A 461,373-nucleotide genomic window follows, 5' to 3' on the forward strand; every position below is an offset into this window, starting at 1 on the left:
CTACTCGCTGACAGACACGCCTGACTTCGACTCGAGCTTCACCATCCTCACGCAGGGGTGGCAGGGCGATCCCGACGTCACGGATGTCGCGATCGAGGCCGGCGGCACCGACACCTACACGTACGTGGTGACCGCTGAGGCGAACGAGACGCCCGTCGACCCGACCGCGCTCGTGTGCACGCCTACCGGCGGGGGCGGATTCTTCAACACCGCCACAGTCACCTATCCCGGCGGCACGGACAGCGACACCGGATGTGCCGCCCCGGCGTCACCCGTGGTCCAGAAGACCGCGATGCCTGCGGTCCAGAACACGACGACCGGCGCGTGGACCTTGAGCTACGAGGTGGCGGTGTCGAACCCGAGCGACATTCCGCTCTCGTACACCCTCAGCGACACCGCCGCGACACTCCCCGCGGGTGTGACCGGCGGCACGTGGGCCGCATCCGACCCGGTCGCCGTGGGTGGGGGAACCTTCGTCCGCAACGGCGCATGGGCAGGCACAGATGAACTCGCCACGGGGACGCTGCCGGCGGGCGCGACCCACACCTACACGATCACTCGTGTGGTGACCATCGCAGCGACGGTGACGCCCGACGACCTGGTGTGCGGCTCTTCGCCGGCCGATGGAACGGGTATCTGGAACACCGCGACTGTCACGAACGGCATTGCGGAAGACGACTCCTCAGACTGCATCGTCATCGAGCGCCCCACCGTCGCCATCGAGAAGACGGTGACCGACACGCAGCAGCTCGTGGACGGCACGTGGGAGATCACGTATGACGTGGTCGTCACCCACACCGGCGGCCCGGATGCCGCGGTCTACAGCCTCACCGATGTGCTGGTGTTCGGCGGCGACATCACGGTCGACGACGCCTCGTGGACGGGTCCGACCGGAGGCGGCCCGTTCGCCGCCGACGGCACAGCGACGTTCGCCACCAACCAGGTCATCGCGCCCGATGACGTGGACACCTACACCGTCACCGCTCACGCGACGGTCGATGAGGCGGCATGGACGGGCGACACCCTGGCGTGCGAGCCCGGCGAACGTCCGGCGGCCGGCGGGTTCCTCAACGTGGCGAACGTCACGGTCAACGGCGCCGTCATCCCCGCGGATGACTGCTCCGAGCCCGCGCTGCCCACGGTCGTGAAGGCCGGCGTCTCGGCGACCCAGGACCCCGACGACGCGTCGAGGTGGCTCGTCTCGTACGACGTCACAGTGACATCGGGCGGGTACGACACGTTCTATTCGCTGTCGGACACCCCCGGCTTCCCGGTGGGGGTCGACCTCACTCAGGGTCAGGCGCAGCGCACCGACATCGCGGGCGAGCCGGTGCTGACGATCACGACGGGCACGGACTTCGTGACGGATGTGGCGCTCCTCGCGGGCGAGACTCACGTCTACCGTGTGTCGTGGCTCGTCGACATCCAGGACACCGCCGACCCCGATGACGGGGACTGCACCGGCCAGCCGGGCAGCGGCTTCTTCAACACGGCGACGCTGACGGTCGGGGCGATCCCGATCGACGACTCGGACTGCATCCCCGTCGCGGACCGGGTCTACCCGACGGTCACCAAGACCGCGACGTCGACGAACCAGGACCCCGTCACGGGTGACTGGACGATCACGTACGACATCGTCGTGAACCTGGCGCCGGCCGGGCCGGCCAACCCGGACGGTCTGTCGGCCGAGTACGACCTGACCGACACGCTCGACTTCGGCGGCGGCATCGACATCGGCAGCGCGAAGTGGTCGGGCGAGTCATCCGGCACCTTCCCTGCTCCTGACGCCACGGTGACCCTGGCCACCGACCACGAGATCGAAGCGGGCGACACGCACACCTACACCGTCACAGTGGTGGCGGAGGTCACAGCGGAGGCCGTCGACAGCGGCACCAGCGCGTGCGACTCCGAGCCGGATGGCGGCGGCGGGTTCCTCAACACCGCACTGCTGACATCCGGCGGACAGGACACGCCCGTCGAGGCGTGCTCCGAGCCGATCTTCCCCGAGATCGAGAAGTCGGCCGCCGGTGCGGCGGTTCAGGACCCGGCCACGGGTGACTGGACGCTCAGCTACGACATCACGGTGACCTACCCCGACACGGACGCCGACCCGCTCCCGATACTGGGGTACGTGCTGACGGATGCTCCGGAGCTGCCCGACAACGTCGAGCTGCTCGGCGACTGGACGGCGGCGGCCGCGGACGGCGACACGCCGACGCCGGACGACCCGACGTGGGACGGCACGGGCACGTGGACGATCGTCACCGCGGCGTTCGATCCCGAGGACGACGGCGTCACCCAGCACGTGTACACGGTGACCGCGGACGTCACGGTCACCGGTCCCGGGCCGGTGACGCCGGAAACCTGCGACGAGCTTCAGGAGGAGGGCATCGTGGTGTGGAACACCGCGACGGTCACCTCAGGTGGGTCCGTCACGGATGACGACGCGTGCCAGGTCGTGCACTTCGACGACGTCGGCATCGAGAAGACGTCGGACGGTGTGCCGATCGTGAATGGTGTGGCTTCCGTCGAACCGGGGAACACCTTCGACTACGTCCTGACCGTGACCAACCACGGCGACGGACCTGCGACGAACGTGCACGTGACGGACGATTCGCTCAGCGTTGCGCCCTATGCCGGTCGCATCGAATTCACCGCCCTCGACGTCGACGTCGCATTCCAGGATGACTCCGATCTCGCGGCGAACAAGATCGACGTGACGATCGCCAGCCTGGCCGTCGGTCAGGTCGTGACGATCACCGTCACGGCCACGTTCCTGGCCGCCGAGCCGGAGGTGCCGCCGCAGGTGCCGCCGGGCGACGATCCGCCGCCGCCGGTGCCGCCGCTGGACGCGCTGATCAACACCGCGTGCGTCGAGGCGGACTTCGACAGCGTCGCGAGCAACAACTGCGACGACGAGGAGATCCCGACTCGCGACATCACGGCCGTCGTCTACACGTCATGCCTGAGCGATGCCCCGCTGCTCGGCTGGTCGGTCGTGAAATCGGCACTGCTCGCGGGTGAAGAGGCCACGCTCCTGTGGGAGCCGGATCCGCCGAGCCCCACCAGCGACCCGTCGAGCGTGACCATCGATGAGACGGATGACGGCCCTGTCTCGGCGACATGGTCAGGTCTGGCTGCGTGGCCGGGTGCGTACTTCACGCCCTCGGGTGTCGCGATCGACTATCCCGGATGGCGGGCCATCGAGCTGACGGACATCGTCCCCGGCTCGAACCCGGTCAACTACTACATCCCGGGAACGTCCGACGAGATGACCGCGACGGATCGGCTCAACCTGGTCTACAACGGACTCATCCTCGACCCCAGCGAGCTCGACTACGCCTGGCGCTTCGACTCGACGGTGACACTGAGTGTCAACCCGTCCCTCACCTTCGAGGTCTCGTACCCGTCGGCGACGCCGGACTGCGCCCAGGCGCGTCACAGCACCGTCGAGATCGAGAAGACGGCGAGCGTCGAGAAGACCGACCCGGGCAAGTCGTTCTCGTACACACTGGCGGTCGAGAACGTGAGCGATGACTCGGCAGCGGAAGGTGTGGTGGTGACAGACCCGATCCCGGCGGATCTGAAGATCACGGATGTCTCCTGGGTCGGCGACGATGACCCGGCGACATTCCCGAACTGGACCACGTGCGAGGTGACGGGGAAGAACGCGTCCGGCTACGGCGGAACGCTCACGTGCGAGCTGCTCGGACCGCTTCAGCCCGCGGGCTCCGTGCTCGGGCCGACATCGGCGCCGACGATCACCCTGGTGGCGACCGTCAATCCGAGCTCGAAGGCCAGCGTGATCACGAACGTCGGTTACGTGGACTACTACACCTTCGGTGATCCCAGCGACTTCGGCACCGACAAGGATGACGCGACGGTGACGCTTTCGAGCCTGCCCCCGACCGGTGGCGGTCCCGTGCTGCCCCTCGTGATCTTCGGCATCCTCGCGTTGCTCGCGGGAGTGACGGCGTTGGTCGTGAGGCGCAGGCGCCGCAACCAGGCACCCCCGACCCTGTAAGGCGCGGGAGGACGAGTCACGCCTTGACTCGTCCTCCCTGCTCTCAGGAGTCCCTGGGAATGTGCCTCGCACGCCCAGCCGCGACACGCCCGAGTTTGCGACACGCCCGGGCGCCACGTAGACTAGTGAGGTTCCACATTCCGGCGCCCCTTTTGGCGTGCACCGGATCACTGCCAGGGCAGTGCATAGACAGGCGCGTAAGCGCCGGGTTCTAGGCCGCGGGCAGCAGAACGATACATCCGAAACCACTCCCTTCGCGGGGAGCGCACGTGCGCGTGCGGCCGGCGACGGACCGGATGCCGCGGCATCCGGGTTGACAGCAGAACAGTGGTGCAGCATCCCTCGACAAGCTCGGGAACCGAGTACCGCGAGGAAAGAAGTGCCATGGCGCGTGAGCGCCACCGTGCGTCCAATGCCCCCGGGGAGTCCGGGACGGTAAGACGTGAGAAGAGAGAGAGCAGACAATGGCGGGACAGAAGATCCGCATTCGCCTGAAGTCGTACGATCACGCCGGCCTCGATTCGTCGGCCCGCAAGATCGTCGACACCGTGACCCGTGCCGGCGCGACCGTTGTGGGCCCCGTGCCCCTGCCGACCGAGAAGAACGTCGTGTGCGTCATCCGGTCGCCCCACAAGTACAAGGACAGCCGCGAGCACTTCGAGATGCGCACCCACAAGCGTCTGATCGACATCATCGACCCGACGCCCAAGGCCGTCGACTCGCTGATGCGTCTCGACCTGCCGGCCGATGTCAACATCGAGATCAAGCTCTGAGGTTCGACATGGCTGACATCAACAACAAGATTTCGAAGGGACTGCTGGGCACCAAGCTCGGCATGACCCAGGTGTGGAACGAGCAGGGCAAGCTCATTCCCGTCACCGTCATCGAGGTGGCTCCGAACGTGGTGACCCAGGTTCGCACCCCCGAGAAGGACGGCTACAACGCCGTGCAGATCGCCTACGGGCAGATCGACCCGCGCAAGGTCAACCAGCCGCTGACCGCCCACTTCGAGGCTGCCGGCGTCACGCCGCGCCGCCACCTCACCGAGATCCGCACGGCTGACGCCGCGGACTACTCGCTGGGCCAGGAGCTCACCGCTGAGGGCACGTTCCAGGCCGGCCAGCTGGTCGACGTCGTCGGCACCAGCAAGGGCAAGGGCTTCGCCGGTGTCATGAAGCGTCACAACTTCAAGGGCGTCTCGGCATCGCACGGTTCGCACCGCAACCACCGCAAGCCCGGCTCGATCGGCGCATCGTCGACCCCGAGCCGCGTCTTCAAGGGCATGCGCATGGCCGGCCGTATGGGTGGCGAGCGCGTGACCGTCCTCAACCTCACGGTGCACGCCGTCGACGCCGAGAAGGGTCTGCTGCTCGTCAAGGGCGCCGTCCCCGGTGCACGCGGCCGCATCGTCTACGTCCGCAACGCAGTGAAGGGGGCCTAGTCCATGGCCGACTCGACTCTCGCGCTCGACGTGCTGACCGCCGACGGCAAGAAGGCCGGCTCTGTGGAGCTGCCCGCCTCGGTGTTCGACGTCAAGACGAACATCCCGCTCATCCACCAGGTCGTCGTCGCGCAGCGCGCGGCGGCTCGCCAGGGCACGCACTCGACCAAGCGTCGTGGCGAGGTCTCCGGTGCCGGCCGCAAGCCCTTCAAGCAGAAGGGCACGGGTAACGCCCGTCAGGGCTCGATCCGCGCGCCGCACATGACCGGCGGTGGCATCGTCCACGGCCCGAAGCCGCGCGACTACTCGCAGCGCACCCCCAAGAAGATGATCGCCGCCGCTCTGCTCGGATCGCTCAGCGACCGCGCCCGCGGTGACCGCCTGCACGTCGTCGACTCCTTCGCGATCGAGGGTGCTCCCTCGACGAAGGCCGCTGCCGCTGTGCTCGCCGGCTTCTCCGCGATCAAGAACGTCCTGGTCGTCATCGACCGCGACGACGAGATCACCGTCAAGAGCGTGCGCAACCTGAAGTACGTCCACGTGCTGACGTTCGACCAGCTCAACGCCTACGACGTGCTCGTCTCCGACGACATCGTCTTCACCAAGGCCGCCTACGACGCGTTCGTCGCATCGAAGGCCGGCGCCACCGAGGAGGTCTCGGCATGAGCACCCTGAACACGGCACTCAACAAGGACCCGCGCGACGTCATCCTGAAGCCGGTCGTCTCCGAGAAGAGCTACGGGCTCATCGACGAGGGCAAGTACACGTTCCTCGTGGACCCCCGCGCGACCAAGACCGAGATCAAGCTCGCCATCGAGAAGATCTTCGGCGTCAAGGTTGCTGCGGTCAACACGATCAACCGCGTCGGCAAGGCCCGCCGCACCCGCTTCGGCACCGGCAAGCGCAAGGACACCAAGCGCGCCATCGTGACCCTGAAGTCGGGCACCATCGACATCTTCACGGCAGTCGGCTGACGGTCGGGATAGAGGACTAGAGATATGGCTATTCGCAAATACAAGCCCACGACCCCGGGTCGCCGCGGCTCGTCGGTGGCCGACTTCGCCGAGATCACCCGATCGACGCCTGAGAAGTCGCTCCTCCGCCCGCTGTCCAAGACCGGTGGCCGCAACAACCAGGGCCGCATCACCACCCGTCACATCGGTGGTGGCCACAAGCGTCAGTACCGCGTCATCGACTTCCGTCGCAACGACAAGGACGGCATCGACGCCAAGGTCGCCCACATCGAGTACGACCCGAACCGCACCGCACGCATCGCGCTGCTGCACTACGCGGACGGCGAGAAGCGCTACATCATCGCGCCGAACAAGCTGTCGCAGGGTGACATCGTCGAGTCGGGTCCCTCGGCCGACATCAAGCCCGGCAACAACCTGCCGCTGCGCAACATCCCGACCGGTACGGTGATCCACGCGATCGAGCTCCGCCCCGGTGGCGGTGCGAAGATGGCCCGTTCGGCCGGCGTCTCGGTGCGTCTGGTCGCCAAGGACGGTCCGTACGCGCAGCTGCGTCTCCCCTCGGGCGAGATCCGCAATGTCGACGCGCGCTGCCGCGCGACCGTCGGCGAGGTCGGCAACGCCGAGCAGTCGAACATCAACTGGGGCAAGGCCGGCCGCAACCGCTGGAAGGGCATCCGCCCGACCGTCCGCGGTGTCGCGATGAACCCGGTCGACCACCCGCACGGTGGTGGCGAGGGCAAGACGTCCGGTGGACGTCACCCGGTGACGCCGTGGGGCCAGAAGGAAGGCCGCACGCGTCACGCCAACAAGGAAAGCGACCAGTACATCGTCCGCCGTCGCAACGCCGGCAAGAAGCGCAAGTAGGAGTAGAGGAAGATGCCACGCAGTCTTAAGAAGGGCCCCTTCGTCGACGAGCACCTGCTTCGCAAGGTAGTCGTCCAGAACGAGGCAGGTACCAAGAACGTCGTCAAGACGTGGTCACGTCGCTCGATGATCGTCCCGGCAATGCTGGGTCACACGATCGCCGTGCACGACGGCCGCAAGCACATCCCCGTGTTCGTGACCGAGACCATGGTCGGACACAAACTGGGCGAATTCGCGCCCACCCGCACCTTCCGCGGCCACGAGAAGGATGACAAGAAGGGCCGTCGCCGCTAGGCGACTGAGGAGGAGAGAGAAATGGTGGAGTCCATCGCACGAGTGCGACACATCCGCGTGACCCCTCAGAAGGCTCGTCGTGTCGTCGCCCTCATCAAGGGCAAGCAGGCTCAGGAGGCCCTGGCCATCCTGAAGTTCGCGCCGCAGGCTGCAAGCGAGCCGATCTACAAGCTCGTCGCCGCCGGGATCGCGAACGCTCGCGTGAAGGCCGACAAGGACGGCGAGTACCTGGACGAGCAGGACCTGTACGTGGCCAACGCGTACGTCGACGAGGGCACGACGCTCAAGCGTTTCCAGCCCCGTGCTCAGGGTCGCGCGTTCCAGATCAAGAAGCGCACGAGCCACATCACGGTCGTGCTCTCGACGCCGGAGGTCGCTGATGCTTCGACAAGCTCAGCAACCGCGGGAACCAAGAACAAGAAGGCGAGCAAGTAATGGGCCAGAAGGTAAACCCGTACGGCTTCCGCCTCGGCATCACCACCGACCACGTGTCGCGCTGGTTCTCCGACTCGACGAAGCCCGGACAGCGCTACGCCGACTACGTGGCCGAGGACATCAAGATCCGGAAGCTGCTGCAGACGAGTCTCGACCGTGCCGGCGTGAGCAACATCGAGATCGAGCGCACGCGCGACCGCGTCCGTGTCGACATCCACACCGCCCGCCCGGGCATCGTGATCGGCCGCCGCGGCGCCGAGGCCGAGCGCATCCGCACCGACCTCGAGAAGCTCTCCGGCAAGCAGATCCAGCTGAACATCCTCGAGGTCAAGAACCCCGAGGCCGACGCTCAGCTCGTCGCGCAGGGTATCGCCGAGCAGCTCTCCGCTCGCGTGGCATTCCGCCGCGCGATGCGCAAGGGCCTGCAGGGCGCGCAGCGCGCGGGCGCCAAGGGCGTCCGCATCCAGGTCTCCGGCCGCCTCGGCGGCGCTGAGATGAGCCGGTCGGAGTTCTACCGCGAGGGTCGTGTGCCGCTACACACGCTGCGCGCGAACATCGACTACGGCTTCTACGAGGCCAAGACCACCTTCGGCCGCATCGGCGTGAAGGTCTGGATCTACAAGGGCGACCTCACCAACAAGGAACTGGCGCGCGAGCAGGCCAACGCACCGAAGGCACCCCGTGGTCGTGACGACCGCGGTGGCGACCGTCGCCGTGGCCCGCGCAACGATGCCCCCGTGGCAGAAGGAGCGTCTGCCTGATGCTTATTCCCCGCAAGGTCAAGTACCGTAAGCAGCACCACCCCGGCCGTTCCGGCCAGGCCACCGGTGGCACGAAGGTGTCGTTCGGTGAGTTCGGCATCCAGGCCATCACGCCCGCGTACGTGACGAACCGTCAGATCGAGTCCGCTCGTATCGCGATGACGCGTCACATCAAGCGTGGCGGAAAGGTGTGGATCAACATCTACCCCGACCGTCCGCTCACGAAGAAGCCGGCCGAAACCCGCATGGGTTCCGGTAAGGGTTCGCCGGAGTGGTGGGTCGCAAACGTCAAGCCGGGTCGCGTCCTCTTCGAGGTCGCGGGCGTCAACGAGCAGCTCGCTCGTGAGGCCCTCACCCGTGCCATTCACAAGCTGCCTCTCAAGGCACGCATCATCAAGCGCGAGGAGGGCGACGCGTAATGGCGATCGGCACCAAGACGCTCGCACCGAGCGAGCTCGACACTTTCGAGGACCAGCGCCTCGTCGAGGAGCTGCGCAAGGCCAAGGAAGAGCTGTTCAACCTGCGCTTCCAGTCGGCCACCGGCCAGCTCGAGAGCCACGGCCGCATCCGTGCGGTCAAGCGCGACATCGCGCGGCTCTACACCGTGATCCGTGAGCGCGAGCTCGGCATCCGTGCCACGCCCGCGCCCCTGGAGGTCGCCGCCAAGGCGAAGAAGACGAAGGCCAAGAAGGCGGATGCCGCCGACGTGGCCGTAAAGGAAGAGGCCGAGTAATGGCTGAGACCACTGAAAAGGGCGCCGAGAAGAAGGCCGCCCCGAAGAAGGCCGCTGCCAAGGTCGAGGCCCCCGTGGCCGAGGCCGTGGAGGCCAAGGGACACGAGTCCTCCGCGCACGACGTGCGCGACGCCGATGCCCGCGGTTACCGCAAGGCACGTCGCGGCTACGTCGTGAGCGACAAGATGGACAAGACCATCGTCGTCGAGGTCGAGGACCGCGTGAAGCACCCCCTCTACGGCAAGGTCATCCGTCGCACCTCGAAGGTCAAGGCGCACGATGAGGCGAACAGCGCCGGCATCGGCGACCTCGTCCTCATCAACGAGACCCGCCCGCTGAGCGCGACCAAGCGCTGGCGCCTGGTGGAGATTCTGGAGAAGGCCAAGTGATTCAGCAGGAATCCCGCCTCAAGGTCGCCGACAACACCGGCGCCAAGGAACTGCTCACGATCCGCGTGCTCGGTGGCTCGCACCGCCGGTACGCCGGTCTGGGCGACACCATCGTGGCAACGGTCAAGGATGCGATCCCGGGCGGCAACGTCAAGAAGGGCGATGTGGTCAAGGCCGTCATCGTCCGCACCAAGAAGGAGACGCGCCGTCCCGACGGCTCGTACATCAAGTTCGACGAGAACGCCGCCGTCATCCTGAAGAACGACGGGGAGCCCCGCGGCACCCGCATCTTCGGACCGGTCGGCCGTGAGCTTCGCGACAAGAAGTTCATGAAGATCGTCTCGCTGGCGCCGGAGGTCATTTAGTCATGGCGAAGATCAAGAAGGGTGACCTGGTTCAGGTCATCGCGGGCGCGAAGCCCGAGCGTGGCGGCGACCGCGGCAAGCAGGGCAAGGTCCTCGAGGTCCTCGTCGAGCAGAACCGCGTGATCGTCGAGGGCGTCAACTACGTCACCAAGCACACCCGCGTGGGCCAGACCCAGCGCGGCACCAAGACCGGTGGCATCGAGACCTTCGAAGCCCCGATCCACATCTCCAACGTCGCCGTCGTCGACCCCTCGAGCAAGAAGCCGACCCGTGTCGGCCACCGCGTCGAGGAGCAGACGAAGGATGGCGTGAAGCGCACCGTCCGCGTGCGCTACGCGAAGAAGTCAGGCAAGGACCTCTGATTATGAGCAGCACAACTGCCGTGGAGGCTGGCAAGATCCAGCCCCGCCTGAAGCAGAAGTACAACGGCGAGATCAAGAAGGCGCTGCAGGAGGAATTCGGCTACCCGAACGTCATGCAGATCCCCGGGCTCGTCAAGGTGGTCGTCAACACCGGCGTCGGCGAGGCAGCTCGCGACAGCAAGGTGATCGATGGCGCGGTCGACGACCTCACCAAGATCACCGGCCAGAAGCCGGTCGTCACGAAGGCCCGCAAGTCCATCGCGCAGTTCAAGCTGCGTGAGGGCCAGGCAATCGGCGCGCACGTCACCCTCCGTGGCGACCGTGCATGGGAGTTCCTGGACCGTCTCGTCAACCTCGCGCTGCCCCGCATCCGCGACTTCCGTGGCCTCTCGGGCACGCAGTTCGACGGGAACGGCAACTACACGTTCGGTCTCCAGGAGCAGTCCGTGTTCCACGAGATCAACCAGGACAAGATCGACCGCGTCCGCGGGTTCGACATCACCGTGGTGACGTCGGCCAAGACGGATGCCGAGGGCCGCGAGCTTCTGCGCCTCCTCGGCTTCCCGTTCCGCTCGGACGACGCCCAGGCTTGATCCATCGACGCATCCGCGTCATCCCACCACAGGTCGGCCGTCGTGTAACGGCGTACGAAACCTGGTGAACGAAGGAAACACCATGACAATGACAGACCCGGTCGCAGATATGCTGACCCGTCTGCGCAACGCGAACTCGGCGCACCACGACTCCGTGTCGCTGCCGAGCTCGAAGCTCAAGACCCACATCGCCGAGATCCTCAAGCGCGAGGGCTACATCGGGGACTGGAACGTCGAGGACGCCCGCGTCGGCCAGACCCTCACGCTCGAGCTCAAGTACGGCCCGAACCGCGAGCGGTCGATCGCCGGGATCAAGCGCGTCTCGAAGCCCGGCCTCCGTGTCTACGCGAAGTCGACCGAGATCCCCACCGTCCTCGGTGGCCTCGGCGTCGCCATCCTCTCCACCTCCTCTGGTCTTCTCACCGACCGCCAGGCCGAGCAGAAGGGCGTAGGTGGGGAAGTCCTCGCCTACGTGTGGTGATCTGACATGTCGCGTATCGGACGTCTCCCCATCGACATCCCCGCCGGCGTCACCGTCGCGGTGGACGGCCAGGATGTCGCCGTCAAGGGCCCGAAGGGCGAGCTTGCGCTCACCGTCTCGCGTCCCATCGAGGTCAAGGTCGAAGAGGGCCAGGTCGTCGTGACCCGCCCCGACGACGAGCGCGCATCGCGCTCGCTGCACGGCCTGACGCGGACGCTCATCAACAACAACATCATCGGCGTCACCACGGGCTACACCAAGGGCCTCGAGGTTGTCGGCACCGGCTACCGCGTCGTGCAGAAGGGCAGCTCGATCGAGTTCGCGCTCGGCTTCTCGCACCCCGTCCTGGTCGAGCCCCCCGCGGGGATCACCCTGACGGTCGAGGGCAACAACAAGGTGACCGTGAGCGGCATCGACAAGCAGGCCGTCGGCGAGGCGGCTGCAAACATCCGCAAGATCCGCAAGCCCGAGCCTTACAAGGGCAAGGGTGTGCGCTACGCCGGCGAGGTCGTTCGGCGCAAGGCCGGAAAGGCTGGTAAGTAACCATGGCTGTGAAGTCGAAGACAGACGCGCGCGCGCGTCGTCACTCCCGCCTTCGCAAGAAGGTCATCGGCACCGAGCTGCGTCCGCGCCTTGTCGTCACGCGTTCGGCCCGCCACGTCTTCGTGCAGGTCGTCGACGACAGCAAGGGCCGCACCGTGGCCTCGGCGTCGACGCTCGAAGCGGACCTGCGTTCGTTCGAGGGTGACAAGACCGCCAAGGCGCGCAAGGTCGGCGAGCTCGTCGCCGAGCGCGCGAAGGCTGCCGGCGTCGAAGACGTCGTGTTCGACCGCGGCGGCAACCGCTACGCGGGACGCGTTGCGGCGATCGCCGACGGCGCCCGCGAAGGGGGTCTGAACCTGTGAGCGATGCAGTGAACAACAACAACGGGGAGACCGAAGTGACCACCGAGCAGGCGCCTGCCGAGCAGGCCGCTCCCGTCGAGGCGACCACCGAGCGCGAGCGCGAGCCGCGTCGCGGTGGCCGCGAGCGCAACGCGAACCAGCGTGACCGCGGTTCGCGCGACGCCGACAAGAGCCAGTTCCTCGAGCGCGTCGTGACGATCAACCGCGTCTCGAAGGTCGTCAAGGGCGGTCGTCGCTTCAGCTTCACGGCGCTCGTCGTCGTGGGCGATGGCAACGGCGTCGTGGGCGTCGGCTACGGCAAGGCCCGCGAAGTGCCCCTCGCCATCTCGAAGGGCGTCGAAGAGGCCAAGCGCAACTTCTTCCGCGTGCCGCGCTCCGGCTCGACCATCCCGCACCCTGTTCAGGGTGAGGCAGCCGCCGGTGTGGTGCTCCTGCGCCCCGCCGCCGCCGGTACCGGTGTCATCGCGGGTGGACCCGTCCGCGCCGTGCTCGAGTGCGCCGGCATCCACGATGTCCTCTCGAAGTCGCTCGGCTCGTCGAACACGATCAACATCGTGCACGCGACCGTCGCCGCCCTGAAGCAGCTCGAGGAGCCCCGTGCGGTCGCCGCACGTCGCGGACTCGAGTTCGACCAGGTCGCGCCGGCTCGTCTCGTGCGTGCGGAGGCCGAGGCCGCCGCTGCTGCGAAGGTAGGTGCCTGATGGCCTCGCGTCTCAAGGTGACACAGATCAAGTCCAAGGTGAGTGAGAAGCAGAACCAGCGTCACACGCTGCGAAGCCTCGGTCTCAAGCGGATCGGCGACTCGGTCGTCCGTCCGGACGACGCGCAGACGCGCGGTTACGTCAAGACCGTCGCACACCTCGTGAAGGTTGAGGAGATCGACTAATGGCTGACAAGGCCGAGAAGAACACCGCCGAGGCCGAGGTCAAGGCTCCGAAGAAGGCTGCCGCCGACACGGCGTCTGCGAAGAAGGCCGACAAGGCGGATGGCGCGAAGAAGGCTTCGGCTTCGAAGAAGTCCGACGTCCCCGTGGCGCGCCCCGGCGTGCTGAAGGTGCACCACCTGCGTCCCGTCCCCGGGTCGAACACTCCCAAGACCCGCGTGGGTCGTGGAGAGGGCTCGAAGGGCAAGACGGCCGGTCGTGGCACCAAGGGCCAGAAGGCCCGCTATCAGGTCAAGGTCGGCTTCGAGGGTGGGCAGATGCCGTTGCACATGCGCACCCCGAAGCTCCGCGGATTCAAGAACCCGTTCCGGGTCGAGTACCAGGTCGTGAACCTGGAGAAGCTCGCCGAGCTCTACCCCAAGGGTGGCGACGTCACCATCGGCGACCTCGTCGCCAAGGGTGCAGTGCGCAAGAACGAGAAGGTCAAGGTGCTCGGCACCGGCGACATCTCGGTGAAGCTCAACGTGGCGGTCGACAAGGTCTCGGGTTCCGCCGAGCAGAAGATCGTCGCCGCGGGCGGCACCGTCAAGTAGTGCGCAGCGGGGGCCGGAGCTTGCTCCGGCCCCCGCTGGGTTACCCTGGTTGACGGTACGCCCGTTCGTACCGCCATCCCTTCTGGAGGCATCCTCTTGTTCAGCGCCATCGCGCGGGTCTTCCGTACCCCCGACCTTCGTCGGAAGATCGCATTCACTCTGGCGATCATCGCCTTGTACCGGCTCGGTGCCCACATCCCGGCCCCGTTCGTCGACTTCCCCAACGTGCAGGACTGCCTCCGGCAGTCCTCCGGCACCGAGGGTCTGCTGTCGTTGGTCAACCTGTTCTCCGGCGGCGCCCTGCTGCAGCTGTCGATCTTCGCGCTCGGCGTCATGCCGTACATCACCGCGACGATCATCGTGCAGCTGCTGCGCGTCGTCATCCCGCACTTCGAGACCCTCTACAAAGAGGGCCAGTCGGGGCAGGCGCGTCTCACGCAGTACACCCGCTACCTCACGATCGCGCTTGCACTGCTGCAGTCGACGACCCTCGTGACGGTGGCCCGCAGCGGCCAGCTGTTCGGCACCAGCAGTGTGCCCGAGTGTCAGCAGCTGCTGACCAACGACGTGTGGTGGGCGCAGCTGCTCATGATCATCACGTTGACCGCCGGCACCGGCCTCATCATGTGGTTCGCCGAGCTCATCACCGAGCGCGGCATCGGCAACGGCATGTCGATCCTGATCTTCACGTCCATCGCCGCGTCCTTCCCGACCGCGATGGGTGCGATCTGGGCGACCAAGGGCTTCGAGGTCTTCCTCCTGGTCCTCGCCGTCGGCATCGTCGTCGTGGCTCTCGTCGTGTACGTCGAGCAATCGCAGCGACGCATCCCGGTGCAGTACGCCAAGCGCATGGTCGGCCGACGCACCTACGGCGGCACGAACACCTACATCCCGATCAAGGTCAACATGGCAGGTGTCGTGCCGGTCATCTTCGCCTCGTCGCTGCTGTACATCCCGGCGCTGCTCGCGCAGTTCAACCAGCCGCAGGCGGGGGAGACCCCGGCTGGCTGGGTCGTCTGGATCACGAACTACCTGACCAAGGGCGATCACCCGCTCTACATGCTGCTGTACTTCCTGCTCATCGTCGGCTTCACCTACTTCTACGTCGCGATCACGTTCAATCCTGTCGAGGTCGCCGACAACATGAAGAAGTACGGCGGGTTCATCCCCGGCATCCGTGCCGGTCGTCCGACCGCCGAATACCTCGACTACGTGCTGACGCGCATCACCCTGGCCGGTGCGATCTACCTGGGCCTCATCGCCCTCCTTCCGCTCATCGCCCTTGCGACGGTCGGTGCCAACCAGAACTTCCCGTTCGGTGGCGCATCGATCCTGATCATCGTCGGTGTCGGTCTCGAGACCGTGAAGCAGATCGACGCCCAGCTGCAGCAGCGCCACTACGAAGGACTACTGCGATGACCCTTCGACCGACTCAGGATGGCGCGGCATCCCGGCTGCTCATCGTCGGACCCCAGGGTTCCGGCAAAGGCACCCAGGGCATCCGCATCGCCGAGGCGTTCGGAATCCCCGCGATCTCCACCGGAGACGTCTTCCGCGGAGCCGTCGCGGCAGGTACGGAGCTCGGACTTCAGGTGCAGGCGATCATCGCGGCGGGCGACCTGGTCTCGGATGAGCTGACGAGCGCGGTCGTCCGCGACCGGCTGGCCCAGCCCGACGCGGCCCACGGCTTCCTGCTCGACGGATACCCGCGCAACCTTGCTCAGGTGCGTTCGCTCGACGAGTTCCTCGATGGTCGCGGCCAGGAGTTGGATGCCGTCATCGAGCTCGACGTGCCGCGCGACGAGAGCATCGCGCGACTCTCGCTGCGCGCGACGGAGCAGGGCCGCACGGATGACACCGAAGAGGTCATCGCGAACCGTCTCGCGATCTACGAGCGCGAGACCTCGCCGATCCTCGACGTGTACCGCGATCGCGGCATCGTCGACGTGATCGACGGTCTGGGCTCGCTCGATGAGATCACCGACCGGGTCATCGCGGCGCTCGAGGCCCGGGGCATGAGTCGCCCGGCCGCGGCCTGAAACCGTGGCGCTGCGCCGTTCGATCTACAAGTCCCCCGCCCAGCTGCGGGCGATGGTGGAACCGGGGCTCATCACGGCCGCCGCGCTCGACGCCGCCCGCTCGCTGATCGCGCCAGGCGTCACCACCGCCGAACTGGATGCCGCGGCATCCGACCTCATCATCGCGCGCGGTGCGAAGTCCAACTTCAAGATGGTGCGCGACTATCGGCACACCATCTGCGCGTCGGTGAACCAGGAGGTCGTCCACGGGATACCCGGCGACCGGGTGCTCGAGCCGGGCGACATCCTGTCCGTCGACGCGGGGGCCGAGTACAAGGGCTGGAACGGCGACTCCGCGTTCTCGGTCGTGCTGCCGGATCCTTCTCGTCCTGCTGTGGTCGCCGAGCGCGAGCGACTGTCGGACGTGACCGAGGGGTCGCTGTGGGCGGGCATCGCGGCGATGGCCACGGCATCGCACATCGGCGAGATCGGCACGGCGGTGCAGGGCTACATCGAGGCGAATGCTCCGGATGGCGGCTACGGCATCCTGCGCGAGTACGTCGGGCACGGCATCGGACGCACCATGCACGAATCGCCGTCGGTCTTCAACTACCGCGTCGCCGACCCGGGTCCTGAGGTGCGGCCCGGGCTGGTCCTGGCGATCGAGCCGATGGTCGTCATCGGCGACCAGGCGACCTTCGTCGAGGACGACGGCTGGACCGTGTCGACGCTCGACGGCTCAGCCGGCTCACATTGGGAACATAGCGTCGCCGTGCACGATGGGGGCATCTGGGTTCTGACGGCGCCCGACGGCGGAGCCGCCGGGCTCGCGCCGTTCGGCGTCACACCGCGAGAGATCGCGTAACGGAGAAGGACGATGATGGCTGGTGGGGCGCGCAGGGTCAACTGGTTCGCGATCTGGGTGAGTGTCGCAGTGGTGGCGGTGCTCGTCGGCGTCGGCGTGCTCGTCGTGACTCTCAACAACCAAGCGACCGACCCGGGCCCGGGCGAGCCGCCCACGGCGTCGAACATCGACACCGACACGGGCGCGATCCTCGTCGGCAGCGGCGAGTCCACCATGGACACGTACATCGACTTCATGTGCCCCATCTGCAACCAGTTCGAGCAGGCCTACGGCGAGGCCATCCAGGGTCTCGTCGACGACGGGACGATCACCCTCGGCATCCACCCGATCGCCATCCTCGATCACCAGTCGCAGGGAACCGAGTACTCCACGCGTGCGGCGAGCGCCATGTACTGCGTGGCGGTGGCGGATGCGGATGCCGTCGTCCCGTTCATGCAGGCGATGTATGCGAACCAGCCGCAGGAGGGTTCGACCGGCCTCACCGACGAGCAGATCCTGGGCATCGCGGCTGCCGCCGGAGTCAGCGACATCGACGATTGCGTGAACAGCGGCCGCTACTCGAAGTTCGTGACGGCGATGACCAAGGAGACGCCCGTTCAGCCCGGCGCGGCCGGCGTCGGAACGCCGACCATCGCGATCAACGGCGAGGTCATCGCGAACTCGACACTTCCGGAGCCCGCCGACCTCGCGTCGCTGTTCGCGTCGTAGCCCGCGCGCCGCGCGCCGTGCGCGGTCGAACCCACACCCTGAGGCCCGAGCCCACCTCTCCGTGCGGCGGCGATGCGTGGGCTCGAGCGCAGATCTGTGGGTTCGCGCGGACCGGTCCTCCCCAGCGAGCGGATCGGTGGCTTCGTGCACGAGTGTGGACGACGGATGCTGCAGCACGAGGACGCGCGCACACGATGGGCGGATGGACATCGCCGACATCGGCATCAAGGTGCTCTCCGCCGCCGACATGGGGATGCGAGGCATGGGGCGGACGGACCTTCGTGACGCAGTGCGAGGTGGGCGGCTCGTGGTCGTGCACCGCGGGTGGTACGTAGACGCCACAACCTGGCGCGGGTGGTATCCCGAGTCACGCCACGTGGCCAAGGCGCTGGCGGTGGTGCGCACGATGCGCGGCGGAGAAGTCCTGCTGTCCCACGCCTCGGCTGCAGCCCTCTGGGGGCTTCCCTTCTATCGGTTCGACCCACCGCGCGTGCACGTGAGCGGAGCCGGAACCAACGGCGTGACCCGGGGTTCATCGGGGGTCGCTCGGCACGAGGTCGCTGTTGAGGGACATCACGCTGAGGTGGACGGCGTCCCCGTCACCAGCCTGGCCCGGACTGCCGCGGACCTTGCTGGTCGGCTGCCGCTCGAGGCTGCGATCTCGATCGTCGATGCGGCCCTGCGGAAGGTCGCTTGGGTCGATGGGTCGCGCCGCTACGACATCGACGCGGCAGAGGAGTGGAAGGCGAAGGTACTCGGTTGCAGCGCCCTCCGTCGTGGAGCCCGCGGGAGTGTGCAGGGACGGTGGGTCGTCGAGTTCGCGGACGGACGCGCGCAGCTGCCGGGGGAAAGCGTGAGCCGCCTGTATCTGCACCAACTGGGCTTCGCCCCGCCCAGACTGCAGGTGCGGATAGACCACAGCACCGGGTGGTACGACATCGACTTCGGCTTGGATGATGTTCAAGTCTGGGGCGAGTTCGACGGGACTGGCAAGTACACGGATCCCGAGATGCTCGCCGAGAGGTCCACGGCCGAGGCGGTGCTCGAGGAGAAGCGGCGCGAAGACGACATCCGCGGGCGCACGCGCCGCCCGATCATCCGGTGGGGAAGCCCTCACATCCGAGACGTGGATGCGTTCCGGCAGCGGCTCGCCGACTTCCATGTGCGTCCGCCAGCCGGTCCGGGCGGCGTGTCTCGGAGCTTCTCGTGAGATGTGAACTGGTGGCCGCAATCGAACCCACATGCGCCGGCGCCAGTCCACATGACCGCGCGCCGTGGTTCAGTGGGCTGGACCTCGAAGATGTGGGTTCGGCGGGAAGGCCGCACCACTGCGCACACCGGCGCCGGCGCGGCCACACACCCCGAACCCGGCGATCCCCGGTCCGGTTTGCCGCGGCATCCTAGATCACGTATGATTGATCCTTGGTGCTTTGCGCCCTCGTTGGCGTGTCGAGGCACCGAAACCCCCATCAACCGCAGACCGACCGGTCTGCACAAGCGTGAGCGAGTGTATGGCGAAGAAAGACGGTGTCATCGAGATCGAGGGCGTGATCTCCGAGGCGCTGCCCAACGCGATGTTCCGCGTTGAGCTGAGCAACGGACACAAGGTCCTCGCCACGATCTCGGGCAAGATGCGGCAGAACTACATCCGCATCATTCCGGAGGACCGCGTGGTCGTAGAGCTCAGCCCCTACGACCTGACCCGCGGCCGAATCGTCTACCGCTACCGCTAGACCGGTCGAGAAGTAACGCCCCATCCGTTGATCGGATGCCGCCCCAGGCGGTGTATCGAAATTCGGATGCCCGGCGAAGACAGCGAAACAGGAAATCATGAAGGTCAATCCCAGCGTCAAGCCCATCTGCGACCACTGCAAGGTCATCCGCCGCCACGGCGTCGTGATGGTCATCTGCAAGTCGAACCCGCGCCACAAGCAGCGCCAGGGCTGAGCTCGTCGAAGCCTGAGCTCGTCGAAGCCTGAGCTCGTCGAAGCCTAGTCACAGATTCGATTCCGGATGCCGCGAGGCGCGGCATCCGGAACACCACAACTGAACACATAACAGGCAGTTTCAGATCCCGGGCAACCGGGGGACACCTCGGGCGGAGGCCCGGGCACCGATCCTGCTCCATACCTCCACAAACTCCCTAGGAGAGCCGCATGGCACGTCTTGCCGGCGTTGACATCCCGCGCGACAAGCGCGTAGTGATCGCCCTTACCTACATCTACGGTGTTGGCCCGACCCGCTCGAAAGAGATCCTGGCCGCGACCGAGATCAGCCCCGAGGTCCGCGTGAAGGACCTGTCCGACGATCAGCTGATCGCGCTCCGCGACACGATCGAGGGCAACTACAAGGTGGAGGGTGACCTTCGCCGTGAGGTCGCCGCCGACATCCGCCGCAAGGTCGAGATCGGCTCCTACGAGGGCATCCGTCACCGTCGCGGCCTGCCCGTGCGCGGACAGCGCACCAAGACGAACGCCCGCACCCGCAAGGGACCCAAGCGCACCGTCGCCGGCAAGAAGAAGGCGCGCTAGGCCGCCGCCTGCGCTCAGGATTCAGGAGAACAAGCACATGGCACAGGCCAAGACCGCCGCGCGCAAGCCGCGCCGCAAGGAGAAGAAGAACATCGCGCTGGGCCACGCCCACATCAAGTCGACGTTCAACAACACGATCGTGTCGATCACCGACCCGTCCGGCGCTGTCATCAGCTGGGCATCGTCGGGTGGCGTGGGCTTCAAGGGCTCGCGCAAGTCGACGCCGTATGCCGCCGGCATGGCCGCGGAGTCCGCTGCCCGCCAGGCGCAGGAGCACGGCGTCAAGAAGGTCGACGTCTTCGTGAAGGGCCCGGGCTCCGGTCGCGAGACCGCGATCCGCTCGCTGCAGGCTGCCGGCCTCGAGGTCGGCTCGATCAGCGACGTGACGCCCCAGGCTCACAACGGCTGCCGTCCGCCGAAGCGCCGCCGCGTCTGACTTCTTCGACGACGCTCGGGGACCGGGGACGCGTCCACGGTCCCTCGGGCGTCGCACTCTGATCGACGGATGCCGCGGCCCGCGGCATCCCTGAACACAACTCAACACACCTCACCCACTGCACGTGTCATATAGCGGACACGTGATTGAAAGGAACCCATAGTGCTCATCGCACAGCGTCCCACTCTGACCGAGGAGAAGATCGGGGAGTTCCGCAGCCGCTTCATCATCGAGCCGCTGGAGCCTGGCTTCGGCTACACGATCGGCAACGCGCTGCGTCGCAGCCTCCTGTCTTCGATCCCCGGTGCGGCCGTCACGAGCATCCGCATCGACGGCGTCCTCCACGAGTTCAGCACCATTCCCGGTGTCAAGGAGGATGTCACCGAGATCATCCTGAACATCAAGCAGCTCGTCGTCTCGAGCGAGCGCGACGAGCCCATCACGGCGTACCTGCGCAAGACGGGTGCCGGTGAGGTCACGGCCGCCGACATCTCGGCTCCCGCCGGTGTCGAGGTCCACAACCCCGAGCTGGTCATCGCGACGCTCAACGACTCGGCCAAGTTCGAGCTCGAGCTCACGATCGAGCGTGGCCGCGGCTACGTGTCGGCAACCCAGAACCGCAACGAGTACGCCGAGGCCGGTCAGATCCCGATCGACTCGATCTACTCGCCGGTGCTCAAGGTCAGCTACCGCGTCGATGCCACCCGTGCCGGTGAGCGCACCGACTTCGACAAGCTCGTGCTGGACGTGGAGTCCAAGTCGAGCATCGCTCCCCGCGACGCCGTCGCGTCGGCCGGTCGCACCCTGACCGAGCTGTTCGGCCTCGCCCGTGAGCTCAATGTCGAGGCCGAGGGCATCGAGATCGGCCCCGCGCCGGTCGAGACCGTCCTGTCCAACGAGCTGTCGATGCCGATCGAAGACCTCGATCTGTCGGTGCGCTCGTACAACTGCCTCAAGCGTGAGGGCATCAACACCGTGAGCGAGCTCGTCGCGCTCTCGGAGACGCAGCTCATGAACATCCGCAACTTCGGTCAGAAGTCGGTCGACGAGGTGCGCGACAAGCTCATCTCGCTCGGACTGTCGCTGAAGGACTCGGTCCCCGGGTTCGACGGTGCGCACTTCTACGGCGGCTACGACGACGAGACCGTCTGAGCCCGTCGTCCACGACCCGATTTCACACTGGAGTAATTGAGACATGCCCAAGCCCACGAAGGGTCCCCGCCTCGGCGGCGGTCCCGCCCACGAGCGCCTGCTGCTTGCGAACCTCGCCGCTGCGCTGTTCACGCACAAGTCGATCAAGACGACCGAGACCAAGGCGAAGCGCCTGCGTCCGCTCGCCGAGCGTCTGGTCACGTTCGCCAAGCGCGGCGACCTGCACGCCCGTCGCCGCGTCCTGTCGGTGATCGGTGACAAGACCGTCGTGCACGAGCTCTTCACCGAGATCGCGCCGCTGGTCGCCGACCGTGAGGGCGGCTACACCCGCATCACCAAGGTCGGCAACCGCAAGGGCGACAACGCTCCGATGGCCGTCATCGAGCTCGTCCTCGAGCCCGTGACGAAGAAGCCGTCCGCCAAGAAGGCTGCGAAGGCGGATGCCGCACCCGCCGCCGAGGCACCGGCAGAAGACACCGTCGCTGACGAGGTCATCGCCGACGAGACCGTCGCCGACGAGACCGCTGCCGACGAGACGCCGGCAGACGCCGGCGCCGAGTCGCCGGAAGAGGGCGCGGCCGCCGAGGCTGCGGCCGAGGACGCCGTCGTGACCCCCGCCGAGGAGAAGTCCGAGTGATCGGACGACCGGGCGAATGAGTCCGGTCGGCCGCGGCATCCGTGCCACGGCCACCTTGCACCCGTGAGACCCGCGAGCCCCCTGGGGCCTGCGGGTCTCACGCGTTTCCGGGCAACGGGGAGTGTCGCCCGGTCCCCCTAGGCTGAGCGCGTCACCGAGGCGACCCGTGCGGAGCGTATCGGCGCGACACCCGATCCCATCCTGCCGAGTCATCCGGATGTCCCACCCCGCATTCGCGACTCCCCGTGACGAGATCGAGGAGATCCTCGTGGCGTCCTTCTACCAGCCGGACCGGGACACGCTGGTCGGGCTCGCGGCAGACGGTCCATCCGCGCCGATCGCGCTCGTCCCGTACGTCCCCGAGTTCACGGAGCTCACACGCACGGCGCGCAACGACGCGTTCCGAGATCACCGGGGGAGTCTCGAGACGTTGCCCGAGCGGTGGAGCCACTTCGTCGACGGGCCGCGCCTGCGTCCCGATCTGTCGGTGCTCGCCGTCGAGGACGGGCGGGTCGTCGCCTTCGCGCCGGTGACTAACGAACCTGCGGTGCCGGGTGGAGACGCAGGTTCTCGCGCACCCGCATCTCGAGCTCGTACTGACGCTGCGCCCGTTCCTTCTCGATCTGATCGATCGTCGTCGCCACGGTGTCGGCGAAGACGTGGCCGCCCGAGGCGCCGGGGTGGATCTGATCGCCCGCCAGCAAGTCGGTGTGGGCGCTGATCGCGCCCGACCAGTCGGCGACGACGACGCCCGGGTGCGATGACGCGAAAGCGCTGAGGTCCGCGTTCACCTCCGGGATCCAGTCGCGCGGGGCGAAGGCGTTCACCAGCACCACGCTGCGGTCGGGCCCGGCGATCGCCGTCATGCGCTCGAGCGCGTCGAGGCTGACAGGTCCGTTCGTGCCGAGTGCGACGACCACGAATTCGCGCAGCTCTCCGTTCGCGGCAAGGCTCTCGACGATGCCGGGGCCCGCCCATGTCGAGCGCGACACCGCGGCGTCGATCTGGATTCCGGGAAAGCGCTCGAGCAAGGCGGGCGCCGACGCCAGCATGACCGAGTCGCCTACGGCGGAGATCTCGTCGCCGGTGATCGGTGTCGGCGACGGTGTGGGCTCGGGGTCCGCGGATGGCGTGGACGGCGCGGCCTCAGCAGTCGCCGTCGGGGTCGCACTGGGAGCGGGCGTCGCGCTCGGAGTCGCCGACGCTGTCGCGGCCTGCTGGTTCGCCTGGTCGAGCGCGACCTGCCCCGCCGCGACGGCTGCCTCACCACCCGATGTCGCCGGTGCCGCGGCGATGCCGGCGGCCGTACCCCACACCACCACGACGGCCACCGCCGACAGCCCGAGGGCGCGCAGTCGCGACCGTGGACCGCGTTGCAGCTGCGAGACCATCCGCGAGAAAGTGCCGCGGAAGCCGTACCGGCGCACGGGCGTCTCGACGAAGCGGTACGACAGCTCGGCGGCTGCGATGGTCAGACCCAGCACGCCGACACCGATCCAGGTGGGCACACCGGACCGCGTGCCCGCGCCACGGATGCCGGCCATCGCGAGCACGAGCAGCGGCCAGTGCCACAGATAGATCCCGTACGAGCGCTCGCCGATCCAGCGCAGCGGCGGAGCATCCATCCCCCGCGCGTAGGCCGAACCCGGCCACGTGGCCGTGGCGATCACGATGACGCTCAGGATGCTGGCCGCCAGGAGGGTACCCGGAAAGGTGATGCCGCCGTCAGCGGGCACCATCATCGCGCTGGCGACGATGCCCGCCACGGCGACCACGCCCACGACCGATACGGCGACGCGCGTTCCGCTGCGGTCCATCCACGCGGGGCGGAACAGGGACGGTGCGGGCTTGGGGGTCGGCGCCGTCTTCGGCTGCACGATCGTCCAGCCCGGTGGCAGGGTGACGGAGGGAACCATGACCGGAAGTCGAGCCGCATCCTCGGAGGGTGCAGGCGCGGCGGACCGCCGAAGGATAGGCCCGAGCACGAATGCGAGCGCGATGCCCACGAGGATGCCGAACGAGTGTGTGTCGGTGCCGAAGTAGACGCGAGTCAGGTCGCCCCCCGCGCTGACCAGAGAGGCCATCCAGGCCGCGGAGGCCGCCGCGAGAGCGAGGGCAGCGGCCGCGCGACCCCACGCGCGCGGGATCAGGAGGAACAGCGGCAGGATGAGGGGCCACACCACGTAGAACTGCTCTTCGACCGCGAGGGACCAGAAGTTTCGGAAGAGCTCGGGTGCCCCACTGCTGAAATAGCCCGTGTCGCCCGAAATCGAGATCCAGTTGTAGCTGAACGTGAACGCGCCGACCACCTGCGCGCCCAGGTTCAGGAGCACGTCACCGCCGATGATCCACGCCGCGCTCGCACAGACCGTCACGACGAGGGTGAGCGCCGGCAGCAGGCGCCGGGCGCGTCGTCGCCAGAAGTCTGCGAGTGCGATTCGGCCGGTCATGGCCTGCTCGCGAAGCAGGAGGCTGGTGATGAGGAAGCCGCTGATCACGAAGAACACATCGACGCCCAGGAAACCGCTCGGCAGAAGGGGCGGGAACAGGTGGTAGACGACCACCAGGATCACCGCGAGCGCGCGCAGGCCATCGAGCCCCGCGTATCGGACGGGGCTGGTTTTCGGCGCGTTCGACGTCATGAGTTTCTCGGCTGAGGGGGGAGCCCTCATTCTACGGGGGGGCGTGATCCGCATCGATCCTGAACACGCGCGGCGAGGGCCGCGGTCGCATGCGGGGAATGTGACGCCGCGGCGCTCTATCTGCGGAGATGCCGCGGGCGCTAGTCTGTGCATACCTCGCCAGGCGAAGGTCCTGGGGCCCTTCTCATGCCATGGGCGAGTCCTTCGAGGAGCACAGACTTGTCCGACCCGTCCGCAGCGACCGCGGCACCGACGCCCTGGGTCGGCAAGCCGCGCCGGCGGCGGCGCGCCGGACTTTCGATCTACTCGATACTGCTCATCATGCTGCTGTCGGTCAGTGTGCTCTCGAGCATCGTGGTCGGAATCATCGGCTACATCAACGGCACCGAGGCGCTGCGGACGATCGCCTACGATCGGCTGGTCGAGATCCGAGAGAACCGCAGCCGAGAGGTCGCGCAGCTGTTCGCGACGATCGAGAACTCCGTGAGCTTGAGCGCGCTGAACGACACGAGCAAACAGGCGGCACGCGAGTTCGCCGACGGGTTCGCCGAGCTCGAGAAGCAGCAGCTCAGCGCCGGTGAATCCGCCGCGCTCAACGTCTACTACCGCGACACGTTCGCAACCGATCTCTCCGAGGCGACGGGTGAGGAGGTCGACGGGTCGGCCTTCGCTCCTCGCGGCGGCGCCGAGGCCTACCTGCAGTACAACTACGTCATCCCGTATGCGGACTGGGAAGAGGCGATCCAGAACGAGGACGCGGGCGACGGCAGCGCCTGGTCGGCCGCCCACGCGAAATACCACGACTACTTCCGTACGATGACGCAGCTGCAGGACTTCGAGGACGTCCTCATGCTCGACACTCAGGGCAATGTCGTCTATTCCGCCTACAAGGGCGTCGACCTCGGTACCAACCTCTTCGACGGGCCGTACCGGCTCTCGAATCTCTCGACCGCCTACCGTCAGGCGATGGACCAGAACATCGTGGGCGATGTCGTGATCGCAGACTTCGCGCCCTACAGCCCGAGTCTCGGCGCGCCGGCAGGCTGGGCGGTGACTCCGATCGCCGACGACGGCGAGATCATCGGCGCCCTCGCGATCGAACTGCCGATCGACCGGATCAACGACGTCATGACGGTCGGCGGCGAGTGGAACGCGAACGGTCTCGGCGCCACCGGCGAGACCTACCTGGTCGGCCGCGACGATCTGATGCGGTCCATCTCGCGCCTGCTCATCGAGGATCCGGTCGCGTATCAGGAGGACGCCGTCAAGGCCGGGCTCGCGCCTGCCGCGGCCGCGCTGAGCGCGCAGAACGGCGACACACTGCTGCAGCAGACGATCACGGGCGACGCCGTGACGCGCGCACTCTCGGGCGAGGACGGCACGCTCCTCGAGCGCGACTACCTCGGTCGCGACAGTCTCACGGCCTACGCTCCGCTTGCCGTCGACGGGCTGAACTGGGCGATCGTCGCACAGGAGACCTCGGCAGAAGCACTCGTGCCCGTCGAGGACTTCACGCGCAACCTCATCCTCTCCACCGCCGGCATGATCATCTTCGTCTGCCTGCTCTCGCTCGTGCTAGCCCAGATCTTCGTGCGGCCGCTCCGCCGGCTCAAGTCCGCCGCGCAGCGGATCGCCGCGGGCGAGGAGGGTATCCAAGTCGATGCCGGATCCAGCGACGAACTCGCGGATGTCGCGACGGCGTTCAACGACATGAGCCGGAGCCTGGAGATCAAGTCCCACCTCATCGACGAGCAGGAGCGAGCGAACGAGCGCCTCATCCTGTCGTTCATGCCGGAGGGGATCGCGAACCGCTACAAGCACGGCGACGAGGCGATCACCCAGGACAGCGACGACGTCACGGTCGTCTTCGCCGACATCGTCGGGTTCGAAGAGCTCGCCCTCTCGATGTCGTCCGAAGATGCCGTGGCCCGCCTCAACGATCTGGTGCGCAGCTTCGACGAGGCCGCCGAGCGCCACGGCGTCGAGCGCGTGCGCACCACGCGCCAGAGCTACCTCGCCAGCTGCGGGCTCGCGACCCCCCGGGTCGACAACGCGCGGCGCGCCGTGGAGTTCGCGATGGAGCTCGAGACCATCCTCGATCGCTATTCGACGCAGCAGGGCGTGCAGCTGGGGCTTCGCGCGGGCCTCGACTCGGGCAAGGTCACGAGCGGTCTGATCGGTCGCGCGCGGGTCGTGTACGACATGTGGGGGGATGCCGTGAACCTGGCCTTCCGCGTGCAGGGCGACTCGAGCGAACCCGGCATCTACATCACGCAGCGCGTCGCCGACAGGCTCCCCGAATCGGTGTCCGTGCGTCCCGTCGGTGACGTCGAGACGCAGAACGGCACCCAGCGCGTCTGGAAGGTCGAGGCCGCCGTCCCCGTCGTGGAGGGCTGAGCACGCCGATGGCCGACATCTTCTCGCAGCCGTGGTTCTGGCCCGCGGTCATCGTGTCGGTGGGGCTGCCCGTGGCGCTCATCGGGCTCACCGAGCTGCACAATGCCCTCGCGCGCCGGGGCAGCCGGGCGGCCCCGATCATCCTGATGGTGCGCAACTACCTCGTGCCGGTGGCGGCGATCCTGGTGCTGATGGCGCAGCCGGGGGCGTGGCAGGGGCAGGGCACGTGGCCGAGGGTGGTGGCGACGGTCTTCGGACTGCTCGTCATCGTCGTCGTGATCAACGCGATCAACCACCTCGTGTTCCACCGCGGTGAGAAGGGGTCGTGGCGCGACAGGTTCCCGACGATCTTCAGCGACCTCATCCGCTTCGTCTTCATCATCGTGGGCATCGCGCTGCTGTTCTGGTGGGTGTGGGGGACGGATGTCGCGGGCGTCTTCGCCGCGCTCGGGGTGACGTCGATCATCGTCGGCCTGGCGCTGCAGAACGCCGTCGGCTCGATCGTGTCAGGACTCTTCCTCATCTTCGAAGCGCCGTTCGAGCTCGGCGACTGGATAGAGACCAGCGAGGACACCGGCTCCGCCCGCGGCCAGATCGTCGAGGTGAACTGGCGCGCCATCCACATCGACACCGGCAACGGGATCGTCATCATGCCGACCGCTGAGCTCGCCGAGGGGTCGTTCACGAATCTCTCCCGCAGCCCCGATCCGTACGCCGCGACACCGGAGGTCACGTTCGGCACCGACGACCCGCCGGGGCGGGTGCGTGAGATCCTCGTCTCGGTCGCGCGAGACATCCCGTTGGCCTCGCCGGATCGCGAGCCGAACGCGAAGAGCCTCGCCGGTTCGCGGTTCGCCGTCGCGATCCCGCTGCAGAATCCCGGCGACCACGACGCCGTCATCGACACCTTCCTGACGCGGCTCTGGTATGCGGCGCGCCGCGCAGATCTGCACCTCGACGGCGACATGACGGACGACTGGCGGACGCCGGCCCGGCTGCAGGACGCACTCCGACAGCTGGCCGCACCGCTCAGCCTCAAGCCCGGTGACACGGACGCGCTCGCGGCGCACACGCGCCTGGAGCGCTACTGCGCCGGGGAGTCGATCCTGCGGCCCGGTACGGTGCCGGTGGAGACCCGGTTCATCCTCAGCGGCACCGTCGTGCTCGGCATCCCGACCGAGGACCAGGGATTCGTGCAGGTCGCCCAGCTCGGCAAAGACGACGCGATCGGCATCACTGCGCTGTCGCGGACGCAGACCATCTCTCGCGCTGTGGCGACAAGCGACGTGGATGTCGTCGTCTTCCCGATCGAGGTGCTCGACGACATCGTGCGAGCGCACCCGGTGGTCGCGCGAGAGCTCGTCCGCGAGAGCGAGAACCGCCTCCAACGCGCGCGGATCGCACTGAGTGCGGTCGGCGAGCCGCTGCCCTTCGGCCGCCAGACGCTCGGCTGATCCATCCCGCGACCGCCGACCGACGGCCGATGGATGCCGCGGCAATAGGCTGAGGCCGTGCGCATCCGGCTCGACATCGCCTACGACGGCACGAACTTCCGCGGCTGGGCTCGCCAGCCGGGTTTGCGCACGGTGCAGGGCACCCTCGAGGACGCGCTCGCGCGAGTGCTCGGCGGCGCCCCGCGACTCGTGGTGGCAGGACGCACCGACTCGGGAGTGCACGCCACAGGCCAGGTGGCGCACATCGATCTGGACGACGGCCAGCAGGAACGGCTCGCCGCACGTCGCTCGCGCGCCGGCTCCGAGGCCGAAGGCGGCTCGGCGAGCGATCAGGCGATCGCCGTGCTCGCGGCGCGGATCTCGGGTGTCGTCGGCGCGTATCCCGACGTCGCGGTGCGCCGATCGTCGCTCGCACCGTCGGGCTTCGATGCGCGCTTCTCAGCCGTATGGCGCCGGTACGAGTACCGTGTCGCCGATCGGGCGTCGGGCTACGACCCCCTCGAGCGACATCGCACGACGAACGTCCGTGCGTCGCTGGACGAGACCGTGATGGATGCGGCGGCCCGCTCTCTCATCGGGCTGCACGATTTCGCGGCGTACTGCAAGCCGCGCGACGAGGCGACGACGATCCGCACCCTGCTCGAGTTCGACTGGCATCGGGACGCCGATGGGGTGATCGTCGCGAACGTCAAGGCCGACGCGTTCTGCCACAGCATGGTGCGCGCTCTCGTCGGTGCCTGCGTCGCGGTGGGCGACGGCAGGCTGGATGCGGCCGACCTCGTGGACATCCGCGACACGGGGGAGCGCGTCCCCGAAGTGAAGGTGCTCGCCGCGCGCGGCCTGACGCTCACCCAGGTCGGGTATCCGGCGGATGACCTGCTCGCCCAGCGCGCCGAGCAGACCCGCAACCGCCGCGACCGGGAGTGAGCTGCGGTTGATCGCTAGGGAGTCGCTGTGCATCCGTCAACCGGATACCCACGCGAAACGTGCGCGCCCTAGGCTGGGGCGCCATGAAGGTCATCTCGTACAACCTCCGCAAACACCGCGCCGCACGTGAGCTCGTCGATCTCGTGGAGCGCTACAGCGCGGATGTTCTGTGCGTGCAGGAGTGCGACACCACCGCGATCCCGGAGCACGTCGGGGGCCTCCGGCTAGCGGATTCCACCAACCGCAACCGCCTCGGCCTCGCGCTCTACTACCGCGAGAACACCTACCGCCTGGTCGACGTGCGCGCGCTCGCACTGAAGAAGTCGCTGCATGATCGCGTACTCAAGCCGGCGGAGGAGAGGATGCTGGGCGTCCGGCTGCACGACATCGACGACCGCCGCGACATCATCGTCGCGTCGTTCCACGCCGCGCCCCTGACCGCGTTGAACTCGCTCCGTCGGCACCAGATCCGAACAGCGCTGACGGAACTCGGCGAGTTGGGCGAGGGGCTGCCGGCGCTCATGGTCGGCGACTTCAACTACCCCGTCTTCAAGGAGAACCTCGGTCAGAAGGTGCGCGAGCAGGGGTACGAACTCACCCTGAGCGACTCCCGAACCTACACGCGCTACCGGTTCTTCCGCGGCCACTACGACTTCGCGACCTCGGTCGGCTTCACCATCGACCGAGTCCGGACACTGCCGCAGGGACTGAGCGACCACCTGCCGATCCTTGTGACCGCGAGCCACCCCGCGGATGCCGCGCGCAACGTCGCCTGACGTGGCGCCGTCGGATGCGACCCCGTCGCCGGCGATCGCAGCGACTGGACGGCACCGCCGGTGGATCTGGCGCACCCTCGCCGCCGGATACGGGCTCGCCCTCATTCTCATCGCGTTCTGGCCCACGCCCGTCGATCGGCCCGCCCGTGGCCTGCTGTGGTCGATCAGCGAGGCTGTTCCGTGGCTCACCTATGACGTGATCGAGTTCGGCGCGAACGTGCTGCTGTTCGTGCCGCTCGGCATCCTGCTCGCACTGGCGTTACGGAGCCGACGCGGGTGGGTGATGCCGATCGCGTTGGCTGTGACCGTGCTGATCGAATCCGGGCAGGCTCTGTTCCTGGCGGAGCGGACGGCCAGCATCCGCGACGTCATCGCCAACTCGCTGGGTGCGGGGATCGGACTCGCGCTGGTGCTCCTCGTCACCCGCCGGCGCATGCGGCGAGTGGACTCCCGTGAGAACGCTCAGCTCCCGGGCTGAGCCTTTCTCGTCGGCGTCTGGCGTAGGGCCTCGCTACGGGCGGCCCATTCCGTAGTATGTCCAGCCCGCCGCGCGCCAGGCCGCGGCATCCAGGCAATTGCGTCCGTCGATGACGATCCGCCCCTCAGTGAGACTCGCGGCCTGCACCGGATCGAGGTCCTTGCGGTACTCGTCCCATTCGGTGACGACGATGACGGCGTCGGCTCCCGCGAGCGCCTCGTCGCGATCTTCGACGTACGTGAGCTGCGGGTGCGCGCGTGATGCGTTCTCGATCGCGGCGGGATCTGTGACCGTGACCGAGGCCCCGAGTCCGTGCAGCCGAACAGCCACATCGAGCGCCGGGGAGTCGCGGATGTCGTCGCTGTGCGGCTTGAAGGCTGCGCCGAGCACCGTGACCTTCTTGCCGTACACGGCTCCGTCGAGCGATTCGACGACCAGCTGCACCGCGCGCTCGCGGCGCCGGAGATTGATCGCGTCGACTTCGCGCAGGAATCCGACCGATTCGCCGCGTCCGAGCTCCTCGGCCCTGGCCGAGAATGCGCGGATGTCCTTGGGAAGACAGCCGCCGCCGAAGCCGATTCCCGCGCCGAGGAACCGTCGGCCGATGCGCGCATCGTGCCCGATCGCGTCGGCGAGCTGAGTCACGTCGGCCCCTGTGACCTCGGCGATCTCGGCCATCGCGTTGATGAAGGAGATCTTCGTCGCCAGGAAGGCGTTGGCGGCGACCTTGACCAGCTCGGCGGTCGGGCGGTCGGTGACGATGAAGGGCGTGTCCTTCGCGACCGCGGGGTGGTAGACCGCCCGAAGCACATCGGCAGCTCTGTCACCGTCCGCGCCGGGGGTCACTCCGACGACCAGTCGATCGGGATCGATGGTGTCCTGCACGGCCCAGCCTTCGCGGAGGAATTCGGGATTCCAGACGAGGGTGGCGCCCGTCGCCTCCACGCGGGGTGCGAGCTCCGCCGACGTGCCCACGGGGACCGTCGACTTGCCCGCGACGACATCGCCGGGGCTGAGGTAGGGAAGGAGGCCATCGATCGCGGCGTTCACATACGTCAGGTCAGCCGCATAGCCGTCCTTCTGCTGTGGGGTGCCCACGCCGACGAAATGCACGGCCGCACCCTGGGCGGCGGCCATGTCGGTGGTGAATCGGAGCCGCCCGGACTGGATTCCCGCGGTGAGGATCTCCTGCAGGCCGGGCTCGAAGAAGGGGGCGTGGCCCTGGGCCAAAGATTCGATCTTGCGCGCGTCGACGTCGATTCCGACGACGTCGTGGCCGATCGACGCCATGGCGGCCGCGTGCACGGCGCCGAGGTAGCCGCAGCCGATGACGGACAGCTTCATGGTGGTACTCGAACTCTCAGTCGGGTGCGCGATCTCCGAGGTCATCGGAGATCCTGCGCGTGGGCTCGTGACGGTTCAGTGGGGTCAGTGGTCAGCCCCATGGCAGCGAGCCAGATGGATTCCACTTTAGGGAAAACCGCGTCGGCGGAGAACCGCTCCGAGAATCTGTCGAAACCGGCGTTCGCGATCGCGAGGCGCTCGGCGTCGTCCGTGGTCGCCTGCCGCAACGCCGACGAGAGTTCGTCGACCGAGCCGGCGGACACCAGGATGCCGCATCCGTCCGACAGAACCGCGGGAATGCCGCCGACGGTGGTGGAGATCACGCAGGCGCGCCGCGCCATGGCTTCGAGGATGAACATCGGCATGGCTTCGTCCCTCGAGGGGAGAACCGCGACTTCGGCGTCGTCCAGGAGCGACATCAGCTCGCCGTGGCCGAGGCTGCCGACGAACTCGGCGCGCGGAAGCGAAGGGTCGACGAGGTGGCCGTCGCGGATGGGACCGGCGACCACGAGCCGCCACGGCTCCGGCGGTGCGGCGCGCCGCCAGGCCTCCTGCAGCACGTCGATTCCTTTTCGATGCGATACGACGCCGCCGAAGACGACGGTCTTCTCCTTCTCGGATGCCGCGCCGACGGGGATCGCGTTGGGCACGAGCTCGACGCGGTCGGCGCCGATGTGCCGCGCGCAGATCTCGCTCGTCTCTTCGCTCAGACTGATCACACGGCTCGAGGCGGCGAGCACTTTTCCGACCAGGGCGCGGTTCTGGCGTTCGAACGCGGCGAATTCGCTCCCGTGCATGTGGGCGATCACCGGCAGCCCACGATGGGCGGCATATCGGGCCACCCAGCCTTCCCGCACGAACGACCCGCGTTCGCTGAGGTGAACGACCACGACCGCCTGTTCACCGGAGCGCGCGATGGCGCGCACCTTTCGAAGAGCGCGCACGAAGCCTCGCGCCGCCGCCACATGGTCGCCGGGATCGCCGCGCGACTCGATCACTTGGACGTCGACGCGCGGAAACGGCCACGCGAGATAGGCGTTGATGACCTGGGTCATCCCGCCGGGAATGTCGCCAGAACGGCCGACGTGGTACACGCGGGGGTGGTGCTCAGCCAACAACGACCTCCGCGGTGAGCGTGTCGGCCGGCTCATCGGAGAGCACGGCGATCAGCTCGCCGCGCACATCGGAGAGACGGCCGCGCGCGATCAGCAGCCGGCGCAGCATGTCGCCGCGCTTGGAGGTGATCCTCGCGAGGCTGTCGGCGAGTTCGGCCGCCGGCATCCCCGACGTGTTCACAGCCACGTCGTCGATTCCGATCGTGCCGAAATGGCGGACGACCTTCTGTTCCTTGTCCTCGCCGTACAGCTGAAGGCCGACGGGCGCCGCGCCCTCTGTGAACGCTGCGATGATCACATGGAGCCGATCGCTGGCGGCGACGCGCGTGCGACGGTAGAGCGCTCGGAGCCGCGCCTCCTGTGCCGCATGATCCGCGATCTCCGACCACTCGAGCAGGTTGGCGCCCAGATCCTTGACGAGGCGTCGTGACCGATCGTTGTCGACGGCGACCTGGGTCACGACCCAGATCTCCAGCCCCTGGCTGCGGGCGAAGGAGGTGATTCCGGCGAACCATTCTTCATCCGGGTACGGGCGCGGCGCGACGTCGACGTCGTCGCGCAACGAGATCACCATCACGTCGCGGCTCGTGTCGTCGATCGCGGCAGCGAGATCGGCGTCGGAGAGTCCCTCGGCGTAGCCGAGGTCGGGCATCGCGCTCCCGAATCCGAGATACTCCGCTGTGCTGTCGTCGCGCCAGCGGGTGTAGGAGCTCAGCGCATTCGACGGCCACATGACCGCTCTCGGGAGGGGGGCGAAGTTGCGGGCACCGACGCCGATGCGGCTGACCGAGCCGCCACGGGCGCGGATCAATGCGGCTGCCGGCAGCATCACGAGATGCTCCTTCATGCCGACCAGGGTCAGCTGGATCTCACCCGGCTTGTAGATCGAACTCGCGGTGCCCTTCAGCGCGGACTTCAGCAGTGCCGAGTACCACTTCGGCAGGGAGCGATAGATGACGTCGTCATCCCCCACTCCGAGCGCCTCGTCGTAGCCGTCAGGAGAGTTGCCGACATAGACGTGCAGCCGCCCCCCCTCGCGCGCCCAGTCCAGAAGGGGTCGCCGGAGGATGATGTCGCCGATGTTCTCGTACTGACCGCGTCCGACCGCGAAGACGTTCCGCTCCGCCGCCATCAGCTCTGAGCCCGCGCGAATCGGTCGTCGGCGACCTTCTGGCCGTCGATGATGCGCCGCGTGGCCGCATACCGGACGATCGCCTCGTTGAGCTGAGGGCCTTCGACGGCGATCCCGATTCCGTTCGCGTTCACCAGATCGGCGATCTCCAGCTGGTGATCGTCGACGTGCTCTCCGCGCGTCGCGCGTCGAACAGCCTGCACGGGGAAGATGCCGAGGTTGAGCAGCTCGAGCAGAGTCCCGACCCCGGCGTGAGTGATCACGACATCGGCTTCGGCGGCGCACCGCGAGAATTCATCGGGCGACAGGTAGTGGTGAACGGAGCCGGGGAGAACGTCGCCGCGGGGGGTGTCCCCGATCTGCCACGTGGTGTGCTCATTGGCGAGGCCCGTCTCCAGGAAGGCATCGATCACCGAGTCGAAGCGATAGCCGCGGATCGTTCCGAGCGTCACGAACACCCGCAGCGGCTCGAGGGGCGTGGGTCGCTGCTCGCTGCGGAAGTCCGCCAGGATGCTGGGGTGGGTCTGCCAGCGGCCCCCCGCCCAGGAGGCGTGCTGGGTGCGCAGCTCGATGCCCGGCACGCGCTGCAGCAGCTTGCCTGTCGCGGACGGCCCGGCGAGACGGCAGACGCTCTCGATGTAGGTGCTCGGGATGCCGCGCATCCGCGCCATCGGCAAAGCCGCTGTGGCGATCGCCGCACCGGTGCTGAACGCCGCGTCGAAACGCTCGCGTGCAAGGATCCGACGGAACACGGGGACGGACGCCGCCGTGCCCTTGAGGTCACGCGGCCCCACGTATGGCAGATAGGCGACTCGGCGGCCGGCCAGCTGCATCCGGCTCTGGGGAGTGTCGAAGGTCACCCACAGCGATTCCGGGTTGACTCCCATGCGGGACTCGACCCGGAGCAGCTCCGTGAGGTGACCACCCGTCGAGCACACCATGAGGGACTTGGCCCCGGTGTCGGGTGTGTCGTCGGTGGCGATCTTCGTGCTGTCCTGTGCGTTCACGTGAGAACTCCGGCGGATGCAGGAGAGCGGAGCCGCGGAACGGTCGCTCTCGATGGATACGGCTCCGGCACAACGCTGGCGATAGCCCGTCCATTGCACCCTATCCGCGGTCGGGCCGGTTCACCCCACTGAGAGCAGGACATTTACGGGCGCGTAACCACACGTCACCCCGCGTTCACAAAAGGGCCGGCTCGGCGTGAACAAGGGATTACGTCCGGTTACGTCTTGCGCATCTGGTGAACTTGCGCTGCTCGAGGCGGCATAGTGGGATCAATTCGAAGTCTCCGGCTGGGTATGCGGCGAGATCCGCATCCGGTGGCGTCCAACACAGAGAGTCGAGCACATGCCAGACGCCATCCCAGTCACGAAGTCGAGCCGACGACGTTTCCTTCAGGCCCTTTCCATCAGCGGAGTGACCACCGTCGCATCGGTCGCATCCGTCACATCCTTGGCCTCGCCCGCCGCGGCTGCCGACGCACCCGTGCTCGTCGGCGACGGCAAGACCGACGACGCCCCGGCGCTGCAGAGATTCTTCGACCTCAACCTTCAGCCCCCCTTCCAGACGGGCAAGACCTACCTGCTGAACTCGCCGGTCTTCCTCGACGACGCCGATCGCACCTCGATGTACGTCGTCGATCTCAACGGCGCCACGCTCCTCCTCGGCAAGTCCCTGCCCACGACCGATGCGTTCTACCGCGACCCCACGACCAAGTGGGCGATCTTCCCCAACACGAAGCGCTCGGCGCTTGCGGGAGGCAAGGTGAATGTGTCGGTGGCTACGCGGGGGACAGGCGTGTACACCGGTGCGCTGATCAGCATGGTGCTGCGCAACGGCACGGTGGACGGTGCGGGTGCGAACGTCGGGCTCTCCTTCGCGAACCGCACCGGATCGAAGTTCGAGAGCATCATCCTCAAAGCGGGGCGGACGCTGCTCTCGTGGTTCGACTACTCGGACGCGAGCGTCTTCATCCAGTGCCACAACCGCGCGGGGGGTCCGGCAGCCTCCACGCTCATCGAACAGATCAACTCGGGCGACGGGCTGCTCATGCAGAGCTGCAAGGCCGACGCCACGGTCGGATTGGCCCGGCTGAAGTACTGCCGGGGTGCCGAGATCGTCTCGACGGTCACGGGACGCATCGAACTGGACCAGTGCTCCGCGATCATGATCCGCGGTGGGCATCAGGAGACGCCGCTCGCCAATGACACGATCGTCGATGTCCGCAGCTCCGATGTCGTCCTCGACACCACCGCGCTGTATCTGGCTCGCGGCCCGGTGGGCAGCGCACTGCCGCCGGCGATCCGGATCACCGACACCGGGACCGCGCCGTCGTCGGTCGTCCTCCGCGACTGCACCGAGATGCGGGCGCTCCTGGACACCGACGACGAACTGGGTGCCCTGGTCTCGATCGACAAGACGATCGCCGGCACGAAGTTCGAGGCGCGATCGCTGACATCCGCGGTGAGCGTGCGCAAGGTCGGCGGCGTGTGGAACCCGTCCATCGGACCCGACATCACCGGTGTCGGCACCATCGCGGCCGCCGTCGCAGCAAGCTCGGCGGTCATCGCCGGCGGGAGCTTCATCCTGCGCAATCCGGGGTCGGGATGGGCGGCGCGCACGACGATCGAGAGCCAGAACACCGTCGCAACGGCTCCGGTGGTCGCCCTGGCGGTGTCCACCGACGCGTTCGTCGGCTCACTGGCCGGTTCGGGCACACGGTATCGCTGCCGCGGCGTGCTGCCGGACGGCACCGAGACCCCGTGGACGACGTACACGCCCGTTGCGGCGGCCGTGACCGGCACGATCAAGCTCGTCATCTCGACGGTCGGCGGCCCACAGGAACTGCAGATCCGTCGATACTCCGCAACGTCGACGACCGCGGAGGCGCACCTGTCGGTGCCGGCCGGTGCGGTCGCCCACACCCTGTACGACACGGGTGGGGCGCTGAACGGATTCGCCTGGCTCCCCGGCACCTAGGGTTCTGCGGCGGCTATCCCGCACGGACGGGGGGCTCTTCGGCCCCCGTCCGTGACGCGGCCAGGTCCATCGCCCGGCGATAGGCGGCCAGATGCGCAGCGCCGATCGTCGACCAGTCGCGACCGCTGAGCTCCGGCGGGGCCGGCGGCGGTGAGCCGGAGACGGCCGCGAGGTGGGCGGCGAGTATGCCGGCTGTCAGAGGGCCGTCGTAGGTGCGCACCCATTCGCGACCCACTTCCGCCGCGATCGCGTCGTTGATCGGGGATGACGAGACCAGCGCAGGGGTTCCGAGCGACAGCGCGACCAGGAGGGCGCCGGAGTTCTTCATCTCGACATAGGGCAGCACCACGAGACTCGCCTCGCTCACCTCTCGTACGAGTGCCTCGTCGTCGACGTACCGCAGATCGAGCGCGATGCGCGGGTCGGCGAGGGCGGATGCCTCCAGGGCTGCGCGCTGGCCGGGGTGCGGGTCTCCGACCACATGAAGCGAAAGACCTTGATCCGGGAGTTCGCGGAAGGCGGCAGTGAGTGCCTCGACGTTCTTGTAGGGGCGGATGATGCCGAAGTAGAGCACACGGCCCTCCACCCGCGGCGGCCGCGCATAGCGGCGGAACGCCTCGATGTAGTGACCGTGCGCGATCGTGGTCACCTCGACACGGCCGGCGGGCCGGACATGCCCGTCAAGCACGATGAAGAGCGTGGTGGCGCGGTCGAAACGATCGAGCGATCGAGTCTCGGCGGGGGTGCCCTTCTCGTGCGGCCGCGGATTGTGGAACGTCCGCACGACCGGAATCGACCTCATCCGCACTTTCACGAGCAGCAGATCGAGCAGCCGGCGCTTCACGAAGGCGCGCAGGCGGGAGGCGCTGTCGCGGATCATGAGCTCCGGCCAGTGGACGTGCAGCACGTCATAGCGACCCAGCAGGGCCGACTTCCAGGAGAAGAAGCGATAGTCGACGGCCTCGGGTGCTCCCTCGAGGAGAAGGTCGACGAATTGGGTCGTGCCATCCGGCGGTCGCAGCGACAGCTGCACGACGATGGGACGCTCTGGGACGAGATGCTCGGGGATGCCGGGAGCGGCGCGGGGGTCGGTCATGCTGCCGGGTCTCGCGTCACATCGGCAGGCAGCGGAGCGTCCGCGAGCGGATCCGCTGTCGAGTCGGATGCCGCCGTCGACCGGCGGAAGTGGCGGCGCAGTTCGAGCAGTCCGACCATCTGCCGACGCACCGGCGGGAAGATGAGGGCGATCAGCGCGATCGTCGCAAGCGTGACGACGATTCCGACGGCGATGCGCACCAGCGAAAGACCCTCGGGGATGAGCAGCGAAGACCCCCAGGCGGCCGCGGTGGCCGCAGCCGTGATCGCGACGCCCCCCAGACCCGTGAGAAACATCTCTCGTGCGGGTGCGTCGCTGATGCGACTCAGCCAGATCAGACTGACCGGCCAGAACACGGCGAGTGACAGCGAGTACGCCCAGGCGACTCCTTCGACCCCCCACATCGAGCCGAGCAGGATGACCCCGATCATGATCGGGCGTGTCACGAGCGCGTAGTAGAAGTTCTGCTTCGTCAGCCCTTTCGCCAGGAACACCCAGTAGCTGGCGTAGCTGACGGCCTGGAAGATGCCGCCGACCGCGAGGATCTGGAAGAGGGGAGCGGCGTCGAGCCATTCCGGGCCGAGGAAGACCAGGATCACGGGGTATGCCTGCGAGATGCAGATCGCGGTGATGCTGCCGACCAGGAGAAGCGTGGCGAACTGGCCGAGGAGGATGAACTGCGCGAAGCGCTTGCGCTCGTCCTGCAGCCGGGACAGCACAGGCACCGCGACACGCGTGGCAGGGGCGTTGATCTGGCTCAGCGGAAGCATCATCAGCTGGAACGCACGGTTGTACAGACCGAGTGGGGTGGCACCGAATCGAGCGCCGATCACCACGGAGTCGACGTTCCTGCTCGCATAGCTGAGCAGCTGCGAACCCGCCACACCCACCCCGTAGCGGAGAAAGGGACGGATCGTCGCGTGTCGGTCGATCCAGCCGGGGAGCCACTGCGCCAGCATGACCATGATCACGAGGGTGAAAGCGGCCTGCGCGACCTGCTGTGCGACGAGCGCCCAAGCGCCGAAGCCCATCAGCGCCATGACGATGGCGACGCCGAGGGCCACGAGCTGCCCCACCGTCTCGGCGGTCGACAGCCTGCCGAATCGCAGATTTCGGGCCATGTGCGCCATGAATTGGGTCGTCATGCCGCGCAGCAGGAACGTCGACGCGAGCACCACGGTGAGGGGCTGCAGGCCGGGAGTGCCGTAGAAGGCGGCGATCGCCCATGACAGCCCGATCGTCACGATGGTCAGGACGAGTCCCACACCGGTGTTCGTCCAGAACAGGTTGCTCTGCTGGCCGCGAGTGATCGTCCGGGCCTGGATCGAGGCCTGCGCCAGCCCGAAGTCGCGCAGCACTTCGCCGATCCCGATGATCGCGAGGATCATCGTGATCATGCCGTAGTCGTACGGCGTCACGAGCCGGGCGAGGATGACGATCCCGGCGAGCTGAATTCCGATTCGGAATATCTGCGCTCCCGCGGTGACTGCGGCACCCCGAGACGCGGATGCGCCGAGCGAGGGCTCAGTCATCGCCACCGGCCGCATCGGCTGCGAATTCGTGTGTCATGCCGTCCCCCAGGATTATCGATCGCATCGGAGCATCGCCATCGTGGGATCCGACGCTTCCCCTCGCGTCTTTCCCGATCATAGCCAGCCACTTCGGGCAACCATGTCCGTTGTGGCAGAACTTAACCCGCACGTCACAAGCCGGTCTCACGGTCGTTCTTTACTATGAGGACGACGATCGGCCACACCAAACGGAGCATCCCACGTATGAACGACCGAAATCTTCGTCCCGCAGTGTTCGTCCGGGTGACCGGGCAGGCCATGAATGTCGGTGACAGCGTGCTGCGGCGCGCGTACATCGACGCGCTGCGCGGCATGGGCCGAGCACATCTGCTGGTTCGGCAGATGCCGGAAGGGTACATCGACGGACTCGGCGTTATCGAAGACGACGTCATCTACCGCTCCGACGCGGAGTGGCGCGCAGCCTTCAAGGCCAGTGCCCGTGCCGTGCCGACGACGTACGCCTTCAACGCCGGCGAGATGCAGTTCTCGCGCTTCTACACCCAGGATCTGGCCGCCTCGCTGCCGATGCTGCGCGCGGCCGCCCGCTCGGGCGGCACGTCGCTCATGCTGGGCGTGAGCATGCGGTCGAAGGGGAGATGGTCGCCACTGCTCACCCCCCTGCTGCGAGCCGTGGGCCGGGTGAGCTGGCGTGACGCGCGGTCTCGTCAGTGGACCGGACTCGGCGAGGTCGCTGCGGACTGGGCATTCCTCGAGGGGGACGTCTCCGCGTCTCCTGCGACAGACGCGGATCGGGGCTACCTCGCGGTCACTCTGCGCGGCGACCGGCCGATTCCCGGCGATGAGTGGTTCACCGCCGTGACCGCGCTCGCCGACGCGAAGGAACTCGAACTGCTCGCGGTGTCTCAGGTCGAGGTGGACACTCCGCTCATGCGCGAGGTCGGCGAGCGACTCGGCGCGCAGCTGATCGAGATGCCGGCAGGAATCTCCCACACGGTGCAGGAGGAGGTCGTGCGCGACGTGTACCGCCACTCCTCCATCGTCATCAGTGACCGGCTGCACGCCCTCGTGATGGGGGCGACGGAAGGGGCGATCCCGCTCGGTCTCGCGGATGACGGCGCAGACAAGGCAGCGCGCCACTTCGACGTCGTCGGCCTCACCGGCGTCTCCGTGCGAACGGCCGATGCGGACCCTGCCCTGGTCGATACCACGGATGAGGCGCGCGGCCGTGTCCGCGTCGCCGTCGAGATGGGTCGAGAACAGCTCCGAGCACTGCGAGCGGGTCTCGGCGCCACGCCCGTTCCGCAGCCGGCGAAGGCCTGAGGTCGATCCATGATCACCGTCATGCAGTCCACGTCCGCCCCCGATGGCACGACGAAGTACGTCGATCAGCTGCTCCACGAGCAGCCCTCCGACCTCCGTTTTCTCTTCTTCTCCTGGGATGCCGCGCTGAAGGCCGACTACGACGTCTTCCACGTCCACTGGCCCGACGCCCTGCTCACGGGCTCGTCCGCCCCTCGGCGGTGGCTCAACCGCATCCGCTTCGCCCGTCTGCTGCGACGCCTGAAGGCACACGGCATCCCGATCGTGCGCACCCTGCACAATGTCCATCCGCACGAGGGTGCGTCCGCGATCGATCGACGGCTGTTGCAGCGACTCGACGCTCAGACCGCCTTCTTCGTGCGAATCAACCGGGTGACCGAGCTGCCTGCCGGACGCCCCGGAGCGACGATCCTGCACGGGCACTACGTGGACCGGTTCGGCGCACATCCGCGGGCCGAGATGCTCAGCAGCCGTGTGCTCAACTTCGGGCTGATGCGCCGCTACAAGGGCGTCGATCGACTGATCGACGTCTTCGAGGAGTGGAACGACTCCGCGGCGAGCCTTCGGCTCGTCGGACGCGTCGTCGAAGCCGACCTCGGCCGCACGATCCTCGAAGCGGTCGACCGTGACCCGCGGATCACCGCGATCCTCCGGTTCGTGGACGATGACGAGCTCGTGCAGGAGGTCACCGCGGCGGAGATCGTCGTGCTGCCGTACTCCGAGATGCACAACTCGGGCACGCTGCTGGTGACGCTGTCGCTGGGTCGGCCCGCGCTCGTGCCGCGCTCAGAGGTCAACGAGGCCATCGCACAGGAGGTCGGCCCCGGCTGGGTGCTGCAGTACGACGGATCCCTCGAGCTCGAGCACATCCAGGCGGCCCTGCTGGCCGCGCGCGCGCGCTCAGCCGGTGCGCCGGACCTTGCCGAGCGTGATTGGAAGCGGGTGACGGACGCCTACTCCGACGTATTCCGCGATGTCGTGTCAGCGGACCGGCGATTGGCCGATTCCGCTCATCGTGCGGGCTGACGCGGGCGCCCCTACATCCGTCGTAAACACTTCGTTACGAACGTTCGAACTGGCGGATGCGGCTTATGCAGCCGCATAGTCTGGATGGGCAGGCAGCGTCGCCTGGGGAGACGCTCTTAACCTCAACTGTGGAAGGCCCCGAAACATGAGCAGTACCGACGACGTCAACGCGGCAGCATTCGGATCCGTGACGGGTCCGCGGCTCAGCCGCAGGACGTTGCTGCTGGGCTCGGCGCTGGGCGCCGCGGCGGCCGTGATGCCGTTGAGTTCTGCGTTCGCGGCGCCCAGCTACACCGCTGTGCCGCTGCTGCCGTACGAGACCAGCAGGCTCGACACGCAGACCACGACCGTCGGCAAGAAGAAGTACGAAGAGATCGACGTCGTCTACAAGGGCGACACCATCCGACTGTTCGTGCCGCACACCGCGAAGCCCTTCAAGTCCAGTCCGGCCGTGACGATGGTCTGGTACTACCACTCCAACGGGAGCACTCACACGTCGCTGTCGAACGTCTACAAGTACAGCGCGATGCTCGCCGTCGACAAGGGCTGGGTGTGCGTGTGCCCGCTGTACGGCGGCAGCCTGTGGACGAACAATGCGGCGGCGGCTTACCAGAAGAGCGCCGTCACCTACCTGAACAGCTACTTCAACATCGGCACCAGCTTCCTGCGCGCCAACTCCGGTGGGGGATCGCTCTTGACGGGCGCGTACGGCACGGGCATGGTTCCCAAGGCCAAGGGCATCTACCTGGCCAATGGGACCTACGACATGGAGGATCTGTACGCACGCGATCCCGGCCGCATCGGCCCGGTGTACGACAACGACCCCGCCCTCGTGGCCGCGAGCAATCCCGCCCGTCTGCCGCAGTCCGCATGGACCGGCAGCCGCATCCGTGCGGTCGTCTCGCAGGCCGACTTCATCGTCCCACCCGCCCAGCACGGTCAGGCGCTCGTCGAGAAGGCCGACCCCGTCGCGGCCGAGACCAGTCTCATGTGGCACAACCAAGGGCATGTCGTGCCCGACGTCGTCAGCACCGACATGATCAAGACGTTCGCGCGCTGGCTCACGGTCTAGGCGGAATGGCTTCCATCAAGCAGACGCTCCGTCGATCCCTGCTCGCCACGGGGATCGAGGTCAGCCGTGACACCCGTCTCCTCGCTGCACAGATCGGCGTGGTCACCGAGCCGCGCCATCATGTTCTGATCGCACCGCCAGGCGGCGGCAACATCGGCGACCAGGCCATGGTCGAGGCGTTCCTCGAGAACACCGACGGCGATGTCGTCATCGTGACTTCGGGCGAGGGGTCCATCGACATCCCCGACATCCACGCTGCGCGCGCGACCACCCGCGCGATGCCCGGCGTCCTGTACCGCTCACGCCGTGCGCACCGCGCGGCGCTGGTGGAGCTCGCCGGCGTGCTCCGGCACGCGCGCAGCATCTCGGTCGTCGGCGCTGACATCATGGACGGTGCGTACGTCCCGCGCGCATCCGTGTCCCGGGCGATGGTCGCGAGTGCGGCGGCCCTGTGCGGGATCGACTCGCGCGTGCTGGGCTTCAGCTGGCCGGATGCACCATTCGGTGCTGCGCGCAGCGCGCTGGCGCGCGCGGCCCGGAACGGAGCGGCGATCCTTCCCCGCGATCCGGTGAGCTTCGAGCGGCTCGCCCGCGACGGGATTTCTCCCGATCGGCAGGTGACGGATCTCGTTTTCTCAGCGACGACGGTCGACTCCGCTCTGGTCGAGGAACTCGCCCTCTCCGGACCGTTCGCGATCGTGAACATCAGCGGGCACATCGGCCGCCGCGTGGATCTCGTCCCCGACTACGTGCGCGTCGTGCGGTTCCTGCGTGACCGCGGCCTCGCTGTGGTCATCCTCCCGCACGTCGTGACGCCATCAGCCGACGACCGTATCCCCAGTGCACGACTTCGCGCGGAGTTCGGCAGCGATGACGTGCATCTCGTAGACCGGGTTCCGACGCCCGCCGAGGTGCGCGGGCTCACTGCTCGCGCCGTGGTGACGGTGACCGGCCGGATGCATCTGGCCATCATGACGCTGCTGCACGGCACTCCCGCCGTCACCCTGGCCACCCAGGGGAAGGTCGAAGGCCTGATGGCCATGCTCGGCACGCCCGAACTGTGCGTGAGCCCGGTCGCCGGCGTGAGCACGCTGATCGTGGACGTGCTCGACTCCGTGCTGCCGGACGCATCTCCCACCCGGAAGGCGATCGCGGCTGCGCTTCCCGTCGTCGTCGAGCGCTCCGCGGGGAACTTCGTCGGGTTGCGAGACCGGGTCGTCTCTCCGGCAAAGGTCGGCGGGTGAGTCTGGTCACACGTCAGATCGCACGTCTGGCTGCCGCGGGCGTCTGGACACCGCAGCAGCGCAGCAGACTGCTGCGAGCCGCAGGAGCCAGGATCGGCCGGGCGCGCGTCTACGCCGGTATCCGGTTCATCGCGGAGCCGTCGTGGCTCACGGTCGGCGACGGGACGTTCATCAATGCGGAGCTGCTCGTCGGCGCGAATGCCGACGTCACCATCGGCGCGAATGCCTCCCTCGGCCCCCGATGCGCTTTGCTTCCGAGCACGCACGAGGCCGGCACCGCCGACAAGCGCGCCGGGGCGACCAGTGCGTCGCCGATCATGATCGGCGACGGCTGCTGGCTGGGAGCCGGTGTCACCGTGCTGTCGGGGGTGTCCATCGGAGCCGGATGCGTTGTCGCGGCGGGCGCCGTCGTCACCTCGGACTGCGAACCCAACTCGCTGTACGGAGGAGTTCCCGCGCGGAAGATCCGCGACTTCGACGAGACTGCGGGCGGCTGACGCCGACGGGCATGCACGCTCTCGCGTGCCGGAAGCATGAAGGGTGCGTTAAGTGTCTGTAAATAGGTCGTCGTTCGCCTCAGGCCTTGCCTATCCTGAGAGTTGGGCCGCTGCTGTCTCCTATTCATCACAACGAGCACGCATCGAGAAAGGTGCAGCAGCCATGGCACTCGCAGTCAGTCGGTCGGGCATTGCGCCCCGGCGACGCAGGAGCCCTTCGTGGTGACCTCTTCGCTGACCCGGCAGGTGAGCCGCAAAGCATGGGTGGATGTCGCCAAGGGCATCGCCATCCTGCTCGTCGTGACCTACCATGCCAGCCTCTACCTGGCCAAGTCAGGCGGGCTCCTCGGGATGCCGTGGATCATGAAGGCACCCTTGGAGCTCTTCCCCATGCCGGCCTTCTTCGTTCTGGCGGGAATGCTGTCGGCGCGCACCCTCGGGTTCACCTTCTCGGATCTCTGGCGCCGCCGGGTGCTGCCGATGCTGTATCTCTATGCGGTGTGGTCGGTGATTCGGTTCATCTTCTACATCGTGATCCCCGGTGCGAACGCCGAAGTGGGGGATCTACCGGCCAACAGCCCGATCACGCTCGCCCTGATCTTCCTCTGGCCGTCGAGCAGCTACTGGTTCCTCTATGCGCTGGCCCTGTTCACCGTCGCGGCGTGGGCGATTCGACGCGTCCCCGTGGCTGTGCAGGTCGCCGTGACCGCAGTGCTCTGTGCCGTGACGACCTCTGGGCTTCTCGACACGCAGAATGTCGGGTGGAACCGCGTCATCGGCCTCTTCATCTTCTACGTCGTCGGGGTGCATTTCGCCAAGCAGATCTTCGAGGGTGTCGCGCGCGTGCGAGTCTGGTTCCTGCCCATCGCCCTCGTCGTCTTCGGCGGCTATGTCGGAGCGCTGATCTTCCTCGGCCTCCGCGACGTGCCGGGTGCCGCCCTGATCGGACAGCTGCTGGCGGTCGTGGTGGGGTTCAGCTTCGCCCAGCTGATCGCGCCCCTGCGAGTGACCGCGTTCCTTGCTCGCTGGGGCTCCCTGAGTCTCTACATCTACCTCTACCACCTGTTCCTCATCGTCCCTGTGGCGACGATCGTGGGATTGATCGGATGGACCGGGCCTCGCTGGGCCGGATTCCTCGTCCAAGCCGCCCTCACGCTCGCCGCGATCGAATTCGCGGTGTTGATGATGAAGCTGACCGGGCGATTCAAGTGGCTGTACCTTCCTCCGCGTTCCTGGGTCCGCTCACCGGTGCGTCCCGCCGCCGCCGCGGAACCGGCATCCGCCCCGCGTGACGAGTCGGCTCCTTCGGCCGTTCCGGCGCCTGAGACCGCCCCGGCAGTCCCGCAGACGAGGAAGGATCGATCGTGAGGAAGAACCTCTCCATCGAGTCGCTCCGCGGTCTCGCCGCCATCTTGATGGCCGCCGGGCACGTGATCGGCAGCGACGCCACCCGCGGGATGACCGTGGGTGACGACAGCGGATGGCGCCTGTTCTACCTCCTGCTCGAAGACGTCCGTATGCCGCTGTTCGCCGCGCTGTCAGGATTCGTGTATGCGTACCGCCCGATCGACGACGGGGGCGACTACGGGCGCATGGTCTGGGGCAAGGTGCGCCGGCTGCTCGTGCCGCTGATCACGGTGGGCACCCTTTTCGTCGCCGTGCAGTCGATCATCCCTGATACGAATGCGGCATCGACGGGCGACTTCCTCCGCCTCTACGTGTTCGGTGTGGGTCACTTCTGGTTCCTGCAGGCGATCTTCCTGGTCTTTCTGCTCGTCGGCGTGCTCGACCTTCTCGGCGTGCTGGACCGGCCGCGATACTGGATGGTGATCACTGCGGCCGCGGTGCTGCTGGCGATCTTCGTCCGAGTGCCCGAGCCGGTCGACTTCTTCAGCATCAGCGGTGCCATCGCCCTCCTGCCCTTCTTCCTGTTGGGGTACGGCGCCCATCGATTCATCTCGAATCCACCGCGAGTGCGGCTCGTGGCGGTGGTGGCCGTCGCGTTCGTCGTCTTCTACGCCGTGCGTGCCCTGGAGATCGTCGGAGTCGTCGACATCTCCTTGCAGGCCCTGCTCGCCGACCGGGTTCTGGTGGGATTCGCCGCCGTTTCCCTGCTTCTGCTGCTCCGGGATCGCATCCGGCTGAAACCGCTCGCGTGGCTGGGCCAGTTCGCGTTCGCGATCTACCTGCTGCACGTGTTCGGCTCCGCTGCCGCCCGCATCGTCCTCTCGCGTCTGGGAATCGACAACGACTTCGTCGTCTTCGCCGTCTGCATGCTGTTCGCTCTCGCGATTCCCACCGTGTTCGAGATGACGCTCGGGCGCATCGGGTGGATCAGCTGGGCGTTCCTCGGGCAGAAGCCATATCGTCCTCGCCCTCGTCAACCCCTTCCGGCACCCGACCCGGATACCGAAAGTCCGTCATCCGCAATTCGACCAGTCAGGAGCCGCAGATGACCCACGTGGTCCAACGCACCACTGCATCCATGGATTCGCCGGCCCGCACGGCCGTGCCATGGACCACGGCATTCGCGGGTCTGCAGATCGCGGTCGACACGATCGCTGTTCTCGCCTCGGTCACCATCGCCGCTACCGCGGCGGGCATGACCCTCCCGTGGATGCCGCGATGGGACGCGGGGACTCACGTTCCCGCGCTCGCGGTCTGGGGGGTGACGACCGCACTCTGGCTGCTTCTGCTTGCGGCGAACGGGAGCAGATCCCCTCGCGTTGTGGGCACGGGCGCGACCGAGTACCGACGCGTCGTGCACGCGACGTTCATCGTGTTCGCGATGATCGCCCTGGTGGCGTACATCTTCCGGGTACCCGGCCTGCAGCTCTACATCGCCTTCGGGTTCAGCACGGGCGTCGTCCTGCTGCTCGGTGCCCGGTGGGGCGCCCGACGCTGGCTGATCGCCCAGCGCCGCGAAGGCCGGATGTCGCGGAGCGTGCTTCTGGTGGGCTCACTCGGTTCGATCGCGACGGTGGCCGCCGACGTCCAGCGGACGCCGGCCGCCGGCTTCAACGTCGTAGGGGCATGCACTCCGAGCGGGCTCGTCGCCGGAGTCGTCCCTGGGACCGACATCCCGCTCTCAGGAAGCGTCGCCAACCTCACCCAGGCACTGGAGGTGACCGGCGCCGACACCGTGATCATCACGAGCGCGAACGAATTCAGCTCCGCCGAGGTGCGAGAGCTCAGCTGGAAGCTCGAGCCCGGGCGCCAGCATCTTGTCGTCGCACCCAGCCTCACCGACATCGGCGGGCCGCGTCTGCACACTCGGCCGGTCAACGGACTCCCGCTCATCCATGTGGAGACGCCCCGGTACGACGGAGGCAAGCTCTACGCCAAGCGCGCCTTCGACATCGTGATGTCGGGGCTCCTCATCATCGTGCTGTCGCCCGTGCTGCTGGGGATCGCGATCATGGTGCGCCTCAGCACCCCCGGGGACGTCCTCTTCCGGCAGCAGCGCGTCGGCCTGCGCGGCGAGCACTTCCAGATGCTCAAGTTCCGGTCGATGTACGACGACGCCGAAGAGCGACTGAAAGAACTCGAGACCACCGGTCGCGATGAGGGCAATGCCATCATGTTCAAGATGCGCGACGACCCGCGTGTGACGCCGATCGGCAGAATCATGCGGCGCTACAGTCTCGACGAGCTTCCGCAGCTGTTCAACGTGTTCTTCGGATCGATGGCTCTCGTGGGCCCGCGCCCGCCGCTGGAGCGCGAGGTCGTCCAGTACTCCGACCACGTGCACCGTCGATTCCTCGTCAAGCCCGGCATCACGGGGCTGTGGCAGGTCAGCGGCCGCTCGGATCTCGATTGGGACGAGACGGTCCGCCTGGATCTGTTCTACGTCGAGAACTGGACGATCACCGGCGACCTTCTCATCCTCTGGAAGACGGCCCGTGCCGTCCTCCTCGGCGACGGCGCGTACTGACCTGGCTCGACGCTGACGTCGGCGAGCGTTCAGCGTCGAAGGTCGAGCAGCGAGCTGGTGCCATTGCAGTCGACCCCTCGCCAGCCGTTGAAGGGCAGGTCGGAGCGAGGGTGAGCGAGGCGAGCTCGTAGAGAGATGACACGAGCTGAACGGCCGCTCCACTGCTGTGGGGTACCCGCCGAAGGCGAATCGAGCCTGGCGTGCGACTGTCCGGTCGCTGCGACGATCCCGAACGCATTTTACTTGAGGTTGTTGCAGCAGCGCTCGACGACGTTGCATCCCCGGTAGCGAAGCTTCTGCTGGTCGCCGAAGCGATCGGCCGTCCCGCTTCTTGCGACGGTGTGCGATCTGATCAATGGAGCGGGGTCGCGATGAGATCAGACAATCTCGCCCGGAACCACCACACCGGCCTCTGCCTCGTCGCGACAGCCCACCGGCTCACCGGCAGCTTGAGCGACACGGTCTGGCAAGCTCACCGCCATCAACCCTTGCCGCGTCGACGTCTCTCGCGAATCACGCCGAAGATGTGGGTGATCGCCCCGCGGTCCAGTATCCACAGGACACCGAGGTAGACCGCGGCACCGGCAGGCACGCAAACGGCAAGTTGCAGAACATTCGGCCAATCTGCCACAGCTCGCTCGAGGAGCCAGACGACGGCGAACATGACCGCGCCACCTGTCAACGCAACGTACGAAGCGCGAAGAATCAGCAGCGGCTTCACTCCGGCCACGCGGTAAAGCACCACCAGCCAGATCGGCGTGGAGATGAACAGAGCGACGATCACCTGCACCAGGGCGAACACAACGAGGTCCTCGAACTGCAGAGCATAGACGTAGCCGGCAATGGTGATCGGGACGGTGATGAGTCTGATGCTGAGACCCACCTTCGGCCGGCCCATTGCGATCAGCAGCGCGGCGTCGTAGTAGCGAACAGATTGGATCACCCCGAGCACTGCGAGCATCTGCAGTACCGGCACGGCCGCTGTCCATTGGGGGCCGAACAGCACTTCGACGAACGGATAGCCGACCGCGGCGATACCCACAAAGCCAGGAATGGCCACGAGGGAGGTGGCGCGAATCGAGCGGTAGTACGCGCGCCGCAGCCTCTCGTGGTCGCCTTGCAACCTCGCGAACGCGGCAGACAGGACTTGGTTGCTTGCGCCGAGGAGAAGTTCTGTCAGGATCCTGAACGCCTGATAAGCGACCGAATAGAGACCCAGCGAGGCTGCTCCGAGGAATCGCCCGATGAGAAGGTCGTCAGATCGCGTCTGCAGCGTTTCCAGTGCCCGCGCCCCGGCCACGGGCAGCCCGAATCGCAGGAAGATCCACAAGGATGCGAAGGAGAAGAACCACTTGGGTCGGAACGGGGAAGCCGCCCACAGGAGGATGACGCCCAGAACGTTGTCGATGAGCACCCGACCGACCATGGCGAACGCACCCGCACCCAGCAGTGCGAGCGTGACCCCGACTATTCCCCCCGCTATCGCGCCGATCGCGCGCCGAGTTGCCATCGGCTTGAATTTCATCTCGCGTTGGAATACGGCTGTGGGCACGAGTATGAGCGCTTGAAGGAAGAGAATCGGTGACATTGCGGCAACAACGCCCACGAGTGCCTGATTCTGGAACAGCGCTCCGAAAGCGGGGGACGCTGCGAACATGCCGAGGCTGAGGATGAGGCCGATTGACGAAACGCCCCAGAAGAGCGAGGAGAGCTCGCCGCTCGTCACCTCCTTACGCTGGATCGCTGCCTGCATCAGCCCCAGATCCTGGAAGAGCTGAACGATCGCGAGCAGGGAGGTCGCCAACGCCACCAGTCCGAACGCCGTGGGGTCAAGCACGCGGGCAAGGACCAACAGCACGATCGTGTCGACGATTCGGCCGAACAACCGCGCACCGGATGTCCACGCGAAGCCAGCACCCGCCTTACGCCCGACAGACGCGGTCATCGGATGGCCCCTTGCGGCGCTGGCGAGGCGGGACGGAGACGGCGCCTGGCAGTCGTCTTCATTGCGGTATTGAGGGTGCGGGCTCTGATCGACCAACGGACCCGCGGGCGCAACCCCAGTGCGCGTAGTCGATCACCGGAAACATAGGCGAACGCCTGACCGCCAATGCCTTCGTCGATCGCTCTGCCGAGGATCAGCGGCACGTAGTACTCGAGGTACTTGGGCATGTACGCCTCCCAGGTTCCCACCGTTGCGGCGCGAAGTGCCTCGGGGTCGGTCATGATCGGCGGCAGGGGATAGGGCGTCGTGCGCCCGGTGCTGAGCGAACTCGCGTCGATGTGAAACCGCAACAGCGGCTCACCGGATCGAAATACGGGCTTTGTCAGGGCCACTGCGGTCCACAGGTACGAATCTTCGCCGAACATCGCACGCTTCTCATAGAAACCACCCAGCGCTTCGAAGACATCGCGTTGCACGATGGTCGCCGAACTGTGCAGCGAATCGACGCGCATCTTGAATTCGCGGGCGGGCGCCGCGGGATCCAATTCCCATCGCCCCTCGTGGACGCCTCGCGCTGCGAACTTCGCGTTGACGTCATCCGTCTCGCTGCCGCGGAACCACGAGGATGATGCGGCCGCGAGTGAGCTATCTGCCTCAAGCACACCTACGAGGTGTTCGAGATAGTTCGGAAGCCACTCGTCATCGGCATCCAGAAAAGCGATATACCGACCATCGTGCCGTGCCGCGCCGGTATTGCGCGCCGCGCCGGGACCGGCATTCTGCTGATGAACGACGACGATTCGCGGGTCGACGACGTCGACCGCCCAGTCGTCGGTTGAGCCGTCATCGACGATGACCAGTGTCCAGTGAGGGTAGGTCTGTGCAAGGACGGACTGCACGGCGCGATTGATCACACCCGCCTTGTTGAACAGGGGGATCACGACATCGACCTGCACGTCGCGGGTGCCCGAGTCAGCTGTCATGACGCTCAGCACCGGCGACGTGAGCTTTCGCTCTGTCTGATTGTGAGCGAACCAGGCGTTCGTCGAGGACCTGAAACTGCACTGCAGCGGCGCGACTGAGTCGTTCGCGTTCGCTGGAGGGCATCGTCCACGCGAGGTCCTCCACCCGGTCCCACCCGAGGGCAGAGTCGTTCAAGTCGACAATCGTTCCGCCGTACCCGATGTCTGTCAAAGTGTCGACCGTCTTCTTGCTGTACGCGATCGGCAAGACCGCCTTGCCGAACGCGAGCCCCAGAACAACCGCGTGGAATCGTGCCCCTATCACCGTCTGCGAGCAGGCGATGATCGCGAGGGCCTCTTCGAGATCGCCCACATAGTCATGCCGGAAGACATGCGCGGCGACATCGGGCGATAGTCGCGCCCGGATACGTTCCGCAGCCTGGTCATCGCCCTGGTAGCTGCAGAAGGACATCAGGCATACTCGCGATCCTGATCGCACCGTGCGTTCGGCGATCCCAGCCATCGCGGCTTCATAAGCGTCTGCGGCGGCGGCATCGAATCGTTCGCGGGTGTCGATCATCGAGATCACGACGTCTGCGTGCTCGGCCGGACTGCGGGTCGGGACAGGTGTGAGGAATCCGACGTCGATTGCGCTTCGGACCGCCGGCACATCGGCGAACACATCCCGAGAGTACGAATCACGAAAGCAGACATCGTCAGCGCCGCTGAGGATGTCCCGCACGATCTCCGGGTATTCATCCGACAGATAAGGCCCGAAGTTCGCGTCGATGATGAAATACGGAATGCCAAGGGCGCGGTAATGATCACGCTCGCGTTTCCACGTGTCGAGCTTTCCCGGATGCTCGATGAAGATCGAACCCCCGATGTAGACGAGAACGTCGTTGCTGCGACTCGCTCGCTCGAGATCCGCATGAAGCCTCGGTCCTCGTCCGGTCAACCGACGCTTGAGCCTCGAGAGGACCGAGCGCCGCGCCGAATCGGCTCGTCGAACCACCACGTTGTCAAGGTCCTCCAGGGCCTTGCACGGTTCTCGTAGGAGCACCGTGAACGTGTTCGCGAAGCGGGACGCGAGAAGATAGACGAGAAGGTCGTCGCCGAGGTTGGCGCGGTCGTAGAACCTGATGAGTACGCGATCCATGCCGTCCCGTCAGGCAGCCATGCGAGTGCGTGGGGATCTATTGCGATCGGTGAGTCTGGTGGCCATGATGGTGCTCCTTCTGGCTCGCATCGAGCGAGGAAGACGCCAATGGCCCCCGTCTACTACAGACGATGGTATGCCAGGTTCATGCTCAAAGCGGGTCGCGTTACACAGAGGTAACGAGACATTCACGTCCGCAGTTGTGCCGGGACGGTCAACACCCTGCGGATGAAGACGAACGTTGATTTCGCGGAAACATGCTGCGTGTAGCGTGCGAGGATGCGACTCAAGGAAGTCCTCATTGCGGACTACGCCAGGAACGACGATCGCTGGTCGAAGATCAGCGTCGCCGTGTTCCGAGTGAATCAATGGGCATATCGGCGGGGGTTCGTGCTGCGCAGCGCAGCCGCTGTCGCCGACCTGATCTGGCTGCGGCTGCTCGTTGGAGCTGAGCTTCCGCCCGACATCGTGTGCGGTCCGGGTCTCCGCCTCGCACACATGGGTCGTGGCGTGATCGTGAATCGACGAGTCCGGATAGGGAGCAATGTCACTCTCTACCACCGCGTCACGCTCGGGGTGATCGGTTCCGACAAAGGCAACGTGCCTACGCTCGAGGATGGCGTCTACGTCGGAACCGGTGCGACCGTGATCGGAAGGGTTCTCGTTGGCGAGGGTGCGCGGATTGGTGCTGGGGCCGTCGTGACCAAGGACGTCCCGGCTTTCGCAACGGCGGTAGGCGTGCCGGCCACCAACCGATTGCGGGCAGCGCCGACAGCCGGTGAGCCCGCTCTCAGCAGTCGCTCCTAGGTGCTCAGTACTCATCGAGTGGTATGAGCCCGCGCCGCTTGTACTGGTATCGCAGGGCGGCGACGATACCGGCGCCGATGAACGTGAACGGATACGACGGCGGTGATGTGAACACCGGGGCGCCGATCGACTCGATCGTGATGAGCAGCACCCACCCGATCCCGCTCCAGCGGATCCAGGTGTACGACTTCGGCTCGCTCGCGGAGATCGGTCGCACCATCGAGGCGACCATCGCCACGAGGCCGCCCGCGAACAGCACGGTTCCGAGCCAGCCGGTCTCTCCGAGCAGGGCGGGCCACTGGGTGTCGGTCAGGTATTTGCCCCAGTCGAGGCCCTCACCGAGCCCGTAGTAACGGGTCCACCCACGGATCACGTACTCCGGCGAGTAGTTGATCGCGGCCATGTAGCTGCCATACCGGCCGAAGCCGGCGCCGAAGGGGAAGCTGTCGATGCCGATCTGCCATGCGCCGCCGATGAGCAGCCCTCGCGCGGACTCCTCCTCGCCGAAGAAGTAGGACGTGAGGTCGGCGGAGACGAGCAGATAGAGCGTCGGGATGATCGTGAGAGCCGCGACGGGCAACAGGGCCACCACCAGCACGACGAGCCAGGTGGACCGCGAGCGCAGGGCGAAGAGCGCGTACACGATGATCATGCTGGTGATCGTCTTCACGCGCACGGTGAGGAATCCGATGGACGTCACCGCGATCAAGGTGAGGGCGGGCAGCCACCGCGCGCCGTACATGAGCAGGTAGACGACGCACGAGATCCCGATCACCGCGCAGATCCGCCCCAGGGCCGCAGGGTGCGCGTAGGGACCGCTGAGGTACGGGACGCCCAGGGGCGAGAGACCGATGTCGGCGCCGGTGAAGTCGAGCCATGCCCTCGGCGCCAGGAAATTGATCGCCGAGGTGAGGATGAGCACGCCGGCCAGAACGAAACCGCCGACGACCAGACCGCGGAGGCGACGTTTCGACCAGTCGAGCTGAGCGAACGCGAAGGCGAGCAGCACACCCTTGACGGAGAGGAACGCCTGCTGCAGCCAGATCTCGGTCGGCACGTCGGCGATCAAAGATGAGATCGCACCGACGATGAGGAAGCCCGCGAACCAGAGCGTGCCACCAGGCACTACGATCGCTCGGTCGATCCAGACGCGGCGAAGCGTGAACGCGATCACGCAGAGCAGCGTCAGCGCTTCGTCGACCTGACCGGCCGCGGCGCCGCCGGCGGCCTCGATGATCGACGAGCCGACGATCGAGGCGAGGGCTGCGAACGCGATCACGAAGGGCCAGCGGAACGCGGCGTAGAGACCCACGGTTCCGCCGACGGCCACGACGGCGACCTCCGGCGCGAGGATCGCGAGTGGCACGATCGCGGCGACGAGCACCAGCGCGGCCACGATCCACGGCATCCCGCCGCGTCCGCCACGCCGCCGTGTGGGCTCCGGCGCCGCGGGCGCCGACTTCGTGGTCTCGATCGTCATCCGGTCACTTCGCTTCCTGCGGCAGTGGCGGCCGCGGATCCCCGGAGGGCCGGCGAGCCGGAGCCGCCGATCGGGACGTCTGTGGAATCCCGCCCCCGCGAGAGCACCGAGCCGTGCGCCGTGAGCGACACCTTCGCGCTCAGGATCATCGCGGCTCTGCGCAGGTCGCGCCGTCGCACGGTCAGCGCGAAGTCCTCCCAGCCCAGTCGGCGCCGCGCGGTGCGCGCGAGCCGGCGCGACTCGCCGGGGCTGTAGGGCCCGACGAGGGCGTCCTTCACCCGTGAGAGCGAGATGAACCGCGCCACGAAGTAGCGATAGTCCTCCGTCACGAGCAGACGAGGGTCGACCTCGCTCGCCGAAGTGCTGACGGATGCTTCGACCCGGTCGAGCGAGAGAAGCCGGCTGCGCCCGCTCTTCAGGATCGAGCCGGCATTCGCGTGATAGCGATAGACGATGTGGTCGGTGAACGTCACCCGGTCGGCCTTCGCCAGCGTGCGAGCGGTGAGCGCGAGGTCGGAATGGACGTCGCTCGTCGGGAAGGGAAGGCTGGCCTCCAGCAACGGCCGACGGATCAGCTTGTTCCACAGATGGCCGGTGATCACACCGCGCAGGAGCAGGCGGAACGCGAACAGCCGTGACACGGTCCTGAACTCCCGCGGCCCGCGCAGTACGAAGTCGATGTCGCCGGACGGACGCAGCACCTCCGCGCTGCCGATGACGACATCCGCTCCCGTTGACATCGCCTCATCGACGAGCCTCGCGATCGCGTCCGAGGGCATGCTGTCATCGGCGTCGGCGAACAAGACGAAGTCGCCGACGGCGGCCCGGACGCCCGCCTCGCGGGCACGGGCGACGCCGACGTTCTCGGGCAGGATGACCGCGCGCACCCGAGAGTGGGCGGCGTCGAGCCGGACGGCGATCTCCGGGGTCTCGTCGACCGCGCCGTCCGCGACGATGATCACCTCGAGGACCTCCTCGTCCTGCCGGAGCAGGTACAGGACCATCTGCTCGATCTGTTTGGCCGCGCGGTACGCGGGAACGATGACGGAGACCGTCGGCCGAGACGCGTTCATGTCCGCCCCGCCCGTTCGGTCGTGGCGATTCCGGCGCGGGTGGGCTCGCCGGCGACATCATCCGACGCCGCGGCGTCCGCTCCTGCGGTATCGCCCGACCGCTCCTCGCGGCGTGGTGCCGCGAGACGGCGCAGGCGCCACGCGCCATAGGTCAGAGTCGCGTGGATACGCGCCGCCAGTCCGGGACGATGATCCTGGACGAGGCGGAAGATGGCACGCGCTCCCGCAAGGTCGTCCTTGCGGAGCGCCTTCGGGAGCACCATGATGAGCAGGAAATCGCCGAGCAGCCGATCATCGACGATGTTGCCGAGCGCCCATTCCGCGCTCTGATCCCACGAGATCCGGCCCCCGACCGAGCCGGATCCGGTGATCTCCCGGTACGCGAGCGGCTGGGCGACCTGAGTGAACGTCGCTCCTGCCTTCTCTGCCGCGATGAGCCAGCTCCAGTCCTGGTGGTAGGTCAGCGCGGGGTCGAACGGCGCTGCCTCGCCGAGCGCCTTCGGGAACACCAGTGTGGACGTCTGCAGCTGAGGGAGGTTGCCGACGATCCTGTCGCGCCGGAACAGATAGGCGCGCACCTCGCCGACCGCGCCGGGGACGCGGGGACTGACGCGGATGGCGGTGCCGTCAGGATTGCGCTCCTCGAGCGAGCATCCGACCACGAGCATCGTGCCCGCCGGCGCTTTCCTCAGCACGCTCAGCTGGCGTCGGAGCTTGTGAGGATGCCAGTAGTCGTCGTCATCGAGAAGTGCGATGTACGGGGCCCTGGCCGCCGCGATTCCCGCCGTGCGCGCACCGTTGCCCCGGTCGTCGGGATCGGACGAGAGCACTCGCACCCGGTCGTCCGCCGATTCGAAGGGGCGCAGGGCTCCGTTGAGCACGACGATCACCTCCACGTCGACGTCGGACTGATCGAGTGCGGACTGCACCGCCCGTTCCAACGTCTGCCCGCCCCTGGACGGGATGACCACGGATACTTCGGGAACTGCTGTCGCCGACATCGTCACCGCCAGTGGGCGTCGGGTCCGCGTCGGGGCACGTCCGCCAGGAGCACCCCCGTGACGGGAGCGCCGCTCGACTCGAGGAGCGCGTACGCCTCCCGCAGATCCTTCTTGCGCGAGCGACCGCTGTCGACGACGAGAACGGATTCGTCCGCATTCGAGGCGAGCAGCAGCGTCTCGGCGTGATCGAGCAGGGCGGGCGCGACGATCACGACCACGTCGACCGTCTTCTTCAGCTCCTCGACGAGGGTGCCCATCGTGGGTGAGGCGAAGAGAGGATAGGGGCTGTCCGTCGGTGTTCCGGCGGTCGCCGTCCGCAGCTGCGGGACGGCGGTCTCCACGAGGGCCGCCTTCAGCTCGCTGCGACGTCCGAGCACATCGCTGACGCCGACCGGCGACGTCACATCGACGAACTGCGCGACGAGACCGTTGCGGATGTCGGCATCGACCAGAGCCACCCGCACATCCTCTTCCGCGATCACCGCGGCAAGGTTCGCCGCCGCGCCCACCACAGCCGGTTCACGCGTCGGCGAAGTCACCACGATCGTCCGTGCGGCCTGCGTCTCGGGGTTCGTCCGGAGCTGCGCACGGAATTGACGGTATGCCTCGGCCAATCCGCCGGTGGGTGCGGCCGCCACGACGAACGTCCGCGTCGCGGCCTTGTCGAGACCGCCCACGATCGTGGCGGCATCGGTCGCGGCGTGGATGTCCTGCCTGGTCCGGATGCGGGAATCCGTGTATGCCCGGATCGCCGCGATCACGACGCCGATCGCGAAGCCGATCGCGAGCCCGATCGCCAGCATCAGACCGATGTCAGGAGCGGAGGGCGCTGACGGAGCTGCGGCAGGCTCGACGAGTGTCGCGACGAGCGTCGGGCCGGTGGCTTCAGCGTCCGGCGAGGTCTCCGTCGCAGTGACCTGGGTCGCGAGGCTTTCGGCGACGGCGTTCGCGAGAGCTGCCGCCGATGCGGGATCCGAAGACGAGGCGGTCACCGCCACGATGTTGGGCGCACCGGCGGTGGCGGCGGCGACCGAGGAGCTGAGCTGCCCGGCTGTCGCATCGAGCCCGAGGCTCTGGATCACCGGATCAAGGATCAGCGGCGAGTTGACGAGGGTCATGTACGTCGTGATGCGGCTGCCGAGAACTGTGTTCGCAGCGACCAATTCGCCGGTGCTCGATGCGGCGGCCGTTGAGGGGCTGAAGAGCATCTTTCCTGTGGCCGCGTAGACGGGGCGCTGATTCACTGCCAGCAGCAGTGCGATCGCGCCGCCGACCAGGGTGGTGAGGATGATCAGCCAGAGGCTCCGGCGGAAGATCCGCCCGAGATTGGTGAGCTGCATATTGTGGGGCTTCCTGCTCGAGGGTCAGAGGTTCGTCGCCAGGAACGCGACGATCGCATCGCGCACGTCCTGGTTCATCAGCTGCGCTCCGTGGCCGGCGCCTTCGACGACGACAAGGTCGTTGACGACTCCGGCAGCGGTGAGCGCATCGGCCATGCTCTCGGCCTGCTCGATCGGAACGAGGTCCTTCTCCGACCCCACCAGCAAGGTCGGCGGGTCGGTCGCGTCGATGTGAGTGATGGGCGATGCGTCGGTTCCGTCGCACGTCGCTATCGAGGCGCAGTTGAGGTAGTTGAGGATGATCGACGCCGCTTCGGGTGCGGGTGTGCCCAGCTTGGCCGCCGCGGGCGTCATGTCCGCCACGCCCGACATCGACACGGCTGCCTTGATCCGCGAACCGACGTCGGTGGCACCCTCGCCCGCTGTCGCGACCTCGAGGGTGAGGATGGCTCCGGCTGATGAGCCGACCGCCCCGATGCGTGCGGGGTCGATGTTGAAACGGGTCGCCTGAGCCGGATCGCGGAGCCACTGGACGGCGGTCGCGACATCCTGAGTCTGACTCGGAAAGATGTAGTCCGGTGCGAGCCGGTAGCTCACGGGGAAGGCGGCATAGCCCTTCTCGGCGAACCACGTGCACATACTCTGCATGCTCTCGTCCGACCGCGATCCTTGAGTGAACCCGCCGCCGTGGAGCAGGATGACCGCCGCTGTGGGCGTGCCGTCGCTCTTCGGAAGGCAGGCGTCCATCGCGAGCGACTGGCCGTCGATCTCGCTGTAGACGAGGTTCATCTCGGTCGTGATGCCGGACCCTGCAGCTGCGGCCAGGGTCGGGACGACGGTGGGATCACGGCGCTCGGAACAGCCCGCTGTGGCGACGAGGGCGGTCACAGCGAGCAATGCGCACGCGGATCGGACCAGGCCCTCCGCGAAGCGACGACGACGGTGGGTCTTCGGATGGTGCACGCCTCGATCGTAGGAGGCTCGCTTCTCGGGAGAGTGTCCGGCATGTTAACGGCGTGTTCTCCTGCCACACGATTCCCTGTGAATCCGCGACTTTCCGCGGATTCCGGGGCGCCTCGGCACAGGAATCCAATCCGCTCGCCGAACCGATCTTTCCGATTTGTCCCCCGAATGGTGGACAAATCGCGATTCACCGGTACGATCTAGTTCTGTGTCCGGAAGCCACGAGGCTGGGAAACTCGTTGGCGGAACGGTCCAGCAACTGGGGGCGCAGACGTGCGTGAGGGAAAAGCGCGGCCCCCTTCAAGAGGGCCATTGGATCAGCGCCAGCCTTGAAGGGGGCCACTTCCCGTCAGTCCTGACTTCGATGCTGGGGACATCGATACGCAGCCCTGGGAAGCCGGGTCAGGAAAACGAACAGGCATGGCTATCGTAAGCGTCGTTTTCGAAGCTCGCCGAAGCCGATCACCCGACTGATCGACTCAGAGTCCCGGATGTGAAACCGCAGCCGATGCTCTCGAACGTCGTGTCGCGGTGCGTCGGCAGCGGACGAATACCGCTTTCCCGACACCGTCGACGCCTTGTCTCCACTGAGATCGCGCGGGGTCGGGCCGCGGCCGGCGATCCGGCCGCGCTGCGGATCGAAGACCGGCGGACTCTCCATCGGTGTGTGCTCGCCCGTAACAGGAAAGTCGCCAGACTGTCACGCAGCGTGGTCTGCGCCGGCGATACCGTCGTGCATAGTTGGACAACAGGGCGACGGTGCTTGCCGCACCGTCACCTTGGTCGGCGAGACGGCGTCCCCTGCCAGCATCCGGATATCCAATCCCGTGGGGGGGAATCTCATGTCAATCAATCGCGCTCGAAAATCCAGTCTGTTCACCGTGGGCATCGCCGCAGTCGCATTCGCATCGGCAATCGCGGTGGCATCGCCAGCGGCCGCCGCAGACGGCGACATCGTCGGTTCGGCGACCGTGACGCTCGACTTCACGACCGTCGGGCAGGTCGATGTCAGCGTCTTCACCACCAATGTGTCGACCGTGCCGGCCTTCGGCTATGCGGTCATCACCGCTCCCGACGGAACGGTGTACGACTTCGGTGTCGAGGCATACGACGTCGGTGAGAACTGGACGTACACCAAGACGCTCGACGGCTACACGTGCGCCGACCTGAGTGGCGTTTCCGCGGCGGCGTTCGGAAGCCGGGTGTCAGGCGGTGCTCCCGAATGGACGTCGGGAGCGGTGAGCTATCCCGACTCGCGAGTGACGGTCATCGGCTGCGATACCGTGACGCCCGTCACACCGGTCACGCCCGTCACACCCGTCGAGCCCGTCGTGCCGGAGGACCCGGCGCCTGCAGCAGTGATCACGCCGGTGACACCCACCGCGGTGACGCCGACGACGAACGCGCTCCCGGCGAGCAAGACCGATGGCGCACTCCTCGCCTCAACCGGCAGCGACACCAGCTCGCTCGTCGTAATGCTGGGTGCGCTTCTCCTTCTCATCGGAGGCGGCGCCACAGTCGCCCTCAGGCGTCGATGACGCGGGCAGCGCGTGCTCGGCACGCGCGAGTGGTCGCTGTGCTCACAGCGACCACTCTGCTCCTGGCGGGGTGCGCCACGGCCGGAGCAGACGTCACCATCGGGTCGTCCGCAGCTGCGACGGTCCCGACGTCGTCCCCGACCGCCACTACGGTGGCGGCCGGGGACGACGTCCCGGTGGCCCGGCCGACCCATCTCTCGTTCCCCGCAGCCGGGATCGACGGACCGGTCGACGAGTACACCGCTGCTGACGCGCAGGCCGAGGGCGGCATCAACCCGAGCACGCTGGATACGATCTCCTGGTATTCCGGGATCGCCGACGCGCTCCCGGGAACCGCAGCGACCAACACCGTCTACCTGTTCGGCCACTCCTGGGTGCAACCGGCGGTGTTCAACGGACTCGCGGACGTGGTCGTCGGTGACAGGGCGACCGTGACCACGGCGAACGGCATACTCACCTACGCCGTCGACGAGGTCATCACGATGGCCAAGGCCGACTTCACCTCGGACCCGCGCGTCATCGCGGTCGTTCCGGGTCGACTCGCGCTGGTCACCTGCCGCCGACCCGACGGGTGGGATCCCAGCGCAGCCGCTCCCGACAACCGGGTGGTCTTCCTCCACCTCGTCGACGCGCAGGCTCAGCGGTAGCGCAGCGCCTCGCGATCCCGTGGCGCCACGGCGTACCAGATCAGTGCGCCGAGGAGTCCGCCGAACGAATTGGCCACCCAGTCCACGACGCTGGGCACGCGTGCCGGGATGAACAGCTGGGTCACTTCCACACCGAGGAAGGCGAGGCTGCAGATCAGCGCCGCCACCCACCACCGCTCACGGCGGAAGAGCATCGCCAGGAAGAATCCGAGCGGCAGCGCGAGCAGTGCGTTCGCCGTGGATTGGACGACGTCGTAGGTGATCCATCGCGGCCACCCCGCCGCGTACATGTCGATGAGCACCCGGTAGACGCCTCTGGAATCGCCGTCGATCCGCTCCGGCGACAGCACGACGTACACGGTCACCACCAGGTAGAGCGCCAGGAGGCTCGCACCGACGACGATGCTGACGCGTCGCGCTCGGGTGAGGCGCGGCTCGGAGCGGCTCACGGTGCACCCACGCAAGTGACGGTGCTCGGTGCGCTGAGGATGTCGGATCGCCGAGGACCGAGGACCACTACCTGTGGGCGGGCGAACTCCTGCGCTCGTCGGCCAGCACAATGGCTCTGCCGACGACAGGTGCGAGGAGGAGTGCGATAAAGGTCCATGTTGTCAAGATGAGGCTGGCGACGATCATGTGCACTCTCCATCGAGCAATCCGGCGATCTGGCGGTCCGGGAATCCCGAGTGGGCGCTGATCCTCCGTACCGGTCACCTTAGCGCACTCGCCATCGGCGGATGCGAGCGCTCCTCGCGTGAGCATGGTGAGGTGAGGGACCCGGGATCGAGGTCGTCCCTGGTCAGCTGAGCGCGAAGTGCAGCGCGCGGACGACCTCATCGACCGCCGGCTCGAGCTGTGCGGCCGAATGCTGATATGCCGCCCATCCTTGGCCGAAGGGGTCTGCGACGTCGTCGTCGAGATCGGCCGCCGGCGGAACTTCTTCCCTTCGCGATGCGATCGCTGCCACGACGCCGCGGCCGCGAACCGCGGCATCCGCGCCCGCGCTCCGTGCGGCATCCTGCAGCTCGTCGTCGGTCAACGTGGCCGAGAGCCGGGCGAACTCGCGAACCGGGAAGGTCGATCGTGCGATGGACGGCGCGAGGGCGGCGACGTCGCGCTGGTGCCCGCGCGTCATGGTGAGGACGAGGTCGGGCGATACCAGGTCCTGCTCGGTGAGATGGTGGGATCGATGCGCGGCGGAGTCCTCCGCAGGCACGCCGAAGCCGGCGGCCAGTCGGACGGCCTCGGGCGTCATCGGCTCGTTCTCCAGCCAATAGGTGCCTGCACTGCGCACCCGCACCGGCAGCGGTGCGAGGCGCATCCGGATGAGCTGCTCGGCCAGCGGAGAGCGGCAGATGTTGCCTGTGCACACCGTGAGGATCTCGAACAAGATGGAGCCTCCGAACCTCGGCGTGTGCCCGACCACTGTAACCGCGCCGGCAACGGCCCGACGCGGTTTGGCTGCGGCATCCGGATGCCGTAAGATCGATCCTTGGTGCCCACGGCTCTGCTGGCCGGCACCGCGAACGTGAGCCCTCCACTGGCGCCCTTCGACAGGCTCAGGGACCGGATACCGGATCCTTCCTGACGGAAACACCCCGGAGTGGGATTCACGAACATCTCCGTTCGATTCAAGAAAGCAGCACTATTGTGACGCGCACGTACACCCCCAAGGCTGGCGAAGCTCAGCGTGAGTGGCTGGTCATCGACGCCACCGACGTCGTTCTCGGTCGGCTCGCAAGCCACGCCGCGGCCCTGCTCCGCGGTAAGCACAAGGCGACGTTCTCCCCCCACATGGACATGGGCGACTTCGTCATCATCATCAACGCCGGCAAGGTCGCACTCACCGGTCAGAAGCTCCAGAAGAAGAAGGCCTACCGCCACTCGGGCTACCCGGGCGGTCTGTCCTCGGTCACGTACGAGGAGCTCCTCGCGAAGAACCCCGAGCGGGCAGTCGAGAAGGCCGTCCGCGGCATGCTCCCCAAGAACAGCCTGGGTGCGCAGCAGCTCACCAAGCTCAAGGTCTACCGCGGCGCCGAGCACCCCCACGGTGCGCAGCAGCCCAAGGCCTTCACCCTCGACCAGGTCGCCCAGTAAGCGCCGCTTCCAGATTTAAGGACACACTCGTGGCGAACATCGAAGAATCCACCGAAACGAACTTCTCGACCGAAACCCCCGTCGACCAGACGGCCGTCGCCGTTGAGCGCCCCGTGCTCAGCGTGCCCGGCGCAGCGGTCGGCCGTCGCAAGCAGGCCATCGCCCGCGTGCGCCTGGTCCCGGGTTCCGGCACCATCACCATCAACGGCCGCACGTTCGAGGACTACTTCCCGAACAAGCTGCATCAGCAGCTCGTGACCGACCCCTTCACGGTGCTCAACCTCACCGACGCGTATGACGTCATCGCGCGGATCTCCGGCGGTGGCCCCTCGGGCCAGGCCGGTGCGCTTCGACTCGGCATCGCCCGTTCGCTGAACGGAATCGACGAGGAGAACAACCGCGCCACCCTGAAGAAGGCCGGCTTCCTTTCGCGTGACGCACGCGTCAAGGAGCGCAAGAAGGCTGGTCTCAAGAAGGCCCGCAAGGCTCCTCAGTACTCGAAGCGCTAAGGCGAGTCCGCTCCGATGCCGCTCTTCGGCACGGACGGTGTGCGGGGGCTGGCCAACGGCTCCCTCACCGCCGATCTCGCTCTCTCCCTGGCCCAGGCGACCGCCGTCGTCCTGGGCCAGGGCCGTACGGCGGACGCGAGGCGCGCAGCAGGCAAGCGCATCACCGCGGTCGTCGCTCGCGATCCCCGCGTGTCGGGTGAGTTCCTCTCGGCCGCCGTCGAGGCGGGTCTCGCGTCGTCGGGTGTCGACGTGTTGGATGCCGGCGTCCTGCCGACCCCTGCCGCGGCATTCCTGATCGCCGACATGGACGCCGACTTCGGCGTCATGGTGTCTGCATCCCACAACCCGGCTCCCGACAACGGCATCAAGATCTTCGCGCGCGGCGGGGTCAAGCTGCCGGATGTCGTCGAAGAACGCATCGAGCACGCGATGGCGGGCGCCAAGCTGCAGCCCACGGGCGCCGGCGTCGGTCGCATCCGCCGGTTCGCCGACGCCGAGGACCGCTACGTCGTGCATCTGCTGGCGTCGCTGCCGAACCGCCTCGACGGGATCCATGTCGTGCTCGACTGCGCGCACGGTGCGGCCGCTGGCGTCTCGCCCGAAACGTTCCGCGACGCGGGTGCCCGGGTCACGGTGATCGGCGCAGACCCGGACGGGCTCAACATCAACGACGGCGTCGGCTCGACGCATCTCGCATCCCTCGCCGAGCAGGTCGTGCGAGCCGGGGCAGACGTCGGGATCGCGCATGACGGCGACGCCGATCGGTGCCTCGCGGTCGATGCCGAGGGCAACATCGTCGACGGCGACCAGATCATGGCGATCATCGCGGTTGCCATGAAGTCCCGCGGTCGCCTCGTCGGCGACACCCTCGTCGCCACCGTGATGAGCAATCTCGGCCTGCATCGTGCGATGGCCGATCACGGCATCCGGGTCGAGCAGACCGCAGTGGGCGACCGCTACGTCCTCGAGCGGATGAACGAGGGCGGCTTCTCTCTCGGCGGCGAGCAGTCCGGCCACGTCATCATGAGCGACTACGCCACCACGGGCGACGGGCTGCTCACCGGCCTGCACCTCCTGGCAGAGATGGCGGGCCAGGGCAAGACCCTGGCCGAGCTCGCGTCCATCATGACGGTGTACCCGCAGGTGCTCGTCAACGTGAAGGACGTCGATCGGTCACGCGCCGGCACCGACCCCGGCGTCGCTGCGGCGGTCGCCGCCGTGGCGGCCGAACTCGGCGACTCCGGTCGTGTGCTCCTGCGGCCTTCGGGCACCGAGCAGCTCGTGCGCGTCATGGTCGAGGCGGAGTCCGCCGAGGTCGCTCAGGCCCACGCCGAGACGCTCGCCGGCGTCGTGCGGGAGCGCCTCGCGCTGTAGCACCGAACGATCGCGGGGTCGCTCACCCCGCCGGCACCCAGGACGCGAACCGACGCAGCCGCAGCTCGCACATCAGGGTGAACGCCGCGTACGTGACGAGCGCGACTCCGACGAGACCGACGAAGGCGGGCGTCATCGGCCGATCCCACAGCAGATCCTCGCGCGCGACGACGAGCGACAGCGCGATCGCCGCGAGACTCACGAGCTGGGCCTGAAACAGGATGCGGAACGCGCTCCAGCGGTCATCCCACAGGAGTCCTGCGTTGACGACGCCCGTCAGGCTCAGCACCGCACCGGTGACCTGGGCGGTGAGTGGAGTGAGCTCCCACGCCCACACCGATGCGGCAGTCGAGGGCGCGAGATAGACCATCGCGCCCGCGATGAACGCGCACGCCCCGACCGCGGCGAGTCCCACGCGGGCGAAGCGGGGGATGACGACATCCGGACGATCGGGAGTGCCGGGGTCACGCGGCCGCTGCACCACGGCGAGCACCGCGATGATGAACGGAGTGGTGGCGTACAGCACCATCCACGCGGCGAACGGCAGATTGGTCGAGAAGCGGTCGAGATGCAGGAGCGTCGCGATGAGCAGTGCCCCAGCGAAGACGACGACAGCGGGGAAGCCCCGGCGGACGTGATGCCACGCGCGTGCGAAGACGATGCCGATGAAGAACCGGATGCCCCCGACGTACGCCGATGCCAATACGAACGCCGACAGCGGCGGGTCGATCGGCCAGGCGAAGAGCTCGCCGGTGCGGGCCGGGAAGATGTAGAGGAGGAAAGCCGCGATGACGAGGAACGGGATGACGGCGGCCGCGACCCATCGAGTCGCCGGCAGGACTCGGTCATCGGCCGCGGCCCGGGGTTCAGCTGCGGACATACTCGAGCACATCCGAGACTGTCAGGTCGTGTCCTTCCTCGATCGCGCGGTCGAGTTCATCGCCCCGTCCGCCGGTCCGCAGCGACCCGAGCGGGATCATGTAGAACTCGAACGACCCGAGGTTGACGAGTCCCTTGCGTCGTCGCAGGGTCTGCGCCGAGCCCAGCAGTCGTCCCGCGGCGACGGCGTCGCCCTGCAGCGCGCGCAGTCCGACGAACGCCTCGAGTCCGTATGCGATGCCTTCGTCGTGGTGCAATGCGAGCGACAGGTCCAGTGACTGGGCGAAGTCATCCTGCCCGCCGGCGACGTCGCCGGTGAGCAGCCGCGTCCATCCGCGCGAGTTCATCGCGATGACGATGCCGAGACGCTCGCCCTGGGATGTCGCAAGACGAAGACTGGTCTCGAAGCGACCGCGCGCTGCGGCCATGTCACCACCTGCCATGTCGATGCGTCCCAGCACGTTGAGCGCCATCGCCTGGCCCCACGCGTCGCCGGTCTCGGTGAAGCCCGCGAGACTCGTCTCGAGCTCGCTGACCGCGCCCGCGACGTCCGGCGTCGGGCGGGACAGCAGGGCGAGGCCCAGTGAGATGCCCGCGAGCGAGGCGCCGAACCGATCACCCGCCTCGCGGAACAGGTCGCGGCTCAGCGTGATTCCCGGAAGGACATCGAACCCAGGCTCCTGCCAGAAGCGCGGGGCGTTCGCGTAGTACTCGCCGATCGCACGCGCCTGCGGGCCGACCGCACCCTTCTCGCGCGCCAACAGGTCGAGCAGTTCTTCGCCCCAGGTGCGAACGACGCCCAGGTACCCGCCGATCCAGAAGTAGAGGTAGAGCGACCACAGGTAGACAGCGGCCGTCTCGAGGTCGCGGCGCTCGAACAGCAGGCGGACCACGGCCGCGAGGTTCTCTGTCTCGCGCTCGAGCGTCTCGAGCCAGTTCAGCTGGTCGGGGCCCCGAAGCCCGGGCTGCGCCTGCTTCGCCAGGGCGCGGTAGTTGCTCAGCCACGCGTCCGTCGCCGCGGCCGCCTCCTCCGGTGCGAGGAGTTCGGCTGCATACGCACGCACCAGCGAGAGCAGCCGGAACATCGTCACGCCGTGCCGGTCCGTCGTGCCCATCAGGCTCGCATCCACGAGCGATTCGAGGGCTCCCAATGGATCGGAGATGCCGGTGGCCACGAGCACCGATTCGGCCGATCCGAGGGTGAAGCTTCCCGTGAACACCGAGAGGCGCGCGAGCGCGGCCCGGGTGTCGGCATCCAGCAGGTCGACGCTCCAGCGAATGGTGCTGCGCAGCGCGCGCTGGCGTTCGGGCAGGTCCCTCGCCCCGCCGACGAGCAGGGTGAGCGCCGAGTCGAGTCGCTCGAGGATCTGGCTCACCGACAGCGAGCGCACCCGCGCGGCGGCGAGCTCGATCGCGAGCGGCACTCCGTCGACTGCCCGGCAGATCGCAATGACGGTGGCCGAGTTCTCGGGCGTGAGCTCGAATCCTGGTCGCACGGACGCCGCGCGTGCCACGAACAGCGCGACGGCCGACGCACCGGACGCTTCTGTTCCGGCGGCGGACTCGGACGGCAGGTCGAGCGGCCCGACCTCGTAGATGTGCTCGGCGCGGACGCGCAGGGCCGTGCGGCTCGTGACCAGCATGGTCAGCCGTGGACTCTCGGTGATGAGCTCGACGAGCACTCCGCTGGCGTCCAGCAGATGCTCCATGTTGTCGACGACGAGCAGCACATCACGTCCGGCGAGGGCGGCGATCACCTTCTCCATGAGGGTGCCAGTGCCCTCGGCATTGCGCACGCCGAGGGCGCGTGCGATCGCGACGAGTGCGCCGCTGGGCACTGAGACGGCTTCGAGGAGCGCGAAAGCGACGTCACGACCGGATGCCGCGACATCCAGCGCGATCTCGATGGCAAGTCGGGACTTGCCGATTCCACCGGGCCCGACCAGCGTCACGAGCCGCACGCCGTCCTGCTTCAACAGCTCTGCCACTTCGGCGCGCTCGCGCTCGCGGCCGACGATGGGGGTGTACGGCGCCGGGATCTCAGGTGCCGGTGTGGTCGACGCGAGCGAGTCCTCGGTTCGCGCCGCATCGAAGCGCTCGGCGAGGAGCGTCGCGAGGTCGCCGCTGACGAGCCGGGCGAGCTCGTCGGGCGTCGAGAACGTCTTCCACGAGCTCCGGTCGTCGGTGCGGATGCGGTCGAGCAGCCCGGTCAGTCTCTCGTTGCGATCGGGCGCGGGCTCCTTGATGTAGATCAGGCTGGGAAGATCCGCCGACAGGCGGTATTCGTCCTCCAGGCCGGACAGCTCCTCGTCGGGCGCGACCCAGCCGTAGCTCTCGCCGTAGATGCCGACGAAGACATCGCTCTGCGCGAGATATGACCGATAGAGGTCGCGCGGCGGATGCGGCCGCGCACCGAGCTCGAACATGACCGGCGCCAGCCGCAGCTGCTCGATCGCGGCGCGCACGGCCGCCCGCTCCGGCTCGAGCTCCTTGAGCGTGGAGCTGACGAAGACTCGGATGCGCTGGTCGGGAGTGCGGATACTCGGGGGCCGTTCGGCCATGAGGGAATCATCCCACGGAAGTGCCTGCCGTTCAGCATGCCCCGTCTCGTATACGGGTGGGCGTACTCTGGGCCTAGCGATCGGCACATGCCTTTGGCTCCGCACGGCCCCTCCGGGGCTGCCGATCGAGTGGGTGCTCATCTCTTCCACAATCGCCGTCGCAACCACAGGTCCGATCCGCACCACCTACGCCCGCACCGGCGACTTTCCACCGATCACGAAGGCGTACACCGAGGTGTCGCAGGTCGTGAAGGAGACGGGACTCCTCGCGCGCACGCCATGGTTCTACTCCATCCTCGGAACCGTGCTCGCTCTCGCCCTCGGCGGAGCCATCACCGGGTTCATCCTGCTGGGAGACAGCTGGTTCCAGCTCCTCATCGCGGGTGCGCTCGGCATCATCCTGACCCAGGTCGCCTTCATCACGCACGAAGCGTCGCACCGCACGATCCTCACCTCAGGCACAGCGAACGACCGCCTCGGTCGAATCCTCGCGGCCGGCGTCGTCGGCATCAGCCACTCGTGGTGGGTGAGCAAGCACTCGCGTCACCACGCCAACCCGAACCGCATCGGCAAGGACCCCGACATCGAGATCGACACGGTCTCGTTCATCGAGGAGGATGCCGCCAAGGCCAAGGGTCTGCACGCATTCATCACCCGCCGGCAGGGCTGGCTGTTCTTCCCGCTGCTCACGCTCGAGGGCCTGAACCTGCACGCGCTGGGCATCAAGCATCTGGTCGGGCGCGGCGACGTGAAGGCACGCTGGACCGAGCTCGCGCTCGTCGCCGTCCACTTCACGATCTACCTCGGGGCTCTGTTCTGGCTGCTGCCGCTCGGCATGGCCTTCGCGTTCCTCGGTGTGCAGCTCGCCGTGTTCGGCGTGTACATGGGCGCCAGCTTCGCCCCGAACCACAAAGGGATGCCGATCATCGACCGTGATGCGAAGCTCGACTTCTTCACCAAGCAGGTCCGTACCTCGCGCAACATCTCGGGCGGCTGGTGGGCGACGGGGCTCATGGGCGGCCTCAACTACCAGATCGAGCATCACCTGTTCCCGAGCATGCCGCGCCCGCACCTCGCGAAGGCCCGCGAGATCGTGCGTGAGCACTGTGCCGCGCTCGGAGTGCCCTATACCGAGACGACGCTCATCCGCTCGTACGGCATCGTCATCGAGTATCTGAACCGCGTCGGCCTCGCTGCGCGCGACCCGTTCGACTGTCCCATGGTCGGACAGTTCCGGCGCGTCTGACCTCGACGCCCGCCCGGCAAAGACGAAGGCCGCCCCGCGTGATGCGGAGCGGCCTTCTCCGTGTGCCGACGACGAAGGCCGCCCCGCGTGATGCGGAGCGGCCTTCGTGGTGAATCAGACGGGGCGGATGTTCTCGGCCTGCGGACCCTTGGGGCCACGGGCGACATCGAACTCGACGCGCTGGTTCTCTTCGAGGGTGCGGTAGCCACCCGTCTCGACGATGGCGCTGAAGTGCGCGAACACGTCGGGCGACGAGTCATCGGGAGCGATGAAGCCATAGCCCTTTTCAGCGTTGAACCACTTGACGATTCCAGTTGCCATTTCTATCTACTTTCGTTCGAGGGATGCTCGACCCGGAACTCGGGACGAACGGTGTGATGGGCAGCAGCTGGTGCCGCCGGGAGGGACGCGGGGCCGGGAGTTGACGCCGGCGCGAACACGCGGAAACGATCAAAACGAGCGGATCTTACTTCCGAGCATACAGGTCAGGCGCCGGCCGCGCTCCACGAGAGCGATTCGATGTAACGAAGGAGCACCCCTTCGCGCAGCGCCCAGGGCGAAACTTCGAGCTCGTCGGCATCCATCGCCTTCATCGCCTCGTGCAGCACGACGGCCGCGGCCACGATCTGGAACGTGCGATCCGCGGTGATTCCGGGCAGTTCCGCGCGGGCGGATGCGGGGATGCGGGCAAGCCGCGGGATCCACGAACCGAGCGAGGCGCGGGGGAGCAGCATCCGCTCGATGCCCGACCAGCCCGGCACCGGGTAGCCCACGAGCTTCGCCAGGGAGCGGATGGCCTTCGATGAGCCGACGACGTGGTCGGGGCGCTCGAGCGCGCGGAATGACCCGGCGACCGGCGCGAGGGTCGCCCTGGCGTGGGCGCGCAAGAGGTCCACGGCCGCCTCGCCCGGCGGGTCGTCGGGCAGATGCGAGATCGTCATACGGCCGGCACCCAGTGGGACGGATGCCGCGGCCTCCGGCAGTTCGTCGGCTCCGGCGGCGATCTCGAGGGATCCGCCGCCGATGTCGAACAGCAGGATCTGGCCGGCGGACCAGCCGAACCAGCGCCGGACGGCGAGGAAGGTGTAGCGGGCCTCCGTCTCGCCGCCGAGCACCTGCAGTGGCTGGCCGAGCGCCGCCTCGATGCGCGCGATCACGTCCGGCCCGTTCGCAGCCTCGCGCACCGCCGAGGTGGCGGTCGCGAGCAGCTCGTCGACGTTCTCGTCGGCTGCGGTGCGGCGCGCCTCGTCTACCGCGAGCTCGAGCGCGCTGACGCCCTCTTCCGAGATCGCCCCATCCGGCCCGAGGTAGCGCATCAGGCGCAGCACCGTGCGCCGGCTGGTCGTCGCGAGGGGGCGGCCGCCCGGCCGCACATCCGCGATGAGCAGATGGACGGTGTTCGAGCCGATGTCGAGGACTCCGAGGCGCACGGGTCGAGAGTACAGCGGTCGACTCCCGGTACGGAGGCAGGCCGACGATGGAGCGGGGGCGCTAGCATGTTCGGGATGACTGCCGAGCCTGCGCCCGCCGTCTCGCCGGCACTCTCGCTCTATCGCGAGATCGACCGCGCCGAGTGGTCGCGGCTCGCGGCCGGTATGGCCCAGCCGCTCTCCGAGACCGAGGTCGTGCAGATCCGAGGGCTCGGCGATCGGCTCGACATCGCCGAGGTGTCCGAGGTCTATCTGCCTCTTTCGCGGCTGCTCTCGCTGTACGCCGAGACTACGAAGCGACTCGGCGCCGACACCGCGGCGTTCCTCTCGGATGCCGACTCGACGACGACGCCGTTCGTCGTGGCCGTCGCCGGCTCGGTCGCGGTGGGCAAATCCACGATCGCGCGTCTCCTGCGAGAGCTCATGAGCCGCTGGCCGGGCACGCCTCGCGTGGAGCTCGTCACGACAGACGGCTTCCTCTATCCGAACGCCGAGCTCGAGCGCCGGGGGCTCATGAGCCGCAAGGGCTTCCCCGAGTCGTACGACCGTCGCGCACTGCTGTCGTTCCTCACCGAGGTCAAGAGCGGAGCGCCCGAGGTGCGCGCACCGTTCTACTCGCACATGCGGTACGACATCGTGCCCGATGCGCACGTCACGCTGCGACGACCGGATGTCGTGATCGTCGAGGGCCTGAATGTGCTGCAGCCGCCACCGAGCCCGAACGACGTCGCGGTGAGCGAGCTGTTCGACTTCTCGATCTACGTCGATGCCGACAGCGACCACATCACCCAGTGGTTCGTCGACCGGTTCCTGGCGCTCCGGCGCGGAGCGTTCAGCAATCCGAACTCGTTCTTCAACGTCTTCGCCCACCTCACCGACGAGGAGGCGATCACGATGGCGCTCGGATTCTGGAACGACATCAATCTGCCGAACCTGGAAGAGAACGTGCTGCCGACCAAGCATCGCGCGACCCTCGTGCTGGAGAAGTCGGCTGATCACGTCGTCGAGCGGGTTCTGCTGCGCAAGCTCTGAGTCGTCGAGTGTCCGGCGCCTGCGTCAGGGGTGGGATCGGCGTCCCGGCCGGAACGTGGACGCGGGCGATTCTGGTGGCGCAACTGTTCTCTGTGTTCCTCATTGAACTTCGCGCTCACACTGGCCGGAGAAGAATTCGGCCTCACATGACGCCGGGGCGTGAGCGCGAGGTTCGGGGGGAGTGTGAGTGCAAAGCTCCATAGGGGCGTGTGAGCGCGAAGTTCATCAGCGCACAGAGAAGGTCTCGAAGTCGCCTATGCCGGACACGTGCCAAAGCTGACAGCGCGGCCGGCGCTGCCGCATCCGCTCGTCGGCTCTCTGCCGACTCCGTTTGTACAGGCGCCTCGCATATCGCTCCGCCTACCATGGGGGCATGTGTGGAATCGTCGGATACGTGGGCCCGCGGCAGAGCCAGGCCATTCTGCTGGCCGGTCTCTCGCGCCTCGAATACCGCGGTTACGACTCCGCCGGCATCGCCGTGATCGACGCGGATGGTGACCTCGGCATGCGCAAGCGCGCGGGCAAGCTCAGCATCCTGCGCGACAACCTGAAGGACGTTCCCCTGGCCGACGGAACCACCGGCATCGGGCACACCCGGTGGGCCACGCACGGTGGCCCTACGGACGCCAACGCCCACCCGCACCTCGCCGACGACGACAAGCTCGCCGTCATCCACAACGGCATCATCGAGAACTTCTCGGAGATCAAGGCCGAACTCGTCTCGGAGGGTTTCGTCTTCCGCAGCGAGACCGACACCGAGGTCGCGGCGGTGCTGCTCGGGCGTGAATACCGTGCCCACGGCAACGACCTCGCGGCGGCGTTCCGCGCCGTCGTCCAGCGCCTCGAGGGAGCCTTCACGCTTCTCGCGCTGCACCAGGATCACCCCGGCCTCGTGGTCGGCGCCCGCCGCAACTCGCCGCTCGTGATCGGCATCGGGGAGGGCGAGAACTTCCTCGCATCCGACGTCGCCGCGTTCGTCGAGCACACCCGCTTCGCGCTCGCGATCGGGCAGGACGAGATCGTCGCGATCACCCCGGAAGGCGTCACGGTCACCGACTTCGCCGGCAACCCCGTCGAGGTCGAGCCGTTCGAAGTGCTGTGGGATGCTGCAGCCGCCGACAAGGGCGGATGGCCGTCGTTCATGGCCAAAGAGGTGTCTGAAGAGCCCGAGGCGGTGGCCAACACCCTGCGCGGTCGGATGCGCGACGGGCAGGTCGTGATCCCGGAGCTGGACGGGCTCGACGGGCTGTTCGCCGGCATCACGCGCATCATCGTGATCGCCTGCGGCACGGCCGCCTACGCCGGCATGGTCGGAAAGTACGCGCTCGAGCAATGGACCCGCGTCCCCGTGGATGTCGAGCTCGCGCACGAGTTCCGCTATCGCGATCCGGTGATCGGGGCCGACACTCTCGTCGTCTCGATCAGCCAGTCCGGCGAGACCATGGACACGCTCATGGCCGTGAAGTACGCCCGCGAACGCGGTGCGAAGACCCTGTCGATCTGCAACACCCAGGGCGCCACCATCCCGCGCGAGTCGGATGCGATCGTGTACACGCATGCCGGCCCCGAGGTCGCGGTCGCATCCACCAAGGCATTCGTGGCGCAGATCACCGCGCTGTACCTGCTCGCGCTCCACATCGGCCGGGTCCGCGGATCGCTGAGCCCGACCGAGGCTGCCCAGCAGGTGCTCGAGCTCGAAGCCATCCCCGACAAGATCACGCGCATCCTCCACCTCGAGCAGGCGCGCATCGAGCAGTTCGCCGCATGGATGGCCGACACCCGCTCGGTGCTGTTCCTCGGCCGTCACGTGGGCTACCCGATCGCACTCGAGGGCGCGCTCAAGCTCAAGGAGATCTCCTACATCCACGCCGAGGGGTTCGCCGCCGGCGAGCTGAAGCATGGACCCATCGCGCTCATCGAACCCGGCCAGCCGGTGTTCGTCATCGTGCCCTCGCCTCGTGAGTCGGCGCTGCTGCACTCCAAGGTCGTCTCGAACATCCAGGAGATCCGCGCCCGTGGCGCGCGCGTCATCGCCGTGGCAGAAGAGGGGGACGCCGCCGTCCTGCCCTTCGCCGACGAAGTGCTGCGCATCCCGCTCGCCGGTCCGCTGTTCGAGCCGCTGCTGGCCGTCGTGCCGTTGCACATCTTCGCGATGGGCCTCGCTACGGCGAAGGGCCTGGACGTCGACCAGCCTCGCAACCTGGCGAAGTCGGTCACGGTCGAGTAGCGATCTGACGGGCCGCGATAGTCTGGCGGATGCCGGAGGCCCGGCGGTGAGCCGCATGCGAGGAGGTGGCGGGTGATCGTGGGGATCGGCGTCGACATCGTCGACATCGCACGATTCGAACGCACGGTCGAGCGCACTCCTCGTCTGCTCGACCGCATGTTCGGCCCGTCCGAACAGGCACTGCCGCTGCGCTCTCTCGCGGCGCGCTACGCGGCGCGCGAGGCCCTCATCAAGGCGCTCGGCGGGTCTGACGGACTGCAGTTCAAAGACGTGGAGATCACGCCTGACGCGTCGGGACAGCCGTGGTTCACCATCACCGGCTCGACCGCCGTATTCGTCGCCGACCGCGGCATCACGACGATCCATCTCTCCATGTCGCACGACGCGGGCCTCGCGATCGCCTACGTCGTCGCTGAAGCCGAGGATGCGGCTCAGGCCGCCGGTTCCCGGGGCCCTGGGATCGAGGCGGCGACCACCGAGGCGGCGGGATGAGCAGTCTCCCCGCCGGCGTGATGCGCGAGGCCATCATCGACGTCGGCGCGATCACGGCCAATGTGCGCCACCTCCGCCGGCTGACCGCCTCCGAGGTGATCGCCGTCGTGAAGGCCGACGGGTACGGCCACGGTGCCGCGCGGGCCGCAATCGCGGCACTTGCGGGTGGCGCGAGCCGACTCGGCGTCGCCGACATCGGCGAGGCGCTCGAACTGCGGCGCGCCGGCATCGTGGCGCCGATCCTCGCGTGGCTCCACGCGCCTGGCGTTTCGTTCACCGAGGCAGCCGCAGCGGGGATCGAGCTCGGCATCTCGAGCTTCGATCAGCTGCTCCAGGCAGCGGCTGCGGCAGCGGCTGATCGCCCCGTCGGTGTGCACCTCAAGATCGAGACCGGGCTCGCGCGCAACGGCATCGCCCCCGAAGAGACCGGACGCGTGTTCGCCGAAGCCGCACGCCTCGAGCGGATCGGCAAGCTGCGCGTCGTCGCCCTGTTCAGCCACCTGTCCAACACCTCGGCCGACGACGATCGAGCGGCGCTCGCCGCATTCCACGATGCGGTCGGGGTCGCGGCATCCCTCGGCGTCGCCCCGCCCCTTCGCCATATCGCCGCCACTCACGCCGCCATCGAGCTGCCCGAGGCCCGGCTCGGCTGCGTGCGCGTGGGCATCGGGATGTACGGGCTGTCACCGTTCGCCGGCCGCACGTCGGCCGAGCTGGGACTGCAGCCCGCCATGACACTGCGCGCCTCCGTTGCCGCGGTCCGCCGGGTGCCCGCCGGTCACGGCGTCTCGTACGGGTACGACTACCGCACCGATCGCGAGACCACCCTCGCCCTCGTCCCGCTGGGGTACGCCGACGGAGTCCCGCGGCAGGCGTCGGGGGCCGGTCCGGTCATGATCGGCGGGAGTCGGTTCCGGGTCGCTGGGCGCATTGCAATGGACCAGTTCGTCGTCGACGTGGGCGACCATCCGGTCGCGGTCGGCGACGAGGCGGTGCTCTTCGGCGATCCCACACTCGGTGCCCCGCCGGCGGACGAGTGGGCGGATGCCGCGGGCACGATCAACTACGAGATCGTCACGCGCATCGGGCCACGAGTGCGGCGCCGGCAGGTCTCGGCATGAGCGGACTCGACCGCCTCGTCGGGCGGCATGAGATCGCAACGCCGGACGACATGGAGGCGCTCGGCGCGCAGATGGGCGGGATGCTGCGCCCCGGCGACCTCGTCGTGCTGACCGGTCCGCTCGGGGCCGGCAAGACGACACTCACACGGGGCATCGCCGGCGGACTCGGCGTGCGCGGGCCGGTGCAGAGCCCGACGTTCGTGATCGCGCGGACGCATCCGTCTCTCGTCGGCGGCGCACCTCTCGTGCACGTCGATGCGTACCGCCTCGGTTCGGCGGTCGAGCTCGACGACATCGACATCGACCTCGACAACTCGGTGGTGGTCGTGGAGTGGGGACGCGGGATGGTGGATGGGCTCCGCGACGCGTGGTGGGAGGTCGACCTCGAGCGCCCCACCGGGGGCCGAGGAGCCGACACGATGTGCGGCGACCGGTCGCGCGTCTCCATCGAACTCGACGCCGACGCTCCCCGCATCGCGACGATCACGCGCCGCCCGTAGCCTCACCCACGAGAGACCACCCCTCCTCGCCCGGTCCACCCGCTCTGGCGCGGAGTGGATTGGACGACGTGCCCCTGTCGTCCGGTCGCTGCGGGGAATGCCGGTCACGCGGCGACGAGCGGGCGGGCGGCCGGAACAGTCTCCGCCCCACCGCGGACGGTGGCGGGGACTCCGCGACGCGCGGCCTCCTGCCGCTTCACCAGGGCAATCGCCGCCAGCACCGCGTCCGGCCGCTCGATGTGGGCGAAATGGCCGGCATCCGGTACGCGCAACTCCGCGAACCTGCCGATCAGCGAGCCGAAGGCGGCGGCATCCCCCGCGCCGGCGAAGACGTCCTGGACGCCGCGAATCCCCCAGACGGGGCATTCGATCCGCCGCCAACTCTCGGTGTCGTGCGCAGCCGCGATGCGTGCCGCCCGCGTGAAGGCGGCTGGACGGATCTCGACCGCCAGAGCGTCGATCACCGAGCGGTGGATACGGCGGGGCTGCGCGAAGAGCGGGGCAGCGAGCGTGGCGAGCACGCCGATCCGGTGGAGACCCCGCACGAGCGCCCTGCCGGCCGCGCCCAGCAGCCGCACAACGCGCATCGTCGCGAGCATTCCGGCGAATGCGAGGAGCTTCGCGCCGCCTCGGACCGGCCGTCGGATCGCGTCGAGTACGCCGACGCCGGTGCCCGACACGAGCACGATGCCCGTCGTCGTCGACGGCTCGCGCGACGCGAGGTCGAGTGCGATGAATCCTCCCAATGAGTGGCCGATGACGCGCCACGAGCTGTAGCCGAGTGTGCGGGCAACCGTTGCGACGGCCCGCGATACGTCTGCCGCGCTCGCGTCGCCGCTCAGCGTCCCGCTCTCTCCCCACCCGGGCAGATCGAGGACGATGAGGTCGGCGAGTGGTTTGGAGGAGCGATCGGATGCCACGATCAACGGCGTCCACGTGCTCCAGGAACCCGCCGCGCCGTGGAGCAGGATCGTGGCAGTCGCGTTCTTGTCGGGATCCGCGGTTCGTCGGCCGGCTCGAACGACGATCCGGCCGAGCTCTGTGGCGACGCCGCTCCGGCGCAGGCCGAGCGCACGCTCGTTGAGCACGAGGGCGGGGGATCGTCGGGCTTCGGGGGTGAGGGCGTCCACATCGGTTGTTCGACGCCGAGGCCCGGTCGGTTTCGCTGAACCGCACCTTGGTGCCCACGGACCCCTGGCCCCGAAGCCGCAGCAGCCACGACGACTAACCTGGAACGGTGATCCTCGGCATCGACACCTCGCTCGGCACCGCCGTCGCGGTGGTCGAGGCGGACGGCATGGTGCGGTCGCAGGTCGAGAGCACCGACCCGCGCGGCCACGCCGAGCTGATCGGGTCTCTCCTCGAACAGGCCCTCGCCGAGGCATCGGTCCGGCCGGCCGACATCACGCATGTCGCGGCGGGAATGGGTCCGGGGCCCTTCACCGGCCTTCGCGTCGGTATCGCTGCGGCTCGCACTTTCGCGCTCGGCCGCGGGATCCCGGTCATTCCCGTGGTCAGCCACGACGCGGTCGCGCTCGAACTGGTGCTGCACGCCGCGCTGACCGGTGGATTCGACAACGCAGCGGATGAGGCCTTCGCGGTCGTGACCGACGCCCGCCGGCGCGAGTTCGCGTACTCCGTCTACCGCGGAACCGACGACGACGGGCTGCCCGTGCGCGTGGTCGAATCCGCGCTCGCGCCCCGCGAGTCGCTCGACGGCATCCTTGCGGCGATGGGAGTCGTACGCCGCGACGCCGATCGCATCCCCGCCGCCATGCTCGCGCTGGCAGCCGGCCGCGCACTGGCCGCCGGACGCGTGATCGGGCCGGCAGACGCTCTCTACCTGCGCTCGCCCGACGTCACCCTCTCGACCGGACCGAAGCGGGTGACCGCATGACCGCTCGGCGGGCCACGCTCGACGACCTGGAATCGATCATGGTGCTCGAGCGGGCGTCCTTTCCGACCGACGCATGGTCGGACGCCATGATGCGCGAAGAGCTCGCCTCGCCGCACAGCTGGTACGTCGTCGTCGAAGAGGCCGGGAATCTCGTCGGCTATGCGGGGCTGCGCGCACCCCTCGGGGCATCGGATGCCGACATCCAGACGATCGCCATCGCCGAGGGATCCCGTGGCCGGGGTCGCGGGCGTGCACTCCTCGCGACCCTGCTGGCCGAGGCGGCACGGCGCGGTGCGGCCGTCGTGTTCCTCGAGGTCCGCGCCGACAACCCGGCCGCTCAGGCCCTCTACGCGTCGGAGGGATTCGTCGAACTCGGTCGACGACCGCGGTACTACCAGCCCGATGACGTCGACGCCATCGTGATGCGCCTCGACCTGCCGGCTTGGGTGGCGCGCCCGCGCGCCGACGGCGGAGCCTCCGCTGCCGACGCCGGCGCTGTGGATGCGGGGGCTTGCACGTGACCCTTCGACAGGCTCAGGGGCCGACTGAACCACTCGTCCTGGGCATCGAGACCAGCTGCGACGAGACCGGAATCGGCATCGTCCGCGGCCGGACTCTGCTTTCCAACACGATCGCGAGTTCGATGGATGAGCATGCCCGCTACGGCGGGGTCGTGCCCGAAGTCGCCGCGCGCGCCCACCTCGAGGCGCTGCAGCCGTCGATCGAGGCGGCGCTCGCGGAGTCTCACGTGGGGCTGACCGACATCGACGCGATCGCCGTGACATCGGGCCCCGGACTCGCCGGAGCCCTCATGGTCGGCGTCGGCGCTGCCAAGGCGCTCGCGGTGTCACTCGAGCGCCCGCTGTACGCCGTCAATCACCTCGTCGGCCACATCGCGGCCGACATCCTGGACGCCGATGCGCCGCCGCTCGAGTACCCGACCGTCGCTCTGCTCGTGAGCGGCGGCCACACGTCGCTGCTTCTGGTGCGCGATCTGACAACGGATGTCGAGCTCCTCGGCGAGACGATGGACGACGCCGCGGGCGAGGCGTTCGACAAGGTGGCCCGGCTGCTCGGTCTGCCGTATCCGGGAGGCCCCGAGATCGATCGGGCTGCGGCCGCGGGCGATGCCGACGCGATCCGCTTTCCCCGCGGACTGTCACGCGCATCGGACCTCGCGGCCCACCGGTACGACTTCTCGTTCTCGGGGCTCAAGACCGCCGTCGCCCGATGGGTTGAACAGACCCAGGCTGCCGGCGAAGAGGTCCCCGTCGCGGATGTCGCGGCCTCATTCCGCGAAGCGGTGGTCGACGTGCTCGTGACCAAGGCGCTCGCCGCCTGCGCCGATCACGGAGTGCCGCGACTCCTCCTCGGCGGAGGCGTGATCGCCAACAAGCGGCTGCGCGACGTCGCGATCGAGCGAGCGGATGCGGCGGGTGTGACGGTCCGGATACCCCCGCTGTCGCTGTGCACCGACAACGGAGCGATGATCGCGGCGCTCGCGGCGGAGCTCATCATGGCCGGCCGACCGCCGTCGACGCTCGCCTTCGGGGCGGACTCGACATTGCCGGTCACCGAGATCCAGGTAGCTCCATCACGCGAGGCCGCAGCGTGACCGACCGGTCCGAGGCTCCGGATGCGGCGGCCCCGCATCACGGGGCGACAAGTCCCCGGCCGCCGGCCGTGACCCCCGCGGTCGAGCCGCCGTCGCCGGACATCGCGCTCGCCGACGAAGCATCGCCGCTCCCAGGGGCACACCGAGGGGGCTTCCAGCGACTGCCGACTGCCCCGGTCGATGTGACGACCGTCTCCGCTCCGGCGGAGCCCGGCGCGGAGGGCGCGCCGGAACCAGAGCTGCGGTGGCTCATGCCCGAACCGGTCGGCCCCTACCGCGGACTCGCCGGGTGGGCGCTGGCGTTCTCGATCGCCGGACTTGTCGTCTCGCTGTTCGTGGGATGGGGATTCCCCATCGGTCTGGTCGGCGTCATCTCGGCGATTCTGGCCCTCCGGCGCCCCCTCGAGAATCGCGCCGTGGCCATCTGGGCGCTCGTGCTCGGCGCCGTCTCGGTGATCTACAGCGCCGGCTGGCTGCTGTACGCGGCGAGCCGCGCGAACCTCTTCGGCTGACCGGGGAGCGTCGGTCCCTGAGCTTGTCGAAGGGTCCGACGCGGTGGCGACCCGAGAGCGTCGGTCCCTGAGCTTGTCGAAGGGTCCGACGCGGTGGCGACCGCGGACGCTTCGACAGGCTCAGCGACCGCTGGGTCTCGGGGCCACCGCGGCCGCTTCGACACGCTCAGCCTTCCCCGGCCCAGACCCGTTCCGCCAGGATCGCCACCCGCTTCGCGCCGATGCGCGTGACGAACAGCGTTGCCGACTCGTCTCCGCGCAGCTTGAGCTTCGTGCGCAGTGCGGCGGGATCGACGTCCACTCCCCTCTTCTTGATCTCGAGGCGACCGACGCCGCGGTCCCGGAGCGCCTTCGCGAGCGCTCGCGGCTCGGCGGGGAGCACCTCGTGCACCCGGAACGACGAGACGAACGGGCTCGTGACCGCGGCATCCGAGGTCAGGTAGGCGATGTGCTCGTCGAGCATTCCGGCGTCGAGGCTGCGCGCGACCTCTCCGATGAGGCGCGCCCGGATCACGGCGCCATCGGGTTCGTGCAGATAGGCGCCGAGCGGGCGAGCCGGTTCATCTGCGGCATCCGCCGGCGCGGTGAGCTCGTGAGCGGTGTCGCCCCGGATGACGAGCGCCGCCCGCCGAACGCCCTCGCGGGCGAGTGCCCGAGACCAGAGGACGAGCTCGATCGTCGATCCATCGGCGCTCACCCACTGCGCTTCCACATCGTCGGGGATGAGCTCGCGGTCGAGGCCGGGTCCGAGCTTCACACCCACCGGGACCTGCTCCGCGAGCGCGAACACCCAGTCCAGCGATGGCGACCAGTCTTCGGGGCGTGTGCGCGACGTCTCGGTGTGCCCGGCCGTGCGGCGTGCGGGGTCGAGCCACACCGCGTCGACCGGAAAGGCTCCGGATGCCGCATCCGTCGCAGTCCGCACATACTCCTCCGCTGTGCCGCTGCGGATCGTGACCGCGTCGGAGAACGGTGCGAGGTTGTAGGCGGCGATGGCAGCCGTCACCTCGTCGGCGTCGACCGCCTCGACACGCAGCCCCAGTGCGGCCAGACCGAGAGCATCACCGCCGATCCCGCAACCGAGGTCGGCGACAGAGACGATGCCGGCATCCCGGAAGCGCGCGGCGTGGCGAGCGGCGACGGAGAGTCTCGTCGCCTGCTCGAGCCCTGCGCGGGTGAACAGCATGCGATCGGCGAAGTCGCCGAACTTCGTGTGCGCCTTCATCCGCAGCCGCGTCTGGGTGACGACCGCCGAGACCAGGTCGGGGGAGTGCCCCTGCTTGCGCAGCCGCGAGACGGCGGCCGCGACATCCGCCGTGGACTGCAGCGGATCCTGCTCGTCGAGCAGTCGAAGACCGTCCGGGGTCAGCAGGGCGGTGAGTTCGGCCATGTCCATTCGGCAAGCCTAGGGTCGCCGTTCCAGGCTCGCGGTGCGGTGGAGCCGGCACCAACGGCGTCTTCACGTGACACCGACTGGCACTCACGTTGCGAGAGTGCCAGCGGGTTGCCTAGACTGGCGTTAGCACTCTCACTGTGAGGGTGCTAACCCAGTCTTGTTTCAAAGGAAAGCAGAGGTAGACCCGTGTCGGTTTCCATCAAGCCGCTCGAGGACCGCATCGTCATCCGTCAGGTCGAGGCCGAGCAGACCACCGCAAGCGGTCTGGTCATCCCGGACACTGCCAAGGAGAAGCCCCAGGAGGGCGAGGTCGTGGCCGTTGGTCCCGGCCGCATCGACGACAACGGCAACCGCGTCCCGCTCGACGTCGCCGTGGGCGACCGTGTGCTCTACAGCAAGTACGGCGGAACCGAGGTCAAGTTCGGCGCCGACGAGTTCCTCGTCCTGTCGGCCCGCGACGTCCTCGCGGTCGTCGTCCGCTAGTCCCCGCGCTCCGCGCGATCCGAAGGGTCGGATGCTTCGGCATCCGACCCTTTCGTGTTCGTGGCCAGCGCTTGTCACGAACCCACCGATTCGGACTCGAACCCATTCGTTCACGCCGCACAAGCGAATGGGTTCGTGCATGAATGAGTGGGTTCGAGCATCGGCGGCATGTACTCCGGCCGCCATAGGCTGAGTGGGTGACACGCGACGCTTCGGAGACCGCCGACTCCACGACGGGCCCGATGCCCGTCACGGGTGAGGCGGTCCCCACTGCGCCGCGCCACGCATCCGCCGCCCTCACCGGCGACCCGAGGCGTGAGCGGGCGCTCGGCGGTGTCTACGCCTTCAGCGCCTACCTGATCTGGGGCTTCCTGCCGCTGTACTTCCTGCTGCTCGCACCGACCGGACCGTGGGAGCTCGTCGCGTGGCGCATCGTGCTGTCGCTCGCGTTCTGCGTCGTCCTGCTGGCGATCACGCGCGGATGGCGGCGGCTGGGGGGGATCATGCAGCAGCGCAGGCTGCTGGCGCTGACCGCCCTCTCAGGCGTGCTCATCTACATCAACTGGCAGGTCTTCATCCTGGCCACGCTGACCGGGCATGTCATCGAGACGAGCCTGGGGTACTTCATCAACCCGATCGTCACTGTTCTGCTCGGTGTGGTCGTGCTGCGGGAGCGACTGCGGATCACCCAGTGGGTTGCGATCGCACTCGCCGCGCTCGCGGTGGGCGTGATCATCATCGGCTACGGGGAATTCCCGTGGATCGCGCTGACGCTCGCGGCATCGTTCGGCCTCTACGGACTGGTGAAGAACCGGATCGGTCCTGCGGTCGACGCCGTCAGCGGACTGACCCTGGAGTCGCTCTGGCTCATGCCCGTGGCATCCGCTCTGCTCATCGTCGTGGGCGCGACGGCGGGTCTGTCGATGGGTGCCAACGGTGGGGCTCACGCCGTGCTGCTGAGCCTCGCGGGAGTCGTCACCGCGACACCGCTGCTGTTCTTCGCCGCAGGAGCGCGGCGGGTTCCGCTGACGGTGATCGGACTGCTGCAGTTCCTGACGCCGATCATGCAGTTCGTCATCGGTGCGTGGGTGCTGCACGAGCCCATGACCCGGGAGCGCTGGATCGGTTTCGTCCTGGTGTGGATCGCACTGACCGTGCTGACCATCGACTCGCTGTTGTCCGCTCGCCGCACCCGGCGCGCCGAGCTCGCCTAGCGCACGAAGCGGGCGATGGCCTGCGATGCCTCGGTGATCTTCGCCTCGGCGTCGGGGCCGCCGAGCTTCGCGGCATCCACCACGCAATGGCGCAGGTGATCGTCCAGCAGACCCAGCGCGACCGCCTCGAGCGCACTCGTCAGAGCGCTGATCTGGGTCAGGATGTCGATGCAGTACTTCTCGTCCTCCACCATCTTGTGGATGCCGCGCGCCTGGCCCTCGATGCGCTTCAGGCGATTGAGGTACTTGTCCTTGTCGGTGATGTAGCCGTGGTGGCTGTGATCGCTGCCCGCAGCGACACCGGTGTGCTCATGGGTCATGGTGTGATCGGTCATCGGGACTCCTCCAGGACGGCAGTGGACGCGGGATCGGTCGCACGGCTGCGGAATGACCGCAGACGCAGGCTGTTGCCGACGACGAAGACGCTCGACAGCGCCATCGCCGCGCCGGCGATCATCGGATTGAGCAGCCCGAGCGCTGCCAGCGGGATCGCCGCGACGTTGTAGGCGAAGGCCCAGAACAGGTTCACCTTGATCGTTCCGAGCGTCGATCGCGAGAGGCGGATCGCGTCCGCGACGCTGCGCAGGTCGCCCCGCACGAGTGTGATGTCCGACGCTTCGATCGCGGCATCCGTGCCCGTGCCCATCGCGAGGCCGAGATCGGCCCGCGCGAGTGCCGCGGCGTCGTTCACGCCGTCGCCGACCATCGCAACCACGCGGCCTTCGGCCTGCAGGGATTTCACGAGGGCGACTTTGTCGCTCGGCAGCACCTCGGCCGTCACACGGTCGATGCCGACCTCAGCGGCGATCGTTCGGGCGACGGCCGCATTGTCGCCGGTGAGCAGGATGGGGGTCAGGCCGAGATCGCGCAGCTGCGCGATCGCCTGACGGCTCGTCGGCTTGACCTGATCGGCCACGATCAGCACGCCGCGCGCCTCGCCGTCCCATGCCACGAGTACGGGGGAGCGCCCGGAGGCTTCGGCGGCGTCCTTGGCGGCCGCCAGGGCTGCCGGCAGACCGATCGCCCAGTCGGCGAGCAGCGCCTGGCGCCCGACGACGACCGCATGCCCGTCCACGACGCCCGAGACGCCGAGGCCGGCGACGTTGGCGAACGCCTCCACCGGCGAGAGCTCGCCCGTCTCAGTCGCGGCCGCGCGTGCGATCGCGCGGGCGATGGGGTGCTCGGACGCGTGCTCGAGGGCACCGGCGAGTCGCAGCACCTCGGTGCGGTCGACACCCTGAGCCGTGAAGACGTCGACGAGCGACATCCGTCCGGTCGTCACGGTTCCGGTCTTGTCGAGCACGACGGTGTCGACCGTGCGCGTCGATTCGAGCACCTCGGGGCCCTTGATGAGGATGCCGAGCTGTGCGCCGCGACCGGTGCCGACCAGCAGCGCGGTCGGAGTCGCGAGCCCGAGCGCGCAGGGGCACGCGATGATCAGGACGGCGACGGCGGCGGTTGCTGCGGCCGCCGGCGGGAACCCGAGCAGAAGCCACACCGCGAACGTCGCGACGGCGATCGCGAGCACGATCGGGACGAACACGCCCGAGATACGGTCGGCGAGTCGCTGCACGTCGGCCTTGCCCGATTGGGCCTCCTCGACGAGCCGTGCCATCTGGGCGAGCTGCGTGTCGCGTCCCACGCGCGTCGCTCGCACGATCAGGCTGCCGCCGGCGTTGGCTGTCGCTCCGACGACGGCGTCGCCCGGCCCCACTTCCACCGGCATGGACTCACCGGTCACGAGCGAGGCGTCCACTGCCGACGTGCCCGAGACGACCACACCGTCGGTCGCGATCTTCTCGCCCGGCCGGACCGCGAACTCGTCGCCCACGCGCAGCTCGGCAACCGGAACGCGCCGCTCTGTGACCGTACCGCCCGCGCCGAGGCGTCGCACCGCGACATCCTTCGCTCCCAGCTCGAGCAGCGCGCGCAGCGCCGCACCCGCGCGGCGCTTGGACCGCACCTCGAAGTAGCGCCCGGCGAGCACGAACATCGTGACCCCTGCAGCCACCTCGAGATAGATGTCGGTGGTGCCCTCACTCCGCTGGATCGTCCACTCGAAGGCGTGGGTCATGCCGGGCATGCCGGCGCCGCCCAGGAACAGCGCGTAGAGCGACCACAGGAACGCCGCCGAGACCCCGATCGAGATGAGCGTGTCCATGGTCGCGGCGCCATGGCGGAGGTTGATCCAGGCGGCACGGTGGAACGGCCACGCACCCCACACCACAACCGGTGCGGCGAGTGCCAGCGACGCCCACTGCCAGTAGGTGAACTGCAGCGCGGGGATCATGGCGAGCAGGATGACCGGCACAGCCAGCACGGTCGAGCCGATCAGCCGCTGGCGCAGCCCGGTCAGCTCATGGTCGTCGAGATCGTGCTCGTGCCCGTGTTCGTGGGCGGATGCCGGGGGTTCGGGCAGCGAAGCGGTGTAGCCGGTCTTCTCGACCTCGTCGATGAGCACGCGCGGGTCGAGCGACGGCGGCGCGCTCACGACCGCCTTCTCGGTGGCGTAGTTGACGGATGCCGCGACCCCGTCGAGACGGTTGAGCTTCTTCTCGATGCGCGCGGCGCACGACGCGCACGTCATACCGCCGATCAGCAGTTCGATGCGCGTATCGGCGGCATCCGCAGAAAGCGAGTCGGTGGTCATCAGGCTCGGACGGCTTCGTACCCGGCCTCGTCCACGGCGGCGATCACCGCATCGTCCGTGAGGGGCGCCGTCGACTCGATCCGCAGCAGCCCGGTGGCCGCGCTGACGTCGACGTGCTGGATGCCGGTGAGCTTCGCGATTTCGCCGCGCACGGATGCCTCGCAGTGTCCGCAGCTCATTCCGGTGACGCGGTACTCGGTCGTCTGTGCCATGGTGTTGCCTTTCGCGTGAGTCCCTGATGGGGATACCCCGGAGGGGTACTGACGTCCTCAACGATATACCCTTCAGGGGTATTCCGGGCTCGGCGACCATTTGGAGGCCCCCGGAGACGCTTCGATAACGATTGAGTTCCCGTTACAGATCGTTAACGAACGGCAACATTGGGGAGACGCGGGCGCGGTTAGGTTAGTGGAATCTGGGTCGGCGCCCGAGCCGCCCCGCGTTCATTCACAGCAAGGAGCAACATGAGCGTCTTTACCCGAGGCACCGCCTCGCGCTCGCGCGTCCGCACCGTTCTGGGCGGCATCGCGATCGTGGGCGCAAGCGCCCTCATCCTCAGCGGCTGCAGTGGCGGCGGCGGTGCCGAGCCTTCGGAGTCTGCCGGCCCCGTCGAGGACCTCAGCCTCAAGCTGGGCACGATCCTGCCGCAGACAGGCAGCCTCTCCTTCCTCGGCCCGCCCGAGGAGGCAGGTGTCGGCCTTGGCGCGCAGGAGGTCAACGACTACGCAGAGACCACCGGTCTCACGATCGACGACATCGTCTGGGGCGACTCGGGTGACACCGACAACAAGGCGTACGCGACCACGATCCAGACCCTCATCTCCGAGGGCGTCACAGCCGCCATCGGCGCAGCCTCGTCGGGTGTGACCAAGCTCTTCCTCGACGACGCCGTAGCCGCGGGCATCATCACGTTCTCGCCGGCCAACACGTCGCTCGACTTCACGACGTGGGACGACAACGGCCTGTACTGGCGCACCGCGCCGTCCGACACGCTGCAGGGCGAGGTGCTCGGCAACCTTCTCGCCGAAGACGGCCACAGCAACGTCTCGGTCATCTACCAGAACGACTCCTACGGCACCGGTCTGAACGATGTGTTCCAGGAAGTCTTCACGGGCACCGGCGGAACGGTTGTGTCCGAGCAGTCGTACAACACGGGTGACACGACCTTCGACGCGCAGATCAGCGCGACGCTCGCCGCGAACCCCGACGCGATCCTCCTGATCACCTTCGACGAGATCTACACGATCGGTCCGGCACTTCTGGCCGCGGGCTACCCGGCCGACCAGCTGTACCTGGTGGACGGAAACCTGAAGCAGTTCGGTTCCGACGCCAAGTGGCCGGCCGCCGCCAACATGGAAGGCGCGAAGGGCACCACGCCCGCCGGCCCCCTCGAGGCCGACACCGAATTCCAGGCTGCAGTGAGCGACTGGTGGGTCGCCGACGGCAACGAGGCGCTGACCGACTTCTCGTACGCCAACGAGTCGTACGACGCCGTCGTTCTGCTCGCCCTGGCTTCGCTGGCGGCAGGGTCGACCGACCCGGCCGACGTCTCGGCCAAGCTGCAGGAAGTCTCGGGCGGCACCGGTGACGGTGAGAAGTGCACGAGCTACGCCGAGTGCGCCGACATCATCCTCGGCGGTGGCGTCGCGGATTACGACGGCAAGTCCGGTCCGATCACGTTCGACGAGAACGGCGACCCGACCGAGGCCACCGTCGGCATCTTCCAGTACGGCGCTGACAACCTGAACACCCGCATCGGCTGATCCAGCCGCACGCAGCGAGGGCCTCGGAGCGATCCGGGGCCCTTCGCTTTGCCGCAGCGCCCTCGCAGCTCCGTGCGCATCGGTTGCGGTCACGGGCGCAGACACACGAAGGGCGGATGCCGCAGCATCCGCCCTTCGTGTGTTCCGCGTAGGTCTCTCAGACCCCGTCGGAGCCGAGTGTGCCCAGGTACAGTCCGATGACCTTGGGGTCGTTCAGCAAGTCGCGGCCGCTGCCCTCGTAGGCGTCGCGGCCCTGGTCGAGGACATAGCCGCGGTCGCAGATCTGCAGGCAGCGGCGGGCGTTCTGCTCGACCATGATCGTCGTCACACCGGCCTTGTTGATGTCTGAGACGCGGATGAAGGCGTCGTCCTGCCGCACGGGGGACAGGCCGGCAGAGGGCTCGTCGAGCAGGAGCACCGCGGGGTCCATCATGAGTGCGCGCGACATGGCCACCATCTGGCGCTCGCCGCCGGACAGCGAGCCCGCGCGCTGCTTCAGGCGCTTGCCCAGCTCGGCGAAGATGCCGCACACGAAATCGAGACGCTCGTTATAGGTCTTCGGAGCCTGGTAGAGCCCCATCTGCAGGTTCTCTTCGATCGTGAGCGAGGGAAAGACGTTGTTCGTCTGCGGCACGAACCCGACCCCGCGCTGCACGAGCTTGTCGGACTTCAGGCCGAGCACGCTCTCCCCGTTGACGGTGATCGTGCCCTCGCGCACCTTGACCATGCCGAAGATCGCCTTCAGCAGCGTGGACTTGCCCGCGCCGTTGGGGCCGATGATCCCGATGAGCTCGCCCTTGCGGGCGTACAGGTTCGCACCGTTGAGGATGTTGACTCCCGGGAGGTAGCCGGCGACGACGTCCTTGAGCTCGACCACCATCCGGTCGGTCTTGCCCTCGGCCATGGCGGATGCGCCGGTCGCGCCGACGCCCGTGGATGCCATCATTTGCCCTCCTCGGCCTCAGTGATCGAGGCCTCTTCGGCTTCTTTGATCTCTTCGAGCAGCTCAGCGGCGGATGCGTCCAGTTCGCCTTCGATACGTCCCGTCACCACGCCGAGGTCGACGTCCTGGTGGCTGCCCAGGTACGCGTCGATGACGGCCTGATCGTGCATCACGGTCTCGGGCGGCCCCTCGGCGACGATGCGGCCCTCTGCCATGACGATGACCCAGTCGGCGATGTGGCGCACCATGTGCATGTCATGCTCGACGAACAGCACGGTCATGCCGAGGTCTTTCAGGTCGAGGATGTGGTCGAGCAGCGACTCGGTGAGGGCAGGGTTGACGCCGGCCATGGGCTCGTCGAGCATGACGAGTGTCGGGTCGCTCATCAGCGCGCGCGCCATTTCGAGCAGCTTTCGCTGGCCGCCCGAGAGGCTCGCGGCGTAATCGTCGGACTTGGCATCCAGCTTGAAGCGGCTGAGCAGCCCTCTCGCCTTCTCCTCGATCTCGTTGTCCTGCTTGCGCCAGATCGCAGGGATCAGGCTCGCGAAGATGCGCTCCCCTTTCTGTGCGGTCGCGCCGAGCTTCATGTTCTCCAGCACCGTGAGCAGCGAGAGCGCCTTCGTCAGCTGGAACGTGCGGACCTGTCCCATCCGGGCGACCTTGAACGACGGGATGCCGGAGAGGCTCTTGCCGTCGAAGCTCCAGGTGCCGCTGTCGGGCTTGTCGAACCCGCAGAGGAGGTTGAACAGCGTGGTCTTGCCGGCACCGTTGGGTCCGATCAGAGCGGTGATGACTCCGCGGGGGACCTCGACATGTTCCACATCGACGGCCGTGAGGCCGCCGAAGCGCCGGGTGACGTTGTCGGCGATCAGGATCGGGTCGACTTTGGCGACGCCAGGGACGTTCTCGCCTTTCGCGAGTCCCTGAGCCTTGGGGCGACGAACGCTGCCCGTCGTCGTCGGGACTGCATCGGTGACGGGAGCCACCGTGTCGGCTGGCGGATTCTGAGGTGCGCCGGATGAGGTGCCGTTACTTGACAAAGGTCAGCTCCCTCTTGTTCCCGAGGATGCCCTGTGGGCGGAAGATCACGATCAGCATGAGCGCGACGCCGACCAGGATGAATCGGAGCGTTCCGGCCTGCACCGACGACAGCGGCAGGATGCCGGAATTCGCCAGCGCCGGCAGCACGTTGCCGAGGAAGCCCATGATGACCCAGAAGATCACAGAGCCGAGCACGGGGCCGAAGACTGTGGCCGCGCCACCGAGCAGCAGGATCGTCCAGATGAAGAAGGTGAGGGAGGTCGTGTAGGTCGCTGGGACCACGGCCGAGGGGAGCGCGAAGACGACGCCACCCAGGGCGCCGAACACACCACCGAGGATGAGGGCCTGCATCTTGTACGCGAAGACGTTCTTGCCGAGCGAGCGCACGGCGTCCTCATCCTCGCGGATGCCCTTGAGCACTCGACCCCACGGGCTGCGCATGATCGCCCAGACGATGTAGACCGCGATCGCCAGGAGCAGGGCGCCGAACACGCGCACCCAGAGCTGGTCGGCCGTCCACTGCCATGGGCCGAAGCCGTACGTACCCGGAGGGAACGGATTCGCACCGCGGAACCCGGCGTGGTACCCGCCGAGACCGTCCGCCGAGTTGGTGTACTCGTCGAACAGCTGCGTCGTCAGGAACAGGCGGACGATCTCCGCTGCCGCGATCGTGACGATGGCGAGATAGTCCGCTCGCAGTCTCAGCGTCGGGATGCCGAGGATGAACGCGAAGCCGACCGCTGCGAGGCACCCGACGATGATGCCGACCCACCAGGGCCAGCCGAAGCTGAGAATGGAGATCGCGTAGCCGTAGGCGCCGAGGGCCATGAAGCCCGCCATGCCGAAGTTCAGCAGTCCGCCGTAGCCGAACTGCACCGCGAGTCCCACTGCCGCGAGGGCGTAGGCAATGGTCTCCGGGCTGAACACCCAGTAGGCCGTGTTGTTGAAGATCTGTCCCCAGTCCATGTCGCCCCCTAACCGAGTCTCTCTTTGCGACCCAGGATGCCCTGAGGTCTGACGAGCAGGATGATGATCAGCACCGCGAGAGCGCCGACATACTTCATGTCGGGCGGAATCCAGAGCGTCGAGATCTCGACGAGGATGCCCACGATGATCGACCCGATGAGGGCTCCGAACGCGGTTCCCAGACCACCCAGGGTGACTGCCGCGAAGATCAGCAGCAGGACGCCCGAACCCATGTCCCACTTGATCCCGGGGCGGAAGTAGGCCCACAGGACACCGGCGATCGCGGCGAGGGCGGTCGAGAGCACCCAGACGATGCGGATCACTCTGTCCACGTTGATGCCGGATGCCGCGGCCAGGCTCGGGTTGTCGGAGATCGCTCGTGTCGCCTTGCCGATGCGGGTGTACAGCAGCCAGTAGGCCGTGGCCGCGATCAGCACGATGCTGATGCCCATGGACACGACGTCCAGCAGCGACAGCGAGATCGGACCGATCTTGATGTCGCGCGCGCCACCAGCGCCGGGCAGTTGATACGTGCTGCCGCCGATGAAGAACTGGAACGTGTAGCGGGCGGCGAGCGACAGGCCGATACTCACGATCATCAGCTGAACCAGCCCGAGGCCCTTGCGCCTGAGGGGTTTCCAGAGACCGGCGTCGAGAACCCAGCCGAGTATGGCGCCCGTGACGATCACGACCGGGATGACGATCCACATGGGCCAGGCCAGCCAGACACCGAACACCAGCGCGACGATCGCACCGAACGTGAGGATCTCGGCGTGCGCGAAGTTGGTCAGGCCCGTCGTGCCGAAGATCAGTGACACACCGATCGAGGCCAGCGCGAGCAGCAGGCCGAAGTTGAGGCCGTTCATCAGCCGATCGAGCACTTGGTCGATGAAGCTCGTCTGCGTGCGTTCGCCAGGTGCCAGGAAGCTGTTGATGATCACCGACCCGGTGAGACCGAACTCCTCCTCTTTGGGGTTGTCCTCGACGATGACACCCTCGGGAAGGGTCGACTCGTCGACTTCGATCGTGTACGTGTCCTTCTCCGGGACATAGAGCTTCCACCGGCCGTCCGCGCCGGTGAGCGTCTCCGCTTCGAAACCGTTGCCTTGGACCGTCACCCGCACGTCGGGAACGGGCTCGTCCTTATAGGTGATCACTCCGGCGAAGTAGAACGCCGTCTGCTCCTGGTCGGCGCCCGGCTCATCCGGTGCGGCCGCGCTTGCTGTTGCCGGTGTCTGCAGTACGAGCAGCGTGGCCGCGAGGAGAGTGCCGATCACGATGATCAGCCATCTCAGCGAACGCCACTCGTGCGTAGTCGTGGAACCCACGTATCCTCCAGTCAGGCAGCCACGGCAAGACGTTACGGGTCGCATCAGCCGTGACGACGACGGTACGAGCGTAATGTGTCGTTCTTGTTTCGCCTACAACAAACCCTCCGTGCCGTGACCGAATCGCAACCGGGCGCTGTGCGGCATCCGGAGTCAGCTTCACTGCGCGCTCGGAATGAATTCGCAGGGTCGACGCTTAGAATCGAGTACGGAGCGTTCCCGCGCACCGGCCGTCGTCGTCCACACCTCGAGCAACGCGCCGCGCGCGCAGGAGAACCCATGGAGCATCACGACCCCTTCGGCTTCGTCGGACTGACCTACGATGACGTGCTCCTCCTGCCGGGGCACACCGACGTCATCCCGAGCGAAGCCGACACCTCTTCACGCCTGACGCGACGTATCAACGTCGCGACTCCGCTGCTGTCGAGCGCCATGGACACCGTCACCGAGGCGCGCATGGCCATCGCCATCGCGCGCGAGGGCGGGATCGGCATCATCCATCGCAACCTCGCGATCGAGGAGCAGGCGTCGATGGTCGACCGGGTGAAGCGCAGCGAGTCGGGGATGATCTCCAACCCGATCACCACCACGCCCGAGGCCACGGTCGACGAGGTCGAGGCGCTGTGCGCGCAGTTCCGAATCTCCGGCCTTCCCGTCGTCGACGACGCGGGCCGCCTCGTGGGGATCGTCACGAACCGCGACATGCGCTTCGTCTCCGGCTTCGAGCGCTCCACCACCCTCGTGAAGGACGTCATGACCAGTGAGGGCCTCGTCACGGCCCCGGTCGGGATCGGCGCGAACGACGTCATCGCGCTGTTCGCCAAGCACCGCGTGGAGAAGCTGCCGCTGATCGACGACGACGGCACGCTCGCCGGACTGATCACGGTCAAGGACTTCGACAAGAGCGAGAAGTATCCCCTCGCGACCAAGGACGAGCAGGGCCGTCTGCGCGTCGGCGCGGCGATCGGGTTCTTCGGCGACGCGTGGGAGCGCGCCGAGGCACTCCGCGACGTGGGTGTCGACGTCCTCGTGGTCGACACGGCGAACGGCCAGTCGGCCGGTGTGATCGACATCATCACGCGCTTGAAGGCCGACGCCTCGTTCGATCACATCGACATCATCGGCGGCAACGTGGCCACCCGCGAGGGCGCTCAGGCACTCATCGACGCGGGGGTGGATGCCGTCAAGGTCGGCGTCGGACCGGGCTCGATCTGCACCACGCGCATCGTCGCGGGGGTCGGCGTGCCACAGGTGACCGCGGTCTACGAGGCATCCCTCGCGGCCCGCGAAGCCGGCGTGCCGGTGATCGCCGACGGCGGCCTGCAGTACTCCGGCGACATCGCCAAGGCGCTCGTCGCCGGCGCCGACACGGTGATGCTCGGCTCGCTGCTCGCCGGTACTGACGAGTCGCCTGGAGAGATCGTCTTCCAGGGCGGTAAGCAGTTCAAGCAGTACCGGGGCATGGGATCGCTCGGCGCGCTGCAGACCCGCGGCAAGAAGACCTCGTACTCGAAGGACCGCTACTTCCAGGCCGACGTGCCCAGCGACGACAAGCTGATCCCGGAGGGCATCGAGGGCCAGGTCGCTTATCGCGGTCCCGTCGCCGCCGTCGCCTACCAACTGGTCGGAGGACTGCGGCAGTCGATGTTTTACGTCGGCGCCCGCACGATCGACGAGCTCAAGGCCAAGGGCCGGTTCGTACGGATCACGGCCGCGGGACTCAAAGAGTCGCACCCGCACGACGTGCAGATCGTGGTCGAGGCCCCGAACTACAAGCGCTGACGCGCGACAGTTCACAGAGCTCGCGGCTGTGCGCGAAGCCCGCAGACTCGAGCCGCATGACTGCGCACTCGGCGCCTGCCTGCGAAGTCTGTGAGTCGCCGGTCCGGGGCCGGTTGCGGCGGCGCTGTCGCCGCGGCTCGTGTACGTCTTCAACGTCCCGCTGACGACGCTTCTGCGGCGCCGGGAGCGCGCACAGTAGAACGCGGCCACCTGAGGGCGCTCAGCCGCTCTCGTCGATGAGGTCGCGCACGGCATCGCCGATCTCATCGGCGACGACGGGCTCCATGAAATGCGGTGCGTCGACCCACCGAAGCTCGCCGGGGGAGCCCCGCCCTCACGTGCAGGTTGTGACGTTCAGGCGCGTGCGAGCTCGGCCTCGGGTTCGGCGGACGCGTCGCTCGAGGCATCCGTCGCCTCCTCGGTGGCGCGAGCCGAGCGGCCGACCGGCAGCCAGAGCGCGGCGATGGCAGCGGCGAACAGGACCGCTGAGCCGACGAGGACGGCGGGACGCGCCGCATCCACGTAGAGGTCGGGTTGCAGTTCGCCCCCGGCGCTGACGAAGATCGCCGTCATCACCGCGGTGCCGAGCGCGATGCCGATCTCACGCACCGTGGAGTTGACGCCCGATGCCTTGGCGTGGTCGACGGCGCCGAGGGTCGCAAGCAATGCCGTCGCGGAAGGTGCGAACACGAGCCCCATGCCGACACCGGCCATGATGAACGGCACGATCAGCTGCGGATAGTCGAGGTCGGCCGACAGCGTGAGTCCGATCCAGGCGAGCGCCGCACCCTGCAGCAGCAGGCCCGTGAGCATGAGCGCTCGGGTGCCCACGCGCGGCGCGATGATGCCCGCGATCGGTGCCACGAACATCGGTGCGAGGGTCCACGGCGTGGTCTGGACGGCGGCCTCGAGCGGAGTGGAGCCCTGCACGACCTGCATGTACTGGATGAGGATGAACACGGCGCCGAAGGTGCCGAAGCTGAACGCGAAGCCCACGATGTTGGTGATCGAGAACGACCGATCGCCGAAGAGCCGCAGCGGAACGAGCGGGGCCTTGGCGCGCCGCTGCCACAGCACGAATGCGATCAGCAGGGCGGTTCCGGCGACGATCTCGGTGACCACTCCGATGGATGACCAGCCGTCGTCGTTGCCGCGCACGATCGCGTGCACCAGGGCGAGCACCCCGACCGCCGCAAGCACGGCACCCACGACGTCGATGCGCGAGCGGGCGCCGAAGTCGTTGTTGAGCACGAACAGCGCGAGCGGAATCGCGATGATGGCCACCGGAACGTTGATCCAGAAGATCGCCTGCCAGTTCCAGCCCTCCATCACCGCGCCCCCGATGAGCGGGCCGACCGCCACGCCGAGGCCCGAGATGCCGCCCCAGAGTCCGATCGCGAGCGGGCGGCGCTCGGGTGCGACACCACTCGCGATGAGTGCGAGCGAGAGGGGAAGGACCCCCGCCCCGCCGAAGCCCTGCAGCGCCCGCGCGGCGATGAGCTGGGTCGGGTCGGTGCTGAGCGCTGCGAGCACCGAGCCGATGCCGAAGACGGCGATGCCGATCATGAAGACTGTCCGGCGGCCGAATCGATCGCCGAGCGCGGACGCGATGAGGATGGCGCTCGCGAAGGCGAGCGTGTAGGCGTTCACGAACCACTGCAGCTCTTCGACGCTCGCACCCAGCTGCGCGTGCAGCACCGGCAGGGCGTTCGTCATGACGAGGTTGTCGAGGGTGGCCATGAACATCGGGAGGGATGCCGCGGCGACGACGAGTCCGAATGCTCGCCTCCGCACTGGCGTCGCGGTCAGGACTTCGCTCATGGGAGGCTCCTCCAGATAGTTGTAATTGGATGATTACTTAGGTTCTTCGCCACTGTAGTAATCGACTGATAACATGTCAAGCGTGACCACGAATCAGCAGACGGCAGTGACGCCGATGCCCGACAGCTCCCGGCGAATGAGCTCGGAGGAGCGGCGCGACCAAATCGTCGCGGCCGCCATCGCGGTTTTCGGCGCACGCGGCTATGAGGGCACCACGACAGACGACGTCGCCCGCACCGCGGGCGTCAGCCAGCCATACGTCGTGCGTCTGTTCCGCTCGAAGGAGAACCTCTTCCTCGCGGCCATGCAGTCCTCGCTCGACCAGCTGATGCAGGTGTTCCGTGTCGCATTGGCGGATGCGGCATCCGACCTTCCGGTCTCGAAGCGGATCGGCGAGGCGTACGTCGACCTGCTGAGCACGCGCGGGCTGCATCAGACGCTGTCGCACGCCTGGCTCCTGGGCGGACACCCGGTCATCGGACCGGCCGCCCGCAAGGGATTCGCGCAGGTCTGGCGGTTCTTCCGCGATGAGGCGGGGCTGGATGCCGATCAGGCCCGCATGTTCCTTGCGGAGGGCATGCTCATCAACGTCATGATCGGGATGCGGCTGGTGGACGACTACGGGTCGGACCCCAGCATCACCGAGCTCTTCCGCGCCTGCTTCCCCACCGAGCTGCCGCATATCCTCGATATCGCACCGCGCGGCGACGAGCCCTGGTGACGCTCGCGGTCTGACCGCGGTCCGGCGTATCGTCTGGGGCATGTGCCGGAACATCCACACCCTCCACAACTTCGAGCCCGCCGCAACCAACGACGAGGTGCATGCCGCCGCGCTGCAGTACGTGCGCAAGATCTCGGGCACTACGAAGCCCTCGAAGGCGAACCAGGAAGCGTTCGATCACGCGGTGCACGAGATCGCGCACATCACGGGGCACCTGCTGCAGGACCTCGTGGCAACCGTTCCCCCGAAGAACCGCGAGGAAGAGGCGGCAAAGGCTCGCGCTCGGGCAATCGCCTCCGGCCGGTACTCAGCCGCCTGACGCCTCTCGCTGCGATAGTCTGGTCGGCTCCCTCGGCGCATTCTCGCCGGAGCGAAGAGGATCATCGTGGGCTACATCGACGTCAACGGCGTCTCATACGCGCTGCCGGACGGCAGGCCCCTGCTCGACGACATCGCGTTCCGGGTGGGTGAGGGGTCCACCACAGCCCTCATCGGCGCCAACGGCGCAGGAAAGACCACGCTGCTGCGCATCATCCGCGGCGAAGAGGCACCGCATGCCGGATCGGTCTCGATCGGAGGCGGCCTGGGCGTGATGGATCAGTTCGTCGGCCACGGAGCCACCGGCGACACCGTGCACGACCTGCTGATCTCGGTCGCGCCGCCCCGCGTGCGCGCCGCCGCGATCGAGCTCGAGCAGGCTGAGGCCGCCATCATCGACCACGATGACCTCGACACGCAGATGCGCTACGCCGGGGCGCTCGCCGACTACGCCGAGGCGGGCGGGTACGAGCACGAGACGCTCTGGGATACCTGCACGATCGCGGCACTCGGCATCCCGTTCGCTCGTGCCCGCTTCCGCGAGCTCGTGACACTGTCGGGCGGCGAGCAGAAGCGGCTGGCCCTCGAAGCTCTGCTGCGCGGACCGGATGACCTACTGCTGCTCGACGAGCCCGACAACTACCTCGACGTGCCGGGCAAGCGGTGGCTCGAGCAGCGCCTGCGCGAGACGCCGAAGACGGTGCTGCTGGTCTCGCACGACCGCGAGCTGCTCGCGCGGGGCGCCGACCGCATCGTCACCCTCGAAGTCGGCGGCGCAGGATCGTCGGCGTGGGTGCACGGCGGCGGCTTCGCGACTTATCACCGCGCACGCGAAGAGCGGATGGCGCGCCTCGACGAACTGCGCCGGAGGTGGGACGAGCAGCATGTCAAGCTCAAGACGCTGGTCGCCGACCTCAAGGTGAAGGCCGCAGCCAACGACGGATTCGCCTCGCGTTATCGGGCGGCCCAGACGCGGCTGCGGTGGTTCGAAGACGCCGGTCCGCCCGAGGAGCGGCCGCCGGAACAGGACCTCGACGTGCGACTGCGCGGACAGCGCACCGGGCGTCGCGCCGTCGTCGCGGAGCGGCTTGAGCTGACCGGGCTGATGGCGCCCTTCGACCTCGAGGTGTGGTTCGGCGACCGCGTCGCGGTGCTCGGTTCGAACGGGTCGGGGAAGTCGCATTTCCTCCGGCTGCTGGCGGGCGGCGGCACCGACCCGGATGCGCTGCTCGGCCATGTGACCGCGGTCGGCACGAGCCTCGAGCCCGTGCCGCACACCGGTCGCGCCGTGCTCGGCGCCCGAGTCGTGCCCGGGTGGTTCGCGCAGACGCACCGGCATCCGGAGTTCCGCGGACGAACGCTGCTCGACATCCTGCACCGCGGCGATGATCGCCGAGCCGGTCTGCCGCGGGATGCCGCGAGCTCGGCCTTGGATCGCTACGGGCTCGTCCGCCAGGCGGAGCAGACCTTCGACACCCTCTCGGGCGGGCAGCAGGCGCGGTTCCAGATCCTGATGCTGGAGCTGTCGGGAGCGACTCTGCTGCTCCTGGACGAGCCGACCGACAACCTCGATCTCGTCTCAGCCGAGGCGCTCGAAGATGCGCTCGCGCGATTCCAGGGCACCGTGCTCGCGGTGACGCACGACCGGTGGTTCGCGCGCTCGTTCGATCGCTTCCTCGTGTTCGGGACGGACGGCCGCGTTTACGAGTCCGACGTTCCGGTGTGGGATGAGACGCGGGTGATCCGCGCGCGGTAGCCAGCGGTCGCTGAGCCTGTCGAAGCGTCCGCAGTCGGACCGGCCCGTCGACAGGCCAGGGACCGACGCGCCCGGTCAGCGCAGGCGGAATGCCTCCGCTGCGCGTGCCTCGGGGTCGAGGGCCAGATCGGCGAGCACGGCTCCGACTCCGGGCGCGAACTTGAAGCCCTGACCCGAGAAGCCGGCACCGACGACGATCCGGCCGACACGGTCGAGGACGAACGCCTCGTCCGGAGTCGACGTGTAGGTGCAGCTGATCGGCACGGCGGTCGACGCATCGAGCCCCGGCATCCACTCGCGCACGTATTCGGCGAGCTGCTCGGCATGCTTGTCCGTGCGGAACGGGCGCGCATCCGGGTCCACCTCGTCCCCGACGTGATGGAACCCGACTTTCACGCCCTCTCCCGGCGTTGGCATGCCGTACACGTTCGCCGGCCAGCTCCCGGGCGCGACGAAGTGGTTGAACGAGGGCCACGCGTCGGCGGGGTCGCGCGGCGCGAAGTGCGCGGGGCTCTCTTCGGTGATCGAGAGAGCGGGGAGCGGGATGCGGCCACCGAGCACCGGGCTGGTCCACGCGCCGGCGGTCACGACGACGATGTCGGCGCGCACGGCGCCCTCGGCGGTGTGCACAGTCACGCCATCGGCGTCTTCCTCGATTCGCAGCGCCGGGGTCTGCCAGCGAACCTCGCCGCCGTCCCGCAGGATGCGCCGTTCAAGCTCTTCCAACGCCGCCGACGCTCGGGCGACTCCGGCATCCGGCGAGTACAGCACGGTGCCGTCGAATCGCATGCCCGACCAGCGCCGTGTCGCCTCCGCGCCGTCGAGAAGCTCGGCCGGGAGGCCCCGTGCACGCAGCTGTTCGTGGATCGCGACGAGTCCGCCGCCGGTGCCGCCGAGGGCCGCGCCGGCGCCGTGCGAGACCAGGCCGTGCAGGCGAAGGAGCGGCTCACCGCCAGGCGTGCCGAGCGCGTCCCACCCTTCGCGTGCCCGCGCCAGCAGGTCGAGGTAGTGCGCATCGGCATACGCGTTGTTGAAGTTGCGCGTCGCGCCGTGCGAGGCGCCCTGAGTGTGGCCCCGCGCGAACCGTTCGAGCACGAGCGGATTCGCACCGCGACTCCCCAGCGCCCAGGCGGTCGAGAGCCCCATCACCCCGCCGCCGATCACGATCACGGGCACGTAGTCGGTCATCCATCGATCTTCGCAGGGTCGCGAGCCCCGACGTGCGGTCCGCGCGGCCCGCGGGCGTCGCGAGGCCGCGAGATGCGGCATCCCGCCCCGAGAACGCGCGCAGGTAGGCTGAACCCGTGAGCATGGAGATCGAGATCGGGCGCGCCAAGCGCGCGCGGCGTGCATATACGTTCGACGACATCGCGGTCGTTCCGTCGCGGCGCACGCGCAATCCCGAGGATGTCTCGACAGCCTGGTCGATCGACGCCTTCCAGTTCTCCATCCCTGTACTCGGGGCCCCGATGGATTCGGTGGTCAGCCCCCGCACCGCGATCATGCTGGGCCAGCTCGGCGGGCTCGGAGTGCTCGACCTCGAGGGCGTCTGGACCCGCTACGACGATCCCGAGCCGCTGCTCGCCGAGATCGCGTCGCTCGAGAAGACCGCGGCGACCCGCCGCATGCAGGAGCTCTACTCGGAGCCGATCAAGCCCGAGCTGGTGCGCGATCGCCTCGCCGAGATCCGCGCGGCAGGAGTCACCGTGGCGGGGGCCCTCACCCCGCAGCGCACGCAGGAGCTGTACGAGACCGTCGTGGCGGCGGGCGTCGACCTCTTCGTGATCCGCGGCACCACCGTATCGGCCGAGCACGTGTCGTCGGTCGAGCAGCCGCTGAACCTCAAGAAGTTCATCTACGACCTCGACGTGCCCGTGATCGTCGGCGGTGCCGCCACCTACACCGCCGCACTCCACCTGATGCGCACCGGCGCTGCGGGAGTGCTCGTCGGGTTCGGCGGCGGAGCAGCCTCGACGACTCGCGCCACCCTGGGCCTGCACGCGCCCATGGCGACGGCGGTCGCGGATGTCGCGGGCGCGCGCCGCGATTACCTCGACGAGTCGGGCGGACGCTATGTCCACGTGATCGCCGACGGCGGCGTGGGCACCTCGGGCGACATCGTCAAGGCGCTCGCGATGGGTGCGGATGCCGTGATGCTCGGCGTCGCGCTCGCGCGCGCCACAGACGCGCCCGGCCTCGGCTACCACTGGGGACCGGAGTCGCATCACTCGAAGCTCCCGCGCGGGCGCCGTGTGCGGGTCGACCAGGTCGCCAACCTCGAAGAGGTGCTCTACGGCCCGGCGCCGGTCGCGGACGGCACCGCGAACCTCATCGGGGCGCTCCGCAAGTCGATGGCCACGACCGGGTACTCCGACCTCAAGGAGTTCCAGCGGGTCGAGGTCGTCGTGGCGCCCTACAGCGCCAGATGAGACCTCCTGAGGACGAGAACCGGTCGGTGAACGACCGAATCGAGAGGACACGGTCCGAGTCGCCGTCGGCTGATGACCGATCCGTTCCGCCTGGCCCCGTGCCCGAGGTGTTTCCTCCCACGCTGCGCGAGGTCATGCTGCGCCCGTGGTGGATCGGCATGCTCCTGCTCTGCCTCGTCGTCGCGGGCGTGTTCGCGTGGCTCGGGCAGTGGCAGCTGGGGCGTGCGCTCCAGACCAGTCCGACGCCGCCCGGTGCCAGTGAGGAGGTGCAGCCCATCGCCGACGTCACACAGCCGGGCGAGTACCTGCCCGATCCACTCGTGGGCCAGAAGGTCGCAGTGAGCGGCTGGTGGGTCGGCGAGGACTTCGTCGTCGTCGACTCGCGGTTCAACGACGGAGTCGAGGGTTACTGGGTGACCGGCCAGCTGCGTCTCGCCGATGGCGAAGCAGGGCCGGACCAACTGGGACCGGTGTCGCTCGCGGTGGCGCTGGGTTGGGCTCCCACGCGCGATGCGGCCGATGCCGCCGCATCCGCTCTCGAGACACTCGTCGCCGAGAGCGCGGGCGACCCGGTCGAGCTCACGGGGCGGCTGATCGCCGACGAGGGTCCGGCGCTTCCACCGCGGGGAGCAGAGCCAGACACCTTGACCACGATGTCGTCGGCGGCGCTGCTCGGACGCTGGCACGACATCGAGCAGCTCTCGGTCTACCGTCCGTACCTGGTGTGGGACGAGCCTGCGGTCGGTCTGACCGCGATCTCGTCACCGGCCCCCGCCGGGGGGTCCGGCGTCAACTGGCTCAACATCTTCTACGCGATCGAGTGGGCCGTTTTCGCGGGCTTCGCGTTCTACCTCTGGTATCGCCTCGCGCGCGACGCCTGGGAGAAAGAGGTCGAGGACCTCCAGGACGCCGCCGCCATACCGCAGCCCCCCGACCCGGCAGCCCGCTGAGCCCGGGCGTCGGCACCGAGACCGGGCTGGGGTGCCGAAACCCGGTGGCGGGACGGCGGGGTTCGGCGCGGGTGGCGGGTGTCGGTGGCAGGGCCGGGTCTCGGCGGGCGGAAGGGACTCCATATCGCGCCACGAGCGAGCAGTGACGCCGCCGGGATACAGCTGCCCCCCGGGTAGGATGGGAGAATGCCGCGCGCCCCCAAACTCGCCTCGTTCCCGGCGATCCGCGGAGCTCTGCGGTTCTACCAGGTCTGCTCGATCATCACCGGCACGATGCTGCTGCTGCTCGTCGCCGAGATGGTCGTGAAGTACGCACTCGGCTATGAGCTGTTCCTCGGCGGATCGGGCGGATTGCTCTGGTTCGCACCGGTGATCGAGGGGCCGACCGGCCGCGAATCGACCGGCGACGGTTTCAATCTCTCGCTCGGCATCCTGATCGGTCACGGCTGGTTCTACGTGGTGTACCTGTTCTCGTGCTTCCGCATCTGGAGCCTGATGCGCTGGAATTTCTGGCGCCTCATGCTGCTCGCCTCGGGTGGCATCATCCCGCTCCTCTCCTTCTTCATGGAGGCACGAGTCGCCCGCGAAGTGAAGGCGTACCTGCAGGCGCGCGAGGATGCGGAGCTGCACAGCGGTGCTGAGCACTCGACTCTCACGCACGCGATCCCGACGGAGAACCAGCGGTGACGGAGCAAACGGAAACGTCGCAGCGCCCGGTGCTCGTCGTCGACTTCGGCGCGCAGTATGCCCAGCTGATCGCCCGCCGCGTTCGCGAAGCCGGCGTCTACAGCGAGATCGTGCCGCACACCGCGTCGGCGGGCGACATCGCGGCGAAGGATCCTGTGGGCATCATCCTGTCGGGCGGTCCGTCATCCGTGTACGAGCCGGGGGCTCCGGCGCTCGATGCGGGCGTCTTCGACCTCGGGGTCCCGACGTTGGGGATCTGCTACGGCTTCCAGGTCATGGCCCAGGCACTGGGCGGCGAGGTCGCCAACACCGGGCTGCGCGAGTACGGGGCGACGGATGCCGCGCTCACGGGCGACGGCGGTGTGCTGCTCGGCGGCCAGCCTGCCGCGCAGAACGTATGGATGAGCCACGGCGACCAGGTCGCGAAGGCCCCTGCGGGCTTCGACGTGCTCGCGTCCACGTCCGCGACGCCGGTCGCCGCCTTCGGCAGCGACGCGCGCCGCATGTACGGCGTGCAGTGGCATCCGGAGGTCAAGCACACCGACTACGGGCAGCGCGTCATCGAGAACTTCCTCCACAAGGCGGCCGGTCTCGCCGCTGATTGGAACAGTGGCAACGTCATCGCTGAGCAGGTCGAGCGCATCCGTGCCCAGATCGGCACCGGCCGCGTCATCTCGGCCCTGTCGGGCGGCGTCGACTCGGCCGTGTCCACCGCGCTCGTGCACGAGGCCGTGGGCGACCAGCTCACCGCGATCTTCGTCGACCACGGACTGCTGCGAAAGGGCGAGCGCGAGCAGGTCGAGAACGACTATGTCGCCTCGACGGGCGTGCGGCTCGTGACGATCGACGCCCGCGAGCAGTTCCTGGATGCGCTCGAGGGCGTCAGCGACCCCGAGCAGAAGCGCAAGATCATCGGCCGCGAGTTCATCCGCTCGTTCGAGGCCGCCGAGCGCGATCTCGTCACGGAGGCCGCGGCGGATGGCGAGCCCATCCGCTTCCTGGTGCAGGGCACGCTCTACCCCGACGTCGTCGAGTCCGGCGGAGGCACCGGCACTGCCAACATCAAGTCGCATCACAACGTGGGTGGGCTCCCCGAAGACCTGCAGTTCGAACTCGTCGAGCCGCTGCGCACCCTCTTCAAGGACGAAGTGCGCGCCATCGGACGCGAACTCGGGCTGCCCGAAGAGATCGTAGGCCGCCAGCCGTTTCCGGGCCCCGGCCTCGGCATCAGGATCGTTGGTGAGGTCACCGCTGACCGGCTCGAGATTCTGCGTGACGCCGACGCCATTGCGCGCGAGGAACTGACGCGAGCGGGGCTTGACGGCGAAATCTGGCAGTGCCCCGTCGTCCTGCTCGCCGACGTCCGGTCGGTAGGTGTTCAGGGCGACGGGCGCACCTACGGTCATCCGATCGTGCTGCGCCCCGTGTCGAGCGAGGACGCCATGACGGCGGACTGGACGCGGCTGCCCTACGACGTGCTCGCCCGCATCTCGAACCGCATCACGAACGAGGTCCGCGAGGTCAACCGGGTGGTGCTCGACGTCACGTCGAAGCCCCCGGGGACCATCGAATGGGAATGAGCCTGCACTACGTCCGGCCCACGTGGGCGGACGCCGTGTTCAACGGCGCGGTGGGATGGTTCACGCGCCGGGGCATCTCGCTGGCGGGCAGCCGAGTGCTCGGGGTGCGTGGGAGGACCAGTGGCGAATGGCGCGAGACGCCGGTCAATCCGCTGCGGGTCGCCGGGGAACGGTATCTCGTCGCTCCTCGCGGCCACACGCAGTGGGTGCGCAACATGCGGGTCGCAGGCGGCGGCCGGCTGCGCAAGGGCCGCCGGGTCGAGGAGTTCACCGCGACCGAGATACCGGATGCCGAAAAGCCGCCGATCCTTCGTGAGTACCTCCGAGTCTGGGCATGGGAGGTGGGCCGCTTCTTCGAGGGCGTGGATGCCGCATCGCCGGACGATCGGCTGCTCGAGATCGCTCCCGACTTCCCGGTGTTCCGGATCACGGATGCCCGATCGGAGCAGTGACATGTTTCCCGACGCCGAGTACCTCATCGTTTCCAGCCGCCTCATCCCCGACATGGACGGCGGCTACACGCTGGCCACCCTCGCGCGGGCACGGCAGATGGCGGCCGCAGGCGTGCACGAGGGCCGTGGGCCGCTGCTGCTGACGGTCGACCCCGGCACGGCGGAGGCCCACGCGCGGCACCGAGCGGCATTCGCCGGACGAGATCTCGTCGTCGATCCGTCGCGCATGCGGAACCTGTTCGATGAAGCGGCCGATCCGCACGGCGGAGCCGCGCCGTGGTTGCGATCCGCCGCGCGTCCCGGCGAGCCCGACCCCGCGCTCGCGTATCGCGAGATCGAGACGACCGACGGTGACCGCGTGCTGGCGCTGCCGGTCATCGCGGGCGACCCGGACTGGCACATCACGACCGCTCCGATCGTCGTCTACGGGGCATCGGGATCGGTCGTCGGTGTGATCGACGGCTTCGGCGCACTCTACCGAGCCTGGCTGGTGCACCTCGTCGGCCAGTTGCGCGGGGCTGATCTCGACCGCCCGGTCGTCGTGATCTGCGAGTCGCGGCAGCTGGGTGAGCTGCTCGTCGGGTGGGATGACCCCGACGTCCGCCTGGTGCACGCCATCCACACCGTCCACCTCGAGCCGCCGTACGAACCGGACGGGCCCATCAACGCGCTGTGGTCGCGCTGGTTCACCGTCGCGGAGCGTTTCGACGCGGTGCTGTGGCCGACCACCATGCAGCGCTCGGATGTCGAGCAGCGCTTCGGCGGTTCGCCGGTGCACGTGGTGGTTCCGCACGCGGTGCCCGCTGCGGCATCCGTCGCCCCGCTGTCGGCGCGAGACCCGGGTCGCGTCGTGATGCTCAATCGCCTCGCGCCGGGCAAGCGCGTCGACCACGCTGTCCGGGCATTCGAGGCGGTCGTGCGCGAGGTGCCGGATGCCACGCTCGACATCTACGGCGAGGGACCCGAGCACGATGCGCTCCATGACCTCATCGACAGCCGGCGCCTCGGGGCCCATGTCGTGCTGCGCGGACGGACGGACGATCCGGGTCACGTGCTGGACGAGGCATCCGTGTTCCTCACGACGTCGGCCTTCGAAGGCCAGGGTCTCGCGCTCGCGGAGGCCCTCGCGCACGGCTGTCCGGTCATCGCCTACGACGTGCCCTACGGTCCGCGCGAGATCCTCGCGCGCGGCGGCGGATGGCTCATCCCGGACGGCGATGAGGACACGCTCGCGGCGATGCTGGTGCGCCTGCTCACCGAGATCGAGGTCCGCGCCCAGCTCGCGGAGGAGGCGGTGCAGGTCGCGCGAGAGGTGAGCCCCGACCGGGTGATGGATGCCCTCGCCACCGCGGTCACCGACGTGCTGGCGCGCCCGTCGCGCCGCACCGACCCCTGATCGTCAGAGGAACAGCAGCCCGCGGAAGATGAGCCACACGGCCATGGCGACGGATGCCGCCGATGCCACTGAGAGAGCGACGCGATGGAAGGTCGTTCCGTCGGCAACCACCCATGCCCGCACGGTCACGACGACCAGCAGAATCGTGACCGCGATCGCGAGCAGGAGCGCGATGATGAGCGGGCGGGCGGCCACAGGCACCCCGAATCCGAGGATCAGCGGATCGGTGTTCACGATCACGAGCGCCAGGGCTCCGGCGTAGGCCAGATACAGCACCGCCGCGGTCGCCGCGACCGGCACCGCGCCTGCCGGCGCCCCGCCGCGTCGGCGGAAGAGCCACGACAGTCCGTAGACGACGGAGTACACGAGCGTCGCGATCAGCAGGACCAGGATGATCGACGGGATGCCGACCTGCACCGGCTTTCCCGACTGCACCACGTCGGTGTTGAACCGGTAGATCGCAGAGGTCGGATAGATGTCGCTGGTGGTGAGGAAGTCCGTCGGAGGCATCGCGGCGATGCATGACGAGTCCGGTTCGCTGCGGGGATCGTTCAAGAACTGCTGGGCGATGGATGCCGGACAGTCGTCGATCCAGTTCTGCCACACGGCTCCGTGGGCCATGGTCGGGAACGCGTAGAGGTAATGCCAGGCGAGCCCGGCAGCCGCCTTCTCACTGAACGCGAGCGGTGTGACGGGGTCGTACCCGCCGACGGTGAGCAGGGCGGGGATCCGGCTCGCTACCGCCTGGTTCTCGATCGCGGAGAGCGCTGGAACGTCCCAGACCTCGCAGTCACCGGGCAGTCCGCCGGGATCGACGAAATGTTCCAGGATCGGATCGTCCTCACCGGCGGCGGCGATGGCCTCAGGGTCGTTGAACGGCGCTTCCTCAGCGCACTCGACCGAGAGGTACAGCCCCTCCGTCGAGTAATCTGCCGAGTCGACACTGCTCTGCGCCAGCGGTAGCGCGCTGTCGAGATTCCCTCGCGACAGCTGGTCGATGACGAAGGGCAGGATCGGCACGAGCCGCGCGTCATACAGCGCGTCGAACAGGCCGGCAGCGACATCCGTGTCGTGCAGGTCGAGCCGCACGTCCGATCCGTCCGATGGATCCTTGACGGTGACCGACAGCGGCTTGTCGGCGACGGTGTCGAGCAGGCGTGCCAGCGTTGCTTCGAGATCGGGATACTCCTCTTCGCAATTCGCGTCAGCGGCGCACGCCGCGAGCATGTTGTCGAGGGCCGTCCGGAACCCGGCGGGCATCAGCTCGTGGCGATTCACGTTGAGCGGCAGCGTCCCGTCGAGGATGACGGAGCGCAGTCCCTCGGGGTGGTCGCGCATCATCGTCAACGCCAGGCGTGAGCCGTATGACACGCCGTAGAGGTTCCACGCGTCATAGCCGAGCGCCTTGCGCAGGTCGACGAGGTCGGCGGCGCTCTCGGCGCTCGTGTACCCGGCGAGGTTGTTTCCCTCCTCCACGAGGCGGGCGTAGCACTTCGCCGTCAGCTCGCGACGCAGGTCGTCGGCGGCGGAGCCCGTCAGCCAGACGCCGTCGACGATCCGGTGCTCGGTGTCGAGCTCGGGGCAGTCGAGCGAGGGGTCCGCCTGCGCGTCGCCGCGCTGCTCCACCAGGATGATGTCGCGACCGTCGGCTGCCCAGTCGGCGTAGTCGAGCGCGTACCACAGCGCGCCGAAGGTGCTCGAGCCCGGGCCTCCCGCGGTCGGGAAGACGAGCGGGTCGGCGGCGGGCTCGTCGGATCGGCTGGCGATCACGGCCACCGGCAGATCGAGGGTCTTCTCGGGATCGCTTCCGGGGGCGCGGCTTTCAGGTACCACGAGCACGCCGCACGTCACGCGAGACGCGTGCTCAGGCGGCACTTCGACCGGACACCTGGCCTCGGTCAGGGCGGTCCCCACCACGACGGTCGGAGCGCCCGCCGCCGTGGCGCTGGTGGAGCCTGTCGCACCGCCGAGCGGGGCGGCGACCGCGGCCGACGCCAGAAGAACGGCCGCGACGGGAAGCAGGCGGTGACGGGGCAACCGGATGTCGCGCCCGCCGGCACGCCGCCATGCCCGGCGAGTGGCATTCCTGAGCGCATCCCTCAGCGGATTGCGTGGCCGGGCCATAGCGTCACCCTAGTGAGCATCCCGTCCCGCGGACAGGAGGACGAGGCATGTGGAGCCGATCCGCCCACGGCGGCGCCGCCGTGAGCGGATCGCGTCCCGTCCGCCGCCAGTCCGGCGCAGGCTGATGGCATGACAGATGAAGCCAGGCAGACCATGTTCGACGCGGGGGCACGACGCGAGCTGCTGCATCAGCGCGTGCTCGTGCTCGATGGTGCCCTCGATGACGACAACGGCACGATGCTCGTGACGCAGCTGCTCGCGCTGGCGGCCGAGGATGAGGCATCCGACATCGCACTGTGGATCCACTCGCCAGGCGGGTCTGTGCCCTCGATGCTCGCCATCCGCGACGTCATGCGGCTCGTGCCGAACGATGTCGCGACCCTCGCCCTCGGCCTCGCATGCAGTGCCGGGCAGTTCCTGCTGTCGGCGGGCGCTCCGGGCAAACGGTGGGCGCTGCCCCACGCACGGATCCTCATGCATCAGGGATCCGCGGGGATCGGCGGGTCGGCGGTCGACGTCGAGGTGCAGGCCGACGACCTGCGGCACATGCGCGACACGGTGCTCGGCCTCATCGCCGCCGACACCGGACAGCCGGTCGAGCGCATCTTCGACGACTCCCTTCATGACCGGTGGTACACGGCCGCGGAGGCGGTGACCTACGGGTTCATCGACGGGATCGTCTCGCAGTTCTCGCAGGTCGTCCCGAGGCGTCGGCGCCCGGCAGGCCTCGGCGTGCCTGTGCCCGGGGCGACGGCATCGGCGGTGGCGGCGTGAGCGGCTATGCGATCCCGAACGTCGTCGCGCAGCATCCGCGGGGCGACCGCATCATGGACGTCTACTCGCACCTGCTCGCCGAGCGCGTCGTCTATCTCGGCACCGCGATCGACGCGGGCGTCGCCAACGCGCTGATCGCACAGCTTCTGCATCTCGACGCCGACAGCCAGGACCGCGACATCCAGCTGTACATCAACTGCGAGGGCGGCGACCCGAGCGCGATGCTCGCCGTCTACGACACGATCCAGCATGTGCGGCCGGATGTCGCGACGACCTGCATCGGCCAGGCCGTCGGCGTCGGTGCGGTCATGCTCGCCGCGGGGGCGGCGGGCAAACGTGCGGTGCTGCCGCATGCGCGGGTCGTGCTCCATCAGCCCGCGGGGCAGGGGAGGGGCGCCATCCCCGACCTGATCCTGCAGGCCGACGAGCTCGTGCGCGTGCGCGGAGAGGTGGAGGCCATCCTCGCAAGGCACACGGGTCAGGATGCCGCGAGGCTGCGTTCCGACACGGACCGCGATCGCGTCTTCACCGCCGCCGACGCCGTCGCGTACGGGCTCGTGGACCGGGTGCTGGAGGAGCGGTAGGGGCGCCGCGGGCGTTTGAGCTCCCCGCTTGAAGGAGGTTCGGCGCGTTCGTCTCGTCGCTGCGCTCCTCGCTCGACGACCGGGCGGTCGTTGAGCGAGCGAAGCGAGACGAAACGGGCCGCGCGGGCGAAGCACAGTTCAGTCGGCGGGCTTGCCCGGCCAGGTCTTGCCCGCCCATGGGTCGTAGTCGGCGATGAGCTCCTCCTGCGGCGGGCGCTCATCCTCGGGCACGTGCTGCAGGTTCACCCGGACGCGGTACCAGATCGAGCTCGAGCCGCGCATGCCGTCGATCAGCGTGTCCGCGGGGTGCAGCAGCGCCACCGCCGCAGGGTGCTTCGCCTTCCACTGCTCGAGGGCATCGACAGCCTCGGGCTTGGTCTTGGTGCGGGCGATCTCGATGAGCGGCATCGTGGACTGCCGGCGCCCGTCGCCGCCGGACGCACGTGGCGGCTTCTCGGCCGGGCCGAGTTCCTTCGCAAGCGCGAGGAGCCCGTCGAGGGTGCCGGCGGCGTCGTCGATCCCGCGGTGCGGGTCGCCGATCTCGGCGAAGCGCGCAGGCACCGAGAGCGCGGTGAACTCCTCGGGGCGGCGCACGCGCACCTCGTCCCAGTCGAGCGGAGTCGACACGCGCGCGTCGGCGAGCGGCCGGATCGAATACGCGGATGCCACGGTGCGATCCTTCGCGTTCTGGTTGAAGTCGACGAACACGCTCTCGCCGCGCTCCTCCTTCCACCACCGCGCGGTCGCGAGCCCCGGCGCGCGATTCTCGACTTCGCGGGCCAGGGTCTCGGCGGCCAGCCGCACCTGCGTGAAGTCCCACTGCGGCGCGATCCGCACCAGGATGTGCAGGCCGCGGGATCCGCTGGTCTTGGGCCAGCCGACCAGCCCCACGTGGTCGAGCACCTCGCGGGCGACCATCGCGACATCGACGATCTGCGACCAGTCGACTCCCGGCATCGGGTCGAGGTCGACGCGCAGCTCGTCGGGGTGGTCGAGGTCTTCGGCCCGCACCGGGTGAGGGTTCAGGTCGAGGCATCCGAGGTTCACCACCCATGCGAGGCCCGCGGCATCCCGGATCACCGCCTCTTCTGCGGAGGTGCCACGTGCGTAGTGCAGCGTCGCGGTGTCGACGAAGTCGGGGTGGTTCTCAGGCACCCGCTTCTGGAAGAACGCCTCCTGCTCGATGCCCTTGACGAAACGCTTCAGCACCATTGGCCGCCCCGCTGCGCCTCGCAGTGCACCATCGGCCACAGCCAGGTAATAGCGCACGACGTCGAGCTTGGTCAGCCCCGGCTCGGGGAACACGATCTTGTCGGGACTCGAGACCCGCACCTCGTGCCCATCGATCTCGAGGATCTCGCCGGCGCTCTTCGAAGGGCTCACCGGCACAACGCTACCGACGGCCTGCGACCTCGGCCAGGGGCGCGCCACCGCGTCGTTCCCGTGCTGGCTCGCCGACCCCGCACGCTGCCGACGTCACGAACGTGGCCGTTCGGCGAGCCAGCACGGGAACGCCGGTGAAACAGCGGTCAGGCGGCGAGGGCGAACGCCGCGCGGCAGCCGACGGCGGGCCGGTCGGTCGTGGCCGCACGCAGGTCGTCGACGACCGCGGCCGTGAGGTCGACGAGCGTCACCTCGAGCGCCCCGGCGACCGCGGCGATCATCTCGCTCGACGGCTCCTTGAGACCTCGCTCGATCTCGGACAGGTACTGCGGCGAGACGCCGGCGCGCTCCGCAGTGTCGGCGAGGCGCTCGCCTCGATCGTGACGGATGCCGCGCAGCCTGTCGCCGAGCGCTTCGCGCCACAGCGGCTCGGGCTGACGCGGGCGACGTGATGCCTTCGTCGGCAGCGGGATGATCTCGGCCATGGGCTCACGATAGAACGCGGTGGCCGCGGCATCCGAGTCATTCCGCTCAAAGCAGAACGGCCGCCCGGATACCGGACGGCCGTTCTGTGAAGGTGTCGCTAGTTGCGTGCGATCGCGAGGATGCGCAGGATCTCGACGTAGAGCCAGACCACGGTGACCATGATGCCGAAGCCGCCGAGCCAGCCGAACTTGCGAGGAGCGCCGTTGCGGACGCCCTGCTGGATCAGGTCGAAGTCGAGCACCAGCGAGTAGGCCCCCATGATGACGACGAACACGCCGATGATGACGCCCCACGGGATCCCGAACGGTCCTTCAGCGCTGAGCAGGCCGAATGCGCCGCCGGCGATCGGAGCGCCCGTCCACATCAGGACGAGGTTGACGAGCGAGAACACGAGGTACCCGATCATCGCGATCATGAAGATCTTGGTCGCGCGCTTCGAGGCGCGCACCTTGCCACTTGCGAAGAGGGCGAGGGTCACACCGACGACCGAGAGGGTCGCGAGGGATGCCTGCAGGACGATCCCCTCGAAGAGGAACTCGAAGTACGCCGAGATGCCGCCGACGAACAGCCCCTGGAACGCGGCGTACGCGAAGATCAGCGGGGGACGGATCGTCTTGCGCGAGGTGAAGATGACGACGAGTGCGAGCACGAAGCCGCCCAGGCCGCCGATGAGCCACGGCGCGAGGTTTGGCGTGGGGTTGTCGACCGTCACGGTCGACATGGTCCAGACCCAGCCGACAGCTGCGGTGACGACCAGGATGGCGAAGAGCCCCATCGTCTTCCAGACGGTGTCTTCCACCGTCATCCGGTCGGTCTCGACGGCACCTGCTGCGGGGGCTGCGTACATGCCCTCGAGCTGGGCCTGCGCTGCGGCATCCACGGCCGCCTGCTGGGTGGCGGCGGTCTGGGTGCGCGTGCCGATGTTCGCGGCCTGCGAGCCGCCGGGGTAGCTGTTGACGGCGCGAGGGTCCTGGAACGCCGGGTTGTTGAATGCGGGGTTGTTGAGGGCCACTGCTCTCACACTCCAAGGTCGATTGGGTCGACAGCACTGTGCTGTGAAACAACGATATCCGACGCAGCGCGCCCCGCGGGAGGGCGCCGCTGTGAGAGAGGTTTGAATCGACGGGATAGGCGATTCGGGCGGGGTTAGCCTGAAGCGGTGCTCCGGAATCGACGGCTCGTCATCGGGCACCGCGGCGCGCCCGGGTATCGGCCCGAGCATTCGCGGTCGGCCTACGATCTCGCGCTCGCGATGGGCGTCGACGGCGTCGAGCCCGACGTCGTCGTGTCGAGCGACGGCGTGCTCGTCGTGCGGCACGAGAACGAGATCTCGGGTACGACGGATGTCGCCGACCGCATCGAATACGCCGCCCGGCGCCAGACCAAGACCATCGACGGCGCCGAGCTCACCGGGTGGTTCACGGAGGACTTCACGTGGGACGAGCTGTCGACGCTCCGCTGCCGCGAGCGGCTGCCCGCGCTGCGACCCGCGAGCGCCTCATTCGACGACGCGCAGCCCATCCTGCGACTGCGTGACGTGCTCGATCTCGTCCGCGCCGGATCGGTGGAGCACGGCCGTGAGATCGCCGTCGTGCTGGAGATCAAGCACGCGACGTATTTCGCGTCGATCGGGTGGGATGTCGCAGCGCTCATCGACCGCGAGCTGCACGAGGCGGGCTGGGCTTCGGGTGAACTGCCGCTGATCGTGGAATCGTTCGAGTCGACGGTGCTGCGCCGACTGCAGGAGCGCGGCATCCCAGCGACCTACATCTACCTGCTCGAGGCCGCCGGCAGGCCGTTCGATCTGGTGGCGACGCATGGCAAGTCGGCCCCGACCTACCGGCAGACCGCCGCGCCATCCGGGCTCGACGAACTGGTGGGCGCCTTCGACGGCCTCAGTGTCGACAAGCGCATGATCCTCGCTCCCGACAGACTCGGACGCAGCTCGGGGCCGTCGGAGCTCATCGCGCACGCGCACGAGCGGGGACTGCGGGTCTTCACGTGGACCTGCCGCCCCGAGAACAGCTTCCTCATCCCCCAATTCCGCGGGCGCGGCGGGCCGGGGGCGTTCGGCGACTGGGCAGCCGAGTGGGCCATCATCCGCGATGCCGGTGTGGACGGGGTGTTCGTCGATCACCCCGATCTCGGCGTGGGCTTCTTCGGCGCCTGAACGGGCGGCCGCTCGCCCCAGCCCGCGATCGGTCCGCCGCTCGGGCCGTGCGCGCGGAGGAATGCGCGATGGACCTGCTCGCAGGCGTACTGCAGCGTGGTCGCCCACCCGATCACCTCACCGCGGAAGGTGGCGCGATAGCGCGTGTCGGTGTCGTTCATCACGCGGCGGATCTCGATGGTGCCGTACTGCTCGCCGAGGCTGTCGAGCATCCGCCACGTGCCGGTCGGCCCCTCGACGGCGGCGAGGATCGGATGCCACGTCTCCACCGGTTCCCCATTCTCCGGCCGAGAACTCGATCGTACGAGCCCAGCCCGACATGGCGCCAGGGGCTCAGAGCGGCGGTGTGCGAGGAGGAGGCGTGCGGCGGGAAGCCGTTCGCTCGAACGCCGCGGCCAGGCGGAGCAGCTCGGTGTCGTCGTACGCGCGCCCCGCGAATGTCAGGCCCACGGGCATCCCGATGTCGGAAAGGGTCCCCATCGTCGTGGTGACGGTCGGGATTCCGAGGTGCCGGATCGCGAGGTTGCCGTTCGCGACCCAGACGCCGTTGCGCCAGCCGATGTCCGCCGACGTCTCATTGACGTCCATGTCGGCCGGCGCGATGTCGGCGACCGCGGGGAAGACGACGGCGTCGAGCCCCAGCTCATCCATCCAGTCCTCGAGGTCGACGCGGCGCGTGCGCTCGAGTCCTCGGATGCCGGCTTCGAGCTCGGGGATGTCGACGAAGCTGTCGATCGGATGCCGTCGCACGAACTCGGGGTATTCGGCGATGTCGTCGTCGAAACCGGTGTAGCGGTCGGGGAGCGCGCCCGGCGGATGAGGGAAGATCCGGGAGCCGTCGATGACAGACAGATCGGGGAGGGCCGGGTCGCCGTTCGCGCCGAGGAAGTCATCCCACGCCCACGCCGAGAGATCGACGATCTCACGGGCAAGGTACGCCGGGGTGACGAGACCGCGGTTGGAGATGTTCGGCGCTCCGGCTCGGTCGCCCTCGTAGTTCGAGACGACAGGGAAGTCCACCTCCACCACCGTCGCACCGTTGGTCTCGAGGTCTCGGCGCGCCGCCTCCCATAGCGCGATGACCGAGGGCCGTGTGCGGATCCGCTGTCCGGTCGGGCCCCCGATTCCACCCGGGACGCCGGTGCCCGCCTCGTCATCGGCGTTGATGTACATCCGGGGAACGCCGAATCGCCGTCCCTCGAGCACGCGCCGGGCCGCGTCCGGCGACGACGGTGCGAGGTCCCGGTAGGAGATCGGCCGGATGACGGATGCCGCGGGGAGCTCGAGCCACGGCTGGGCCCGCCAGAAGTCGCCGCGTGCGTCCGCGTCGTCGGCGACGACGACATCGAGCACGTCGAGCAGATCCGCCACGGTCCGTGTGTGGGGCACGACGACGTCCATCGTCGGCACGAGCGGCCAGTTGCCGCGCACGGAGATCACGCCCCGAGACGGCGTGTACGCGCAGAGTCCGTTGTGGGATGCCGGACCCCGGCCGCTCGACCACGTCTCTTCGCCGAGCCCGAAGGCCGCGAAGCTCGCCGCGGTCGCCGTGCCCGAGCCGTTCGACGAGCCGGACCCGAACGGGGCCGTCAGGAAGTCGGCGTTGTAGGGACTCTCCGCGCGGCCGTAGACCCCACGCTGCATGCCGCCGTTCGCCATGGGCGGCATGTTGGTGAGGCCCAGGCAGATCGCTCCGGCTGCACGCAGCCGCTCGATCGTGAACGCGTCACGCTGTGCGACCAGGTGCTCGAAGGCGGGACTGCCGGCCGCCGCCGTGAGCCCTCGGACGAGGTAACTGTCCTTGGCCGTGTACGGGATGCCGTCCAACGGACCGAGCGAGGCACCCTGTGCTCGCCGATCGTCGGACGCCTGTGCCTCCTCGAACGCAGCCTCGTTGCGCACGACCACCGCGTTGAGCGCCGTTTCGGTGCCGGGCGGGTCGTATGCATCGATGCGCGCCAGGTACGCCGCCACGAGCTCGACGCTCGTGAACTCTCCCGCGCGGAGAGCGCCGCCCAGCTCGGCGATCGATGCCTCGACGACGTCACGCATCGACGACCTCGGTCTTCTTCGCAATGGACTCCGGCTGCGCCGGTCGCCCGCGCTTGGGGCGTTGAGTCGACAGGTGCAGCGACATCCGCTGCTCAGGATGTCGCGCCAGACGCTCCTCGGTGTGGTCGAGCCATCGCACCTCGGCCTCGACGGCGAACACCATCGAATCGACGACGAGTGCCCACGCAAGCCCCTCGGCTCCATCTGGTTCCGAGCCCGCGTACGTCGCTTCGTTCAGCTTCTGCAGCTGCGCCAGCGAAGCGGTGCGCTCCGTCTGGATCACCGTCCCGACGTCGACTCCGGGGAGGGTTGCCGCGACGGCGAGCTTGATCGCGAGTTCATTGCGTGTGCCCCGAGCCCGGTCCACCGCCGAACCGAGCCACGACGACACCTCGGCGGAACCGGCATCCGTGATCGCGTAGAAGACGTGCCCCTGAGCGTCGGTGTCGCCCTTCACGACGAGGCCATCGCGTTCGAGGCGATCGAGCGTGCTGTAGATCTGACCGACATTGAGCGGCCATGTCGATCCGGTGCGGCGATCGAACTCGGCGCGAAGCTGATAGCCGTAGCAGGGGCCCTGGTCGAGGATCGCGAGCAGACTCTGCCGCACCGACATCGTCGTCTCCCTGCGCTCCGGCGGGAGATCGACGCCGCGAACTCCCGCTTATGTACGTACGCAGTATATGCATCTGCGGCGGGCTCCGGTCGCGGTGTCACTGCGCCGCGACCCTCATCGTGATGTATTTGCGTATAGAGGTAATTGCGCTATTATGCAAGTATGGCGGATCAACTCAGTGAGGTCTTCACGGCGCTGGCCGATCCGACCCGGAGGGCGATCCTCGAGCGACTCGCAAGGGGAGACGCGACGGTGGGCGAACTCGCCGAGCCGTTCTCGCTCACCCTGCCGACGGTCTCGCGCCATATCGCAGTTCTCGAGCGGGCGGGGCTGGTCCGCAAGCGCCGGCGCGGCCAAGAGCGCGCCTGCACGCTGGACACCGCGCGGATGCGCGAGGCGGAGGGCTGGATCGCCGAATACCGCGAGTTCTTCGAGCGCAGGTTCGATGCGCTCGATCGCCACCTGAGCAGTCACGCTCGACACGAGGAGGAGACCCATGACTGATATGCCGACGACCGAGGTCGTCCACGAGTTCGCCGTGTCGCGGTGGTTCGACGCACCGCCATCCGCCGTCTTCAGGGCGTGGACGGATCCCGCGGAGTTGGAGTGGTACCTCAATCCGGAACAGCCTCGGCCGCCGCAGCCGATCGAGGTGGACCTCCGCGTCGGCGGGGCGTGGCGGGTGCCCATGGTGATCGACGCTGAAACCGACTACATCACCGGCGGCATCTATCTGGAGATCGTGACGGATGAGCGGCTCGTGTTCGCGTGGGGAGCGGTGGACGGCTGGCCGAAGCTCGACCTCGCCGACCTCGAGGCCGGACCCATCGCAACGCTCGACCTGCTCGAGCGCGACGGCGGGACCGAAGCCACCCTGACCGTGCGGCTGCCGGAGCATCTTTCGGCGCCCGAGGTGCAGCGCTGGCTGAACCTCGGCATCCGGCAGGGCTGGACGCAGACCTTCGAGCGCCTCCAGCTCTGAGACTCGGCGGTTGGCACACCGGCGGCGCGAGCCGGCGCGGGTCAGCTCCCGGCCCGTGCAGCAGTCGCGCATCGCGGCCACGACCGGGGGCGGTTACGCGTCCCGGCTGTCGAGGAAATTGCGGAATCCGGCCCTCGCGCCCGCGGAGGAGACCTACTCTCTCGTCATGACAACATCTCCGCCCGCGATCGCCACGACCGGAGAGTTGCGCGCGTCGGGGCATACTTATCGGCCGCTGCGCGTCGAGCTGCGCGAGAACCTTCTGTCGGCCCTCGCCGACGGACACGATCCCTGGCCGGGCATCCACGGCTTCGACACCACGGTGATCCCTCAGCTCGAACGGGCCCTCCTCGCCGGGCATGACATCGTCCTGCTCGGCGAGCGGGGGCAGGGCAAGACGCGACTGCTGCGCAGCCTCGGGGGTCTGCTCGACGAGTGGTCTCCCGTCATCGCCGGATCCGAGCTGGGTGAGCATCCATTCCACCCCGTCACCCCGGCATCCGTCCGGCGGGCGTCCGAGCTGGGCGACGAACTCCCGGTGGAGTGGCGTCACCGCGACCAGCGGTATGTGGAGAAGCTCGCGACTCCCGATACCTCGGTGGCCGACCTCATCGGCGATGTCGACCCGATCAAAGTCGCCGAGGGTCGCTCGCTGGGCGACCCCGAGACCATCCACTACGGGCTCATCCCGCGCAGTCACCGCGGCATTGTCGCCATCAACGAGCTGCCTGACCTCGCCGAGCGCATTCAGGTCTCTCTGCTGAATGTCATGGAGGAGCGCGACATCCAGATCCGCGGCTATGTGCTGCGTCTCGGCCTCGACGTGCTCCTCGTCGCCACCGCGAACCCCGAGGACTACACCAACCGCGGGCGCATCATCACGCCGCTGCAGGACCGGTTCGGGGCCGAGATCCGCACCCACTACCCGCCGACGATCGAAGAGGAGGTCGCGGTCATCCGCCAGGAGGCAGACCTCGTCGCCGAAGTGCCGGCACACCTGCTCGAGGTGCTGGCGCGATTCACTCGCAACCTTCGCGAGTCGGATTCCGTCGACCAGCGCGCAGGCGTGTCTGCGCGCTTCGCCATCGCGGGGGCGGAGACGATCGCCGCGGCCGCGCTGCACCGCGCGACGCGTCAGCACGAAGAGGTCGGCGTGGCGCGACCCGTCGACCTCGAGACGGCCGTCGACGTCCTGGGCGGCAAGATCGAGTTCGAGACCGGCGAGGAGGGTCGCGAACGCGCCATCCTCGAGCATCTGCTGCGCACCGCGATCGCTGAGACGGCCCGCACGCATCTGCGGGGCATCGACGCCCGAGCGCTGGTGGACGCGCTGCACGACGGTGCGACCGTCATGACGGGCGAGCAGGTGCCCGCTGCCGAGGTGCTTGCCGCGATGCCGGTGCTCGGCGAGTCCGACCTGTACGACGAGGTGGCCGAGCGGCTCGGGGCGCAGACGCCGGGCGAGCGGGCGGGCGCGCTCGAGCTGCTGCTCGAGTCGCTCTACCTCGAGCGACGGATCAGCAAGGACAGTGCTGCGGGGGAGACGGTGTATGGCTGAGGCCCAAGTCATGATGCGACTCCGGCCCCTGAGCCCGATCCGGTCCCTGAGCCCGAGCCGGTCCCTGAGCCCGATCCGGTCCCTGAGCCCGATCCGGTCCCTGAGCCTGTCGAAGGGTCCGGCCTCGCCTCGGGCGCTTCAGGCTCGGCGACCGATGGCCGCTCACCGACCGGGGTGGAAGGGCCGCTGATGGTCCGAGGGTTCCATCGCGCACCCGCGCACACCAACCGGTACGGACGCTACGACGGCGGCCCGGACCCGCTCGCCCCGCCCGTCCCCGTGCAGGAGGCGCTGGAGGCGATCGGGCGCGAGGTCATGTCCGGCACCTCGGCCGAGCGCGCGATGCGCGAGTACCTGCGCCGTGGCACCCGCGACCAGCAGGGTCTCGACGACCTGGCGCGGCGAGTGCGGGAGCGGCGCGCCGACCTGGTGCGCCGCCACCGGCTCGATGGCACTCTGGAAGAGGTTCGGCAGCTCCTCGAACATGCCGTGCTCGAGGAGCGCAAGCATCTCGTCCGCGACGTCGACATGGATGATGACGACAGATCGTTCGCTGAGATGCGGCTCGAGAACCTGCCCCCCAGCACCGCTGCGGCCGTGAATGAGCTGTCGGACTACGACTGGAAGAGCCCCGCGGCGCGTGCGGACTACGAGCGCATCAAGGAGCTGCTCGGCCGCGAGCTGCTCGACCAGCGGTTCGCCGGCATGAAGAACGCGCTCGAGGGGGCGACGGATGCCGACCGCCAAGCCATCCGCGACATGCTGGCCGACCTCAACGAACTGCTCGAGAAGCGCCGACTCGGAGAGGACACGGCCGAAGACTTCGACGATTTCATGCAGAAGCACGGGGACCAGTTCCCCGAGAACCCGCAGAACCTCGATGAGCTGCTGGATACGCTGGCGGAGCGCTCGGCTGCGGCCCAACGGATGCTGAACTCGATGACTCCCGAGCAGCGCGAGGAGCTCATGAACCTCGCAACCCAGGCATTCGGGTCGCCGGAGCTCATGGAGTCGCTGTCTCGTCTCGACGACAACCTCCGCTCACTTCGACCCGGCGAGGACTGGAGCGGCTCGGCATCGTTCTCCGGCGACGAGCCGACCGGTCTCGGCGAGGCCACCGGAATCATGCAGGACCTCTCCGACCTCGACTCACTCACGGATCAATTGGGCCAGTCCTATCCCGGTGCCCGGATGGACGACATCGACGTGGATGCGCTCGCGCGACTCGTCGGCGATGATGCCGCCGTCAGCGCCCGCGCTCTGCGTGACCTGGAGCAGGAGCTGAAGGACACCGGGATGCTGCAACGTGCGTCCGACGGCGCGCTCCGGCTCACGCCCCGAGCCATGCGACAGCTCGGCCGCGCGCTGCTGCGCGACATCGCCACGCGCCAGTCCGGTCGCACCGGTCGCCGCGAGACACGCCATGCCGGCGCAGCGGGGGACCGCACCGGTTCCACGCGGGAGTGGGCGTTCGGCGACACCGAGGCGTGGGACATCCCGCGCACGGTCTCGAACGCCGTGCTCCGAACGATCGCCGACGGCGGCGACGCGTCAGCGGGTGTGAGGCTGCAGACGCACGACGTCGAAGTGGTCGAAACCGAGGAACGCACGCAGGCGGCGGTCGCGCTGCTCGTCGACACGTCGTTCTCGATGGCGATGGATGGGCGATGGGTCCCGATGAAGCGCACCGCGCTGGCTCTGCACCACCTCATCTCCAGCCGCTTCCGCGGCGACAGTCTGCAGCTGATCGCGTTCGCCCGGTACGCCGAGGTGATGGACATCGAGCAGTTGACGGCAAAGGATGCCGTGTGGGACAAGGGCACGAACCTCCACCACGCCCTGCTGCTCGCACAGCGGCACTTCCGGCGAAACCCCACCGCGCAGCCTGTGCTCCTCATCGTCACCGATGGTGAGCCGACCTCCCACCTCGAACCGGACGGTCGCGTGGAGTTCGCCTACCCGCCGGATCCGCGCACCGTGGCGGTCACGGTGCGCGAGCTCGACACCGTGCAGCGGCTCGGCGCGCAGACGACCTTCTTCCGGTTGGGTGACGACCCGGGCCTGGCACGGTTCATCGACGCGCTCGCCCGTCGCGCCGGCGGCAATGTGGTCGCGCCCGAGCTCGACGACCTCGGTCGAGCGGTCGTGGAGAGTTACCTCAGTGGCCGCCACGCCGGCCGCGGTTCACCCGAGGACTTCGGTGAGATGCTGCGCGGAAGATCGTGGTGGTGACACTCAGTCCTCACCGACGCTGAGCGGGCGCGACTAGAACCAATGGCCCGAGTTCACGCCTTTTCGGTGATGCATGTTGCCCGCGTCGATGGGGTTCGATTCGTGGTCGATCAGTGCCTGCACCCACGCGGGCTGCTGGTCGATCGACACTGATCCGGCGCCGGCGGTGAAGTACGCGGCGACCGGCGCGCTCGCGATGAATCGGTTGGCGACAGCCCCGCCGATCTCCGAGTGCAGCATTGCGTCTCGCGGGAGCACGTCGCGCATCAGCGCAGCGAGCGTCTGCGGGTCTTCGGATGTGGCTGCGCCCCATGCTTCGGGGAGAAGCGGGACGACTTCCTCGAGCAGCCCCTCACGCTGCGTCCTCGAAAGTTCGCCGAACACCTCGACATGAGCGTGATCGGCGACGCCGCGGGGAATGACGCTGAGGAGGTAGCCGTACCGAGTGATCAGGTCATCCTGCGACAGTGCCTGTCGCTTGTGCTGTGCTTTCGTCACGTGGCACCCCCTGATCTTGCAGGCCGCCAGGATACTCCCGCCAGCGCGGACTGAACAGGGAACCGCTTGGCCCGACGCTGCCCTCAATCTCCACCGGGACGCGATCCGCGGCGTCGCGCGACCACGATCGCGACGGCGATCAGCGCCACCCCGATCAGGAGGACGATCGGACCGATCGTCGCCCACAGAGAGGAACCGCTCATCGCCGACCCGCGCAGCACGTCGAGTCCCTGCAGGGTCCACACCAACCCGATGGCGCTCAAGATCACGCCCGGAACGAGGAACGGCCAGATTCGCTTCACAGACCCACGATAGTTCGGCGGCTGTCCATCTGGTCGGAAGATCCATTGACGTGACCGGTACCCTGAGCCCGTGACCGTCGCCGTCCGCCCGGGCCGCCCGCTCCGGTGGGCCCTCGCGCGATGGTGCTCGCGTCGATGAAGCCGGAAGGGAGTCGATCATGAAGCTGCTGCTGACGTCGGGCGGAGTGACGAACGACAGCATCCGCGAAACGCTGGTCCAGCTGCTGGGCAAGCCGTTCTCCGAGTGCCGGGCGCTGTTCATCCCGACGGCGCAGTGGGGCCAGCCCGCGTGCTCGCCCGAGACGGTCTGGATGTCGACCGCGGGCCGCTGGCCAGGGGAGACCGGTCTGCCCGAGCTGGGCTGGAAGTCGGTCGGGGTCCTCGAGCTCACCGCGCTGGCGAGCATCGGCTCGGACCGGTGGGTGCCGTGGATACGCGATGCGGACGTGCTGCTGGTGGACGGCGGCGAGGCGATCTACCTCTGCCATTGGATGCGACAGTCCGGGCTGGTCGACCTTCTGCCGTCGCTGAGCGAGAAGGTCTGGGTCGGGGTGAGCGCGGGCAGCATGGTGATGACGCCTCGCGTCGGCCGTGAGTTCCTCGATTGGCAGCCCGACGGGGGTGACGAGACGCTGGGCGTCGTGGACTTCTCGATCTTCCCCCACCTCGACTACCCGGGCTGGTCGAGCAACACCCTCGAAGCCGCCCGCGAGTGGGCGACGAGGATCCCGGGTCCGGCGTACGCGATCGACGATCAGACGGCGATCTCCGTCGTCGACGGCGTCGTGAACGTCATCTCCGAAGGTCACTGGGAACTCCTCAACGCCGGGCCCGCGCTGGTCGCGGGGTCGCCGGGCCGATGACGCTTCCGGCTTGTCGTCGGCCCCGGGTAGATTGCGGACGGCTGCTCGCAGATCGCAATCAGCTTCGAAAGGTCGCGGATGTCGGACACCACCTGTCACATGTCGATCTCGCTCGACGGATTCGTCGCCGGCCCTGATCAGAGTCGCGAGCATCCGCTCGGGAAGCGCGGACTCGAACTCCACACCTGGCACATCGGCGACCCGCGCGCCAACGAGGCGGACGAGATCGCGGCGGGCTGGTTGATGCGCCCACGCGGCGCGTACGTGATGGGGCGCAACATGTTCGGGCCGATCCGCGGCGAGTGGGAGGAAGACTGGCGTGGCTGGTGGGGGCCTGAACCGCCGTATCACGCGCCGGTGTTCGTGCTCACCCACTACGCGCACGAGCCGATCGCGATGGAGGGCGGGACGACGTTCTACTTCGTCACCGGCGGTTTCGATGCGGCCTACGCGCAGGCGCGGGAGACAGCCGGCGACAGCGGCGTAGACATCGCGGGTGGGGCGTCCACCGTCCGGCAAGCGCTCGCGGCCGGGGTCGTCGACGAGCTCACCTTGGACATCGCCCCCGTCCTGCTCGGGTCCGGCGAGCGGATCTTCGAGGGCGTCGACGTCTTCGGGTTGGAACCCGTCGAGGTGCTGCATTCGCCGCTGGCCACGCACATCCGCTTCCGCCGCGACGTCCGCACATAGGGGAGCCTGTCAGCCGCGCAGCGCGAGCGCAAAGGGGAACACCCGCGTCGCGCCGGCTCGGCGCAGCTCGCCTGCGGCCATGGTCATCGTCCACCTGCTGTCGATGAGGTCGTCGACCAGCAGCACGGGACCGGCCGGAACGTCGAGACGGGCGGCGCTCAACCGCCGCCACACGCCGGCGAGGCGGAAGGCGCTGTTGCCGCCGGGACCGCCCGTCGGACCGCCGTCCACGAGCTCGAGGGCGCCGAGCATCGGCATGCGCCCGATGTCGGCGATCCCGCGCGCCAGTGAGCCGACCAGCTGCGGCTTCGATCGCGACGGCATCGCCACGACGGCGACGGGACGCTCGGTCCACCCCCAGTCGGCGAGGACCCGCACGCAGGCGGCGAGCACATTCGGCGGAACCGGGGCATCTGCGGCACCCGCCGCGAACATCTCGCGCAGCGTTCCTCCCCACCCGAGGTCGGTGAGTCGAGCGAGTGCCCTCCCCTCGTCCGACTGCTCGTCTGCGGGGATACGGCCCCGCACAGGCACGCCGAGGCGGTCGGCACCCGTCGGCCATTGCCGCCGCGGTTCGACCGGCACGCCGACTCGATCGAGGGCGGCGGATGCGGCATCCGTCGCGTCTTTGCCGATCGAGGTCGGAAACCATGCTCCCGCGCAGTTGTCGCAGCGACCGCACGGCGTGGCGGTGTCGTCGTCGAGGGAGCGCTGCAGGAACTCCATCCGGCACGCGCGGGTCTCTTCGTACTCGATCATGTGCTGCTGCTCGGCGACGCGTTCGGCTGCGATCCGGCTGTAGCGATCCTCGTCGTAGGTCCATGGCCGACCGGTCGCGATCCAGCCGCCCTGCACGCGCGCGACCGCGCCGTCGACGTCGAGCACCTTCAGCAGCAGCTCCAGCGGAGTGCGACGGATGTCGACCATGGCCTCGAGCGCCGGGGTCGACAGTGGCGTGCCGGAGGCCGACAGGGCCGAGAGCACGCGCTCGGCTCGATCGCGGTCCGGCATCGATGCCGTCGCGAAGTAGTGCCAGATGTCGCGGTCTTCGACACCGGGGAGGAGGAGCACATCGGCCGACGCGGTGGCGCGGCCGGCGCGCCCGACCTGCTGGTAGTACGACACCGGCGACGAGGGTGCGCCGAGATGGATCACGAAGCCGAGATCGGGCTTGTCGAATCCCATGCCGAGAGCGCTGGTCGCGACGAGCGCCTTGACGCGATTGTCCTTCAGGAGCTGCTCGGACTCCTCGCGCTCGTCGGTATCGGTCTGACCTGTGTACGCGCGCACCTCGTAACCGCGGTCGCGCAGCAGCCGGGCCGTGTCGTTCGCGGCCGCGACAGTGAGCGTGTAGATGATGCCCGAGCCGGGCAGATCGCCGAGGTGGCTGATGAGCCACGCGAGCCGGCTCGGCGCATCGGGCAGCCGCAATACGCCGAGTCGCAGGGAGGTGCGTGCGAGGGGTCCACGGATGACCAAGACGTCCGGCGAGCCTCCGCTCTGATCCAGTCCGCCGAGCTGCTCTGCGACATCCGCCACCACCCGGCTGTTGGCGGTCGCGGTCGTCGCGAGCACGGGAACACCCGCGGGTATGCGCGCGATGAGGTCGCGAAGCCGTCGATAGTCGGGACGGAAGTCGTGCCCCCAATCGCTGATGCAGTGCGCCTCGTCGACGACGAGCAGTCCGATCCGAGGAACCAGCTGTGGAAGCTGCTCGTCGCGGAACGCCGGGTTGTTGAGCCGCTCGGGAGACACCAGAAGTACGTCGACCTCGTCGCGGTCGAGCTGCGCGAGCACGTCACTCCACTCGTGCGCGTTGGTGGAATTGATGGCGACTGCCCGCACTCCCGCACGCTGCGCCGCGGCGATCTGGTCGCGCATGAGAGCCAACAGCGGTGACACGAGCACTGTCGGCCCGGCGCCGCGCCGGCGCAGGAGCAGCGTCGCGACGAAGTACACCGCCGACTTGCCCCACCCGGTGCGCTGCACGACAAGTGCCCGGCGGCGGCCATCGACGAGAGCTTCGATCGCCTCGAACTGGCCGTCGTGGAACGCGACATCGGCGCGGCCGACGAGCGTGCGAAGCACATCGAGCGCCTCGGCCGGCGCGGCCGTCGTAGAAGTCATGCGCTCAACCTTGCCTCATCCCACTGACGCGACAAGCCGTGCACGGTCGAAAGCCGTCCGGTCAGCGCGTCATGGACGTCCGAGACCGGACTCCGACGAGGGCCATGGGACCCGCCGATTCGCATCAAGGGCAGCTTCCGCGGCGCGGCGCCCTTCAGCGATGAGTCGCGGGATGTCGCGCATCGTCCACTGGGCCATCCGCTCCATCTCGGGCTGGATCAGCACGACGGACGGGTCGTTCGCGAGGTCGGCGGTCTGTGTGACCGTGCGCATCATCCTGACGTTCTCCCACTTGGCGTGCAGGTGAACGACGATCACACGTTCCGCACCGAGTTCACGCGCGGCGGCGTGCGGCACGTTGTCGACCATTCCGCCGTCGGCGAGGACGCGGCCGCCCAGGCGCACCGGCGGCAGGAGCCCCGGCACCGCGATCGTCGCGCGCAGGGCAGAGCTGAGTGGTCCTTTGTCGATCGTGACCGCGTGACGGGTTCGAAGGTCAGTCGCAACGGCACCGAAGCGGCGCGGCAGGTCTTCGATGCGTGGGTCCTCGCCGAGCAGTCGGGTGACGGCATCCGTCACGATACGTGTGTCGAGCAAACCCCACCGCGGCTGGAACGTCCATCGCGCAATCCGATTCCAGCGGAACCGTCGCGTGATCCGCTCGATCTCGTCGCCGTCCAGGCCCGCGGCGAACGCCGATCCGACGAGTGCACCGGAACTCGTTCCCGTGACGATGCCGGGACGGATGCCCCGCTCCTCGAGCACCTGAAGGACGCCGACGTGTGCTGCTCCGAATGCACCACCGCCGGCGAGGGTGATCGCAAGGCGAGGGTCGTCGACCTGCGATCGGGTTTCACCGTGCACAAGGGCACGTTATCCCGCGAGTCGTCTGCGTGGTTAGGTGATCCCGTGCGGTCGCGGGAACGGGCACCGCCGCACCGGAGATTGAGACGCGCACTGGTCCCCGCGGCAGTTGACCGGTTAGGTGAATGGGCATCCAGGGGGTTGTCCGGTTAAGGTGCGGTTGACTGGAGAGGTCGACTGACCGCGAGCGTGAGGAGTGCGATGCCTGAGTGGCTGATCGTCGTGCTCGGGGTGGTCGGCGGGCTCGTGCTGTTGTGGTTGTCTTTGATCGGGTTGCTGTGGGTGCAGCAGCGTCGAACGGGTTCCGCCGTGGATTGGCGAGCGATGATGCGGCTGGTTCCGGACGTGATTCGTTTGGTGAGGCGCCTTGCGACAGATCCTGCGGTGCCGCGCGCGACCCGGTGGTGGTTGTCGGGGTTGCTGGGCTACTTGCTCCTGCCTTTCGATCTCGTGCCGGATTTCATCCCGGTGCTGGGGTTCGCCGACGATGCGGTCGTCGTGGCGATCGTGTTGCGATTCGCGATTCGTCATGCCGGGCCGGACGCGGTCGAGCGTCACTGGCCAGGCAGTGCAGAGGGCCTCGCAAGCGTGCTCAGGCTTGCGGGACTGACGTCACGCACGTCTCCGACGGTTGGTCAGCCTCCCTCCGACGGCGAGAGGTGAACCACAAGACCGTCGCTGATCGCGTTGCCCAGCCACGGGGCATCGAGCCTCAACGCATCAACGGGCCCACCAGACCTAGACGCGACGGCGGGAGTCGAACTGAAGCCGGGCGTCAACGACGAACGACAAATGGCCGCGAAAACCGCGCAATTCCGCGGAACGTGAGGCTTGGTTGATGCTTCTCGATCACGCCGATCGGGGGTCGTTCTCGCGAAAGTGTGGGCAAAGTGTGGGCAAGTTTGGCTACTGCCGAGTGCGACCCGCTGGCGCGAGTGGAAGATGTCGACCTCGAGGCAGTTAACCCAGCTCGATCGAGACTGTCGCACATCCGAATCGCTCCGTGCAGTGCCTTCGCGGCGTAAGCGCTGCCTGAGGAACGCCACGCGAGAGCGTGGGACGGCTCCCATGTCGCTGGCCACCCGCATGCTGATCTGTTGCCCGGAAGCTCCGCGCAGTAGAGAGACGCTCATGACTCATTCCGCGCGGTCGCGCCGAACTAGAGTGACACCTGTGATCACCGGCGACCTGAAGAGCAAGATCGACCGCGTCTGGGACGCCTTCTGGTCGGGCGGCATTTCCAACCCGCTGGAGGTGATCGAGCAGATCACTTACCTGCTCTTCATCCGCCGACTCGACGATCTCCAGACACTCGCGGAGCAGAAGTCGCGCACCACCGGCGGTGCCATCGAGAACCCCGTTTTCACGCCGGACCAGTCCCCGCTGCGATGGGGCGCGTTCAAGAACACCGCCCCCGAAATGATGTTCACGACGGTCGCCGAGGAGGTGTTTCCCTACCTGCGCAGTCTCGGCGGCGACGGCTCCACCTACAGCGAGCATATGAAGGATGCCCGCTTCACCATCCCGACCCCGGCTCTGCTGAGCCGCGTGGTCGACATGGTGAGCGATATCCCAATGCAGGATCGCGACACCAACGGCGACCTCTACGAGTACCTGCTCTCCAAGATCGCCAGCGCTGGGGTGAACGGCCAGTTCCGCACCCCGCGGCACATCATCCAGATGATGGTGGACCTCATGGCCCCGAAGCCGGGTGACGAGATCGTCGATCCCGCCTGCGGCACCGCCGGGTTCCTGGTCGCCGCGAGCGAGTTCGTCCGCGACCACCACGCCGACGCCCTGCTGGATTCCGCGCAGCGTGCCCACTTTCACGCGAGCATGTTCCACGGCTACGACTTCGACGCGACCATGCTGCGTATCGGCTCCATGAACATGCTGCTGCACGGCGTGGAAGCGCCGGACATCCGCTACCAGGACTCGCTGTCGGAGTCCGCGAGTGGCGACGCGGCGAAGTACACGCTCATCCTCGCCAACCCGCCGTTCGCCGGATCGGTTGACGCAGAGGGAATCGCGAAGGATCTCACCCGCGTCGTGAAGACGAAGAAGACCGAGCTGCTGTTTCTCGCCCTCTTCCTCAAGCTACTCAAGCCCGGTGGCCGGGCGGCGGTGATCGTGCCCGACGGCGTACTGTTCGGCTCATCGACAGCCCACAAGGCCCTGCGCAGAGCGCTGGTCGAAGACCAGAAGCTGGATGCCGTCATCAAGTTGCCCTCAGGAGTGTTCCGACCATACGCGGGTGTGTCGACCGCCATCCTGTGCTTCACGAAGACCGACTCGGGCGGCACGGATGAAGTGTGGTTCTACGACGTGCAGGCCGATGGCTTCTCGCTCGACGACAAGCGCACGCCTGTCGAGGCGAACGACCTGCCCGACGTGCGCCGCCGCTGGGGAGAGCGCACCGGCTCAGAGCGTGACCGCGCGCGCACCGACCAGTCGTTCACGGTGCCAAAGGCCGACATCGTCGCCCAAGGCCACGACTTGTCGATCAACCGCTACAAGGAGATCGTGCACGAGGAGGTCGAGCACCGAGCGCCCGCCGACATCCTCGCCGACATCAAGGCGCTCAACGCCGAGATCGATGCCGGCGTCGCCGCTCTGGAAGCGATGCTCGGATGACGACTGTCGAACTCGCCGAGATCGCCCGGCCCGCGAGCGGCGGCCGGGCGGGCGACCGCACGGACTTGCCCGTCTACTCGGTGACCAAGCATGCGGGATTCGTGCCGAGCCTGGAGTACTTCAAGAAGCAGGTCTTCAGTCGGAACGTCGCCGACTACAAGGTGGTCCAGGCCGGCGACTTCGCGTACGCCACGATTCACCTCGACGAGGGCTCGATCGGCGTCGCACCGGAAGCCGCGCTCATCAGCCCGATGTACACGGTCTTCGGGGTGGATGACACCCGCGTCGACCGCGACTATCTCGTGCGCTTCCTGAAGAGCCCCCGCGCGCTCGCGCACTACCCGCGACTCGGCAAGGGCGCGATCCACCGGCGCAAGGCGATCTCGCTCGAAGCGCTCGGCACGCTGTCGATCCCGCTGCCGCCGCTGGAGGAGCAGCGCCGCATCGCCGCGATCCTCGACCACGCCGACATCATCCGTTCCCAGCGCCGCGCCATCCTCGCCCACCTCGACTCCCTCATCGAGTCGCTCTTCCACTCGATGTTCGACGGAGTACGGGCGACCAAATCGGTATCCGACATCGCGGCGAAGATGCGCACGGGTCCGTTCGGCAGCGATCTCCTCCATAGCGAGTTCGTCGACGAGGGCATCGCGGTACTCGGTCTCGACAACGTTGTCGGCAACGAGTTCCGGTGGGCCGAGCGTCGATACATTTCGCGCGAGAAGTACGAGAAGCTGAGTCGATACACCGTGTGCCCCGGAGACGTGCTCGTCAGCATTATGGGCACCACGGGTCGTTGCATCGTCGTGCCCGATGACATCCCTACAGCGATCAACACGAAGCACATCTGCGCGATTACCGTCGACCGCGAACAGACCGAGCCTGGCTTCCTTCGCGCATCGTTCTTGTGGCATCCCGCTTCCCGCGCGCACCTTCGTCAGCAGACGAATGGGGCCATCATGGACGGCCTCAACATGGGCGTCATCAAGGCGATGCCCATTCCGCTTCCACCCCTGACTCAGCAGCGCGAGTTCGTCGCCCGAGCCGCACTCATCGACGCGCAGCGCGTTGCGATCCAGCGCGCCCTCGCCGCCGATGGCGAGTTATTCATCTCTCTCCAGTCCCGAGCATTTGCGGGGAGGCTCTGACGATGTCCGACACGAGCATCACTGGGGCGGGCATCCCGCAACACGGCCAGCTTGCGCTTCCACTGCTGCAGGTGATCTCCGACGGTAAAGAGTGGACACGGCGTGACCTGGTCGTCGCGACGCTCGATCGTGCGGGCGTGCCGGAGGAGCTTCGAGAGATCCAGTACAAGGAGTCGGGGCACTTCGCCGCGGAGAATCGTGTCGGCTGGGCGAAGTCGGAGCTGAACCGCGCGCGACTGATCGAGACCGTGCGCCGCGGCGTATTCCGCGTCACCGATGCCGGTCGGGAGTTCCTGGCCGCGCACCCGGACGGGTTCACGAAGGCCGATTTGGAGGCCCTACCTGTGTGGGACGAGTACGTGCCGCGCCGCCGACCCTCGACATCCGACGGCGAGCAACCCGTAAGCAGCATCGGCACAATGGTCTCGGTAGCGGAAGACGTTCCGACGCCGGACGAGTTGATCAATTCGGCGGTGACCGAGCTGGAGGACGACCTCAAGAGCCAGCTCCTTCAGCGGCTCAAGGACGGCGAACCGGAATTCCTCGAGCGGGTCGTGCGTCGTCTGCTCGTGAAGATGGGGTACGGCCGAGAGGGCGAGTTGACCAAGCTGAGGGGGCCAGGCGACAGCGGCATCGACGGCGTTGTCGACCGCGACGAACTGGGGCTGAGCCGCATCTACGTCCAGGCCAAGCGGTACGACGAGGCATCGATCGGTCGCCCGGCCGTGCAGGCGTTCGTCGGCGCGCTCGCCACGCGCGGAGCGGCGACCGGAGTGTTCTTCACGACGAGTCGCTTCGCCGATACCGCAATCGAGGCAGCGGAGCGCGTCGCGCAGGACATCGCGCTCGTCGATGGGTTGCGACTGACCGAGTTGATGATCAAGCACCGTGTGGGTGTGGAGCTGGATCGAATCGTCGAGATCGTGAAACTCGACGAGGACTTCTTCGAGTAGCACAGGTGATGGACTTCACATCGGTAATTGACGAACTCTGGGGAGCGTTCGAAGAGTTCGGCATCGAGGACGGCTATGACATCGTCGGCCAAGCGACGCTCCTGCTCGTCCTGCGCCGTCTCGACATCATCCAGACCGCCGCCGAGCGGAAGGCACTGGTCACAGCTCAGCCTCCCGAGACGTCGATGTTCGGCACGGAGAACGATGCAATTCGTTGGTCCAAGCTCAAGAACGTCGAGCCCGCGGCCATGTTCGTGCTGTTCGAGACGAAGGTCATCCACTTCATCCGCGGTCTCGGCGGCGCGTTCGCGGACGCCGTGTTCATGATCCCGTCGCCAAGCGCATTGCACCGGCTCGTCGATCTCGTCGACAAGATTCCTTACGCGGACCCCGCACTGAACGGCGCCGTCTACGAGTACCTGGTCTCGAGGATCACGACGAAGAACAGCAGTGGGGGCTTCCCGACGCCGCGGCACCTGATCGATCTCATGGTCGAGATCACCGATCCGCGGCCCACCGATGTGTTTGCTGACCCAGCGGTCGGGTCAGGTGGATTCCCCGTCCGTGTGGCTCAGTTGCTGCGCGAGCGCTACCCGGATTTGCTGCTCAGCGATGTGGCACGCCAACACTTTCACCGAGGCATGTTCCATGGGGTTGATAGCGATCCAGCGTTCGCGCGCATGGCCACGACAAACGTGCTGCTCCACGGCGTCGAGGGCGCCGATATCCAGCGCCGTGACTCGCTGGCGCCCTGGTCAGACGGCATTGGCGGGTACTCACTCGTACTCACCAATCCGCCGTTCAGCGGGTCGATCGAGAAGTCGGCGCTCGACAGGGATCTGTACCGTCATGTGAAGTCGACCACGAAGGCGCCCTTATTCGTTGGTAGGGTTCTGAGCCTGCTGCAACTGGGCGGCCGAGCTGCTGTCATTGTCCCCGAAGGAGTGCTCTTCGGCTCGACGAAGGCGCAGGTCGCGCTCCGCAGGTCGCTCGTTGAGGACCACAAGCTCGATGCCGTGATCAGGGTGCCTCCCGCTGCCTACCAGCCGTTTTCGACGACGCAGACGGCCATCCTCCTCTTCACCAAGACGAGCGTAGGCGGCACCGAGCGGGTGTGGTTCTACGACATTCGGGCCGACGGGCGCTCGCTCGACAAGAGGCGCACGCCGGTTACCGAGAACGACTTGCCCGATGTCGTCCGGCGCTGGAAGACACTCGGCGATCCGGCAAGCCCGGAGCTCACGCGTGCGCGCACGGAGCAGAGCTTCCTCGTCCTCCGCGATGAGATCGCGGCGCACAATTACGAACTATCCCTCAACCGGTACCAGGAAATCGTGGAGGACCAGACGCCGACCCGTGCGCCGGCCGAAATCGTCGCCGACATAGACGCCCTCAACGAGGAAATCCTGGCGGGCATGGTCGAGCTGAAGGAGTTGCTGGGATGAGCCTCATACGCCGCCGGCGCCCGCTGATTCGGCAGGATGTGACTCATGGGCAACTTTGACTTCGTTCAGGCGACGCTGCCGTCGCTGTACCCGGACTGCGTGAGAGCGGAGTCGTACATGGTCTCCGACCCTCGGTCGGCGTGTGTGTATGCGCGCCGGGTGGCGGAGTTGCTCGTCGGGCACGTCTACGACATCGCGAATCTCGCCGAACCCTATCAGCCCGACCTTGCGGCGCGCGTGGCCGACGCGGGTTTCCGGAATGCGGTCGGTCCCGGCATCGCGGCAAAGTTGACGGTGATCCGCAAGGTCGGCAACAGGGCAGTGCACGACCAGACCCCCGTGGCGCAGCATGCCGCTGTGCAGTTGCTCCAGGAGGTGCACCACGTCGTCGTGTGGGCCGCCTACCATTACTCGGCGCACCCGCAGGCGGTGCCGACCGCGGCGCAGTTCGACCCCAGCATCGCAGTGAGTGCCGCTCCGCTAACGCGAGAAGACGTGGCGAAGCTGGCGGCGAAGTTCCGGCAGCAGGACGAGGAGCACGCGAAGCAGCTCGCCGAGCGGGATGAGTTGCTCCAGTCGCGCGAGGCAGAGATCGCCAAGCTGCGCGAGCAGATCAAGGCCGCGCAGGCGGCTGCGACCCCGGACGACCGGGATTACAGCGAGGCGGTGACCCGCGACCTGTTCATCGACGTACTGCTGGATGAGTCCGGGTGGCGGCTCGCCCAGGCGCGCGACCGCGAGTTCGAAGTCGACGGAATGCCCAACCAGCAGGGCAAGGGCTTCATCGACTACGTGTTGTGGGGAGATGATGGACTGCCGCTTGCCGTGGTGGAGGCCAAGCGGACGAAGAAGGATGCGAAGGTCGGGCAGCAGCAGGCGAAGCTCTACGCCGACTGCCTCGAGGCGGCATTCGGGCGGCGACCAGTGATCTTCTACACGAACGGCTATGAGCACTGGCTGTGGGACGACGCCGGTGGGTACCCGCCGCGTGAGGTCGCGGGTTTCTACACGAAGGACGAGCTGGAGCTTATGATCCAGCGTCGCGCGGCGCGGCAGTCGCTGACCGGGCAGCCGGTGAACACCAAGGTCGTCGAGAGGCCGTACCAAACCAGGGCGATCAAGGCGGTCGGAGCGGCGTTCGACGTGAAGCAGCGCGAGGCGCTGCTGGTGATGGCGACCGGGTCGGGCAAGACACGAATCGTTATCGCGCTCGTCGAGCAGCTCATGAAGGCCGGATGGGTCAAGCGCGTGCTGTTCCTCGCCGACCGGGTCGCTCTCGCGAACCAGGCGGTGAACGCATTCAAGGCTCACCTGCCGCAGGCCACCACCGTCAACCTGATCACCGAGAAGAAGACCGACGGGCGCGTCTACGTCTCGACCTACCCGACGATGATGGGCCTGATCGACGAGGTCGACGACTCCGGCCGTCGATTCGGCCCTGGCTACTTCGATCTCATCGTCATCGATGAGGCGCACCGGTCGGTGTACGCGAAGTACGGGGCGATCTTCGACTACTTCGACTCACTGCTGATCGGACTCACGGCGACACCGAAAGATGAGGTCGATCACAACACCTATCGGCTGTTCAACCTCGAGGACGGCATCCCGACCGACGCCTACAGTCTCGACGAGGCCGTCTTCGATGGCTACCTCGCGCCGCCTCGTGCGGTGAAATGCGAAACGAAGTTCCTCCGCCAGGGCATCAAATACGACGACCTGACCGCCGCCGAGAAGGATGACTGGGACCTCATCGACTGGGGCGACGGCCCGCCCCCTACCCAGATCGACGCCGAGGCGCTTAACCGATTCCTGTTCAACGAGGACACCGTCGACAAAGTGCTCGCGACGGTCATGGAGCACGGCTATAAAGTCGCGGCCGGCGACCGACTCGGCAAGACGATCATCTTCGCCAAGAACCAGCAGCACGCCGACTTCATCGAGAAGCGGTTCAACAAGGCCTACCCGCATTACGCGGGACACTTCGCCCGCACTATCACCTACCAGCAGACCTACGCCCAGTCGCTAATCGACGACCTCTCGGTCAAGGAAAGGGCGCCGCACATCGCCATCAGCGTCGACATGCTGGACACCGGCATCGACGTGCCGGAGGTACTCAACCTCGTGTTCTTCAAGGCAGTGCACTCCAAGACGAAGTTCTGGCAGATGATCGGCCGCGGCACGCGGCTGTGTCCGGACGTGTTCGGCCCTGGGCTGGACAAGCAGGATTTCTTCGTCTTCGACTTCTGCGGCAACTTCGAGTACTTCAGCCAGAACCTCCCCACTGTCGAGGGATCAACGCAAAAGTCGCTGTCGCAACGCATCTTCGAAGCGCGTCTCGACCTGCTCGAAGCTCTCGATCACCAGGGCCACCCGCAGCATCCCGTGGAGCTGGACTCCGAGGAGAGCCTGCGCACCTCGACCGCCCGCGTGCTCCACCGGGTGATCACTGGAATCAACCTGGAGAGTTTCCAGGTCCGCCCGCACCGCCGCGACATCGAGGCGCTGTCCACGGCCGAGGTGTGGGACAAGCCCCTCATGCCGGAGCAGGCCGAGGCCGCACGCAAGCTCGCTGGCTTGCCCTCAGGGGGACAGCCCGCCGGCGACGCGGACGCGAAGTACTTCGACCTGCTCGTGCTGCGGCGCATGCTCGCCCAGCTCGAAGCCGACCTCGCCACCGCCGACCGAATGCGCGAGCAGATCCAGCAGATCACCGGCGGCCTGCTCTCGAAGATCACAATCCCGGCCGTCGCCGCGCAGAAGGTACTGCTCGACGCCGCTGCCAGCGACGAGTGGTGGATCGACGTCACCGTCGAGATGCTCGAACTGCTGCGCCTGCGCGTGCGCGGACTCGTGCAGTTCCTCGACAAGAACCAGCTCACCCCGGTCTTCACCGACTTCGAGGACACCCTACGCGCCCCCGACGAGATCGCACTCCCGGGGATACCGACCGGGGTCGATCTCGTCCGGTTCCGATCCAAGGCCGAGGCCTACCTGCGCCAGCACCTCGACAACATCGCCCTGGAGCGCCTGCGGCGCAACAAGCAGCTCACAGCGACCGACCTCGGGGCGCTGGAGGACATGCTCGTCGCATCCGGCGTGGGCCAAAAGGTCGACATCCAGTGGGTGTCGGAGAAGGCTGGCGGACTCGGCATCTTTATCCGCGGGCTCGTCGGCCTGGACCGGGAGGCCGCGGTCGAAGCCTTCGCTGACTACCTCGATGAGGGCAAGTTCACCGTCGAGCAGATCAGGTTCGTCACCCTGATCGTCGATGAGCTCACCAAGAACGGCATCGTCGAACCCGGCCGCCTCTTCGAGTCGCCCTACACCGACATCGCTCCCATCGGCCCTGTCGACTTCTTCGCCGACACCGACGTGCAGGTAATCGTCGAAACCCTGCACGGTATCAAGGCGACCGCGGTCGTCGACGAGGCGGCGTAGCGGTCGTCGCTGGGCCTGCTACCTAGTGCCGGCGTCGGCTTCCCGGAAGGCCACCGCTCACCGTTCGCACGCTCTGGGTGTCTCGCGTCGAGTCGATGCTGCGATAGGGCTCGGAAGGTTTGTCGGGTGGGGGAAGGACTTCGATTCGATCGACGAGGATGCCTCCGCCCGGCTTTCCAGACATCCCGCACACCTTCCCGGTCTCCGGATCGTTGTGGGAGTAATACCGCCCGTACCTCGCACCCACTCCCACGAGGCGACCGCAATCCGGGCACGTTGACTTTGGCCGGATTAGTGTGCCGCGATCATGCCCCGGCATCTTGCGGCCGCTTCCTCGACACTTCGACTGGATGATCGGATCCAGGTGCGGATAGCGTTCACCGGTGAGCGTTTTGACCGCGATTTGCGCTCCGCAGATGTCACACTCGGCGCGCATGTGCCGACTGATCCCGACAGTCGGATCGACTACGAAGCTCGGGCCATTCTTCGGGCCGTAGGGGAGGCCGCTGACGCTCAGCCCGGACCCGACGCAATCTCGGCCCTTCTTGGTCTGATGGCGGCCGAGCGCGAGCTCATCGTGCGTCTTCACCTCGCGCCCGCACTCCGGGCACACTCTCGTGCTTCGGAACTCTCTGTAACCCATCAGGCTCCAATCGCCGTGAATCTACCACCGACGACCAACGATGGTGCATGCCCGAACGCGTCACGACCGAACGCCCACGACCGCCGACTCTTCTCCAGCACCCGAGAACGGCAATGCACGTAGGCACCATGCCTGGTGGTGACACGACTACGCATGTATCCTGTCGGCATGAGAGGCGGGCTGCGGAGCTGGAAGCGGGGAGTGGCCGGCCGCGGCATCCGCAATGCCATCTCGTACGCGTTCGACGGGACCTGCGATGCTCACCTCGCGTCACCTTCCGGCGCGACATCGGCCCTGAGCTACAGCGACGGCGAGACCGTTTCGCGACTCACGGTCGTCGACGGTCTGATCGCTCGCGACACACTGGACACCAGGCAGCTTCGGCACTGGATCGAGGGTTCGGATCCGCAGACCGGGACGCAGCGCGGCAGGCCGCACTGCACCGACAACGCCGACCTCCTTCTCGACGGCACGATCAACTTTCCGAAGTCGTACAGCCTGGCGGCTGTCCTGGACCCGGCTCTGGCGGCCGAGTTCGAGGCGCTCCAGGATCGGATGCGCGACCTGATCATCAAGCACTGGCAGCGCGAGCTCAATGCGCGGCGGGGGCATGGCGGCAGCATCCGTGAAGACATCGCCAGGCTCGAAGTCGTCGAGCTGCAGCACCGGCGCTCACGGGCACTCGACCCGCACATCCATCGGCACCTGTGGCTCAACATGAAGGTACAGGGCGTCGATGGCAAGTGGTCGAGCCTCGACTCGCGCGTGGCCATGAAGCTCCACACCGTGATCAACGCCGAGGGTGAGCTCGCTGCGCGCGTCGATCCGCGGTGGGCCGAGGCCCTCGCCGCTCATGGGTACACGCTCGACGACGACGGCGAGATTGCGCAGCTCGCGCATGTTGTGCGCCCACTGTCGCAGCGCTCAAACAAGATCGAGCGCAATCGCACGCGCCTCATCGCGGAGTGGCGAAGCGAGCATCACGGTCGTGAGCCGGGCGCCGACGACCTCAAGCACATCGACTCGCTCGCATGGGCGCAGGGGCGCCCGGGCAAGCCGACTCACATCGACGAGTGTGAGTGGGAGGAGCGTGTGCGCGCCGAACTCGGCGAAATCGACCCTCTGCTGCTCTGGCACCGCAGCCCCGCCCGACTCGAGCCGATCGCGATCGCCGAACTCGACCGCGACCTGTTGGCACAGATGGCGATTGTGGATGCCGACGCCCGGTCGGTCTCGAGCAGCGGTCGGTTCTCGCCCTGGGATGTGCGCGCGGGGGCGATCCGGGCACTATCTCGCAGTGGAGTGACCGCTGACCGCGCGACCCTCGACGAGCTGATCGACTATGTGGTCGCGCGGGCGCTCGTCGACACCCTCGACCTTGTGCCCGACGACACGACCAAGCCGCCGCACATCAAGGCGCTCATGGCGTCGGAGACCGTGCTGCTCAAACTCCGCGTCGGCAACCGGTTTGCCGGGCTGGCCACGCCCGGTGCTCTGCCGCGTGAGGAGCAGATGCGCGAGATCGCCCGTCGGCACGCGGGTGAGCGGGGAGAGCTCGACGAGGCACAGCTGGCCGCGGCATCCGCCATCGCGGGCATGAGCCGTCTCGTCTCGATCACCGGTCCCGCGGGGTCGGGGAAGACGACGCTCCTGCGTGTGGCGCGGGATGCGCTCAGCCTGCAGCGCCGAGCCGTGGTGCTCGTTGCGCCCACGAAGAAGGCGGCGGTCGTCGCCGAACGCGAGGTCGGCGTGAGGGCATCGAGCCTGCATGCGCTGCTCGCGGACTACGGATGGCGATGGGATGCCGACTCGGCAGGTGGTCAGCGTTGGGCGCGCCTCGGTATCGGTGAGTTCGACGAGGCGACCGGCCGGCGCTATCTGGGGCCTCAGCGGTTCGCGTTGCGGCGCGGAGATCGGGTCGTCGTCGACGAGGCCGGGATGGTGGATCTGCAGAGCGCCGATGCTCTCGGCGCAGTGCTCGAAGAGACCGGTGCGGGGATCGCCATGATCGGCGACCCGCGCCAGGCCGCGCCGGTCGGACACGTCGGCGCGATGGCGCTGCTCACGCGCCACGCCGACCAGGTCGTCGAACTCCGTTCCGTGCACCGTTTCGCGGATGCGGCTTATAGCGAGCTCACGCTGCGGCTGCGGCAAGCGTCGATGTCGCACGAGGCGACAGCGGTCGCTGATGAGCTCGAAGCCAGCGGTCACGTCGTTCGGGTCAGTAGCACGGATGCCGCGCACGACGCGATGGTCGGTTCCTGGTTCGAGCGGGTCGGCCGTGGCGAGCGGGTTGCGCTCGTCGTCGCGACCAACGACGACGCAGATGCGATCAGCGAGACGATCCAGCAGCGCCGACTCGAGTCGGGCGAACTGGCGATGGATGCTGTCGCCTGCGGCCGCGGCGGACAGCGGATGCTGGTCGGCGACGTCATCCAGACGAGGCGCAACGATCGCGCCGCCGACGTGCAGAACCGAGCGATCTGGATCATCACCGGCATCGACGACGATCGGATCTCGCTCACCAACATCGCCGACTCGACCGAGCGGCGGTGGATACCCGCCGAGTACGCGGCCGAGCACGCTCACCTCGCGTACGCCTCGACGGTCCACGGAATTCAGGGCGAGACGGTGGACGCGTCGATCGTCGGCCCCGGCGTCGATGCCGCCGGGCTGTATGTCGGGCTGACGCGCGGCCGGCGATGGAACGAAGCGATCATCGTTGCGGGCTCTGCGGCGGCTGCTCGCGAGGAGCTGGCCGACGCGATGCGACGGGGCGTGCCAGAGCCGACGATCGAGGACTCGCGGCGGGCTGCACAGATCGACCTGGGCCGCGCCGCGCGGCGGGTCGCGGCGCCCGATGCGACGGGGCCGGTGGCGCAACCGACGATAGTCGGCGGGGGCTTCGGGATTTAGAGGACCGTGCTTCAGGGAGCGGCTGGTGGGCTCCATGTGGTGCTCCACCCCCTTCACGGCCATTGAGAGATGGTCCGGCACCTAAGGCTTAGGTGTGCTTCGCGGCTATGTGTGACAGAAAGTCGGACTTTCCAGATTCTGTTCGCGTATTTCACTATCTCCGGCGATGCGCGAGAAGTGCAATTTCCCGAACGCGGCCCAACTTAGACGCAGCGGTTGGCCAGACTGCATGCTCGCAGGCCAACGATTGAGCTGTCTATTTGGACTAGCCAAGCGCCGTGCGAAGGGACTGTGTTCAGGAAAACGGTGGTCTCCACCGCGTTGTGAGGTAGTCTGTTTTCCGAACGAAGGAATGATGATGGCCACCACCCCGACCCCCATGCCTGAAGCAGAGGTAGTGCGGGAAGCAACTCGACGTCTGCTTGAGGTGCTGCCGCCAAGCTGGTCTGGCGAGCTTGTCGCGCAGTCCGCCGTGGGGGCACTCCGACGCAATGACGCTGAGTTGACGGTGCGCGCACCAAGCGGCGTGGCCGCAACCATTCCCATCGAGGCGAAACGAATCATTGAAGGCCGCGACGTCGCCACGATCGCCGAAGGCGCGGGCTCGCAGACCGGGTTGCCGGGCTCGGACCTCATCGTTATGGCGCGCTATCTCCCAGCGACCGTCCGCGACAGGCTGACTGATGCCGGACTTTCCTGGGCTGACGCAACCGGCAATGTGCGAGTAAGTCTCACTTGGCCAGGCCTGTTCATATTCAACCGAGGCGCGGACAGCGACCCTTGGCGGGGGCCGGGTCGACCAAAGGGCACCCTCAAGGGAGAACCGGCGGCCAAGGTGGTGCGCGCGCTCATCGACTTCGACCGCGATTGGTCGATGCGTGACCTCGTTGAGGCATCGCGAGCATCAACGGGCGCCACGTACCGCGTCATTGAGTTCTTGGATGAGGAAGGCCTGGTGGAGCGGATCAATAGTCGCGTTGTCGCGCGCGACTGGCAGTCAATTCTGCGGCGATGGAGTGCCGACTACAGCTTCACGCGCACCAATCAGACCAGCAAGTGGATCGCGCCACGGGGAATCGACGACGTGCTGGCGCGCGCACGCGAGACCAGCGACCTTCGCTATGCGATTACGAGCACAGTCGCTGCTTCCCGGTGGGCACCCTATGCCCCGCCTCGCTCGCTGATGGTCTACGCAGAATCCGCCGCCGAAATTGCCGATGCGTGGGGTCTGCGTACAGCCGAGGGCGGCACGAATGTCGTGCTTGCCCAGCCCAACTATGACGTGGTCTTCGAGCGAGCTGAGGCGTGGGATGGGGTGACGATAGCGGCCCCATCTCAGGTCGTGGTCGACCTCTTGACGGGCCCGGGCCGTAACCCCTCAGAGGCCGAGGAACTTATCAACTGGATGTCGCGCAATGAACCCGTCTGGCGCCGATAGCCCGCTGGGCCGCGAAGACCTGCTGGTCGCGGCACGATCCGCGCTCCTCGACGCCCTCGAGGCGCTTGAGGCTCAGCGAGATGCCGTCATTGTCATCGGTGCACAGGCGATCTACCTGCGAACAAAGGCCTCACCCGTTGCACTTGCCGAGGCTACGAAGGACAGCGATCTCGCGATCGACCCGCGAGAGCTCGCCGAAGACCCAAAGGTCGAGGAAGCGATGACGAGTGCGCGCTTCTACCCAAACCCGTTCTCCAATAATCCTGGTGAGTGGGTGAACCCAGCTGGCATCCCGGTGGACCTGATGGTCCCCGAGGCGCTATCCGGCCCAGGAGGGGCGGGTGCCCGCGGAGCCCGCATTCCACCCCACAGCCGTCGTGCGACCAGGCGCGCCGTTGGGCTTGAGGCGGCGCTCGTTGACAATTCTGTGCTCGATGTTGCTGCGCTCGATCCCTCGGATTCCCGCGTCTACCGCGTGCATGTCGCGGGGCTGGCGGCCCTTCTGGTCGCGAAGCTACACAAATTGGGCGAGCGCGCTCTCGGGAATCCGGACCGGCTCGTCGATAAGGATGCTCACGACATTTATCGAATCCTTGTCGACGGCCCGACAGTCGAGCTCGCAACGACCGTGGTGCGGCTCACGGAGGATGAACTCGCTGGGCGCGTGACCATCAAGGCGGTCGAGTACCTTCGCGAACTGTTCGCGGCGGGCCCAGACGCGACAGGGTCGGAGATGGCTGGCCGCGCTGAGGAAGGAATCGGCGACCCCGCATTCGTCTCGCAGTCGGTGTCGTTCCTCGCTGCAGACCTCGTCAAGGCAATCGAGGAACTACCGCCCGTGGCGAAGTAGTCGCCGGTCCTGCTGTAAAGCGGCTCTTTACAGCAACCGGGCGCATACTCGTCGCCGACCGCGCTGGCGGCGTCTCCCAGTCGCGCCTGGGGACTTCATGCGGCGGTTTTAGTGGCCCGCGAGCACGTCATCGGTCCGTGTGCACGCGCAACTCTCCATCCACGCGATCACCTCGGACTGCTTGTAGAGGATCGTCTTCGCGGACAGGCGGTAGAACTTCGGGCCGATTCCGCGGTAGCGCAGCTGCGCGATCGCCGCCTTCGTCATGCGCATGAGGGCCGCAGCCTGGGGGAGTGTGAGCCACTCGTTATCGTCGGCATCCATCTCGACCTCCTTGCGTCATCATGTCACCGATACGCATACCGTAGGATCCTTGCCTAGCCGTGTCAATAGGGCGCAACTTGTGCAAGGATGCAAGCGTGCAGAATCTGGTGAGGCCGTCAGGCAAGAGGGTCCTTGTTCCGCCCGGTATCGAGCTGCGGCCAACCATCGTCGCGGCAATTCCCACGCCACTCGGCGGACTTGGACCTGAGGACGACGAGGGTCTCGCCCGGGCCAACTTTCGGCTTGAGTATTCAGTCGCGAAGAGGCGGTATGAGGTCGCGGCCTTCGGCATCGACCGACGAAGTACGCCGATTGAGATCACCGGAGCCTTTTGGCGCACTGTTCGAGTCCACTCGATCGTGCGCCCCGCGATCGAGTTGGCTCTCCCTTCGTGGACTTGGCCTATCTCCGCGCTGCGGATGCCACGGGTGTCGGATGTGCCCGTCGGCGCGCCACGATTCGAGGCTCAGCCGGAGGATGGACTGCTTCTAGCCGCAACCGCGTATCGGATTGCGGAGATCTCGAACGAGAATCCCGCGCTCGCTGTGGCGGAGACCCTTGGCCTGAAGCAACGGACCGCAACCAACTGGGTACAGCGGGCCCGTGCGGCGGGCTACATGACAACCTCTGGGAACGAGAGTGCGGCGCGGCGCATCGCCGCAGAGATCGAGAGGACGAACCCGATCACCCTCCCCTCCGAGAAGGAGCTCGCGCGGCGCATCGTATGGAGTGCAGAGCAACTCGAGTTCGAGCGCGCAGGAGTGTTCTATGGGAACGATTGAGGCGTACGAGACCGCGCGCGGCAAGCGATACCGCGTCCGCTATCGCACGCCCGACCACAGGCAGACCGACAAGCGCGGCTTCCGCACCAAGCGCGACGCAGACCTCTTCCTGGCCACGGTCGAGGTGTCCAAAGCGACAGGGGAATACATCGAGCCGGCGCGGGCGCGCACGACGATCACCGAACTGGGGCCGGGATGGCTCGAGGCCAAGCGATCGCGCCTGAAGCCGTCGAGCTACCGCGCGATCGACGATGCATGGCGCGTCTACGTGATGCCGCGATGGGGAACTACGCCCGTCTCGGCGATAACCCACAGCGACGTTCGCACGTGGGTATCGCAGCTCGCGGCCGGCACCGCCAAGACCAACCGGCGCGATCACATCCGCACGCGCGGGCAGGACGCCCGGCCGAAGAGCGCGACCGTGGTGATCCGCGCACACGGGGTCCTGGCATCCGTCCTCGACATCGCGGTGAAGGATCGCCGCATCCCGCACAACCCGGCGCGCGGCGTCGATAATCTGCCCCGCAAGCACCGCAAGGCGCATCGGTACCTCAGCCACGAGGAGATCGAGCGGCTCGCGGTGGCGGCGGGCGAGTACTCGACCCTCGTGTATGTCGCCGCCTACACGGGGCTGCGCTGGGGAGAGCTGACCGCGCTGCGGGTGCGCGACGTGGATGCTTTGCGCCGGCGCCTTGCGGTGAACGAGAACGCAGTGCGCGTCGGTGCTGACATCCACGTCGGGTCGCCGAAGACGCACGAAGTGCGATCGGTGCCGTACCCCGAGTTCCTCGAGCTGCCGATCGCGAAGCTCTGCGAGGGCAAGACGCGCGAAATGATCCTGTTCGGTGACGGGTTCGGCTACTTCGGTCGGCCGCGGTCCTCGGGCGCATCGCGGTCCTGGTTCATGACGGCGCTCGAGGATGCCGGCCTCGAACGCATGACAATCCACGACCTCCGCCACACCGCCGCGTCGCTGGCGATCAGCTCCGGCGCGAACGTGAAGGCGGTGCAACGGATGCTCGGACACGCGTCCGCCGCGATGACACTGGATGTTTACGCCGACCTATTCGATGACGACCTCGATACCGTGTCCGTCTCGTTGAACGATGCGCGGAACGCGGCGATTGCCCGCTGATTGGCTCGATTCGCGGGCGCGTGATGCACGGATACCTCCGGCGTTTTGACTTGGCGTGAATGGCACTCCCGCCGAATCACAACCCGAGTCGGGGTGGCCGTTATTGCTCGTACTTCGCCGCAGGTGGTGAGTTGGTCCGATCCCCAACGAGCTCGCCCCCGACGAGAAGACGTGGTCCTTCCCCCGGACAATGTCCTGGGGTCGTATCGAGAAGTCGGGATTCAAGTTCGAGCGTCACTTCGGCTACTGTCTTCGAACACTATTGGTCAGTCCGTGTGGGCGGCGATGGCCGCACTGTAGCCGGCTGCCTCAGACCCACTTAACATCTACCGTGTTCGCACCCTTGATGTTCGCTCCCTTGAGGCCCACACCCCTAAGCCTCGCACCGTTGAGGTTGGCGTCGGTGAGGTCGGCGTCGGTGAAGTCTGCGCCGTCGAGGTTCGCTCCGCTGAAGTTCACGCTGCGGAGGTCTGCACCTGCAAAATTTAACGTGGCACCATCCAATAACTGACGAGGGTGGTGCGCGCGCTTGTTGGGGTTGCGTCTCGCGTGATCGAAAGAGTCGTACCCTCGAAGATCGCGGCGGCGAGGTTCGTGTCCGTGAGGTTCGCGTTTCCCAGTTTCGTGTTCCTAAAGATGGATCGCGAGAGGATCGCACCGTTGAGGTTGGCGTCGGTGAGGTCGGCGTCGGTGAAGTCTGCGCCGCTCCGCTGAAGTCCATCTTCCGAAGGTCTGCACCTGAGAAATCTGGTCCGGCGACCGCCAATTCTTCCCTAAGTTCTTCCGAATCGGACCGGACCTCGGTACGCACGTCGGCCGCGGTCGTGGTTCGGATAGTCAGAGGCGTAACCCGACGGTCGGATTCGGGGACTGTCGTTGCTCGATTTGCTGGACGTGTGTTGATCTGGTCGTAGACCGACAGATCAACGCTGGACCTCAGCCTGATGATCTCCTCCGCGCTCTCCGCGTCGATTGGGTCGCACAGTCGGTACATCGTGTCGAGCGCGCGCCATGTGAAGTCGCTGGCATGATCGGTGCCGACCAGATGCTTGTTCTTGTTCCGGATGCCGATCAGTTCGAAAGCCCATCCGCGATGGTCTGGGCCGAATGCAGGGGCGAAGATCCTGTGCCAGTGCTTCGTCAGCAAAATCAGGCAGACGCTGATGTCGATCGCGTTGGCGCACTCGTCGAGCGTCCCCGCGGCGGGGAGTTTTCGGTACCGCCGGACATCTTCGACGGTCGGATTTTTGTCGTACACGAGGGTCTCCAGAACTCCCTCGGTCCACCATTCCGGACCATACGCTTTTTCGATTCCGTGGCAGACGAAGAGTGCCAGTGGGGCTCTCAGGAGTCGGAGCCCGGACGCCACCAACTCTTCATTGCTGGGCATGTATTCACCCTCTCGACCCCCCTGGCCAGCGATGGACGATGGGGCTTCTGTTGTCACTTGAGGGAGCAAGTCTGGCAGACAGCCAGCATCCTCAACCTCAAGCTCGCGAGGCATCATGACGACTTCCCTCCACTGGTCCTCTTCATCGTGAAGCTGCCGTTCCCCAGGTTGATTTTCGTGTAGCCGCCGAAGGAGTTGTTGGGGCCGGACTGTTGGTGGAGGCGGGCGGAACTGACATCTTTCGAGGAGTGGTCGGTCTTGCCGTATCCGCCTCCACTGCTGTTCTTTGCCATGTTGTTTCCTTCCGGGTCTGCGAAGCAAAGTTTTTCAGTATGCGGTTGGTCGTTTCCGGTGTCAAGCGCGCTGTGCATCGTGCTACCGGCGTCGCAGCCTTACCGCTTACGCCCATCGAGGACATCGACCGAGTGCAGATCGTCGACGACTGCGGCGCCCACCGCGAACCCTGCCCGAGGGGCCCAATACGCCGGCAACAGGCAACTCCGCGGGAGACATCCCACACCCCGCCGACCGGACGTCCCTCGATGTCCTGAGGCCGGCCTGTCACCGAGGTCGCGAGACATCACGGACATCCCACGGCCTCACGCCACGAAAAAGTGTGGGCAAAATGTGGGCAAACGCCCTTCGGCCGAGAAAGCTGAGAGCCGCGATCCCAGTCGAGAGAAGGGATCGTGGCCCTTCAACCGTAGACGCGACGGCGGGAGTCGAACCCGCACTGCTACCTGGTATGAACCGGAGCCCGGGACCGCCCGGATCGCCGCGATGGGATGACGTTACCGCTTTGTGACCTCTGATACTCAGAGTGTTTCTTGTGTATTCGCTGTGCGTCGAACTGTTGCGTTTCGCGTCGTTTTTCCGGTCTGTACGGGCGTTCCGCAGTATCGGCGATTCGCTTGCCGATGTGCGCGGTACGCAGCACACCGACCCTCGGCATTGGGCGCTCTGCTCAACCTGAGAGTTATCTGTTGACCTTTTGAGAGTTCCCACATAACGTGCGCTGGTAGCCATCCCCCTTTGCACCGAGAAAGTAGGCCCCCTTGTACCGACGTTCTCTGGCGGTTGTCAGCGCGGTCGCGCTGGCGATAGCCACTCCTACTGCGGCGTTCGCAGCAGCTCCCGATGACGATCCGTCGTCGAGATTCCAGACCACTGACAACCGTGGCCCGGTCGGCACGAGCTTCCGGCCGTTGAGCATCGCCGCCGACGGCCGCGTGACGGTCGTCGTCGAGATGAAAGGTGACCCCGTCGCTGTCGTCCAGGCCGAGAAGGGGAGCGACCTCACCACCGCCGAGCGCAACGCGGTCAAGAGCACTCTCAAGAAGGCTCAGGATGCGATCACCGGATCGCTTCAGAGCAAGGGCGGCAAGATCGAGGCCAAAATGCAGTCGGCCTACAACGGCATCCAGGTGTCGATCCCGGCTGAGCAGGTCGACGCGGTCGCCGCTCTTCCCAACGTGGTCGCCGTCCACGCTGTGAAGACGTACTCGCTCGACAACGCCGTCTCGGTGCCGTTCCTCGGTGTTCCGCAGGTGTGGCAGAACACCGGCTACACCGGCACGAATGTCAAGGTCGCCGTCATCGATACGGGCATCGACTACACCCACGCCAACTTCGGCGGCCCGGGCACCGTCGCCGCGTACGATGCCGCGAACGCCGCCGAGGCTCAGCCCGCCGACCCGGCTCTCTTCGGCCCGACCGCGCCGCGCATCAAGGGCGGATACGACTTCGTCGGCGACGACTACGACGCGAACGTCGACGGCAGTGTGCCCATGCCCGACCCCAACCCGCTCGACTGCAACGGACACGGCAGCCACGTTGCCGGCACCGCCGCGGGCAGCGGCGTCGCGGACGACGGCACCACCTACACAGGCCCCTACGACGCTTCGACCCCGTCGAAGACGTTCGACATCGGACCGGGTGTGGCCCCCCAGGCGGATCTGTACGCGCTTCGGGTCTTCGGCTGCGAAGGTTCCAGCAATGTCGTGGTGCCTGCCATCGACTGGGCGGTCGACCATGGCATGGACGTCATCAACATGTCGCTCGGCTCTGACTACGGCTATGCGACCGACCCGGACGCAGTGGCGGCATCGAACGCGATCGGCGCAGGCGTCGTCGTGGTGGCTTCGGCGGGCAACGCGGGTCCGAGCCCTTACATCGTCGGATCACCGGGCGGCGCGGACGGCGTCGTCTCGGTCGCTGCCGTCGACAGCACCGCGAGCTTCCCCGGCGCTCAGGTCACGGTCGGCGGGGTCTCGATCCCCGCGATCAACGCCAACGGCGTGGACCTGTCCAGCGTGCCTGCCACAACCGTGGTTCGGCTCGTCGACAACCCAGCCACCACAACCGAGAACGAGGCCCTCGGCTGCTCGGTGGCCGCATATGCCTACGCGGGAGTCCAGGCGGGCGGCAACCAGCTCGCTGTCTCGACTCGTGGCACCTGTGCCCGTGTCGCGAAGGCGATCTATGCGCAGCAGGCGGGCGCGGCCGTCGCCCTCATGATCAACACGACCGACGACTACCCGCCGGTCGAGGGTCAGATCACGTCGAACCCCGACACCGGTGAGGCATACACCGTCACGATCCCGTTCCTCGGCGTCAAGAAGTCCGACGGTCCGAAGCTCACCGCGGGTCAGACTGCCACGATCGCCGCCGCGGTGCTCGACAACCCCGGCTTCCGCGCCTACGCATCGTTCAGCTCGAGCGGCCCCCGCTCCGGCGACAGCGCACTGGGTGTGGATGTCGCCGCACCGGGTGTCTCGATCGTCTCGACGGGTGTCGGCACTGGCAATGGCCCGGCCACCATCTCGGGAACGTCGATGGCTGCGCCACACGTCGCGGGCGTCGCCGCTCTGTCGGTGCAGGCGCATCCGAAGTGGAAGGCGAGTGAGGTCGCGGCGTCGATCGTGTCGACGGCTGACCCCGAGAACGTCACCGGCCAGAACCTCGTCCGCGGCGGTGTCGGCCTCGTCGACACCGCGCAGGCGGTGGCCAGCCAGGTCACGGCGACGGGTGACGCCTTCCGCACCGACAGCGGATGGCTTCGCGAGTCGGCGCTGAGCTTCGGGTTCCAGGAGTCTCACCTCGCGTTCGCGGGCGTGAAGACGATCACGCTCACGAACTACGGCAAGAAGGCCGTCACGTACACCGTCAGCTCGGCGCCGTCCGCCGAGTCGGAGAAGGCGAAGATCGTGCTCAGCCAGAGCAAGGTCACCGTTCCGGCAGGCGGCAAGGCGAAGGTCGTCGTCGCGCTCGGTGCGGCCACGAGCGCCGTGGGAAGCTCGACCGCCGGACCCGACCAGTTCTCGTTCTACGAGTTCTCGGGCGACATCGTCCTGAAGTCGAGCGCCGACACGCTGCGCGTGCCGTACCTGCTCGTGCCTCGTTCCACGAGCCGCGTCGCGGCAACGGTCGAACCTCTCATGAAGGAGAGCAAGGTCGTCGACGGCCAGCGGTCGGTCAAGCTGACCAACAAGCTCGGCGCCATTGCGGCCGCGGCCGACTTCTACACGTGGGGTTTGAACGACGGCAAGGATGTCGCCAAGTCCCTCACCGACACCGGGTTCGACCTGCGCGCAGCCGGCGTGCAGTCGTTCGCGGACGGCGACGATGCTCTCCTCGTCTTCGCTGTCAGCAACCACAAGCGGTGGTCGAACGCGGCGACCAATGAGTTCGACGTCCTCATCGACAAGAACGGCGACGGAACTCCGGACTGGCTCGTCTTCGCCGCCGACTCGGGTCTGGTGCTCGCAGGCGATGCGAACGGCGTCTCGGAGGTCTTCGAGTACGACATCGAGGGCGACGCGCTCTACCGGTCGGGCTACAACGCTTCGGCGCCGACGGACAGCAGCACGATCCTGCTGCCCGTCTGGGCCAGCGACCTCGGCATCAGCTCGGCGGCAGGCGACTTCACCTACACGGTGGAGAGCTACTCGGTGACGAACGATGGCGCGGATGCGTTCGACGGCTGGGCAGCGTACAACCCGTGGTCGCCGGCCCTGAGCAACGGCCAGTACGAGACGGTGCCGCGCAACGGCAGCGTCACGGTCCCGGTCGACGTGGACGCTGCGGCGTTCGCGGCCCAGAAGCCGCTGGGCGCGATGGTCGTTGTCATGGACAACGCCTCGGGCTCCGGAGAGGCGATCCTGATCAAGGCCAAGAAGTAGCTTCACCGACAGAGGTGGCGTCCCGGCAGACGACGGGGCGCCACCTCTTCGTCTGCCGGCAATCGGTTTGAGGACGAAGGAAGCCGTCGTCAGCGCTCAGCGCTCAGCGTTCGCAGAGCTTGGGTGAGTCGGTCCTGCCGAAGCGGTAGTCGTAGCGTGCGCCGTCGACGGTCACGATTACCTGCATCCCATCGACCAGCGCCTGCGTATACGACATCCCCGGCTTCGGGCACCCCAGCGCGCTGCTGTTCCACGTGACCGCGCGTGCCTCGACGAGTTCGGGTGTGCCCATCACGCCTCGCTCGGACAGATCCGCCACGATCGCATCCCAGCGCATGGTGGGCACTTCGGCGGGAACTCCCGGTGTGGTGACCGGCCCTGGCGTTGTCGTCTGAAACGGGGGACGGCTGGACGTCGGCTGGGTCGAATCGGCCATGGGGGCTCCTGAACACGCGGTGAGCGAAAGCAGCAGGAGCGCGCCGGCGGCGATGAGAGTTCGAGCCATGTCACGCTCCTCGGGTCACGGTCACACTAGGCGGCCGGGCTTCGAGTTGACCGAGAGATCGGCGGCGGCGAAGCAAGGGCGCGCAGCATCCGCTCGACGACTTCGCGCAGCTCGGATCGCTCCGGCTCGGCGAGGTCGGTCGCGTACTCGACGCCGGGCGGAATGTAGGTCATCCCGAACATCGTCTCGCGGAAGTCGGCACCGCCGACGGACCACCGCGTTCGATCGGCGCCCTCCGACGTCGCGCCCTGCCCCCACTGCCCGAAGTACTCGCGCATCGGATCGATCGGCATGTCCATGACGACATCCGTCTCGACCTTCTGCCGCACCCACGACCGCGCCACGAGGATGAACTCTTCGACCTGCTCGGGCGTGAGCGGCCGCGGCTCGAAGCTCACGCGGGTGTGGAAAACGTCCGCGAGGCGATCGACGCGAAACGTGCGCCAATCGTCGCGGTCGAGGTCCCAGCACACCAGGTACCAGTGCCGATCGGCGGGTGCGAGGGCGTAGGGCTCGACCCGTCGACGGGACTCCTCGCCGGATGCCGCCACGTACGCGAAGCGCACGCGCTCACGATCGCGGCAGGCGAGCGCCAGCTCGCCGAGGATCTCGGGCGAGACGGGGGAGCCCTGCCCGAATCCGGTCGGCTGCACAGTCTCGGCGAGTGCGTTGACTCGACGCCGCAGCTCGGCGGGAAGGACCTGTTCGAGTTTCGCGAGAGCGGTGAGCGTCGTCTCGGGCCCGCCGATCAGACGCTGCGCGGCCGCTACGCGCAGCCCGATGGCCATGGCGACGGCCTCTTCGTCCGTGAGCAGCAGCGGGGGCACGGCGCTTCCGGCCTCGAGACGGTACCCCCCGGACGCCCCGGGCGAGGACTCGATGCGATAGCCCAGTTCGCGCAGCCGCTCGACATCGCGCCGCACCGTCCGCTCGGTCACCCCGAGCCGGTCGGCGAGCTCGGAGCCCGGCCAGTGCCGGTGCGTCTGCAGCAGGTTGAGGAGCGAGAGCGCTCGCGTCGTGGTATCGGACATGCGTCGATTCTGTCGCACATTGAGGACCGAAACTGTCCGCAAAGGATTCTACCTTCGATGCATGGCGAACGAATCGATCATCCAAGCAGAGGGACTCACCAAGCGATTCACCGTGAAGAAGAAGACCGTGGACGCGGTCACCGATCTCACGTTCCAGGTCGCGCGTGGCGAACTCGTGGCCTTCCTCGGCCCCAATGGGGCGGGAAAGTCGACGAGCCTGCGCATGCTCACGACCCTCATCCCGCCCGCCTCGGGGACGGCCCGCGTCGTGGGCCACGACATCCTGCGCGATCCTGCCGACGTGCGCGCTCGCATCGGCTATGTCGGACAGCTCACGAGCGGCAGCTTCTCGCAGCGCACCCGCGACGAGCTGATCAGCCAGGGCGCGTTCTACGGCATGCCCCGAGGCGCAGCGCGGCAGCGCGCCGACGAGCTGATCGAGTCGCTCGGCCTCGAGAGCTTCGCGACCCGGACGGTGCAGCAGCTGAGCGGCGGCCAGAAGAGACGATTGGATGTCGCCCTCGGCCTGATGCATGCCCCGCCGCTGCTGTTCCTCGATGAGCCGTCGACCGGCCTCGATCCGCAGAGTCGGGCGAACCTGTGGCAGCACATCCTCGACCTGCGTGCGCAGCACGGCACGACGGTGTTCCTCACGACCCACTACCTCGAAGAGGCCGACCGCTACGCCGAGCGTGTCATGGTGATGGACAAGGGTCGGGTCATCGCCGACGACACCGCGGCCAACCTCAAGGCCGAGCTCGCCGGCGATGTGCTGACGCTCGGCTTCGCATCGGAGCCGGATGCCGATCGCGCGGTTGCGGTCGTGCAGGGTCTCACGGATCGTCCGGTGCAGCGGGCGGATGCGGCATCCATCACCGTCACGGCGCCCGATGGCGAAGCGCTGCTGCCCGCGGCGGTGCGGGCGCTGGACGCGCAGGGAGTCACGGTCGCGCGTGCGACGGGTGTTCCGCCCACGCTCGACGACGTGTTCCTGGCGTTGACCGGGCGCACCCTGCGCGAGGCGGGAGAGGATGTGCCCGGCGAAGAGGACGGCACGGGCGAGGCAGTGCAAGAGCGGGATGCCGCGGCATCCGAGACGACGGGAGTGAACCGATGACCACCACGACCCCGGGCGCCGTGCGCCCCGACACCGCGGTCCGCGCCAACCCGGCGCGCGACACCTGGAACGTGCTCACGCGCGAGCTCAAGCCGGTCGTGCGCGATCCGTTCACGCTGATCTTCAGCCTCGTGCAGCCGCTCGTCTTCCTCGGCCTGTTCGCTCCGCTGCTGATCGGGTCGTCTGGCCTGCCGGTCGGTGAGACCCTGCAGTGGTTCGTGCCCGGCGTGCTCGTCATGATCGTCCTGTTCGGCACGGGGGCGACCGGGTCGAACCTGCAGTACGAGATGATGACCGGCTCGCATGAGCGGACGCTGGTGGCACCGCTCGCGCGCTCGTCCCTGCTCGTCGGCCGCGCGCTCAAGGAGATCGCGCCCATCGTCGTGCAGTCGCTCATCATCGTGCTCATCGCCTGGCCGTTCGGCTTCACGATCAACGGTCCGGGGCTTGTCATCGGTCTGGCTTTGCTGGCGGTGTTCGGCGTCGGCCTGGGTTCGCTGTCGTACACGCTGGCGCTGAAGACGAAGGATCGCGAATGGCTCTTCTGGGGCGTGCAGCAGACCCTGATCTTCCCGCTGCTGATCCTGTCGGGCATGCTGCTGCCGCTCGACGACGGGCCCCCGTGGATGCGGGCGATCGCCACCGTCAACCCGGTCAATTGGGTCGTACAGGCGGAGCGAGCGCTGTTCGCGGGCGATCTCGGCTCCGTGAACGTGCTGTGGGGATGGTTCTCGGCGATCATCCTTGCCGCGATCGGTCTCTGGGCCGGTGTGAGAGCCATACGCAAGAGCAGCTGAGAAGGGTCGTTGAAGCGCGGGTCCGACGTCGGCGGACCCGCGCTTCTGCGCAACATGGTGCGTGGTGGGCACGGTGTGGCTAGAGTGACCAGCGAGCCGACCGGGGAAACCCCTTCGAGTGAGGCGGAATCCATGTCGACGGTGACGATATGACGGATGCCGCGCCCGACCCGTCGACAGCCGAGGACGTCATCCGCTCGATCTTCCGCGCGAGCGCGGACCGATTGATCGCCACAGAGTCGGCAGCGATCGCCGATGCCCCCGACGGAGTGCACGAGCACCGGACCAGCGTACGGCGCCTTCGCAGCCTGCTGGCGGCATTTCACGGGTACCTCGATGGGTCGGCCGCGCAGCGGCTGCGGGTGGAGTTCGCCGAGTGGGGGACCCAGCTGGGCGTGGTGCGCGATGTCGAGGTGCGAGTGGATGTCGCGACGACCGCGATGATCGACCTCGAGATCGAGGACGAAGACCTCACCCGTCGGCTCGTCGACGACGAACGCGAGGAGTACTCACGCGCCCACGCGCGGCTCTGCGAACTTCACGACCTCCCGCGATCGGGCGCCCGGATGACCGAGCTCGAAGCGTTCGTCACGGAACCACCGTTCACCTCCGACGTCGATGGCGCTGCCGACACCCTGAGCAGAGTCGCTCGCAAGGAGGCGCGGCGGGTGCGGCGAGCCGCGAAGCGCAGCGACGGGTCGATCGAGTCGCTCCACGCGGTTCGCAAGGCCGGTCGGCGACTGCGCTACGTGGCGGAGGCGCTGCACCACGTCGCGCCCGATACGTTCGGCACCGAGTACGCCGAGTTGGCTGCCGCCGGCGAGAAGGTCCACGGCGTGCTCGGGGATCACCGCGACGAGCTGATCTTCATAGACCGGCTCGAACACGCTCGCGTGCTCGCGGGACACGCCGGCGAACGGGTGGAGCCGTATGACCGATTGATCGCCCGGTCGCGGGAGCGCGCGCACGACGAGCTCGACCACCTCCGCAGTGCGCTGACCGCCGTCCGCAAGGCCAAGGCATCGATCTGACACGGTGATCGCCTGCGACGGCGGGAGCGACATCCGCTTCGTCCACAGGCCCTCCTCCTCGGCCCGAGGCGTTTCGCGCGAGCCGCTAACGTGAGTCCATGACGACGGCGGCGAGGCGTGGCATCCTCGCCATCGTCACCGCCGTGGTGCTGCTGGCGCTCGGCGCCGGCGTCGGAGTCGTCGTGGGAGATGCGCTCGGCATCCGCACCGAACCCGCGACGCAGATGGATCCGGCGCCGCCGACGGTTCCGGCCATCGGCGCCGCAGTCCCGGCACCCGTGTTCACCGCCGTCGACGTTCCGGCCGGCCCGCGATTCGACGCCGCCATCGACAGCCTGCTCGATGCCACGGCAACGGCTTTCGAGAGGGAGGGCGAGACCTCGCTCACCGTCTCGATCAGCGGCAGCCCCTCCCCGCCGACGAGCGGTCGCGAGGACGAGTCGTACCGGCTCACCGGCACGGCGGGCGCCCTGCAGATCGAGGCGCCCGACGTCGCGGGTGCGGTACGCGGGATCTACGATCTGGCCGCGCAGGTGCGAACCGGTCGCTCGGTCGCCGAGCACCTTGGCGAAGAGGTGACATCGAGGCTCCCGTTCCGCATGGTCGACATGGGTGCCGTCGGAGTCGAGCCCGACCCTGCCGCGTGGGAGCCCGGCACGGACTACTCGCACGCGTCGAAGGCGTTCGCGCAGGTGCTGCTGCCGGACGCGCCGTACATCGACGAGCAGGCCCTCTCTGACGCATACGTCGACTTCGACGAGTTCGTCAAGCACTCCCTCGCCAACGGCTACAACGCGCTCGCGTTCCCGGGCTTCGTCGAGTTCGTGGCATTCGACGAGGTCGCCGACGGTGTGGTCTACACCGCGGGCGATGAGCATCGGGCTCAGGCGATCGCGCTCCGCGACGCTTTCGGGCCGTTCTGGGACCACGCCGACGAACTCGGCATGGACGTGTTCCTCCGCACCGACATGCTCACCCTCACGACGCCGCTCGAGGCCTATCTCACCGACCGGTTCGGCTCACTCGACACCGAGGATCCGGCGCTGTGGGATGTGTATGCGGCTGGCCTCGACGAGCTCTACGCCGCCGAGCCGGCGCTCGACGGCATCCTCATCCGCATCGGCGAAGCGGGCCGCGTGTACGACGTCGACGGTTGGGACTACTACTCGCAGCTCGCCGTGACCACTCCCGCGGCGGTGCGGGCGATGCTCGGGACTCTGAGTGCCCAGGCCGAGGCCACCGACCACGAGGTGATCTTCCGCACCTGGAGCGTCGGCGTGGGCGCTGTCGGCGACATGCACACCAGCCCTGCCTCGTACGAGGCGGTGCTCGGCGGCATCGATTCGCCGGCGCTGATCGTGTCGACGAAGTACACGCTCGGTGACTTCTACAGCTGGCTGCCGCTGAATGACACGCTCGAGCAGGGCGCCCAGCGACGGATCGTCGAGTTCCAGAGTCGCCGCGAGTTCGAGAACTTCGGGGCGTTCCCGAATGACCTCGGCCGCGAGTACCAGTTTGCGCTGCAGAAGCTGCTTGCCGCCAATGACAACATCGAAGGCATCTGGACCTGGACGCAGGACGGCGGCCCGTGGCGCGCGGGACCGATGACGCTGTACCTGAAGGCCGGATTCTGGCAGCTGTACGAACTCGACACCGTCGTCGCCGCGGCGCTCGCCCGCGATCCGGAAACGGACGTCGCCGACGTGACCGCCGGATGGGCGCGGCAGTGGTTCACGGACGATCCAGCGACTGCCGCCGCGATCGTCGAGGCGATGGACCTCTCGCGCGATGCGATCGAGCAGGGAATGTACATCCAGCCCTTCGCCGAGCAGCGCGTGTTCGCGATCGGCCTCGAGCCGCCGCCCATGATGTGGATCTTCGAGTGGGACATCCTCACCGGCGACTCGGCTGTGCTCGACGTCCTCTACGCCATCTCGCGCGACGCCACCTACGGCCACATCGAAGAGGCGATCGCCGGCGGCGAGCGGGCCGTCGCCACCGTTGACGAGATGCGCGAGAAGGTGTCGTCTACGGATGCGGCGACATGGCGCGACGCATCACTACGCGAGGCGCTCCTCGGCACCCTCGACTACGAGGCCGATGTGCTGCGGATGCTGGCGGCCTACCGCGAGATGATCCTCTACCAGGGTCAGTGGCACGACACGCTGGCGCCCGCGTCGTACGACGCGTGGTCCAGCGCTCGCGACGAGTTCGAAGTGCTCGCCGCGGCGCACATCGAGCGCTACGAGGGCGACATCGACTACCCGGCCTACAACCTGACCGCCGCGGCGCTCGGCGTGCAACGGGCCGATCGCGACCTCGCGATGGCGTGGATCGCGAGGGCGCTGCTGCTGCTCGCCGCCGCATGGCTCCTGATCGGAATGCTCGCTTCGCGCACCCGGCTCGTCCGCCGGCCGGGCGCGGCCGCCGCGCGGGCATCCTGGCTCGCATCGACCCGACCGTGGCGGGCGAGCGAGTCCACGCTCGGGATGCTGCCGCTCGACCGCTGGCTCATGCTCGGGGTGCCCGCGGCACTTCTCGTCGCAACGCGCGCGGTGCAGACATCCCTCGTCTCGTGGGCCCACCTCGTGATCGTGCTCGGAGCATGGCTCATCTTCGTCGTCGCGGTGCGGCTGCTGGTGAGGCGCCGTTCACCGTGGCCCGTGATCGCTGCCGTCGCCGGAGTGATCGTGCTGCGCTGCATCGTGGCTCTGTTCGCACTCTCATTCACGGGTCCGGGCGGGTACTGGTTCTCGTTCTGGACCGAGCCCGCGGCGCGCACCGTCTACATCTCGATCGCGTTCGCGCTGTTCGTCTGGCTGTTCGTCGCCGCGGGCTGGGCGCTCGCAGGTCAGGTCGGCAGGCGCCGCGCCACGGGCATGGTGCTGGCGGCCGTCGGGCTCGCGCTCGCCATTCCGGCCGCGATCATCTCCGCGATCGGTCTCGAGACCGCCCTCTCGCTGTGGAACGACCAGATGGGATTGCTGCCGTGGGGCCTCGCCCGCATCCTCGGCATCACGGTCTATCTCGACATTCCTGCCGACACCGCGCTCTGGGCTGCGGTCTTCGGCGTGGTGCTCGCGGCGGTCGGCTTCATCCTCGCCGTGCGCTGGCGGCGACCCGCCGCGGCTTGACTCGCTCCCTTCGACAAGCTCAGGGACCGCTGCCGCCCGCCGGTCGCTGGGCCTGTCGAAGCGTCCGGCGGCGCTAGACGCCGCGCTTGGCCATGGCCTGGTCGAACGCGCCCTGCCGGGTCGAGACGATCTCCTTGCCGAGCGGCATCAGCGAGACCGGCACGAGCTTGAAGTCGGCGATGCCGAGGGGGATGCCGATGATCGTGATGCACAGCGCGATGCCGGACACGATGTGCGCGATCGCGAGCCACCAGCCGGCGAGGATCACCCAGACGACGTTGCCGAGGAACGAGCCGACGCCTGCAGTGGGCTTCGCGACGACCTGACGCCCGAAGGGCCACAGCGAGTACAGGCCGATGCGGAACGACGCGATGCCCCACGGGATCGTGAGGATCAGGATGCACAGCACGACGCCGGTGAGCATGTAGCCGACGAACAGCCAGAAGCCCGCGAAGATCAGCCAGATGATGTTGAGAAGCGTGCGCACGAGCCCAGTCTCGCAGGACGCTCCTGAGCGTGAGCCCGGAGGGGCAGGTCTAGAGTGAGCCCAGGCTTGGCCTGGGGACGAGAGGGATGCCGGTATGTCGAAGCGTGTCTTGGTGCTCGGTGCCGGTTTCGGCGGGCTCGAGGCGACGAGCATCCTCGCCGAGGAATTCGACGGCGATCTGGAGATCGTTCTGATCGACAGCACCGAGGGCTTCGTCTTCGGTTTCTCGAAGCTCGACGTGATGTTCGCGCGAACGTCTGCCGATCGGGTCCTGCACCGTTACTCCGACATCGCCAAGCCCGGCGTGACCTTCGTGCGAGCCGAGATCACCGCGATCGACGCCGTGGCCAAGCATGTCGAGACGACGGGCGGCGCGTTCGACGGCGACTTCCTGGTGATCGCCCTCGGGGCCGACTACGACATCTCCGGTACCCCGGGGCTGGCCGAAGCGGGTCATGAGTTCTACAGCGAGGCAGGCGCATTCGCGCTGCGCGACATCCTCGCGTCGTTCGAGGGCGGGGATGTCGTCATCGGGATCACCTCGGGACCGTTCAAGTGCCCGCCGGCGCCGAGCGAGACGGCGCTGATGCTCGACGCGATGCTGCGGGATCGCGGCATCCGCGACTCGTCCACGATCTCGCTCGTGATGCCGTTCCCTCGGCCGATTCCGCCGTCACCCGACGCGTCGTCGGCGCTGCTCGCGACCTTCGAGGAACGCGACATCGCATGGCACCCCGACACGAGCGTCCGATCGCTGGATGCCGACGAACGCGTCGCACACCTCGGCGACGGTTCGACCCTGCCGTTCGATCTGTACCTCGGCGTGCCTGTGCATCGCGTGCCCGCGGTGATCGAGTCCGCCGGGCTGACCGTCGACGGGTGGATACCCGTCGACTCGCGAACGCTCGAGACGTCGTGGCCGGACGTATACGCGGTGGGGGACTGTGCCGCCGTCGGGACGCCGCGCGCCGGGGTGTTCGCCGAGCGTCAGGCGGCGACCGCGGCGCGACGCATCGCGGCGCGGGTGCGGGGCGATTCGGAGGACTCGCTCTACGACGGACGCGGCGTCTGCTACGTCGAATTCGGCGGTGACGAGATCGGCATCGTGGAGGTGGCCTTCTTCGACGGCCGACCCCGCGGCTCGTTCGAGGGGCCCTCACTCGACCTCGCCGCGCAGAAGCACGAGTTCGGCGTCTCGCGGATCCGGCGCTGGTTCGACCGTGACTGGGCCGCTGCCGTCGCGGAGTGAAGCGGCGGGTGGGCGGCGGGGCGGGTGTCTGGCCGCGCGCCTAGACTTGACGGGCCATGACCGACGCCCAAACGCCCATCATCGTCGGCCGAGATCGCGGACCCCAGCCCAGCCTCGGTGCCGGCTCGACCGCACCAGCGGCTGGCCCGCGCCCTGACGAGGATCTGCTCGCCGGCCTCAACCAGCCGCAGCGTGAGGCCGTCACCTACCGAGGGCAGGCGCTGCTCATCGTGGCCGGCGCCGGCTCGGGCAAGACGAGTGTGCTCACTCGGCGCATCGCGAGCCTGCTGCGCAACAAAGAGGCCTGGCCGAGCCAGATCCTCGCGATCACGTTCACCAACAAGGCGGCCGGCGAGATGCGCGAGCGCGTCCAGCAGCTGGTCGGCGACAGCTCCCAGGGCATGTGGATCTCGACCTTCCACTCCGCATGCGTGCGCATCCTGCGTCGCGAGGCCGAGCAGTTCGGTTTCACGCGGTCGTTCACGATCTACGACTCCGGCGACTCCCGGGCGCTCATCAAGCGACTCGTGAAAGAGCACGAAGCGGATGCCTATGGCTTGACTCCCGCGGCGACGCAGGGCCGTATCTCCAAGCTCAAGAACGAGCTTGCCGATGCCGAGTCCTACGCCCGTCAGGCGAACATGAGCGACCCCGCCGAGCGGGTGTTCGTCGACGTGTTCAACGACTATCAGCGCGAGCTGCAGCGGGCGAACGCCTTCGACTTCGACGACCTCATCGGGCAGACGGTGTATCTGTTCCGCGCGTTCCCGCAGGTCGCGGATGTCTACCGCCGACGATTCCGCCACATCCTCGTCGACGAGTACCAGGACACCAATCACGCCCAGTACGCGCTCATCCACGAGCTGACGCGGCCGCCGGGCGCCGACTCTCAGCCGATCGCAGCGTCGGGCGGCATGATGATCTTCGAGCCGGAGCCGTCGGCCGAGGATGCGGCATCCCTCACCGTCGTCGGCGACTCCGACCAGTCGATCTACGCCTTCCGTGGCGCCGACATCCGCAACATCAGCGAGTTCGAGCGCGACTACACGGGCGCGAAGGTCGTCATGCTCGAGCAGAACTATCGCTCGACCCAGAACATCCTGAGCGCCGCCAACGCGGTGATCAGCCACAACTTCGACCGCAAAGACAAGAAGCTGTGGACGGATGTCGGCGCCGGCGAAAAGATCATCGGCTTCACCGGCTATTCGCAGCACGACGAGGCGCAGTTCGTCGCCGACGAGGTCGACACGCTGCGTCGCGGCGGAATCGACTACTCGCAGATGGCGGTGTTCTATCGCACCAACTCGCAGTCCCGTGCACTGGAAGAGATCTTCATCCGCTCGGCCGTGCCCTACAAGATCATGGGCGGCACCAAGTTCTACGAGCGCGCCGAGATCAAGGATGCGCTGGCCTACCTCGTCGCCGTCTCCAATCCCGCTGACGAGATGGCGATGCGGCGCATCATCAACAGGCCTCGTCGCGGCATCGGCGACGTGACGATCGAGACGATCTCGCGATACGCGCAGGATCAGCAGATCACCTTCCGCGATGCCCTCGCGAACTCTTCGGCGCTCAGCGTCGGCCCCAAGATCCAGACGGCGATCGCACACCTCGACTCCGTGCTGGCTCAGGCGACCGACCTGATGCTGCCCGCGTCGGGCGAGCTGGCGCCACCCACCGCGGTCGCGGAGGGACTCCAGCTGCTGCTCGGCAAGACCGGGTACACAGACGCGCTGCGCGCGAGCCGAGACCCGCAGGACGAGGCTCGCGTCGAGAACCTCGACGAGCTCGTCGCGGTCGCGCGAGAGTTCGCGCGCAACAACCCCGAGGGAACCGTGATCGACTTCCTCGCCGAAGTGGCGCTCGTGTCGGATGCCGACGACCTCGAGGACGCGTCCGGCTCGGTGTCGCTCATGACGATGCACACCGCGAAGGGGCTCGAGTACGACGCGGTCTTCGTCACCGGTGTCGAGGAGGACCTCATCCCGCACCGGATCTCGGCGGGCGAGCCGGGCGGCCCGCAGGAGGAGCGGCGACTCTTCTACGTGGGCATAACGCGCGCACGCAAGCGCCTGTACCTCTCTCTCGCGATGACCCGCGCCCAGTTCGGCGAGGTGACCGTCGCGATGCCGAGCCGGTTCCTGCAGGAGATCCCGCCCGAGCTGCTGCACTGGCGGCAGTCGCCCGGCGACGTGAACTCGCGCGGCGGAACGCAGCCCAGGGCCCTCAACGCGCGGCGCCCCGGCGGAGGGTTCGGCCCTTCGACGGGCTCAGGGACCGGGAGCAGGTACGGCGACGACCTCGTGCCGAAGTCCACATCGATCGAGAAGTTCGCCAACCGCATTCCCGCGAAGGTGCGCGACAACGGCGACCTCGAGCTCGCGCCGGGCGACCGCATCCGTCACGACGACTTCGGCGAGGGACGAGTGGATGCCGTCACCGGCGAGGGCGCGAAGCGCATTGCGCACATCCGCTTCGACAAGGTGGGGGCGAAGAAGCTCCTGATCAAGATCGCGCCGATCGAGAAGCTATAGCGCACGTATAGCGCTCCGATAGCGGCATTCTCTCAGCGAACGCTGTCACTATGGAGGCTGGCGTGGACGGCATGGAGCCGGCATTCCACGCGATCTTGGGGAAATCCATGCCACGTGTTCTTCGCGGTGCGTCCGCGCGCCTTGTCGGCGGTCTGCTCGCTGCCATCCTCGTCGCGACGGGAGCCGCGGTCGTGAGCGTTCCGGCTCACGCCGAGGACCAGGTCGACGTGGTGTCTACGAGCTCCGGGGCCATCACCGGGACCGTGAGTGACGAGTCCGGTGAGCGCGTCGCCGACGTCGGCGTGACGGCGGTCGCCGTCGATGCGCCCGACTCGGAGGGCAGCTCGCCCTCGTGGGCCGGCGTCACGGATGAGAACGGCGACTACAGCCTGAGCGGACTGCCCGCGGGTGACTTCAAGGTCGAGTTCACCACCGACGGCACCGCGGGCCTCATCGGAGAGTGGTGGGATGACGCTCCCGACTTCGACAGCGCGTCCGCCATCTTGCTGACCGACGGCGAGCTGCGGACCGACGTCGATGCGGTCCTCGCAGCGGCGATTCCGCCGGTGGTCCAGTCCGCGGTTCCCACGGTGGTCGGGACACTGATCGTCGGCGAGACGCTGACGGCCGTGCCCGGATCATGGACAGACGGAGCGACATTCACCTACCAGTGGCTCGTCGACGGCGCGGCGGTGCTCGATGCGAACCAGGCGACGTTCCTCATCGCACCGGCGTATGCCGGCAAATCGATTGCCGTGTCCGTCACCGGATCGCTGGATGGCTTCAGCCCCTTCACCCAGCCCTCCGCCTCCACGCCCAAGGTCGCGACGGCCGGAACGCCCAGAGTGACGGGCATCGCCCGTGTCGGCGCGACGCTGACTGCGGTACCCGGGACATGGACCGCCTCCACGGTCTTCGCGTACCAGTGGCTCGCTGACGGTGACGCGATCACCGGCGCGACCAAGTCCAGCTTCGTCCCCACATCCGCACAGGACTCCAAGGCGATCACGGTACGAGTGACGGGCATGAAGTCCCGCTACGCGACCGTCGCGAAGACCTCGGCGCCGACACTCAAGGTCATGCGATTCAGCAAGCCGGTCGTCTCGGGCTCACCGGGTGTCGGGTTCGTCCTCGCCGCGAAGCCGGGCGCCTGGTCGGCAGACACGACTTTCACTTACCAATGGTTCGCCAACGGTGTCGCGATCAAGAACGCGACCAAATCGACCTTCACGCCTGCTTCCACCCAGCGCGACAAGCAGATCGCCGTCAAGGTGACCGGCGGCAAGGCGGGAACCACCTCGGTGGCTGTGACCTCGGCACCGACGGCGCGGGTAGCCGCAGCATCGACGCCGTCGATCTCGGGCACCGTCGTGGTCGGTGGCACCCTGGCCGTCAAGCCGGGCACCTGGACTGCGGGAACGACATTCTCCTACCGCTGGTATGCGAATGGTTCGGCGATCTCCGGCGCAACACGCTCGACCGTCGTGCTCACGTCGGCCCAGCGCGACACGCAGATCACGGTGACCGTGACCGGGAAGAAGAGCGGCTACGGCACGCTCGCCAAGACCTCGGCGAAGTCGCTGCGAGTCGCACTGACGGCGGCACCGAGCATCTCGGGCTTTCTGGTCGTCGGCTCGACGCTCTCTGCACGTACCGGAACGTGGACACCCGGAACCGCATTCACGTACCAGTGGTTCGCCAACGGGGCCGCGATCTCGGGAGCGACCCACTCGACGCTGAAGCTCACGAGCTCGCAGGCGGGCAAGTCGGTCACGGTCCGCGTGACGGGCAAGAAGAGCGGCTACCAGACGATCTCGCGGAACTCTGCGGCGACCGGGGCAGTGGCATACCCGTCTCGAACCACGCCGGTCGACAGCTGGACCTGCCCGTCGTGGGCGCCGATCAAGGGCAACGCGAGTTCGATGATCTATCACATGCCCGGTCAGAGCTTCTACACCCGCACCAAGCCCGAGGAATGCTTCTCGACCGAGGGAGCAGCGCAGGCTGCAGGCTATCGCAAGGCCAAGGTCTAGCGCCTCCGAGGATGCTCGGGTGGGCGGTAGTGCTCCGGGATAGGCTCGGATGATGGCCCTCTTCTCTCGGCGCCCGAAGGCCGATCGTCAGCAATCCGTCCCCGCTGGCGTACCGGATGCCGCGGACGTCGCCGAACCGGCGCTCACCGAGCAGACTCCGGACGCGGCCATCCCGGCGGCGGACGAGACGCCGGAACCGGCACCGGAACCGCAGGTCGCAGCCGAGCCCGCGGCATCCGTCGACATCTCGATGTCGTCGTTCCGCGGCCTCGGTTCGCATGCGCCGGTCGAGCCAGCCGTCGAGCCGTCTCGGACCCGCGCGGCCGGTCGATCGGTCGCACCCCCGCCGACCGAGACGATCCCCGGTATGCGCGACAACGTGCTGGTTCACGAGGCCCTCGCGAGTCTGAGCGACCCGCCGTCGCCACAGGAGCTGTTGGATGTCGCGCGGCAGCTGCTGCAGGGGCACCTTTTCCTCCGGGTGAAGGGCGATGCGCGGGAGCTGCTCGCGGCAGGCAAGGACCTGCCGCTCGCGGTCGTGTCACTCGGCGACCGCAACTTCGTTCTCGCTTACAGCAGCGGCGCCGCGCTGCAGGCGAGTGTAAGAGCAGACGGCGACGTCGACACTTCGGCTATGGCTCAGCCGATCCTCACCATCCTCCGCCATGTGCTCGGCGGGCCGTATCACGGCATCGTCCTAGATCAGTCATCCGCTCCGGCTCGCGCGTCGCTGCCGCGCGAGATTCTCGAGCGGATCGTGGACAAGGCGGATGAAGCGCTCACGGTGAAGACGCTCCTTGCCGAGCAGAGAACGGCTGAGACGGCCGCGGCAGTGGCCGAGGCACTCACCCGGGTGCCGCTCTGGGTGGCGGTGGGCGGGCCCGCGGGCGAACGCCCCGGAATCGCCGAAGCCCGAGCCCCTGACGGGTCACGCTACCTCGAGGTGTACTCCCATCCGCTCGAGGTCGTGGTCATGGGCCGCTCCGATCAGGCTGCGCCGCTGAGCGCCGCTCAGCTCGCCGGAGCGCTGCGCAGTGATGAGGGTCTTTCCGGAGTCCTGGTCGACCCGCGGGGGCCATGGATCCGCCTGAGCCGCGACGAGCTCGCACCGCTGCTCGCGTCCTGATGGGGTATTGACGCGCGCGGTCCACTCGACTTACTCTTTATCAACACAACGGTTGATAAATGGATGAGTTGATGAACGAAACGGATGTGGCACTCGACCGGGCCTTTGCCGCGCTGGCAGACCCGATCCGGCGGGCGATCATCGCTCGCTTGAGCCGGGGCTCCGCCACGCTCGGCGAACTCGCGGAGCCGTTCGCCATCACGCTCCAGGCCGTGTCGAAGCACATCTCGGTGCTCGAGGACGCGGGCCTGGTGTGGCGGACGCGCGAGGCGCAGCGCAAGCCCGTTCATCTCGACGCGGCCGCACTCGAGCGACTCACCTCGTGGATCGACCGCTATCGCCTCGAAGCCGAGGCGGCGTATCGCCGGCTCGACGCCGTCATCGCGGCGGCCGCGGCTGGACCCCCTCGCATCACCGACGACCCCGGGACGGGGTCACCACGAAGAGAAGGAGAAACACGATGAACACCACGAACCCCGTCGTCATCGAGGCCACGCCCGGTCAGTCGTATGCCGACATCACGCGAGAGTTCGAAGCACCCGTCGAGGCGGTCTTCCGCGCTCACGCCGATCCCGAGCTGTTCCGCGCGTGGATCGGACCCCGCGGGTACGAAACGCGCCTCACCCACTGGGACTTCCGCACCGGAGGCGGATACCGCTTCGAGCAGGGTGAAGCGGACGGTGAGACGTATGGCTTCCGCGGGGTGTTCCACACCGTGCGCGAGAACGAGGTCATCATCCAGACCTTCGAGTACGAGGGTGCTCCGGATGCCGTCAGCCTCGACGTCATCCGCTTCGAAGCGCTGCCCGACGGCCGGTCTCGGCTCGTCGACCACACCGTCTTCCCCACCATCGAGGTCCTCGACATGATGATGGCCCAGGGCATGGAGCGGGGCATGAACGAAGGCTATGAGAAGCTCGACGAGCTCCTGGCCGCGGAGCGCTGACATGGGGACGGTCGTCTCGTCGGCCTCGACGTCGCTCGACGGCTTCGTCGCCTATCCGAACAACGACCCGGGGCCGCTCTTCGACTGGTACGACGCCGGCGACGTCGAGGTGGTGAACGCCGGCGACCTGCCGCCCTTCCACCTGACCCGCGAGAGCGCCGACTACTGGACCGGCTGGCTCGGCGAGGTCGGCTGCCTCGTCGTCGGGCGAATGCTGTTCGACATCACCGACGGCTGGAAGGGCGAGCATCCGATCGGCGTCCCGTTCGTCGTGCTCACCCACGAGGTGCCCACGGACTGGGCGTACGCGTCCACCGGCAACGCGCACTTCGTCACCGAGGGCATCGAGGCCGCGATCGCCAAGGCTCAGGAGCTCGCCGACGGCAAGTCCGTCGCCGTCGCAGCCGGCACGGTGGCGGGCCAGGCGCTCGCGGCGGGCCTGCTCGATGAGGTGGCGATCGACCTCGTGCCGGTCGTGCTCGGCAGCGGCCATCGGTACTTCGCGGATGTCGCCCCCGGGGCGGTCAAGCTCGGCGACCCGACGGTCATCATCCCCTCGACGCGCGTGACGCACCTCCGCTTTCCGGTACTGCGGTGACGGCGGCATCTGGGGCCGGGGGTGTGGGCGAGCCCCGCTAAACTCCCGGCATGGCGTCGGAGCGCATCACCCTGACCGTCCCCGGTCCGGACGGAGACCGCGAGATCGGGCTGTCCAGCCCGAACCGCGTGCTCTGGCCGGATCTCGGCATCACCAAGCACGAGCTCGCGGAGTATCTCCTCGCGGTCTCGGGCCCGTTCATCTCCGCGAACGGCGATCGTCCGGTGTCGCTCGAGCGATTCCCCGAGGGGGTCGACGGTGAGCGGTTCTACTCGAAGAACCCGCCCAAAGGAGCACCGTCGTTCGTCGAAGCCCAGACCGTCACGTACAACAGCGGGCGGCGGCATCCGCAGCTCATCCTGACCGAGATCGCGACCGCGGTCTGGGCGGTGCAGATGAACACGATCGTCTTCCACCCCTGGGCCTCGCTCGCATCGAACACCGACAACCCGGTCGAGCTGCGCATCGACCTCGACCCCCACGGCAGCACCGGTTTCGCCGAGGCTGCGGCTGTGGCGCCCGCCATGCGCGACGTGCTCGCCGAGGCGGGGCTGACGACGTTCATCAAGACGAGCGGCAATCGCGGACTGCATCTGTTCTGCCCCATCGAGCCGGCGCACGAGTTCCTCGATGTACGTCACGCCGTGATCGCGGCGGGTCGTGAACTAGAACGGCGGATGCCCGAAAAGGTCACGATGAACTGGTGGAAGGAAGAGCGCGGCGACCGCATCTTCATCGACTTCAACCAGGCCAATCGCGATCGCACGATGGCCGGCGCGTACAGTCCTCGCGCCCTGCCCGGTGCGACGGTGTCGACGCCGCTCGCCTGGGATGACGTGGCGGATGCCGATCCCGCCGCATTCACCGTGCGCTCCGTGCCGCAGCGCCTGGCCGACGTGGGCGACCCGTGGGCGGACCTGCTGGCGAAGCCCGGACGCATCGACACGCTGCTGGAGTGGTGGGAGCGCGACCTTTCGGACGGCGTCGGCGAACTGCCGTTCCCGCCCGACTTCCCGAAGATGCCGGGCGAGCCGCCCCGCGTGCAGCCCAGCCGGATCAACCCCGAGAACTGGACTTGACCGCGGGGGTGCGCCCAGGCGTTTCGTCTCGCATCGCTCGCTCAACGACCGAAGGGCGTCAGTCGAGCACGCCGCCCAGGTCGTAGGCCGACGCCGTCTCGATCTGCTCATACGTGCACGACTCCGGCTCGCGGTCCGGGCGCCAGCGCTCGAACTGCACAGTGTGCCGGAAGCGCCAGCCCTCGAGTTGGTCGTAGCGCACTTCGAGCACGCGCTCGGGGCGGAGCTTGACGAACGACGAATCCTGGCGTGACGGCGCGAAACGCGACTTCTCGCCCTCGCCCTTCAGCGCCTCGCCGTCTTCATCCCGCCGCACCAGGGGTGCGAGCTCGTCGATGAGTTCGAGCCGGCGTCGGTTGCTCCATGCCGCGACACCGCCGACCGGGTAGAGCTGTCCGTCCTCGGAGTAAAGGCCCACCAGCAGCGAGCCGACGCCCTCGCCGGACCTGTGGATGCGGTATCCCATCGCGACGACATCGGCGGTGCGAGCGTGCTTGATCTTGAACATGGTGCGCTTGTTCGGCGCGTACGGCTGCGAGAGCGGCTTCGCCACCACACCGTCGAGCCCCGCTCCCTCGAACTCCGCGAGCCAGCGCTCGGCGAGTGCGGGGTCATCCGTCGTCCGCGTGACGTGCACCGGATGCGGAACCCCTCCGAGCAGGTCGACGAGTTCTGCTCGCCGCACCTCGAACGGCTCGGGCTGCAGGTCGCGCTCACCGCGCGCGAGCAGATCGAACGCGATGAACATGGCTGGTGTCGTCTCGGCGAGCATGTTCACGCGGGATGCCGCGGGGTGGATGCGCTGCGTGAGCGACTCCCAGTCGAGCCGCTGCGCCCCCGGCTCGCCCTTGGGCACCACGATCTCGCCGTCGATGAGGCACGGTTCGGGGAGCAGCCGGGCGAAGGCCTCGACGAGCTCGGGAAAGTAGCGGGTCAGCGGCTTCGCCCCGCGGCTGCCGATCTCGACATCCGTGCCGTCCCACGACACGAGCGCACGGAACCCGTCCCATTTCGGCTCGAAGCTGAGGCCGCCCGGCGTCTTCGACGGGTCGGGCACCGCGGGAACGGACTTTGCGAGCATCGGCGCGGGGATCTCGTAGGGCATGCGACCATCCTGCCGTCGGCCGCCGACGCGCGCGAGCGACGGAGACCGTGTATCTCACCGTGCCGGGGGTGCTCCTCCCTGTGTGACGACACTCTTGGAGGCTCCCGAGCGACGGACCCGCCGCGCATCCTCGGCGCGGACCGGGGTGCTCCCTCGCGCTCGGTTCTGGATCCGGCGCTACGGACCGGCCGAAGCCGCGTGCCTTGCCACCATGCTCGTCGCAAGCACGATCGCCGCACGATTCACCGAATGGCCGCCGCTTCTCGCCATCGCCGCCATCGCGGGGGCGACGGTCGGCTTCTACGGTGTGCTGGTCCTCACAGTCCTGCGGGAACAGCTTGCGCTGCTCGGTCGCGGTCGCGGTCGCCTCCCTCGCGCGCTCACGCGTTCGCTGGCGCTCCTGCTCGCCGAGTTCGGTGTCGCGGAGATCACCGACACCTTCTTCCTTCGGCCGACGCTCATGATGGCGGGTGTCGTGCTGATCGTCGACCCCGTGTGGGGCCTGCTCGCCGGCAAACTTGTCGCCGACGTGCTCTTCTATGCCGTCGCGGCCGTCTGCTACCGGATCACCGAGCGAACCGGCATCCGGAGGCCGCGACGGCGGCTGCGGCGCCGCCGCGACGCTGCCTGACGGGTGCCGACTCTCGCCGCCACCCGTCTTCTCACGCGGACGGCCCGGCGAGCGTGTACGCGGTACGGTGAGCGCCGGGACGCCGATTCCACAGACGGTGCCACACCGAGGTGTCATTCGGTTCCGGCTGGGCTGCTCCCAGGGCGGCGTAGCGTTCGGCGTGACTCGACCGCAGCTCGCGTTCGCGCTGCTGCTCGGTCTGGCGAAGGGTGGTCACCATCAGAGCGCTGTAGGTTGCGACATCCATTTCGATCTCCTGTCTGTGCCGTTCACGGCTTCGGACAGGTACGACTCTGCTCGCCAAGGCGGTCCGCCCTCATCGGACGAATGCCTTATCTTCTGGCCGGAGGTGCCTTAGGCGCTCAGGGGGCCTCGAGGCTCAGGCGAAGGCGCCGACTCCCGTGATATCGCGGCCGATGAGCAGCGCCTGCACGCTCTCGGTGCCCTCGTAAGTGTGGATGGATTCGATGTCGGCCATGTGACGCATCACGCGGTGCTCGAGCAGGATGCCGTTGCCGCCGAGCATGTCGCGTGCGACGGAGGCGACCCGGCGCGCGGCGCGCGTGTTGTGGTACTTCGCGAGCGACGCCTGCGTCGGCAGCAGCTGGCCCGCCTGCTCGAGGTCGGCGAGGCGGCGGCAGAACAGCTGCATGCCGGTCAGCTCGTCGAGCATCTGCGTCAGCCGCTCCTGCACCATCTGGAAGCCGATGAGCGGCTTGCCGAACTGCACGCGCTGCTTCGCGTACGACAGTGCGGACTCGTAGCAGGCGGTCGCGTGACCGAGCGCCGACCACGCGACACCTGAGCGGGTCGCGTAGAGCACGGTCGAGGCATCCTTGAAGGTTTTCGCACCCGGCAGGGCCGCCTCCGCCGGAAGCCGTACGTCGGTCAGGGTGATGTGCGCCTGATGGATGGCACGCAGCGATGCCTTGCCGAGGATCGGTCGTCCCTCGTACCCGGGCGTCTCCTGCGGCACCAGGAAGCAGCGCACCGCGCCGCGGCCGTCATCCGTCGGCACGCGCGCCCAGACGAACGTGATCCCGCCGGACGCACCGTTGCCGATCCACTTCTTGGCACCGTTGAGCACCCACTCGTCGCCCACCTGGACAGCCTCGGTCTCGAGTGACACCGAGTCCGAACCGTGGTCGGGCTCGGTGAGGGCGAAGGATGCGAGCACCTCGCCCCGCGCGACGGGCTCGAGGTACCGCCCCTTCTGCTGGTCGCTGCCGAACAGCGCGAGCGTGCGCAGCGCAAGGCCGCCCTGCACCGCGAGGATGGTGCCCATCGACCCGTCACCACGCGAGATCTCCATGTTGACGAGGCCCGCGGCGAGCGGTGACAGGTGCGTGATCCCCTCGTGGTCGATGCCGTCCGTGAACAGATCCAGCTCGCCGATGCGCCGTGCGAAGTCGAGGTTGTATTCGCCGCGGTCCCAGTAGTCGTCGATGACCGGGATCACCTCGTCGGCGAACGTTTTCGCACGATCCCACGCTTCGCGGTCGGCATTCGGGATGTCGCGGAACACCGCGTAGAAGTCCGTGTCGAGGCGGTCGGTGAGGTCGTACCCCTCGACACGCTGGCCGGGGATGGGGGTGAAGCTCATGAGTGCTGCTCTCGGGGTCGGTGCGCGTACGTCTCCAGGGTAGCGCGACGGGACTCAGTACCGTGCATCGTGGAACGCAGTGCCACTCGGGTTGCACGCGGCGGTCCGAATACGCGACGTGGTAGCGTGTGGCAAAACCGACTGGCCGGTATGCCCCTCAGGGCTGACACGAAGGAGTGCGCGTGCAGAGGTTTGCGGACAAGGTCGCCCTCATCACAGGCGGCAGCCGGGGGATCGGCTTCGCCATCGCGCGGCGGCTCGTCGATGAGGGTGCATCCGTCGTCATCACCGGACGCAAGCAGGAGTCGCTCGACGCGGCGCTCGCGGAGCTCGGGCCACGGGCATCCGCCCTCTCGGGCAAGGCGGATGACGCAGATCATCGCGACGCGGTCTTCGCCCATATCGAGGATCGGCATGGCCGGATCGACCACCTCGTCAACAACGCCGGCATCAACCCGGCGTATGGCCCGGTGCTCGACATCGACCCGGCGATCGCGCACAAGATCCTCGCGGTCAACGTGCTCGGGACGCTCGAGTGGACGCGGGATGCCGTCGCCGCGGGCCTCAGCGACTCCGTCGTGAACCTGTCGTCGATCAGTGCGCTGAGCGCCGCTCCCGGCATCGCGTTCTACGGGGTCTCGAAGGCCGCCATTGTGAACCTCACGATCCAGCTCGCGGCCGAGCTCGCGCCGGGCATCCGGGTCAACGCAGTCGCGCCCGCAGTGATCAAGACCGCGTTCGCGCGGGCGCTCTACGAAGGGCGCGAAGGGGAGGTCGCGGCGGGTTACCCGCTCGCGCGCCTGGGCGAACCCGTCGACGTCGCCGGTCCTGTGGCTTTCCTGCTGTCGGAGGACGCCGCCTGGATCACCGGCCAGACGGTCGTGATCGACGGCGGTGCAAGCATGCGTTCGATCGGATGAGGATGGCTCGCACGAAGGAGACCAACGTCGTCGACGACGTCACCGAGGCGGCGGTTCGGCTCTTCGCGGCTCAGGGGTACGCGAACACGAGCGTTCAGCAGATCGTCGACGCCGCCGGCGTCACCAAAGGGGCGATGTACCACTACTTCGAGTCGAAGGACGACCTGCTCTTCGCGATCTACGATCGGATGCTCTCGCTTCAGAAGTCGCACCTCGACGACATCATCGCGCGCACCGGATCGGTCGATGTGATCCTGCGCGCAGCCTGCGTCGACGTCGTCGAGACCTCGATCGAGTTCCTCGCTGAGGGCACGGTGTTCTTCCGCAGTCAGCACATGCTGAGCCAGCCCCGTCAGCAGGAGGTCGTGCGGAGGCGGCGCGAGTATCACGACGAATTCGCCGCGCTCATCCAGCGCGGGCAGGACGAGGGTCTCTACCGCACCGATATCCCGCGGGCGGTGCTGATCGCGAACTTCTTCAGCGACATCCACTATCTGTCTCATTGGTACGACCCCGACGGGCCGGAGGAGCCGACTCTCGTGGCCGAGCAGATCACGGACCTCTTCATCACCGGGCTGAAGGGCGCGAAGGATGCCTGAGCCGCTGCCCTCGGACCCGCCGGAGTCGATGCGCGCCTGGCGTGTGACGGCGCTGGGCGAGCCGGCCGAGGCACTGAGCCTCGATGTGCTTCCGGTGCCGCAACCCGCGCCCGGCGAGGTGCTGGTGCGCGTGAGCGCGGTGGCGGCGAACTTTCCCGATGTGCTGCTCGCCCGGGGTCGATACCAGGTGCGGCCCGAGCTGCCATTCGTGCCCGGAATCGAGTTCGCAGGTCGCGTCGCGTCGCTCGGCGAGGGCGCGACGGACTTCATCGTCGGCGATCGCGTGGTCGGGTCGAAGATCGGCGTGCTCTCGGAGTACACCGTGCTGCCGGCATCCGACGTATGGGCGGCGCCCTCGTCGCTGAGCGATGTCGAGGCCTCCGGGTTGACCGTGGCGTACCAGACCGCCTGGTTCGAACTGCACCGCCGGGCCGCACTGCAGCAGGGCGAGTGGATGCTCATCCACGCCGCCGCGGGAGGGGTGGGCCTCGCCGCGGTGCAGCTCGGCGCGGCGGCCGGAGCACGCGTGATCGGCGTGGTCGGCTCCGACGCCAAGGCGCGGGTCGCGAAGGATGCCGGAGCCGAGGTCGTGCTGGTGCGCGGCGCCGACGACATCGTCGGCGGTGTGAAGGCGGCCACGAGTGGCCACGGCGCCGACGTCGTGTTCGATCCGGTCGGGGGCGAGGCATTCGACGCGTCGACCAAGTGCATCGCGTTCGAGGGCCGGATCATCGTGGTCGGCTTCGCCGGCGGCACGATCCAGACCCTGCCCGCGGGGCATGTGCTCGTGAAGAACTACTCGGTCGTCGGACTGCACTGGGGGCTGTATCCCGGCATGCGGCCCGACCTGATCGCCGTCGCACGGCAGGAGCTGACACGGCTCGCGGACGAGGGAGTCGTTCGGCCGGTCGTCGACCACGTCGTGCGGTTCGAGGCTGCCCCTGATGCACTGACTGCTCTGGCGGCAGGATCCACCGTCGGACGCGTCGTCATCCAGGTCGCGTCGTGATCGACCTCGACGGCCGGGTGGCGATCGTCACCGGCGGAGCCCGTGGGATCGGCGAGGCGTACGTCCGCGCGCTGCACACCGCGGGAGGCAGGGTGGTCGTCGCGGACATCCTCGATGACGAGGGTGCAGCACTCGCCGGGTCGCTCGGCGACAGGGTTCGTTTCGTGCATCTCGATGTGACGTCCGAGGAGCAGTGGGATGCCGTCATCCGATTCACCACTGACGCCTTCGGCTCAGTCGACGTGCTCGTGAACAACGCGGGCATCGCGAATGCGGCGCCCATCGAACACTTCACGCTGGAGAAGTGGAACGCGGTGATCGCGGTGAACCTCACCGGAGTCTTCCTCGGCTGCCGGGCCGTGGTGCCGCAGATGAAGCTCCAGGGGAGCGGCTCGATCATCAACATCTCGTCGGTCGAGGGGATGCGGGGCAGCCCCGGGCTGCACGGCTACACGGCGTCGAAGTTCGGCGTGCGCGGACTCTCGCAATCGCTCGCCGTCGAGCTCGGGCCGAGCGGCATCCGCGTGAACTCGGTGCATCCGGGCTTCATCCGCACGCAGATGAGCTCGAGGATCGACCCGGTCCATCTCGACATCCCGCTCGGCCGTCCGGGTGAGCCGTCCGACGTCGCCGGGACCATCGTGTTCCTCGCCTCGGACGCGTCGGCGTTCACAAGCGGCGCGGAGTTCGTCGTCGACGGCGGGATGATCGCCGGCATTCCGCACCGGTAGTCGCGGCCGCCCGCGTCGACGAGCGCAGGACGATCGACCGATTCAGGTCGATGTCGCGCCGATCGTCCTGAATCCGTCGATCGTCCTGATGCGGCGGAATCGCGAGCCAGGTCAGGAACCGCGGTCAGCCGCGCAGCTCGGCGCGGCCGAGGCTCGAGAGGTGCACCTCGTCGGGCCCATCGGCGATGCGGAGCGAACGGATGCCGGCATACAGTTCGGCGAGCGGTGTGTCGGATGACACGCCCGCCGCCCCGTAGACCTGGATTGCGCGGTCGATGATCGTCTGCACGGCGCGGGGCACCGCGATCTTGATGGCCTGGATCTCGGTCATCGCGCGCCGGTTGCCGACCGTGTCCATGAGCCAGGCGGTCTTGAGGACCAGGAGCCGCAGCGCCTCGAGCTGGATCCGCGACTCGGCCGCCCACTCGCGGATCACGCCCTGCTCGGCGAGCGTGCGACCGAACGCGTGCCTCTCGTTCGCCCGCGAGCGGATGAGCGACAGCGCTCGCTCTCCCATGCCGAGTGCCCGCATGCAGTGGTGGATGCGTCCGGGGCCCAGGCGTGCCTGGGCGATCGCGAAGCCCGATCCCTCCTCGCCGATCAAGTGGGAGGCGGGCACGCGCACCTCTTCGAAGGCGATCTCGGCGTGACCCCCGTGATCGCGGTCGTCGTAGCCGAACACGGTGAGCGGCCGGACGATGCTCACCCCGGCGGTGTCGCGCGGCACGAGGATCATCGACTGCTGCCGGTGACGATCCGCGTCGGGGTCGGTCTTGCCCATCACGATGAAGATCGCGGCATCCGGATTCATCGCCCCGGTCGACCACCACTTGCGACCCGTGATCACGTATTCGTCGCCATCGCGGCGGATGCGGGTGCCGATGTTGGTCGCATCGGACGAGGCCGTGTCGGGCTCGGTCATGCAGAATGACGAGCGGATGTCGGCGCGCAAGAGGGGAGTGAGCCACTGCTCTCTCTGCTCGGCGCTGCCGAACTGGGCGAGCACCTCCATGTTGCCGGTGTCGGGCGCGGCGCAGTTGAAGGCCGCCGGCGCGAGGCGCGGGCTCCACCCGGTGACCTCCGCCACGGGCGCATACTGCAGGTTCGTCAGTCCAGCGCCCTCCTCGCCTGGGAGGAAGAGGTTCCACAGCCCCTGATCTCGAGCCGCAGACTGCAGGTCGCGCACGATCGGGCGCACGCTCCACTCATCCGGCGCCGCAGCCAGCTGCTGGTCGAGCACCTCCTCGGCCGGGAGCACATGCTCCTCGAGGAATACACGGGCGCGGGCGGTGAGCTCGCGCGTCCTGTCATCGGGCGCGAAGTCCATCAGCGCACCTCCAGTCCTTTGCGGGCGAGCGGCTCGACGAGCGCGCCCATCCGATCGAATCCGGCGCCGACGGTGTCGCCGGCCTGGTAGCGGTAGTGGATCCCCTCGAGGATGACTGCGAGCTTGTATGCGGCGAAAGCGCGATACCACCGAAGATCCGGGATGCCGATCCCAGCCTTTTCGGCGTACACCTCGACCAGCTCGTCGAACGAGGGATAGCCGGCCGCCGGGTCCACCGCACTCGGCACCGCACCGGCAGAGCCCGCTGGCAGATTGGCGATGTCCCAGTACAGCGCGAAGATGCCGAGGTCCACGAACGGGTCGCCGAGCGTCGCCATCTCCCAGTCGAGGATCGCCGAGATGTGCGGCGAGTCGGCTTCGCCCACGACGAGCGCGTTGTCGAGGCGAAAGTCGCCGTGCACGATCGCGGAGCGGCCGGATTCCGGCATCCGCGCGGAAAGGGTCTCCTGCAACGCGTCGAGCGACGGGGTCTCGCGGGAGCGCGATGCGTCGAGCTGGCGGCGCCACGTGGTGAGCTGGCGGAAGAGGTACCCGTCGGGCCGACCGAAGTCCTCGAGGCCCACCGCGGCGGGGTCGACGGCGTGCAGTGCAGCCAGATGGCCCATGAGTTCGAGGCTGAGCGAGCGGATGCCGCGGCTCGAGTAGCGGGCGTTCTGGGCCGCGTGCGCGAGCACCTCGCCGGGCGCCCGCTCCATCACGAAGAACACGGTGCCGGTCACTCGCGAAGCTTCGGTGTCGTCCACGATGTCGACCGCGGTCGGAACCGGGACCCCGCTGTCGGCGAGGGCTGAGATGACCCGATGCTCCCGTCGCATGTCGTGAGCACTCGAGAGGACGTGACCGAGCGGCGGCCGGCGGACGATCAGAGATAGATGGGCGCCCTCGACGGCGTAGGTGAGGTTGCTGCGCCCACCGGCGATGACCTGGGCGGTGAGGGGCCGGTCGGCGAGGGCGGGATGGGCGTCGGCGAGCCACGTCGTCAGGCCCGCGACATCCAGCCCGGGAACCTCGGTCATCGTCGACCCTGCCTCTCGCTCGGCCCGCGTTTCCGAGGTTAGTGGACTTTGAGCATACCGGATGGTCGGTATGTCCATTGGCTCCCTGTACGCGCCGACGCCCGACGGCGCCTGTCGGGCCGTCGGTAGGGTTGCCCCGTGAGCGAGCCCGGATACGACAAGGTCCGATTCATCGGATACGCCATCCCGACGACGCCGGCGCAACTCGTGGCGATCGGAGACCCGGACGGCAGCGGCATGGTCGCCGGCACTTATCCGGCGTCCGCGGACTTCGATGCCGACATCCGCGCCCGCGCCGCCGTGCTCAAGACTGACGTCGACACCGCGAAGCACGCGCTCGCCGGTCACGACGACCCGACGGTGCTGAACGTCTTCGTCGCGCCGGAGTTCTTCTGGCACGGCCGGATGGGTCCGTATGTGCACACCCCGACGGATGCCGATCCGGCCGACGCGATCCTCGAGGTGCTGCGCGAGGCGCTGCCGGCCCTGGAGTATCCCGGATTCCTGTTCGTGCTCGGGACCGTGGTCACCGCAGCGGTGGCGGACATCGACGAGGTGCTCGCGGGATCGTCGACGGTCGCGCGCAATGATGTCGTGCGCGCGCTCGGCGAGGCCTGGCTCGCGTCGGCGGGCCCGATCACCGACGTGGTCATGGACTCGCTCGTGAACTTCATCAAGAACGGCCACGCCTACCCTGCGGTAGAAGTGCGCAACCGCGCGCTGGTGATCAGCTCGGCTGCCGTCCAGATCGGCAACGGTGAGCCTGTCACGGTCCTGACGACGGAGAAGTACTTCGATTCGAACGAGGATTTCCTGCTGTGGGATGTCACGGGCCGGCCCATCATCACCGAGCAGATGACCGCCTATCCGGTGATCGACCCGTCCGGCGGCGATGTGAAGTCGACGGCATTCGACCCTTACTCCGTCTTCCGTCTGCCGAACACCGCCGAGCCCGTGCACATCGCGATCGAGATCTGCCTCGATCACGCCGATCACCGGCTGCGCAAGAGCCTGCCGCGCAATCGATGGTCGAGCCCCGATCACGGCATCGACCTGCATGTGATCCCGTCGTGCGGGATGCAGCTGCATCCACCCGCCGTGGCGGCCCGCGCCGGCGGCTGGGCATTCAACTGCGACGGCGAGTACCCGCTCGGAACGGTCGCCGACGCGGGGACGGGCCAGCACGGCGTGGTCGCGGGAGTGGACTGCGCCTTCGCAGACTACGTCGACTCGGCGAATCCCGGCTACGGCGCGCATACGCAGCTCGCGTTCATCACTGCGGGAGCGGCGAAGTCCGACCCCCAGGCGCCGGGCGCCGTGAACGCCCACTTCGCCGTTGCGCCGGATGTCACGGTCGTGGTCATTCCGGTCACCGTGGTCGCGGATCTCGGCTCGCACTTCGCCGGTGGCCCCGGCGCCATCCACATCTACGGCAGGGAGACGCCACTCGCCATTCGCGGATGAGAGCCCGTGGTCAGGGCAGGAGATGCTCCTCGATCGCCGTGCGGACGGATGCCGGCACCGGCGTCGGGCGCCGGGTTGCGGCATCCACGAACACGTGCACGAAGCGGCCTGTCGCGATCGGGTCGTCGTCGCCGGGTGCGCCGCCGTCACCGCGATCTCGAAGGATGCCGAGCGACCACGTGACGCTCGTGGTGCCGAGACGCTCGATGGCGAGGCCCACCTCGAGCGGTTCGGGGAAGCTCGCCGAGGCACGGAACTCGCACGACGATGCCGCGCACAGCGCGATGGCGCCGCCGCCCGCGGGGTCGAGGCCGGCGGCCGCGATCATCCATGAGTTGACCGCGGTGTCCATCGCCTCGTAGTACACGGTGTTGTTGACGTGGCCGTACTGGTCGTTGTCGTTCCATCGCGTGGCGAACGGCACCCGCACGCGGAACTCGGGGCGCGAGCCGGCCGCGGGAGCCGCGGTCATGCGTCGACGCGCAGCAGCAGGCGGAACGCGACGCGGGCACGCACCGAACTCGGCTGATCGCCCGAGATGAGGTCCGCGTAGGTGAAGGACTCCGACATCCGCACCAGCAGGTAGGCCAGCCCGGCGGGGTCGATCGCACCGTCGAGCGGTGCGTCCCCGAGTTCGCGGCGCACGAGCCACTCGGTCGTCGCGACGTAGCGACGCTGAATCGGGCTCTCTTTGGTGGTGAGCATCCGCAGCGCGCGGGTGGGCTCGCGCCGGATGAACTGGCGGAAGTACTCCGCCGTGATCAGGTCGTCCACGAAGTGCGTCAGGATGTCGGCGACCCGCTCGCCGCCGGTGGTGTCGGCATTCGCATGCTCGGCCTGCACCAAAGTCGGGACCGCGAGCGACCACAGCACTTCACTCAGGAGCGCATCACGGTTGCCCACCCAGCGGAAGAGCGACGTGCGATCGACGCCGAGCGAGAGAGCGAGCGACCCCATGTCGATGCGCCGACCTGCGATGAATGTGTCACGAGCGACGTTGAACGCGCGCCGCGCGTCGGGGTGCGAGCCATCGGCCAGTCGCTCGGACAGCCAGGACGGCGCAGCATCCGACCCGACCGTCGCGATCGTGGCGGATGCGGCCGCAGTGCTCGTCATGGCGGGACTCTACTCGCGTCCGAACCCCGCCCCCGCAACGTTCTCGCTTTCGTTGCGCCCGACCCCACCGGTTACGGACGCGACACGCCGTCGCCCGCCGCGCGCACGCGGCGTGTCCCGTCCGTAACCGGACTCGGCAACGCAGTCAGGAGCCGAACCGCTCGATGATCCGCGCGGCGATCGAGCCGGGGGACATCTCCGGCGAGCCGTGGTGGGCGCCCTCGAGGGACTCGTATTCCACCGTCGGGAGGGCATCGGCCAGCGCCCGCGCGGTGTGGTGGAAGAACGTCTCGCTCTTCGAGCCGACCATGACGATCGTCGGCGCGCTCAGTCCGCTCCAGCGGTCGACCGGCAGTGAGCCGCCCTGCTGTGTGCCGTCCAGCACCGCGAAGTCGTAGCGGAGCGTGTGCGCAAGACCCTTCGCGTGCCGCCAGAGCGGCAGCATCCGCATGATCGCAACGGCGAAGCGCGGCATCCCGATCGCCTCGATGAAGAACGTCCGCACGGCACCCGATCGATCGCCTGCGGCAACGGATGCGGCCACGCGTGCCGGAAGGTCCGCTGCGAGCGGCGGGTGGGAGTCGTCGCAGATGAAGGGCGGCTCGTACGCCACGAGTCCGATCACGCGGTCGCCGAGGCGGGAGGCAGCCTCCAACGCGAGCGCCGCGCCGGACGATGTGCCGAAGAGCAGGGCGCGGCCGCCCGCGGCATCGATGAGGGCGGCGATGTCTTCGACCTCGCGCGCAGGATCAGCTGAGTCCGGATGCCGGTCGCCACTGGCATCGCGGCCGCGCCGGTCGTAGCTCACCACCGAGAACGCGCGCGCGAGCGCTGCGGAGAGCTTGGCCGACCCGGTGTGGGAGGACAACGCCGGGTCGATGAGGATGATCGTCGGGCCGGCTCCTGCCCGGTAGGTCGCGATCTCGGTTCCGTCCGCCGAGCGGACTGTCGTGGGGGTTTCGGTGATCGTCATGGTCTGCTCCTGAGGAATCGGTCGAGTCGGTCGAATCCGCCCGCCCAGCCCTCGACCATTCCCATGGCCGCGATCTGCTCGAGGCGGTCGACCGAGGTGAAGCGCGTGCGCAGCACGAGGCGGGTGCGGGCGGGATCGACGCCGGTGAACTCGACCGTCACCGCGTGCGACTCCGGATCGAGGTCTGCGCCGGTCTCATCGGAGAAGCCCTCGACGTACGAGAGCACCGAGCCGTGGATGACCTCGCTGTAGACCGCCCGAATCCAGACGTCGGGCGCTGCGCCGGGCACTCCCATGCCGAAGTGCCACAGTCCGCCCGGCCGCACATCGAGCGCACGAACCGTGGTCACCCAGCCTTCCGGTCCCCACCATGCCTCGAGGGCTTGGACGGTGGTCCAGCTGCGCCACACGGCATCGACCGAGCCGCGCAGCTCTCGTTCGAGCACGATCTCGCGCGCTTCGAGGTTCTTCGACACCAGCAGCTCGCTCACGACGTCGCCTCCGTCCGGTCGAGGTGGGCCTGCAGGCGGTCGAGCCGGTCATCCCACAGCGAAGCGAAGGTGTCGAGCCATCTATCCAGCTCGGCGAAGCGGGACTGTTCGAGCCCATAGATGCGGCGCTTGCCGTCGACGCGGCGATCCACGATCGCGACATCGCTGAGCACCTTCAAGTGCTTCGAGACGAGCGGCTGACTCAGGCCGAGCCGGTCGACGATGTCGCCGACCGAGCGCGGCCCGTCGCGCAGCAGCTCGACGATGGCGAGCCGGTTCGGCTCAGCGAGGGCGGACAGCGTCTGGATCACGCCATTCAAACTACCACCCAGTTATATGAACCACAAGTGATGTTTCAGCGACGTCAGGCCTCGGGGACGAACAGGCCGACCGTCTGTGCGACCAGCGCAGGACGCTCCGAGCCCTCGAGCTCCACGGTCGTGGTCAGGCTCACGCGGTACCCCTGCGGCGCAGATTCGACCGCTGCGATCTCGGTGACCGCCCGCACCCGCGACCCGGAGGGCACCGGCTGCAGGAACCTCACGCGATCGAGCCCGTAGTTCACGACCATGGCGGTCCCGGCCACCGAGAGCAGCCCCGATGTGAGCCGGGGGAGCAGCGACAGGGTGAGATAGCCGTGCGCGATGGTCGTGCCGAAGGGCCCGGATGTCGCCCGCTCCGCATCGAGATGGATCCACTGCCAGTCCTCCGTGGCGTCGGCGAACGCGGCGATGCGATCCTGCGTGATCTCGTACCAGTCGCCGGTCGCGGTCTGCCCGACCGCATCCGTCAGATGGGTGGGAGAGTCGACGACGATCGTCATGCGCGAGGACCTCCGGCGACGTACAGCACCTGGCCCGAGACGAAGCCGGCCTCTTCGGAGCAGAAGAACGAGACCGCCGCGGCGATGTCGTCCGGGTAGCCGGCGCGGCCGACCGGGACCTCGGCGGCGCGGGCGGCGATGAACTCGTCCATCCCGACACCGATCCGCTCGGCGGTCTGCCTGGTCATGTCGGTGACGATGAAGCCAGGCGCCACGGCGTTCGCGGTCACGCCGTAGCGGCCGAGCTCGATCGCCAGGGTCTTGGTGAGCCCCTGCATGCCGGCCTTCGCCGCGGCGTAGTTCGCCTGACCGCGATTGCCGAGCGCCGAGGTGCTCGAGAGGTTCACGATGCGCCCCCACCCGGCCGTGACCTGGTGCGCCTGGACGGCCCTCGACATGAGGAACGCGCCGCGCAGGTGCACCGACAGCACCGAGTCCCAATCGTCCTCCGACATCTTGAACAGCAGGTTGTCGCGGATGATGCCGGCGTTGTTCACCAGGATCGTCGGAGCGCCGAGCTCTGCCTCGACGCGGGCGACGGCATCCGTCACCGCCGTGGCATCCGCGACGTTCGCGCCGACGGCGAGTGCTCGGCCGCCGGCATCCGTGATCGCGGCGACGGTGTCGGCGCAGTGCGCTTCGTCGAGGTCGAGCACGGCGACGGCGTGACCGTCCGCGGCCAGCCGCGTCGCGGTCGCCGCACCGATGCCGCGTGCGGCGCCGGTGACGATGGCGGTTCGAGTCATGAGGGGGTCCTTTCGGGGGAATGGGGAATCAGAACGTGATGAGCTGACGCAGCTCGCCGCCTGCCGCCAGCCGGTCCATGGCTTCGTCGAGATGCTCGAGGTCGATGTGCGACGAGACCAGGCGCTCGAGCGGCAGGCGTCCGGCGCGCCAGAGCTCCACGTAACGCGGGATGTCGCGGCTCGGCACCGCGGAGCCGAGGTAGCTGCCGACGATGGTTCGCGCCTCGGCGGTGAGCCGCAGCGGCGAAATGCTCGCCCGGGCCTCGGGAGCCGGCAGCCCGGCGGTCACGGTCGTCCCACCCGGCGACGTGAGATCGAACGCGGTCTCGAACGCGCGTGCCGACCCTGCCGCCTCGATGACGACGGGCGCACGGATGCCGCGCTCGGCGGCGTCCGCCGGGCTGAATGCCGCCGATGCCCCGAGTTCGCAGGCGAGATCCAGCTTCGCGGAGACGGCGTCGACGCCGACCACCTCGTGGCCGAGCGCGCGGGCGACGAGGAGTGCCGCCATCCCCACGCCGCCGAGACCGACGACGATCAACGGCGCTGCGGGCTCTGGGCGCCCGGCGTTGATCACGGCGCCGCCACCGGTCAGCACCGCACAGCCGAGCAGCGCGGCGATGTCGGGCGGCACATCCGCATCGACCGGCACGACGGAGGTCCGGCTCACCACCGCGTGCGAGGCGAATGCGCTCACGCCGAGATGATGGTGCACCGCCTGGTCGACGCCGCCGACCGAGCGATGCAGGCGGATGCCGCCGCCGACCAGGGTTCCGGCGTTGTTGGCGGCGGTGCCGATCTCGCAGGGCAGGCGTCCGTCGGCAGCGCAGCCGGCGCAGGCGCCGCATCTCGGCAGAAACGTCATGACGACGCGGTCGCCGAGTGCGACATCCGTCACCCCGTCGCCCACCTGCTCGACGATCCCCGCGGCTTCATGGCCGAGGAGCATCGGCGTCTGTCGCACGCGGTTGCCGTCTACGACGCTCAGGTCGGAGTGGCACACGCCGGCGGCCTCGATGCGCACCAGAAGTTCACCGGCGGCGGGCGGATCGAGGTCGATCTCGCCGACCGTGAACGGTCGCGAGGCCGCGAACGGCGCGGGTGCCCCCGACCGCTCGAGGACTGCTCCTGTGATCCGCACGCGACCTCCTCGTCGGCGATGATGGGGCTCTCGCACAACGGCGCCCTCTGACGCCCAAGGCGTAGGTTTCTCAGGCCGCGGCGCGGCGCGCGATCCGCGCGCGGCGGATCCACTTCTCGACCTCGACGAAGATCGGCACGACGAGTGCGAGGCCGATGCAGATCAGCCACTCGTTGCCGGTCAGCGACACCGTTCCGACCAGTCTCTGCAGGAAGCCGATCTCGACCGCCGCCACCGTGAGCGCCAGCGGAATCGAGAGCCACTTCACCGCTGCGAGGATCGGCGCCGTGAGGCCTGGTTCGGGATCGCGCCGCATCGCGAGTCCGCCCAGCACCGCCCCGAACGCGGCGATCACGAAGGTCATCGTCACGGGCACGTTCGGCTCGGTGGAGCTCAGCTGGTCGGGGTACAGCAGGAGCGGGATGAGCGTCATCAGGAACAGCAGTCCGCCGTAGACGAACCACAGGGTGACGGCTCCGCCGTTGGCGATCGTCTTCTTCGGGTTGCGCGGGGGCTTGAGCATGATCCCATCCGGCACCGGATCGAGGAGGATCACGATGACCGGGAAGATCGAGATGAAGAAATTGAGGAACAGGATCATGATCGGCGTGAGCGGCACGCCTTTGTTGATGTCGAAGATGCTCGCCACGAGGAACAGCAGCACCAGTGAGAACAGCTGCGACATCTGGTAGCGGACGTAGCTGACGATCTTGTCGTAGATCGCCCGGCCGAGCTTGACAGCGGTGACCAGCGTGCCGAAGTTGTCGTCGACCAGGATCATCTTGCCGGCCTGCTTGGTCACCTCGCTGCCCGAGCCCATCGCGACGCCGATGTCGGCTTGCTTGAGTGCGGCCGCGTCGTTCACGGCGTCACCCGTCATGGCGACGACATCGCCGGTCTCCTGCATGAGCCGGGCGAGGCGCAGCTTGTCTTCGGGAGTCACGCGGCCGAAGACGTGCAGGTTCGGCAGAGCCGCCTTGAGCTCGTCGTCCGTCATGGCCTGGATGTCGGCACCGCTCGCGGCACCGGGGCCGAGGCCGAGCTTCGCGCCGATCGCGGCAGCGGTGATCGCGTGGTCGCCGGTGATCATGCGCACCTCGATGCCGGCCTGGTGTGCGATGCGGACGGCTTCCTTCGACGAGGGGCGGAGCGGATCGATGATGCCGACGAGCCCGACGAGGGTGAGGTCCTTGACGCCGTCCATGGGATCGGCGGGAAGGGCGGCGCCCGGCTCGAAGCGGCGGACGGCGAACGCGAGCACACGCAGGCCCTGCTCGGACAGCTCGCGGTTCGCGTCGAGGATCGTCTGGCGCGCGTTGTCGATGGCCACCGGGCCGCCTGCCGTCGCCACCGACGAGCACCGGTCGAGGACGACATCCGGACCGCCCTTGACCAGCAGGATGGAGCGCGTCACACCCTCCTCGCTCAGGTCGTGGTACGTGCCCATGAACTTGTAGGCGGAGTCGAAGGGCACCTCGGCAGTGCGCGGATACTGCGCACGGGTGAGCTCGGCGTCGGCGCCCATCTTCGCTGCGAGCACGATGAGCGCAGCCTCGGTCGGGTCTCCGACCACGACCCCGTCGTCGGAGACTGTGGCATCGCTGCAGAGCGTCAAGCCGAGAGCGAGGTTGCGGAAGTCGGGGTTGGGAGCGCCGGCGACGCGGCGGATCTCACCGGTCTTCTCGTAGCCGTTGCCTGCGACGGTGAACCACTCACCCGTGAAGTAGAGCGACTCGACCGTCATCTCGTTCATCGTGAGCGTGCCGGTCTTGTCGGAGTTGATGGCGGATGTCGCGCCGAGCGTCTCGACATCCGTGAGGTTCTTCACGACCGCGTTGTGCTCGGCGAGCTGACGCGAACCGAACGACAGCATGGCCTGGACGAACGACGGCATGCCGGTCGGGATCGCCGAGATCGCCATGGAGATGCCGAGGAGGACCACCGATGCGAGTGGCTGGTCGCGCACCAGTCCGAAGATGATGATGACCGCCACCGCGCCCCAGGCGATCCAGCCGAGGACGCCGGTCAGCGAGTCGAGTTCACGCTGCAGCGGCGACTTCGCCTGCTTGACGGACGAGAGCATCGACGCGATCTGACCCATCTGGGTGGTCATGCCGGTGTCGGTGATCACGACGGTCGCGGTGCCTCTGGTGACCTGGGTGTTCTGGAACACCGAATTCGCCCGGTCGCCGAGAGTCGTGTCGGGGTCGGGGATGGTCGCGGCATCCTTCGGGATCGGCGCACTCTCTCCGGTGAGAGCGGCCTCCTGCGTCTCGAGGGTCGCCGAGCGCAGGATCCGCCCGTCCGCGGGCACGATGTCGCCGGCCTCGATGGCGACGATGTCACCGGGCACGACGTCGGTCGCGGGCACCTGCAGCAGGCTGCCGTCGCGGAAGACCTTGGCCAGCGGGATCTGCATCTTCGAGAGTGCGTCGACGGAGGCCTTGGCCTTCATCTCCTGGCTGGCACCGAGGAACACGTTCAGGATCACGAGTGCGCCGACCACGATGCCGACGCTGATCTGGCCGATCAGGAGGCTGATGACCGCGACGATGACGAGCATGACGTTCATCGGGTCGGCGAGCTGGCTGAGCGAGACCTGCCAGAGCGACGGCGGCTTCTCGGCGGCGATCGCGTTCGGGCCGTGCTCGGCGAGGCGGCGCGCGGCCTCGGCCTGCGTCAGGCCGCGGTCGCGATCCGTTCCGAGCGCGGTCACCACCGCGTCGGCTTCCTGCGTGAACCAGGGTACAGGCGACGATGTCTCCACGGTGCTCATGGCATCACGATAGGCCGTGGGGCACCACACTGGGGAGCACATCCCGGGTGTCCGGGGGATCGTGTCGGTCAGTCGAGCCTGTCGCGGAGGCGCCGTGCGACCTCTGCCTGCGGCATCCGTCGCGGGAACACCGCGACCACCACGTCGTCATCGGCCGCGCCGGCGCCGTCGGGATGCACCCCGTAGCGGCGGAGCACATCGTCGAGCGCGGCGTGGAGGACGCCGCGGCGCACCCGATCGCCGCGCAGCAGCTGGCGCAGCACGTGGTTGTGCACGGCGGCCACGAGCGCGGCGAAGCCGACGGCATCGAGCGGGTCGAGCCCCGGAACGGCGGAGCGGAGGTACTCGTCGAACAGTCGCTCGTACCGGAACACCATGACGATCTCGCGCTCGCGAAGCGCGGGCACCTGGCGGACCACACGGTACCGGCGCCGCGCGACCTCAGGATCGGCCACGAAGTGGCGGAAGACCCGCTCGGATGCCTCGCACACCGCCACCCACGGATCGCGATGGCCCTTGGCCAGCCACGCGCGCAGTTCGCTGAGCAGCACCTCGTGGTCGGCGAAGACGACGTCCTCCTTGCCGCCGAACTGCCGGAAGAAGGTGCTTCGAGACACCCCGGCTGCCTGCGCGATCTGCTCGACCGACGTCGCTTCGAAGCCCTGGCTCTCGAACAGCTCGAGAGCCGCGGCGACGACGTCGGTGCGCGCGGCGGACGGGGAGGAGGTCTCGCTCATCGAGATGAGCCTAGCCCCGAGCCGCATGCTCGCGGCGGCGCACCCGGCGCCAGGACGGGTGCGGCCCGGGCCGTGCGGCGAGACCCCTCCTGAACGCGATGCCGCGCCCTATCATTTGCTCATGTCGGGGCGTGCACCGTGACGCGGCGCAGTCGGCGTCGGGCCGTCGCGTGGGTCGCGGTCGTGGGCGCAGTGGTCGTCGGCAGCGCCGGTCTGGTCGCCGCGAGCGATCCCCGCGGCCCGGAACTCGGCGGTGCAGCGGCGGCGTATGTGCCCGAAGACGGTGCCGCCGACTGGGTTCAGATCGAGGGACAGAGCGGGCCGCAGCAGCGCGAGAACGGGGTGACCGTCGCGGTGCCGGTGCTGTTCGAACTGCCGGAGATCGCCCGCACGGCGGCGATCGCCGGGTACACCGAGGACGAACTTCGAACGGCACGGCACTGGACCGTCCGAACCACGCCGGCCGACGTCGCCGGCGGGCAGAGCTTCGTCACCACCGACCTCTACTCGGTGACAGCCGCAGGCGTGCGCCTCGTCATGTCTCTCGGGGCGGCGAACTCGTTCGTCTTCCAGCCTGGTCCCGTCGTGCTCGCCCCCGACGTCCGTGACGGCGCCTCGTGGACGAGCGAAGGCGAAGGATGGTGGGTCTCTGCGCCGCAGCCCGGTGAGGAGACACCGGCGGTCCAGGTCAGCTATTCGGGCGTGTACTCGGCAGGCGCGGTGCGTGACGACTTCCTCGCCGAACACGACGGGCAGGACTGCCTGCAGGTGGACGGCAGACTCGAACTGGTCGAGGCGACCACGCCTGCGAGCGGAGAGGTCGTGTTCGACGAGGCCGTGCTCTGGTGCCCGGCACGCGGCGCGGTGGCGAGCGTGACATCCGTCGGTGGCGGCGCGCCGGTGCGGAGCGGTCCCGCTGACCCGGCCCCGTTCGATGCGCCCGTGACGACTGTCGCGGCATACGACTGGCCGGACGACTGGGCTGTACATCCGCTCACGGTCGCGCACGTCGATCCGCTGTTCGGTGAGACACCGCTCGCCCTGACCCCCGCCCTGCAGCCGGTCACGCTCGGAGCCACGCTCGCCGTCCCGGACGGCAACACCGGCAGCGTGGGGCTGTTCGCCCGCGATGGCGACGTGCTCCGGCGAACCGCCATCCTGCGTCCAGGCGGGGACGTCAGCGTGCTCGGCGCCGCCGAAGGCGTGCTGCTCGCCGCGACGACGCAGCGGAACATCGTGGCGTATACGACCGACGGCATACGTCGGTGGGTGGCCCCGATCGGCGACGTCCTCGTGGCACCACCGATCGCTTCGGGTACCGGGAACGTGCTCATCGCAGGGGTCGACGGACGCGTGCGAGCCCTCGATGCGGGCACCGGCGAGGAGGTGTGGGCGACCGACGTGTCTCCTGACGCGCTGGACGGTCTGTTCCGGGCCGATGACGCGGCTGTCACGGTCGACCGAGCGGGTCGCGTGACAGCGCTGTCGCTCAGCGACGGGGCCGTGCGATGGTCCGCGGAAGAGGAGAACCTCGATGCGCTGACCACGACGGACGACGCGGTCTTCATCGCGCGCGACAACTCCCTCGTGAGACGGGATGCCGCGACCGGCACGCTTGCGTGGTCATCGCCCACCGACACCGGAGCCGACGGGGTGGCCGCGGTGGGCGACGCGATCGTCGTGCTCACGTGGTCGGATGTGCGCGCGTACGCCGCGGGCACCGGTGCGCCGCTCTGGCGTGCGGCGGGCGCGGATCGCGCCGTGACGGACGGAGACGTCATCGTGCTCGACGGCAGGGGACCGACGCGTGTGCTCGATGCAGGCGGTCGAGGTGAGGCGGACTTCGACATCGAGCCCGAAGGACTGGGCTCGGCGCGGTTCCTCGTGGGGGATGCCGATGGCGCCTGGGTGATCGACAGCATCTCCGGAACGACGTGGATCGGCCGATGAGCGAGACGACCGAACCGTCGGCGCCGGTGGGCCGGACCGGGAGCTTCGGGCGGGCGGTGTGGCTCGTCATCCGCGACTTCCTGGTGTTCGTGCTGGTCGAGCCGGTGCGCCGTGGACGGCTGCGCGGCTATCGCTGGCCACGCGGCCTCGCACCGGTGGTCGTCGTGGCCCTCGTCGGCTATGGGGTCGCGGCGGTCACGATCCTTGCAGCGCCACCGCTGCGAGCATCCTCAGCCCTCACCGTGAGCACGGGGGCGATCGATCTCTCCATGCCGCAGCTCGCGGTCGGCCCGATCCTCGCGCTCGTGGTGCTCGCGCTCGCGTTGGCACAGACGGCGGCACTCCACTCCCCGCTCTGGCTGACGATCGTGGTGACGTTCATGTCGGCACTGGTGCTGCTCTCGATCGGGGCGAACGACACGGGCGATGCCGGCGTGCTCTCGACCGGTCGGATCGCGTCGGGGCTCGCATCCCTGGCGCTCGTCGCGCTGGTCGTCATCCGGCGCCGCCGTGCCTACGCGTGGGGGGAGTTCGTCGCGGCGTTCGCGGTGATGGCGGCGGGAATCGGCGTGCCCGCGTGGATCGTGGGCCGACGCGGCTGGGTGTTCGGGCTGGAACCCGGCCCGGTCGTCCTCACGTCGATGATGCAGAGCATCGGGGCGCTGGCGATCCCGGCCGCGCTCGCCGCAGGGGCGGCGGTCGCCCAGCTGTCGTGCTCGATGGCGACCGAGTCCGTCGCGTCGGTGCGACGGCACCTGCACGTCGCGGTGTCGGCGGTGCTGCTCGCCGGACTCGTGGCGTGGCGCGTGTGGGCTGTTGCGGCGGATGTCGCGGCCGGCGACGGCACCAGCATCCCCGCCATCGCTGCGGCTGTGACCCTGCTCGCCCTCGTCACCGGCGGTTGGCTGCTCGTCGGGCGGGTGAGGGCGACATCGTCGCCGCCGTCGCCCGCCGACCTTGAGGCGCGGTTCAGCGCAGTCGCGCAGCCGATCGCCGCCTGGCTCACGATCGGCGTGCTGCCGTCGACGGCGCTCTTCATGCTGAGCGGGATGACGTTCTCGTACACGTTCGCAGATGGCCCGGCCGGGGTCATGAGCACACTAGGCGGGCTGGTGTCGGAGTCCATCGTGATCTGGGGAAGTCGTCTTGCGGTCGGGGCGGTGCTGATCGCGTTGGCGCTGCGGGACGCTCGACGTGGTCGGGGTGTGGCACCAGAGCTGTACGTTTCGATCGGCATCGTGATCGTGATGGTCTCAGCTCTCGCACTCGCCGGGCTGCAGTCCTGGGCGTGGACCGGCGAGGCGCTCACGATCATCGTCACCGTGGCGGCGTGCGGGCTGCTCGCATGGTGGCTGATCCGGCGGCGTCTCACGATCGGTCGAGGCGCGTCGATCGGCATGGTGCTGCTGATCGCGGCTCTGTTCGACCAGCGCAGCTTCGTGGAGGATCCCCTGCGGGCCGTGCTCGGCTTCACCGGGATCGCGTTCATCCTGTTCGGATTCATCTGGGCGATGCTCACCGGCGGTGGCACGGCGAACGGCACTTCGCGCCGCTACCCTCGGGCCAGCCGCGTGCTGTTCTTCCTCGCGAACGCCCTGTTCGGAGTCACTGTGCTCGCGGTCGCGGCCCTCGCGCGGGATCCGTCCGCCACCATCGACCTCTCGTCGCTCACCGGGCTCGGCGACCAGCTGCTGGGGACGGGGCTGCTGTCGGCCGCCCTGCTCGCCTGCCTGGCGATCGCGCTCACCGCCCGCGCGCGCGAGGTCGACTCCGAGCCCCCGGCCGTCGCGTCGGGGACTCCCGACGGGCGGTAGTAGGCTGGGGGATCGGTCGAGTTGTCTCGACATCAAGACGCTTTTCGGCGTCATCCCCATCGCCCCAGCGAAGGACTGCACTGTGGATCTATTCGAGTACCAGGCACGCGATCTGTTCGAGAAGTACGAGGTGCCGGTGCTCGCCGGCATCGTCGCGGACACGCCGGAAGAGGTGCGGGCAGCGGCCGAGAAGATCGGCGGCGTGGTCGTCGTCAAGGCGCAGGTCAAGACCGGTGGCCGCGGAAAAGCCGGCGGCGTCAAGGTAGCCAAGACCCCCGACGAGGCTTTCGAGGCCGCCAAGGCGATCCTGGGCCTCGACATCAAGGGTCACATCGTCAAGCGCGTGATGGTCGCCCAGGGCGCGAGCATCGACAAGGAGTACTACTTCTCCGTGCTGCTCGATCGCGCCAACCGCGCGTACCTGTCGCTGTGCAGCGTCGAAGGCGGCATGGAGATCGAGGAGCTCGCGGTGGAGCGGCCCGAAGCCCTCGCGCGCGTCGCTGTCGACCCGCTGACGGGCATCGACAAGCAGAAGGCGGTTGAGATCGCCGAGGCTGCCGGCTTCGCGCCCGAGCTCGTCGACAAGGTCAGCGATGTCTTCGTCAAGCTCTACACGGTCTACAAGAAGGAAGACGCGACGCTGGTCGAGGTCAACCCGCTCGTGCTCACCTCTGGGGGCGACATCATCGCCCTCGACGGCAAGGTGACCCTCGACGAGAACGCGGACTTCCGTCACGCCGGTCACGCGCTGCTCGAAGACAAGGATGCCGCAGACCCGCTCGAGGCCAAGGCCAAGGCGAACGACCTCAACTACGTCAAGCTCGACGGGCAGGTGGGCGTGATCGGCAACGGCGCGGGCCTTGTCATGTCGACGCTCGACGTCGTCGCGTACGCCGGCGAGAACCACGGCGGCGTGAAGCCCGCGAACTTCCTCGACATCGGCGGCGGCGCGTCGGCCGAGGTCATGGCCGCCGGACTCGACGTCATCCTCGGCGACCCGCAGGTCAAGAGCGTGTTCGTCAACGTGTTCGGCGGCATCACGGCGTGCGACGCCGTGGCCAAGGGCATCGTCGGCGCGCTCGCCGAGCTCGGATCGAGCGCGTCCAAGCCGCTCGTCGTCCGACTCGACGGCAACAAGGTGGATGAGGGACGCGCGATCCTGCGAGACGCGAATCACCCGCTCGTCACTCTTGCCGAGACCATGGACGAAGGCGCCGACAAGGCCGCCGAGCTCGCGAACGCATAAGGACTCAGAACATGTCGATCTTTCTTGACAAGGACTCCAAGGTCATCGTCCAGGGCATCACCGGCGGCGAGGGCACCAAGCACACCGCGCTCATGCTGAAGGCCGGCACGCAGGTCGTCGGCGGCGTCAACGCCCGGAAAGCCGGAACCACCGTGCTGCACCGCGCCGCAGACGGCTCGCCGGTAGAGCTGCCGGTCTACGCCTCGGTCGCCGAGGCCATCGCCGAGACCGGTGCGGACGTGTCGATCGCGTTCGTGCCGCCGGCGTTCACGAAGAACGCGATGATCGAGGCCATCGACGCCGAGATCCCGCTCCTCGTCGTGATCACCGAGGGCGTGCCTGTCGGTGACACCGCGGAGGCATGGGCCTACGCGCAGTCGAAGGGCAACACCACGCGGATCATCGGGCCGAACTGCCCGGGCATCATCACCCCCGACGAGTCGCTCGTGGGCATCACCCCCGCGAACATCACCGGCAAGGGTCCCATCGGCCTCGTGTCGAAGTCGGGCACCCTGACGTACCAGATGATGTACGAGCTGCGTGAGATCGGCTTCTCGACCGCGATCGGCATCGGCGGCGACCCGGTCATCGGCACCACGCACATCGACGCGCTCGCCGCGTTCGAGGCCGACCCCGAGACCAAGGCGATCGTGATGATCGGCGAGATCGGCGGAGACGCCGAAGAGCGCGCCGCCGACTTCATCAAAGCCAACGTCACCAAGCCCGTCGTCGGGTACGTCGCCGGCTTCACTGCGCCGGAGGGCAAGACGATGGGCCACGCCGGCGCCATCGTCTCAGGCTCCGCCGGAACCGCTCAGGCCAAGAAGGAGGCCCTCGAGGCCGCCGGTGTCAAGGTCGGCAAGACGCCGTCCGAGACCGCTGACCTGATGCGCGAGATCATCCACGGCCTGTAGTCACAAGCATCCGCCCTCGTCATCTCGTGGGTGACCTGGACAGGTCATTCCCGTGCTGGCTCGCCGAATGACCACCGACGATGCGTCGTGCGCGTGCGGGCTCGCCGAGCCAGCACGGGAATGACGGATGGATGCCGCGACCAGGCGTCTCAGCTCGAGACATCAGGGCGCGGACCATGGCGGAACGCCGGCCAGCTGCCGCAGCGCATCGTCGTATGACTTCGCCCGGTAGTACTCGCCGTGCGCTCCGACTTCGACCATGTAGCCGCTCAGGTCCAGCTCGGCTGCGTATCGGTCGACGTCGTTGTGCCAGCTCGCATCGGTCGGCTCGATGACCGTGCTCATCACCGGGAATCCGAGGGGATCGGTGGCGCGCCAGAGGCTCACCCATCGGATCGGGGTTCCATCGCTGTTCCCATCGGTCACGAGCGTGCCGTCCAGCCGGCCGACGGGCATCGCGGCGGTGGACGCGACGTTGCGGGGGAGGGCCAGCGCGTTCTGCTGCGCCTCGAAGTCCTTCATCCACGGGTCGGCCGCCCAGAGCCGCGGTCGTTGGACCGGCTGGATCCCGAGCACATCCGGCCCGAGCAGCTCGGGGAGCATCCGGCCGAAGAACGGGCGCAGCTGGATGCCGAAGGTGAGCAGCGAGATCCGCGACAGCTGCGACCTCGTGCTCTCGACGCTGGCCAGCACACCGAGACTCGAGACCGCGAGAACTCCACCCATGCTGTGGGCGGCGAGCACCGCACGGCGGTCCGGGCGGCGCAGCCACGCGTTCAGACGGCCGGCGATCTCCGGCACGGCCCGCTCGGCGTAGCAGGGGGGCCCGAAGGGGTGCCCGGTCTGCGGCAGGTAGCAGGCGATGTCCCACACGATTCCGAGCGGCCGCGTGGCGCCCGACGAGGCACCGGCGGCGAGGACGCCGACGAGCAGGAGCCCGACCCCGGCGAGTGCGAGCATGCCGATGTCGAGGAAGTTCACGATCAGCTGCTCATTCCCGCCGACCGACCACAGTGTTCGGCTCTCGGCGGTCGCCCACCAGGTCCATGCGATCGCGATGACGATGGACACCGCCAGGGTGATCGAGACCACGCCCGCACCGGCCTCGGCGAGGTGCAGCCGTGCGGCGGCGCGACGCTTCGCCTGGATGCGGGAAAGGAGCGCCCTGGGGGATGGGGGCAGCACACCGCCGCCGGGCACATCGATGGCGATTGCGGGCGGTGCGCCCCACGCCTCCGCACGATCCGTCACATCGCGGGGGCGCAGGAACGCGATCGCGAGGAAGATCAGGACAGAGACGATCAGACCGAGCAGGATCAGCGCACCGAGCGCGACGTAGCTTCGCGAGATCTCGAGCCCCATCGCCTCCGGCGCGGGGCCGCCGATCGACACCTCGCCCGTGGCACCCGACGTGTCGGTCCAGTCGAGGTCGATACGGCCCGGCGGCTCGGGCACATCTCCCTGGGTCCAGCCGAGCAGCGCGGTCGGTCCCTTCGACCCGTTCAGCCAGTCGCCGATCATCACGACGGCGATCGCACTGCTGCCTGCGGCCAGCGCGAGGGCGAGGGTCATGAAGACGGCCGGACCACAGCCCGCCCATGCGGTTTTCCATCTGCCGGCGGCAGGGCGCCATGAGACGCCGGAGAGCGCGCAGACGGCTCCGGCGATCACGAGCACGAGCGGGGTGTTGCCTGCCCCGTACAGGCGATCGGGTGTCGTCGCGGGCACGCCACCCGTGAGGTCGGGCGCCGTCGGCCCGAAAGCGAGAAGGAGCAGGATGACGCCGAGCATCACGAACGAGAGCACCAGCACCAGAATGCTCATCCAGTTGGGCCATTTCGCGCGCCGCTCCTCCTCGGGCTGGATCGTCATGGTGGGAAGGATCGCCACGAGGAGCACTGCGATCACAAGCAGGAGGGCCGCAGCCCACGCCAGCACGGCGTAGGGCCAGAACCATCCATCCTGCGGAACATCCATGCAGGTCGCCGAGAGGTCGACCCCTGCGCACGTCGTCCGCCACCCCAGCGACGCCTGCACCGCAGCGAAGGCAGCGACGAGACACACCGCGGCGGCGAGATGTGCGCGGGCCAGGTGGCGCGTGACCCGGTTCGACCAGAAACCCGGTATCGAGAGCACCGCCCCGGCGGGCGCCACGGCGGGAGCGGGCTCTGCGCCGTCCGGCACCTGCGGCTTGTCGTCGACCTTGTCGGCCTCGACCTTGTCGGCGGCTCCGGGCTCGGCCGCGTTGTCCTCCATGCCCGGCAGGACGTCGTAGCGCAGCCGCGAGACGGCACTGATCGCCCAGAGGATTGCGACGCCCGCGACCGGCACGAGCGCCATCAGGGCGACGCGCTGACCGGGGCTCCATCCCTCCATCGGCTCGAACACGGACTTCAGGGGCTCGCACCGACTCGCGTCGGCGGCGCACTGGAGCGCCCCGATGTCGATCGCGAGGGTCGCGAGAGTCGTCGTGAAGAGCAGGGTCAGGATGAGGCCGAAGACCCGGGCGATCCCCGCCGTGATCGCGATCCAGCGTTTGCGGCCCTTCGAGTCGCCCGGCTGGGTGAGGCGCCGCGCCCACTGGACCGCGTTGCCGATGCTGAAGGGCAGAATCAGCGCATAGAACACGCGCGCGCCGACGGCCGCGATCTTGCCGCCCGCGCCCGAGCTGCCGAACTGGGGAGTGGTGCGGACCATGCCGCCCCACGAGTAGGCCTCACGAGTGATCCCGGCGGGGACATGGCCGTGCTTTCCTTCTGCCGCCGCCGCGGTGGACTGCCAGAACGAGCCGAGCTTGTCGCCCGACTTCAGCTTGACCGAGTCCGCGGGCACGTCCAGAAGCGCCGCCGGCGTGGTGTTGTTCACGCCGTGGACACGGAGCTCCAGCACCCGGGGCTCGGACGAAGTGCCCGTCGCGGCGGGCGCGGGCGCTCCGCGCACATCGGCAGTCGCAGTCGCCGCCGCTCGTGCTGCGGCCCGCGATACAGGCGGTGGATCGCCGATCGTGCCGTCCGTTGAGGTCCCGATCCCTGCCATGACGCCCCCGATGTTCGCGCCGATGCGATGGGCCACATGCTAGCGAGTGCGGGATACGGTGGACAGATGCCGCTGACCGGAGAGTACAAGCCGTCGACATCCGACGGGGCCCGCAAGCAGGCCGAAGCGTACGAGGCATCGGGCGGCGCGAAGGCGAATCTGCTGCGCGGCGTGCCGATCATCGTGCTGACGAGCGTGGGGGCGAAGAGCGGCGGACTCCGCAAGACGGCGCTCATGCGCGTCGAGCACGACGGCCGCTATGTCGTGGTGGCGTCGAAGGGCGGGCACCCCGATCCGCCGTCGTGGTACTGGAACGTCCGAAGAAATCCGCACGTCGAACTGCAGGATGGCGACGTGAAGCGCGATTACCTCGCTCGCGAGCTGTCCGGCGACGAGCGCGCCGACTGGTGGGAGCGAGCCGTCGAAGTCTGGCCGGACTACAACGCCTACCAGGCGAAGACCGACCGGCTCATCGCGATCTTCCTGCTCGAGCCGATCGGGGACTGACCCCGATAACACCGCGGAGAGAGTGCCGCGCCGGGCGGCGTCGATGGTCGCGGGTGCCGCTCGGTTAGGGTCGATGGCGCATGCATCGCCTCATCGTCGCCCTCCTTGCCGCCGTCGACGCCGCCATCGCGGTGGCGGTCGGCATAGCGGCGACCCTCGCGCCCCTCACCCTGCTGTGGGTCTTCGGGCTGGGCGGCGGCGCAGACTGGGGGGCGCTCTGGCCTGCGAGCGCCGCCATCTGGCAATTCGGAAACCTCGTGCCGCTGGCTGTGACGATTCCCGCCGACTACATCGCTGCCGCCGGCATCGATCCGGATGCGGCATCCTTCACCCTCTCGCTCGCCCCTCTCGCGTTCGCGTCTTTCACAGTGATCTTCGCCGCACGATCAGGGGTCCGTGCCTCGCGTGCCGATGCGTGGGCTACGGGAGTCGTAGCGAGCTCGTCCGTGTTCGCCATCCTCGCCACGATCGTCGCGCTGACCTCGGCGAACGGCGTCGCGGCCGTGACCGTATGGCAGGCCGTCCTGCTGCCCACCCTCGTCTTCGCGCTCCCCGCCGTCGTCGCGGCGGTGGTCACCGAATGGCGCGAAGCGGGTTCGGGAGCCGTGTCGCGGCTGCGAGATCGCGTAGAGGCGGCGCCGCACGGCTGGGCCGAGGCGCCCGGCCTCATCGCCCGAGGCGGGGCCGTCGTCGTGGCGGGTCTCGCGGGACTGGGCGCTCTCCTCGTCACCGTCGCGCTCGTTCTGCGCGGGGGAGAGATCGTCGCGCTCTACGAGGCGGCGCATGTGGATGTGCTCGGCGCGATCGTCATCACCCTCGCGCAGCTCGCCTATCTGCCGACGCTGGTGGTGTGGGGCATCGCCTTCGTCGCGGGACCGGGATTCGCGGTCGGCGAGGGCACATCCGTGTCGCCCGCCGGAACACAGGCGGGGGTCGTGCCCGGCATCCCGCTCCTCGGGATCGTCCCCGACTCGACCACGCCGTGGCTCCTGCTGCTCGCACTGGGACCGATCGCGCTCGGCGCACTGGCCGGCTGGATCGCCCGCTCCCGCCTGACCGGCGTCGGCGCTCCCCGTGATCGGAAGCCGGGGCCGGCGGACGTGGTGGCCGCATCGACGGATGGCGCTGCCGATCCCTCGCGCACATCGGCGCTCGCGGGCCTCCTCGCCGCATCGGCGACGGTCGTCGAATCGGAGCCCGAGGCTGCCCCCGATCCGGAGCGCAGGGGGCCGGCCGCCCCGTCGGATGACCCGATCGGCGCCCGAGTCGTCGTCGCGCTCGGGATCGCGGTGGTGTCGGCCGTCGGCGCCGCCCTGCTCGCGGCTGTGGCATCGGGCTCGCTCGGTCCAGGGAGGCTCGCGACCATGGGGCCCACTCCCGGCCCGGTCGCGCTCGCTGTGGGCCTCGAGGTGGTCCTCGGTGCGGCCATCCTGCTGCTGTCCCCGATGCCGCGCGGCCGCGGTCGGAGCCATGCCGAGCCATCGGCGGCAGCCACCGGAATCTCGACCGACGGTGTCACGTCGGAGCGGGATGCCGGGGTCGCGAGCGTCATGGCGGATGCAGCGGCAGAGCCTGCGGCATCCGGGCCGTTCGATGAAGACGGACTGCAAGGTGCACCCGCACGGTCGCTCGAGGACCTCGCTTCGGTCGAGGATCGGCGCGACCTCGAGCCTGCCGACATGGCCCGGCAGGAGGAGCCGCCAGAGCCCGAAGCGCAGGCCAGACCGGCCGAGCCGCGCGCGCCCTTCACCTTCCCGACCCTCCCGCGAATGCCCGATCCCGTCCGTCGCTCGAGCGAGGGCCGGGACGATGAAGACGCGCCGGTAGACTAGCCGCGTGCTCACGGTCGCCGTCCTCATCTCGGGCACCGGGTCCAATCTGCGGGCTCTGCTCGATGCCGCGGCCGATGCGGATTTCCCGGCGCGCGTCGTCGTCGTCGGCGCCGACCGCGAGGCCGATGGCTTCGCCCACGCCGAGGACTACGGCGTCCCGACCTTCATGGTGCCGTGGGGTCAGTTCGACAGCCGTGAGGAGTGGGGGGCGGAGCTCGACGCGCAGCTCGCGGTGTGGCGACCCGATCTGGTCGTGCTGAGTGGCCTCATGAGGCTGCTGCCGGCCGGCGTGGTCGACGAATGGTCGCCGCGCATCATCAACACCCACCCGGCATACCTGCCCGAATTCCCTGGCGCACATGGTGTTCGGGATGCCATCGCCGCGGGTGTCGCGCAGACCGGCGCCAGCGTCATCATCGTCGACAACGGTGTCGACAGCGGGCCGATCGTCGCGCAGGAGCGCGTCCCCGTCCTTCGAGGCGACGACGAGCACTCGCTTCACGACCGCATCAAACCCGTCGAACGCCGGCTGCTGATCGATGTCGTGCGCCGGATCGCCACCGGCGACCTCGACCTCGCCGCCGTGGCCGCCGCGACCGGCGCCCCATCCTGACGTCATCCCCCACCCCATCGAGGAGCCTCCATGGCCGGCCCGAGCCACGACCCCGCCCTGTATCGTCACCGCGACGTCGTCCCGATCCGTCGTGCGCTGGTGTCGGTGAGCGACAAGACCGACCTGCTGCGCCTCGCTGAGGCGCTGGCGGGGGCGGACGTCGAGATCGTGTCGACGGGATCCACCGCCGCAACGATCCGCGATGCAGGCTTCACGGTGACGGATGTCGCAGCCGTCACGGGCTTCCCGGAGTCGCTCGGCGGTCGCGTCAAGACGCTTCACCCCGGCGTGCACGCGGGGCTGCTCGCGGACCTTCGGCTGGAAGACCACGTGCAGCAGCTCGCCGAGCTCGGGATCGAGCCGTTCGAGCTCGTCGTGGTGAACCTCTACCCGTTCGTCGAGACGGTGCGCTCCGGCGCGCAGGGTGACGACGTGGTCGAGCAGATCGACATCGGCGGGCCCGCGATGGTGCGAGCGTCGGCGAAGAACTTCTCGAACGTCGCGATCGTGGTCTCACCCGAGTCGTATCCGGCGATCATCGATGCCCTGCAGCGCGGCGGCACCTCGCTCACGCAGCGTCGCGAGCTCGCCGCACGCGCGTTCGCGCACACCTGCGAGTACGACCGCGCGGTCGCGACCTGGTTCGCCGAAGAGACGCTCGGCGGCGCCGATCTTCCGCAGCACCTCACCATCAAGGCCGAGCGGCTCGAGACGCTGCGGTACGGCGAGAACTCGCACCAGCGGGCCGCGATCTACACGCGCGTCGACGGGCACGGCATCGCGCAGGCGACGCAGGTGCAGGGCAAGGACATGTCGTACAACAACTACGTCGACGCGGATGCGGCCCTCCGCGCCGCATTCGACATGGTCAAGCCCGCCGTCGCGATCATCAAGCACGCGAACCCGTGCGGCATCGCTGTCGCCGCACCCAACGCGCTCGACCCGATAGCGAGCGCGCACCTGCGCGCACATGAGTGCGACCCCGTGTCGGCATTCGGCGGCGTCATCGCCGCGAACCGCACGATCACGCTGAAGATGGCCGAGAACCTCCGCGACATCTTCACGGAGGTGATCGTCGCTCCCGACTTCGAACCCGAAGCGCTCGAGGTGTTCAAGCTCAAGAAGAATCTGCGCGTGCTCAAGCTTCCGGCCGACTGGCGCCAGGAGCCCATGGACGTTCGCCTCGTATCCGGCGGGCTGCTGCTGCAGGATGCCGACCGATTCCCCGACGACATCGAGTCCGTCGCCCGCGATTGGCACCTCGTCTCGGGCGAGCGTCCCGCCGAAGACGAGATGACGAACCTCGTCTTCGCGTGGAAGGCGTGCCGTGCCGTCAAGTCGAATGCGATCGTCCTGGCCAAGGGCTCGGCAACCGTCGGCATCGGCATGGGCCAGGTCAACCGCGTCGATTCGTGCCGGCTGGCCGTCGAGCGCGCAGGCGACCGCGCGGCCGGTTCGGTCGCGGCATCCGACGCGTTCTTCCCGTTCGCAGACGGACCTCAGGTGCTGATCGACGCCGGAATCTCGACGATCGTCCAGCCCGGCGGATCCGTGCGCGATCAAGAGGTCATCGACGCGGCGAGGGATGCCGGCGTGACCATGTTCTTCACGGGCGAGCGGCACTTCTTCCACTGACGACGGATGCCGCGGCCCCCGGCATCCCGGAACGGATATCGGTCGCGGCAGGGCTGTTCGACCGCCGACGAGGACTCGGGATGCGCGTACGGCCCGGGTTAGGGTCGATGCGAAGCGTTCGCGAGGAGGATGAGCGGTGATCTGGGAGATCGACGAGGCGGCGCCCGTGATCGAGGGGATCGACGGCAGCGGCCGGCCGATCCCCTCCTACGCGGCATCGCTCGGACTGCTTCCCGCTCCGTTCGGCCGGCGCGTCGCGGCCACGGCCGTCGAGGTCGCGATCGTGCTCGTCCTGCTGCTTCCGCTGCTGATCGGCGCCGTTCCCGCCCTGATCCGACTCGCGGCGTCGCCCGACCCGCAGCGCGCCCTCCCCGACTCGGCCGGTCTGATCCTCATCATCGTGTGCGTCATCGCCTCGTGCGTGCTGACCACGGCCTTCATCGTGGTGCAGATGGCACTGCACGGCAGGCGGGGCGTCACGGTCGGCAAGGCCCTGTTCGGAATCCGCTCGATCAACGTGCGCACTCTCGACCGACCGGGGTTCTGGCGCGGTGAGGTGGTGCGCTACCTCGTCATGTGGGCGAGCTTCATCGTTCCGCTGATCGGACCGCTCCTCGTCATCGCGCTCTCGCCGCTGCTCGATCAGGAGCGACGGGGCCGGGGCTGGCCGGACCTCGCGGGTGCCACCTGGTTCGTGGACGTGCGCAACGGGCTCAACCCCTACGACGCGAAGCGGATGCGCATCGCCCGCAAGACGGCCGCGACGAATCTGCAGGACGAGCGGCCCGCGCTTCCCTCGCTGGCGACTCCCGCGACCCCGGAGACCCACGCAGCGCATGCGCCCGCCGCATACATCCCCGTTCCGCGAAGCAGCGGGGGAGTCCTCGGCGCTCATCGCCCCGATCCGGCCGCCGCCCCCGCGGCGGCAGCGCCTGCCGCCGCCTCCCCATTCCCTGCCGCGCCCGCCCCGCCCGCCGCAGCACCCGCCGCGCCTGCCACAGCGCCCGCCGCGCCCGCCGCCGCCGTCGCAGCAGTACCCGTCGTGCCCGCACCCTCACCACCACGGCCGAGCACCGGGCCCCCGGGACTGATCTCGGAGGTGCCGGGTGCGTCCGTCGCACGTGCCCTCACCGTGGCGATCCGCCTCGACAACGGCGAGACGATCGACGTCGAGGGCGGCGGCCTGCTCATCGGACGATCGCCGGCGGCTGCGCCGGGCGAGCGTGGGATGGGCCTGCATGCCCTTTCGGATGACGCGAAGTCGGTGTCGAAGACCCACATCGCCCTGGTGCGGTCGGGCAACGCGCTGATCGCCGTGGACCGGGCGTCGACGAACGGCAGCTCGCTCGTCCGAGGCGGCATCGTGCGTGCGCTCGTTCCCGGCGAAGGCGTCGAGACCGCGGACGGTGACACGATCCGATTCGGTGATCGGTCGGCGGAGGTCATGATCGGTCGCTCCGGCTCAGACGATCGGAACCCCAGATGAGGCTCAAGCTCACCCTCCAGCGTCCTGACGTGGCGCGCACCGACATCGTCGTCACGTCCGACACGACGGCGACGGTTCAGGATGTCGCCCGCCGGATCGTGGACGCCGACCCGGCACAGGACTTCGCGGCGTCGCCGCGCGACGTGCTGACGCTCGCAGTCGCCTCGCCGACGTCGACGGAGTTCACGACTCTCGATCCCGACCTGCTGATCAGCGATGCGCCGGTGGGGTCGGGGTTCGTGGCGACCATCGCGAATCTCGGAACCGACTACACGGCGGAGCATCGGCGGGGCGATCCTGCGGCCGCGATCCTCATCGCGGCGAGCGGACCGCTTGCGGGTCGCGAGTTCGCACTCCCGAAGGGGCATTTCACGATCGGCCGCGATCCGTCGAGCGATGTCGTGCTCGCCGACGCGCTCATCTCCAAGCGACACGCGCGCATCGAGGTGGGGTCGTCCGTCGAGATCGTCGATCTGAACTCGGCGAACGGCATCGTGGTGGACGGCGGGCGCATCCAGCGCCTGCGGGTGATCCCCGGCCAGCGATTCACACTCGGCGACACCGATCTCGTCATCCGGATGGTCGAGGACTTCGCGCCGGTGGAGGCCGAACCGGTGCTGGAGCGCGGGGGGTCGCTGCTGTTCAACCGCAGCCCGCGGGTCGAGCCGCGATACGTCGGCGAGGCGCTCCCCGAGCCGCGGATGCCGAAGGACCCGATCACGCGGCTCTTCCCCTGGCCGATGCTCGTCGCGCCGATCATCCTCGGCATCAGCATCTTCGCGATCTCGGGACAGCCGCGGTCGCTCCTGGTGATCGCCCTGTCGCCGCTCATGCTGCTCGGCAATTTCATCTCGCAGAAGACCCAGGTCGGTCAGCGCCTGCGCAAGGAAGCCGAGGTGTTCGAGCGCAAATTCGAGGAGCTCGAGGAGGTGCTCTTCCGCGAGCGTCCCCGAGAGCGAGAGGTTCGCAACGCCGAGGTCGCGCCCGTCGCCGTCGTCTTCGAGGAGGCGATGCGGCTCGGGCCCATGCTCTGGACGAGACGTCCGGAGCACTGGAACTTCCTCGGCGTGCGCCTCGGCACCACCGAAGCCGAGTCGCGGACCACGATCAAGCGAGCCGAGGTGCCTGAAGCCCTGCCGGAGTACGTCGATCGCGTCGACCGGCTGCGCGAGCGCTACCGGATGATCGACGGCGTCCCGGTCGTCGAGTCGCTGCAGAGCGTCGGCGCCATCGGCGTCGCCGGACCGAGGCGCGAGGCAGCCGACGCCCTGCGCGGGCTCAGCGTCCAGCTGTTCGGCCTGCACTCGCCCAACGAGCTCGTCGCCGTCGCACTCACCGAGCCGGCGTGGGCGCAGGAGCTCGAGTGGCTGAAGTGGCTGCCGCACACGACCAGCGAGCGCAGCCCGTTCCGCGAGATGCCGCTGGCGGACTCCGCGTCCACCGGCGCGGCGCTGCTGTCGGGACTCGAAGAGCTCGTGATGCGCAGATCGAAGGCGGCGTCATCCACCCGACTGCCGTTCGACCAGGACTGGGATCCGATGCGCTACGGCACCGATGTGCGACGTGCGGCGGAGGAGGCCACGTTCCCCGGCCAGACCGCCGTGCTGGTCATCGTGACGTCCGAGACCCCCGTCGACCGAGCACGCCTCACGCAAGTCCTCGAACGGGGGGCGGATGTCGGTGTGTACGGCCTGTTCGTGGCTCCGGTCGTCGACGCCCTCCCCGCCGTGTGCCGCACGTTCCTCGACGTGACCGATGGACTCGAGCACGGCCATGCGGGAACGGTGCGCAGCGGCGTGGACTATCCCGAGACCAATGTCGAGGGCGTCTCCAACGAGCTCATGACGATGTTCGCCAAGCGGCTGGCGCCGGTCGTCGACTCGAGCACGGTCATCGAGGACTCATCGGACATCCCGAACTCCGTGATGTTCCTCGCGCTGGTAGGACCCGAGACAGCGGACGACCCCGGCTTCGCGATCGAACGGTGGCGTGAGAACAACACCATCATCGATCGCTCCGGGGCGCAGCTGCCCCGGCTGAAGAAGGCCGGCGGTCTGCGCGCGATCGTCGGGCAGGGTGCCACCGATGCGATGGCGCTGGATCTGCGCGCGCAGGGGCCGCACGCGCTCGTCGGCGGCATAACGGGCGCCGGCAAGTCTGAGTTCCTGCAGGCGTGGGTGCTCGGAATGGCGGCCGCCCACAGCCCCGACCGCGTCACGTTCCTCTTCGTCGACTACAAGGGCGGCTCGGCATTCGCGGACTGCGTCGAGCTGCCGCACTGCGTCGGGCTCGTCACCGACCTGAGCCAGCATCTGGTGCGCCGTGCGCTCACCAGCCTCCGTGCCGAGCTGCACTACCGCGAGCACCTCCTCAACCGCAAGAAGGCCAAGGATCTGCTCGAGCTCGAGAAGCGCCGCGATCCCGACACCCCGCCGGCCCTGGTACTCGTCATCGACGAGTTCGCCGCGCTCGCGGGCGAGGTTCCGGAGTTCGTGGACGGCGTCGTCGACATCGCCCAGCGTGGGCGGTCGCTCGGCATCCACCTCATCATGGCCACCCAGCGACCGGCGGGCGTGATCAAGGACAACCTCCGCGCCAACACGAACCTGCGGGTGGCGCTCCGGATGGCGGACGAATCCGACTCGAAGGATGTCGTGGACGACCCCATCGCGGGCCGCTTCGACCCCAGCATCCCAGGACGGGGCATCGCCAAGACGGGGCCGGGCCGCCTCGTGCCGTTCCAGTCCGCGTACGCGGGCGGATGGAGCAGTGATGAGGCTCCCGCCGCCGACGTGACCGTGGCCGAGCTGCGCTTCGGATCGACCAAGCGGTGGGAGGTCGAGTCCGAGGCCGAGACCGAGGCGCACGATGTCGATCTCGGGCCGAACGATCAGAAGCGCATCGTCGCCACCCTGGTCGCCGCTGCTGCGCGCGCCCGCATCCCGGCGCCACGGCGACCCTGGCTCGACGACCTCGAGACCACGGTCGACCTCCGAGAGCTGTCCCCGGGCCGTGGCGGGGCCATCCTGCTCGGCAAGAGCGATGTGCCGGAGCGCCAGCTGCAGGAGCCGGTGTACTTCGAACCCGATCGCGACGGCTCGCTGCTCGTCTACGGCACCAGCGGGTCGGGCAAGTCCACGGTGCTGCGGACCGTCGCGATCGCCGCATCGATGGGCGGCCGCCGTGCCGAGAATGTCGAGGTGTACGGCCTCGACTTCGGGTCCGGGTCGCTCAAGAGTCTCGAGATCCTGCCCCACGTCGGCTCGATCATCCCCGGCGACGACCCCGAGCGACTGCAGCGCATCCTTCGTTCGCTCGCCAAAGTGCTCGACGACCGAGGCAAGCGGTTCAGCGCGGCGAATGCGTCCAGCATCCGGGAGTATCGAGAGCTGACCGGACGCGACGAGGCGAGGATCATCCTGCTGATCGACGGACTGCCGCAGTTCCGCGCGGAGTGGGAGGCGACGACGGCGCGTATGCCGTTCTACCAGATCTTCATGCGGATCCTGGGGGAAGGCCGTCCGCTCGGCGTACACGTCGTGGCGACGGCGGATCGCTCCGGCTCGGTCCCCACGGCGGTGAGTTCCAACGTGTCACGCCGGATCGTGCTGCGCCTGGCCGACGAGAACGCGTACGCCCTGGTGAACGCACCGAAGGATGTGCTGGACGAGCGCTCCGCGCCCGGCCGCGCCATCGTCGACGGTTTCGAGTCCCAGATCGCCGTCCTGGGCGGCACTCCCAACGTCGCCGAGCAGACCAAGATCCTCGAGAAGTGGGCCGACGACCTCCGAGCGCGTGGCGCGCGGGAGGTCGCGGAGATCGGCGCGCTGCCGACTCGGCTCGCCGCGGCGGACCTTCCCGACCGAATCGGCGGGTTCCCCGTCATCGGCGTCGCAGAAGACACGCTCGCCGCCCGCGAGTTCGACCCGGTGGGCCTCTTCGTGGTCGCCGGCCCGCCGCTGTCGGGCAAGACGAACGCGATGAAGGCGCTCATCCAGTCGATGGTGCGGTTCGATCCGGACGTCAAGCTGTTCCACTTCGGTGGCCGGCGCTCCCAGCTGAAGGGTTTCACACCGTGGGTGCGCAGTGCCGTCACACCGGATGACGCGAAGGATCTCGCCACCGAACTCGCCGAGCTGGTCGCGGACGAGTCGCTCACCGCGCGGATGATGATCGTCGTCGAGGATGTGCCGCAGTTCGCGGACTCCTCGGCGGAGCGCGCCCTGAAGGCCCTTTTCCAGGCAGTGAAGCGAAGCGAGCACCTGCTCATCGGAGACGCCGACACGGCTCAGGTCACGAGCGGGTTCGGGCTGATCGGCGATTTCAAGTCGGATCGCCAGGGCATCGCCCTGCGTGCCGATGCGTTCGACGGCGAGGCGCTGTTCAAGGTGCCGTTCCCGAAGGTCAAGCGGTCCGACTTCCCCGAGGGGCGCGGCATCTTCGTGCAGGCGGGCCGGCTCGTCACTGTGCAGGTGCCCCTCGTAGACAGTCCGGTGCTGGTCGTTCCGGCGGGCGTCTCAGCCGTGTGAAAAGGCCCGCGCCGTGGTCGTGGCAAGCGCGTGGGGAATTGTCCCCATCATGGTTTCGGCACCTGTCGGTTAGCGTGGGGTCACCGGCCCGGACGCGGTCGGATTTCTGAGTGAGGGAGTTGACGATGGCTGATTTCGGTGCATCTTATGCGGAGATGGAGCAGGTGGCGTCGTCGCTGTCGCAGGCTCGTGATGACATCCAGGGCCAGTTGGACACGCTGAAGAGCCAGGTGGACACGCTGCTGGGTGAGGACTTCAAGACCCAGCACGCATCCGGCCGGTTCGGTGAGGGCTACTCGGAGCTGACGACGGGTCTCAAGGGCGCCGTCGACGGCATCAACGACATGTCCGAGTCGCTGCTCGGCATGATGCGCGCCATCCAGGATCTCGACCAGCAGCTCGCCGGCGGCTGAGCCGGAACGACCTGACACGCGGGGTGAGTCCAGGGCGACTCACCCCGCGATCCGCAACCGTCACGAACGCAGGATGTGAGAAACCATGTCGGTGAAGGTCTCGTACGACGAGCTCGGCTCGCTGTACACGAATCTGCTGGCGATCTCGACGGAGTTCGACGAGGCATCCGCGCGACGGAGTGATCTCGAGGATGCCGTCGACCGGCCGTACGACCGCGATGACCTTCGCAGCCTGGCCGGCAAGTTCGAGAAGCAGTGGGACGACCGCCGCAGCAAGCTCAACGAGGGCCTCCAGGCGGTCACCGAACGCGCCAAGACCGTGCTCGAGGGCTTCGGCGACTTCGACGTCCAAGCCGCAGCCGACATGGCGGCCCAGATGCAGGAAACGGAGTAGCGCTCAGATGGCAACCCACAACTCGCCGAAGGGGCGCCCTGTCGAGGTCGTCCTCGGCAACGCGGGCGACATCGAGGACCGCGGGCAGCAGATCATCAACCTCGGCGCCGCAATGACGGACGCCTCCAGCCTCCTGAACCGTCTGGTCGACAACGGCGCCGACATGGAGGGAAGCGCGGTCGACACGCTGCGCGAGAAGGCGGGCGACGTCAACAAGGCACTCGCCGACGCCGCCGGGATGTACGTCGGGATGGGTCCCTACATCCGCGATTACGGATCGGCGCTGGCCTCGGTGAAGTCCCTGATGGCCTCGAGCGTCCCCGAAGCGAACTCACTGTGGGCCACGTACCAGGCGAAGGTGTCGGACTGGGAGGACGCTCGCGCGCTGCCGACCCCCGAACCGGCCGAGGACGGCTCGGTGCCCGACGACCCGGCAGACGAGGCCCAGGGTGACAAGGATGCCGCCTACGCGCTCTGGAAGAACGCGGGCGACACCTACGACGAGCACTACGACCGGTGGGAAGACGCCTTCGACGCCGCGGTCGACGGCATCCGCACCGCAGACGACGACTGGATCAAGGACAGCTGGAAAGACAACCTCGACGGGTTCATCGACTTCGCGCTGGACGTGCTCGCTGTCGCGGGCCTCGTGCTCGCGGTGCTCGCGCTCGTCGTCGGCGGTCCGATCGTCGCATTGCTCGCACTGACCGTCGGGGTGTTGACGCTCGTGGGGACGCTCTGGCAGTACAGCCGCGGCGATGCATCCCTCTTGGATGTCGGGCTCGCGGTCCTCGGAGTGATTCCGTTCGGCGCTTTCGGCGAGTTCGCCAGCGGCGGCTTCAAATCCGGCATGCGCGCCTGGGCGGGCTTCTCGCAGGGCGGTCTCTCACTCGGGGACGACTTCGCACGGTGGGGACTGGCGGCAGGATCTCGCAGCCCCGGCCAGTGGGTGGGCGCGATGCGCGGTCTGGGCCCCGAGGCGGGGTTCGTCGCGAACTCGTTCCCCGAGATCGTCAGCGCCGTCATGTCGGGTCAGGACCCGCTCATGTGGGAGGTCATCGGCCAGCTCGGCACGACGGGCGAGCAGGCCCTGTACGCGATGGGCGCCGTCGGATCCCACTACAACACGATCGTGACCGCGGTCGACGGCGTTACGGGTCTGGTCGACCGAGTGGCGGACCTCGACCCCATCCTCTATCCGACGTGGTGACCCTGCGGCGGTATGGCAGGGTAAGGGAGTGAATTCGCTTCGCGAGGAGCTCGGCGGCGGCCAGCCGGGGGTCCCGGACTTCCGGCTCATGCTGCCCCCGGGCTGGACGACCTACGACACGACGGAGCGAACCGAGAAGGAGCTGCTGGCGAAGGCGCGCGAGCGGCTGCGTCAGGCGCATCGACCGGACGCCTATGCGATTCTGGCCGGGCATGTCGAGCGAGCTCTGGCTGCTGCGCGCAAGCAGGGCGCCTTCATGATGATCATGGCGGGCGACGACGCGCCATCGTGGTCCACCGTGCCGGTGAGCATCCTCGGGACCATCACGCAGGGCACGCCGGAGGTGTCGCTCGACCGGATGGTCGCCGACGCGATCGAGCGCCGAGGGGCGCGCGCGCTCGATGGCAGCCGCCACTTCCTGCGCTGGTCCGACGAGCGCACCGTCGAGCTGACGGGGGAATCGCTGGGCGCCCACACCGTCGTGTATCTCACACCGGTTCCGGGGACGAACCGCCGCAAGGCACTGCAGCTGACCGCGACGCTGGCGCATCCGGTGGATGTCGATCCGACGACCGATCCGCAGATGGCGGCGTGGCTGCAGCTGCTCGACGGCTGCATCGCCACCTTCGCGTGGACGAGCGAATGACCGAGGTCGGCTTCGACTACGACAGGGCGACGACCGTGGTGCTGCCCGGTGCCGCGCTCGTGGGCGATCCTGCCGCCTGGGCGGCAACGGCGGCTGATGAGCTTGCCGACGCCCAGGGCTTGAGCGACGATGATCGCCGGACGCTCGCGCGTGCCCTCATCCGCGCGCAGCAGAGCGCGGTGAGCGATCTCAGCACCAATGTGCTGTTACACGACCCAGGGTCGGGAACGTGGGCGCCGCTGCGGCTCACGCTGCTCGAGCGACAGCTCGACGAGGATGAGCAGCGGGAGTACCTCTGGCCCCCTGCCATCCTCCCGCCCCAGGTGCGCCTGCTCGAAACACGCGGGCTGGGGCTCGGCTGTTCGTCCACTCTCCTGGCTGACGGCGACCGCGGCAGCGTCCGGTGGCTGTTCATGCCGTCCGGCGTCACCTTCTTCGCGGCGATGGCTCCGGTGCCGAGCGCGGCCGTCATCCCATGCGCGGTCGCCGCGGAGGACATCCTGACGACGGTGCGAATCGACGGCGTTGCGCCTCAGGCCGCGGAGGGCTTCGATGCGCGGCGCCTGATCGAGCGCACCGACCTGGACGATCGGGCCTGGCGGGTATGAGCGACGGACCTGCTACCCGATACGCCAGGTCGGTGGACGCGTGGGCGCCGATCGACTGGTGGAAGCTCGAGGCCCGGGCACTCCACGGCATCCCCGAGCTGCGGCGGGCCATGGCGTACTTCGCCCCCGCCGAGGCGTGGCGCGACCTGTCCAAGGGCGTCGCCAGCGGATGGGGCTGCCTGCTCACGGTCGCGAACATCGCGAGCTTCACGCTTCCGCTCGTCGCCGCGATCATCGTTCTCGCGTGGGTGTTCCGCGGGGGCGTCGCTCAGGTCGGACTGGGCGGTGCGCTGGCGGCGATCGCAGCGTTGATCGCCGGGATCGGGTTCGCCACAGACCGCCGCGACACCGTCGGCGTCGATCCGAAGGTGGGCCGACTTCTGGGCGTGCTGCACGTGGCGCCCTCGAGCATCGGAGCGGTCGTCGCCATCATCGCAGTGGTGCAGGATGCGGCCCTCGGCGGGATCGGAGTGCTCGGCTTCATCGCCGACGTTGTTGTCGGCGCCCTCCATTTCGCGTTCTATCGCCGTCCGGCCGATTCGGGATCGGCGCGCTGGGAGCGCAACTTCGCGCGTCTGCAGAAGGCGCTGGATGCCATGGCGCCAGACGAGAGGGCGCGCGTTCACTCCGACGTCCAGCACGCACTGGAGGTGCTCGGAACGCGCGGCCTGGTGTCCGACGAGACGCTCATCCGTGCGATGGAGGTGCCGATCGGGCTGCTCGGGATGACCTTGGCACCGCGCGAGGATCTGAAGCCCGGTGCTGACTCCGGCGATCGACCGGGCCACTGACTCCGATCCGATCCCCCCGTTCAGGGGGTCGGGAAGTAGCCGACGACGTCGGCCCCCATGTGGGTGGCGGCTGTCGAGAACAGGTTGATGGTGCCGTCGGCGCCGACCTTCGCTATGGCCAGGCCGGTCATGTTGGCACCGGGCTGGTAGCTGACGTTGGTGGCGGTGGGTCTGGGTTGGTCGCTGGGGTAGACGGTGATGCGTCCTGCCGTGGTGGATTGGGTGGTGGTGATGCTCACGATCACGGCCGAGACTCCGGATGCGGGCACCCCGCCGACGCCGGTGACGTCGAGGGTCACGGTGCCCCCGGCAGGAACCTGCGCGGTTCCCGGCCGGCCGACACCGGATCGGGTGTCGAGCAGCCGCGCCGGTGTCAGTGAGGTGAACTGGGATCCGGAGGGGAAGTAGCCGACGACGTCGGCTCCCATGTGGGTGGCGGCGGTGGACGCGAGTGTGATGTTGCCGTCGGCGCCGACTTTCGCGATCGCCAGGCCGGTCATGTTGGCACCGGGCTGGTAGCTCACGTTGGTGGCGGTGGGTTTGGCCTGACCGCTGGGGTAGACGGTGATCCGTCCTGCCGTCGCGGACTGGGTGGTGGTGATGCTCACGACCACCGCCGAGACACCGGATGCCGGCACCCCGCCGACGCCGGTGACGTCGAGGGTCACGGTGCCCCCGGCAGGAACCTGCGCGGTTCCCGGCCGACCGACGCCGGACCGGGTGTCGAGCACCCGCGCCGGTTTCAGTGAGGTGAACTCCGACCCGGAGGGGAAGTAGCCGACGACGTCGGCTCCCATGTGAGTGGCAGCGGTGGAGAACAGCCTGACGTTGCCGTCGGCGCCGACCTTTGCGATCGCCAGCCCGGTCATGTTGGCGCCCGCCTGATAGCTGACATCCGTCGTGTTGGGTTTCGGCTGGCCACTCGGGTAGACGGTGATCCGTCCCCCCGTCGCAGACTGGGTGGTGGTGATGCTCAACACCACCGCCGATACGCCGGATGCCGGCACCCCGCCGACCCCGGTGACGTCCAGGGTCACCGTGCCACCCGCGGCGACCTTTGACGTTCCCGGCCGGCCGACCCCCGAACGGGTGTCGAGCACGCGCGACGGCACCAGCGAGGTGAACTCGTCCGAGAACGCCCAGGTGAGGGTGAAAGGCCCGGACGCCGCGCCTGTACCGGTGCCCAGGTTGTAGCCGTCGACCGCGATCCGATATGTCTGGCCGCCGAGCACAGGGACGCTCGAGAGGGTGGACGTGTAAATGCCCTCATCGAAGTTCTCGTCGTCGTTCTGGGCAGTCACGACGAGGCTGCCCACGCTGGAACCCACGTACACACCGAGGAGGGAATCGAGGTCGGATCCGCCCGTTGACACCGAGAGCTGCCCCGTCGCAGGTGCGGTCCACGAGTACCACACCGACCTGCCGCCGACGTTGCCGGCGTGATTCGGCTCGCCGGCCTGTTTGGTGGCGTCGGTGTTGGTTCCCGACAGGGTCCCGCCGGCGCCGGCCAGTGTGATCGGAGAGGCGAAGGAGTCGTTGGCAGGCGGCGGTCCGACGACCGTCGTCTGCCACGCCAGCGCGATCTGCCCGGCACCCACGGTCTCATCGTGGAGATACCCGTCGACGGCGATCCGATACACCTGGCCGGCCGTGACGGCGAAGTCCTCGATCCTCGAGGTGATGACACCGGTTTCGTTGCTGTCGTCATCGTTGCTCGCCTTCGGCGTCAAGGCGCCGACCGCGCTCCCTTGATAGATCGCCAGGAGGGTGTCGAACGTCGATCCCTCGGTCGAGAGATCGAGAGTGCCGGTCACGGGTGCGGTCCACGAGTACCAGACTGACGAGCCGCCGGCATTGCCCGCGTGCACGGGCTCACCGGGTTCCTTGGTGGCTGCGACATTCGTCCCGGTCGCGGCGCCGGACGCACCGGTCAGCGTGGTTGCAGCGGCGAAGAGATCATTCGCGGGCGCAGGAGCGGTGAGGTTCCACGTGAGATTCACGGATCCGGTCGCGCCGCCGAAGCCGTCGACGGCGAACCGATAGACCGTGCCCGCCGTCACTGCGAGATCCGACACCCGCGACGTGATCAGGCCGCCTGGAGGCTCGTCGTCGTTGCTGGCGTCCGCGGTCAGGGTCGTGACGCTCGAACCCCGGTAGATGCCCAGGAGTGTATTGAAGGTCGAGCCGGTCGTGGTCACCGTGAGCGTTCCGCTGGCTGGCGCCGTCCACGAGTACCAGATCGAGTGGCCGCCGCCGTTGCCTGCGTGCGCGGGCTCGCCGGCCTCCTTCGTCGCCCCCACGGTCGTCGCGGTTCGCGTGCCGGAGACCCCGTCGATGACGGTTGCGCCCGCGAACGCGTCGTTGGCGGGAGGAATGCCGTTCGTGGCGACCGTGGCTGACATCGGCGATGCGCACGACGTGCTCGAGACCGACACCGACACGCCAGAGGCCGCACCGCTGTACAGCCTGCTGTTGGGGGTCGACGACACGTTGAACGCGAGCTTGGCGGTCGACCCGGGGAACGGGTCACCGGCGTCGCCGTCGTTCGAGATGCCGTTGAGATCGTTGCGGCCGTCGGCCTCCTCGAGGTCCACGAGCCGGTGATTCTCATCGCCGTTGTCCACTCGGGTCTCGTCGATGTGCCAGATGAGCAGGCCGCAGCCGGGCAGCGCGGCGTCGTAGCCCTCCCTCTGCCGATTCTCGATGAGGAAGTACTCGCCGGTGCCGGCCGCCCATTTCCAGTCGACGCCATTGGGATTGTCGAGGAGGCGAACGACATGGGGATTCGTCGCCGCCGAGCCCAATGAGACCGTGGTCGCAGTCGGTGAATACGCCGTCGGCTGGACCCATCCCTGAAGATACTTCGACCATGCATCCGGGAGCGACGGGGTGTCACCGGGGCGTTGGCCCGGCAGTTGATTCCACGAGCCGCCCGACATGATGCTCCACACGCCGATCCCCGCCGAATCAGGGTTGTTGCCGCCCGGATAGGCGTCGTACAGGTCGGGCCAGCCGATGTCGTGCCCGATCTCGTGCGCCATGATGCCGATCGTCGCCATCGTGCCGGTCTCGGTGTTGGGGCACGACGCATGCCACTCGCCGAACTGCGTGTACCCGTAGGCGCCGACCCATTTGCCGTCCGTGGTCGCTGCGGGCGGCAGGTAGCCGTTCAGCAGGCTCCACTGGTGGCCCCAGATCTCCGCCCCGGTAGCCGGGCACCCGCTCAGCATGGCGGACTCATAGCCGGCCATGATGACAGTGATGTGCAGCTCCGACGGCTCGATGACGCTGTCGCCGTTGGTGTCGTAGTTCGCGTAATTGACGTACGGGTTGGCGGCCAGAATGGCGTCACGCGTGACTGCCTGGCTCGGGATGACGCCGTTCACCTGCTGGTAGTACGCGCCTCCTGCGTTCGGGTGAGCGTAGGGAAGCTGCAGCCAGCCGACGACCCCGTCGTTGACCGTGCCCTGCGTCTCGAGCGCCGGTGCGAAGTCGAGCTGGTTGTATGACGCCTGCTTGTAGTACGAGCGCACGCTGTTGCCCGCTCCGAAGTACTTGGCACTCCATTGAGCAGCGGTACTGCCCACGCTCGGCCGGTTGGTGAAGCTGACGAGGATGACGAGTGTTCGCTGAGTCCCGACGTTGTTCGCCTCGACCGCGAAGCCCTGCGGGGGATCGACGGGATCTGCGGGTGCGGTCGCGACCGCGCGGGGAGCGGCATCCTCGCCGACGACGAGATCGGATGCTCCGCCGCTCCTGGTCGCGTACACCCACTGCTCGGACTCGTCCTGAACGATCACATGACCGTCCTCGGTGCGCACGGCGCTGCTCACCGCGTCGCCCACGGCCCGCGCTGCGAACGTGGTGCCGTCCGGCTGTACGAACTTCCGGAGCGTGCTGTCGGCCGGCGCGCCGCGTGAGACCACGGTTGGCCGGGCGAGTGGATTGCCCAGGTCGGGGGCCTTGGGGTTGGCTCCCCTCATCACGTCGGTCTGCGGCGGCGGGTCGGTCGCTGCACTCAGTGATCCCGAAGGCGCCGCTCCCGCCGATTCGGGCGACGGCGCCGCGGCGGCGGATGACGCGATCGCGAGAGTCACTGTCAGAGTCGCAGTCCCGACGATTGCGATGAATCGGGTGAGGGCAGATGCGCCCATGATCGGCCTTCCCCAGCAGCTCTTCCCCAGTGAGGAGCTTGAATGTGCCAAAAGTAGCGCACCGCGATGCCGCGTGGAATAGTCCTCCACAGCCTCGGACTCTCAAGCGGCGGCAGCGACGCTGTCCCGCCTCATCAGCGGGCTCGATCGTGCGCTGACGGCGGTGTCCGATTTCCGCCAGCCGACGTCATCGGGGCATGTCAGGCTAGAGGCATGAGCAGCCCCGCCATGAGCTTCGCCGAGCGGTATCGCGTGATCGAGTCGCGCGATACGCGCTTCGACGGACAGTTCGTCACGGCGGTGCGCTCCACCGGGATCTACTGCCGGCCGAGTTGCCCAGCGCGCACACCGAAGGCGTCGAACGTCTCGTTCTACGCCACCTCGGCGGCGGCGCACGAGGCGGGCTACCGAGCGTGCAAACGCTGCCTGCCCGAGGCCGCACCGGGGTCGCCTGAGTGGGATCTCCGCGGCGACACGGCCGGGCGCGCGATGCGCCTCATCGCCGACGGCGTGGTCGAGCGCGAGGGCGTCCCGGGCCTCGCTGCGCGGCTGGGCTACTCTCCGCGACACCTCACCCGACTGCTCACCGCAGAGCTCGGCGCAGGGCCGCTGGCGCTCAGCCGGGCGCACCGCGCGCACACCGCGCGAATGCTGCTCGTCGGCACGGAGCTGCCCGCGGCGGATGTCGCATTCTCGGCCGGTTTCGCGAGCGTTCGCCAGTTCAACGACACCGTCCGCGAAGTGTTCGGGATGCCGCCGCTCGAGCTGCGAGCGCGGCGCCGGCGGACCATTCCGCACAGTGCCGCGTCGGACGCCCCCGGCGCGATCGACCTCGTGCTGCCGCACCGCGGACCGCTCGATGCGGCGGGCCTGTTCGGCTGGATGCGGGCGCGGGCCATCCCCGGAGTCGAGGTCGCGACCGACACGACCTTCGCACGAACGCTTCGCCTCCCGGGCGGGCCGGCCTGGTTCGAGATCCGTCTCGACGAAGTCGGCAGGGTGCGGCTGAGGGCACGCCTCACCCACCTCGCCGACCTCTCCACCCTCGTGACGCGCGCGCGCCGCCTCTTCGACCTCGACGCCGACCCGATCGCGGTCGACGAGGCGCTGACGCGGCATCCCGAACTCGCACCGCTCGTCGCGGCGGTGCCGGGCATCCGCGTGCCCGGGGCCGCAGATCCGGATGAGATGCTGATCCGGGCGATGGTCGGCCAGCAGATCACCGTCTCTGCCGCGCGGACAGCGCTCACGGCGCTCGCCGAGGCGCTCGGTGAGCGGGTCGAGGAATTCGGTGAGACCGACCTGCTCTTTCCGTCGATGTCGGCCATCGCAGAGCACGGGCACGAGGTGCTCCGCGGACCCGCCGCTCGCACCCGCGCCCTCATCGGCGCCGCAGGAGAGCTCGCCGACGGCGCGCTGCGACTGGGCGCGGGGGATGACGGCGCCGAGCAGCGCGCGGCGCTTCTCGCGATGCCGGGGATCGGCCCGTGGACAGCCGATTATGTCCGCATGCGCGTCACGGGAGACCCCGACGTGTTCCTGCCCGGCGACGTGGCCGTCCGCGCCGGCGCCGCGGCGGCCGGCATCCCCGCCGAGCCCGCGCCGCTCGCCGAATGGGCGGCACGCACGGCGCCGTGGCGTTCCTACCTGACCGCGCATCTGTGGCGTGCAGCACCGGTGCGCCGCCGGAAGACACCCGAGGAGACACCATGACCGCCACCATTCAGACCATCGACACGCCCGACGGGGCCTTCACGCTCATCGCCGACGAGCGGGGGCGGGTCCTCGCCTCGGGGTGGACCGCCGATCCCGAGGCCGTTCTGAACCGCATCCACACGAGGTTGCGGCCGACCTCGGTCGCCGAAGGCGAGACGGATGCCGCCGCCGCTGCCGTCGCGTTCTACGCCGGCGATCTCGCCGCGATCGACGACGTCCCCGTCGCGCAGGACGGCACCGCGATGCAGACCGCAGGATGGGCCGCGCTGCGGCGGATCACGCCGGGGCATCCGCTCTCGTACGCCGAGTTCGCGGCCGAGCTCGGACAGCCGTCTGCTGTCCGGGCCGCGGCATCCATCTGCGCACGCAATGCGCCCGCACTGTTCGTGCCGTGCCACCGCGTGCTGCGGTCGGATGGCTCGCTCGGGGGATTCGCGTGGGGATTGGACGTCAAGCGCAGCCTCCTCGCACGGGAGTCCGCGGCGTAACGGCACCACTCGGCCGCTCGTGTCCCGCCATCGACGGGGCCGAGCGGCCGTGTTGCATTCAGCGAACTCCCAGCACTAGGCTGGAGGGCTGTCGCGCTCGCGTACGACCCCCGTCCGCTCACACCTCAGGAGGATGCCATGTATCAGGTCGCCATCGCCAAGACCTCGCTCGTCCTCGGTGCTGCCGGACTCACGCGACCGCGAATCGAGTCGTAGGAGAACCGCCTCCACTCCTCGGCTTCCGCCGGTCCGGCATACCGCCGACTCTCCGAGCGTTCCCTTCCTCCGAAGGAGCGTCTCAGCCGCGTCCCGCGCGGCACCGCCTCTCCGAGGCCCTCCGCACCACCGTCCTCACCAGGACTCCCTAGGACCCCCACAAGGATCATGACTGTCACCGCCGAACCAACACGGTCCGCACTCTCCACGCCCCGCGCCCTGGCGAGGCTGCTGCCCTTCGCCAAACCGGTGCTTCCGCGCCTCATCCTCGGCGCCGTCAGCGCCCTGATCGCGAGCCTGCTCGCTCTGTCGATCCCGCTCGTCCTCGAGGCGATCGTCGCGGGCCCGATCTCATCCGGTGACCCCGCACAGCTCGTGTGGGGCTCCGTGCTGATCCTCGTCCTGGGCCTCCTCGAGGCGCTGATGGTGTGGGCGCGCCGCTGGTTCGTGCTGGCCCCCGCCACCAAGGTCGAGTACGACCTGCGCGTGGGCTTCTACGCGCGCCTGCAGCGATTGCCCGTCGCGTTCCATGACCGTTGGCAGTCCGGGCAGCTGCTCAGCCGCATGATGCAGGACATCAGCCTCATCCGCCGCTGGATGGCGTTCGGCATCGTGCTGCTCGTCGTCAACATGATCACGATCCTGGTCGGCTCGGTGATCCTGTTCCGCTGGCACTGGATCCTCGCCACGATCTTCATCCTGTCGTCGGCGCCGCTGTGGTACTCGGCGTACCGCTTCGAGAAGACCTACGGCTCGCTGGCACGGAAGAGCCAGGATCAGGCCGGAGACCTCGCGACTGCTGTGGAGGAAAGCGTTCACGGCATCCGTGTTCTGAAGGCTTTCGGACGCGGCAAGCACGCGCTCGAGAAGTTCACCCGGCAGGCCGAGACGCTGCGCGCGACCGAACTCCACAAGGCCGGCGCGATCGGCTGGATCTGGTTCTGGCTGGTGCTGCTGCCCGACATCGCGTTCGCGCTGTGCCTCGGCGCCGGCATCGTGCTGGTGCAGCTCGGCCAACTGCAGGTGGCCGAGCTCATCGCGTTCTTCGCGATGGCGACGGTGCTGCGCTGGCCCATGGAGTCGATCGGGTTCCTGTACTCGTTCCTCCTCGATGCCCGCACCGCGACCGATCGCATCTTCGAGGTCTTCGACGAGGAGAACACGATCGTCGACCCCGAGAGCCCCGAGACCATCGTTCGTCCGCGCGGCGAGCTCGCGTTCGAGGGAGTGCACTTCCGGTATCAGGATGCCGGTACCCACGAGCCGGATCTGCTCGACGGCATCGACCTCGTCCTCGAACCGGGAGAGACGATGGCTCTCGTCGGCCTCACCGGTTCCGGCAAGACCACCTTGACCACGCTTCCCTCGCGCCTGTACGACGTCACCGGCGGCCGGGTCACGGTCGACGGTGTCGATGTGCGCGATCTCGAGCTGAGCGAGCTGCGCCGCCACGTGGGCATGGCCTTCGAGGATTCGACGCTGTTCTCGCAGAGCGTGCGCGACAACGTCCTGCTCGGTCGCGAGGATCTCGAACCCGGCAGCCCCGAGGCCGAGGAAGTGCTGCGAGAAGCGCTCGCGGTCGCGCAGGCCGGGTTCGTGGACGAGCTTCCCGACGGCGTCGACACCGTCATCGGCGAAGAGGGGCTGAGCCTCTCCGGCGGCCAGCGGCAGCGCCTCGCGCTCGCACGGGCCGTTGCCGCCCGCCCGGCCGTGCTGGTGCTGGACGATCCGCTCTCGGCGCTCGACGTCGACACCGAGGCGCTCGTCGAAGACGCGCTCCGTGAAGTGCTGCACAGCACGACCGCGCTCGTCGTCGCGCACCGGCCGTCCACGGTCACGCTCGCCGACCGGGTGGCTCTGCTCGAAGCGGGGCGCATCACGGCCGTCGGCCGCCACTCCGACCTGCTGCGCGAGAACGAGCACTACCGATATGTGATTTCGAGTCTCGAGATCGAAGAAGCCCGCATTCGGGAGAGGGAGGTGAACCTGTGAGCACTACGACCGTCACCGGCACCAGCGGTGAAGACCGCTCGGACTACTCGCGCGATGAGAGTCGCCTGATCCGCCGCCGATCACTGCGCCTGCTCGGCTCACTGGTCACGCCGCTGAAGTGGCAGCTCGTGCTCGCCGCGGTCGTCCTGATCGTGTCGACCGCACTCCGAGTCGCCGGCCCTGCGCTCATCGCGTATGGAATCGACAAGGCGCTGCCTGCCGTGATCGACGAGATGAACTGGCTGCCGACCATCGGCGTCGTGGCCGTCTACCTCGTCGCCGCCTTCGGCGGAGCCGCGCTCATCGGGTGGTACGTCGTCGTCGCGGCGCGCCTCACCCAGGCCGTCATGCTCGATCTGCGCAAGCGGATCTTCCGGCACACGCAGCGCTTGAGCCTCGAGTTCCATGAGTCGTACACGTCCGGCCGGATCATCTCGCGCCAGACGAGCGACCTTGACTCGATCCGCGAGCTGCTCGACGGCGGACTCAACGAGCTCGTGTCGGGCCTGCTGTACGGCGGATTCACGCTCATCGCGCTGCTGCTCCTGGACTGGGAGTCCGGCGTCATCCTCATCGTCATGGGAATCCCGCTGTTCTTCCTGATGCGATGGTTCTACACGCGTTCGCAGGTCGTCTACCGCGAGTCGCGCGTGGTCAGTGCGAAGGTCATCGTCAAGTTCGTCGAGACGATGACCGGGGTGCGAGCGGTCAAGGCCTTCCGCAAGGAGGTGCGCAACGACGACGAGTTCGGCGAGCTGTCGAGCGACTACCGCGACATCAACATGCGCTCGATCAAGCTCTTCGGAACGTTCGAGCCCGGTCTCATGGCCGTGGCATCGGTAACCGTCGCGCTCGTGCTGCTCTGGGGCGGCATCCGCGTCGTCGACGGCACACTCGCGCTGGGTGTGCTGACGGCCGCCGTCCTCTACGTCCGCAACTTCTTCGCGCCGCTTCAGGAAGTCGCGTTCTTCCTGAACTCGTACCAGTCCGCCACCGCGGCGCTGGAGAAGGTCTCGGGCGTCCTCGAGGAGGAGCCGACCGTGCCCGACCCGACCACGCCGGTGGACCTCTGGCAGGCTCGTGGCCACATCCACTTCGACGACGTCCGCTTCGGCTACTCGGATGACCGCGTCATCCTGCACGACTTCTCGCTCGACATCCCCGCCGGGCAGACGCTCGCCCTGGTGGGGACGACGGGGGCGGGCAAGTCGACCCTGGCGAAGCTCGTCTCCCGGTTCTACGACCCGACCCGCGGGTCCGTGACCCTCGACGGCGTCGACCTCCAGAATCTGCACCCCAAGGACCTTCGCCGGGCGATCGTCATGGTGACGCAGGAGGCGTATCTGTTCAGCGGGACGGTCGCCGACAACATCGCGCTCGGCAAGCCGGACGCGACTCTCGAAGAGATCATGTCGGCGGCACGCGCGGTGGGGGCGGATGCCTTCATCCAGAAGCTGCCCGACGGCTACGGCACCGATGTGAACAAGCGCGGCGGCCGCGTGTCGGCGGGTCAGCGCCAGCTGATCTCGTTCGCGCGCGCCTTCCTCGCGAACCCGACGGTGCTCATCCTCGACGAGGCGACGGCATCGCTCGACATCCCGAGCGAGCGGCAGATCCAGGATGCCCTGCAGACGCTTCTCGCCGACCGGACCGCGATCATCATCGCGCACCGACTGTCGACCGTGGCGATCGCCGACCGCGTCCTCGTCATGGAGCACGGCCGGATCATCGAGGACGACTCGCCGGAGAACCTCATCGGCGGCGACGGCCGATTCGCGAAGCTCCACGCCGCGTGGCGCGAGTCGCTCGTGTAGCGGTTCCGGTCCCTGAGCTTGTCGACCGGTCCCTGAGCTTGTCGACCGGTCCCTGAGCTTGTCGACCGGTCCCTGAGCTTGTCGAAGGGCGGATGCCTGGCCATCGCGATGCGGTCGGCCGAGGCTCGACCGCGCGATCCTCGGTCGTGCGGGTGCGTGGCGGCGTGTGGTCTGAGTTGTCGCTGACCACTTGACGCGCAGTTCGCCTGCACGCCACCATGAGCCCAAGACAGCTGGGTGGGCGGGGGGCTCGTGGAAACCAAGTCTGGCCCGGATCTTCGCGCGCTCATGACGGGTGCCGGCTGGGTTGCGGGTTTGCTCGCGCTGGCGCTGTTCATACTCGTGGCGGTCGCGATGTACGTGGCCGGCGACAATCGGTCGCCGATGACGAAGGCGCAGATCGGTGTCGTGTGCGAGGTCGCGACGGCGAGGTTGTACGCCGACGCCGACAGCTTCGAGGGTCAGCCGCAGCCGAAGGAGGCCGGCGCGAAGAATGCGGTCGCGATCTTCGCCCTCGCTGGTGTGGACGATTCGGATGCCCTGTCGTCGGATTGCGGTGCTGCATGGCAAACCGCTCAGATGGCCGCCGCGGGCATCAGGACCGCCGAGCTTCCGGGCGCGTGCAAGTACGCGATCGCCAACCCTGCGGATGTCGTCGGCGTCACTGGACGGCTGGGAGCCGCGGGGGTCGACGCGACCAACGCGAAGTGGCTCGAGGGCGCCTGCGCGACGGCGTGGCTGCTCGTCGCGCCGACGCCGACGCCGACGCCGACGCCGACCCCGACTCCGTCCGATGCCGGACCGTCTGCGGCGTCAACGCCGACCCCCCCGGCGTCCACCCCCACATCGACGACAATGAGCTCGATCGCCGAGCTGGGATGTGCGAACGCCACCCGCCAATTGAACGGCGGCAAGCCCGCCGATGCGGTCGCAACGCTCAAGGCTGCGGGCGTGGGTGCGGGAGCAGCCGACCTCTCGCCGACCTGCGAAGCGGTACTGACGCTTGCCACGGCTCTGGTGCCTGCGACTGTGCCCGACGATGAGACCGACGCTGAGATGGCCGGGAGTTCGTGGGACGACTTCGTGAAGCATCACCTGCAGCCCCTCGCAACGGTCGGGGCGTTCGTGCTCGGGGCGATCCTGGCCCTTTTCGTGCTTGCGCGTCTCATGGTGGAGGCGTGGTTCCTCCGCGATCTCCCCTCGACTCGCAAGTCGCGCCGCGCCGCCGCCGGGATCGGCTGGGGTCTTATCGTGCTCATGCCCGTGTTGTTCGCTGCCATCGGAATCCAGGCCGCGAATGGCGATCTCGCCGGTGGCATCCTGTTCGGCGCCTACGCAGTCCTCCTGCTGATGGCACTGACGGGATCATTCGCCGTCGCGTGCTGGCTCGCGACCCTTCGCAAACTGACGATCGAGGTCAGCGCAGAGGGCGGCACAGTGTCACGCGCCGATGTCGCTGCCCAGCTGAAGGCGCTCGCCGAAAAGAGCTCCGCAAATCTCGAGGTGCAGAGCGAGGCGACCATCCCAGAGTTCGATACGGCTCTGACGCAGCTCTCCAAATCGAACTGGATCGCGGCGACTCAGAAGATCGTGCTCTTCCTGGTCGGTGTGAACCCGTGGCAGGCCGTGTTCAGTATCGGCACAGACCGGGACGCCACCGTTGTCGTCTCGCGCAACTCCCGGACGATCGTCGCGCGCACCGTCCGGCTGAGCGAGCCAGGGTGGGAGAATCTGACCCCCTACCCCAACGGCATCGGCGACCGGGAAGTTCTCTCAGTCCGCATCGCAGCCGAGATCCTTCTCGGAATGCGCGCCGCGTACGCCGATGAGTTCTCCGCCGGGCTCGCGGGTGCGACCAACCCCGATGGCGTGGCCCTTCAGTACATCGCGCTGACCTGGTACATGCGAGATCTCGACACTGAGCGGGCGATACAACTGCTGAAGATCGCTGTGGCGGCTGACCCTCAGAATCGCCTTGCGATCGTGACTTTGCAGAAGGCGCGATACCGCCAGTCCGATGACATCGACGTGCTGGTCGCATACTCCGGGTGGATGGATGCGCGGCTCGAGCGCTTCGACGAGGTCGAATCGTGACGGCCGCACCGCCGAACATGCTCGAGCAGGGACTGCTCGTGTCACGTTGCGCCGTCGCCCGCAATCTCGCTGCCGCGGTTACGGCAGAGGAACCGCCCGCCGCCGCCACGCCAGCGGAATTGCCTGCGCTGACCGAGCCCGACCGAAGGTCGCCGAGACTGCGGGCGAGTGCGCGCGCTCGCGCCGCCGACAAGAGGGCGCGGACAGCCGACTCTCAGGCGCGGACCGCGGATGCCGCGACCCAGGCGGCACTCGGCGCTGCCCGCGACTCACGCAAGATCGCCAGGGACCGCGTGACGTCGGCGCTGCAGGTCATCGTGGGGTCTGTCGAGGCGGGGTGCGCTGACCTGCAGGATGTGATCGGGCGAGCGGGGGCATTGCAGCAACTGGTTCAGACGCCGACCGGCGATGTCCTGACGCAGATGACGGCCCTTGGCGCGGCCCGTGCTGCTGCGCTGGGTGCCCTCGACCTCGCGGCGAGCTCCATCGAGGTTGTCGATGACATCCGCTTGAGTGCGTTGGAAGTGGCCGATGTTGCTCCGCTTGCAAACCGCGTGGACGGAATCAACACCGCGCGGGCTGCCGTGATCGCCGCCGCGCGCGGCTTGACGAATGCGCTCGTCGCAGCGGCTCGTGATCATGACGCCGGACGAGCCTATGCCCAGGCGAGTGCGATGGAGAGCGGGCGATCGTCCGCCATTGCTCGCTCCCAGAAGATTCGCGACGACACACCTCGACTGTTTGCCGCAATGGCGACCTGGCGAGCCGTCTCGCGGCGGACGAGGCGCGTGATCAGCCGCGCGAAGACGACGAAAGACGTGTCGCGGCGGATATCAGTCCTCGCAACGCGCGCATTAGCCTCCGCCGAGAAGAGCCTCTCGGCCGCAACCCTTGCGGTGGCCGAGAAATGGGCGGGGAAGGCGACCGCCGCCGCGAGCGGCGCGGAGGAGCTGGGGAGTCTGATCGCGGCTGCGGCAGCGGAAGCGCGCGGCCACGCCGGCTCTGCTCGTAAGCTCGTGCGGCGCGCAGACGCGCTGCACAGCATCGACCGCGTCCTTCCGCGTGCAGGCAGGATCCTCGACGGCGGTGGGCTCGAATTGCGGTTGGAGTGCGTCTTCGAGATCAATCGGGCTGCGCTCTTCGCCGCTGCCGCGGAACTCGATCGAGGGGGCTCTGCCGCACGATCCGATGCTTCTGATCAGGCCCACGCGCGTGCCAAAGCCCGAATTGGTCGCCCGGACGCCTGGCTTCTGATTCGCGCCGATCCAGAGCTGTCCTACAGTCTCGCGTGCTACCTCACGCGATGGCGGCGCTACAGCTTCGATGCGCCGGAGGTCGTCGAGCTGTTCGAGGCCGCGATGGCCGATGACGCGATCTGCGACTTCATCGCGAGGGACCCGGAACTTCGCTCCGCCGACGATCAGGAAGGCTTCGCTGCACTGTCGCGACGGGCCACGAAGGAGTGGGCGGAGCGCCGGGCGGCTCGCAACTCACCGCCGAACACAGCGGGCGCGGCGAAGGAAAAGGCGGCTGCGGACGGTGCGACGTCCACGTAGCCGCCCTCGCCGCCGAGTGCGTCGGGGTGTCCGGCGTCCGGACTACAGGCGGATCTCGGCGATGACCTCGCCGTACTCGGTCTCGCCCACGGGTGTGAACCCGACGCGCTGGAAGAAGAGCTCGGGCCCGCCTTCACCGGCTTCGTAGATCACATCGAGGTGGTCCATGCCGCGAGTGCGCGCCTCTTCGAGCAGTTCGGCGACCGCGAACCGTCCGACACCACGACCCTGGTCGTCGGCATCGACGTTGATGCGCCAGAGCACGGACTGGAAGTGCTCCTCCGGTGCCTCGGCGTCGAAGTTCGCGCTGACGAAGCCGACGACCTCTTCGCCGTCCAGGACGACCCGCTGCCATGTGGTCTGCGGATTCACGACGGTCGCGGCGATGCCGTAGCTCACGGGCGCGAGATACTGCTCCTGCCCGGGCTTCAGCGACATGTTGTTGACCGCCACGATCGTGGACGCGGACAGTTCTTCGAGTCGGAGGTCACCCATGAGGCCACGTTAGCCGGATGCGCGCCATCCGGCACTCTCGGAATAGCGGATCGACATGGACGACATCGCCGAAAGTATCTCGATGTCAAGATACTTTGTCGCGTGCGATAGGCTGAAATGACGACGTGAACGGAGACGAACCCGGTGACTGATTCGACCATCATCTACACCCACACCGACGAGGCTCCGGCACTTGCCACCGCCTCGTTCCTGCCGATCGTGCAGGCGGTCGCCGGCCAGGCGGGTGTCGGCATCGACACGCGCGACATCTCGCTCGCGGGCCGCGTTCTGGCGGCGTTCCCGCAGCGGCTGACACCCGAGCAGCAGGTCGGCGATGCCCTCGCCGAACTGGGCGGCCTGGCGACTCTGCCCGAGGCGAACATCATCAAGCTTCCCAACATCTCCGCGTCGATCCCGCAGTTGAAGGCGGCGATCGCGGAGCTGCAGTCGCAGGGCTTCGACATCCCGGATTACCCGGACGAGGCGCTGACAGTCGAAGACAAGGACATCCGCGCCCGCTACGACCGCATCAAGGGCTCCGCAGTGAATCCGGTGCTGCGTGAGGGCAACAGTGACCGGCGTGCGCCGCTCGCCGTGAAGAACTATGCGCGCAAGCACCCCCACCGCAACAAGGCCTTTCCCGCCGGCTCGAAGACTCGCGTCGCCACGATGGGTCACGACGACTTCAAGTCGAACGAGAAGTCCTGGGTCTCACCCGGCGATGACGTCCTCACTATCCAGCACGTCGCAGAAGACGGCACCGCCACCACGCTCAAGGCCGGGTTGAAGGTCCTGCCCGGTGAGATCGTCGACGCCACTTTCCTCTCGGCGGCCGCCCTCGACGCGTTCCTCGCCGACACGCTCGCAGTGGCGAAGGCCGACGACGTGCTGTACTCCGTGCACCTCAAGGCGACGATGATGAAGGTCAGCGATCCGATCATCTTCGGCCACGTGGTGAAGGTCTACTTCGCCGACGTGTTCGACCGCTACGGCGACAAGATCGCCGAAGCCGGCCTGACTCCCAACGACGGACTGGGTGCGATCCTGGCCGGACTTGCGTCGGTGGACGGAGGCGCTGCGATCGCCGATGCGATCACCGCCGATCTGGCGCGCGGCCCGCGGCTGTCGTACACGAACTCCGATAAGGGGCTCACGAATCTTCACGTCCCGTCCGATGTGATCGTGGATGCGTCGATGCCGGCGCTCATCCGCAACGGCGGCAGGCTCTGGGGCATCGACGGGGGAGAGGACGACACGCTCGCTGTCATCCCCGACTCGTCGTATGCGACTGTCTTCCAGACGGTCATCGACGACGTGAACGCGCATGGTCCGCTGGACCCTGCCACGATCGGCTCGGTCCCCAACGTCGGCCTCATGGCACAGGCCGCCGAGGAGTACGGCAGCCACGACAAGACCTTCGAGATCTCCGCCCCGGGCACTGTGCAGGTGCTGGACCAGGCCGGTGAGGTCGTCCTCGTGCACACCGTGCAGCCCGGAGACATCTGGCGCGCCACCCAGACCAAGGACATCCCGGTCCGCGACTGGGTGAAGCTCGCAGTCACCCGCGCCCGCGCCAGTGGCTCGCCCGCCGTCTTCTGGCTCGACGAGTCGCGGTCCCACGATGCCGCGCTGATCGGGAAGGTCAAGACCTACCTCGCGGATCACGACACAGAGGGGCTCACGATCGAGATCCTCGCCCCTGCCGCGGCGACGCAGTACTCGCTCGATCGCCTCCGCAAGGGCGAGGACACCATCTCGGTCTCGGGGAACGTGCTTCGCGACTACCTCACCGACCTGTTCCCGATTCTCGAGGTCGGCACGTCGGCGAAGATGCTGAGCATCGTGCCGCTGCTCGCCGGCGGCGGGCTTTTCGAGACCGGTGCCGGAGGCTCGGCACCCAAGCACGTTCAGCAGCTCGTCGAACAGAATTATCTGCGCTGGGACTCGCTGGGTGAGTTCTTCGCGCTCGCTGCCTCGCTCGAGCACCTCGCGAACTACACCGGCAACGTCAAGGCGCAGGTTCTTGCCGACACTCTGGATGCGGCCACAGGCACGTTCCTCGAGAACGACAAGTCCCCGGGGCGGGCGCTGGGCACGATCGACAACCGCGGCAGCCACTTCTACCTCGCGCTGTACTGGGCGCAGGAGCTGGCCGGGCAGGATGCCGACCCCGAGCTGGCCGCCGTGTTCACGCCGATTGCCGAGAAGCTCGCCTCAAATGAGGAGGCCATCGTGGCCGAACTTCTCGCTGTTCAGGGGTCGCCGGCCGACATCGGCGGGTACTACCACCCCGACGTGGAGCTGGTCGCCCGGGTGATGCGCCCGTCGCAGACATTGAACGCGATCGTGGACGCCCTGGGCTGAGAGCGCCTATCCGCTCGTTCGCTCCTGTATGACGGCCACAGCCCCGGCGGCGAGTTTGATCGAGCCATCGATGCTGTCTCCGCTGATCAGTTCGAGTCCCGACGTCCGAACCTCGACGTCGGTGTCGCCGTGATTGATCAAGAACAGCCACGACGACGAGTCCGATTTCCGGCGGACCGCCTCGATGCCTGCCGCGACGGGAAGGCGCGCGCGCACGCCGGCATCCGTGATGACGGCGTCGACCAGCGCGTCGAAGCCGTCGCGGATGTCGGCCGACACGTACCATGCACGACCCGCCCCGACCGATCTGCGCGTCACGGCGGGCAATCCGACGAGGTCGCCCTCGGCATAGGTGTCCACGATCTCGGCGTCCGTGACTCTCAGCCGTTCGCTCCAGTCGATGGCTATCGAACCGGATGTGAGGACGATCTGCTCGCCCGCGAGCATCGGACAGAACTCCTCACCGACGACGCCGAGCATCTCGCGGAACGCGCCCGGATAGCCGCCGGTTCTGACGCGATTCTCTTCGTCCACAATGCCTGACAGGTGACCCACGACGACGGTCGCCCCGCGCAGCGCGGCTGCCGCGATCGCACCCGCTGTGGCATCGTTGACGGCGTACAGTCCAGGCACGACGAGAAGACCGTATGCCGTGAGATCCGCACGGGGTGGGACGACATCCGGGCCCAGGCCGCGGGCGGACAGAGCTTCGTGCCATCGCCGGCCGGATGCCTCGATCGGGTAGTCATGGATCGGCTTCTGGCCTTCCTCCCAGGCCCACTTCGCCGGGATGTCTGCCACGATCGCGACGCGGGAGGCCTCGACGAGGCTGCCAGCCACATGCTTGATCCTCTCGAGGGTCCGGCCGAGCTCCACCACCTCGCGCCATTGACGCGTATCCGAACCGGCATGCGGAACCATGCCCGAGTGATACTGCTCCACGCCCGACGCGGAAGCGCGCCACTGGAAGAACAGCGCACCGTCCGAGCCGTGCGCGATGTGCTGCAGACTATGGCGGATCATCTCGCCCGGCGCCTTCGGCGGATTGCGGGGCTGCCAGTTAACCGCGCTCGTCGAGTGCTCCATCAGCAGCCACGGCCTGGTGCGATCCAATCCGCGGGCACGGGACGCCACAAAAGCGAGTTCTCGTTCGCGATGGGGATCGGCCATCACTGCGTAGTGGTCGATCGCCACCACGTCGAGATCAGGCACCCAGTGCGAATAGTCCGCGACGCTTCCGCCGACCGCGAGCATGAGGTTCGTGGTGATGGGGGTTGCCACCCCTGCCGATCGCAGCGCCTCGCGCTCACGCCGGTATTGGCCCAGGAGTGCGTCCGAGCTGAAGCGATCGAAGGCGAGCAGCATCGATGGGCTCTGGCCGGACTCGCTCGCCAGCGGCGCGATCACGTCGTCGAAGGAGCGATAACGCAACCCCCACACCGCGGTGCCCCACGCTCGATTGAGCTCGTCGATCGTGCCATAGCGGTCACGCGCCCACTCGCGGAACGCGCGTGAGGACTCCTCGCAGTAGCAGAGGCGATTGCCGCCGCCCAGTTCGTTGCTGACGTGCCACATCCGCACGGCGGGATGCCGGCCGTAGCGCTCGCCGAGCCGTCGGGCGATCCGGCTCGAGTAGCGGTGCCATACCGGATGGCTGGCGCACCACCCGAGTCGCCCGCCTTGGTGGAATCTCGAGCCGTTGCGGTCGACCGGCACGATCTCAGGGTGCGTGCGCTGCAACCATGTCGGTGGAGCGGCGGTGGGAGTCGCCAGGTCGATGCCGATACCGGCGTCGTGGAGGAGTCCGATGACCTCATCGAACCACCCCCAATCCCACTCGTCGTCGTCGGTCTCGACGAACGCCCACGAGAACACGCCGAGCGTCACCGTGTTGACTCTCGCCTCCCGCATGAGCGCGATGTCTTCGCGCCATACGCTCGCCGGCCACTGCTCCGGGTTGTAGTCGCCGCCGAAGAGCAGCCCGTGCCCATCGGGCGTAGACCTCACGTTGCCCTCGCGCTGTGGACAGCAGCAGACAGGGGGTGTTTCGAACCCAGATCGGCGAGGGCGATCGCCCCGTCGATCCCTTCGCCGAGCGGGGAAACGAGCGTGATGTCGAAGTCGTGAGAGTCGCGGGTGAGCACGTCGGAGAAGGCACCCGCGAGCACTGCGGAGCGGAATACTCCGCCGATCGCGCACACCGACAGGCGGTCGTCAGGGTGCGCGACCTGGCCGATCGCGGTCGTCACGCTGAGTGCAAGCTGGTGTGCAGCGCTCGTCGTGATGGTGAGGGCGACCTCGTCGCCGTCCGCGGCGAGCCGAGCGACCGACGCGGCGAAGGATGCGATGACGCTCACGCGGTCATCAGTCGCCTGGAGTGAGATGTATGCCTGATCGAGTTGCGGCCATCGCTCCCGCACGACATCCGTCAGTCGGGTCTGCGGACCTCGGCCGTCGTAGGCACGCATGACCGCGTCGAGCGCTTCGCGGCCGATCCAATAGCCGCTGCCTGCGTCGCCCATGAGATAGCCCCAACCATCGACCCGTGCGACGGCGTCGCGTCCGACGGCGAGCGTCACGACGCCCGTTCCTGCGGCCACGACGGCACCACGGGTGTCGCCGAGTGCGCCGAGGAAGGAGGTGGTGGAGTCGTGTGCGAGCGCCGCTTCGCGGATTCCGGTATCGCGAAGCAGTCCGAGCAGTGCACCTGCATCCGCATCGCGATCCGTCAGACCGGAGATGCCGGCGGTGACGATCTCCGGTGTCGCGCCGGTGTCGCGAATGGCGGCGTGCACGACATCCGCCAACTGAGGCAGCAGGAGTTCATGCGTGCGGATGCCGCCGAACAGGACGTCCCGAGTGTCGCTGCCGTGCTGGAGGCGCACCTTCATCCCGGTCTGACCGGCATCGATCGCCAATACCGAAGCCCCGGTCATGCGGAGGCCCCTTGCTTCTGCATCGCGGTGTAGACCTCTCGCAGATAGGCTCCTGCCGGCTTGCCGTAAGGGCAGTAATCATCGTTCGCGGCGGCGTCCTCGACCGCGTAGAGCGCAGCCGGCCAGTCCCAGAGCACGAATCCTCCCACCCACGGACGCGTCGAGCAGGCTTCGAACATCGCGCGGTAGTACCGCAGCTGCTCGTGTCCAGAGGCAGCGCCCGGCAGAGCCCAGTCGTTGGGCAGTTCCGCCGATCCGGTGCGGCTGGGGCAACCCACCTCCATGAAGAGGAACGGCTTGCCGGATGCCGCGACCACTCGCTCGATGCGATCCAGGTGAGCCTCCCAGGTATCGATGGGGTAGTACCCACTCGAAGAGATCACGTCGACCGCGTCCCACCAGGTGACGTGACCTTCCTGGTATTTGTCGCAGTTGTAGGTCACCAGTCCGGAATACACCCCGCGAACCTCCGACACCAGACGTCGCCAGTGGACCTCCTGCCCGTCGGCGCGCACCATCTCGCATCCGATGCAGAACATCTCGACACCCTCGGCCTCGGCGATGCGGGCCGAGTGGAGGATGAATTCGCGGTAAGAGGCGAACCAGTCCGACCAGCTCGGCTCGTTCGGCACGTCCCGATCGAAGAAGCCGATGTGTGCGCGCCACGTGCCGTCGGCGCAGTTCACCACCGGCTTGAGCACCACCTTCATGCCCAGCCTCTTCGCCTCGCGGATCGCCCAGACGATCTCGTCGTCCGTGACGGTCGGCTCCGCGTCGAAGGGAATCTCGGTCGAGAACGCCGTCGCCTGGTTCGCCGCGTAGGCGATCGCGGTCCAGCTGACAGCATGGTCGGCCATGGCCGCCATGGATGCCGCGGCATCCGGTGTCGCCCAGGTGCCGCGGGTGCCGACCCAGCCCCACGTCATGCCGCAGACCGGCTCTCCGAGCCGCTCGGTGAGAGTGGTCATCGCACCACCAGCTGGTTCGCCGAGCGCAGCACGCTCGGGTGCGAAACGGCCGGGGCCTGGGCTGCGGTCAGCCCACGGACCACGATCGTCGTCGACTCGCCCGGCAGGAGGGTGACAAGTCCCTCCTCGGCGACGGCGTCCGGTGCGATCTTGTCTGCGAGCAGGGTCAGTTCGCGAACGAGATTGCCGGCAATGAGGGTGATCGCCACTCCGTCGGCGTGCTCGGCCACCGCGACGGACACGCGGGGCGCCTCGAGCGCAGAGTCGCGCGGCTCGCCGAAGAACCATAGCCCGCGGATGCCGCTCAACTCGGCGACGATGAGCTCGGAACCATCGTCGCCTGCGGTGGCCACGGCATCCGGAATCTGCACCGTGGCGACGCCTCGCGACGCCACCGCGACGGAGTCGACGTGCTCGGAGAGGATCGTGCCGTCGTACCCACGGCGCGTGAGACGCAGGTCGCCTGTCCACTCATCCGCCGAGTCGTTGAGTACCGCCGCGACGAATCCGCCGTCTCGCGGCTGAATCGTCACGACTCGCGGTGCGAACGCGTTGCGCAGCGCGTAGAACAGCGGCTTCGGGTGCTCGTCGCCGTCGATCGCCGCCCACGAGGTCACCGGCCAGCAGTCGTTGAGCTGCCAGACGATCGCGCCCGCGGTGTGCGGGGCGAACGAGCGGAAATGCTCCAGTGCGGTGGTGATCGCATCCGCCTGGTTCAGCTGCATGGCCCAGTGCCAGGTCTCCATGTCTTCGGGCAGCCGGTAGTGGGGGATCAATCCGTTCGTCAGCTTGACGTTGCCCTCCATAGCCTTCTGGTGCACGACCATTCCGGGTGACTCGGGAGTCAGCGGGTCATCGCTGATCGAGCGCGTGAGCGTCGACCAGGTGGGTGGACCCTGCCAGCCGAACTCGGCGACGAAGCGCGGCGTGTAGTCGCGGTAGTGCGGCCAGTCCTTCTGGTTCCAAAGGTCCCAGATGTGCATCGTGCCGTGTTGCTCGTCGTTGGGGTGGAGCGGCCTCTCGTCCGTCGACCCGGGACTGAACGGACTCCCGGGCGCGTAGGGCACACCCGGGGCGAGTTCGGCGATCACGGCGGGGAACAGCTCGTAGTAGTAGTACGCGCCCCACGTCTTGCCGTCCAGGCGCAGCTTCCAGCCCCAATCCTCGTAGCCCCAGAGATTCTCGTTGTTGCCGGTGAGAAGCACGAGCGAGGGATGGTGCGCGATGCGCGTGACGTTGTCGCGCGCCTCCGCCTCGATCTCGCTGCGCAGTGGCTCCTCCTCGGCGTACGCGGCGCACGCGAACAGGAAGTCCTGCCAGGTGAGCAGGCCGAGCTCATCGGCGAGGTCGTAGAAGTCGTCTGCCTCGTAGATGCCACCGCCCCACACCCGGATGAGGTTGAGGTTCGCGTCGCGCGCCTGGCGCAGCCGCCGCGCGTACCGCGCCCGGTCCACCCGCACCGGGAACGCGTCATCCGGAATCCAGTTCGCCCCTTTCACGAATACCGGCACGCCGTTCACCTTCAGGACGAACGGGGTGCCCGCATCGTCAGGAGTGGAGTCCCACGCGATCGTGCGGAAGCCGACTCGCCGATGCGCCTCGTCGAGGATCGATCCGGATGCCTCGAGCCGCACGTCGACGTCGTACAGCGGCTGCGCGCCATAGCCCACGGGCCACCAGAGGTCGACCTCGGGAACGGCCACCGAGGCGGTGAGGGTGGTGTCGCCCGCTGCGAGTTCGGCTGACACGGTGACGCCGGCGACCGAGACCACGACATCGAGAGGCTCATCGCCCGCCCGCTCGACGGCGATGTCGATGTCGACGACGCCGGTCGCGGCATCCGCCACGCCCGCCTGGGTGCGCACGGAAGCGAGCCGCGCGGTCGACCAGGATTCCAATCGCACGGGCTTCCAGATTCCACTCGTCGTCGTCTTGATGCCCCAGTCCCAGCCGAAACTGCACGCAGACTTGCGAATCGCGTCGTAGGGGAGGGGATACGGACGCTGCCGGACGCCGAGCGCTACGCTCTGCTCGTTGGCGTAGCGGACGGGGCTGCGGAACAAGACTTCGAGCGTGTTCTCGCCGACGACGAGAGAAGTGCCCACGTCGACGCGATAGGTGCGGTGCTGATTGGCTGTTTCGGCGATCACCACTCCGTTCAGCCGCACCGTGGCCACGGTGTCCAGTCCGTCGAACACCACGTCATGGCGAGCGGATGTCGCCATCTCGGTCTGCGTCACGGCGAAGGTCGTCCGGTAGTGCCAGTCGACGAGTCCGATCCACGCGAGGGCGGACTCGTTGTCATCGAGGTATGGATCGGGGATGAGCCCGGCCGCGAGAAGATCGAGATGGACGACGCCGGGGACGCTCGCCGGCACGACGGCGGAGACGATCGGCTCCGGCGCAGGTCCGGATCCGACACTCACCGACCAGTTGTCGTGGACCGTACGGGTGAGCCTCATTTGACGGCTCCCGACGTCAAGCCCCGGTAGATCCAGCGCTGCAGGACGAGGAACACGATGATCGTCGGGACGATGACCACGATCGTGCCGGCGGCGATGACCTCCCATTGCGCACCGAATGGACCCTTGAACCGGAAGAGCGAGGTCGAGATGAACCCCTCGGACGGCAGGTAGAGGAACGGCGCGTAGAACTCGTTGTAGATGGCGATGCCCTTGATGATCACGACGGTGGCGATCGCCGGCCGCAGCAGCGGAAGGATGATGCGCCAGTAGATCGTCCAGCGGTTCGCGCCGTCGATCATGGCGGCTTCGTCCAGCGAGACGGGGATGGACTGCATGAACTGGATGAAGAGGTAGATCGCGATGATGTCGGTGCCCATGAAGAGCAGGATCAGGGCGGTCTTCGTGTCGTACAGCCCCAGCCCGTTGATCAGCTGGAAGGTCGCCACCTGGCTCGTCACGCCCGGGATGAGGGTGGCCACGAGAAAGAGGCCGACGACGAGCTTCTTGCCTCGGAAACGGAATCGATCGATGGCATAGGCGGCCATGGTGCCGATGAAGATCGTGCCGACCAGCGACACCACCAGCACGATCGTGGTGTTGATGAAGCCCTCGAGCATCTCGCCGCTCGTGAAGGCGGTCACGAAGTTGTCGAAGTTCAGCCAGTTGGACGGCATCTCGAACGGACCCGTGGTCGCGTACTCCCGGCTCGTCTTGAGGCTCGCGAACAGCACCACCGAAAGCGGCAGCAGCGTGAAGAGCGCACCGAGGATGAGGCTCACGTACTTCGCGGTCGTCGCGCTCATGCCCTTGAGTCGCATCAGCGGCGAAAGGCCGCTGCGGTAGTGGGGGACAGTCGTCGTCATGTCAGGTCAACCTTGTCGTCGGGGAAGACTCTTCGCTGGATCACGGTGACGATGAGCACGATCATCAGCAGCACGACCGCCATGGCGGAGGCCAGGCCGACCTGCCGGAACGCGAACGCCGTCTGCAGCGTCTGGATCACGAACGTCGCCGATCCGTTCGCGCCGCCGGTCATGATGAAGGGGATCTCGAACACGCTGAGAGCGCCGGCCACCGCGAGGATGAACGAGAGGCCGATGATCCGGCGGATGCCGGGGAAGATCAGGGCCCAGAACTGCTGGAACCGTGACGCTCCATCCAGCTCGGCTGCTTCGTACAGCTCGCGGGGAATCGATTGGATCGCTCCCAGGAAGAGCACGAAGTTCAATCCGGTGTACCGCCACACCGACGTGCCGGCGAGTGACCAGTTGACGATGTTCGGATCGCCGAGCCACTTCGGCGGATCGGTCACACCCACCCACGAGAGGACCGTGTCGAGCGTGCCACCGGGCTGGAAGAGATAGAGGAACACAAAGCCGATCGCCACCCCGTTGATCAGGTAGGGGAAGAAGAGGATGCCGCGGAACAGGTTCTGGAACTTGGTGCTGAAACTCAGAATCGTGGCGAAGTAGAGGGCGATCGCCATCTGTGCGAATGTCGCGATGAAGTAGTAGAGGCTCACACCGAACACGCTGAAGATGCGCGGATCGGTGAAGACCTTGACGTAGTTGTCGAGCCCGACGAAGTTCTTGGTCAGGTCGATGCCGTCCCAGTCCGTCACGCTGAAGTAGAACAGGTTGACCGCTGGCCAGTAGGTGAACAGCAGGAGCAACCCCACGGCGGCCGACAGGAACAGCCAGGGTGTGAGGTGCTGCATCAGCCTCTGCCCCGCGCTCCCGCCGCTCCACCGGTCGGGCCCGCCGGCTCCGCGGCGAGGACCGCGGAACCGACGAGCGCGAGCGGGGGCGGAGAGAACGGCCGGTGCGTCAGCGGCGGAGCCGGATGTCGCTAGTGCCATGAACTTCTCCGTGTTCTCGTTGTGAAGCGATGAGGCGAGCTCAGCCGGCGAGCTGATCGACGGCCGCGCCCCAACGCTCGTTGAGCTCGGCGAAGTAGCTGTCCTTGTCGCCATCGGCGGCACCGCGGGCGATGTCCACGAGCTTCTGGCGATACAGCGGGCCGTAGAGGTCGATCTGCGAGTCGTTCGCCGTGTCGGCGAGCAGGCTCTCCTTGCCGGCGGGGGCCGGGTTGATCTCCATCAGCTCGACGCCCGCGTCGGTGAATCCGGCGAGGTTGTCGGGAAGCGGCTTGGACAGGACGGGAGAGATCATGCCCTGTGCCTCGGTGTAGCCGGATTCCTCCACCACCCACTTGATCCATGCCCATGCGGCGGCCTTCGCCTCGGAGTGCTTGCTCACCGCGAGGTTGTAGTCACCTCCGACGACGGCCAGCTGCTTGCCGTCGACGGTCGCCGGGAACGCCATGTACCCGATGTCGTCGGCGGACGCGCCGTTGTCCTCTGCGGCAGCCTGCATCTGCGAGATTGCCCAAGAGCCGAGCGTCATCGCGGCGATCTTCCCGGTGGCGAGATCGACCTTGGACTGCTCCCAGTTGGTGGTGAGCGGGTCCTCCTCGGTCAGGCCCGCGGCCACGGAGTCGTACAGCAGCGAGTCGATCGCGTAGACGTCGGTGCCTTCGGTCCAGGGTGCCTTGTTCTCGGCCATCGTGATCGGCGCGTCGGGGTCGTCCGTGACGACACCGAGGTTGCCGAAGCTCTGCGTCAGCGGCCAGCCGTCCTTGTAGTTCGTGTACAGCGGGATCGCGTCGGTGTTGTCCTTGATCAGCTCGAGCGCCGCGAGCCACTCATCCTCGGTCTTGGGAACCTCGGTGACACCCGCCTCTTCGAACACCTTCTTGTTGTAGACGACGCCGTTCGCGTTGCCGCCGAACGCGACGCCGTACTGCGTGCCCTCGTAGCTCGATGCCGGCAGGAACCGGTAGGTGTCCTCGAAGTCCGCCGTCTTGCCGAGCGGCTCGAGGAACTGGTCGTACTGGTCGGGAGAGATCGTCGGGATGCCGAGCACGTCGCCGTAGTTGGTGGTGCTCATGCGGGTCTGCATCTCACCCGCGTAGTCCGTGATGCCCTCGAACGTGACGTTCACGTCGGGGTACTTCGCCGTGAACTCCTCCGCGTACTTGTCGAACGTGCCGTCGGCGATGAGGTCGGTGCGCCAGGTCATCACCTTGATGTCGCCCTTCACCTCGCCGTCGATGGTGTTGTCTGCGTCGCCTGCGCCGCCGCCGCCGCCAGAGCACCCTGCGAGCGCGAGACCCGCGACGGTGATCAACGCGAGTGCGCCGATTGCCTTCCTTGCCATGTGTGTCTCCTAGTCATGTTCGCCGTTGAACTCGCCTGCATCGCTGCATCGCGGGTTACGAGCCCCACAGTAACGCGGGTCGAAGCGCTTCCGCAAGAGTGGGATGTCAACGCTGTCTTGGTTTGTCCGATGTACGCACTCTTGATTGAGAATCGCACTGACCAGGACTTTTCGAGAACCTCATTGGATATGTGGTGTCCAGTATGTCCACCAAATGTCTATCGTCGTCATTCCCACGCAGCCGTGCTACTCTGACCGCAGAGGAGGACCGATGGCGGTTCAGCAGCGCGCAACGCTCGACGATGTCGCCCGCCTGTCGGGCGTCAGTTCCAAGACCGTCTCCCGCGTGTTCACGAACCGCGAACTGGTGGCTCCCGAGACGGTCGAACGAGTGCTCGCTGCTGCGAAACGTCTGCGTTTCCGCCCGAACACCCTCGCTCGCAGTCTGCGGAGAGGTGGGGCGACGAACACGATCGGCTTCATCATGGGCGAACTCGGCAACCCGTTCTACTACAAGGTCGCTGCCGGCATCGAGAAGGAACTCGCGGGCCATGGCTTCGCCCTGGTAGTGGCGACGACCGACGACACACCAGAGGGGGAGGAGCGGGTCGCCGACGCGCTGCTGGCTCAGCGGGTGGGGGCGCTGCTGCTCATCCCGGTCGCCGACGATCAGTCCTACCTGGAGGGCGAGCGGCATCTGGGAACACCAGTGGTCGCGATCGACCGCCCCGCCCGCAATCTCGTCGCCGACTCGATCGTTCTCGAGAACCATCGTGGCGTGTTCGACGCGACGACCAGGCTCCTCGCCCGAGGGCACCGCAGGATCGGATACGTCTGCAATCCGGCATCGGTCTACACGCAGGCGGAGCGATTGCGCGGCTATCGCGACGCGCTCGGTGCGTACGGCATCCACGAAACCGCGCAGTGGGAGCGCCTTGTGGACGACTTGACCGTTCCTCCGGACCGGGTGGTCGGTGAGCTGCTGTCGAGCGACGACGCGCCGACGGCGATCATCACGGGGAACAACAGGATGACGATCGGCGCGCTTCGCGTGCTGCGAGATCGCGATGAAGCGGGACGGATCGCCCTCGTCGGCTTCGACGACTTCGACACGGCCGATGTGATCGGCGTCACCGTGGTGAGCTACGACCCGATCGAGCTCGGCCGCCGCGCTGCGATGGTCGCGCTCGAGCGCATCGGGGATCCGGGCGGATTCACCCGGCAGATCGAATTGCCCACGTGGATCGTCGAACGAGGGACAGGGGAGCGACCCCCCTACGAAAGGAAATCGATCTGATGCCCGTTGTGAGCGATGACTTCGTCCACCTCGAGTCCGCGGGGGTGGCCGTTGTGCTGCAGCTGAGCGGCAGAGGTCTCCCGAAGGTCCTGCACTGGGGCGGCGCCCTCGGATCGCTGACCCAGGAAGACCTCGCCGCGCTCCCGTCCGCCCTCAGTCGGCAGACTGCGCCCGGCACGTTGGATGCCGCGTGGCAGCTGTCTCTCGTTCCACAGGAGGGCGACGGGTGGACGGGACGACCAGCGGTGCAGCTGCGCCGCGGTGGCGTGCTCCACCACGCGCGCTGGAGCACCATCGAGGTCGTCGCCGAGAGTGCGGACTGCACCGTGACGGCGGAGGATCCGGCATCCGGCCTCGTCCTCACCGTGCGCGTCGGCATCGAGAGCGGGGGAGTGGTCTGGGTCGACCACGCGCTTCGCCATCGCGGCGCCGCCGACGCCGACCCTGTGGAGATCGAATGGCTCGAGGCCATCATGCCTGTGCCGACCACGACCGACACGCTGACGACGTTCGACGGCCGCTGGACGCGCGAGAAGCGTCCGGTCACGACTCCGATGCCGGCGGGCTCGACGGTGCGGCAGTCGCGCCGCGGCCGACCTGGCCATGACTCGCCCACCATGGTGATCGCGTCCGAGCATGCACCTCGCTGGCGCGACGGCCGCAGCTGGGCAGTACATCTGGCGTGGTCGTCCGATGCCTCCTACCGCGTCGACAGGGTGACGGATGCCGTCACGCTCATCGGCGCGGGGGAGCTCCTGCGACCGGGCGAAATCGTGCTCGCACCGGGAGAAGAGTACGTGGCGCCACCGGCGGCGTTCGTGTTCACCGACGCCGGACTGGATGCACTCTCCGCCCGAGTGCACACCTGGTTCCGCGCGAGGATCCAGCACCCGCGCACCCTTCGACCGCTCACCTTGAACACCTGGGAAGCCGTCTACTTCGACCACGATCCGCAGCGGCTGGTGGCACTCGCCGAGCGGGCGGCGGATGTCGGGATCGAACGCTTCGTCCTTGATGACGGCTGGTTCCTCGGGCGCCGCGACGACTCGACCAGCCTGGGCGACTGGCTGGTCGACACAGCAGTGTGGCCCGATGGGCTCAATCCGCTCGCGGCGCGCGTGCACGAACTGGGCATGGAGTTCGGTCTGTGGTTCGAACCCGAGATGGTCAGTGCGGATTCCGACGTTGCGCGCGCCCACCCGGACTGGCTGCTGCATGATCCAGGCCATCTCGACCACGCGCCGGAACTGTCTTGGCGGACGCAATACGTCATGGATCTCGCCAATCCTGAGGCTTTCCGGCATGTGTTCGGCCAGATCGACGCTCTGGTGTCGGAGCTCGGCATCGACTTCATCAAATGGGACCACAACAGGGATCTGGTCGAGAGCACTCACGATGGGCGACCCGGGGTGCATGCCCAGATGCGGGCGGTGTACCGGCTCATGGCCGACCTGAAGCAGCGGCATCCGGGGCTGGAGATCGAATCCTGCTCGAGCGGCGGGGCGCGCACCGACCTCGGCATCATGGCGGTGTGCGACCGGGTCTGGGCGAGTGACTCGAACGATCCGGTCGAGAGGCAGGAGATTCAGCGCTGGACCGAGCTGCTGCTCCCGCCCGAACTCGTCGGTGCGCATGTCGGCCCGACCACGTCGCACAGCTCCGGACGGACGACGGCCTTGTCGTACCGCATGGCGACGAGCCTCATGGGGTCGGCAGGTTTCGAGTGGGACATTCTCGAGTGCGATGACTCCGAGACAGCCGCGATCCGAGCCTTCGGCGCGCTCTATCGCGAGGTGCGGCCCGTCATCCATCGAGGACTGGTCGTCCACCCCGACCTGCGTGACCCGGCGTGGCGCGTGACAGGATTCGTGGATGCCGAGGGCACGGGGCATGCGGTGTTCATCGTGGCGACCGTCGCAAGTCTGGAGGATGCCCGCGCGGAGCGCCTCCGGCTGCCCGGGCTCGACAGCGATGCGCGGTACCGGGTGCGGGTGCGACGAGAGATCGGCGATGCCGCGTACGGATGGATCGCACCCGAGTGGTTCACCGTCGGCGAGACCGTGCTGTCGGGCGCCCTACTCGAGCAGGTGGGCCTGCAGCTGCCGACGCTGTGGCCGGTCCAGGCCTTCGTACTGCACCTCGAACCGGTGAGCGTCTGACGGCGTCCGCGCCGAGTCACCTGGCTGCCGACCGTCTCTCGCCGATCCGCCCAGCCCACTGCATCACCGCGTCGACGGCGCGCGCGATCCTACGCATGCGCGGTCAGGAAAGAGTGGGCAACACGCGCTCTTCCGCGCCCGGTTCGGGTCAGTCGTGCACCCACACCTCGGTGCCGATCGGCGCCCAGTCGTAGACGAACCTGGCAGCGTCGATCGGCATGTTCACACAACCGTGGCTCATCCGGTTGCCGAAGTTGTTGTGCCAGTACGCGCCGTGCAGCGCCTCGTCGCCGTTGAAGTACGAGATCCACGGCACGTTCGGCGTGAAGTAGTCGGCCTTGATCAGATCGCGGTCGCCCATGTTCTGCTGCGCGACCTTCGCATAGATGCGGAAGTGACCGTAGTTCGTGTCGTGTCCCGGCAGACCCGATGAGATGTACCACGAGTTGACCACCGCGCCGTTCTCGAAGAGGTAGGCGCGCTGCTCGCTGATGTCGACCTCGATGCGACGCGCGAGTGCCGTGGTCGTGAAGTCCTGGGCCTTGACCGGCAGCTTGTACACGCCGTTGCCACTCGCGAGCTGCGCCGAGTAATCGGCTGCGACCTTGCTGGTGTCACCGAGCGTGCGCCCCGCGACGCCTGCAGTGACTTCCCGCAGCACGCCACCGGCGGAGTCCGTGATGACGGTCGCATTGACGACCTGCCGGTCGACCGCCGCCGGAAGCGTCTTGACGACCTTCTGGATGGCGGACTCGTCGGCTGAGATTGCGAACGTGCCGTCGGCGTTGTGAGTGACGGTGAGCCAGGATGCCGCGACGGCCCGGTCGATGGGCACCGTGCGCTCCTCGCCGACGTAGAAGCCTGCGGTTCCGAGGATTCTGTTGAGGCTCGCAGCCGTCTCTTCGGCGACCTCGGTTGTCGTGGTCGGCTCGACCGCCGCGAGCGCCGGATCGAACTCGACGCGCTTCTCGCCGGAGTTGTAAGCGTCCTGGAATGCGCCCAGCACCGCGTCGGTGTCGAGCCCCTGGCCCTCCTCGGCCGGCGTCGTGACGTACATCGCCGACTCCGCGTCGTAGGCGAGGGTCGCATCGACGGGATCGACGAACAGGTCGGGCGCGGCTCCCCGAAGGGCTGCGATCGCGGTCGCTTCGTCGAACTGCACGTCGGCGTCGACGGGTGCGGCGAACCACCGCGTGGGGTTCCACGCCGGATTCTCGGCGAACGCAGCCTCGGCAAGCGCCTTCGCATCGACGGTGGCGCCCAGCTCGGCGCCTGTCACCTCCGCGTCTCCGCCGTCGCCGACGATGACGATCGTGGTCTCGGCGAGCCGCTCCTGCAGAACATCTGCCGCCCCGCCCGGCGTGAGACCCCCCACGCCCACGCCGGCCACCGAGGTTCCGGGTGCGATGAGGACGAGGGATGTGGCGATGAGACCGACCAGTGCGGCACCGGCTGCGAGCCCCAACCAGAGTGGCTTCCGCGACTTGCGGGGCCGTTCTTCGGGCGGCGCCCAAGCGTAGACGTCGGTGCCGTCCGACGCACCTTCGGAGGACGTCGGGAAAGTCGTGGTCGCGTCGCCGGTCAGGACGACGGTATCCGCGGAATCTTCTGCGTCGACATCTGTGTGATCGGACGCGACGAGGGGATCGACGACCTCGGTGTCGGCTTCGAGACTCGCATCAGCAGGACCACCCGAGTCCTCGAGGGACTCGTCGGTGACAGCGTCCTCGACGGACTCGTCAGCGGCCTCGTCGTCGACGACATCGTCCGCCGTCTCTTCGTCTGCGTTCACAGCGTCGTCATCGACATCCGCGGGGGAGTTCTCTTCGGGCGCCTTATCATCGGCCCCGGGCCTCGTCGCCAGATCTGTCACACCATCACCCCCCGGCTCCGATTCACGTACATCCATGGTAATGGACGAGTATGCGTGCTCACGCATTCGTCCGCCACCCCTCACCCGGGACGCTGCTCGTCGACCGGGATCTCGCTTTGTAACGGTTTTGTAAACACGCCGTCCAAACCATCATCCGGACTTGCGCGATGTTTGTTCGTAAGGTCTACTAACAAACATGACTTCATCCGAAGCGCAGCGCGGCTCTTCCACCCTCGAGTCGCCCCACCCCTCTGCATCCGGGAATGGCCACTCGTTCGGCCCGGGGCGCTCGCTCCGTCAAGGGGCGAAGGTGCTTCCGGAGCACGCTCGCGGGCACAACCGCTCGCTTGTACTGCAGACGCTCTTCCACCAGGGTGCCATGAGCCGCGCGGATCTCTCGCGCGAGACGGGCCTCACGCGCGTCACCATCTCCGACCTCGTGGCCGAGCTCATCGCGGACGGGTTCGTCGTGGAGAAGGGCGTCCGCGAGGCATCCGGGCCCGGCAAGCCGGCGATCCTGGTCGATCTCGACCGGGACGGGCACCGGATCGTCGGCATCGACCTGTCGGACAGCGACTTCTTCAGCGGCGCGGTCCTCACGCTCGACGGCAGCATCGTCGTCCGCCGGCAGGTCGCGCTTCCCGCCGCCGACGATGTCGTCGCGGCGGTCGTCGAACTCGCCCGCGAACTCGTCGCGGAATCCCACGCCCCCGTCCTCGGCATCGGCGTCGGCACTCCCGGCGTGGTGGACGAGCACGGCGTCATCCTGACCGCGCCGCACTTCGGCTGGGCAGGGTTCGATCTCGAGGGTGCGCTGCAGAGCGCACTCAACCTCCCGGTCCTCGTCGCGAACGACGCCAACGCAGCGGTGCTGGCGGAGTACACCTTCGGCGGAGCCGGCGACGACGTCCTGCTCGTGAAAGTGGGACGCGGTGTCGGGTCAGGCCTCCTCGCGGGCGGTCAGCCCATGCGCGGCAGCCGCAACGCCGCGGGTGAGATCGGACACGTGACAGTCGGCACGGACGGCGGACCCCTCTGCGTGTGCGGCAAGGTCGGGTGCCTCGAGGCCTGGCTCTCCGTACCGGCGCTGACGGCCCGACTCGCCGCGGCGACGGCGCAGCCGGATGGCGGGGAGGGCGACGCATCCGCCGACGACATCCGCGATGGCATCCTCCGCGACGCGGGGGAGCGCCTCGGAATCGCGCTCGCTCCCGTCGTCGGCGTGCTCGACCTCTCGGAGATCGTCCTCGCCGGCCCCCCTGAACTTCTCGACGGACCACTCGCGCAGGCGACCGTCGAGACCCTCCGCAGTCGGACACTCGCCCAGTTCCACGACGGTGTACGAGTGCGGATGACGGAGCAAGGTCAGGACATCGTCCTGCGCGGCGCGGCCGTCATGGTCCTGTCGGGACAACTCGGGGTGTCGTAGCCGCCCCGATCCCTCGGGGTCACCCGAGGGATGCCCCAAAAATCCCCCTGGACGGGTCACCCGGCCCGTCGCAATCACACAGAAAACAGAAGGAAGACACCATGAACAAGAAGCTCGGAGCCTTCGCCCTCCTGGGCGCTTCGGCTGTCGTGCTCGCCGGCTGCGCCGGCGGTGGCGGCGAAGCTGCCGCGCCGTCTGAGCCCGCCACGGGCGACCTGACGGTCTGGCTCGTCGGTGCGGACACGCCTCAGACAGCTCGCGACTACCTCAAGGAGACCTTCGAGGACGAGAACGAGGGTTGGACGCTCACCGTCGAGGAGAAGACCTGGGCCGACGTCTCGGACACCTACACGGCGGCGCTCTCGTCGAACGACTCGCCGGACGTCGTCGAGGTCGGAAACACCCAGGCGCTCGGCTTCGCGGACGCCGGCCTGTTCCTCGACATCTCGGACATCCAGAGCGACCTCGGCGGCGACGACCTGCTGTCGGGCCTCGTCGACGCGGGCACCTACGACGGCAAGCTCTACGCCGCCCCGTACTACGCCGGTGGCCGCATCGTCTTCTACACGCCTCAGATCGTCGGCGACACGCTGCCGAAGACGCTCGACGAGTACGTGCAGCAGGGCATCGACCTCAAGACCGACACGGTCTCGGGCATCTACGCCCCGGGCAAGGACTGGTACAACGCCCTTCCCTACGTCTGGGCGCACGGTGGCGAGATCGCCGTTCAGGATGGCGACACGTGGGACGCCCAGTTCTCCAGCGATGAGAGCGTGGAGGGACTCGAGCAGCTCCAGGATGTCTACCTGAACGCTTCGGTTGCGCCGGTCGACGGCAACGAGCGTCTCGGCAACATCGACTTCTGCAACGGCGAGGTCGGCTTCCTGTCGAGCCCCGCATGGGCAGCGGGCAACATCACCGGCGCATGGCCGTGGGGTGACGAGGCGGCCGGCGAAGAGGTTTCGCAGGGATGCCCCGACACCTACGGCAAGGACCTCGCAGCGTTCGCTCTGCCCGGTCTGACCGAGGGCGAGACCGCCCCGATCTTCGCCGGTGGCTCGAACGTCGCCGTCGCGACGAAGAGCGAGGCTCCGGGCAAGGCCAAGGCCGCGCTCGAGATCATGCTGTCGGAGGGCTACCAGAAGCTCCTCGCCGAGCAGGGTCTGACCCCGGGAATCGTGTCGGCGGCGCAGTACCTGCCCGACACCGACATCGCCAAGGCGCAGGCCGCGGCGCTCGCCAACTCGAAGTTCACCCCGACCAGCCCGAACTGGGCTGAGGTCGAGGCGGCTCAGATCATCCCCGACGCGCTCGTCAAGATCGCGCAGGGCGGCGACGTCAAGGAGATCGCGACCGAGCTCGACTCGGCCATCGAGGCGATCCTCAACAAGTAGCACCCAGCGACAGGGGTCCCGGCTCGTCCGGGCCGGGACCCCTTGTCCGGGAACGTTCCCTCGGCCAGGCTCAGGAGGCAGCATCCATGTGCCGCCTGCGCCTAACCCGGAGACCGATCCCCTCCGCTTTTCCCCGCATCGAGCCGAGCTCGCTTCAACGCGCCCGCTCACACCCCCGCAGACAGGAGACGCCATGACCGCCACCGCTGTCGACACCGCGTCCACAACCGGACGGAGCGCCGATCTTCCTCGGACTCCGCGCGAGAAGAGCCGTGCCCGTCGCGATGCGCGCAGCGCCTGGACTCTTCTCGGCCCGTCGCTGATCATCCTCGGCGTCATGATCGGCTATCCGGCCGTGATCATGGTCGTCCAGTCGTTCACGGACTACACGGTCAAGAACAAGGTGCTCGGCACCCCGGCGAACTTCGTCTGGTTCGAGAACTACATCGCTCTGTTCTCGGAGTCCGACTTCCCAGCGGTGCTCATGCGCAGCCTCGGCCTGATGGTCGTGCTGACCGTTCTGAACATGCTGGTCGGCACCCTCGTCGCGATCCTCATGACGCGCCTCAGCCGCGCGTGGCGCATCACCGTCTCGGTCGGCCTGCTGCTGGCTTGGGCGATGCCCGCCCTGACGGCCACCGTGGTGTGGGGCTGGATCTTCGACACCCAGTACGGCGTCGTGAACTGGGTGCTGAACACCATCACCGGCACCAGCGACTGGACGAATCACTCGTGGCTGCTCAACCCCTGGTCGTTCTATCTCGTGCTCACGATCATCGTCGTGTGGCAGTCCGTGCCGTTCGTCGCCTTCACCACCTACGCCGCGCTCGGCCAGGTGCCCGGTGAAGTGCTCGAGGCGGCATCCCTCGACGGTGCCACGGGCGTCAAGCGTTTCTACCTCGTGGTCTTCCCCTATCTGCGGAGCGTCCTCACGGTCGTCCTCGTGCTGCAGATCATCTGGAACCTGCGCATCTTCACCCAGGTCTACGCACTGCAGAGCCGCGGCGGCATCGCCGCCGAGACCAACGTGCTCGGCACCTACCTGTTCCGGCAGGGCGTCGGCGAGTTCGGTGCGACATCCGCCATCGGCGTCGTGATGGTCATCCTGCTGCTCGCCCTCTCATGGGGGTACGTCCGCACCACGCTCAAGGAGGAGGAGCTGTGAGCACCAACGTCAGCACTCAGCTCGGCACGATCGGCGTCGACGACGTCCTCGGCGAGGTCGGCGACACGAAGACGCCGAAGCGCCGGTCGATCGAAGCCCGCCGCCCGTCCGCCAAGAAGGTCGCGACGCGCACGCTGCTCAACATCGCAGCCGCCATCGTCTTCTTCTGCTCGATCTTCCCGGTCTACTGGATGGTGAACATGTCGTTCACCCCCAACAAGGCCATCATCAGCAGAACCCCGAGCTTCCTGCCGTTGAACTCGACGCTCAACAACTACATCACCGCGTGGAACCGCGAAGCCGCGCCGGGGCAGACCGACTTCCCGCATGCGCTGCTCGCCACCGTGATCGTCACGGTCGGGGTGCTCGTCGTGACGCTGCTGTTCGCCTTCCTGGCGTCCGTGGCCGTCGCGCGCTTCCACTTCCGCGGCAGGCGAGGGTTCATCATCGCGGTGCTCATCGTGCAGATGATCCCGGGCGAAGCCATGATGTTCACGATCTACGGGATGATCGATGACTGGCGCCTGATGAACACTCTCCTGGGCCTCGGGATCGTCTACACGTCGACGGTGATCGCCTTCACGATCTGGACGCTGCGCGGATTCGTCGCGGGGGTGCCGGCCGAGCTCGAAGAGGCCGCCATGATCGACGGCTGCACCAAGTCGCAGGCGTTCTGGCGAGTCACGTTCCCGCTGCTCGCACCGGGTCTCGTCGCAACCAGCATCTTCGCGTTCATCCAGTGCTGGAACGAGTTCCTCATGGCCCTCCTCCTCATGAAGGGCTACAACCTCACGCTCATGCCGTGGCTGAACGCGTTCCAGTCGACATCGGTCTCGGGCGCCGTCAACTGGGGCGCCGTCATGGCCGGCTCCACCCTCATCGCGGTGCCCGTGATGATCTTCTTCCTGATCGTCCAGGGGCGGATGTCGGGCGGTCTCGTCGCAGGGGCGGTCAAGGGCTGATGCGCGCGGTGATCCCCGCCACCTCCCGCAGGGAGGTCGGCCGATGAAGATCGGGCTGGATGTCGGCGGGACGAAGACGGATGCCGTCGCCGTCGACGCCGGCGGGACGATCATCGGCCGCGTGCGGCTCGCGACCGGGTGGGGACCCGAAGCCGTGACCGGTACGGTCCTCGCGGCTGTCCGCGCGCTCGGCGCGGACGCCGGCGTCGACGTGACCGCGATCGACTCGGTCGGGATCGGCATCCCGGGCCAGGTGGAGCCCGGCACGGCCCGGGTCGTCCACGCGGTCAACCTCGGGGTCGACGAGCTGGATCTCGCAGCCGCCGTGGGGCCGGTGCTCGGCGTTCCGGTGCGCGCCGAGAACGACGTCAAGGCCGCGGCGTTCGGCGCCTATGCCCTGCACGGCGGATCCGGCTCGATGGCGTACCTCAACCTCGGCACGGGCATCGCGGCCGGCGTCGTCTCGGACGGAAAGCTCTGGCGTGGCGCACGAGGAACCGCCGGCGAGGTCGGGCACATCTCGGTCGATCCGGGCGGTCCGCTCTGCCGCTGCGGTCAGCGCGGCTGCATCGAGGCGTTCGCTGGTGGCGGTGCCATCGCGGAGCGCTGGAACCGGCCGGGTTCCCTGCCCATTCGCGACGTCTTCGATGCAGCCGACGAAGGCGACGGCTTCGCCCGAGAGCTGCGTTCGGGCCTGGCGCGGGGGGTGGCCGCCGCAGTGCGGGTGCTCGTGCTGACCGCCGACGTCGACACGGTCGTGCTCGGCGGGGGCGTGACCGCGCTCGGAGCGCGGCTGATGGCGGATGTCGGAGCGGAGCTCGCCGCGAGCGCCGAGGCATCTCCTTTCATGCGCTCGCTCCACCTCGAGGAGCGGGTCGAGCTGCTGCCGGCCGGGTCACCCGCAGCGGCGCTGGGCGCAGCGCTCATCGGTGCAGCGCGCGATCCCGAAGGGGTGCTCGCGCATGGCTGAGATCGTCATCGTCCCGGACGCCGCAGCGGCCGGAGCCCTGGTGGCCGACGAGATCCTCCGACTGGTGGCGGCGAACCCCGAGACCGTGCTCGGCCTGGCGACCGGGTCGACTCCGCTCCCGGTCTACGAGGCCCTTCGTCCCCGCCTGGCCGACACGGATGTGTCGCTCGTCCAAGGCTTCGCCCTCGACGAGTACGTCGGCATCGATCCATCGCACCCCGAGAGCTATCGCTCGGTCATCGCCCGCGAGGTCGTCGAGCCACTCGGACTCGACCCGCGCCGCATCCGCGTGCCCGACGGATCGCTCGAGGGCATCGAGCACGCCGGTGACGACTACGAACGCGCGATCCTCGAGGCCGGCGGCATCGACCTGCAGCTGCTCGGAATCGGCACCGACGGTCACATCGGCTTCAACGAGCCCGGGTCGTCGTTCGCCTCGCTCACGCGGGTGAAGACCCTCACCGAGCAGACCCGGGACGACAACGCACGCTTCTTCGACTCGGTCGAAGCGGTGCCGCGGCACTGCATCACACAGGGCCTCGGCACGATCCTGCGCGCCCGGCACCTCGTGCTGCTGGCATTCGGCGAGGGAAAGGCCCAGGCCGTGGCCGGAGCGGTCGAAGGGCCGCTCACGGCGTCGCTGCCAGGATCGGCCATCCAGCTGCATCCGCACGCCACCGTGGTCGTCGATGAGGCCGCCGCTTCACGGCTCGCGCACACCGACTACTATCGCTACACCTTCGCGAACAAGCCCGCCTGGCAGGGGCTTTAGGCCCGACCCAGCGCGGAATCGCGGACCGGGCAGTCGCGAGTCGGCGCGACCCGTGCGATCCTCCCGCCGCGAGCCGCGGACCGGCCGTACGATGTGCGCATGACCGATGCGCAGATGCAGGGCCGAGCGGCGACCACATGGATCTTCGGGGGAGTGCTGCTGATCGCGGTCGGCCTGCTCTCGGGTGCCTCGGTGCTCGTCAGCGGCTCGGACGAACTGCGGGATGAGCGCACCGCACTGGTGATCGATCTGGTGGCCGCCGTGCTGCTGCTGCTCGCCTGCGCGGCGTACGCGTTCGGCTTTCGCCCCGCGGAGAGCATCGTGGCGCGCCGGCCGGTCGGTGTGACGGCGCTCCTGGCGCTGGGCCTGCTCGAGGTGGGATTCCGCCTCTGGTGGATGACGCCTTCCGGTTACGGCGCAGGACCAGGGGCCGCCTTCCAGGGGGTCTTCCTGACCGTCGTCATCTGGGTCGTCACCGCGATCGCCGCTGTGTCGATCTCGCGCGCCCGGGTGCTCCCCAGGCCGTGGAACGCGGCGCCGCTCGCTGCGGTCGCGCTGGGCGTGGTCCTCTTCGTCATGGTCGGGCTGCTGCTCCCGATGCTCGGCATCGTCGCCGATCCCCCAGGCCCGGTCGGAGTGCTCCGCCTGTGGCCTGCGGTGCTGCCCTTGGCCCTGGGTGTCATCTCCATCATGCTGGGCGTGCGCCGGCGCACGGGTGCGGCGGGCGACGTGCCGGCGGAAGCCGCACAACTCGCTGAGCGCTGAACAGTCGTCGGCACGGCCCCCGGTCGCCGAACCCGACATAGTGTCGGACCATGACGCTTCCCGAAGAGCTCCTCGCCCTGCTGCGCGCTCCGAGCACCTGCTACATCGCGACATTGATGCGAGACGGCTCGCCGCAGCTGACCCAGGTATGGGTCGACACCGACGGTCAGCACATCGTGGTGAACAGCGTCGACACCCACCTCAAGGTGCGCAACCTGCGACGCGATCCCCGGGTCGCCGTCACGATCAGCGATCCCGCGCACCCGCGGGGCTACGTGCAGGTGCGTGGTCGTGCGATCGACATCACCGAGTCGGGGGGCCCGGACCACATCGAGCAGCTCTCGCAGAAGTACACCGGTGGCCCGTACTCCCGGTACGGCGGCCGCGATCAGGTCAGGGTGATCATCACCATCGAGGCGGACAGGATCAGTCGCATCGGCCGATGATCCGTGCGCCGCTGACTCAGTCTCCGAAGACCTTGCCCGGGTTCAGGATCCCCGTCGGATCGAACGCCCGGGTGATCTGCCGTTGCAGCTCCCACTGATCGTCGCCGAGCTCATCCGCCAGCCACCGCCGTTTGAGCACACCGATGCCGTGCTCGCCGGTGAGCGTGCCACCGAGGCGCAGCGCCGCCCGGAACAGGTCGTCCGCGGCCTCCCAGATGTGCGCCGGGACTTCGGGACCATCGAAGATGAAGTTCGGATGCAGGTTGCCGTCACCGGCATGGGCGACCGTCGGGATCATGACGCCATGCTCGCGCTCGACGCGGGCGATCTCGTCGAACATCGCCGGCAGCGCGCTGCGTGGCACTGAGACGTCCTCGATGAGGGTTGTTCCGAGCCTCTCCATCGCGGCATGCATCGATCGGCGGATCGCGAGAAGGTGCTCGCCCTCGGCTCGATCGTGCGAGATCGCGACGGTGCCGCCGCCGGCTCGCAGAACACCGGCGATGGCGAGCGCCTCGGCCGCCGCCGCGGGGCCGTCGGTCTGGATCGTCAGCTGCGCCGCACCGGGAGTCGGCGGCTCCATCGACAGCAGGTCGTGAACGGCCGCGAGGGCCGCGGCATCCATCAGCTCCATGATCGCAGGCTGCACGCCGGAGGCAGTGATCGCGGCCGATGCCGCCGCGGCCGCTCGCACGTCCGTGAAGGTCGCCGCGATTGTGCACACGTCGCCCGGGACGAGGCGCCGCAGCTTCAGTGTCGCCCCCACGATCACTCCGAGGGTGCCCTCCGAGCCGATCATGAGCGACGTGAGGTCGAGGCCCGTCACGCCCTTCACGGTGCGATGGCCGAGGCGCAGCAGGCGCCCGTCGGCGAGCACGACATCGACGCCGAGCACGGCATCCCGCACGACGCCGTACTTCGCGCACAGCAGTCCTCCGGCGCCCGTGGCGATGTTGCCGCCGACGGTCGAGATGGCCCGGCTTGCGGGGTCGGGCGCCCACCACATCCCGTGCTCGGCGAGTGCGGCATTGAGGTCGCCGTTCAGGATGCCGGGCTCTACGACGGCGAGGAGGTCGTCGGGGCGCACCTCGATGATCCGGTCCATGGACCGCAATGAGAGGGCGATCTCACCCGACCCGGCGTTCGCGCCGCCCGCGAGGCCCGTGCCCGCACCCCGCGTGACGACGGGGGTCCTGGTCTGGGTCGCGATGCGCAGGGTCTCCTGCACATCGGCGACGGATGCGGCGCGGACGACGGCGAGCGGGGTTCCGGATGCCGCGTGCCCCGACTTGTCGGCGCGTGCGGACTGGAGCGAGCTCGGTGTGGTGTCGACGCGATCGCCCAGGGCTGCGCGGAGCAGTGCGAGGACGTCGAGGTCGAGGTTCACGCGATCCGGCGCCTGCCGGCGATGACTCCGACCGTGACCGCGATGACGCCGAATGCGAGCCCTACCCACGCGAGTCCCAGGCTCCACCACGCGATCGTCGCCGCGGCGTAGACGAGCAGCTCGGCGAGTGCGCGGATGAAAGGATGCACGGCGAGGACGGCGCGGGGCGAGACGAAGAGTGCCCAGACCACGATCGCGACAAGGGGGGCGCCGATGCCGGCGACGATATTCCATGGGAACGGCCATGCGGCGAAGCCCCAGATCGCCAGGCTCGCGAAGGCGATCAGCTCGCACACGAAGGCGAGGAGATCGACGGCCGACAGCGGGGCACGCATGCCGGGAGCAACCTCACCCGTGCGGGAAGTGCGGGGGGAGTCGGACATGGACTCAAGTCTATGGCGCGGGTGAAGCCGCCTCGCGGCGCCCGTGGCCCACCATCCGGACTCGTCGAGCTCGGCGGAGACCCCGTCGATGGGTCGGTCGGGCGGTGCAGGGACAGCGGTCTAATCGGTCGTTGCGACGTCGGATGCCGGTTCGGCGGTCGCAGCCGGCTCCGCGGCGCAGGGCCCCGTCTGGAGGGGTGCCGTGTCGATGGGTGCAGCCGCCTCGATCGTCTCATCGGATGCGGGCACCGCCGGCTCGCTCGTCTCACCGGATGCGGGCACGACCGGCTCGGTCGGAGCGGGAGTGACCTGATCCGTCGAGGGGTCCTCCTCGTCCGCGGATGCCGTGTCATCGGGGGCGACCGGGTCGGAGGCGTCGGGGCCGTTCATTTCGGGGTCCCAGTCCGTGAGTGCCGGCGTCCCCGTGTCGGGGGCCGGGACAGCTGCCCCGGGCTCGGCCGGCACACCAGGGGTCATCGGGGGCGTCGGCGCCGCCGGTGCGACGACAGCCTCCGTTGCGACCGGCGCGACGGATGCCGGCTGGTCCACGAGGACGGGCGGTGCGGGAGGCAGGACGACGGGCTCCGTCACGAGCACCGCCAGTGTGACGGGCGTGCCTGGCAGAAGCAGACCGGGGGGCTGCACGTCGGCTGAGGGAAGTGCAAGCGGTGCGCCCGTGGTCGGAATCGCCGTCTGCTGGACGATCGAGGTCGCAGCAGCCTGCTCGAATGACGCCGATGCCAGCATGCTGCCGGCTCCGCCCACCATGAGTGAACCGGCCACGACGAATCCGGTGGCTGCGAGACTTGCGACCGCACCGAAGCCCGACAGCACGCCGCCTGCCGCGACGCCTGCGGTGGCAAGTCCGGTCGCCGCAACCGCAGCTGTTCCCGTGGCCGCGCCGACGGCTCCCGCAGTGGCCATCGCCGTGCCGACCGAGCCGGCCGCAGCCGCAGACGCCGCCGCGGCACCGATCGACGCGGAACCGACAGCCGCGGAACCGGCGGCGCCTGCTGCACCGCCCACGGCCACGCCCGCCGTCGTCGCAGAGGTCGCGGCCGCCGCACCCGCAGCTGCGACGGATCCGGAGCCTGCGGCGCTGAGGGTGCCCGCACCGACCGTCCCTGCTCCCCAGGTTCCGGCGCCCGCTCCGGCCGAACCCACGGCGAAGGTCGCCGTCGGGAGCGCCGGCGCGACCGTGACCGCACCCTGCATGACCGTCGACGGCATGGCGGCGAGCGCCATCGCAGGCAGGGCGCCGCCATGGAGCGACGCGAGGTAACCTGCCGCGCCGACCGATCCGACGGTGAGCGGCACCAGCACGAGCGCGAGGCGGCGCGAGACCTCCTTGGCCTCGCTCGCGACGATCGCACAACGGGCGCATTCACCGAGGTGCGTGTTGACCTTGACGCCGTCCCGACGGCTGATGTTCGCGCGGGAGTATGCGCCGAGGTGCTCGATCGTCCACTGACAGTCTGAATCGTCGGCGACGGACCGAAGGTGGGCCTGGATCCACGCTTCCCGCAGCCCCTCGCGGGCACGAAAGGTGAGCTGGGCGACCGCGGTGGCCTTCATCCCCAGCAGCGGAGCGATCTCGGCGGGCTTCATCTGCTCGATCTCGGAGTACCAGAGCACCTCCTGCCACCGCGTCGGCAGGCTCCGGAACGCCTGGTGTGTGAGGCTCCGATCGAGCGCGTCGGCGGTCGCCTGATCGGTGGTCGCAGGGTCCTCCACTGTCTCGAGCGCGTCGATCGTCATCTCGCGGCGAGCACGTCCCCATGCCGCAGCCGTGTTTCGGATGCACGTGAACAGGTAGGCCCGGAACGATCCCGTCGGGCCGCCGCCGGCGACGATGGACTGGTAGATGCGCGTGTACGCCTCTTGCACGAGGTCGTCGGGGTCGAGGTTGGACGTCACCGATCGTGCGACGGTCAAGCCGGATCTGTAGTGGCGTCGCCACAGTTCGGCGAACGCGGCCCGGTCGCCGGAACGGGTTCGCAGGATGAGGTCGACGTCGGCCTCGCCATCGCCGAAGGCCGTCGCATCGGCAGAGCCGCGCGGCGAGAATCCGGCGTCGTGAAGCGTCACTTATCGTCTCCCAGCAATGGGCGCCACGTCCAAAAGTGACTCCCTGACGCGCGGATCGCGCATCCCCAGTGGTCTCATTCTGATCCCGAAACGCCGGTTGCACCAGCCTCCGAAAAATCTCCTGAGGAATCTCACAGGAGTTGCGTAATAGACGGGGCGAAAGCGCCTCTCATCACTAGGAGGGTTGCTCGACTTCCTGGGGAGGGACCGAGCACCGGTGACCTGGGGCGGACTTCAAATCCGCGTATCACCGGAGGCGGCCTCGGAAAGACTTCGAACGAGGAATCTCCGAGCCGCGCCCAGATTTGCTGGGGACTACGGCCGCTGCATCACGAGATGCAGCGGCCGCTCCATTTCCGGCATCACACCGCGGATCACACGCTCCTCGTCGCCTCGCCTGCGACCCACACCGCTCGCACCGAGAGATCGGCCGCCAGCAGCACGGCATCTGCCAGGAAGCCGGATGCCAGCGAGCCGAGGTCGCTGCCCCGGCCGATCGCCAGGGCGGGGGTCGCCGTCAGCGCCACGACGGCGTCGGCGAGCGGGACCCCTGCCGCGACCGCGGTTCGGAGGGCGGCATCCTGGGTCAGCGTCGAGCCGGCGATCGCGCCTCCTCGCGTCAGGCGCGCGACGGCGTCGACGACGTCGACCTCCAGGCTCCCCAGGTCGTAGCGTCCGTCCGCGGCCCCCGCAGCCGCCATCGCGTCCGTGACGAGGGCGATGCGGCCGGGCGCGGCCCGGAACAGGATCCGCACCACCTCGGGATGCAGATGCACCCCGTCGGCGATCACCTCGACGGTGACGCGTGGGTCGGCCGCCGCGGCACCGACCGGACCCGGCTCGCGATGGTGGAGTCCCGGCATCGCGTTCAACGCGTGGGTCAGCAGGGTCGCGCCGGCGTCGAATGCTGCTCGGCATTGGGCGTAGTCGGCACCGGTGTGCCCGACCGCGGCGGCTGCGCCGGCCGCCACCACTCGACGGATCGCCTCGAGGCCGCCGGGCAGTTCTGGTGCCAGGGTCACCTGCCGCACAGTGCCGCGTCCTGCCTCCAGCAGCCGTTCGACCGCGTGCGGTACGGGCTCGCGAAGCAGGCTCTCGTCGTGGGCGCCCTTGTGCGACGGGTCGAGGAACGGCCCCTCCAGGTGCGATCCCAGGATGTCGGCATCCGTCGTCACCAGATCCGCGACCATCGCGGCCCGTCGCTCGAGCGTCTCGAGCGGGGCCGTCACGAGCGAGACGACGGCTCGCGTGGTGCCGTGCGCGCGGTGAAGGGCTCGTGCGGCGCGGATCGCGTCCGCCCCGTCATCGTACGAGGCGCCCCCGCCACCGTGGCCGTGGATGTCGATGAATCCGGGGACGAGCAGCGCGCCCGGGCCCGCGACAGCGCCCGCGTCGACGACGGTGTCCGCAGCCGCCGCCCGCCATCCGTCACCGGTCCCCGTCGCCGTGACGCGGTCACCGTCGAACCGCACCCACCCGTGGTCGACGACGCTGCCATCGCGAGGCCCCAGGACGAGCTGCGCGGAGTGGACGACGGTGCTCATTCAGTCGCCGCTCATTCCGCAGCCCAAGGGATCTCGTCAGAGGAATGGAACCCGATCCCGAGGCTCGTCCATAGCGGGCCGAGCGCACCCACCCTCTTCCGGAACGACTCCCACGTACGCAGCCGACTCGCCCCCGTCGGCGGCGACCATGCCGCCTCGGCGGCCGCGGCGATACGAGGAAACGCCAGCTGATCGATGTCGTGGAGCGTGCGGACGGTCTCAGCCCACATGGGTGCTTCCACTCCCAGGATGTCGCCCTCTTCGATGCCCGGGATGACATCCGCCGGCTCCCACGAATACGCGCGCTCGACGCTCGTCGGCCCATTGGCCCACGTGAGACCCAACGGCGCGTCGGCGGCGTACTTCATGTCGAGGTAGATCGCATCGGCGGGCGAGAGGATCAGCTGCGCGCCGTTCTCCACGAATCCGCGGGCCGTCTCGTCCATGCCGTCCGTCGGGGTCACGAAGCCCCAGTACTGCCCGATCGTCGAGTCCGCGAGGTCCGGCGAGTCGCCGGCCTCATGCCACGCGATCGGCGTCTTGCCGAGGTCGGCGATGATGTCGCTCGCGCGCGCGACGAACTCGGCGAAGTCGTCGGGCTCCGTGCCCAGTGACTCGTCGCCGCCGAGGTGCACATAGGGTCCCGGAGTCATGGCGGCGAGCTCGCCGAATACGTCGGCGATGAAGTCGTAGGTGGCCTCGTCATGGATCTTCAGCGACGAGAACCCGACGACCGTGCCCTCGTACGGGCTGCCTGCGGCGGGGGCCGCGATCCCCTCGCCCTGCGACTGGTCGAGCATCTGATCGTTGAGCACGGGCGCTTCGGCGAGCTCGGGGTAGGCGAGGCCCACGGCATGCGTGTGACCTGGCATGTCGATCTCGGGTACCACGATCATGTGCCGGGATGCCGCGTACTCGACGATCTCGCGATAGTCGGCCTTCGTGTAGAAGCCGCCCGAGTCGCCGCCGACGGCGGTGCCGGATGCGAGTTCGGTGAGCTTCGGCCGCGAGTCGAGGTGGATTCGCCAGCCCTGGTCGTCGCTGAGGTGCAGATGGAGAGCGTTCAGCTTGAGGCCCGCTGCGCGGTCGATGTACGCCTTGACGGTCTCGACAGGGTGGAAGTGACGCGCGACGTCGAGCATCACGCCGCGGTAGGCGAACCTCGGCGCGTCTTCGATCACGACGGCAGGCACGATCCAACCGTCGCCTTCAGGAGCGACGAGCTGGGTCAGGGTCTGGACGCCGTAGAACAGCCCCGCGGCGTCGGCGCCGGTGACCACGACGGATGCGTCATCGACCTCGATGCGGTACGACTCGGGTGCGCCGCCCGCCGTGACCGTGAGCTCGACGGTGCCTGTGGCGCGGGCATCCGGCGAACCGGTGGTGAAGGTCAGACCGGTGCGGGCGCCGATGACGGCCGTCAGAGCGGCCGCGGCATCCGGATCGCCTGTGATCGGCGTGCCGGCGCCGAGCGAGAACGACTCGCCGGCAGCGGACTCGATCGAGGTGGGGGCGGGGACGACGGATGGCAGTGGCACGGTGGCTCCATTCTCGGCGGCGGGCACGCATCCCGCCAGGGCGGCGGCGATCACGATCGCAACTGAGGCGAAGGCGGTGCGTCGACGTCGACGATTCATGTAAGGATCCCTAACAAAAGCGATGCGCTCAGCCTACCAGCGAGGATCCGTCTGCTCGAAACAGCCGATGTCCGTGCATCGGTTATGCTCGGGATGTCGCGACTGGCGTTGAGGTGGGCAACCACCGGGGAGCGACCGACTACGGCATACGACCGCACGCCTGGGCCGATGTTCAACAACCACGGTTGTTGAGCGCCCGCGTAGCGGGTGTTTCGAAACACCAGAGCCGCAGTCAAGGAGACGTCATGACCGACCAGTTCTTCAACGCCCCCCTCTCCGAGGTCGATCCCGAGATCGCGCAGGTACTCGAGCGCGAGCTCGAACGCCAGCGCGGGTTCCTCGAGATGATCGCCTCCGAGAACTTCGTTCCGGTCTCGGTGCTGCAGTCGCAGGGCTCGGTGCTCACGAACAAGTACGCCGAGGGCTACCCGGGACGCCGCTACTACGGCGGCTGCGAAGAGGTGGATGTCGCAGAGGAACTCGCCGTCGCGCGCGCCAAGTCGCTGTTCGGGGCCGAGTTCGCGAACGTGCAGCCCCACTCGGGTGCGACCGCCAATGCTGCCGTCCTACACGCCATCGCCCGTCCCGGCGACACGCTGCTGGGACTGTCGCTCGATCAGGGCGGCCATCTCACCCATGGCATGAAGATCAACTTCTCCGGCCGGCTGTACAACATCGTCGCTTACGGCGTAGACCCCGAGACGTCGCTCATCGACATGGACGAGGTGCGACGCCTCGCGATCGAGCACCAGCCGAAGGTCATCATCGCGGGTTGGTCGGCATACCCGCGTCAGCTGGACTTCGAGGCGTTCCGTGCGATCGCCGACGAGGTCGGCGCGCTGCTCTGGGTCGACATGGCGCACTTCGCCGGCCTCGTGGCCGCGGGCCTGCATCCGAACCCGGTGCCGCACGCGCACGTCGTGTCGTCGACCGTGCACAAGACGATCGGCGGTCCGCGCTCGGGCTTCATCCTCACGAATGACGCCGACATCGCGAAGAAGATCAACTCCGCCGTGTTCCCGGGCCAGCAGGGCGGCCCGCTGATGCACGTGATCGCGGCGAAGGCGACCGCGTTCAAACTCGCGGCAACCCCGGAGTTCAAGGAGCGCCAGGAGCGGGTCCTGAGCGGCGCCCACATCCTCGCCGAGCGGCTCTCCCAGCAGGACGTGAAGGATGCCGGCATCGCCGTGCGCTCGGGCGGCACCGACGTGCACCTCGTGCTGGTCGACCTGCGCGATGCCGAGATCGACGGCAAGCAGGCCGAGGATCTGCTGCACGAGATCCGCATCACGGTCAATCGCAACGCCGTTCCCAACGACCCTCGCCCGCCGATGGTGACCTCCGGCCTTCGCATCGGAACTCCCGCTCTCGCGACCCGCGGGTTCGGCGACGCCGAGTTCACCGAGGTCGCCGACGTCATCGCCCTCGCCCTTCTGCCGGGTGCCGATGTCGAGGCGCTCCGCACGCGCGTCGGCGCGCTGACGGCGGCGTTCCCGCTCTATCCGGGACTCCAGCAGTAGTCCGAACCGCTCGCCCGTCACCGAGACCCGGCGCTCGCGTCGAGACCAGGCGTCAGAATCCCGGGTCTCGACGAGACGCCCGGGTCTCGGCATCTGAATACGCTTGAACGGAAGAAGACACCATGACCGCACAGGTTCTCGACGGACGCGCTGCCGCGGCGGCGATCAAGGACGAGCTCGCCGAGCGTGTCGCAGCGTTGAAGGCGCGCGGCATCACGCCTGGCATCGCGACGGTGCTCGTGGGCGCCGACCCGGCCTCGCAGCTGTATGTCGGGATGAAGCACAAGCAGTCCGAGGCTATCGGCATGAACTCCATCCAGCGGGAGCTTCCCGCCGAGGCGACGCAGGCCGAGGTCGAGGCGCTGATCGACGAGCTCAACGCCGACCCGGAGTGCCACGGCTACATCGTGCAGCTGCCGCTGCCGAAGCACATCGACACCGACGCGATCCTCGAGCGGATCGATCCGAGCAAGGATGCCGACGGCCTGCACCCGACCAACCTCGGGCGCCTCGTGCTGAACGTGAACCACCCGATAACGACCCCGCTGCCCTGCACGCCGCGCGGCGTGATCGAGCTGCTGCTGCGCAACGGCTACGACCTGAAGGGCAAGGACGTGGTCGTCATCGGCCGCGGCGTGACGATCGGTCGTTCGATCGGGCTGCTGCTGACGCGCAGGGAGTACAACTCCACCGTCACGCTGACCCACACCGGCACCGCCGACCTCGCGGACCACCTTCGCGGGGCCGATGTCATCGTGGCTGCGGCGGGCGTCAAGCACATCGTGCGGGCCGAGGATGTCAAGCCGGGCGCGGCGGTGCTGGATGTGGGCGTGACGCGCGAGGTCGACACCGAGACCGGCAAGAGCAAGGTCTTCGGCGATGTGCATCCGGATGTCGCCGAGGTCGCCGGATTCCTCTCGCCCAACCCCGGGGGTGTCGGACCGATGACCGTGGCGCTGCTCATGACGAACGTGGTCGAGGCCGCGGAGCGCTCCGCCGGCCCCGGTCGTTGAGCGAAGACACCTCGACTCGCCTTCGGCTCGCTCAGCGCAGGTCTCCGCGACGAGACGAAACGCGCCTGACGCTGCGGGATGGTTCGGCGCGTTTCGTCTCGCTTCGCTCGCTCAACGACCGGGTGCGTCGGATCCCGGGCATAGGCACTCCCTGAGCTTGTCGAAGGGTGAGGGACGCTTCGACAGGCTCAGCGACCGACCAGGCTCAGGCCGTGAAGCGGGTGAGGAACTCCCGCGTGCGCTCCTCGCGAGGGGCGCCGAAGACCTCGGCGGGAGTGCCGGACTCGAGGATCCTGCCCGCATCGAGGAACAGCACCCGATCGGCGACATCCCGTGCGAAGGCCATCTCGTGCGTCGCCATCACGATGGTCATGCCGTCGTCGGCGAGAGCGCGCACGAGGTCGAGCACGTCGCCCACGAGCTCGGGATCCAGTGCCGAGGTGATCTCGTCGAGCAGGAGCAGGTCCGGCTCGGTCGCGACGGCTCGCGCGATCGCGACGCGCTGCTGCTGACCGCCCGAGAGGCGGTCGGGATGATCGCGCGCCTTGGCCGCGAGGCCGACCCGTTCCAGAAGGACGGTGGCCGCGGCATCCGCCCTCGTCTTGGAGTACTTGTGCACATGGCGGAGGGCCAGCGTGATGTTGTCCTGGACGGTGAGGTGGGGGAAGAGGTTGTACTGCTGGAAGACCACGCCGATGCGGGCGCGGACGGCGTCGACATCGACCGCCGGATCGCTGATGTCCATCTCGCCGAGCCAGATGCGTCCGTCATCGACCGGTTCGAGCAGGTTCACGGTTCGCAGCAGCGTCGACTTGCCCGACCCACTCGCACCGATCAGCGCGACGACCTCGCCCGGAGCGACGGCGAGGTCGATGCCCTGGAGGACGGTGTGCTCGTCGAACGCCTTCCACACGTCCTCGAGGCGAAGTACGGAATCTGTCGCGCTCACACGATCCCCCCGATCTGCTCGCGGGCGCGCACTCGCGCTGTGTACCAGTCGGTGAGACGGATCGTGGGGATCGCGAGCAGCACGAACAGCAGACCCGCCACCACGTAGGGGGTGAAGTTGAAGTAGGCCGCGGTCTCGATCTGAGCGGCGCGGACCGCGTCGACCGCACCGAGCAGCGAGATGAGGCCGACATCCTTCTGCAGCGCGACGAAGTCGTTCATCAGCGCGGGCGTCACCTTGCGCACGGCCTGCGGCACCACGACCAGCCGCATCGCCTGGCCGTGGCTGAGGCCGAGCGATCGTGCCGCGTGGCGCTGCGACGGATGCACCGCCTCGATCCCCGCGCGGAAGACCTCGGACACGTAGGCCGAGTAGGTCAGGGTGATCGCGATCGTCGCCCAGAACTCGGTGGGGAGGCGTTCGGGAGTCAGCTCGAGGCCCGGGATCCCGAAGCCGACGAGATACAGCACGATGATGAGCGGGATGCCGCGGAACAGGTCCGTGTACGCGGCGGCGAGTGCCCGCAGCGGCAGCCAGACGGGGCCGCGCAGGGTGCGGAGCGTCGCGAGCAGCAGCCCGAAGATGAGCACCAGCACCGATGCCATCGCGAGCACCCGGAGGTTCAGCAGAAAGCCGTCCCACACCCGCGGCAGCGACGCCAGCGCGACCTGCGGATCGAAGAACTGCTGCTGTACCCGCGCCCAGCCGGGGGTGTTGATGATGAGCATCCACGCGAGCACAGCCACCACCACCGTCGAGATGAGGCTGATCGCGACGGAACGCGCTCCCTGGCGCTTGCGGACGGCCCGTCGTTCGAGCTCTACAGCGCTCACCGCGCGGGGTGGCGCCTCGGCAGCCCGGGAGGATGCGCGTGTCATCCGGTCAGGCTAACGGAGCGGCAGGTCATTGAAGCAGGGGCGCCTGCCCCTCGCCTCCGAGCCACTCGGTGACGAGCGCGTCGAGGGTGCCGTCCTCGCGCAGGGCGTCGACTGCCGCGGAGACCTTCTCGGTGAGCGGCGAGTCCTTGGCCAGGACCAGGCCGAACTCGTCTCCGCTTTCGCCCTCGGGTGTCGGCAGGGTCCCGACGAGAGCGCCGTCCGTGAGTTCGACGCCCGAGATGTAGAACCCTGTGGGCAGATCGACCACGATCGCATCGACGAGGCCGTTCTCGAGCGCCAGCTTCGCGTCGTCGTTGCTGTTGAAGGCCTGCGCGCCCTGGGTGGGCTGGATGACGTCCTCGATCGTCGTGAAGCTGGTCGTGCCGGTCTGGGCCCCGATGAGCAGATCCTTCAGATCGGCGATCGATGTGGCGTCGGCGGCGGGGGAGGAGCCCGTGGTCACCACGACCTGCGTCGTCTCGTAGTACGGCGAGCTGAAGTCGACCGACTCCTTGCGCTCGTCGCTGATGGAGAACTGCTGCAGATTGACGTCGAAGTCCTTCGGCCCCGGGGCGATCGCCTCATCGAACGTCGTGCGCACCCACACGACGTCCTCGGCGTCGAAGCCGAGCTCCGCGGCTACGGCGTACGCGACGGCCGACTCGAATCCTTCACCGCTCTCTGGCTTGTCGTCGATGACCCACGGGTAGTACGCGGGCTCGCCGGTCGCGATGGTGATCTTTCCCGGGGTGACCCAGCCCTCGTCGGCTGGGGCAGAGCTCTCGCCGCCTGATCCCCCTGACGAGGCACAGCCGGCAAGGGTGAGGGTGGCTGCGGCGATGCCGATGACGGCGGCGCGCAGGAACGGGTGACGCGACATGGATGCCTCCAGAGCTCGGGTGCTGATTCAGGCGCGCCCGTGCTGGCGGAGCGCGACCCGATGCTCCATCTTGGACAGCCGCGGCGGGACCGCGCTCGCCCCGCGTCGGATTGTTACGGATGCGGCGGGCTGACGGCATCCGCAAGGCGCTGCTCGGCGGCGGCGAGGGCCGACTGCGCACCGTTCGTCGGCGCGAGCGCAACGAGTCCGCGGTAGAGCGCGACCAGCGTGGCGGCATCCAGCTCGCCGGTGCGCGCGCGATCGCAGTGCACAGCCTGGATCGCCGCCTCGAGCTGGAACCGGCCGAGCGGTGCCCCGAGCGCCGACGCGCGCCGCAGCAGCGCCCTGCCTTCGGCGATCAACGCGGCATCCCACAGCGCGGGGTTCTGCTGGTCGAGCGGCGGCCATGGGTCGTCGGTCCGGGCGGGCGCACGCGACTGCGCGAATGTGAGGAGGGCGGCGAGCCCCCACGCCTCGGGCTCGGTCTCGAGCAGACTCGCGAGAAGCACGGCCAGCCAGCGCGCCTCATCGGCGACCGATTCACGGATGTGCTCTCCCTGATCGAGCCAGTCGATCGCGTAGGCGCCATAGATCGCCTCCAGCACGTCCGTCAGCCGCTGGGGCATGTCGGCTCTGGTCGGCACCGAGAACGGGATGCCGGCATCCCGGATCCGACGCTTCGCCCGGACGAGTCGCTGCGCCATCGCCGCAGGCTCGACGGCGTAGGCGCGAGCGACCTGGTTCGCATCGAAGCCGAGGACGGTCTGGAGCATCAGCGGGCTGCGGATCGCCCGATCGAGAGCGGGATGCGCGCACGCGAACAGCAGCTCGAGCCGCTTGTCGGGTATCGCCTCGCGCCGCGCGACGAGGGCCGCGACATCCTCTTCGCGCGCCTGCAGCGCAGCCTCGCCCAGCGGGGCGTTCGTCCGCCATGCGGCGGAGCCCACGATGTCGCGGAGCCGGTTGCGCGCCACGGTGACCAGCCATCCTTCTGGGTTGTCGGGGATGCCGGAATCCGGCCAGGTGCGCAGCGCCTTCTCGAAGGCGTCCGCGAGCGCGTCCTCCGCGAGGGTCACATCGCGTGTGCCGGCGGCGATCAGCGCGAGGAGCCGACCGTACGACGCCCGCGCGGCGTGTTCGGCCGCCGCACGGGCATCGTCAACGGTCGTCATCGGGACCTAGGACGCGAGCCACTCGCCGGCGACGAAGCGCGTCGCGGTCGGGCGGATCTCCACGGCGCCCCAACCGATCGATGGCGCCCTGCCCGCCCAGCCGATCGCGGCGTCGAGGTCGTCCACCTCGATCACGAAGGTGCCGCCGAGCTGCTCCTTCGTGTCGGCGAAGGGCCCGTCCTGCACGAGCAGGGCGCCGTCGTCGCCCCTGCGCACCGTGGTGGTCAGCGACGACGGCTGCAGGACTTCCGCCGAGGCGAGGATGCCGGCGGCATCGACGGCCTTCGCATACTCGTCGAACTCGCGCATGGCGTCGCGCATCGCTTCGGGGTCGAGGTCCTCGGGAGACAACTCGGGGTACTGCAGGAGGAGCGTGTATCGCATGATTCATCCTTCGTCGTGTCGGTTGGTGACACTCCCATGACGATCGAGGATGCTCGCGATCGACAGACCGCCGGCGCGGGTCAGCTCTTGCCGAGCTCGTCGAGCATCCTGCGCTGCTCGTCGGTCAATCCGTCCTGCAGCTCACGCGCGCCCGCCGCGGTGCCGGGGGACGGTACGGCCAGGGTTGCGCCGTTCGAGCTGCCGTCGACCGCGGACCGTCCGGCGGCCCTGTCGTAGAGCGCGCCGGCGTGAGTCTCGACGCGATCGTCGATGGCGTCGTAGATCGCCCACCCGATGACGAGGAGCACCGGCGGCAGGATCCACCCCCACAGCCATCCGCCGACGCTGACCCCCGACAGAGCCACGGTCACGACCCACACGATGACGGCGATCGCGAGAACCAGGAAGAACTGGACGAGCTTCTCGCCCAGTTTGGTGCGCTGGTTCGCCGACTTCGCGGCCATCGACTGGAACCAGCGATGCACGAGCGGTTTGATCCACAGCGTCAGGGCGGTCAGGACGATGCCCGCCCAGATCGCCGACCAGCCGACCTTCGCGGGTGTCAGCCATCCGATCACGAGCAGCACGACGACGTTGAACACGAGCAGCGATCCGAACCGGACGATCCACTTCCTCATGTGTAAAGAGTGCCACGGCCCGCCCTGGCAGGGCGAGGAGGCTGCTAGTGGAGTTCGACCAGCTGCGTGATGTCGTCGTTGGGGAGGACGTCGACGACCGCCGACACCTCCATGTCCTTGAGGTCCGCGCGACCGGAGACGACAGTGAGGAACGCGGTGTCGGCGGCATCCCGTCCCGTGGCGATTCGGACGAGAGTCGAGCGAGGAGCGAGAGTGGTCGCATCCACGACGCGCCAGGCTCCGTCGATGTAGGCCTCCGCGACCGCGTGGAAGTCCATCGGATACAGACCAGGGGCGTAGGCGGCCACGTGCCGTGCCGGAATGCCGAGTCCGCGCAGCAGCGCGATGCACAGGTGCACATAGTCACGGCAGACGCCCTGACGCGCGAGAAGCGTGCGAATGGCGCCATCGGTCGGCAGGCTCGAGCCGCTGACGTAGTACAGGCGTGTTCCCACCCAGGACGACACCGAGTGGAGCAGTTCGGCCGCATCGGTGATGCCCGCGAACTCCGCGTATGCCGTCGGCCCGAGTGAGTCGGACTCCGCATAGCGACTGGGCCTGCCGTAGACGAGCAGGTCCTTCTCGGTCGCCGTCGCGGTGGCACCCTCGCCGAGGACGGTCGCGCGGTACTGCACCTCGAGGAGCCCGTTGCCGCTCTTCACCCGGTGCAGGCGGGTGCCGTGGTCGTCGAGGAACTCGTGCGAGTCGACCGGAGCACCGTCTAGCGTCGCGGTGAACGACTCGTTGTTCGGCTCGTAGTGACGGGTGACCGAGACCGCGAAGACCAGGTCGGCGGGTTCGGTGACATTCAGGACGATGCGGCTGTATACGTCGCGTTGCATCTGAACAGACTGGCATGGCCATATGTCGGGAGTGTGAACACAGGGCGGGCTTGACAGGGCGTGCGGCGTCTGCCGTTGCGTCCGCGCAGCGCGATTTTGACCCTCGACAATGCCTGCGACCGGATGTATGGTTACCTAAACCGGTTTAATAAACCGGTTTAGAGACCGAATCACGATCACGCGGCACACGGTTTAGAAGGCAGCGCAGCCAGATGAACGACGAGGCGAAGACGGGACGGGGACGACGGCCGACGATCGCCGACGTCGCGCACCGCGCCGGCGTGAGCAAGGGCCTCGTCTCGTTCGCGCTCAACGATCGTCCCGGCGTCAATGTCGCGACACGTGATCGCATCCTGACCATCGCCGCAGAGATGGGCTGGTCGCCCGATCTGCGTGCCCGCTCGCTCAGCACCAATCGCTCGTTCGCTCTGGGGCTGGTTCTCCGGCGTGACATCGCCGTCGTGGCGGGCGATCCGTTCTTTCCGGCCTTCATCGCGGGCGTCGAGCGCGAGTTGTCTCCCGCCGGGCAGGCTCTCGTGCTCGCATCCGTTCCGAGCAGCGAGCTCGAGGCGGGCACCTATCGCAAGCTCGCAGTGGAGCGCCGGGTCGACGGCGTGTTCCTCGCCGATCTCCGCGCGGGCGATGAGCGGCTGGCGCTGGTCCAGGAGCTGGGTCTGGCCGCCGTCACTCTCGGCCATCCTGACATCGACTCGCCCTTCCCCGCCGTGTCCGTCGACGACGTGGACGGGCTGATCGCGACCGTCGACCATCTCGCCGACCTCGGCCATCGTTCCATCGCCCACGTGGCAGGGCCATCGAGCATGCTTCATGCACGCCGCCGCAGCGAGGCCTTCCACGCGGCGTGCATCGCCCGCAGCATCGACGGCCGCGTCGTGGAGACGGACTTCAGCGCACAGCAGGGCGGCGAGGCGACGCGCGCCCTTCTGGCCGACGCGTCCCGACGCCCCACAGCGATCGCGTACTCCAACGACCTCATGGCGCTGGCGGGCATCGCGGTGGCGCAGCGCGCAGGCCTGTCGGTCCCTCGGGACCTCTCCGTCTCGGGGTTCGACGACAGCGACATCGCGCAGTACGTGTTCCCGTCGCTGACCTCCGTGGCGACCGACGCTCTGGAATGGGGTGCCGTCGCGGCGCGTGCTCTGCTCGCAGCGATCGCCGGGGTCAGCCTCGACGACACCGAACTGTCGCCCGCGCGCCTTGTGGTGCGCGAATCCACCGGCCCGGCGCCGGCCACATACCCCTCATCAGCCCCACCGTCGCCTGGCGACCTGGCCGATCCAGACGACTGAAGCCGATGATCTCGAGGCGCGATGGATGTCGCGTCCTCCTTTGGAAGGAAGAGAAATGCGAAGAAGCATCAAAGTGACGGCACTCGCCGCGGCAGGTGTCCTGACCCTCACAGCCTGCAGCGGCGGTGGTGGCGGCGGCGGATCGGCGGACGATCTCGAGACCAAGGGTCCCATCACGATCTGGTACTCGAACAACGCGGCCGAGATCGACTGGGGCAAGCAGATGGTGGAGGCGTGGAACGCCGACCATCCCGATGAGCAGGTCAAGGCTCAGGAAATCCCCGCGGGCAACAGCAGCGAAGAGGTCATCGCGGCCGCGATCACGGCCGGCAACGCGCCGTGTCTGATCTACAACACCTCGCCCGCGGCTGTGCCGCAGTTCGAGAAGGCCGGTGGGCTCGTGTCGCTCTCGAGCTTCCAGGACGGGGATGACTACATCCAGGAGCGCAGCGGAGACAACGCGGCGCAGTATGCCTCGGCCGACGGCGAGTTCTACCAGATGCCGTGGAAGTCCAACCCGGTCATGATCTTCTACAACAAGGCCATGTTCACCGAGGCCGGACTCGACCCTGAGGCGCCGGAACTGTCCACCTATGATGACTTCCTCGCGACGTCGCGCACCCTGACCGAGTCGGGGGCGGCGCCGTACGCCATCTACCCGGCGCCGTCGAGCGAGTTCTATCAGCCCTGGTTCGACTTCTACCCGCTGTACGGGGCCGAGACCGGCGGCACGCTGCTCGTCGAGGACAACAAGGCGACCTTCGACTCCGAGGCGGGCACCGCGGTCTCCGAGTTCTGGGCGACGATGTACGAGGAGGGCCTCTCCGGACAAGAGCCCTACCAGGGCGACTCGTTCGTGGACGGGAACTCGGCGATGACCATCGCCGGCCCGTGGGCGATCTCGTACTTCGGCGACACGGTCGACTGGGGCACTGTACCTGTGCCGACGTCGGCCGGCACCCCGGCGGATGAGACCTACACGTTCAGCGACGCCAAGAACGTGGGCATGTTCACGGCGTGCAAGAACAAGGGCACGGCGTGGGATGTGCTGAAGTTCTCCACCAGTGAGGAGCAGGACGGACAGCTCCTCGAGCTGACCGGACAGATGCCGCTCCGGCAGGATCTCACGACGACGTACCCGGACTACTTCGACGCCAACCCCGCGTATGAGGTGTTCGGCGACCAGGCGAACCGCGTGGTAGAGGTGCCGAACGTCTCGAACTCCATCGAGGTCTGGCAGGCCTTCCGCGACGCGTACTCGAAGGCGGTCATCTTCGGAGAGGGCGATATCGCCACGTTCCTCACCGACACCGCCGCGGAGATCGACGACCTGGTGAGCCAGGACTGAGAGCGCGGGACACAGGCAAATGGTCACCATCACCCCCGAGACGGGCACGAAGGCGGACGGGGCGGACGCGCAGCACGCGCGTTCGGCCCGCCGCCGCCGGCGCCTGCTCGGTGAGAATCCGCTCGGGCTGCTCCTCGCCGCGCCCTACCTGATATTCGTCGGCGTCATCTTCGCGTATCCGCTCGTCTTCGCCGTCTGGATGTCATTCCACGACTACTTCTTCTCGGCGCCTGGCGCCGACGTCGAACGGGAATTCGTCGGCTTCGACAACTTCATCGCTGTCGCCACCGACCCCGCCGTGTGGCGATCGTTCCTCAACGTGGGCGTCTTCCTCATCATCAACGTGCCGCTCACGGTCGTGCTGTCGCTCCTGTTGGCGGCTGCGCTCAACAGGGCTCTCCACGCCAAGATCTTCCTCAGGGTCAGTTTCTACGTGCCGTACGTGACGGCATCCGTGGCGCTCGTCGCCGTCTGGCTGTTCCTGTTCAGCGGTCCGGGACTCGTCAATCAGATCCTCGGTCCGCTCGCACCGGATCCGTCATGGCTGATCAATCCCTGGCTCGCGATGCCGACGATCGCGCTCTTCGTCACATGGAAGGGGATGGGTCTCTTCATCCTGCTGTACCTTGCCGCGCTGCAGGCCGTCCCGAAGGAACTGTACGAATCGGCAGCAACGGATGGCGCAGGCGCCGTGCGGACGTTCTTCGCCGTCACGGTGCCGGGCGTTCGATCCGCGACCCTGCTCGTGCTCCTGCTCGCGACGATCACCGGTGCGAACCTCTTCACCGAGCCGTACCTGCTCACGAACGGCGGGGGCCCGAACGGGGCGTCCACGTCGCCCGTGCTGCTGATGTACCAGAAAGGCCTGGAGCAAGGCGATCCGGATGTCGCGGCCGCCATCGGCGTGATCCTCGTGATCCTCGTGCTCGTCATCGCGCTCATCGAGCGCCGTGCCGTAGGAGATGAGGAATCATGAGTCGCACCGAGATCCGCACGCAGGCCCAGGCCGAGAAGTCATCGGCCCGCGCCGAGCGCCGTCACCCCGGCCGCATCGGCAGCATCCTACGCTATGTCGTGCTGGGGATCGGGGCGCTCGTATTCCTGTTCCCCTTCTACTACATGGTGATCGGCTCGCTGCAACTCGCACCGGACACCACCCTGGCAGGAGCGTTCCCGCATCCGGCGAACATCACGTTGGCCAACTATGCCGAGATCAATGAACGGATCGGGCTCGCACAGGGTCTCGCCAACTCGGGCATCCTCACCATGGGGGTGATCCTGTGCACACTGGTGTTCGGCGTGCTCGCAGGTTATGCCCTATCGGTGCTGCACTGGCGCGGGCGCGGAGTGACGTTCGCGATCCTGCTGCTCGTGCAGATCGTGCCGTTCCAGCTGCTGATCGTCCCGCTGTACGTGATGATCGCGCGCGACTTCGGGCTGTCGGATTCCTACTTCGGAATGATCCTGCCGTTCGCGATCAACTCGGCCGCGGTGCTGATCTTCAGGCAGTACTTCATGCAGGTGCCTCGCGCGCTCTTCGACGCGGCGCGCATCGACGGGGCGAACGAGATCCGGGTGCTGTGGAATATCGCGCTGCCGCTGGTTCGTCCCGCGGTGCTCACGGTGATCCTGCTCACCTTCATCGGTCCGTGGAACGAGTTCCTCTGGCCGTTCCTGATAACGAAGGAGGCAACGATGCAGCCTCTGGCGGTGTCGCTGGCCAACTACCTCACGACTGTGGCGGCCTCGGCGGCCAACCCCTTCGGAGCGGTCCTCGCGGGTGCGGTCATTCTCGCAATTCCCCCTGTGGTGCTGTTCATCGTGTTCCAACGCCATTTCAACAGCTCCGACATCGGGTCGGGCGTGAAGGGATGACCGCCATCGACACCACGCTGCCCACCGTCCCGTACCGATTGACCCGCATCGGCGTCGTCATGGCGCCCGAGCCGGGCAACCCGCTCGAAGTCGAGGGCGTGCTCAACCCGGCCTCGGGGCGGGGCGCGGATGGCGAGATCTATCTGCTGCCCCGCCTCGTGGCGGCGGGCAACGTGTCGCGAATCGGTCTGGCGCGCGTTCTCGTCGAGGACGGCGTGCCCGTGGGCGTCGAACGGCAGGGCGTCGTGCTCGAGCCCGACCGGTCGTGGGAGCGGGGAATCGGCAACGCCGGTGTCGAGGATCCGAGGATCACCTGGATGGCGGATCTCGGCCTGCATGTCATGACGTACGTCGCCTACGGACCGCTGGGTCCCCGCACCGCTCTCGCGGTGTCGGAGGATCTCCGCGAGTGGCGACGCCTCGGCCCCGTGCTGTTCACGTATGACGACGAACTCGACATCGATCTCAACCTGTTCCACAACAAGGACGCGGTCTTCTTCCCCGAAACCGTGCTCGCGCCGGACGGAGTGCGGTGCTTCGCGGTACTGCACCGCCCGATGTGGGACCTGTCCGAGACCAAGGCCGACCAGGGCATCATCCTGCCTGCGGGCATCGATGATCCACGCCAGTCGATCTGGATCAGCTACATCCCGGTCGAGGCGGTGACGGCCGATCTGTCGGGGCTGTGTCTGTGGAGCCGGCATCGATTCCTCGCCGGCCCTGCGTATCCGTTCGAGGTGACGAAGATCGGCGGTGGGCCCGCCCCTGTGCGCGTGCCGGAAGGGTGGCTGCTGCTGCACCACGGCGTCACCGGGCACATCGAGCACGCGTTCGACCACCAGCAGAATGTCAACTACTCGGCCGGCGCCATCCTGCTCGATGCCGACGACCCCTCGATCGTGATCGCTCGAACGCCTGAGCCCCTGCTGCAGGCTGAGACCGAAGACGAACGCGGCGGCATCGTGCCGAACGTCGTGTTCCCCACGGCGATCGAGACCATCGACGGCGTGCGCTACGTGTTCTATGGGATGGCGGACTCGAAGATCGGAGTGGCCCGTCTCGATCACACCTAGCCGGCGGACGCGTCAGGGCGACCGCGTCACGAGTTCACGCGGATGATCTCGAGCTGGTACGGCGCGATCACCTCGCCCGAGATGCGGCAGTCGAGCAGCAGGAACGGACGGGATGCCGCATCCTGCGCCGCCCAGGACTCGAGCCGATCGAGGTCGGCGATCGAGCGCACCACGACCCCTTCGGCGCCGACCGCGTCGGCGAGACCCGCGAAGTCGACCTCGGGAATGAGCATCGGCTCCTTCGCGAGCCCTCGCAGGCCGTACAGGTTCACCTCTGCGCCATAGGCCGCGTCGTTCCACACCACGGCCAGACCGCGACCGCGCGCCACGCGAACGGCGGATTCGAGGTCGGCTAGCGCCATGAGTCCGCCGCCGTCGCCGGTCGTGAGCACGATCGTCGCCTCGGGCTTGGCGAGTGCCGCCCCCGGCACCGACGCGAATCCGAGTCCGATCGACTGGAACGCGGTGCCGACCATGATCATGCGGTCGGGTGACGCGACCGGCCAGTACATGTTCGCCCAGCCGATGAAATGCCCACCGTCCGATACCACGACGCGATCGGCGGGGAGCAGCTCGCCGATCCGCGCCGCGACGGAACGCGGATCGAGGCGCCCATCGGGTGCGACTCCGTCGCCCGGCTCGTACGCGCGGGCTCCGGCGAGATCGATCGACTCGCGCCATCCGCTGGACGTGGCAGGCGTGGCGGTCAGCTCAGCCGTGATCGCCCGTGCGGCGACAGCGGCATCGGCTCGCACGAACCCGCCGACGTTCGGATGCGTCGCGCTGGCTGCGACGTCGATCTGGAAGACGCGCGTGCCGGGCGCGAACAGGTCGCCGAATCGCATCGTGAACTGGTTGAGCGATGCCCCGAAGACGACGGCGACGTCGGCCTGGCGCACGATCTGCATCGCGGACTCGGCTCCGAAGCCCCCCGTCACGCCCAGGTCGAACTCCGGTCTGGGGAAGACCCCGCGGCCGAGGGCGGTCGACGCCGTGATCGCACCGGTCGCGTCGGCAAGTGCGCCGAGCGCGTCGGCGGCACCTGCGACCCATGCTCCGCGGCCCGCGAGCAGGAAAGGTCGCTCGGCGCCGGCGAGCGCGGCCGCGATGGTGCGGATGCCGTGCTCGGCGAACGGCCCACGGGGGGCGAGCGGGTCCGGAAGCCGCGGCTCCGGTGCGGCGGGAATCGGCCCCGCATCGAGCGCCGCGACGTCGTACGGAATGGCGAGCACCGCCGGCACCCGGTAGGTGAGCGCGTGCTCGATCGCGATGACCGTGGTGGCCGCGGCATCCGTCCGTCCGACCGTATACGTGCGCGCGCCCACCGCCGACGCCAGCGCGATCTGATCGACACCCCATGGGCGTCGGCCGGACGTGGGTTCGTCGCCGACCACGAGGACGAGCGGAACATGCGCCTGCACCGCCTCGGCGAGGGCCGTGAGGGTGTTGGTGAAGCCCGCGCCGTATGTGGCGGTGGCGGCGGCGAGGCGTCCGGACGCGCGGTGGTAGGCGTCGGCCGCGACGACACCGCCGGCTTCGTGGCGCACGGCGGTGAAGTCCACGGCGGTTTCGCGCTCGAGGGCGTCGAGGAAGTAGGCGTTGCCGTTGCCCATGACCCCGAAGACATGGTCGATGTGGGCCGACAGCGTGCGGGCGACGTGAGTGGAGACCGTGGGCATGACAGGCCTTTCGAGACGGAACGGGCGGAGCCGTATGTGTCTCGCGCCCCCTTGGTGAGCGGCTGCGTGCCCTTTTTTCGAGCACCGGCACGGGAGCACCCGGCCGGACGATCCGAGTATACGAGGCCCGCCGGGCCGGATATCACCTCATTCGGACGATGCCGCGGCGAGCGGCGACCTGGCACGCTGATCACGGACAGTGCACCCCGAACACACCGTGGAGGCATCGCTATGGTTCACTCCGGCGCGGAAGGGACCTGACATGGATGCGACCGATCTCGCGCGGCTGCAGTTCGCTTCGACCAGCATCTACCACTTCTTCTTCGTCCCGGTGACGATCGGGCTGGCCTTCCTGATGGCCATCCTGCATACGAAGTGGTATCGCTCACGAGAGCCTCGGCATGAGAAGCTGACGCGGTTCTTCGGCACGCTGCTGATCATCAACGTCGCGATCGGCGTGGTCACGGGTCTCGTGCAGGAGTTCCAGTTCGGCATGAACTGGTCGGCGTACTCGATCTTCGTCGGCGACGTCTTCGGCGCCCCCCTGGCGATGGAGGGGCTCGCCGCGTTCTTCCTCGAGTCCACATTCCTCGGGCTCTGGGTGTTCGGCTGGAAGGTGCTGCCTCGCCGCATCCACCTGCTCTCGGCGTGGCTGGTTGCAGTGGGTGCGATGCTCTCGGCGGCGTTCATCATGGCGGCGAACTCCTGGATGCAGCATCCGGTCGGCTACACGACCGACAAGACCACAGGTCGCCCGGTGCTCTCGTCGTTCCTCGATCTTTTCACCAACGAGGTGTTCATCTGGGGCTACATCCATGTGATCCTCGCGTCGCTCGTCACCGGCGCCGTCGTGATGCTCGCGGTGTCGGCGTGGCAGCTGCGTCGTGGGCAGGTCGCGTTCAAGACCTCGGCAGTGCTGTCGCTGGTGGTGCTGCTTCCCTCGGTCGCGCTGGCGCTCGGAGTCGGCAGCCACCTCGGGGTGATCGAGGCGACGTATCAGCCGATGAAGATCTCCGCGGCCGAAGCCCAATGGGAGACGTGTCAGCCGTGCTCGTTCTCGCTGCTCCAGATCGGCGGCTTCACGAGCTCCGAAGAGACCCCCACCAAGATCCTCGAGGTGCCGCATCTGCTCTCGCTGCTGGCCACCGGCACGTGGGACGGTGAGGTGGCGGGGCTCAACGAGCTTCAGGCGCAGGATGAAGCGACGTACGGCGCAGGCGACTACGTGCCGGATGTCCGTCTGCAGTACTGGTCGATGCGGGTCATGGCGTACATCGGAACCCTGTTCTTCCTTTTCGGTGCGTGGGGTCTGTGGCTTGCGGTACGGCGGAAGCTGCCGACATCCAAGGTGTTCCTGTTCGTCGCGACATGGGTCGTGCCGCTCCTCTTCGTGATGAACACCGCCGGATGGCTGCTGACCGAGAGTGGCCGTCAGCCCTGGATCGTGCAGGGGCTGATGAAGACGTCGGACGGAGTGTCGCCGAGCGTGTCTTCGACGGAGCTCATCCTGAGTCTCGCCGCGTTCTACGCGATCTATCTGCTGCTGATCGTGATCGATGTCATCCTCATGCTTCGATTCGCGCGCAAGTCGCTGGACGCCCCCGAAGAGGAATCGGCGGACGACGACGTCGATGCGCCCGTGCTGGCTTACTGACATGGCGATCATGAGGAGGGTCCGATGAATCTGCCCGACGTGTGGTTCGTCATCATCGCCGTCTTCTGGACGGGCTTCTTCGTGCTCGAAGGCTTCGACTTCGGCGTCGGAGCGCTCCACGCGGTGATCGGTCGCTCCGAGACCGAGCGGAGGACGGCGATCAACACGATCGCTCCGTTCTGGGACGGCAACGAGGTGTGGCTGGTGGTGGGCACGGCAGCGATCTTCGCGGCCTTCCCGGCCTGGTACGCGACCTGGCTTTCGGCCCTCTACCTCGGCATCGTGCTGCTGCTGGTCGCTCTCATCGCACGAGGGATCGCGGTGGAATGGCGCAGCAAGGGCCGGCATCAGACGTGGCGGCGCACCTGGAGCTTCGGGCTCACCGCCGGCAGCCTCATCGCACCGCTCGTGCTCGGCATCGCCCCCGGCGACCTGCTGGCGGGGCTTCCGATCGACGAAGACGGCGCGTTCACCGGTCGGGTGTGGAGCATGTTCACCGGATTCGGCGTCTGGACGGGACTCACGCTCGTCGCGCTGTGCCTCCTGCACGGGGCGACATTCCTCGCCATCCGCACCACGGCTGACCTCCGGAGGCGGGCGATGCGGTGGAACCGCATGCTCGGCGTCGTGGCACTCGTGATGGTCGCGGTGTTCGCAGTCTGGACAGGGCTCATGGCGCAGCCGTCATGGCCCTCCTATCTGCTGCTGGCGATCGCCCTCGTCGCGGTCGTCGCATCGCTGTACGCGACTCGGAGAAGCGGTGAGAAGGTCGCCTTCGCCGCCACCGCGATCGCCATGGCCGCCACCGTCGGCTCCATCTTTGCGAGCCTCTTCCCGGACGTGCTCGTCTCGAGCACCAGCGGTGCCTACAGCCTGACCATCGCGGCGACGGCATCGGGCCAGTACGCGCTCACCGTCATGACGATCGTGGCGGCGATCTTCTTCCCCCTCGTGCTGCTGTATCAGGGCTACACGTACATCGTGTTCCGCCGGCGGATCGGCGGAGCGACCCCGCGCGCTGCCGCGCCCGAGCCTCGCCCCGAGGTTCCGGCCCGGTGACCGGACCGCGCCGCGATGGCCGTCCCGGCCGAGAATGACGTGGACTGGCGTCAGCCGTCGAGCGCCTGGCGGATCATCCCGGCAGATCGCTGCAGCCGCGCAGCGATCTCCTCTGGTTCGTAGGCGCTCGCGACGTAGACCACGGCGATCGCCGCCGTCCGCCGGCCCCTGAGACTGAGCGGAACAGACACGGATCGCAGACTCGGGATGACTTCATCATGGCTCGTCGCGAACCCGCGGGCAGCAGCGTGCCGCACCTCATCGCTCAGACTCTCGGAGACGTCCTGCGGCCACTCCACGCGCGGAAGGGCCGACAGGATGGCCTTGCCCGGTGCGCCGATCGTGACCGGATGCCGCGTCCCCGGCCGCTGCGCGACCGATGCAACGGCGTGCCGTGGCTCGACGCTCACGAGTGTGATGCACTCGTCGTGGTCGAGCACGACGAGGAAGCACGTGGTGCCGAGCTCGTTCGCGACGGCGGTGAGCTCGGGCAGGGCTTCGGCCTGCAGATCGTGGGCCACCCCGGCCGCGAGGGCCGCCATGCGCGCGCCGAGCTGCATGCGGCCCGAGCTGTCGCGCGTGACGAGGCCGTGGTCCTCGAGCGTGCGCAGCAGCCGGTACCCGACCGACCGGTGCACCCCCAGCCGCCTGGCGATCTCATCGATCGAGAGAGGTTCGCGCGCGTCGGCGAGGATCTCGAGAATCCGGATGCCGCGGCTGAGCGTCTGCGATGCGGGTGCGGCGGAATCGCCCCCGGCTTTGTTCGGCATCCCGGCCTCCTCTTGCGCGCGCCAGGCTCGTCTGTATACGATCCGTTCAGAAGTCGAACGATGCGTTCGAATATAGAACACGCCCGCCACTCACCGCAAGCGCTAATCGCAGACCTCGACACCGCCGTCCGAGGAGGACATCCATGCAGTTCCATCACCACGGATACGTCTCAGGAGAGCCCCGCGTGCAGGACGCGGCAGGATCCGGCGTCGATCGGCCCTTCGAGCTCCCCGACGAGATGGATGTGCTCATCGTCGGGTCCGGCCCGGCGGGCATGCTCCTGGCGGCCCAGCTCTCGCAGTTCCCGCGTCTGACGACGCGCATCATCGAGCGTCGCGATGGTCGACTGGTGCTGGGACAGGCGGACGGAATCCAGCCGCGCAGCGTCGAGACCTTTCAGGCGTTCGGATTCGCCGAGCGAATCGTGGCGGAGGCGTTCAACATCGCCTACATGAACTTCTGGACCCCCGATCCGGCGAATCCGAAGAACATCATCCGCTCGGCGCGCACCGAGGACTACGCGTTCAAAATCAGCGAGTTCCCGCACCTCATCGTGAACCAGGCGCGGGTGCTCGACTACTTCGCCGAAGCCGCCGCATACGGCCCTGGGAGGATCGTCCCTGATTACGGCGTCGAGTTCGTCGGACTGACGGTGCAGGAAAGCGCCATCGAGAACAGCGGAGGGTATCCGGTGGAGGTCCGCGTGCGGTACGTCGCGGGGGCGCGCGCCGGCGAAGAGCGCACGGTACGGGCGAAGTACGTCGTCGGCTGCGACGGCGCGCGCAGCGGCGTCCGCGAGGCGATCGGTCGCACGCACGTAGGCGATGTATCGCGGCACGCGTGGGGGGTCATGGACGTGCTGGTGAACACCGACTTCCCGGATTGGCGGACGAAGTGCGCCATCAATGCCGAGGCGGGCAACATCCTCCACATCCCGCGCGAGGGCGGCTATCTCAGCCGCATGTACATCGATCTCGGAGCGGTGGCCGACGATGACGACCACCGCGTGCGCCAGACGCCGATCGACGAGATCATCCGCAGGGCGAACGACATCCTGCATCCGTACTCGATCGATGTGAAGCAGGTCGCCTGGCACAGTGTTTACGAGGTCGGCCATCGAGTGACCGACAAGTTCGACGACGTGCCCGAGGGAGAGGACCGCACGCCCCGCGTCTTCCTCACGGGGGACGCGTGCCACACGCACAGTGCCAAAGCCGGGCAGGGAATGAACGTGTCGATGCAAGACGGCTTCAACCTCGGCTGGAAGCTCGGCTCGGTGCTCACCGGGCGGAGTCCCGATTCGCTTCTCTCGACCTACTCCGCCGAGCGGCAGCCCGTCGCCCAGCAGCTCATCGACTTCGATCGGGAATGGTCATCGCTGATGGCCCGCAAGCCCGAGGAGATCACCGATCCGCAGGACCTCGCCACCTACTACCTCGCGACCGCAGAGTTCCCGTCGGGCTTCATGACGCAGTACGGCGAGTCGATGATCGTGACGGATGGCGCGCACCAGGCGCTTGCCGAGGGCTTCCCGCTCGGAAAGCGCTTCAAGTCGGTCGAGGTCGTGCGCGTGTGCGACGGCAACGTCGTGCACCTCGGCCACCACGCCAGGGCCGACGGGCGCTGGCGGATCTATGCCTTCGCCGACACCGCGGCCGTGGCCCTCGCGGACACCGCGGCCGGGACGCCCGCGGATGGGACCACCTCCGGCCGGCCGTCCACGCTCGCCTCGTGGGCCGAGTGGCTGGCGTCGCCGGAGTCGCCCGTCGCACGGTTCACACCGGTCGACGCGGATGTCGACGCCGTGTTCGACGTGAAGGCGATCTACCAGCAGCGCTTCGAGGACGTCGACATCACGCGGGTGCCCGGTGTGTTCCTTCCACGGACCGGACCCCTCGGGCTGACCGATTGGGAGAAGGTCTACGCGGCCGGCCCCAGCGTGTGGAACAGCGTCGACATCTTCGCGGAGCGCGGACTGTCGCGCGACGGCGTCGTCGTCGTGGTGCGCCCCGACCAGTACGTCGCGGCCGTGCTGCCGTTGAGTGCGACGCACGAGCTCGAGGCGTTCTTCGCGCAGCACATGCTCCCGCAGCGCGCCGCCGCAGTCCTCACCTCGTGAGCGTTCCGTTGCGGCGAATTCGGGCCCGCGGTTATACGCCGCGGATATCGGCCGCCGCCGCGACCAGCGGGCAGAATGGCCACGAAGACAGTGAAGCGAGGGATGCCGCGCGCCGCGACATCCGGTGAAGACGAGGGAGTCCCGTGTCAGAGAACCGTGAGACCGAGCTGTTGGCGACCGTGCCGGATTCGCTCTTCATCGGCGGCGAGTGGCGGGCCGCCGAGGGCGGCAAGACCCTCAAGGTGTACGACCCTGCAACGGGGGCCGTGGTCAAGGAGATCGCCGATGCCTCTCCCGCCGACGGCAAGGCGGCGCTGGATGCCGCTGCGGCGGCGTTCCCGGCTTGGGCGGCGACCCCGGCGCGCGAGCGTGCCGAGATCCTGCGGCGCGCGTTCGACCTGCTGCAGGAGCGCAAGGAGGACTTCGCGCTGCTCATGACGATCGAGATGGGCAAGCCGCTCGCCGAGGCGCGCGGCGAGGTCGCCTACGGGGGAGAGTTCGTCCGCTGGTTCAGCGAAGAGACCGCGCGCATCCAGGGCCGCTACGGCCCGAACCCCGAGGGCACCGGTCGCATGATCGTGTCGCAGCATCCGGTCGGCCCGTGCTTCTTGATCACGCCGTGGAACTTCCCGCTCGCGATGGCGACCCGCAAGATCGCCCCGGCGCTCGCCGCAGGCTGCACCGTGGTCATCAAGCCCGCCGAGCTCACGCCCCTCACGACGCTCGCGTTTGCGAAGGTGCTCGAGGACGCTGGGCTGCCTGCCGGCGTGGTGAACGTGTTCACGACGTCGACGTCGGGCGCCGTGTCCGAGCCGATCATCCGCGACCCGCGGCTGCGCAAGCTGTCGTTCACCGGCTCGACGCAGGTCGGCCAGCGCCTCCTCGCCCAGGCGGCGGACGGTGTGCTGCGCACCTCGATGGAGCTCGGCGGCAACGCCCCGTTCGTGGTGTTCGAGGACGCCGACCTCGACAAGGCTGTGGATGGCGCGATGCTCGCGAAGTTCCGCAACATCGGGCAGGCCTGCACGGCGGCGAACCGCTTCATCGTGCACCGCTCGGTCGCCGATGAGTTCGCCCGCCGGGTGACGGAACGTGTGCAGGGGATGAAGATCGGCCGCGGCACCGAAGATGGTGTTGCGATCGGACCCCTCATCAACGAGGCGGCGGTCGAGAAGGCCTCATCGCTGGTGGGGGATGCCGTCGAGCGCGGCGCCCACGTGGCGACGGGGGGGTCGGCGATCGACGGACCCGGCACGTTCTACGAGCCGACCGTCGTCACCGACGTGCAGCCCGGCAGCGACATCCTGCGCGAGGAGATCTTCGGACCGGTGTTGGCGATCATCCCGTTCGACACCGAAGACGACGCCGTCCGCCTCGCCAACGACACCGAGTACGGGCTGGTGTCGTACGTCTTCACCGAGAGCCTCTCGCGGGGCCAGCGCATGATCGAGCGGCTCGAGACCGGGATGATGGGCCTGAACATGGGCGTGGTGTCGAATGCGGCCGCCCCGTTCGGGGGCTGGAAGATGTCGGGCCTCGGTCGCGAGGGCGGCGCCGAGGGCATCCACGAGTACCTGCAGACGAAGTACACCCTCACGCCGAACCCGTTCTGACCGGCGCCCGCCGCCGGCCCCCGCCGGGCGCGGCGCCGGCCGGCCCCGCCGGGCGCGGCGCCGGCCGTGGCATCCCTCTCCTGTCGTTCCCGTGCTGGCTCACCGAACCCGCACGCAGGCGGCGTACCTCGCGTGGTCGCTCGGCGGGCGAGCACGGGACCGACGCTCACCGCGCGGCCCGGCGTGCCGTGCGGGGTGTCGGGCCTCCGGGGCAGAATGGGCACATGGATGTCGCGACGCTCCGGCGCGAACGGCTGAGATCCCATCGCCTGAGCGCCCCCGCCGCCACAGTCGGCGAGGCGGCATCGCATATGCTCGCGACGCAGGGCCAGGAGTTCTGGGGCGGCCGGTGGGCGCTCGCTTCGCGGACCCGCGGTGCCCCGAGCGTGCGCGACGTCGATGCGGCGTTCGACCGCGGCGAGATCGTGCGTTCGTGGACCATGCGCGGCACGATTCACGTGATTCCGGCCCGCGACCTTGCGTGGGTGCTCTCGATCACGGGGGAGCGGCAGGCGCGGCAGGCAGCCGCGGTGCGTCGCGCCGAGTCCATCGACGATGCCGAGCTCGCGCGCGCGGAGCGACTTGCGCGAGCGGCGCTGAGCGGCGGCAACAGGCTCACGCGCAAGGAGCTGTTCGATGTGCTCGAGGCCGGCGGCGTGAGCACGGCCCGCCAGCGGGGCTATCACCTGCTGGTGGCGCTGTCGCTGCGCACGGTCGTCTGCCAGGGTCCCGTCGTTCCCCGCTTCGGCGGGCCGACGCGCGAGCAGTACGTCGTGCTGACCGAGGAGTGGGTGACGGATGCCGCGTCCCCCGCCGATCCGGCGGCGGAGTATTTCTCCCGCTTCATCGCTTCCCACGGGCCGGCCTGCGTCCGCGATTTCGCGTGGTGGTCGGGACTTCCCCTCGGGATCTCTCGGGCAGCGGCGGAGCGTGCCGCCGATCGCGTCGTGATCGTCGAAGACGAGGGCGAGCCGCTCTACGTCGCCACAGGTCCGGCGCCGCGCCGCACCCCTGGGGCCCCTGATGTCCTCGCGCTGCCGCCGTACGAGGAGTACTACCTCTCCTACGCGGACCGCACCGTTCCCTGCGCACCCGAGTTCCTCGCGGCGATCGGTCCCAGTCTCAACGGGATCATCCGGCCTATTCTCGTCGCGCGCGGCGAGGCCATCGGGGTCTGGACGCACTCGGTCGCCGTCGGGCGGCACGCGGACGACCCGGTTCCCGAGCTGTTCACTCCGGATGCCGCGTCCGACGACGAGGTCGTGGCGGCCCTCGCCCGCTACCGGGCATTCATCACCGCGTAGCGGCTGTGCGCCGTATCCGCTTTCGGCGGGGCACACGCAGCCGCGATACTGATCGAATGTCACTGCATCGCGGGATCGTCATCGACGTCGAGGACCCGGCCGGGCAAGGCCGGGTGAACATCGAAGTGCCGAGCGTCAGCACTGAGACGCTGTGGGCCCTCGTCGTGGCCCCCCTCGCGGCCGGGGGCTTAGAGCTCCCGGAGGTCGGAACCGGAGTTTGGGTCGAATTCGAGGGGGACGACTGGTCGTCTCCCGTGGTTCTCGGCGTCATTCCCCGGACGATTTCGTAGGTTCGACCCGAACGCGGCATACGCTGTGAACGTCGTCGACCGAAGGATACGCCGTGACTTCCCCCAACGAGCACGCAGTTCACGATCACGTTCCTGCTCCGGATGAGCCGACCGTCCCAGAGCTCGAGGACGACCAGACCATCGCGCCCCGCCCGGAGGAGGAGATCGCCGACGTCCTGCGGGCGAAACCGGACGTCGAGGACCACCGCTAGCACGAACGTGCCGAGCTACGGGGTCTCCCACGTCCGCTATTCGACGAGCTTGCCGACGACCGAGACCTCTCGCATCAGGTCGGCGATCTCGGCGGGGATCGATGGAATCTCCTCCCGCACGACACCGGTCGTGGGAGACCAGACGAGATTGACCTGCAGACCGGGGTCGAGCTCGGGATAGTCGCTGCGGTTGTGACACCCGCGGGTCTCGCGCCGCTCGAGTGCGGCCTCGAGAGTGGCGCGCGCGGCGAGCGCAGCGGACTTCAGATCGAACGCGTGCGCGAGATCGTGGTAACCCGCGATATCGGGGTGCACGCCGATGTGGGCCATGCGCGCCTCGATCGCGTCGAGCTCGGCGAGGCCGGCGAGCAGTCCCTGCTCGTCGCGGACGACGCCCGCGTGCTCGGTCATGGTGTTCCGGATGGCGCGCTGCAGCGCTCGCACGTTCTCGGTTCCGGATGCCGCGAGCAGGTCCGCGATCTCGGAACGAGCCGTCTCCACCGCAGCCGTAGAGCGCTTCTGCGCGGTCAGCGCCGCCGAGTAGTCGGCCGCGGCCCGTCCCACGATGCGCCCGAACACGAGCAGCTCGATCAGCGAGTTGCCGCCCAGCCGGTTGGCCCCGTGCAGGCCCGACGAGGCCTCGCCGATGGCGTACAGGCCCGCTACGTCGGTGGAGTGGTCGGAAGAGCGCACCCACACGCCGCCCATCGAGTAGTGGGCGGTCGGCGCGATCTCGATCGGGTCCTTCGTGATGTCGAGCATCTGCAGCTCGAGCATGGTCTGGTACACGCGCGGCAGCCGGGTCATGATCGTCTCTCGCGGGAGGTGAGAGACATCCAGCCACACGCCGCCCTTCGGGGTGCCGCGGCCCTCCTTGATCTCGGTGTAGCAGGCGAGAGCCACGCGGTCGCGAGTCGAGAGCTCGAGGCGCTCGGGGTCGTACCTGTGCATGAAGCGCTCACCGAGCCCGTTGCGCAGAATGCCGCCCTCGCCGCGGGCCGCCTCGGAGATGAGGGTTCCGGCCGCGTTCTCGGGCTCGATGATGCCGCTCGGGTGGAACTGCACGAGCTCGGGGTCGCGCAGCCGGCCTCCCGCCTCGACGGCGAGCCGGAACGAATCGCCCGTGTTCTCGTCGCGGCGCGAAGAGGTGCGCCGCCAGATGCGGTTGTGTCCGCCGGCGGCGAGGATGACCGCATCCGCGTGGATCAGGTAGCGCGTGCCGTCTTCGAGGTCGAAGCCGTACGCACCGAAGACCGCGCCGTCGTCGTTCACGAGGATGCGCGTGACGTAGACCGTGTCGAGGATGGGAACCTTCAGCTGGGCCGCGCGGTTGATCAGCGTGCGCTGGATCTCGAGGCCGGTGTAGTCGCCCGCGAAAGCAGTGCGGCGATACGTGTGCGCGCCGAAGAAGCGCTGCGAGATGCGGCCGTCCTCCTCTCGCGCGAAGGGCATGCCGTAGCGCTCCAGGTCTTCGATGCCCCGGGCCGCGCCGGAGGTGACGATCTCGACGGTGTGCGGGTTGGCGAGCAGGTAGCTCTCTTTCAGGGTGTCGGCCGCGTGCTGCTGCCAGCTGTCGTCGGCATCCATCGTCGCGAGCGCGGCGTTGATGCCGCCGGCGGCGAGCGATGTGTGGGCGTCGGACTTGGGCCGCTTGCCCAGGGCGAGCACGTCCACCCCCGCTTCGGCGAGCTCGATGGCTGCGCGCAGGCCGGAGCCTCCGGTGCCGATGACGAGGACTGTGGTTGAGATCCGGCGTTCTGAAGTACTCACGCCTTCAACGGTAGGCAGACATGAGGGATTACTCCAATGCATATTCATAGTGGTTTCGATAGGGATAATGTATGGATGTGAACCTGGAACAGTTGCGGGGGTTCGTGGAGGTGGCTCAGCTCGGCAACTTCACGCGTGCCGCCGAACAGCTGCACCTCGCCCAGCCCTCGCTCAGCCGTCAGATCTCATCCCTCGAGCAGGACCTCGGCGCCGAGCTCTTCCACCGCGCCCGAGTCGGCAGCACGCTGACGGTCGCCGGCGAATCTCTGCTGCCGCTGGCGAGGCGGATGCTTGCCGACGCGGAGTCCGTTCGCCGCGAGCTGGCCGAGCTCGCAGGACTCGAGCGCGGACGCGTCCGGCTCGGTGCGACGCCGACGCTCTGCATCAGCCTTGTCACCGAAGTGCTGAGCGCCTTCCACACTGCCCATCCCGCCATCGAGCTGCATCTGTCCGAGCAGGGTTCGAGACGGCTGCTCGATGAACTGGCCGGTGGCGAGCTCGACCTGGCCCTGATCACGACGTCGAACGCGGCATCCACGGACCGCTTCACCGTCAGCCCGCTGCTCGTCGAAGAGCTCGTGGTGATCTCTGCCAGCAACGCGCCGCGGATCACGACGGGCGACACCATCGCGCTGGGCGAGGTCGCGAGCCTGCCGCAGATCGTGTTCAGCTCGACGTACGACCTTCGCAGCGCGACGGATGCCGCATTCCACGCGGCGGGTCTGACACCCGAAACGGTCATCGAGGGAGCCGAGATGGATGCCGTCCTTCGATTCGTCGAGCGTGGGCTCGGTGTGGCGATCGTCCCCGCGATGGTGCTCATCGACCGGCCGGGGCTGCGTTCAGTGCGATTGTCGGAGCCGACCCTCACCCGCACGATCAGCGTCGCCCGCACCGCGGACGTCACACCGACGACCGCGGTCGCGGTCATGCAGCAGACGATCGGCGCGACCGCCACCAGTCTGGCGGCGAGGTCGGGGGCGACGATGCGCCTCGCGGACCCGCCGCGTGAGTGACGGAGCCGAGCCCATGCAGCCTCTCCGCCGGAACCAGGCCACTCTTCGACGTCCTCGCGGCGTCGCACTCGCTCTGGCCGCGGGCGCACTCGTCGCCGGCGCCTTCGCCGCCGTCCTCCTCCTGCCGAACACGACCCTCGCGCCGGAGCCGGGGGTGGCCCTGCCCCCGGCGGATGGACCGTTCTCGTATCAGCTCGGGGGCGCCTACCAGCCCGAGCCGGGTGTGCAGGTGCTGAGCCGCGATCGGCTCGCACCGCCCGCGGCGGGGTTGTACAACATCTGCTACGTCAATCTGCTGCAGACCCAGCCTGACGAACCGGGGCAATCGAGCACTCACCCGCCCTATGGCACCACCCAATGGTGGAGGAACAACCACCCCGGTCTGCTGCTGAAGGACAGCACCGGCCAGGTGATCGTGGATGCCGAGTGGAACGAGGCGCTGTTCGACGTGCGGACAGCTGTCTCCCGTGACCAGCTGCTCGACGTGCAGTCCGCCTGGTTCAGCGAGTGCAAGGACGACGGGTTCCAGGCGATCGAACCCGACAATCTGGACGCACATCTGCGCTCGAGCGGTCTCCTGACCTTCATCGACACGAGGGACTACCTCGAGCTGGTCGTTCCGTACGTGCACTCACTCGGCCTCGCGATCGCTCAGAAGAACGCCGCTGACCGCCCGGACGGCTACGGCGGTATCGGCAGGACCTTCGTCAGCGACACGGAAGGATTCGACTTCGCCATCGCCGAGGAGTGCGCCGCCTACCTCGAGTGCGAGAAGTACACGAGCGTGTACGGGCCGCTCGTCTACGAGATCGAGTACGCCGACAACAATCCGGACCAGGTCAGGACCGGCGTGACAGCCAGCGCGTACGACTGGATCTGCCACGACGACGGGGCCGCGCGGTCGATCATCCTTCGCGACCGCGACGTGGCCCCCGCAGGTGCCCTCGGCTATCGGTATGCGGAGTGCTGATCCGCGGAGATCGATCGCCCACCGCGACCCACGACGTCCGCCGCCGATAATGAGGAGCGTGGAGCCGTGGGAGATGCGCGAGTGGTACGCCGACTACCTCGACGCGTGCAATCGGCACGACCTCGACGCGATCCGCTCGTTCGTCGACCCTGCGGTGCGGCGCGCCCACCTGCCTGGCGGAGCCGATGCGTGGGTCGAGGACATGGCGGACCTCTTCGCCGCCTTCCCCGACTGGCGATGGCGCCGCATCCAGCTCATCATCGAGGATGACCGGGTCGCCGCGCATCTGCGCGCGAGCGGCACGCACCTGAGCACGTTCCGCGGTATCGCGCCGACGCGGCGTCACGCGAACGTGGCCCAGTTCGCGATGTACCGCGTGGCGAACGGGCGCATCGCGGAGTTCTCGGGCACGACCGACTTCGAGCTGCTCAGCCAGCTGGCCGGATGAACCGCCTGCCCGGATGATCCGGGCTCACATGTGCCGGTCGAGGAACTCGTAGACCTCGTTGTCATCGACCCCCGGAAACACGCCCCGCGGCAGCGGCGAGAACATCTGCATGTGCACCCTGGCGCTCGGCCAGGCCTTTCCGGTCCAGCGCTCGGCGAGATCGGTCGAGGGGCGCCGGCAGCAAGACTCGTCGGGGCAGGTGGATGTCGCCCGCTTCTGCGTCTCGCGCCCGCGGAACCACTTGGCGTCGTCGAAGGGCACGCCGACGGTGATGGAGAACTCGCCCTCGGCGGTCGTCCCGGTCTGCGTCGAGCACCAGAAGGTTCCGGCCGGTGTGTCGGTGTACTGGTAGTGCTCGGTGGTGCGATTCTGCTCGTCGAATGCGGAACGCGCCGACCACTTGCGGCACGCGATCTGCCCGTCCACCGCGCCGGTGACGTCCATCGGCAACGGCAGGCCGTCGTTCTCATAGACGCGGGTGATGGCACCGGACCCGTCGACCCGCAGGAAGTGCAGCGGGATGTCGAGGTGCCGCGTGGCGAGGTTCGTCAGACGCATGCCCGCCGACTCGTGCGTCGTGCCGAACGCGTCGCGGAAGTCTTCGACGGCGAGATTGCGGTCCTTCTTCGCCTGCGCGAGGAAGGCCACGGACGCCGTCTCAGGCATGAGACACGCGGCGGCGAAGTAGTTGATCTCGAGTCGCTGCTGGAGGAAATCCGCATAATCGGTGGGCCGCTGGTGGCCGAGCAGACGATGTGCCATCGCCTGGAGCGCCATCGAGCGCAGTCCGTGGCCACCCGGGATCGACGCGGGTGGCAGATAGATCCGGCCGTTCTCGAGGTCGGTCACCGAACGAGCGGAGTGAGGCAGGTCGCTGACGTAGATCAGCTCGAAGCCGAGCTGCTCGGCCATGATGCTGACCGTGCGGTGGGTGAGCGCGCCGGAGACATGGCCCGCGGACTTCAGCTGCTTCTCGGCGAGCTTCTCGATGTCCCCGAGGTAGTTGTCGACATCTCGCATCTTCAGCCGGAGCTCGGTATTGGCCCGCCGAGCCTCCTCAGGCGTTGCAATGGCTTCCCGCTCGCGGCGCTGGAGCTCGCGGTGCAGGCCCAGCAGCGACTCGATCGTCTCGTCGGTCATGCTCTTGGTGACCTTGACGGGGGCGATCCCCAGCTGCCGGAACACCGAACCGTGCTGCGCGCGCTCGAGTTCGATCTCCAGCGCGGCTCGGCGATTGGGCGGTTCGGTCGACAGCAGGTCCGTGACCTGCACTCCGGTCTCTGCGGCGATGGCCTGGAGCAGCGAGAGCTTGGGCTCGCGCTTGCCGTTCTCGATGAGACTCAGCTGGCTGCCGGCGACGCCGACGCGCTCCCCGAGTTCGTCCAGCGTCAGGCCGTGCGAAACCCGTTGATGGCGGATGCGGTGACCCAGAGTCGACAGCTCCAGCGAGGTTGGCGTCATTCCTTGATGATATCTAAAGAATCAAGACTTTTTACGCCACAGGTACGGGTAAGAGGGAGTCGGGGAGGGTGAAAGTAGAGGAAGAACACGGATCTCACCACCCAACTAGGAGGAGCAATCCCATGGCACTCGCCGACATCTTCACGCGACCCGCTGATCCTGGCACCGTCCGCCCGGCTGCTTCGCGGACGTTCGGCAGCCGTCCTCCCCTCCAGGGCGAGGGCATGACCGCCCTCATCGCGTGGGTCGACCAGATCGCGGCACTCACCAAGCCCGACCGCGTTCACTGGGTCGACGGCTCGCGGGCCGAGAACGACGCACTGCTGCGCGGGATGGTCGACGAGGGCAAGCTCATCAAGCTGAACCCCGAGTGGCGCCCCGGGTCGTACCTCGCCCGCTCGCACCCGAGCGATGTCGCTCGCACCGAGGGCCGCACATACATCGCGTCGGAGCGCGCCGAGGATGCCGGACCGACGAACAACTGGATCGCGCCGAGTGAGATCCGCGAGACGATCACTCCGCTGTTCGACGGCTCCATGCGCGGCCGCACGATGTACGTCGTGCCGTTCTCGATGGGCACGGTGGGCGGCCCGCTCTCGCACATCGGCGTCCAGGTGACCGACAGCGGCTACGCCGTCGCCTCGATCGAGATCATGACCCGCGTCGGCACGGACGTGCTGCGTGAGATCGCCGGCGGTGCGCCGTGGGTGAAGACCGTGCACTCCGTCGGCGCACCGCTCCAGCCGGGCGAGCAGGATGCCGCATGGCCGTGCAACGACGAGAAGTACATCGTCCACTTCCCCGACACGCTCGAAGTGTGGTCGTTCGGCTCGGGATACGGCGGCAACGCCATCCTCGCGAAGAAGTGCTTCGCCCTGCGGATCGCCTCGGTCATCGGCCGCGACGAGGGCTGGCTGGCCGAGCACATGCTGCTCATCCGCGTCATCGACCCCGCCGGGCGGGCGTACCACGTCGCCGCCGCGTTCCCGTCGGCCTGCGGCAAGACCAACCTCGCGATGCTGCGGCCCACCATCCCCGGCTGGCGGGTCGAGACGCTGGGCGACGACATCGCTTGGCTTCGCCCGGGCGATGACGGACGGCTGTGGGCGATCAACCCCGAGGCGGGCTTCTTCGGCGTCGCACCCGGCACCGGCGAGTCGACGAACGTCACCGCCGTCGAGACGCTGTGGGGCAACACGATCTTCACCAACGTCGCACTGCGACCCGACGGCGACGTCTGGTGGGAGGGCCTCACCGACGAGGCTCCCGCCGAGCTCGTCGACTGGGAGGGCAACCCCTGGACGCCCGCATCCGGCCGCCCGGCGGCGCACCCGAACTCGCGCTTCACGGTGCGTGCGGCGCAGTGCCCGCAGATCGCGGACGACTGGGATGCCCCGCAGGGCGTCCCGCTCGACGTGATCCTCTTCGGCGGCCGGCGGGCGACCAACGTGCCGCTCGTCGTCGAGGCGACCGACTGGACCCACGGGGTCTTCATGGGCTCGAACATCTCGTCCGAGCGGACCGCCGCCGCGGAGGGCACCGTCGGAGAATTGCGGAGAGACCCGTTCGCGATGCTCCCGTTCTGCGGCTACAACATGGCCGACTACTTCGGGCACTGGCTGAAGGTCGGTCAGAAGCTGCGCTTCGATCGCGCACCGCGGGTGTTCCAGGTGAACTGGTTCCGCAAGGATTCGGACGGCCGCTTCCTCTGGCCCGGGTTCGGCGACAACGCGCGCGTCATCGACTGGATCATCCGGCGCGTGGACGGCGAGGTCGGAGCGGTCGACAGTCCGATCGGGCGACTTCCGCTGACTGCCGACCTCGATGTGGACGGCATCGACGTCACGCCGTCCGACCTCGACGACCTCTTCGCGATCGACACCGACTCGTGGCTGCGCGAGGCCGATCTCACCGAGGAGTTCTACCGGACGTTCGAAGGCCGGATCCCGGCGCCGCTCTGGGCCGAGCTCGAAGCGCTGCGCTACCGCCTCAAGCACGCCTGACAGCACCGCACTCTCGCCCGCACCGTCGACGACGACGCGTTGGGCGAGTCAGTGCGTGTGCCGGGGTCAGGCCGTGGCGGCCAGATCTGCGACAGGAACGCGCCCCTCGTCGGCGGCAGCGCGCAGGGCTTGGTAGTCGCGCAGCGACTGGTCGCTGTAGGCGTACGACCATCGCAGGATGGCGTCGGCCGCGGCATCCGACTTGCCGATGTACCCCACGATCTCGATGGCCGCAGGGCTCTGCGCGTGTGCGCGCGCGAGCAGCGAGGCGCATGCCGCCACGTAGGGGCGATAAGCCTTCTCATCGAGCCCCTCGAGCTCGATCGAGCCCTTCATGTCATGGAACTGGCGAAGGTAGTAGTCCCGGTTGTTGGTCTGCAGGTACCCGAGATACGGATCGGACACGCCCTGCAGGATTCGCTGCAGGGCCACGACACGGTACCCGTTGCCGTGCCCCTCGATGCCTTCCGCGATGCGCGGCGCCTGCGGCCGCTTGCCGTACTTCACCAGCACGGACTCCGTGGCCTCCTTCACCTGCAGCAGGAGGAGGTCGTCGTCGGCCCCGGCCATGAGGTGGAGGAAGCATCGCGTCCCGACGCTGCCCACACCGACCACGCGCTGCACCAGATCGAGCGGCTCGTACTGTCGCAGGACCAGCTCGATGTCGACGCCCACGGTGGTGCGGTAGCGTCCGACGAGGGTCGCGAGCGTCTCCACCGTATCGGTCTCGACGTGCTTCATCGTCGGCGGATTCTCTATGAACCGCAGCTTGCCGTCCGGGCCCCGCTCGGTGGTGCGCTTGATGGCGCGCTCGGCGGTACGTCGCTCTGCCGCCTTCACCGCTGCGTCGAGAGCCTGCTGTGCCGCCTTGTTGAGTCGCTGCCTCGAATACGGTCCGCCGGAGTGCATGAAGTAGCGGTCCGCGGGCGAGAGCTTGCTCAGCTTGTCGAGCGTGAACGTGTAGTTCATCACGGCCTCGCGCGCGGTGCCCTCGACCATCGCCTCGTCGTAGCCGGCGTGGCGCCCGCCGATGATCGCGCTCGTCACCAGTCGCTTCACGTCCCACTCCCACGGAGCGCCGGCAGCCTCGTCGAAGTCGTTCAGGTCGAAGACGAGCCGACGCTCGGGTGAGGCGTAGAAGCCGAAGTTGCTGATGTGCGCGTCGCCGCAGCAGATGACGTCGATTCCGGAGTGGGGGTCATCCGACAGATCCAGCGCCATCAGTCCCGCCGTCCCGCGATAGAACGCGAACGGGCTCTCGAGCATCCTCGCCATGCGCAGCGGAACGAGCTCCTGCACCCGGTCGGCGTTCTGCTCCATGAGGTGCTCGACGGGATCGCGGGTGGTCGCGGTCAGTTCACCGAGCTGCCGACGCGGAGCGCTCTGTCGAAGAGTGGCACCGAAGGCGCGCGCATCCCGGCGCGTCGCATAACTGCGTATGAAGGGCTGGGTCGTCGTCATGGGCTCATCATGGCTCAGCACGGGCACGTGCGCCAGAGGTTCAGACGAGCAGCTGGTGCCTCGCGAGGTCGCGGTAGAGGGGGGTGGAATCGACGAGCTCGGAGTGCGTCCCCTGACCCACCACGCGCCCGTGATCCATCACCACGATGTGATCGCTGTCGACGACCGTCGACAGGCGGTGGGCGATCACGATGAGCGTGCGTTCCGACGCGACGGCGTCGATCGCGTCGCGCATGCGCTGCTCGTTGAGGCCGTCGAGCGACGACGTCGACTCGTCGAGAAGCAGGATCGGCGGGGCCGCGAGCAGCGCGCGGGCGATTGCGAGGCGCTGGCGCTCGCCGCCCGAGAGCATCACGCCGCTCTCGCCGACGGGGGCGTCGATGCCCAGCATGCTCCGCGCGAGCACCTCGCCGAGGTTCACCGCCCGCAGCACCCGCTCGCAGTCCTCGTCGGACGCGGACGGCGATGCGAGGCGCAGGTTGTCGGCGATCGAACCCGCGAGGGTCGGGGCGTCCTGCTCCACGTAGCCGAGCTGGGCGCGCAGTTCGTCCCGCTGGAGCGCTCTCACATCGGTGCCGCCGAGGAGGATCGCCCCGTCCGTCGGGTCGTAGAAGCGCTCGATCAGCGAGAGCGTCGTGCTCTTGCCCGCTCCGGACGGGCCGACCAGCGCCACACGTGAGCCCTGGGGAACGCTGAAGGAAACGCCTCGCAGCACCTCCGCCGACGTCCGCCCATCCCGTTCGTCGACGGCGGCGGGCATGTCGATCGACACGCTGTCGACGTGGGCGTTCTCGAGCACCGCGAGCGCCTCGGACTCGGCCTTGCGCCGGGTCGCGACGACCGCTTCGGGATACCGGAACCGCACATCGCGGAACTCGATCGCGGGCGCTTCGACCGACCCCGGTCCCTCAGCGTGTCGAAGTGCCCCGTCCGGTCCCTGTGGTTCGACAGGCCCGCCAACCGGTCGAAGGGCCGCGGCGATCGCCTCGTCCTGTGCCGTCTCGGGCGGGAGGTCGAGCACCTCCTGGATCCGTCCCAGCGCTCCGAGCGCCTGGTTCACCGAGGTGATGGCACCGAAGAACGAGCCGAGCGGCGCGATCATCAGGAACAGGAACATCACGAAGGTGACGAGGTTCGCGACCGTGATGGCACCCGAGGCGACACGGAATCCGCCGAGACCGAGGACGACGAGCAGCGAAACCTGCAGCGCGATGCCCGCGACCGGCACGATCAGCGCCGAGACCTTCGCGATGCGGACGCCGACGCCGTAGACATCCGTCGCGATCTCGGTGATCGCAGCGGACTCGCGCTCGGTGGCACCGGCGGCTCGCACCGTGCGGATGGATCCGACGGCACGCTCCACGCTCGAGGCGAGCTCCCCGACCTTCTCCTGCTGCTCCTGGGTCGCCTTGCGGATGCGGCCGCTGAGAAGCGTGACCCCGACGACCGATACGCCGATCACGAGCACGATGGACAGCAGCAGCAGCGGGTCGATGAACGCCATGGCGATGATCGCTCCGATGAAGATGAGACCGTTGCCCACGGCATCCGCCAGTCCCTGGGTCAGGACCGCATAGAGGAGAGTCGTATCCGTGCCTACGCGCGACACGAGGTCGCCCGTGCGGCGGGCGTCGAACTCGCTGATCGGCAGGTGCAGGATGCGGGCGATGAGCTTGCGGCGGCTCGAGTAGACGACAGCCGTGCCGGTGCGCTGCAGCAGGTAGTGCTGATACCCGGAGATGATCGAAGACACCACGACCAGGGTCACCAGGCCCCACACCAGGTAGCCGAGGCTCTGGCTGTTTCCGACTCGCGTGATGACCTCGCCGACCACCAGCGGTTGCGCGAGGGTCGTCGCGGCGCCGATCACGCTCAGGATGGCGACGACGACGAGCACGCCGGAGTGTTCGAGGAGGAACGGCACGAGCTGCCGGAACGTCGCGCGGGGTCCCTCTTGAGGAGTCCGGCCGCGGCCGCGGATGCGCCGCGGGGAGGTGCTGGTTGACACGGGGATACCTCGCTCGAACGGAAGGGGTCACCTACGACCGTACTTCTTGTGGAAGGCATGCCGGCTCACGCCCAGGGCGGACGAGCGGCGCTCTTGTGGACCGAATGCTCGAGCCCTACGATCGGCACCGGACGGAGGCGATCATGCCAGAGTCCTGGCTCCGTGCCTCGGCAGCCCTGTTCTTCGCCATGCTGCTCGTCGCGTGCGCGCCGACCGCGTCGAACTCCGGCGCTGAACCGCAGTCGTCACGCACGCCGGCAGGCATGGCCAGGACCTTCGAGGTCGACGTGAACGGACATGTGCTGCGGGGCGGATGCCGAGGTGCGCGCGAACCAGATCAGCCGGCGGTCATCCTGCTGTCCGGCCTCGGCAGTCCGGGATCCCAACTCTCCATCATCGAACATGGTCTGAGAGACGCGGCGCTGGTCTGCACGTACGATCGCGCCGGCGTGGGAAACAGTGACCCAGCCACCGGCCCGAGCACCTTCGAGGATGCGGTGGAGGATTTCGCGGCTGTCCTGGCCGGTGCAGACATCGCGCCGCCGTACATCATCGTCGGGCAATCCGTCGGCGGGACGATCGCGCTGCGCTACGCGCAGCTGCACCCCCAGAACGTCAGCGGGTTCGTCGCGATGACCCCCGGCCCACCCGCCACGGCATACGAGGCCAGAGCCGCTGCGGTCGAGACACCTGACGAACTGCAGACGGTGGAGATCGACTTCAACAACGGTGCGAACGAAGAGGGGATGAACTTCCGCTCGACCGACCTCATCCTGGACGAGCCGTTCCCTGCGACCGTTCCCTACGTGGTGATGTACGCCGAGAACTGCGAGGGTGATTTCTGCGACCGCATCCGGCCGGTGCTCGCCGCCGCGATGGGCGAGCTGGCGCACCTGGGCGACGGGCGTTTCGTCGCAGTGGAAGGCGCCGGACACGAGATCTTCCAGACCAACCTCGACGATGTGCTCGCCGAAGTCCGGTCACTGCTGCCGGCCGCCTGACGCGCGGCAGCGAGAGCAGGCGGTCCGGGTTCCAGGACTCCGGTGGGAGGGGATGTCCGCAGCCGTGTGTAGTGTGGTCCGGTGCCCGCCCCCGTGATCGAAGCGAAGAACCTCGTCAAGGCCTACGCGGTCAAGGGCAAGCCCGACTTCCTGGCGGTTGACGGCCTGTCGTTCGAGGTCGCGCCGGGGGAGTCGTTCGGCCTCCTCGGTCCCAACGGCGCCGGCAAGTCGACCACGATGAAGATGGTGGGCGCGGTGTCGACGCGTTCCAGCGGCGATCTCAGCATCCTGGGCCTCGACCCCGACCACTACGGCCCCGAGATCCGATCCCGGCTGGGGGTCGTGCCGCAGCAGGACAATCTCGACGGCGAGCTGAACGCTCGAGAGAACCTCTACATCTACGGCCGCTACTTCGGGCTCCCCGGCAAGGTGTGTGCGCAGAAGGCCGACGAACTCCTCGCTTTCGCACAGCTCGAAGACAAGGCCAAGAGCAAGGTCGATCAGCTGTCCGGCGGCATGAAGCGCCGACTGACGATCGCACGTGGGCTCATCAACGACCCGCGCATCCTGCTCCTCGACGAGCCGACGACGGGCCTCGACCCCCAGGCGCGCCACGTGCTGTGGGACCGCCTGTTCCGGCTGAAGGAACGCGGCACCACGCTCGTGCTGACGACGCACTACATGGATGAGGCCGAGCAGCTCTGCGACCGGCTGATCGTCGTCGACAAGGGCCGGATCATGGCCCAGGGAACGCCCTCGTCGCTGATCCGCGAGCACTCCAGTCGTGAGGTGCTCGAGGTGCGGTTCGGGTCCGACCGCAACGAGCAGGTCGCGCCGCAGCTGCAGGGCATGGGTGACCGCGTCGAAGTGCTGCCCGACCGCATCCTCATGTATACCGACAACGGCGAGCACGTCCTCGAGCGCATCGCCGCGGCCGGGCTCGAGCCGATCACCAGCCTTGTTCGTCGTTCGAGCCTCGAGGATGTGTTCCTCAGACTCACCGGAAGGTCGCTGATCGAATGACGCTTCCCGAGTCGTCCGGTGCGCCGGGCGGAGCCACGGTGGCCCAGCCGTCGATCGACGAGCTGCGTGCCGAGGCGATGGAGTGGGGCCGCAGGCCTCGCGGATTCGGCTCCTGGTATGTCACGGAGCACATGGTCCGCGCCATGCGCGCGTACGGGTGGACCATCGTCGTCGCCGCGCTCGGCCAGCCGATCATCTACCTGCTGGGCCTCGCCGTCGGCCTCGCCGCCCTCATCGACGCCCCCATCGACGACCGCGGGATCGAGGTGTCGTACCTCGTCTTCGTCGCGCCGGCTCTGCTCATGACCGCCACCATCTCGGTCGCGGCCGAGGAGTTCACCTTCCCGGTCATGGCCGGCTTCAAGTGGCGTCGCTACTTCTACGGCTTCAATGCGTCGCCGATCGCGAGCCGCCAGATCGCGACCGGTGTCATCTTCGGCGCGTCCGCGCGCATGATCGTCGTCGCCGTCGCCTACACGCTGTTCCTCTACATCTTCGGCGCGATCCCCGCGTTCACGTGGGGCTGGACCATGATCTTCGTCTCGCTGCTGGCCGGGCTCTCGTTCGGTGTCCCCCTCATGGCTTACGCGGCATCCATCTATGACGACAAGGGCCAGTTCGCGCTCGTCCAGCGCTTCATCTTCATGCCGATGTTCCTGTTCTCAGGCACCTTCTACCCCCTCGACTCGCTGCCGCTGTGGCTGCAGTGGATCGGGTGGATATCCCCGCTGTGGCACGCGACCGAACTCGGGCGCTGGATCTCGTACGGCGCTGAGCTCTCTCCGGCCGCGATCGTCGTGCACTTCGCCTACCTCATCGGCCTCACCGTCGTCGGCTATGTGCTCGGACGACGGTTCTTCGAGACGAGGCTCGCGAAATGACCGCGGCGACGCAGGCACCGGATGCCGTCGCTCGGCGCGGCGGCGTGCGAGCCCTGTGGGCTGGCAACCCCGGCGCCGTCGTGCAGCGCGGGCTCATCGCGGCGCGCTCTTCGAGCTGGGCCGTCGTCCTGTCGGGCTTCTTCGAGCCGGTGTTCTACCTGGCGTCGATGGGGATCGGTCTCAGCAGCCTGATCGGACCGGTCGAGACATCCACCGGTATGGAAGTGTCGTACGCCGCATTCATCGCACCGGCGCTTCTGGCCGTCTCGGCGATGAACGGGGCGATCTACGACTCGACGTGGAACGTCTTCTTCAAGCTGAACTACGGGAAGCTCTACGAGGGGATGCTCTCGACCTCGCTGGGTCCGCTCGACGTCGCGCTGGGGGAGATCCTCTATGCACTGCTGCGCGGCCTCGTCTACGCGACCGGGTTCATGATCATCATGCAGATCGCCGGACTGAACCTCGCGTGGACGGCGATCCTGGCGCTGCCCGCGGTCGTGCTCATCGCGTTCGGTTTCGCCAGCGTCGGCATGGCCGTCACAAGCTACATGAAGGCCTTCCAGCAGATGGACTGGATCAACATCGTGCTGCTGCCGATGTTCCTCTTCTCGGCGACGCTGTACCCGATCACGATCTACCCCGAGTTCATCCAGTGGATCGTGATGGCACTGCCGCTCTGGCACGGCGTGGAACTGGTCCGAGGGCTCACGACCGGCGCGCTGTCGCCGGCGATGTGGGTACACGTCGCGTACTACGTCGCGATGATCACGGTCGGTCTCATCTTCACGACGAAGCGGCTGCGGGCGCTGTTCCTGGGCTGATCGCAACTCGAATCACACTAGTCACATTGGTCACATCGGGCATATCGTCAGTTTCGACGGGTTGAATGTCGTCGGTCTGCCCTACAGTCACTGCGTGGCTCGGGGAAAGCCCATCCGACTCTCGTCGGCCGGTACGGGGGTGGTTCCGCATGTCATCGCTTTCATCGCGATCCGGCGGCATGGCGCCGAACGCGCGACCGGCCTCCGCCGCGCCCACGCGGGGCCGCACGCAAGCCAGTCCGGTTCCGCTGATCGCCGCCGCCGTCGCACTGGTCGTCAGCCTGACGGTCGCGGTGATCGTGCTCGTCACGGCGAGCGCGACCGTCAACATCCTCGGTCTCGGGTTCGCTCTCGTGACGTCCGACGCCTGGTGGCTGAGCTTCATCGGGTATGTGCTGACTCCGGTCGTCGTGATCGGATGCTATGGCTGGAACGTCATCGCGCAGCGTGACGGCCTGCGACGGAATCGCAATTTCGCGCTGCGGCCCGGATACTCACGTGCCCTCGCATGGGCGGCGGGCCTCGGCATCCTGCTCGGAGCGTGGCACGTCCTCAACCTCAGCGTCCCGATCTCGGAGCGGCTGGGCCTTTCGTGAGGCGAGTATGGGCGGTCCTGGCCGCGACAGTGCTCACGATCGCACTGCCGCTGCTGACCGGGCCGGCGGCGAATGCGACCGAACACACTGCGGTGGCGGCGGCCACATCCGCGGGTCTCTCCGACTCGGGACAGTCGGCCGTCGATGACCTTCGCACCTGCGTGGCGTCGAAAGGCGTGCTGAACGCGTACTACATCATCGACAACTCGCAGTCGCTGCGCGTCGAGGACGACGGCAAGACCCCCGGTTCCGATCCCGACTACACACGCGCCGACATCCTCGCCAACAGTCTGTCGCAGCTCGGCAACCTCGGCGGCGACACCCAGGTGAACTGGGCGGCGGGGTTCTTCAGCACGGGGTTCGAATCGGCGATCTCGTGGACGCCCTGGACCGAAGCCAGCGCCGACCAGCTCGAGTCGACGATCCGCGCCAAGCAGCCGAACGGCTACACCAACTGGCTCGCCGCCATGGAGGGCACGCAGCAGCAGCTTGCCGGCCAGCCAGATGCCGACAAGGCCTGCCAGCTCGTGGTCTGGTTCACCGACGGCGCGATCGACCTCGAAGGCGGCGACCAGGCGACCGCCGACGCGGTCAACGATCTCTGCGGGCGACCGATCGACCCCGCCGGGCACGCTCCGGCCCAGGGCTACGGAATCTTCAATGCGTTCCGCCAGTCCGGTGTGGTCGTCATGGGCACGCTGCTCGCACAGGGATCGACGCGCGACGACGCCGAGGTCATGTGGCCGCTCGTCGAGGGCTCGGGCGACGTCGACGGCACACCGGAGCAGTGCGGCCAGCCAGACCCGCCGTCGACTGCCGTGCATGGCGCGGTGGTGGATGCGACCGATCCGAGCGCGCTGGCACGCGTCTTCCTCGAGCTCGCGAGTCAGATCGGCGGTGGATACCCCGAACCGCTCGACGCCGAAGGCAGGTTCTGGATCGACCCGGGCGTCTCGCGGTTCCAGATCGCGCTGGGCGACGGCGACTGGAGCCTCGTCGCGCCGCCGGAGTCCGGCGTCGGAACGATCACGACCGATGCACCGGGTCCTGCGAAGGTGACGACATCCGCGGGTGCGACGCTCGTCGAGGTGCCTATCGACGATCCATCCCTGCAAGGGCAGTGGCAGCTCGTGGCCGACGATGTGGACGACGTGTTCCTGTTCAGCGATCTCGGCATCGTCTTCGACGCGCAGAACACGATCGAGCTCGGCGCCGATGGGGCGACCGCCGCGGTCCTGACCGCGCAGGTGCAGGATGCCGCCGGCGACCCCGCTCCGCTGGAGGCCTACGGGTCGGCGGAGTTCACAGCATCCATCGTCAGCCCCGACGGAACCGTCCAGGAGCTGCCGCAGGCCGATGTGGACCCCGTCACCGGAGCCATCACGATCCCGATGCCGGCGGATGTCTCGGCCGCCGAGATCGTCGTCACGGCATCGCTCGACCTCGAGACCGCCCCGCACGGGCTCGCGCTCGCTCCGGTGACGACCCAGCAATCGGTGGCGACCGTGCTGCCCGCGAACTTTCCTCGGGTGCACACCATTCCCGTGCAGCTGTCGGTGCTCGAGGGCGCCGACGGCGCGGCCCGCGGTGGGATGACCGTGGACGGGCCGCAATCCGGCGGCGACGGCAGGGTCTGCGTCACCGGGGATCCCGAAGTGATCAGCGACAGCGCGAACCGCGCGGCGGGATGGTCATGGCAGCTGGATGGCGACCTCGATGCGGACGGGTGCATCGTGGTGCCCGAGGGTGCGACCGATCAGCGCATCAAGATCACCGCGACGAACCAGACCGCGGCAGACAGCCTGGTGCGCGCCAGCATGCCGGTGGCGTTCGTCTCCGCCGACGGCGAGGAGCTGACGCAGGATGTGCCGATCGAGTTCCGCTCGACGCACCCGGTCAACGTCGGCTCGGTTGCGCTCGTGGCCCTCGGACTGCTGCTGATCGGCATCCTGCTGCCCTTGATCCTGCTGTGGTTCCTCAACTGGTGGACCACCCGGCTCGACATCGGCAACTCGGTCCAGCGCGCGACGTTCCCGGTGCGCGTCGTGCCCGGCGGCGTGGAGCCGCTGGACGTGCCCGCTTCCGACACGGCGCTCTCGGAGCGGTTCCGCTACCGCGGCGCGGCGCGCAACGTCCGTTCGCTCTCCGATCCCGATCTCGGACGCATTCGGGCGCGGCTGCCATGGTTCCCGCTCAATGCGCCGGAGTACGAGATCGCTCCCGCCGCCGGCGTGGCCATCGCGGCGGCACGAACGAGTGCGCGCTCGGCGTCGGCGGGGGTGCGCTCGGCGGATGGCGCACTGCGCTTCCGGCAGCTGCCCTTCGATGCGTTCTGGGCGATCACAGTGACGGATGCCGAGCTCGCGCGCACCTCGAAGGGTGAGGCCGTCAACGGCACCGCGGTGATCTACCACCGCTTCGACGCCTATCAGCCGGCGCAGTATCGCGAGCGGCTGGCCGACATCGCGCGGGACACTGCGGCATCCGACGCCGTCGACCGGCTGCGGACGGCGAAGGCGGCGAAGGCGGCGGAGGCCGCCAGGGCGAAGAGCGGCCCGCCGCCCTCCGGCGCGGGCGGATCCGGCGCCGCGGCAGCGCCTCCCCGCCCCGGTTCCTCACCCGACGACGGAACCCCGCCCTCGAAGGCCGGGCCGCCTCCGCGGCCGAGCGCTGTTCCCGGCGGAGCATCCCGACCCGGTTCCCCTCCGCCCCTCCCGGGTTCCCCTCCGCCCCTGCCGGGTTCCCCTCCACCCCTGCCCGGAATGCCGCCGCCCCGCGGCCGCTGACCTCCACGATTTCAACGAGAAAGCGAGCACGACATGCTCAGACCGTTCCTCCTCATCGGCGTCGGTGGATCCGGCGGCAAGACCCTCCGCGGCATCAAGTACCAGCTCGAGCTGAAGCTCCAGCAGGTGGGCTGGAAATCCGGCATCCCGGCCGCATGGCAGTTCCTTCACTTCGACACCCCGACCGCGCAGGACGGTGTGGACTACGCCATCCCGTTCCTGCCGCACCAGGAGTACAAGGGCCTCGTCAGCACCGGGGCGAGCTACAACACCGTCTACGGCTCGATCGAGAGCGCGCACTCGGCCAACGCGGCCGTGCACCAGGACATCCAGCGACAGCTGCCGAACCCGCGGAGCGTCAAGGTCGACGTGACGAAGGGGGCCGGCCAGTACCGGGCCGTCGGCCGCGCCGTCGCGCTGGCGTCGACGAAAGACATCGCCACCGCGGCGCGGACGGCGATCGCCCGGCTGGGGGATGCCTCGGCGCTCGCCGAGCTTCAGACCCTCGCGCAGGTGCTCCGCACGCGCGGCGAGGGCGGCGACGGCAGTCCCACCGTGATCGTCATCTCCTCGGTGGCCGGAGGATCGGGAGCCGGGCAGTTCCTCGACATCATCGAGGTGGTCAAGTCGACCGCGAAGCAGAATCCGTGGTCGAACCAGTTCTTCAGCATCCTGTACGCCCCGGATGTCTTCGACCAGCTGAACGTCACGGCCGGCATGCCGGGTAACGCGCTCGCGGCGATCGCCGAGACGATGAACGGGTTCTGGACCGAGTCGCCCTCCGAGGCGACGCTCGAGCTGCTCAAGCACCAGGGCGTCGCACCCGCGTACGGCAACGCCATGGACCGCGTCGGCGCCGCGTATCCGTTCATCGTCGGGCGCAGCAACAGCAAGGTGACGTTCGAAGACCAGAGCGCCGTCTACAACGCCGTGGCGACCAGCCTCACCGCGTGGATGACCGACGAGCGGGTGCAGGACGACATGATCGCGTACTCGTCGGGCAACTGGCAGGCGCGCGTCGGAGCGAACGTGCTGCCCGACAACTCGGGACTCGCGAGTCCCGTGCACCATTCTCCGCCGTTCTCGTCGATGGGCTTCGGCCGCGTGACGCTCGGACGCGAGAAGTTCCTGGAGTACTCGGCCGAGCGCTTCACCCGCTCCGTCATCGATCGCGTGCTGCACGCGCACGCCGAGGACGATCCGCTGTTCGCACGCAAGACCGAGCGCGAGTGGATCGAATCGCGGGCCGACAGCGCGTATCAGCGGTTCATCCGCGACCTGCGGCTCAACGAGGAGAGCGAGGCGAACAACCAGATCATCGACGCCCTGCGGGCCGCCGACAATCTCACTCAGATCAAGGCAGAGCTCGAGCACGGGGTCGACCAGCGACTGAGCGAGCCATCGCAGCTCGACAAGTCGGGCGGCCTCGACCTCACGGTGTGGGCGGACCGACTGCTGCACGAGTATTCGCAGCGGGTCGGCGAACTGCTCCAGCGCGATCTTCGGGCACGACAGGTGCTGCTCGCGGATTGGGTGAAGGAGATGCCGTCGCACATCCTCCACACCATCGCCGACTACGTGGCGCAGATCGGACTCCCGGCCGTCGTCTCGATGCTCGGCCGATTGGATCGCACCCTGAAGAGCACCGCCGATGGGCTCGAAGCCGAGGCTCATCAGCTCGAGGACTGGGTGGGCAGCCTCCGCTCGCTCGTCGCCGACGAACTGCGCCAGGCGCCGAACCAGCAGTCCATCCGTCCCGATCAGGATGTGGTGCACCACGCGATAGAGCGGCTCACGCAGGCGCTCGAGTGGGCGACCGAGGCGCGGCTGCGCCAGAGCGCGAGCGGCCTCGTCGCCGAACTGCGCGACGACTTCCTGTCGCCGCTCGGGCGTTACCTCGAGGGCTCGCTGGTCTCGCTCCGCCAACGGGTGACCACGCGCAAGACGGCGGACAACCGCGACAACGAGTACGAGTTCTGGCCGACCCGCAACGATCACACGGTGCCGCGCAAGTACGAGCCCGCCCCGAACGAGCGGCTGCTGATCGAGCACACGGAGTACCCGGCCGAGTTCGAGCGCCTCGTGCGCGCGAGCGTCGAGGGCACCGAGGCCAAGTACCAGGATGCGATCCTCGAGGTGATGACCCAGGTGCTCGTCGGGCAGCCGCCGGCGCAGGTGCGCGAAGCAGATGCCACGAGCTGGTCGCTGATCGGCAATCCCCGCAGCTGGAAGCCCACGATCTCGGGCGACCCGGAGTCGCCGTATTCGCCGCAGGCACCGCATTTCTCGATGGAGTCGAGCCCCGAGGTCTACCTCGAGCGTGCCCGCCTCTGGATGCGGCGCGAGGGAACCCCCTTCCACGCGTACATCAGCGAGGACCTGCTGAGCTTCTTCGACCAGGCGAGCCTGCCGCCCGACGTATTCGCGGCCCGCCGCGACCGCTACCGCGAGCAGCTGCAGGCGGCGCTCGGGGCCAGCGAGCCGCTCGTGAAGCTCAACCCGGGTCTGCTGCGCGCAGTGCACGACAAGGCGATCAACGAGGACACGAGCCTCGTCGTCAGCTCGATACCCTTCCGCGAGGGCACCGAGCTCTTCGAGGTGACGAAGGGCGTGCTCGGCCAGATGGGCTTCTGGGACGACACGACCTCCGAGTCGTGGTTCCAGGATGCGCGGGTCGACGGCATCGAGGTGTTCGCGATGTCGGGCTTCCCCTACCAGCCGATCGTCATGGACTCCGTCATGGAGCCGATCGCGCGAGGCTGGCTCAAGCAGTCCAACACGCAGGACAGCCGTGAGGCGTTCTGGCAGTTCAAGCGCGCGCGCCTGCTCGGCGAGGCGATCCCCGCCGATCCCAAGGTCGTCTCGTCGATGGTGCGCGGGTGGTACGTGGCCAAGGCGCTCGGGCGGCTCGACGTCAACACCGAGCAGGGCGAACGCGGGCCGAAGCTCGCGGTGTGGGATGCTGCATCCCGCGCTCACGCCGTTTTCCCGCATCCGCTTCTCCACCGCCGCAACGCGCTGCCGGTCGACTATCCGGGTGTGGTCCTGCAGTCGCTCACGATCGCGCTCGCACTGTGCAACGTGGACGGCACGCTGACGCCGCTCGCGCCGTATCGCGCCCTGTCCGCGCTCGGCGGCGAGGACGGCGCGCCGGCACCCGCGCTCATCGCGTGGCTGCAGCGGGGCACGCTCGACCGTGGCGCTCCGGTTCCGCCGGCCTCGCGCGCCGGCACCGCGGAGGGAGATCTCGCGTCACGCCAGACGGCGCTGCGAGATTATCTCTCGAGTGAGCTGCAGAGGTTCCACCGTGACGTCGTGAATCAGGACGACTCGGTCTCGGTCTACGACTTCCCGGTCAGCTGGGAGATCCGGGACGAGATCATCGGGGCTCTCGAGGGCCTCACGTCCGCTGTCATGGCCACGCGGACCGACGACACCGGAGTCTGACATGGCCGACCATTTCTGGCCCGATGCGAAGGCGAGCATCGTCCTGCTGCCGAGCGGCACGCAGGGCGATGCGATCGTCGCGCTCGCCGGCGAGTGGACCAAGATGGGCCTGCTCGGTCACGCACTGTGGGTCATGCCCGAGCAGGTGGACGATGCTCAGGTCGGCCCGCCGCGCATCCGCGCTGTCGTGCTCGGCGTCGGTCACGACCTGGAGGTCGCCGCCATCGAGGTCGACCTGTTCGAGGCGCTCGCACGCGAGTCGCTCTCGGTCGTGCGGCTCGTCAAGCTGCGTTCCGCGGTGCCGTCGCGTGAGCTCGACGCCGTGCAGGACGCGATCACCGAACGGGTGCGCGAGTACGTGCGCAAGTCGATGCCGATGCTGAACCCCGCCGCTACGATTCTCGATCAGCCCACCGAGCTGCACCACGCGACGCTGATCTGCGCACCCACGGAGTTCCAGCTGCGCCAGCGGGTCGACTGGGCCAGCGGCGAGTACGGGGTCGTGGTCGTCGCATCGCCAGAAGACCGCTCGAGCCCGTGGTCGGGCGACGCGTTCGTCCGCGAGAACGAGCGGTTCGTCGGCTTCACCCTGACCCACGTCGCCAGCGTCGCCGGGCTGTGGAACGGGGTCAGCACGGGCAGCTTCGAGCTCTTCCACCGCGAGGAGTCCGGCCACCAGAGCGTCTGGATCTCCCGGGTGTTCGTCAACGCCGTGCTCACCGAGTCGCTCGGTCGCCGTACCGCCGCGAAGGTGCTCGAATCCGCTGCCAAGCCCGAGTCGCTGCTCGTCGACCCCAGCATGAACCGGCCGCCCGACGGCACGACGTTCATCCCCGACAAGCTCGTGGACGGCTACGTCGACGACATGGCGCGCGGGGCGATGTCGCTCGACGACAGCGCCCTCAGCTTCCGTGAGCCGAAGTTCGACCCCGATCCCGGCAAGGTCCGCATCGGCATCTGGCGCCAGCTCGGCCGCTTCTTCTCCTTCGCGGGCGAGAAGCTCGTACGCATGCCGTACTGGTCGTGGCGCTGGGTGACCTCGCGCACCTCGCGACGGCTGACCAGAGCGCTTCACACCGACGAGGGCGCGATGATCGTCGGCGTACAGCTGGACGAGATCTTCGACCTGCGCGATCGGATGCTGCTCACCGAGGCCGAGCGCATCGCCGAGGCGGAGCAGGCGGCCCGTGCGCAGGCGCACGCCTCGGCCGGAATCGCCCACGTTCGCACAACGCCCCGGCTCTGGGCGCGACTGCGCGAGCTCGTCTTCGGCTCGCTCGACGGCAGCGCCGATCTCAGCGACCTCGGCTTCGCGCCGGTCGAGGGCAGCACGCCGATCTTCGGCCGCGTGTCGGACGTGCTCGCCCTGCCCGACGACCCGTGGACCCCGGCCCGCGACGAGGTGCCCGACGGGTTCCCCGCGCGGGTCGACTGGTACGCCCTTGCGCTGGATGACCCGCGCGAGAAGCTCGACGCATGGCTGGCGGATGCCGCAGCCCGCCGTGCCGAGGCGGAGACCGAGCTCACCGCGCTGCAGGCCGAGATCCGGGCCCTGCGCACTGTTGTGCGCCCGGTGCCCCCGACCGAGGCGGCGGCGGGTGCCCCGGCATCCGTCCCTCCGGTCGCCGGCGCGCCGAGCGCGCCGCCCACCGACGCACCGCCCACCCGTCGGCAGCCCGTGCCGGCGCCCGTGACCTTCGACCAGCTGCTCTCGACGAACGAGGCACGACTTGCCGCAGTCGACGCGCGTCGTCACGAGGTCGAGAACGAATTCCGTCGCGCCGACGCGGATCGCACTGCTCGCGCCGGCACCCTCGAGCGCTTCGACGGCTGGGCCTCCGCGCAGGACCACTCGTTCATCTGGCGCCTGCTCGGCAAGCTCTCCGACGAGCGGCGGGCGGCGGAACGGCTGTCCGAGAAGCTCTCCGACGAGATCGACCACATCGAGGTTCCCGCCGCCGGCGAGCTGCTGCGTCTCAGGCAGCGGTTCCACCGCACGATGCTCGTCGGCTGGCTGGTCGCCCTTCTGCTGGGCGCGATCGTGGTCCTGGGCATGCTCCTGGTGCAGCGCGAGGTCGAACGCGACCCGTCGTTCGAGACCGGTCCCTGGAACTTCTGGCTGTGGCTCGTGATGGCCGTGATCGTCTCGGCTGCGCTTCTGCTCACTCTCATCGCGCTCATCCGATACCACGCGGGGTGGTCGCGGTTCGAGCGGCGAATCGACGTGCAGCGGATGCGGCTGGTTCAGCTCGGGCGCAACTCGCGCCAATCGCGCCAGGAGGCGACCCGGCTGGCGTCGCTGCACCGCCAGACCGTCGACTGGCTCGTGCTGCTGTCGCGTTCGATCCACCGGCCGTGGCATGTGCCCGAACCGTGGACGCAGCGTCAGCCCTACGAGGTGGCACGCGGCTCGATGCCGTTCGCGCTGCAGATCGCCACGATTCAGGATGACGACCACGCGGCCACCGCGCGCCTGCGCGCAGTGATGACCGACCAGCTCGTCGTCAAGGGCTGGCGTCACGCCGCGTTCGAATCGCTCGTGCGCGAGACCGCGATCGAACGCGGTTCGGGCTCGTTCGGGCTCAATGCGCTGGACGAGGATCTGCCGCATGCGTCCAACCACACGCGCGCGATGCTGCTCGCGGCACTGGATGACGAGACGATCCTGACGAGGGTCGCCGGTCCGCGCCTGGAAGAACTGGTGAAGCGTGCGCAGCGCGACGAGCTGCACGGCGGACGCCCGCAGGTGATCCCGGTCGGCGACAACCCGCTGCAGGCGCTGATGCGCGCGAGCGATCCGTTCGACATCGGGCGGGGTCGCATGCCGTGGGACGAGTTCCTGCTCGGGTCTCTGGCCGGGCGTCGCGATCCGGTCACTCCGCTGACCGCGATGGTGCTGGACGAGTTCGAGCTGGGCGAGCGGCACCACGAACGCGTGACCAGCTACCTGGTGCTGCCACGGCGTCTCGAGAGCCAGCTCTCGTTCCAGCCGGGAGTCGCCGTGCACATCGTCCCGTTCGCGGACGACGGCACGGCCCCGGTCGACATCTCCTGGCGCGTCGACATCGCCGGTCCCGTCCCGCAGTCGGCGATCCGGCTTTGGGCCGAGCGCGGCGGCACGATCGCGTCCGAGACTCAGAGCCCGTCGGGCGCGCAGGGTCCCGTCGACTCGGGCGTCTAGGAGTGTCCAGCCCTCCGCCGCCTCGCCAGGGGGCGACTCGAGGCTCGTCGCCTCCGCCGGCTCGACCTGGGGCGACCACCTCCGTCGCCGCACCGGGCCGCCCGCCCGGCCTTCGTCGGGCGGCTACGATCATCGCGGCATCCGTCGTCGCGCTCATCTTCGTCCTCATCGGAATCGTCGTCGCGATCAACCTGCCGGGGTCGGATGTGGTCGTCGCGCCGAGTATCTCGCCGGCGGCGCAGCTCAGTCCGACGCCCTCGCCTTCGTCACGCCCGACAGTCACTCCCGAGCCCGAAACGGGAGGGCCGCAGAACGATGCCGCGGTTGCGCTGGCTCAGCTCGCCTCGCTGCCTGTGGTCTCGGGACACTCGGACGCGCAGTACGACCGAGATCGGTTCGGGCAACGTTGGCTCGACGTCGACCGGAACGGCTGCGACACCCGCAACGACACGCTGGGGAGGGACCTTCTCGACCCGGTGTTCAAGCCGGGAACGAACGACTGCAAGGTGCTCAGCGGTCTGCTGATCGATCCGTACGACGGCCAAAGGGTCGACTTCGTCTCAGGGTGGGACACGTCGGTCCTGGTGCAGATCGACCACGTGGTCGCACTCGCGTGGTCGTGGCGCCACGGCGCCGAGTACTGGACCGATGAGGAGCGCGCCGCGTTCGCGAACGATCCGCAGAATCTCGTTGCTGCGTCCGAGGCGACGAATCAGTCGAAGAGCGACTCGGGGCCGAGTGAATGGCTCCCCGCCGTCCCGGAGCTGCGCTGCACCTATGTCGAGAACTTCGTCGACGTGCTGCACACCTATGACCTCGGCATCGGCGCCGCCGACCGGGATGCCGCGCAGGCGGTGCTCCAGGGATGCTGACGACGACCGGCCGGTCTAGCGCCAGATGACCGCGATGCCGGCGTTGACGAGCGTCAGGATGCCGACGGACCAGAAGATTCCCGGGGGCACCGAGCCCGTCTTGCGCTCGCGACCGACGCCGATGCCGAGGAGGGCGCCGATCACGATGACGATCACGAACTTGACGCCGAGCTTCACATAGTTGAGGTCGTAGGAGATTCCCCAGGGCGCGGCCAGAATCAGACCGGCGACTGCGGCGATGCCGAGGCCGATGTTCATCAGCGGCGTCACGCGATGGCGCCTGTTCGCGACCTCGACGACCCAGGCGCCGAAGAGGATCGCGAATCCGACGAGGTGGATGAGGACGACGACGTGGCGCAGGATCTCCATGCACGTCACGCTAGGCCCATCGGCGGCAGCCCGCCAGCAAGGTCGACCTCAGCTCGACGACAGGGCGCGATGTCAGCCGCGCAGCTCTCGCAGCACGATCGCGGTACGGATGGCCGCATCCGCTGCTTCGAAGCCCTTGTCCTCTTCGGAGTCCGGCAGGCCGGCGCGAGCCAGTCCCTGCGGTTCGTCGTCGAGCGTCAGTACACCGAACCCCACCGGCTTGCCCGTGTCGAGGGCGACGCGAGTCAGTCCGTCGGTCGCCGCAGACGAGACGAACTCGAAGTGGGGCGTGCCGCCTCGGATGATGACGCCCAGTGCGACCACCGCGTCCGCGCCTGCGTCGAGGGCGGTCTGCGCGGCGACGGGCAGCTCGAACGAACCCGGCACACGGACCAGCCGCCAGGTCGCACCCGATGCCTCGAGCGCCCGCCGGGCACCGGCGATCAGCCCGTCGGTGATCACTTCGTGCCATGTGCCCGCGAGGATGACGACATCCAGCCCTGTGGCGTCGACCGTGCCGACGCTCTGCGGTGAGCCCTTGCCGCTCATCGCTCGGCCGTCTCGTGCATCTGCGCCAGCGCGTCGGCGAGGTCGTCCTCGTCGATGATGTGCCCCATCCGGTCACGCTTGGTCGCGAGGTACTGGTGGTTGTTGGGTCCGACTCCCACGAGCAGCGGAACCTGCTCGACGATGTCGAGCCCGAAGTCCCGCAGCTGCGCGACCTTGTCGGTGTTGTTGGTCAGCAGACGCACCTTCTCGATGCCGAGATCAGCGAGGATGCCGGCCGCCGCCGCGTAATCACGGGCGTCGGCGGGCAGTCCCAGCGCGAGGTTGGCGTCCACGGTGTCGAGCCCGCGCTCCTGCAGGCTGTAGGCGCGCAGCTTGTTGATGAGCCCGATGCCGCGTCCTTCGTGACCGCGCATGTAGACCACGACACCGCCCTGGGTGGCGATCGCGTCAAGCGCGGCGTCGAGCTGCGGACCGCACTCGCATTTCAGCGAGTCGAACGCCTCGCCTGTCAGGCACTCGGAGTGCACGCGCACGAGCGGTGACTCGGTGAGATCGCCCGACACGACGGCGAGATGGTCGGTGCCGGTGATGCGGTCCTTGTACGCCAGGAAGCGGAAGTCGCCGTGCGCGGTGGGAACGTTCGCTTCGGCTCGCAGGCTCACCCGACGCCGGTGCTTCGAGGAGCCGGATGCCTGTACCGGCTCATGCTCGTCGAGGTACGCGATGAGCTGCTCGATCGTGATCACGGCGACCCCGTCGCGCACACCGAGCTCGATGAGTCCGGGCAGGCGCATCATCGAACCGTCCTCGGCGACGACCTCGGCGATCGCACCGACGGGCTCGAGACCCGCAAGGCGCATCAGCTCTACGGCTGCCTCGGTGTGCCCGCCGCGCTCGCGGACGCCACCGTCGACGGCGCGCAGAGGCAGGATGTGCCCTGGTCGGATGACGCTCTTCGGCTTCGAGGTCGGATCGGCGAGCACGTTGAGGGTGTGCGCACGGTCGGCGGCGCTGATGCCGGTCGACTGACGGTCCGCAGCATCGACGCTCACGGTGTAGGCGGTGCCACGGGCATCCTCATTCACCTCGACCATGGGCGGCAGGTCGAGTCGATCGGCCCACTCGGCGGGCATGGGGGCGCAGATGAAGCCGCTCGACCAGCGCACCGTCCAGGCGATCCACTCCGGCGACGCGAGCTGCGCCGACAGGATGACGTCGCCCTCGTTCTCGCGGTTCTCATCGTCGGCGACGATGACGGGGCGCCCGGCGCGGAGTGCGTCGAGGGCTTGGGGAATCGTGGAAAGGCTCATCGCGAGCCTCCTTCGCTCGAGGTGTGTGAAGGGGAGAAAGCGGCCTCGCGGAGCGTGGGTGCGGCCGGAGCCGGGAAAGAAAGCAAACGCTGCACATGCCGCGCCAGGATGTCGGTCTCGAGGTTGACGTGGTCGCCGGGCGTCAGTGTGCCGAGGGTGGTGGCCTCGAGCGTCTCCGGGATGAGTGAGACCTCGAACCACTGGTCCGGCTCGGAAGCCTGACTCACCGCGCTCACGGTGAGCGAGACGCCGTCGACCGCGATCGACCCCTTGTCCACGACGAGCGGCGCGAGGTGTGCCGGGAGGCCGATGCGCAGCACGCGCCATTCCGCTCCTGGCCGCACCTCGAGCACCTCGCCGGTGCCGTCGATGTGGCCCTGCACGATGTGTCCGCCGAGCCGGCCGTGTGCGACCGTCGCGCGCTCGAGGTCGACCGCGCGACCGGCCGTGACTCCGGCGAGTGTCGACATGTCGAGCGTCTGCCTCATGACGTCGGCGGTGAACCAGTCGGCACCCTGATCGACGACGGTGAGGCACACGCCGCTGACCGAGATCGAGTCGCCGTGCGCGGCATCCGACACCGCCTTCGGAGCCTGCACCGTGAGTCGGACCCCGTCGCCTGACGGCTCCACAGCCGTGATCACGCCGATCTCTTCGACGATTCCGGTGAACATCAGCTGACTCCCTGTTGTGTGGGCGAGTGCGCGGCAGGATGGGTGCCCTGCGCGCGGCGAACGGGCAGCGCGACGATCAAGAGGTCGTCGCCGAGACGCTCGACGGATGAGACCGTGAGCCTACGCGCATCATCGATCGTCGGAACGCCGATGTCGCCGAGGGCGAGGCGATTTCCCCCGAGCAGCACCGGTGCGACATACGCGAGCACCTCGTCGACGAGTCCGGCACGGACGAACGCGCTCGCGAGCGTCGGGCCGCCCTCCACGAAGACCCGCTGGATCCCTCGCTGTCGGAGGTCTTCGAGCACTGCCCCGAGGTCGCGCGTGGCGTAGAAGAGCGCGCCGCGCGGGTGGCTGCGCAGCGCCGCGGAATCCGGGGTCGGCGTCTCGCCGATGACGACCGGGATCGGCTGCTGGTCGAGCAGCGACCCATCGCCCGCCCGTGCGGTCAGGGCGGGGTCGTCGGCGAGCACCGTTCCGGTTCCCGCGACGATCGAATCGGCCAAGGCGCGCCGGCGGTGGACATCGGCGCGTGCCTGCGGTCCGGTGATCCACTGGCTGGTGCCGTCGGATGCCGCGGCCCGGCCATCCAGGCTCTGCGCCCACTTCACCGTGACGTGCGGTCGGTCGAGCCTCTGAACGGTCAGCCACGGTGCCAGAAGGGCCGTCGCGTCATCGGCGAGGAGACCGGATTCGACATCCACGCCCGCTGCACTGAGTCGTTCGCCGCCTCCGGCCGAGCGCTCGCCCGGATCGGCGATGGCGTACACGACGCGCGCGACTCCCGCGGAGATCAACGCCTCGGAGCACGGGCCGGTGCGACCGTGGTGATTGCAGGGTTCGAGTGTGACCACGGCGGTCGCGCCGTGCGCCGCGCCGGGCGCGAGCTTGGACAGCGCGTCGATCTCGGCGTGGACGGTGCCGGCCCCGCGATGCCAGCCCTCGGCGAGGATCTCGCCGTCGTGCGACAGGATCACGGCGCCGACCTGCGGATTCACCCCGCGAGGTCCGTGCTGGGCCAGGGCGAGCGCGCGATGCATCGCATCACGTTCCGCCTGTGTCGCCGGCATCCGAATCCCTCATCCAGGCTCCGGGGAATGGCGAACGGCGGCGCGCTGCGCCGCTCGTGCTGCCTCCCATCCGGACTCGCAGCAGATGTCTGCTGCATCACCGTCGGTTCCGGATTTCCACCGGATCGGCCGCGGCGGCATCCGGACGGATGCTGATGCCTTGGCTCGCGGACTGTCACCGCCGGTTCGGATTCCCACCGACCCCGGAGCACGTTTTATGCTCTTGAGTCTAAGTCAACGCCGCCGGCGCGAGATCATTCCATGTCGCCGCATGAACTCGCGCCGGCCCGACACCCAACGTTTCCTTCAGCTTTCCCGAGCATCCGGTTGAGCGCCGCGCCGGTGTCCAGACGTGGACTTAGGCTTGATCCGGGGGGTAGCGATGTCCTACGGGGGAACCGGGTTCGGCGCACTGAGTGAACGCCCATACGCCGAAGTGCTGATCATCGGCGGTGGCATCAACGGACTTGCGACGTTCCGCGATCTCGCTCTGCAGGGCGTGGATGTCGCCCTGATCGAACGCGATGATTTCGTGAGCGGTGCGTCGGCCGCCTCATCCCACATGATCCACGGCGGCATCCGGTATCTCGAGAACGGTGAGTTCCGCCTTGTCCACGAGTCGGTCACCGAGCGGAACGCGCTGCTGCGAACCGCTCCGCACTACGTGCGGCCGCTGCAGACGACGATCCCCATATTCTCGACGTTCTCCGGCGTGCTGGGTGCACCGTTGCGGTTCCTCCGGCATGGCTCCGTCAGCAATCGCGAGCGCGGCGCCGTGCTCATCAAGATCGGGCTCGTCATCTACGACTCTTTCTCACGCGGTGGGGGCCGCGAACCGCGCCACGAGTTCCACGGTCGGCGGCGCTCGCTCGCGCAGCTGCCCGCGCTGAACCCTCGCGTCAAGTACACCGCGACGTACTGGGATGCCTCGCTCCACGACCCGGAACGACTGGCGATCGACGTGCTCCGCGATGGCCGCGCCGCAGGCGGCGACCGTGCAAGGGCCGCCAACTACAGCGCCGCGGTCGGGGTCGACAACGGCCGCGTCGTGGTGCGCGACCGGCAGACCGGTGCGGAGGTGCCGTTCGCGGCATCCGTCGTCATCAACGCCTCCGGCCCGTGGACAGACCTCACGAACCTCTCGCTCGGCGACCCCACCCACCACATGGGCGGAACCAAGGGCTCGCACATCGTGCTCGATCACCCCGAGCTGCTCGCGGCGACGGGCGGGCGCGAGCTGTTCTTCGAGAACAACGACGGCCGGATCGTCCTCATCTACCCGCTCAAGGGCCGAGTGCTGGTGGGCACCACCGACCTCGAGCACGACATGACCGATCCGATCGTGTGCACCGAGGCCGAGGTGGAGTACTTCATCGGGCTCATCGGGCAGGTACTCCCCGACATCGAGGTGACGCCCGACCAGATCGTCTACCGCTTCGCCGGGGTGCGCCCGCTGCCGGGCCACGGCAACATCGCACCCGGGTTCGTGTCGCGCGAGTACCGCATCGACGCCGAGCAGATCGTCGGCGGCGATGCGACGGTCCTCAGCCTCGTCGGCGGCAAGTGGACCACGTTCCGCGCGTCGGCCGAGCACCTCGCCGACCGCGCGCTCGATCTGCTCGCGCAGCCGCGTCGCCGCTCGACGAGAGGCGTCGCGATCGGCGGGGGCCTCGGATTCCCGACGACGGAGCGTTCGCGGCGCCAGTGGATCGATCGTCACGCGGCCGGACTGCCGCTGGATCGCGTGGCGATCCTGCTCGACCGCTACGGCACGGTCGCCGAAGAGGTGATCTCGGCGATCGTCGCCGACGACGCGGATGAGGTGCTCGACCAGCTCCCGACCTACAGCACGGCCGAATTGCGCCACATCGCGCGCACCGAGGATGTCGTGCACCTCGATGATCTGCTGATGCGACGCTCGAGCCTCGCATTCACCGGCGCAGTGTCGGTCGACGCGGCGAACGAGGTGGCGCGGGCGATCGCTCCTGCTCTCGGCTGGGATGACGCGCGCATCGCCGAGGAGACCGCGCGCGGCGTCGCCCGCGTGCATGCCGCGGACCCGTCCTGGGCCGGCAGATCGGTCACCGCGCGGTAGCCTGACCCCACCGGTCGCAGGGATGCGGTCCGATGACCGTGCGCGGGCGGAGCTGCCCGCAGAGAAGGAGCCGATGGTGGCGGACCACGTCCTGGCTATCGATCAGGGGACCACGTCGACGCGGGCGATCGTCTTCGACCAGGGCGGCACCATCGTGTCGGTCGCGCAGCGCGAGCACGAGCAGATCATGCCGCACGCGGGCTGGGTGGAGCACGACCCGGTGGAGATCTGGACGAACACCGAGTGGGTCACGTCCGCCGCCCTGGCGCGCGCGGGGCTCGGCGCGATGGATGTCGCCGGCATCGGCGTGACGAATCAGCGCGAGACGGCCATGGTCTGGGACCGCCGCACCGGGCACCCCGTGCACAATGCGCTCGTGTGGCAGGACACCCGCACCCAGCCCCGGATCGATGAGCTCGTGGCGGTGGGCGGCGGGGGAGTGGATCGGTTCGCGGATGTCACCGGCCTGCCCCTCGCCACGTACTTCTCGGCGTCCAAGGTCGCGTGGATCCTCGAGAACGTCGACGGGGCGCGCGCTGCGGCCGAAGCGGGCGACCTGCTGTTCGGCACGCCAGACACGTGGATCGTATGGAACCTCACCGGCGGCCGGCGCGGCGGCATCCACATCACCGACGTCACCAACGCGAGCCGAACGCTGCTCATGGACCTCCGCACACTCGATTGGTCGGACGAGCTGCTCGGCGTGTGGGGCATCCCGCGCGCGATGATGCCCGACATCCGCTCGTCGTCCGAGGTCTACGGCGAGGCTGCGCTGCCCGGTGCCGCCGATGGGCTGCCCATCGCGGGCATCCTCGGCGACCAGCAGGCGGCGACGTTCGGCCAGGCCGCCTTCGACGCCGGGGAGTCGAAGAACACGTACGGCACCGGCAACTTCCTGCTGGTGAACACCGGAACCGACATCGTGCGCTCGGGCAACGGGCTCATCACGACCGTCGCGTATCGCTGCGGCGACGAGCCGGCACGCTATGCACTCGAGGGATCCATCGCGGTCACGGGTTCGCTCGTGCAGTGGCTGCGCGACAACCTCGGCATCATCCAGCGCTCCGAAGAGATCGAGACCCTTGCGGCATCTGTCGAGGACAACGGCGGCGCCTACTTCGTGCCGGCCTTCTCCGGCCTGTTCGCGCCGTACTGGCGCCCGGACGCCCGGGGCGCGCTCGTGGGACTCACGCGATTCGTGAACAAGGCGCACATCGCGCGCGCCGCGCTGGAGTCGACCGGGTTCCAGACCCGCGACGTCGTCGAAGCCGTCGTCGCCGACACCGGACGAGCGCTCGACGAGATCCGGGTCGACGGCGGGATGACGCGCGACAAGGTCTTGATGCAGTTCCAGGCCGACATCCTGGGCATCCCCGTCATCCGCCCGAAAGTCGTCGAGACGACCGCGCTCGGCGCGGCCTACGCCGCGGGGCTCGCGACGGGAGTGTGGGCGAGCCGCGACGACCTGCGCGCCCACTGGAAAGAGGACGTGCGATTCGAGCCGCGGATGCCGGAGGCCGAGCGCGAGCAGCGGTACGGCCAGTGGAAGAAGGCCGTGTCGAAGTCCCTCGACTGGGTCGACGACGACGCCCGCGCCCTGATGGGCACCACCGACGGGTGAGTTCGCTCGCACCGGTCGTTGAGCGAGCCGAAGGCAGGCCGAACGGGTGAACCACCGGTCGTTGAGCGAGCCGAAGGCGTGACGAAACGCGCCTGCGCGCTACTTGAGCAGGCGTGACAGACGACGGTCGGCGAGGATCTTGCCGCCGGTCTGACACGTGGGGCAGTACTCGAGGGAATTGTCCGCGAAGAACACGCTTCGGACGGTGTCGCCGCAGACCGGGCAGACCTCGCCGCGGCGACCGTGCACCCGCATCCCGCGGCGCTTGGCGTCCTTGAGTTCGGCTGGCGGCTTGCCGGATGCCTCGGCCACCGCTTCCGTGAGGGTCGAGGTCATCGCTGCGAAGAGCGTGTCGATCTCGTCGTCGGTGAGACTCGCGGCCAGGGCGTAGGGCGAGGTCTTCGCGGCGTGCAGGATCTCGTCGGAGTAGGCGTTGCCGACGCCCGCGATGACCATCTGGTCGCGCAGCACGCCCTTGATCTGCGTGCGGCGCCCTGCCAGCAGCCCGGCGAGCGTGTCTCTCGTGAACCCGGGGTCGAGCGGGTCGGGGCCGAGCCGGGCGATGCCGGGCACGTCATCCGGTTCACGGGCGACGTACACGGCGAGCGACTTCTTCGTGCCGGCCTCGGTGAGGTCGAAGCCCGAGCCGTCGCTCAGCGCGACGCGGAGCGCGATCGGCGTCTTGCCGGGGCGGATGACGGTCGCCGTGAGCTGGTCGTACCACCGGAGCCAGCCCGCCTTCGCGAGGTGGAAGATCAGGTGGGGCGAGGCATCCGGGGCCCTCGTCGACAGATCGATGAACTTGCCGTGGCGGCTGGCGCCGGTGATCTCGGCCCCCTTCAGCGAATCGACGGGCGGATCGTACGTCTTCAGCGCGGCGATGTTCGCCACCGTCACGCGCGTGATCGTGAGGCCGGCCAGACGTCCGTCCAGGAAGTCGACGAGCCCCTGCACCTCGGGCATCTCGGGCATGACGTCATCCTCCCATGAGGGTGGGACCGCGGGTCGGGTCCGCGTCGATCAGGCGTCCAGCACCGGCCATGGCCGCGGTGCGCGGTCGTCCGTCGCGAGGAGCCCCGCGATCCACCCGTCATCGCGTCCACGCGGACCTACGAGGCCCTGGCGGACGAGGCCCTCGTAACGGAATCCGAGGGCCCGCGCGGCGCGTGCCGATGGCACGTTTCCGACCACCGCGCGCCACTCGATGCGTTCGAGGGCGAGCCCGTCGGAATCGAACGCGAAGTCGATCACGGCGCCGGCCGCTTCGGTGAGATACCCGTGGCCGCGGGCGGCCGCCGCCATCCAGTACCCGATCTCCGCCGCCCCGCCGCGTTCGAGCCGGTGCAGGCCGAGCATCCCGACCCAGTGGTCGTCGGCACGGATCGCCCAGTTCAGTTCGGTCTCGGCATCCCACCCCGCTGCCGCTTTCGCGATGAACCCCTCGGCGTCGCTCAGGGCGTACGGGGACGGCAGGGTCGTCCAGCGCGGAACCACGGGATCCTGCGCGGCGTCGGTGATCGCGGCGGCATCGGCGAGAGTCGGCGGCGACAGTACGAGGCGCGCAGTGCGGAGGGTCACGGGTGCCATCCGGCCACCTTAGCCCGGGGGTCGGGATCGCCGCCCCCCTTTCAGGTGCTCCTTTCCAGCACCGGCCACACCTGCGGCATCCGGTCATCAGTCGCGAGGAGCCCGGCGATCCAGCCGTCCTCGCGGCCACGGTTTCCGACCTGGGCCCGACGGAGCAGGCCCTCGTAGCGGAAGCCCAGCGCGCGGGCGGTGCGGGCTGACGGAATGTTGCCGGCCACAGAACGCCACTCGATGCGCTCGAGCTTTCCGCCATCCGGTGAGAAGCCCCAGTCGATGACCGCGCGTGCCGCCTCGGTCAGAAGGCCGCGGCCGCGAGCGCGGGGGACCATCCAGTAGCCGATCTCCGCGGCACCGTCGCCGTCCGCGAGCAGAGCGATCACTCCCGCGAGGTCGTCGTCGGCTCGCACCGCCCACGTGTACTCGGACTCCTTCGCCCAGTGCTGGGCGACGATCGGGATGAAGCCCTCCGCGTGCTTTCGCTCGTAGGGACTGGGCAGGGCTACGTAGCGCTGGATGGCCGGGTCCTGGCACGCCTCGAAGATCGCGTCGACGTCGGTTTCGTTCGGAGCGGACAGGACGGCACGGGCGGTGCGCAGCTCGGCGGGCTCCATCGCATCACCCTATCCACGACGGCGGGCGCTGAGTCGCGTTGAACGTCCCAAAACTCCGCCTCGTAGTGGGCCCGAACGCGGCCGGGCCCGACATCCCCCCGCCTGGACTACTTCCGGCGAAGCAGACCGACCTTGTCGTAGACGTCGCCGAGCGTGCGGTTGGCGACTTCTTCGGCCTTGCCTGCGTTGACGGCGAGCACGCGGTCGAGCTCGGCGGGGTCGTCGAGCAGGTCGAGCGCGCCCTGGCGCACCGGTCCGAACTCGTTCACGACCACCTCGGCGAGGCCCTTCTTGAAGTCGCCGTACCCGCGACCCAGGAACTCGTCCTCGATGGACGGGATCTGCCGCCCCGTCAGGGCCGCGTAGATCACCAGCAGGTTCGAGACGCCGGGCTTCTTCTCGCGGTCATAGCGAACCGAACCCTCGCTGTCGGTCACGGCGCGCATGATCTTCTTCGCGCTCTTCGAGGGATCGTCGAGCAGCCACAGCACGCCGGCGTCGGACTCCGCCGACTTCGACATCTTCGCCGTGGGGTTCTGCAGATCGAAGATGCGCGCGGTGTCCTGCTGGATCACCGGCATCGGAACCTTGAACGTCTGCCCGTAACGGGAGTTGAAGCGCTCGGCGAGGTCGCGTGTGAGTTCGACGTGCTGCTTCTGGTCGTCGCCGACGGGCACGATGTCGGTCTGATAGAGCAGGATGTCGGCAGCCATCAGCACCGGGTAGGTGAACAGCCCCACCGAGGTGGCGTCGGTGCCGAACCGCTGCGACTTGTCCTTGAACTGCGTCATGCGACCGGCCTCGCCGTAGCCCGTGATCGTGGAGAGGATCCACGCGAGCTCGGGGTGTGCCGGCACGTGCGACTGGACGTACAGGGTGGACTTCGACGGCTCGATGCCGGCTGCGATGTACTGGGCCGCCGTCCGCCGCGTCTTCTCGCGCAGCTCAGCCGGGTCGTTGGGCTGAGTCAACGCGTGCAGGTCGACGACGGAGAAGAATGCGTCGTACGCCTCCTGCAGATCGCGCCACTGCATGAGCGCCCCGATGTAGTTGCCGATCTGCAGAGAGTCGGCCGAGGGCTGCATGCCGGAATAGAGGCGCGGTTTGCTCATCCGACCAGTCTAGGAGCGGATGTCGTGGCCTCCGTCGCCGCTGCCCCGGTCGTCAACGCCCGATCGTGTAGTCCGCGACGACGGGGGAGTGATCGCTCCAGCGGGTGTCCCACGTCGGAGCACGCACGACGCGGTAGTCGCTCACGCGCTCGGCGAGCTCGGCGGTGGCGAGGTGATAGTCGATCCGCCAGCCGGCGTCGTTGTCGAAGGCCTTCCCGCGGCTGGACCACCAGGTGTACGGGCCGTCGATCTCGCCGTGGAAGCGCCGGCCGACGTCGACCCACCCGAGTCCGAGACCCACCGATCCATCGACGGCGAGCACTCTCGCGCCCGCTTCGCCGAGAATCCGGTCGAAGTAGGACCGCTCGCGCGGGAGGAACCCCGCGCTCTTCACGTTGCCCTTCCAATTGCGGATGTCGAACTCGCGGTGCCCGACATTGAGGTCACCGGTGACGAGGGCCAGCGAAGTGTCCGCTTCGAGTTGAGCCATCCGCACCGCCATCTCGTCGAGGAAGCGCCATTTGACCTCCTGCCGGGGAGTGTTCGCCTCGCCGGAGGGCACGTAGGCGCTCACGGCGGTGAGCACCTCGCCACCGAAGTCGAAGTCCGCCTCGATCCAGCGGCCGGTGAGGTCGACCGACCCGTCGCCGAGGCCGGTGCGCACCGCCATCGGCTCCGCACGGCTGGCGATCGCGACGCCCGCCCGACCCTTCGCGAGTGCCTCGTCGTTCACGATCAGCCAGCCTGGCAAGGCGGTCGCAAGATCGGCTGCGGTCGCCCGCACCTCCTGGAGCGTCATGATGTCGACACCCGCAGCATCGAGCCAGGCGATCATGCCGTTGCGCACCGCCGCCCGGATGCCATTGACGTTGACAGAAGCGATACGGACTCGTGGCACGCCGCCAGCCTATCCGCGCCCGCCGACACGAGCGGTTCCCCAGGATCAGTCCAAGATGCCGCTCTTCACGGGAACCGGTGGGGCTGATGCCTCGACCTGACGAAGTTCCTCTTCGGCCTCGCGGACCGCGCGGTCGGCAAGCCAAGCCCGGAACCACGGCGCGTGCTCCTTCGCATCCTCGGCGGTACGCAGCCGTACCTGCGCGGCGAGGAGCAGGGCCGCGTGCTCGGCCGCGACGCGCTCGGCCTCGGTCTGCGGGAGTATCGCGACGTTGCGGTCGTTGGCCGCGACGGCGATCCACGCGGCGCTGACGAGCATCACGATCCCCATGAGCCGGAACCACAGCAGCAGCCCGATGAAGATCGCGAAGGTCGCGAGCAGCGGATTCGACGGCGTGTAGCTGAGCAGCCAGCCGGCTCCGAGCTGCAGGATCGAAAGGCCGATGCCGCCGATCATCGCGCCGGGCCAGATTCGCCGCCAGGCGAGCTGCGCACCGGAGAGGAACCGGAACAGGCCGGCGAGTGCCGCGGAAGTCACGGCGAAGCCGATGAGGATCGAGCCGGTTCGTATGCTCGCATTCACCCATCCGTCGGCCACGCTCACACCGAGGAGCGAGGCCATCGTCGTGAGTGCCCACGTGCCGATCGATCCCAGCACCGCTCCGAGGACGAGGGCGATGCCGAAGATGGTTGCAGCCAGAAGGTCACGGGCTTTCAGAAGGACATAGCTGCGCCGATCCGGGGGCAGCCCGAAGATGTCGCGCACCGCACGTCGTGCGTATGTCACGAAGCCGATCGCGGTCCAGATCAGAGTGCCGAGAGCGATGACACCCGTCCAGCCGAGCACTCCGGAGTTCTGCGAGGCGATGGCCTGAACCTGCTCGGGAGTCGCGATGCCCCCCGACTCGGCGATCAATCCCGGGATGTAGGTGTTGATGAGATTGATCAGCGCAGTCACAGCCTCTTCGCTGCCACCGAGCCAAAGGCCCGTGATCGCGAAGGCGACGTAGATCGCCGCGAAAGATGCGAACAGGGCCTGGTAGCTCACTCCCGCCGCGAGCAGGAATCCGTTGTGGATCAGGAAGTGCCGCCACACCCGCACGGGGAACCAAGCCATCGTCGCCCTCGTGATGCGGGTGGCTCGCGAGATGGGTTCGTCGAACCGGACTCGCAGCGAGGACTGGGTCTCCTCCCAGCGCTGGCGGAGCGATTCTTCACGCTGTGCAGCATCCCGTGCGGACTGCTCCGCGCTGGGCGCCACGCCGCCGCCTCGATTCTGGGCCACGGTGAAAGATTAGCGAGCGGCGGCGTCCGCCTTGCTACGCCCGGCCGCGCAGCACCGCCTGCTTGACCTCGGCGATCGCCTTGGTCACCTCGATGCCGCGGGGGCACGCCTCGGTGCAGTTGAAGGTGGTGCGACAGCGCCACACGCCTTCCTTGTCGTTCAGGATGTCGAGTCGGACGTCGGCGGCGTCATCCCGCGAGTCGAAGATGAACCGGTGCGCGTTGACGATCGCGGCTGGGCCGAAGTACTGCCCATCGGTCCAGAACACCGGACACGATGACGTGCATGCCGCGCAGAGAATGCACTTGGTGGTGTCGTCGAAGACCTCGCGGTCGACGATCGACTGGATTCGCTCCTTGCCCTCGGGGGGCGTGGAGTTCGCGATGAGGAACGGCTGCACCTCGCGGTACGACGCGAAGAACGGCTCCATGTCGACGACGAGGTCCTTCTCGAGCGGCAGGCCCTTGATCGCCTCGACGTAGATCGGCTGCGAGATGTCGAGGTCCTTGATGAGGGTCTTGCACGCCAGGCGGTTGCGTCCGTTGATGCGCATCGCGTCGGAGCCGCAGATGCCGTGGGCGCATGAACGGCGGAATGTCAGCGACCCGTCCACCTCCCACTTGATCTTGTGCAGGGCGTCCAGCACGCGGTCGGTGGAGTACAGCTCGACGTCGTAGTCCACCCAGCGCGGCTCCTCGTCGACCTCCGGATCGAAGCGCCGGATGATGAACGTGATGAGGAATGACTGGATGCCGGTGTCCACCGCCACTTCTGCCGTCGGTCCCTGAGCCTGTAGAACGGCGTCGGCGTCGGTGCGCTCGATGATGTCGGTTGCAGAGGTCATCTCAGTACTTCCTCTCCATCGGCTGGTAGCGCGTGATGACGACCGGCTTCCAGTCGAGGCGGATGTGGTCCTCGGAGTGGGAGGAGCCGGCATCCCCCGACAGGTACGCCATCGTGTGCTTCATGTAGGTCTCGTCGTCGCGCTTCGGGTAGTCGTCGCGCATGTGGCCGCCCCGGCTCTCCTTGCGGTTGCGTGCCGTGACCACGACGACCTCGGCGATGTCGAGCAGGAAGCCGAGCTCGACGGCCTCGAGCAGGTCGGTGTTGTACCGCTTGCCCTTGTCGTCGACGTGGATGTTCTTGAACCGCTCGCGCAGCTCCTCGATGACATCGAGAACCTCGCCGAGCGACTCGTCGGTGCGGAACACCTGGGCCTTGCGATCCATCTCGTCCTGCAGCTTCTTGCGCAGCACGGCGATCCGCTCGGTTCCGGTTCCGGCGCGCAGACCCTCGATCAGGTTGCGCACCTCGGCGGCGGGGTCTTCGGGCAGGTCGACGAATGGGGCGGTCTTCACGTACTCGACCGCGTTGCGCCCCGCCCGCTTGCCGAAGACGTTGATGTCGAGCAGCGAGTTGGTACCGAGGCGGTTCGACCCGTGCACCGAGACGCACGCGCACTCGCCCGCGGCATAGAGCCCAGGGACGACCGTCGTGTTGTTCGAGAGCACCTGCGCATCGTTGTTGGTCGGGATGCCGCCCATCGCATAGTGGGCGGTGGGCATCACCGGCACCGGCTCGACGACCGGGTCGACGCCGAGGTAGGTGCGAGCGAACTCGGTGATGTCGGGCAGCTTGGTTTCGAGCACCTCGGCGCCGAGGTGCGTGCAGTCCAGCAGCACGTAGTCGCGGTGGGGGCCCGCGCCGCGACCCTCGGCGACCTCCTGCACCATGCAGCGACTCACGATGTCGCGGGGTGCGAGGTCTTTGATGGTCGGCGCGTATCGCTCCATGAAGCGCTCACCCGACGCGTTGCGCAGGATCGCTCCTTCGCCTCGGGCGCCCTCGGTGAGCAGGATGCCGAGCCCGGCGAGACCGGTCGGGTGGAACTGGAAGAACTCCATGTCTTCGAGCGGCAGACCCTTGCGCCAGATGATGCCGACGCCGTCTCCGGTGAGGGTGTGGGCGTTGGAGGTGGTCTTGTAGATCTTGCCGAAGCCGCCGGTCGCGAAGATCACGGCCTTGGACTGGAACACATGCAGGTCGCCGGTCGCGAGCTCGTACGCGACCACCCCGGCGATCTGCGTGCTGCCGTCATCCGCCTTCACCGTCACGAGGTCGAGCACGTAGTACTCGTTGAAGAAGTTGATGCCCAGGCGCACGCAGTTCTGGAAAAGGGTCTGCAGGATCATGTGGCCGGTGCGGTCTGCCGCGTAGCAGGCGCGGCGCACGGGGGTCTTGCCGTGGTCTGCCGTGTGACCGCCGAAGCGGCGCTGGTCGATCTTGCCCTCGGGGGTGCGGTTGAACGGCAGACCCATGTTCTCGAGGTCGATGACCGCGTCGATGGCTTCTTTGGCCAGGATCTCGGCGGCATCCTGATCGACGAGGTAGTCGCCGCCCTTGACGGTGTCGAACGTGTGCCACTCCCACGAGTCCTCTTCGACGTTCGCGAGCGCCGCGGCCATGCCGCCCTGCGCCGCGCCCGTGTGCGAGCGGGTCGGGTACAGCTTCGAGATGACGGCGGTCTTCGCGCCGGGCCCGGCCTCGATCGCCGCGCGCATTCCGGCGCCGCCGGCCCCCACGATGACTATGTCGAACTGGTGGTAGTGGACGCCGTCTTTGACGTAGCTGGCGGTGCTCTCGCTACCGGTTGGGGTCTGCGTTGTCACGTGGTGGGTGCTTTCGTCTCTGTCAGTTGCGTGTCGACCGGGCTCAGCCCTGGCACATGTCCCACAGGCTGCTGGTCTCGGTCACGCCGATGCAGGGGTCGAACGTGAACACCACCAGCGTGCCGAGGAGGATCAGGAAGGCGGCGGCCAGCCCGACTGTCCAGACCAGGATGCGGCGGGTGCCGGCGTGGGTCACGTAATCGTTGATGATCGTGCGCATGCCGTTGGCGCCGTGGATGAGGGCGAGCCACAGCATGAGGACGTCCCACCACTGCCAGAACGGCGATGCGTACTTGCCGGCGACGAAGGCGAAGTCGATTTGACGGATGCCCTCGCCGGCCACCAGGTTCACGAAGAGGTGGCCGAAGATGAGCACGACCAGGATCACGCCCGAGACGCGCATGTAGATCCAGCCCCACTTCTCGAGGTTGGGACCCTTGCGGCGGGGCCGCGCGATCGGGCTGCGCGGGTCGGCGATCGTCTCGGCGGTCATCAGTGCGCTCCGGAGATCTCGGCGATGATGCTGACCATCTGGCGTGGCACGAAGCCGGCCATCGTCACGAGCCAGAGGCCCAGCACCCCCCACCACAGCTGACGCTGGTAGCGCGTGCCCTTGGACCAGAAGTCGACGACGATGATGCGCAGGCCGTTGTAGGCGTGGTACGCGATGGCGCCCACGAGGACGATCTCGCCGACGCCCATGATGGGGTTCTTGTAGGTGCCGATCACCGCGTTGTAGGCCTCGGGCGAGACTCGGATGAGTGCGGTGTCGAGCACGTGCACAAGGAGGAAGAAGAAGATCGCGAGACCGGTGATGCGGTGCAGAACCCATGACCACATGCCTTCTCGGCCGCGGTACAGCGTTCCTCGCGGGACCTTCGACGTGGTCTCGGATATCGACGGTGTGACGCGTGCTGGTGCCGACACGGTCGTCCCTCCCTGGCTCGAAACACGGTGCGGGGCGGTCTCCGGCCCGTCGAGGATGGTGTCTCCTCTGCGTCGCGAAGGCGCACTGGTCATCCTATTCCCGTCCAGCGACCCCGGCGACTGAGGGGGCCCTAACCGTCTTGATGTCGAGAGATCTCGGGTGCTCGGACGCTCCGTGCCGATGACACTGCGTCACACACGGCCGAAACGTCGGCGACATAGCGCACGGCTACCCTGGGGGCATGCCCGAGCCCATCACGGACTTCTACGCCGTCATTCCAGCAGGCGGGATCGGCAGCAGGCTGTGGCCGCTGTCGCGAGCGGACGCACCCAAGTTCCTGCACGATCTCACGGGGTCGGGGCAGACGCTGCTGCGCGACACCTGGGACCGCCTCGAGCCCCTCGCGGGCCCGGACCGCATCGCCGTCGTCACCGGCCGCGCGCACCGGGCTGCGGTCGAGAAGCAGCTGCCCGGCATCCCCGACAAGAACGTCTTCCTCGAGTCCGAGCCCCGCGACTCCGCGGCGGCGATCGGTCTCGCGGCGGCGGTTCTCTCGAAGCGCGAGCCGGATGTCATCATCGGCTCGTTCGCGGCGGATCACGTCATCCGGGTGCCGCACCTGTTCGACTGGGCGGTGCGGCAGGCGGTGGCGACCGCGCGCGAGGGCTACATCTGCACCATCGGCATCCAGCCCTCGGAAGCGTCCGTCGGCTTCGGATACATCAAGAAGGGCGCCGAGTTCGTCGTCGACGGGGCACCCGAGGCTGCGCTCGTCCAGAACTTCGTCGAGAAGCCCGACCTCGAGACTGCGAGGACGTACTTCGCCGATCGCTCCTATCTCTGGAACGCCGGCATGTTCATCTCGCGCGCCGACGTGCTGCTCGGCGAGATCGCCGAGAACCAGCCGCACCTGTACGCCGGGCTCATGGATCTCGCCGATGCATGGGACGACCGCGACAAGCGCGGGCCCGTCGTCGATCGGGTCTGGCCCTCGATCACGAAGATCGCGATCGACTACGCGGTGGCCGAGCCGGCCGCTGCGAAGGGCCGGCTCGCCGTGATCCCCGGCCACTTCGACTGGGACGACGTGGGGGACTTCGCGAGCCTCGCGAAGCTCAACTCCCACGGCCGAAAGAACGACCTGGCGATCCTGGGTGAGAACGCACGGATCCTCTCGGATGCCGCGAGCGGCATCGTGGTGAGTCAGACGAATCGTGTGATCAGCCTCATCGGTGTGCGAGACATCATCGTCGTCGACACCGAGGACGCGCTCCTGGTGACGACGAGCGAGCACGCGCAGCGGGTCAAAGGCGTCGTCGATGCCCTGAAGCTCACGGGGCGCGGAGACGTGCTGTAGGGCGCCGAATGCGCGCTCTGCCGGCGCTTCGGGGCCCGCAGAGTTGCGTCTTTGTAACCATTGCCTGCTTGACAGGCGTCCAGGATGCAAGCCCCGCGTAGCAATGGGTAACTTTGTCCAGACCCGCGAGGTACGCGGGCCCCTTTACGTGGAGGCGCGAGTTGACCATCACTACCACCAAGAAGCTGTTCGGGGCCGTTGTGGCCGCCGGATTGGTGATCGCCCTGGCCGGCTGCGGTTCGGCACCCGAGGCCACCCCGACCGAGACCGAAGCAGGCGGCGGAGCCGTCGAGGGCTTCCTTCCCTGCATGGTCTCCGGCACCGGCGGATTCGATGACAAGTCCTTCAACCAGCTGGGGCTCGAGGGCCTCGAGCAGGCCAGCGCCGAACTGGGTGTCGACAACATCTCCGTCGAATCGAACACCACGTCGGACTTCGCTCCCAACATCCAGAGCGTCCTCGACCAGAACTGCACGCTCGTCGTCACGGTCGGATTCGACCTCGCCGCGGCGGCGTCCGAGGCCGCCGGGGCGAACCCCGACGTGCAGTTCGTCTCCGTCGACGACATCGTCGACACCGACTTCGACGAGAAGACGGACTTCCCGAACATCAAGCCGATCATCTTCGACACCGCACAGGCCGCCTTCCTCGCCGGCTACGCGTCGGCGGACTTCTCGACCACGAAGGTCGTCGGCACGTACGGCGGCAAGCCGTTCCCGACGGTGACGATCTTCATGGACGGCTTCAAGCAGGGCGTCGATTACTGGAACGAGCAGAACGACGGCGACGTCAAGGTGCTCGGCTGGGACGGCACCGACGGTGTCTTCACCGACGCGTTCGTGCCCGACCCGGCCGCTGAGAACGCGGTGCGCGGTCTCATCGACCAGGGTGCCGACGTGATCCTGCCCGTGGGTGGCGGCATCTACCTGAGCGCCGCATCCGTCATCCGCGACTCGGGCAAGGACATCGCACTGCTCGGTGTCGACGCCGACGTGTTCGAGACCGACCCGTCCGTCGCAGATCTGCTGCTGACCTCGATCCGCAAGGCGATCGACGTCGGTGTCTCGAAGGCCATCATCGAGGCCGGACAGGGCAACTTCGACGCGACTCCGTACATCGGCGTGCTCGAGGACGAGGGTGTGGGCATCGCCCCGTTCCACGACTTCGAGGACAAGGTCGCGCCCGACCTCCAGGGTCGGCTCGACGAGATCACGGCCGGCATCATCGACGGCTCGATCCCCGTCACGTCCTACCTGAACAAGTAGGCTCCATCGTCAGTGGGGAGGTCGGTTCGCCGGCCTCCCCACTGGCATGCCGGGAGCCCTCTCCACACGGTGCGTCCACGCACCCCGCTCACTAGGATTGCGACCATGAAGCTCGAGCTCCGGGGGATCACGAAGCGCTTCGGCAGCCTCGTCGCGAACGACCACATCGATCTCGTGGTCGAGCCGGGCGAGATCCACTGTCTGCTGGGCGAGAACGGTGCCGGGAAGTCGACGCTGATGAACGTCCTCTACGGCCTGTACACGGCCGATGAGGGAGTGATCGTCCTCGACGATCACGTGCAGAACTTCCACGGACCGGGCGACGCGATGCGAGCCGGCATCGGGATGGTGCACCAGCACTTCATGCTCATCCCGGTCTTCACCGTCGCCGAGAACGTGATGCTCGGTCACGAGAGCACCCGCGCCGCCGGTCTCCTCGATCTGGATGCCGCGCGCGACCGGGTGCGCGAGATCGCGACGAGGTTCGGATTCCACGTCAACCCCGACGCATTGGTCGAGGATCTGCCGGTCGGTGTGCAGCAGCGCGTCGAGATCATCAAGGCGCTTTCGCGCGAAGCCAAAGTCCTGGTGTTCGATGAGCCCACCGCCGTGCTGACCCCCCAGGAGACCGACGAGCTCATGGAGATCATGCGCCAGCTCAAGGCGTCTGGAGCATCGATCGTCTTCATCACGCACAAGCTGCGCGAAGTCCGCGAGGTCGCGGATCGCATCACGGTGATCCGGCTGGGAAAGGTCGTGGGTGAAGCCTCGCCCACCGCGTCCAACGCCGAGCTCGCCTCGATGATGGTCGGGCGCGCTGTCGAGCTGACCGTCCACAAGGACCCGCCGAAGGTCAACGACCACGCTCTCGTCGTAGAGAACCTCACGGTGATCGACACGTTCGGTCACGTGGTGGTGAACGATGTCAGCTTCGACGTCAAGGGTGGCGAGATCCTGGCGATCGCCGGCGTGCAGGGCAACGGCCAGACCGAGCTGGCCGAGGCGCTCATCGGGCTGGAACCGCTGGTTCGGGGCTCGGCGAAGCTCGACGGCGAGGAACTCGTGGGCAGGAGCGTCCGCCGCATCCTCGACGAAGGCGTCGGCTTCGTCCCCGAGGATCGCACCGAGGACGGGCTCGTCGGCGCGTTCACGATCGCTGAGAACCTCATGCTCGACCGTGCCAACGGAGAGCCGTTCGTCAAGGCGTGGAATGTCCAGCGTCGCACCCTCAACGAGTTCGCGGAGGAGCGATTCCGCGAGTTCGACGTGCGGGCGCAGAGCATCGACACACCGGTCGGCACGCTGTCGGGCGGCAACCAGCAGAAGGTCGTCCTCGCCCGTGAGCTCAGTCGCGAGCTGTCACTTTTCGTCGCCGCGCAGCCCACGCGCGGAGTCGATGTCGGATCGATCGAGTTCATCCACAAGCGCATCGTCGAAACCCGTGACGCCGGCGTCCCGGTGATCGTGGTCTCGACCGAGCTGGACGAGGTCACCGCGCTGGCCGATCGGATCATGGTCATGTACCGCGGCCGGATCATCGGAATCGTGCCCGGCGACACTCCGCGCGACGTGCTGGGTCTCATGATGGCGGGCGAGCCCGTCGCTGGGGAAGGGGCTGCCGCGTGAGCGCATCGACCGACACCACGGAGGTGGCGCCGCCATCCACCTGGCATAAGACCTTTCGCGACATCACGCAGGGCAACGCGATCATCTCGGTGCTCGCGGTCGTGCTCGCGCTGATCGTCGGCGGGATCATGATCGCCCTGACGGACGAGAGCGTGCAGGCGGCAGCCGGATACTTCTTCTCGCGGCCAGGAGACACGTTCGTCGCAATCTGGAACGCGGTCTCGGGCGCCTATGTCGCGCTCTTCCAGAGCGCGGTCTACAACTTCGGCGCTCCCACGTTCGCGCGAGCGATCAGGCCTCTCACTGAGACGCTCACATTCGCGACACCGCTGATCGCCGCGGGACTCGGCGTCGCACTGGCCTTCCGTATCGGCATGTTCAACATCGGCGGTCGCGGTCAGATGCTCATGGCATCCGCGGCGGCCAGTTGGGTGGCGTTCTCGTTCGACCTGCCGTGGGGCATCCACATGATCGTCGCGCTCCTCGCGGGTGTTCTGGCCGGGTCGCTGTGGGCGGGCATCGCCGGGCTGCTCAAAGCCCGCACCGGCGCCCACGAGGTGATCGTCACGATCATGCTCAACTACGTCGCGGTCTACCTCGTGCTCTGGATGCTGCGCACCCAGGGTCTGCTGCAGGCACCGGGCTCGAACAACCCCACGTCGCCGGCCTCCAAGGACACCGCGATCCTGCCCGCTCTGCTCGGCCCGCAATTCAACCTCCACTTCGGCTTCATCCTGTCGATCGGCGCGACCTTCCTGGTGTGGTGGATTCTGAGCCGCTCGAGCCTCGGGTTCCAGTTCCGGGCGGTCGGCGAGAACCCGAACGCCGCCCGTGTCGCCGGCATCAACGTGAAGAACATGTACCTGTACGGGATGCTGATCTCGGGCGCCCTCGTGGGTCTGGCGGGAGTGAACCAGGTGCTCGGCACGATCACCTCCGGATTCACGATCGACATCGACGCGGGCATCGGGTTCGATGCGATCACCGTGGCGCTGCTCGGCCGGTCCACCCCGTGGGGCACTTTCGCGGCGGGCATCCTGTTCGGCGCGTTCAAGGCCGGCGGCTTCGGGATGCAGGCCGCCGAGCAGATTCCGATCGACATCGTGACGGTGGTGCAGTCGCTCATCGTCCTGTTCATCGCCGCGCCGCCGCTGGTGCGGACGATCTTCTTCCTCCCGTCGCCCGAGCGCGATCGGCGCCGGCAGGAGAAGGCTCGCGAGAAGGCGCTCAAGGCCCGACTCGAGTCCGAGGCCGACCTCGAGGGGGCAGCCAAGTGAGCGTGCCCACGGTGTCGACGGCCGGTCTCATGCCGGCTGGTGGCGCCGAGCCCGGAGACGTCGCCGTCATCCGCAGCTGGAAGGCGCCGATCGGTCTCGCCATCTTCGCGGCGCTCTACGGCTTGCTCCTGCTTCTCGCCCCGCGGGGCGGCGACACCGCCTTCCGGCTGTCCACCGAGGCGGACGCGATCCAGCTGCCCGAACTCGTCGTTCCGGTCGCACTCACGACCTGGGTGTGCTTCGTTCTCCTCGTGCTGCTGGCGGCGGCATCCGCGTACTTCGTGCGTTCCTCAGCCCGGACGCCGCTGTGGATCATCATCGTCTACCTCATCGTGCTCGTCCTCGGTTTCCTCACCTGGGCCGCGTCCGGTGCGACGATCCCCGTGGTCGGCCTGCTGGCCGGCACCATCGCGCTCGCGGTCCCGCTCATCTACGGTGCGCTGGGCGGCGTGATCGGCGAGCGTGCCGGCGTGGTGAACATCGCGATCGAGGGTCAGCTGCTCGCCGGTGCCTTCAGCGCCGCGGTCGTGGCGTCGATCACCCGGCAGCCGCTCCTCGGGTTGATCGCTGCCGCGGTCGCCGGAGTCCTCGTCGCCTTCGTGCTCGCCGCGTTCGCGATCAAGTACGTCGTCGACCAGGTCATCGTCGGAGTCGTCCTCAACGTGCTCGTCATCGGACTCACGAGCTTCCTCTACTCCCAGGTCCTCCAGCCGAACGCCGCGCTTCTCAACACTCCGCCCCGGTTCGACCGGATTCCGATCCCGCTCTTGAGCGAGATCCCGGTGATCGGTCCCGTACTGTTCCGGCAGACGATCGTCGTCTACCTGATGTACGTGGCGGTCGCGCTGGTCTATTTCGGGATGTTCCATACCCGCTGGGGCCTGCGCCTGCGCGCGGTCGGCGAGCACCCGCAGGCGGCGGACACCGTGGGTATCAAGGTGAACGCCACGCGATTCTGGAACGTGCTGCTCGCGGGCGCGATCGCGGGCATCGGGGGGACCGTCTTCACGATCGGGGCGGCCATCCCGTTCAACAAGGAGATGACCGGCGGTGTCGGATTCATCGCCCTCGCCGCGGTGATCTTCGGACAGTGGGATCCGATCAAGGCCACTCTCGCGGCGCTGCTCTTCGGATTCGCGTCGAGCCTGCAGAACACCCTCAACATCATCGGCTCCCCCGTGCCGAGCGAGTTCATGCTGATGCTGCCGTACCTCGTGACGATCTTCGTCGTGGCCGGTGTGGTCGGCAAGTCGAGGGCACCAGCCGCCGACGGCAAACCGTACGTCAAGGGATAGCGAGATGAACACGACGTCTCAGCGCGCCCGGTGCGCCGGCGCGCGTCGCTGTGCACGGCGGCAGGCCCGAGCCACCGACCCCCCTGATCCGACCCCGAAGGAAGGCCATCTGTGACCGACATCGACTGGGATGAGCTGCGCGCGGTGGCAACCGACGCCATGCAACGTGCGTACGCGCCCTACTCGCGCTTCAAGGTGGGGGCGGCCGCGCTCGTATCGGACGGCCGGATCGTGTCGGGGTGCAACATCGAGAACGCCTCGTACGGCGTGACGCTGTGCGCCGAGTGCTCGCTCGTGAGCGACCTCTTCATGTCGGGCGGGGGAGAGCTCGTCGCGTTCGTGTGCGTCGACGGCGAGGGCCGCACCCTGATGCCGTGCGGTCGGTGCCGGCAGCTGCTCTACGAGCACGCCCTGCCCGGGATGCTGCTCGAGACCGTGTCGGGCATCCGTACGATCGACGAGGTCCTGCCCGACGCGTTCGGCCCGAGGGACCTCGAGGAGGCCGGTCGGTGACCCTCCCGCAGGATCAGGGACCGGCGCCGCAGAGCGCTCCTGAGCGACACGACGCGGTCGACGTGATCCGCGCCAAACGCGACGGGAAGCCCATTCCGGAGGACGCCCTGCGCTGGCTCGTCGACGCGTACACACGCGGGTACGTGATGGATGCGCAGATGGCCGCGTTCGCCATGGCGGTGCTCCTGAACGGGATGTCGCGCGACGAGATCCGGGTGATGACCGAGGCCATGATCGCCTCGGGCGAGCGGATGAGCTTCGCCGACCTCGGCAAGCCGACGGTCGACAAGCACTCGACCGGTGGCGTCGGCGACAAGATCACGCTGCCGCTCGCCCCGCTCGTCGCCGTGTTCGGCGTCGCGGTGCCCCAGCTCTCCGGTCGCGGTCTCGGCCACACCGGCGGCACGCTCGACAAGCTGGAGTCGATCCCGGGCTGGCGTGCCGCGCTGTCGAACGACGAGCTGTTCGCGCAGCTGCGGGACGTCGGTGCCGTGATCTGCGCCGCAGGCTCGGGCCTCGCGCCCGCCGACAAGAAGCTCTACGCCCTGCGTGATGTGACCGGAACCGTCGAGGCCATCCCGCTCATCGCCTCGAGCATCATGTCGAAGAAGATCGCCGAGGGCACCGATTCGCTGGTGCTCGACGTGAAGTTCGGGTCGGGCGCCTTCATGCAGGATGTCGATCGCGCGCGCGAGCTCGCACGCACCATGGTCGCGCTCGGCACCGACTCGGGCGTCGCCACGACCGCGCTGCTCACCGACATGAACACACCGCTCGGCCTCGCGATCGGCAATGCCAACGAGGTGCGCGAGTCGGTTGAGGTGCTCGCCGGCGGCGGCCCGGCAGACGTCGTCGAGCTGACGGTCGCCCTCGCCCGCGAGATGCTCGCCCTGGCCGGCCGGCCCGACGCGGATGTCGAGGCGGCGCTGCGCGACGGCCGTGCCATGGACGTGTGGCGGGCCATGATCAGCGCGCAGGACGGTGATCCGGATGCGGCGCTCCCCACGCCGCGAGAGACCCACACCGTCACCGCCCCGACGTCGGGGGTCATCACGCGCATGGATGCGCTGCCGTTCGGAATTGCCGCGTGGCGACTGGGTGCCGGCCGCGCCCGCGCCGAGGACGCCGTCATCCACGCCGCGGGCGTCGACCTGCACGTCAAGCCCGGCGACGAGGTCGCCGCAGGTCAGCCCGTCTTCACCCTTCTCGGCGACGACGCATCCCGGTTCGAGCGGGCACTCGCCGCCCTCGAAGGCGCATGGGAGGTGGGCGTGGAAGCCCCAGCGCACACCCCCCTCGTGCTCGAGCGCATCACAGCCTGACCGCGCAGCATCCGCCCCCCGAGACCCAGACCTGCAACACCGAACGTCCGAGGAGGACGACATGCCCATCGAACAAGCCGGTGACTCGGTCATTGACGGTGTCTCGATCCGCAGCCTGCCCAAGGTGTCGCTTCACGATCACCTCGACGGCGGCGTGCGGCCGGCGACCATCGTCGAGCTGGGCGACGAGATCGGCCTCGATCTGCCTGAGCGAGATGCCGCTGCGCTCGCGGACTGGTTCGCAGACAAGAGCGATTCGGGTTCCCTCGTCGAATACCTCAAGACGTTCGACCTGACGACCGCCGTGATGCAGACGCGCGAAGGCCTGACGCGCGTCGCGCGGGAGTTCGTCGAAGACCTCGCGACCGACGGCGTGATCTACGGCGAGGTGCGGTGGGCGCCCGAGCAGCATCTCGGCCGCGGGCTCTCGCTCGACGAGGTCGTGGCAGCCGTGCAGGAGGGCATCGAAGAGGGCGAGGATGCCGCGGAGCGGTCGGGACGCGACATCCGGGTCGGTCAGCTCATCAGCGCGATGCGTCACACCGACCGCTCGCTCGAGATCGCGGAACTGGCCGTCAGGTGGCGCGGCCGCGGTGCCGTCGGGTTCGACATCGCCGGGCCCGAAGACGGCTTTCCGCCGTCGCGGCACAAGGTGGCCTTCGACTACCTCGCGTCGGAGTTCTTCCCGGCCACTGTGCACGCGGGCGAGGCGGCGGGCATCGATTCGATCCGGTCGGCGCTCATCGACGGCCGGGCGCTGCGGCTCGGTCACGGCGTGCGCATCGCCGAAGACCTCGACGTCGTCTCTCGCGAGGGCGAGGAGGTGCTGGTGCAGTTCGGCGACCTCGCTCGATGGGTGCGCGATCGCGAGATCCCGCTCGAGCTGTCGCCCTCATCCAATCTGCAGACCGGCGCGATCGCGGCCTGGGGCACGACCCTCGAGGACCACCCGTTCGACCTGCTCTACCAGCTCGGGTTCGCGGTGACGGTGAACGTCGACAACCGCACGATGAGCCGCACGTCGCTGACGCGCGAACTGGCCCTGCTCGCCGAGACCTTCGAGTACAGCCTCGACGACCTCGAGACGTTCCAGCTCAATGCGGCTGCCGGCGCGTTCCTGCCGGTGGAGGAGCGCGAGGAGCTGATCGACCTCATCGCCGACGGCTTCGGCGACTGATCCTCCGCGGGTTGCACCGGCGGCGGTGAGGTCCGGGTTTCGCAGGCTCCACGTGCGGCGAACCTGCGAAACCAGGACCGGTGCCGGCAGGGGGTCTGCGCGGTCCGGATTCGCGGGTTCCGGATGCGGGGATCCTGCGAAACCAGGACCGGCCGCGCGTTGATGGCCTCTCCCCAGGGAGGGACGCGGCCAGACTCTCCACATCTCGGGACGCAGCCCTCCCGACCGTGAGGACTGCAGGGTGCACTTGTGGGGTGACAACTCGGCACTCCCCATTCGGCAGCGAGCCCTTCCGCGTCTCACGCGGTCTCGATGAGGGGGTGGGCCGAGGTGCGATGAACGGGCCTCGATTCGATCGTCCGTTCCACGGAGTGCGCGTGTGGCGAAAGCCTGGCGACGAGGAAGACGATGCGAAGTCGCTTCAGCTGTCCCGGAGCGAACGCCGACGCCGCGCCTTCACGAATCGCTGCCGGCAGTTCGCCACGCGGATGGGGCAGGCAGACTTCTTCAGTCACGATACGGCGCTGGTCCTCAGAGGCGCTCCGACCCCGACGAACTGGGACGAGGCCATTCACGTGTCAGGGATCAGACCACGCAATCCTGCCCGCACGAGGAGCGTGACCTCTCACCGCCTTGCTTCGCGTCCAGCCGCTCACACCCTCGTCGGTGGCCTTCGAGTCGAACACGCGGCGCGCGCGTGGGTGCAGGCATCCGTGCATCTCTCGGACACCGAGCTGATCGTCGCGGCCGATTTCCTGGTGGCACGTCAGCGGCGACTGGCCACGATCGATGAGCTGCGCGCCGAGGCTCAGCTGCGCAGGCCGAGGTTGGACTCGCTGATCGATCGGGTCCGGGACGCTTCGGAGTCGTCTCAGGAGACGAAACTGCGCCTCGCGCTGGTCGACGGTGGATTGCCGGAACCGCAGCTGGCCCATGAGCTGTATCAAGACGACGGGACATTCATCGCGCGTCTCGACCAGGCCTACCCCGAGTACCGCGTAGGCGTCGAGTACGACGGTCGCCAGCATGCTGAAGACGTACGGCAATTCGCGCGGGACGCGGACCGATGGCGCGAGATCGACGACGCCGGTTGGCAACTCGTACGAGTCCTGAAACACCACCTCGAGCCTGACCCCAGTCTCGCGGTGAAGCTCGTGCGCCGGGAACTGCTTCGTGCCGGGTGGCGCCCCTGACTCTCTCTTGCCCCTTACCTCTAGCCTCTTGGCCACGTTCGGTCCGGGTTTCGCACGCTCTGGATGCGGGGAGCCTGTGTTTCCTGGACCGGGCGGGGTCCCGCAGGCACGAGCTCATCGGGGCGGTCCGGGTTTCGCACGTTCTGGTTGCGGGGACCCTGTGCTTCCTGGACGGGGCGGGGTCCCGCAGGCACGAGCTCATCGGGGCGGTCCGGGTTTCGCACGCTCTGGATGGGGGGACCCTGTGTTTCCTGGACCGGGCGGGGTCCCGCAGGCACGAGCTCATCGGGGCGGTCCGGGTTTCGCACGTTCTGGTTGCGGGGACCCTGTGTTTCCTGGACCGGGCGGGGTCCCGCAGGCACGAGCTCATCGGGGCGGTCCGTGTTTCGCACGCTCTGGATGCGGGGAACCTGTGCTTCCTGGACCGGGCGGGGTCTCGCAGGCACGAGCTCCTCGGGTCGGTCCGTGTTTCGCACGCTCTGGATGCGGGGACCCTGTGCTTCCTGGACCGGGCGGGGTCCCGCAGGCACGAGCTCCTCGGGGCGGTCCGGGTTTCGCACGCTCTGGATGCGGGGAACCTGTGCTTCCTGGACCGGGCGGGATACCGCAGGCACGAGCTCCTCGGGGCGGTCCGGGTTTCGCACGCTCTGGATGCGGGGAACCTGTGCTTCCTGGACCGGACGGAGTTTCGCAGGCACGAGCTCCTCGGGGCGGTCCGGGTTTCGCACGCTCTGGATGCGGGGATGGTGCGAAACCTGGACCGGACGGCGCCGAGGCGGGCGGGTGCGGATGCGGGCGGGCGGCCTAGCGGCGCGCGACGCCGGGATGCGTGTCGAGGTACGCCTCGAACGCCTCGGCCGAGGTCTTCACGGGGATGAAGCCGAAGTCGCGCTTCAGCGCGTCATTCGCGAGCACCGGGCGGTAGCGCAGGAAGCCGACCTGTTCCGGACCGTGGACCGTGAGGCGCAGCATCCGCCCGACTCGCAGCGCGAACGCGAGCACCCCGGCGGGGACGGTCAGCAGGGGCTTGCCGAGCCGGGCCGCGATCTCGCGGACTGTCAGCCGGCCGTCGCCGGCGACGTTGTAGATGCCCGCCGGGCCGTCGGTCGCGGCCCGCGCCATGGCGCCGGCGACGTCGTCGACCCAGATGAACACGAACGGCGACTCCGAGCTGCGGATCGCGAGGATTCGGCGACCGTCCCACAGCGCCGTGATCTGGTTCTGGACGGTGGGCCCGAGGATCGTGCCGATGCGGAACACCACCTGCTCGAGTTCGGGGTTCGTCTCGCGGTAGCCCGCGAGCATCTCCTCGACCAGCCGCTTGTGCCGCGAGTAGGGGAACTCGTCGCTCCCGCGCACCGGGTCGGATTCCCGAAGCCACTCGGGGCTGTCACGGTGGTAGCCGTAGGCCGCTCCGGATGACGAGACCACGATGCGCCGGACGCCCGCGGCGACACAGGCCTCGAGCACATGGCGGGTGCCCTCGACGTCGACGCGGTACTCGAGGTCGTGATCGCGTCCGGGGTTCACGATGGCGGCGAGGTGCACGACGACATCGATGCGGTGTCTTTCGAGCAGCGGCAGGATGCCGGTGGGCCGGGTGACGTCGCATTCCTCGTAGACCACGCCCTCGACCGGATGAGACGAGCGGCGCACGTCGCCGGCGACGACCAGGTCGACGCCCGGGTGCGCGACGAGGGCGGCCGTGACGTGCCAGCCCAGGAATCCCGCCCCGCCCGTGACGAGGACGCGAGCGCTCACGAAGCGGATCCGTCCGCAACCCCGGGTGCCACGGCATCCGTCCGTGCAGCGTGCCGCGAGGCGTCGCCCTTGGACGAGCCCGTGCGGCGCTTGGTGTGGACCGCCCACAGCGCGGCCACCGCGAGACCCGCGATGATGTCCCAGATGCCCCACCACCCGGCGACGATCGCCATGCCGCCCAGACCCCCGAAGAACGTGAAGACGAGCCCAAGGCCGAGGCCTGCGTTGCGGATGCCGACTTCGAACGTCATCGCCTTGCGCTCGCGGGTGCCGAGTCCGCCGATGACCGCGGTGCCATAGCCGATAGCCAGCGCCACGGCGTCGTGGATGAACACGACCACCAGGATGACGCCGAGGAAGGCGATGAAGAACGCCCAATTGCCGGCGAGCGCCGCAACGATGAAGCCCACCAGCGCCAGGAGCGAGAACCACTTCACGAACGGCTGGACCCGCGTCGCGAACACCGGGAACTTGGCCCGGATCAGCAGACCCGCCAGGAACGGCACGCCGATGATCAGGAAGACGTCGATGAGCATCTGCAACGGGTCGAGCTGCACGGACTCCAGCAGCGTCCGCGCGGTCGGATGCAGCGAGCCCCAGAACGCCACGCTCAGCGGCAGCACGAAGATGTAGATCAGGTTCGACACGCCGGTCATCGACACCGACAGGGCCACGTTGCCGCCCGAGCGATGCGTGAGCACCTGCGAGATGTTGCCCGGCGGGCAGCACGCCACGAGGATCATGCCGAGCGCCATCGACGGCGTGACGGGCAGGATGAGGGTGAGGCAGAACGTCACCGCGGGCAGCACGATCAGCTGCGCGAGGATCGCGATGACGAACGGCTTCGGCTTGCGGGCGACGACCTTGAAGTCGCTTGGGGAGGTGTCGAGCGCGATTCCGAACATGATGAGCGCCAGGACGACGTTGAGGATCACGAGGGTCGCCGGGTTGAAGTTCAGGACGACGTCGTCGATGTTCATGACGAGACCTGCCTCGTCGCGGCGCCGCGACGACCGTGCTTCGAACGACCCAGCACACGAGCGATCCGACGGCGACCCTCGGCCGCTGCATCCGGATCTTCGCGCAGGCTTCCGGCCGCCTCGCGCACCGCGTGCCGGTACGCGTCCTTGTTGACGTAGTACGACATGCGCTCGAGCGCGAGGTAGTGGTAGCCGCCGGTCAGATCGGGCCACGGCTCGTCGGCGACGCGGCGCCGGAAGTCCGCGGCCGCATCCGGGCGGTCCGTGAGCGCCGAGAGGTACTGGGCGATCAGCTCGGCCTGCTCGTAGCGCCCCTGCCAGCCGATGCCGGACGCCTCGATCATGCCCATGACGTAAAGCCCGTTGAACGACGGCGGGAAGACGTTGAGGAACAGCGAGGGGGAGTAGCCGCTCCAGTTGAGCTCGCTGCGATCGACGAACGGGTAGTCGAGGGAATAGCCGGTGGCGAGCAGCACCAGGTCGTAGTCGCCGCTCGAGCCGTCGCGGAAATGGACGGTCTCGCCGTCGAACCTGTCGACGTCGGCGCGGACGCGGAGGTCGCCCTGGCCGAGGTGATTCAGGATCAGCGTGTTGACGATGGGATGCGACTCGTACAGCTTGTAGTCGGGCTTGGGGAAGCCGAAGTGCACCGGGTCGCCCGTGAACGCCTTGAGCACGCGCGTGTCGATGAACTGCTTGATGCGCGCGGGCATCGGCCTTCCCTGGTTGAGGGTGTCGGACGGGCGGCCGAACAGGTAGCGCGGAACGAAGTAGTACCCGCGGCGAACACTCATGTCGACGGATGCCGCGTGGTGGACGGCGTCCACGGCGATGTCGCAGCCGGAGTTGCCGGCACCGATGATGAGGACGCGCTTGCCGGTGAGCTGCTGCGCGCTCTTGTAGGCGCTGGTGTGGAGGAGTTCCCCGGTGAACTCACCGCGGAATGAGGGCACGTTCGGCTCGGCGAGCGTTCCGTTCGCGAGGATCACCCCGGCGTAGCGCTGCTCGACGATCGTGCCGGCGGTCGCTGAGCCTGTCGAAGGGCCCTCGGCCCGCAGCATCCACGCACCGTCCCCCTCACGCTCGACTTCGGTCACACGCGTGTCGAAGCGGAATCGCTCGGTGAGCCCGAAGTGGTCGGCGAAGTCGCGGAAGTACCTCAGCAGGGTGCGATGACCCGGATAGTCGGCATCCGAGTCCATCGGGAACTCCGCGAACTCGGTCGTCGTGCGGGACGAGATGAGATGCGCGGACTCGTACATCGTCGAGCGCGGATTGTCGATGTCCCACAGCCCACCGACGCCCTTCGACGCCTCGTAGCCGTCGAAGGCGACGCCCGCCCTCTGCAGCGCCCGCGCGACGGCGAGCCCCGACGGGCCTGCGCCGATCACCGCATATCGGTGCTCGTCCATCCTTCTCCCACACGTCATCGTGCCGGACCCCTCGCCCGGACAACCTCTCGATGTTAGCCGCTCTTAACTGAGACTCCTGAGTGGGAGCAGAACGGGTGACGAGTCAAGGTGCGCTGGATGCCGCGGCTCAGCCGGCCAGGAAGGGCACGGCTGCGGCGGTGATCTGCGCGATCATGTCCTCGTCGGAGATGGTGGGGGTCCCGTCGCCCGGCTGCAGTCCGTAGTCGCCGAAGCTCGAGTGACTCGCACCCGAGATCTCGACGAGTTCGGCTTCCTCTGGCAGAAGGTGGCGGTTGTCGGCGATCTTCTCCGGTGTCGACAGCCCGTCCTCGCTGCCGGCGATGCTGAGCACCCCGATCGAGGAGTCCGAGATGTCCGTCGCGCAGTACGACGCGAACAGGATGAGCTGCCCGGCGTCGGCCGCCAGCTGACACGCCTTCACGCCTCCCAGCGAGTGGCCGCCGACCGCCCATTCGTCGACCTCGGGAGCCAGGTCGGTGAACGTCGACAGGGGCCGTAGGTCGAAGAAGGCGAGGTTGAGCCACGGCTTGACGATGACGACCGTCGTGCCCTCGGCGACCAGGCCCGACAGCTTCGACGCGTATGCCCACGGGTCGACCTTCGCACCCGGATAGAACACCAGGCCGTCGCCGGTGGCGCCCGAGGCCGGTGACATCACGATCGCGGCACCGTCATCCGTGATCTCGACCGCAGGGTCGGACTTCACCGCGGCCAGCGGCTCGGGTTCCGCGGCCATCACGCCGACCTGGCTGTAGACGACGATCGCGATCACCGCGAGCACGATGACGGCGCCGAGGATACCGAACACCCAGGCCGCGATCCTCCGGCCGCGCCGGCGAGGCCTCGCACGGGGGCGGTCTGTCGCGGGCGGCTGGTCCTCCGCGGGGTCGCGAGCCGTCACTCCACGAGCTCGGACTGCCGCGTGCCGACCACCGCCGCCACCTTTGCGAAGAGCGGGTGATCCGGGTCGAGCCCGGTGACCGCGGCCGTGAAGGTCGCGGCATCCTGCTCGCGCAGCATCCGCTGCAGGTCCACGGACTGCGCATCTTCGGGATCGTCGAACGCGAGGGCGGCGCCCATCGCACCCACCAGGGCGTCGACCGACAGGCCCTGCTCGGCGGCTTCGGCGGCCGGACCCACGAATCGCTCATGACGCGAGAGCTTGCGCAGCGGCTGTCGTCCCACTCGCCACACGGTGTCGGGGAGCAGCGGATTGCGGAATCGCCTGAGGATCGTCGAGCGGTACTCGGCGAGGTCAGCGGGGTCGAGTCCGTGCTTCGCTGCGAGCAGAGCGGATGTCTCCTCGAGCGTTGCGGCGACCTTGGCGGCGATCGCATCATCAGCGAGGGCGTCCGAGATCTTCTCGACTCCTGCTGCCGCGCCGAAGTAGGCCGTCGTCGCGTGACCTGTGTTGACGGTGAAGAGCTTGCGCTCGATGTAGGGCTCGAGGTCCTCGACGAAGTGCGCCTGGGGGATCTTCGGCGGATCGTCGCCGAACGGCGGCCGCTCGATCGCCCATTCGAAGAACGGCTCGACAGTGACGTCGACCCCGGCTCCTTCGGGCTGACCCGGCACGATGCGGTCGACGGCGGTGTTCGCGAAGACCGCCCGGCTCGCGAGGGCATCCCAGGTCTCGGCGGCGAGCTCCTTGACCTCGTCGCGCAGCAGGTCCGTCGCGTTGATCGCGTTCTCGCACGCCATGATCTGCAGCGGCGGCGAGGCCGGGTCTCGCAGTGCGAGACCGGACAGGATGTGCGGCGCCACGAACTTCAGAATGGTCGGACCGACCGCTGTCGTGACCACGTTGGCGGTCGAGATCTCCTCGACGAGCTCGTCAGGATGCGTCGCACTGTTGATCGCGCGGAACCCGGTGACCACGCGATCGCGGCCGCCCTCGCCGACCTCATGCACGGTGTACTGCGAGACCGCGTTGATGGCATCCACGAGCGGGGCCGCGACATCCGAGAACACGAGCTCGTATCCGCCCTCGTGCAGCAGCAGACCGACGAAGCCGCGCCCGATGTTGCCGGCTCCGAAGTGGACAGCCTTCACGACACGCCCGCGGCTGACACGAGGGTGAAGAGCTCCTCCGGGCTCTGCGCGGCCTTGAGCTTCGCGACCTCGTCCTCATCCGAGAACAGGATCGCGATCTGAGACAGGATCTCGAGGTGCTCGTCGCCCTTGCCCGCGATCCCCACGACGAAGGTGACGGGCTCGCCGCCCCAGTCGACGCCACCGTCGTAACGCACGACGGAGAGGGCGGAATCGAGGATCGTGTGCTTCGTCTCGTTGGTGCCGTGGGGGATCGCCAACTCGCTCCCCATGTACGTCGACACGGTCTGCTCGCGCTGCTGCATGGCGTCGTAGTACTCGCTCGTGACGGCGCCTGCCGCCTCGAGGATGTCGGCGGCTTCCTTCATCGCCTCCTCGCGGGTGGCGCTGCCGGAGTGGATGCGGACCTGACCCAGGCTCAGAACCTCACGTGCCATGATGATCGCCCTTCTTTGGTTGACGGATGCTGCTGTTCGATCTTTCGCGCCGGTTTCAGCCTAGGCTCGGCGACGCTCGCGGTGGGGTGCTGTGTTCGGTCGGGTTCGGCCGGAGGGTCGGCTCGCCGCCGCAACGGCGACTCGTCAACCCTGGCTGCGAGACTCCTTCTCTTGCCGGCCTCGCAGCCCTAGGGGGCTGCGAGGCCGGGGCATCTCGCCGGCCGGCCTCGCAGCGGTCTTTGCGTGCCTAGACACTCTCCCCGTGCTGGGCACGGACCAGGTCCACGACCTCGTCGTACTTCGGCGAGTTCATGAAGTTATCGACCGACACGTGCACCGAGTTCGGAGACTGCGCCTTCGCGCGGTCCGTCAGCTGCTGCTGCGTGATGACGAGATCGGCCGAGCCGTCGAGAGCCGCGATCGCCTTGTTCACGACCGTGACATCGTCGATGCCCGCCTTCTTGATCTTGTTGCGCAGCACGCTCGCGCCCATCGCCGAAGAACCCATGCCCGCGTCGCACGCGAACACGATGCTCTTGATCTCGCGCTCGGTCATGGTCGCCGGGTCGATGCCGCCACCGGCCTGCGTCACCGCGCCGCCACGGAGCCCGCCGAGGGCATCGGACGACTTGCCCTTCGCCGCCTCGGTCTGCGTGATCGCGGCGCCGAACGCGTCATCCGTCGCGGCCATCGCCTCGAGGTCACGCTTGCGCGAGGCCCGCAGGATGATCGCCGTGAGGACGAACGTGACGGCCGCGGCGAGGATCACCGACAGGATGACCGCGAAGTACTTGCCGCTCGCGGTCTGCGCGAGAACCGCGAAGATGCTCCCCGGTGCCGCCGGTGCGCGAAGCGCGCCGCCGAGCAGCATGTTCGTCGTCACACCGGTCGCGCCACCCGCGATGAGGGCGAGGATCACCATCGGCTTCATGAGGGCGTACGGGAAGTACACCTCGTGGATGCCGCCGAAGAACTGGATGATCGCCGCGCCCGGGGCTGAGGCCCGCGCCGCGCCGATGCCGAAGAACGTGAACGCGAGCAGCAGACCGACGCCGGGGCCGGGGTTGGCCTCGAGGAGGAAGAGGATCGAGGATCCTTCCTCCGCGGACTGCTGGATGCCGAGCGGCGTCAGCACGCCGTGGTTGATGGCGTTGTTGAGGAACAGCACCTTCGCCGGCTCGATGATGATGCTGGTGAGTGGCAGCAGGTTGTTCTCGACCAGCCAGTTCACCGCGTTGCTGAGGATCTGCATCAGGCCGTTGACGAGCCAGGCGATCGGGTAGAACCCGATGACTGCCATCACGAAGCCCCAGATGCCTGCTGAGAACATGTTGACGAGCATCTCGAAGCCCGCCCTGATCTTGCCGTCCCACAGGCTGTCGAGCCACTTCATCGTGTAGGCCGCGAGTGGCGCCATGATCATCGCGCCGATGAACATGTGGACCTGTCCGAGCGGCTTGGCGTCGGGATCGGCGGCGAGGGCCGCCGCGTTGAACTGGGCGATCAGGAAGTCGGAGCCCGCGATCGCGCCCATCACGCCGATCGAGGCGACGACGCCGCCGCGGACGCCGTAGACGATATTGCCGCCGGTGTAGGCGATGATGATCGGCAGCAGGTAGTGGATGAACGGCCCCACAATGGTTGCGAGGTCCGCGTTCGGTGTCCACCCGACATCGATGAAGAACGCGGTGAAGATGCCCCACGCGATGAGTGCGGGGATGTTCGGCATGATCATGCCGGACAGGAACGTGCCGAAGCGCTGGACTCCGACCCGTACCGTGCTGGTGCCCTTCGCGGGCGCCGACGCCGTTGTCATGTGCTTTGTCTCTCCTTCTTCTCGTTCTTCCCCAGCCGCGGGAAGCGGGCTGGGGTGCGGCTAAACCGCGACGGTGCTGTTCTGAGCTGCGGCGGCGCGCGCCGCGTCTCGGGCGGATGCCGCGTCGTTCGCGGCGAGTGCAGCTCCGGCGATGACACGGGCATCGTCGATCGAGTGCTGCAGCAGGGTCGCCCGCACATCGGCGAGCGCAGTGGGTGCCATCGACAGGCTCGTCGCGCCGAGCCCGACGAGGACGACGGCGAGCAGCGGGTCGGCCGCAGCCTCACCGCAGATCCCGACGGGTTTGCCGTGGATGCGACCGGCGTCGCCCACCTCGCGGATGAGGCGGAGGACCGCCGGGTGCCAGGGATCCTGGAACGAGGCCACCGAACCGAGCAGCCGGTCGGCCGCCAGCGTGTACTGGGTGAGGTCGTTCGTGCCGATCGAGGCGAAGTCCGCGCTCTCGAGGATGCGGTCGGCCAGCAGGGCCGACGACGGCACCTCCACCATGACGCCGGCCGTGCGGATGCCGTAATCCCTCGCGATCGCCGTGAAGTACTCGGTCTCTTCGACCGTCGCGATCATGGGGGCCATCACCCAGAGGTCTGCGGGGCCGTCCGGCAGACTGCGGGTCGCGGCATCCGCCTGCGCCAGGGCGGTCAGCTGTTCGCGCAGGATGTCCTCGCTCGCCCGCAGTGCACGGATGCCGCGGAGCCCGAGGGCCGGGTTCTCCTCGTGCGCATCGTTGAGGAAGGGCAGCGGCTTGTCGGCGCCCGCGTCGAGCACCCGCACGACGACCTTCTTTCCGGGGAACGCCGCGAGGAGCTTGGTGTACGACTGCTGCTGCTGCTCGATCGTCGGCGCGCTGCCGGAGCTCAGGAACAGGAACTCGGTGCGGAAGAGCCCGACGCCCTCCGCGCCGAGCGCGACGGCCTCGATCGCGCCGTCGGGGTTGCCGAGGTTCGCGAGCAGCGGGACAGGGGTTCCATCGGCGAGAGCACCATCGGTGATGGGGGCCGAGATGGCCGATGCCCGAGCCGCCGCGCGATGCTCGGCTCGTTCGAGCTCTTCGCCGGTCGGTTCCGTCGTGACGACGCCGGCTGCGGCATCCACGATCACCATCTCGCCCTCGACGAGGTCTTTCGCGGCCTGGACGCCGACGACCGCGACGATCGACTTCTCTCTCGCCAGGATCGCAGTGTGCGAAGTCGGTCCGCCCTCGGTGGTCACCAGGGCAAGCACCTTGTCGAGGTCGAGGAGTGCCGTATCGGCGGGAGCGAGGTCCTTCGCGACGAGCACGAACGGATGCCCGGGGTCGGGCACTCCCGGAGCCGCGACACCGCGGAGCTTCGCGATCACCCGCTGCGCCACGTCGTCGAGATCGGCCGCGCGCTCGCCGAGGTAGCCGCCGAGCGCCGTGAGCTGGTCGCGGAACGACGCGAACGCGTCGAACACCGCCCATTCGCCGGTGCGGCCCTGTGCGACCCGGGTGGCGACCTCGTCGGCGAGCGACGGGTCCTCCGCCATCATCGCCTGCGCCTCGAGAACGTCCCGCGCCGCACCGCCTGCGAGAGCTCCGCGTTCTTCGAGCTCGCGCGCGACCGCCGCGACGGCCTCACTCACGCGGGCTTTCTCCTCGTCCGCCGTGAGCGCGCTCGGCGCATCGCTCGGAGCCGGCAGCGGCTCCGCCATGCGGGCTACGGGTCCCTGTGCGACCCCGAGCCCGATTCCTACTCCGCGCAACTCGACCATGGTCTACTCCGCATCGTGGTCGGTCGAGAGCAGATCGGCAAGGGTGTCGAGCACAGAATCTGCGCCGTCCCCGTCCGCCGTGAGCGTCACATAGTCCCCCTGCTCGATCCCGAGGGCGATCACGCCCAGGATGCTGGCGGCATTGATGGGGCTGCCGGCATCCTTCGCGAGCGTGACCGGGATGCCGGCATCCTTCGCCGCCTGCGCGAACATCTTCGCGGGGCGCGCGTGCAGGCCGTGGGCCGAACCGATCCGCACCGTTCGTGTGATGACTGCCATGGGGTCGACCTCTCTGTCGTCTGTGGGTGGCGTTCGTGTCGCCGATATCAGGGCCGTGCTGCGCCGCCCGCGGTCGGAAGGGTCCCCCCGGAGCCTCCGACCGCGGCGCGGACGAGTTCGAGCGTCCGCGTGCCGTCAATGTCCGAGAAGATGTCGGACGGCAGCAGCACCACCGTCGTACCGCGGGCCGCGGCATCCCGCTCGATTCGCGCGAGCGCGTGAACGAGATGCGGCCCGACGAGCACGACGTCGGCGGCATCGAGGTCGATGGGCAGCGACTTCTCGGTGCCTGCGAAAGCGGAGTAGGCCAGTCCCTGGTCGTGGGCGGCGTGCCGCACGCGCTGGGCGACGAACGTGCTCGACGCGCCTGCCCCGCAGACCACCAGGATCCTCATCGATCCGCCTCTCTTTCCGCCATTCTTGTGAAAACGCTGGGAGCCGACAACCAGGCCTGTTTCCGCGGGGGCGGAAGGCCAGTTCAGCGGAAGGGCGAATTCAGGGGAATGGCCAGTTCAGCGGAAGTAGGCGTCGTGCTCCAGCCATGGCTGCCCCTGTTCTCCGAGGTCGCCCAACGAGGCGGCCGGTGGGATCACGGTATCGCACGGCATCTTCGCCCTCCCCGGCGCGCCGCGTGATTGACTGGCACCTACTTCGGCCATGGCGACCGGAGAGCGGCCGGCGACACGAGGAATGCCCGTGACAAGAGCGAGACAGGATCAGCTCCTGGCGCTCTTGGTGCGCGACGGCGAGTGGGCGACGGCGGCGACGCTCGCCGACGCTCTCGGCGTGACTCCGCGCAGCATCCGTTCGTATGTCACCGCCCTCAATGCGCGTGTGCCTACGGGCGCCGCCGTGGAGTCGGGGCCACAGGGTTATCGGGCGGACGTCGACGCGTCGACCGCGCTGCGGGTGTCGGGGACGGATGCCGGAACCCCCCGCGCCCGCCTGCACACTCTCGTTCGCGCGCTGCTCGATGAACCGGAGGGGATAGACGTCTTCGAAACCGCCGAGTCGCTGCACGTGAGCGCGGCGACGCTGGACGCCGACCTTGCCCGGGTGCGAGGACTTCTGGGCGGCACAGAGCTCACGCTGGAGCGCTCGGCGTCCCGCGCGCGACTCCGCGGATCCGAGATGGCGCAGCGACGCCTGCTGAGCAGGCTCGCGCACGATGAGATGGATGCCGGATCGTTCGACCTGCTCGCCCTGCGTCGCACGCTCGGCGAGGACTCCGTCGGCGCAGCGGCCTTCGGCCCGTTCAAGACGGATCTGGTCGCCGAACTCGGCACGCTCGGCTACTTCGTGAACGAGATCGGGATCGGCGACGTCGTCATGCACATCGCCATCGCCGCCGACCGGGTGTCGCAGGACCGCGGTCTCGAGAGCGGAGCGATCGATGCCCGGCCGGCGCAGCAGGAAGTCGCGGCCATCATCGCGCGGCTGGCGCGCCGGCACCTCGGCATCGAACTCGGTCAGGGCGACCTGCAGCACCTCGCCACCCTCGTGCTCACGAGAGTGGTCGCCCCCGGCAACGACGCACCCGTCGACCATGCGCGGTCGCGTCTGGATCCGGAGGTGGAGGCCGCGGTGCGGGAGGTCGTCGAGACCGCGGCGGGGGAGTTCCTCGTCGACATCGTGTACGAGGACTTCATCCTTCGGCTCGCCCTTCACGTGCAGAACCTGCAGCATCGCGCTCGTGAGCAGGCGTGGTCGCGAAATCCGCTGACGCGTTCGCTGAAGTCGACGTATCCGATGATCTTCGAGGTCGCCGTGTTCATCGCGAGCCGGCTGCAGGAGCGGCTCGGCATCCCGCTGCCCGATGACGAGATCGCCTACATCGCGATGCACGTGGGCGGCCGGCTCGAGCGCAGCCGGCGGGCGGATCAGCTGCTCACCGCGACGATCGTCTGTCCCGGCTACTACGATCTGCACGAGCTGCTGCGCTCGAGCGTCGACCGGTCGCTCGGCCAGGCGATCGAGGTCGTGGGCGTAGAGACGCGCGTCGACCCGGACTGGGGGTCGATCGACACCGACCTCGTGCTGACGACGATCGATCCGGATGAGCCCGCCGACCGGATCGTGAAGATCCAGCCGTTCCTGACCGGCGCCGACATCGAGCGGGTGCAGGCGGCGGCCGGGCGAATCCGTCGCGCGCGGCGGCTCGCACGGCTGCGGGCGGAGCTTGAGCGGTATTTCGACGCATCCGCGTTCGTCCACGGTCTGGATCACCTCGACCCGTCCGCGTCGGATCGTTCGGGCCCGGCGGCGACGAGCGAGGAGCGCGTCATCCGTCACCTGGGGTCGAGGCTCGTCGCCAGCGGCGTGATCGACGACGACTACGTCGAGCGCGCCATCCATCGCGAGCAGCTGTCGTCCACCGCGTTCACCGATGCCCTCGCGGTGCCACATGCGCTGGAGATGACCGCGACGCGCACGGCGATCGCCATCGGCATCGCGGACCCGTCGATCCCGTGGGGCGGCGGCCGCGTGCAGGTCGTAGCCCTCGTCGCGTTCTCGGAGACCGATCGCGAGGCGTTCCAGACGGTGTTCGAACAGTTCGTCGAGGTGTTCTCCGAGCGCGAGAGCGTGCAGCGCATCGTCCGGCGTGCGACGGACTTCAGCGGGTTCCTGGACGAGCTCGTCGCCGTCATCGACGGCTGAGCCGCGTCCATCGACCGGTGCTCGGCGGTCGGCGGTCCAGGAAGACCAGGATCTCGGCGCGAACAACCTGAGAATCCCGGACCGCGCCGCCCCCATCCTCGCGGTCGGACCAGCTCGGATCGGCTGAGCCGGGCGGGTACGTCAGCCTCGAGCTTCGACAAGCCTCGGACTCGACAGGATCAAGCTCGACAAGCCTCGGACTCGACAGGATCAGACTCGACAGGCTCAGACTCGAGGGGCTCAGGCTTCGACGAGCTCAGGCTTCGACGAGCTCAGGCCCGCGCCAGGCGCTCGTGCAGACCCAGCCGCACGGCGGGCCACTCGTGGGGAAGGATCGAGAAGACGACGGTGTCGCGCAGCGTGCCATCCGGCCCGATCCGATGGTTTCGCAGCACGCCGTCCTGCTTGGCGCCGAGACGCGCGATCGCGTCGCGCGACTGCCGGTTGTGCCAGTGCGTGCGCAGCTCCACGGCGATGGCATCGCATGCCTCGAAGGCGTGTGTGAGAAGAAGCAGCTTCGCCGCGGTGTTGACCGCAGTCCGCTGCGCCTCGATGCCCAGCCAGGTGTGCCCGATCTCGACGTGGCGATTGGGCTGGTCGATGTTGCAGTAGGTGGTCATGCCGACCAGGCGACCGGTGTCGAGCCGGCGCACCGCCCACGGGTTCATCGATCCGGCCGCGTGCCACGCGAGCCGCTGCTCGATGTCGTCGCCCACTCCGTCGCCAGTCGGAACGGAGGTGTACCAGGCGTGCTCGAGCCCGATGGCGGCCTCGGCGAGCTGTTCCGCGTGATCGAGAGCCAGCGGCTCCAGTCGCACGTACGCGTTCTCGAGAGTGGCGGATTCGGTGAGCAGCACGAGTCGAGCCTACGAGGCATCCTCGCGCTGCATGGCGGATTCCACCGCGACCGCGCGGGTCGCAGGATCCTTCGCGCGCGATGCCTCCCGTGCTGCCGAGACCGCACGTCGGCCGGCCGGCAGCCACACGGCCAGTCCGATGACGACGAAGGTCAGGATGCCTGCCGCAACGAGCAGCAGCTCGATGGGCACCGCGTCGGCGAGGGGACCGAATACCACCATCCCGAGCGGCATCGCGACCGCCATGACGATTCCGACGAAGCCGAAGACCCGGCCTTGACGCTCGGGCTCGACCGTCTCCTGCAGCAGGGTCATCGACGAGGTCGAGAAGAACGGCACCGAGAGCCCGAGCAGGAACATGAATCCGAGGAACACCCAGACGTTCGGTGAGAGGCCGAGTCCGATCGACAGCACGCCGAAGACGAGCGACGACACCACGATCATCGCGATCCGGCTGCGCTTGGCGAAGAGCGACGCGACGACGATCCCGCCGAGGACCATTCCGATGCTGAACGACACCTCGAGCACCGCGAGGAACACCACGTTCTGCTGCTCGCCGGCGTCGAACGAGCGCACCAGCATCAGCGGTGTGAGGTTGGACGGTGCCACCGTGAGGATGAAGATGATCGCGAACACCACCAGCAGCCACCGGACGAATGCGTGATGAGCGACGTAGCGGACGCCGTCGACGAGATCCGCGAAGTAGCCGGTCGGCACATCGGACGCGCGGCGCACGGCCCCGACGGGGATGAACGCGAGCAGCCCGATCCCGATGGCGGCGGTCACCACGTCGATGAAGAAGATCGGGACGAGGGATGCGGCGCTGCCGCCCGTCGTGGCAGAGGCCCAGGCGTAGATCCCGCCGGCCGCCGCGGGCGCGAGCAGCGCCATCGCGGACTGGATCGAGCCGTTGATGCCGTTGACCCGCATGAGGCTGCGGGTCGGCGTGATCTGCGGAATGAGGGCCGATACCGCGGGCATCTGGATGCCGGCACCGGCGGAGCGAAGAGCCATGGTCAAGTAGATCAGCCACACCGCGTCGAAGCCGGTCATCATGATGAGAGCCAGGGCCAGCGTGGTGAGCGCGATGGCCGCATCCGCGCCCATGATCAGCAGCTTGCGGTTGTGCCGGTCCGCCCAGACCCCGCCGAAGATCGAGATGACCGCCTGGGGGAGGAAGCCGAAGAGAGCGGCGAGCATCATGACGACGCCGGACTGGTAGGTGATCGTCAGATACCAGAGCACCGCGTACTGCACGAGCATCGAGCCGAACAGGCTGATCGTCTGACCGCTCAGGAAGAGGACGACCTTGCGCAGCCAGTGCTCCGGGTCGGCGGCAGTCTCAGCGGTGTGCGAGGTGGTCGTCGCACCCTCAGCGCCGCGCGAGGCCTCAGTCTCGGCATCCTGAATTCGATCGCGCTCAGCGCTCGCCATGGCCCATCCCTCTGCGTCACGGCAGCCTTGCCGCGGTGAATTCGCGATATATCGCGTGTGTCACTGTAGCAGGACCGCGAGGAGCTTCGCGATATATCGCGAAGCGAAGCTGGGGGCCGGCTGCGAGCCTGGTCGCGGCGCCGCCCGGCGACGGCTCAGCCGAGGTGCTCCAGCATCGCTCGAGCGCCTGCCGAGAGTGCGCCGATGCGCGCCGCTGCGTCGTCCGAGGACTCGCCGCGCACATCGAGGTACAGCTTGAGCTTCGGTTCGGTCCCGCTCGGGCGGACGATCACGCGTGAGCCGTCGGCCAGCCAGAGGCGCAGCACATCGCCGGGCGGCAGTCCGTCGACCCCGTCGAGCAGGTCGTCGATGTGGTCCACCGCGACGTCGCCGATTGCCGACGGATGCTGCTCCCGCAGCGCAGCCATGATCCGGCTGATCTGCGACACGTCGTCGACGCGGATGGCGATCTGGTCGCTCGAGAAGTATCCGAAGGTCTCGTCGAATTCCTCGATGAGATCGGTGAGACCCGCTCCGCGGCTGCGCGCCTCGGTGACCATGCCGAGCATCGCGACGGCGGCCGAGATGCCGTCCTTGTCGCGGACGGTCCCGGGGTTGACGAGATAACCGAGCGCCTCCTCGAAGCCGAACACCAGGCCGGGTGCGCGCGAGATCCACTTGAACCCGGTGAGCGTCGCATGGAAGTCGAGGCCGTAGTGCTCCGCCACCGCCTGAAGCCCCGGCGAAGAGACCAGCGAGCAAGCGAGCGACGCCCCGTCCACGGCGCCGGTCGCCGCCGCGTGCTTGGCCGCCTGCCAGCCGAGCAGCAGGCCGATCTGGTTGCCGCTCAGTCGTCGCCAGCCGCCGTCCACGCCGGCATCGGGCACCGCTACCGCGAGGCGGTCGGCGTCGGGGTCGTTCGCGATGATGAGCTCCGCCTGAGCGTTGCGCGCAGTCTCGAACGCGAGGTCCATCGCGCCGGGCTCTTCCGGGTTGGGGAATGCGACCGTCGGGAACGCCGCGTCGGGGTTCAGCTGCTCGGTCACCGGCTCCGGCTGCGGATACCCCGCGATGTCCAGGATGCGCGACAGCGTCTCCCAGCCGACGCCGTGCATGGCGGTGTACACCCAGCGGAAACCGTCGGCGCCGACGGGGGCCGGTGCCACGGCCGCGGTCGCTTCGATGTAGGCGTCGACGATCGACTCGGCCGCGGTCTCGTAGCCGAGCGAACGGGGGAGCGCTGCGATGTCTCCCAGGTCGGCGACGCGCTGGATGTGCGCGGCGATCTCGGAGTCGGCCGGCGGGACGATCTGTGCGCCTTCCTCGGCGCCGCCGAGGTACACCTTGTAGCCGTTGTCGTTGGGCGGGTTGTGGCTCGCCGTCACCATCACGCCCGCCGCAGCGCCCAGCTGCCTCACCGCGAAAGCGAGGACGGGCGTCGGCAGCAGCCGTGGCAGCAGGATCGCCCGCAGCCCCGCGCCGGCGAACAGCTCGACAGAGTCCTGGGCGAATCGGTGCGAGTTGCGGCGTCCGTCGTAGCCGACGACGACAGAGGGAGCGACGGCGGCACCGGGGGCGTCGGCCGCCAGCGAGGCCTTCTCGATGAGGTAGGCCGCGAGACCGGCCGCCGCCTGCGCGACCAGCACGCGGTTCATGCGGTTGCTGCCGGCGCCGAGTTCGCCGCGGAGCCCCGCGGTGCCGAAGGCCAGGCGCCCTGCGAACCGATCCGCGAGATCGGCCGTCGCCTCGTCATCCCCGGACTCTGCCGCCTCGATGATCGCGCGCAGCTCGGCGCGGGTCTCGCCGTCAGGATCCTGCGCCAGCCAGGCCCGCGCCGCGTCGAGGGTCCCGGTCGCCGCTTGCCCGGTCGCCGCTGCCGCGGAGTCCGACCCGCTCACAGTGCGCCGATCACGCGGGCAAGCAGCGATGAGATGACGGGCTCTGCGACGCGCCCCGCCTCGAGCACCTCGTGATGGGTGAGCGGAGTGGTCTGGATGCCGGCCGCCAGGTTCGTGATGAGTGAGAAGCCGATGATCTCCATGCCCGACTGCCGTGCGGCGATCGCCTCGAGGGCCGTGGACATGCCGACGATGTGGCCGCCGAACGACTTCGCCATCTGGACCTCTGCGGGCGTCTCGTACTGCGGCCCGCGGAACTGGCAGTACACGCCCTCGTCGAGAGCAGGGTCGATCGAGCGGGCGAGGTCGCGCAGGCGGATCGAATAGAGATCGGTGAGGTCGATGAAGGTCGCGCCCTCGAGGGGTGAGGCGCCGGTGAGGTTGATGTGGTCGCTGATCAGCACCGGCTGGCCGGGTTTCCAGGTGCGCTTGATGCCCCCCGCCCCGTTCGTCAGCACCATCGTCTTCACACCGGCGGCGGCAGCGGTGCGCACGCTGTGCACGACCCGCCGCACGCCGTGCCCCTCGTAGAAGTGCGTGCGCGCGCCGATCACCAGGACGTGCTTCCCGCGAGGCGTGACGACGCTGCGGAGCGTGCCGATGTGGCCCGAGAGAGCGGGTGCGCTGAACCCCGTCACCTGGGTCGCCGGGAAGACCGCCGTCGTCTCGCCGATGAGCTCTGCTGACTTGCCCCAGCCGCTGCCGAGCGTGAGCGCGATGTCGTGGCGCTCGACGCCGGTGATCTGGGCGAGGTCATGGGCCGCCTGCTCGGCGATCTCGAACGGATCGGCGGTGGAATCGTCCAGCGGGTTGGGCGTGGTGTCTGACATGACCCCACTCTAGGAACGCGAGCACGCGAGGGCCAGATGCCGCGGCGACGGCGATGACCGGCATCCCGAGATCACATGCTCTGGGCGAGTGCGCACCACACGGGCGTCGCTGGGATGCGACTTCGCCGTGAGCATGTGATGTCGGTGAACAGAGGCGAGCCCGAACGACCGAAGTCGTGGCGGGGCCGTCGAGCAGGACACAATGGACGCATGTCCTTGAGCTTCGAGCGCACTCAGAGCGTCGCCATCATCGGCGGCGGACCCGGCGGCTACGACGCGGCGCTGGCCGCAGCGCAGCTCGGCGCAGAGGTCACCGTGGTTGAGCGAGCGGGCATCGGCGGGTCTGCGGTCATCACCGACGTCGTCCCCTCCAAGACCCTCATCGCCACAGCGGATGCGGCCGTCGCGATCAGGGGGGCGGGCGAGCTGGGCGTGCAGCTGTTCGCCAAAGGCGCCGAGGGCAAGCCGTTGAAGCCCGAGATCGCGATCAACCTTTCAGCCGTCAACAAGCGACTGCTGTCGCTTGCGCGGCAGCAGTCGGACGACATGCGGGCGTCCCTGGTCGAGGCGGGCGTACGGATCATCTCGGGGCACGGCCGCCTCGAGGGGGATGATGCGGTGATCGTGTCGACGGGGCCCGGTGGCACCGACTTCGACCGGATCGAAGCCGACACCTTCGTGGTGTCGACGGGCTCGTCGCCGCGCGAACTGGCATCCGCGAAGCCCGACGGCGAACGCATCCTCACGTGGACGCAGCTGTACGAGATGGCCGCGCTCCCCCCGCACCTGATCGTCGTCGGCTCGGGTGTCACGGGCGCCGAGTTCGCCTCGGCGTACATGAACCTCGGCGCAAAGGTCACGCTCGTCTCGAGTCGCGACCAGGTGCTGCCGGGCGAGGACACGGATGCCGCGGTCGTCCTCGAGCGCGTCTTCAAGCGCGGCGGGATGACGGTGCTGTCGAAGTCGCGCGCAGAGAAGGTCGAGCGGGTCGGCGATGGCGTGCTCGTGACCCTCGCCGACGGCAGGACCGTCGAGGGCAGCCATTGCCTCATGGCCGTGGGCTCGATCCCGAACACCGCGGGCATCGGTCTCGAGGAGGCGGGCATCCAGATGACGGACTCGGGACACATCCAGGTCAATCGCGTCGCTCGCACGTCGGTGCCGAACATCTACGCGGCCGGCGACTGCACGACCTTCGTGCCGCTCGCCTCGGTCGCCTCGATGCAGGGGCGGACCGCGGTGTTCCACGCGCTCGGAGACGTCGTCATCCCGCTCGAGCGCCGCCGGATCACGTCCAACATCTTCACGGCGCCCGAGATCGCGACGGTGGGCTGGCAGGAGAAGGACATCACCGACGGCCTCATCAACGGCGTGGTCCACAAGCTGCCGCTCGCGGCGAACCCGCGCGCCAAGATGATGGGCATCAAGGACGGCTTCGTCAAGCTCATCGCCCGGCAGGGCAGCGGCACGGTCATCGGCGGCGTGATCGTCGGGCCCCGGGCATCCGAACTGATCTACCCGATCGCGATCGCGGTCGAACGCCGCCTCACCGTCGACCAGGTATCACGCGTGTTCGCCGTGTATCCGTCGCTGTCGGGCAGCATCACGGATGCCGCGCGCGCGATGCACATCGTCGACCGTGCCAACGAGGACGGCTGACCCCGGGCTGCCGTTCGCCGAGACCCGGGGTCGCTGCCGAGACCTGGTGGTAGGCCGCAGGGTTTCGGTCGAAACGCCGGGCCTCGGCGGAGAGCCAGGTCTGGTCGGGGCCGACCTGTTGCCGAGACCCGGGGTTGCCGCTGAGACCTGATGGTGGGCCGGAGGGCGTCGGTCGAAACGCGGGGTCTCGGCGGAATCGCCGTCGCACCGGCTGAGCACGGACGGGTGGTGTCCGGGCTTCGGGTCCAGCCCCCGCATCCGCGGCCCAGAACCACCTTCGGCGCCGAGACCACCCGCGAACCGCCCTCGCCGAGACCTGCACCCCCGCCGAGACGGCGTCCCGCGCCGTGACGGCTCACCCTCGCCGAAACCGCATCCCCCGCCGAGACCTGGTGGTAGGCCGCAGGGTCTGGGCCCAAACGCCGGGTCTCAGCGAAAATGCGCGCGGGCGTGCGGACGACCGCCGGCGCGCCGAGCCTACGAAATCGTCAGCAGGGCGTGGCCGGCTGCGACCGTCGCTCCGGGCGAGGCGTTGATCGCGCCGATGATGCCGTCCTTGTGCGCTTGGATGGGCTGCTCCATCTTCATCGCCTCGAGCACCACGACGAGGTCGCCCTTGACGACGTGCTGACCGTCTTCGACGGCGACCTTGACGATCGTCGCCTGCATCGGCGACTTGACGGCATCGCCCGACGAGCCGGCGACGGCAGACGCAGCGTGCGACCGGCGTGACGGCGGCACGGCCGCGGGGCGTCCGATCGCGCGCGGTGCGGCGACGATCCGGTCCGGCAGGCTCACCTCGAGGCGCTTGCCGGCGACCTCGACGACGACCGTGTGGCGGCTCTCCGGTGCTGCGGGCGCATCGAGCTCGCCATCCCACGGCGGGATGTCGTTGACGAACTCCGTCTCGATCCACCGCGTGAAGACGCCGAAGCGTCCGTCTTCGGCCGTGAAGGCGGCATCCCGGACGACTTTGCGGTGGAAGGGCAGAACCGTGGGGAGCCCGGCGACTTCGAACTCGTCCAGGGCTCGGCGGGCGCGCTCGAGTGCCTCGCTGCGGTCGCGGCCCGTGACGATGATCTTGGCGAGCAGCGAGTCGAAGGCGCCGCCGACGCTGTCGCCGGCCGTGACACCCGAATCGAGCCGGATGCCGGGGCCGCCGAACGTCTTGAACACGTGGATCGGTCCGGGCTGGGGGAGGAATCCGCGACCCGGGTCTTCGCCGTTGATGCGGAATTCGATCGAGTGGCCCTCGGGGGTCGGATCGCCGTATCCGATGTCCTCACCTTCGGCGATGCGGAACTGCTCGCGCACCAGGTCGATGCCGGTCACCTCTTCGGAGACCGGATGCTCGACCTGCAGTCGCGTGTTGACCTCGAGGAACGAGATCGTGCCGTCGGCGCCGATCAGGAACTCGCACGTGCCCGCTCCGACATAGCCGACCTCACGCAGGATCGCCTTCGAGGCGTCGTACAGCGTCTGGTTCTGCGCGTCGGAGAGGAACGGGGCCGGGGCCTCTTCGACGAGCTTCTGGTGGCGGCGCTGCAGAGAGCAGTCGCGGGTCGAGATCACGACGACGTTGCCCGCGGCATCCGCGAGGCACTGCGTCTCGACATGTCGCGGCTTGTCGAGGTACTTCTCGACGAAGCACTCGCCGCGGCCGAAGGCTGAGATCGCCTCGCGCGTCGCCGAATCGAACATCTCGGAGATCTCGTCGACCGTGCGGGCGACCTTGAGGCCGCGGCCGCCGCCGCCGTAGGCGGCCTTGATCGCGATCGGCAGTCCGTGCTGCTCGACGAATGCGAGCACTTCGCTCGCGTCGGCGACCGGGCCGGGCGTGCCGGGTGCGAGAGGTGCCCCGACCTTCTCGGCGACGTGCCGGGCCGTGACCTTGTCGCCCAGGGCCTCGATCGCATCGGGGCTCGGACCGATCCAGATCAGTCCGGCATCGATCACGGCGCGCGCGAAGTCGGCGTTCTCGGCGAGGAATCCGTAGCCCGGGTGGATCGCGTCCGCGCCGGAGCGCCGAGCGATCGAGAGGATCTTCTCGACCGAGAGGTACGTGTCGCCGCTCGTCGAGCCGTCGAGCGCGTACGACTCGTCGGCGAGTCGAGCGTGCATGGCGTCGCGGTCCGGGTCCGCATACACCGCGACCGACAGCTTGCCTGCGTCGCGCGCGGCACGGATGACACGTACGGCGATCTCGCCGCGGTTCGCGATGAGCACCTTGGCGATAGGGGGCATGTGTGCCAGCCTACCGACGGCCACCGCATCGCCTTTGGCCGGTTCGTACAAGAAGCGCCCGAAAACGTGGGCTTCCTACTACAACGTCGGATCCTCACCCGGCGCGGTCCCGAGTGACGGATCGGTGGTGCTCCAGAGGTCGGTCCACTCGATGTCCAGCTCGCGGACGAGCCGCCGCAGCGTCGAGACCGACATCCCCACGACGGTCGACGGATCGCCCTCGATGCGGGTGATGAACGCTCCGCCGAGGCTGTCGACGGTGAACGCGCCGGCGACGAGCAGCGGTTCGCCGGAAGCGACGTAGACATCGATCTCGGCATCCGTCACGTCGTCCGCGAAGGTGACGGATGCCGCAGCCACTGCGTGCGCCTCGCGGGGAGCCTTGCCGGGCGACAGGCGGACGACCGCGTGACCCGAGTGCAGCACCCCCGTCCGTCCGCGCATCGCGTGCCAGCGCGCGGTCGCATTCGCCGCGGTGTAGGGCTTTCCGAGCACCGCGCCGTCGATCTCGAACATCGAGTCGCCGCCGACGACGATTCCGTCGAAATCGGGGATGTCGTCCGCCAGTCGTGCCGCGACCTCGGCGGCCTTGCGGCGCGCGAGCAGCAGGACATGCTCATCAGGTGCCAGCACACGGCCCGCCGCGGCCTCAACGGATTCGATCACGGTTTCCTCGTCGACATCCGGAGCGATGGTCAGGGGGCGGATGCCGAACTGCTGCAGCAGCATCAGGCGAGCGGGCGAGGTCGAGGCGAGGCACACGCGCATGGCTCCACCGTATGCTCAATCCGTGGACGCTTCGACGGATGCCGCGGGCGGCCTGCTCGATCTCGACATCACCGGAGTCGCGCACGGCGGCGTGTTCATCGGCCGCCACGAGGGACGCGTCGTCTTCGTTCCGGATGCCATCCCCGGCGAGCGGGTGCGGGTTCGCGTCACGGATGCCGCGGGCGACGACAGCGATCGCAAGCGCTTCTGGCGCGGCGAGGCGCTCGAGATCCTGGATGCGTCGCCTTATCGTCGGCGGCACGTCTGGCGCCAGGCCGACATCGACGTGCCACCCGAAGACCGGCCGGGCGGGGCGGACTTCGGGCACATCGACCTCGACCACCAGCGCGCGCTCAAGCTGGAGGTGCTCACCGACGCGCTGCACCGGATCGGCGGGCTGGACGTGCATGCCGGCATCTCGGGGCCCTCGGCGCCGCTGGCCGAAGACCTCGAGCACGCGATGGCGGAGGAGACCCCGGACGGCACGCGCTGGCGCACCCGCGTGAGCCTGCACGTCGATGCCGACGGCCGGGTAGGGCCGTTCGCGGCGCGGAGTCATCGCGTGATCCCGGTGGCGGATCTTCCGCTCGCGACCGACGAGGTGCAGCGCGTGGCACTGGGCCTCACATCGGGTAAGCCCGGCCGCATCGACGTGGTGCAGCCATCGGACGGACGCGTGCGCGTCATCCCGCGACCCGAATCGAATCGCCGCCGATCCGCGCGCCCCGACGAACGAGCGCGAGAGGTCGTGCTCGAGCGGGTCGGTGACCGCGACTTCCGCGTCGATGCGGGCGGGTTCTGGCAGGTGCATCGCCTCGCAGCCCACGCGCTCACCGATCTCGTGACGGCCAGGCTCCGCGACGGGTCGGGGGGCTGGGCGGTCGAGCCCGATGCCTGGCACCTGGACCTGTACGGCGGCGTCGGCCTGTTCGCCGCGACCCTCGGAGACCTGGGGGGTCCGCTCACGCGGGTGACGAGCGTCGAGTCCGACCCGCGGGCCACCGATCACGCGAAGGAGAACCTCGCGGAGTGGGTGGGAGCGCGCGCCGAGACTGCGCGCGTCGACAGGTGGCTTGCCCGCACGGTCGTCGAGGCATCCGCCGGTGCACGAGAGCGTCTGTCGCGGGGGATCGTGGTACTCGACCCGCCGCGATCGGGAGCCGGACGTCAGGTGGTCGAGTCGGTCGCGGCCCTGGATCCCGCCCGCGTCGTCTACGTCGCGTGCGACCCGGTGGCACTCGCCCGCGATCTCGCGATCTTCCGCACGGCGGGCTACGAGACGGGGCAGGTCGACGCCCTCGATCTGTTTCCGAATTCCCATCACGTCGAAGCGGTCGCCGTCCTCACTCGGGGCGGTGCGCCGCGCTAACCTGAGGGCATGACCCGCGTGGCGCTGATCGACGATCACGAGTCCGTGCGGCTCGGACTCGAGGCGGCGTGCGCGCGGGCCGGCAAGGATGTGGTCTTCTCGGGCAGCAACGTCACCGAGTATCTCGATTGGCGGGCGTTCAGCGCAGGGCTCCCCGCCGACGTCGTGGTGCTCGACCTGACGCTCGGCGACGGCACCACCGTGACCGAGAACGTCAGGCGACTCGTCCGCGACGGGTCGAGCGTCATCATCCACAGCGTCGCCGATCGACCGGCCGCGGTGCGCGAGGCGCTCGCCGCCGGCGCCGCCGGGATCGTGAGCAAGGCGTCGCCGATCGGCGACGTCATCGCCGCGATCGCCACGGTCGCCCGTGGCGAGCCGCTCAACAACGTCGAGTGGGCGAGTGCCGTCGAGGGCGACCGCGCGTTCGCGGACGCGCAGCTGTCCGCGCGCGAACGCGATGTGCTGCGTCTGTACGCCGCGGGTCTCCCTCTCAAAGTGGTGGCCGACCGGCTCGGCGTGGCCTACTCCACGGCCAAGGAGAACATCACGCGCGTGCGGGTCAAATACGTCGAGGTAGGGCGCCCGGCGCCCACGAAGGTCGACCTGCTCCGGCGCGCGATGGAGGACGGCATCCTCGCGGAGCCCGCTTCCGATCCGAGAGGGCCGGCGGGTGACGACTGAAGCGCCCAGCGCGGTCCTCGACAACGCGTGGGGGCACATCCCCCAGACGCGCGAGTCCACCGCCGGAATCGGCTCGTTCACCCAGACCCGCGTCGAGCGGATCATCTCGCTCGTAGCCGGATTCGGCTCGCTCGTGCTCGGCACGCAGGCATTCGTCGCCGCGCTGGGACCCCACGACGAGATCCCCGGCTGGCACACCCCGCTCATGGTCGCGGTGTTCGTGCCGCTGACGGCGATGATCCTCGCGTGCATGATCGGCTGGGCGGTGCACCTCACCGCAGGCATCTTCGCGTTCGTCTACGTGGCGGCACTCGCGGTGTGGCCGATCGCGACCGCCGGCACCATCCCATCGTCGACGGCCGAGCCGTGGATCTGGTACCTGGTCAACATCGCGACACTCGCCGCCGTCCTCGCGTTTCCACTGCCCCTGCAGATCGTCTGGACGGTGCTCGCACCGCTGCTGTTCGGCCTGGTGCGGCTCATCCAGGGCGGGTTCGCGCGGGACTTCTGGTTCTCGGTCGCGCTCGACGTGTCGTTCGCCCTGATCCTGGGAGGGGTGATCCTGACGCTCGGCTGGCTGTTCCGCTCGGTCGCCGCGAATGTGGACGAGACGCGGGCGCGCGCGGTCGCGTCGTACGCGCAGGCGGCGGCCGCGGATGCCGCAGAGCAGGAGCGCATCGCAGTGGCAGCGCTGATGCACGACAGTGTGCTGGCCGCGCTCATCGCCGCCGAGCGCGCGGAGACTCCGCGCGAGCGCACCCTCGCGGCCGGCATGGCGCGCGAAGCGCTGACGAGGCTCGCCAATACCGAGCAGGACGCCGGGGAAGGGCCGGATGAGCCGGTCGGCGCCGCCGCCGTCGCAGACGCGATCGAGGCCGCGGCACGCGAGCTCGGCGTCGACCTCACGATCGCACGGTCCGTCGGACCTGGTGCGCCGACCATCCCCGGGCGGGTCGCCCGGGCGCTCACGCTGTCGGCGACGCAGGCCGTGGCCAACGCGCTGCAGCATGCAGAGGGCAAGGGGCTCGCCGTGTCGGTCGCGGCGTCCTACGGCGAGCTGAGCATCGAGGTCCGCGACACCGGACCCGGGTTCGACCTGGGCGAGGTGCCGGACGACCGGCTCGGCATCCGTGCGTCGATCTTCGCGCGCGTGGCCGCGATCGGAGGCACCGCTGACATCGACAGCGGCGAGCGCGGCACCAAGGTGCGGCTGGTGTGGCGCGGGGGTGCGCCATGATCAGCGTCCGCAACGTGCTCGTCGGCCTCGCGATGGCTTTCACGGCCTACCTCGCGGCCCGGGGACTGTGGTGGACGGGGCCGGTGCCGGTTCAAGAGCCGATCGTGGTCATCGCAGCGCTCGGGCTGTATCTCGTCACCACCTGGCTGTGCCTGTTCTGGGAGCCGTTGCGTGCAGCGCCGAGGGAGGTCGACGGTTCACTCCCGCCTGGCGTTCCCCGTGGCCCGTCGAAGCTGCCCGCGATCGCCGCGGCGCTCGCCCTGGCGTGCGCCTTCCTCGTGCCGAGCGCCATCTCGGTGGCTGTGGGACCCGCATCCCGCACGGCATCGTTCGCCACGTGGTACCTCGGCGGCATAGGCGCGCTCATGACGATCGTCATCGTGCGCCGCAGGGCGTGGACCGCGTGGATCGGCATCGCCGCATTGGGAGTCGCATCCATGATCTGGATGGGGCCGGCGAACGCCCTCGGGCTCGGTCTGGTGGGATCGGTGGTGTGGGTCGCCTCCGCGCAGCTGCTCCTGCGCTCGATGGATCGGGCTGCTCGCGACACCGCGCGACTTGCGCAGCTGCAGCGCGCGGCATCGGCCTGGCAGGCGTCGCAGGTCGGCCGCCAGCGCGAGCGCCGTCTCCAGGTGCAGGAGGCGCTCGAGGTCGCAGGTCCGGTGCTCGCCCGGACGGTGTCGTCGGGAGGTGTGCTGAGCGCGGAGGATCGCCTCGAAGCCCGGCTCGCGGAGGGACGCCTGCGCGATGAGATGCGCGGTCCGCGCCTGCTCGACGACGACGTGCGCACCGAGCTCGAGCGCGCACGCCGCCGTGGGGCGAACGTCACCGTGCTCGATGAGGGCGGTCTCGACGGAATGGACGAGGAGTCGCTGGCCATCATCCGCGCACAACTCGCCGACACGCTTCGGTCGGCCAGCTCCGACCGCCTGTACATCCGCACATCGCCCCATGAGACGGTCGCCGTGACGGTCGTCGGTCGCTCCGTCGCGGGCGCGGGATGGAGCGACGAGGACGCCGTCGACCTGTGGCGCGAGATCGCGCATCCGCACGTCGACTGAGGGAGCTCGGAGACAAGCTCGCTCCCCGTCCCGGCGGGGGAGGGGAGCCAGGGCGGGGAGCGGAATCGAAGGAGGCGAGGGGCGGCGAAGCCGCCCGCCCCTCGCCTAGCGGACGGTTACCCGAAAACCGTCCGCGTGGCCGAACCTGAGATCTCCGCAGAGCGTTGATCAGGTCAGCCGAACGCAGAAGCGTTCCAGCGGTTCAAGTATGCAAGGGGGGTGTGGGCCCCGTCTGTAGGTATTTCGGGGGACATGCCGCCACGAAATGAACTCATGACGAGCGCTACCCTCCCCATCGCCCCCAGCCGAGTTCGCGGCGCAGCGGTTCGCGCAGCGACCGCTGCGACAAAGCCCAAGCGCTGCGCTCCTGCTCATCGTCGACGACCGCGTCGGCGAACTCGCGCGCATACGACTCACTGACCACCGCGATGAGCGCGGCGAGCTCATCATCGGCAGGCGCGCCGCGGCGCACCTCGATCGTGAGGTCGTCGTCAGGTTCCGCTTCGCTCACAGCGGGATGTTCCCGTGCTTCTTCGGCGGCAGGGTGGCGCGCTTGCCCCGCAGCGCGCGCAGCGCCTTCGCGATCGAGACGCGCGTCTGCGCCGGTTCGATGATGCCGTCCAGCTCACCGCGTTCGGCGGCGAGGAACGGCGAAGCCACGTTGTAGGTGTACTCGTTGGCGAGTCGCGTGCGGACGGCGGCGACATCCTCGCCGGCGTCTTCGGCGCGCTTGATCTCGCCGCGGTAGAGGATGTTGACCGCGCCCTGCCCGCCCATCACGGCGATCTCGGCGGTCGGCCAGGCGAGGTTGATGTCGGCGCCCAACTGCTTGGACCCCATCACGATGTACGCACCGCCGTACGCCTTGCGGAGGATCACCGTCACCAGCGGCACGGTTGCCTCGGCGTACGCGTAGAGCAGCTTGGCGCCGCGCCGGATGACGCCGGTCCACTCCTGGTCGGTGCCGGGAAGGTAGCCCGGCACGTCCACGAGCGTGACGATCGGAATCGAGAACGCGTCGCAGAACCGCACGAACCGGCTCGCCTTCTCGCCGGCCTCGATGTTGAGGGTTCCTGCCATCTGTGACGGCTGGTTCGCGATGATGCCGACCGAGCGGCCCTCGATCCGGCCGAATCCGATCACGATGTTCGGAGCGAACAGCGGCTGCACCTCGAGGAAGTCCTCGGAGTCGACGATGTGCCGGATGACCTCATGGATGTCGTACGGCTGATTGGCCGAGTCGGGGATGATCGTGTTGAGGAAGCGGTCTGCATCCGTGGTCTCGAACTCGAACGGGCTCTCGTAGACCGGGAGCTCCGCCATGTTGTTGTCGGGGAGGAACCCGAGCAGCGTGCGGACGTAGTCGATCGCATCGTCCTCGTCTTCGGCGAGGTAGTGGGCTACGCCCGAGCGGGTGTTGTGCGTGTAGGCGCCGCCGAGCTCCTCCATGCCGACATCCTCGCCGGTGACGGTCTTGATGACATCCGGACCGGTGACGAACATCTGACTGGTCTTGTCGACCATCACGACGAAGTCGGTGAGCGCCGGGGAGTACACCGCGCCGCCGGCGGCGGGGCCCATGATGATCGAGATCTGCGGGATCACGCCGGACGCCTTGGTGTTCAGGCGGAAGATCTCGCCGTACTTGCCGAGTGCGACCACGCCCTCCTGGATCCGGGCGCCGCCGGAGTCCAGCATGCCCACGATCGGGATGCCGCTGCGCAGCGCGAACTCCATGACCTTGATGATCTTCTCGCCGGCGACCTCGCCGAGGGAGCCGCCGAACGTCGAGAAGTCCTGCGCGTAGACCGCGACGGTGCGGCCGTGGATCGTCGCGACGCCCGTCACGACCGAGTCGCCGTACGGCCGTGACTTCTCCATGCCGAACGCAGTCGTCCGGTGGCGGACGTATTCGTCGAGCTCGACGAAGCTGCCGGCGTCGACGAGCAGCTCGATGCGCTCGCGCGCGGTGAGCTTGCCCTTCGCATGCTGCTTGTCGTGCGCCGTCTTCTCGGCGTCGACGACCGCCTCCTGGTAGCGCGCTCGCAGGTCCGCGATCTTTCCGGCAGTGGTGAAGAGGTCCGGCTGATCGGTCACGCCTCCACCCTATCGGCGGAGATACGGCAACCGTTGGAGGGTTCGCACAAGGGCCTGCGGCATCCGCTGTCGTAAGCGACGGATGCCGCGGGCCCCAGTTCTCACGGGGGTCTCATGTGCGCCGCACGGCCCGAGGGGTAGCGTCGGAGGTCACCGGATGAAGGGGTGCGGCGAATGGGACCTGGGCGGTTGAGGCGGACCGCGATGATCCTCGCTCCGGTGCTGGTGGTCGCTCTGCTGCAGTCGGTGGGGACCGGCGCCGCGGCCCAGCAGGCGACGCCGACCCCCATTCTGAGCTCGGCTCCCGCTCCCACCGGCACCCCGACCCCCGCCAGCACCCCGTCGCCGACGCCGACGCCGACGCCGTCGCCGTCGCCGTCGCCCTCAACGACCCCGACGCCGACGCCGACATCGACTCCCACGCCCACACCGACGCCCGTACCGACCCCCACGCCGGCACCGACGCCCACGTCCGTACCGACGCCGACGCCGTCGCCCACACCGTCGTCCACACCGACACCGTCGCCCACACCGACACCGTCGTCCACACCGACACCGTCGCCGACGCCCACCCCCGACGTCGCGCCCCAGGTCGATCCCAGCGGCGCGCCCCTCGCGGTCGTCCCCACCACCGCCCGGATCGCAGGGGCCGATCGCTACGCCACGACCGTCGCGGCATCCCGAGCCGCGTTTCCCGATGGCGCCGACACCGTCGTGATCACCGAGGGCACCTATCCGGTGAGGGGGATCATCGCCGCCGCAGTGACCGGGACGCTCGATGCCCCGCTTCTCTACGTGCAGCGCACGGCGATCCCCGGGGTGGTTCAGACCGAGCTGCGCCGTCTCGCGCCGCAGCGCATCGTCGTGATCGGCGGCACCGACGGCGTGTCGGACGCGGTTATGGCCGCCCTGAAGCCGTACGCGGCGACGGTGTCGAGAGTGGCGGGCGCCAACCGCTACGGCACGTCTCAGGCCGCGATGGCCTCGCTCGGGCGCCAGTTCACTACCGTGTACGTCGCGTCGGGGGCGAATGACCTCCTCTCTCCGCTCGCCGCAGCCGCGGCGGCACGGACGGACCGCGGGATGCTGCTGGTCGACGGGCTCAGGACCGCTGCCGACGCCGCGACGATCGCCGCACTGCGAGGCGTCAACGCCCAGAGCGTCGTGATCGTCGGTCCTGCCACGCGTGTCAGCACGTCGTACGAAGCGTCGCTCCGCGCGGCAGGATTCGTCGTCAAGCGCCTGAGCGGCACCGACCGGTATACGACTGCCATCCTGCTGGCGAAGGAGTCGGGCGTCGCACCCCAGCGTGCGATCACGGTGAACTCCCTCGTCGCCGCGGCCGTGCCGATCGCCGCGGCCCTGGCGAGTGCGACGCACCAGCCGCTGCTGTACGTCCTGCAGGAGTGCGCGCCCGATTCCATCGCTGCCTACCTCGCGTCGGCGCGGCTGCCGATGACCGCGGTCGGCGCTGTGAGCTCGGTGGGCACCGATACGCTCGCCGGGCGCTCGTGCAGCGCGGTCAAGGCGCAGCGGGAGTTCGACCTGCTCTCCGCCATCCGCGCCACCGCGGCGCAGTATGCAGGCACGTATCAGGTGACCGTGCGGCAGCTCGGCGGTATGAACGAGACCGTGAGCCTGTCAGGCGGCTTGCCGCACGAGCCCGCGAGCATGATGAAGATCTTCGCGGCATGGGCCGCCCTCAAGCTCGTCGAGCAGAAGCGCGCGAATCTCTACGGCATCCTGCCTTCCGGGGTCCCGCTGAATGTCTGCATCCACACGATGATCCATGTCTCGGACAACTACTGTCACAGCGACATCGTCCACTGGATCGGCATCGCGAACATCAACAGCATGATCCGCTCGGCGGGCTTCACCGGGACGTACTACGGAACGGTCGCGCCGGGAGTGAGCGTGCTGTACGCGGGCAACAGGACGACGACGAACGATCTCGCCAAGATGATGTCGCAGCTCGTCGGCGGCTCCGCACTCTCGCGGTCGTGGTCCGATTATCTGCTGAACGAGATGCGCGGCCAGATCTGGCGCTCGAGGATCGCATCGGGCATTCCTCCGAGGGTCGACCAGGCGAGCAAGCCCGGTGCGCTGTGGCTGACGTCCGGGCTCCTCCAGGCCGACACGGCGGTCGTATGGAGCAACAAGGGCACGTACGCACTGTCGATCATCGGCGACAACGGTCCGCCGCAGGCCGCCCTGCGTGCCATCTCGCGGACGGTGTACGAGCATTTCAACGGTGCTTTCGGAGCAGCGGCCTCGTATCCGGTGCAGCAGATGGTCACCGTCGAGCCGACGTGGGTGAGAGCGTCGCCGGGCGGCACGGTCGTGACCACGGCGCCCTCGGGCACGCCCATCCAGGTGCTCGACGCGGTGCGCGATTGGTATCTGATCAAGTGGGGCACCCGCGAGCTGTACATGCACTACTCGGCGCTGCGCAATCGATGATCGACGGTAGCGTGTCGACATGACGGTTCCACAGCAGGGGTATCCGCTTGCCGCAGCGATCAGCCCGCGCGTGCAGGTCATCGAGACCACCGATTCGACCAATGCGGATGTCATCGCACACGTCACCTCGGCCCCGAACGAGTGGCCGCATCTGTCGCTGCTCGTCACGACCGACCAGCGTGCCGGCCGCGGTCGCCTCGACCGGACCTGGACCGCGCCCCCCGGCACGGCGCTCGCGGTGTCGGTGCTCGTTCTCGTGGGCGGCATCCCGCCCCACATGCGCGGCTGGATTCCGCTGGTCGCCGGGGCGGCGATGACCCGCGCCGTAGCCGCCCAGCTGCGGGGCTCCGGCCACACCGCGGGCCTCAAGTGGCCGAACGACGTTCTCCTGGACGGTGGCAAGCTCTGCGGCATCCTCGCCGAGGTGGTGCCGGGCGAACCCGATGCCGTCGTCATCGGCGCAGGGGTGAACACCCGGATGCCGCGCACCGACCTGCCGGTCGAGACGGCCACGTCGTTCGAGTCCGTGGGGCTCCAGGCCGATGAAGATCGGCTGCTCGCGGACTTCCTGCTGAGTCTGGACGAACAGCTCACCGCGCTCGCCACGGCGGGCGGCGACGCTGCCGCGGCCGGCGTACTCGGCGAGGTCGAGGCGCTGTGCACCACGATCGGCAGCGACGTCGTGGTGTCGCTTCCCGACGGGACCAAGCTCGAGGGGCGCGCGCAGCGACTCGACGTCGAGGGCAGGCTCGTCGTCAGCTCGCCCAGCGGCGTCGAGACCCCTGTCTCTGCGGGCGACGTGGTCCACGTCCGCTGATCGCACTTCGAGTGGTGTTTCCCCGCGTGGCGTGGGAAGCGCGCGTGTCGGGCGGGGCGCTCCACAATGGGGGGATGACGCAGCCGACGAGCTACGGCGGTCGGCCCTTCATGCCGGCACCGGGAGCTCCTGCGCCGGAGCTGCGAGTTGCGCAGTTCCGAGGCCACGCGCGTCGGCTTACCTGGTCGGCGCTGGTCCTCATCGCGGTGGCGGGCGCGTGCGGCTGGTTCTACGACAATCTCCCCGCGCCGTTCGAGAACTGGATGATGTTCGCCGCCGCCGGGGTCGTGGTGCTGCTGCTGGTTCTGCTCCCTTTCTTCGCGTGGTGGTCGCACCTCTACACGATCACGACGCGTCGCGTGATCGAGCGGTCCGGTTTCCTCGCCCGAAGGCGTCGAGAACTCGTCCACGTGCGCGGATACACGATCCAGGTGCGTCGCGGCATCCTGCAGCGGATGTGGGGTGCCGGCACCTTGACGCTCTCGAACGGCGTCGATCAGCCGATGCGCCTCGCGAACATCCCGAGCGTCGGGCTCGTACACGAGGCGCTCGTCGACCAGGTCGAGGTCAACCAGATCCTCGCCCACCGCGACGCTCAGGCGCTTCCGCCCGCACCTCCCACGGAGTGAGCCGGTCGCACGACCGAGCGCGACCTTCGCCGAGACCGCGGCACGGCGGCCGACCGCGTGAGAGATGATGGTGGCGGCGAAAGGAGCGGCATGGCGCTGCGAGTCGGAGTGGTCGGTGGCGGGCAGCTGGCGCGCATGATGATCGCACCTGCGGTCGAGCTCGGCGTCGAACTGCGGGTGCTCGCCGAGGAGGAGGCCATGGCCGCATCGCTCGCCGCCGTCTCGGTCGGCGACTACCACGACGCCGAGATCGTTCTCGCGTTCGCGAAGGATGTGGATGTCGTCACGTTCGATCACGAGCACGTCCCGCAGGAGGTGCTCAGCGCGCTCGTGGCGGCCGGGGTCGCGGTCCGGCCCGGACCCGGCGCACTGCAGTTCGCGCAGGACAAGCTCGCGATGCGGGCCCGGCTGGGCGAGCTGGGCATGCCGCAGCCGGAGTGGGCTGCGGTGACGGACGCCGCCGGCCTGCAGGAGTTCATCGACGCCCACGGCGGCCGGGCCGTCGTCAAGACTCCGCGCGGCGGCTACGACGGCAAGGGAGTGCGCGTCGTCAGCGCCGCGACCGAGGCCGACGACTGGTTCGCGACCCTCGCCGAAGACGCGCGGGGAGGTGCGCTGCTCGTCGAGGAGCTCGTCGACTTCGCACGCGAGCTCGCGCAGCAGGTCGCGCGGCGCCCATCCGGGGAAGTGCGCGTGTACGACGTCGTCGAGACGGTGCAGCGCGGGGGAGTCTGCGCCGAGGTGATCGCGCCGGCTCCGCATGCCTCCGAGCGCCTCCGCGAGGTGGCGGCCCAGGTCGGCGTCGGGATTGCGGACGGACTGGATGTCGTCGGGATGCTCGCGGTCGAGCTGTTCGAGACGACCGACGAGCGTCTGCTCGTGAACGAGCTGGCGATGCGGCCGCACAACAGCGGGCACTGGACCCAGGATGGCGCGATCACAAGTCAGTTCGAGCAGCACCTGCGTGCGGTGCTCGACCTGCCTCTCGGTGATCCGACGGGCACCGCCGAGTGGGCCGTCATGGTCAACATCCTCGGCGGCCCGGTCGAAGGCACCCTCGAGGACCGCTTCCCGACGGCGATGGCCGCTCATCCCGGTGCGAAGATCCACACGTACGGCAAGCAGCCGCGCCCCGGCCGCAAGGTCGGTCACGTCAACGTCTCGGGTGACAGCCTCGACGATGTCGCGTACGAGGCACGAGCCGCGGCATCCGTCTTCATCGACTGATCGGTCGCCGAGCCGCTCGCGCAGACTTCGGTGCGCGTTGTTGCCGGGAACTTTCAGCCTCGCGCCCTAGCCTGGTCGGGTGACCCGACCGCTGCATTCCTCGGACGAGCCTCTGGTCGGCGTCGTCATGGGCTCCGACTCCGACTGGCGCGTCATGAGCGACGCCTCTCAGGTCCTCACCGATTTCGGCGTGGGGCACGAGGTGGAGGTCGTCTCGGCGCATCGCACACCCGACAAGCTCATCCGCTATGGGCGTGAGGCACGCGCGAGGGGTCTGAAGGTGATCATCGCCGGGGCCGGCGGCGCGGCGCATCTGCCGGGAATGCTCGCGTCCGTCACGGCTCTACCGGTGATCGGCGTGCCGGTGCAGCTCGCAACGCTCGACGGGCTCGACTCGCTGCTCAGCATCGTGCAGATGCCTGCCGGCATCCCGGTCGCGACGGTCTCGATCAACGGTGCCAAGAACGCCGCTCTGCTCGCGGTGCGTATCCTCGGCGCCTCCGACGAAGCCACGGCCGTCCTCGTCGAGAAGTACGCCCTCGATCTCGAGGGGCAGGTCGAGGAGAAGAACCGGCGGCTCAAGGAGTCGCTATGAGCGTGATGAGTCCGCCACGGCCCACTGCCGCGCCCCGCATCCCACGACACGTCGTCGAGGAGCGCCCGCTCCGCTACCCCGACACCGGCTCGCGCGAGGTCATGACGCGGCGCGGGTGGTGGTTGGTCCTGCTCAACTTCCTCATCCCTGGCTCGCCGCAGGCGGTCGCGGGCAATCGGCGGCTGGCGCGCATCGGCCTGGGAACCACCCTCGCGATGTGGACGTTCGTGATCGTCGGGCTGCTGTGCGCTCTGCTGTGGCAGCCGGTCTTCCTCACCATCGCGACGAACTGGTTCGCGCTCCTCGCTGCCCAGATCGTGTTCGTCGCCTACGCCGCGCTGTGGGTCGTCCTCACGATCGACGCGCTGCGCCTGGTGCGCCTGGTCAAGACGGGAAGGCTCGCGCGCTACGCGATTGCGATCGTCGCGGTCATGCTGACGGTGGTCTCGAGCGGCGGCGCCGTGTACGCCGCGAACATCGCCGGTGTCACCCGTGACACGCTGGCCTCGATCTTCGGGGTGAGCGGACCTTCGGTGCCGCCGTCCGACGGCTATTACAACGTCCTGCTGCTCGGTGCCGACAGCGGGGTCGGCCGCGACTCGATGCGATTCGACAGCATCTCTGTCGTATCGGTGAACGCCACCACCGGCGCAGCGACGATCACCGGCATCCCGCGCGATATGCCGGGCTTCCCGTTCGCCGCCGGACCGATGCAGGACCGCTACCCGGACGGACACACCGGTCATGCCGACCCGAGCTGCGGGTGGGGAAGCGGAATCAACCAGCTGCGCACCGAGGTCGAGATCTGCCAGGACGGCGATGCGCTCTATCCGGACGCCGTCGCAAACGGGTCCGCCCCAGGCATCGAGGCGACCAAGGATGCCGCGGAGGGCATCCTCGGCATCGAGATCCCGTACTACGTCTTCCTCGACATGCATGGCTTCGCCTCGCTCGTCGACGCCCTCGGCGGCGTCGACATCACCGTCGAGGAGCGCCTGCCCGAAGGCGGCGGGCCGGCGTATGAGGGGCAGCCCGCCGAGGAGTGGGCCATCGGCTGGATCGAAGCCGGCCCTCAGCACATGAACGGCGACACCGCGCAGTGGTACGCCCGTTCGCGGTACACGACGGACGACTTCGATCGGATGAAGCGCCAGCGCGTCCTGCAGGAGGCGATCCTCACGCAGTTCACGCCGCAGAACGTGCTGAGTCACTTCCAGGATGTCGCGACCGCCGGTGCGGACATCGTCCAGACCGACCTGCCGCAGTCGCTCATCCCGACGCTCGCCGAGCTCGCCGTCAAGGCGAAGGAGCAGTCGGTCGCGACGATCGAGCTGACTCCCGAGGGCGGCGTCGACGAGTACACGCCGGACTTCGCTTACGTGCAGCAGCTCATCTCGACAGCGCTGCACCCGCCCACGCCGAGTCCCGACCCTGCACCCTGACGTCCGCGTCGGCCAGGTCGGGCCGCGAATCCGGCGCCGAGCCTGGGTAGGCTCGAAGCCATGACGGCGACGCTTCGAGTGATGCTGGACCAGCTCGTCGCTCCGACCGAGCCCGACCTCGCCGAAGCCTCCCGCGAGCTGGCGCGCGCGCTCGTCCTCGGTGCTCCTGCAGGCTGCGAGGTCGAGGCCATCGCACCGGCCGGGGGGCAGGGAGACCTGTCGGACGTGCCCGGGTTGGCGGGCATCCGTCGCACCGCGCTCCCGAGGCGTGAACTCTCCGGGGCGCTGCAGCTCGGTGTGGGCACCGGAATCGGCGGTGGCATGATCCACTCGCCCTCCCTGTTCGCACCCCTCGTGCGGCACGACCGGGTGCACGACCATGACCAGACCGTCGTCACGGTCTGGGATCTTCGGCCCTGGGAGGCCGCCGATGAACTGCCGCGCGGCGCGGCCGGATGGCATCGCGCGATGCTCAAGCGCGCGGCGAAGCACGCCGACGCGGTCGTCGTGCCGACGCACTCCATCGCCGCGCGCCTGGCCGAACTGGCCAAGCTGGGGGACCGCATCCGGGTCATCGCGGGGGCTGCTCCCCTCTCATTCGCCGTGCCCGCCGACGAGGTCGGGCGTCGTCGGCTCCTCGACCTCCCGGAGGGCTTCATCCTGCTGAGCGGCGGCCCCGCGCATTCCGATGGGCTCGAGGCGGGATTCGGTGCGGTGGGTGCATCCGGCATCGACCTGCCGGTCGTCGTGATCGATACGCCGGACGGCCACGAGCCGGCGGTCGCCGAGCTCGCCTCGGCAGCCGGGATCCCGGAGCGGAGCCTCCATGTGCGGGGTGCTCTCGAGGCGCCGGACCGCGCGGCGGTATTCGGCGGCACGCTTGCGTTCGTCGCGCCGTCGCGTCGCGCGGCATTCCCGTGGCGCGTCGTCGACGCGCTGACGCTCGGCGTGCCGGTGATCGCCGCGCAGTCTGCGGCGCACACCGAGGTGATCGTCGACGGCGGTGAGGTCGTCGAGGCGCCGGACGCGCCGCTGCTCATCGAAGGACTCGCGGACGCGCTCCATCGCGCGCTGGCGTCGACGGCGGCGGCAGACCGTCTCGCGGTGCTCGCGGGCGACCGCGGCCGGGCGTTCTCGTGGCGTGAGGCGGCAGACCGGGTGTGGCAGCTTCACGCCGATCTGTAATCAGCGCTTGACCGCGAGTTGCCTGACACCCGCGTGTCGCAGCCGCGAATCTGCGCCGAATGTTGTACTCATCCGTCACTTCGGTCACACTGGTCACATGTTGGCCGATGGAGGACGAGCACGGCGATCGCTCCTGCGGTCGAGATTCGCGACCATCGTCACACTCGCCGCGCTGATCGCCGGAGGCCTCGCTGCGGGCCCCGCGATGGCTGCGACGCCCGAACCCGCTCCTTCGTCGACGAGCGAGCCGACGCCGCCACCGACCGCTGAGCCCACGCCGACCGCTGAGCCCACGCAGACACCGAGCGCTGAGCCCACGCCATCGCCGACGAGTGAGCCGACGCCCGAGGCCACCCCGACGACCGTGCCGACACCCGAACCCTCCCCATCGCCCACGAGCAAATCGCCGAGCACCGGGCCCGTCGAGAGCAGTCCCGTGGCGCCCGCGAGCCTCGCGAACTTCGCACCGGGCAACATCATCAGCGACGCGGTCTTCTTCGACCACCGCAGGATGTCGGCGGGGCAGATCCAGAGCTTCTTCCAGTCGAAGGTGCCGGTCTGCCAGGCCGGGTACACGTGCCTCAAGGACAAGTACGACACGTCTCGCACCACGACGGCCGATGCGATGTGCCGCGCCTACCCGGGCGGCGTCCGCGAGCGGGCGTCCACGATCGTCTACAAGGTCGCGCAGGCGTGCGGCATCAACCCGCAGGTGCTCATCGTCACGCTGCAGAAGGAGCAGGGGCTCGTCACCCATACGTGGCCGAGCGAGTGGCGGTACACCATCGCGATGGGACAGGGGTGCCCTGACACCGCAGCATGCGACACCCGGTACTACGGATTCTTCAATCAGGTGTACGGCGCAGCGTGGCAGATGAAGCGGTATGCCAACCCGCCGGGCACGAGCAACTTCTTCAACTGGTACGCGCCCCGAAACACCTGGAACGTCCTCTTCCACCCGAACCGCGCCTGTGGCACGTCGCCGGTGTCCATCCAGAATCAGGCGACGGCGAATCTGTACTACTACACGCCCTATCAGCCGAACGGCGCGGCATTGCGTGCGGGGTACGGTCAGGGCGACGGCTGCTCGAGCTACGGAAACCGCAACTTCTACAATTACTTCACCGACTGGTTCGGATCGACCCAGAAGCCCGCCAACGCCTGCTCGACCCCGGCGGGCGCGAACGCCGCGAAGCGGACCTATGTCGTCACCGCCCCGCTGAACGCGCGCATCGCACCCTCGACGTCATGTGAGACACGGAAGATGACGCTGGCCGCGGGCACGGTGGTCCAGGCCGTCGCCGGATCGGGTGAGTGGCTCAAGGTCCACGTCGAGACCTCGGATCGCTGGGTGAATCGCGCGTATCTGCGATACGCGACGGCCGCGGAGAGCGCCTGTGCCCTGCCAGGTGGCGTTCAGTCGGCCAAGTACGCGTACGTGGTGGGCCAGCCGGTCGTCGCGCGCATCGTGCCGAACGGTGGATGCGGTGCCGGCCAGGCTCCCGTCGCGACCGGAACGATCCTTCAGGCCATCGCGGTGAACGCCGACCGGACCTGGATCAAGGTCCACGCAGGCGACTCCGACCGCTGGATCATGCGCTCCACGGTCCGGCGCGCCACCCCAGTCGAGACTCCGTGCGCGATACCAGGCGGGGTCGGCGCCGCCATCCGCGCTTACCTCATCAAGCCCGAGGGAACAGCCGGCCGCGCAGCACCTTCCGCTGCCTGCGGGATGGGGGCGACCCGCCTTTCGGGTGGACTGATCGTCCAGGCCGAACAGGTCAGTGCCGATCGGACCTTCATCAAGGTGTCGACGGGCCGCGGCCACCTCTGGGTTGCACGTGCGGACGTCACCCGGTTCGACGGAGCGGACGCCTGTGCCACGGCACCGGCGACACGCGTGGCCACACGGGCCTACGTGGTCCTCGATGGCGGCACGACCGCTCGCCGCCAGCCGACCACGTCGTGTTCGACCGGCGCCGTGGACCTGGCTGCGGGCACCCTCCTCGCCCCGGCGGCCGGCACCGTCGCCGGCGACTGGCTGAGGGTGACGAGCGCGTCCGGCGAACGGTGGGTGCCGCGGGTATCGGTCAGGACGGCCACCCAGGACGATGTGTGCCGGCAGCCGACGGATGCCGCCGCCGCCAAGCGTCAGTATGTGGTGTCGGCCAGCGGGACGACGGCCCGTGTCGGACCCCACCCGAGCTGCACGGCCGGATCTGCAAAGGTGCCCGGCGGTACCGTGGCTGTAGCCGTCGCCGTCACCGCCGACGGCAGCTGGCTCAAGCTCAAGCTGGGCGTCGGCGATCGGTGGGTCCTCCGCCGGGACGTGACCCGCGCACCCTGAGCCCCGGCGCGATTTGCGGCCCGGAGGTCGCGTTCGGCGAATCGTCAGCGACCCCGCGGATAGGATACTCGGGGCATGTTCCGTGGTGCCGTCTGTGCACGCCCACCTCCCGAAAGCCTTGATGTGACAACAATCGATCTCGCTGAATACGACGTCCCGGGCCGCGGTCGCGGCATCCTCGACGTCATCCGCTGGCGGTATCTGCTGCGTCTGCTGGTGCGGAAGGGCACGGCGACCCGCTATCGCAACTCCGTGCTCGGCTGGACCTGGTCGTACGTGAAGCCGGCCGCACAGTTCGTCATCTACTACTTCGTGATGGGGATCATCCTGCAGATCCATCACGATGTGCAGAACTTCGCGATCTACCTGTTCTCGGGTGTCGTGATCATCAACCTCTTCAACGAGGGATTCGGAAACGCGACGAATGCGATCGTCGACAACGGTTCGCTGGTCCGCAAGATCTACCTGCCGCGGGAGCTCTTCCCGATCGCGGCGATCATCGTGGCGTTCATCCACTTCCTGCCGCAGGTCGCGATCCTCCTGCTCATATGCCTGGTGGTGGGATGGACGCCCACCTTGGCCATGGTCGGCGCAGTGCTGCTCGGGGTGCTGATCGTCGTGATGTTCGCCCTGGGTCTCGGGTTGTTCTTCAGCGGCATCAACGTCCGATTCCGCGATGCTCAGAACGTGGTGGAGATCATCCGGATGTTCTCGACGTGGACCTCACCGGTGCTCTACATCTGGCCCTTCGTCCAGGCTGCGCTGCCGACCTGGGCCTTCCACATCTACATGTGCAACCCGTTGTCGGTGGCCGTCGAGCTGTTCCACTACGGATTCTGGGAGGGCACAGTGACCGAGAGCGTCGGCCTCCCGCAGCCGTTCTGGCTGTACATCATCATCGCGCTCGTGGCCTGCGTCGTGAGCCTCGTCGTCGGCCAGGCGGTCTTCCGCCGCTTCGAGCGCACTTTCGCCCAGGATCTGTGATGCATCGACTTCTCGTAGCCGAAACCACCACGCAGCCGTCGATCATCGTCGACCGCGTGACCAAGGTGTTCCTGAAGCGCAACTCGCATTCCTTCAAGGAAGCCTTCATCGGCTGGGTCCGCAAGAAGAAGGTGCGCGCCGACGAGTTCCTCGCGCTGGACGACTTGAGCTTCCAGGTCGGTGAGGGCGAAGCCGTCGCCGTCATGGGACTCAATGGCTCCGGAAAGTCGACGACCCTGAAGCTGGTGTCGGGCGTGCTCGAACCCGACCGCGGACGCGTCTTCACGCGGGGCCGGGTCGCGGGTCTGATCGAGGTGGGCGCCGGATTCCACGCCGACCTCTCGGGGCGCGAGAACGTCTATCTCAACGCCGCGATCCTGGGGATGAATCGCGCCGAGATCGATGCCCGCTTCGACGACATCGTGGCGTTCTCCGAGATCGGCGAGTTCATCGACCAGGAGGTCAAGCACTACTCCTCCGGAATGTTCATGCGCCTCGCTTTCTCGGTGGCGATCCACGTCGAGGTGGACGTGCTGCTCGTGGACGAGGTGCTGTCGGTGGGCGACGCACCCTTCCGGGCGAAGTGCGCGGCGAAGATCAAGGAGCTGACGGCGACAGGCGTCACGATGCTGGTCGTCAGCCACGACATGAACATGATCCGTCAGCTGTGCGAGCGCGGCATCGTCATCTCGAAGGGCAAGAAGGTCTTCGACGGCCCCGTCGAGGAAGCCATCACCGCGCTGACGAAGTGACCGGCGGCCGCGCGCTCGACTAGTTCGAGCGTCGCTTGTCGCGCCGCTCCGAGACGACGCGGCGGACGCGGCGCTCGACGCGCCGGAACGGATTCATCGCTGCGATCTCGCTGCGAAGGCCGTTCTCGACCTCGACGAAGCGCTTGTCGATGAAGCGCGTCAGATACAGCACCAGGCCGAGCCCGTTCGCGTCGACGTACTCACGGAGGGCATCGTCGCGGATGCGCGCGTCATAGTAGGCGTGCTCGCCCTTGGAGCTGATCACGCTGTTCCCGTCCGCGCCCGAGGCGCCCACTCGCTGATGCCAGTACGCGTACGGCTCGGGACCGAGGTAGTCGACCGGTCCGCGGGCGAGGACGCGCAGGTTGAAGGCCCAGTCGCCGACGACCGGAAGTCTCTCGTCGTACAGACCGAGCTCCTCGTGCAGGCTGCGTCGGTAGACGAACGCGATGGGAACGAACCGATTGAACAGCAGCGTGTCCGACAACGTCGGCGCGGGCAGGTCGGGCTGGAAGATCTCGCTGCTGACGACCTCATAGCCCGACGGCGTCTGATGCTCCCACCTGATCTCGATGCGCGAGACGACGCCGTTGCGCTCGGGGTGGCTGTCCAGATAGTCGACGGATCGCGCGAGGAATTCCGGATGCCACGAGTCGTCGTCGTCGTGAAGGGTGAGCAGCGGGGCGGATGTCGCCAGGACGCCGGCGTTCGCGCTCACCCAGCGGCCCCTCGAGGCCGGCGCGTGGATGACACTGACGCGCGCCGCGTGCTCGGCGGGGAGCTCGGCGACGGCCGCGTCCACCGGTCCGGGCTTGCCGCCGTCATTGACGATCACGCACTCCCAGTCGCTCAGGGTCTGGGAGGTGATGCTGGCGAGCGCGCGGCGCAGGAACTCGGGGCGGTCTTTCGTGCGCACGACGACGGCGACGGCGGAATCGCTCATCGGTGGATCCTCACGGCCGGCCCTGGCGGTCATCCGCTGACGCGAGGTACTGCCGAAGGGCATCGTCCATGTCATCGACGCGGAAGCCGGTCGCTTGGATCTTGCTCAGGTCGAGTGTGCTGTTGTGCGGCCGCGGCGCGATAGGACCGGACGCCGTGGCGTAGTACTCCGCCGTCGACACGGGCGTCACGCGGTCCGGGTCGCTGCCCGTCAGCTCGAAGACCCGCCGCGCGATCTGGGCCCATGAGGCGGGTTCGCCCGCGCTCGTGAGGTCGTACACGCCGTACGGCGGCGTCGTCGTGAGGAGGTGGCGGATGCCGCGCGCGATGTCGCGCGTGAAGGTGAGCCTGCCGGTCTGATCGTCGACGACCTTCGGGTCGATGCCGCGCTCGGCCAGCGACGCCATCGTGCGGACGAAGTTCGCGCCGTCGCCGATCACCCAGCTCGTCCGGACGATGTAGTGCCGAGGAGTGGTCGCGGCGAGCGCATCGCCCGAGGCCTTCGTCTGGCCGTACACCCCGAGTGGCGCCGGCAGGTCGTCCTCGGTGTACGACCCGCTCTTCGTCCCGTCGAAGACGTAGTCGCTCGACACATGGACGAGGGTGATCCCGTTCGCTGCAGCGACGCCCGCGAGCGCGCCGACGGCCGTGCTGTTGGCGGCCCAGGCATCCGGTCGTCCCTCGGCGGTCTCGGCCTTGTCGACGGCCGTGTAGGCCGCGGCGTTGATGATGGTCGAATAGTCCCGCCAGTGACGGGCCGAACCGAGATCGGCGGCGGTCAGATCGAGCGAGGCGCGATCGGCATACTCGAGCCGGCCTCCCTCGCCGAACTCCGCCCGAAGTGCGCGACCCAGCTGCCCGTTGGCGCCCAGCACCAGGATCTTCCTGGGCGGAACCGGTGTGACGTTCGCCAGACGCGGGTGACCGGCATCCTTCGCTGAGAGCTCTGCCTGCTCGAGCGGGATCGGCCATGTGATCGCTGCGGTCTCGTCGGCCAGATTGAGGAATGTGTACTGCGCGTCGGGCGACCAGTGGTCGTTGACGAGGTATGAGTAGGCGGTGTCGGGCTCGAGGGTCTGATACGAGTTGCCGACCCCGCGCGGCACGAAGATGGCCCGCGACGGGTCGATCTCGGTGGTGAAGACCGCCCCGAATGTCGGGCCCTCGCGCAGGTCCACCCACGCGCCGAAGATGCGTCCGGTGGCGACCGACACCCACTTGTCCCACGGTTCGGCGTGGATGCCGCGGGTCGTGCCGACCGCGTCGTTGAACGAGATGTTGTTCTGCACCGGACCGAAGTCGGGCAGCCCACCGGCGAGCATCTTCTGGCGCTGCCAGTTCTCCTTGAACCAGCCACGGCTGTCGCCGTGCACGGGAAGTTCCCACACGACCAGGCCGGGGATGGGAGTCTCAGCAGACGACAGCGGCTTGCCGTACTCCGTCATCACTGGCCTTTCGCCGCGTAGAAGGCCTCGACGCCGTCCTTGGCGGAAGCCCACCACTCCTCGTTGCGCCGGTACCAGTCGATGGTGGCGGAGAGGCCCGCTTCGAAGTCCTGGTACTGGGGCGTCCAGCCGAGCTCGGTGCGCAGCTTGGTCGAGTCGATCGCGTAGCGCATGTCGTGACCGGCACGGTCGGTGACATGGTCGTATGCGTCGGCCGGCTGACCCATCTCGCTGAGGATCAGCTCGACGACCGTCTTGTTGTCCTTCTCGCCGTCAGCGCCGATGAGGTACGTCTCTCCGATCTCGCCCTTGTCGAGGATCGTGAGCACCGCAGACGAGTGATCGTCGGCGTGGATCCAGTCGCGGACGTTCTCGCCCTTGCCGTAGAGCTTGGGCCGGATGCCGCGGATGACGTTCGTGATCTGGCGCGGGATGAACTTCTCGACGTGCTGGTACGGCCCGTAGTTGTTCGAGCAGTTGCTGATGGTCGCCTCGACGCCGAACGACCGAACCCACGCGCGCACCAGGAGGTCGGATCCCGCCTTCGTCGACGAGTACGGCGACGAAGGGTTGTAGGGGGTGTTCTCGGTGAAGCGGTCCGGGTCATCGAGCTCGAGGTCGCCGTACACCTCGTCCGTGGAGATGTGATGGAGGCGCGTCCCGTGCCGGCGAGCCGCTTCGAGCAGCGTGTAGGTGCCGATGATGTTGGTGTCGAGGAACGGTCGCGGATCGTGCAGCGAGTTGTCGTTGTGCGATTCGGCCGCGTAGTGCACCACCGCATCGGCCGCCCCGAACAGCTCGTCGACCAGCGGAGCGTCGGTGATGTCGCCCTTGACGAACGTGAGGCGGTCTTCGGGCAGACCGGCGAGAGAGGCCAGGTTGCCGGCATAGGTCAGCTTGTCGAGCACGGTGACGTGATGGTCGGTGTGCGCGACGACGTGGTGGACGAAGTTCGATCCGATGAAACCGGCGCCCCCCGTGACAAGCAGGTTCGCCATCAGTGTCCTCTTTCCAGTGTGTCGAGCAGGTATCTGCCATAGCCGGATTTGACGAGCTTCGCGGCGCGCTCGCGGAGCTCGTCATCGCTCAGGAAGCCCTGCCGCCACGCGACCTCCTCGGGCACGCCGACGCGGAGCCCGGTGCGTCGCTCCATCGTCCGCACATATTCGGCGGCATCCGTCATCTGATCGAACGTGCCGGTGTCGAGCCAGGCCGTGCCGCGCGGGAGGACCTCGACCTGCAGCTTTCCCCGTTCGAGGTAGGCGCGATTGACGTCGGTGATCTCGTACTCGCCACGCGGGCTGGGCTCGAGGTTGCGGGCGATCTCGATCACGTCGTTGTCGAAGAAGTACAGTCCTGGCACCGCGTAGTTGCTCTTCGGCACGGCCGGCTTCTCCTCGAGTGAGACAGCCTTGCCGTCCGCGTCGAACTCGACGACGCCGTACGCGGTGGGCTCAGCCACCCAATAGGCGAAGATCGCTCCGCCGTCGATGTCGGCGTAGCGCTTCAGCTGCGTGCCGAGGCCCGGTCCGTACAGCAGGTTGTCGCCGAGGATGAGGGCGACCTTGTCGTCGCCGATGAAGTCGGCCCCGATGGTGAAGGCCTGCGCGAGCCCGTCTGGCGATGGCTGCCGGGCGAAGGTGAGGTTCACCCCGAACTGCGATCCGTCACCGAGCAGTCGCTCGAACTGCTCCGCATCGTGGGGGGTCGTGACGATGAGGATGTCGCGGATGCCGGCCAGCATGAGCGTCGAGAGCGGGTAGTACACCATCGGCTTGTCATAGACCGGGATCAACTGCTTGGAGATGCCCAGGGTGATGGGGTGCAGCCGCGTGCCCGAGCCACCGGCCAGAATGATGCCTTTCACCTGACAATCGTGCCATACGCGCCCCTGCGCCACCTGACGTGCCTCGGCGACAACTCCCAGGATCCGCCTGGGTATCCTGGACCGACCGTCCGGGTGCGCTCGCCCCGTGTTCGAAAGGCTCTCCTCCGTGGCTTGGATCGCATTCTCGTGGGCGGCGCTCGCGACCGTGCTGCTGCTCGGGGTGGTCGGGGTACCACTGGCCAGGATCATCGGCGTGCGTGGATTCGCTTCGGTCGCTCTCGCACCCGCGTTCGCCGTCACGGTGATCGGCATCGCTGCTGTCGTGGCGCCGTGGGCCGGGCTCCCGTGGTCGATCGTGCCGGTCATCCTGCTGACGATCGTGCTGGGTGGCGTGCTCTGGGGTGTCCGGCGCGCGACCCGTCGATTCACCCCGCCGCCCGTGGCGCGACACCGATTCGACGGGTGGCTGCTGTTCGCACTTCTCGTCGCGGCCGTGCTTCTGACGGCCCGAGTGGCGGGTGTCTTCGGGGATCCCGAGAACATCTCGCAGACGTTCGACAACATCTTCCACCTCAACGGCGTGCGGTTCGTGCTCGACACCGGCAACGCGTCCTCGCTGTGGCTCGGCCACATGACCAACCCCAGCGGCGGGCTGGCCTTCTATCCCGCGGCATGGCATGCGCTCGTCTCGCTGACTGTCCAGCTCTCGGGCGTGTCCATTCCGGCCGCGATCAACGCGGTGACGGTCGTGGTGTCGGCTGTCATCTGGCCGCTCGGCGCGCTGCTGCTCACCCGTGTCCTCTTCGGGCGGTCGCCCGTGCTCTCGGTGACTGCGGGCCTGCTCGCTGCCTCGCTGCCCGTGTTCCCGATCTTGCTGATGGATTACGGCGTCCTGTACCCGTACCAGCTGGGGCTGGCGCTGCTCCCGGCGGCGTTGGCAGCGACGATGCGCGCGCTCGGCCTCGCCGGAGGCCGCATGGCGCCTGGGCGGGTGTGGTGGGCGGTCGCGCTCCTGGGCTGCCTCCCGGGACTCGCTCTCGCCCACCCGGGCGCGCTGCTGGGGTGGCTCGCGCTCACCGCGCCGATGGCGCTCGTGGTCGTGGTGACGAGGCTGCGCGCCGCTCGCACCGCGCGCGCACGCTGGGCGGTGCTCGGCGTCTTCGTCGCCTATCTGGCCATCGGCGTCGTGCTCCTGAAGGTGCTGCGCCCACCCGCCGAGGCACGGGGGTGGCCGCTGCGGATGGGCATGGTGGACGCCGTCGTCGACGTGCTGACCGTCTCGGCCTGGTACGACGTGTCGGCGGTGCTCGCCGCGGTGCTCGTCGTCGGCGGACTGGTGTGGGCCGTCGTCGCACGCACACCGCGGGCGATCGTGGCGCTCGGGATGTACGTGGTGGCGGCGATCCTCTACATCGCCGTCGCGGCGCTGCCCCTGATGCCGTTGCGCGACATCCTCACCGGCGGCTGGTACAACAACCTGCCCCGCCTGGCCGCGATGCTGCCGATCGCGCTGGTTCCGCTGGGCGCCTACGGGGCGGCATGCTCCTGGGCCTGCATCGCACGGCATCAGGGCGTTCGCCGGCTGGATGCGAAGCTGCCCCGATGGGCAGCCGCAGGTCTCGGCATCATCGTGACCGTCGGTGCGGCCGCCGCGATGCAGGCGCCTTCGGTATCGCCTCTCCCCGTCGCGCAGCAATGGGCGGCGAGCCCGTTCGTGCTCGGGCCCGGCTCCGCCCTCCTCACGGCCGACGAAGCGGCCGTGATCTCGCGCCTCGATGAGCACGTGCCCGAGGGCGTCGTGGTGGCGGGCAGCCCCTGGACAGGGGCGTCATTGGCCTTCGCGCTCGCCGACCGGCCGGTCTTGATGCCGCACACGCTGATGGAGATCGGTGACGAGATGCAGCTCATCAACGACGGGCTCGCGGATGCCACGCCCGGCGGGGTCGTGTGCGATGCCGTCGACGAGCTCGGCGTGGGTTTCGTGCTGGACTTCGCCGGCCGCGAGGTCCACCCCGGTGAGCATGTCTTCCCCGGCCTGCAGGATCTCGCGACGTCGCCGGCCGTCGAGCTGGTCGACGAGCAGGGCGACGCGAAGCTCTACGAACTCACCGCGTGCGAGCGGTGACCGGCCCCGCGTCCTCAGGAGCTCCGCGCGCCGTCGATAGAATGAGGCCACTATGACTGAGGCCCCCGACCGCGTGCTGGTCATCGTTCCGGCCTGGAACGAGGCGAAGAATGTCGGGACCACCGTGCGCGAGATCCGAGCCGAGAATCCGGCGTTCGATGTGGTCGTCGTCGATGACGGATCGGCCGACGACACCTCGCAGGTGGCGAAGGATGCCGGAGCACGTGTGCTGCGGCTGCCGTTCAACCTCGGAGTGGGCGGCGCCATGCGGACGGGGTTCACATACGCGCAGCGACACGGCTACGCGCGTGCGATCCAGGTGGATGCCGACGGCCAGCACAATCCGGCAGACATCGAGCGGGTGCTCTCGGGCCTCGAACGAGGCGACATCTCCATCGGCGCTCGGTTCGCCGACGTCGGCGACTACAACGTCCGCGGGCCGCGCCGGTGGGCGATGGTCTTTCTCGCGAGCGTCGTGTCGCGGGTGGCGAAGACCCGGCTCACGGACGTGACGAGCGGCTTCCGGGCGGCCAACGCGCGGGCGATCGACCAGTACGTCCGCTACTACCCGGCCGAGTACCTCGGCGACACGCTGGATTCCCTCGTCGCCGCCTGCCACGCCGGACTCGTGGTCGTGCAGGTGCCGGTCGCCATGCGGCCCCGCGTGCACGGCGTGCCGAGCAAGGGCCCCGTCGGCTCGAGCGTGTACCTGCTGCGCTCCGTCTTCGCGCTGTCGCTCGCGGTCATGCGTCGCATGCGCCCGGTCGCCCCCGAGGCCATGCAAGAGGTGCCCGCGTGATCGTCGTCGTGGGCATCGCGCTCGCTCTCGTCATCCTGATCATCGTCGTCTGGATGCTGCTGACCCGCAGGCTCCGCGAGAAGTACGCCGTGATGTGGCTGGTCATCGGCCTGGCGGTGCTGCTCCTCGGGGTCTTCCCGCAGCTGCTGCTGTGGCTCACCTCCGCACTCGGCGTCCAGGTGCCGGCGAACCTGCTCTTCTCGCTCGCGATCGTGCTGCTCCTCGGCGTCACGCTGCACCTCTCGTGGGAGCTCTCCCAGGCCGAGGACGAGATCCGGCGCGTCGCGGAGGAGTCGGCCATCGGCCGCGCGGAGCTCGAGCAGCTCGCCGCCCGGGTCGAACGGCTCGAGGCGGATGCGGCGGGTTCGACGAATGCGGGCGCTGACGCCGAGACCACCGGCTGACTTTGCCGGGGAACCCCGCACCCGCGCCAGGCGATTCGGTGGATTCAGGATGGCTCGGGCCGGAATCGTCCTGGTGCGGGCGAATCGCCTGAGCTCGCGGCAGGTCGTCAGGTGGGGTCGGGGTCGGGCTGTGACGGCCCCGTCGGCTCGGTCGGCGGCATCCCGCGCAGCAGCGTGAGCCGCAGGATGACGAGCTGGTAGATCGTCACGACGAACTCCGAGATGGCGACCGACCACGCGATCAGCTCGAGGCTCTGCAGCGTCGCGGAGATCACGATGAGCGGGGCGCCGATCGAGGCCGCCATCACCGATGCGATCGCGACGTGCCGCACCTGCCCGAGGAGGATGAGGCACGCGTAGCCGGCGATCGCCGAGCCCGAAACGAAGAGGAACGCGACCCCGAGCGGCACGCTGAGGATGAACGGCACCAGCACGGCACCGCCGCTGAGCAGATCCGCCGCCAGGGGACTCAACGCGGCGATGAGCGATCCGCCCACGAAGCCGAATCCCAAGCCGATCACGACGGCGCGGATGCAGCGACCGGGGATGTGCTGCGGCCCGTCCTCGGGCACCCAGCCCTGCAGGAACTGCTGCACGGGGGCCAGGGCGAGCGAGCCGAACTTGAAGAGCCTGTCGGCCATCGCGTAGACGGGAACCTGCGCGGGGATCAGCGCCTGCACCATCACGAGCGGCAGCGACACGTACAGGCTGCTGACGAGGGATCCGGTCACCGCGTGGCGCTGCGACCGCAGCAGCACCAGCACGGATCGCAGGCGGTACGGCGGATGCTCGCCCGCCGGCATGGTGGCGAGGATGTGCCGTCGTTCGAGGATGATCGCGACGAGGTAGCCCAGTGCCTGGACGAGCAGGAACGCCGCGATGCTGCCCGTGAACCAGGCTGCGGCGAGCCCGAGCAGCGTGCCCACCACGGAAGGGATCGTGTTGAGCACGAACAGTCGGCCGGGCTGTGCCTGACCGACGAAATACCAGGGCGATGCGACGTAGGGCAGCAGATAGGCGATCGTGCCCAGCACCGACAGCGCGACATCCCCTCGCGTGAGCAGCAGTGAGATGACGATCATGGTCGGCGCCGCGACCGCATAGAGCGTCAGCCGGGCCGAGAACGACTCCCGGAAGATGAGTGGACGGCGCTCGCGCGTCGCCCCGGCGATCATCGACGGTCCGGTGGCGCCCCAGCCGAAGGCGACGATGACGCCGAACACCCCCGCGAGCACCTGGATCACAGTGAGCTGCGCCCAGACCTCGGCACCGACCGACTGGATCAGCACCGGTATCGCGAGCACCCCGACGAGCGCCACGAGGCCGACCGTGGCGGAGAAGCTCAGGATGCGGGAGAGGAAGGGAATGGTCGGATGCCGATCTTCGCGGTTGTCGTCGCGCAATGCTATTGGGTGACGGACTATCGGGCCGGGGGAAGGCGCCGCCCGAGCCACGGATGCAGCGCCTTGCCGCTCGTCAGCATCAGCGCGTTGGACGGGCCGTGGATCGAGCCTCGCGCGAGGTAGCGGAGCGCATACCCGCTGCGTGTCGCCGACCCGAACACGCGCTGCACCGTGCTGAGCGTGGTGGTCGCGGGCGTGATGCGGGCGGAGAGCGTCGCCGTCATCTGCGCCCGCCACCCGAATCCCATGTCGTAAAGCGCACGCGCCAGTGCGAGCGGGCTGCGCGAGCCTTCGTACCGCTGCCCGGCCGCCAGCAGGGTTCGCAGGGCGGATGCCGGCCGAAGCCGTTCGGGGTTGCCGGCCACCTCGCCGAGGACGTTCGCGGCGTGCTGCACGTAGTCCTGCAGGACGTCGTCCACCACCACCGTCGGGCCGAGCATGGCGGCGCAGACGGCGATCCAGTGGTCGTGCACTTCGACGCGCGTGGGCATCCGCGGAAACGGCAGGGCCAGGTCGAGCACCTCACGCCGGAACACGCTCATGGCGCCGGAGAACTGGTTGATCGCGGTCAGCGCGAGCGCATCCGAGTTCCTGCGTGCCGTCGTCGCCTGGATGACCCGACCGGACGGGAACTCGACCACGCGAGCCTGCCCGGATGCGATCGTGTGCTCTTGGAGGAGCGGCACGAGGCGCTCGAGCTTGTCGGCGTGCCAGACGTCGTCCTGGTCGCTCAGCGCGACCCATTCGACGGATGCCGGGACCGCCCGCACGGCTCGTTCGAAGTTGGCGTAGAACCCGACGCGGTCCGGGTGCCCCGTGACGGTGAACCGGGGATCCGCACCCGTCGCCTCGGACACCAGCGCCTGCACGTCCTCCACCTCGCCGTCCGCGGAGATGACACAGACGAAGTCGCGCACGGTCTGGTTCTGCAGCGACACCAGCTGCCGGGCGAAGAGCTCGGGGTCAGGTCGGTAGGCGGCGAGCGCGATCGCCCCAGAACCCCTCGTGGTCGCCGGGGTCACAGCGGTGCTCGCCAGGTGATGTCCGCAGCCGCCCGCGCGACCGCATCCGGAATGCGACCCAGCCGGCCGCGCCGTCCGTCCGCGCGTCCGGCCCGCAGAATGGCCGCGAAGCGGCGACGCTCACGCACGGCGAACCACACGATCACGTAGTGCCGCCACTCGAGCACCGTCGCGCGCGCAACGGCGAACGGTCGCCGCCGGCGGTAGGCGCGATTGACCACGACGCGGTTGCGCGCGCGGTAGTAGTAGCGGAACGGCGCGCTGACGGTGAACCCGATGGGCTGCCCTCCCGGGACCCGGACGACCCGGCCGAACGGCGAGAGCGCGACCCGGCGGCCGAGAGCGTGAGGAAGGTCGAGGCCTCGGGCGGCGATGGTCACGAAGCCGTGTGCTTCTGCCCGCATCGTGTACTCGGTATCGACGAGGTCGATGAACAGGTCGTCCCGAAAGGGCCCGACGACCCCCACGGCGACGGCGGAGACGAGCAGCCCCGACTGGATCGGCTGCCGCGACAGCAGGTGCCCGTCCCGTTCGCCGTGCGCTTGCGAGACGCCGGCGAAGAACTCGGGTGCGGTGGCGGCCACAGGTATACCGGCTCGCGCGGCCGCCACGTGGGCCGCGGTGAGCGACCGGACGAAGCCGGGCCCGATGCGGGAGTCCTGGTCGAAGAACACGATCCCGTCCGGCTCGCGTGCCGCATCCGGCTCGAGAAGCGCTGCGACACCCGCATTGAGCGCCGCGGCGATGCCGAGATTCTCGGGCAGGCGGACCACCCGAGCACCGAGGCTCGTGGCCGCGGCCAGCACGTCGTCGTAACCGGGACCGCTGCCGTCGTCGACCACGACGACCTGATCGACCTGTTCGACCAGCACGCGCAGATTGTCGAGCAGATCGGCCGTCGGGGCGAACGCCGTCACGACGGAGCTCACGACGAATCCGGTCGGGTCCGCATCAACGGTGGGACGATCTCGCGGGGCGGGCATGGCTCTGACAACCTACCAGCGAGGGCCGCGCGGACCACGTTCGCGCCCGGGGCCCGTGCGGCGGGCCGCGTAGGATGGCGGAGATGTTCGGCGCCCTCGCGAAAGGCCACCGGTGAGCCCTCCCACCCGGGTCAGTGTCTGCATGGCGACGTACAACGGTGCCGTCTATGTCGAGCATCAGCTGCGATCGATCCTGTCGGAACTCGTCGAGGATGACGAGATCATCGTCGTCGACGACGCCAGCACGGACGACACCGTGGCTGTGATCGCCTCGATCGGCGATCCCCGCATCCGCGTCACACCGCAGTCGGTCAATCGCGGCTACGTGCGGACGTTCGAAACCGCGCTCCTCGCGGCCACCGGCGACGTGCTGCTGCTCGCCGACCAGGATGACGAGTGGATCCCCGGTCGACGTGCGGTGCTGGTGGATGCCGCCACCCGCAGCGGGGTCGCGGCATCCAATCTCGTCCTGCTGGATTCCGGCGACCCGCTCCGCTCACCGGTCTCGGGGAGGCCCTGGCTGCTGCGCGCCGCGACGTCGACACAGCGGCTGCGGAACGAGGCACGGATCCTCGCGGGAGTCGCTCCGTACTTCGGATGTGCGATGGCGATCAGGCGCGACATGCTGGCGGCCATCACGCCGTTCCCTTCCTTTCTCACCGAGTCCCACGACCTCTGGATCGCCACGGTGGCCAACACGGCAGGCCGCATGAGCCATGTCGAGCAGGCGACGGTGCGCCGCCGCATCCACGGGGCCAACGCGTCCTCGGCGTCGCCGCGAGGGCTTCGTCCGGCCATCGCATCGCGGTGGATGCTGCTGCGCGCATGGCGCGAGGCCGGGCGCCGCCGCCGAGCGCTGAGGTGAGTCTCAGCCCTCCTGGATGTCGCCGGGAGGGCCCACCGGCTCGGGGCGCAGCCGCTCGCCCGTCGGCCGGACGAGCAGCATCGCGGGACGCTCGATGAGCACCCAGCTGAGCCACGCCAGCGCGAACGTGACGACGATCGTGATCAGGATGTAGACCGGCATCCCGAGTGCGGCGCCGCCGATCAGCACCACGAGCTGCTGCACCGGCCACGCGTAGATGTAGAAGCCGTACGAGACGTCATTGCGGGCGACCCACGACGGCTGGCGGACCCACGTCGACAGCGACAGAAGGCCGTAGGCGAGAACCGGCGCCGCCGCCTGTCCTCCCCAGTGCGGGATGAGCAGGATCAGCGCGACGGTGAGGACCAGCGCCCCGATGCCCAGCAGGCGATTGACGCCGATCCTCTCGACGACGAAGTAGATCAGCGATCCACCCAGGAAGAAGGGCAGCAGCCGCGAGAACAGCTCGAAGCTCATGTCGAGGCCGACCCGGTGCGCGGCGCCGACGTAGGCCCACGTGGCGACGCTCAGCAGCCACAGCACACCCACCAGGATCGGCGACCGTCGGAAGATCGCGATGAATCCCAGCACCCAGATGACGATGTAGCAGAGGAACTCGTAGAAGAGCGTCCACAGCGACCCGTTCCACGCGCCCGGGTAGGGCACGCTCTGCAGCGTGACACCGATGCTGTAGTGGTCGATGTAGAGCGTGATGTTGCCCCAGACGTACTGGAACGGCGTGACCGGAGTGGTGAGATATCCGCTGAGCGACCCCTGCTGGATCAGCAGCGCGACGGGTCCGAAGACGAACGCCGTGACGACGAGCACCACGACGAAGGCCGGGTAGATGCGAGCGACGCGATGCAGGAGGTACTCGCCGGGCGAGGTGCGCAGCCGGCTGCGGGTGATGAGGAACCCGCTCAGCACGAAGAATCCGGCGACGGCCCAGCCGCCGAGGTTCTCGCCCTGGATCAGCGGTCCGGTGCCTTGACCCGTGATGTACCAGCTGTGCGCGAACAACACGAGCGCCGCCAGGATCAGCCGGAAGAGGTTGAGGCTGTTCTTGCGGTACGGATACGGCGTGCCACGCAGGGCCGCGGGCAGGCTCACTTCAGCAGGTTCCGCGACGACATCTCGTCGAGGGAGCGCTGATAGCTGTCGCCTTCGATCGGCTCGGTGAGAACCCACTCGACGAAGCGGGCGACGCCGTTGCGGAAGCTCACGGCAGGGGCGTAGCCGAGGATCTCGCGCAGGCGCGTGGTGTCGGCGATGTTGTGCCGGATGTCCCCCAGCCGGTAGTTGCCCGACACGCGGGTCGGAACCTCGGTGCCGAACGCCGCGAAGAGCGCCGCGACGACTTCGTTGACGGTGGTGGCGACGCCCGAGCCGACGTTGAACACCCCGCCCGCGGCATCCGGCATCGTGGCCGCGAGGAACGTGGCCTCGACGACATCGTCGATGTACACGAAGTCGCGGCTTTCGAGCCCGTCCTCGAAGATGTTGATCTCTTTGCCCTGGCGGATCAGGTTCGAGAAGATCGAGAGGATGCCGGTGTACGGGTTCTTGAGCGACTGACCGGGCCCGTAGACGTTCTGGTACCGCAGGGCGACGGGTTCGATCCCGACCGTGGGCGCGACCGTCATGATGAGCGATTCCTGCACCTGCTTGGTGATGCCGTACACGGACGACGGATGGAGCTTCGCGGTCTCGTCGGTCGGGATGACGCTCAGCGCGCCCTCGCCGGCGATGTGCACCTCGAAGTCGCCCGCTGCCATGTCGGCGTCCGCGCGGTGGCCGGGGTACACCCTTTCGCCGGACGGCGTGAGGTACGCGCCCTCGCCGTAGATCGATCGCGACGAGGCGACGACGATCCTCCGCACGTCGTGCGGCTCGTTCGCCAGCACATCGAGCAGCTTCGCCGTGCCCCCGATGTTCGCCTCGGTGTAGCGGTCGATCTCGTACATCGACTGGCCGGTGCCGGTCTCGGCGGCCAGGTGCACGACGATCGTCGCGCCGGTGAGGGTCGATCGGAGGTCGTCCGTGGACGTGACCGTGCCCTCAACCAGCGTCGCGACGCCGTCGAGGGATCGCACGAGGGGAGATGTGATTTCCGGGTGGTCGCCGTGGACCTGCGGGATCAGGGCGTCGAGCACCGTGACGGTGTGGCCGGCGTCGACGAAGCGGCGCGCCAGGCGGGTGCCGATGAAACCGGCACCGCCGGTGATGAGCACATGATCGGACATGCGGGTGGCTCCTGGGGTGCGACCCGCGGGCGGGTTCAGAGGGCGACGATGTGCGCCAGCGTCGATTCTAACCCGGCGCGGTTTCGCCCCCGAAGGACCTTGGGGAGCTCCGTGACGGCGTGCAGTCGCGACATCACCCTCGCACGGGCGGCGCGCGCCGTGCGCGTCCAGCCCCGTACGGCCGCGAGCCGTCGCGCCTGCGCGTAGTACATGCGCTCGTCGCGGAAGCGCCTGCCGTCGAGCAGCGTCTTCTGCGACGCGCTTCCACCGTGTCGGCGATACGAGAACGCCACCACGGGGTTGTACGCGAGCGTTCCTCCCTCGAAGGCGATGTCCATGAGCAGGGCGAGGTCCTGGATGATCGGCAGGCCCTCGCGGAAGTCGATGCGCTTGAGGGTCGACGTGCGGAACGCGAGCGAGGGCCAGTACAGCCAGTCGCCGCGGATGAGGCTCGTCGCCATCCGCTCTCCGGTGAGCACCGCGATGCCGCTGCCCCCGCGCGGCGCCAGGATCCCCTGCTTCACGCGATCCGCGAGCGGCGTCACGACGGTGCCGTGCTCGTCGATGACCTGCACCCCCGGCTGGATGACGTCCGCCTCGGGGACGTTCGCGATCGTGCGGGTGATGACGTCGACGTAGTCGGGGTGCATCAGGTCGTCGCAGCCGAGGATCGCGATGTACTCGGTCGTCGCGCGCCTGATCGCCTCCCGGTAGTTCTCGGTGATGCCGAGGTTGACCTCGTTGCGCAGATACGAGATGCGCGGGTCGGTGAGCGCAGCGAAATAAGCTGGGACGGCGTCATCCGGATAGCAGTCGTCTATCACGATGAGCCGCCAGGCCGGATTGCGCTGCGCCAGCACGGAGTCGACGGTCTCGTAGAGCAGGGCGGGCTCGCCCCAGAAGGGCACGAAGATCTCGAGAGTCATGGCGGTTCCAGCGTAGGGGAGGGGGAGTGGCTCGGAACGAGTGGATCCGCTGCGCCGCCGGAGGCGCCGGCACTCCGGGAGTGTCCAGACACGCTGGATAGACTGGCACCGCGGCGGCGCTCCGGCACGCCGCGTCGCCGTGTCTGCGGCGAACGCGAACCCGAAGGCAGCATCCATGGATCTTCTCGTCGTCGGCTCCGGCTTCTTCGGCCTCACCATCGCCGAGCGCGCCGCGGCATCCGGCCTCACCGTCACGGTCATCGACCGTCGCGACCACATCGGCGGCAACGCTTTCAGTGAGGACGATCCGGCCACGGGCATCGAGGTGCACCGCTACGGCGCGCACCTCTTCCACACGTCGAACCCCGCGGTGTGGGAGTACGTCAACCGCTTCACCACTTTCACCGACTACGTCCACCGCGTCTACACGAACCACAAGGGCATCGTGTTCCCGCTGCCGATCAACCTCGGCACCATCAACCAGTTCTTCAACGCGGCGTATTCGCCCGACGAAGCAAAGGCGCTCGTGCACGAGCTCGCCGGAGAGTTCGACACGAAGGATGCCGCGAACCTCGAGGAGAAGGGCATCGCCCTCATCGGGCGACCGCTCTACGAGGCGTTCATCCGCGATTACACCGCCAAGCAGTGGCAGACCGACCCGAAGAACCTGCCCGCCGAGGTCATCAGCCGCCTTCCGGTGCGCTACAACTACGACAACCGGTACTTCAACGACACGTGGGAGGGCCTTCCGACCGACGGGTACACCGCGTGGATCGAGCGGATGGCGGACCACCCGAACATCGAGGTCAAGCTCTCGACCGACTTCTTCGACGAGTCCCAGCCGTTCAACAAACGGGCCACGGTGGGGCAGCTGCCCATCGTGTACACGGGTCCGGTCGATCGCTACTTCGACTACACCGAGGGTGCGCTGTCGTGGCGGACGCTCGACTTCGAGCGCGAGGTGCTGGATGTCGGAGACTTCCAGGGCACGAGCGTCATGAATTATGCGGATGCCGACATCCCGTACACGCGCATCCACGAGTTCAAGCACTTCCATCCGGAGCGGGCCGACCGGCATCCGGCCGACAAGACGATCATCATGCGGGAGTTCTCGCGCTTCGCGACGCGCGAGGACGAGCCGTACTATCCGGTGAACACGTCGCAGGATCGCGCCGGTCTGCTGGCTTACCGCGAGCTCGCCAAGGGCGAGCAGGACGTGCTGTTCGGCGGGCGCCTGGGCACCTATCAGTACCTCGACATGCACATGGCGATCGGCTCGGCGCTGTCGATGTGGCACAACCAGCTCGCCTGACCCGCGCACCATAGACTCGCCATCGTGACCACCGCCACTGTCGGCGCTCCGGGTTCTCCGCAGCGCTATTTCCACTCGCTGTGGCTGCTGTCCGCGCGTGATCTCAGGGTGCGGTACTCGACGAGCGCGCTGGGCTATCTGTGGTCGGTGCTCGATCCGCTCGTGATGAGCGCGATCTACTGGTTCGTCTTCACGCAGATCTTCGATCGCAGCGCGGGCGAGCAGCCGTACATCGTCTTCCTGATCAGCGCGCTGCTGCCGTGGGGCTGGTTCAACTCATCCGTCTCCGACTTCACGCGGGCGTTCAACAAGGACGCCCGGCTGGTCCGGTCGACGGCGATTCCCCGATCCATCTGGGTCAACCGGATCGTGCTGAGCAAGGGGATCGAGTTCATCTTCTCGATCCCCGTCCTTGTGCTGTTCGCCATCCTCGGCGGAGCGCAGGTCGGCTGGGGCATCCTGCTCTTTCCCGTGGGCATGCTGCTGCAGGTGATGCTGCTCGTCGGGCTCGGACTGCTCGTGGCGCCGCTGTGCGTGCTCTACACCGACCTCGAGCGCACGACCGCGCTGATCCTGCGCGCCCTCTTCTATGCATCCCCGGTCATCTACGGCATCTACGATCTGCCGGCCGCCCTCCACCAGGTCGCCGCATTCAACCCGCTGTTCGGCATCTTCACGCTGTACCGCGTGGGATTCTTCCCGGATCAGTGGGACGGGTTCGCGGTCATCGTGGCCGCCCTCATGAGCGTGGGCTTCCTGGCGCTCGGGGTCTTCACGTTCCGCCGGCTCGAACGACCCGTCCTCAAGGAGCTGTGATGACCGGCTCCGAGCTTGCGATCGAGGTCAACGACCTCGGCGTCCGATTCCGGCGCAACCGCCGCGGGCGCCGCAGCTTCAAGGACCTCTTCGCGGATTCGTCGAGGCGCTCCAAGCCGGGGGAGTTCTGGGCGCTGCGGGACGTGAGCTTCGCCGTCAAGCCGGGTGAGTCGATCGGAGTGGTCGGGCGCAACGGCCAGGGCAAGAGCACCCTGCTCAAGCTCGTGGCCGGAGTGCTGATCCAAGACGAGGGTCGTGTCGCCGTCAACGGGGGAGTCGCCCCGCTCATCGAGATCACCGGCGGCTTCGTCGGAGACTTGACGGTTCGCGAGAACGTGAAGCTCACATCGGGTCTGCACGGGATGCCGCGCGCCGAGGTGGCGCGCCGCTTCGACGGCATCATCCAGTTCGCCGAGCTCGAAGAGTCGGTCGACACCCCCTACAAGCACCTCTCGAACGGCATGAAGGTGCGCTTGGCCTTTTCGGTGGTGTCCCAGCTCGAGGAGCCCATCCTGCTGGTCGATGAAGTGCTGGCGGTCGGCGACAAGGCGTTCCGCGAGAAATGCTACAAGCGCATCGACGAGCTGCTCGCAGACGGGCGGACACTGTTCTTCGTCAGCCACAGCGAGCGGGATCTCCGACGCTTCTGCACGAGGGGGCTGTACCTCGACAAGGGGCGTCTCGCAATGGACGCGCCCATCGATGAAGTGCTCGACCGTTACAATCAGGACTACAACGGGTGAGTATGACGACCGTGACGAGAGCGCAGCTGCGAGCAGCGTCGCCTCGCCGCTCACCCCAGCGCATCCGAGAGATCGACGGGCTGCGGGGCGTGGCGCTCACAATGGTCGTGCTGTTCCACCTGTTCGGGCACGGCAGGGTCAGCGGTGGCGTGGACGTCTTCCTCGTCGTGTCGGGATTTCTGATCACCATGTCGCTCGCGTCGAGCGTGCACGCGGGACGCAGTCTGGACCTGGCGCGACGGTGGGGACGGATCTTCACACGGCTGGCTCCTGCCGCCGCCGTCACCCTTGTCTTCGTGCTGCTTCTCACGATGACCGTCCTGCCGCCATGGACCCGCGAGCAGAACCTGGGCGAGGTCATCGCATCGGCGCTGTATGTCGAGAACTGGCAGCTCATCTCCTCGCAGCTCGCGTACAACGCGGCGGGCCCCCTCACCAGTCCGGTGCAGCATTTCTGGTCGCTCGCGATCCAGGCGCAGTTCTTCATCGCCCTGCCCCTCGCGGTGGCGCTGATCGTGCGCATCGCCCGATCGCCCGCCGCATCCTTGCGCATCGTCTGGATCGTCCTCGGGATCGCGACCGGAGCCTCATTCCTGTACGCCGCCTGGCTGAACGGCACCAGTCCCGACATCGCGTACTTCAGCTCGTTCACGCGGCTATGGGAGCTCGGCCTCGGTGCGCTCATGGCCGGCCTGGTGCTTCGCGGGCTGCGGTTGCCGGGGGTGCTCGGTGCGGTGGCGGGATGGATCGGCCTCGCCCTGGTGGTCGGCAGCGGCTGGTTCGTCGACGGCGCCCAGGCGTTTCCGGGACCACTTGCCCTCATCCCCGTGCTCGGAGCGGCGCTGGTGATCGCGGCTTCGGGCGGTCGCTCGCGCGGATCGGTTGCCACGGTGCTCGGCGCGAGGCCGCTCGTCGCACTCGACAGGGTGTCGTACCCGCTGTACCTCTGGCACTGGCCGATCCTCATCGCCTTTCTGGCCATCGTCGGTCGAGACACCGTCGGCGTGATGGATGCCGTGATCATCCTGTCGATCTCGATCCTCGCCGCTCTCGCGACACGGCGGTTCGTCTCGCGGCCCGTGGAGCAGTGGGCGTTTGCGCGTCCGCGATCGCAGGCATCGCTCATCACGCCGGTCGTGGCGATCGGGACGGTCGTCGTCCTTGCTTTTGCTCTGCTGATTCCCCAGACTGCCGCGGCCCGGGAGGAGGATTGGGATGCCGCCTCGCCGTGCTTCGGCGCGGCGGCGATGGACCCCGCTCAGGCGGCGTGCGCGGACGCGGTGCCCACTGAGCTCGTACCGGGCTTCGCTGCACTCAGCAAGGACGACGACAATCGCTCGGGCTGCTGGGCCAGCGACGGCATGAAGGAAGTCCACGTCTGCACGCTCGGCGTCGAGGAGGGCTATTCGCGACACCTGATCGCGGTGGGCGACTCGCACAACAACACGCTGATCGGGGCGTACGCGCGCATCGCCCTGGAGAACGGCTGGCGGATCGACGTCGCCGGCCGTGGTGGCTGCTATTGGACGACGGCGACCCAGCGGCAGTCGAGTCCGGTGGAAGCCGACGAATGCCGCAATTGGACAGCCGACCTGACTGCCCGCATCCAGGCGATGCCCGACCTCGACGCGATCATCGTGACCCATTCGAGTGCCGCGCCGCTATCGGTGCCCGAGGGCGCCGATGCCGACGAGTATCGCGTGCAGGGCCTGGTCGAGGCCTGGTCGACGAGACCCGCCGGGGTGCCCATCATCGCGATCCGCGACAACCCGATCTTCCCGAAGTCGGCGCTCGAGTGCGCACTAGATGTCGACACCGCGCTGCGGGGCGGCTGCGCCGTGCCCCGCGACGAGGCTCTGCACGACGACGGTACGAGAGAAGCGGTGGCGCGGGACGCGAATGCGACTCTCATCGACCTGACGGATTACATGTGCGCGCCCGCCCAGTGTTCCATCGCCGTCGGCGGGGTCCTCGTGGTGCGCGATGGCAGGCATCTCACAGCGACCTTCGCCCACACCCTCGCGCCGTACCTGAGCAGGGCCCTTGTCGAAGCCTTGGACTGACACGGCGTTTCACGCGACCTGACGCGCCTGTCATCCCTTCGCGGCGAGGATCTCGGCGATGCGATCGCCGAGGAACGGCGCGACGGTGTCGGCATACGTGCCGGTGAGATGCCGGCCGTCACGGTAGACGATCACGCTGCCCACCACGGCAGGGCACGTATCCGCGGTGCAGTAGAGATCCGTCAGATCTATGACCGCGGCATTCGGTGTCTGAGCCGCCGCATCGGCGATGCCGTCCGGCAGAAGAGCATCGGCCCGAGGGATGGCGCAGTCCGCAGCATCCGGAACCTCACTCGCCGCCACGCAGCCCGGAGTCGTCTTCGGGAGCATCGGGTTGTCGACGAGCGCGATCACCGGGACGTTGAGGTCGGGCCGCGCCGACCACGCCTCGGTCATTCCCGCGACGATGAGCTCGTAGGGGTCGGTGCCGGCCGGGGCAGCGACTTCTGTCGTCGCGGGCCGGCGCGCCTTGGTGACGACGATGGCATCGACGTCTGCTCGCTCGCCGATGTCCGCCACGACGTTCTCACGCCACTGCGTGCAGATCGCGGTCAGTGCCTCGGTGGGTGCTACGAGCGTCGCGGTCGACCAGTAGCAGCCGGCGCGGCCGGTGATGTCGATGCGCCAGTTGTGCTCGTTCGCGATGCGCTCGTATGCGCCGACCAGCGAGTTGCTGTGCGAATCGCCGACCGCGAGGAGGTGCTTGTCGTAGCCGGATGCAGGTCCGACCGAGCACCAATTGACCGTCGCATCCTCGCCGCGCGACCAGCACTCGCTGCGGTTGCCGTCGTCGTTCGGGAGGTCGGCGGGGTTCGGAACGAGAACGCCGTCGAGATCGGGGTTCGTGCAGTCGAGCGCGAGCGCTTCCGCGCCGAAGCAATCCGGACTGCCATCCGCGATCTCCTGGGCGACCACCGCCTCGCGGGCGGTCTCGCGGGCGTTCACAGTGAGGGCGACCGCCGGAACGGCCAGCGTCACCACCATCGCGAGGATCATCCACAGCGCCACGACGCGCGGGCGCGCCGTGCCGAGCAGGCGAGGCGAGAAGCGGATGCGGTTCTCCCACTGCTCGGTGGAGAGCCAGGCGATGAAGATCGTCGCGACGAGGATCGCCGTCTTCTCGATGGTCGTGAGCGGGTGCCCTGTCACGTACGGGAGAAGCACGATCGGAGGCCAGTGCCAGAGGTACACCGCGTATGAGATCCCACCCACGAACGCGACAGGCCGGAAGGCGCCCACCGCATCGGCGAAGGTGCGGCTGCCTGCCCAGATCACGGCTGCGGTGCCGAGCACCGGAAGCGCCGCGGCATAGCCGGGGAAGGGGGTCGCTGGACCGTAGAAGACGACCGCAGCGACGATCGCCGCGAGCCCGGCCGCCGCGACCACGCTGCGCACGACCACGGACCGCATCGCCGGCAGCGCGACGATCAGGGCGCCCGCGCCGAACTCCCATGCCCGGGTCAGTGTCGAGAAGTAGGCGGAGTTGGCCGACCAATAGGTGAGCCAGACGCTGTAGCCGAATGACGCGACGGTGAGCACGGCGATCGCAGCGAGCGACGTGCGGCGCACCGGCCAGCGTCGCCACCGAGCGATCGCCAGAGTCGCGAGGAGCACCAGCGGCAGGGCGATGTAGAACTGCTCCTCGACCGAGAGCGTCCAGAAGTGCTGGACGGGGGAGGCCAGGTTGTCGGCGGCCATGTAGTCGACGGCGTTGTTGGCGAGCAGCCAGTTCTCCACGTACAGCGTCGAGGCGATGACCTCGGACAGGAACTGATTCCACAGCAGTCTCGGCACGACGACCACGGTCACGATGGCCACGACGGTCAGCACCAGCAGCGAGGCGGGCAGCAGCCGCTTCGCGCGTCGCGCCCAGAAGCGTGCGACGCCGATGTGACCCGTCGACTCCACCTCGCGGAGCAGGTGTGAGGTGATCAGGAACCCGCTGATGACGAAGAAGACGTCGACCCCGACGAATCCGCCGGTGAGGCGCGTCGGCCACAGGTGGAACAGGAGCACCGACAGGACGGCCAGCGCTCGCAGGCCTTGGATGTCGGGCCGAAGATCCTTCGACTCCTGCTTCCTGACCGGCGGCGCTTCGAGGCTCACCGCCGCGGGGCTCACGTCGCGGCCTCGACCAGTGGGACGGAAGCTTCGGGCGTGGTCGCGGGACGAATCGCAATCCAGGTCATGCCCGCGCCCACCAGGAGCAACACCCCGTACACGGCGGGCACGACGAGCGTGACCGCCGGCGGAGTCGATGCCATGTCGAGCAGGGGGCGCACTCCGGAACGCCATGCGGACCAGTTGTCGGAGGCGTAGAAGAAGACGTACGCCACGGCCAGGCCGAAGAACGACATGAAGGTCGAGACGATCACGATCGCCCGGCCGAACGCGACTCGAGCGGCGGCCTCCCGGACGATGTTCGATGCTCCGAGCGCACCCAGCGCGACCAGCGCGACGATCACCGGGTAGAAATAACGCCCATGGAGCCCGCGGAACTCGGACGTGTCGGCGTATGTCGCCCAGCTCACCCGGAACAGGAGCAGGAGGCTGACGGCGATCGGTGACGCCACGATGAGCGCATCGACGATGCGCTCGCGCCGACGGAAGATTCCGACCAGCACGACGAGAAGGCACGTGACAGTGAGCACGTCGACGAGGATCTGGGGGAGCGGTGCGTTCACGCGACCGAACCAACCCCAGAACGACGTGGCTGTGACCCGCCAGACCTCCTCGACGTAGTCGGGCAGACTCGGCCCTTGACCTGCGGGCCACTGTTTGTCGCTGAGGGTATAGCCATAGGGCTGCAGCGTGCCGAACAGAGCGAGATTGCGCAGCCACCACCACTGCCCGAAGACGAAAGCGATCAGCAACGGCCACACCGTCTGCCAGATGCGTGGGCCGAGCTGCGCCGGCCGGCCCCGTCCGAAGAACAGCACGAGCACGACGAGCGGTGCCAGTGAGATCAGCGTGCCCTTCGCGAGTCCGGCGAGGCCGAATGCAGCGGCAAGACCGATCAGGGTGAGCAGTCGCCGATCGCCCGTGAGCACTCGCACGGCCAGCCAGATCACGACGGACCCCATCAGAATCGCAGGAGTGTCGTTGTTGGCGACTCCCAGCATCTGGGCGAGCCCGGGGACTGCGAAGGGCACCATGGCGGCCACCGTCGCCATCCGCTCCGAGCGTGTGAATCGCCTGATGGTGTTCCAGGTGAGCCAGATCAGCGGCGCGGCGAGAATCGCTCCGAGCAGCCGCATCGAAAGGAGTGCGACATCCCAACGTAGATCGTCGCCGCCGAGCGCCGCGATCAGGCCACCGGCGATCATGTAATAGGGCGGCGGATGCTGGGTCATCTGGTCGAGTGTGTCGCTCGCTCCGGGAAACTGCTCGCGCAGTTCGCCGATGGTGCTGCGCTCGTCGTGAGGGATTGCCCGTTCCCCGCCGAGCTGCTGCACGAACTCAGGTCGCAGGGCCTCACCCGGATCCGGCCAGTCGAAACCCTGCGACATCCGCAGGGCGCTGGAGAAGTGCGCACTCTCGTCCGGCGCAAGGAGCTGCGGCGTGAGGATGCTCCACGTCGCGCAGAGAAGAACGAATGCCGCGGTGAGCACCCAGACCGAGATCGGAGTGCGAACGCGTCCTTCGGTGCCGGAATCGTAAAACGTCCTGCGTCGCTGGGTGGTCGAATCAAGGTGACCGCCTGCCACAGAGGGCATGCTGTCTCCCATCGACCTCGGCTCCTCAACATCCATAGTACGCAGTGGCGGCCGATCGCCCTGACGCAGGCCGCTCGCCTGTGGGATGCCGCGCACCGTCGATCTGCGACGCGCAGGCTCCACACAGGGTCGCTCGGACCGCTCCAGTAGAATGGCCGGAGCCGGTTGACCGCCCTCATCACGGCAACACGGCGTCGCGGGCATGAGTGGGTCCCTCCCACCCCCGGAATAACGGAAAGTCTCATGCGCATCTTCATCCAGATCCCCTGCCTCAATGAAGAGGCGACGTTGCCGTCTGTTCTCGCCGGGATTCCGAAGCAGATCGACGGCATCGATGAGATCCACATCCTGGTGATCGATGACGGCTCTTCCGACAAGACCGTCCAGGTGGCGCGCGAACTGGGCGTCGAGCACTTCGTGTTCCACACCCGGAACATGGGGCTGGCTCGCTCGTTCCGGGATGGGGTCGACTACGCGCTGCAGCACGGCGCCGACATCGTGATCAACACCGATGGCGACAATCAGTATCCGCAGGAGCGGATCGCCGACCTCGTACAGCCGATCCTCCGCGGCGAGGCTGACATCGTGATCGGCGATCGGCAGACGAAGACGATCGAGCACTTCTCGCCGTTCAAGAAGGTCATGCAGGGTGTGGGCAGCGGCGTGGTGAACTTCGCCGCGGAGACCGATCTGCCCGACGCAGCAAGTGGCTTCCGCGCCTATTCGCGCGAGTCGCTCATCCGCCTCAACGTCGTGACGCAGTTCAGCTACTGCATGGAGACGATCATCCAGGCGGGCAACAAGCGACTGCGCATCGCGAGCGTGCCGATCAAGACCAATCCGAAGACGCGCGAGTCCCGGTTGTTCAAGAACATCTTCCAGCACATGGGCCGCTCGGGGCAGGCGATCGCGCGCAGCTATGTGATGTTCAAACCGCACGCGGTCTTCCTGACGCTCGCGGTCATCTTCGCGATCGGCGCCGCGATCCCGTTCACCCGGTTCGCGGTCCTCAGCTGGCTGGGCATCGCGGGCGACCACATCCAGTCGCTCATCTTCGGGTCCGCCATGCTCGTCGGCGCGCTCCTTTCGATCGCGCTCCTGGTGATCTCAGACATGCTGCGGACGAACCGCACGCTCATGGAGGATGCGCTCGAGCGGATCAAGCTGATCCAGTACGCCCCTGATCGCATCCTCGACCCCAACCTCGTGAGCGCGGCGGACGCTGCGCGGCATCCGTCTCTGCCGGTCAGCATCGACGCCGTCGCGACCGCTCATGCAGTCACGTCGCCCGTCCCCATCGCCGTCGAGGCGCGATCGCCGTCGCAGACGGTGGCGCGCTCGGCGCAATGACCGTCGCGGCCGTCCGGCGCGGCAACAAGGCTGCACCACCGGCCGAACAGGTCGGGGTCGCTCCCGGCTCCGGGTTCCGGCCCGAGATCCAAGCGCTGCGGGCCATCGCCGTTCTCGGCGTCATCATCTTCCACCTCTGGCCGAACCGGATGACCGGTGGCTACATCGGCGTGGATGTGTTCTTCGTGATCTCGGGGTTCCTGATCACGGGCCACCTCTTCCGCGAGGCGGATGCCACCGGTCGCGTGAGGATCTCGACGTTCTACGCGCGTCGCATCCGTCGTCTCCTCCCCGCCGCGATGCTCGTGCTCGCGGTCACCGCGATCTCCGTCACCGTTCTCGTGCCGGCGCAGCGCATCGCGGGATTCCTCACGGAGGTCGCCGCGAGTGCGCTGTACGTGGAGAACTGGGTGCTCGCGGCGAACGCCGTCGACTACTTCGCCGCAGAGGGCCCTGAGTCACCGGTGCAGCACTACTGGTCGCTGTCGGTGGAGGAGCAGTTCTACCTGCTCTGGCCCCTCATGGTGATCCTGATCACGCTCGTCGCCACCTCGCGCGGCTGGGCTCGGCGCCCTGCCATGTTCGCCGGCATCGGCGCCGTCTTCGTGGCGTGCCTGGCGTATTCGGCCGTCGTGACGACGTCGTCACCGCAGGCGGCCTATTTCAACACGTTCGCGCACGCCTGGGAGTTCGCTGCCGGGGGTCTTCTCGCGCTCGCGGCACCGTGGCTGCACCGGGTGGGGTGGGATCGGTTCACGCGTGTCCGGGCGGCGCTGGCCTGGACCGGCATCATCGTCGTCATCGCCACGATGTTCGCGTTCGACGCCACGACGCCCGTGCCTGGACTCATCGCACTCATTCCCGTCACCGGGACGCTCGCGGTCATCGCAGCCGCGACATCCCCCGTCAGGTGGTCTGCGACTCCTGCGCTTGCCTCGCGCCCGGTTCAGTTCGTCGGAGACACCTCCTACGCGGCGTACCTCTGGCACTGGCCGCTGATCATTCTGCTCCCGTATGCCCTCAGCCGGCCCCTCTCGACCGTCGACAAGGTGGTGATCCTCCTCGCGACCTTCCTCCTCGCGTGGGCGACGCGTGCGTTCATCGAGCGTCCTGTCATCGCCAGTGCTCGATGGCGACCAAGACGGGTGAGCTATGGCTTCGCAGTCGGATCGGTCGTGGTCGTCCTCGCACTGTGCATCGTTCCCAGCCTGGTCATCGAGAAGGAATCGGCTGCGGCGCAGGACACCGTGACGCAGTCGATCCACGAGGCGAAGTCGTGCGTCGGCGCGGAGGCGATGACGCACATCGCCGATTGCGCGGATGCCTTCGAGATTCAGTCCGACCTCGCGGTGAGCGAGACGGACTACGAGACCGTCGCGGCAGATGTCGTGACGCGTGCAGGCGGATCGGCCGGATGTGAGGATGAGGCGTTCGGCTCCCGGGAATGCTCGTTCGCACCGCAGGATTCGAGCGACGTCGACGTGGTGCTTGTCGGCGACTCGCATGCCGAGCATCTGCTTCCGGCGCTGGCGTACCAGTCGACGGTCCGCGATTGGAACGTCCGCAGCATCACGAAGCGCTCCTGTCCTTTCGTGGTCGACGACTGGCGTGCGCAGGGCGACGCCGAGTACAAGCAGAACGACGCGGACTGCATCGACTGGCGCGCCGCGACGGTGGCCGAGCTCCAGGCTGACCCCGACGTCGACGTCATCGTGACGACGGATTACGCGCATCGCGTCGGAATGAACGCCGATGCCGTGGCGCGCGCCGATCTCGCCGGCGCCTTCGCACGTACGTGGGCGGCGCTCGAGGCCGGCGGAAAACAGGTGGTCGTCGTAGGTGATACTCCGGTGGCGAAGAGCAACAAGATGAGCGAGTGCCTCGCGGATGCCGACAGCGCGATCGAGTGCGGATCGTCCCGCGACGCTGCTCTCGTGCCGGATCCGCTTGCCGACTCGGTGGCCGCCGACGGAGCCGGCGATGCGACGCTACTCGACCTCACATCCGGATTCTGCGACGCGGACCGCTGCTACGCGGTGGTCGGCGGCATTGCCGTCTACCAGGACAGCCACCACATCACACCGGCGTTCTCGCTGAGCCTCGCGCCGCGGTTCACGGATGCGATCGAGTCCGCACTCACGCATTGAGCATCCACTAGTGCGGCGGGGCGTTCGCCGAATCGCGACAGAGTAATGTCGCTCGGGTGGAAAGCACAGCTGTCACCCCGGAGCTCGTCATCCGCGCAGGGCTGGAGTGCTTGTTCCTGCTGGCGGTCTTCGCCGGCCTCCTGTTCTTCACCGACTTCCGCAAGCGCCTGTTCGGACTCGGCGCGGCGGCTCTCGTCGTGCTGTATGTGTTCGTAGGGGCATGGTTCGTCGTGCAGATGGTGGACCGGTGGCAGTACGACTATCCCCAGAAGACCTCCTACATCCCGCTGACGCGATTCGCGATGTATCAGGCGCAGCTGCGCGATTCCGTCGAGGAGACCTACGCCTGGCAGGCGACACTGTCCGACGGCACCCAGCGCGAGGTCAACATCGCGAAGGAATTCGACGCGATCGGACTGCCGCCGCTCTCGACGCGGATGCGGGTCCTCCTGAACTGGATGGAGGAACCCGCCGGCTCGGAGAATCACCAGCGGGCGGAAGAGGAACTCACCCTCTATGCGACAGGTCTGCTGCGCGCTCTGGAAGAGGACGGAGTCGACGCGAGCGAACTCGGCTTCTATCGAGTCACCGGCAGCCCGGGTGACGTGACCGCCGACCCGCTCATCACCTGGGACACCGCGGAGCTGAGCCGATGACCCTGCGCGTGCGGCTTCACCAGCGCGTCACAGCCGAGTCGCTGGGGCTCGCCCGCATCCTGATCTTCGGAATCTGGATCTACTACGTGCTGGTCGATCCGATCCAGCGCCTGGCGCTGCTGCCGATCGAGCTGTTCCATCCGTTCGGGGTCTTCCGTGCCCTGCCGGACTGGTTCTGGTCCGCTGTGGTCACTCCTACGGGTCTGCTCGGTCTCACTCTGGTCTGCCTCGTGCTCTTCGTGTGGGCGGGGCTCGGCCTGCGCGGTGCGCGATTCGTGACCGCGCTCGCCGTCATCGCGGCACTGACGTACCTGCAGGTCAAGAAGGGATTCGGCGGCCACTTCGACCACCGCGAGCTGACCCTCCTGTATGTCACCGCTGCCCTGCTGCTCACTCCCGCATGGGATGCGTTCGCGGTCAGTCGTGCGCGCCGTGCGGGCACCCGGCGACCTGACGTCTATCGCTCATCCCTGCTCGTCCTGTGCTTCGTCGTCATCCTGCAGTACCTCTTCATCGGCACCGCGCGACTGTTCATCGGTGGACCAGGCGTCTTTCTGGGCGGAACCCTGCAGAACTGGGTGGAGAACCGGAATCTCAGACCCAACCCTTTCGGATTCGACCTCGGCACGTACTTTCTCGGCTCGTTCTGGGCTGTTCCGCTCGATCTGCTGTTCCTGGGCGGCACGATCCTCGAGATCACTGCGATCGTCCTGCTGTTCCTGCCCCCCGGGTGGATCAAGCTCCTGTTCGTCGTGGGATTCGCGGTCTTCCACACCTCGATCTTCCTGCTCATGAACGTGGCGTTCCCCGAGAATGTCGTCCTCCTGCTGCTGTTCTTCGACCTCGCAGCCCCGCTGCGCCGGATGAGGAGCGGCCATCAGGCCGGCGGATCGGCGGTCTTCGATCCGGCCAACCCTGCGGCGTCGGCATTCGTCGCCCAGGTGCGCGCCGCCACGGTCGGAGTCGCCTACTCCGCCAGGTCGGGCGCGGAAGGCGGACTGGAGTTCAGAGCGGATGCCGCGGGCGAATCGGCGACCTCGCCGAACGTGGTGGACGGTGAGAGGGCCCGCACGGAACTGCTCTTCCGTCGTCGTGGCTGGCTGGGGATCGCGTGGCTGCGGGAGCATGTGTTCCATCGATCCGGGGCAATCAAGCCAGACCGGACGGGACTCGGGAGATGGCTCTTCGGACCGGTCTCGCACGCAGAGATGCCCGCTTCGCAAGAGTGATCTCGCCGGGTCGCGACTATTCGATGCCGAGTTCGGGCATTCCGAGGCCGAACGTGTTTCGAAGCGCGGACCTCGCCGCGTGGAGCCCCACCATCCCGTGCACTCCGGTGCCAGGCGGCGTCGATGAGGAGCACAGATAGACGCCCTTCGCGGGCGTTCGCCAGGGATCGTTCGAGAGCACGGGGCGACGGATGAGCTGGGGCAGCGTGATCGCGCCGGCCGAGATGTCGCCGCCGATGTAGTTGGGGTTGTACTCGGCGAGCTGCGCAGCCGAAACCGCATGCGAGGCGAGGATCGTGTCGCGAAAGCCGGGTGCGAATCGCTCGACCTGCCGGGTGACCATCTCAGTCGGGTCGACCGTCGAACCGGCGGGGACGTGTGCGTATGCCCAGAGGACGTGCCGTCCGTCTGGTGCGCGCGTGGGATCGACGATCGTGGGCTGCGAAGCGAGCACGTAGGGGGACGGCGCGTGGCGACCGGCGGCGACCTCGGCCTCGGCTGCGGCCAGCTCGGCCCGCGTACCGCCGAGATGGAAAGTGGGCGCCGAGCGCATCTCATCGTTCGCCCACGGCACCGGATCGGACAGCGCGAAGTCGACCTTCGCAACAGCGTCTCCGTAGCGGAATCGTTCCATCGCGCGCCGGTATCCCCTGGGGAGGCGCTTGCCGACGAGCTTCACCAGGGCGCGCGGTGTGACATCCAGCAGGTGGGCACGGGCGGAGGGCAGCGCATCGAGATCGTCGACGTCGACGCCGGTGTGGATCTTCCCGCCGTGCTGGCGGATGTCCTCGGCCATCGCATCGACGATCGATTGGCTGCCGCCGACGGGAATCGGCCAACCTCGGGCGTGCGCGTGCGCACCGAGCACAAGACCAACCCCCGCCGCCGCGAGGCTCGGCATCCTGCCGATCGAGTGCGCATTGACGCCCGCGATCATCGCTCGCGCCACGTCTCCGCGGAAGCGGAGCGACCACGCCGGCGTGCCGACCTCGAGCGCGCGCAGTCCGAACCGCAGTGCCGTCGCCGGGTGGCGGGGCACCCGGAGCAGGGTGGAGCCGGTGAACTCCGTGACGGCGTCGATGCGAGCGGCCAGTGGCGAGAACAGGCTGCGCCACCACCGGCCGTCCGAGCCGAGTCCCGCGACGGTGCGATCGATGTCGTGATACGCAATGCCGGCCAGGCCGCCTTCGAGCGGGTGTGCGTACGAGATCTCCGGAGTGCAGAACGGGATGCGCTGTGCGAGCTGGAAGTCCCTGAAGAATGGGGATGCCGCCCCCATGGGGTGCACGGCGGAGCAGATATCGTGCCGGAATCCGGGGAGGGTGATCTCGGCTGTGCGAGCGCCGCCGCCGATCGTCTCCGCGCGCTCGAACACCTCGACGGACAGCCCCGCCCTGGCGAGCACGACGGCCGCGGCGAGGCCGTTGGGCCCCGCGCCGACGACGACCGCGTCGACGGCTGTCATCGTGCCCGTCGCCGTGAGAGGCGGCACGTCGGAGTGATCTGCCGCGACAGGGCTCGGGTGTGGCTGTGCACCATCCCAATGTAGCCGGGGGCGTACACGGCGGTGACGGCCCGGTCGGCGCACCATCAGGGTCGGTGCGATAGGCTGACGCGGGCTCCGCGCCCGATCCTCCTCATCCGCCTCACCCCCATCTCGACCTCCGGAGGGGTCGACACGTGCATGCCTTCAGCAGCCCTGCAGACCGCGCTACGGCCCGGGTCTCCGCTCCGCCCCCCACGACCACGGCGGGCGCACCGCGATGACGGATGAGGACCCCACCCCCGAGGAGCAGCCGCTGCCCGAGGGAGCGCTCCCCGCCGATGGAGCAACGCCTTCCGACGGCGAGCCGGAACTCGACCCGCGGAAGGCCGCCCGCCGCCGCCGCAGGCGATTGCTGCGCTGGGCGGCCACGATCCTGGTCGTCGGAATCGTCGGCTTCTTCTTCGCGGTCTCGCTCGCGAACAACTGGGCGCAGGTTGTCGAGGAGGACATCAGCTTCAATCCGCTGTGGATTCTCACAACTGTTCTGTTCATCGTCGCGGTCCCCGTCACGGGCCTGCTGTGGGGGCGCATCGTCACCGTCCTCCAGTCGGACGTGCACGTCGCAGCGCGCGAATCGATCGCAGTGCAGTGCGCGTCGTGGATCCTCAAGTACGTGCCTGGACAGGTCGGCTCGGTCGTCAACAAGACGGTCTGGGCAGGCAAGAAGGGGATCAGCCGCACCCTCGTCGTCATCAGCTTCATCTACGAGAACGTCTTCCTCCAGCTCGCCTCCCTGGTCCCGGGTTCGATCATCCTGCTCATCAGCCTCGGCCCCGAGATCTTCGGCCAGAACATCACGCTGCTCCTCCTGCCCGTGCTGGCGATCGTGCCGTTCGCGCTCATCTCCTGGAAGCCGTTCTTCCATCGGATCGTCGATGCTCCCGCCCGGCGCGTGCTCAAGCGTCCGATCCCTGCTGAGTACTTCCTGAGCACGCCGCAGACTCTGCGATCATCGGGGGAGTTCGTCCTTCCCCGGGCGATAAACGCCGTCGGATTCGTCATCCTCGCCGCCACGATCGTGCCCATCTCTCCCGCGGAGTGGCTGCCTTTCGCGGCGGCGTACATGCTCGCCGGCGCGATCGGCATCCTGGCCTTCTTCGTTCCGAGCGGACTCGGAGTCCGCGAGGCCGTGATCGTCTTGATCCTCAGCCAGTACATCGAGGTGCCGCAGGCGATCATCATCAGTCTTCTCGCCCGACTGCTGGCGACGATCGCCGACGGCGGCGTCGCGTTGATCTACGTCGGCCTGCGCCGAACCATTTCTAAGGAGATCCGCCCGTGACCGCCTACCACGTCACGATCATCGGCTCAGCGCTTTCAGGCAACAAGGGCGCCGCCGCAATGCTCGAAAGCGCCGTGCAGACGCTCGACGAGCGGCTCGGTGCCGGCAACGTGCGGTATTCCCTGCTCAGCATGTATCCGGCCGAAGACCGTGCCCAGAACCCCTATCCGCACGTCGAGGTCATTCCGGCTTCGCCCCGGCAGCTCGGCGTGACCATCAATCTGCTTGCGCTGCTGTACCGGCTGCTGCCGCCGCTGCGGAGTCTCCTGCGGCGCCGGTCCCGCGCGGTGGGCGCGCTCGCCACATCGCAGGTGCTCCTCGACCAGGGTGGGATCACGTTCACCGACGGGCGTGAGAAGTTCCTGCTGTACAACGTGGCATCCATCCTTCCCGCGTTCTTCACGGGCACGCCGGTCTTCAAATGCGCGCAGGCGATCGGCCCGTTCCACAATCCCGTGAACCGTCGCGCCGCGCTCATGTTCCTCCCGCGGGTCGACACGATCGTCACTCGCGGACGGATCACCCATGACTTCGCGACGGGGCTTGGTTTGACGAACATCGTCGCGGGCGCCGACTACGCGTTCTCGCTGCAGCTCGACGGCACGGAGATCACAGCCCTGGCATCGATGTACGATCTGTCCTTCTTCGACGGCGGCGCCGTCGTGGGGGTGTGCCCGAGCGTCGTCCTGCAGAAGAAGGTCGATGCACGGGGCGGCGACTACGTCGGTCAGATGGTCGCCTTCATCGACGCGTTGACCGCCGACGGCCGGAAAGTGCTCCTTCTGCCCCACAGCGTGCGGACGGGTACCGACAAGGTTCACAACAACGATCTGCCGCTCTGCCGTGAGATCCATGCTCGACTCTCGCGTGCGAAGGACGTGCTCTTCGTCGATCGTGAGCTGTCGTCGCAGCAGCTTCGCGCTCTGATCGGACTCTGCGGCACGTTCGTGGCCAGCCGATTCCATGCGATGGTCTCTTCGCTGTCGATGGCGGTGCCCACGCTCGTGATCGGGTGGAGCCACAAGTACCGCGAAGTGCTCGAGATGTTCGGAAGCGAGGAGTGGGCGTTCGGGCATGACAAGCTGACCCCGGCATTCCTTCTCGAGCGGTTCGGCGACCTCGAGCTGCGCCAGGCAGAGGTGAAGTCCCAGCTGCTCGAGCGGCTGCCGGATGTGCGTCGCACCTCCGTCGCTCAGGCCGATCTCATCGCCGAGCTCGTGCTGCGCAGAGCCGCCGCGTGACGAGTTCCGCCAGGGTGTTTCGCCCGGCCATGCCTTCCGAGGGGGCATATCGCCTCGCTGTGATCGCGCTGACTCTCGTCATGCTGTCCGGCTCCGTGCTGTGGGCGCTCGTGCGCCCGCCATTCTCAGGGCCGGACGAGCTCATCCACTACAACTCGGTTGTCCGCGTCGTAGCAGGTGGTGGGTGGCCACTCCCGTACACGGCGCGGGTGACCGACTCGACGGTCACCGCGGCGGCCGAGTCGGGCAACGCATACGGCGGTCAAGGCATGGCCGTGCTCCCTGCGCCGGATGATCGGTCGCTCCTCCTTGAAGGAGACACTTGGCAGAACCACGGTCGTGACCAGATGCTCCAGCATCCGCCCGGCTACTACTACCTCCTGGCGGGGGTCGTCGTGGCGCTCGGCGGTCCGGAGCTCCGCTGGGATCACGCTCAGCTCGCGATTCGGATGGCGTCAGGCGTGCTGCTCGCGGCCTCCGTGCCGTTTCTGGTCGGCACGGCCCGACGTGTAACCCGCTCACGCCGGGCGGGTCTTGCAGGGGGCGCCTCGGCGCTCTTCGTCGCCTACTTCGCCAACATGGGCGGCTTGATCAACAACGACACGCTGCTCATCACGGCGTGCAGCGCCAGCATCTACTTCGTGGTCCGCGCCCGCACATCCGTTAGGGCTCGCGCGGTCCTGCTTGCAGCGTCTGGGATCGCACTCGGCGTCGCATTGCTGACGAAAGGGCTCGCACTCCTGCTGATTCCGGTCATCGTGCTTCTCGCGGTGGTCGCCGTTGCACGGCTGGAAGTGCCGCTGTTCCGCAAAGCGCTTCTGATTCTGCTGCCGGCCGCCATCGCATTCGTCATCGGCGGGTGGTGGTGGGTCCGCAACCTGATCCTCCTCGGCAAGGTCCAACCCAACCTCCTCGGCAATCGAGCCCATCGAGACATCGCGGATCCGGCCTACAGTCTGACCGAGTTCCTGCAGAGCACCGTCCTGCGACTCAACCGAACTTTCTGGAGCCTCGGGCTTCCCGACCTGTACGCCGACATTGCGGGCGTGATCCTTCTCGCCGCGATCGTCGTCGCGATCATCGTGAGTCGGGAACGAGCCACGATTGCGATTCTGTGGCTGTTCCCTGGACTGGTGGTCGTGACGATCATGCTGAACGCACACAGCATCTTCTGGGACACCGGTGATCCTGCGCGGGGGATTCAGGGAAGATATCTCTTCTGCGGGATCGCGGCCCTCTGCGTGACGGTCGGCTGCCTGGCCCAATGGGTTGCGCGACCTCTCGGGCCGCGAGCGAGACGATTCGGTTCGGCGACCTTCTGTGTCGCGGCTGCGGCGGCGACATTCGCCGCGATCGCCTATGTCTTCGTGGCCGAGTGGGGCGCCGGGAGTTCTGGCGTCGAGACGTCGGCCACCGCGCACGGAATCTCCACGCTGTGGTATTCGGTCGTCCCGATCTTGGGGCTGCTCGCGCTCGCCGGGCTCGTGACGGTCCTGCTGGTGAGTCCGCTTGCACTCGACGGCGACAGGGAGCCCCTGCCCGTCGAGGCGGGCACAGCGGCTCAGTCCTTGCGCCGCACCGAGGAGTAGGCGCGGCTGAGCTTTCCCACGATCGACGAGGGTGGCTCCGCGGGCGCCTCTTCGTGAACGGCGTCCAGCTCCTTGCGCAGCGCATCGCGATCAGCCGAGGCCTTGACGTACTCGGTCTTCGTGTGCGCGTACGCCGTCTCGAGCTGCGCACTCCATGAGTGCAGATCGGCCGCCTCGGCGGCCCGGATCGCGAGGAGTTCGCGCATGCGGTCATCGCGGCTGCGCGCCTGCCCGGCGAGGACGGCGTCGAGGCCATCGCGGATGCTGCGCTCAGCGCGCTCCGCGAGGTCGTCCACGTCGCCGTGCGTGGCGGACCCGAGCGCATGCGTCACGGCCGCGTCGAGGGTCTGGGGGGTGACCCCCGACGGCATGTCGGCGTCCCACGTCTCGGCGTAGGCATCCACCTTTCCCTTGGCGAGACTGGCCCGCGGGACGCGGTAGACCTGCGCGACGATGCGTCCGTGGAGGGATCCGCCGATCCACACCGCCGAATCGGCGATCTCGTCGACCCGAGGCCAGGTCGAGCGTGCCGTGGATATCTCGATGTCTCTTCCGTGGTCGAGCTCGAGCAGTGCGTCGCGCAACCGGTCGGCGGCAGCCTGGGAGTCGTGCCCAGGGGCGGTGCCGGCAAGGAAGAAGCGCAGCGGCATGCCGCGAAGCGAGGACGCTGCGTGGATGGCGCGGACCCACGCATCGGGGGTGTGCTCGCGCAGATGGTGATCGGAGAGGTGGATCAGCGCCCAGCCGCCGGACGCGGCAGGGCGCGGATGATTGAGCGCCAGGGTGTGGATGAGGTCTGGCGCGAGCCGGTGCGGAACGCCGATGCGTGTCAGGTAGGCGTCGGAACGCGGGTCTCGAACCGAGATGTACGTGGCTTCGCGCAGCACCGCTTCGAGGACGTAGCGACGGGCACGCGACAGGTGCGGGATGCTGCCGATGCCGACCGAGTTGAGGATGAGGTCCGCCCCGAGGGTTCCGGAGTGAGCGCTGGGCCGTGGAACGTACGGCGCGTCGAACACGGCCCCGCCGAGCTCGCGGCGGAGAGTCGTGGTGCGATCGTCGGCACTCATCGCCGCGAGCGCTGTGGCGGCATCCTGACCGAATCGGGTCCGATACACGTAGTCGATGTCGGTCGCACCCACCTCGCCGCCCACCGTCCAGATGGCGTCGACGTGCTCAGCGTCGAGAAGGGGACCGGCGGCGGGCACATCGACGCCCAGTTCGGCGGTCATGTCGCCGGCGAACGGCGCCGCGAAAGTCGTGTCGGTGGCTGAGGCGAGGTAACCCCGGGTGACCTCGACGTAGAGGAGGTCGCCGAAGTTGTCTCTTTCATACGCGCCCATCGCGATGACGCGCGGCTTCGGGTTGCTGTCGACGATGACTCCTGGGCGAGAAGTTGGGCTGGGGGCAGTCTATTCGCCTGCGCTCATCGGGCGCGGACAGCGAGCGCGCGCGCGAGCAGCACCCGAGCGCGTGCGAGGAAGGAGTGCTCTTCTCGGATGCGGGCGCCCAGTCTGGCGAGCTCCTCATCGTCGGGGAAGAGCGAGTCCACGCCGCTGCGGATCATGGGAACCAGATCGCCGCTGCTCGGGAAGACGGCGACACTTCCGCCGAAGATCTCCTCGATGCCCTCGACCGGATCGCTGAGGGCCCGACCGCCCGACGCCACGACATCGAAGAGGCGGTTGGAGATGAACCCCTCGCGCTTCATGTCGTTCCAATGATCGTTGAGCACGACGGATGCGCTCTCGTAGAGGCGACCGACCTCGCGGTTGTCGATGTGCGGTGCTGTCACCGACTCTTCGGGGATGAAGGGTCCCCAGTCGGCGCCGTAGACCTTGAGGTCGATGCCGTTGCGGATGGGCTCGACCACCGCCGGCCTAGGCACCCAGCGGCTGTTGCCGACGAAGACCAGATCGTCCGTGCGCGGGTCGCCGTGGGGAGAGAACAGACTCGGATCCGTGCACTGCAGCAGCGGCTCCACGTCGAGCCCCCACTGCTGCGAGATGCGCTTGGCCCAGGGGATCGACGCAGCGAACACCGCGTCGTACGGCTCGGCTTCGGCGCGCTTGACCATGTCGGGATGGCTGATCACCCAGAGCATGCTCGTCGCCGTGCCACGGGGCTCGTACTTGTCGAGCCCCCGTATCACCAGCTCGACGTCATCCAGGTACGAGGTCGAGCGATGGTGCGCCTCACGGTGGTCGATCACCGCCTCCTGGCCGAGCTCCGACAGTGCCCGTGCGAGAGCGCGCGCGAAGTGGAGGTCACCCCATGCCTCGCCCCTCGGGCCGGCAGGCGCCGCGATCTTGATCGCCCAGCGAAGTCTCGGGAGGGTTTCTCCGTCGACCTCGACGGGGGCGTGGCGCCGCGCCAGGACGGCATGGGGCCGGGGCTGCGGCTCGCGATCACCGCCTTCTCCGCGGGCCTCGGCGGCCTCCCAGTGCACGACGTCGAAGCCGCGCGGACCGTAGACGGTCTGGACGGTCGGGACGACCACACCGGACGAGAGAGCACGGATGGCGCGGCTGTTGCCCTTCGGATCGGTTCTCGAAAACGGTGTGGCCGGTACGGGATGCCACAGCTGCGCCGACGCCACCACACGGATCGCGGCCGAGCTGTTCGCGCGGATCAGCTTGAGGCTGAGGGACTCCAGCTCGAAGTCGTTGAACAGCAGCGGGTCGAGCCCGCCGACGGCGCGCACTGCCGAGGTGTCGGCCGCGAAGCTTCGACCCGAGGCGAGGGGCACGTCGGCGTCCTCGGTGCCCCAGTCCTCCACAGGGTGGTCAGCGAGGAGCAGGGCGGGGATCGAACCGGTCCGCGCCAGCGCGGCGCCGGTTCCCTGCAGAGTGCCGTCAGGGCCGATGTTCACCGGCAGCGCTACCGGCACGTCCGATCCGACCTCGGCCGCGAGAAGGCGAACGGTCTCGGCCGACGCCCGAGCGGTGGGGTCGATGAACACCACCTTCGTCCGCGTCGCGGCTGCCAGGCAGCTGTCCACGACGTAGGCGAAGGGCTCGTCGCCGTCGAAAGATCGACGGGCCATCGACGGCCGCCCGATCGCCGCGACGTCGGCGAGGGACTGACGGCCGGCGTCGCATCCGATCGTCACGATCGTCATACCGACCGATTCATCCTCGATCAGGTCGATGAGGTCGTCGATCTTGTCGGCGAGCTGAAGCTCATCGCCGTGGACCATCACGAACACGTCGGTGCCCTCGAGCAGTGCTGTCGGCTCGGCCATCGCCTGCAGAACGCCGTCGTGTCGCAGGCGTACCAGCGTGTTCCACCCCAACGGCTCCGTCGTCGAGATGCGGTCGTCCGCGTCCTCGGAATCGTCGTAGACCGCTCCGATCGTGTCGATGTGATGGATGCGGTGCCCCTCCGCGATGCGGAGGATCAGGTCGTAGTCGACGGCCCTCGCCAGCGTCGGGTCGAAGCCGCCTACGCGGTCGATGACGCCGCGCGTGACGATGAGCGTGTTGAGGTCGATGGAGTTGCCCAGGCGGAGGGAGTCATGATCGACGTCCTGGTCGCGGTAGCGCACCGTGCCGGCGTTGTGCAGTTCGATCGTCGCGAACGCCGCTTCCGCGCCGACGTGACGCATGCCGTTCATCATGTCGCTGAGGAAGGTCGGCTCCCACGCGTTGTCGCTGTCGAGGAACGCGATCAGGCTGCCGCGGGCGGCGTCGATCCCGGCGTTGCGTGCGCGGCAGACGCCACCGTGGGGCCGCTCGAGCACGCGGACGCGATCGTCACGCGCTGCGATCGTCCTGGCGACGAGCACCGTGTCGTCCCACGAACCGTCGTCGACGATGAGGAGCTCCCACTCGACCCAATCCTGGGCCAGCACCGACTCGATTGCACGGCGCAGGGCCATCGGCCGGTTCCAGACCGGCATGATGATCGATACGAGTGGTCGCGGCTCCCGCGCCGGCCATGCGACACCACGTTCGATGAGGTCGTTCGTGTGAGAGCGCGGCAGGCGGCGCTGCTTCTCCCGGCGGGCCGCTGCGGCTTCGGCGTATGCGTCCGAGAGCGTCCGGTAGACCTCGCGCCACGGCAGCTCGCGCGGCCCACCGCCGAGCGTCCGCAGCTGCGAGTCCGAGCTTGCCTGGAGGCGTTCCCACAGGTGACCCACCGGTCCGCCGCGATGGTCCAGCGACTCGGGGTGCTCCTCGCGATACTTCGCGACATCCCAGACCCGGCTCACGTGGGCGTGCCACGCGCGCGAGTTCACATAGTCGAACAGGACGGGCCGGTTCGTCCGCATCAGGGCGCCGGCGATCGTGCGCGGATCGAGCAGAGCGTTGATCGTGTAATCCTCGCGGTACCCGATCGTCGTGTAGTGCGCAGCCGCCTCCTCCACCGTGACTCTCGGCACGCCGAGCTGGCGCGCGTACAGGGCGGGGTCGATCAGTCCGGAGTCGATGAGACGTCGCGCGCGGCGACGCGGATCACCGGTCTCGAGCACCCGGCTCAGGGGCGGGAACCTTCGCGCGAGTCGTGTGAGTTCGCGGATCTGACTCATGACGTCTCTTTCGCGCGCTGTGCCGTGGATATCGGATGCCGGTTGCCGTAGCCCACGAGGGCTCTAGTGGGCAGCATCAGCTTGGTGTCGCCGTAGTTCTCGAAGCGGCGCCTTCCGTAATACGGCTTCGTCTCCTCCAGGAACTGGCGCACCCCCGAGAAGGCGGCGGGGAAAGCGCGCTCCAGCTCGTTCAGAAAGTGCCCGGCGTCGAGGAAGTACGGGTCGTAGCGGAGAGTGTCGAACTTGACGACCGGCAGCCGGGCACGGTCGAAGACCGCGTCGGCGAACGCCGCCGACCAGTTGAGGTTGTCTGCCATCGCAGGATCCATGAACTTGCGGGCGCGGAAGAACGAGTCCTCGAAGTTGTCGAAACGAGTGGGGAATGTGCGCTGGCGATGCCGGAGCCAATGGACGCCCCGGACGGTGGCGAGCCGGCGTTCCAGCGTCGTGGGGGTGAAGTACGAGCCGAGCCGGAAGCCCGATTGCAGCAGGGCTCTGCTGACGCCGATCTCCTGATCGACGATCGCCTGGTCCCGACTGTGGGCGGGTCGCAGCTCCGCCCAGAAGCGCTCGAAGGTCTGGGAGTGGAGCGCGGCCGCGGTGAAGTACAGGAAGTAGCTCTGGATGTGCTCGCCATGCCGGTGGGACTTCGTCATGCCCCACACCTCGACGGGCTGCTTGTGCATCTCGCGGATCATCTGGTCGAGCGGGCGCAGGTAGCCGACGTACGAGTCGTTGGTCAGCAGGACTTCATCGAAGTCTGCACCGAACCCGTGCGCCTCGAGCACATCCCGCCATGAGCCGAAGTCGTGACCCACATTAGGGCGGCGGACCAGGGTCGCCCGCGCTTCGATGGCCGCGATCGCCTCGTCATCGAGTGCTGCGGTCGACGCGACCACGACATCCGAGAACGAGCCGCCGATCTGATCCAGCAGACGCAGGAAGTGCGGTGCCGCCTTGCCGCGGGGGTCGTAGTGGGCGATGATCGCGAGACGCCGCGGAACCACCGGCGAGGCGGCTGCCTCGGCGCCGCTCACCGCTGCGGCTCCTGAAGGGCCGGCATCGGCCGCCACGACGCGTCCTTGGCGATCTTGTGACCGTCGCGCACACCGCGCCAGAGGTTGCTGGTCCCGCGCACCGTGCGCTCCACGAACAGCAGTCGCACGAGCTCCTTGCCGAACGTCAGCAGCGACCCGAGTGAGAACGCGAGAGGACGGTAGGAACCGTGCTCGGCGAAGTAGTGCTTCATGAAGCCGCGGTTTCGCATGATGTAGTAGCGATACGCGTTGCTGGAGGCGTTGAGATGGCGGACGCCCATGTCCCACTGCTTGATCTCGCGGGTGCGGCGCAGCACGAACTCGTTCACGATCACGGACGTGGTCTTGCGTGAGGCGAGCCAGCCGTACACCGAGTCGTCCCAGTAGATGAAGAAGCGGGGATCAGGGAGGCCGATCTCGCGCACGATGTCGCGGTGGATGAACATGCCCTCGAAGCATCCCGAGTTCATGATGCGGTAGCCCGATTCGTCGAAGCCCGCCGGTGCGAAAGGAATCGGGATGCCGAGAGGGATCGAGAGGCGGTACTGCCAGTAGAACTCGCTTCCGTCGTAGTCGTACCTGCGGCCCTGGATGCTCTTGAAGCGCGGCGCCCACGCCCCCATCCGTGCCAGGCCGTCCGGCGTGACCTCGACGTCGTCGTCCATCAGCCACATCCAGATGGATCCGAGCTCGTAGGCGACGCGCATCCCCTCGCTGAACCCTCCCGACCCGCCGGTGTTCTCATCGAGTCGCCGGTAGACGAGTTCGCTGCCGAGCGATTCGCGGAACGTCTCGACGACCGCGGTGGTGTCATCCACCGAAGCGTTGTCGATCACCACGACGTGGCCGGGTTTGGGATCCATCTCACGGATGCTGGTGAGCAGCCGTGACAGGAGGCCGGAGCGGTTGTAGGTGACGATCGTGATGGTCGCCGAGGCGGGGTCGAACGTCGCTCCGCCGGTGAGCGACTCTGCCGCGGGATCGGGATGAATGGTGCTCACGACGACTCCTCGAACGTCCGCTGCCATTGTGACAGTGAAGTCAGCTCCGGCGCCGCGGAGCGATAGCGTGCCGCGAGCTTCGGCCACTCGCGGCGCAGTCGCCGGTGCAGTCGAACGCTCTCCACCAGCATCCGGCGGAACTGCGCGCGATCGCGCGTGTAGACGTTCTTGCCGGAGCCGTCTGCGGCGCTCACCAGGGCGCTGTCGTAGACCGGTACCCGCCACCAGTGCGCATCGCTCTTGCCGAACTCGACCTCGGGCTGCGCGACGTTCTCGGGGCGGGGGGTGTGGAACCAGTGCGAGACGAGGGTCGTCACGGTGAACCACCGCAGGCGCATGCCCGACGGATTGTCGAGCTCGTGGACGGAGAGACGCTTGAACACCGCGCGGCCTCGCCGCGATCGCAGCGGCACGCCGGAGTCCTTCTGAACGACGGTCTCGGGGAACTTTGCCGCCAGGGATCTGGCCCACGGCATGGCTGTTGCGAGGTTCTCGCGCATGTGGGCGGGGCCCGAGAGGATGTCGTGCAGGGCGCGATGCCGGAGCGCGACGGGGTAGTACTGCATCATCATGAGGTGCTTGAGGTCGACGCGGCGGCTGTGCCGCATCAGCGTGCCCCCGCCCGGGGCGTTGGAGTGGAGCAGTCCGGCCACGATCCGATTGCGGGCGTGGAAATACGCCTGCCAGTCGATGGTGTCGTCCTTGCCGACCCACGACACGTGCCAGAGAGCCACCCCGGGGACGGAGACCGTGGGGAAGCCGGCCTCACCAGCGCGGAGGCAGAATTCGGCATCATCCCACTTGATGAACGCGGGCAGCGCCAGGCCCACCTCCCTGATCACCGCGAGAGGGATGAGGCACATCCACCATCCGTTGTAGTCCGCGTCCAGTCGCATGTGCAGCATGGGGCTCTGGCGGAGGTTCGCGACGCTGAAGTCGTGCGGGAGCTTCTCCTGGTACAGGGCGCGCCACATGAACGGCTCCTCATCGACGACCTCCGCCCAGGCGTGCAGCTTCGGACGGTCGAGAAGGTCGAACATGTGGGCGCCCACGATGGTGGGAACGCTGGCGTACTGCCCGAAGACGATCGAGCGCCGCACCGATTCGGGCTCGATGCGCACATCGTCGTCGAGGAGCTGCACGAACTCGCTGTCGGGACGCGCGAGCGTCTCGGTCATCGCCCGTGCGAACCCACCGGAGCCGCCGAGGTTGGGCTGCGTGATGACGTGCAGGGTGTCGCCGAGAGAGGCCGCCACCTCGGGGAACTCGGGTTCCGCGTCGACGCGCCGGTCGCCCTGGTCGATGAGGAAGATGCGGTCGACCAGTTCGAGCACATCCGTCGCCTCCGCGAGGCTCGCCAGGGTCTCGATGCAGTAGTCGGGCTTGTTGTAGGTGGTGATCCCGATGGAGGCCTTGCCCGGCCGGCCGGGCTCGTGCTCAGTCGTCCACTCCGCACCCTCGAACACGGCGTTCTTCTCATCGGCGACGATGTCGAACCAGATGAAGCCGCCGTCGCTGTACTGATCGAGCGTCAGCGCGAAGCTCGATGAGACGGCGCCATCCACTTCGCGGGTCTCGATGCGCTGCCGCACACCCGATCCGTTCGAGCGGTACAGCAGGATCGTGGCGGGGCCGACGGTGCGTACGGTGAGCGTGACCTGCCTGACAGGTGTCCAGTGCTGCCAGTATGCGGCGGGGAACGCGTTGAAATACGTACCGAACGAGACTCGGCGACCCGCGAGGATCCGCGCCGACGTTCGGCCGAGGATGTTGCCGATGTGCGCCCGGCTCGACACCCGCACCGCCTCATCGTCGATGACCGACCAGATCTCGGGATCGACATACAGCGGCAGAAGGTCGGGATCGCGATCAGTGGGGAAGACGGCGTTCTGAAGGATGTGGGTCACGTGGAGAACTCCCGTTTTGCAGGCAGGCGCCGAGGCGTCGGGCCGAGAGGAAAGCTTACCCTGCGCGTCCTGGGAGACCCTGATCGCGCGGCAGTTCGGTGATTCCGTCGCCGGGGCCGCCGTCGTCCCGTCCGATCCGCTCCCGCCATGAGCGGGATTGACCCGCGCGCACCGCGAGGATCACGAGGAGCAGCCACCCCAGACCGGTGAGGGTGAAGCTCTCGAACATCGAGTCGACGAGGAGGGCGACCAGCATGAGCGGGGTCCACGCGTAGATGACCGATCGTCGCTCCGAGGCATCCAGCCATGACCGCACCAGGGCGACGCCGGCGAACGCGAGGAACAGGATGAGGCCGAGCCAGCCGAGTTGGAGGAGCACGTCGTAGTAGGCGTTCAGGCCGGTCGCGTGAGACGAGCCGAGCACGAAATTGATCCCGTTGAAGGGATACTTCTCCTGGTTCCAGGGGCCGAACCATCCCCATCCCTGCACGGGACGGACTCGGACGAACTCGAGCATCTTCAGCCATAGGTTGACGCGCATCGAGAAGTCCGTGCCCGCGCCCAACCACGCGATGATCGCATACCGCTGTGCATAGCCGACCACCGCGGCGACCACGACGAGGGCCCCCAGCCCCCACTGCAGGGGCGCCCTGTTCTCGGGGCGTGCGTGACGCACGAGAGCGAGTGCAGCCACCGCGGCGCCGACCCCGAAGGCGAGCACGAGGACGGTCGGCGAGTCGCTGAGCGTCGCCATCCCTCCCGCGAGCAGCACCGATGCGAAGGCGGTGCCAGGACGGACCGACTGGGTGCGGTACTCGATGAGGAAGGTGATGAGCGCGAGGACGGCGACGAACCCGAGCAGATTGCGCGTGCCGAAGATGCCCTGGATCGGCCCGAGCTGGGCGAGGTTGCCCTGTACGCCGAGAAACCGGATCGGGGTGTCCAGCAGGACGCCCGACAGCACCTCGACACCCAGCGAGATGCCGAGCAGCACGCGGAGGACGTCGCCGAGTGCCCTCGCCGTCTGCAGCGTGTCGCGGACGTGTCCGATGACGACGGCGAGGAAGGCCAGCGCCGCGGCCGAGATCCATCCCCAGAACGAACTGGGCACGTCGAAGCTCCAGAAGATGCTGACGAGCGCCCAGCCGAGGAAGATCAGCAGCGTCGACGGCACGAGGCGGACGAAGGTGATCTCCTGGCGTCTGGAGATGAGCACGCCGACGCCCAGCAGGCACAGCGATGCGAGGATCGTGACGTAGGTGATGCGTCCCGCGATCCGCTCGATCGCGAACGACGAGAACACCGCCCCGAGGACGACGAGGGTGTAAGCGCGCGCGAACGACGCCGAAGCGAGCAGCGTACTCAGCCAGCTCGGCTGAGACGCACGCCGCGGGACGGATGTCACGGCACCTGCTTGGTCAGCTCGCCGCGCTCGATGGCGACGCTCTGCTCGGCCGGACCCACGCCGACGTGCGGGGACTGTTTGATCTTGTATCCGAAGAGCACCAGCAGCAGCCAGCCCCAGCCGAGGAGCGGCGAGGACTCCGCAAGCCCCTGCACGAGCAGGATGGCGATCGTGAGAGTCGGCAGGAGGCTGAGCGGCGAGTAGGGACGGTCCTCACGCAGGTCCCAGCGAGGGCGATCCACCGCGAAGAACCACGATCGCCAGGTCGCGGCCAGATAGGTGAGACCCATGATCACGAGTCCGATGATGCCGAGCTGCAGGAAGACGTCCACCCACATGTTGTGCGCCTGCATGACGGTCTGGTCGTGGTCGATGATCCAGCCGTCGAACGCCGGATCCCAGGGCACCCAGGGCGTCGCGTACCCCCAGCCGACAACAGGGCGCTGGGCCGCGCGCTCGAGCACCGCCGCCCAGATGCTCTCGCGGCCGGTGAGGTCGGAGCTGCGGCCGAGCGCTGTGAAGATCTCGCCGCGCAGCAGCCAGAGGGTCACCGCACCGCCGAGGGCGATCACGGCGTAGCCGACGTAGTACTTGGTGCGTTCGCCGGGCCGGCGCGCGCGCCGCATGAGGAGCACCGTGACCAGCACGATGGCCACGCCCACCGCGGCGACGTACGCGGTCGCGGACGAGGCGCGGAAGAAGAGGAACGCCGAGAGGGCGATCCAGCCGGCGAGCAGTGTGCGCCGCGGTGCTCCGGCGGCGTAGCGGATCGCGAAGACGACGGTGGCGAGCAATGCCACCGGGCCGAGCAGATTCGCGCTGCCCATGATGCCCTGGATGCGCTCGCCCCAGTCGAAGAGATTGTTCCGCGACCAGTACTCGATCGGGTCGTCCGCCTTCTCCACGACGAATCCCGGCAGGATCGGGGCGCCGACGAAGACCGACACCCACAGTTCGAACACGAGCGACAAGCCCAGGGCCCACTTCAGGGCGGATGCGAGGGCGCGGACCACCTCGCGCCACGTCAGGACGCTGCCGATGAAGAGCGCCTGGATGGTCGTGATGTACAGCAGCAGCAGGGTCAGGGCCGTGGACGACACCCACGCCGACCACAGCAGCGACAGCGTCGCCCAAAGGACGTATGCGACCACGAACCACGGCAGTCGGCGCCATTGCACGGGTGGCCGGATGACGATCCACAGCACGATCGAGAGCACGCCCCCGCCGATGGTGATGACCGTGGTGGCCGGGGTGCCGAAAGCGTTGACCCAGGCTGTTCCCGACAGGGCCATGAAGAGCACGAAGATGCACCACGCGCGCATCATGAGGTGACCCGTCGTCTCACGGACCGGGGCGGCCGGCGGTGCCGATGCCGGGTGCTTGGAGTAGGCGGCCATCGCTCACAGGGTACTCGGTGGCGCTGCGACTCTAGGCTGAGGGCATGCTGCTTGACCTGTCGAACGAACCTCGCGATTACGACTGGGGATCCACCGAGCTGCTCGCACAGCTGACCGGCCGGACTCCTTCGGGCCGCCCGGAAGCCGAGGTGTGGTTCGGCGATCATCCCGGTGACCCGGCCACGATCCCCGACGGGCGCTCGCTCGATGCGTGGATCGCCGACGAGGGCGCGCGCTTCGGAGTGCCCGATCACCTGCCCTATCTGCTGAAGCTGCTGGCCGCGGCATCCCCCCTCTCGATCCAGGTCCACCCGTCCAAGGCGCAGGCCGAGGTCGGGTTCGAGCGTGAGGAGTCGGCGGGCATCCCGCGCGACGCGGCCGAGCGCACCTACCGTGACGCGAACCACAAGCCCGAGCTGATCGTCGCGGTGAGCGAGACGTTCCGGGCCCTGGCGGGGCTCCGCGAACTGGATGCCACCCGCCGGCTGGTGGGACGGCTGGGGGCCGGCGCGCGCGAACTGGCAGAGCGCCTGAGCGCGCCGGATGCTGCCCTCGACGCAGTCCTGGAGTGGGTCCTGTCGGAGGACGGGCGGACGGCGGCGCCTGGTCTCATCGCCGCAGCATCCCAGGGTCGATCGGACGAGTTCGCGGCGGAACTCGACCTGGTGCGAGAGCTGGATTCCGCATACCCGGGGGACCCTGGCGTCATCGTGGCCCTCCTCATGAACCTCGTGACGATCCCGCGCGGCGTGGGGCTGTTCGTCCCCGCAGGGGTCCTCCACGCCTACCTCAGCGGTCTGGGCGTCGAGCTGATGGCTGCGAGCGACAACGTGCTGCGCGGCGGCCTCACTCCCAAGCACATCGATGTGGCCGAGCTGCTGGCCGTGCTGGATCCGACGCCCGGACCCGTTGCGCTCCTGCACGCCGATGAGATCGGCGAGGGACTCGCAAGATACGCAGTGCCGGTCGGCGACTTCACCCTGCTCGTCGCGCGGGTCACCGCCGGCTCGCCCGTCTCGGTGCCGATCGACGGCGTCGGCATCGCCCTTGCCACAGTCGGCGAAGTATCTCTCGAGGGCGGGTTGCAGACATCGGTCGTGCTCCGCCCGGGAGCCGCCGTGCTCGTGACGCCCGACGAGGGCGCGCTCCGCATCGAGGGGGACGGGGAGGTCTTCATCGCTCTGCCCGGTGCGCGGCCGACGGTTTCGCGCTGAGCGTTATCGGGATGCGACACGCCGTCGGCGCGTCGTGAAGGTTCAAGAGGTGGTTGAGGCTTTAGTATCTGCGACTTGACCGCGGCGAACTACACGGGTGTAATTACCAGTACACGCTGACCTGCGTGCAGGGGGCTCACGGGGGGAGAACGACATGACGGCATCGCAATACCGATCGGGCGTTCCCGACAATTGGTTCGTCGATCCGGTCAACCTGGGTGTCCCAGGGGTCCGCCGACCTCTCGAGGTCGAAGACGGCAATCCGCTGTCGTGGCAGACCGACGCGCTGTGCTCGCAGACCGACCCCGAGGCGTTCTTCCCCGAGAAGGGCGGCTCGACGCGCGATGCCAAGCGCATCTGCTCGTCGTGCGACGTCCGCGGCGAGTGCCTCGAGTACGCGCTGCAGAACGACGAGCGGTTCGGCATCTGGGGCGGGCTCAGCGAGCGCGAGCGCCGCAAGCTCAAGCGCCACGCCAGCTGACCAGGCGCGCTGCCGCGAGGGCCATCCGATCTCGCACCCGCGGCGCGTACACCGCAGGGTGCCCCGCGCCCGCGCCTAGGCTGACCACGTCATGCCGCCCCGAGTCCACGCCATCCTCGTCGCGCGCCCCGACGGCCGCACCCCCGCAGCTTTCCACCTGCGGCGGACGCTCGCAGCCCTGGCGGATCAGACGCGACCCGTCGATGTCCTGACGATCGTGCTCTGCGGCGACGACGCACGAGTCGCCGAAGTCGCTGCGGCGTCGGGCGCCGAGTCGGTCGTGAATGCCCCGGCCGCGACGGGTTTCGCCGCGGCGATCAACCTCGTCGCGCCCCGCTTGGACGGCGACGCGGTGTGGCTGCTCGCCCAGGACACGGCACCGGAGCCGGACGCGCTGAGCCGCCTGACCGGGTCGCTCGAGCTCTCACCGTCGGTCGCGTTCGTGGCGCCCAAGCTGGTGCGGTGGGATGACCGCACTGAGATCGTCTCGCTGGGGCTCTCCATGACCCGATTCGGCCGGACGGCGCCGCTCGCCGACGGCGAGCTCGATCAGGGGCAGCACGATGCCCGAGAGGACGTGCTCGGGGCAGACGTCCGCGGCATCCTCGCCCGCTCCGACGCGTGGCGCGATCTGGGCGGACTCGACCCCGCCCTGATCGGCGCCGACGAAGGCCTCGACCTCGGGGTCCGGGCGCGTCTCTCGGACGCCCGCGTGACGCTCGTCCCGACGGCGATCGTCGCCGTCGCCGGCGACGGAGTCGCGAGTCTTCCCACTCCGCTCACGGCGCAGCGGCGACGCCGCCGCGCGTATGCGACAAGGACGGCACAGCTGCATCGCCGCCTCGTCTACGCGCCGGCGTTCACGGTGCCCCTGCACTGGCTGTCGATCCTCCCGCTCGCGGTCTGGCGCTCGATCGGACAGCTCGTGCGCAAGGAGCCGGGCCTCATCGGGCCAGAGTGGGCAGCGTCGGTCGTGGCGCTCGTGCGGATCGGCGCCGTGGCACGCGCCCGGCGCCGCATCTCCAGGACGCGGCGCGCAGGCTGGGCCCAGCTCGCACCGCTCCGCACCAGCTGGTCGGCGATCCGGCACTCGCTCGACGACGAGCCCGACGAGGCACCGGGCGGATATCGCCGCAGCGACCTGCGCTTCTTCTCCGGCGGCGGGGCATGGCTCGTCCTGGGTGCACTCGCGGCGTCCGTGGCCGCGTTCCCTGCTCTGCTCGCGTGGCCGGTGCTGGGCGGGGGAGCACTGCAACCGCTCCGGGCCACGGTGTCGCAGCTGTGGGCGGATGCCGCGTACGGTCAGCGTGCGCTGGGCATCGACACGATCGGCCCTGCCGACCCGTTCGCCGCGGTCGTCGCGGTTCTCGGCTCGCTGTCTCCGTGGGAGCCCTCGCGGGCGATCGTGCTGCTGTGGGTGCTCGCGCTCCCGCTCGCGGCCCTCGGCGGGTGGTTCGCCGCCACCCGGGTCACCGAGCGCTCCGGCCTCCGCCTCACGGGGGGCATCGTCTGGGCGCTCGCGCCGACGCTGCTGGCCGCCCTGACACAGGGCCGTCCCGCGGCTGTGATCGCACATCTCCTCCTGCCGTGGCTCTTCTACGCCGGCGCCGTCGCCCACAGGTCGTGGTCCGCTGCCGGCGCGGCATCCCTCCTGCTCGTCGCTGTGATCGCCGCGGCGCCGTCGCTCGCTCCCGCGCTCGTGGTGCTGTGGGCGGGCGCCATCGTCCTCGCCGTCGTGCTGCGCGCCGGCGCCGGCCTCGCGCGACTGGTCTGGTGCGTCATCCCAGCCGTCGTCTTCGCGGTGCCGCTGGTCTGGCATGCCGTCTCGTCTCGCGATGTGTGGGGCCTCATCGCCGACCCCGGGGTGCCGTGGCTCGGCCCACAGGTCGCCGCCGACAGCGCGGGCCGTGCCCTGCTCGCCGCCGGGATCCCCACGCCCGACCTGGCGGGGTGGAGCGTGATCTTGCCCGAGGGGCCGACGTGGTGGGTTCCCCTGCTCTCGGCGCCTCTCGCGCTGCTCGCACTCGTCGCACCCCTCACGCAACGGTGGGCAGCCGGCATCGCCATGCTCGTGGTCGCAGCGCTCGGTCTGGCCACGGCGTTCGCCGCCGTGGGCGTCTGGGTGCTCTTCGCCCAGTCGACCGCGGTGCCGTTGTGGCCGGGCACCGGGCTGAGCCTGGCATGGCTCGGAGTGCTCGGCGGCGCGCTCGTGGCCCTCGACGCGGGGCTCGCACCCCGCCTGCGATTCGCGAGGATCCTCGCAGCGGCCGGGGTGTGCGTGTGCATCGTCGTGCTGGCGGCACCAGCACTGACCTCGATGGCCCGCGGTGTGATACTCATCACCAACGGACCGGACAGCAGTCTTCCGGCGTACGTTGCGGCCGAGGGCCGCGACTCCGAGGTGGGCACGATCGTGCTGACGCCGCAGGATTCCGGTGGTGTCTCGTCGCAGGTCGTGTGGGGCGGCAGCGAGACACTGGGCGGGCAGTCGACGATCATCTCGACCGCGACCCACCCCACTCCGCAGGACGTCGAGCTCGCCAACATGACGGCCGACCTGGTGAGCGGCTCTGCCGACGATGTGGTCGCCGAACTCGCCGATGACGGCATCCGCTTCGTCCTGCTCGCGCCCGCAGCGCCGCCGGAATCGGATGCGGCGCGCGCGATGCGGCTGGCGGGATCGACCGCACTCGATCAGCGCGACACGCTCGACGCGGTAGGGGACACCGCGAAAGGGTCGCTCTGGCGGGTGACGACCGACGTGTCCGACAGGCCCGCCGTCGCCGCCGACGTCGCGAACATCGCGCGCTCCATCGCCCTGGCCGACGTGCTCGTCGTGGGGATCGCGCTTCTGCTCGCCCTCCCGACGTCCGCCTCCCGCCGCGCCGCCCGCCGCACGCCGCGGATCGTCGGACCGCACTGGAGGGAGGGGCGATGAGCGATCGGCGCGTGTTCCGCTGGGCGACCACGAGTGCCCGGATCCTCGCGGCGACCGTCGCGTCGGCCGTCGCCGTCGTCGCCGTCGTCACGGCGGTGTCGCTGCCATGGCCGACGGTGGTCCGCGAGCCGGTTCGCCTGTCGGCGACGCCCGCGCCGGCGGCGACCGTCATCGCGTGCGACGGCGGACTGCTCGCAGTCGGACGCAATCCCGAGGATGCCGCGCAGATCGCCGAGGCGACCACCCAGCAGCTCACGACGGGCGTCGCCGAAGGTGCGCCGGCTCCCGAAGAGACGCGTCTCACCGCCCCGGAGCTCTCGAGTGGTGAAGGCGCCGCCGTGTTCACCGCCCCACCCCAGGGCCGCGCGCGGACGGATGTCGCGGCCTCCGGGTCGTCGTCGGTCGTTGCCGACGACATCGCCGGCTTCGCGGCATCCGCGTGCCGCCCCGCGCTGATGGAGTCGTGGCTCGTCGGCGGGTCGGCCGCGACGGGAGCCGCCGACATCGTCGTGCTCTCGAACCCCGGCGCGGTGCCCGCGACGGTGCAGCTGACGACGTACGGCGCGAGCGGCGCGTTGGCGCCGGAGGGGGGCGCCGACGTGGTCGTGGCCCCCGGCACTCAGCGATTCGTCCCTCTTGCCGGACTCGTGCTCGGCGAGGCCGCACCCGTGATCAGGGTCTCGGCGGTCGGCGCCCCGGTACGCGCCTCGCTGCAGGCGAGCATCACGCGGACGCTCACGCCGGGCGGTGTGGATCAGGTCGGCGCCGTGCCCGCGCCGGAGGCTGCGCAGACGATTGCGGGCGTGACCGTGACCACCAGCGCCGCGCCGGGTGAATCCGATGCCACGACGGTGCTGCGCGTGCTGTCGCCGGCCGTCGCGGCGACAGCGACGGTGACGGTGACCGAGGTCGGTTCGTCGGAACCCGCCATCGCACCGCAGGCTCTTCCGCTCGCGGCTGCCCAGCCCGCCGAGCTCGAGCTCGGCGGGCTTCCGGCCGGCACCTACATCGTCGACGTGACAGCCGACCAGCCGGTCGTCTCGGCGGTCTGGCAGACCACCGGCTTCGATGAGGGCTCCGATTTCGCCTGGTACGAGGCGTCGCCCTCTGTGACGGTGCCGAGCCTCTTCGCGACGCCGCCGGGACCGCCGCCGCTTCTCACGCTCGTGAACCCGTCGAGCGATCCGGCAGTCGTGTCGCTCACGTCGCAGGATCAGTCGTTCCGGCTCGAGGTGACGGTTCCGGCGCTCGGCTCAACGCCGGTGCGACTGGCGCCCGACGAGGTCTATTCGTTCGCACCCGATGCCAGCGGCATCCGTGCCGGGCTCTCCCTCACGTCGGACAGCGGGCTGGCGGGCTTCCCGCTGTGGCCGGCGGATGCCGCTGCCCCGCCGATCGTCGTATACCCGTAGCCGCGCCCACCCGTCCTTCCGACGGTTCGGCCGCCGGGCGATTCAGAAGAACCGGAAGCGCTCGGGACCGAGATCCCAGGGGTCGCGATCGAGGTACTCGGCCGCGGCACGGAACACGCAGCCCTCGATCATCATGCGGCGGTGCAGGTCGTCGTTGCGATGCAGGTGGCTGAGACGCTCGATGGGCAGCCGGTACAGGATGATGCGCTTCTCGTCCGAGAGCACCGTCCAGCGGGGGATGCCGTCATCGTCGGTTGCGCCCGGCATGTCGGCGATCTCGAAGCTGACGTCGCGCAGTTCCGACCATGCCGATCGCAGGAACTCAGCCGCCGTCCCGACGGCGAGGTCGAACCGGTCCACCCGCGTGTCGAGCGGTGGCAGGGGCGGTCTCACGACCGGGCTGCGCCCCTCGCGTCCGTGCCGGCCGTGCCGGGAGCGGCGAGCGGGCGCGGGCTCCGTGCTCCGGGTGCGCCGCCATGCCATGGCACCATCCTACGGGCGGCTCGGCGCGGCATCGCGGCCCCGCAGGGCACGGTCGATAGCGTGGAGCCGATGCGAGACAGACTGTGCTCCAAAGTCGGATGCGCCCGCGAGGCCATCACGACGCTGACGTACGACTACAACGACCAGATGGCCGCGATCGGCCCGCTCGGCGCCGCCGCCGACCCGCACGCCCACGACCTGTGCGCCATTCACACGGATCGGCTGTCGGTGCCGAAGGGATGGGTCGTCGTCCGCCACGAGACGCTCCGACTGTGAGCTGACTCCGCCGCGATCGCCCCGCTCCGGCAGCCGCCGAGCAGATCGGCCGTGGAACAATGGGCGGATGCCGCAGACATCCGCTGCCGAGGTTTCCGCCCGGCCACTTCCGTTCGACGTCGCCGATCTGTCGCTCGCCGAGGCGGGACGTCACCAGCTCCGCCTCGCCGAGAACGAGATGCCGGGGCTCATGGCCCTCCGAGAAGAGTTCGGACCGGTGCAGCCGCTCGCCGGTGCGCGCATCGCCGGCTCGCTTCACATGACCGTGCAGACCGCGGTGCTCATCGAGACCCTGGTGGCGCTCGGCGCACAGGTGCGGTGGGCGAGCTGCAACATCTTCTCCACGCAGGACGAAGCGGCCGCGGCCGTCGCGGTCGGACCGACGGGCACCGTCGACGCACCCGCGGGCGTGCCCGTGTTCGCGTGGAAGGGCGAGACCCTCGAGGAGTACTGGCGCTGCACCGATCGCATCTTCGACTGGTCGGCCGAAGGCTTCGACGGGCCCAACCTCATCCTCGATGACGGCGGCGACGCAACGCTCCTGGTCCACCGCGGCGTGCAGTTCGAGGAGACCGGCGCGGTTCCGGACCCGTCGACGCTCTCAGGGACCGACGCTGCCGTCTCCGAGGAGTACCGCGTCGTCCTCGACCTGCTCCGCGCGAGCATCGCTCGCGATCCGCAGCGCTTCACTCGCATCGCCGCGGGGCTCATCGGCGTCACGGAGGAGACCACGACGGGTGTCCACCGACTGTACGAGCTCGCGGCATCCGGTCACCTGCTGTTCCCCGCCATCAACGTCAACGACTCCGTCACGAAGTCCAAGTTCGACAACACCTACGGCATCCGCCACTCGCTGCCCGACGGCCTGAACCGGGCGACCGATGTGCTCATCGGCGGCAAGGTGGCGTTCGTCGTGGGCTACGGCGACGTCGGCAAGGGCGCGGCCGAAGCGCTGCGCGGACAGGGCGCCCGCGTCATCGTCGGCGAGGTCGACCCGATCTGCGCACTCCAGGCGGCGATGGACGGATTCCAGGTCGCGCGGCTCGAGTCGGTCATCGGCGACGTCGACATGGTCATCACCGGCACCGGGAACACACGCGTGGTCACGGTCGACCACCTTCTGGGCCTCAAGCACCTCGCGATCGTCGGCAACGTCGGGCATTTCGACGACGAGATCGACGTCGCGGGACTCGCCGCCATCCCGGGCGCGGAGCGCATCGAGATCAAGCCCCAGGTGCACGAGTGGCGCCTGCCGAACGGGCGCAGCATCCTGCTCCTGAGCGAAGGCAGGCTCATGAACCTCGGCAACGCGACCGGTCACCCGTCGTTCGTCATGAGCGCGTCGTTCGCGAATCAGGTGCTCGCCCAACTCGAGCTGTACACCCGCCGCGACGAGTACCCGATCGGGGTGTACACGCTGCCGAAGAGCCTCGACGAGAAGGTCGCACGCCTGCACCTCCAGGCGCTGGGCGCAGAGCTCACCACCCTGACGGATGAGCAGGCGGCTTACCTCGGCGTCTCGGTCGACGGGCCCTACAAGCTCGACCACTACCGGTACTGACCCCCGGTCAGCGCTCCGGAAATCCTCGCGGAGTACCGGTCGTCGCACTCGTGAGGGTGGCGACCCGCTGCGCCTCGAGCTGCAGGGCGCGCAGCTCCCGATCGCGGCGGACAGCGACGACGGCTCGGATGAACGTCTCGGGGTCGCCCCCGGGCACCGGCGAGACGTGTGCTGCGACTTCGTCGGCGAGGGATTCCGCGACCCGCGCACGGGGCGCGGGCGCCATCTTCTCGGCGTGCCCGACGAACTGCGCGATCCGTCGCGCGAGCCTGTCGGGCAGGCGGGCGACATCCGCTCCTGCAGCCCATTCGGTCAGCACCGGCGGGATACCGGGGGAGTAGGCGGGAAGCGGAGGGGTGCGAGTGCGCTCGGAGTAGGTGCCCGCCATGAGATCGCCGAGCCGCTGCGAGCGCGGCGTGAAGGCGCCCACCAGGGCGGCTACGGCACCGACCGTGAGCCACAGCTCGAGCACGCCGACGAGGGCTCGGATGAAGGCGTGCCGGAAGCCCGACGCGCCGCCGTCACTGCGGACGATGCGTCCCCCGACCGCGAGCTTGCCGAGGCTGCGACCGCGGGAGGCGGTCTCGACGACGGTCGGGATGACGACCATCACGAGAGCGACCACCACGATCGCGAGGATGGGGAGGATCGCGTCGTCGAGGATCCCCTGGCCGACCAGCCACGAAGCGACGAGCCCGAACAGCACGAAGACGATCACGCCGAGCAGCATGTCGATGAGCACGCCGAGAGCTCGAAGGAAGTATCCGATCGGCTGCACGTCCAGCGCGACGGCTTCTCCCGTCAGGATCTCGTCCTGGTGGATCTCCACCGCGTGGACGCGCGCGGCGGCACGTTCGGCGGGCATGGGTACAGTAAACCAAATGGATCTCGATGCCCTGACCGCGGCCCGGCGTGAGGAGTGGGCCCGGCTCGATGAGTTGAGCCGCACCCGCCGCCTCAGCGGGCGCGAGGTCGATGAGCTGGTCACGCGATATCGGGCCGCATCCGCAGATCTCGCCGAGGTGAAGACCTCCGCCGGACGCACGGCGCACGGCGACCACGTGTCGACGATTCTCGCGCGCGCGCGCCTGCGGCTGACCGGGGCGCCGGAGAACGTGCTGCGGCAGATTCCGCGGTTCTTCGCGCAGCAGCTGCCTGCCGCGCTGTACCGCGTGCGGTGGACCACGCTCGTGATCGCCGTGGGCTTCATCGCGGTCACCGTCGTCGTCGCACTGTGGATCTCGCAGGACGACGCGCTGGTCGCGAGTCTCGGCAGCCGGGCACAGCTCGAGCAGTACGCCGAGAGCGACTTCACCGACTACTACAGCGAGAACCCCGCGGCGGTCTTCGCGGGCACCGTGTGGACGAACAACGCCTGGATCGCCGCGCAGTGCGTGATGTTCGGCATCACCGGATTCTGGCCGATCGCGGTGCTCGTGCAGAACGCGATCGGAGTGGGAACGGCCGCAGCCGTGCTCACCGCATTCGGGCAGGCCGACGTGTTCGTGCTGTACATCCTGCCGCACGGGCTGCTCGAGCTGACGGGCATCTTCGTCGCCGGCGCCGCGGGACTGCAGATCTTCTGGTCCTGGGTCGCGCCGGGTCCCCGCTCTCGAGCAGAAGCACTCGCATCGGCTGGTCGATCGCTGGCCACGATCGCACTGGGCCTCGTCGTCGTGCTCGGAGTATCGGGACTCATCGAAGGGTTCGTCACGGCGCAGCCGTGGCCGTGGCCGGTCAAGATCGGCATCGGCGCCGCCGCGCTGGCCCTGTTCCTCGTCTACATGCTGGTCGTCGGCGGACGCGCGTACCGCAATGGCCAGGACGGGGATCTCACCGAGTACGAGGCCGGCACGCCGACTCTCGTCGCGGGCTGACAGCCGTCCCGCGACGGCTGCAGACCGGGGCGCATGTGAAGCGCTGAGCGCGGACATGCAGGAGGACCCGGTCGATGACCGGGTCCTTCCGCGAACGATCAGTCCTTCTTGGCGCTGTCGAAGAGCGCGCGATACGCGAACCCTGCGATGAGCGCGCCGACGATCGGGAACACGATGAAGACCCACAGCTGCAAGACTGCCTCAGGGCCGCCGTAGATCGCCGTCGCGATCGAGCGCGCCGGGTTCACCGACGTGTTGTCGATCGGGATGGTGCCCAGGTGGATCAGCGTCAGTGTGAGGCCGATGATGAGTCCCGCGAAGGCCGGGTTGCCGCGGGTCGGGTGCGTGACACCGAGGATCACGACGACGAACAGCGCCGTGAACAGGATCTCTACGACGATGGCTCCACCGATGCCGAATCCTGCGGGCGAGAGCGAGTCCCACCCGTTGGACGCGAAGCCGCCGTCCTGGGCGTTGCCGAGCCAGTTGTCCGGCCCGTACAGGCCGATCAGCACGACGAGGGTCGTCGCCACCGCACCGCCGATGATCTGCGCGATGATGTAGCCGATGGACTTGCTCCACGGGAAGCGACCGGCCGCTGCCAGGCCGAGAGTGACCGCGGGGTTGAAGTGGCCGCCCGAGATCGGACCGAACGCGTAGGCGCCGGCGACGACGGTGAGACCGACGGCGAGCGAGACCCCGAGGAATCCGACGCCCTTGTTCGCGGCATCCGTCCCCTCGCCGAAGCCGGCGGCGAACAGAGCCGTGCTGACGACTCCGAGCACGAGCAGGAACGTGCCGAACGCCTCGGCGACGAGGGTCGCCCCGGTGGACGGCGCGGAGGGCGTGTGTTCGAGAGGAGTCGGTTCGATCGGCTTCTCGGGGCGGGGGTCGCTCACGGCGCATCTCCTTCGCGATTGGTTTCGGGGCAACGAGGGAATGCCCCGGCCCGAGCCTAGGCCATACTCAGCAGACTCCCAGGTAACCGCGCCCGGTCTCGTCGAAATCCGAAGCGAAGCACGTTTCAGAGCCTTCCGGCCGCCTTGAGCGCGAGATAGCGATCGGCGATGCGCGGCGGAAGGTGCTCGGGGTCGGCTGCGATGGCCTCTGCGCCGGCGCGGGCGATCGCCGCTGCGACCGCTGCGGCGTCGCGATCGGCACGTTCGGCGGCGGCGGCGCGATACACGTCGGCGGCATCCGGTCGCTCGGGCGGCGCGGGCGACTCATCGGTGACGGTGCCGACGAGCACGTGAGCGCGGCGGGTGAGCCCCGGCAGCGATCCGAGGAATCCGCGAGCCGCTTCGGCGGCATCCTGCGCCGTGAGCAGCACGACGAGCGACGGACGGGATGTCAGACCGCGCACGTGCGCGAACGCCGCGTCCCAGTCCGTGTCGATGAGCTGCGGCTCGACCGCCGCCATGGCATCGACGAGAGCCGGCAGCAGCCCCGGACCGTCGACGCGGGTGACGCGGGCGCGCACCACACGATCGAACATCAGCAGGTGCGTGTGATCTCCCGCGCGGGTTGCCAGCGCCGCCAGCAGCAGCGCGGCCTCCATCGCGGCATCCATGCGCACGCCGTCGCCCACCCGCGCCGCAGCCGTGCGACCGGTGTCGATAACGATCACCACATGACGGTCGCGCTCCGGCCGCCAGGTGCGCAGCATCGTCGTGGATGCGCGCGCGGTCGCCCGCCAGTCGATCGACCGCACGTCGTCGCCCCGCACGTACTCGCGGAGGCTGTCGAACTCGGTCCCCTGGCCGCGCACCTGCACACTCGTGTTGCCGTCGAGCTCGCGCAGTCTGGCCAGGCGCGACGCCAGATGCCGTCGGGCGGTGAACGGCGGCAGCACCCGGATCGCGCCCGCCGAGTCGATGCGGAGCTGTCGGCCCGCGAGCCGCAGCGGGCCATCCGACCGCGCGATCACGAACCTCGATGTGAGCTCGCCCCGACGGCGTGGCAGCAGCGGGACCGCGATCGTGCGGCCTTCACCCGGCGGGATGTCTATCACGGGGTGGTCGCGGGGGGCGCCCGCCGTCGGCTGCCAGGCATCCCGCACGCGTCCGCGCACGGTGCGCGAGCCGGTGTTCCGCAGCCTCAGCTCGGCGTCCGCGCGCTGCCCGAGCAGCACCCGTCGCGGAATGCGCCGCTCGACGGTGAGCATCCGAGGGTCCGGTGCGGCCACAGCGTCGGCGAGGGTCAGCACAGTGCAGACCGCTCCCCAACCCCAGGCGACGAGCGCGGGGTCGATGCCCGCGCCCGAGAGGAGCACGACGGGGACCGCGCCGATCGCCACGAGCAGCGGCAACCGGCCCGTGACGTACAGGCTGCTGCGGGTCTTGGGCTGGTCCGGAATCTCGGACACCTCCATTCGGGATGGGTCGTGGTGGGCGTTCCGCCTCAGATCGGCACGCGCGTCTGCTGCAGGATCGAGCCCAGCACCGCGTCCACCGAAACCCCCTCGAGCTCGGCGTCCGGCCGGAGGCGGACGCGATGGCGCCAGGTCGGGACGAGCATGGTCTGGACGTGATCGGGCGTGATCGCGGGGTATCCGCCGAGCCACGCCCACGCCTTCGCAGCGGCGAGCAGAGCGGTCGCAGCGCGCGGGCTCACGCCGAGCTGCACCGAAGGGCTGCGTCGCGTGGCCTGAGCGAGATCCACGACGTAGCCGAGGACATCATCCGAGACCGTGACGGATGCCGCGGCCCGCTGTGCGGCGCGGATCTCGTCCGCGCTCGCGGCCGGCCGCAGTCCCGCGGCGGCGAGGTCGCGGGGATCGAACCCGTTCGCGTGTCGGCGGAGCACGGCGAGCTCGGCATCGCGTGGCGGCGGGTCGACGACCAGCTTCAGCAGGAATCGGTCGAGCTGGGCCTCCGGCAGCGTGTAGGTGCCCTCGTGCTCGATGGGATTCTGGGTCGCCGCGACCAGGAACGGGTCGGGGAGCGGGCGGGTGACACCGTCGGTCGAGACCTGTCGCTCCTCCATTGCCTCGAGAAGAGCCGACTGCGTCTTCGGCGGCGTCCGGTTGATCTCGTCCGCGAGCACGATGTTGGTGAACACGGGTCCCTCGCGGAACTCGAACTCGCCGGTGCGGGCGTCGTACACGAGCGACCCCGACACGTCGCCGGGCATCAGGTCGGGAGTGAACTGGATGCGCTTGGTCTCGAGTCCGAGTGCCGCGCTCAGTGATCGCACGAGGAGCGTCTTGGCGACACCCGGCACGCCCTCGAGCAGCACGTGGCCGCGTGCGAGCAGCGCGATGAGCAGGCCGGTCACGGTGCCGTCCTGACCGATCACCGCTTTGCCGACCTCGATGCGGACGCGGTTCATGGCGTCTCGCAGGGCCGCGTCGTCGGAGGGCAGCGGCGGAGGAAGGTCGGTCATCGGGGGTTCCTTTCCGGTCGGACGGCGGCGTGGACCGCGTCCTCGAGGTGGCGCAGGCGAGTGTCGAGCGCGACGAGATCGGCGTCGCCGCGGGGGATGTCGTCGATCAGGGTGCCGCGCACGGCGGCGCGGTCGAGCCCGGTACGGGCGGCCGCGGCATCCGCGATCTCGGCCGCCGACGCGCCAGTCCCGAGGCCGAGAGCACGTCCGATGCGCCCGAGCGCCGGAATGCGCAGCTGGTCGGCGGCGTGGAGGGCGTCGCGCGACTGGGCGTACAGCCGCGCCCTTCCCTCGGTGGTCTCGGACGCGCGCACCGACACCGGCAGTCGCTCCGCGACGAGCGGCCCGAACCGCCGGCCGCGCCAGAGCGCCGCAGCGAGGCCGGCGCCGAGCAGCAGGACGATCACGGGGGTCACCCACGGTGGCGTCAGTTCGCCGAGCGACGGATCGCCGTCGGCCAGGTCCGTGTCGGCGAGGCTGGGGACGTACCAGACGACGGCTGGATGCCGTCCCATCAGATTGAGGGCGAGTGCGGCGTTGCCGTCTTCGGCGAGACTCTCGTTCGTGAAGAGCGCCCGGCCGTCGATCGCCGCAACCCGCCCGGCGCTCGCGTCCTGCAGTGCAGGACCCACGAGCAAGCCGAAACCGTCCGCCGCGGCGTAGCACTCGGAGATCGCCTCGCCGCCCTCTGCCGTGAACACGGCACGCGGTGCGACGGGTCCGGATCGGACGGCATCCGCCACATCGCATCCGGGTTCGACGGGACCGTTCGCGGAGACGCCTGCCGTGGCGGCCCCGGTCATCAGCAGATGCAGCGTGCGAGAGCGCGGCTCGATCAGCACGACGTCCGTTGCGATGCGGGCGAGCGCGAGGACGGCGGCATTTGACAGTGCGGGGCTGTCGGGCAGCACGAGGGTCGCGGGTCGGCCGTCGAGTTCGCGTGCCGCCGTTTCGCGATCGCGAGCGACGATCACCTGCATGCCTTCTTCTCGGAGGATCTCGGCGAGAGCCAGGCTGCCCAGGGGACCGGCGGACTCAGGGTCGAGCGCCTCTCGCTGATTCCAGTTCCAGAGCCCCGAGAGTGCGGCACCGACGCTGCCGACGATGACGATGATGAGGCCGATCGCGAACCATCCGATCGCGCTGCGGCGGCGCGTCGGTGTGGAAGCGACCGCGGTCATACCGGAACCCCGGCGCTGTCGGCGTCGACGGGTCGCGTGGCGACCACGAGGTCGTCGATCTCGGCGACGCGTCGATAGAGCTCAGCCGTTCCCGGCCGTCGCAGGTACCGCACGTCGTCGAACGCGGTCGCAGCGGCTTCGAGTTCGACCGCCGCTGAGGGGAACGCACGCCCCGCCGCACGCGCGAACGCGTGCACGGTGGCACCGGGGGGAGTGTCCACGGCGCCGCGCTCGATGACCCCTCGTGCGAGCGCCCGGAAGCGAAGGACGACCGCGGCATCCCACTCGCCCATGGAGGCGCGGGATGCCGCATCTCGGCGCAGCTCGTCGGCCGAACGACTCTCGGTCTCGCCGAAGAGCGCCGCAGGCGGAGCAGCAGCCCTGCGAACCGCTCGGGGACGGCCCCACACGATGAACGCGACGACGATGAGGATGACGACCAGGATGGTGGCGACGATGGCGAACGCCGATCCCCACCCGCCGCCGAGTTCGACCTGGAAGAGCCGCTCGAAGAACTGACCGACCGCACGTGCGATGCGGTCGATCACCGTGGGCTCCGCCGCCTGGTATACAGGTTTCGCCAGCTCGTTCTCGGCCAGCCTGCGAGCCTCATCGCCGCTCGGCGTGAGCGGGCCGACGTCGGCCAGCCGTGTCCGCAGTCCTGCGACGGTCGCCGTCAGCCCCACGGCGACTCTCGGTCGTCGCGATCGGATGACGTTTCCGGCGCGACCCAGCTCGTCGGAGGAGGGGGAGTTTCCCCACCCGCGACCGTTGCGACCGGCTGCGGCGGAGCCGGGGGCACCTGCCGGTAACCGGGCGGCGGCGGCAGTGTCGGCTGTCCGGAAGGCACGGCGTACGCCGGACCGGCCTGCGGATCCCCGGGCACGGCGTACCCGGGCTGCGGATACCCGGCCTGCGGATACGCGGGCTGTGCTGCATACCCGGGGTGTGGTGCATACCCGGGCCGCGGGTAGGCGACGGGGACGCGTGGCGCGATCTCACGGCCGATGTGCTCGCGGTAGGGGTCCGGCAGCCCTGTGATTCCGGCATCCCGCCGTTCGACGTACGTGAGAAGGTCGAGGTCGAGACCCTCGTGCCGCATCCGGCAGTCGATGTACACGAGCGCCGTCGCAGTCGACTGCACCACGACCGCCACCGACTGGATGAGGAACGTGACGATCTGCGTCAGCAGCAGAGTGATGACGATGGCGATGATGGCAGACGGGTCGGGGTCACCGGTCGGCGCGATGATCGTCGTGAGGCCGGATGACAGCAGCGAGAACGGGATGCCGATCACCTGCGCGACGACATTGAAGGTGATGCCGATCACGAGGATGACGCCGAGGGCGACCCAGAACCGGCCCCGGATGAGTCGCCACGAGCGAGCGATCCCCTGCCGGATCGTGGCGCCCTCGAGGATGATCGCTGCGGGTGTGAGCAGCAGCTTCGTCGAGAGCCACCACAGCAGTGGGATGGCCGCGAGGACGGCCAGCACCGCGAGGCCGATCGCTGCGGGGGGCGCCACGACGGCGATCCCGAAGATGCCGAGGGCGAGGAGGGCGACGACGACCAGCACCGCGATCACGAGCAGCGCGGCGTAGCCGAAGAGGCGCCAGGCGACCGGCTTGACGGCCTGCCAGAGTCCGCCGAGGGTCAGTCGCTCGGCAACCGCGGCGTGGGCCACTTCGGTCATGACGATGCCTTGGACGATGACGCTCAGCGCGCCCGCGGCGAGGCCCAGCACGACGCCCGCGATCGCGGTGATCGCGATCGAGCCGGCGAGCACCGTGTCGAAGTCGTCGGTGCCGGGCTCGAGCGTGTCGAGGCGCGAGAACGACGCCCACGCGACCGCGGCGACCGCGACGATGACCACGATGTAGGCGAGGGTCTGAACCACGAGGGCGAACCCCAGCAGCACGCGCGGGTTCTGCCGCAGCGCGACGAACGAGCGGCCGAGGATCGTGCCGAAGGTCAGGGGGTGGAGTGGGATGATCCCCGGTCGGGAGGCCGGTGTCCAGGCCGGATACGCGGTCACAGCATCCCCTCGTGCATCGGGTGGCCCGTGCGGATGGGACCGATCGCGCGGAACGCGTGGCCCTCGGGCTCAGCCACTATCGTGTCATACCGGATGCGGCGCGCCCGGCGGCACGTCAGCACGCTCGGCATGTGCCCAGCCGGTGTCCATTACTCTGTGGAGAGCGCAGGGGACGGCGTCCCGATTCCACCGCCCTGCCGAAACGCAAAGGACGAACGCGTTAGATGACTTCACGCATCCTGGTGGTCGATGACGACACCGCCCTCGCCGAGATGATCGGCATCGTGCTGCGGACCGAGGGGTTCGACACGGTGTTCTGCGCCGACGGCGCGAAGGCGGTCGATGTGTGGCGTTCGGAGCGCCCCGACCTCATTCTCCTGGACCTCATGCTGCCGGGCATGGACGGCATCGAGATCTGCACCCGGGTGCGCGGGGAGTCCGGCGTGCCCATCATCATGCTCACCGCTCGCACCGACACAGCGGATGTCGTCCGCGGCCTCGAAGTCGGCGCCGACGACTACATCGTGAAGCCGTTCAACCCGAAAGAGCTGGTCGCCCGCATCCGCACCCGACTGCGTCCCTCGGGCCAGCCCGCCAGCGACGTGCTCAGGATCGGCGACCTGACCGTCGACGTCGCTGCTCACGAAGTCCGCCGTGCCGACGAGACGATCGCCCTCACGCCGCTCGAGTTCGAACTGCTCGTGGCGCTCGCGGCGAAGCCACAGCAGGTGTTCTCGCGCGAGATGCTGCTCGAGCAGGTCTGGGGCTATCACTACAAGGCGGATACGCGACTGGTCAACGTGCACGTGCAGCGACTGCGCGCGAAGGTCGAACTCGACCCCGACAACCCCAAGATCGTCACGACGGTGCGCGGTGTCGGCTACCGCGCCGGCGCCGTCGTGTGAGGTGCCCGTGGCGTCCGCGACCGCCGGCAGCGCGACATCCCGTCCGACGCTGATCGACTGGCGCGACTGGCGCGCATGGCCCGACAACCTCGCCAGGCTGTGGCGGCGCTCGCTGCGCTTCCGCACGATCCTGATCACCCTCACGCTGACCGCACTCGCGGTGCTGATCGCGTGTGTGTGGATGGCGCTCGCCATCCAGAACGATCTCTTCGGCTCGCGACTGCGCCAGGTGCAGGCGGCCGCACAGCGGGCGACAGCCACCGCTCAGGCGACGCTCGACAACGCGGCGCCGCAGGGGGACAGCGTGCAGCTGCAGGGACTCATGGACAGCGTTCGCGGCATCATCGCGCAGCAGTCCTCGAGCGACGTGCTCGCGGCGTTCCGCATCGGCCCGCCGGTGGCGAACGCGCCTCAGGACTGGACCACGGACCCCCGTTTCGAAGAGATCCTCAGCGCGGACCTGCGCGACCAGGTGCGCCGCGACGAGAACCAGCAGTGGTGGCAGTCCGTCGCCCTTCCGACCGAGAACGGTACGGTGCCGGGCATCGTCGTCGGTCAGCAGCTGCAGGTGCCCGAGGTCGGGGCCTACGAGCTGTACCTCGCGTACGACCTGGGCGACGCGTCGCAGACCCTCGGGTTCGTGCTCGGCACGCTGTGGATCGTCGGAGTCGGTCTGGTGCTGCTCATCAGCGGCATCGCCTGGTTCGTGCTGCGGTCGGTGACGACGCCTATCGGCGAAGCGGCCGATACCAGCGCCCGGCTCGCGGCCGGTGAGCTCGGCGTGCGCCTGCCGGTGCGCGGGGAGGACGAGCTCGCGACACTCGGCCGCTCGTTCAACGCGATGGCGGACAGCATCGAGTCGCAGATCAAGGAGCTGGCCGACCTGTCGCTCGTGCAGCAGCGCTTCGTGTCGGATGTCTCGCACGAGCTGCGCACACCGCTGACGACCATCCGGCTCGCGGCCGACATGATCAACGATCAGCGCGACGACTTCGATCCGGCCACAGCCCGGGCGGCCGAACTGCTGAACGCGCAGGTGCAGCGGTTCGAGACCCTGCTCACGGATCTGCTCGAGATCAGCCGTTACGATGCAGGCTCGGTGCAGCTCGAGCTCGAGGCCACGAGCCTGGCGCACCTCGCCGAAGACGTCATCGCCTCGATGCAGCAGCTGGCCGACCAGCACGGCACCGATGTGCGTCTCGTCGCCCCTGGTGGATACTCGCCGGTCGACATGGACCCGCGACGGGTCCGGCGCGTCGTGCGCAATCTTCTCGGCAACGCGATCGAGCACGGCGAAGGACGCCCGATCGTGGTGACGGTCGACAGCAACCAGCAGGCCGTCGCGCTCGGCGTGCGCGACTACGGCCTCGGCATGACGACGCAGGATGTCGAGCGGGTGTTCGACCGGTTCTGGCGTGCGGACCCGTCACGCAAGCGGACCATCGGCGGCACGGGCCTCGGCCTGTCGATCGCACTCGGCGACGCCCGCCTGCACGGCGGCGAGCTCTCCGTCTGGTCCGAGCCCGGCCGGGGGACGAACTTCGTGCTGACGCTGCCGAGGCGGGGCACGAGGCTCACGGGCCCCTCGCCCATCCCCACCGACCCCGGCGACGACAGCGCGAGCGCGGTCGACGCGCTCGGCCGCACCCAGCCGATCGACGTGCTGCGCAGCGAGCCGGACCCTCGGGGCGGAGCGACCCACCCGACGCGCGATGCCGCAGCCCGGGGGACCGCGAAATGAGCGGGCAGCGCAGCATCCTGTCGTTACTCGTGCTCTCGGTCGCGCTGGTGCTCTCGGCGTGCGTCGGACTGCCCACGAGCGGCCAGGTCAACCCCGGCCTCGCCCTCGACGAGGACGCCGCGCCGCCGGACTTCTCGTTCCTGCCCGACCGGCCGCAGCCGGGCGCGACACCCGAAGAGATCGTCCAGGGCTTCATCCGAGCCGGTTCGGGTCCGGGCCTCGCCGAGAACTGGGAGCGCGCACGCGAATTCCTCGCGCCGGCGATCCGCGACAGTTGGCAGCCCACCGAGAGTGTGACCGTCGACATCCTGAGCGACCGCGTCTACTCGTCGACCGATGAGGACTCGGTGACACTGTCGCTGGTGGCGGTCGCCACGGTCGACAGCAACGGGGTGTACGAGCGGACCGACGCGGGTCCCACCCCGCTTCCCTTCGAGCTCGCACGGCAAGAGGACGGCGAATGGCGGATCACGCAGGTCCGTGACGGCGTCGTGCTCGACCAGGACAGGTTCCCCACCGTCTTCCACAACTACTCGCTGATGTACTTCGATCCGACGTGGCAGTACCTCGTCCCGGACGTGCGCTGGTTCCCGACCGGCAACGCCGCGACGAGCGTCACGGCCGCCCTCGTGAACGGGCCGCGGAGCGATTGGCTCGCGGACGCGACCAAGACCGCGTTCCCCGAGAGCGTGTCGGCGCGGCCCTCCGTACCCGTCGAATCGGGCGTCGCCGAGGTCGATCTCAGCGAGTCAGCGCTCGCCGTCCCGCCCGACACGACGGACCGGATGCTCACGCAGCTGGAGGCGAGCCTCGCCACCGCGGGCGTCACCGAGGTGCAGCTGTCGGTCGGGACGACACCGATCACCGCCGAGCCGGTGCCGGTGCGCTCGACCCGCGTGACCGGTCCCTCGCTGGTGCTCACCGACGACGGTCTCGGGTTCCTGGTCGGCGGCGAGCTCGAGACCGTGCCCGGCCTGAGCGCGGTGGTGGAGACGGTCTCTCCGAAGTCGATACAGGTCACCGCGGAGCGGGACTGGGCGGCCATGCGTCTCACCGACGGCACGGTCGCTCGTCAGGGCGCGAACGGATCATCGGACGAGCTCGACACCCGCGCCGGCTTGATCGATCCGACGATCGACCCGTTCGACATCGTCTGGAGCGTTCCGCGCACGCAGCCCGCGGCGATGGTCGCGTATCCGCTGGATGGTACGCGGGTGGACGTCGCCGACGCGTGGCCGGGCGCCACGCAGGTGACCTCGATGGCCGTGTCGCGCGATGGCACCAGGATGGCGGCCGCCGTCACGACGGGAGGCAGCTCCGAGGTGTGGATCGCCGGAGTCGTGCGAGGTCAGGACGGGATTCCGCAGCGACTGGGCGTGCCGATCTCGATCGGCGCGGTAAGCGGCATCGGAGTGGGTGTGGCGTGGCTCGACGACAACACGGTCGGGGTGCTGTCGCACAGCGGCGAGGCATCGCTGGTCCTCGCGCAGCTCGTCGGTGGACCGGCCACGACGACGGCCGCACCGGCCGGGATCGCCTCGCTCGCGGGCGCCAGCGGGGTCTCGACCGTCCGGCTGCGGGGCGATGACGGCGTGCTCTATGTCCGACGTGGCACGAACTGGCAGCAGGCGGCATCCGGCGTCCTGGTGCTCGCGACCCAGCAGGGCATGCCAGCGGGATAGTCGGCTCCTCCCCAACGGCCGACTCGGGGTCGGACATCCACCGCACATGGCGCTTGGACTGCACACCGCCAACAGAGCGCGCATCGTTCTCGCATGGACTCCGCAGGGTGGCTCGCCGAGACGATACGCTCCGCCGTGGTCGAGGCGCTGGCGCTCGTGCTGCCCGTCTCGTGCGCTGGTTGCGACGAGCCGGATGTCGCACTCTGCGAGGGGTGCACCGCCGCGCTGCGCCCCGTCGCCCATCGATCGGCGGCCGGGGCGACACGCGTCGCGGTGTGCAGCGGGCTCAGGTTCGAGGGCATACCGGCGCGCGTCCTGCGCGCGCTCAAAGAGGACGGGCGCACGGGTCTCGCACGCGCTCTGGCGCCCGCGCTCGCTGCCGCGGTGGCTGCGATCGCCGACCCGACGGCGGTGCTCGTGCCGATCCCGACATCCCGCGCCGCGTTCCGGCGGCGCGGCTACCGCGTGGTCGACCTCGTCGCCGCGCGTGCGGGGTTTCGAGTGTCGCCGCTGCTCGTTCACACACGACAGACCGCCGACCAGCGTGGTCTCGATCACGATCGCCGCCGCGTCAACGTGGCGGAAAGCCTGCGGGCGCGGGATGCCGCATCCCGTCGAGTGATCGTCATCGACGATGTCGTCACCACCGGCGCGACGCTCGCGGAAGCGGTGCGTGCGCTCGAGGCCGCGGGAGCCGTCGTCGTCGGCGCTGCCACGATCGCGGCCACTCCACGGCGCGGCGCGCGGGGTGCGCGTGACACGGCGACACATCCCAAACTCATGGGTGACTTCGGGCAGGCACAGGGCTAGCGTGGGGGAGACAAGGCGACTCAGGGTCCGCCCTTGACCGGGTGGACCGGAACAAGGAGGTCAAGGATGGAAACCAGCATCGTCGGCGTGGGAGTGGGTATCACCGACCGGTTTCGCACGGTTGTCGAAGACAAGGCCCTCCGCATCGAGCACCTCGCTCCACGCGCTCAGCGCGTCGACATAAAGGTCACCCATCGCGCCTATCACAACGGTCGTGTCGAGGACGACACCGTCGAACTCACCGTCACGGGCAAGGGTCCACTGGTTCGAGCCGAAGCCACCGACGGTGACAAGTTCGCCGCCCTCGATCTCGCGGTCGACAAGCTCTGCGAGCAGCTTCGTCGCGCCAAGGACAAGCGTGTCGATGCTCGCCAGCACCCGCGCGGCGCCAAGTACGAGAAGGGCAGCGGCGCCATCGAGGGGATCGATGTGCAGCCGGCATCCATAGACGTGCTCCGGGCTGTCGCGACCGGAGAGATCCCGATCATCACGGGCAACGAGGAGGAAGCCGACTACACCCCCGTGGTGATCCGCACCAAGGAGTTCGGTGCCGAGTGGATGAGTCTCGAGGACGCTGTCGACCGAATGGAGCTGGTCGGCCACGACTTCTTCCTGTTCATAGATTCCCGCACGGACCATCCGAGCGTCGTCTACCGCCGCAAGGGCTGGGACTACGGCGTCATCTCGCTGACCGCCAGCGCTCCGCCCGAGGAGCTCGCCTCGTAGCGCCGGCATGAGCGATCGGATGCCGCGACCCGCGGCATCCGATCGGCCGGCGACTCAGCGCGGGCGACCGAGGGCTCGAAGACGGAGCCCTCGAAGACTCAGCCGTCGAACATGTCGCCGAGCAGGCTGCCGATGACGAGGCCGCCCAGGATGCCGCCCATGCCATCGCCCATGCCGCCTCGGCGTCCGCCCCAGCCCTGATCCGGACCACGCGGATCCTGCGGCCGGGATGCATCGATGTCGCGCTGCGCGAGCTGCAGGCCCTCGTTGGCGAGGAACGCGACGCGACGCGCCATTGCGAGCGCCTCCTCGCGGTGGTCTTCGTCGATCGCCAGTGCGGCGGATGCCGAGGTGCCGAGGTAGCGGTCGAGGTCGACGCGGATGCGCTCCGCCTCGGCGAGTCGGGTGCGGGCATCGGCGCCGATCCAGCCGCGGTGGCCGGCGATCACATCGCGGGTCACGGCAAGCTGCCGGTCGGCATCGTCGATGGCGTGGCGCACGTGCTCGACCGGCGGAATCGGTCGTGCCAGGCGCTCTCGCGCGACCGCGATGGCGGCATCCAGTCCGCCGTTGGCCTCGCGAAGCCTGGTCAGCTGCGTGAAGGGGTCGGTGTTGACGCCCGCCGCGGGCAGTGCCTTCAGCGCCGCTTCGAGCTCGGCCATGGCGGCAAGCACCTTGGGCACCTGCGGAGCCGTCCTGGCCACGACGAGGTCGTCACGGGAGTCCTCGACGATCGCCGAGAGCGTGGACTCCGCGCGGAGCGCCTCGACCTCGAACGTCTCGACCGCGTCGAGGAGCGTCGCGGCGCGACGAGCGGCCTCGGTGGACGCCTCGAGGGCGAGATTCGCCTGCTCGCGCTGGCCGGCCTCGCGGCGGCGTTCCGACACCGCGGCGCTGTGCTCGGCGAAGCTCAGCAGCTGCTCGGCCTGCGAGGGGTTCTCGTCGACCTGCTTCAGCGCGTCGGCCGAATACCGTGCGGCAAGTCGCTCGACGGTTTCGCGCGCCGTCGGGATGCGGGTGCGGAGCCGCACGACATCCGCCCGCACGCCCGCGATGATCTCCGGAGCGCGCCGTGCGCGTGCGATGGGTTCGGCGAGGGCCTGCGTGCGATCGTCGAGCAGGTCCTCGGCCCACTCGCACAGCTGCACGATCCGCGCGTTGCGGGTGCGCAGCTCCTCGGGTGTGTCGGGGATCTCGTCGTGGTTGAGCTGGTGAAGGTGGAACGCCTCCGCCATGTGCGTGCGCACGGACTCCAGCGCCGCGCGCAGCTCTCCCGTCGGCTCGTACCCGAGTTCAGCCTCGGCGAACGCCAGCTCATCGGTCGTGAGACGGATCCGCTCGTCGGCCGAGACGAGCGACTTCTGCGCCTGACGCGCGATGTCCGCGTCCTGTGCATCGAGTGCCGCTTGCTCTTCGCGCTTGCGTCTGCCCCAGAATCCCGCCATGTCTCGATCCTATGGTCGCCTGCCGGGAGCGGGCTGAGGGCTGTGGAGACGAAGATGCCGCAGCAGACGCCGAAGCGGTTCGCTGCCGGGGTGTCCTCGGCTGGGTCGCCGCTGTCAGCGGTCGGAGGAGTCGCGGTGTCGCGGCTTGCGCGGCGGCCGGTCATCGCCCCGCGAGCGCCCCGGGGCACCGGTGTCGAGTCGCAGCTCGATGAGCTTGCCCGAGATCCGGGTGTCGGCGAGCCGGGCGAGGGTCTCGGCGGGCAGGTCGGCCGGCAGCTCGACGAGCGAGAAGTCGGGGCGGATCTGGATCGCGCCGAAGTCGCCACGGCTGAGACCGCCCTCATTCGCCAGGGCGCCCACGATCTGGCGGGGCTCGACGCGGTGCCGCTTGCCGACGGCGAGGCGGTAGGTCGCCATCCTGCCGCCGCTCGGTCGGGCACGGCGTTCCGGGCGCTCGCCGCGGTCGTCTCGGTCGAATCGTCCCGGTCGATCGCCCCGATCGCCGCGGTCGTCGAACTCGCGCTTCGGCCGCGCCGGCTCGGGCTCGAGCAGCAGCGGCGACTCGCCCTGCGCGACCACCGCCAGCGCGGCGGCCACATCCACCTCGGGCACGTCGTGATTCCGGACGTAATGGGCGATCACGTCGCGGAAGCCGTCGATCCGCTCGGTCTGGCCGAGCGCGGCGGTGATTCGATCGTCGAAGCGGGCGAGCCGCGTGACGTTGACGTCCTCGGCGGTCGGCAGCTGCATCTGGGTGAGGGGCTGACGGGTCGCGCGCTCGATCGCGGATACGAGGCCGCGCTCGCGGGGCGTCACGAAGCTGATCGCCTCTCCGGACCGCCCGGCGCGCCCGGTGCGACCCACCCGGTGCACATACGACTCGGTGTCGGTGGGGATGTCGAAATTCACGACGTGCGATATGCGCTCGACGTCGAGGCCTCGGGCAGCGACATCCGTCGCCACCAGGATGTCGAGCTTGCCGGACTTCAGCTGGTTGACGGTGCGCTCGCGCTGCACCTGCGCGATGTCGCCGTTGATGGCCGCGGCGGAGTAGCCGCGGGCGCGCAGCTTCTCGGCGACCTCCTCGGTCGCGCTCTTGGTGCGGGCGAACACGATCATGCCCTCGAAGTTCTCGACCTCGAGGATGCGGGTGAGCGCGTCGATCTTCTGCTGGTACGACACGATCAGATAGCGCTGCGCGATCGTCGCGGACGTCGTGGTCTTGGTCTTGACCGTGATCTCTTCGGGATCGTGCAGGTACTGCTGCGACATGCGCCGGATCGCCGCCGGCATCGTGGCCGAGAAGAGCGCGACCTGCTTGGTGTCGGGGGTGTCGGCGAGGATCGTCTCGACGTCTTCGGCGAAGCCCATCTTGAGCATCTCGTCGGCCTCGTCGAGCACCAGGTACCGGAGCTCCGAGAGATCCAGCGTGCCCTTGTCGAGGTGGTCCATGATCCGGCCGGGCGTGCCCACGATGATGTGCACGCCACGCCGCAGCGCCGACAGCTGGACGCCGTAGCCCTGACCGCCGTACACCGGGAGGATGTGGACGCCGCGCACGTGCGACGCGTACTTCTCGAACGCCTCGCATACCTGCAGCGCGAGCTCGCGCGTCGGAGCGAGCACGAGTGCCTGCACGCTCTTCTGCGACACATCGAGCCGGTCGAGGATGGGCACCGCGAACGCCGCGGTCTTGCCGGTGCCGGTCTGCGCGAGGCCCACCACGTCGCGGCCGGCCAGGAGGGGCGGGATCGTCGCGGCCTGGATCGCCGACGGCGTCTCGTAGCCGACGTCGCTCAGTGCCTTGAGCACCGGCTCGCCCAATCCGAGATCGCGGAATGTGATCACGGCGGGCTCCAGGGGAGCCTCGACCTCGACCTGGTCATCGACGGTGGACACAATTCAGGTTAGTCTGTGGCGCCTCGGCGGCGACAGTTCCAGGTCGACGGATGCCGCGGGGCAGCCGCATCCGGAGTCCGCGCGCACCGGCATCCAGCCCATTCCAAGATCACGGCCAGGTAACATGGGCGGGTATGCCCGCACGCTCAGCGTATGGCGACATCGGTGCCGATCAGCGCCGCACCTGACAGATGGAGAACGTCCAGTGGCCAACCCTCTCGAGAAACTGCTTCGCGCCGGCGAGGGCCGAATCCTCCGGCGGCTCCAGCAGGTCGTGAAGGCGGTGAGCGCCCTCGAAGAGGACTACGCCCAGCTGACCGACGAGGAACTCCGCGGCGAGACTGCCGAACTCCGCGCCCGCCACGAGGCCGGCGAGTCGCTCGACAAGCTCATGCCCGAGGCGTTCGCCGCGGTGCGCGAGGCCGCGAAGCGCACCCTCGGCCAGCGCCCGTACGACGTCCAGGTCATGGGAGGCGCGGCGCTGCACCTCGGCAACATCGCCGAGATGAAGACCGGTGAGGGCAAGACCCTGACGGCCACCTTCGCGGTCTATCTCAACGCGATCGCCGGCGAGGGTGTCCATGTCATCACGGTGAACGACTACCTCGCGTCGTACCAGGCGGAACTGATGGGCCGTATCTACCGCGCCCTCGGCATGACGACCGGCACGATCGTCGCCGGGCAGACGCCCGAGGTGCGCCGCGAGCAGTACAACGCCGACATCACCTACGGCACCAACAACGAGTTCGGCTTCGACTACCTGCGCGACAACATGGCCTGGCGCAAGGAGGACCTCGTCCAGCGTGGCCACTACTACGCCATCGTCGACGAGGTCGACTCCATCCTCATCGACGAGGCGCGGACGCCGCTCATCATCTCGGGGCCGTCATCGGGTGAGGCGAACCGCTGGTTCGTGGAGTTCGCCAAGATCGCGAAGACCCTCGATGCCGGCATCGACTACGAGGTCGACGAGAAGAAGCGCACCATCGGCGTGCTCGAGCCGGGAATCGAGAAGGTCGAGGACTACCTCGGGATCGACAACCTCTACGAGTCGGCGAACACGCCGCTGATCTCCTTCCTCAACAACTCGATCAAGGCGCTCGCACTGTTCAAGCGCGACTCGGACTACGTCGTCATGAACGACGAGGTCATGATCGTCGACGAGCACACCGGCCGCATCCTGGTCGGTCGTCGCTACAACGAGGGCATCCACCAGGCGATCGAGGCGAAAGAGGCGGTGCCGGTCAAGGCCGAGAACCAGACCCTTGCGACAGTGACCCTGCAGAACTACTTCCGCCTTTACCAGAAGCTCTCTGGCATGACGGGCACGGCCGAGACCGAGGCCGCCGAGTTCATGTCGACGTACCAGCTCGGCGTCGTGCCGATCCCGACGAACAAGCCGATGATCCGCAAGGACCAGTCCGACCTCGTGTACAAGAACGAGCAGGCCAAGTTCGCCCAGGTCGTCGAAGACATCGCCAAGCGTCACGAAACCGGCCAGCCGGTGCTGGTCGGCACGGTGAGCGTCGAGAAGAGCGAGTACCTTTCGCGGCTCCTTGCCAAGAAGGGCATCAAGCACGAGGTCCTCAACGCGAAGAACCACGCGCGGGAGGCCGAGATCGTCGCCCGTGCCGGGCGCCTCGGCGCCGTCACCGTCGCGACCAACATGGCGGGCCGCGGAACCGACATCATGCTCGGCGGCAACGCCGAGTTCCTCGCCGTGCAGGAGATGAAGGCCAAGGGTCTGGACTCCGTCGAGAACCCCGAAGAGTACGAGGCCGAATGGGATGCCGTCTACCAGGGCACTCGCGACACGGTCGCCGTCGAGGCGACGAAGGTCGTGGAAGCGGGCGGACTCTACGTGCTCGGCACCGAGCGCCACGAATCGCGTCGCATCGACAACCAGCTGCGCGGTCGATCCGGTCGTCAGGGTGATCCCGGCGAGAGCCGCTTCTACCTGTCGCTGACCGACGACCTGATGCGGCTGTTCCAGTCAGGCGCCGCTGAGGCGATCCTCGCGCGCACCAACTTCCCCGACGACGTGGCGATCGAATCGACCATGGTCTCGCGCGCGATCAAGAGCGCGCAGTCGCAGGTCGAATCTCGCAACGCCGAGATCCGCAAGAACGTCCTGAAGTACGACGATGTGCTCAACCGCCAGCGCGAAGCGATCTACTCGGACCGCCGGCACATCCTGCACGGCGATGACATCGCCGATCGAGTCCAGCACTTCATCGAGGACGCCATCAACGCCGTGATCGATGACCACACCGGAAGCGGTCACACCGAGAGCTGGGACTTCGACGCGCTCTGGACCGAGCTCAAGACCCTCTACCCGGTCGGCGTGACCATCGACGAGGTCGTGTCGGACGCCGGCACGAAGGGCCGTATCACCGCGGACGGCCTCAAGCGCGAGATCCTGTCCGACGCGATGATCGCCTACGGCAAGCGCGAAGAGACGCTCGGCACCCCGGCGACGCGTGAGCTCGAGCGTCGCGTCGTGCTCCAGGTGCTCGACCGTCGCTGGCGCGACCACCTCTACGAGATGGACTACCTCAAGGACGGCATCGGACTGCGTGCCATGGCACAGCGCGACCCGCTGATCGAGTATCAGCGCGAGGGCTACCAGATGTTCCAGGCCATGATGAGTCAGATCAAGGAGGAGTCGGTCGGCTACCTCTACAACCTCGAGGTCGAGATCCGTCGCCCGGACGCCGACGGCGTGCCGGCGCAGGTCGAGGCCAAGGGCCTCGGCGCCGTACCGGTCGAAGGACAGCGGCTGGAGTACTCCGCCGCGAACGATGCCGGCGAGGTCGAGGTGCGAAACGATCGCGGACAGGTGCAGCAGGCGGCAACCAGCAGACTGCGCCAGGCGGCGGCTGCGGCATCCACCGCCACCGCGGTCGCCGGTCAACCCGCGCCCGCGGCGGCACCCGTCGCCGAGGCGCCGCGCGGCGCGTTCGGTCAGCGGACGGATGCACCGCCGGCCTCCGGAGCGGCGGCACCGCTGAACCGGGCCCAGCGCCGGGCGGCCGACAAGAAGAAGTGAGTCGCGCCGGGTCGATGCCGCGAGACGGCGTCGAAGCGGCCCGACTCGGACCGAGCAGCGCCGCGTAGCGCCGCGCATCGAGATCTCGGTCTGGGGGTTCGGCCCGGTCCACTCGCGGTCGATTGGCTCCGACATCCCGCGGGTATTGTTGTGCGATGAGCATGACCGCACCGCTTCGCACCCTCGACCAGTCCCGCAAGCTCAAGGACGTCCTGTACGAGATCCGCGGGCAGGCACTCGTCGAGGCCGACCGGCTCGAGAACGAGGGTCACACAATCCTCAAGCTCAACACCGGCAACCCGGCGGCGTTCGGCTTCGACGCTCCGTTCCAGATCGTGCGCGACATGATCGAGGCCGTGCCGGGAGCGCACGGGTACAGCGACAGCAGGGGCATCATGTCCGCTCGTCGTGCCGTGGTCTACCGCTACGAACAGGACCCGTCGTTTCCGCCGTTCGGCCCCGATGACGTCTACCTCGGCAACGGCGTCTCGGAACTCATCACCATGACGATGCAGGCGCTGCTCGACGAGGGCGACGAGGTGCTCATCCCGGCACCGGACTATCCGCTCTGGACGGCGATGACGAGCCTCGGCGGCGGCACGCCCGTCCACTACCTCGCCGACGAGTCGAACGGCTGGCAGCCCGACCTCGACGACATCCGCGCCAAGGTGACGCCCCATACCAAGGCGATCGTCGTGATCAACCCGAACAATCCGACCGGTGCGGTGTATTCGCGCGAGGTGCTCGAAGGCATCGCGGAGATCGCCCGTGAGAGCTCGCTCCTGGTGCTGTCGGACGAGATCTACGACCGGATCCTCTTCGACGACGCGCAGCACATCCCGATGGCGTCCGTCGCTCCGGATCTGCTCTGCCTCACCTTCAACGGGCTGTCCAAGACCTATCGCGTCGCGGGATACCGCTCCGGGTGGCTGGTCATCACCGGACCGAAGGACCACGCCGCGGGCTTCATCGAGGGGATCACCCTGCTGGCCTCGACGCGGCTGTGTCCGAACGTGCCGGCTCAGCACGCCGTGCAGGCCGCCCTCTCGGGGGTCCAGTCCATCGACGCACTCATCGCCCCCACAGGGCGCCTGCACGAGCAGCGGGATGCCGCATGGCGTGGCTTGGAGGCGATCCCCGGCGTGACGTGCGTCAAGCCGGAAGGCGCGCTGTACGCCTTCCCCCGGTTGGACCCCGACGTCTACGAAATCCGCGACGACGGCAAGCTCGTCTACGACTTCCTGGTATCCGAGCATGTGCTGCTCGTCCAGGGCACCGGGTTCAACTGGGCGAGCCCCGACCACCTGCGCATCGTGACGCTGCCCGAGGCGCGGGTGCTGACCGAGGCGATCGAACGACTCGGCAACTTCCTCGCGTCTTATAAGCAGTGACCGACCGAGGGTGGTCGCGGCGCCCTCGTCAAGCCCCTCGCAGACGCCTGCGGGCGTGTCTACGGTGCGGTCATGGCAATCGAACTGAATCGACCGGCGCTGCGGAATGCGCGCGCGCTCGTGCGCGAGGGCAAGGTCGTCCGCGACGAGCGGGACGCCTGGTCGGAGGCTGCGCCGACGGCGGACGAGGAGAACTCGTTCATCGAGGAGCACGGCTGGACCGAGTACTCGCACTGGCATCTCGGGATCGACAAGCAGGAGGCCGCCGAGACCAAAGGGAGGTTCTCGTTCCCCATCGGCGACTTCCGTCGCGTGCACCGCTCAGGAGTGATCGCGGCCGAGAGCCGCGCGGGTCAGTACGACTACACCGAACTCCGGGATGAGCTGAAGAGGCTGCTCGAACTCATCGACGAGGAGTGACCCGCGATCTCGTCGACGAAGGAACCTCGATCCCATCGACCAGAGAACAAGGACGAGCGGGCCGGCCACGACGCTGGGGTCGGCCCTCTCGTCGGCCTCGATGTCAGAGGATCGCGAGGGATGTCGCGCGCCAGCGCCCGTCCATCCCCTCGAGCCGCATTGCGACGGCTCGGGTGCGGGCCGGTCCCTGCACGATCACGACGGCCTCGACCACGCCGTCCGCCGGTGATGAGTGCCGGGCGGACAGGACCGCGTGGATCGGGCGCTTCGCCGGCACGCCGCGTGCACTGCGCGCGCGGGCTGCGAGGTTCGAGCGCGTCACGAGCCGCCGGTACGGATCCTCGGTCAGCCAGCGTGCCAGCTGATCGACGTCGCGGACCCCGGCGAGCACCTCGAAAACCCCACGCGTGAGGTTGCGAAGGAACGGCTCCGGGTCTGGGAGCGCGGTGGATGGCGTCCGCTGCGGCGCGAAGAACTCGGAGAGTTCCAGCGCCCCATCGGACGCGCGATATGCCCGGGCATGGCCCGTCGGCGTCGTTGCCATTAGCTTGCCTATCTGACACGGGGGGATGTCGTCCGGAAAGTAGAACACAGAGGCAACTCCCAGCAGGAACCGAGGAGGCGGTTGTGGATAAGTTGTGATCGAGTCGTGACGATTGCCCTAGCCTCGCTGGGTGCGCTGGGATCGCTTCTTCGACGACCTCGAGGATCAGCTCGCCTCCGAGTGGGAGGCGGAGCGCGCCGCGCTCGACACCGAGGCCGAGCGACTCCGGCTTTCTCGGGTCGCCCTGAAGGACCGACTGGCCCAGCTCGTGGGCCGCGAGCGCGTCACCGACTCGCCGTCGTTCGAGCTGTCGGACGGCACCGTCATCCGCGCGGAGGTGAGCGGTGTCGGCCCCGACTGGGTAGCCCTCGAGCCGGATCACGGCCGCTCCGGCGCGGTGCTTGCACCGTTCGCCTCACTCACGTCCATCGGGATGCCGCACCCCGATCTGCTGCTCACGGCCCGGCCAGCGCCCGCTCGATCCGCGTTCGCCGACCGACTCACCCTGGGCTTCGTGCTTCGCGATCTGGTACGGAGACGGGCTTTCGTCGCGATCCATCTCGCCTCGGGGCGTCAGCTCACCGGAACGATCGATCGGGCGGGTGCCGACCACCTCGATGTCGCGCTCCACGAGCCGGGCTCGCCGCGACGCACGGATGCGGTCACGGGTCACCGGCTGGTGCCGTTCGGCGCGGTCTCGTGGATCCGCGTGGACGGACCCGCTCTCGTCTGACCTGTCGCCACCAGCTCGATCGAGACTCGGCGGCTGCCCGTCAGTCCGGGTTGCGGACGGCGCCGGTGCCCCACAGCTCGGGAAAGCTCGCGGTACTCGACTGGCGCCACAGCGCCATGCGCCGTGCTTCATCGGCCTGGTCGTCGAGGTACTGCGAGACGCTCGATTCGTCCACACGCCAGCGCGCCGGGGAGCCGACGCGCATACCCCGCAGGCGGCCTTCGGTCACCAGGTCCATCACCTCATCGACGGACACTCCGAGGACTTCGGCGACTTGGGCGATGCCCAGAAGGCGCACCTCGGAGGCCGGGTTCTCACTCATGTCCCCATTATGGTCGCGTCCTGAAGGGGGAGGGCCGGGGCGCACAGGGCTGTGGATAACGACGCGGGCATGGTCCGGAGCTGAGCGACGATGGTCGCATGACCGCTGTCGCTCCCGCCCGCGTTCCCCGTCGCACGCCGTGGGGTGATGCGCGCTTCTTCCTCGGACTCCTGCTCATCGTGGCTTCGGTGGCCGGCGTCTGGTTCGTCGTCTCGGCGGCCCGCCACACCGCGCCGGTGTTCGCCGCATCCCACACGATCGTCCCGGGCGAGACCATCACGGACGCCGACTTCGAGATCGTCGAGGTCGCGCTCGGACAGCTGGGCGACGCCTACCTGGCGCCGGACGCGCTCGCCGAGGGACTGGTCGCGACACGCACGATCACCGTGGGCGAGCTCGTGCCGGCGGGTGCCGTGGGCGACGCATCGCGAGCCCGCACCACGAGCGTGGTGGTGCGCAGCGCCGTCGACGTGCCCGCATCGGTGGAGGCCGGCACGGTCGTGGAGGTCTGGTCGGCGCCACTGCTCGAACGTGGCGAGTTCGACACGCCGCGCATCCTCGTCGCAGCCGCCACCGTGGTATCCGTGTCTCACGACGATTCGATGATCGGCGGCGGATCCGCCGCGCTCGAACTCGTCATTCCCCGAGCGGATGTCGCGGCCACGCTGGACGCGATGGCTGACGGGTCGGCACTGTCCGTCGTGCCGACGGCAGGGGCGAGCGAGTGAAACTCCTCATCGCCGCAGACCGCCGCGCCGATCTGGTGGCCGGGCTGACGAGGGAGGGTCACGACGTCCTCGGGGTGGTCGCGGCATCCGCCGTCGCGCTCGCCGCCGCCGACGCCATGCTCGGGGCCGAGGTGGAGCAGGTGATCCGCAATCTCGCCGAAGCAGATGCCGTGGTCCTGGAGGTCGGCCGGGAGTCGCTCACGGCGAGTGTCGTCGCGCTGTGCGATCGTGCGGGCACCCGCATCCTGCCGCTGTGCGAGGGCCCCGACGACGAACGGCTCGCCGCGGCCTTCGGCCTCGAGAAGCCACTGCCCCTCGAAGCCGAGGCGTGGCTCATCGCCGAGGCGCTCGCGACAGCACCGGCTTCAGCGGCCCCGCCGCTCGGAGCCTCGGCGAGGCCGGAGCCGAAGATCATCGCCGTGTGGGGACCCGCCGGAGCCCCTGGGCGCTCGACGATCGCGATAGAACTCGCCGTCGAACTCGCGCGCGGCGGTCGCCAGGTCGGCCTGGTAGACGCGGACACCCACGCGCCGTCGATCGCCCTGACGCTCGGGCTCGCCGACGAAGGTCCCGGGTTCGCGGCCGCGTGTCGGCAGGGCGAGTTCGGACTGCTCGATGCTCGGGAATTGACGCGGGTCAGCACGCCCCTCGGGCGCTCTGGTGTGCACGTGCTGACGGGGCTCAACCGGCCGTCCCGCTGGCCGGAGCTCAGCGAGACCCGGGTGGCCGCGGCGCTCGCGGTCTGCCGCGGCTGGGCGGATTACACAGTGGTCGATGTCGCGGCTCCGCTCGAGCGCGATGAGGAGATCATGTCGGACCTCGCCGGACCGCGTCGCAACGCCGCCACGCTCGCGACGCTGAGGTCCGCCGATCTCGTCGTCGCCGTCGCCGGGGCGGACCCGATCGGGGTCTCGCGCTTCCTGCGCGGGCATTCGGAGCTGCGTGCGACCATCGGCGCCACGCGCGTCGTCGTGCTGGCCAACAAGATCCGGCCGGGTGCGCTGGGAATCGACGCGCGAGGTCAGGTGCGCCGCACCCTCGAACGATTCGGCGGCATCGAGGACGTGTGGTTCGTGCCTCAGGACCCTCGATCAGCGGATGCAGCGCTCCTCGCGGCGCGATCGATCGCCGAGATCGCGCCGAAGTCTCCGTTCACGCTGGCGGTTCGCCGCTTCGTGGGCGAGGCCGTCGTCGCCCCGCCCTCGACGACGGTGTCACGCGGTCGCCTGCAGCGTCGGGGCGTCGCCGCCTGAGGTCGGCGGACCGGGGAGAACTCGATAGGCGACTGCGCCGCATACGCTGGAGTACGTGACTACCCTCAGCGATCTCGTCTACGCGCAGGGACGGTCGAGCGAGAGCGACGTGGAGTGGCTCCACCGTCTCGCCGGCGACGGGCAGCTTCTGGCCGACCTGGCCTTCGCCGACATCGTGATCTGGGTGCCGTCGGGCGACGACTCGTTCGTCGCGGTCGCCCACACCCGTCCGAGCGGTGCGGCGACGCTGTTCTATCGCGACATCGTGGGCGACCGCGTGAGGCCGCAGTGGCGCACGCAGGTGCGCGAGGCGTTCCAATCCGGGAAGATCCTGGACTCCGCGTCGCCGGATTGGTTCGAGGAGACCCCCACTCGCGTGCGCGCCGTCCCCATCGTACGCACGCGCAACGGCGAGCCGCCGCTGACGATCGGCGTGCTCACCAGGCACACGAATCTCGGCGAGACGCGCACGCCGTCTCGGCAGCAGATCACCTTCAACGACTGCGCGGACGACCTGTTCGGCATGGTCGCGTCGGGGGACTTCCCCGACCTCTCCGCGCCGACGGCGCCGCGCCGCGGTGCGCCGCGCGCATCCGACGGGCTCATCCGGCTCGACGTGGACGGCGTCACCACGTTCGCGAGCCCGAACGCACTGTCGGCCTTCAACCGCATGGGGTTCGATGACGAGCTGGAAGGCGAGTCGCTCATCGAGGTGACGACCCGCATCCTGCCCGCAAAGCGCCAGTTCGACGAATCCCTGCCGCTCGTGGTCACCGGCCGTGCGCCGTGGCGCGCCGACATCGAGGCGCGCGGGGTGTCGGTGTCGCTCCGGACGATTCCGCTGCGTGATCACGGCAACCGGATCGGTGCGATCGTGCTGTGCCGCGACGTCACCGAGATCCGCCATCAGGAGCAGGAGCTCATCACCAAGGACGCGACGATCCGCGAGATCCACCACCGGGTGAAGAACAACCTGCAGACGGTCGCGTCTCTGCTGCGGATCCAGGCGCGTCGCTCGCACACCGACGAGGCGCGCGAGGCGCTCACCCAGGCGATGCGCCGCGTGTCGGCGATTGCCGTCGTCCACGACACGCTGTCCGAGGGGCTGGCGCAGAACGTCGAGTTCGACGAGGTGTTCGCGCGCGTCCTCAAGCTCGTCGCCGAGGTCGCCGCGGCGCCGAACACACGGGCGCGGACGAGATCGACGGGGCGTTTCGGCACACTGCCGAGCGAGTACGCGACGCCGCTGGCGCTGGCGCTCACAGAACTCGTCACGAACGCGGTCGAGCACGGACTCGCGGGGCAGGAAGGCGATGTCGAGATCATCGCCGAGCGCTCAGACGAGAGGCTCGAGGTGCGGGTGCGAGACACCGGATCGGGGCTCCCAGAGGGTCAGGTCGGCCGCGGGCTGGGCACGCAGATCGTCCGCACCCTGATCCAGGGCGAGCTCAGCGGAACCATCGACTGGCACACGATCATGGGCAGCGGCACGGAGGTCACGATCGACATCCCGCTGCGCTACATCGAGCGACCTGCGAGCTGACGGCGGACCCGGTCGGGTCGTTGCGCTTCGCTCGGTGAACGACCGGCGCCCCGGCCTTTCACGATCGGCAGCGGCGCCGTGCAGGTGTCAGGACGCGCGGCGGGCGCGGGCGGCGCGGCGCTTGAGTGCGCGACGCTCGTCTTCGGAGAGACCGCCCCAGACCCCGGAGTCCTGACCGGTCTCGAGCGCGTACTGCAGGCAGATCTCCGTAACGGTGCAGCGGGCGCAGACTGACTTCGCCTTCTCGATCTGATCGACGGCCGGACCGGTGTTCCCCACAGGGAAGAACAGCTCGGGGTCGACGGTCAGGCAGGCGGCTTTGTCGCGCCAGTCCATGCGGGTGCTCCTTGATGCGAGGTGGTTGGTTGCGAGGGTTCGAATTCGGGTCCGATACCCTGTGGGAGTGCGAGCGGCGCTCGCCCCACGTCGCTGTGGGAGCACAGTTGCTTCACCAATGCTCCCATAGCGGTTTACCTGAATCAAGGGATGACCAGCAGGTTTATGTGGGAGTAGCTGTGCATCCGCCGAGCGGCATGGAGATTTCGCACAAAGACTTCGACACACACCGGAGGATCGTTAGGGATGCGAACAAAAGGCGTGGTGCGCGCCGCGGCCGTGGTCGTGGGGATCGAGGGCATCGCACTGGTGGCGCTCGCGGCGTGGCAGATCATCGCGATCACGACCGGTGACACCGTCTCGCTCGTGAGCGCTCTCGCGCTCGTGATTCTGACGGCGGTGGGTGCGGCAGCCGTCCTCGCATTCGCGATCGCGATCTGGCGGGAGCTGTCGTGGGGCCGCTCCGGAGGCATCGTCACTCAGGTGCTGATCCTCGCGGTTGCACTCGGGGCGGTCACCGGGACCTACGGCCATCCGGCGACGGGGCTCGTGCTGGCGATCCCGGCGATCGTGGCGCTGGTGCTGCTCGTCATCGCCGTTCGCAATGCCGGTCGTGACGTCTCGGGTCGCGACGGGCGGGATGCGGCATCCGGCTGAGCGCCATCGTCGCGCCGACGGCCGAGCCTACGCGTCGTCGACGCGCAGCAGCCGGCGGAGTCGAGCGACATGGCCGGTCGCCCGGACGTTGTACAGCGCGTGCTCCACGCGACCCTTCGGATCGATCACGAACGTCGAACGGATGACGCCCATGATGACTTTGCCGTAGTTGAGCTTCTCGCCCCACACCCGATACTTCGTGTGGACTCTGC

General features: G+C 68.3%; 398 protein-coding genes, 1 pseudogene and 2 riboswitches (2 of these 401 cut by a window edge). Of the genes and pseudogenes, 236 read left to right on the forward strand and 163 right to left on the reverse strand.

Annotated features, from left to right (window positions below):
• The 32 genes from ABD188_RS07520 to rplQ all read left to right on the forward strand — a co-directional run.
• Nucleotides 1–4,024, forward strand: the 3' portion of a protein-coding gene (locus tag ABD188_RS07520) for a hypothetical protein (protein WP_344060064.1). It extends 3,557 nt beyond the left edge of the window; only the last 4,024 of its 7,581 coding nucleotides appear in the window; its start codon lies beyond the left edge, outside the window; the stop codon is at nucleotides 4,022–4,024.
• 464 nt (nucleotides 4,025–4,488) lie between these two features.
• A complete protein-coding gene (rpsJ, locus tag ABD188_RS07525) occupies nucleotides 4,489–4,797 on the forward strand; it encodes a 30S ribosomal protein S10 (RefSeq protein ID WP_013584016.1) in 309 nt (102 codons plus the stop codon).
• An 8-nt stretch (nucleotides 4,798–4,805) separates the two neighbouring features.
• Nucleotides 4,806–5,465, forward strand: a complete 660-nt coding sequence (rplC, locus tag ABD188_RS07530; RefSeq protein ID WP_344060066.1) for a 50S ribosomal protein L3 — start codon at nucleotides 4,806–4,808, stop codon at nucleotides 5,463–5,465.
• A 3-nt stretch (nucleotides 5,466–5,468) separates the two neighbouring features.
• Entirely contained in the window at nucleotides 5,469–6,131 is a 663-nt protein-coding gene (rplD, locus tag ABD188_RS07535) for a 50S ribosomal protein L4 (RefSeq protein WP_344060068.1), read from the forward strand.
• The gene (gene rplW / locus ABD188_RS07540) at nucleotides 6,128–6,439 is read left to right on the forward strand and encodes a 50S ribosomal protein L23 (RefSeq protein WP_344060070.1); all 312 of its coding nucleotides are present in this window, start codon (nucleotides 6,128–6,130) and stop codon (nucleotides 6,437–6,439) included. Before rplD ends, rplW begins: the two co-directional genes overlap by 4 nt.
• Nucleotides 6,440–6,463: 24 nt before the next feature.
• Nucleotides 6,464–7,303 (forward strand): 50S ribosomal protein L2, encoded by an 840-nt coding sequence (gene rplB / locus ABD188_RS07545; RefSeq protein ID WP_344060071.1) that lies wholly within the window; start codon nucleotides 6,464–6,466, stop codon nucleotides 7,301–7,303.
• A gap of 12 nt (nucleotides 7,304–7,315) precedes the next feature.
• Nucleotides 7,316–7,597 (forward strand): 30S ribosomal protein S19, encoded by a 282-nt coding sequence (rpsS, locus tag ABD188_RS07550; RefSeq protein ID WP_344060073.1) that lies wholly within the window; start codon nucleotides 7,316–7,318, stop codon nucleotides 7,595–7,597.
• 21 nt (nucleotides 7,598–7,618) lie between these two features.
• Nucleotides 7,619–8,032, forward strand: coding sequence for a 50S ribosomal protein L22 (rplV, locus tag ABD188_RS07555; RefSeq protein ID WP_344060076.1), 414 nt, complete (start codon nucleotides 7,619–7,621; stop codon nucleotides 8,030–8,032).
• Complete coding sequence (gene rpsC, locus ABD188_RS07560) at nucleotides 8,032–8,793, forward strand: 30S ribosomal protein S3 (protein ID WP_344060078.1); 762 nt, start codon at nucleotides 8,032–8,034, stop codon at nucleotides 8,791–8,793. The genes rplV and rpsC overlap by 1 nt, the downstream gene beginning before the upstream one ends.
• A complete protein-coding gene (gene rplP / locus ABD188_RS07565) occupies nucleotides 8,793–9,212 on the forward strand; it encodes a 50S ribosomal protein L16 (protein WP_005050509.1) in 420 nt (139 codons plus the stop codon). The genes rpsC and rplP overlap by 1 nt, the downstream gene beginning before the upstream one ends.
• Complete coding sequence (rpmC, locus tag ABD188_RS07570; protein ID WP_344060080.1) at nucleotides 9,212–9,526, forward strand: 50S ribosomal protein L29; 315 nt, start codon at nucleotides 9,212–9,214, stop codon at nucleotides 9,524–9,526. Before rplP ends, rpmC begins: the two co-directional genes overlap by 1 nt.
• A complete protein-coding gene (gene rpsQ / locus ABD188_RS07575) occupies nucleotides 9,526–9,915 on the forward strand; it encodes a 30S ribosomal protein S17 (RefSeq protein WP_425561335.1) in 390 nt (129 codons plus the stop codon). Before rpmC ends, rpsQ begins: the two co-directional genes overlap by 1 nt.
• Complete coding sequence (gene rplN, locus ABD188_RS07580) at nucleotides 9,912–10,280, forward strand: 50S ribosomal protein L14 (protein ID WP_191766096.1); 369 nt, start codon at nucleotides 9,912–9,914, stop codon at nucleotides 10,278–10,280. Before rpsQ ends, rplN begins: the two co-directional genes overlap by 4 nt.
• 2 nt (nucleotides 10,281–10,282) lie before the next feature.
• Nucleotides 10,283–10,642, forward strand: coding sequence for a 50S ribosomal protein L24 (gene rplX, locus ABD188_RS07585; protein WP_344060083.1), 360 nt, complete (start codon nucleotides 10,283–10,285; stop codon nucleotides 10,640–10,642).
• Between the two features lie 2 nt (nucleotides 10,643–10,644).
• The gene (gene rplE, locus ABD188_RS07590) at nucleotides 10,645–11,235 is read left to right on the forward strand and encodes a 50S ribosomal protein L5 (protein ID WP_344060085.1); all 591 of its coding nucleotides are present in this window, start codon (nucleotides 10,645–10,647) and stop codon (nucleotides 11,233–11,235) included.
• A gap of 82 nt (nucleotides 11,236–11,317) precedes the next feature.
• Nucleotides 11,318–11,716, forward strand: a complete 399-nt coding sequence (gene rpsH, locus ABD188_RS07595) for a 30S ribosomal protein S8 (protein ID WP_344060087.1) — start codon at nucleotides 11,318–11,320, stop codon at nucleotides 11,714–11,716.
• A 6-nt stretch (nucleotides 11,717–11,722) separates the two neighbouring features.
• Nucleotides 11,723–12,259 carry a 50S ribosomal protein L6 gene (gene rplF, locus ABD188_RS07600; RefSeq protein WP_344060089.1) on the forward strand — a complete coding sequence of 179 codons (537 nt, stop codon included), beginning with the start codon at nucleotides 11,723–11,725 and terminating at the stop codon, nucleotides 12,257–12,259.
• Between the two features lie 2 nt (nucleotides 12,260–12,261).
• Nucleotides 12,262–12,621, forward strand: a complete 360-nt coding sequence (rplR, locus tag ABD188_RS07605) for a 50S ribosomal protein L18 (RefSeq protein ID WP_344060091.1) — start codon at nucleotides 12,262–12,264, stop codon at nucleotides 12,619–12,621.
• Nucleotides 12,618–13,322 carry a 30S ribosomal protein S5 gene (gene rpsE / locus ABD188_RS07610; protein WP_344060093.1) on the forward strand — a complete coding sequence of 235 codons (705 nt, stop codon included), beginning with the start codon at nucleotides 12,618–12,620 and terminating at the stop codon, nucleotides 13,320–13,322. Before rplR ends, rpsE begins: the two co-directional genes overlap by 4 nt.
• Complete coding sequence (gene rpmD / locus ABD188_RS07615; protein WP_344060095.1) at nucleotides 13,322–13,507, forward strand: 50S ribosomal protein L30; 186 nt, start codon at nucleotides 13,322–13,324, stop codon at nucleotides 13,505–13,507. The genes rpsE and rpmD overlap by 1 nt, the downstream gene beginning before the upstream one ends.
• Nucleotides 13,507–14,097: a 50S ribosomal protein L15 gene (gene rplO / locus ABD188_RS07620; protein WP_344060097.1), complete on the forward strand. Its 591-nt coding sequence runs from the start codon at nucleotides 13,507–13,509 to the stop codon at nucleotides 14,095–14,097. Before rpmD ends, rplO begins: the two co-directional genes overlap by 1 nt.
• 96 nt (nucleotides 14,098–14,193) lie before the next feature.
• Nucleotides 14,194–15,516: a preprotein translocase subunit SecY gene (gene secY, locus ABD188_RS07625; protein ID WP_344060099.1), complete on the forward strand. Its 1,323-nt coding sequence runs from the start codon at nucleotides 14,194–14,196 to the stop codon at nucleotides 15,514–15,516.
• A complete protein-coding gene (locus ABD188_RS07630) occupies nucleotides 15,513–16,136 on the forward strand; it encodes an adenylate kinase (protein WP_344060101.1) in 624 nt (207 codons plus the stop codon). Before secY ends, ABD188_RS07630 begins: the two co-directional genes overlap by 4 nt.
• Before the next feature lie 4 nt (nucleotides 16,137–16,140).
• Nucleotides 16,141–16,980: a type I methionyl aminopeptidase gene (map, locus tag ABD188_RS07635; protein ID WP_344060103.1), complete on the forward strand. Its 840-nt coding sequence runs from the start codon at nucleotides 16,141–16,143 to the stop codon at nucleotides 16,978–16,980.
• Between the two features lie 12 nt (nucleotides 16,981–16,992).
• Complete coding sequence (locus ABD188_RS07640) at nucleotides 16,993–17,688, forward strand: DsbA family protein (RefSeq protein ID WP_344060105.1); 696 nt, start codon at nucleotides 16,993–16,995, stop codon at nucleotides 17,686–17,688.
• Between the two features lie 202 nt (nucleotides 17,689–17,890).
• On the forward strand, nucleotides 17,891–18,898 hold the full coding sequence (locus ABD188_RS07645; protein ID WP_344060107.1) for a hypothetical protein: 1,008 nt from the start codon (nucleotides 17,891–17,893) through the stop codon (nucleotides 18,896–18,898).
• Between the two features lie 301 nt (nucleotides 18,899–19,199).
• Nucleotides 19,200–19,421: a translation initiation factor IF-1 gene (infA, locus tag ABD188_RS07650; protein ID WP_017201569.1), complete on the forward strand. Its 222-nt coding sequence runs from the start codon at nucleotides 19,200–19,202 to the stop codon at nucleotides 19,419–19,421.
• Nucleotides 19,422–19,518: 97 nt separating this feature from the next.
• Nucleotides 19,519–19,635: a 50S ribosomal protein L36 gene (rpmJ, locus tag ABD188_RS07655; RefSeq protein WP_056224002.1), complete on the forward strand. Its 117-nt coding sequence runs from the start codon at nucleotides 19,519–19,521 to the stop codon at nucleotides 19,633–19,635.
• 209 nt (nucleotides 19,636–19,844) lie between these two features.
• Nucleotides 19,845–20,219, forward strand: coding sequence for a 30S ribosomal protein S13 (rpsM, locus tag ABD188_RS07660; RefSeq protein ID WP_344060109.1), 375 nt, complete (start codon nucleotides 19,845–19,847; stop codon nucleotides 20,217–20,219).
• 37 nt (nucleotides 20,220–20,256) lie between these two features.
• Complete coding sequence (gene rpsK, locus ABD188_RS07665; protein ID WP_179437262.1) at nucleotides 20,257–20,655, forward strand: 30S ribosomal protein S11; 399 nt, start codon at nucleotides 20,257–20,259, stop codon at nucleotides 20,653–20,655.
• A gap of 162 nt (nucleotides 20,656–20,817) precedes the next feature.
• Nucleotides 20,818–21,807 (forward strand): DNA-directed RNA polymerase subunit alpha, encoded by a 990-nt coding sequence (locus ABD188_RS07670; RefSeq protein ID WP_344060110.1) that lies wholly within the window; start codon nucleotides 20,818–20,820, stop codon nucleotides 21,805–21,807.
• Nucleotides 21,808–21,850: 43 nt separating this feature from the next.
• Nucleotides 21,851–22,444, forward strand: coding sequence for a 50S ribosomal protein L17 (rplQ, locus tag ABD188_RS07675; protein WP_344060112.1), 594 nt, complete (start codon nucleotides 21,851–21,853; stop codon nucleotides 22,442–22,444).
• 533 nt (nucleotides 22,445–22,977) lie between these two features.
• Here rplQ and ABD188_RS07680 read toward each other — a convergent pair.
• Nucleotides 22,978–25,086, reverse strand: a complete 2,109-nt coding sequence (locus tag ABD188_RS07680) for an acyltransferase family protein (protein ID WP_344060114.1) — start codon at nucleotides 25,084–25,086, stop codon at nucleotides 22,978–22,980.
• A gap of 219 nt (nucleotides 25,087–25,305) precedes the next feature.
• On the opposite strand from ABD188_RS07680, the gene ABD188_RS07685 reads away from it, so the two are divergent.
• The 5 genes from ABD188_RS07685 to ABD188_RS07705 all read left to right on the forward strand — a co-directional run bounded on the left by ABD188_RS07685 (nucleotide 25,306) and on the right by ABD188_RS07705 (nucleotide 31,118).
• Nucleotides 25,306–27,483 carry an adenylate/guanylate cyclase domain-containing protein gene (locus ABD188_RS07685; protein WP_344060116.1) on the forward strand — a complete coding sequence of 726 codons (2,178 nt, stop codon included), beginning with the start codon at nucleotides 25,306–25,308 and terminating at the stop codon, nucleotides 27,481–27,483.
• Nucleotides 27,484–27,491: 8 nt separating this feature from the next.
• Nucleotides 27,492–28,937 (forward strand): mechanosensitive ion channel domain-containing protein, encoded by a 1,446-nt coding sequence (locus ABD188_RS07690; RefSeq protein WP_344060118.1) that lies wholly within the window; start codon nucleotides 27,492–27,494, stop codon nucleotides 28,935–28,937.
• A gap of 57 nt (nucleotides 28,938–28,994) precedes the next feature.
• Entirely contained in the window at nucleotides 28,995–29,864 is an 870-nt protein-coding gene (gene truA, locus ABD188_RS07695) for a tRNA pseudouridine(38-40) synthase TruA (protein WP_344060120.1), read from the forward strand.
• 83 nt (nucleotides 29,865–29,947) lie between these two features.
• The gene (locus tag ABD188_RS07700) at nucleotides 29,948–30,640 is read left to right on the forward strand and encodes an endonuclease/exonuclease/phosphatase family protein (RefSeq protein WP_344060122.1); all 693 of its coding nucleotides are present in this window, start codon (nucleotides 29,948–29,950) and stop codon (nucleotides 30,638–30,640) included.
• Nucleotides 30,618–31,118, forward strand: a complete 501-nt coding sequence (locus tag ABD188_RS07705; RefSeq protein WP_344060124.1) for a VanZ family protein — start codon at nucleotides 30,618–30,620, stop codon at nucleotides 31,116–31,118. The genes ABD188_RS07700 and ABD188_RS07705 overlap by 23 nt, the downstream gene beginning before the upstream one ends.
• Nucleotides 31,119–31,151: 33 nt before the next feature.
• Here the strand turns inward: ABD188_RS07705 and ABD188_RS07710 are convergent, their stop codons facing one another.
• Genes ABD188_RS07710 through ABD188_RS07725 form a run of 4 tightly spaced genes read right to left on the reverse strand, consistent with a single transcriptional unit; the run spans nucleotide 31,152 to nucleotide 35,716 of the window.
• Nucleotides 31,152–32,462, reverse strand: a complete 1,311-nt coding sequence (locus ABD188_RS07710) for a UDP-glucose dehydrogenase family protein (RefSeq protein ID WP_344060125.1) — start codon at nucleotides 32,460–32,462, stop codon at nucleotides 31,152–31,154.
• A 41-nt stretch (nucleotides 32,463–32,503) separates the two neighbouring features.
• Nucleotides 32,504–33,517, reverse strand: a complete 1,014-nt coding sequence (locus ABD188_RS07715) for a glycosyltransferase family 4 protein (RefSeq protein WP_344060127.1) — start codon at nucleotides 33,515–33,517, stop codon at nucleotides 32,504–32,506.
• A gap of 52 nt (nucleotides 33,518–33,569) precedes the next feature.
• The gene (locus ABD188_RS07720) at nucleotides 33,570–34,709 is read right to left on the reverse strand and encodes a hypothetical protein (protein ID WP_344060129.1); all 1,140 of its coding nucleotides are present in this window, start codon (nucleotides 34,707–34,709) and stop codon (nucleotides 33,570–33,572) included.
• Entirely contained in the window at nucleotides 34,709–35,716 is a 1,008-nt protein-coding gene (locus ABD188_RS07725) for a glycosyltransferase (RefSeq protein ID WP_344060131.1), read from the reverse strand. Before ABD188_RS07725 ends, ABD188_RS07720 begins: the two co-directional genes overlap by 1 nt.
• Nucleotides 35,717–36,128: 412 nt before the next feature.
• Here ABD188_RS07725 and ABD188_RS07730 point away from each other — a divergent pair, with 412 nt between their 5' ends.
• Nucleotides 36,129–37,691 carry a hypothetical protein gene (locus ABD188_RS07730; protein WP_344060133.1) on the forward strand — a complete coding sequence of 521 codons (1,563 nt, stop codon included), beginning with the start codon at nucleotides 36,129–36,131 and terminating at the stop codon, nucleotides 37,689–37,691.
• Nucleotides 37,692–37,704: 13 nt separating this feature from the next.
• Here ABD188_RS07730 and ABD188_RS07735 read toward each other — a convergent pair whose 3' ends face one another.
• The gene (locus ABD188_RS07735) at nucleotides 37,705–38,787 is read right to left on the reverse strand and encodes a glycosyltransferase (protein WP_344060135.1); all 1,083 of its coding nucleotides are present in this window, start codon (nucleotides 38,785–38,787) and stop codon (nucleotides 37,705–37,707) included.
• Nucleotides 38,784–40,319 carry a lipopolysaccharide biosynthesis protein gene (locus ABD188_RS07740; RefSeq protein WP_344060137.1) on the reverse strand — a complete coding sequence of 512 codons (1,536 nt, stop codon included), beginning with the start codon at nucleotides 40,317–40,319 and terminating at the stop codon, nucleotides 38,784–38,786. Before ABD188_RS07740 ends, ABD188_RS07735 begins: the two co-directional genes overlap by 4 nt.
• 243 nt (nucleotides 40,320–40,562) lie before the next feature.
• Here ABD188_RS07740 and ABD188_RS07745 point away from each other — a divergent pair, with 243 nt between their 5' ends.
• The 8 genes from ABD188_RS07745 (at nucleotide 40,563) to ABD188_RS07780 (ending at nucleotide 49,412) form a co-directional block, all read left to right on the forward strand.
• The gene (locus ABD188_RS07745) at nucleotides 40,563–41,639 is read left to right on the forward strand and encodes a hypothetical protein (RefSeq protein ID WP_344060139.1); all 1,077 of its coding nucleotides are present in this window, start codon (nucleotides 40,563–40,565) and stop codon (nucleotides 41,637–41,639) included.
• A 9-nt stretch (nucleotides 41,640–41,648) separates the two neighbouring features.
• Nucleotides 41,649–42,665, forward strand: a complete 1,017-nt coding sequence (locus tag ABD188_RS07750; protein WP_344060141.1) for a glycosyltransferase family protein — start codon at nucleotides 41,649–41,651, stop codon at nucleotides 42,663–42,665.
• 145 nt (nucleotides 42,666–42,810) lie between these two features.
• A complete protein-coding gene (locus tag ABD188_RS07755; RefSeq protein WP_344060143.1) occupies nucleotides 42,811–43,737 on the forward strand; it encodes a hypothetical protein in 927 nt (308 codons plus the stop codon).
• A gap of 5 nt (nucleotides 43,738–43,742) precedes the next feature.
• A complete protein-coding gene (locus ABD188_RS07760; protein ID WP_344060144.1) occupies nucleotides 43,743–44,981 on the forward strand; it encodes a polysaccharide pyruvyl transferase family protein in 1,239 nt (412 codons plus the stop codon).
• The gene (locus tag ABD188_RS07765; RefSeq protein WP_344060145.1) at nucleotides 44,978–45,478 is read left to right on the forward strand and encodes an acyltransferase; all 501 of its coding nucleotides are present in this window, start codon (nucleotides 44,978–44,980) and stop codon (nucleotides 45,476–45,478) included. The genes ABD188_RS07760 and ABD188_RS07765 overlap by 4 nt, the downstream gene beginning before the upstream one ends.
• Before the next feature lie 219 nt (nucleotides 45,479–45,697).
• Nucleotides 45,698–46,846 (forward strand): acyltransferase family protein, encoded by a 1,149-nt coding sequence (locus ABD188_RS07770; protein ID WP_344060147.1) that lies wholly within the window; start codon nucleotides 45,698–45,700, stop codon nucleotides 46,844–46,846.
• Nucleotides 46,843–47,934, forward strand: coding sequence for an acyltransferase family protein (locus tag ABD188_RS07775; protein WP_344060149.1), 1,092 nt, complete (start codon nucleotides 46,843–46,845; stop codon nucleotides 47,932–47,934). The genes ABD188_RS07770 and ABD188_RS07775 overlap by 4 nt, the downstream gene beginning before the upstream one ends.
• The gene (locus tag ABD188_RS07780) at nucleotides 47,931–49,412 is read left to right on the forward strand and encodes a sugar transferase (RefSeq protein WP_344060150.1); all 1,482 of its coding nucleotides are present in this window, start codon (nucleotides 47,931–47,933) and stop codon (nucleotides 49,410–49,412) included. Before ABD188_RS07775 ends, ABD188_RS07780 begins: the two co-directional genes overlap by 4 nt.
• 481 nt (nucleotides 49,413–49,893) lie before the next feature.
• Here the strand turns inward: ABD188_RS07780 and ABD188_RS07785 are convergent, their stop codons facing one another.
• Genes ABD188_RS07785 through ABD188_RS07795 form a run of 3 tightly spaced genes read right to left on the reverse strand, consistent with a single transcriptional unit; the run spans nucleotide 49,894 to nucleotide 53,478 of the window.
• The gene (locus tag ABD188_RS07785; RefSeq protein ID WP_344060152.1) at nucleotides 49,894–51,453 is read right to left on the reverse strand and encodes a lipopolysaccharide biosynthesis protein; all 1,560 of its coding nucleotides are present in this window, start codon (nucleotides 51,451–51,453) and stop codon (nucleotides 49,894–49,896) included.
• Nucleotides 51,354–52,340, reverse strand: coding sequence for a glycosyltransferase family 2 protein (locus ABD188_RS07790; protein WP_344060154.1), 987 nt, complete (start codon nucleotides 52,338–52,340; stop codon nucleotides 51,354–51,356). Before ABD188_RS07790 ends, ABD188_RS07785 begins: the two co-directional genes overlap by 100 nt.
• A complete protein-coding gene (locus ABD188_RS07795) occupies nucleotides 52,330–53,478 on the reverse strand; it encodes a polysaccharide pyruvyl transferase family protein (protein ID WP_344060156.1) in 1,149 nt (382 codons plus the stop codon). Before ABD188_RS07795 ends, ABD188_RS07790 begins: the two co-directional genes overlap by 11 nt.
• Nucleotides 53,479–53,757: 279 nt before the next feature.
• Here ABD188_RS07795 and ABD188_RS07800 point away from each other — a divergent pair, with 279 nt between their 5' ends.
• Complete coding sequence (locus ABD188_RS07800) at nucleotides 53,758–54,285, forward strand: serine O-acetyltransferase (protein ID WP_344060158.1); 528 nt, start codon at nucleotides 53,758–53,760, stop codon at nucleotides 54,283–54,285.
• Nucleotides 54,286–54,289: 4 nt separating this feature from the next.
• Here ABD188_RS07800 and ABD188_RS07805 read toward each other — a convergent pair whose 3' ends face one another.
• The 5 genes from ABD188_RS07805 to ABD188_RS07825 are packed head-to-tail and all read right to left on the reverse strand — an operon-like array spanning nucleotide 54,290 to nucleotide 60,142.
• Entirely contained in the window at nucleotides 54,290–55,765 is a 1,476-nt protein-coding gene (locus ABD188_RS07805; RefSeq protein ID WP_344060160.1) for a hypothetical protein, read from the reverse strand.
• Nucleotides 55,762–56,838 (reverse strand): glycosyltransferase family 2 protein, encoded by a 1,077-nt coding sequence (locus tag ABD188_RS07810; protein ID WP_344060162.1) that lies wholly within the window; start codon nucleotides 56,836–56,838, stop codon nucleotides 55,762–55,764. The genes ABD188_RS07805 and ABD188_RS07810 overlap by 4 nt, the downstream gene beginning before the upstream one ends.
• Complete coding sequence (locus tag ABD188_RS07815) at nucleotides 56,835–57,839, reverse strand: glycosyltransferase family 2 protein (protein WP_344060164.1); 1,005 nt, start codon at nucleotides 57,837–57,839, stop codon at nucleotides 56,835–56,837. Before ABD188_RS07815 ends, ABD188_RS07810 begins: the two co-directional genes overlap by 4 nt.
• Nucleotides 57,840–57,841: 2 nt before the next feature.
• Nucleotides 57,842–59,179, reverse strand: a complete 1,338-nt coding sequence (locus ABD188_RS07820) for a tyrosine-protein kinase domain-containing protein (RefSeq protein ID WP_344060166.1) — start codon at nucleotides 59,177–59,179, stop codon at nucleotides 57,842–57,844.
• Nucleotides 59,180–59,203: 24 nt separating this feature from the next.
• Complete coding sequence (locus tag ABD188_RS07825) at nucleotides 59,204–60,142, reverse strand: alpha/beta hydrolase (RefSeq protein ID WP_344060168.1); 939 nt, start codon at nucleotides 60,140–60,142, stop codon at nucleotides 59,204–59,206.
• Nucleotides 60,143–60,984: 842 nt separating this feature from the next.
• On the opposite strand from ABD188_RS07825, the gene ABD188_RS07830 reads away from it, so the two are divergent.
• Nucleotides 60,985–61,680: an LPXTG cell wall anchor domain-containing protein gene (locus ABD188_RS07830; protein WP_344060170.1), complete on the forward strand. Its 696-nt coding sequence runs from the start codon at nucleotides 60,985–60,987 to the stop codon at nucleotides 61,678–61,680.
• Between the two features lie 38 nt (nucleotides 61,681–61,718).
• On the forward strand, nucleotides 61,719–62,327 hold the full coding sequence (locus ABD188_RS07835) for a class F sortase (RefSeq protein ID WP_344060172.1): 609 nt from the start codon (nucleotides 61,719–61,721) through the stop codon (nucleotides 62,325–62,327).
• Here the strand turns inward: ABD188_RS07835 and ABD188_RS07840 are convergent.
• Nucleotides 62,318–62,776, reverse strand: a complete 459-nt coding sequence (locus ABD188_RS07840; protein WP_344060174.1) for a VanZ family protein — start codon at nucleotides 62,774–62,776, stop codon at nucleotides 62,318–62,320. The genes ABD188_RS07835 and ABD188_RS07840 overlap by 10 nt on opposite strands.
• Nucleotides 62,777–63,126: 350 nt before the next feature.
• On the reverse strand, nucleotides 63,127–63,717 hold the full coding sequence (locus ABD188_RS07845) for an arsenate reductase/protein-tyrosine-phosphatase family protein (protein WP_344060176.1): 591 nt from the start codon (nucleotides 63,715–63,717) through the stop codon (nucleotides 63,127–63,129).
• Nucleotides 63,718–63,977: 260 nt separating this feature from the next.
• On the opposite strand from ABD188_RS07845, the gene rplM reads away from it, so the two are divergent.
• The 3 genes from rplM to glmM are packed head-to-tail and all read left to right on the forward strand — an operon-like array spanning nucleotide 63,978 to nucleotide 66,307.
• Nucleotides 63,978–64,424, forward strand: coding sequence for a 50S ribosomal protein L13 (gene rplM, locus ABD188_RS07850; RefSeq protein WP_344060178.1), 447 nt, complete (start codon nucleotides 63,978–63,980; stop codon nucleotides 64,422–64,424).
• Nucleotides 64,425–64,453: 29 nt separating this feature from the next.
• Nucleotides 64,454–64,933: a 30S ribosomal protein S9 gene (gene rpsI / locus ABD188_RS07855; RefSeq protein ID WP_344060180.1), complete on the forward strand. Its 480-nt coding sequence runs from the start codon at nucleotides 64,454–64,456 to the stop codon at nucleotides 64,931–64,933.
• A 15-nt stretch (nucleotides 64,934–64,948) separates the two neighbouring features.
• Nucleotides 64,949–66,307 (forward strand): phosphoglucosamine mutase, encoded by a 1,359-nt coding sequence (gene glmM / locus ABD188_RS07860; protein WP_344060182.1) that lies wholly within the window; start codon nucleotides 64,949–64,951, stop codon nucleotides 66,305–66,307.
• Between the two features lie 22 nt (nucleotides 66,308–66,329).
• On the opposite strand, the gene ABD188_RS07865 is transcribed toward glmM, so the two are convergent.
• The gene (locus ABD188_RS07865) at nucleotides 66,330–67,187 is read right to left on the reverse strand and encodes a hypothetical protein (RefSeq protein WP_344060184.1); all 858 of its coding nucleotides are present in this window, start codon (nucleotides 67,185–67,187) and stop codon (nucleotides 66,330–66,332) included.
• Entirely contained in the window at nucleotides 67,174–69,747 is a 2,574-nt protein-coding gene (locus ABD188_RS07870; RefSeq protein ID WP_344060186.1) for an ATP-binding protein, read from the reverse strand. The genes ABD188_RS07865 and ABD188_RS07870 overlap by 14 nt, the downstream gene beginning before the upstream one ends.
• Before the next feature lie 133 nt (nucleotides 69,748–69,880).
• Between ABD188_RS07870 and ABD188_RS07875 the strand changes: the two genes are divergently transcribed.
• On the forward strand, nucleotides 69,881–70,993 hold the full coding sequence (locus tag ABD188_RS07875) for a fatty acid desaturase family protein (protein WP_344060187.1): 1,113 nt from the start codon (nucleotides 69,881–69,883) through the stop codon (nucleotides 70,991–70,993).
• Nucleotides 70,994–71,107: 114 nt separating this feature from the next.
• Here ABD188_RS07875 and ABD188_RS07880 read toward each other — a convergent pair whose 3' ends face one another.
• On the reverse strand, nucleotides 71,108–71,314 hold the full coding sequence (locus ABD188_RS07880; RefSeq protein ID WP_344060188.1) for a cold-shock protein: 207 nt from the start codon (nucleotides 71,312–71,314) through the stop codon (nucleotides 71,108–71,110).
• A gap of 164 nt (nucleotides 71,315–71,478) precedes the next feature.
• Nucleotides 71,479–72,423 (reverse strand): Ppx/GppA phosphatase family protein, encoded by a 945-nt coding sequence (locus ABD188_RS07885; RefSeq protein ID WP_344060190.1) that lies wholly within the window; start codon nucleotides 72,421–72,423, stop codon nucleotides 71,479–71,481.
• 75 nt (nucleotides 72,424–72,498) lie between these two features.
• On the opposite strand from ABD188_RS07885, the gene coaA reads away from it, so the two are divergent.
• From coaA to tsaE, 5 genes are all read left to right on the forward strand, one after another.
• Nucleotides 72,499–73,455 carry a type I pantothenate kinase gene (gene coaA, locus ABD188_RS07890; RefSeq protein WP_425561336.1) on the forward strand — a complete coding sequence of 319 codons (957 nt, stop codon included), beginning with the start codon at nucleotides 72,499–72,501 and terminating at the stop codon, nucleotides 73,453–73,455.
• Between the two features lie 373 nt (nucleotides 73,456–73,828).
• On the forward strand, nucleotides 73,829–75,682 hold the full coding sequence (glmS, locus tag ABD188_RS07895) for a glutamine--fructose-6-phosphate transaminase (isomerizing) (RefSeq protein WP_344060193.1): 1,854 nt from the start codon (nucleotides 73,829–73,831) through the stop codon (nucleotides 75,680–75,682).
• Between the two features lie 72 nt (nucleotides 75,683–75,754).
• On the forward strand, nucleotides 75,755–76,174 hold the full coding sequence (locus ABD188_RS07900; protein WP_344060195.1) for a holo-ACP synthase: 420 nt from the start codon (nucleotides 75,755–75,757) through the stop codon (nucleotides 76,172–76,174).
• Nucleotides 76,171–77,295 (forward strand): alanine racemase, encoded by a 1,125-nt coding sequence (alr, locus tag ABD188_RS07905; protein WP_344060196.1) that lies wholly within the window; start codon nucleotides 76,171–76,173, stop codon nucleotides 77,293–77,295. The genes ABD188_RS07900 and alr overlap by 4 nt, the downstream gene beginning before the upstream one ends.
• Entirely contained in the window at nucleotides 77,292–77,795 is a 504-nt protein-coding gene (gene tsaE, locus ABD188_RS07910; protein ID WP_344060198.1) for a tRNA (adenosine(37)-N6)-threonylcarbamoyltransferase complex ATPase subunit type 1 TsaE, read from the forward strand. The genes alr and tsaE overlap by 4 nt, the downstream gene beginning before the upstream one ends.
• 104 nt (nucleotides 77,796–77,899) lie before the next feature.
• On the opposite strand, the gene ABD188_RS07915 is transcribed toward tsaE, so the two are convergent.
• The gene (locus ABD188_RS07915) at nucleotides 77,900–78,925 is read right to left on the reverse strand and encodes an alpha/beta fold hydrolase (RefSeq protein ID WP_344060200.1); all 1,026 of its coding nucleotides are present in this window, start codon (nucleotides 78,923–78,925) and stop codon (nucleotides 77,900–77,902) included.
• Between the two features lie 107 nt (nucleotides 78,926–79,032).
• On the opposite strand from ABD188_RS07915, the gene tsaB reads away from it, so the two are divergent.
• Genes tsaB through ABD188_RS07935 form a run of 4 tightly spaced genes read left to right on the forward strand, consistent with a single transcriptional unit; the run spans nucleotide 79,033 to nucleotide 81,819 of the window.
• Nucleotides 79,033–79,692 (forward strand): tRNA (adenosine(37)-N6)-threonylcarbamoyltransferase complex dimerization subunit type 1 TsaB, encoded by a 660-nt coding sequence (gene tsaB, locus ABD188_RS07920; RefSeq protein ID WP_344060202.1) that lies wholly within the window; start codon nucleotides 79,033–79,035, stop codon nucleotides 79,690–79,692.
• On the forward strand, nucleotides 79,689–80,213 hold the full coding sequence (gene rimI / locus ABD188_RS07925) for a ribosomal protein S18-alanine N-acetyltransferase (RefSeq protein ID WP_344060204.1): 525 nt from the start codon (nucleotides 79,689–79,691) through the stop codon (nucleotides 80,211–80,213). The genes tsaB and rimI overlap by 4 nt, the downstream gene beginning before the upstream one ends.
• Complete coding sequence (gene tsaD, locus ABD188_RS07930; RefSeq protein ID WP_344060206.1) at nucleotides 80,210–81,307, forward strand: tRNA (adenosine(37)-N6)-threonylcarbamoyltransferase complex transferase subunit TsaD; 1,098 nt, start codon at nucleotides 80,210–80,212, stop codon at nucleotides 81,305–81,307. The genes rimI and tsaD overlap by 4 nt, the downstream gene beginning before the upstream one ends.
• Complete coding sequence (locus ABD188_RS07935; RefSeq protein WP_344060208.1) at nucleotides 81,304–81,819, forward strand: DUF4190 domain-containing protein; 516 nt, start codon at nucleotides 81,304–81,306, stop codon at nucleotides 81,817–81,819. The genes tsaD and ABD188_RS07935 overlap by 4 nt, the downstream gene beginning before the upstream one ends.
• Before the next feature lie 166 nt (nucleotides 81,820–81,985).
• Here the strand turns inward: ABD188_RS07935 and ABD188_RS07940 are convergent, their stop codons facing one another.
• On the reverse strand, nucleotides 81,986–83,215 hold the full coding sequence (locus ABD188_RS07940; RefSeq protein ID WP_344060209.1) for a class I SAM-dependent methyltransferase: 1,230 nt from the start codon (nucleotides 83,213–83,215) through the stop codon (nucleotides 81,986–81,988).
• A gap of 186 nt (nucleotides 83,216–83,401) precedes the next feature.
• Here ABD188_RS07940 and groES point away from each other — a divergent pair, with 186 nt between their 5' ends.
• Together groES and rarD are read left to right on the forward strand one after the other, a co-directional pair.
• Nucleotides 83,402–83,698: a co-chaperone GroES gene (gene groES / locus ABD188_RS07945; protein ID WP_091492757.1), complete on the forward strand. Its 297-nt coding sequence runs from the start codon at nucleotides 83,402–83,404 to the stop codon at nucleotides 83,696–83,698.
• Between the two features lie 197 nt (nucleotides 83,699–83,895).
• Nucleotides 83,896–84,912 carry an EamA family transporter RarD gene (gene rarD / locus ABD188_RS07950; protein WP_344060214.1) on the forward strand — a complete coding sequence of 339 codons (1,017 nt, stop codon included), beginning with the start codon at nucleotides 83,896–83,898 and terminating at the stop codon, nucleotides 84,910–84,912.
• Here rarD and ABD188_RS07955 read toward each other — a convergent pair.
• From ABD188_RS07955 to ABD188_RS07965, 3 genes are read right to left on the reverse strand one after another with little or no spacing between them, the layout of a single operon-like run.
• Nucleotides 84,909–85,247: a metal-sensitive transcriptional regulator gene (locus tag ABD188_RS07955; RefSeq protein WP_344060216.1), complete on the reverse strand. Its 339-nt coding sequence runs from the start codon at nucleotides 85,245–85,247 to the stop codon at nucleotides 84,909–84,911. The genes rarD and ABD188_RS07955 overlap by 4 nt on opposite strands.
• Nucleotides 85,244–87,562 carry a heavy metal translocating P-type ATPase gene (locus ABD188_RS07960; protein WP_344060218.1) on the reverse strand — a complete coding sequence of 773 codons (2,319 nt, stop codon included), beginning with the start codon at nucleotides 87,560–87,562 and terminating at the stop codon, nucleotides 85,244–85,246. The genes ABD188_RS07955 and ABD188_RS07960 overlap by 4 nt, the downstream gene beginning before the upstream one ends.
• On the reverse strand, nucleotides 87,562–87,774 hold the full coding sequence (locus ABD188_RS07965; RefSeq protein WP_344060220.1) for a heavy-metal-associated domain-containing protein: 213 nt from the start codon (nucleotides 87,772–87,774) through the stop codon (nucleotides 87,562–87,564). Before ABD188_RS07965 ends, ABD188_RS07960 begins: the two co-directional genes overlap by 1 nt.
• A 252-nt stretch (nucleotides 87,775–88,026) precedes the next feature.
• Between ABD188_RS07965 and ABD188_RS07970 the strand changes: the two genes are divergently transcribed.
• Complete coding sequence (locus ABD188_RS07970) at nucleotides 88,027–89,325, forward strand: ABC transporter substrate-binding protein (protein ID WP_344060222.1); 1,299 nt, start codon at nucleotides 88,027–88,029, stop codon at nucleotides 89,323–89,325.
• A 157-nt stretch (nucleotides 89,326–89,482) separates the two neighbouring features.
• Here ABD188_RS07970 and ABD188_RS07975 read toward each other — a convergent pair whose 3' ends face one another.
• The 4 genes from ABD188_RS07975 to ABD188_RS07990 are packed head-to-tail and all read right to left on the reverse strand — an operon-like array spanning nucleotide 89,483 to nucleotide 93,603.
• Nucleotides 89,483–90,229 (reverse strand): ABC transporter ATP-binding protein, encoded by a 747-nt coding sequence (locus ABD188_RS07975; RefSeq protein WP_344066961.1) that lies wholly within the window; start codon nucleotides 90,227–90,229, stop codon nucleotides 89,483–89,485.
• Nucleotides 90,230–90,267: 38 nt separating this feature from the next.
• Nucleotides 90,268–91,254: an ABC transporter ATP-binding protein gene (locus ABD188_RS07980; RefSeq protein WP_344060223.1), complete on the reverse strand. Its 987-nt coding sequence runs from the start codon at nucleotides 91,252–91,254 to the stop codon at nucleotides 90,268–90,270.
• Nucleotides 91,255–91,297: 43 nt separating this feature from the next.
• Nucleotides 91,298–92,275, reverse strand: coding sequence for a branched-chain amino acid ABC transporter permease (locus ABD188_RS07985; protein ID WP_344060224.1), 978 nt, complete (start codon nucleotides 92,273–92,275; stop codon nucleotides 91,298–91,300).
• 8 nt (nucleotides 92,276–92,283) lie between these two features.
• Nucleotides 92,284–93,603 carry a branched-chain amino acid ABC transporter permease gene (locus tag ABD188_RS07990; RefSeq protein WP_344060226.1) on the reverse strand — a complete coding sequence of 440 codons (1,320 nt, stop codon included), beginning with the start codon at nucleotides 93,601–93,603 and terminating at the stop codon, nucleotides 92,284–92,286.
• Between the two features lie 279 nt (nucleotides 93,604–93,882).
• Between ABD188_RS07990 and guaB the strand changes: the two genes are divergently transcribed.
• Entirely contained in the window at nucleotides 93,883–95,385 is a 1,503-nt protein-coding gene (guaB, locus tag ABD188_RS07995; protein WP_344060228.1) for an IMP dehydrogenase, read from the forward strand.
• 354 nt (nucleotides 95,386–95,739) lie between these two features.
• Here guaB and ABD188_RS08000 read toward each other — a convergent pair whose 3' ends face one another.
• Complete coding sequence (locus ABD188_RS08000) at nucleotides 95,740–97,206, reverse strand: DHA2 family efflux MFS transporter permease subunit (protein ID WP_344060230.1); 1,467 nt, start codon at nucleotides 97,204–97,206, stop codon at nucleotides 95,740–95,742.
• Nucleotides 97,207–97,279: 73 nt separating this feature from the next.
• Between ABD188_RS08000 and ABD188_RS08005 the strand changes: the two genes are divergently transcribed.
• From ABD188_RS08005 to ABD188_RS08015, 3 genes are all read left to right on the forward strand, one after another.
• Nucleotides 97,280–97,927, forward strand: coding sequence for a TetR/AcrR family transcriptional regulator (locus tag ABD188_RS08005; protein ID WP_344060232.1), 648 nt, complete (start codon nucleotides 97,280–97,282; stop codon nucleotides 97,925–97,927).
• 40 nt (nucleotides 97,928–97,967) lie between these two features.
• On the forward strand, nucleotides 97,968–98,246 hold the full coding sequence (locus ABD188_RS08010) for a DUF2277 domain-containing protein (RefSeq protein ID WP_344060234.1): 279 nt from the start codon (nucleotides 97,968–97,970) through the stop codon (nucleotides 98,244–98,246).
• A 66-nt stretch (nucleotides 98,247–98,312) separates the two neighbouring features.
• The gene (locus ABD188_RS08015; protein WP_344060236.1) at nucleotides 98,313–100,001 is read left to right on the forward strand and encodes an ATP-binding cassette domain-containing protein; all 1,689 of its coding nucleotides are present in this window, start codon (nucleotides 98,313–98,315) and stop codon (nucleotides 99,999–100,001) included.
• Between the two features lie 75 nt (nucleotides 100,002–100,076).
• Here ABD188_RS08015 and ABD188_RS08020 read toward each other — a convergent pair whose 3' ends face one another.
• The gene (locus ABD188_RS08020) at nucleotides 100,077–101,189 is read right to left on the reverse strand and encodes an FAD-dependent oxidoreductase (protein ID WP_344060238.1); all 1,113 of its coding nucleotides are present in this window, start codon (nucleotides 101,187–101,189) and stop codon (nucleotides 100,077–100,079) included.
• 122 nt (nucleotides 101,190–101,311) lie between these two features.
• On the opposite strand from ABD188_RS08020, the gene ABD188_RS08025 reads away from it, so the two are divergent.
• The 6 genes from ABD188_RS08025 to ABD188_RS08050 all read left to right on the forward strand — a co-directional run bounded on the left by ABD188_RS08025 (nucleotide 101,312) and on the right by ABD188_RS08050 (nucleotide 107,495).
• Complete coding sequence (locus tag ABD188_RS08025; protein WP_344066964.1) at nucleotides 101,312–102,430, forward strand: GuaB3 family IMP dehydrogenase-related protein; 1,119 nt, start codon at nucleotides 101,312–101,314, stop codon at nucleotides 102,428–102,430.
• Between the two features lie 134 nt (nucleotides 102,431–102,564).
• A complete protein-coding gene (locus ABD188_RS08030) occupies nucleotides 102,565–103,380 on the forward strand; it encodes an SURF1 family protein (RefSeq protein ID WP_344066967.1) in 816 nt (271 codons plus the stop codon).
• Between the two features lie 186 nt (nucleotides 103,381–103,566).
• Nucleotides 103,567–104,067: a DUF3817 domain-containing protein gene (locus tag ABD188_RS08035; protein ID WP_344060240.1), complete on the forward strand. Its 501-nt coding sequence runs from the start codon at nucleotides 103,567–103,569 to the stop codon at nucleotides 104,065–104,067.
• Nucleotides 104,064–105,647: a glutamine-hydrolyzing GMP synthase gene (gene guaA, locus ABD188_RS08040; RefSeq protein WP_344060242.1), complete on the forward strand. Its 1,584-nt coding sequence runs from the start codon at nucleotides 104,064–104,066 to the stop codon at nucleotides 105,645–105,647. The genes ABD188_RS08035 and guaA overlap by 4 nt, the downstream gene beginning before the upstream one ends.
• On the forward strand, nucleotides 105,644–106,099 hold the full coding sequence (locus tag ABD188_RS08045; protein ID WP_344060244.1) for a nitroreductase/quinone reductase family protein: 456 nt from the start codon (nucleotides 105,644–105,646) through the stop codon (nucleotides 106,097–106,099). Before guaA ends, ABD188_RS08045 begins: the two co-directional genes overlap by 4 nt.
• Before the next feature lies 1 nt (nucleotide 106,100).
• On the forward strand, nucleotides 106,101–107,495 hold the full coding sequence (locus ABD188_RS08050; RefSeq protein WP_344060246.1) for a glycosyltransferase: 1,395 nt from the start codon (nucleotides 106,101–106,103) through the stop codon (nucleotides 107,493–107,495).
• A gap of 3 nt (nucleotides 107,496–107,498) precedes the next feature.
• On the opposite strand, the gene ABD188_RS08055 is transcribed toward ABD188_RS08050, so the two are convergent.
• Entirely contained in the window at nucleotides 107,499–109,619 is a 2,121-nt protein-coding gene (locus tag ABD188_RS08055) for an alpha/beta fold hydrolase (protein WP_344060248.1), read from the reverse strand.
• A gap of 129 nt (nucleotides 109,620–109,748) precedes the next feature.
• Between ABD188_RS08055 and ABD188_RS08060 the strand changes: the two genes are divergently transcribed.
• Together ABD188_RS08060 and ABD188_RS08065 are read left to right on the forward strand one after the other, a co-directional pair.
• The gene (locus ABD188_RS08060; RefSeq protein ID WP_344060250.1) at nucleotides 109,749–110,393 is read left to right on the forward strand and encodes a ClpP family protease; all 645 of its coding nucleotides are present in this window, start codon (nucleotides 109,749–109,751) and stop codon (nucleotides 110,391–110,393) included.
• Nucleotides 110,390–110,977 carry a ClpP family protease gene (locus tag ABD188_RS08065; RefSeq protein ID WP_344060252.1) on the forward strand — a complete coding sequence of 196 codons (588 nt, stop codon included), beginning with the start codon at nucleotides 110,390–110,392 and terminating at the stop codon, nucleotides 110,975–110,977. Before ABD188_RS08060 ends, ABD188_RS08065 begins: the two co-directional genes overlap by 4 nt.
• A gap of 138 nt (nucleotides 110,978–111,115) precedes the next feature.
• Here the strand turns inward: ABD188_RS08065 and ligD (ABD188_RS08070) are convergent, their stop codons facing one another.
• From ligD (ABD188_RS08070) to ABD188_RS08080, 3 genes are all read right to left on the reverse strand, one after another.
• Entirely contained in the window at nucleotides 111,116–112,360 is a 1,245-nt protein-coding gene (ligD, locus tag ABD188_RS08070) for a non-homologous end-joining DNA ligase (RefSeq protein WP_344060254.1), read from the reverse strand.
• A gap of 146 nt (nucleotides 112,361–112,506) precedes the next feature.
• A complete protein-coding gene (locus ABD188_RS08075; protein WP_344060255.1) occupies nucleotides 112,507–112,845 on the reverse strand; it encodes a helix-turn-helix domain-containing protein in 339 nt (112 codons plus the stop codon).
• Between the two features lie 98 nt (nucleotides 112,846–112,943).
• Nucleotides 112,944–113,858 (reverse strand): Bax inhibitor-1/YccA family protein, encoded by a 915-nt coding sequence (locus tag ABD188_RS08080; protein WP_344060256.1) that lies wholly within the window; start codon nucleotides 113,856–113,858, stop codon nucleotides 112,944–112,946.
• 147 nt (nucleotides 113,859–114,005) lie between these two features.
• Between ABD188_RS08080 and ABD188_RS08085 the strand changes: the two genes are divergently transcribed.
• Entirely contained in the window at nucleotides 114,006–115,016 is a 1,011-nt protein-coding gene (locus tag ABD188_RS08085) for a glycerophosphodiester phosphodiesterase family protein (protein WP_344060259.1), read from the forward strand.
• Here ABD188_RS08085 and ABD188_RS08090 read toward each other — a convergent pair.
• From ABD188_RS08090 to ABD188_RS08100, 3 genes are all read right to left on the reverse strand, one after another.
• Nucleotides 114,980–115,285 (reverse strand): hypothetical protein, encoded by a 306-nt coding sequence (locus tag ABD188_RS08090; protein WP_344060261.1) that lies wholly within the window; start codon nucleotides 115,283–115,285, stop codon nucleotides 114,980–114,982. The two genes, ABD188_RS08085 and ABD188_RS08090, sit on opposite strands and share 37 nt — an antisense overlap.
• Before the next feature lie 64 nt (nucleotides 115,286–115,349).
• Nucleotides 115,350–117,068: an amidase gene (locus ABD188_RS08095; protein WP_344060263.1), complete on the reverse strand. Its 1,719-nt coding sequence runs from the start codon at nucleotides 117,066–117,068 to the stop codon at nucleotides 115,350–115,352.
• Nucleotides 117,061–117,684 carry a PadR family transcriptional regulator gene (locus ABD188_RS08100; RefSeq protein ID WP_344060265.1) on the reverse strand — a complete coding sequence of 208 codons (624 nt, stop codon included), beginning with the start codon at nucleotides 117,682–117,684 and terminating at the stop codon, nucleotides 117,061–117,063. Before ABD188_RS08100 ends, ABD188_RS08095 begins: the two co-directional genes overlap by 8 nt.
• A 162-nt stretch (nucleotides 117,685–117,846) precedes the next feature.
• Between ABD188_RS08100 and ABD188_RS08105 the strand changes: the two genes are divergently transcribed.
• From ABD188_RS08105 to ABD188_RS08120, 4 genes are all read left to right on the forward strand, one after another.
• The gene (locus tag ABD188_RS08105; RefSeq protein WP_344060267.1) at nucleotides 117,847–118,188 is read left to right on the forward strand and encodes an ArsR/SmtB family transcription factor; all 342 of its coding nucleotides are present in this window, start codon (nucleotides 117,847–117,849) and stop codon (nucleotides 118,186–118,188) included.
• Nucleotides 118,181–118,666, forward strand: a complete 486-nt coding sequence (locus ABD188_RS08110) for an SRPBCC family protein (protein ID WP_344060269.1) — start codon at nucleotides 118,181–118,183, stop codon at nucleotides 118,664–118,666. Before ABD188_RS08105 ends, ABD188_RS08110 begins: the two co-directional genes overlap by 8 nt.
• 166 nt (nucleotides 118,667–118,832) lie before the next feature.
• Nucleotides 118,833–120,224, forward strand: coding sequence for a MoxR family ATPase (locus ABD188_RS08115; protein ID WP_344060270.1), 1,392 nt, complete (start codon nucleotides 118,833–118,835; stop codon nucleotides 120,222–120,224).
• Nucleotides 120,225–120,413: 189 nt separating this feature from the next.
• Nucleotides 120,414–122,456: a vWA domain-containing protein gene (locus ABD188_RS08120; RefSeq protein WP_344060272.1), complete on the forward strand. Its 2,043-nt coding sequence runs from the start codon at nucleotides 120,414–120,416 to the stop codon at nucleotides 122,454–122,456.
• Nucleotides 122,457–122,489: 33 nt separating this feature from the next.
• Here ABD188_RS08120 and ABD188_RS08125 read toward each other — a convergent pair whose 3' ends face one another.
• A complete protein-coding gene (locus ABD188_RS08125) occupies nucleotides 122,490–122,954 on the reverse strand; it encodes a hypothetical protein (protein WP_344060273.1) in 465 nt (154 codons plus the stop codon).
• 83 nt (nucleotides 122,955–123,037) lie between these two features.
• Nucleotides 123,038–123,256, reverse strand: coding sequence for a hypothetical protein (locus ABD188_RS08130; protein ID WP_344060275.1), 219 nt, complete (start codon nucleotides 123,254–123,256; stop codon nucleotides 123,038–123,040).
• A 158-nt stretch (nucleotides 123,257–123,414) separates the two neighbouring features.
• Here ABD188_RS08130 and ABD188_RS08135 point away from each other — a divergent pair, with 158 nt between their 5' ends.
• Together ABD188_RS08135 and ABD188_RS08140 are read left to right on the forward strand one after the other, a co-directional pair.
• On the forward strand, nucleotides 123,415–124,119 hold the full coding sequence (locus ABD188_RS08135) for a Type 1 glutamine amidotransferase-like domain-containing protein (protein ID WP_344060278.1): 705 nt from the start codon (nucleotides 123,415–123,417) through the stop codon (nucleotides 124,117–124,119).
• Between the two features lie 78 nt (nucleotides 124,120–124,197).
• A complete protein-coding gene (locus ABD188_RS08140; RefSeq protein ID WP_344060281.1) occupies nucleotides 124,198–124,809 on the forward strand; it encodes a dihydrofolate reductase family protein in 612 nt (203 codons plus the stop codon).
• A 9-nt stretch (nucleotides 124,810–124,818) separates the two neighbouring features.
• Here the strand turns inward: ABD188_RS08140 and ABD188_RS08145 are convergent, their stop codons facing one another.
• Both ABD188_RS08145 and ABD188_RS08150 read right to left on the reverse strand, forming a co-directional pair.
• Nucleotides 124,819–126,936, reverse strand: a complete 2,118-nt coding sequence (locus ABD188_RS08145) for a RecQ family ATP-dependent DNA helicase (RefSeq protein WP_344060284.1) — start codon at nucleotides 126,934–126,936, stop codon at nucleotides 124,819–124,821.
• 69 nt (nucleotides 126,937–127,005) lie between these two features.
• Nucleotides 127,006–127,800: a patatin-like phospholipase family protein gene (locus ABD188_RS08150; RefSeq protein WP_344060287.1), complete on the reverse strand. Its 795-nt coding sequence runs from the start codon at nucleotides 127,798–127,800 to the stop codon at nucleotides 127,006–127,008.
• 201 nt (nucleotides 127,801–128,001) lie between these two features.
• Between ABD188_RS08150 and ABD188_RS08155 the strand changes: the two genes are divergently transcribed.
• The 9 genes from ABD188_RS08155 to ABD188_RS08195 all read left to right on the forward strand — a co-directional run bounded on the left by ABD188_RS08155 (nucleotide 128,002) and on the right by ABD188_RS08195 (nucleotide 143,265).
• Nucleotides 128,002–128,463 carry a YkvA family protein gene (locus ABD188_RS08155; protein ID WP_344060290.1) on the forward strand — a complete coding sequence of 154 codons (462 nt, stop codon included), beginning with the start codon at nucleotides 128,002–128,004 and terminating at the stop codon, nucleotides 128,461–128,463.
• A gap of 510 nt (nucleotides 128,464–128,973) precedes the next feature.
• Nucleotides 128,974–130,434, forward strand: coding sequence for a type I restriction-modification system subunit M (locus ABD188_RS08160; protein WP_344060293.1), 1,461 nt, complete (start codon nucleotides 128,974–128,976; stop codon nucleotides 130,432–130,434).
• The gene (locus ABD188_RS08165) at nucleotides 130,431–131,582 is read left to right on the forward strand and encodes a restriction endonuclease subunit S (protein WP_344060296.1); all 1,152 of its coding nucleotides are present in this window, start codon (nucleotides 130,431–130,433) and stop codon (nucleotides 131,580–131,582) included. Before ABD188_RS08160 ends, ABD188_RS08165 begins: the two co-directional genes overlap by 4 nt.
• A 2-nt stretch (nucleotides 131,583–131,584) precedes the next feature.
• Nucleotides 131,585–132,535, forward strand: coding sequence for a restriction endonuclease (locus ABD188_RS08170; RefSeq protein WP_344060299.1), 951 nt, complete (start codon nucleotides 131,585–131,587; stop codon nucleotides 132,533–132,535).
• Nucleotides 132,536–132,543: 8 nt separating this feature from the next.
• Nucleotides 132,544–133,980 carry a class I SAM-dependent DNA methyltransferase gene (locus tag ABD188_RS08175; protein WP_344060301.1) on the forward strand — a complete coding sequence of 479 codons (1,437 nt, stop codon included), beginning with the start codon at nucleotides 132,544–132,546 and terminating at the stop codon, nucleotides 133,978–133,980.
• Nucleotides 133,981–134,025: 45 nt separating this feature from the next.
• A complete protein-coding gene (locus ABD188_RS08180; RefSeq protein ID WP_344060304.1) occupies nucleotides 134,026–137,418 on the forward strand; it encodes a DEAD/DEAH box helicase family protein in 3,393 nt (1,130 codons plus the stop codon).
• Nucleotides 137,419–138,229: 811 nt separating this feature from the next.
• The gene (locus tag ABD188_RS08185) at nucleotides 138,230–140,977 is read left to right on the forward strand and encodes an AAA family ATPase (protein WP_344060307.1); all 2,748 of its coding nucleotides are present in this window, start codon (nucleotides 138,230–138,232) and stop codon (nucleotides 140,975–140,977) included.
• 358 nt (nucleotides 140,978–141,335) lie between these two features.
• Nucleotides 141,336–142,415, forward strand: coding sequence for a type IV toxin-antitoxin system AbiEi family antitoxin (locus ABD188_RS08190; RefSeq protein ID WP_344060310.1), 1,080 nt, complete (start codon nucleotides 141,336–141,338; stop codon nucleotides 142,413–142,415).
• Nucleotides 142,393–143,265, forward strand: a complete 873-nt coding sequence (locus ABD188_RS08195) for a hypothetical protein (RefSeq protein WP_344060313.1) — start codon at nucleotides 142,393–142,395, stop codon at nucleotides 143,263–143,265. The genes ABD188_RS08190 and ABD188_RS08195 overlap by 23 nt, the downstream gene beginning before the upstream one ends.
• A 108-nt stretch (nucleotides 143,266–143,373) precedes the next feature.
• Here ABD188_RS08195 and ABD188_RS08200 read toward each other — a convergent pair whose 3' ends face one another.
• Entirely contained in the window at nucleotides 143,374–143,589 is a 216-nt protein-coding gene (locus tag ABD188_RS08200) for a helix-turn-helix transcriptional regulator (RefSeq protein ID WP_344060316.1), read from the reverse strand.
• Nucleotides 143,590–143,684: 95 nt separating this feature from the next.
• Between ABD188_RS08200 and ABD188_RS08205 the strand changes: the two genes are divergently transcribed.
• Together ABD188_RS08205 and ABD188_RS08210 are read left to right on the forward strand one after the other, a co-directional pair.
• The gene (locus ABD188_RS08205) at nucleotides 143,685–144,371 is read left to right on the forward strand and encodes a hypothetical protein (protein WP_344060319.1); all 687 of its coding nucleotides are present in this window, start codon (nucleotides 143,685–143,687) and stop codon (nucleotides 144,369–144,371) included.
• On the forward strand, nucleotides 144,358–145,506 hold the full coding sequence (locus ABD188_RS08210) for a tyrosine-type recombinase/integrase (RefSeq protein WP_344060322.1): 1,149 nt from the start codon (nucleotides 144,358–144,360) through the stop codon (nucleotides 145,504–145,506). The genes ABD188_RS08205 and ABD188_RS08210 overlap by 14 nt, the downstream gene beginning before the upstream one ends.
• A gap of 309 nt (nucleotides 145,507–145,815) precedes the next feature.
• On the opposite strand, the gene ABD188_RS08215 is transcribed toward ABD188_RS08210, so the two are convergent.
• The 4 genes and pseudogenes from ABD188_RS08215 to ABD188_RS20225 form a co-directional block, all read right to left on the reverse strand.
• A complete protein-coding gene (locus tag ABD188_RS08215) occupies nucleotides 145,816–146,010 on the reverse strand; it encodes a pentapeptide repeat-containing protein (RefSeq protein ID WP_344060325.1) in 195 nt (64 codons plus the stop codon).
• The gene (locus ABD188_RS20215; RefSeq protein ID WP_425561370.1) at nucleotides 145,992–146,273 is read right to left on the reverse strand and encodes a pentapeptide repeat-containing protein; all 282 of its coding nucleotides are present in this window, start codon (nucleotides 146,271–146,273) and stop codon (nucleotides 145,992–145,994) included. The genes ABD188_RS08215 and ABD188_RS20215 overlap by 19 nt, the downstream gene beginning before the upstream one ends.
• Before the next feature lie 260 nt (nucleotides 146,274–146,533).
• A pseudogene (locus ABD188_RS20220) lies at nucleotides 146,534–147,013 on the reverse strand (Swt1 family HEPN domain-containing protein); the annotation flags it as partial.
• Complete coding sequence (locus ABD188_RS20225; protein ID WP_425561337.1) at nucleotides 147,010–147,189, reverse strand: hypothetical protein; 180 nt, start codon at nucleotides 147,187–147,189, stop codon at nucleotides 147,010–147,012. The pseudogene ABD188_RS20220 and the gene ABD188_RS20225, both read right to left, overlap by 4 nt.
• Nucleotides 147,190–147,951: 762 nt before the next feature.
• Between ABD188_RS20225 and ABD188_RS08225 the strand changes: the two genes are divergently transcribed.
• Nucleotides 147,952–151,077: a S8 family peptidase gene (locus tag ABD188_RS08225; RefSeq protein WP_344060329.1), complete on the forward strand. Its 3,126-nt coding sequence runs from the start codon at nucleotides 147,952–147,954 to the stop codon at nucleotides 151,075–151,077.
• Nucleotides 151,078–151,180: 103 nt separating this feature from the next.
• On the opposite strand, the gene ABD188_RS08230 is transcribed toward ABD188_RS08225, so the two are convergent.
• The gene (locus ABD188_RS08230) at nucleotides 151,181–151,582 is read right to left on the reverse strand and encodes a hypothetical protein (RefSeq protein ID WP_344060332.1); all 402 of its coding nucleotides are present in this window, start codon (nucleotides 151,580–151,582) and stop codon (nucleotides 151,181–151,183) included.
• A gap of 26 nt (nucleotides 151,583–151,608) precedes the next feature.
• Nucleotides 151,609–152,613: a helix-turn-helix transcriptional regulator gene (locus ABD188_RS08235; protein ID WP_344060335.1), complete on the reverse strand. Its 1,005-nt coding sequence runs from the start codon at nucleotides 152,611–152,613 to the stop codon at nucleotides 151,609–151,611.
• 61 nt (nucleotides 152,614–152,674) lie between these two features.
• On the opposite strand from ABD188_RS08235, the gene ABD188_RS08240 reads away from it, so the two are divergent.
• The 4 genes from ABD188_RS08240 (at nucleotide 152,675) to ABD188_RS08255 (ending at nucleotide 158,692) form a co-directional block, all read left to right on the forward strand.
• Nucleotides 152,675–153,730 carry an ATP-binding cassette domain-containing protein gene (locus tag ABD188_RS08240; protein WP_344060338.1) on the forward strand — a complete coding sequence of 352 codons (1,056 nt, stop codon included), beginning with the start codon at nucleotides 152,675–152,677 and terminating at the stop codon, nucleotides 153,728–153,730.
• Nucleotides 153,727–154,527 (forward strand): ABC transporter permease, encoded by an 801-nt coding sequence (locus ABD188_RS08245; protein WP_344060341.1) that lies wholly within the window; start codon nucleotides 153,727–153,729, stop codon nucleotides 154,525–154,527. Before ABD188_RS08240 ends, ABD188_RS08245 begins: the two co-directional genes overlap by 4 nt.
• A gap of 149 nt (nucleotides 154,528–154,676) precedes the next feature.
• Nucleotides 154,677–155,558 carry a CHAD domain-containing protein gene (locus ABD188_RS08250; RefSeq protein ID WP_344060344.1) on the forward strand — a complete coding sequence of 294 codons (882 nt, stop codon included), beginning with the start codon at nucleotides 154,677–154,679 and terminating at the stop codon, nucleotides 155,556–155,558.
• Between the two features lie 98 nt (nucleotides 155,559–155,656).
• Nucleotides 155,657–158,692, forward strand: a complete 3,036-nt coding sequence (locus ABD188_RS08255; RefSeq protein ID WP_344060347.1) for a hypothetical protein — start codon at nucleotides 155,657–155,659, stop codon at nucleotides 158,690–158,692.
• Nucleotides 158,693–158,765: 73 nt separating this feature from the next.
• Here ABD188_RS08255 and ABD188_RS08260 read toward each other — a convergent pair whose 3' ends face one another.
• The gene (locus tag ABD188_RS08260; protein WP_344060350.1) at nucleotides 158,766–159,179 is read right to left on the reverse strand and encodes a YccF domain-containing protein; all 414 of its coding nucleotides are present in this window, start codon (nucleotides 159,177–159,179) and stop codon (nucleotides 158,766–158,768) included.
• Between the two features lie 94 nt (nucleotides 159,180–159,273).
• Between ABD188_RS08260 and ABD188_RS08265 the strand changes: the two genes are divergently transcribed.
• From ABD188_RS08265 to ligD (ABD188_RS08300), 8 genes are all read left to right on the forward strand, one after another.
• Complete coding sequence (locus tag ABD188_RS08265) at nucleotides 159,274–160,428, forward strand: NAD(P)/FAD-dependent oxidoreductase (RefSeq protein WP_344060353.1); 1,155 nt, start codon at nucleotides 159,274–159,276, stop codon at nucleotides 160,426–160,428.
• 56 nt (nucleotides 160,429–160,484) lie between these two features.
• A complete protein-coding gene (locus tag ABD188_RS08270; protein ID WP_344060356.1) occupies nucleotides 160,485–162,962 on the forward strand; it encodes an ATP-dependent helicase in 2,478 nt (825 codons plus the stop codon).
• 107 nt (nucleotides 162,963–163,069) lie between these two features.
• A complete protein-coding gene (locus tag ABD188_RS08275) occupies nucleotides 163,070–164,995 on the forward strand; it encodes a sunset domain-containing protein (RefSeq protein WP_344060359.1) in 1,926 nt (641 codons plus the stop codon).
• Between the two features lie 52 nt (nucleotides 164,996–165,047).
• Complete coding sequence (locus ABD188_RS08280) at nucleotides 165,048–166,121, forward strand: SseB family protein (RefSeq protein WP_344060362.1); 1,074 nt, start codon at nucleotides 165,048–165,050, stop codon at nucleotides 166,119–166,121.
• Between the two features lie 71 nt (nucleotides 166,122–166,192).
• Nucleotides 166,193–166,585, forward strand: a complete 393-nt coding sequence (locus tag ABD188_RS08285; RefSeq protein ID WP_344060365.1) for an ArsR/SmtB family transcription factor — start codon at nucleotides 166,193–166,195, stop codon at nucleotides 166,583–166,585.
• A complete protein-coding gene (locus ABD188_RS08290; RefSeq protein ID WP_344060368.1) occupies nucleotides 166,582–167,067 on the forward strand; it encodes an SRPBCC family protein in 486 nt (161 codons plus the stop codon). Before ABD188_RS08285 ends, ABD188_RS08290 begins: the two co-directional genes overlap by 4 nt.
• Before the next feature lies 1 nt (nucleotide 167,068).
• On the forward strand, nucleotides 167,069–167,665 hold the full coding sequence (locus ABD188_RS08295) for a dihydrofolate reductase family protein (RefSeq protein WP_344060371.1): 597 nt from the start codon (nucleotides 167,069–167,071) through the stop codon (nucleotides 167,663–167,665).
• Between the two features lie 50 nt (nucleotides 167,666–167,715).
• Nucleotides 167,716–168,744 (forward strand): non-homologous end-joining DNA ligase, encoded by a 1,029-nt coding sequence (gene ligD / locus ABD188_RS08300; protein WP_344060373.1) that lies wholly within the window; start codon nucleotides 167,716–167,718, stop codon nucleotides 168,742–168,744.
• Between the two features lie 58 nt (nucleotides 168,745–168,802).
• On the opposite strand, the gene ABD188_RS08305 is transcribed toward ligD (ABD188_RS08300), so the two are convergent.
• Nucleotides 168,803–169,849, reverse strand: a complete 1,047-nt coding sequence (locus ABD188_RS08305; RefSeq protein WP_344060376.1) for an ATP-dependent DNA ligase — start codon at nucleotides 169,847–169,849, stop codon at nucleotides 168,803–168,805.
• 211 nt (nucleotides 169,850–170,060) lie between these two features.
• Between ABD188_RS08305 and ABD188_RS08310 the strand changes: the two genes are divergently transcribed.
• The gene (locus tag ABD188_RS08310; RefSeq protein ID WP_344060379.1) at nucleotides 170,061–170,480 is read left to right on the forward strand and encodes a hypothetical protein; all 420 of its coding nucleotides are present in this window, start codon (nucleotides 170,061–170,063) and stop codon (nucleotides 170,478–170,480) included.
• A gap of 31 nt (nucleotides 170,481–170,511) precedes the next feature.
• Here ABD188_RS08310 and ABD188_RS08315 read toward each other — a convergent pair whose 3' ends face one another.
• Together ABD188_RS08315 and ABD188_RS08320 are read right to left on the reverse strand one after the other, a co-directional pair.
• A complete protein-coding gene (locus tag ABD188_RS08315) occupies nucleotides 170,512–170,727 on the reverse strand; it encodes a hypothetical protein (RefSeq protein ID WP_344060382.1) in 216 nt (71 codons plus the stop codon).
• 132 nt (nucleotides 170,728–170,859) lie between these two features.
• Nucleotides 170,860–172,083 carry an acyl-CoA dehydrogenase family protein gene (locus ABD188_RS08320; protein WP_344060385.1) on the reverse strand — a complete coding sequence of 408 codons (1,224 nt, stop codon included), beginning with the start codon at nucleotides 172,081–172,083 and terminating at the stop codon, nucleotides 170,860–170,862.
• A gap of 182 nt (nucleotides 172,084–172,265) precedes the next feature.
• Between ABD188_RS08320 and ABD188_RS08325 the strand changes: the two genes are divergently transcribed.
• The 4 genes from ABD188_RS08325 to ABD188_RS08340 are packed head-to-tail and all read left to right on the forward strand — an operon-like array spanning nucleotide 172,266 to nucleotide 175,342.
• Nucleotides 172,266–173,003: an SDR family oxidoreductase gene (locus ABD188_RS08325; protein WP_344060388.1), complete on the forward strand. Its 738-nt coding sequence runs from the start codon at nucleotides 172,266–172,268 to the stop codon at nucleotides 173,001–173,003.
• Nucleotides 173,004–173,005: 2 nt separating this feature from the next.
• On the forward strand, nucleotides 173,006–173,602 hold the full coding sequence (locus ABD188_RS08330; RefSeq protein WP_344060391.1) for a TetR/AcrR family transcriptional regulator: 597 nt from the start codon (nucleotides 173,006–173,008) through the stop codon (nucleotides 173,600–173,602).
• Nucleotides 173,595–174,611 carry an NADPH:quinone oxidoreductase family protein gene (locus tag ABD188_RS08335; RefSeq protein WP_344060394.1) on the forward strand — a complete coding sequence of 339 codons (1,017 nt, stop codon included), beginning with the start codon at nucleotides 173,595–173,597 and terminating at the stop codon, nucleotides 174,609–174,611. Before ABD188_RS08330 ends, ABD188_RS08335 begins: the two co-directional genes overlap by 8 nt.
• Nucleotides 174,608–175,342, forward strand: coding sequence for a glucose 1-dehydrogenase (locus ABD188_RS08340; RefSeq protein WP_344060397.1), 735 nt, complete (start codon nucleotides 174,608–174,610; stop codon nucleotides 175,340–175,342). The genes ABD188_RS08335 and ABD188_RS08340 overlap by 4 nt, the downstream gene beginning before the upstream one ends.
• 124 nt (nucleotides 175,343–175,466) lie before the next feature.
• On the opposite strand, the gene ABD188_RS08345 is transcribed toward ABD188_RS08340, so the two are convergent.
• Together ABD188_RS08345 and ABD188_RS08350 are read right to left on the reverse strand one after the other, a co-directional pair.
• The gene (locus tag ABD188_RS08345; RefSeq protein ID WP_344060400.1) at nucleotides 175,467–176,669 is read right to left on the reverse strand and encodes an acyl-CoA dehydrogenase family protein; all 1,203 of its coding nucleotides are present in this window, start codon (nucleotides 176,667–176,669) and stop codon (nucleotides 175,467–175,469) included.
• Nucleotides 176,669–177,706 (reverse strand): phosphotransferase family protein, encoded by a 1,038-nt coding sequence (locus tag ABD188_RS08350; RefSeq protein ID WP_344060403.1) that lies wholly within the window; start codon nucleotides 177,704–177,706, stop codon nucleotides 176,669–176,671. Before ABD188_RS08350 ends, ABD188_RS08345 begins: the two co-directional genes overlap by 1 nt.
• 138 nt (nucleotides 177,707–177,844) lie before the next feature.
• Here ABD188_RS08350 and ABD188_RS08355 point away from each other — a divergent pair, with 138 nt between their 5' ends.
• A complete protein-coding gene (locus ABD188_RS08355) occupies nucleotides 177,845–179,170 on the forward strand; it encodes a hypothetical protein (RefSeq protein ID WP_344060406.1) in 1,326 nt (441 codons plus the stop codon).
• Nucleotides 179,171–179,180: 10 nt separating this feature from the next.
• Here ABD188_RS08355 and ABD188_RS08360 read toward each other — a convergent pair whose 3' ends face one another.
• The 10 genes from ABD188_RS08360 to ABD188_RS08405 form a co-directional block, all read right to left on the reverse strand.
• Nucleotides 179,181–179,642 (reverse strand): acyl-CoA thioesterase, encoded by a 462-nt coding sequence (locus tag ABD188_RS08360; protein WP_344060409.1) that lies wholly within the window; start codon nucleotides 179,640–179,642, stop codon nucleotides 179,181–179,183.
• Complete coding sequence (locus ABD188_RS08365) at nucleotides 179,639–180,286, reverse strand: QsdR family transcriptional regulator (protein WP_344060412.1); 648 nt, start codon at nucleotides 180,284–180,286, stop codon at nucleotides 179,639–179,641. Before ABD188_RS08365 ends, ABD188_RS08360 begins: the two co-directional genes overlap by 4 nt.
• A gap of 145 nt (nucleotides 180,287–180,431) precedes the next feature.
• On the reverse strand, nucleotides 180,432–181,259 hold the full coding sequence (locus ABD188_RS08370) for an alpha/beta fold hydrolase (protein ID WP_344060415.1): 828 nt from the start codon (nucleotides 181,257–181,259) through the stop codon (nucleotides 180,432–180,434).
• Nucleotides 181,256–181,750 (reverse strand): SRPBCC family protein, encoded by a 495-nt coding sequence (locus ABD188_RS08375; RefSeq protein ID WP_344060418.1) that lies wholly within the window; start codon nucleotides 181,748–181,750, stop codon nucleotides 181,256–181,258. Before ABD188_RS08375 ends, ABD188_RS08370 begins: the two co-directional genes overlap by 4 nt.
• A complete protein-coding gene (locus ABD188_RS08380; protein WP_344060421.1) occupies nucleotides 181,747–182,061 on the reverse strand; it encodes an ArsR/SmtB family transcription factor in 315 nt (104 codons plus the stop codon). The genes ABD188_RS08375 and ABD188_RS08380 overlap by 4 nt, the downstream gene beginning before the upstream one ends.
• A 53-nt stretch (nucleotides 182,062–182,114) precedes the next feature.
• Nucleotides 182,115–182,573: a MaoC family dehydratase gene (locus ABD188_RS08385; RefSeq protein ID WP_344060424.1), complete on the reverse strand. Its 459-nt coding sequence runs from the start codon at nucleotides 182,571–182,573 to the stop codon at nucleotides 182,115–182,117.
• Nucleotides 182,570–183,319, reverse strand: a complete 750-nt coding sequence (locus tag ABD188_RS08390) for an SDR family oxidoreductase (RefSeq protein WP_344060427.1) — start codon at nucleotides 183,317–183,319, stop codon at nucleotides 182,570–182,572. Before ABD188_RS08390 ends, ABD188_RS08385 begins: the two co-directional genes overlap by 4 nt.
• Nucleotides 183,320–183,347: 28 nt before the next feature.
• Nucleotides 183,348–184,460 carry a zinc-binding dehydrogenase gene (locus ABD188_RS08395; protein ID WP_344060430.1) on the reverse strand — a complete coding sequence of 371 codons (1,113 nt, stop codon included), beginning with the start codon at nucleotides 184,458–184,460 and terminating at the stop codon, nucleotides 183,348–183,350.
• Between the two features lie 70 nt (nucleotides 184,461–184,530).
• Nucleotides 184,531–187,236, reverse strand: a complete 2,706-nt coding sequence (locus tag ABD188_RS08400; protein ID WP_344060433.1) for a cation-translocating P-type ATPase — start codon at nucleotides 187,234–187,236, stop codon at nucleotides 184,531–184,533.
• A 68-nt stretch (nucleotides 187,237–187,304) separates the two neighbouring features.
• On the reverse strand, nucleotides 187,305–187,973 hold the full coding sequence (locus tag ABD188_RS08405; protein WP_344060436.1) for a TetR/AcrR family transcriptional regulator: 669 nt from the start codon (nucleotides 187,971–187,973) through the stop codon (nucleotides 187,305–187,307).
• A 138-nt stretch (nucleotides 187,974–188,111) separates the two neighbouring features.
• Here ABD188_RS08405 and ABD188_RS08410 point away from each other — a divergent pair, with 138 nt between their 5' ends.
• The 4 genes from ABD188_RS08410 (at nucleotide 188,112) to sucD (ending at nucleotide 193,897) form a co-directional block, all read left to right on the forward strand.
• A complete protein-coding gene (locus ABD188_RS08410) occupies nucleotides 188,112–189,923 on the forward strand; it encodes an outer membrane protein assembly factor BamB family protein (RefSeq protein ID WP_344060439.1) in 1,812 nt (603 codons plus the stop codon).
• Nucleotides 189,920–191,737, forward strand: coding sequence for a hypothetical protein (locus ABD188_RS08415; protein WP_344060442.1), 1,818 nt, complete (start codon nucleotides 189,920–189,922; stop codon nucleotides 191,735–191,737). The genes ABD188_RS08410 and ABD188_RS08415 overlap by 4 nt, the downstream gene beginning before the upstream one ends.
• An 82-nt stretch (nucleotides 191,738–191,819) precedes the next feature.
• Nucleotides 191,820–192,983 (forward strand): ADP-forming succinate--CoA ligase subunit beta, encoded by a 1,164-nt coding sequence (gene sucC, locus ABD188_RS08420; RefSeq protein WP_344060445.1) that lies wholly within the window; start codon nucleotides 191,820–191,822, stop codon nucleotides 192,981–192,983.
• Between the two features lie 11 nt (nucleotides 192,984–192,994).
• Nucleotides 192,995–193,897 (forward strand): succinate--CoA ligase subunit alpha, encoded by a 903-nt coding sequence (sucD, locus tag ABD188_RS08425; protein WP_344060447.1) that lies wholly within the window; start codon nucleotides 192,995–192,997, stop codon nucleotides 193,895–193,897.
• 162 nt (nucleotides 193,898–194,059) lie between these two features.
• Here the strand turns inward: sucD and ABD188_RS08430 are convergent, their stop codons facing one another.
• Entirely contained in the window at nucleotides 194,060–196,786 is a 2,727-nt protein-coding gene (locus tag ABD188_RS08430) for a hypothetical protein (RefSeq protein ID WP_344060450.1), read from the reverse strand.
• Between the two features lie 213 nt (nucleotides 196,787–196,999).
• Here ABD188_RS08430 and ABD188_RS08435 point away from each other — a divergent pair, with 213 nt between their 5' ends.
• The 12 genes from ABD188_RS08435 (at nucleotide 197,000) to ABD188_RS08490 (ending at nucleotide 211,597) form a co-directional block, all read left to right on the forward strand.
• The gene (locus ABD188_RS08435) at nucleotides 197,000–197,440 is read left to right on the forward strand and encodes a nitroreductase family deazaflavin-dependent oxidoreductase (protein ID WP_344060453.1); all 441 of its coding nucleotides are present in this window, start codon (nucleotides 197,000–197,002) and stop codon (nucleotides 197,438–197,440) included.
• 80 nt (nucleotides 197,441–197,520) lie between these two features.
• Complete coding sequence (locus ABD188_RS08440) at nucleotides 197,521–199,272, forward strand: cell division protein PerM (RefSeq protein WP_344060456.1); 1,752 nt, start codon at nucleotides 197,521–197,523, stop codon at nucleotides 199,270–199,272.
• Between the two features lie 4 nt (nucleotides 199,273–199,276).
• On the forward strand, nucleotides 199,277–199,885 hold the full coding sequence (purN, locus tag ABD188_RS08445) for a phosphoribosylglycinamide formyltransferase (protein ID WP_344060459.1): 609 nt from the start codon (nucleotides 199,277–199,279) through the stop codon (nucleotides 199,883–199,885).
• A 30-nt stretch (nucleotides 199,886–199,915) separates the two neighbouring features.
• Nucleotides 199,916–201,520 carry a bifunctional phosphoribosylaminoimidazolecarboxamide formyltransferase/IMP cyclohydrolase gene (gene purH / locus ABD188_RS08450; RefSeq protein ID WP_344060462.1) on the forward strand — a complete coding sequence of 535 codons (1,605 nt, stop codon included), beginning with the start codon at nucleotides 199,916–199,918 and terminating at the stop codon, nucleotides 201,518–201,520.
• 136 nt (nucleotides 201,521–201,656) lie between these two features.
• Entirely contained in the window at nucleotides 201,657–203,006 is a 1,350-nt protein-coding gene (locus tag ABD188_RS08455) for an RDD family protein (RefSeq protein ID WP_344060465.1), read from the forward strand.
• Nucleotides 203,003–207,535, forward strand: coding sequence for a type VII secretion EssC family protein (locus ABD188_RS08460; RefSeq protein WP_344060468.1), 4,533 nt, complete (start codon nucleotides 203,003–203,005; stop codon nucleotides 207,533–207,535). Before ABD188_RS08455 ends, ABD188_RS08460 begins: the two co-directional genes overlap by 4 nt.
• Nucleotides 207,536–207,660: 125 nt before the next feature.
• Nucleotides 207,661–207,948 carry a WXG100 family type VII secretion target gene (locus ABD188_RS08465; protein WP_344060471.1) on the forward strand — a complete coding sequence of 96 codons (288 nt, stop codon included), beginning with the start codon at nucleotides 207,661–207,663 and terminating at the stop codon, nucleotides 207,946–207,948.
• An 85-nt stretch (nucleotides 207,949–208,033) separates the two neighbouring features.
• Nucleotides 208,034–208,342, forward strand: coding sequence for a hypothetical protein (locus ABD188_RS08470; RefSeq protein ID WP_344060474.1), 309 nt, complete (start codon nucleotides 208,034–208,036; stop codon nucleotides 208,340–208,342).
• A 7-nt stretch (nucleotides 208,343–208,349) separates the two neighbouring features.
• The gene (locus tag ABD188_RS08475; protein WP_344060477.1) at nucleotides 208,350–209,552 is read left to right on the forward strand and encodes a hypothetical protein; all 1,203 of its coding nucleotides are present in this window, start codon (nucleotides 208,350–208,352) and stop codon (nucleotides 209,550–209,552) included.
• Nucleotides 209,553–209,580: 28 nt separating this feature from the next.
• The gene (locus tag ABD188_RS08480) at nucleotides 209,581–210,198 is read left to right on the forward strand and encodes a hypothetical protein (RefSeq protein WP_344060480.1); all 618 of its coding nucleotides are present in this window, start codon (nucleotides 209,581–209,583) and stop codon (nucleotides 210,196–210,198) included.
• Nucleotides 210,195–210,806 carry a hypothetical protein gene (locus ABD188_RS08485; RefSeq protein ID WP_344060483.1) on the forward strand — a complete coding sequence of 204 codons (612 nt, stop codon included), beginning with the start codon at nucleotides 210,195–210,197 and terminating at the stop codon, nucleotides 210,804–210,806. The genes ABD188_RS08480 and ABD188_RS08485 overlap by 4 nt, the downstream gene beginning before the upstream one ends.
• A gap of 32 nt (nucleotides 210,807–210,838) precedes the next feature.
• Nucleotides 210,839–211,597, forward strand: coding sequence for a hypothetical protein (locus ABD188_RS08490; RefSeq protein WP_344060486.1), 759 nt, complete (start codon nucleotides 210,839–210,841; stop codon nucleotides 211,595–211,597).
• A 20-nt stretch (nucleotides 211,598–211,617) separates the two neighbouring features.
• On the opposite strand, the gene ABD188_RS08495 is transcribed toward ABD188_RS08490, so the two are convergent.
• Nucleotides 211,618–215,751 carry a M6 family metalloprotease domain-containing protein gene (locus ABD188_RS08495; RefSeq protein WP_344060489.1) on the reverse strand — a complete coding sequence of 1,378 codons (4,134 nt, stop codon included), beginning with the start codon at nucleotides 215,749–215,751 and terminating at the stop codon, nucleotides 211,618–211,620.
• Nucleotides 215,752–215,964: 213 nt separating this feature from the next.
• Between ABD188_RS08495 and ABD188_RS08500 the strand changes: the two genes are divergently transcribed.
• From ABD188_RS08500 to ABD188_RS08525, 6 genes are all read left to right on the forward strand, one after another.
• Entirely contained in the window at nucleotides 215,965–217,464 is a 1,500-nt protein-coding gene (locus ABD188_RS08500; RefSeq protein ID WP_344060492.1) for a DNA-3-methyladenine glycosylase 2 family protein, read from the forward strand.
• A complete protein-coding gene (locus tag ABD188_RS08505; RefSeq protein WP_344060495.1) occupies nucleotides 217,461–217,955 on the forward strand; it encodes a methylated-DNA--[protein]-cysteine S-methyltransferase in 495 nt (164 codons plus the stop codon). Before ABD188_RS08500 ends, ABD188_RS08505 begins: the two co-directional genes overlap by 4 nt.
• Nucleotides 217,956–218,339: 384 nt before the next feature.
• The gene (locus ABD188_RS08510; protein ID WP_344060498.1) at nucleotides 218,340–220,163 is read left to right on the forward strand and encodes an ABC transporter ATP-binding protein; all 1,824 of its coding nucleotides are present in this window, start codon (nucleotides 218,340–218,342) and stop codon (nucleotides 220,161–220,163) included.
• Entirely contained in the window at nucleotides 220,160–221,977 is a 1,818-nt protein-coding gene (locus tag ABD188_RS08515; protein ID WP_344060501.1) for an ABC transporter ATP-binding protein, read from the forward strand. Before ABD188_RS08510 ends, ABD188_RS08515 begins: the two co-directional genes overlap by 4 nt.
• 252 nt (nucleotides 221,978–222,229) lie before the next feature.
• Nucleotides 222,230–224,071 carry a hypothetical protein gene (locus tag ABD188_RS08520; RefSeq protein WP_344060503.1) on the forward strand — a complete coding sequence of 614 codons (1,842 nt, stop codon included), beginning with the start codon at nucleotides 222,230–222,232 and terminating at the stop codon, nucleotides 224,069–224,071.
• On the forward strand, nucleotides 224,068–225,627 hold the full coding sequence (locus ABD188_RS08525) for a hypothetical protein (protein ID WP_344060506.1): 1,560 nt from the start codon (nucleotides 224,068–224,070) through the stop codon (nucleotides 225,625–225,627). Before ABD188_RS08520 ends, ABD188_RS08525 begins: the two co-directional genes overlap by 4 nt.
• A gap of 42 nt (nucleotides 225,628–225,669) precedes the next feature.
• Here ABD188_RS08525 and ABD188_RS08530 read toward each other — a convergent pair whose 3' ends face one another.
• A complete protein-coding gene (locus ABD188_RS08530; RefSeq protein ID WP_344060510.1) occupies nucleotides 225,670–226,122 on the reverse strand; it encodes a GNAT family N-acetyltransferase in 453 nt (150 codons plus the stop codon).
• A gap of 144 nt (nucleotides 226,123–226,266) precedes the next feature.
• Between ABD188_RS08530 and ABD188_RS08535 the strand changes: the two genes are divergently transcribed.
• Nucleotides 226,267–228,486: an NADP-dependent isocitrate dehydrogenase gene (locus ABD188_RS08535; protein WP_344060513.1), complete on the forward strand. Its 2,220-nt coding sequence runs from the start codon at nucleotides 226,267–226,269 to the stop codon at nucleotides 228,484–228,486.
• 6 nt (nucleotides 228,487–228,492) lie between these two features.
• Here ABD188_RS08535 and ABD188_RS08540 read toward each other — a convergent pair whose 3' ends face one another.
• The 7 genes from ABD188_RS08540 to ABD188_RS08570 are packed head-to-tail and all read right to left on the reverse strand — an operon-like array spanning nucleotide 228,493 to nucleotide 238,073.
• Nucleotides 228,493–230,493, reverse strand: a complete 2,001-nt coding sequence (locus ABD188_RS08540; RefSeq protein ID WP_344060516.1) for a beta-galactosidase — start codon at nucleotides 230,491–230,493, stop codon at nucleotides 228,493–228,495.
• A complete protein-coding gene (locus ABD188_RS08545; protein ID WP_344060518.1) occupies nucleotides 230,490–231,422 on the reverse strand; it encodes an N-acetylglucosamine kinase in 933 nt (310 codons plus the stop codon). The genes ABD188_RS08540 and ABD188_RS08545 overlap by 4 nt, the downstream gene beginning before the upstream one ends.
• Entirely contained in the window at nucleotides 231,419–232,390 is a 972-nt protein-coding gene (locus ABD188_RS08550; protein ID WP_344060520.1) for a glycoside hydrolase family 113, read from the reverse strand. The genes ABD188_RS08545 and ABD188_RS08550 overlap by 4 nt, the downstream gene beginning before the upstream one ends.
• Nucleotides 232,387–234,852 (reverse strand): glycoside hydrolase family 2 protein, encoded by a 2,466-nt coding sequence (locus ABD188_RS08555; protein WP_344060523.1) that lies wholly within the window; start codon nucleotides 234,850–234,852, stop codon nucleotides 232,387–232,389. The genes ABD188_RS08550 and ABD188_RS08555 overlap by 4 nt, the downstream gene beginning before the upstream one ends.
• The gene (locus ABD188_RS08560; RefSeq protein ID WP_344060526.1) at nucleotides 234,849–235,718 is read right to left on the reverse strand and encodes a carbohydrate ABC transporter permease; all 870 of its coding nucleotides are present in this window, start codon (nucleotides 235,716–235,718) and stop codon (nucleotides 234,849–234,851) included. The genes ABD188_RS08555 and ABD188_RS08560 overlap by 4 nt, the downstream gene beginning before the upstream one ends.
• On the reverse strand, nucleotides 235,715–236,713 hold the full coding sequence (locus tag ABD188_RS08565; RefSeq protein ID WP_425561338.1) for a carbohydrate ABC transporter permease: 999 nt from the start codon (nucleotides 236,711–236,713) through the stop codon (nucleotides 235,715–235,717). The genes ABD188_RS08560 and ABD188_RS08565 overlap by 4 nt, the downstream gene beginning before the upstream one ends.
• Nucleotides 236,714–236,753: 40 nt before the next feature.
• A complete protein-coding gene (locus ABD188_RS08570; protein WP_344060532.1) occupies nucleotides 236,754–238,073 on the reverse strand; it encodes an ABC transporter substrate-binding protein in 1,320 nt (439 codons plus the stop codon).
• A 271-nt stretch (nucleotides 238,074–238,344) separates the two neighbouring features.
• On the opposite strand from ABD188_RS08570, the gene ABD188_RS08575 reads away from it, so the two are divergent.
• A complete protein-coding gene (locus tag ABD188_RS08575; protein WP_344060535.1) occupies nucleotides 238,345–239,370 on the forward strand; it encodes a LacI family DNA-binding transcriptional regulator in 1,026 nt (341 codons plus the stop codon).
• Entirely contained in the window at nucleotides 239,370–241,529 is a 2,160-nt protein-coding gene (locus ABD188_RS08580) for an alpha-galactosidase (RefSeq protein WP_344060538.1), read from the forward strand. The genes ABD188_RS08575 and ABD188_RS08580 overlap by 1 nt, the downstream gene beginning before the upstream one ends.
• 148 nt (nucleotides 241,530–241,677) lie before the next feature.
• Here the strand turns inward: ABD188_RS08580 and ABD188_RS08585 are convergent, their stop codons facing one another.
• Entirely contained in the window at nucleotides 241,678–243,402 is a 1,725-nt protein-coding gene (locus ABD188_RS08585) for a L,D-transpeptidase family protein (protein ID WP_344060541.1), read from the reverse strand.
• Nucleotides 243,403–243,598: 196 nt separating this feature from the next.
• Here ABD188_RS08585 and ABD188_RS08590 point away from each other — a divergent pair, with 196 nt between their 5' ends.
• From ABD188_RS08590 to ABD188_RS08625, 8 genes are all read left to right on the forward strand, one after another.
• On the forward strand, nucleotides 243,599–244,831 hold the full coding sequence (locus ABD188_RS08590) for an ROK family transcriptional regulator (protein ID WP_344060544.1): 1,233 nt from the start codon (nucleotides 243,599–243,601) through the stop codon (nucleotides 244,829–244,831).
• 101 nt (nucleotides 244,832–244,932) lie between these two features.
• Nucleotides 244,933–246,225, forward strand: coding sequence for an extracellular solute-binding protein (locus ABD188_RS08595; RefSeq protein WP_344060547.1), 1,293 nt, complete (start codon nucleotides 244,933–244,935; stop codon nucleotides 246,223–246,225).
• A gap of 193 nt (nucleotides 246,226–246,418) precedes the next feature.
• Complete coding sequence (locus tag ABD188_RS08600; RefSeq protein ID WP_344060550.1) at nucleotides 246,419–247,390, forward strand: carbohydrate ABC transporter permease; 972 nt, start codon at nucleotides 246,419–246,421, stop codon at nucleotides 247,388–247,390.
• The gene (locus ABD188_RS08605; protein ID WP_344060553.1) at nucleotides 247,387–248,352 is read left to right on the forward strand and encodes a carbohydrate ABC transporter permease; all 966 of its coding nucleotides are present in this window, start codon (nucleotides 247,387–247,389) and stop codon (nucleotides 248,350–248,352) included. The genes ABD188_RS08600 and ABD188_RS08605 overlap by 4 nt, the downstream gene beginning before the upstream one ends.
• A 43-nt stretch (nucleotides 248,353–248,395) precedes the next feature.
• The gene (locus tag ABD188_RS08610) at nucleotides 248,396–249,322 is read left to right on the forward strand and encodes an ROK family protein (RefSeq protein ID WP_344060556.1); all 927 of its coding nucleotides are present in this window, start codon (nucleotides 248,396–248,398) and stop codon (nucleotides 249,320–249,322) included.
• Nucleotides 249,315–250,094 (forward strand): glucosamine-6-phosphate deaminase, encoded by a 780-nt coding sequence (locus tag ABD188_RS08615; protein ID WP_344060559.1) that lies wholly within the window; start codon nucleotides 249,315–249,317, stop codon nucleotides 250,092–250,094. The genes ABD188_RS08610 and ABD188_RS08615 overlap by 8 nt, the downstream gene beginning before the upstream one ends.
• A gap of 99 nt (nucleotides 250,095–250,193) precedes the next feature.
• Nucleotides 250,194–250,859, forward strand: coding sequence for a hypothetical protein (locus ABD188_RS08620; RefSeq protein ID WP_344060562.1), 666 nt, complete (start codon nucleotides 250,194–250,196; stop codon nucleotides 250,857–250,859).
• Nucleotides 250,860–250,909: 50 nt separating this feature from the next.
• The gene (locus tag ABD188_RS08625) at nucleotides 250,910–251,305 is read left to right on the forward strand and encodes a PPOX class F420-dependent oxidoreductase (protein WP_344060565.1); all 396 of its coding nucleotides are present in this window, start codon (nucleotides 250,910–250,912) and stop codon (nucleotides 251,303–251,305) included.
• Between the two features lie 16 nt (nucleotides 251,306–251,321).
• Here the strand turns inward: ABD188_RS08625 and ABD188_RS08630 are convergent, their stop codons facing one another.
• The 5 genes from ABD188_RS08630 to ABD188_RS08650 all read right to left on the reverse strand — a co-directional run bounded on the left by ABD188_RS08630 (nucleotide 251,322) and on the right by ABD188_RS08650 (nucleotide 258,245).
• Complete coding sequence (locus ABD188_RS08630) at nucleotides 251,322–252,692, reverse strand: FAD-binding oxidoreductase (protein WP_344060568.1); 1,371 nt, start codon at nucleotides 252,690–252,692, stop codon at nucleotides 251,322–251,324.
• Complete coding sequence (locus tag ABD188_RS08635) at nucleotides 252,689–253,075, reverse strand: YrdB family protein (RefSeq protein WP_344060571.1); 387 nt, start codon at nucleotides 253,073–253,075, stop codon at nucleotides 252,689–252,691. The genes ABD188_RS08630 and ABD188_RS08635 overlap by 4 nt, the downstream gene beginning before the upstream one ends.
• Before the next feature lie 120 nt (nucleotides 253,076–253,195).
• Complete coding sequence (locus ABD188_RS08640; RefSeq protein WP_344060574.1) at nucleotides 253,196–255,163, reverse strand: RNA polymerase sigma factor; 1,968 nt, start codon at nucleotides 255,161–255,163, stop codon at nucleotides 253,196–253,198.
• A gap of 374 nt (nucleotides 255,164–255,537) precedes the next feature.
• Nucleotides 255,538–256,707 carry an N-acetylglucosamine-6-phosphate deacetylase gene (nagA, locus tag ABD188_RS08645; RefSeq protein ID WP_344060577.1) on the reverse strand — a complete coding sequence of 390 codons (1,170 nt, stop codon included), beginning with the start codon at nucleotides 256,705–256,707 and terminating at the stop codon, nucleotides 255,538–255,540.
• Nucleotides 256,708–256,718: 11 nt separating this feature from the next.
• Entirely contained in the window at nucleotides 256,719–258,245 is a 1,527-nt protein-coding gene (locus ABD188_RS08650; RefSeq protein WP_425561371.1) for a beta-N-acetylhexosaminidase, read from the reverse strand.
• 187 nt (nucleotides 258,246–258,432) lie between these two features.
• A riboswitch (ZMP/ZTP riboswitch) is annotated at nucleotides 258,433–258,517 on the forward strand.
• Nucleotides 258,518–258,589: 72 nt separating this feature from the next.
• Between ABD188_RS08650 and glyA the strand changes: the two genes are divergently transcribed.
• Together glyA and ABD188_RS08660 are read left to right on the forward strand one after the other, a co-directional pair.
• A complete protein-coding gene (gene glyA, locus ABD188_RS08655; protein ID WP_344060583.1) occupies nucleotides 258,590–259,864 on the forward strand; it encodes a serine hydroxymethyltransferase in 1,275 nt (424 codons plus the stop codon).
• 122 nt (nucleotides 259,865–259,986) lie between these two features.
• On the forward strand, nucleotides 259,987–260,877 hold the full coding sequence (locus tag ABD188_RS08660; RefSeq protein ID WP_344060587.1) for a bifunctional methylenetetrahydrofolate dehydrogenase/methenyltetrahydrofolate cyclohydrolase: 891 nt from the start codon (nucleotides 259,987–259,989) through the stop codon (nucleotides 260,875–260,877).
• 205 nt (nucleotides 260,878–261,082) lie between these two features.
• Here the strand turns inward: ABD188_RS08660 and ABD188_RS08665 are convergent, their stop codons facing one another.
• The 7 genes from ABD188_RS08665 to ABD188_RS08695 all read right to left on the reverse strand — a co-directional run bounded on the left by ABD188_RS08665 (nucleotide 261,083) and on the right by ABD188_RS08695 (nucleotide 266,620).
• The gene (locus ABD188_RS08665; protein ID WP_344060589.1) at nucleotides 261,083–261,826 is read right to left on the reverse strand and encodes an amino acid ABC transporter ATP-binding protein; all 744 of its coding nucleotides are present in this window, start codon (nucleotides 261,824–261,826) and stop codon (nucleotides 261,083–261,085) included.
• Nucleotides 261,823–262,704, reverse strand: coding sequence for an amino acid ABC transporter permease (locus ABD188_RS08670; RefSeq protein WP_344060592.1), 882 nt, complete (start codon nucleotides 262,702–262,704; stop codon nucleotides 261,823–261,825). The genes ABD188_RS08665 and ABD188_RS08670 overlap by 4 nt, the downstream gene beginning before the upstream one ends.
• 25 nt (nucleotides 262,705–262,729) lie before the next feature.
• Nucleotides 262,730–263,584, reverse strand: a complete 855-nt coding sequence (locus ABD188_RS08675; RefSeq protein WP_344060595.1) for an ABC transporter substrate-binding protein — start codon at nucleotides 263,582–263,584, stop codon at nucleotides 262,730–262,732.
• A gap of 113 nt (nucleotides 263,585–263,697) precedes the next feature.
• Nucleotides 263,698–264,756: an RNA polymerase sigma factor gene (locus ABD188_RS08680; protein ID WP_344060598.1), complete on the reverse strand. Its 1,059-nt coding sequence runs from the start codon at nucleotides 264,754–264,756 to the stop codon at nucleotides 263,698–263,700.
• A gap of 6 nt (nucleotides 264,757–264,762) precedes the next feature.
• Nucleotides 264,763–265,140 carry a YciI family protein gene (locus tag ABD188_RS08685; protein ID WP_344060601.1) on the reverse strand — a complete coding sequence of 126 codons (378 nt, stop codon included), beginning with the start codon at nucleotides 265,138–265,140 and terminating at the stop codon, nucleotides 264,763–264,765.
• Between the two features lie 80 nt (nucleotides 265,141–265,220).
• Nucleotides 265,221–265,778, reverse strand: a complete 558-nt coding sequence (locus ABD188_RS08690; RefSeq protein ID WP_344060604.1) for a hypothetical protein — start codon at nucleotides 265,776–265,778, stop codon at nucleotides 265,221–265,223.
• A 44-nt stretch (nucleotides 265,779–265,822) separates the two neighbouring features.
• Complete coding sequence (locus tag ABD188_RS08695; protein WP_344060607.1) at nucleotides 265,823–266,620, reverse strand: transglutaminase-like domain-containing protein; 798 nt, start codon at nucleotides 266,618–266,620, stop codon at nucleotides 265,823–265,825.
• Nucleotides 266,621–266,832: 212 nt separating this feature from the next.
• On the opposite strand from ABD188_RS08695, the gene ABD188_RS08700 reads away from it, so the two are divergent.
• The 5 genes from ABD188_RS08700 to ABD188_RS08720 are packed head-to-tail and all read left to right on the forward strand — an operon-like array spanning nucleotide 266,833 to nucleotide 272,226.
• Nucleotides 266,833–267,930 (forward strand): LacI family DNA-binding transcriptional regulator, encoded by a 1,098-nt coding sequence (locus ABD188_RS08700; RefSeq protein WP_344060610.1) that lies wholly within the window; start codon nucleotides 266,833–266,835, stop codon nucleotides 267,928–267,930.
• A 55-nt stretch (nucleotides 267,931–267,985) separates the two neighbouring features.
• On the forward strand, nucleotides 267,986–269,278 hold the full coding sequence (locus ABD188_RS08705; RefSeq protein WP_344060613.1) for an extracellular solute-binding protein: 1,293 nt from the start codon (nucleotides 267,986–267,988) through the stop codon (nucleotides 269,276–269,278).
• Nucleotides 269,279–269,297: 19 nt separating this feature from the next.
• Complete coding sequence (locus ABD188_RS08710) at nucleotides 269,298–270,254, forward strand: carbohydrate ABC transporter permease (protein WP_344060615.1); 957 nt, start codon at nucleotides 269,298–269,300, stop codon at nucleotides 270,252–270,254.
• Nucleotides 270,251–271,153 carry a carbohydrate ABC transporter permease gene (locus tag ABD188_RS08715; protein ID WP_344060617.1) on the forward strand — a complete coding sequence of 301 codons (903 nt, stop codon included), beginning with the start codon at nucleotides 270,251–270,253 and terminating at the stop codon, nucleotides 271,151–271,153. The genes ABD188_RS08710 and ABD188_RS08715 overlap by 4 nt, the downstream gene beginning before the upstream one ends.
• The gene (locus tag ABD188_RS08720; RefSeq protein WP_344060620.1) at nucleotides 271,150–272,226 is read left to right on the forward strand and encodes a glycoside hydrolase family 130 protein; all 1,077 of its coding nucleotides are present in this window, start codon (nucleotides 271,150–271,152) and stop codon (nucleotides 272,224–272,226) included. The genes ABD188_RS08715 and ABD188_RS08720 overlap by 4 nt, the downstream gene beginning before the upstream one ends.
• A 26-nt stretch (nucleotides 272,227–272,252) precedes the next feature.
• Here ABD188_RS08720 and ABD188_RS08725 read toward each other — a convergent pair whose 3' ends face one another.
• Nucleotides 272,253–273,905 (reverse strand): thiamine pyrophosphate-binding protein, encoded by a 1,653-nt coding sequence (locus ABD188_RS08725; protein ID WP_344060623.1) that lies wholly within the window; start codon nucleotides 273,903–273,905, stop codon nucleotides 272,253–272,255.
• A 262-nt stretch (nucleotides 273,906–274,167) separates the two neighbouring features.
• Between ABD188_RS08725 and ABD188_RS08730 the strand changes: the two genes are divergently transcribed.
• Together ABD188_RS08730 and cydB are read left to right on the forward strand one after the other, a co-directional pair.
• On the forward strand, nucleotides 274,168–275,559 hold the full coding sequence (locus tag ABD188_RS08730; RefSeq protein ID WP_344060626.1) for a cytochrome ubiquinol oxidase subunit I: 1,392 nt from the start codon (nucleotides 274,168–274,170) through the stop codon (nucleotides 275,557–275,559).
• A gap of 24 nt (nucleotides 275,560–275,583) precedes the next feature.
• Nucleotides 275,584–276,618 carry a cytochrome d ubiquinol oxidase subunit II gene (cydB, locus tag ABD188_RS08735; RefSeq protein ID WP_344060629.1) on the forward strand — a complete coding sequence of 345 codons (1,035 nt, stop codon included), beginning with the start codon at nucleotides 275,584–275,586 and terminating at the stop codon, nucleotides 276,616–276,618.
• 50 nt (nucleotides 276,619–276,668) lie between these two features.
• On the opposite strand, the gene ABD188_RS08740 is transcribed toward cydB, so the two are convergent.
• Entirely contained in the window at nucleotides 276,669–277,388 is a 720-nt protein-coding gene (locus ABD188_RS08740) for an IclR family transcriptional regulator (RefSeq protein WP_344060632.1), read from the reverse strand.
• Nucleotides 277,389–277,531: 143 nt separating this feature from the next.
• Here ABD188_RS08740 and ABD188_RS08745 point away from each other — a divergent pair, with 143 nt between their 5' ends.
• The 5 genes from ABD188_RS08745 to ABD188_RS08765 all read left to right on the forward strand — a co-directional run bounded on the left by ABD188_RS08745 (nucleotide 277,532) and on the right by ABD188_RS08765 (nucleotide 282,927).
• Nucleotides 277,532–279,508, forward strand: a complete 1,977-nt coding sequence (locus ABD188_RS08745; RefSeq protein WP_344060635.1) for an FAD-dependent monooxygenase — start codon at nucleotides 277,532–277,534, stop codon at nucleotides 279,506–279,508.
• A gap of 143 nt (nucleotides 279,509–279,651) precedes the next feature.
• Nucleotides 279,652–281,121, forward strand: coding sequence for an NAD-dependent succinate-semialdehyde dehydrogenase (locus ABD188_RS08750; protein ID WP_344060638.1), 1,470 nt, complete (start codon nucleotides 279,652–279,654; stop codon nucleotides 281,119–281,121).
• A gap of 224 nt (nucleotides 281,122–281,345) precedes the next feature.
• Nucleotides 281,346–282,425: a DNA glycosylase AlkZ-like family protein gene (locus ABD188_RS08755; protein ID WP_344060641.1), complete on the forward strand. Its 1,080-nt coding sequence runs from the start codon at nucleotides 281,346–281,348 to the stop codon at nucleotides 282,423–282,425.
• Nucleotides 282,426–282,481: 56 nt separating this feature from the next.
• Nucleotides 282,482–282,715 carry a phage baseplate assembly protein V gene (locus ABD188_RS08760; protein ID WP_344060644.1) on the forward strand — a complete coding sequence of 78 codons (234 nt, stop codon included), beginning with the start codon at nucleotides 282,482–282,484 and terminating at the stop codon, nucleotides 282,713–282,715.
• Between the two features lie 53 nt (nucleotides 282,716–282,768).
• Nucleotides 282,769–282,927 carry a hypothetical protein gene (locus tag ABD188_RS08765; RefSeq protein ID WP_344060647.1) on the forward strand — a complete coding sequence of 53 codons (159 nt, stop codon included), beginning with the start codon at nucleotides 282,769–282,771 and terminating at the stop codon, nucleotides 282,925–282,927.
• Nucleotides 282,928–282,963: 36 nt separating this feature from the next.
• On the opposite strand, the gene ABD188_RS08770 is transcribed toward ABD188_RS08765, so the two are convergent.
• A complete protein-coding gene (locus ABD188_RS08770; protein ID WP_344060650.1) occupies nucleotides 282,964–284,697 on the reverse strand; it encodes an L-aspartate oxidase in 1,734 nt (577 codons plus the stop codon).
• Between the two features lie 71 nt (nucleotides 284,698–284,768).
• Between ABD188_RS08770 and ABD188_RS08775 the strand changes: the two genes are divergently transcribed.
• The 3 genes from ABD188_RS08775 to ABD188_RS08785 are packed head-to-tail and all read left to right on the forward strand — an operon-like array spanning nucleotide 284,769 to nucleotide 287,131.
• A complete protein-coding gene (locus ABD188_RS08775) occupies nucleotides 284,769–285,713 on the forward strand; it encodes a LysR family transcriptional regulator (RefSeq protein WP_344060653.1) in 945 nt (314 codons plus the stop codon).
• Between the two features lie 13 nt (nucleotides 285,714–285,726).
• Complete coding sequence (locus ABD188_RS08780) at nucleotides 285,727–286,683, forward strand: endo alpha-1,4 polygalactosaminidase (RefSeq protein WP_344060656.1); 957 nt, start codon at nucleotides 285,727–285,729, stop codon at nucleotides 286,681–286,683.
• 58 nt (nucleotides 286,684–286,741) lie between these two features.
• Nucleotides 286,742–287,131 carry an ester cyclase gene (locus ABD188_RS08785; RefSeq protein ID WP_344060659.1) on the forward strand — a complete coding sequence of 130 codons (390 nt, stop codon included), beginning with the start codon at nucleotides 286,742–286,744 and terminating at the stop codon, nucleotides 287,129–287,131.
• Nucleotides 287,132–287,155: 24 nt separating this feature from the next.
• On the opposite strand, the gene ABD188_RS08790 is transcribed toward ABD188_RS08785, so the two are convergent.
• On the reverse strand, nucleotides 287,156–288,592 hold the full coding sequence (locus ABD188_RS08790) for a helix-turn-helix domain-containing protein (RefSeq protein ID WP_344060662.1): 1,437 nt from the start codon (nucleotides 288,590–288,592) through the stop codon (nucleotides 287,156–287,158).
• Nucleotides 288,593–288,714: 122 nt separating this feature from the next.
• Between ABD188_RS08790 and ABD188_RS08795 the strand changes: the two genes are divergently transcribed.
• Nucleotides 288,715–290,595, forward strand: a complete 1,881-nt coding sequence (locus ABD188_RS08795; RefSeq protein WP_344060665.1) for a phosphoenolpyruvate carboxykinase (GTP) — start codon at nucleotides 288,715–288,717, stop codon at nucleotides 290,593–290,595.
• 66 nt (nucleotides 290,596–290,661) lie between these two features.
• On the opposite strand, the gene ABD188_RS08800 is transcribed toward ABD188_RS08795, so the two are convergent.
• Together ABD188_RS08800 and ABD188_RS08805 are read right to left on the reverse strand one after the other, a co-directional pair.
• Complete coding sequence (locus ABD188_RS08800; protein WP_344060668.1) at nucleotides 290,662–292,056, reverse strand: DUF2252 domain-containing protein; 1,395 nt, start codon at nucleotides 292,054–292,056, stop codon at nucleotides 290,662–290,664.
• Between the two features lie 40 nt (nucleotides 292,057–292,096).
• Entirely contained in the window at nucleotides 292,097–294,064 is a 1,968-nt protein-coding gene (locus ABD188_RS08805) for an ABC transporter ATP-binding protein (protein ID WP_344060671.1), read from the reverse strand.
• A 143-nt stretch (nucleotides 294,065–294,207) separates the two neighbouring features.
• Here ABD188_RS08805 and ABD188_RS08810 point away from each other — a divergent pair, with 143 nt between their 5' ends.
• The 9 genes from ABD188_RS08810 (at nucleotide 294,208) to ABD188_RS08850 (ending at nucleotide 308,675) form a co-directional block, all read left to right on the forward strand.
• The gene (locus ABD188_RS08810) at nucleotides 294,208–295,065 is read left to right on the forward strand and encodes an alpha/beta fold hydrolase (protein ID WP_344060674.1); all 858 of its coding nucleotides are present in this window, start codon (nucleotides 294,208–294,210) and stop codon (nucleotides 295,063–295,065) included.
• A gap of 81 nt (nucleotides 295,066–295,146) precedes the next feature.
• Entirely contained in the window at nucleotides 295,147–296,088 is a 942-nt protein-coding gene (locus ABD188_RS08815; protein ID WP_344060677.1) for an ABC transporter ATP-binding protein, read from the forward strand.
• Nucleotides 296,085–296,969 (forward strand): ABC transporter permease, encoded by an 885-nt coding sequence (locus tag ABD188_RS08820; RefSeq protein ID WP_344060680.1) that lies wholly within the window; start codon nucleotides 296,085–296,087, stop codon nucleotides 296,967–296,969. Before ABD188_RS08815 ends, ABD188_RS08820 begins: the two co-directional genes overlap by 4 nt.
• Nucleotides 296,966–297,793: an ABC transporter permease gene (locus tag ABD188_RS08825; protein WP_344060683.1), complete on the forward strand. Its 828-nt coding sequence runs from the start codon at nucleotides 296,966–296,968 to the stop codon at nucleotides 297,791–297,793. Before ABD188_RS08820 ends, ABD188_RS08825 begins: the two co-directional genes overlap by 4 nt.
• 149 nt (nucleotides 297,794–297,942) lie before the next feature.
• On the forward strand, nucleotides 297,943–298,389 hold the full coding sequence (locus ABD188_RS08830; protein ID WP_344060686.1) for a hypothetical protein: 447 nt from the start codon (nucleotides 297,943–297,945) through the stop codon (nucleotides 298,387–298,389).
• Nucleotides 298,386–301,175, forward strand: a complete 2,790-nt coding sequence (locus tag ABD188_RS08835) for a vWA domain-containing protein (protein ID WP_344060689.1) — start codon at nucleotides 298,386–298,388, stop codon at nucleotides 301,173–301,175. Before ABD188_RS08830 ends, ABD188_RS08835 begins: the two co-directional genes overlap by 4 nt.
• A gap of 33 nt (nucleotides 301,176–301,208) precedes the next feature.
• Nucleotides 301,209–304,622, forward strand: a complete 3,414-nt coding sequence (locus ABD188_RS08840; RefSeq protein ID WP_344060692.1) for a tubulin-like doman-containing protein — start codon at nucleotides 301,209–301,211, stop codon at nucleotides 304,620–304,622.
• 1 nt (nucleotide 304,623) lies between these two features.
• Nucleotides 304,624–307,803, forward strand: a complete 3,180-nt coding sequence (locus ABD188_RS08845; RefSeq protein ID WP_344060695.1) for a hypothetical protein — start codon at nucleotides 304,624–304,626, stop codon at nucleotides 307,801–307,803.
• A gap of 2 nt (nucleotides 307,804–307,805) precedes the next feature.
• Nucleotides 307,806–308,675 carry an HNH endonuclease family protein gene (locus ABD188_RS08850; protein ID WP_344060698.1) on the forward strand — a complete coding sequence of 290 codons (870 nt, stop codon included), beginning with the start codon at nucleotides 307,806–307,808 and terminating at the stop codon, nucleotides 308,673–308,675.
• A gap of 15 nt (nucleotides 308,676–308,690) precedes the next feature.
• Here ABD188_RS08850 and ABD188_RS08855 read toward each other — a convergent pair whose 3' ends face one another.
• The 5 genes from ABD188_RS08855 to ribD form a co-directional block, all read right to left on the reverse strand.
• Nucleotides 308,691–309,044 (reverse strand): Fe-S protein, encoded by a 354-nt coding sequence (locus ABD188_RS08855; protein ID WP_344060701.1) that lies wholly within the window; start codon nucleotides 309,042–309,044, stop codon nucleotides 308,691–308,693.
• A gap of 72 nt (nucleotides 309,045–309,116) precedes the next feature.
• On the reverse strand, nucleotides 309,117–309,593 hold the full coding sequence (gene ribH / locus ABD188_RS08860) for a 6,7-dimethyl-8-ribityllumazine synthase (protein ID WP_344060704.1): 477 nt from the start codon (nucleotides 309,591–309,593) through the stop codon (nucleotides 309,117–309,119).
• Complete coding sequence (ribA, locus tag ABD188_RS08865) at nucleotides 309,590–310,864, reverse strand: GTP cyclohydrolase II (protein ID WP_344060707.1); 1,275 nt, start codon at nucleotides 310,862–310,864, stop codon at nucleotides 309,590–309,592. Before ribA ends, ribH begins: the two co-directional genes overlap by 4 nt.
• Nucleotides 310,861–311,538, reverse strand: a complete 678-nt coding sequence (locus tag ABD188_RS08870) for a riboflavin synthase (RefSeq protein ID WP_344060710.1) — start codon at nucleotides 311,536–311,538, stop codon at nucleotides 310,861–310,863. Before ABD188_RS08870 ends, ribA begins: the two co-directional genes overlap by 4 nt.
• Nucleotides 311,538–312,608, reverse strand: coding sequence for a bifunctional diaminohydroxyphosphoribosylaminopyrimidine deaminase/5-amino-6-(5-phosphoribosylamino)uracil reductase RibD (gene ribD, locus ABD188_RS08875; RefSeq protein ID WP_344060712.1), 1,071 nt, complete (start codon nucleotides 312,606–312,608; stop codon nucleotides 311,538–311,540). Before ribD ends, ABD188_RS08870 begins: the two co-directional genes overlap by 1 nt.
• A gap of 53 nt (nucleotides 312,609–312,661) precedes the next feature.
• A riboswitch (FMN riboswitch) is annotated at nucleotides 312,662–312,823 on the reverse strand.
• Between the two features lie 167 nt (nucleotides 312,824–312,990).
• On the opposite strand from ribD, the gene ABD188_RS08880 reads away from it, so the two are divergent.
• Entirely contained in the window at nucleotides 312,991–314,703 is a 1,713-nt protein-coding gene (locus ABD188_RS08880) for a glycerol-3-phosphate dehydrogenase/oxidase (protein WP_344060714.1), read from the forward strand.
• A 76-nt stretch (nucleotides 314,704–314,779) separates the two neighbouring features.
• Entirely contained in the window at nucleotides 314,780–316,324 is a 1,545-nt protein-coding gene (glpK, locus tag ABD188_RS08885; RefSeq protein ID WP_344060716.1) for a glycerol kinase GlpK, read from the forward strand.
• A gap of 99 nt (nucleotides 316,325–316,423) precedes the next feature.
• On the opposite strand, the gene ABD188_RS08890 is transcribed toward glpK, so the two are convergent.
• The 10 genes from ABD188_RS08890 to sdhC all read right to left on the reverse strand — a co-directional run bounded on the left by ABD188_RS08890 (nucleotide 316,424) and on the right by sdhC (nucleotide 325,412).
• Nucleotides 316,424–317,296 carry an Fpg/Nei family DNA glycosylase gene (locus ABD188_RS08890; RefSeq protein WP_344060719.1) on the reverse strand — a complete coding sequence of 291 codons (873 nt, stop codon included), beginning with the start codon at nucleotides 317,294–317,296 and terminating at the stop codon, nucleotides 316,424–316,426.
• A 48-nt stretch (nucleotides 317,297–317,344) separates the two neighbouring features.
• On the reverse strand, nucleotides 317,345–317,911 hold the full coding sequence (locus ABD188_RS08895; protein WP_344060722.1) for a GNAT family N-acetyltransferase: 567 nt from the start codon (nucleotides 317,909–317,911) through the stop codon (nucleotides 317,345–317,347).
• Between the two features lie 41 nt (nucleotides 317,912–317,952).
• A complete protein-coding gene (locus ABD188_RS08900; protein WP_344060725.1) occupies nucleotides 317,953–318,522 on the reverse strand; it encodes a GNAT family N-acetyltransferase in 570 nt (189 codons plus the stop codon).
• A 107-nt stretch (nucleotides 318,523–318,629) separates the two neighbouring features.
• Entirely contained in the window at nucleotides 318,630–319,634 is a 1,005-nt protein-coding gene (gene trpS, locus ABD188_RS08905; RefSeq protein WP_344060728.1) for a tryptophan--tRNA ligase, read from the reverse strand.
• Between the two features lie 52 nt (nucleotides 319,635–319,686).
• Entirely contained in the window at nucleotides 319,687–320,532 is an 846-nt protein-coding gene (locus ABD188_RS08910) for an exodeoxyribonuclease III (protein ID WP_344060731.1), read from the reverse strand.
• Nucleotides 320,533–320,577: 45 nt separating this feature from the next.
• Nucleotides 320,578–321,816 carry a YihY/virulence factor BrkB family protein gene (locus tag ABD188_RS08915; RefSeq protein WP_344060734.1) on the reverse strand — a complete coding sequence of 413 codons (1,239 nt, stop codon included), beginning with the start codon at nucleotides 321,814–321,816 and terminating at the stop codon, nucleotides 320,578–320,580.
• Between the two features lie 34 nt (nucleotides 321,817–321,850).
• The gene (locus ABD188_RS08920; RefSeq protein ID WP_344060737.1) at nucleotides 321,851–322,660 is read right to left on the reverse strand and encodes a succinate dehydrogenase iron-sulfur subunit; all 810 of its coding nucleotides are present in this window, start codon (nucleotides 322,658–322,660) and stop codon (nucleotides 321,851–321,853) included.
• A gap of 1 nt (nucleotide 322,661) precedes the next feature.
• On the reverse strand, nucleotides 322,662–324,485 hold the full coding sequence (gene sdhA / locus ABD188_RS08925; RefSeq protein ID WP_344060740.1) for a succinate dehydrogenase flavoprotein subunit: 1,824 nt from the start codon (nucleotides 324,483–324,485) through the stop codon (nucleotides 322,662–322,664).
• A 43-nt stretch (nucleotides 324,486–324,528) separates the two neighbouring features.
• Nucleotides 324,529–324,978: a succinate dehydrogenase hydrophobic membrane anchor subunit gene (locus tag ABD188_RS08930; RefSeq protein ID WP_344060743.1), complete on the reverse strand. Its 450-nt coding sequence runs from the start codon at nucleotides 324,976–324,978 to the stop codon at nucleotides 324,529–324,531.
• The gene (gene sdhC / locus ABD188_RS08935) at nucleotides 324,978–325,412 is read right to left on the reverse strand and encodes a succinate dehydrogenase, cytochrome b556 subunit (protein ID WP_344060746.1); all 435 of its coding nucleotides are present in this window, start codon (nucleotides 325,410–325,412) and stop codon (nucleotides 324,978–324,980) included. The genes ABD188_RS08930 and sdhC overlap by 1 nt, the downstream gene beginning before the upstream one ends.
• A 242-nt stretch (nucleotides 325,413–325,654) precedes the next feature.
• Here sdhC and ABD188_RS08940 point away from each other — a divergent pair, with 242 nt between their 5' ends.
• The 9 genes from ABD188_RS08940 (at nucleotide 325,655) to ABD188_RS08980 (ending at nucleotide 336,438) form a co-directional block, all read left to right on the forward strand.
• On the forward strand, nucleotides 325,655–326,770 hold the full coding sequence (locus tag ABD188_RS08940) for a mannose-1-phosphate guanylyltransferase (RefSeq protein WP_344060748.1): 1,116 nt from the start codon (nucleotides 325,655–325,657) through the stop codon (nucleotides 326,768–326,770).
• Between the two features lie 161 nt (nucleotides 326,771–326,931).
• Nucleotides 326,932–328,035 (forward strand): BMP family lipoprotein, encoded by a 1,104-nt coding sequence (locus tag ABD188_RS08945; protein WP_344060751.1) that lies wholly within the window; start codon nucleotides 326,932–326,934, stop codon nucleotides 328,033–328,035.
• A 105-nt stretch (nucleotides 328,036–328,140) separates the two neighbouring features.
• The gene (locus ABD188_RS08950; RefSeq protein ID WP_344060755.1) at nucleotides 328,141–329,661 is read left to right on the forward strand and encodes an ABC transporter ATP-binding protein; all 1,521 of its coding nucleotides are present in this window, start codon (nucleotides 328,141–328,143) and stop codon (nucleotides 329,659–329,661) included.
• A complete protein-coding gene (locus ABD188_RS08955; protein WP_344060758.1) occupies nucleotides 329,658–330,938 on the forward strand; it encodes an ABC transporter permease in 1,281 nt (426 codons plus the stop codon). The genes ABD188_RS08950 and ABD188_RS08955 overlap by 4 nt, the downstream gene beginning before the upstream one ends.
• Before the next feature lie 29 nt (nucleotides 330,939–330,967).
• The gene (locus tag ABD188_RS08960) at nucleotides 330,968–332,233 is read left to right on the forward strand and encodes an ABC transporter permease (RefSeq protein ID WP_344066970.1); all 1,266 of its coding nucleotides are present in this window, start codon (nucleotides 330,968–330,970) and stop codon (nucleotides 332,231–332,233) included.
• A 111-nt stretch (nucleotides 332,234–332,344) separates the two neighbouring features.
• Complete coding sequence (locus ABD188_RS08965) at nucleotides 332,345–332,746, forward strand: cytidine deaminase (protein WP_344060761.1); 402 nt, start codon at nucleotides 332,345–332,347, stop codon at nucleotides 332,744–332,746.
• Nucleotides 332,743–334,068: a thymidine phosphorylase gene (locus ABD188_RS08970; RefSeq protein WP_344060765.1), complete on the forward strand. Its 1,326-nt coding sequence runs from the start codon at nucleotides 332,743–332,745 to the stop codon at nucleotides 334,066–334,068. The genes ABD188_RS08965 and ABD188_RS08970 overlap by 4 nt, the downstream gene beginning before the upstream one ends.
• Before the next feature lie 61 nt (nucleotides 334,069–334,129).
• Nucleotides 334,130–335,245, forward strand: coding sequence for an adenosine deaminase (locus tag ABD188_RS08975; protein ID WP_344060767.1), 1,116 nt, complete (start codon nucleotides 334,130–334,132; stop codon nucleotides 335,243–335,245).
• Nucleotides 335,246–335,862: 617 nt separating this feature from the next.
• Nucleotides 335,863–336,438 (forward strand): hypothetical protein, encoded by a 576-nt coding sequence (locus tag ABD188_RS08980; protein ID WP_344060770.1) that lies wholly within the window; start codon nucleotides 335,863–335,865, stop codon nucleotides 336,436–336,438.
• 804 nt (nucleotides 336,439–337,242) lie between these two features.
• Here the strand turns inward: ABD188_RS08980 and ABD188_RS08985 are convergent.
• From ABD188_RS08985 to ABD188_RS09030, 10 genes are all read right to left on the reverse strand, one after another.
• Nucleotides 337,243–338,199: an SDR family oxidoreductase gene (locus ABD188_RS08985; RefSeq protein ID WP_344060773.1), complete on the reverse strand. Its 957-nt coding sequence runs from the start codon at nucleotides 338,197–338,199 to the stop codon at nucleotides 337,243–337,245.
• Entirely contained in the window at nucleotides 338,196–339,179 is a 984-nt protein-coding gene (locus ABD188_RS08990) for a bile acid:sodium symporter family protein (RefSeq protein ID WP_344060776.1), read from the reverse strand. Before ABD188_RS08990 ends, ABD188_RS08985 begins: the two co-directional genes overlap by 4 nt.
• Nucleotides 339,176–340,591 (reverse strand): flavin-containing monooxygenase, encoded by a 1,416-nt coding sequence (locus ABD188_RS08995; RefSeq protein WP_344060779.1) that lies wholly within the window; start codon nucleotides 340,589–340,591, stop codon nucleotides 339,176–339,178. Before ABD188_RS08995 ends, ABD188_RS08990 begins: the two co-directional genes overlap by 4 nt.
• A gap of 127 nt (nucleotides 340,592–340,718) precedes the next feature.
• Nucleotides 340,719–341,420 carry an alpha/beta hydrolase gene (locus tag ABD188_RS09000; protein WP_344060782.1) on the reverse strand — a complete coding sequence of 234 codons (702 nt, stop codon included), beginning with the start codon at nucleotides 341,418–341,420 and terminating at the stop codon, nucleotides 340,719–340,721.
• Between the two features lie 89 nt (nucleotides 341,421–341,509).
• Nucleotides 341,510–342,664, reverse strand: coding sequence for a mannitol-1-phosphate 5-dehydrogenase (locus ABD188_RS09005; RefSeq protein WP_344060785.1), 1,155 nt, complete (start codon nucleotides 342,662–342,664; stop codon nucleotides 341,510–341,512).
• On the reverse strand, nucleotides 342,661–343,101 hold the full coding sequence (locus ABD188_RS09010) for a PTS mannitol transporter subunit IIA (RefSeq protein ID WP_344060788.1): 441 nt from the start codon (nucleotides 343,099–343,101) through the stop codon (nucleotides 342,661–342,663). The genes ABD188_RS09005 and ABD188_RS09010 overlap by 4 nt, the downstream gene beginning before the upstream one ends.
• 247 nt (nucleotides 343,102–343,348) lie before the next feature.
• Nucleotides 343,349–344,917, reverse strand: coding sequence for a PTS mannitol transporter subunit IIBC (locus ABD188_RS09015; protein ID WP_344060791.1), 1,569 nt, complete (start codon nucleotides 344,915–344,917; stop codon nucleotides 343,349–343,351).
• Between the two features lie 60 nt (nucleotides 344,918–344,977).
• Complete coding sequence (gene ptsP, locus ABD188_RS09020) at nucleotides 344,978–346,669, reverse strand: phosphoenolpyruvate--protein phosphotransferase (protein WP_344060794.1); 1,692 nt, start codon at nucleotides 346,667–346,669, stop codon at nucleotides 344,978–344,980.
• 3 nt (nucleotides 346,670–346,672) lie between these two features.
• Nucleotides 346,673–346,948 (reverse strand): HPr family phosphocarrier protein, encoded by a 276-nt coding sequence (locus ABD188_RS09025; protein ID WP_344060797.1) that lies wholly within the window; start codon nucleotides 346,946–346,948, stop codon nucleotides 346,673–346,675.
• A gap of 47 nt (nucleotides 346,949–346,995) precedes the next feature.
• Entirely contained in the window at nucleotides 346,996–347,343 is a 348-nt protein-coding gene (locus ABD188_RS09030; protein ID WP_344060800.1) for a PTS sugar transporter subunit IIB, read from the reverse strand.
• Between the two features lie 295 nt (nucleotides 347,344–347,638).
• Between ABD188_RS09030 and ABD188_RS09035 the strand changes: the two genes are divergently transcribed.
• On the forward strand, nucleotides 347,639–349,606 hold the full coding sequence (locus tag ABD188_RS09035; RefSeq protein ID WP_344060803.1) for a BglG family transcription antiterminator: 1,968 nt from the start codon (nucleotides 347,639–347,641) through the stop codon (nucleotides 349,604–349,606).
• A gap of 272 nt (nucleotides 349,607–349,878) precedes the next feature.
• Here the strand turns inward: ABD188_RS09035 and ABD188_RS09040 are convergent, their stop codons facing one another.
• From ABD188_RS09040 to ABD188_RS09055, 4 genes are all read right to left on the reverse strand, one after another.
• On the reverse strand, nucleotides 349,879–350,463 hold the full coding sequence (locus ABD188_RS09040) for a GNAT family N-acetyltransferase (protein WP_344060806.1): 585 nt from the start codon (nucleotides 350,461–350,463) through the stop codon (nucleotides 349,879–349,881).
• Between the two features lie 9 nt (nucleotides 350,464–350,472).
• The gene (locus tag ABD188_RS09045) at nucleotides 350,473–351,897 is read right to left on the reverse strand and encodes an MFS transporter (protein ID WP_344060809.1); all 1,425 of its coding nucleotides are present in this window, start codon (nucleotides 351,895–351,897) and stop codon (nucleotides 350,473–350,475) included.
• Nucleotides 351,898–352,052: 155 nt separating this feature from the next.
• Complete coding sequence (locus tag ABD188_RS09050) at nucleotides 352,053–353,795, reverse strand: phospho-sugar mutase (RefSeq protein WP_344060812.1); 1,743 nt, start codon at nucleotides 353,793–353,795, stop codon at nucleotides 352,053–352,055.
• Entirely contained in the window at nucleotides 353,792–354,625 is an 834-nt protein-coding gene (locus ABD188_RS09055) for a purine-nucleoside phosphorylase (protein ID WP_344060815.1), read from the reverse strand. Before ABD188_RS09055 ends, ABD188_RS09050 begins: the two co-directional genes overlap by 4 nt.
• Nucleotides 354,626–354,835: 210 nt before the next feature.
• On the opposite strand from ABD188_RS09055, the gene ABD188_RS09060 reads away from it, so the two are divergent.
• The gene (locus ABD188_RS09060) at nucleotides 354,836–356,284 is read left to right on the forward strand and encodes an NAD(P)H-quinone dehydrogenase (protein ID WP_344060818.1); all 1,449 of its coding nucleotides are present in this window, start codon (nucleotides 354,836–354,838) and stop codon (nucleotides 356,282–356,284) included.
• Between the two features lie 477 nt (nucleotides 356,285–356,761).
• Here the strand turns inward: ABD188_RS09060 and ABD188_RS09065 are convergent, their stop codons facing one another.
• The gene (locus ABD188_RS09065) at nucleotides 356,762–358,528 is read right to left on the reverse strand and encodes an acetyl/propionyl/methylcrotonyl-CoA carboxylase subunit alpha (protein ID WP_344060821.1); all 1,767 of its coding nucleotides are present in this window, start codon (nucleotides 358,526–358,528) and stop codon (nucleotides 356,762–356,764) included.
• A gap of 78 nt (nucleotides 358,529–358,606) precedes the next feature.
• The gene (locus ABD188_RS09070) at nucleotides 358,607–359,296 is read right to left on the reverse strand and encodes a Maf family protein (protein WP_344060824.1); all 690 of its coding nucleotides are present in this window, start codon (nucleotides 359,294–359,296) and stop codon (nucleotides 358,607–358,609) included.
• Between the two features lie 22 nt (nucleotides 359,297–359,318).
• On the opposite strand from ABD188_RS09070, the gene ABD188_RS09075 reads away from it, so the two are divergent.
• Genes ABD188_RS09075 through ABD188_RS09090 form a run of 4 tightly spaced genes read left to right on the forward strand, consistent with a single transcriptional unit; the run spans nucleotide 359,319 to nucleotide 363,647 of the window.
• Nucleotides 359,319–360,665 carry a class I SAM-dependent RNA methyltransferase gene (locus ABD188_RS09075; protein ID WP_344060827.1) on the forward strand — a complete coding sequence of 449 codons (1,347 nt, stop codon included), beginning with the start codon at nucleotides 359,319–359,321 and terminating at the stop codon, nucleotides 360,663–360,665.
• Nucleotides 360,666–360,674: 9 nt separating this feature from the next.
• The gene (locus ABD188_RS09080; RefSeq protein WP_344060830.1) at nucleotides 360,675–361,349 is read left to right on the forward strand and encodes a response regulator transcription factor; all 675 of its coding nucleotides are present in this window, start codon (nucleotides 360,675–360,677) and stop codon (nucleotides 361,347–361,349) included.
• Complete coding sequence (locus ABD188_RS09085) at nucleotides 361,339–362,586, forward strand: sensor histidine kinase (RefSeq protein WP_344060833.1); 1,248 nt, start codon at nucleotides 361,339–361,341, stop codon at nucleotides 362,584–362,586. The genes ABD188_RS09080 and ABD188_RS09085 overlap by 11 nt, the downstream gene beginning before the upstream one ends.
• The gene (locus tag ABD188_RS09090) at nucleotides 362,583–363,647 is read left to right on the forward strand and encodes a hypothetical protein (protein WP_344060835.1); all 1,065 of its coding nucleotides are present in this window, start codon (nucleotides 362,583–362,585) and stop codon (nucleotides 363,645–363,647) included. The genes ABD188_RS09085 and ABD188_RS09090 overlap by 4 nt, the downstream gene beginning before the upstream one ends.
• 283 nt (nucleotides 363,648–363,930) lie before the next feature.
• On the opposite strand, the gene ABD188_RS09095 is transcribed toward ABD188_RS09090, so the two are convergent.
• Complete coding sequence (locus ABD188_RS09095; protein WP_344060837.1) at nucleotides 363,931–364,158, reverse strand: acyl-CoA carboxylase subunit epsilon; 228 nt, start codon at nucleotides 364,156–364,158, stop codon at nucleotides 363,931–363,933.
• Nucleotides 364,155–365,744 carry an acyl-CoA carboxylase subunit beta gene (locus tag ABD188_RS09100; RefSeq protein ID WP_344060839.1) on the reverse strand — a complete coding sequence of 530 codons (1,590 nt, stop codon included), beginning with the start codon at nucleotides 365,742–365,744 and terminating at the stop codon, nucleotides 364,155–364,157. Before ABD188_RS09100 ends, ABD188_RS09095 begins: the two co-directional genes overlap by 4 nt.
• Before the next feature lie 204 nt (nucleotides 365,745–365,948).
• Between ABD188_RS09100 and ABD188_RS09105 the strand changes: the two genes are divergently transcribed.
• The 7 genes from ABD188_RS09105 (at nucleotide 365,949) to ABD188_RS09135 (ending at nucleotide 374,099) form a co-directional block, all read left to right on the forward strand.
• On the forward strand, nucleotides 365,949–368,204 hold the full coding sequence (locus ABD188_RS09105; protein ID WP_344060842.1) for a serine hydrolase: 2,256 nt from the start codon (nucleotides 365,949–365,951) through the stop codon (nucleotides 368,202–368,204).
• A 19-nt stretch (nucleotides 368,205–368,223) separates the two neighbouring features.
• Nucleotides 368,224–369,021 carry a biotin--[acetyl-CoA-carboxylase] ligase gene (locus ABD188_RS09110; protein ID WP_344060845.1) on the forward strand — a complete coding sequence of 266 codons (798 nt, stop codon included), beginning with the start codon at nucleotides 368,224–368,226 and terminating at the stop codon, nucleotides 369,019–369,021.
• A 74-nt stretch (nucleotides 369,022–369,095) separates the two neighbouring features.
• Nucleotides 369,096–369,650: a PH domain-containing protein gene (locus tag ABD188_RS09115; protein WP_344060848.1), complete on the forward strand. Its 555-nt coding sequence runs from the start codon at nucleotides 369,096–369,098 to the stop codon at nucleotides 369,648–369,650.
• A 90-nt stretch (nucleotides 369,651–369,740) separates the two neighbouring features.
• The gene (locus ABD188_RS09120; RefSeq protein ID WP_344060851.1) at nucleotides 369,741–370,877 is read left to right on the forward strand and encodes a 5-(carboxyamino)imidazole ribonucleotide synthase; all 1,137 of its coding nucleotides are present in this window, start codon (nucleotides 369,741–369,743) and stop codon (nucleotides 370,875–370,877) included.
• 127 nt (nucleotides 370,878–371,004) lie between these two features.
• Nucleotides 371,005–371,472, forward strand: a complete 468-nt coding sequence (gene purE, locus ABD188_RS09125) for a 5-(carboxyamino)imidazole ribonucleotide mutase (protein ID WP_344066972.1) — start codon at nucleotides 371,005–371,007, stop codon at nucleotides 371,470–371,472.
• A complete protein-coding gene (locus ABD188_RS09130) occupies nucleotides 371,469–372,914 on the forward strand; it encodes an LCP family protein (RefSeq protein ID WP_344060853.1) in 1,446 nt (481 codons plus the stop codon). Before purE ends, ABD188_RS09130 begins: the two co-directional genes overlap by 4 nt.
• 60 nt (nucleotides 372,915–372,974) lie before the next feature.
• Nucleotides 372,975–374,099: a glycosyltransferase gene (locus ABD188_RS09135; protein ID WP_344060856.1), complete on the forward strand. Its 1,125-nt coding sequence runs from the start codon at nucleotides 372,975–372,977 to the stop codon at nucleotides 374,097–374,099.
• A gap of 93 nt (nucleotides 374,100–374,192) precedes the next feature.
• Here ABD188_RS09135 and ABD188_RS09140 read toward each other — a convergent pair whose 3' ends face one another.
• Nucleotides 374,193–374,579 carry a hypothetical protein gene (locus tag ABD188_RS09140; protein WP_344060859.1) on the reverse strand — a complete coding sequence of 129 codons (387 nt, stop codon included), beginning with the start codon at nucleotides 374,577–374,579 and terminating at the stop codon, nucleotides 374,193–374,195.
• On the opposite strand from ABD188_RS09140, the gene ABD188_RS09145 reads away from it, so the two are divergent.
• From ABD188_RS09145 to ABD188_RS09155, 3 genes are all read left to right on the forward strand, one after another.
• Nucleotides 374,536–376,446 carry an SH3 domain-containing protein gene (locus ABD188_RS09145; RefSeq protein ID WP_344060862.1) on the forward strand — a complete coding sequence of 637 codons (1,911 nt, stop codon included), beginning with the start codon at nucleotides 374,536–374,538 and terminating at the stop codon, nucleotides 376,444–376,446. The two genes, ABD188_RS09140 and ABD188_RS09145, sit on opposite strands and share 44 nt — an antisense overlap.
• A 123-nt stretch (nucleotides 376,447–376,569) precedes the next feature.
• The gene (locus tag ABD188_RS09150; RefSeq protein WP_344060865.1) at nucleotides 376,570–377,430 is read left to right on the forward strand and encodes an ABC transporter permease; all 861 of its coding nucleotides are present in this window, start codon (nucleotides 376,570–376,572) and stop codon (nucleotides 377,428–377,430) included.
• Nucleotides 377,430–378,182, forward strand: coding sequence for an ABC transporter ATP-binding protein (locus tag ABD188_RS09155; protein WP_344060868.1), 753 nt, complete (start codon nucleotides 377,430–377,432; stop codon nucleotides 378,180–378,182). The genes ABD188_RS09150 and ABD188_RS09155 overlap by 1 nt, the downstream gene beginning before the upstream one ends.
• A 19-nt stretch (nucleotides 378,183–378,201) precedes the next feature.
• Here the strand turns inward: ABD188_RS09155 and ABD188_RS09160 are convergent, their stop codons facing one another.
• Genes ABD188_RS09160 through rfbA form a run of 4 tightly spaced genes read right to left on the reverse strand, consistent with a single transcriptional unit; the run spans nucleotide 378,202 to nucleotide 382,436 of the window.
• Entirely contained in the window at nucleotides 378,202–379,125 is a 924-nt protein-coding gene (locus ABD188_RS09160) for a glycosyltransferase family 2 protein (RefSeq protein ID WP_344060872.1), read from the reverse strand.
• Between the two features lie 10 nt (nucleotides 379,126–379,135).
• Nucleotides 379,136–380,569 (reverse strand): sugar nucleotide-binding protein, encoded by a 1,434-nt coding sequence (locus ABD188_RS09165; RefSeq protein ID WP_344060875.1) that lies wholly within the window; start codon nucleotides 380,567–380,569, stop codon nucleotides 379,136–379,138.
• Nucleotides 380,569–381,567, reverse strand: a complete 999-nt coding sequence (gene rfbB / locus ABD188_RS09170; RefSeq protein ID WP_344060878.1) for a dTDP-glucose 4,6-dehydratase — start codon at nucleotides 381,565–381,567, stop codon at nucleotides 380,569–380,571. Before rfbB ends, ABD188_RS09165 begins: the two co-directional genes overlap by 1 nt.
• Nucleotides 381,567–382,436, reverse strand: coding sequence for a glucose-1-phosphate thymidylyltransferase RfbA (rfbA, locus tag ABD188_RS09175; protein WP_344060881.1), 870 nt, complete (start codon nucleotides 382,434–382,436; stop codon nucleotides 381,567–381,569). The genes rfbB and rfbA overlap by 1 nt, the downstream gene beginning before the upstream one ends.
• Before the next feature lie 127 nt (nucleotides 382,437–382,563).
• Between rfbA and ABD188_RS09180 the strand changes: the two genes are divergently transcribed.
• The 3 genes from ABD188_RS09180 to ABD188_RS09190 are packed head-to-tail and all read left to right on the forward strand — an operon-like array spanning nucleotide 382,564 to nucleotide 385,725.
• Entirely contained in the window at nucleotides 382,564–384,522 is a 1,959-nt protein-coding gene (locus tag ABD188_RS09180) for a DUF6541 family protein (protein ID WP_344060884.1), read from the forward strand.
• 52 nt (nucleotides 384,523–384,574) lie between these two features.
• On the forward strand, nucleotides 384,575–385,321 hold the full coding sequence (locus ABD188_RS09185; RefSeq protein ID WP_344060887.1) for a glycosyltransferase family 2 protein: 747 nt from the start codon (nucleotides 384,575–384,577) through the stop codon (nucleotides 385,319–385,321).
• A complete protein-coding gene (locus ABD188_RS09190) occupies nucleotides 385,318–385,725 on the forward strand; it encodes a DUF2304 domain-containing protein (protein ID WP_344060890.1) in 408 nt (135 codons plus the stop codon). Before ABD188_RS09185 ends, ABD188_RS09190 begins: the two co-directional genes overlap by 4 nt.
• A 107-nt stretch (nucleotides 385,726–385,832) precedes the next feature.
• Here ABD188_RS09190 and ABD188_RS09195 read toward each other — a convergent pair whose 3' ends face one another.
• Genes ABD188_RS09195 through ABD188_RS09205 form a run of 3 tightly spaced genes read right to left on the reverse strand, consistent with a single transcriptional unit; the run spans nucleotide 385,833 to nucleotide 389,133 of the window.
• The gene (locus tag ABD188_RS09195) at nucleotides 385,833–387,128 is read right to left on the reverse strand and encodes a lipopolysaccharide biosynthesis protein (RefSeq protein ID WP_344060893.1); all 1,296 of its coding nucleotides are present in this window, start codon (nucleotides 387,126–387,128) and stop codon (nucleotides 385,833–385,835) included.
• Nucleotides 387,129–387,145: 17 nt separating this feature from the next.
• Entirely contained in the window at nucleotides 387,146–388,150 is a 1,005-nt protein-coding gene (locus tag ABD188_RS09200; RefSeq protein WP_344060895.1) for a glycosyltransferase, read from the reverse strand.
• Nucleotides 388,147–389,133, reverse strand: coding sequence for a glycosyltransferase (locus ABD188_RS09205; RefSeq protein ID WP_344060898.1), 987 nt, complete (start codon nucleotides 389,131–389,133; stop codon nucleotides 388,147–388,149). Before ABD188_RS09205 ends, ABD188_RS09200 begins: the two co-directional genes overlap by 4 nt.
• A gap of 112 nt (nucleotides 389,134–389,245) precedes the next feature.
• Between ABD188_RS09205 and ABD188_RS09210 the strand changes: the two genes are divergently transcribed.
• Complete coding sequence (locus ABD188_RS09210; RefSeq protein ID WP_344060901.1) at nucleotides 389,246–389,998, forward strand: glycosyltransferase; 753 nt, start codon at nucleotides 389,246–389,248, stop codon at nucleotides 389,996–389,998.
• Nucleotides 389,999–390,001: 3 nt separating this feature from the next.
• Here the strand turns inward: ABD188_RS09210 and ABD188_RS09215 are convergent, their stop codons facing one another.
• From ABD188_RS09215 to ABD188_RS09225, 3 genes are read right to left on the reverse strand one after another with little or no spacing between them, the layout of a single operon-like run.
• The gene (locus ABD188_RS09215; protein WP_344060903.1) at nucleotides 390,002–391,108 is read right to left on the reverse strand and encodes an acyltransferase family protein; all 1,107 of its coding nucleotides are present in this window, start codon (nucleotides 391,106–391,108) and stop codon (nucleotides 390,002–390,004) included.
• Nucleotides 391,105–392,241 carry an NAD-dependent epimerase/dehydratase family protein gene (locus ABD188_RS09220; protein WP_344060906.1) on the reverse strand — a complete coding sequence of 379 codons (1,137 nt, stop codon included), beginning with the start codon at nucleotides 392,239–392,241 and terminating at the stop codon, nucleotides 391,105–391,107. Before ABD188_RS09220 ends, ABD188_RS09215 begins: the two co-directional genes overlap by 4 nt.
• A gap of 35 nt (nucleotides 392,242–392,276) precedes the next feature.
• Complete coding sequence (locus ABD188_RS09225; protein ID WP_344060909.1) at nucleotides 392,277–393,167, reverse strand: glycosyltransferase family 2 protein; 891 nt, start codon at nucleotides 393,165–393,167, stop codon at nucleotides 392,277–392,279.
• Between the two features lie 175 nt (nucleotides 393,168–393,342).
• On the opposite strand from ABD188_RS09225, the gene glf reads away from it, so the two are divergent.
• The 4 genes from glf to ABD188_RS09245 are packed head-to-tail and all read left to right on the forward strand — an operon-like array spanning nucleotide 393,343 to nucleotide 398,101.
• Nucleotides 393,343–394,479 (forward strand): UDP-galactopyranose mutase, encoded by a 1,137-nt coding sequence (gene glf / locus ABD188_RS09230; RefSeq protein WP_344060911.1) that lies wholly within the window; start codon nucleotides 393,343–393,345, stop codon nucleotides 394,477–394,479.
• 24 nt (nucleotides 394,480–394,503) lie between these two features.
• Entirely contained in the window at nucleotides 394,504–395,295 is a 792-nt protein-coding gene (locus ABD188_RS09235) for an ABC transporter permease (RefSeq protein ID WP_344060915.1), read from the forward strand.
• The gene (locus tag ABD188_RS09240; protein WP_344060918.1) at nucleotides 395,295–396,038 is read left to right on the forward strand and encodes an ABC transporter ATP-binding protein; all 744 of its coding nucleotides are present in this window, start codon (nucleotides 395,295–395,297) and stop codon (nucleotides 396,036–396,038) included. Before ABD188_RS09235 ends, ABD188_RS09240 begins: the two co-directional genes overlap by 1 nt.
• Before the next feature lie 11 nt (nucleotides 396,039–396,049).
• Nucleotides 396,050–398,101 carry an acyltransferase family protein gene (locus tag ABD188_RS09245; RefSeq protein WP_344060921.1) on the forward strand — a complete coding sequence of 684 codons (2,052 nt, stop codon included), beginning with the start codon at nucleotides 396,050–396,052 and terminating at the stop codon, nucleotides 398,099–398,101.
• A 30-nt stretch (nucleotides 398,102–398,131) separates the two neighbouring features.
• Here ABD188_RS09245 and ABD188_RS09250 read toward each other — a convergent pair whose 3' ends face one another.
• Both ABD188_RS09250 and ABD188_RS09255 read right to left on the reverse strand, forming a co-directional pair.
• Nucleotides 398,132–400,222 carry an acyltransferase family protein gene (locus ABD188_RS09250; RefSeq protein WP_344060924.1) on the reverse strand — a complete coding sequence of 697 codons (2,091 nt, stop codon included), beginning with the start codon at nucleotides 400,220–400,222 and terminating at the stop codon, nucleotides 398,132–398,134.
• Nucleotides 400,219–401,817: a DUF2142 domain-containing protein gene (locus ABD188_RS09255; protein WP_344060927.1), complete on the reverse strand. Its 1,599-nt coding sequence runs from the start codon at nucleotides 401,815–401,817 to the stop codon at nucleotides 400,219–400,221. The genes ABD188_RS09250 and ABD188_RS09255 overlap by 4 nt, the downstream gene beginning before the upstream one ends.
• Nucleotides 401,818–402,060: 243 nt before the next feature.
• On the opposite strand from ABD188_RS09255, the gene ABD188_RS09260 reads away from it, so the two are divergent.
• The 4 genes from ABD188_RS09260 to ABD188_RS09275 are packed head-to-tail and all read left to right on the forward strand — an operon-like array spanning nucleotide 402,061 to nucleotide 407,199.
• Nucleotides 402,061–403,167 (forward strand): glycosyltransferase family 2 protein, encoded by a 1,107-nt coding sequence (locus ABD188_RS09260; RefSeq protein ID WP_344060930.1) that lies wholly within the window; start codon nucleotides 402,061–402,063, stop codon nucleotides 403,165–403,167.
• Nucleotides 403,164–405,314: an acyltransferase family protein gene (locus tag ABD188_RS09265; RefSeq protein WP_344060932.1), complete on the forward strand. Its 2,151-nt coding sequence runs from the start codon at nucleotides 403,164–403,166 to the stop codon at nucleotides 405,312–405,314. The genes ABD188_RS09260 and ABD188_RS09265 overlap by 4 nt, the downstream gene beginning before the upstream one ends.
• Nucleotides 405,315–405,370: 56 nt before the next feature.
• Entirely contained in the window at nucleotides 405,371–405,970 is a 600-nt protein-coding gene (locus ABD188_RS09270) for a hypothetical protein (protein WP_344060934.1), read from the forward strand.
• A complete protein-coding gene (locus ABD188_RS09275; RefSeq protein ID WP_344060936.1) occupies nucleotides 405,967–407,199 on the forward strand; it encodes a hypothetical protein in 1,233 nt (410 codons plus the stop codon). Before ABD188_RS09270 ends, ABD188_RS09275 begins: the two co-directional genes overlap by 4 nt.
• A 16-nt stretch (nucleotides 407,200–407,215) precedes the next feature.
• On the opposite strand, the gene ABD188_RS09280 is transcribed toward ABD188_RS09275, so the two are convergent.
• A complete protein-coding gene (locus ABD188_RS09280) occupies nucleotides 407,216–408,664 on the reverse strand; it encodes a phytoene desaturase family protein (protein WP_344060939.1) in 1,449 nt (482 codons plus the stop codon).
• A 298-nt stretch (nucleotides 408,665–408,962) separates the two neighbouring features.
• Here ABD188_RS09280 and ABD188_RS09285 point away from each other — a divergent pair, with 298 nt between their 5' ends.
• Genes ABD188_RS09285 through ABD188_RS09295 form a run of 3 tightly spaced genes read left to right on the forward strand, consistent with a single transcriptional unit; the run spans nucleotide 408,963 to nucleotide 412,857 of the window.
• The gene (locus ABD188_RS09285) at nucleotides 408,963–410,027 is read left to right on the forward strand and encodes a lysylphosphatidylglycerol synthase domain-containing protein (RefSeq protein WP_344060942.1); all 1,065 of its coding nucleotides are present in this window, start codon (nucleotides 408,963–408,965) and stop codon (nucleotides 410,025–410,027) included.
• Nucleotides 410,024–411,268, forward strand: coding sequence for a polysaccharide pyruvyl transferase family protein (locus tag ABD188_RS09290; RefSeq protein ID WP_344060945.1), 1,245 nt, complete (start codon nucleotides 410,024–410,026; stop codon nucleotides 411,266–411,268). The genes ABD188_RS09285 and ABD188_RS09290 overlap by 4 nt, the downstream gene beginning before the upstream one ends.
• A gap of 29 nt (nucleotides 411,269–411,297) precedes the next feature.
• Nucleotides 411,298–412,857: a DUF2142 domain-containing protein gene (locus ABD188_RS09295; RefSeq protein WP_344060948.1), complete on the forward strand. Its 1,560-nt coding sequence runs from the start codon at nucleotides 411,298–411,300 to the stop codon at nucleotides 412,855–412,857.
• Here the strand turns inward: ABD188_RS09295 and ABD188_RS09300 are convergent.
• The 7 genes from ABD188_RS09300 to ABD188_RS09330 all read right to left on the reverse strand — a co-directional run bounded on the left by ABD188_RS09300 (nucleotide 412,830) and on the right by ABD188_RS09330 (nucleotide 424,135).
• Entirely contained in the window at nucleotides 412,830–414,200 is a 1,371-nt protein-coding gene (locus ABD188_RS09300) for a polysaccharide pyruvyl transferase family protein (protein ID WP_344060951.1), read from the reverse strand. The two genes, ABD188_RS09295 and ABD188_RS09300, sit on opposite strands and share 28 nt — an antisense overlap.
• 83 nt (nucleotides 414,201–414,283) lie before the next feature.
• Nucleotides 414,284–417,388: a glycosyltransferase gene (locus ABD188_RS09305; RefSeq protein ID WP_344060954.1), complete on the reverse strand. Its 3,105-nt coding sequence runs from the start codon at nucleotides 417,386–417,388 to the stop codon at nucleotides 414,284–414,286.
• Nucleotides 417,385–418,461: a rhamnan synthesis F family protein gene (locus tag ABD188_RS09310; RefSeq protein WP_344060957.1), complete on the reverse strand. Its 1,077-nt coding sequence runs from the start codon at nucleotides 418,459–418,461 to the stop codon at nucleotides 417,385–417,387. The genes ABD188_RS09305 and ABD188_RS09310 overlap by 4 nt, the downstream gene beginning before the upstream one ends.
• A complete protein-coding gene (locus tag ABD188_RS09315; protein ID WP_344060960.1) occupies nucleotides 418,422–419,426 on the reverse strand; it encodes a glycosyltransferase in 1,005 nt (334 codons plus the stop codon). Before ABD188_RS09315 ends, ABD188_RS09310 begins: the two co-directional genes overlap by 40 nt.
• A complete protein-coding gene (locus ABD188_RS09320) occupies nucleotides 419,423–421,333 on the reverse strand; it encodes a glycosyltransferase (protein WP_344060963.1) in 1,911 nt (636 codons plus the stop codon). Before ABD188_RS09320 ends, ABD188_RS09315 begins: the two co-directional genes overlap by 4 nt.
• 55 nt (nucleotides 421,334–421,388) lie before the next feature.
• Nucleotides 421,389–422,738, reverse strand: a complete 1,350-nt coding sequence (locus ABD188_RS09325) for an O-antigen ligase family protein (RefSeq protein ID WP_344060966.1) — start codon at nucleotides 422,736–422,738, stop codon at nucleotides 421,389–421,391.
• Nucleotides 422,735–424,135, reverse strand: a complete 1,401-nt coding sequence (locus tag ABD188_RS09330; RefSeq protein WP_344060969.1) for an O-antigen ligase family protein — start codon at nucleotides 424,133–424,135, stop codon at nucleotides 422,735–422,737. The genes ABD188_RS09325 and ABD188_RS09330 overlap by 4 nt, the downstream gene beginning before the upstream one ends.
• Before the next feature lie 44 nt (nucleotides 424,136–424,179).
• Between ABD188_RS09330 and manA the strand changes: the two genes are divergently transcribed.
• The 4 genes from manA (at nucleotide 424,180) to ABD188_RS09350 (ending at nucleotide 430,180) form a co-directional block, all read left to right on the forward strand.
• A complete protein-coding gene (gene manA, locus ABD188_RS09335; protein WP_344060972.1) occupies nucleotides 424,180–425,349 on the forward strand; it encodes a mannose-6-phosphate isomerase, class I in 1,170 nt (389 codons plus the stop codon).
• 154 nt (nucleotides 425,350–425,503) lie between these two features.
• Entirely contained in the window at nucleotides 425,504–425,830 is a 327-nt protein-coding gene (locus tag ABD188_RS09340; RefSeq protein WP_344060975.1) for a WhiB family transcriptional regulator, read from the forward strand.
• 91 nt (nucleotides 425,831–425,921) lie between these two features.
• The gene (locus ABD188_RS09345) at nucleotides 425,922–428,768 is read left to right on the forward strand and encodes a glycosyltransferase family 2 protein (protein WP_344060979.1); all 2,847 of its coding nucleotides are present in this window, start codon (nucleotides 425,922–425,924) and stop codon (nucleotides 428,766–428,768) included.
• Nucleotides 428,765–430,180: a DUF5719 family protein gene (locus ABD188_RS09350; protein WP_344060982.1), complete on the forward strand. Its 1,416-nt coding sequence runs from the start codon at nucleotides 428,765–428,767 to the stop codon at nucleotides 430,178–430,180. The genes ABD188_RS09345 and ABD188_RS09350 overlap by 4 nt, the downstream gene beginning before the upstream one ends.
• A 42-nt stretch (nucleotides 430,181–430,222) precedes the next feature.
• On the opposite strand, the gene ABD188_RS09355 is transcribed toward ABD188_RS09350, so the two are convergent.
• On the reverse strand, nucleotides 430,223–430,663 hold the full coding sequence (locus ABD188_RS09355; RefSeq protein ID WP_344060984.1) for a metallopeptidase family protein: 441 nt from the start codon (nucleotides 430,661–430,663) through the stop codon (nucleotides 430,223–430,225).
• Nucleotides 430,664–430,732: 69 nt separating this feature from the next.
• On the opposite strand from ABD188_RS09355, the gene ABD188_RS09360 reads away from it, so the two are divergent.
• The gene (locus ABD188_RS09360; protein ID WP_344060987.1) at nucleotides 430,733–430,939 is read left to right on the forward strand and encodes a DUF3499 family protein; all 207 of its coding nucleotides are present in this window, start codon (nucleotides 430,733–430,735) and stop codon (nucleotides 430,937–430,939) included.
• A gap of 67 nt (nucleotides 430,940–431,006) precedes the next feature.
• Nucleotides 431,007–432,500 carry an adenosylhomocysteinase gene (gene ahcY, locus ABD188_RS09365; RefSeq protein WP_344060990.1) on the forward strand — a complete coding sequence of 498 codons (1,494 nt, stop codon included), beginning with the start codon at nucleotides 431,007–431,009 and terminating at the stop codon, nucleotides 432,498–432,500.
• 7 nt (nucleotides 432,501–432,507) lie between these two features.
• Here the strand turns inward: ahcY and ABD188_RS09370 are convergent, their stop codons facing one another.
• Entirely contained in the window at nucleotides 432,508–433,365 is an 858-nt protein-coding gene (locus tag ABD188_RS09370) for an RDD family protein (protein WP_344060993.1), read from the reverse strand.
• Between the two features lie 16 nt (nucleotides 433,366–433,381).
• Between ABD188_RS09370 and ABD188_RS09375 the strand changes: the two genes are divergently transcribed.
• Nucleotides 433,382–434,377, forward strand: a complete 996-nt coding sequence (locus ABD188_RS09375; RefSeq protein WP_344060996.1) for a stage II sporulation protein M — start codon at nucleotides 433,382–433,384, stop codon at nucleotides 434,375–434,377.
• Nucleotides 434,378–434,475: 98 nt separating this feature from the next.
• Here ABD188_RS09375 and ABD188_RS09380 read toward each other — a convergent pair whose 3' ends face one another.
• From ABD188_RS09380 to ABD188_RS09405, 6 genes are all read right to left on the reverse strand, one after another.
• Entirely contained in the window at nucleotides 434,476–435,276 is an 801-nt protein-coding gene (locus ABD188_RS09380) for an aquaporin (RefSeq protein ID WP_344060999.1), read from the reverse strand.
• A gap of 125 nt (nucleotides 435,277–435,401) precedes the next feature.
• Nucleotides 435,402–436,703, reverse strand: coding sequence for a DUF58 domain-containing protein (locus ABD188_RS09385; RefSeq protein WP_344066975.1), 1,302 nt, complete (start codon nucleotides 436,701–436,703; stop codon nucleotides 435,402–435,404).
• Nucleotides 436,704–436,777: 74 nt separating this feature from the next.
• On the reverse strand, nucleotides 436,778–437,761 hold the full coding sequence (locus tag ABD188_RS09390; RefSeq protein ID WP_344061002.1) for an AAA family ATPase: 984 nt from the start codon (nucleotides 437,759–437,761) through the stop codon (nucleotides 436,778–436,780).
• Nucleotides 437,758–438,942 carry a DUF4350 domain-containing protein gene (locus tag ABD188_RS09395; protein WP_344061005.1) on the reverse strand — a complete coding sequence of 395 codons (1,185 nt, stop codon included), beginning with the start codon at nucleotides 438,940–438,942 and terminating at the stop codon, nucleotides 437,758–437,760. Before ABD188_RS09395 ends, ABD188_RS09390 begins: the two co-directional genes overlap by 4 nt.
• Nucleotides 438,939–439,628: a DUF4129 domain-containing protein gene (locus ABD188_RS09400; RefSeq protein ID WP_344061008.1), complete on the reverse strand. Its 690-nt coding sequence runs from the start codon at nucleotides 439,626–439,628 to the stop codon at nucleotides 438,939–438,941. Before ABD188_RS09400 ends, ABD188_RS09395 begins: the two co-directional genes overlap by 4 nt.
• Entirely contained in the window at nucleotides 439,619–440,977 is a 1,359-nt protein-coding gene (locus ABD188_RS09405) for a glycerophosphoryl diester phosphodiesterase membrane domain-containing protein (RefSeq protein ID WP_344061011.1), read from the reverse strand. Before ABD188_RS09405 ends, ABD188_RS09400 begins: the two co-directional genes overlap by 10 nt.
• Nucleotides 440,978–441,201: 224 nt before the next feature.
• Between ABD188_RS09405 and mtrA the strand changes: the two genes are divergently transcribed.
• The 5 genes from mtrA (at nucleotide 441,202) to hpf (ending at nucleotide 446,841) form a co-directional block, all read left to right on the forward strand.
• Nucleotides 441,202–441,882: an MtrAB system response regulator MtrA gene (mtrA, locus tag ABD188_RS09410; protein WP_344061014.1), complete on the forward strand. Its 681-nt coding sequence runs from the start codon at nucleotides 441,202–441,204 to the stop codon at nucleotides 441,880–441,882.
• Between the two features lie 7 nt (nucleotides 441,883–441,889).
• Nucleotides 441,890–443,623 carry an MtrAB system histidine kinase MtrB gene (gene mtrB, locus ABD188_RS09415; RefSeq protein WP_344061017.1) on the forward strand — a complete coding sequence of 578 codons (1,734 nt, stop codon included), beginning with the start codon at nucleotides 441,890–441,892 and terminating at the stop codon, nucleotides 443,621–443,623.
• Nucleotides 443,620–445,305, forward strand: a complete 1,686-nt coding sequence (locus ABD188_RS09420) for an LpqB family beta-propeller domain-containing protein (RefSeq protein ID WP_344061020.1) — start codon at nucleotides 443,620–443,622, stop codon at nucleotides 445,303–445,305. Before mtrB ends, ABD188_RS09420 begins: the two co-directional genes overlap by 4 nt.
• A gap of 93 nt (nucleotides 445,306–445,398) precedes the next feature.
• Nucleotides 445,399–446,115 carry a ComF family protein gene (locus ABD188_RS09425; protein WP_344061023.1) on the forward strand — a complete coding sequence of 239 codons (717 nt, stop codon included), beginning with the start codon at nucleotides 445,399–445,401 and terminating at the stop codon, nucleotides 446,113–446,115.
• Nucleotides 446,116–446,181: 66 nt separating this feature from the next.
• Complete coding sequence (gene hpf / locus ABD188_RS09430) at nucleotides 446,182–446,841, forward strand: ribosome hibernation-promoting factor, HPF/YfiA family (RefSeq protein ID WP_344061026.1); 660 nt, start codon at nucleotides 446,182–446,184, stop codon at nucleotides 446,839–446,841.
• 98 nt (nucleotides 446,842–446,939) lie between these two features.
• Here the strand turns inward: hpf and ABD188_RS09435 are convergent, their stop codons facing one another.
• Together ABD188_RS09435 and ABD188_RS09440 are read right to left on the reverse strand one after the other, a co-directional pair.
• Nucleotides 446,940–448,286: a coiled-coil domain-containing protein gene (locus ABD188_RS09435; protein ID WP_344061029.1), complete on the reverse strand. Its 1,347-nt coding sequence runs from the start codon at nucleotides 448,284–448,286 to the stop codon at nucleotides 446,940–446,942.
• 114 nt (nucleotides 448,287–448,400) lie between these two features.
• A complete protein-coding gene (locus ABD188_RS09440; RefSeq protein WP_344061032.1) occupies nucleotides 448,401–450,185 on the reverse strand; it encodes a DEAD/DEAH box helicase in 1,785 nt (594 codons plus the stop codon).
• Nucleotides 450,186–450,390: 205 nt separating this feature from the next.
• On the opposite strand from ABD188_RS09440, the gene secA reads away from it, so the two are divergent.
• The 3 genes from secA (at nucleotide 450,391) to ABD188_RS09455 (ending at nucleotide 455,045) form a co-directional block, all read left to right on the forward strand.
• Nucleotides 450,391–453,234 carry a preprotein translocase subunit SecA gene (secA, locus tag ABD188_RS09445; RefSeq protein ID WP_344061035.1) on the forward strand — a complete coding sequence of 948 codons (2,844 nt, stop codon included), beginning with the start codon at nucleotides 450,391–450,393 and terminating at the stop codon, nucleotides 453,232–453,234.
• 155 nt (nucleotides 453,235–453,389) lie between these two features.
• Nucleotides 453,390–454,625, forward strand: coding sequence for a pyridoxal phosphate-dependent aminotransferase (locus ABD188_RS09450; RefSeq protein WP_344061038.1), 1,236 nt, complete (start codon nucleotides 453,390–453,392; stop codon nucleotides 454,623–454,625).
• A 72-nt stretch (nucleotides 454,626–454,697) separates the two neighbouring features.
• A complete protein-coding gene (locus ABD188_RS09455; RefSeq protein ID WP_344061041.1) occupies nucleotides 454,698–455,045 on the forward strand; it encodes a hypothetical protein in 348 nt (115 codons plus the stop codon).
• Between the two features lie 103 nt (nucleotides 455,046–455,148).
• Here ABD188_RS09455 and ABD188_RS09460 read toward each other — a convergent pair whose 3' ends face one another.
• A complete protein-coding gene (locus ABD188_RS09460; protein ID WP_344061044.1) occupies nucleotides 455,149–455,589 on the reverse strand; it encodes an Rv3235 family protein in 441 nt (146 codons plus the stop codon).
• A gap of 130 nt (nucleotides 455,590–455,719) precedes the next feature.
• On the opposite strand from ABD188_RS09460, the gene ABD188_RS09465 reads away from it, so the two are divergent.
• Complete coding sequence (locus ABD188_RS09465; RefSeq protein WP_344061047.1) at nucleotides 455,720–456,322, forward strand: hypothetical protein; 603 nt, start codon at nucleotides 455,720–455,722, stop codon at nucleotides 456,320–456,322.
• A gap of 40 nt (nucleotides 456,323–456,362) precedes the next feature.
• Here ABD188_RS09465 and ABD188_RS09470 read toward each other — a convergent pair whose 3' ends face one another.
• Nucleotides 456,363–456,644 (reverse strand): helix-turn-helix domain-containing protein, encoded by a 282-nt coding sequence (locus ABD188_RS09470; RefSeq protein WP_344061050.1) that lies wholly within the window; start codon nucleotides 456,642–456,644, stop codon nucleotides 456,363–456,365.
• Nucleotides 456,645–456,742: 98 nt separating this feature from the next.
• Between ABD188_RS09470 and ABD188_RS09475 the strand changes: the two genes are divergently transcribed.
• The 3 genes from ABD188_RS09475 to ABD188_RS09485 are packed head-to-tail and all read left to right on the forward strand — an operon-like array spanning nucleotide 456,743 to nucleotide 460,168.
• Entirely contained in the window at nucleotides 456,743–457,372 is a 630-nt protein-coding gene (locus ABD188_RS09475; protein ID WP_344061053.1) for an SAF domain-containing protein, read from the forward strand.
• Entirely contained in the window at nucleotides 457,369–458,625 is a 1,257-nt protein-coding gene (locus ABD188_RS09480) for a CpaE/TadZ family protein (protein ID WP_344061056.1), read from the forward strand. The genes ABD188_RS09475 and ABD188_RS09480 overlap by 4 nt, the downstream gene beginning before the upstream one ends.
• A 55-nt stretch (nucleotides 458,626–458,680) precedes the next feature.
• Nucleotides 458,681–460,168, forward strand: a complete 1,488-nt coding sequence (locus ABD188_RS09485) for a sensor histidine kinase (protein WP_344061059.1) — start codon at nucleotides 458,681–458,683, stop codon at nucleotides 460,166–460,168.
• An 87-nt stretch (nucleotides 460,169–460,255) separates the two neighbouring features.
• On the opposite strand, the gene ABD188_RS09490 is transcribed toward ABD188_RS09485, so the two are convergent.
• The gene (locus tag ABD188_RS09490) at nucleotides 460,256–460,504 is read right to left on the reverse strand and encodes a WhiB family transcriptional regulator (protein WP_018171995.1); all 249 of its coding nucleotides are present in this window, start codon (nucleotides 460,502–460,504) and stop codon (nucleotides 460,256–460,258) included.
• Between the two features lie 246 nt (nucleotides 460,505–460,750).
• On the opposite strand from ABD188_RS09490, the gene ABD188_RS09495 reads away from it, so the two are divergent.
• Nucleotides 460,751–461,161 carry a histidine kinase gene (locus ABD188_RS09495; RefSeq protein ID WP_344061062.1) on the forward strand — a complete coding sequence of 137 codons (411 nt, stop codon included), beginning with the start codon at nucleotides 460,751–460,753 and terminating at the stop codon, nucleotides 461,159–461,161.
• 27 nt (nucleotides 461,162–461,188) lie between these two features.
• On the opposite strand, the gene bcp is transcribed toward ABD188_RS09495, so the two are convergent.
• Nucleotides 461,189–461,373 carry the end of a thioredoxin-dependent thiol peroxidase gene (bcp, locus tag ABD188_RS09500; RefSeq protein WP_344061065.1) on the reverse strand. 295 nt of this gene lie beyond the right edge of the window, so the window shows 185 of its 480 coding nt (coding positions 296–480); the start codon falls outside the window, past its right edge; it ends in the stop codon at nucleotides 461,189–461,191.

The sequence above is a fragment of the Microbacterium pumilum genome, from assembly GCF_039530225.1.
Lineage (GTDB): Bacteria > Actinomycetota > Actinomycetes > Actinomycetales > Microbacteriaceae > Microbacterium > Microbacterium pumilum.

Excerpts from the sequence above, each read along its gene's own strand:
- rpsJ (WP_013584016.1), top strand. The coding sequence starts at position 4,489 with ATGGCGGGACAGAAGATCCGCATTCGCCTGAAGTCGTACGATCACGCC.
- rplC (WP_344060066.1), top strand. The coding sequence starts at position 4,806 with ATGGCTGACATCAACAACAAGATTTCGAAGGGACTGCTGGGCACCAAG.
- rplD (WP_344060068.1), top strand. The coding sequence starts at position 5,469 with ATGGCCGACTCGACTCTCGCGCTCGACGTGCTGACCGCCGACGGCAAG.
- rplW (WP_344060070.1), top strand. The coding sequence starts at position 6,128 with ATGAGCACCCTGAACACGGCACTCAACAAGGACCCGCGCGACGTCATC.
- rplB (WP_344060071.1), top strand. The coding sequence starts at position 6,464 with ATGGCTATTCGCAAATACAAGCCCACGACCCCGGGTCGCCGCGGCTCG.
- rpsS (WP_344060073.1), top strand. The coding sequence starts at position 7,316 with ATGCCACGCAGTCTTAAGAAGGGCCCCTTCGTCGACGAGCACCTGCTT.
- rplV (WP_344060076.1), top strand. The coding sequence starts at position 7,619 with ATGGTGGAGTCCATCGCACGAGTGCGACACATCCGCGTGACCCCTCAG.
- rpsC (WP_344060078.1), top strand. The coding sequence starts at position 8,032 with ATGGGCCAGAAGGTAAACCCGTACGGCTTCCGCCTCGGCATCACCACC.
- rplP (WP_005050509.1), top strand. The coding sequence starts at position 8,793 with ATGCTTATTCCCCGCAAGGTCAAGTACCGTAAGCAGCACCACCCCGGC.
- rpmC (WP_344060080.1), top strand. The coding sequence starts at position 9,212 with ATGGCGATCGGCACCAAGACGCTCGCACCGAGCGAGCTCGACACTTTC.
- rpsQ (WP_425561335.1), top strand. The coding sequence starts at position 9,526 with ATGGCTGAGACCACTGAAAAGGGCGCCGAGAAGAAGGCCGCCCCGAAG.
- rplX (WP_344060083.1), top strand. The coding sequence starts at position 10,283 with ATGGCGAAGATCAAGAAGGGTGACCTGGTTCAGGTCATCGCGGGCGCG.
- rplE (WP_344060085.1), top strand. The coding sequence starts at position 10,645 with ATGAGCAGCACAACTGCCGTGGAGGCTGGCAAGATCCAGCCCCGCCTG.
- rpsH (WP_344060087.1), top strand. The coding sequence starts at position 11,318 with ATGACAATGACAGACCCGGTCGCAGATATGCTGACCCGTCTGCGCAAC.
- rplF (WP_344060089.1), top strand. The coding sequence starts at position 11,723 with ATGTCGCGTATCGGACGTCTCCCCATCGACATCCCCGCCGGCGTCACC.
- rplR (WP_344060091.1), top strand. The coding sequence starts at position 12,262 with ATGGCTGTGAAGTCGAAGACAGACGCGCGCGCGCGTCGTCACTCCCGC.
- rpmD (WP_344060095.1), top strand. The coding sequence starts at position 13,322 with ATGGCCTCGCGTCTCAAGGTGACACAGATCAAGTCCAAGGTGAGTGAG.
- rplO (WP_344060097.1), top strand. The coding sequence starts at position 13,507 with ATGGCTGACAAGGCCGAGAAGAACACCGCCGAGGCCGAGGTCAAGGCT.
- ABD188_RS07630 (WP_344060101.1), top strand. The coding sequence starts at position 15,513 with ATGACCCTTCGACCGACTCAGGATGGCGCGGCATCCCGGCTGCTCATC.
- ABD188_RS07640 (WP_344060105.1), top strand. The coding sequence starts at position 16,993 with ATGATGGCTGGTGGGGCGCGCAGGGTCAACTGGTTCGCGATCTGGGTG.
- ABD188_RS07645 (WP_344060107.1), top strand. The coding sequence starts at position 17,891 with ATGGACATCGCCGACATCGGCATCAAGGTGCTCTCCGCCGCCGACATG.
- infA (WP_017201569.1), top strand. The coding sequence starts at position 19,200 with ATGGCGAAGAAAGACGGTGTCATCGAGATCGAGGGCGTGATCTCCGAG.
- rpmJ (WP_056224002.1), top strand. The coding sequence starts at position 19,519 with ATGAAGGTCAATCCCAGCGTCAAGCCCATCTGCGACCACTGCAAGGTC.
- rpsM (WP_344060109.1), top strand. The coding sequence starts at position 19,845 with ATGGCACGTCTTGCCGGCGTTGACATCCCGCGCGACAAGCGCGTAGTG.
- rpsK (WP_179437262.1), top strand. The coding sequence starts at position 20,257 with ATGGCACAGGCCAAGACCGCCGCGCGCAAGCCGCGCCGCAAGGAGAAG.
- rplQ (WP_344060112.1), top strand. The coding sequence starts at position 21,851 with ATGCCCAAGCCCACGAAGGGTCCCCGCCTCGGCGGCGGTCCCGCCCAC.
- ABD188_RS07680 (WP_344060114.1), bottom strand. The coding sequence starts at position 25,086 with ATGACGTCGAACGCGCCGAAAACCAGCCCCGTCCGATACGCGGGGCTC.
- ABD188_RS07690 (WP_344060118.1), top strand. The coding sequence starts at position 27,492 with ATGGCCGACATCTTCTCGCAGCCGTGGTTCTGGCCCGCGGTCATCGTG.
- ABD188_RS07700 (WP_344060122.1), top strand. The coding sequence starts at position 29,948 with ATGAAGGTCATCTCGTACAACCTCCGCAAACACCGCGCCGCACGTGAG.
- ABD188_RS07705 (WP_344060124.1), top strand. The coding sequence starts at position 30,618 with ATGCCGCGCGCAACGTCGCCTGACGTGGCGCCGTCGGATGCGACCCCG.
- ABD188_RS07710 (WP_344060125.1), bottom strand. The coding sequence starts at position 32,462 with ATGAAGCTGTCCGTCATCGGCTGCGGCTACCTCGGCGCCGTGCACGCG.
- ABD188_RS07715 (WP_344060127.1), bottom strand. The coding sequence starts at position 33,517 with ATGACCCAGGTCATCAACGCCTATCTCGCGTGGCCGTTTCCGCGCGTC.
- ABD188_RS07720 (WP_344060129.1), bottom strand. The coding sequence starts at position 34,709 with ATGGCGGCGGAGCGGAACGTCTTCGCGGTCGGACGCGGTCAGTACGAG.
- ABD188_RS07735 (WP_344060135.1), bottom strand. The coding sequence starts at position 38,787 with ATGACCGACCCCCGCGCCGCTCCCGGCATCCCCGAGCATCTCGTCCCA.
- ABD188_RS07740 (WP_344060137.1), bottom strand. The coding sequence starts at position 40,319 with ATGACTGAGCCCTCGCTCGGCGCATCCGCGTCTCGGGGTGCCGCAGTC.
- ABD188_RS07745 (WP_344060139.1), top strand. The coding sequence starts at position 40,563 with ATGAACGACCGAAATCTTCGTCCCGCAGTGTTCGTCCGGGTGACCGGG.
- ABD188_RS07750 (WP_344060141.1), top strand. The coding sequence starts at position 41,649 with ATGATCACCGTCATGCAGTCCACGTCCGCCCCCGATGGCACGACGAAG.
- ABD188_RS07755 (WP_344060143.1), top strand. The coding sequence starts at position 42,811 with ATGAGCAGTACCGACGACGTCAACGCGGCAGCATTCGGATCCGTGACG.
- ABD188_RS07760 (WP_344060144.1), top strand. The coding sequence starts at position 43,743 with ATGGCTTCCATCAAGCAGACGCTCCGTCGATCCCTGCTCGCCACGGGG.
- ABD188_RS07780 (WP_344060150.1), top strand. The coding sequence starts at position 47,931 with ATGACCCACGTGGTCCAACGCACCACTGCATCCATGGATTCGCCGGCC.
- ABD188_RS07790 (WP_344060154.1), bottom strand. The coding sequence starts at position 52,340 with ATGACAGCTGACTCGGGCACCCGCGACGTGCAGGTCGATGTCGTGATC.
- ABD188_RS07795 (WP_344060156.1), bottom strand. The coding sequence starts at position 53,478 with ATGGATCGCGTACTCATCAGGTTCTACGACCGCGCCAACCTCGGCGAC.
- ABD188_RS07800 (WP_344060158.1), top strand. The coding sequence starts at position 53,758 with ATGCGACTCAAGGAAGTCCTCATTGCGGACTACGCCAGGAACGACGAT.
- ABD188_RS07805 (WP_344060160.1), bottom strand. The coding sequence starts at position 55,765 with ATGACGATCGAGACCACGAAGTCGGCGCCCGCGGCGCCGGAGCCCACA.
- ABD188_RS07810 (WP_344060162.1), bottom strand. The coding sequence starts at position 56,838 with ATGAACGCGTCTCGGCCGACGGTCTCCGTCATCGTTCCCGCGTACCGC.
- ABD188_RS07815 (WP_344060164.1), bottom strand. The coding sequence starts at position 57,839 with ATGTCGGCGACAGCAGTTCCCGAAGTATCCGTGGTCATCCCGTCCAGG.
- ABD188_RS07820 (WP_344060166.1), bottom strand. The coding sequence starts at position 59,179 with ATGCAGCTCACCAATCTCGGGCGGATCTTCCGCCGGAGCCTCTGGCTG.
- ABD188_RS07830 (WP_344060170.1), top strand. The coding sequence starts at position 60,985 with ATGTCAATCAATCGCGCTCGAAAATCCAGTCTGTTCACCGTGGGCATC.
- glmM (WP_344060182.1), top strand. The coding sequence starts at position 64,949 with ATGCCGCTCTTCGGCACGGACGGTGTGCGGGGGCTGGCCAACGGCTCC.
- ABD188_RS07865 (WP_344060184.1), bottom strand. The coding sequence starts at position 67,187 with ATGTCCGCAGCTGAACCCCGGGCCGCGGCCGATGACCGAGTCCTGCCG.
- ABD188_RS07870 (WP_344060186.1), bottom strand. The coding sequence starts at position 69,747 with ATGGCCGAACGGCCCCCGAGTATCCGCACTCCCGACCAGCGCATCCGA.
- ABD188_RS07880 (WP_344060188.1), bottom strand. The coding sequence starts at position 71,314 with ATGGCAACTGGAATCGTCAAGTGGTTCAACGCTGAAAAGGGCTATGGC.
- coaA (WP_425561336.1), top strand. The coding sequence starts at position 72,499 with ATGACTGCCGAGCCTGCGCCCGCCGTCTCGCCGGCACTCTCGCTCTAT.
- glmS (WP_344060193.1), top strand. The coding sequence starts at position 73,829 with ATGTGTGGAATCGTCGGATACGTGGGCCCGCGGCAGAGCCAGGCCATT.
- alr (WP_344060196.1), top strand. The coding sequence starts at position 76,171 with ATGAGCAGTCTCCCCGCCGGCGTGATGCGCGAGGCCATCATCGACGTC.
- tsaE (WP_344060198.1), top strand. The coding sequence starts at position 77,292 with ATGAGCGGACTCGACCGCCTCGTCGGGCGGCATGAGATCGCAACGCCG.
- rimI (WP_344060204.1), top strand. The coding sequence starts at position 79,689 with ATGACCGCTCGGCGGGCCACGCTCGACGACCTGGAATCGATCATGGTG.
- ABD188_RS07940 (WP_344060209.1), bottom strand. The coding sequence starts at position 83,215 with ATGGACATGGCCGAACTCACCGCCCTGCTGACCCCGGACGGTCTTCGA.
- ABD188_RS07955 (WP_344060216.1), bottom strand. The coding sequence starts at position 85,247 with ATGACCGATCACACCATGACCCATGAGCACACCGGTGTCGCTGCGGGC.
- ABD188_RS07960 (WP_344060218.1), bottom strand. The coding sequence starts at position 87,562 with ATGACCACCGACTCGCTTTCTGCGGATGCCGCCGATACGCGCATCGAA.
- ABD188_RS07965 (WP_344060220.1), bottom strand. The coding sequence starts at position 87,774 with ATGGCACAGACGACCGAGTACCGCGTCACCGGAATGAGCTGCGGACAC.
- ABD188_RS07970 (WP_344060222.1), top strand. The coding sequence starts at position 88,027 with ATGAGCGTCTTTACCCGAGGCACCGCCTCGCGCTCGCGCGTCCGCACC.
- ABD188_RS07975 (WP_344066961.1), bottom strand. The coding sequence starts at position 90,229 with ATGGCCGAGGGCAAGACCGACCGGATGGTGGTCGAGCTCAAGGACGTC.
- ABD188_RS07985 (WP_344060224.1), bottom strand. The coding sequence starts at position 92,275 with ATGGACTGGGGACAGATCTTCAACAACACGGCCTACTGGGTGTTCAGC.
- guaB (WP_344060228.1), top strand. The coding sequence starts at position 93,883 with ATGGAGCATCACGACCCCTTCGGCTTCGTCGGACTGACCTACGATGAC.
- ABD188_RS08000 (WP_344060230.1), bottom strand. The coding sequence starts at position 97,206 with ATGAGCGAAGTCCTGACCGCGACGCCAGTGCGGAGGCGAGCATTCGGA.
- ABD188_RS08005 (WP_344060232.1), top strand. The coding sequence starts at position 97,280 with ATGTCAAGCGTGACCACGAATCAGCAGACGGCAGTGACGCCGATGCCC.
- ABD188_RS08010 (WP_344060234.1), top strand. The coding sequence starts at position 97,968 with ATGTGCCGGAACATCCACACCCTCCACAACTTCGAGCCCGCCGCAACC.
- ABD188_RS08020 (WP_344060238.1), bottom strand. The coding sequence starts at position 101,189 with ATGACCGACTACGTGCCCGTGATCGTGATCGGCGGCGGGGTGATGGGG.
- ABD188_RS08025 (WP_344066964.1), top strand. The coding sequence starts at position 101,312 with ATGGAGATCGAGATCGGGCGCGCCAAGCGCGCGCGGCGTGCATATACG.
- ABD188_RS08030 (WP_344066967.1), top strand. The coding sequence starts at position 102,565 with ATGCTGCGCCCGTGGTGGATCGGCATGCTCCTGCTCTGCCTCGTCGTC.
- ABD188_RS08035 (WP_344060240.1), top strand. The coding sequence starts at position 103,567 with ATGCCGCGCGCCCCCAAACTCGCCTCGTTCCCGGCGATCCGCGGAGCT.
- ABD188_RS08045 (WP_344060244.1), top strand. The coding sequence starts at position 105,644 with ATGAGCCTGCACTACGTCCGGCCCACGTGGGCGGACGCCGTGTTCAAC.
- ABD188_RS08050 (WP_344060246.1), top strand. The coding sequence starts at position 106,101 with ATGTTTCCCGACGCCGAGTACCTCATCGTTTCCAGCCGCCTCATCCCC.
- ABD188_RS08055 (WP_344060248.1), bottom strand. The coding sequence starts at position 109,619 with ATGGCCCGGCCACGCAATCCGCTGAGGGATGCGCTCAGGAATGCCACT.
- ABD188_RS08060 (WP_344060250.1), top strand. The coding sequence starts at position 109,749 with ATGACAGATGAAGCCAGGCAGACCATGTTCGACGCGGGGGCACGACGC.
- ABD188_RS08075 (WP_344060255.1), bottom strand. The coding sequence starts at position 112,845 with ATGGCCGAGATCATCCCGCTGCCGACGAAGGCATCACGTCGCCCGCGT.
- ABD188_RS08095 (WP_344060263.1), bottom strand. The coding sequence starts at position 117,068 with ATGCGTGACGTCGTCGAGGCATCGATCGCCGAGCTGGGCGGCGCTCTC.
- ABD188_RS08100 (WP_344060265.1), bottom strand. The coding sequence starts at position 117,684 with ATGTCGGTGCGGCAGAGTCTGCTCGCGATCCTCGACCAGGGCCCCTGC.
- ABD188_RS08105 (WP_344060267.1), top strand. The coding sequence starts at position 117,847 with ATGGCGGATCAACTCAGTGAGGTCTTCACGGCGCTGGCCGATCCGACC.
- ABD188_RS08110 (WP_344060269.1), top strand. The coding sequence starts at position 118,181 with ATGACTGATATGCCGACGACCGAGGTCGTCCACGAGTTCGCCGTGTCG.
- ABD188_RS08115 (WP_344060270.1), top strand. The coding sequence starts at position 118,833 with ATGACAACATCTCCGCCCGCGATCGCCACGACCGGAGAGTTGCGCGCG.
- ABD188_RS08120 (WP_344060272.1), top strand. The coding sequence starts at position 120,414 with ATGGTCCGAGGGTTCCATCGCGCACCCGCGCACACCAACCGGTACGGA.
- ABD188_RS08135 (WP_344060278.1), top strand. The coding sequence starts at position 123,415 with ATGAAGCTGCTGCTGACGTCGGGCGGAGTGACGAACGACAGCATCCGC.
- ABD188_RS08140 (WP_344060281.1), top strand. The coding sequence starts at position 124,198 with ATGTCGGACACCACCTGTCACATGTCGATCTCGCTCGACGGATTCGTC.
- ABD188_RS08145 (WP_344060284.1), bottom strand. The coding sequence starts at position 126,936 with ATGACTTCTACGACGGCCGCGCCGGCCGAGGCGCTCGATGTGCTTCGC.
- ABD188_RS08155 (WP_344060290.1), top strand. The coding sequence starts at position 128,002 with ATGCCTGAGTGGCTGATCGTCGTGCTCGGGGTGGTCGGCGGGCTCGTG.
- ABD188_RS08165 (WP_344060296.1), top strand. The coding sequence starts at position 130,431 with ATGACGACTGTCGAACTCGCCGAGATCGCCCGGCCCGCGAGCGGCGGC.
- ABD188_RS08170 (WP_344060299.1), top strand. The coding sequence starts at position 131,585 with ATGTCCGACACGAGCATCACTGGGGCGGGCATCCCGCAACACGGCCAG.
- ABD188_RS08175 (WP_344060301.1), top strand. The coding sequence starts at position 132,544 with ATGGACTTCACATCGGTAATTGACGAACTCTGGGGAGCGTTCGAAGAG.
- ABD188_RS08180 (WP_344060304.1), top strand. The coding sequence starts at position 134,026 with ATGGGCAACTTTGACTTCGTTCAGGCGACGCTGCCGTCGCTGTACCCG.
- ABD188_RS08185 (WP_344060307.1), top strand. The coding sequence starts at position 138,230 with ATGAGAGGCGGGCTGCGGAGCTGGAAGCGGGGAGTGGCCGGCCGCGGC.
- ABD188_RS08190 (WP_344060310.1), top strand. The coding sequence starts at position 141,336 with ATGGCCACCACCCCGACCCCCATGCCTGAAGCAGAGGTAGTGCGGGAA.
- ABD188_RS08195 (WP_344060313.1), top strand. The coding sequence starts at position 142,393 with ATGAACCCGTCTGGCGCCGATAGCCCGCTGGGCCGCGAAGACCTGCTG.
- ABD188_RS08200 (WP_344060316.1), bottom strand. The coding sequence starts at position 143,589 with ATGGATGCCGACGATAACGAGTGGCTCACACTCCCCCAGGCTGCGGCC.
- ABD188_RS08210 (WP_344060322.1), top strand. The coding sequence starts at position 144,358 with ATGGGAACGATTGAGGCGTACGAGACCGCGCGCGGCAAGCGATACCGC.
- ABD188_RS20225 (WP_425561337.1), bottom strand. The coding sequence starts at position 147,189 with ATGGCAAAGAACAGCAGTGGAGGCGGATACGGCAAGACCGACCACTCC.
- ABD188_RS08230 (WP_344060332.1), bottom strand. The coding sequence starts at position 151,582 with ATGGCTCGAACTCTCATCGCCGCCGGCGCGCTCCTGCTGCTTTCGCTC.
- ABD188_RS08235 (WP_344060335.1), bottom strand. The coding sequence starts at position 152,613 with ATGTCCGATACCACGACGCGAGCGCTCTCGCTCCTCAACCTGCTGCAG.
- ABD188_RS08240 (WP_344060338.1), top strand. The coding sequence starts at position 152,675 with ATGGCGAACGAATCGATCATCCAAGCAGAGGGACTCACCAAGCGATTC.
- ABD188_RS08245 (WP_344060341.1), top strand. The coding sequence starts at position 153,727 with ATGACCACCACGACCCCGGGCGCCGTGCGCCCCGACACCGCGGTCCGC.
- ABD188_RS08250 (WP_344060344.1), top strand. The coding sequence starts at position 154,677 with ATGACGGATGCCGCGCCCGACCCGTCGACAGCCGAGGACGTCATCCGC.
- ABD188_RS08255 (WP_344060347.1), top strand. The coding sequence starts at position 155,657 with ATGACGACGGCGGCGAGGCGTGGCATCCTCGCCATCGTCACCGCCGTG.
- ABD188_RS08265 (WP_344060353.1), top strand. The coding sequence starts at position 159,274 with ATGTCGAAGCGTGTCTTGGTGCTCGGTGCCGGTTTCGGCGGGCTCGAG.
- ABD188_RS08270 (WP_344060356.1), top strand. The coding sequence starts at position 160,485 with ATGACCGACGCCCAAACGCCCATCATCGTCGGCCGAGATCGCGGACCC.
- ABD188_RS08275 (WP_344060359.1), top strand. The coding sequence starts at position 163,070 with ATGCCACGTGTTCTTCGCGGTGCGTCCGCGCGCCTTGTCGGCGGTCTG.
- ABD188_RS08280 (WP_344060362.1), top strand. The coding sequence starts at position 165,048 with ATGGCCCTCTTCTCTCGGCGCCCGAAGGCCGATCGTCAGCAATCCGTC.
- ABD188_RS08285 (WP_344060365.1), top strand. The coding sequence starts at position 166,193 with ATGAACGAAACGGATGTGGCACTCGACCGGGCCTTTGCCGCGCTGGCA.
- ABD188_RS08290 (WP_344060368.1), top strand. The coding sequence starts at position 166,582 with ATGAACACCACGAACCCCGTCGTCATCGAGGCCACGCCCGGTCAGTCG.
- ABD188_RS08295 (WP_344060371.1), top strand. The coding sequence starts at position 167,069 with ATGGGGACGGTCGTCTCGTCGGCCTCGACGTCGCTCGACGGCTTCGTC.
- ligD (WP_344060373.1), top strand. The coding sequence starts at position 167,716 with ATGGCGTCGGAGCGCATCACCCTGACCGTCCCCGGTCCGGACGGAGAC.
- ABD188_RS08305 (WP_344060376.1), bottom strand. The coding sequence starts at position 169,849 with ATGCCCTACGAGATCCCCGCGCCGATGCTCGCAAAGTCCGTTCCCGCG.
- ABD188_RS08310 (WP_344060379.1), top strand. The coding sequence starts at position 170,061 with ATGCTCGTCGCAAGCACGATCGCCGCACGATTCACCGAATGGCCGCCG.
- ABD188_RS08315 (WP_344060382.1), bottom strand. The coding sequence starts at position 170,727 with ATGGATGTCGCAACCTACAGCGCTCTGATGGTGACCACCCTTCGCCAG.
- ABD188_RS08320 (WP_344060385.1), bottom strand. The coding sequence starts at position 172,083 with ATGAGCTTCACCCCCATCCCCGGCCAGCGTGTCGAGGGGTACGACCTC.
- ABD188_RS08330 (WP_344060391.1), top strand. The coding sequence starts at position 173,006 with ATGGCTCGCACGAAGGAGACCAACGTCGTCGACGACGTCACCGAGGCG.
- ABD188_RS08335 (WP_344060394.1), top strand. The coding sequence starts at position 173,595 with ATGCCTGAGCCGCTGCCCTCGGACCCGCCGGAGTCGATGCGCGCCTGG.
- ABD188_RS08345 (WP_344060400.1), bottom strand. The coding sequence starts at position 176,669 with ATGGACTTCGCGCCCGATGACAGGACGCGCGAGCTCACCGCCCGCGCC.
- ABD188_RS08350 (WP_344060403.1), bottom strand. The coding sequence starts at position 177,706 with ATGACCGAGGTTCCCGGGCTGGATGTCGCGGGCCTGACGACGTGGCTC.
- ABD188_RS08360 (WP_344060409.1), bottom strand. The coding sequence starts at position 179,642 with ATGACCGCGGCTCCCGCGGCCGGCTCGCGCCCCGAGTTCCGCGTGCGG.
- ABD188_RS08365 (WP_344060412.1), bottom strand. The coding sequence starts at position 180,286 with ATGACGAGCACTGCGGCCGCATCCGCCACGATCGCGACGGTCGGGTCG.
- ABD188_RS08370 (WP_344060415.1), bottom strand. The coding sequence starts at position 181,259 with ATGACGATCACCGAAACCCCCACGACAGTCCGCTCGGCGGACGGAACC.
- ABD188_RS08385 (WP_344060424.1), bottom strand. The coding sequence starts at position 182,573 with ATGACGATCGTCGTCGACTCTCCCACCCATCTGACGGATGCGGTCGGG.
- ABD188_RS08390 (WP_344060427.1), bottom strand. The coding sequence starts at position 183,319 with ATGACTCGAACCGCCATCGTCACCGGCGCCGCACGCGGCATCGGTGCG.
- ABD188_RS08400 (WP_344060433.1), bottom strand. The coding sequence starts at position 187,236 with ATGAGCACCGTGGAGACATCGTCGCCTGTACCCTGGTTCACGCAGGAA.
- ABD188_RS08405 (WP_344060436.1), bottom strand. The coding sequence starts at position 187,973 with ATGAGCGAGACCTCCTCCCCGTCCGCCGCGCGCACCGACGTCGTCGCC.
- ABD188_RS08415 (WP_344060442.1), top strand. The coding sequence starts at position 189,920 with ATGAGCGAGACGACCGAACCGTCGGCGCCGGTGGGCCGGACCGGGAGC.
- sucD (WP_344060447.1), top strand. The coding sequence starts at position 192,995 with ATGTCGATCTTTCTTGACAAGGACTCCAAGGTCATCGTCCAGGGCATC.
- ABD188_RS08435 (WP_344060453.1), top strand. The coding sequence starts at position 197,000 with ATGCCGCTGACCGGAGAGTACAAGCCGTCGACATCCGACGGGGCCCGC.
- ABD188_RS08440 (WP_344060456.1), top strand. The coding sequence starts at position 197,521 with ATGCATCGCCTCATCGTCGCCCTCCTTGCCGCCGTCGACGCCGCCATC.
- purH (WP_344060462.1), top strand. The coding sequence starts at position 199,916 with ATGGCCGGCCCGAGCCACGACCCCGCCCTGTATCGTCACCGCGACGTC.
- ABD188_RS08460 (WP_344060468.1), top strand. The coding sequence starts at position 203,003 with ATGAGGCTCAAGCTCACCCTCCAGCGTCCTGACGTGGCGCGCACCGAC.
- ABD188_RS08465 (WP_344060471.1), top strand. The coding sequence starts at position 207,661 with ATGGCTGATTTCGGTGCATCTTATGCGGAGATGGAGCAGGTGGCGTCG.
- ABD188_RS08470 (WP_344060474.1), top strand. The coding sequence starts at position 208,034 with ATGTCGGTGAAGGTCTCGTACGACGAGCTCGGCTCGCTGTACACGAAT.
- ABD188_RS08475 (WP_344060477.1), top strand. The coding sequence starts at position 208,350 with ATGGCAACCCACAACTCGCCGAAGGGGCGCCCTGTCGAGGTCGTCCTC.
- ABD188_RS08485 (WP_344060483.1), top strand. The coding sequence starts at position 210,195 with ATGACCGAGGTCGGCTTCGACTACGACAGGGCGACGACCGTGGTGCTG.
- ABD188_RS08495 (WP_344060489.1), bottom strand. The coding sequence starts at position 215,751 with ATGGGCGCATCTGCCCTCACCCGATTCATCGCAATCGTCGGGACTGCG.
- ABD188_RS08500 (WP_344060492.1), top strand. The coding sequence starts at position 215,965 with ATGAGCAGCCCCGCCATGAGCTTCGCCGAGCGGTATCGCGTGATCGAG.
- ABD188_RS08505 (WP_344060495.1), top strand. The coding sequence starts at position 217,461 with ATGACCGCCACCATTCAGACCATCGACACGCCCGACGGGGCCTTCACG.
- ABD188_RS08510 (WP_344060498.1), top strand. The coding sequence starts at position 218,340 with ATGACTGTCACCGCCGAACCAACACGGTCCGCACTCTCCACGCCCCGC.
- ABD188_RS08530 (WP_344060510.1), bottom strand. The coding sequence starts at position 226,122 with ATGGGTGACCTCCGACTCGAAGAACTGTCCGCGTCCACGATCGTGGCG.
- ABD188_RS08545 (WP_344060518.1), bottom strand. The coding sequence starts at position 231,422 with ATGACCGGGGCTTCGGTATTGGCGATCGATGCCGGTCAGACCGGGATG.
- ABD188_RS08550 (WP_344060520.1), bottom strand. The coding sequence starts at position 232,390 with ATGACCACTCTCACCGAGCGGCTCGGAGAGCCGGTCTGCGGCATGACG.
- ABD188_RS08555 (WP_344060523.1), bottom strand. The coding sequence starts at position 234,852 with ATGAGGCTCACCCGTACGGTCCACGACAACTGGTCGGTGAGTGTCGGA.
- ABD188_RS08560 (WP_344060526.1), bottom strand. The coding sequence starts at position 235,718 with ATGACGACGACTGTCCCCCACTACCGCAGCGGCCTTTCGCCGCTGATG.
- ABD188_RS08565 (WP_425561338.1), bottom strand. The coding sequence starts at position 236,713 with ATGGCACTAGCGACATCCGGCTCCGCCGCTGACGCACCGGCCGTTCTC.
- ABD188_RS08570 (WP_344060532.1), bottom strand. The coding sequence starts at position 238,073 with ATGGCAAGGAAGGCAATCGGCGCACTCGCGTTGATCACCGTCGCGGGT.
- ABD188_RS08575 (WP_344060535.1), top strand. The coding sequence starts at position 238,345 with ATGGCGGTTCAGCAGCGCGCAACGCTCGACGATGTCGCCCGCCTGTCG.
- ABD188_RS08580 (WP_344060538.1), top strand. The coding sequence starts at position 239,370 with ATGCCCGTTGTGAGCGATGACTTCGTCCACCTCGAGTCCGCGGGGGTG.
- ABD188_RS08590 (WP_344060544.1), top strand. The coding sequence starts at position 243,599 with ATGACTTCATCCGAAGCGCAGCGCGGCTCTTCCACCCTCGAGTCGCCC.
- ABD188_RS08595 (WP_344060547.1), top strand. The coding sequence starts at position 244,933 with ATGAACAAGAAGCTCGGAGCCTTCGCCCTCCTGGGCGCTTCGGCTGTC.
- ABD188_RS08600 (WP_344060550.1), top strand. The coding sequence starts at position 246,419 with ATGACCGCCACCGCTGTCGACACCGCGTCCACAACCGGACGGAGCGCC.
- ABD188_RS08610 (WP_344060556.1), top strand. The coding sequence starts at position 248,396 with ATGAAGATCGGGCTGGATGTCGGCGGGACGAAGACGGATGCCGTCGCC.
- ABD188_RS08615 (WP_344060559.1), top strand. The coding sequence starts at position 249,315 with ATGGCTGAGATCGTCATCGTCCCGGACGCCGCAGCGGCCGGAGCCCTG.
- ABD188_RS08620 (WP_344060562.1), top strand. The coding sequence starts at position 250,194 with ATGACCGATGCGCAGATGCAGGGCCGAGCGGCGACCACATGGATCTTC.
- ABD188_RS08625 (WP_344060565.1), top strand. The coding sequence starts at position 250,910 with ATGACGCTTCCCGAAGAGCTCCTCGCCCTGCTGCGCGCTCCGAGCACC.
- ABD188_RS08635 (WP_344060571.1), bottom strand. The coding sequence starts at position 253,075 with ATGTCCGACTCCCCCCGCACTTCCCGCACGGGTGAGGTTGCTCCCGGC.
- nagA (WP_344060577.1), bottom strand. The coding sequence starts at position 256,707 with ATGAGCACCGTCGTCCACTCCGCGCAGCTCGTCCTGGGGCCTCGCGAT.
- glyA (WP_344060583.1), top strand. The coding sequence starts at position 258,590 with ATGACCGACCAGTTCTTCAACGCCCCCCTCTCCGAGGTCGATCCCGAG.
- ABD188_RS08660 (WP_344060587.1), top strand. The coding sequence starts at position 259,987 with ATGACCGCACAGGTTCTCGACGGACGCGCTGCCGCGGCGGCGATCAAG.
- ABD188_RS08670 (WP_344060592.1), bottom strand. The coding sequence starts at position 262,704 with ATGACACGCGCATCCTCCCGGGCTGCCGAGGCGCCACCCCGCGCGGTG.
- ABD188_RS08675 (WP_344060595.1), bottom strand. The coding sequence starts at position 263,584 with ATGTCGCGTCACCCGTTCCTGCGCGCCGCCGTCATCGGCATCGCCGCA.
- ABD188_RS08680 (WP_344060598.1), bottom strand. The coding sequence starts at position 264,756 with ATGACGACCGTTGACGATGCCCGTGCGGCGGCCGAACACGCCGCGCGG.
- ABD188_RS08685 (WP_344060601.1), bottom strand. The coding sequence starts at position 265,140 with ATGCGATACACGCTCCTCCTGCAGTACCCCGAGTTGTCTCCCGAGGAC.
- ABD188_RS08690 (WP_344060604.1), bottom strand. The coding sequence starts at position 265,778 with ATGAGGAAGTGGATCGTCCGGTTCGGATCGCTGCTCGTGTTCAACGTC.
- ABD188_RS08695 (WP_344060607.1), bottom strand. The coding sequence starts at position 266,620 with ATGCAACGCGACGTATACAGCCGCATCGTCCTGAATGTCACCGAACCC.
- ABD188_RS08700 (WP_344060610.1), top strand. The coding sequence starts at position 266,833 with ATGAACGACGAGGCGAAGACGGGACGGGGACGACGGCCGACGATCGCC.
- ABD188_RS08705 (WP_344060613.1), top strand. The coding sequence starts at position 267,986 with ATGCGAAGAAGCATCAAAGTGACGGCACTCGCCGCGGCAGGTGTCCTG.
- ABD188_RS08710 (WP_344060615.1), top strand. The coding sequence starts at position 269,298 with ATGGTCACCATCACCCCCGAGACGGGCACGAAGGCGGACGGGGCGGAC.
- ABD188_RS08715 (WP_344060617.1), top strand. The coding sequence starts at position 270,251 with ATGAGTCGCACCGAGATCCGCACGCAGGCCCAGGCCGAGAAGTCATCG.
- ABD188_RS08720 (WP_344060620.1), top strand. The coding sequence starts at position 271,150 with ATGACCGCCATCGACACCACGCTGCCCACCGTCCCGTACCGATTGACC.
- ABD188_RS08725 (WP_344060623.1), bottom strand. The coding sequence starts at position 273,905 with ATGCCCACGGTCTCCACTCACGTCGCCCGCACGCTGTCGGCCCACATC.
- ABD188_RS08730 (WP_344060626.1), top strand. The coding sequence starts at position 274,168 with ATGGATGCGACCGATCTCGCGCGGCTGCAGTTCGCTTCGACCAGCATC.
- cydB (WP_344060629.1), top strand. The coding sequence starts at position 275,584 with ATGAATCTGCCCGACGTGTGGTTCGTCATCATCGCCGTCTTCTGGACG.
- ABD188_RS08740 (WP_344060632.1), bottom strand. The coding sequence starts at position 277,388 with ATGCCGAACAAAGCCGGGGGCGATTCCGCCGCACCCGCATCGCAGACG.
- ABD188_RS08745 (WP_344060635.1), top strand. The coding sequence starts at position 277,532 with ATGCAGTTCCATCACCACGGATACGTCTCAGGAGAGCCCCGCGTGCAG.
- ABD188_RS08755 (WP_344060641.1), top strand. The coding sequence starts at position 281,346 with ATGGATGTCGCGACGCTCCGGCGCGAACGGCTGAGATCCCATCGCCTG.
- ABD188_RS08760 (WP_344060644.1), top strand. The coding sequence starts at position 282,482 with ATGTCACTGCATCGCGGGATCGTCATCGACGTCGAGGACCCGGCCGGG.
- ABD188_RS08775 (WP_344060653.1), top strand. The coding sequence starts at position 284,769 with ATGGATGTGAACCTGGAACAGTTGCGGGGGTTCGTGGAGGTGGCTCAG.
- ABD188_RS08780 (WP_344060656.1), top strand. The coding sequence starts at position 285,727 with ATGCAGCCTCTCCGCCGGAACCAGGCCACTCTTCGACGTCCTCGCGGC.
- ABD188_RS08790 (WP_344060662.1), bottom strand. The coding sequence starts at position 288,592 with ATGACGCCAACCTCGCTGGAGCTGTCGACTCTGGGTCACCGCATCCGC.
- ABD188_RS08795 (WP_344060665.1), top strand. The coding sequence starts at position 288,715 with ATGGCACTCGCCGACATCTTCACGCGACCCGCTGATCCTGGCACCGTC.
- ABD188_RS08800 (WP_344060668.1), bottom strand. The coding sequence starts at position 292,056 with ATGACGACGACCCAGCCCTTCATACGCAGTTATGCGACGCGCCGGGAT.
- ABD188_RS08810 (WP_344060674.1), top strand. The coding sequence starts at position 294,208 with ATGCCAGAGTCCTGGCTCCGTGCCTCGGCAGCCCTGTTCTTCGCCATG.
- ABD188_RS08820 (WP_344060680.1), top strand. The coding sequence starts at position 296,085 with ATGACGCTTCCCGAGTCGTCCGGTGCGCCGGGCGGAGCCACGGTGGCC.
- ABD188_RS08825 (WP_344060683.1), top strand. The coding sequence starts at position 296,966 with ATGACCGCGGCGACGCAGGCACCGGATGCCGTCGCTCGGCGCGGCGGC.
- ABD188_RS08830 (WP_344060686.1), top strand. The coding sequence starts at position 297,943 with ATGTCATCGCTTTCATCGCGATCCGGCGGCATGGCGCCGAACGCGCGA.
- ABD188_RS08840 (WP_344060692.1), top strand. The coding sequence starts at position 301,209 with ATGCTCAGACCGTTCCTCCTCATCGGCGTCGGTGGATCCGGCGGCAAG.
- ABD188_RS08845 (WP_344060695.1), top strand. The coding sequence starts at position 304,624 with ATGGCCGACCATTTCTGGCCCGATGCGAAGGCGAGCATCGTCCTGCTG.
- ABD188_RS08855 (WP_344060701.1), bottom strand. The coding sequence starts at position 309,044 with ATGGAGATCCTGCGCCACGTCGTCGTCCTCATCCACCTCGTCGGATTC.
- ribH (WP_344060704.1), bottom strand. The coding sequence starts at position 309,593 with ATGAGCGGCAAGGGCTCACCGCAGAGCGTCGGCACGGTCGACGCCACA.
- ribA (WP_344060707.1), bottom strand. The coding sequence starts at position 310,864 with ATGAGCCTTTCCACGATTCCCCAAGCCCTCGACGCACTCCGCGCCGGG.
- ABD188_RS08870 (WP_344060710.1), bottom strand. The coding sequence starts at position 311,538 with ATGTTCACCGGAATCGTCGAAGAGATCGGCGTGATCACGGCTGTGGAG.
- ribD (WP_344060712.1), bottom strand. The coding sequence starts at position 312,608 with ATGCCGGCGACACAGGCGGAACGTGATGCGATGCATCGCGCGCTCGCC.
- ABD188_RS08880 (WP_344060714.1), top strand. The coding sequence starts at position 312,991 with ATGTCCTACGGGGGAACCGGGTTCGGCGCACTGAGTGAACGCCCATAC.
- ABD188_RS08890 (WP_344060719.1), bottom strand. The coding sequence starts at position 317,296 with ATGCCCGAGATGCCCGAGGTGCAGGGGCTCGTCGACTTCCTGGACGGA.
- ABD188_RS08895 (WP_344060722.1), bottom strand. The coding sequence starts at position 317,911 with ATGGCACCCGTGACCCTCCGCACTGCGCGCCTCGTACTGTCGCCGCCG.
- ABD188_RS08900 (WP_344060725.1), bottom strand. The coding sequence starts at position 318,522 with ATGGAGCCCGCCGAGCTGCGCACCGCCCGTGCCGTCCTGTCCGCTCCG.
- trpS (WP_344060728.1), bottom strand. The coding sequence starts at position 319,634 with ATGAGCAAACCGCGCCTCTATTCCGGCATGCAGCCCTCGGCCGACTCT.
- ABD188_RS08920 (WP_344060737.1), bottom strand. The coding sequence starts at position 322,660 with ATGACCTCTGCAACCGACATCATCGAGCGCACCGACGCCGACGCCGTT.
- ABD188_RS08930 (WP_344060743.1), bottom strand. The coding sequence starts at position 324,978 with ATGACCGCCGAGACGATCGCCGACCCGCGCAGCCCGATCGCGCGGCCC.
- ABD188_RS08940 (WP_344060748.1), top strand. The coding sequence starts at position 325,655 with ATGCCCGAGCCCATCACGGACTTCTACGCCGTCATTCCAGCAGGCGGG.
- ABD188_RS08950 (WP_344060755.1), top strand. The coding sequence starts at position 328,141 with ATGAAGCTCGAGCTCCGGGGGATCACGAAGCGCTTCGGCAGCCTCGTC.
- ABD188_RS08960 (WP_344066970.1), top strand. The coding sequence starts at position 330,968 with ATGCCGGCTGGTGGCGCCGAGCCCGGAGACGTCGCCGTCATCCGCAGC.
- ABD188_RS08975 (WP_344060767.1), top strand. The coding sequence starts at position 334,130 with ATGCCCATCGAACAAGCCGGTGACTCGGTCATTGACGGTGTCTCGATC.
- ABD188_RS08990 (WP_344060776.1), bottom strand. The coding sequence starts at position 339,179 with ATGAACATCGACGACGTCGTCCTGAACTTCAACCCGGCGACCCTCGTG.
- ABD188_RS08995 (WP_344060779.1), bottom strand. The coding sequence starts at position 340,591 with ATGGACGAGCACCGATATGCGGTGATCGGCGCAGGCCCGTCGGGGCTC.
- ABD188_RS09010 (WP_344060788.1), bottom strand. The coding sequence starts at position 343,101 with ATGGCACGTGAGGTTCTGAGCCTGGGTCAGGTCCGCATCCACTCCGGC.
- ABD188_RS09015 (WP_344060791.1), bottom strand. The coding sequence starts at position 344,917 with ATGACAACGGCGTCGGCGCCCGCGAAGGGCACCAGCACGGTACGGGTC.
- ptsP (WP_344060794.1), bottom strand. The coding sequence starts at position 346,669 with ATGGTCGAGTTGCGCGGAGTAGGAATCGGGCTCGGGGTCGCACAGGGA.
- ABD188_RS09025 (WP_344060797.1), bottom strand. The coding sequence starts at position 346,948 with ATGGCAGTCATCACACGAACGGTGCGGATCGGTTCGGCCCACGGCCTG.
- ABD188_RS09030 (WP_344060800.1), bottom strand. The coding sequence starts at position 347,343 with ATGAGGATCCTGGTGGTCTGCGGGGCAGGCGCGTCGAGCACGTTCGTC.
- ABD188_RS09035 (WP_344060803.1), top strand. The coding sequence starts at position 347,639 with ATGCCCGTGACAAGAGCGAGACAGGATCAGCTCCTGGCGCTCTTGGTG.
- ABD188_RS09045 (WP_344060809.1), bottom strand. The coding sequence starts at position 351,897 with ATGGCGAGCGCTGAGCGCGATCGAATTCAGGATGCCGAGACTGAGGCC.
- ABD188_RS09055 (WP_344060815.1), bottom strand. The coding sequence starts at position 354,625 with ATGTCAGACACCACGCCCAACCCGCTGGACGATTCCACCGCCGATCCG.
- ABD188_RS09060 (WP_344060818.1), top strand. The coding sequence starts at position 354,836 with ATGTCCTTGAGCTTCGAGCGCACTCAGAGCGTCGCCATCATCGGCGGC.
- ABD188_RS09065 (WP_344060821.1), bottom strand. The coding sequence starts at position 358,528 with ATGCCCCCTATCGCCAAGGTGCTCATCGCGAACCGCGGCGAGATCGCC.
- ABD188_RS09070 (WP_344060824.1), bottom strand. The coding sequence starts at position 359,296 with ATGCGCGTGTGCCTCGCCTCGACCTCGCCCGCTCGCCTGATGCTGCTG.
- ABD188_RS09080 (WP_344060830.1), top strand. The coding sequence starts at position 360,675 with ATGACCCGCGTGGCGCTGATCGACGATCACGAGTCCGTGCGGCTCGGA.
- ABD188_RS09090 (WP_344060835.1), top strand. The coding sequence starts at position 362,583 with ATGATCAGCGTCCGCAACGTGCTCGTCGGCCTCGCGATGGCTTTCACG.
- ABD188_RS09105 (WP_344060842.1), top strand. The coding sequence starts at position 365,949 with ATGATCCTCGCTCCGGTGCTGGTGGTCGCTCTGCTGCAGTCGGTGGGG.
- ABD188_RS09110 (WP_344060845.1), top strand. The coding sequence starts at position 368,224 with ATGACGGTTCCACAGCAGGGGTATCCGCTTGCCGCAGCGATCAGCCCG.
- ABD188_RS09115 (WP_344060848.1), top strand. The coding sequence starts at position 369,096 with ATGACGCAGCCGACGAGCTACGGCGGTCGGCCCTTCATGCCGGCACCG.
- ABD188_RS09120 (WP_344060851.1), top strand. The coding sequence starts at position 369,741 with ATGGCGCTGCGAGTCGGAGTGGTCGGTGGCGGGCAGCTGGCGCGCATG.
- purE (WP_344066972.1), top strand. The coding sequence starts at position 371,005 with ATGGGCTCCGACTCCGACTGGCGCGTCATGAGCGACGCCTCTCAGGTC.
- ABD188_RS09130 (WP_344060853.1), top strand. The coding sequence starts at position 371,469 with ATGAGCGTGATGAGTCCGCCACGGCCCACTGCCGCGCCCCGCATCCCA.
- ABD188_RS09135 (WP_344060856.1), top strand. The coding sequence starts at position 372,975 with ATGACGGCGACGCTTCGAGTGATGCTGGACCAGCTCGTCGCTCCGACC.
- ABD188_RS09140 (WP_344060859.1), bottom strand. The coding sequence starts at position 374,579 with ATGATGTTGCCCGGTGCGAAGTTCGCGAGGCTCGCGGGCGCCACGGGA.
- ABD188_RS09155 (WP_344060868.1), top strand. The coding sequence starts at position 377,430 with ATGCATCGACTTCTCGTAGCCGAAACCACCACGCAGCCGTCGATCATC.
- ABD188_RS09160 (WP_344060872.1), bottom strand. The coding sequence starts at position 379,125 with ATGAGCGATTCCGCCGTCGCCGTCGTCGTGCGCACGAAAGACCGCCCC.
- ABD188_RS09165 (WP_344060875.1), bottom strand. The coding sequence starts at position 380,569 with ATGACGGAGTACGGCAAGCCGCTGTCGTCTGCTGAGACTCCCATCCCC.
- rfbB (WP_344060878.1), bottom strand. The coding sequence starts at position 381,567 with ATGGCGAACCTGCTTGTCACGGGGGGCGCCGGTTTCATCGGATCGAAC.
- ABD188_RS09185 (WP_344060887.1), top strand. The coding sequence starts at position 384,575 with ATGACTGAGGCCCCCGACCGCGTGCTGGTCATCGTTCCGGCCTGGAAC.
- ABD188_RS09205 (WP_344060898.1), bottom strand. The coding sequence starts at position 389,133 with ATGCCCGCCCCGCGAGATCGTCCCACCGTTGATGCGGACCCGACCGGA.
- ABD188_RS09220 (WP_344060906.1), bottom strand. The coding sequence starts at position 392,241 with ATGTCCGATCATGTGCTCATCACCGGCGGTGCCGGTTTCATCGGCACC.
- ABD188_RS09225 (WP_344060909.1), bottom strand. The coding sequence starts at position 393,167 with ATGACTCTCGAGATCTTCGTGCCCTTCTGGGGCGAGCCCGCCCTGCTC.
- glf (WP_344060911.1), top strand. The coding sequence starts at position 393,343 with ATGGATCTTCTCGTCGTCGGCTCCGGCTTCTTCGGCCTCACCATCGCC.
- ABD188_RS09240 (WP_344060918.1), top strand. The coding sequence starts at position 395,295 with ATGACCGGCTCCGAGCTTGCGATCGAGGTCAACGACCTCGGCGTCCGA.
- ABD188_RS09255 (WP_344060927.1), bottom strand. The coding sequence starts at position 401,817 with ATGCCCTCTGTGGCAGGCGGTCACCTTGATTCGACCACCCAGCGACGC.
- ABD188_RS09260 (WP_344060930.1), top strand. The coding sequence starts at position 402,061 with ATGCGCATCTTCATCCAGATCCCCTGCCTCAATGAAGAGGCGACGTTG.
- ABD188_RS09265 (WP_344060932.1), top strand. The coding sequence starts at position 403,164 with ATGACCGTCGCGGCCGTCCGGCGCGGCAACAAGGCTGCACCACCGGCC.
- ABD188_RS09275 (WP_344060936.1), top strand. The coding sequence starts at position 405,967 with ATGACCCTGCGCGTGCGGCTTCACCAGCGCGTCACAGCCGAGTCGCTG.
- ABD188_RS09280 (WP_344060939.1), bottom strand. The coding sequence starts at position 408,664 with ATGACAGCCGTCGACGCGGTCGTCGTCGGCGCGGGGCCCAACGGCCTC.
- ABD188_RS09285 (WP_344060942.1), top strand. The coding sequence starts at position 408,963 with ATGACGGATGAGGACCCCACCCCCGAGGAGCAGCCGCTGCCCGAGGGA.
- ABD188_RS09295 (WP_344060948.1), top strand. The coding sequence starts at position 411,298 with ATGCCTTCCGAGGGGGCATATCGCCTCGCTGTGATCGCGCTGACTCTC.
- ABD188_RS09300 (WP_344060951.1), bottom strand. The coding sequence starts at position 414,200 with ATGGGCGCGTATGAAAGAGACAACTTCGGCGACCTCCTCTACGTCGAG.
- ABD188_RS09305 (WP_344060954.1), bottom strand. The coding sequence starts at position 417,388 with ATGAGTCAGATCCGCGAACTCACACGACTCGCGCGAAGGTTCCCGCCC.
- ABD188_RS09330 (WP_344060969.1), bottom strand. The coding sequence starts at position 424,135 with ATGGCCGCCTACTCCAAGCACCCGGCATCGGCACCGCCGGCCGCCCCG.
- manA (WP_344060972.1), top strand. The coding sequence starts at position 424,180 with ATGCTGCTTGACCTGTCGAACGAACCTCGCGATTACGACTGGGGATCC.
- ABD188_RS09340 (WP_344060975.1), top strand. The coding sequence starts at position 425,504 with ATGACGGCATCGCAATACCGATCGGGCGTTCCCGACAATTGGTTCGTC.
- ABD188_RS09345 (WP_344060979.1), top strand. The coding sequence starts at position 425,922 with ATGCCGCCCCGAGTCCACGCCATCCTCGTCGCGCGCCCCGACGGCCGC.
- ABD188_RS09350 (WP_344060982.1), top strand. The coding sequence starts at position 428,765 with ATGAGCGATCGGCGCGTGTTCCGCTGGGCGACCACGAGTGCCCGGATC.
- ABD188_RS09355 (WP_344060984.1), bottom strand. The coding sequence starts at position 430,663 with ATGGCATGGCGGCGCACCCGGAGCACGGAGCCCGCGCCCGCTCGCCGC.
- ABD188_RS09360 (WP_344060987.1), top strand. The coding sequence starts at position 430,733 with ATGCGAGACAGACTGTGCTCCAAAGTCGGATGCGCCCGCGAGGCCATC.
- ahcY (WP_344060990.1), top strand. The coding sequence starts at position 431,007 with ATGCCGCAGACATCCGCTGCCGAGGTTTCCGCCCGGCCACTTCCGTTC.
- ABD188_RS09370 (WP_344060993.1), bottom strand. The coding sequence starts at position 433,365 with ATGCCCGCCGAACGTGCCGCCGCGCGCGTCCACGCGGTGGAGATCCAC.
- ABD188_RS09375 (WP_344060996.1), top strand. The coding sequence starts at position 433,382 with ATGGATCTCGATGCCCTGACCGCGGCCCGGCGTGAGGAGTGGGCCCGG.
- ABD188_RS09390 (WP_344061002.1), bottom strand. The coding sequence starts at position 437,761 with ATGACCGACCTTCCTCCGCCGCTGCCCTCCGACGACGCGGCCCTGCGA.
- ABD188_RS09395 (WP_344061005.1), bottom strand. The coding sequence starts at position 438,942 with ATGACCGCGGTCGCTTCCACACCGACGCGCCGCCGCAGCGCGATCGGA.
- mtrA (WP_344061014.1), top strand. The coding sequence starts at position 441,202 with ATGACTTCACGCATCCTGGTGGTCGATGACGACACCGCCCTCGCCGAG.
- ABD188_RS09420 (WP_344061020.1), top strand. The coding sequence starts at position 443,620 with ATGAGCGGGCAGCGCAGCATCCTGTCGTTACTCGTGCTCTCGGTCGCG.
- ABD188_RS09425 (WP_344061023.1), top strand. The coding sequence starts at position 445,399 with ATGGACTCCGCAGGGTGGCTCGCCGAGACGATACGCTCCGCCGTGGTC.
- hpf (WP_344061026.1), top strand. The coding sequence starts at position 446,182 with ATGGAAACCAGCATCGTCGGCGTGGGAGTGGGTATCACCGACCGGTTT.
- ABD188_RS09435 (WP_344061029.1), bottom strand. The coding sequence starts at position 448,286 with ATGGCGGGATTCTGGGGCAGACGCAAGCGCGAAGAGCAAGCGGCACTC.
- ABD188_RS09450 (WP_344061038.1), top strand. The coding sequence starts at position 453,390 with ATGAGCATGACCGCACCGCTTCGCACCCTCGACCAGTCCCGCAAGCTC.
- ABD188_RS09455 (WP_344061041.1), top strand. The coding sequence starts at position 454,698 with ATGGCAATCGAACTGAATCGACCGGCGCTGCGGAATGCGCGCGCGCTC.
- ABD188_RS09460 (WP_344061044.1), bottom strand. The coding sequence starts at position 455,589 with ATGGCAACGACGCCGACGGGCCATGCCCGGGCATATCGCGCGTCCGAT.
- ABD188_RS09470 (WP_344061050.1), bottom strand. The coding sequence starts at position 456,644 with ATGAGTGAGAACCCGGCCTCCGAGGTGCGCCTTCTGGGCATCGCCCAA.
- ABD188_RS09475 (WP_344061053.1), top strand. The coding sequence starts at position 456,743 with ATGACCGCTGTCGCTCCCGCCCGCGTTCCCCGTCGCACGCCGTGGGGT.
- ABD188_RS09490 (WP_018171995.1), bottom strand. The coding sequence starts at position 460,504 with ATGGACTGGCGCGACAAAGCCGCCTGCCTGACCGTCGACCCCGAGCTG.
- ABD188_RS09495 (WP_344061062.1), top strand. The coding sequence starts at position 460,751 with ATGCGAACAAAAGGCGTGGTGCGCGCCGCGGCCGTGGTCGTGGGGATC.